Below are 461,373 nucleotides of genomic sequence, written 5' to 3' on the forward strand. Positions count from 1 at the left end.
TACATGTAATTGTTCATATATTTGGTCTCTGTTCCAGAAACTCTTATTATTCGCATGAAAAACTGCTGAGAAATAATCTTTTCTCTCTAACATCTCCGGCATCGCATGGTATTCATTTCCTCCATGTGTGAAGAAAACAGCTCCTCTTGATGATGGATATAATGAGTTTTCTGTAACAAACTCTGAGTCAGAAGTTTTACCTTGCTGTGTCTGATGATAAAAGTTTTCAAAATAGAATGTACTTTTATCTTCAGTAAGTGAATTTAGGAAAGGTGTAATTGTTTCCCCGTTCACTGTATTATTAATTACAAAACTTTGTAAGGACTCAGCTGAGATAAATATAATATTTCGATCTTCTGCAAGTCCGAACAGCTCTGATTGTTTACTACTACGTATATTTTCTTGAATGTATTCTTTAATTTCTGGAAGCTCATTACCATCTGCTAGTACACGCTGTGATTTTACTTTGGAATGTACAACCGCATCATAAATATGATAATAGAAAATCCCGATATTTTTCACTAAATATTCTCTATCAAATGCACGTGAGAATAATTGTGGTCTTTCCAGTTCTGCAAGGAAGAAATTCCCTGTTAATAATACTAAAGATAAACAAAGGGCAAACATCTTTCCTCGACGATTGTATTGAACTCCTGCCCCTGCTCTCTTTGTTAAATACCAAACAATCACAACATCAACAAAGAAGAGAATATCATAGACTTTAATCAATGATAAAATACTAGAACCTAAATCTGCAGCGTTACTCGTCTGGAATAGTTGTGGTACCGTTATAAAATCAGTAAATGAACGATAAAATACTAGATTAAAATAGATAACTAGTGTACCAATTAACATCGCATAACGAATAAATTTTAACTGTCGTGATGTTTTCTTAAACCAAACACTTAGCCCAAAGAAGACAAAGGCTGCAATAAATGGATTCACGAACAAAATAAATTCTTGCATTGTATTATCTAGCCCGATGTTGAACATAAATCGATAAATAATATAGGTTTTTAGTCCAAATAATATACTTGCGGTCACAAATAAAGGCATTTTTGCAAGTCTATTCATGTTTTCTTCCTCCCAAGCTATTTCATTCACATTTTAAATTCCCTTATTTATAAGGGAATAAACATTCATTTTTAAAATTAGACGCATTCATCATATAAAAAGTTTCAATTTTCTGGTTCATTTTTGGCTTTCCATTGTCTAGCTTCTCGCATTAATATGATTTTAGCAAGCTGATATTCTTCCGCATCAATTAGTTGAGATTTATATAATTCAGTAAGCTCTTCTTGCATTAATTCCATATCTCCTAACCGATCCCCTGTATAGATAAATGCACCAAATCGCTTCAGTAACCTTTGAACATCCAACATATTCTTCATTTTTATCACCAACTATTATTATATCAAATAAAAGTTTAAGAAGAAATGCTACTGATTCAATTCGATCTTAATATTTTCGTGTAACTCTAAATACTCTTCTTTATCAGGTTCCAGTTCTAATGCACGAGTAATCGCCGTTTCTGCAGCTTCAAACTCACCTATTTCTGCATATAAGAGAGCCAAATTATAATGAGATACTGGAAATTGATCATTTATCTCAATACTTGCTTCTAAATCTTCAATAGCACGATCAAAATCCAATAAACGAATATATGCAAAAGAACGTTGAAATAGAAGTTCAGCCTGATAATCTGATGATTCTCCATCTATTTTCTTTGTTGTTTCCTCAATAGCTTCATCATATTTTTCTTCATTAATAAGCTGCTCAATTTGATTTAAATGATCTATTTCACTGTTTGCGTCATTTTGATTTCCATAAATCCATAAACTAGACACCAAAATAAGATATGCAGCTAGCGCCAATATTTGAACCATTTTATTATTTTTGTTCGGTACAAATACAATTGTAGTTGCGATAAATCCGGCAATTAGCCCGCCAATATGGGCGGCATTATCAATTTGCGGAATAGTAAATCCAAACACTATATTAATACCAATTACTATGAAAATATTACTCCCCATTGTCCTAAAAAACAAGTCCCGATACATAATACCAAAAAATAACAACGCGCCAAATAATCCAAAAATAGCCCCTGAAGCACCTGCAGCAATATTTACCGTAAATACAAAGCTAGCAAGGCTTCCTCCTAATCCTCCAAGCAAATAAATAAGCAGAAATCTCCATTTACCGTAAATCCGCTCCACAAGTGTTCCTAAGTAGTAAAGTGCAAGCATGTTCATCAGTAAGTGTAAAATACCTACATGTAAAAACATCGAACTAAACAAACGCCACCATTCACCCTCTAAGATGGCTGGATTATATTTAGCACCAAATTCAATTAATGTGTACGGGTTATTACTTCCCCCATTTATTTCCAGAAGGATAAATATAAATACATTGATAGCTATTAAAATATAAGTAAACATCGGTTTACCATACATTAAAATACTTTCCGCTCTTTTCTGCTGAACCTTCACATATTCACTTAATGCATAAACTGTTTTTTCAATCTCAGCTGCTATTTCAGTTTCTGTAAATGCATGTTCAAAAACATGATGTTCTATTTTCCCATCTATTTTTTCATTCAGAATATTGATCGCATTTTGCCAATTCGTTGCTGTGATCGAATAAAATTTAATTATCTTTCCTTTAGAATCCGTTATATTGTTCTCCACATTTTCTATTGGTGCATGTGATGCGATGTAAATATTATGAAATTCAAACTTACGTCTCGCCTTCTTTTCTAAAAGCCTGACTTTTTGGTCAGCCTCTAGTACATCCATGTTAAATTGATTTTCCCAACCAAATTGATGTGTCGAGAGACGAAGTAATGTATTTGTTCGCTTCTCTTGCTTCTCTACCCATACCTCAGCATTTGGCCTATCAAAATGAAGGATATTAAAGCCGTTTTCCATTACAAGCTGCTGAACCAACTTAAAAAGCATTAATTGTTCATTAAACATAAGACGCCTCCTTCAACAAAACTTAGCTATTAAAAAGCCTTGCATCAAAACCATATTAATGCAAGACTGTCACTTAATCCCTTTATTTTATCGTATCCATTTATTAGCCTATATATAATTCTTCTACGATTTTAACATATTTGTTCTATTGACTCACATCATTAGCAATTTCTACCTGGAAGTAAATTCTATTGATTTCTAAAAGTAAAAAAGCTACAGCACAAAAACTAGCACTGTAACTAAATATAGAAATATTAAGAGCCAATATAGCGATCATAGTAATTTCGGGCCATGACAACATCTTCTGTCCCTTGCACAAGTACACGACCATCTGGAAAAATAACAAATTGAATTTGATTATCAATTTGTACTTTAAGCAAAAAAGGTGTTTTTTGTACCGTTCCTATTTTCTCTAGTATTACGGCTAGCTCATTTAACTCAAAAGCATCTCGTTGGTGGATTTGAACTGTATTTCTACCACATAAAGAAATATTTTGCTCGTGAGCTTGTCTTTCTAAAGCAGGAAACTCTTCTTTCTGACAGGTTGAACAATTTACCATCGACTTTGAAAATTTTATTTCATAGAATTGATTATGCCAAAGATCGATGGTTTGTAGGGTATTTCGTAAATAATCTTCATTCCCTGTCAAATATTTCAAAGCTTCCGTTACTTGATTAGAGGAAATAAGATCCACTATTGGTGAAATAACACCGACTGTATCACAGGTTTGACCATTATTTACTCCTTCATTCACCATACATCTTAAGCATGGTGTTTTTTCCGGAATAAAAAATGCATTCATTCCTCGTGAAGCAACTACTCCGCCATAGGCATAGGGAATATTCCTTTTAAAGGCAATATCATTTAATAAAAATCTTGTTGAAAAATTATCTGTTCCATCGATAATAACATCCATTCCTTCAACAAGTTCTTCTATATTATCATTGGTTACATTACCAATGATTGCTTCTATTTCAATCTCAGAATTTATTTTTTCTAATTTATTTTTGGCTGCAATTACTTTTGGTAAGTATTCTTGAGCATCTTCTTCTTCAAATAGCATCTGTCTTTGTAAATTACTAAATTCCACATAATCACGATCAATCATGCGTATCTTCCCAACCCCTGCTCGAGCAAGGTGATTGCAGGATACTGTACCTAGCGCCCCTATTCCCACAACAAGGACTGCACTGTTCTTTAATTTATTTTGTCCGCTCTCTCCGATAAATGGAAATAAAACTTGTCGAGAGTACCGTTCCATCGCGCTTCCAACTCCTCTTACTTCACAAAGCCACGTTCTGTAATGATATGCTGAACAGAAATATCATATTTTTCCTTAGGAACAGCATCAATAAGCTGTTTATGACTTATTAATGAAATCGTTTTATTTGGAAAGTCAACTAAGAATCGATCATAAAATCCTCCACCAAACCCTATTCGATAGCCATCTTCATCAAATATTAATCCAGGAACAAACAGTAAATCTATTTGGTCTTTGGCAAGCCTATTTTCTTTCACTGGTTTTGGTTCTAATAAATTGAAATATACGGATTCTAATTGATCATAAGATTCAAATGTATAAAAGGTAAGCTCTTTGCTCTTGGGATCACATTTTGGTACACATACAGACTTCCCTGCTCTCCATGCCGCTTCAATAATTGGTCTTGTATCCCATTCCATTCCTTGTGAGATGGTAATCCCAATAGACTTCGCATTTTCCCATAATAAGGAATTGAATAGAGTATTCTGTAAAGTTTGTTCAATTAACAGTTTCTCATCTTGAGCTTGTTCTAATAAGGTACTAATCATTTGCTTTCTTAATTGTTTTTTGTCCACCTTAGTACATCTCCTCTACCTTATTTCCTTTGATAATACAATAAAACTCCTATCACAAAATGATAAGAGTTTACCGAACATTTATTTAGTTTCGCGATGTAATGTATGTTTTTTCAAACGAGGACTATATTTCATTAATTCAATACGTTCAGGATTCGTACGTTTGTTTTTTGTAGTAATATAGTTACGATCACCAGTTTCCGTACAAGCTAGTGTAATGTTTACGCGCATGATTTTCCCTCCAAACTATACAAACTAAAGTTTTCGACTAATTTATTATAGCAGATTACTTCGAACAATCAAGTCTATCTTTTAATTGTTTTTTGCTGCAAAAGCTTTACACACTTCTGCAACCAATGCACAACGATCAACAAACTGATCAAATAGAATATGTTCTATTCTAGCATGTGCACCATCACCAGGAATACCTAAACCATCTAATGTAGGAACTCCAATGGCAGAAGTGAAATTACCATCACTACCTCCACCTACAGCAGAAGCAGAGATTTCAATACCTAGCTTTTCAGCTGCTGTTTCTGCTAATTTAAATAATTTTTCATTCTCAGGTGTTTTCTCAAGTGGTGGACGGTTTAGTCCTCCCTCAATTTCTAATTTAATATGCTTATCTTCTGGAACTAGTGCATTCATAAATGCTTGAATACGATCAGCTTCTGTTTGTGTTTTCACTCGAAAATCAATTTCAATTTGAGCTTTTTCTGGAACTACATTTGTTTTTGTACCACCAGTAATTTGTCCAACATTCACTGTTGTACCTACAGCATAATCCGTTAAATCAGCTACCTTCGTTACTATTCTAGCAATTTCATTAATTGCATTCACGCCATCCTCATGATGGTTTCCAGCATGTGCACTCTTTCCATGTGCGATAACTGTATATCTACCTACACCTTTACGTTCTGTTTTTAACGCGTTAGTTGTTGCTTGTGGTGGTTCTAGAATAAACGCTGCATCACAAGTCTGTGCCACTTCTTCGATGAGCGGACGAGACGTTGCACTTCCTAGCTCTTCATCAGATGTAAATAAGAACACTGGCTCAATTGGTAACTCCCCTTCTTCCAACAAGGTAGCAATTGCCCAGACAGAAGAAAGTAAACCAGATTTCATATCGAAAATTCCTGGTCCATAAATTTTATTTCCATCTTCTTTAATCTCTAAATCTCCAACATTCCAAACCGTATCATAATGAGATAAAAATAAAATACGTGCTTTCTGATTAGATTCATTTAATTCATACAATAGATGTGTTCCATACTCTTCATCGGTATACGTTGTTACTTTAAATAAATCATTGAATTTCTCTTTCATCATTTGCTGAATAACTTCACGACATTGATTTAATTTTTCTATGTCTTTACTAGGAGATTCTGCTTGCACTAACTTCAGTAAATCTTTTTTAATCTGATCAATATTTGCATTTAAAAATACTTGACTATCATTTGTAGAAATAACAATCACCTCTTTGATATAATATATTAATTATAGCAGTACTAATTTTTATATTGCAAATGGATTAGATTTTTTCGCTTATCCTCTACATTACAGTATAAAGCTTAAATATAATAAAATTGATACTAGATTTTAATATTTGCGTGTTTATACTTCTAGCTTTTTATGATATAACTAATATTGATGAACAGTTTGGGGGTTAGACGATGACGATAGTAGTTATTTCATTACTGAGTGTTGCAGTTGTGCTCATTATCATATCTTTGTTTCTCAACGACAGATATGCTGAACTCGAGAAACAAATTGAGCAAGTTTCTATTTCCGCAATGCAAGACACTTACCAATTAAATAAAAAAATCAAAGTTTTAGAAGAGGAACTACTTACAGAAAATTTACCGACGTCGAATGAGACATCGAATGTAGAAAAAAAGCCATTGCTCATTCAAAAAGTAGTCCATCTAAATTTACAAGGATACTCTATTGAAGATATTGCACAACGTACAGATTTAAGTCCAAATGATGTACAAGCCATCTTGAAAAACAGTAAGTAAGGAGGATAATATGAAACAGCCTATCAGTTTTTTTGGAATTGGGATAATCACAGCTTGTTTCGTCTTTTTAATTGCCAATTTCTTTATAGATGATACAGCAGAGACAGCAGAAGAATTAAGCTATGATGAGCTTGTTGCTGCTGCTCAAAAAGAAGGTTATCGTGTTATTTCGGAAGATGATTACATCTCTATGACCGTGAATAAAAATGGTAACGATGAAAAAGCAGAAGATGAAGCAAATGACGAAAACCAAGATACAGAAGAAGAAAATAAAGATGAAGATGCTGCTAAAGAAGACGAAGAAAAAGAAGAAAAGAAAAAAGAAGAAAAGAAAAAAGAAGAAGAGAAAAAAGAGGAACCTAAAAAGTTCAAGCTTAATGTTAAATCTGGTATGCTAAGCCCAGAAATCAGTCAAATTCTTGAAGACAATGATATTATTGATGATGCATCAGCATTTAACAGATTTATAGAAGATGAAGGTTATGCAACATACATTCAATTAGGTGAACATGAATTAACAGATCAAATGACCGATGAAGAAATAGCTGTTGTTATCACTAAAAATAGAAGACCTTAATTAAAGAACAGCCATGATAAAAGGAAATTTCCCTTTTATCATGGCTGTATTTTTATTCTTCATCTTCATTTTCGTGTTCTTTTGAGTCAAAGTAGGCATCCATAATTCTTTTACCAATTTTGTGGTTTACACTATCTCCAGAATTTTTTCCGATATTTGGAACAATAATCGCAAAAGCAACTTCTGGATCATTATACGGAGCATAGCCTACTAAGCTTAAATTCTCTGTATCGTATTTTACACCATCTACAAAAACCTCATTTTCAGCTGTTCCTGTTTTTCCTGCTACCTGATGTGGATTATTACCCCAGTGTGTTCTCGCTGTTCCGCCACTAGCATTAAAAACCTGACGAAATCCCTCTTGTACACGGCGAATTTCTGAATTATCCATATCAATCCGATTTAATACCTCTGTTTCCTGTCTACGATAAACGGATCCTAAAGTATCTTCATATGGAACTGGGTTACGAATTTCTTGCACTAAATGTGGTTTAACCCGGTAGCCATCATTTGCGATTGTTGAAACATATTGCGCTAGTTGTAATGTCGTAAATGTATCATACTGCCCAATCGCATAGTCCATTAATAAACCGGCTTTTCTTTCATTGCCAACATATCCTGTAGATTCAAATGGAAAATCAATTCCTGTTTTCACACCTAAACCAAATTGATGGAAGTAATTACGCATCTCTTGAAACGCCGCTGGGTCAAAGTCTACTGCTTTATCATAACTATAATTGTATTCTCCACCCATTCGTAATGCAATATAAAACATATAGACGTTTGAGGATCTTCTTAGTGCATCATAATCATTGACCCAACCTAAATTGTTATATGATCCTTTTGCTGGTGTTCCTCTAATTTTCATTTTCTGATCGTTAAAGCTTTGCCCAGGTACAATAACACCAGATTCATAGCCGGCTAAAATTGTCGCTCCCTTGACTGATGAGCCTGGACGATGTGCATCATAAATCGTTTTAAAAGCGGCATTTTCCACTTCCCCTGTTTCTCGATTATAATGTTGGCCAGACATTGCCAAAATTTCACCAGTTTTCGGATTCATTACAACAGCAAGCGCATCTTCCATATGTCTGTTCGCATATGGATGAGCTCGAATAATTTTGCTTAATTCGTCTCCAACAATCTCATCCACTTCTGCTTGGAAGTCCATATCGACTGTTAAGATTAAATCTTTTCCTCGTTCACCTGGAACGATGACAGTAGAATCAATCACTGTACCGGATTTACTTGTTGTATATTCAATTTGTTCCTTACGTCCTCTTAAAACATCTTCGTATTGCTCTTCTAAGCCACTTCTACCTACTCGATCATTACGGCTGTATCCTCTTGCTAAATAATATTGTTCTCTTTCTGCTAAGATTCCTTGTTCTTGGGATGTAATCGAACCAAGGAAGCTATTGAAAACATCTTCATATGGATATACTCGATCCCAATCCGTTGTCGCATTAATTCCTGGTAGATCACTTAAATGCTCAGCAATCATTGCATATTCTTCGGGAGTTACATCTTCATTTTTAACAATTTGTGGTGTTAATGCAGATGCCTTGTCTAACTCTCTTTTAATCGCAATAACCTCTAATTCTTCATCCGTAAAGCCTTCTATTTCTTCATCCGTTATTCGTTCTAATATTAAATTATATTGTTCCGCATTTTTTAAATCTGCTGCCTCTTCTTCAGATAATCTCTTAACAGCTTCTTCTTCATTTTTCAAATACCAATATTCTCTTTTATTACGTGGTGTAATAGCATCAATACGTTTTTCATCATCCATAGAAATAAACTCTGCTAATTTTTCAGCTACTTCTAATTTATCTTTAGCTTGAACACCTTTTTGTGGTGTATATGTGATGGAATACATTGGCTTATTATCAACAACTACATTATGATTCCGATCAAAAACCTTACCTCTTGGAACAGGAATTTTTGTTACATCCTGAATCGTTCGATCTATTTCTGTTTGATAGGATTCACCATTTAAAATCTGCACAATCCCTAATTGAATAATCAAAATAGAAAACATCAAAAACACTACAAAAAATAATAAGTTTAATCGAAAGGGAAGTTGTGCTCTTTTTTTCTTTTTCTTCATTTATCTATCTCCCCGTTTATGAAATAATCTCTAACTATTATAACATCTAGCCTATGATATGCTACTGTTTCCTATTATTTTCTTTCAAAATAAAAAGAACACATGGATAATTATCCATGTGTCCTATATATATGTTAAACAATTATTTTGCTGCTTCGTAATTTTTCGCTACTGCATCCCAATCTACTACATTCCAGATTGCTTTAGCGTAATCAGGACGTCTGTTTTGATAGTTTAGATAGTAAGCATGCTCCCAAACATCTAAACCGAATAATGGAGTTTTACCTTCCATAACTGGGTTGTCTTGGTTTGGAGTACTTGTAATTTCTAATTCACCATTATTTACTACAAGCCATGCCCAACCTGATCCAAAACGACCTGCTGCTGCCGCTTCAAAATCTTCTTTGAACTTGTCAAAGCTACCAAATTTTTCATTGATTTTATCAGCTAATTCACCTGATGGATTTCCTCCACCATTTGGAGATAATGTATTCCAAAATAAGCTATGGTTAGCATGTCCCCCACCATTATTACGCACTGCTGTTTGAACGCTTTCAGGTAAGCTATTTAGATTTGTAAGTAAGTCTTCTAAAGACTTATCTTGTAAATCTGCATGCCCCTCTAACGCATTGTTCAAATTAGTTACATACGTGTTGTGATGTTTTGTATGATGGATATTCATTGTTTCCTTATCGATTGTAGGTTCTAATGCATCGTATGCATAAGGTAATTCTGGTAATTCAAACTTTGCCATATTTAGAACATCTCCCTTTATTATTTTAATTTAATGAAAGTTCATTACTTTCTATAGTTAACATTACCAAAACTGGAAGGTTCATGCAAATTTTTAGCTTTAGGTAATGATTAACCTACCCTCTTGTTATAGTATGTACATTCCCAAAATCCATTCCCCTTAAACGTATAACATTTAATTAAAATCTTAATTTAAATCTATGAAATGGATCTATTAGATATTTTTAAGCAAAATAAAAACAAGCTACCCATAATATGCTTGTTTATCAAATGGTGGCTCGGGACGGAATCGAACCGCCGACACAAGGATTTTCAGTCCTTTGCTCTACCGACTGAGCTACCGAGCCATTATTATATGTAATTTTATATTTGCATCTAGCTCCAAAATTGGTTTCGAAGTTTATTCAATGGTGCTTCCTTTGCTCGTCGTGTTGCAAGCTATTTCGATGATGTCGCACTCCTCGCATGCCTGCATATAGAAGAGGTTTCGATGAAGTGTACGGCATGCTCTACCGATTGAGCTACCGAGCCATTTATTATATGTAGATTTATATCTCAATTAATCTAAAAATTCTATGTAAAAATAAAAAAATGGAGGAGGAAGAGGGATTCGAACCCCCGCGGGCTTTGACACCCCTTTCGGTTTTCAAGACCGACCCCTTCAACCAGACTTGGGTATTCCTCCGTATGCTAAATGGTGGACCCTGCAGGACTCGAACCTGCGACCAATCGGTTATGAGCCGATCGCTCTGACCAACTGAGCTAAGGGTCCCTTTACAAATAGGAAATCTTCCTTCCTATAAGTTTCGAATCCGCATCCCAGCTATTTACAAGCATGTAGCATCTATGCGAAAATTTAATTCAAAAAAATGGTAGCGGCGGAGGGGATCGAACCCCCGACCTTACGGGTATGAACCGTACGCTCTCGCCAGCTGAGCTACACCGCCAAAGGCTCCACAGGTAGGATTCGAACCTGCGACCAATCGGTTATGAGCCGATCGCTCTGACCAACTGAGCTAAGGGTCCCTTTACAAATAGGAAATCTTCCTTCCTATAAGTTTCGAATCCGCATCCCAGCTATTTACAAGCATGTAGCATCTATGCGAAAATTTAATTCAAAAAAATGGTAGCGGCGGAGGGGATCGAACCCCCGACCTTACGGGTATGAACCGTACGCTCTCGCCAGCTGAGCTACACCGCCAAAGGCTCCACAGGTAGGATTCGAACCTACGACCGATCGGTTAACAGCCGATAGCTCTACCACTGAGCTACTGTGGAATTATACTAATTTTTTTGTCGTTATTTAATAATTGCGACTTTTTTAATATAACATAGGGAATAATCTATGTCAATATTTTACTTCCTAATAACTTTCTTATTATGTAAGTTATGGTTATTGCGCAAGTTCGACAACAAATATAACTATATCATCACAGAATTGAAATGGCAATATGTTTTATTAGAATTAATTTTTAAAAGCACAAATAAATTATTTCTCTTCTCTAGAGTATCCCAAAACCTGATAACTAAACTATTTAGAAGAAGAAAAAAGGCGAGTTTCCCCACCTCTTTTTCATTCTAATACATGTTCAAAAGGACTCTTCTATTATTTTCTTAATACTTCTTCTGCAATATTAACAGCATGATCAGCAATTCTTTCTAAATCATTGACAATATCAACAAAAATCATACCTGCTGTTGCATCACTTATTCCTTCGTTCATACGAATGATGTGTTTTTTACGGAATTTTTGTTCCATTTGATTAATCAGATTTTCTCTTTGTAAAACGGTTAATGCTTCTTCTTTATCTATATGATTTAATGCATAAATCGACTGTCTTACATTCAATAATGCTAAGTCAAACATATTATTAATATCTTCTAAAGCCTCTTCTGGTAATTGAACTTTATTGGTCACTTGGTATTCAATCGTTTCGATGATATTTTCAAAATGATCTCCTATTCTTTCTATATCGCGAATGGTATCCATTAAACTTGTATGCTCTGCACTTTCTACCTCAGACATTGTTTTAGATGATATGTCAATTAAATATTTTGTAATTTCCTTATCTAAATGATTTAAAGCACCTTCTATTTTCATTGCTGTAGTTGCGTGATGAGGTTGTTTCGTTGTTAAAAATAAGTAAGTTTCATCAAGGCCTTTGCACGCAATATCCCCCATCCGAATCACTTCTGATTTAGCTTGTGATAAAGCTACTGTTGGCGAACGTTGAATAAAAATAGGATCTAAATGCTTCGCTTCATAATCTACAATAATTGCTTCACCTGGAATTAACTTAGTTACTATCCATGCGAGTACACCAATTAATGGTAATTGAATAAATGTATTAAACGTATTGAAACTACCATGAGCAAAGGCAATTGTCATTTGTGGATTTAGATTAAAACTAGCCTGTAAATATGCTACATATGTAGTAAAGAAATCTAAAAAGATAAGAAAAATCACTGTTCCTAGCAGATTAAAAATAACATGTGTCAAAGCCGCTCGTTTAGCAGCTACACTTGTCCCAATTGCAGCAAGCACTGCGGTCATTGTTGTTCCAATATTATCTCCGAATAATACTGGCAGCGCTGCATGAAGATCAATTGCTCCTTCTGAAAAAAGACCTTGTAATATCCCAATAGTTGCACTTGAACTTTGGACAATTAATGTGAAAAAAGTACCTATTACAACACCTAAAACAGGTGTAGAACTCATATTGATCGCTAGCTCTTGAAAGGATGCCAGATTGCTTAAAGGAGCCATTCCACTTGTCATTAAATTAATTCCAAAAAATAATGCTCCAAACCCAAAAATAGCTTGTCCAATCGAAGTAATTCGTTGATGTTTAAAGAAAAAGATTAAGAAACTACCGACAGCAATAATTGGTAAAGCAAAATCTCCAATATCTAATCCAATAATAAAGGCAGTAATCGTTGTTCCAATATTTGCTCCCATAATAACACCAATTGCCTGTCTCAATGTCATAAACCCTGCATTTACAAGCCCAACTGTTAATACAGTAGTACCAGAGCTACTCTGTATAAGCATTGTAACAAGCATTCCTGCTAGCACTCCAAGTAGTGGGTTACTTGTAAATCGATCTAGGATTTCTCTTAATCGTTCTCCTGCTGAATTTTGTAATCCTTCACCTAAATATTTTATACCTAGAAGAAAAATTCCTAATCCTCCGATAAATTCGAATAGGAGTTTCATAAAATCTATTTCCACAAATATCTCAACTCCAATCAAATAACAAATAGACTTCCTGTAGACTATTATTCAAAAGAAAAAGTCTTATGTAAAGGATATACGAAGGAATTAACATTTTCTTTACAACTTCTCTTTTTAGGAATTAATTTTTCTAACTAAAATTCTCGTTCCATCAACCTCTTCTACTCTAATTGGTGTATCTTTTTCAATCCATTCAGCATTTGAAATTCCACTGTATTCTTTACCATCTATTCGTATCGTGCCAATAGGACGTAAATCAGTTAAACTAACTCCTTCTTGCCCTACCAATGCCTTGTATTCCTCGTTCATGGAAGAATAGCCTGCTTCTGAGGTTAACCGATCTGATAATGTTAACTTCGACCAAAGCTTTCTTTTTCTTGTTTTAAATATTTTTAATAACAAGAAGGATGCCCCAGCTCCTAGTAATACACCGATAACTGCATATAATCCAGCAGTTAAGTTTGGTGCAGATAGTGCAACTGCTATAAGAACAGAAACAATCCCAATAGTACCTATTGTCCCATCATTTATGAATTTACCATCTATAATAATCAAAGCTAATCCAATCAAATAAATAATAATCATTAATGTCAATGATTCCGTTTCAGCATAAGTAGTGAAATAAAATGTCATTGTACCAATACCTAAAAGAGCAAATATAGCTCGCATATTAACAAGTATTTCACCAAATAAAAATAATGTTCCTAATCCTGTAATCAACATTGCCATTGGATCCTGTAGTAACCAATCCATTCTGATATCCCCCTTTATTTATTATTATATTTTAAGTATTTCTATTATAACATGTTTTAAAATTTACTATTATGCAAAAATCCCCGGAATAACTGATTTAAAACCTATTTTAAAAAAACAAAGGACGAGGCTGTCCAATAAGCCCCCAAAATAAAACAAGAGGAAGAAAAATAAATCATTTTTCTCTTCTTGTTTTTCATTTGTAAAAAATTCCTGAAAAGTAGCCTGCGAAGCTCAGCTATTTTCAGGATATTGTGGGCTATTGCCACGATCCCGAATTCTGTGTGGACTTTATCGATACCCCGTAAAGAAAATCTACGGAACGACCGATTGCCCTTGATGTGACCGAAAACACTTTCTACTTCCACTTTTCGTTGGGCGTAGATTGCTGCTTCCTCTTCACTTTCAAGGGCTGCTTTTGCCTTAGCTTTCATTTCTTCAAAGATTGTATTCCAAAAAATTTGTCTGTTCCCCTTTGCCTTCGTACACTGGGGCTTCAATGGACAATCCAAACAACTTTCACATTCATAAATTTTATAACTCTGCACATAACCAGACCTATTCTTCCGATTGAGATATTTTTTGAACACGACTCTTCGGTTATTTGGGCAGATATAATCATCCTCATGGGCACGATAGGTCCAATTTTTAAAGTTTTTAATGTCTTTTTTGTACGCTCTTTTTTGTTCTTTGAGATAGGTGCCATAGGGTATTAAAAATTCAAAACGAGGGGATTTCTCTTCACCAATCGCATATAAATAATTTGCTTCACTTCCATAACCTGCATCGGCAATGATCCGTTGAGGCATCGGAAGGTTAGAAGCTGCCAACTTCTCCAAGTGTGGAATAAAACACCGAGTATCATTTGGTCGTTGATGCACGGAGTAATCGACAATCAATTGATTTTCTGTGGCCATTTGTACATTATAGCCTGGCTTCAACTGTCCATTTCTCATATGATCTTCTTTCATCCGCATAAACGTGGCATCCGGATCTGTCTTGGAAAAGCTGTTTCGATCTCCTAAGATGGTTTGATAGGTCTGATACTTTTCCATACGTGGAAGAAAGTTCTCACGTATTTGTTTCATTGGTTTTTTTAAGGTGCTACGACGAGAGCGGAGCTGTTTTCGAAGCTGACTTTCTTCCGTATTTTCGATAGCTTCAGAAAGGGCATCTACTTTTTCTGCTAGTTGATTGGCAATCGCTTCTAAGTCTTCCGCAGTCGCTTCTTCTTTAGAATGGCTTATCTCTAGCTCTTCCTGTGCGGCAATCGTATCGATATGTGCCAACGTTTCCTGGATGCGTTGCTTTAACTGCGCCTCCCATCGCACGGTTGATTTTTTCCATACGAAAGAATACTTATTGGCATTGGCTTCTATCTTTGTGCCATCCAAGAAGTAGTTTTCCATCGTAATCCATTGATCTTCTATCAGTTGCAGAATCATCGTTTCAAATAGCTGATCCATCATGGCTTTCATTCGCTTCCCACGAAACGCATTGATGGTGCGAAAATCAGGGGTTTGCATACCTGCAAGCCACATAGTTGGTAGATTTTCTTTGGTCATTTTTTCGATGTCTCTACAGGAATATATTTTTTGGCTGTAAGCATATAAAATAACTTTCAGCATCATTTTGGGATGAAAGGCTGGTCTACCTCCACCGCTATAATAACGATAGAGCTGTTCCTTTGGGATACGCTCCACCATTTCATCTACCACTCGTGCTACATGATGTGTAGGGATATAATCTTGGATATCAAAAATCACCGTGCTTTGTCGGTTATCGTAAGGTTTAAATAAGGGAGTTGCTGGGTTAGAAGCTGTAACTTTTTCCTCGATTACCTCTAGAGGAAGTGTCGTTTGTGTGGTACAATTTGTATGAGATTTCATAAAAAATCGCCCTTTCTGAAATGTTGTGTGGTAACTCCATTTTACAAGAAAAGGCGATTTTTTTATATGTTTTTTAGGAAGAATAAAGAAAAAAAGGGCCGTCATAGAAAAGCAGTTTTCACTGACTTTTTGGACAGCCCCGTCCTCCATTTCACTAAAAAAGAAAAGGTCGTACAAAGAGAGCCAAAATAATTGAAATTGCTCCTACAACAATAGCTGTATTTCCTAGCCATACAGCATTACGATGTCGAGCAAAGAAGCCAACGATAATTCCTAGGGCTCCTAATATAATCGGTAAAAAGAAAAAAGATAAAACGGATAAAATTAACGCAATCCAACCTGAAAGATTTCTCATTTCAACGCGAAAATCTTCCATTTCATCTACATTTGATGCATCCCACTCTCTAGAAAATTCTTCATCATCTGAATTTCTTTCATCAAAAGATTTATGCTGGTCATTGTAGCGATGATTATTTGTGTTTCTCTCCTGATTTCTTCTTGGATGATTGAAGTAATCCGCCACTTAAATCCCTCCTTTATAAAAATCTAAAATGCAACATTAGTTTATGGATATTTGCCCAAACTTAATATGTTAGTTTATGGCAAGGAATTTTTTCACATTTCAAGGAATGTTTGCATAAGATTCTCTAGGAACAATAAAGGAGCAGATTAACTATGGTAAATCAGTTAAAGAAATTGATTCAACACTACATGACAAACTTAACCGCAAAAGAAGTGCTGACGTATAGTAAAAAGTATAATATTTCTATTTCTGAAGCAGAAGCTCATCAGATTGTAAATTATTTACAAACAACTAGCATTGATCCATTTAAGGCAGCTGATCGAGAAAAAATGTATAATGAATTGGAAAATATTACCAATTCACATACAGCGCAAAAACTTGAGCATTTATTTAACTCCATTATTAAGCTATATGGATTAGAACACCTATTTTCCTAAGAAAAGCAGATGGATTTTCACTCCATCTGCTTTTCTTATGTTTATCCATTTAAAATTTTATTTTTTAAATCAGGATCAAATTCACCTTTACAAATCATTTCAATTTCATATTTATAAGGTGCTTTTTTATTTTTTTTATCTTCTCCAACATAAGGACTTTCTAAAATCTTCGGAAGGTCCATCAGTTGTGGATGATAAACTACTCCATGTAATGCATCAAATCCAATATGTCCAAATCCAAAATTCTCATGTCTATCTTTATGAGCACCTTGTTCATTTTTACTATCATTAATATGGATTACTTTCAAACGATCTATACCAATAATTTTATCAAATTCATTTAAAACACCATCAAAATCTTCACTCACATTATAACCAGCATCATGAATATGACAAGTATCAAGACAAACAGATAAGTGCTCATTATGTGTTACACCATCGATAATTTGTGCCAGTTCTTCAAATGTACGTCCTATTTCTGTACCTTTTCCAGCCATGGTTTCAAGTGCGATTTGTACTTGATCATCCTTCGTTAACACTTCATTTAAACCTTCTATAATTTTCTTAATACCAGCTTCTGCTCCTGCACCAACATGTGCTCCTGGGTGAAGTACAATTTGATGAGCACCAATAGCCGCTGTTCGATCAATTTCACTTCTTAAAAAGGAAACACCAAGTTCAAATGTTTCTGGTTTAGTAGTATTTGCGATATTAATAATATATGGTGCATGAACTACTATATCAGTCATTCCATATTCTGCCATATGTAATTTACCTGCTTCAATATTTAACTCCTCTATTGGCTTCCTACGCGTGTTCTGAGGGGCACCTGTATAAATCATAAAGGTATTTGCATTATACGAAGCCGCCTCTTCACTTGAAGCTAGTAGCATTTTTTTTCCGCTCATTGAAACATGTGATCCAATTTTCACCATATCCGCTCACCTCATATATTATTTTTTACGTTTATTTTTCTTAAGTAATTGCTTTTTAATAGCTTCTTGCTCGAATTTCATTTTCTTTTTATAGCCTGGTTTTACTTTCTTTGGTTTTCGAACGTGCTTCCATGCTTCTTGATCAATAGACGTGCTTTTATCTTTCTTTCTTAATTCCCGTTTATTCCACGGAGCTGCCTGGACAAATTCTCCATTTTTCACATCACAGTAGATAAATTCTATCCCTTTATCCTCTAGCTGTTTAATTAATTTAATATCTTCTTCATCATATAAGCTAATAGCAGTACCTTCTAATCCTGCTCTTGCTGTTCTACCAACTCGGTGGACATAAAATCCCTCTTCCTTTGGTAAATCAGCATTAATTACATGACTTACTCCCTTAATGTCAATTCCTCTAGAAGCTAAGTCTGTTGCCACTACATATTGATAACGTAAATTTAAAATATCATTTAATGCTCGTTTTCTTTCACGAGGAGATAATCCACCATGGATTAAGCCGACCTCTAAACCATTTTCTAATAAAGCATTAGCTAGCTTATTTGCTTGCTCTTTTCCATTTGTGAAAATGATTGCTAAAAATGGATTAAAAGCTTTTGATAACTCTTTGATTATTTTTGCTTTATCTCGATGTTTTATTGCAATCAAGCGATGTTCCATTGTTTCTGGTGATAAATGTCCTTTAATGATTACATGAAGCGGATTATCCATATACTTTCTAAAAAAGTGTTCTAATCTTACCGGAATAGTTGCAGAAAACGCTAATAATTGGATATCACGCTTACAACGTACCAATAATTGGTCAACCTCTTCAATAAAGCCTAAATCTAGCATTAAATCAGCTTCATCCACTACAAAAGCATGAGCTGAATATATGGATAAAGAGCCGTCCTTAACATGGTCTAGGATTCTCCCAGGTGTGCCTACAATAATATGTGGAGGTCTTTTTAATTGCTCAGCCATTTTCAATTTATCTGTTCCGCCTACTAACAGCTTAGTTGACCAAACTTCTTCTTTTTCGGCTAATTGAATCATATTTCTTACCTCATCATATACTTGCTGAGCAAGTTCACGAGTTGGTAAAGTAATAACAAATTGTACTTCTTGTTTAGTTTCATCCAACTTATTAAACAAAGGTAATAAAAAAGCATGTGTTTTTCCAGAGCCTGTATGCGATTGTCCAATAACACTTTTTCCTTTTAAAATTGCAGGGATTACTTTTTCTTGAATTTCCGTAGGCTTTTTAAAATGCAACGCCTGTGTTATATCAATCATCTTTTCTCCTAAAGCAAAAGCTTTAAATGTATTAGTTGTCATTCATTCAGCCTCCCTTCCTACATATAATGAAACGGGTTTGTATTTTCCTTAGAAATAATTACTTCAATAGCTGAATCTGCTAATTGCTCAGCCAATTTTTCTTGAACAACTTCTTTCATAATTTGTTCAATATAATGCCCTGCATCGATAACACATAAACCTAATTCCATTGCATCTTGAGCCATATGGAAAGTCATGTCACCAGTCACATATACATCTGCACCCATTCTCAATGCTTGATGAATATATTTTTCACCGCTTCCGCCAAGAATAGCTACCTTTTTCACTTTTTTATCGAGATTACCTGTTACACGTACATTTGCTAATCCTAAATTTTCTTTCACTTGCTGGATAAACTCCTGAAACGTAACAGCTTGATTTAAGCTGCCAACTCTACCTATACCTAAAGGTGTCTCATCTTTATTAGCAAGCAAATAAACATCATATGCAACCTCTTCATATGGATGTGCTTCTAATAACACATGGATCACTTGCTGGATTTTCTCTTCAGAAACAATAACTTCTACCTTCATTTCTTCTACTCGCTCGATCTGGTTTTGCTCACCAATAAACGGCTTTGTACCCTCTAATGGCTTGAATGTTCCTGTTCCTTCTGTTTGAAAAGTACAATTGCTGTAATTTCCAATATGTCCAGCACCAGCCTGCGCTAAGGCTTCACTTACTTCATCCACATAATCCTCGGGAATAAAAACTGCCAATTTATATAATTTCTTCTCATCTGTATCTTGCAAATTAGCTGTTTTTGTAAGCTTTAATTGATCTAGTAGCATATCATTCACACCGTCAGCTGCGATATCTAAATTCGTATGTGCAGCATAGACTGTAATATCATGCTTAATTAGCTTTTCTAAAACTCTGCCCTTTGGTGTGTTCGTATCTATTTTTTTTAATGCTTTAAATAGCATAGGGTGATGTGCGATGATTAAATCAACCTTTTCTGTAATGGCTTCATCCACAACGGATTCCAGTACATCCAAGGTTATCATAACTTTTTTTACCTCTTTATTAGCTGAGCCGACTTGTAAGCCAACATTATCCCAATCATACGCTAAATTTAGTGGAGCCCATTTTTCCATCAAATCAAATACTTTTTTATTCGTCCATTTCCCCATCGCTTAAAACCTCCTCTATCCATGCTAACTCTGTTTCAAAGGCAGCTATTTTTTCCTTACTCACTTCCGTACCAGCCTTCATTTGTTCAATGATTCTATAATATTTATTTTTTTCATGCTTCCATTTTTTTATAAAGGCTGCGGATTTCTCTTTTAAAAGCCATGGTCCAAAAAATAACTCTTTCTCACTTAATGTATAAGGAGTAGGATCTGTTTTTTTATCAGCAACTATAATCTCATAAATATGGTTATTCTCATCAATAATAGCTTCTTCAGAAATTACATAATCATGATCATAAAACCAGCTTCTTACAATAGGCGCTGCTATATTGGGCTGTGCAATAATTCTTCTAACCTTAGATAGTTTGTTATGTCCTTGATCTAATATTTGCTTGATTAGGCTTCCACCCATCCCGGCAATAACAATTTCAGTAACTTCCCCATCATGGATAACTGCTAATCCATCCCCTAAACGTACATCAATCCGCTCCTCTAACTGATTGGATTTAATATTCGTTTGAGCACTTTCATATGGACCAAGATTTACCTCACCAGCAATTGCTCTTGCAGTAGGATCGAGTTCACAAACATAACATGGTAAATATGCATGGTCAGAACCAATATCTGCAAAAAAACTGCCTTTTGGTAAATAGGTCGCTATTTTCATTAATCTATTAGATAAATTATTCGTTTGATTCACTTTTTCTCCCTCATACCGCTTATTTATAGTGCTTGTTCAAAAAGGACAGTAAAAAGGACAGTCATTGGTTAAGTCCACAACATCATGCGAGCAACATCTGCACTAGTACATCCTGTATGTCGTAGCATCTCGTGTCCGTCGAAAGTTCAAGGCGACGTGGCTTAGAGTAGTGGTGTGATGACTTCAACGTTCGACACAAGACGTGTTGGAATCGAAGTTCCTCCGTTCGATGTGTCATTTTTGTTGGACTTTTTGAACAACCTCTTATAGAAAAATACTACTTTCATCATACTAGTAATTACCGAAATTTTAAAATGATAACCACGGTTTCCAGCACTTTAAGGGGTTATTGATACTTCGTTTTTAAAAGATATAGCACTAATTTTTCTAATGAAAGTAGAAAAGCTTCCTGATTTCTCAGAAAGCCCTTCGTAAAATTATTTTTTATTATTTGTAATTTTCTACTAGCCAGTCAGCTAAAATTTCAGCTTGTGGCGGAGTTGCTTGTCCAGGAGGCATTGCACCTCTACCATTGTTAATAATATCCTGAATTTCTTCTGCTGAGTATTTGCTTCCAATTGCCGTTAAATCAGGTGGTCCAGTTAAGTCTCCACCATGACATGCTGCACAAGAGCTCTGGTAAATCTCTTCTGGGTCATGTGTTTCTTCTGCTGCATCAGCATTTTCTTCTGGATTTTGGATTGCTTCACGTTGATTTACGCCTACGTAAGATAAAATAATTACCAATGCTATCCCTAAAATGGCAATAATCGCATATGGGACTACTGGGTTTTTGCTCATTGTATTTCCTCCTTATGTATTTCCCCAAAATCTTAATATAATAAAGCAAGCTATATATATATTACTCGAAAATCGAAATTCTTTAAAGAGTTATCATAAGAATATTTATAAAAGCCGATTAAATACAGTAAAAAGTATGCCTAAAAGACTTATAAATGACAAAATTTTGTACTTTTTTGCCATACTAAAAGATAACCAGCCCATAAAAGTAATTATAAAAAGCATGGTTATTAGCAATTCATCTACTTGTAATTCTTGTGAAATAAAAGTCAAAATAAATAAACTTAACATGAACGAAATAATTAAAGAAAAATATTGCAAAATACCCTCTTTATTTCGAAAAAAACTAATATATAATATAACTGATAAAATGAATATGCTTGTTAATACAGACAACTTAATTAGTAATGAAATTGGGAAAACAGCTGTGAATAAAAAAGATAATGGTAAGAGTAACAATAGTATCGTGATGTAAATAAAAAGGAGTATATTTCCTTGTTTCTGTTCACTATTACTACCCTCACCTTGTGTATACAGCGCTAATAAATAATCGCAATACTCTACTGGTAAAAGCTTATTTTTTTTCCAATGCTCAATTTCTTGAATAATTATCTTATGTCTATTTTCAGCCATCTTGATAACTCCTATATTAAGAAGTGTGTATACATCAATCCAAGAAATCTTTTAATTGTTTACTACGACTAGGGTGTCTAAGCTTTCTTAACGCTTTTGCTTCAATTTGTCGAATTCTTTCACGTGTTACGCCAAATACTTTTCCTACTTCTTCAAGTGTTCTCGTTCTTCCATCATCTAAACCAAAACGAAGTCGCAACACATTTTCTTCACGATCCGTCAATGTATCCAAAACATCTTCTAATTGTTCTTTTAGAAGTTCATATGCCGCATGATCAGATGGAGAAACAGCTTCTTGATCTTCTATAAAGTCGCCAAGATGTGAATCATCCTCTTCTCCAATCGGTGTTTCTAAAGAAACAGGTTCTTGTGCAATTTTTAAAATGTCACGAACTTTTTCAGGAGATAATTCCATTTCTTCACCAATTTCCTCCGGTGTTGGTTCGCGTCCTAGATCTTGAAGGAGCTGTCTTTGAATACGAATTAACTTATTAATGGTTTCCACCATATGCACTGGAATCCTTATCGTTCTTGCTTGATCGGCAATCGCACGAGTAATAGCTTGGCGAATCCACCATGTTGCGTACGTACTAAATTTAAAGCCCTTTGTATGGTCAAATTTCTCAACAGCTTTGATTAGTCCCATGTTTCCTTCTTGAATTAAATCAAGGAATAACATACCACGACCAACATAACGTTTAGCAATACTTACAACAAGACGTAAATTAGCTTCTGCAAGCTGACGACTTGCCTCTTCATCGCCCTCTTTAATTCGTTTTGCTAAATTAACTTCTTCTCCAGCAGTAAGAAGATTCACTCGACCTATTTCTTTTAGATACATACGAACTGGGTCGTTAATCTTTACGCCTAATGGGATACTTAGATCGTCATCTAAAGGCGTATCCTCTTCCTTCTCAATCTCTTTAACATCTGGGTCAACATCTACGTCAGCATCTCCAATAACTTCGACACCTTGATCTGCTAGGTACTCATAAAATTCATCCATTTGATCTGGCTCGATAGCAAAATTTGATAGTTGATCAGCAACTTCTTCAAACGCTAATACTCCACGCTTTTTCCCAGCTTCTACCAACTGCTCTTTAGCTTGTTCTAATAATTGATTATTATCAATTGTTTGTGAAGTTTTATTGTCTGACATGAGTCCCCCTCCTTCCAATATCCATCAATATATTATCGATTATTAAACTGCTTCTTTATAGCAATAATTTGCATTGCTATTTGTGCGGCTCTTATCGGATCATTCTCTTGCTCTGCTTGCTTTTGCTGCAGATATAACTCGTGTAATGAAGTGTTTTCTTCTGCATGATTTTGAATCATTTTTATTAAATCACGAATTTCTTGTTCATCAATGTCCTCACGTATTGAAATCATTGATAATTCAATAACAAGCTGTTTTAATTGCTCATCATCTAATTTATCTAAATAACCACTTACATCAGGAGCTGTTGCTTCTTCGTAAAAGGCATATAAGTGAGTTGCAATAATTTTATGCACTTCAATATTAAAATTACCAGCTAAATCTTTTTGTACACGTTCAGCAATTCCCTTATTTTGCAACATATATGCAAGTAATTGTCTTTCTGCATTTTGAAATGCAGGATACAATTGATTTGTCAACTGTTTTGAACTTGCCTTATTAGTATATCTGTTCTTTGCTCTCTTATCCTCAGTAAATTGCGCATTCTGTCGGATTTTATGAATTTCATCTAACATAGAGTCCATTGATAATTGAAATTCATTACTTAAATCACGAATATAATGTTCTCTTTCTACTGTGCTTTCAATTTTGGCAATTTCTTTTAATATCTCTTGAATATATGTGATACGATCACTTTCTATTTGCAAATTATAATTCCTTTTTATATAACGCATGTAAAAATTTATAAACGTATCACTATTTTTAATAATTTTATTTAAAAAGTCTTCGGATCCATATGTTTTAATATACTGATCTGGATCCAAATTTTCAGGTAAGTTTGCTATTTTTACATGACACCCAGCTGTACGTAATAACAATGCTGCACGATAGCTTGCTTCTAAACCTGCAAAATCAGAATCATAACAAATTACTGCTGTATCTACATATCTTCGTATTAACTGAGCTTGACTTTCAGAGAGTGCAGTCCCTAATGTTGCCACAACATGTCCAATTTCTGCTTGATATGCTGAGATAACGTCCATTTGTCCTTCTAATAAAATAACTTCATTTGCTTTGCGAATATGTTTTTTTGCTAAGTCGAAATTATATAATATTCTACTTTTATGAAACAAATCGCTTTCCGAACTATTTAAGTATTTAGGTTTCTCATCTGTAATAGTTCTCCCACCAAAAGCAACAATTTTTCCAAGATGATTACGGATTGGAAAAATAATCCTACCACTAAATCGGTCATAGGCTGTTTGGTCATCTTGAATACCAAGTAACCCTGCTTTTACAAGTAGTTGTTGATGAAATCCTTTCTTTGTTAAAAAGTCAGCAGTAAAGTTTTTAATATTTGGAGCATATCCCAATTGGAATGTTTGAATACTTTCATCTGTGATTCCTCTTTGCTGAAAATAGTTATAACCTTGTTTACCCTCTTCTGTGTATTTTAAAATATGTTGATACAATTTAGTTAACCACTCATACACAGATAAAAGTTGTTGACTTTCTTCTGAAACATTAGAAGTCGGCTCCCTTATTCCAGCATCCGATAAGTCAATACCACCTTTCTCAGCAAGGAAATTTAATGCCTCATAAAATGAGTATCCTTCAAGTTCCATTAAGAAACTTATAACATTTCCGCCTTTTTTACACCCAAAACAATAATATATCTGTTTGTCTTGTGTGACAGAAAATGAAGGTGTTTTTTCTCCATGAAATGGACATAGGCCAAAGTAATTTCTACCTTGCTTCTTAAGCTGAACATAATTTCCAACCACATCAACGATGTCATTTGCCTTACGAACTTTCTCAACCACTTCATCAGGAATTCGGTTATTCATTTTAAATACCACCATATTTAGTTCTATTAAACTAATAATTCGTAATTAAATAGGAAAACTCCTTTAAAATTCGACATTTTTTTCTAAAAAAATATAAATTACTACATATAAAACTGAAAATGTTATCCTTATTATTCTTTATTGAGGTTCTTTTTTCCTTTATTTCAGAAAAGTTTTATATGCTCTTATATTCTATGTCGAAATTGATGAATTTAACATTTTGTCGACAAGATTCTATTATAGTCGAAACTATTTAATCAGGCTAGTAAAAAAACTGAAAATCTACCTTAAAAAACGTATAAAAAACTGGTTTTGTGTAAATACTGTGCTTTGTACAAAACATACTTATAGATTAACAAACGCAATTTCCTATTATATCGCCTTTTTCGGCATGTCCTACGACATCATAAAAAATTTTGGAAACTTGAAATTAATTATGAACATTTTTCATCATTTGAATAATTATATTAGCAGTTTCTTCTACTGCCTTATAGGAAACATCGATTACTTCACAACCGATTTTTTCAACAAGTTCATTAAAATAAATAATCTCTTCATTTATTCTGTGTTTATTCGCATATATTGCCTGATTACCAAGACCAAGTGCTTTTAATCTTTCTTTTCTGATCTCATTTAATTTCTCAGGATTAATTCGTAATCCTATACATTTTTTTGGATCAATACGAAATAGCTCTTCAGGAGGATCAACCTCTGGCACAATAGGAACATTGGCTACTTTATATCGTTTCAAAGCTAAATATTGAGAAAGTGGCGTCTTTGAGGTTCGAGATAATCCGATTAGCACAATATCTGCCCTTGTTATGCCACGTGAATCTCTTCCATCATCGTACTTTACAGCAAATTCCATAGCTTCAATCCGCTTAAAATAATCATCATCTAATGCATGAACAAGTCCTGGTTTTTTTAACGGTGGACGTTTAAAAACTTGTTCCATCGTTGTCAATATCGGCCCCATAATGTCCATTGTAGCAATATTATATTGCTCTGCTTTATCATTTAAATACTTACGTAAATCAGGATCAACAAAGGTAAAACCTAGGATAGTATTATCCTTACCTTCCATCATTCTCAGCGTATCATCAATAGTATGATAATCACAGATATAGGGAATACGATGAATAATATAATCTTCGCCTTGAAACTGGCTTAGACCTGCTTTGGTAACAAGTTCAGCTGTTTCTCCAACAGAATCAGATAAGACATATACTTCGATTTGTCTATTCATAATTGATTTAACCAGCCTCCTATAGTTCGTCGTTTGTTACCAATTCTACAAATACTTTTGTAATCGTAGTTTTAGTAATTCGCCCTACCACTTCTAGTCCAAATTCCGTTTTCTTCACAACAGGAAGTCCATCTATCTGCCTTGTTATTAATTTTTTGGCAGCATCAATAAGCAAATCTTCTCCTGTGCAAATGGTAATATTTGGCATGCGTGTCATAATAATATGCACTGGCATCGTATTTAAATCTTGATTACCTAAACAAGCTCTTAATAAATCCTTCCTAGAAAGCACACCTATTAAACAGCTATGTTCATCCACAACAAATATAGTCCCTACATCCTCTAGAAAGAAAGTAGAAACAGCATCGTATGCTGTCATGTTCTCTCTAATAACTACTGGCACAGATTTATATTCATTTACCTTATACTTTTTTATCTTCTCTGTTAGTAACTCTGAACCCGATTTTCCTGAATAAAAATAACCAACTCGTGGTCTTGCTTCTAAATAGCCAGCCATTGTTAAGATTGCTAAATCTGGTCTTAATGTTGCTCTTGCTAAATTAAGCTTTCCTGCAATTTTTTCTCCTGTTATTGGTCCATCACTTTTTACAATAGCAATTATTTTTTCCTGCCGTACTGATAAATCCACTTTTATCACCGTCCAAAACAATTACGTTATACTACTCATGCACAACATTATACAACTATTTATATTCAACTGCTATGACACAAATCAAAAATAGAGGGAAAACTTTACCCGCTACCTAAAACATTTCTTGATCAAGCATGTTGCTTCCATTGAACATATGATAAATCAGCAAAATCATGAATCAATAAAGAGATATGAGCTAATAGTGAGAGACGATTTGTTTTAAGCTTTTCATCATCTACCATTACCATATTATTATCAAAAAAGGCATGGATTGGATTAGCTAATGCTGATAGTGCTTGTAACGCATCTTCAACATTTAATTGATTTGTAGCCTGTGCGTACTTTGTTTGTGTTTGCTCATATGCTACAAATAAATCTTTTTCCGATTCTGTTTCAAAAATACCCTCATCAATATCTAATGCTTTCCCTTTTTTAGCAATATTCAACACACGAACAAGAGCTTCTTGAACAGGTTTAAATGCTTCATCATTACGCTTTTGTGAAAGGAGTTTAGCTTTTTCAAACTGATATGAAAACACACCAATTTGCTTAGCAAAAACTGCTTGAATAACATCCTGTTCGATTGCTTGTTCTTTTAAAAGGAAGGAAGCTCTTAATGCAAAAAATTGATGTAGCGCGTCTGTTATCTTTTCGTTTTCCTCATCACTTAACTCTAAATATTGATATAGGCTTCTTCCAATGGATAATAAACTTTCTAATTTAATATTCCATTGATTTTCCTTCAAAATCCTTAATACACCTGTTGCTTGACGACGTAAACCATATGGATCCTGAGAGCCTGAAGGTGTTAATCCTACAGACACATAACCAATAATCGTATCTAATTTATCTGCAATACTAAGAATAGATCCGATTGTTGATTCTGGTAAATCTCCACTTGCCTGAATTGGTAGATAATGTTCACGAATAGCCTGTGCGGTAGTAACATCTTCTCCGAAGTATCGCGCATATTTTTCCCCGATAATCCCTTGGAGTTCTGGGAATTCATCGACCATATTTGTCATCAAGTCGAATTTACATATTTCTGCTGCTCGTTTCCCCTGCTTGACTTGATCTGCATCTAATTTTAATAAATTGCCAATCTCTTCAACAAATGCTGTTACTCGATTAACCTTTTCAGATACCGTTCCTAATTTCTCCTGAAACACTAACTTTTCTAGTTTCTCTTGATAAAAGGAGATAGACTGCTTTTGATCCTCATCATAGAAGAATTTAGCATCTGCTAAACGCGCACGAAGTACTTTTTCATTCCCTCTTCTTACTGTTTCTAACCCATCTGCATCTCCATTACGTACACTTATAAAGTATGGTAATAGCTGGTTCTGTGCATTCATCACAGGGAAATAACGTTGATGTTCCTTCATCGATGTGATTAAAACCTCTGCTGGAATATCTAAGAATGCTTTATCATACTCACCATAGAAGACGGTTGGATACTCTACTAAGTTTCTTACTTCGTGTAATAATTCTAGATCGAGCCCAATATGGAAGTCTTTTTCTGCTTCTAATTTTTGAATACCTTCAAGAATTATTTGTTCACGTACTTCTTTGTTAACAATGACATAGCTTTCCCGCAATGCTGCTTCATAGTCTAAAGGATCAGATAAGGATACTTTTCCACCTAGAAAACGGTGCCCATTTGTTACTCGACCAGTGCAAACCCCAGCAATTTCAAAAGGAATCACCTCATTATTATAAAGAGCAACTAACCAGCGTATTGGACGGGCATATCGCATTGTATAGCTATCCCAGCGCATATTTTGCTTAAAAGGAATGGATTCTATAACTGTTTTATAGCCTGGAAGTAAACTTTTTGTTTCTTGTCCTTCAATATGCTTTTGAATAAAAATATAATTTGTTCCTTTTTCTTCTTTTAAATAAATGTCCTCTGTTGATTTTCCCTGCCCTTTAGTAAAACCAATTGCTGCTTTTGTCCAATTTCCATCGGCATCCTTTGCAATTTTCTCTGCAGGTCCTTTTACTTCTTCTGTAATAGATGTCTGCACGTCAGCTATATTTTCAATAACAACAGCTAACCGACGAGGTGTTGAGAAGGAATGAATAGCATCAAAATCAATTCGTAATTCTTCTAGCCATTGTTTGGTTCGATCTGCTAAAAATATTTCTGCATCATCAATAAAACGTGCTGGTAATTCTTCAATACCAATTTCAAATAACACGTTATTTGTCACTTTCATTTCCTCCCTTCAGCATTGGGAATCCAAGTTCTTCTCTTTTAGAAATATATGCTTTTGCAATACTTCTTGCTAAATTACGAACTCGCCCAATATAAGCTGTTCGCTCATTTACAGATAAAACACCTTTAGCATCTAACAAATTAAAGGTATGTGAGCATTTTAGAACATAATCATACGCTGGAAAGACAAGATTCTTTTCCATCGTGTCCTTAGCTTCCTGTTCGTATAACGTAAATAATTGGAATAATGTATCTGTATTTGATTCATCAAACGTATAAGTAGAATGTTCAAATTCCGGCTGCATGAAAATATCTCTCACTGTTACTCCTGGTCCCCACTCTAAATCAAAGACATTTTCCTCATCTTGAATATAGGATGCCAATCGTTCAATTCCGTAAGTGATTTCAACAGCAACTGGATTTGTTTCAATTCCACCAATCTGTTGGAAATACGTAAACTGCGTAATTTCCATTCCATCTAACCATACTTCCCAGCCTAAGCCTGCCGCTCCAAGAGTAGGGTTTTCCCAGTTATCCTCTACAAAACGGATATCATGCAGTAAAGGATCAATTCCTAAAGTCTCTAATGATTTTAAATATAATTCCTGAATATTTGCAGGAGATGGTTTCATAATTACCTGGAATTGATGATGCTGATACAATCTATTCGGGTTTTCTCCATATCTCCCGTCAGCAGGGCGGCGAGATGGCTCTACATATGCTACATTCCATGGTTCTGGACCGAGACTACGTAATAATGTCATTGGCGACATCGTACCGGCTCCTTTTTCCGTATCATATGCTTGCACTAATAAACAGTTTTGCTCTGACCAATATTTTTGTAACGTTAGAATCATTTTTTGAATGTTCATTGTCATCCCTCCATCATTCGCTAAAGAAAACCTTACTTTTTTATTCTAGTGCAACAAAAAAACCGCCTCTATGTCGATAATTGACATAGGGACGGGATTAACCGCGGTTCCACCCTATTTGCTTTTCGTATAGAAAAGCCACCTTCATCATAAGTTGCTCCAGAACGCCGACTTTTATCTTCCTTTTATCTGGCTTACACTATCCCAGACTCGCTTGGAAAAGTATTTATAAAAGCTTTTCTTTCAACGCAATAAATAAATTTTTTAGTATGTATAAATATACTGTTATCCGCTCATTTTGTCAAATATTGCATGCTATTTCAATAAATCAATTTGAGACAAGAATTTTTTTGTTTTCAAATAATGACCACCATATTGGTCATAATAAGCATCCAATATCTTTCTTAGGATTTTTTCATTCTCTTCTTTTACTGAAATAGTACCAACCTGTTCTAAGCCAACCTTTGCAAAAGTATAGATGAGCTTAACTAATGTGTTAGACATTGGAATACCGTTTATATCAAGACTATGGCAATTTCGGCAGAGCAAGCCACCTTCCTTAATCGAAAACAGAAATGGTGCTTCTTTTTTTCCGCAATTAACACAATGATGTACAACTGGGCTGAAGCCACCCTCCTCAAATATTTTCATTTCATACATCATGATAGGGATTGTCACCTCATCATGTGTTTTCATCCAATCTAATGTTTGCAAAAATTGATCAAATAAGTGAGGCACTGGCTTTTTACTTTCTAATAATTTATCCGAGAGCTCACCAATATATGCTGCATAAGCTGTTTTAATAATATCCTCACGAACCTGGCGATAAGAATCAAGGATTTCTCCTTGTTGAATCGTACTAAGTCCTGTATTTACATAGACAAAAAATTCTCCATAGACAAATGGCTGCGTTACGGCAGCCATTCTACTTTTAGGTTTTTTTGCACCTCGAGCCAATGCGGTGAATTTTCCAAGTTTCTTACTGAAAATGGTCACTAGTTTATGTGTTTCACCGTAATCTTGCGTCTTTATAATAATACCATTCATTTTTTCAAGCAATGTACATCCCCTCTTTTATCCATCAGTATTTTTAGAAAGAGAATGGTTGCTTTGGCCAGTCCATATTAATTTCTTATTTTCTAGTTCTTTAAAATATAAATAGGCTTCGATGTGACCTGTCTGACAAAAGAATTTCCATGCGTCCAACAACAGTAACTCCACCCTTCTATATGATTTTAAATTTCTATACGAGGTTGTTCAAAAAGCTGCGACAGGACATTGTTTACTTGACGATCCTTTATCGGACTTTTTGAACACGCATTATACATATTATGTTGACCAAAATTCGTTGAAAAATCGTATTCAATTATTTCCAATCTTAGTAATCCGTGTCATTAAAACCATATTCACGTAAATGTCTTTCTTTATCTCTCCAGTCACGTTGAACTTTTACCCATAAATCCAAATAAATTTTACTTCCTAGCAAGCTTTGAATTTCTAAACGTGCTTTTTTTCCGATATTTTTCAGCATACTTCCTTGCTTTCCAATTAAAATACCTTTTTGCGATTTTCTTTCTGTAATGATTGAAGCCTGAACAAGTACAGTGTCATCATCCTGCTTTTCAATATTATCTATCACAACAGCAACAGAATGTGGGATTTCCTCACGTGTATATTCCAATACTTTTTCACGCACTAATTCACTAATGATAAATCTTTCTGGATGATCCGTAATTTGATCTTCATCATAAAACTTAGGTCCTTCTGGTAAATATTTCTTTAATGTATCTATTAAACGTGGAACATTATTACCAGTCAATGCAGAAATAGGCACAATCTCTGCAAAATCAAGCTTTTCTCTGTATAAATCAATAAGTGATAGTAGTTCATCTGGATGAATCAGATCTATTTTGTTAATAATTAAGAAAATAGGACTTTCTACTTTTTGTAAACGATCTAATATGAACTGATCCCCTTTTCCATACCCTTGATCAGCATTCACCATAAACATAACAACATCTACTTCATTTAATGCACTTTCGGCAACTTTTACCATGAAATCACCAAGACGATGCTTCGGTTTATGAATTCCTGGAGTATCAATAAGCACCATTTGTGCTTCTTTATCTGTTACAATTCCTTGTATTTTATTTCTTGTTGTTTGCGGTTTATCGCTAATAATCGTTATCTTTTGTCCTACTGCGCGATTCATAAATGTTGATTTCCCTACATTTGGTCGTCCAACGATTGCAATAAATCCTGATTTAAAGTCTTCCATAAAAGTCCCCCGAACCCTTGTTTTTAACTATTTAATTTACTAATTCCACTATTTTCGGTATAAAGATAATCAATCCGATAATTACAGCTGTAAGCGCACTTACTAATACAGCACCTGCTGCAACATCTTTAATGATTTTTGCTTGGATATGATATTCAGGCTTTACATAATCTATAATCCTTTCAACGGCACTGTTTATCATTTCTGTAATAAACACAGAGCTCATTGTTAAAATAATTATCGCCCATTCGATATAACTTAGCTTTACAATAAAACTGAACAGTACCGCGATTATCCCAGCAAATAAATGGATTTGAAAGTTACGCTCTTTCTTTACTATTTCTACTATACCCTGTTTTGCATAAAGAAAGCCTATATTTTTCTTTTTCGGTTTATCTTTCAAGGCCAAATTCACCTAAAAGTTCATTTTGTCTTGCAAACATAATCTTCTCTTCTTCTTCTGTAAGATGATCATAACCAAGCAAATGAAGAAAACCGTGTACGATTAAGAAACCCATTTCTCTTTGTAAGGAATGATTATATTCTGCTGCTTGTTCTTTTGCACGATCAACAGAAATAATAATGTCTCCAAGCATTAAAGGCATGTCCTCCATATGAAAGGCTACCTCACCCTCTGCTTCATCCTGTAGTGCAAAAGAAATTACATCTGTTACCTCATCTTTCTGTCGATAATCTCGATTAAGCTGCTTGATTTCTGCATTATCGACGAAGTTAATGGATAACTCAGTATTATCAGCAACTTCTTCTTTTTGGGCAACAAATTGCGCTAGTTTTTCATACAAGGCAAGATCTTCTTCAGAAAGTTGGTTAGTTTGATCAGAAAAGTCAATTTGCATTACTTGGCTTCCTCCTTTGATGGGTACTGAATACGTGAATGGAATATTCCTTTTAAGCTTTCGCAAATCGCAATACGAATATTTTTAAGATCCATTAAAGTAATAGGTGCTTCATCTAGCTGTCCATCAATCATACGATCTTGAATAATTGATGCAACGATTTCTTCTATTTTCTCTTCTGTTGGTTCTTTTAATGAACGCACTGCCGCTTCTACAGAATCACAGATACAAACAATTGCCGCTTCTTTTGTCTGTGGCTTAGGGCCTGGATAACGGAATTCCGCTTCCTTCACGTTCTCGTTATTTTTTTTCTCTTGAAAGTAAAAGTATTTCAGTAAAGAAGTACCGTGATGTTGTTTCGCAATATCGATAATTTCTTTAGGTAAACGCTGCTCCTTCAACATGGTCACTCCATCATAGGGGTGACTAATGATGATTTCAGCACTTTGTTTCGGACTAATGCTATCATGAGGATTTTTTATTGATAATTGGTTTTCAATGAAATAATGTGGCCTCACCGTCTTACCAATATCATGATAATACGCTCCAACTCGAGCTAGCAATCCATTTGCACCAATTGCTTCACAAGCAGTTTCACTTAAATTAGCTACCATAATGGAATGATGATAAGTTCCAGGCGCCTCAACTAATAATTTTCTTAACAAAGGCTGGTTTGGATTAGATAAGCTTAATAATTTAATATCTGATAAAATCCCTAAGCTTGTCTCAAAGAATGGTAATAAACCCAGTGTAAGGACAGCTGATAAAAATGCTGATGCTACACCAAATCCAGATTGAATCATAATATCTTTTAAGCCATATTTTTCAAAAGATAATAGGATAAATATTAAGATAGTTAGTACATTGATAATGGCCATACCAATTCCTGAACGAACGATGGATAGACGATCTTTTACATTACGTAAAAAGATAATTGCTGCCATTTGCGAAAAGAAAAAGTATACTGCTGCTTCAAAATTTAATGATCCGGGAATTTCGCCATTAAAGATAATGCTTCCTATAATTGCATAAAGCACAGATAAAACAATTGCCATCCGTTCCCTGATCAACTGTTTCATCAACAATGTTCCTGTTGCAATTGGCACGAGAAAATACAACCTATTTGTTTGTGTGGTGTATATACTAACTACTTTCATTAAGGATAAAATAAGAATGGTAACAATAATAATTGAAATGACCTTACGAAAATCTAGACGTTTTTGCTTTGCTAACCGGTCCATTTCATATGCTAATACACCAGTAATTAATAAGATAAAAATAATCAAGCCTACAATTGGAAAAATATTTCTTTCTTTATCTAATACACCAACTAATGCAAGTTCCTCGTAGACTTCATTCGTAATAATTTGTCCTTCACGTACAATAATTTCTCCAGCACGAATGATTACTGGATCCACACTACTTGCAGCCTCATTTCTGGCTTCTGTTGTTCTCTCAGGATCGAAAAAGGAATTTTCAACTATAGCAAAATCAGTTAAATCAATTAACACTTGTTTCAAATTCACATTCATTTTGGCATACATAACATTTTGCTTTACATTATTACGTGCAGTTTGAATATTTTGTGTTCGAACACCTTCGTTTAATGTATTCCTTAATGTCTCTATAAATATCTCTTTACCTTCTTGGCGTTCCGCTTCCCCCAAGTCAATCAATTGAATGAAAATATTCTCACCTACAGCTTCAATAATTTCTGGAGATAAGATTTGGTTTAAACGTTTCACTTTTTCTGCTTCTGTTAAAGTAACCTCTGGCTCTGCTGTATCTGCAGAATGATTTTCATTTTCTAATCGATTGTCTAACTTTGAAATAGCTTCAAAAATTTCCTCTATATAGTTTAATCTTTCCTCTGTTATTTCCTCTGATACACTATATCTGTCTTCTACTGCTAGCGAAGTTTCTCTAACTTTTCTTTGCGTTTCTGATTCATTCTCAATTGTTATTGGTGAACGAATAGTTTCCTTTGCACGGTTAAAACGTTCAATATCATATGTTTCTGTGTACACATTATTTAAGGTTAAAAGCACCGTAAAAATCCCCAACACAAGCACAGGTAAAGTAATTAAAATACTTCTCGTTTGAATTCGGAAAATTTTTTGGAATGAATGGTACAATTTATTCTTCATCAACATCACCTCATACCTGTATAAAACAAAAATTACATCGTAAAACTTTCACTAATGATAAAGATGAGACTGGGATGAAAATATTTTATTTAATTAAGAAGTTAAGACAAAAGAAGTGATTAGCATAAAAACGAACGGTATATAGATACACGAAGTATATTTCTAAAGCGAATAATAACACAATTTTTGTTCGAGATTTGCTAGTTAAAATACTTTCATCTCAACTATATCCGCTTCTATGGATTCATATTTTCTCCCAGTCTTCTCTTGATAAAAATTAAATGTAATTCTCCTTAGGCATTAAAAGAAAATTACATCTAAATAGTTAGTTAAAGTACGTGTTCAAAAAGTGTGATAAAGCAGAAATTCGAAGTATCATTTTTATTGGACTTTTTGAACATCCTCTTAAACCTCTTTTTCATATGCTTGAATAATTTTTTGTACAAGTGGATGACGTACTACATCTGTGTGTTCTAAATGAATAAATGAAATACCTGATACTTCACTTAACATTTCTTGAGCTACGACTAATCCTGACTTAACTCCTTTTGGTAAATCTACTTGAGTAATGTCTCCGGTGATGACCATTTTTGATCCAAATCCTAAACGAGTTAAAAACATTTTCATCTGTTCTGGTGTTGTATTTTGAGCTTCATCCAAGATAACAAAAGCATCATCTAATGTACGTCCACGCATATAGGCTAATGGTGCAATTTCAATCGTTTCGCGATCAATTAATCGAACTGTATGCTCTACCCCTAAAACATCGTGTAAGGCATCATACAATGGACGTAAATAAGGATCAACCTTTTCCTTTAAATCACCTGGTAAGAATCCAAGGCTTTCTCCAGCTTCAACAGCGGGGCGAGTTAAAATAATTCTTTTCACAAAGCCATTTCTTAATGCATGAACAGCTAAAACAACTGCTAAATATGTTTTACCTGTACCTGCGGGACCAATTCCAAATACTAAATCATTAGATCTAATAGCAGAAACATATTTCTTCTGACCTAATGTTTTTACACGAATTGATTTCCCTTTTGTGTTTTTCGTTATTTCATCTTCATACAGCGTTTCAAATTGTTCTATTTTTCCTGCTTTCGCAAGATTTACTGCATAGACTACATCACGCTCGGCAATTGTTTGTCCTTTACGAATAACTGCTAACAAAGCTAGTAATGTATCTTCCACATAACGAATAGCATCATCTGCTCCAGAAACGCTTACTTGTTCCCCACGTGTGACTAATTTCACATTTGCTTTTTCTTCAATTTGCTTTAAATATTTATCATTTGTACCAAATAAAGCAAGTGCTTCACTTGGATCTGTTAGCTGAAGATCTATAACATGAAGTTTATCTGCTGCCATAATCTATCTCCTTAGGTTACCGGTTCTGACATTGCAATGTCTTCTTCCACAGTAATGAATAAGTGTAAGTTTACTTTACCATTGTCTAAGGATTCATGCAAAACTTTTTCCGATATTACTTCTGCATCTATCCCTAGTTGTGATTTTATTTTGACTTTTGCATATTCAATCCCTAATTCAATTGCCTCTGATTTTGTTCGGGTTTCTTTTATCATTTCCTTTTCTCTTATGGTTGTTTGAATAAAATATAGTGGAAGTTTGTAGTGAAATAAATGTAGCTGATCTACTTGGTCTTCCTCCTGTACTTGTTCAAAAGGAACAGGTTTAAAATTCCAAATAGGTAATTGTAGCTGGCTCATCTGAAGATAGTACTTCTTTTGCTCTGCACCAGTTAAACGTTCATAATTAATTTCAAGTGGAATGGCCATTTTCATTTCATACCATGTTCTTGCTATTATTTTTCCCTCTGCTCCGACAATTTCCTTAGCAGAGTTTTTATCCTCATCTTCTTCATCTTGTTCATCTTCTTCCTCAGGTTCATATACCCCAGACACCAATCTTTTTCCTGGAGTAACGTAATCATTCACCCGCACTTCTGGGAAGCCTTTACGTACCTCCATTCGCTTAATAACCCCTTTTTTCGTAGCAACAAGATGACTAGGAACCGTTTCTTCAGTTTTTGGAACAATTGACTTTTCTACAGCATCAATTTGATATCTTGTCCCCTTTTTTTCAACTCCTATCCAGAGCAACTCAGGAATTTCTTGGAGTAAAGAAGTTTGTAGTTCGTGGTTAGATTTTTTTGTGAAAGAAAATTGAAGTGGCATAATATCATGTTGCTTTAATTGCTCTTCGATTTTTTGTTGGATATCGAAGGAAACTCCATTAATTTTAACAGACCATATGAGATTAGCCAGCATGAATAAAAAAAGTATAGAAATTGTTCCAGCAATAAATAATGCTTTATGCTGCAGTACATACTTAATCAATGATTTAAACCGGTAAAAAGCGAAAACTTTTAATGTAATATTCATTTGCTGGGCTATTTCTTTTGCTTTGGGTAAATGCTCAATAGAGATATGTGCTTCATAAAACTCATTATCTATATTGATGACATTCCATATAATAATTCCCTCTTCCATCGCTTCTTGCAAAAATTTATTAAAATACTTACGTTCTACTTGAATAATTGCATAATTTAAGCTATTCCTTTTCATTTCTTCCACCTATTCTAATCATTTTCAGACATTGTTTTTATTTCATGAATGATACCTGTTATGATAATAACCTCAGGATGAATAAGCTTTAATTCTAAATCATTTCCATTAATTAAAAAGATATGTTGATTTGCTTTTATTTGCACTTGTTGCTCTGTAAAATGATGTAAACCATGATGATTTTCAATAATAACTTGCTGTGTTCCAATCATTGTTACCTTTGGAGTATTCTGAATAAAATCCGCTGGTAAATCAAAAGTCTTGAGCATTGTCGATTGAAATTGTGTCCAGATTTTCTTCAAAACAATGCCCCCTTCCCTAATGATATAATTATGAAAGAAATAGCTTTTTAAGAACCAAAAAACCAATCATTACACATAATTTGATGTGCAATGATTGGTTTTCATTTGCTATATTAACGTCTACGTTTTGTTGGCGTTTGATAAGGCTGTTTTGCTCTAGGCGAACCTAATACCTCTGCCATAATAACACTATTTACTAAGCCTTGTTTACCAAGCGATTTTGTAAAGCTTTGTTTGAATTTGGTTTGCTGGTATTGAGAAACCAAGCTCTTTTCCTCTTTTTCACGGCGGCGTTTTGCATCCATTCCGCGTTGATAAGCTCTTTCTCTCTCCTCTTTTGCAGCATTTACTCGTTCATACATATCATCCACTTGCTGCATGCGAGGGATTTCAGTAGCAACAGGCTCTACCTGTTTCTCTTCCCTCATGTTGGCAAACTCTTTCTCAATCGCTTCTTTTAACTCTCGTAATGGAGAAGTTCTTTTCTCAGAAGCTTGTTGCTCCGGATTCGGCTTTCTTGTGCTATGTTGGTCAGACCTAGTTCTTTGCTGTGGCTGCCTTTGACCTTGTTGCTGTTGCCTTTGTTGCTGTTGTTTCTCTTGTTGTTCTTTCGCTGTTTTACTTCCTTTCAGCAAGCTAAACAATGCACCAACAATGATAATAATTAAGAAGGGATTACTTAATATCAAGTCAATTAATTGTTCCATGAATGCCCTCCTTTCATTTCCACAAAAAGATTATTTTTCATCATTTTTATTATGGTCATGATTTTCTTCTGATAAGTTACCAATTGTATTACGCATATCTGTATCAGCAGAAATGTTTTGGTAATTCATATAATCCATAACACCTAATTTCCCAGAACGTAATGCTTCGGCAAGCGCTCTTGGTACTTCTGCTTCTGCTTCCACAACATGTGCGCGCATTTCTTCTACTCGTGCAGACATTTCTTGTTCTAATGCAACAGCCATTGCTCTTCTTTCTTCTGCTTTAGCTTGTGCAATGTTCTTATCAGCTTGTGCTTGATCTGTTTGTAGAATCGCACCGATGTTTTTACCGATGTCCACATCAGCAATATCAATAGATAAAATTTCAAAAGCTGTACCAGAATCTAGTCCTTTAGATAGAACAGTATGTGAAATAGAATCTGGATTTTCTAATACTTGTTTATGTGTTTTAGAGCTACCAATTGTACTTACTACCCCTTCACCAACACGTGCGATAACTGTTTCTTCTCCAGCACCCCCAACGAGTCTGTCGATGTTTGCACGTACTGTGATTCTCGCTAATGCTTTAACCTCGATACCATCCATCGCAATACCTGCAATAAATGGTGTTTCAATTACTTTCGGGTTAACGCTCATTTGAACGGCTTCTAATACATTTCTTCCAGCAAGGTCAATTGCTGCTCCACGTTCAAATGACAGATTAATATTTGCACGATGTGCTGCAATTAATGCATTTACTACTCTGTCTACATTACCACCAGCTAAGTAGTGACTCTCCAGCTGGTTTGTTGTTACATCGAGTCCTGCTTTGTATGCTTTGATCAACGGATTAATAACACGTGATGGAACAACACGACGTAAACGCATTCCGACTAAAGTGAATAATCCCACTTTAACACCCGCTGCCAAAGCGCTAATCCAAAGCATTACCGGAACAAACGAGAATAGAATTGCAATTGCAATTAATATTACCGCAATGATAATGATTGGCATAATATCTAATTCCATATATTTCCCTCCTAATGATGTGTTCTAAATATAGTATATAGATAAATTCTTTGTGAATAAAGAATTAACTATCATTATTTACCTCTCGTACAACAATTCGCATTCCTTCCACTTGAACGATTTCTACTTTTTTATTATTTTCAATCCAAACACCCTCTGATACGACATCCATTCGGTCATTACCAAGTAGCATTGTTCCTGCTGGACGTAAAGGTGTTAAAGTAACTCCTTGTTGACCTACTAAATCATAGCGATTTACTGCAGACACATAGCCTTGGTCTGTCATTGTTCGATCTCTTAAAATAATTTGACGGAAAATTCCTCTTTCTAGTCCAATTGTTTTATAGAGAATTACAAATACAACAATCGCAACAACAAAGGCTATTAAAATACTTAATGACATATGTCCAACATCATAGCCAGCCATAAACAGCGAACCAATCATGGCCCCGGCCCCTAATATGCCAAGTATTCCACCAGGCACAAAAAATTCAGCTATGATTAATATGAGTCCAAGTACTAAAAGAATTATCGCTTCCATACCAGCCAACCCCGCTATAAAATGTCCATAGAAAAATAATAATAAAGCAAGTAAGCCCATTGATCCAGCTACCCCAAAGCCTGGAGAATACAGCTCTACAATTAAACCTATACTCGCAACCGATAATAAAATAGGAATCACAATCGGACTTGTAACAAATCTTGCAACTTCCTCAGCGAAAGTTGTTTCCATTTCCACTATTGTTGCATCAGATAGTCCAAGCTCATGTAATAATTCCACTCTATTGCTTACCGTACCTTCTGAATAATTGACCTCTAAAGCCGTATTAGCATCCAATGTTAAAAACTTTCCTGCTGGAGCTCCATATTCTGAAAGATCAACTTCTGGATCTGCCATTGCAACAGCATACTGAGGGTCTCTTCCTTTTGATTCAGCTGCTCCTCGCATCGCTGCGATCCACGCTGATTGAGCTTTTTCATCCGCCGCAGTACCATCTTGATTAATAACACCACTTGCTCCCATTGTTGCTTGTGGTCTCATATAAATCGTATCTGTATTCAAAGCAATATAAGAACCAGCAGATAGCGCTTGGTTTAAAATAAATGAAGTTGATGGCATATCCATACTTTGTAATAAAAGAGCAATATCACTGGCTGCATCTACTCGACCACCCGGTGTATTAATTTCAAAAACAATGTGGTTTGCCCCTTCCTCTGTTGCTTCTCTCACTGCACGATCTAAAAAGGCCTCTAATCCCCGTTCTACTTCTTTTTCAACAGGTACAATATATACTAATTTCCCTTCACCTTCTCCTTTTACTTGATCTATCAGTCCTAAAAAACCAGCTAAAAAAGTAAAGGTCAATGTAATAATTAACGGTATTCTTCTAATTAACTTCATACTTCTCACCCCTTTTCCTTTATCTCTTAATCTCATTATACTAAATATTGCTCTTGATACCCCATCATAACCATTATAATTGTCAAAAATTATTTTCATCAAATGGAAGATTTTTCAGAGAAATATTAGTTTTTTTAGAGCATCTGCTTAATATAGGAGCTTTCTTCAAAAGGTTTCCATAAAACGCCTTCGATGTTAAAGCAAAATAAAAAGGCCTTACACATGGTAAGGACCCTTTATCTTCATATATACTAAACTAATAGTATATGTTCATACATATTTAATAAATCCCTCTATTATGATTTCTTAAAATTTATTATGATTACTTCATCATAATAAACCATCTGACAGGTTACTTTACGTGGGAGGGAATCCTACTTAAGACCTGATTTAAGCTGGTAGTAAATGATTATAATAGATTAAAATTTACGTTTACGAGCAGCCTCAGATTTTTTCTTACGACGCACACTAGGCTTTTCATAATATTCGCGCTTACGGTATTCTTGTAATGTTCCGCTTTTGGATACAGTACGCTTAAAACGACGAATAGCATTTTCAATAGATTCGTTTTTACGAATGCGAGTAGTATTTGACATGATAAATCCCTCCCTCCGGAGCATAACAACAAATTAATAAATACATGTAATACGTATCATACATGCTTTTTAAATTATACTATAATCATTTTAATCGGTCAACGCCTTCTATATGATTATCTTTACCAATCAAGAATATAGATAACCATCATAACTAGAAACACAGTCCAAGTGGAAATATTACTGGACTGTGTTTCTAATAACTTTATAAACTTCCATGTTTCTTTATATCTGTAATTTGTCCTGCATGAATTCCAGCATGATACATGAGTCTACCAACAGCTTCTAATGGTGTAGATTTACCCATCTGTGTCTCTTTTTCTTCTTGCCATGCCGCATCAGGTAATTCTGACATTGCTTCTTTGAAAAATTGACTAGATTCTTCTAAATAAGTTACTAACTCATCAATACTTGTTAGTGAAGGCTTCTTTATTTCATCGCTTTTCTTCTCGAAGAACCAATCTGCAAAATAAAATTCTACCTCTCCAGTATGATAAAGTAAGCTGCCAATCGTTGTTTCCCCAAGCTTAAGCTTTAAATCCTCATCTGTTAATCCCTTAGCTTTCTCTAAAAAGCGTGTACGTAGTGCATCCCAAATTGGTAGTACTACTTCATATGTCATTTTTATTTTCCTCCATTATTAGCTTATTTCTTCTTATCTATTACTACATGATTAAACATCGATCCATCTATTGTCACATCAAAAGCTAGTCCAAACCCTACCACATAACGACCTTCATGTGGTGTTAATTCAAATAATGAAAAATCTAAGCCCCTTAATAAATTCATTAAGCTTGGCTGAAATACTTCATTAAACACTTCAAATATTTCTTCATTGTCATCATTACCAAGATTCTTGGGTTTACAAGTAAATCGTAGACGTTCTGTTGCAAACGCATTCTTCGTTTCAGATTCATCCCCTACAAGCAAAACATCTACCCATTCACTCTTATCTGCTAAATCATGATGCTCGGCAATCTGACTAATATACACATAGAGTTTATTATCTTTTTTCACAAAAGGTGCTATGCTACTAAACGGTTTTCCATCTTCATCAACAAAACTCAATATTACTGTACGTTTTTTCTCAACGAATGATTGAAACATCCCTCTGTGTTTATCTAGATCAATTTCTTTCTTCAATGTAATCCCTCGCTTTTATTTTGCTTTTCTTAATAAATGAATTCGTGGTTTCTTCTCTGTAGAGATGTACTGAATTTCCGAGTTCATATGATAAACCTTACGAATCATTTCCTCTGTCATTACTTCGATTGGCGTTCCAACCATTTCCCTTTCACCTGATTGAACAACAATCACACGATCACTGTATTGTGAAGCTTGATTTAGGTCATGAAGCACCATTAATACTGTCATATTTTCTGTTTGATTTAGTTCACTGACTAGTTCTAATACTTCATGCTGATGTGCGATATCTAAATAAGTTGTTGGTTCATCAAGCAAAAGAATTTTAGGTCGTTGAGCCAACGCCATTGCAATCCACGCTCTCTGTGATTCTCCACCTGATAAGGACGCAACAGCTCTATCTTTAAAAGATCTGAGATTCGTTTTTTCCAATGCCCATGTAATGATCTCTCTATCTTCATCATTAAATCGCTCAAACCAACGTTTATGTGGCATCCTTCCGTATGAAACAAGATCTTCAACAGTCATATCATATGGTGCTTGGTTTTTTTGACTAAGCATGCATAAGGATTGAGATATCTGCTTTGATTTCATTGATTTTAAGTTTTTCCCAGCAATTTCTACTGTTCCAGCATGATAAGGAATGAAACCCGAAATTGCTTTTAATAAAGTTGATTTTCCTGATCCATTTGGGCCGATAATGGACACTACTTCTCCTTTATTCACCGAAAAAGAAAAATCCTGTATTGCTTGCTTTTGATCATAACGAACCGATATCGAATCAACTGTAAACATTTAGAACTTCCTCCTTTTCATTAAATATAGAAAATAAGGACCACCAACAACTGCCATTAAAATTCCTGCTGGGATTTCCATTGGTGCAAAGAGTGTTCTACCACCTGTGTCTGCTACAAGTAAAACAAGGGCACCTAGTACCATACTCATTGGCAGTAAATATTTATAATTGGAACCGACGATTAATCTTGCCATATGTGGCACAATTAAACCGATAAATCCAACTATACCTATTGTTGCTACAGAAATAGCCGCTAAGAAAACTGCAAGTAATGAGAGCAGAATTCTGTTTCGATTTACATTTTCTCCTAGGTTTGCTGCAACCTGTTCTCCCATACGTATGATATTAAGCTTTCGTATCGCAAATATCGAAATAACCCAACCAATAATGGCATAAGGGACAATTAAGCTTAAAGCATTATTACCTTTTGCTGCTAAGCTTCCGTTCATCCATTGTACTGTTGCGGGTAAACGATCACTGAACATAACAGATAAATAACCCATTACTCCACCAGCTAATGCATTTACCGCTACTCCTGCTAGTATAATAGTTATCGGTGAAATACCATTTCTATTCCAAGCAAGTATAAAAACAACAGTTGCAGCTAGTATTCCTCCCACAAATGCTGAGATTGGAATGAAATTGGAATACTGTGGTGCAACCAACATAATAATTAATACAAATGCAGCTGCTCCACTTGTCACACCAGTCAATCCAGGATCAGCTAAAGGGTTTCCTACTACTGCCTGCAATATTGCACCAGAAACCGCCATATTTGCTCCAATAATCATAGCTAGCAAAACACGAGGTAGGCGTATTTCGAAAATGATCGTATTATATTCTACTTTTCCTGAGGTTCCAAATATAGTTTGTAATATATCTGGAATAGGTATTTTTACACTACCTAATCCAATTGCTACTACTGCCATAGATATAGTTAACAACAAAGTGAAAATAATAATTGTTCCGCTGTTTACTTTTTTCGACATATATACGGCCTCTTTTACTCAATAAAGAAATTTACAACTTCAGATAATGCTGTTTCCACATTCAAAATTGACGTTACACCAAAAACTTCATAATCAAGAATATGAATATTATCATTTTCATAAGCTGAAAGTGTTTTCCATAAATCATTATTCTCTACTTCTTTTTCAAACATTTCTTCTGTAGCACCATGATCACCTGAGGCAAGTACAAGAATTAGATCTGGATCAGCTACAACAATATCTTCCATATTCATTGTGGAATAAGTTGATTCTACATTTAGAAGCGTTGTCGCAATATTTTCTGCTCCTAGTCTATCTACTAAGCTACCTAAATAAGATTGATCACTCATCACCATAAATGAATCAGATGTACCGATCATCAGCATAACACTTGGCAATGTTTCGTCTTCCATTAATTGCACGAGTTCATTTTCTTTATCTAAAATAGATTGTAGCTTCTCATTCATTTCTTCTGTTTTCCCGTAGTATGTACCTAATGCTTTAAAAGCTAGCTTTAAATCATCAAATGAATCGGTACGTAAATAAGCAGTTGGTAAATCCATTCCACCTAAACTTTCTTCTAACGAACTACGAAGTGATTCAGCTCCAAGTACTAAATCAGGTGATAATTCAGTAATGACTTCTAAATCTGGTGCCATCGGTGATCCAATTTGATCAATATCTTTAAAATCCTCTGGCAGTGGGTTTGTAGAAGTGGGAACACCTACTGGAGTTATATCAAGCAGAGAAAGCATTTCTGCTAGTGGTACAGAAGTAGTGATTAATCGTTCTGGGATCTCTTCAGGAAATTCTTCCAATGCTTCATTCAAGTCTGCTTCATCTATTCCATCATTTTCTAATGTCAAACCAACTTCTTCTGCTTCATTATTTTCTTCTAGGCCTTCTTCTTCATTCTCTACCTCTTGTTCTGCTACTTTCTCATCTGTAGCATCTCCATCGTCATTGCTACAAGCAACTAATAAAGCCATCATTGCTAACAATAAAATAAGATAGGCTTTTCCTATCCCTTTTCTCTTTCTTACTATGTAATCCATCTCGTCTTCCCTCCAATTGATAATGATTTTCATTCTCTTTTATAAATGATAATGGTTATCATTATCAAAGTCAATGTAAAATAAAGAATATTATATACAACATTCAGAGTGAGACTGTAAAAGCTGTATCTCTTTATTTAGCATTGCCTAGATCCACTGAATCCCACTAACTGCTCGTAAAATTAATCTGCTACACAAAAAAAGCCAAGCATCCATTTATACATGGATACTTGACTTTTGCTTCATTTCTATTCTCATTGTTTATTCTTGAACAATCGTTACACTAGCACTTGCACCAATACGAGTAGCTCCAGCTTTTATCATGGCTTTTGCTTGCTCATTATTTTTTACTCCTCCAGACGCTTTAACACCTAGGCTCGGGCCAACTGTATTACGCATCAATTCAACATCTGAAATCGTTGCTCCACCCGAACTAAAACCAGTCGATGTTTTGACAAAATCTGCACCTGACGCTTTAGCAATCTCACAAGCTCTTACTTTCTCTTCATCTGTTAATAAGCAAGTCTCAATAATTACTTTTGTAAGGACTTTATTTTCTTTAGCTACATTTACTACTGCTGCGATATCGTCTGCTACAAGCTGATCTTTTTTATTTTTCAGTGCACTAATATTAATCACCATATCTACTTCTGTTGCACCATCTTCAATGGCTTGTTTTGTTTCATATGCTTTCACCGTTGACACAGATGCACCTAATGGAAAGCCAATAACTGTGCATACTTCAACAGGAGAATCCTTTAATTTTTCATGACAGTAAGAGACCCATAATGGATTCACACAAACAGAAGCGAATTCATAATTTAATGCTTCTGTTAATAGCTTATCTATTGCCCGTTGATCCGCATCGGGTTTTAATAATGTATGATCAATATATTTTGCTAAAGACTTATTCATTTCCTTACTCCCACCTTTTTAAAAGACTTACTTTTTCGCAATAATAGAGACCCAATCCTTTAATTCATTTACTTCAACAATGGAAAAACCAGCAGCAGTCATTTTATCAATAACCTCTTGTTTTTTCTTCTGAATAATTCCTGCTGTAATAAACATCCCGTCTGTCTTTAAAAGACGATATGCATCATCAACACAAAGTAAAATAATTTCTGCTAAAATATTTGCAACAATAACATCTGCCTGGGTATCAATATCTTTTAAAAGATTGTTTTCTCTTGCTTCTACCAAATTCGCAAGTCCATTTATTTCAGCATTCATCTTTGTACTATTAATTGCGACAGGATCGATATCAAATGCATAGGATTTCTGTGCACCTATTAAACATCCAGCAATGCTTAGCACTCCAGACCCACAGCCAACATCTATCATCGTATCATTTGGTTTCACATATTGTTCTAAACCACGTACACTTTGCATCGTTGTTGGATGTGTACCAGTTCCAAATGCCATACCAGGATCTAACTCAATTAATAAGCCATCCTCAGGCATATTCTCTACTTTCTCCCAAGTAGGTGCAATCGTGATTTTTTCTGATATTTTTACAGGTTTATAATATTTCTTCCATTCATTCGCCCAATCATCTTCATGAATTTCCTTTGAAGTCAGTTGATTTTGTCCTAAATCTATACCCAAACTTGCTAAATCATCTATCTTCCCTTTAATTTGCTCAATTTGTTTCTCTGCATTTGCTTCCCTAGGTAGATAAAACTTTATATATATCCCTTCTTTTGGAAAGTTCCCTAGATCAAGCTCATAGATTTCACCAAAAAAACTATCTCTTTCTTTCGTAAGATCTAATGGATCTTCAATTACAACTCCATTAACACCAGCTTCTTCAATAATATTTGTAATAGCCTCTTGTGCTTCATTTGTTGTATGAATACAAATTTCTAACCATTTTTTCAATCTATTTCACTCATTTCTTTGGTGATTTCTATTCTTATTCGCCTTTAAAAGCTTTTTTAAATCTTTTAAAAATCGAATCTTCTTGTTCTTCTGTCGGATCATTTCCACCTAGCTCATTAAATTCACGTAGTATTTCTTTTTGCTTCGTTGTTAAGTTCGTTGGTGTTACCACTTTTACCTGAATATGTTGGTCACCTACGCCTCTACCATGAACATTTGGAACACCTTTATCTTTCAAACGAAAGACTTTGCCTGATTGTGTTCCAGCTGGGATTTTTAATTTTACTTTACCATGTACAGTTGGGACTTCAATTTCATCCCCTAAAGCTACTTGAGCAAATGTTAAAGGCAGCTCACAGTATATATTATCTCCTTCGCGCTGGAAGTACTCATGTGGACGAACTTCTACAACAACATATAAATCACCAGGAGGGCCACCGTTTATACCAGATTCTCCCTTACCTGCGATACGAATTTGTTGACCGTCATCAATTCCTGCTGGGATTGATATTTTCACCTTCACTTGTTTTGTTACACGACCTGTACCATGACATGTCGTACATTTCTCAGGAATGATTTTTCCAGTACCACCACAATGATTACATGTACGGCGATTTACAATTCGACCAAAAGGTGTATTTTGCTCCACGTTAATTTGTCCAGATCCATGACATGTTGTACATGTCTTAGCACTTGTTCCAGGTTTTGCACCTGAGCCATGACAAGTCTCACAATCTGTCTCTTTTGGAAGTGTTATTTCTGTTTCTTTTCCAAAAACAGCTTCCTCAAAATTCAATATCATGCGATATTGCAAATCATTTCCTTGCTGAGGTGCATTGGGGTCAGGGCGTCTGCCTCCACCACCAAAGAACATATCAAAGATATCGCCGAAGCCAGAGAAGTCTCCACTACCGCCAAAACCTTGGCTTTGAGGTCCTGCATGCCCAAATTGATCATATTGAGCCCGTTTTTCCTCATTGCTTAAAACTTCATATGCTTCTTTCGCTTCTTTGAACTTTGCCTCTGCATTTTCTTCTTTTGATACATCTGGATGATATTTTCGAGCTAATACTCTATATGCTTTACGAATATCTTGCTTCGAAGCATTTTTATCAACACCAAGCACTTCATAATAATCACGCTTACTCACTAAAATTCACGCTCCCAATCTTCTACTACCTATGCTTTAGTCTAACATTGGCCGTCTATCCTGCCAATCAATTATGTTTAGTCTTATTCATCATGTAAAAACTTGGCAAGTGGATTGCCTTCGTTGCACGTTCATCAACTAAGAACGTATTCTTAAAGTGGAAAAAAGTCAAAGTCAAGGAATTCCTGACTTTGACTTTTTTAAATTAATTATTTTTTGTTTTCTTCATCATCATTAACTTCTTCGTAATCTGCATCTACTACATTATCATCTGCATTATTTTCTGCTCCAGCTCCTGCTTGTTGCTCTGCTTGCATTTGCTCATATAATTTTACAGATAACTGTTGAACTTGTTCTTCTAAAGCATCTTTTTTCTCTTTAATTTGCTCAATATCATTCGCTTCAATTGCTTGCTTTAATGCTTCTTTTGCATCTTCAGCTTTTTTCTTATCTTCTTCTGATACTTTATCGCCTAAATCTTTAATTGTTTTATCTGTTGTAAAGATTAATTGATCTGCTGCATTGCGTAATTCAATTTCTTCACGAAGTTTCTTATCTGCCTCTGCATTCTCTTCAGCTTCTTTAACCATCTTATCGATTTCATCATCAGAAAGACCAGAAGATGATTTAATTGTAATGGATTGCTCTTTGTTTGTACCTAAATCTTTTGCACGTACATTTACAATACCATTTGCATCAATATCAAAGGATACTTCAATTTGTGGAACTCCTCTTGGTGCTGGTGGAATATCCGTTAATTGGAAACGTCCTAAAGTTTTATTATCTGCCGCCATTTCACGTTCCCCTTGTAGAACATGGATATCTACCGCAGTTTGATTATCTGCTGCTGTAGAGAAAACTTGTGAATGACTTGTTGGAATTGTTGTATTACGCTCAATTAATTTTGTAGTTACGCTACCCATTGTTTCAATACCTAAAGATAATGGTGTTACGTCTAATAATACAACGTCTTTTACATCACCTTGTAAAACTCCACCTTGGATTGCAGCACCTAAAGCCACAACCTCGTCAGGGTTAACACCTTTAGATGGGTCTTTACCAATTTCACGTTTAATTGCATCTTGAACAGATGGAATACGTGTAGATCCACCTACTAGTAATACTTTATCAATATCATTTGCTGTAAAATCAGCATCTGCTAATGCTTTACGTACAGGAACCATTGTGCGTTCTACTAGATCTTGAGTTAATTCATCAAATTTTGCACGTGATAATGTCATTTCTAAATGTAATGGACCAGCTTCACCAGCAGTAATAAATGGTAAAGAGATTTGAGTTTGTGATACTCCAGATAAATCTTTCTTTGCTTTTTCTGCTGCATCTTTCAAGCGCTGAGTTGCCATTTTATCTTGTGATAAGTCGATTCCATTTTCTTTCTTAAATTCTTGCACCATATAATCTATGATTTTTTGGTCAAAGTCGTCTCCACCTAGACGGTTATCTCCTGCAGTAGAAATAACTTCAAATGTACCTTCTCCAATGTCTAGAATAGATACATCAAATGTACCTCCACCAAGGTCATATACTAAAATTGTTTGGTCTTGACCATCATTATCAATACCATAAGCTAATGCTGCTGCTGTTGGCTCATTAATAATACGCTCTACTTCTAAGCCTGCGATCAATCCTGCATCACGTGTAGCTTGACGCTCAGCATCATTGAAGTAAGCTGGAACAGTAATAACAGCTTTCTCAATCTTTTCACCTGTGTAGTCTTCTGCATAAGATTTTAAATACTGTAAAATTGCTGCAGATATTTCTTGAGGCGTATAGTCTTTATCTTCAATATTTACTTTATAATCTGTACCCATGTGGCGTTTAATTGATTGAATGGTATTTGGGTTTGTAATCGCCTGTCTTTTTGCTACTTCTCCAATTTGTCTTTCGCCATTTTTAAAAGCAACAACTGATGGAGTTGTTCTGTTCCCTTCTGGGTTAGGAATTACAACAGCTTCTCCACCCTCCATTACAGATACACAAGAATTTGTTGTTCCTAAGTCAATTCCAATAATTTTACTCATATTTCATTTCCTCCTAAAATCCATAGCCTATTTATTTACTTTAACCATTGCAGGTCGAATAACACGATCGTGGATAAGATATCCTTTTTGTAGTTCTTCTAGTATTTCATTTGATTCTTTTTCTTCGTCTTCTACTTGCATGATTGCATGATGTAAGTTCGGATCAAATGGCTGACCAATCGTTTCAATTTGCTGAATCCCGTGTGATGCTAAGGCTTCTGTTAATTGATTATAAACCATTTGAATTCCTTCAATGATACCTTGATTGCTTTCATTTGTTTCTACTTGTAAAGCACGTTCAAAATTATCTAATACAGGAAGTAAATCGCTCGCTAAGTCTTGTGATTTATACTTGCGTTCTGCGACTCTCTCCTTTTGTGTACGCTTTTTAAAATTATCATACTCCGCTTGTAAGCGTAGATAGCGATTTAATGTTTCTTCCTGCTCTGTACGCAGTTTTTCAAGTTCTGCTTGTTCAGGTTGGGATTCCTCGATTATTGTAACTTCTGCATCTTCATCTACTTCTTCGGTTTCTTGTTCAAGAATTACCTCGTCAACTTCCTCCGAAGCAATATTTTCTTTATTTTTCTCTTCCAACTTTGGTACCTCCTGGAGCATATTTTATCGCAAATCAACTCTTCAATTATAGGAAATTTCTATCCTATTTAGAAGATTTTTGATTACCTCATATTTTTATTCAAGGGTAATTTAATGGTTTATTTGTCTAACATAGCTACCCTTTATGTTTATACCATATGTCTAGGGCATCTGTCATTTCATTTGATAAATTACGTAGCAGGTGAATTCCTTTGTCATACCTCATTCTAGTTGGTCCAATCAATGCGATTGTTCCTGCCTGATTATCAGATAATCTATAAGTCGTTGTAATCAAACTGAAATCCTTGATGGCATCTACTTTATTTTCATTGCCAATTGTAACCTTAATTCCTGTTTCTAGCTGTTCATATGCTTTTAACATTTGAACAAGCTCCTCTTCTCTTTCCATCATGGAATAAAAAGAATAGAGCTTCTCTACATTATGAAATTCTGGTTGCATTAAAATATTAGATTTTCCACCTATATACACTTTAATTGGTTGATCATAGAACAAGATTTCTTTTAGATAATCAAAAACTAAATCCATATTCTGAATGTATTTATTAATAATGATACGCAATTCCGCGTTTAGCTTTTCCGTTAACTGTGAAATCGGTACATCTTTTAGACGTTCATTCAAAATATTAGCTAGTTTTTCGATATCTGAAGCTTTCATATTCTCTGGAATAGAAAAAGTTCGATGCTCCACATATCCAGTATTTGTAATTAATATAGCTACTGCCATTTGCGGGGATAACGTGACAATTTCTAGCTGCCTAACCTTTGCCTCAGATAGTTCAGGACCTAAAATAATAGAAGTGTAATTCGTTAAATCTGATAACACCTGTGCTGATGTTTGCACAATTTGTTCAAATTCAACAACACCATCTTGTAAAAAGTCTCTAATAATGTTAGATTTCACATTCTCTACTGGTGCAGTGATTAAATGATCCACATAATATCTGTAACCTTTTTCCGAAGGGACACGTCCTGATGAAGTATGTGTCTTTTCTAAAAAGCCCAGATCTTCTAATTCTGCCATTACGTTTCTAATGGTTGCAGATGAGACATTAATATTTTCCTTTTTTGAAATAGCATTTGACCCAACAGGATTAGCCGTCTCAATAAAGTCATCAACAATGGCTTGAAATATCAGTAATTGTCTAAGTGTTAACATGATAATCACCCCTGTTAGCACTCTATGCTTACGAGTGCTAATGCTATTAATAAATTATCAAATCTTAAATTTTTTGTCAACGATAGAAGCATAAGATAATGGAATTCTAAACAAAGAAATTATTTTATAAGCTATTTCACAAATCCTTCACTGATTTCTAGTTCAAACTTATCTATTAACTTTGGTACGCTTCCGAATTTTTACAACAATAGATGAGATAAGAATAATTAAAATAATACCTGCTAGTCCAAAGTAAATTAAATTTTCATCAAAAAACACTTTGCGTTCATATGTACTCGCAAAAAATGGTTTAGAAACTTCTATTTCGCCATCCTTTGATTCAATTCTAATATCGTTTATTTCAACCTTATTGTCCTCTGCTTTTAAATCTAACCAACTTGCATTTGGTATTGATTCTAGACTTTCTACTACTTCTTTTAAACCTTCTAAACCCAAATAAGGATGATAAAATCCAGCAATATAAACTTGATTAAAAAGCTGTAACACTTCTATATTAGCTTGCATTTGTTGCAGTGAATCCTCCACATCTGCTTCAATAAAACCTATTGTTTCTGGATATACTGTCATTCCATGTAAAAAAGCCGGTGTTGATTTATATAATGGCGAATAGCTACTTTCCCAAAATAAATCTGTTAATTGTAGTCTACCTACATATGTTGTGAAGTACTGCGAAAGTATTTGATAACCATTCTGTGACATCGTGTAATGTGGTGCTTCAAAAGCAAGTGGATAAATCCGATGAGCTACCAGTTCCTGAACACCTTTCAAAACAGCATCTTCTATATATGCTTCTTCAAATGCTTCCCCTTCTTTAACAAATTGCTCGTACGCTTCTTTAGAAGGAAAATCTTCTAAAAGCTTTGCTGGTTCATCAGCCGCCTGATAAATCGGACGATTATTTTCTACATCCCAAAACTCAAAACCTTCTCCCGTTTCGGAGCTACGATATTGATGTCGATATCCATGGAGAAGAATGCTTGCACCATTTTTCTGCATATATCTCAATGTTTCTGTCAGCTCTTTTGAATCAGAGAAATGAATCGTTCGATCACCATCTGTATAAACTGGAATCACTGCAACCATGTATGGAATATTTTTTTCTTTTAAATATTCTGCTTGTTCTCTTAAAACCTTAGCATCCATTAAAGGATGAACATCTTCTAAACGTAAATACCGAATATGTGATGCTTCCTTATTTGAGTAGAAATGATAAAGTCCTTCTGCTAGCACTTCACCAAATGGAGAAAATAAGCTTTGACCAGTAAAATAGTATTCATTCTCATGATAAGCAATTAAAGGAAACTTCTCACTTGAATTCGTATCGTTATATGTATTTGCAATTGTAGAATATGTACCTTCAGCTAGCTGATAGATAATTCGCTCTTCAGATAATGTTATTGTATAATCATTATTTGGAATTTCCACATAACCACTTAATACTTCATCATCTACATTTATCCAGGTAAAATGCCCTTTTAACTGCTCTATGTTATGACCAACAGCAAAAAATTTACCGTTAAATCCAGTTATTGCTTCTAATACATTTTCGGGAATCTGTACCTTATCAGCACCTACGTATATAAGATGAGATACATCTAATAAATCTTCTTTCTTTACTTCTGTATCCGCAATTACTAAGAAGTCTTGAGTAAATTGACCAATTACCGAATCTAAAATACGGATTTCCCTTAAGCTTTCCTCTTCTTCATATGAGTAGATAATAATCGTCTTATCCGTTTCACTAGCACTAATATGAAATGGTAGAACTAGTAATACTATACAAAATAATCCCCATATTAATAATTGTTTCTTCCGCATCATCATAGCCCTCTTCCTAAGAACATCATATTATGATTATCGACTCTTTCATAAGGCATCAAATTTTCCAGCTCATATTTTTCCTTCATCAACTAGAAATTTAATACGGTAAAACCTTCTATTATCAAGCAGGGCGATACCAGTTTTCTTAGAATAAATAACAACAGACTAAAACTCGTCACTGAAAGAAAATCCATTCTTCAGCTGACGAGTTTTATTTACTTTAAATGGTGGAAAAATCACGAAATATTTGTTTTTATATTCTCTAAAACATTGATTTATTAATACTTAATCATCATTCAATTGCAATACTGCCATAAACGCTTCCTGTGGAACCTCCACAGATCCAACCATCTTCATTCGTTTTTTACCTTCTTTTTGTTTCTCTAGTAATTTACGTTTACGCGTTACATCTCCACCGTAAAGCTTCGCTGTTACATCTTTACGAACTGCTTTAATATTCGAACGAGCAATGATACTATTACCAATTGCCGCCTGCACAGGCACTTCAAATTGCTGTCTTGGAATTAATTCCTTTAGCTTCTCCACAATCTTCTTGCCTCGTTCATAAGCAAAATCGCGATGGACAATTAAAGATAATGCATCAATTGGTTCACCATGTAATAAAATATCCATTTTCACTAAATTGGATGCTTCGTCCCCGATTAATTCATAATCCAAGGATGCATATCCCTTTGTATGTGATTTTAACTGATCAAAAAAGTCATAAACAATTTCAGATAATGGAATTCGGTAAATTACATTTACTCGAATATCATCTAGATATTGCATATCCATAAATTGACCACGTTTACGTTGACAAATCTCCATTACGCTTCCAACATATTCATTTGGCACCATAATAGACGCTTTAACAAATGGCTCGCGAATTTCTTCAATGTTTTGTGGTGGTGGCATTGCAGAAGGATTATCTATATGGACAACACTTCCATCTGTCTTTTCTACCTCATAAATTACACTTGGTGCAGTTGTAATAAGATTGATTTTGAATTCCCGCTCAATTCTTTCTTGAATAATTTCCATATGCAATAACCCTAAAAATCCGATTCGAAATCCAAAGCCTAATGCTTTAGATGTTTCTGGCTCGTATTGTAGAGCAGAATCATTTAATTCCAATCGTTCTAATGCTTCACGTAGATCATTATATTGATCTGTATTCACTGGATACAGTCCACAGAATACCATTGGATTTAATTTACGATATCCTGGTAATGCTACGTCAGCAGCATGATTTGCCAATGTAATGGTATCCCCTACTCGAGTATCACTTACATCTTTCATCGCAGCAGTTAAGTACCCTACATCTCCGACCGTTAACATATCCCGCTTAACCGCAGTAGGTGTGAATACTCCAAGTTCAGTTACATCATAGGTAAGCCCTGTTGACATCATTTTAATTGTGTCACCAACTTTTACGCTTCCTTCTTTCAAACAAACATAAGCAATAACACCCTTATACGGATCATATAACGAGTCAAATATCAATGCCTTTAAAGGATCTTCGCTATTCCCCTCTGGAGGTGGTACTTTTTCTACTACACGCTCTAAAATTTCCTCAATACCTATATTCGCCTTTGCTGAAGCAAGAATCACATCATCTGGATCAATACCAATTACGTCAACCAATTCTTTAGTAACTCGCTCCGGATCAGCATTAGGTAAGTCGATTTTATTAATTACAGGGATAATTTCTAAATCATTATCTAAAGCCAGATACACATTTGCTAATGTCTGGGCTTCAATTCCTTGTGCGGCATCTACTACTAAGATAGCTCCCTCACAAGCTGCTAAACTACGAGAAACCTCATACGTGAAATCGACATGTCCAGGTGTATCAATTAAATGAAACGTATACTTTTCTCCGTCTTTACTATTATATTCAAGCTGTACCGCATTTAATTTAATAGTAATACCACGTTCTCTTTCTAAATCCATTCCATCAAGAATCTGCTGCTTCATCTCTCGTTTGGAAACTGTATTTGTATTCTCTAAAATTCGATCTGCTAATGTAGATTTTCCATGATCTATATGAGCAATAATCGAGAAATTACGAACATTCCTTTGTCTATTATCCATCTATGTTGCACACTCCTAACCCATACATCAAACTGGGAAAATTAACGATTCTTATCCAGTTCAAAAGACTTTTCCATCCAAGCCAGGAAGGCGTTAGATTCCCTTAGTTGCATTTTTATCAGTTGATATCAATCACGATAAAAATTTATATTTTCCTCATGTGCAAAATGTGCTTAATAAGTTTTTCATATGCAACTAATTATCTCATGAACTGCTATTATTGCTAGGAATGATTATAACAATTGAACCTCATTGTTTCAATAAAAATCCGAAAACTTCCGCCAGATTCGCTCATAATAGAAAATTCCTTGCAAATATGCTGACAATATATTGAAATGTTTATTCTATTTGCCCTTAGAAAATCTAACATATTAAGTGCTAAAAAAATATTTTCGCTATTTGATACAACAATTCAACAATTATTTCATAAAAAGTGGTAACTACCGTTTCTAATATACCGGCTACTTTTTCAACAAATAATGGAGATTCATCTACATCTTCTAATTCTTCCATTTGCCATACTTGGTTTTTTGAAGCACTCTCGTCCGCTTCTGTAATTCCCTGTTTTTCTTCTACTTGTACTTGTTCTGAATTTGGACTGGCAGATAAATCATCTTTTGTTTCCCTTTCAATTCCTACAACAATCCCACATAAAAATACAATTAATAAGATGAGCATAAACACAAATGAACGTACCATCAGCATTTCTCCTTAAGGGTTAGCATCAACTTTTTCAGCCTCCCAATAAAAATCACTAAATACTTCTCCAACAATTTCGACAGTTCTATAAAGCTCATCTAATGTATTTTCATAGCCACCAAATTCAATTAAAACTGCATTATCTGATAAATCCTGATTATAAATCCCATTGCTTCCTGCACCTTTTTTCGTAATGACTCCTCGTGTAAGTTGCTTATGTTCTGCTTCAATAAGACTATTTAACTTGGTTGCTAGAGCAAGATTTTTCTCATAATTTGGATGTTCTGCACCAACAACGAATAATAGCTTAGCGTATGATTTTCCATCAATCTCTGCTGTTACTAAATTTCTTGGCAAACTATCACGATGAATATCGAATAAGTACTGTACATCTTTTTCATTAGCAACTGCTTCAGCTACCGTTTCTCTTGATGCCTTGTAAGATTGACTATAATTCCAACCTTTATCCTGTAGCATTTGCATGTAATCTGTTTTATCTACAATCGTCCCAATTCCCTTAGATTCTAATATTTTGGCAAAGTGATCACTTACTTTTTCGATATTTACTTCTTGATGATAGGCTGAATTAGGGTCATCGGTATCTGGTAAATGCGGTAAGAATGACTCTCGATTATGCGTGTTGTATATAAATACAGTTTTTCTTGCTGTTTCATCTATCTCGGTCTTCGGTTCTTCTTCCTTAATTTCCTTTTCTTCTTCATCATCAACCGCAATTCGGTCTTTTAGAACATCCTCTAAAGGAGGAGATGATTCAAAAGATAGATTAGCATAGTTCGTCCCCTCTCCTGCTACAACAATCTGATTATTAAATAAAGCTAATCCTGGTGTTTCTCTTTGCAGCAGGCTTGCAAAATCATATGGTTTTATATGCATGATTGTTTCAAGTGCCAGCTTAGATAAACTAGGAGAACCTTGATCCATCTCTAGAGAATCTAATAACATTCTATTTTCTAAACCCATCAACCATAGGAATACGGATGAATCCACTTCACTTGTTAAATTAGTTATTGTTTTTGAAGAAAGACGATACGCTGGTTTAACTGTAGTTAGTACACTAATTAAAATAAAAATAATTATGATGCTCAAGCTATAAATGAACCACCCATTTTTTAAAAACGGGTGGTAGGATTTTGACTTGCCATATCTTGAGTCATTCATCGCTCCACCTTCTTTCCATATATCTATTTATATCTATATGGAAAAAAGTAAAAAGATAGAACAACTCTATTTTATCTTGTATAAGTTGATGCATTATTGATAGTTACATTTTCATGCAAAGCTGCGTTAATACCGCGTGCTAACAAGTCTGCCATATCTACCATAAATCCATCTACTTCTTTTGGAGTTACCATTAAATTCTGTCCCATCGGTGTTAATACTTCAGAAATAAGAGTTCGTTTTTCCGCATCTGTTAAATTTCCAATCAAGCCTAATACCGTATTACTTTGTTGCTTATTTGGTAAATCCTCTTCTGAGAATGGTTTACTTTGAAATGGTAAATTAAATGGAGTTAATTTTTTAGAAAGCTTATCCTTCTCTTTCCACTCCCTACCAAAGTGCTTTAAAATATAATCAATAGTGTCACTAGCAATGGTTACAGCATCTACTACAGTTGGTACACCAATTGCAAATACAGGAATACCGAGCACTTCCTCACTTAGCTCTTTTCTACGATTACCTACACCTGATCCTGGTTGAATCCCTGTATCTGTCAGCTGGATGGTTTCATTTACTCTTTCAATCGACCTTGCAGCTAAAGCATCAATAGCAATAATAAAATCAGGCTTAAATTTATCAACAACCCCATAAATAATATCGCTTGTCTCAATCCCAGTAACTCCCATTACACCTGGCTGTATCGAGGCAACTGGTCGATATCCTTCATGTACATTTTCATACTCTAATTGAAATAGATGACTTGTTACCATAATTTTATCTGTTGTCATTGGTCCAAGCGCATCTGGGGTCACTTGCCAATTACCTAAGCCAACAATTAGAGCGGTTTGCTTTTTTAAAACTTTTTTCTTTTCTAATAGTTTTTTTATTTCTAATGCTAGTACTTTTGCTGCTTTGTCTTGTTTTTTTGTATCTTGCCTTTTAACACCATCTGCATAAATCGTAATGTATGTTCCTTCTTTTTTCCCTATTTCCTTTTCTCCCTGTTTATTAACAAGAACATCAGTAATTTTAATATCATCTTCAAGACGATCTTTTACGATAACACCTTGTTTTTCCTTTTTAGCTTTATCCTCTACATACATTTCCTTTGCTTCAATTGCTAAGTCTGTGCGCACTTGAAACGATTTATTTTCTTCCAAAATAAATTCCTCCATTTCATACAACTAATAGCTCGATTTGCTATATATCATGTGCGATTTCATGCTAATTCATGTATGCTAATTAGATTTGTCTCGTGTGGAATGGAGTTGTAATTCAACATTTTAAAAAATTAGAAGAACATAGGAAAGGAATTTTCTGCCATTATTGCTAGAGAACGCATAAATTTCACGAATAATACTTGTACTTCATTCGTAGCTTTGGTAAAATATCAATTGTTCAATGAAGAATATAGAACGGTTGTATTTAGGAGGTGGAACGATGGCAAATATTAAATCAGCAATTAAACGCGTTCAAACAAATGAGAAAAAACGTTTAGAAAATCAATCCGTTAAATCTGAAATGCGCTCATATATTAAACAAGTTGAATCTTTAATCGAGGCAAATGATGCAGAAAACGCTAAAGCAGCTTACTTAAAAGCAGCTAGAAAAATTGATAAAACAGTTCAACGCGGAATTATTCATAAAAACAGTGGGAATCGTCAAAAGTCTCGCTTAGCTAAGAAACTAAAAAGCTTATCTGTATAATGACATAAAAAACGACCCTTATGGATCGTTTTTTTATTGTCATTTTTTCTTTTAAGGATGTATAAAGTAATTCTTGTTCAAAGATACTCTAGCTTGGAGCGCAAAAAATGGACTCTACTTGCTTAGTATCTCTCTATCTTTTGTGTCAATTCATATAATAACAATTCAAAGGCTAATGCCTTCTCCATCGTACCTTGTTTCATAGTTGCATCTGCATCAGCTAATTTCAAAATGATGGCTTCTAATTGTACTTTTGTAAATGATTTTTCCCGCTGATAAGCTATCTTAATCACATATGGATGCATTGCTAATTGCTTTTGTACTTGTGCTTGACTATAGCCTTTTGCTTTTAAAAGCTTTACTTGTAAGAGTGTCCGGAACTGAAATGCTAATAAAGCGATTAAAGCAATGGGTTCCTCATTTAGCTTCTCTAAGTCCTTTAAAATAACAATCGCTTTATGAAAATCCTTCTCTACAACTGCATCAACAAGTCTTAAAGCAGAGCTGTTTGCTGTTTTTGCAATTAGATCTTCGGCAACTTCCTTTGTGATTATTCCATCCTCTCCAACATACATTGCCATCTTCATTAATTCATTTCGAATCAGCTGTAAATTTAACTGGAGCTCTGTAATAAAAATCTCATATGCCTCTGGCGCAATACGAATTCCTAGACTATCGGCTAAATTTTTAATCCATTTATCTAGCTCATACTCTTTTACCTCTTGACACTGCGCTATGAGTCCATTCTTTTTCATCAATTTAAAAGTTTTTTTCCGACTATCCACTTTTTCATATGGTGCGATAAATACAATAATTGAATAATCTACAGGATTTTCAATATACGCTTCTAAAGATTCCATATGATGTTCAAAAGGTAATTTAGGCTGCTTCGTCTTTAGAAAAACAGGATTAGATGCTATAATCAATTTCTTTTCTGCAAAAAATGGATATGTTTCTGCATCTGCAACTACCTCTTCAATCGGATTTTCTTCTAAATCGTAATTTGAGATATTTTCTTCATCTATTTTTAACTTTTTCATAATCTCTTCTTTTAATTGCTGTATAAAAAAAGCTTCCGTCCCATATAGTAAGATAACTGACGGGATTTGATTCGCTTTAATTTTCTTTAACGCTTCAAAATATGACATTTTTTCACTCCCCATTTTCACCCTATATGTAATGTTAATTTGTCTAAGTGGGAATAGCAACTAATAATATTTATGAGAGAGTGTATAAAATAATTTTCTTAAAAAATTCACTAAATCTATTTTTATTTTGGAACACTTCACCGAAGTACGTTTCTTTTTTAGGAATTCATGTTATTATAGAACAAGAAGAAATTCGATATGTCCATTTAAATTAAAGTAGATTTTTTTTCATTATTATCATATAATTATGTTGATATGGGAGGGATAACGATGAACAAATTTGAACAAGATACTCAATCAAAAAACAATGATGTTGTAGACTCGATTAAAGGATTTACTTTTTCTTTTCTTTTCTTTTTTATCATTTTCGTAATTGGTGCAGCAATTAGTGTGTTCCATTCCTAAGCGTTTTCTAATGAATCAAGTACATATATAATAATGAGCTAAGTAAACTTTTATTTTTTTCTTAGCTCATTATTATTTAAGCAAAGACTGCAAATATGTGGTCTTTATTTGTTTTGATCCAAAAAGGTTTGAAATACACCCTCTTCTCCTTTATAAAGAAACTGCACTGCCCCATTTTCATCTGTCCTTAATATTTTAATTGCTCTCTCCTCCAACGTTCGAATTACGTCATCTGTGGGATGACCATAACGATTATTCCGCCCTGCAGAAATAAGTGCATACATTGGTTTCAGTTGATCAATAAATCTCTCTGAACTCGAAGTATTACTGCCATGATGAGCTACTTTTAAAACATCCCCTTTTATATTGGTATGATTTTTTAAAATTTCTTCCTCTGTTTCTTTGCCAATATCGCCGAGAAAAAGCCAAGATTCCCCTCCTATTGTTGTTTGTAAAACAAGAGAATTTTCATTGTCATCATGTTTATCCTTTGCTGGAGACAGCACATGAAATTGTAATCCATTTCTTTCTATCTTTTCATTCCACGCCACTCTTCTGATATTAATATTATGACTTGTCCAATCCCGCATCTCCTCTATAGAAATTGGATAATATTCACTAATGATAATTTCCTTCACTTTTATTTCGCTTATTAGATAAGGGACACTTCCAATATGATCAAGGTCTGAATGAGAGAGAAAAATAGTATCTATCTCTTGTATCCCTCGGGAAAGTAAATAAGGTTTAATAACGCTTTTAAACACCTTACTTGATGGTTGCATATCAGAAAATGAAAAACTAGCACCTGCATCAATTAGAAATACACCTTTCCGGTAAGGAAGTTCTATAATAAATGCATCCCCTTGACCAATATCTAACATTGTCACATAGCCAATTGGTGAAAAATATGGTTTAGCTGCTCCATAAATAATGAACATTGCTAACATAAAACCTATGATAAAAGTCCGGATTTTTTTCGTTTGATAGAGATGAATCATAAAAATAACAAATATAATATAGTAAATTATCGTATAACCAATACTAATCTCACCGATAACAAAAGGATAATGAAAGAAATGATCGATTATTTCTAAAATAAGCATTATCTTTCCATGAATGAAAATAAACAGTTGATCTAATAAACGGATAAGAGGCATTGGGAATGGAGAAAAGATAAGAAGGAATAACATAAATGGGATTACAAATAAAGAAAAATACGGAACAACAATAACATTTAGGAAAATAGATAAGGGTTGAAAGTGATGAAAATAGTGAAGCTGCAGTGGAAGGATCATCATTTGAGAGACGAAGCTAATTTGTAAAAGGTTATACATAGAGGAATGTGAAGAAGTAAACCACGTTTTAGATAAAATTAAACCAAACGTAACGAGGAAAGAGAATTGAAATCCAACATGGTAAATAAAATACTTATTGAAGAGGATTAATACGAGAAATATAATACTTAACGTATCTAATGGATTTATTTTCAGTTTGAGCTTTTGTAAAATCAACAAGAGAAAGACCATTAAGCTTGCACGCCAGACGGATGGTTCACCTCCGGCTAATAATGCATAAATAGGAAGGATAAAAATCAATACCCATTGTAATTTTTCTTTCGTTATTATATTCAATCGGAGGAAAAGGAAATAAAGCATACCAATCATTAAACCAACATGCAAACCAGAAATAGCAAGGATATGTGATAGTCCCCACCTTTGAAATAATTGAATAGTGTCTTCTTCTAATAACGAATCATCACCTAACACCAGTGCATTTACCCAAGGCGCAGTATACTCACTTAATCTCTCGTTCATTCGTTCAATCAGATTCATTCTTAGTAAATAAATGAACTGTAGAGAATTAAGTCCTTCACATTGTAGCATTTCCAAATTAGATACAATTACTTGTGAAGTAATTCCTTGATTACGATAATAGGTTTGAAAATCAAATTCTCCAGGATTTGTGGGAGGGGTCGGATGATTTATTTCTCCCTCAATCTTACAGGTTGCACCTGTTTTTAAAGTAAGGAGAACCTCTTCTTCATAGACAGCATCCTCATTTGGAAAATGAACAATCGAATACTTCTCTTTCGTATTCTCCTCCTGTAAGGTAAAAGTTAAGCTTGTGGCAGTGATATGGACAGAGCTAGTAATTTTACCATGTAATGTAACATCTTGGTATTGCCGATGATCATCACTAGCTTTTGCATTATCCTCCTGAAAGTAAAAGTTAAAAAAAGCGAGGGAAATTAGAATCATTAACAATAGAATTCTCTCTAATTTCCCTTGAAAATATAAAATAAAAATCCAAATCAGAAAAACAAAATAAAATAATATCGACTCATAGACGAGCGCTAATAAGCTGATGACTGCACTTATCGCAATAAAATGCCAGTTTCCAACCACTGCTCATCACCGTAAAGGGAATAATTCTTTTCCTTTTTCTTTTAGTAAATCGATTTCTTCCTTACTAGCACCTTTTTCTTCAAGTGATTGTATTAATGATTGGACATAGGCTAACTTTTCTTCTGCATTTGTATCAACCACCATCGTAGTTAGCTCTACTTTAGTCATCTTAACATTTGCTTCCTTAAATAGTTGAATCGCATATTCATTATTTCGATAATCATTTGCATAATACACTGCTTTAATACCACTTTGAATAATCTGTTTTGCGCATTGTAGACACGGAAAATGTGTGACATATATTTCTGCATTATCTGTTGGTACACCAAATTTTGCACATTGTAATAATGCATTTGCTTCTGCGTGAACAGTACGAACACAATGTCCATCGACAATATAGCAACCATCCTCAATACAATGGACACTTCCTGAAACACTGCCATTATATCCCCCTGCTATAATTCGCTTATCTCTTACAATAGTTGCACCTACCATTAATCTTGTACATGTACTTCTTAGAGCTAGTAATGTACTCTGTGCCATAAAATATTGATCCCAAGCTATTCTATCCATTTCTTAATCTCCTTTTATCTATGTACTAAGGGACTTGAATTTGATCACGAATGTTTTCTAATGTTTTCTCTCCAATCCCAGATATTTCTAGTAAATCTTCTATTTTTGTAAAGAAGCCATGTTCCTCTCGATATTTCAAAATTGCTTTTGCTTTAGAAGGGCCTATCCCATTTAATGTTTCAATTTCTGATTCTGTCGCATAATTAAGCCGAACCTTCCCACTATCAGATGCGTTATGGCTGGCAGCAGCTTCATGCCCATTTACACTAGGTACAATAATTGTCATCTCATCTTGAACCTTTTGAGCCAAATTAATAAACAGCTGATCTGCTTCCTTTGTAAAACCACCTGCAAGTTCAATTACATCATGTACTCTAGCATGTTCCTCTACTTCATATACACCAGGCTTGTGAACAGCACCTTTCACATCTACTATAACATATAAATTTGTAAAATTTTCATCAGGGTTTTCTTCTATTGTGGGAATATCTATTTCAGAAGCTGAGGGTAGTAATAAGGAGGAGATTTGATTCGTAAAGAAGATAAAAATCAATAGGATTAGCCCTAAGGTAATAATAAGCCAGTGACGTTTAAGCCACTCTATCATTTGTAATCACTTCCTTTTTATTAAGGGAAAAATTATTGTATTGCCTAGTATAACAATTTTTTCAATAACAAAAAAGGACATGCACAATCACTTATGCACGCCCTTTTTCTGCAATAATAAAAATTCTCTCTGTTTGCTGATCGATATTTTGATTTTTCAAATCAAAATCACTACATAAAATGATATTTTCAAAGCCTATTTCCTCTAATAATTTTTTGTAAAAAGAAGTAGGATACGTACGTTGATGATGCGTTTCATCAAATCGAGCATATTGATTTTCACCAGTTTTAGTGAAAAAGGTTAATTCGTGGAACATCTCTCCATCTTCGTCGCCTGCAAAACAATCCCAGATATAGGCAACCTCATCACTAACATCTGTAAAAGAATGCCCTACTAATAAATTTTCGACATAATCCATCGCATGGATATCAAAAATAAATACTCCGTCAGCTTTTAAAGTTTGATAAACACGTGAGAATACTTCCTTTATATCCTCTTCTAAGACGATATAATTTATCACATCGCAATAACTAATCACAGCATCTAACTTCCCTATTCCCGTTAATTCACGAACATCCTGATGCATCCACTGAATAGGAAGTTTGTTTTGGCTACTTTTTTGTTCTGCCCAAGTTAACATATCGCTAGAATAATCAACACCGAGCATTTGATAGCCTTCATTCGCTAAACGAATTGTCACTTCTCCTGTGCCACAGCCTAAATCTGCAATCGTATTTACTTCTTTATTTAGCTTTTTAAAGACTTGCTTCGTAAAAAGTACCCATTGTTCATATGGCGCATCCTTCATTAAGCGATCGTACAAGGAAGCCATATTCTCATATGCTCTCATTGTTTATCTATTCCTTGCTCTACACTTACTCGTGTTGCGTCTCCCCATAATCTTTCTAAATTATAATACATACGCTCTTCTTTATGGAATACATGAACAAGCACACCATCTGCATCAATTACAACCCAGCGTGAATCCTCGAAGCCTTCCATTTTATTAATATCTATCGTATCTTTTATCTCTCTTGCAATTGCTTGTACTTGTCTTTCATTATTCGCATGGCAAATCACAAAATAATCTGCAACCAACGAAATCTCACTCATATCTAATACAACAATATCTTGGGCATGCTTTTCATCACATGCTTGAATAATTGTTTCTAATAATGTTTTGCTATTATTCAATGCTAAAAATACCTCCATTTTTTCTTTCCTGTTATTTTTCTTCCATCATTTGTTTCGTAAAATCATTATATGCATAAAAAGAGTCCGGGTGGATAGTCACTTTTTGATTCATTAAAAATTGAATCGTATTTTTGGACACAAGCCAGCATGCTTTTACTAAGTCAACTTCTGCTGTTTCCCGCACCTCAGCTAAACCCGGAAAGCTTCTTCCTGGCTCCATATAATCTGCTAAATAAATGATTCGTTCTAAATCGCTCATATTCGCTCTCCCTGTTGTATGATAGCGAATTGCAGCTTGAATATCCTCATCAATTATATCAAACTCTTGAGCTAATAATATCGAAGCAACAGGCCCATGCCAAAGCTCTTCATTATATTGTAATAAATCTTGTGGCAATGCACTATTTTCAATATATTTTTTTAATTTTGCTGATGGAAAGTTTTTTGCATAGTCATGTAAAATGGCAGCAACCTCAGCTTTATCCTCTGGTACATTATATCGCTTTGCTAAAATAACTGCTTCCTTAGCAACTCTCAATGTATGTTCAAATCGTTTGGGTTGTAAAACCATTTTTACCTGTTCAATCATCTCAGTTGTTCCCATACAAATTTTTCTCCTTCATATATGCATAGACTTTTTCCGGAATTAAATATTTAACAGATTGTTGCCGCTTAATTTGGTTGCGAATATGGCTTGATGAAATATCAATACTCGGAATCTCTACATGTACAACAGGATAATTCGTTTCAACCTTATAACCTGGTCTTTTTACACTAACAAAAGTTACTAGCTCCATTAAGGTTTCAATTTGATGCCATTTTGGTAAGTATTCAACCATATCCGCTCCAATAATGAAGTAGAAATCAACAGTTGGATTTTGCTTGCGTAAAGCTTTCACCGTATCAATCGAGTAAGATTTTCCTGAACGATTAATTTCGATTGCATCTACTTTAAAAAAGGGATTATCTTCAGTTGCCAATTCTACCATACGTAGCCTATCTCTAGCTGTAACCATCGCTCCTTGCTTATGCGGTGGGGTATGGGTTGGAATAAACCATATTTCATCTAATGCTAAAGCAAGCCGAACTTGCTCACCAATAATTAGATGTCCAAGATGTGGTGGATCAAATGTTCCACCTAATATTCCTATTTTTTTCATGGTAATTCTATCTGCTTATCTTCTTTTGATTCCTTATAAAGGACAATATTGTTACCAATGATTTGAACAAGCTCTGCATTTGTTCCAGTAACTAGTTGTTCTGCAACTACGTCTTTATCCTCTGTACAATTTTGTAAGATACTTACTTTAATTAATTCCCTTTTTTCAAGTGCATCAATAATTTGTTCAATCATATTTTCATTCACACCAATTTTCCCTACTTGAAAAATTGGTTTAATTTTATTTGCCTTTGCACGCAAAAATCGTTTTTGTTTTCCTGTTAACATGCTATCTTCCTTCCAAAATCTTTTTTAATTCTTCATCCATTTGATCTGTTGATACATTTTCTTTTGTCCAAATTTCAAAAGCAAATTGTGCTTGATACAATAACATCGTGTGACCAAAATGAATGCTAGCACCTCTTTGCTCTGCTTCCTGCAAAAAACTCGTTTTAATTGGTTGGTAAACAATATCGCTAACAACGGCTGCAGGGTTCACATTTTCCAATGAAATAATGGTCTGATCTGTATTCGGCTTCATACCAACTGATGTCGTTTGGATGATTAAATCATAATTGGCTAACCTTTGCTCAGCTTCTACTAAAGTAAGTATAGAAGTTTTAGCTTTATTTTTATTTAATAAAGCTATCTTCTCTGCACTTTCTTTTGTTCTATTAGCAATATCTATTTGCATATATCCAGATGTCAGCACCGCATGATAAATACCTCTTGCTGCTCCACCAGCTCCTAAAATCAATACTTTCTTCTTTGATTTATTTTGAAAAAGCTCTGGATACGCATGTTCTAATGCTCGTACATAACCAATTCCATCTGTGTTGTACCCTATCCATTTTCCCTCTTGATGTACGACTGTATTCACAGCGCCAATTTGTTTTGCTGTATCATCTAGCTCATCTAGAAACGGAATGATTGTTTGTTTATATGGAACAGTGACATTAAAGCCCATAATCCCCTCATTTTTAATTTGTTCAATCTTTTCTGCAAAGGAATCATTTATATCGATTTCCATGATTTTATAGTTTCCCTGTAAGTTCGCCTTATCTAGAAACTCTCCATGGATCCATGGAGATAATGAATGTTGAATTGGATAACCGATTAAACCTAATTGATATGTCATGATCAATTCTCCCCTATTAAAGATTTTCGAATCGATACAGAAACTCCCTTAGGACTATGTGCAGTTATCGTTGTATCAATACCATCAACAGATATCCAACCTAATCCTGGAAAAACAATATCTGTTCTTCCATCTGTTATTTTAAAAGTACTTTCTGTAAACGATGGTAAAATTTCTAATGTTTCTGCGTCAGGAGGCGATAATAACGAGCCTAAATGATTCTCATATAATGCATCTGCATTAGACAGCTTTGTTCGATGGATGGATATTTGATTAGAAAAATAACACACAAAAGACTGCTTTTCCCCTTTAATAAAATCCAATCTTGCTAAACCACCGATAAATAATGTCTGTCCACTATTTAACTGATACACTCTGGATTTAATTTCCTTGCTTGGTGTAATCTGCTTTAAATCATTTCTAGAAACATAATGTGCCATCTGTTGTTTATTTACAATTCCCGGTGTGTCGATTAAATACGCATCATCATCTAACGGAACTTCAATGAAACCTAATGTAGTTCCTGGAAAATAAGAAGTAGTAATTACATCCTGTTCACCAATTGATTGTTTGATAATCCGATTAATAAAAGTAGATTTTCCAACATTAGTCGTTCCAACAATATAAACATCTCCGTTTTCACGATATGCTTCTATTTGTTGTGTGAGTTCTTCTACTCCATGACCCTTTACTGAGGAAATTAGAAAAACATCCTTTACTTTCAATCCACTTTCCTTCGCAGAGGATCTTAACCAGCGAATCAGTTTATTTTGATTGGTTGACTTTGGTAATAAATCCATTTTATTTCCTACCAATATGATTGGATTGTCTCCAACAATACGAGACAAACCAGAAATCAAACTGCCATTTACATCGAAAATATCAATTAAATGAACAATTAAACCCTTTGCATTACTGATTTCACTAACCATTTTTAAAAAGTCTTCATCTGTGATAGAAATATCTTGTGTTTCATTATAATGCTTTAAGCGAAAACATCTTTGACATAATACAACTTCTCTTTGTAAAGAGGATTTAGGTGTATATCCTAATTTATTAGGATCTTCTGTCTGAATGGAGACACCGCAGCCTTGACAATAGATTGCTTCCATTATTGCTCATCCTTCCTAATAAATATCCCTTTCTTTCTAAAACGTTCCATAATTCTTCTTTCTATTGTTCGATTTATTTGCGTTATTTTAGCATCTGTTTGTACAATCGGCGCAACTAATATGGTATAAAAACCAGCTGAATTTCCGCCTAATATATCTGTTAACAACTGGTCTCCTATTACTGCTACTTGTCCCGGACAAAGCCCCATTAATTTTGCTGCTTGCTTAAATGATCTCTTTAATGGTTTACGAGCATTTGCTATGTATGGAACCTTCAATGGATCTGAAAATACTTTCACTCGATTTTCATTATTATTTGAAATAACCGTGACTTTAATATTATTTGCTTCTAACTGCTTAAACCATTTGATAATTTCCGCAGATGCATCTTGTACATTCCAAGGAATCAATGTATTATCAAGGTCTGTTATTATTCCTCTAATCCCATTTTCTTTTAAGAATACTGGGTCAATATCAAAAATACTTTTTACGTATGTATTTGGTAAAAATCTGCTATACAATTAATTTGCCACCCCATTAAATATGTTTCTATCTTATTCATTTATTAGTCCATTCATATTATACATATCATATCATAGGAAAGCTTCTTTTTTATATAGCAATCCTATAGAATTGTTTATCTTTATCAAGCAATATACTTCCACTTCTATCGATAATAAGATAACTTATGTTTAGTATAGATTAAATTCTATCTAATCAAAGATAACACCTCAGGTAGATGCACGGATTTTGAAAAGACGGATTACATGAAGTAAATCTTCCTCTCCAATGAACAAAATCCGAACAACTTCCACTGAGGCGCTATTGATTTATGTCAAACTTTTATTTATATGCTTTTTTTATGGAAAATCGGCAAGAAATCGTTCGACAAATTCTCGCATAATTCATCATGTGCATAACTTTATGCACAATCACTTTCCCTTTCTTATCGTGTTTTTATGTTTTTTTATTTTTTTGTACACAGCTTATCTACATGCGCATGTAGATAAGTATATTCTTGTACAAGAACATGTTACGTGATAAATTAAGGATAACATTTTAATAGGAGTGTCTTATTCTATGGATTACTTATCTGATGAATTACTTTTAGAATCCTATCAAAAAGCATTAGAATTAAATTTAAATTCAGATTTCCTATCACTTATAGAGGAAGAAATTGATCGCAGAAATCTTACATCCCAGATTAAGTGTAGTCATCATGTCTAAATATTTCATCTCCTACCTTTATGGTTAAGGGGATTTTTGTTTTATTTCCAAGAATCCCCTTTGGACATACACAGTTACAAGAAATCATACATATGAATGGATTATAGGCTTTTGCCTAAAAGAAACAAGGAGGTGTTATTTTTTTGTCTGGAATTCTTAGTGCACTTGCATTACTCATAAAAGAAACACTATTTTTCGTTTCCTACATTAAAAATCAAGCCTTTCCTCAGCCACTTTCTCCAGAACAAGAAATCACTTATATTACGCAGATGAAAGAGGGCGATGAGGTCGCGCGAAATAAATTGATCGAACATAATTTACGACTAGTCGCACATATCGTAAAAAAATTTGATAACACTGGTGAAGAAACAGAGGATTTAATTTCCATTGGTACAATTGGGCTGATTAAAGGTGTAGAAAGTTTCAAATTAGGCAAAGGAACAAAATTAGCTACTTATGCAGCACGATGTATTGAAAATGAAAGTGTAATTACAAATAGGCAGTGCGGTTTATTAGAATATCCTCATAATAGACCATTAGTTAAAAAGTTAAAATACGAAGCCTATCTGCGTCAACCACTTGCACTTCCTTAATTAAGACTCGTAATATTTCTTGTTTTTCTTTTGTTGTAAGGATTTTATTTTTTGTACGGAAATAACTATCTATTGCTTTTTTCAAGACACTTCTATTCGGGTTTCGTTCTTTTACTAACTGTTGTTCCTTCTCCTTTAATTGGATGCTTAAATCTCTTTCCTCTACGTGTATTGCATGAATCTTTTCCTTTATCTCTTGTAAATCGATATCATCATCTTCTAATATCGTTAATAATTCCAGTAATCGTTTCCTACCACTTTCACAGTTTTTAATTTGTTTTTGGATTTCTTCGATTTCTAATAATACATATGATTTCGGCATCCATTCCCCCGTCTCTTGCACTTCCTTTACTTTGCTAATCCATTCTTCTATCTCTAACCAAACATTTTCATTTAACTTCTTTTCACTGATCATCCTGCCACATCCAGTTGAGCTAAGAGCTGTGTTATTTTTACGACAATGGTATACATAATACTTTTTCCCATGCGAATTCGTTTTCCTGCCGGTCATCTTTCCGCCACAGCGAGCGCAACGAACTAAACCAGATAATAAATAATCATGATAACTATATCCAGCATATCTTCTTCTAATCACTTTTAACCGTTCTTGCGCATCATTAAATTGATCCTTGGAAATAATTGCTGGAATCGTTATTTGAATCCATTCCTTTCGTGGCCGCAATCTACCTGATGCATATTTTTCCCCTGCTTGCTTCTTCACATAATTCCCTTCCGTATCATATCTATTTTGATAATAGACTCCTGTATAAGCTTCATTCATTAAAATTTGCCGAACAACCTGGCGATGCCATACTTTCGCTCCACGGGCTGTCTGTATTCCTGTTTTCGTCAAATGCAGCGCAATCCCTTTCACCCCTTGAAACGAATATGCGGGATTCGTAAAATAATCAAAAATCATTTGTACAATGTTTGCCTCACGTTTATTAATCACATATGTTTTCTGTTCTGTACAATAATCATAACCATAAAGTCCGCTATCTTTTACTACATAACCTTGTTTTGCCTTTCGATATTTTCCTGTCATTGTATTATGTTTAATTTTTGCTTTGTCAAATTCAGAAAATGCACCACGGACCTGAAAATAAAGTTGCCCTTCTGCATCATTTTTATATTCACTTTTTACAAAATTTAATTGCACCTGAAATTTTGTTAGCTTTTCCGTAATTAGTAATTGATTTAATAATTTTCTAGATAATCGATCTGGATCATAACAGATAATTTGACGGATAAATCCAGCTTCCACATCTGCTAATAATTTAGATAAACTAGGTCGATTAAGTATTTCCCCTGTATACCCATCGTCCACATACAGTTTTGCATTTCTTGTACCAGCAAAAGCCAAGCAATCTTCAATCTGCCCCTCGATGCTGTATCCCTTCAATTGCTCTTCCGTCGACACTCTCGCATAAATCGCAATCATGCTCCAACTCCTCTTCACACATGTCTTTCTGATATAGAGTGAGTAAATACTGATAACAATATTGTAAGCTTCGGTTAAAATAAGGACCTTTATCAAATTCAATCTTCAAGCCTCATCCCTCCTATCACTCATACTTATGCAAACGCCACTTGTCCCTATGTTGGGGTTTTATTATGATGAAAAAATTCCACGCCTTAGACTTATTTCTATTGCTAAAATTTCTTTATTTGCATAAAATAAGAACAAATGTTCCCTAAGGAGTGAGAATTTGTGGATAATCAAGCTATAGCAGTACGGTTTTTATTTTTAGGTTTAGCGATTAAAAATTTAGAGCTAGATATAGAGCATGTAAAAAAAGCTCCCTTTAAAATTAAAGAACCTTATTTGACAGGACTTGAAAGAGCACATGCTAAAGCAACAGAAGAGATAAAGCACTTGAAAAAAATCATGTATAATAAACAAATAAAGATTATGGCAACTACACGAAATAAAAATTTTTCACACTATATCTTCCACAACGGTAATCAGAAAGAAGAATTAAGTTACTATAACTACATGATTCGTAAAAATGTGAAGGAAATTATGGAGGAACTAATTTATCATACTCCCACGAAGGAATATTCCGAGCGGTTATAAGGAGTTTTTTTATGGAACGAAAAAGAGTATATATAGTAGCTGGACCAGCTGGAGTTGGTAAGTCAACCACCGCGAAACAAGTGAAAAAACATCAATCATCTCCCAAGAATCCTTAAAGAAATTATTTATCAGCCCAAATATAAATTTTAACCTATAAGAAGAAATTCTGATCTCTTTTTCTTCTTATAGGTTTTTTCTCGTTTTGATAAGTTACTTATAGGAACCTATGTAAAAAGAAGTTCTTTTTAGTGACCTCAGACCACTCCAATCTTCTCGTTTCCCTGGTGTAGTTCCTCTAAGAAACATGTATAATAGATAAATAAGAAGAGTTAGGAGTGAGATAAATGGAGCATTTCTCTAGAATTTTAAGGTCCTATCGGGAAGAATTGAAAAAAGAAGATAGTAAATGGACACAAAGATATGTAGCAGAAAAAATTGGAGTTGCTCGAGTAACTTACACCGCTTATGAGAATGGCACAAAAACTCCTCCGCTTGATGTTGTTCTACAAATCGCTTCTGTCTTTAATGTTTCTGTTGACTATTTGATCGGAAGAACTCGTTATACAGAGCTACTGGAAAATATCATTGCTGCCTTTAACAATGACCCTACCTTAGAAAAGTGGTATCTAGATTTGCCTTATAACGATATAAATAGCCTAAGAAAATTAAAACGCATTTATGATATTCTTCAGGAAGAGGAGTAAACAAGAGTTCTTAAATAATCCCTTTTTTATACAAATCATCTAAATATCCTAGTTTACATAATAAAAAGAATGTCAACTAAATATTTGTTGACATTCTTTTTATAGAAAATCATTTTGATTTGAAGGTTTAAAACTCCTCCTTCATCGGATGAAGCTACCGACACATTGACTTTATTCTTCACGGAGAAAGGTGTTTATGTATTAGTGTTTACATTGTTCTGTATATTTTCTAAGTTTTGAGGAGTTTCTTGAAATCCAAAAGCAGATAATACTGATCTAAATACTCGTCCTTCTTCCTATCTAAAAAAAGTCCCTCTCCTTTGCAATATCCTTTTGTAATAAATATTGAAATATTAATGCACTTGCGGTCATTGAAAAAAGTAAGCAAAGACATCTCCTTACATGATCCTATTGGTCAAGATAAAGAAGGAAATGAAATAAGCCTTATCGATATTCTTGAAGCTGATACTGATAATATGATTGAATATATTCAAATGAATATGGAAATTGAAAAAATGCAGCAATACATTAATGTATTAGATGATCGTGAAAGAGAAGTGATTGTCTTTCGTTATGGCTTGAATGGTCTAAATGAAATGACACAACGGGAGATTGCTGATCGTTTGAGTATTTCCAGAAGCTATGTATCTCGAATTGAAAAACGAGCTTTGATGAAAATGTTTAGAGAATATTATCGTAATGAAACTTAAGTTATGCCTTTTTAACGATACAAAAATGGGTCAAATTCAACCCATTTTTGTATCAAAATTATTTTACTTATTATTTGATGTGTTCCATAATAATGGACCACCTAAATAGCCAAAGCCTTCTACATTCTTAGAAGTTACAGAAACGTCCATTGTGTCACCAAGTTTAATAGCTGTTAAATACTCCCATAAATAGCCTTGGAGCTCATCCCATATTGCTTTAGCTTCTTCTAATGTTTTAGCATTAGACATATCATCAATCAATTCATTTGTTTTTTCATCTTCTGGTCCATTCACATACTCCTGATTTAAATAGATGTGTTCAATTGGAGTTGCTTTGGTTGTTGCACCTGTTAATGACATATCCCAAATTGATGGGTCATTTAATTTTTCATTTCGAGTAGGCCAATCATACACTTCAATTTCCATATTAATTCCGACCTTCTCTAATTGCTCTTGAATAACAATTGCCTGATTATAATGCTCCTCATAGTCTCGTGTAGTTACAAATACAATTGGCTCTCCATTATATCCAGCCTCTTCTAGTAATCGTTTTGCTTTGTCTAAATCTTTTTCATTATAAAACTCACTGCCCTCTTCACTTTCCCAAATCCCATGTTCATAGCTTGAATTTATTTCATAAAGCTCTTCATTTCCGAAGCCGCCTAATAAAATAGCTTCAACATCTATAGCTGCATTAACTGCTTGTCGCATACGCTCATCTTCAAACCAGCCTTCATTTTTGTTGAAGAAAACAACAGAATGTCCACTTACTTTAACATGCGTGTCAACATCTGGGTTATTAACCAACTGATCATAATAACTTCCTGGAATCCCTAAAACAATATCATATTCACCAGATAATATTCCAGCAACTTGTGTAGATGAATCAGGTACAAAGTTAAAGTAAATATCATCCACTAACGCTTCTTTTTTACCAGACATTCCATCAGCTGGTGCATCTACAGGCTGATAATCTTCAAATTTTGTTTGGTGAATATACTGATCTTGTTTCCATTCTACAAATTGGAATGGGCCTGTCCCAATATGTTCCGTAATCCCAGTTTCATCTGCCCCTTCAACTACTTCTTTTGGAATAATCGCACCGTAGTATCTGTCTTTAGACAACACCGGTAAAGTTAAAGCAGAAGGATTAGGTAATTGTAATTCAACAACGTATTCATCAACTTCAACAAATTCTCCCGCTTTTAAGAAATTTGGTACTGAAATAGATTCTTTTGTCCAACGATTCATTGAAGCAACAACATCTTCTGCTTTCATTTCTTTTCCATTATGGAATAAAACACCTTGTCTTAATTGAAAAGTATATGTTTTTCCATCCTCACTTACATCAAATGATTCGGCAAGCTGTGGAACAATCTCTCCTTCGCTATTTAATGTCAGTAATGTTTCGTACATTGATTTAGTTACATCTGACATTGCTGTAGCAGATGAAATATGTGGATCTAATGTCGGTGGCTGAGCAGAAATACCAATGTTTAATTGACCTCCTGTTGCTTGATCCTCATTATCATTTGACGTATTTTCTTCATTTGTATTATCTGATTCACTCTCTTTATTCTCATTATCCTCACTACAACCAATCACTAATACCATCAACATTACCAAAAATATCGATACGAATATTCTTTTGTTCATCCTCTTTCTCACCCTTCTTCGTAGATTGAATTTCATGTCATGGGTATATCTTAAAGCTAGGAAAAACATTTACTTCTACCGTTTATCGTAAAGCACCTCACCGTTAACCATCGTTAATTCTACCTCTAAATCTTTTAAGTGATCTGGATCTACTGTTAATGGATTTTCGGATACAACGATTAAATCGGCTAATTTATTTTCTGAAATAGAACCTAATTTATCTTCCTCACATGCTGCATAAGCTGCATCTATCGTGTATGCTTTTATTGCATCTAACGTAGAAATTGCTTCATGTTCAGCAAATAATGTACCAGTTTCTGTTTTACGAGTTACCAATCCATAGATTCCAGTAAAAGGGTTAGCATCAGTTACTGGTAAATCAGAGTTTCCTGGAGCTACAATGCCATATTTTTGATAAGTACGATGTGGAAACATTAAATTTGCTCGTTCGGTTCCAAAATATTTACAATAATTATCTCCAATTTGTGAGATAAAACCTGTAGATGAACTAGCTATTAAATTTAATTGTTTCATTCGTTCTAAATGATCACCAACTGGAAGCACACAATGTTCAATCCGATTACGCATTTCTCGAATCTCTTCTGTGCTTTTCACATTTAAAGCGTTTTCAAAACTCTTAATTGCAATCTCCATTGCATGGTCGCCAATTGCGTGTACAGCAACTCTTAAGCCATGCTCAATGGAACGTGTAATTTCACTAATCATTTTATCTTCTTCATAAAGTAATAATCCATAATTATTAGGGTCATCAACATATGGTTCATATACTGCCGCAGTTTTTCCACTACCAGCTCCATCAATCATAAATTTGGAGCCTTGAATATTTAACATATCATTTCCAAATCCACTTTCTAAGCCCATACCAATCATACTATCTAAAAATCCATAGCGTTCTTCATTTTTAATTGCCCAAAACCATAATCGAAAACGAACATCTAATTCATTGTTTCTCTGCGCATGCTGATATACTTGATAGTCAAAAGGTTTACCAATTAAAGCTTCATGAATCGTTGTAATACCATGCCTTAAACAGTAATCTTGTACATGTCGAAGGCCTTCTGCTGCATCTGCTAAAGAATATTTTGGCTTTGGTAATAATAGATTCGCGCTTTCTTCTAAGACACCTGTTGGCTCATTTGTAGTAGAATCTCTTACAATTCTTCCTCCTGGTGGGTCAGGAGTATCTTGATTAATCCCAGCAAGCTCTAGCGCTTTACTATTGGCAACATAAATATGTCCACAAGTTCTTCTTAGAACAACTGGACGATCAGGTACAGCATCATCTAGATCCCATTTTGTTGGTACCTGCTTCTCCGTTAATTTATTTTCATTCCATCCGTATCCATAAATCCATTCGTGATCTTGATGTTGATTTGCATGTTCTTGTAATTTACTTTTCATTTCCTCAATGGAACCAACGGCACTAGCTCGACAATCAAGCTCAAATACACTACCAATACCAAATGACAGTGGATGTGTATGACTTTCAATAAATCCAGGAAGCACTGTTTTGCCTTGTAAATCAATTACTTCCGTATCATTTGTGATATAGGAATCAATATCTTGTTGATCTCCTACCTTCACAATTTTACCATCTTGAATATACACAGCTTCTGCTTCTGGCACTTGTTCATCGAGCGTGATGATGTTTCCATTAATTAATGCAATTTCTTTCATGCATCTTCCCTCCTTGATATGGTGGACATTATTTTCTATCAAATACGCATCATTACTAATTATATTAATTTTCTGATTAAAAAGAAAGCAAGAATTACAATTTTTGCAAAAACTAATTGTAGTATAGAAACACAAAAAAACGACCTAAGTCCAAAATTTCACTAGACTTAAGCCGCTTCTATTATTTTACCATTTCAATAATAAATTGAGTTGTATTTTTTGCTGCTTGCTGTAAGAATTGATCAAAAGATATGGAAGACTCTTTTCCTGCGATATCAGATAATGCTCGAATAATCACAAAAGGTATTTGATATTGATAACACACTTGTGCAACCGCGGCTGCTTCCATTTCCACAGCAATAATATCTGTAATGTTCTCATGAATGAGAGCTACTCGATTTGGATCAGAAATAAATGCATCTCCTGAAGCAATTTTCCCGACTTTAGATTGTATATCCATTCTAGCAACTACTTGCTCTGCACGATCAATTAGTTGTTGATCTGCTTCGAAAGCTACTGGCATTCCAGGTACTTGTCCATATTCATAATTAAATGCTGTTACATCTACATCATGATGAACAACCTCATCAGAAATAACGATATCTCCAATATTTAGCTCCTCAGCAAAACCACCTGCTGATCCAGTATTGATTACAAAAGCTGGCTTAAATCTCTCACACATAATAGTTGTTGCCATGGCAGCATTAACTTTGCCAATACCCGACTTCAATAAAACAACATTTTGCTGTGCTAATGTTCCTTGGACAAATAAACAATTTGCTATTGTTATCTCTTGCTTATCTTCTATATTATCTAATAGGAAAGTAATTTCTTCATCCATTGCTCCAATTATTCCAATTAACAAACTTGTACCCTCACTTCTCTTATGCTAGTTTTATCGAAAACGCCATTTTTGATCATTTTCTTTTAATACTTCAACTTTAATTGGTTGCCAGCCTTCTGCATCTACCCAGCGAAGGTGAACACGATTTATTACTGTCTCTTGCGAATCCGAAACAGTTGCTCTAATCTGCTGGTCACCAGCATTTTCAAGCCACCATACAACCATATCATCGCCATTAAGATCTGTTACGAAAGTAATTGCTTCTTCAATTTCATTTCTGTCTTGTGATTCTTTATCAAAATTAATAGAATGTGGTTCTTCCTGTTCTGTCGGTAGTGGATCCCATTCTTCTGCATAGGTTTCTACTACATTTTCATCATCTGGATCATTTTCAATCAAGTTTCTACCATCATCATTTGTCTCATCTTGTGGTTCTTCTTGATTATCTTCATCTTCAGCTCCAGGCTCGTTTTCATCATCTGCATCTGCTTCATTATCTTGATTCGCTTCTTCCTCATTATCTTCCGCATCCGCATTTGCCTCTGATTCATCATCTTCCAGCGCGGCTATTTCATTTTCATCATTTTCTTGCGCATCATCTTTATCACTAGTAGCTAACATCCATACCCAAACTGCTAATAATGCGATGAAAATAAATAGTAAAATATAAATAGCCCTTGCATTTTTTCTACGTTTATACATCTTATCTGTTCTACTACCCCTAATTTCTTGGGAATCCATATTATCTCTCCTTTCAATAACATGATTCATTATTAAAACGAAACTGGAGGAAACTGAAGCTTCATACTAGACTAAGATTAATATTTTTTTATTTCATTAGTCAATGATGAAATAAAAAAGCGGAAATAATCCGCTTTTTTTGCTTTGCTTAATGTACGTCAACAATTCGAACTTGGATATCTCCACCTGGTGTAGATACAGAAACTTCTGCACCTTTTGTTTTTCCTAATAAGCTTTTAGCCATTGGAGAGTCATTGGAAATTTTTCCTTCAAATGGGTCTGCTTCTGCACTTCCAACGATTGTATATGTTTCTTCTTCCCCTTGTGGCAATTCCATAAAAGTAACTGTTTTCCCTAATGCAACCTCACCAGATGCCGAATCATCATTTTCAATAATAACTGCATTGCGAATCATCTTTTCTACTTGAGCAATTCTTGTTTCTACAAATGCTTGCTCTTCTTTTGCTGAATCATATTCAGAGTTCTCGGATAAGTCACCAAAATCTCGAGCCACTTTTATACGTTCAACTACCTCTTGTCTTTTAGTTGTTTTTAAAAAATGTAATTCATTTTCTAACTTATCTTTACCCTCTTGTGTCATATAATAACTTTTATCCATTAAAAAAACACTCCTTTTCTCTTCCCCAAACATTACATCTATTTGGCAATCATTTACTGTTTATTACTTATCGTAATTTATTTATTCACTAACTATAGTATATCTATACATTTGACAGATATTAACCATTACTATGACAGATTTTATTTATTAATTCAATATATTTTCTGAATAATAATTATCAATTCCCTGACAGTTATTCACATGCTTCAAATTATCTTTTTATGCTAATGGCTACCCCATCACCGATTGGTGTGATGGAAGTAGTAAAATCAGGATGCTGACAAATCCATTGATTATAAGCTTTAATTTTTTCAGCCATCTTTATATACCGTTTATTTGGAGTACCTATCCCAGCAGCAAAACCTTTTAAAAGCACATTATCTGAAATAATCATACCTTTTTCTGAAAGAAGTGGAATAGCTAGTTCAAAAAACTTAGTATATTGACCTTTTGCGGCATCAATAAAAATAACATCGAATTTTCTTGTTTCTTGCTGCAGATCTTTCATTACTTCTAATGCATCCCCATGAACAACCGATATTTGCGATTCTTTTTCTAATTTTGATATATTTTTTATCGCTTGCTCAAAACGAATATCATCTCTTTCAATAGTAATAATATTAGTGTTAGGTACTGCTTGTAGCATCCGTAATGCGGAATAGCCAATTGCTGTACCTACTTCTAAAATTTGTGCTGGTTGTTGAATTCGAATAAGCTGCATCACAAATTGTATTCCTAAAGGATCCATGATAGGAACACGATCTTCTTTCCCTTGTCTTTCCAGTTCATTCACCCAATCTGGATTTTCTGGTAATGTTTCTAATAAATAATTAGTTAATTGTTCATTAATCATGCTCTAAGCCCTCATTCTTAGCTATTATCATCTGAACGATATTCATTTCTTAAGCGAATATGTTCATCATGTGTTTCTGCATAATGAATATTACCATCAAAGTCATGTAGAAAATAGAAATAGTTTGTTTCTGCAGGTTCTAAGGTTGCCTCTAATGAATTCTCTCCAAAATTAGAAATAGGACCTACTGGTAATCCTTCAATATAATAAGTATTATAAGGAGATTCTATTTCTAAATCACTGTATAATACTCGATCTTTATGCTCACCTAAAGCATAAAGTACGGTTGGATCTGTTTGTAATTTCATACCGTCATCTAAACGATTATAAAAAACACTAGCAATATTTTTTCTTTCATCCTCAGAGCGTGCTTCTTTCTCTAATAATGAAGCAAAAGTAAGTGCCTCATGAACTGTCCATTCTCTTTCTTCAATTACACTCAGATATTTACTGACGACTTCCTCCGTCTTATCTAACATCATTTCTACAATAGCTTCTACCTCTGGTTCTTCCTCATAGATTTGATAGGTAGCAGCAAATAAATATCCTTCCAGAGGTGTACGAATATCATCTTCTAATATAGCATCTGTTAATATGGTTGGATATTGAGCCATTAATTCTTTCACATACTCTTCATTCTCCACTACTTCAAGAAATTCTTCTTGTGTAAAAGGAAGCTTATTTGCATAGATTTCAGCAATTTCTTCCATATTTTTCCCCTCTGGAATTGCAACTGTATAGTAAACAGTATCTTCCACCTTACCACTCTTCAATGCTTCAATGATTTCATCAAAAGAATCTGCCTTAGTTAATTCATAATCACCTGCTTGGAAATCACCTTCATTTCTAAACTTAACATAGAAACGAAATACTCTTGCATCTTTAATAAGATCATGTTCTTTTAATATATTCGCAATAGTTGATGATGAGGAGCCCATCGGAATGTTTACGTTGATTACCTCTGTATCGGATGGATCGACTGGCTCTAAAGCTGATTTGATGTAATTATAGCCAGCATATCCTCCAGCTCCTATTATAATAATGAGTAATAGAATAATAATAGCTACAACACGACGAACAATACTTGCTTCTTCCCCTCGTTTTCTCGCATTATCCTTATAACTCATTTTCTTTTTCTCTTTTGACATCATGCACCCGTCCTTTCGTCCGATATATTATACTAAAAATATCGAGGATAATCTATGTTTAGCAAAGAAAACTTGATAAACCAAGCGCAGGATTGCCTTATTAACGCCTCTTATGTAAGAAATCATAAACTTGTCGAATAGCTATTTTCTAATTTTCTAAAATAAAAAATAAGCCTATCGAATAATCAAATTTTCCGATAGGCTCAGATATTGTATTGATATTTAGTTTAATTCCTCTTCATCAACGAGTGTATTTAACATTTCTTCCACTAAATCCCATTCTTCATCTGATTCAATCGGAAATAATGCAAGGTCGTTATCATCTTCGTTTTTCAATTCATAACGAAAAGCAAACACTTCTACTTCTTCATCTTCGCCTTGCTCCACTGGTGTAACTGCAATGTATGTTTTTTGTGTTGCATCTACGTCGAATGAAAATAGAACTTCAAATAGATGTTCTTCTCCATTTTCATCTGGAATTATAATTCTTTCTTTTGCTTCTAATGACATGAAGCCTACACTCCTCTGCTATTTTGATCGAGAAAGCCTTGTAAAATCATGACTGCTGCTAGCTTATCGATCACTTTTTTTCGTTTTTTTCTGCTCATATCAGCCTCTAATAATACGCGTTCAGCTGCTGTAGTTGTTAATCTTTCGTCCCATAATACGACAGGTAGCTGGTATGTTTCTTCAATATGCTCTGCGTAAGTCATTGAAGCAAGTCCTCTTTCACCAATAGAACCATTCATATGTTTCGGAAGTCCAACAACAACTTTCTCAACTTCATGCATTTGGATTATTTCTGCTAATTCTTTATCAGCAGAAGTAAAATTAGATTCATCCCAATGAATAGTAGTTAACCCTTGGGCTGTCCAACCAAATGCATCACTGATTGCTACACCAATCGTTTTTGACCCTACATCTAACCCCAATATTTTCATTTATCTATCCTTTTGATTTTTCAAATAAAATCTTACAAGCTCCTCTATTACTTCGTCTCGTTCAATTTTACGAATTAAATTTCTCGCATCTTTATATCTTGGTATATATGCGGGGTCACCTGACAGTAAATACCCAACAATTTGGTTATGTGGATTATAGCCTTTTTCTTTTAATGCATCATGAACAGTAAATAATATATCCTTAATATCCTGGTCAAAAGGTTCATCCGGAAAATTAAACTTCATTGTTTTATCGATCGAGCTCATAGTGACACCTCACTCCATAGTCTACCTAGTATTTCTATTCTATCATGAATAGATAAATAATCATATGATATACATTTATTCTAACAATTATTTCTTATTTTCCTTAATATAATGCTCGGCGAATTGGATTGCCTGCTCTATTCCGCTAGGATTTTTCCCTCCTGCTTGAGCCATGTCTGGGCGACCACCGCCGCCTCCTCCACAAAGTTTTGCAGCTTCTTTGATTAAATTCCCTGCATGCAATCCTTTTTCGATATTATCTTTAGAAACTCCTGCTAATAATTGAACCTTACCGTCATTTTCTGCTGCAAGTAAAATTACATATGTGTCCATCTTTTCTTTCAGATCATCGAACATGTTTCGAAGTTGATTCATATCCTTCGCATTTACTTTTGTAGCTAGCAAATTAACTCCCTCTACTTCTATCTGCTTATCTAGTACAGATGCTGACTCTAGATGAGCTAATTTAGCACTTAAAGATTCATTTGTTTTCGATAAAGCTTTCATTTCATCATTTAATTGCTCGATACGATTTGGCACATAATCAATTGTCACTTTTAATTTTTGACTTACTTGATTTAAAATATCTACTTGTTTATTGATAAACTCATATGCACCTTGACTTGTTACAGCTTCAATACGTCTTGTACCTGCACCAATTCCGCCTTCAGAAATAATCTTAAATAAACCAATCTCTGCTGTGTTGACTACATGGCAACCTCCACATAATTCAATACTATAATCTCCTACACGAACTACACGTACGATATCTCCATATTTTTCACCAAATAATGCCATTGCTCCTATTTCTTTTGCCTCTGCAATTTTCATATTGCGAATATCAAGAGGAATCGACTGCCAAATTTTTTCATTAACAATTTGCTCTACTTGCTTTAATTCCTCTTCAGATACTTGGCTAAAATGCGAGAAGTCAAAACGTAGTCGTTCAGAAGTCACTAATGAACCTGCCTGATTAACATGTTCCCCTAATACATCCTTCAATGCTTGGTGTAATAAATGAGTTGCTGTATGGTTTTTCACTGTTGCTAAACGAGAATCTTTTTTAATAGATGCTGTTACTTTTTCTCCAACAACAAGCTCTCCAGCTTCAATTGTCACATGATGAATGTGCTGCCCCTTAGGCGCTTTCTTAACATCCTCTACAACAGCCTTAAGTCCATCTGCTGAAATTATCCCTTTATCAGCAATTTGTCCCCCGCTCTCAGCATAGAATGGTGTTTCAGCAAGTACTACTAAAACTTTTTCCCCTGCTTTTGCGGTTTTGACAAATGCTTTATCCTTTAAGATGGAAACAACAGTCGTTTCTTTTTCTAATATATCGTAACCAATAAATTCACTTGTAGCATCCAACTTACCGAATACTTCATCCTGTACTTGCATTGATTCTACTTGCTTACGTGCATTACGAGCGCGCTCACGTTGCTTATCCATTTCTACCTGGAAGCCAGTTTCATCTAATGTAAATCCATGCTCAGCAATATATTCTTCTGTTAATTCTTTCGGAAAACCATACGTATCATATAACTTAAACGCAATATCACCTGGAAATACTGTGCTATTATTTTCCTTCTCTTTATCAATAATATCCGCTAAAATATTTAAACCATCATTTAATGTCTCATAGAAACGCTCTTCTTCTATTTTAATGATTTTAGCGATATATTCTTCTTGCTTGGCAACTTCAGGATAGTAATCCTTCATAATACCACCAACAGTAGGTACCAATTCATACATAAATGGTTTTTCAATACCAATTTGCTTCGCATATCTAACTGCTCGACGTAGCAATCTTCTTAATACATATCCACGTCCTTCGTTGGAAGGAAGTGCTCCATCACCAATTGCAAAAGCTAAGGTACGAATATGGTCAGCAATTACTTTATATGCTGTATCTATATCCTTTGATGTTCCATAAGACTGATTTGCTAATTTTCCAATCATCGAAAGGATTGGCTGAAATAAATCTGTTTCAAAATTTGTTGGTGTGTCTTGAATAATGGACATCATACGTTCAAGCCCCATACCTGTATCAATGTTCTTATTTGGGAGTGGCGTATATGAATCATCTGGATTATGGTTAAATTGTGAGAATACTAAATTCCATACTTCTAAATATCGTTCATTTTCTCCACCAGGATATAGCTCTGGATCATTTGAATCATTTCCATATTTCTCTCCACGATCATAGAAAATTTCAGTATTTGGTCCACTTGGTCCTTCACCAATATCCCAGAAATTCTCTTCAATGCGGATAATATGCTCAACTGGCAACTTGATTTCTGTTAACCAAATATCATATGCTTCATCGTCCTCTGGATGCACGGTAACATATAATAACTTTTCATCAAAACCTAACCATTTTTCGCTTGTTAAAAATTCCCAAGCCCAAAGAATAGCTTCTTTTTTAAAATAATCCCCAATCGAAAAATTCCCAAGCATTTCAAAGAAAGTATGATGTCTCGCAGTGTAGCCAACATTTTCAATGTCATTCGTACGGATTGATTTCTGTGCATTAACAATCCTTGGATTTTCTGGAGTTACTGTTCCATCAAAATATTTCTTTAATGTTGCTACTCCACTATTAATCCAAAGCAGGGTTGGATCATCATTCGGTACAAGTGATGCACTTGGTTCAACACGATGTCCCTTCTCCGCAAAAAAATCTAAAAACATTTGCCGAACTTCAGCTGAATTTAATTTTTTCATTATAAAATCCACCTTTCTACTTATTAATTGTTTTCAAAAAAAAGAAAACCCATCACTGCATATTGCAGGGACGAGTTTTGTCGCGGTACCACCCTAAATTATAACTAATCATTAGTTATCACTTCATCATGTTAACGGTTTGAAACCGGCGAGTATTAATCGCACTCCAGTTTAGCTTTCCATGTACTTTGATTTAGGATTTTTTTCAGCCTAGGAAAATCCCTCTCTATAAACAATAGGAACATGTACTTTTCACCATCATAGCTTTCTGTATAGTCATATCTACAAAATTTGTATCTTCTTAGATTTTAAGAAATTCTTCCACTAAAGTCAAACACTCTGTCTTAGTCGGGGTAGATTTTTAATAATTGCATAGCCAATAGTTACAATAGGTACGATAAGAACCATTCCAATAATACCACCAATTTGTCCTCCAATTAATAAAGCCAAAATAATAGTAATGGGATGGATTTTCGTCATCTTCCCAATAACATATGGTGAAATAAAGCTATTTTCTATTAATTGTGTTCCTAAAATAGTGACAATCACAACAATAATCATCGTTTTTGACATTGTCATCGCCACAATAATAGCTGGAATAGCACCAATTAACGGACCAAAATAAGGAATAAGATTGGTAACTCCTAAGATAATCGCCAATAATAAAGCATATTTTAATTGAAATAAATCAAAGATAATATAGGTAGAAAAGATGATAAAGGCACTCACTAATAACTGTCCACGCAGATAATTGCCAAAATGCACATCAATAATATGACAAATTTCTTTCACTTGCACATGGTACTTAGATGAAATAAATTTCTTCATAAATCGTGTTACGTCCTCAAAATCCTTCAATAAATAAAAGACAAGTACTGGAACAATTAAAACAATAAGCAGCCAATCAAATAACTTTGTAGTTTTTTCCATAAACATCGTCAGCTTATCACTTATCGTATGTTCTAATCCATGAATAAATTGAGTTATTCTCTCCTGCATTGCTTCTGGCAAAAAAGAAGCGGATGCATAAATATTTTCAACAACATGATCATATTCTTGAATAAATTTGGGGAGACGCTCACTTAATTCTTCCATTTCCACCAAGAATATTGGATAAAAATAATAGATCGCCAAAGCTCCTCCTCCAAAGAATAATAAGTATATCAATAAAATTGAAAAGCTTTTTGGAAGTTTCCATGTATTTAATTTGTTTATCAATGGATGAAGTATGTAAGCAATCAATCCAGCTATCAAAAAAGGTAACAGAATGTTCCATATAATACGAAGAATTGTTGTGTATACAGGAAATAATTTTTGAAGAACAAAAAGAACCAATAAAGCCAATAAACACACAAATAAAAACAGCATAATGGATAATAATTTTCTTAAATGCAACAAATGACATGTCCCCTAATATGATGTTGAGTTTAGTTTGCCTAATTTCATGAAAATCTATACCAACACTACTTGCAGAACGAAAAGCGAAAGTCGTGCCCTTACAGGTTAAAAGCGTGATGTCACGAGCACAACTCGTGGAGGATACGGATTAAGTACGCCACTACACGCGAGCAACATCCGCACTAGTACATCCTGTACGTCAAAAAACGTAGAGATTGCGCCCGTTTGGGGTGGTTCGACATTAGTCGAACTTCCTTTACCCTTGAGATAAAGGGAACATGCCCCTTTAGGGGTATCCGACGTTAGGCTTTAGCCTAGTTGTAGTCGGGCTTCCTTATAAAACTTGACTTATTGTAGGATGGCTCACGTTAGCTCCTAGTTTTTGGAGCTCGGAGCTAGACAAGCCTATCTCTGAATAAAAATAAATTCGTGCAAAACTTTTATACTTGCTTATCTCATGAAAAACTCCTTATAATCAGACCTTTTCTAAATCCATAACATAAACATTTATGAACATTATTTGTATGAATGATTTTGAATACATTTTTTTGCAAAGCTAACTTGACATTATTTGCAAAGTAAACTATACTAAAAATGCAAAGCAAGCATTGCAAAGGAGGGATTGTTTGAAAAATAAAATACGTGAGCTTCGTAAGCGGCACAAACTATCTCAAGAAGAATTAGGATTGGCAGTTGGCGTCACTCGTCAAACCATTACCTCGCTCGAAGTAGGAAAATATACGGCATCTCTAGTTTTAGCTTATAAAATCTCTAAATACTTTGGATTAACAATCGAAGAGGTTTTTGATTTCAGTGAAGTGGAGGAATTTTAAATGGAAACGTATAAAAAGAAAATGATCTTTCGCATAAACATGCTTATTATAATTGCGATTATTACAGCAGCACTCTATCTTGGTCTCTTATTTTTCCATGGACAGTTACCAACCTTACCTAGTATGTTTAAAGGAATGCATTTTGGAGCTTTTATAGGAATTGAATTATTTCTAATTATCTCCATCGTGAATGGTTTGAGAATCACTCGAAATAAAACTGTTCTAAAACAAAGTTATGTGAAGGAGAATGATGAACGAACTGCTCTTATCATCCAGAAAACGGCGACACTGAGTGTAACTATTATCATGATTGGAATTCTGATTGCCGCAATCACTGCAGGTTTTTTTAGTTCTTCAATCTTCTATACTTTAATGGGAACATTATTTTTTGTTTTAATTGTTTTCTATTCTCTCTGGATATATTATGCCAAAAAACATTAATAGGGAAAAACCAAGTCAGCTAATCAGCTGACTTGGTTTTTCCCTATTATATACTTTTACATAAAATCATATGGAGATAGTGAGTTGTCCTCTTCTATTTCTAATAAATCAAGGTCAGACTCTATCTCGCCATTTAATAAAGGAATTAATGAGGTATAACGTTGATTTGTATCTAATGTTTCAACACCACGGATAAAGACATGTGGATCTCCACAGAGGATTAAGGTTTGCTTGCTTCTTGTAATTCCCGTATATAATAAATTCTTTTTTAACATCCGATGATAAGCAGAGAACACTGGCATTAATACAATCGGAAATTCACTACCCTGTGACTTATGAATGGAGATACAGTATGCATGCATAAAGTTAATATAATCTTTTCGTTCATAAACAACTTCACGATCATCAAATGCAATTACAATTTGTTCTACATTCTCCTTGTTCTCATTCTCCTCAAAAATAGCTACAATTTCTCCAATATCCCCGTTAGACACACCATCTTCTGGTTGGTTAACTAATTGAATCACTTTATCACCAACCCGAAAAACAACATCCTTTACTTTCTTTTGCCTTTTTGTTTGCGAATAAGGATTTACAATTTCTTGTAGGTGTTTGTTGATTTCGTTAATACCAACTCGTGACCGATAAATCGGTGCTAATACTTGAATATCTCTTACATCAATTCCTTTATCTTGTGCACGTTCAAATATCGTAGTAATTGCTGGAATAAGTTGGCTTTCATGACAAGGGATGAAACTAAAATCACGATCATTTTGTAACTCAGCTACTGTACATGTATTATTTTTAATATGATGTGCTAGCTGAATAATTTTCGATCCTTCTTTTTGACGATATACTTCCTCTAAAGTAATAGAGGGAATGACTCCGCTAGCTAGTAAATCTGATAGTACTTGCCCCGGCCCTACAGATGGGAGCTGCTCTTCATCCCCCACAATTAGTACTTGCATATCTGAAGGAATTGCTTTAAATAAACTATTAGCAAGCCAGATATCTACCATAGAAAACTCATCGATAATTAATACTTTCCCGGACAATCTTTCATCTTCATTTTTATCAAAGGAATCTTTACCATTCCAGCCTAATAAACGATGAATAGTTCGGGCAGGAATATTTGTAGATTCCTGCAGTCTCTTTGCAGCTCTTCCCGTTGGAGCAGCTAAAATAAATGGGAATTCACTTTTCTCCTCATAATCATCCCATTGATAAGAAAGATCGTGGATTGCAGCATAGCTCTGAATAATACCTTTAATTACTGTAGTTTTCCCAGTACCTGGTCCACCAGTTAATATCATAACTTTAGATTCTAAAGCCATTTGAATTGCATTAAACTGTTCTTCTCCATAACTGAGCGCTTCTGCTTCTTCAATATCTCCTATATACTTCATCAACTCAGCTAAAGTTGTTTCTTCTGTCACTTCTTCTGCAATAATTCGTTTTAAATGTCCAGCAAATCCCGCTTCCGCAAAATATAATTGAGGTAAATAGACTTTATTATCATTTAAGACAATTGCCTGATCTTCATTAAGGCCAATCAATCTTCCCATAATATCATCAACACTTAACTCAGAAGTAGCCAATAATTTCAAAGCCTGCGCGATACATTCATCCACTGGTAAATAAACATGGCCTTCTTGAATAGATGTTTGTAATACATAAACACATCCAGCTCCTACGCGATTTGGATGTGTTAACGGTAATCCCTGCTGCTTTGCAATTTCATCAGCTGATTGAAAACCAAAACCTTCTATATCAAAGACATATTGGTATGGATCCTCTTCTAGAATTTCTATCGATTGTTCTTTGTAATTTGCGAAGATTTTTTGGCTCATCTTTAAACCAATTCCATATTTCGCTAAAGCAACGACTACTTGTTCAAAGCCCTGATTTTCCTTTAATGTTTTATATAAAGATTCTGCTGTAGTTTTTTGAAGACCAGGAACATCCAATAATATATCTGGATCGTCCATAATCTTAGAAATAGCATTTTCTCCTAAATGATCAACAATTTTTTTTGCTATTCGTTTACCTACACCATAAAACAAGTCACTAGATAGATAAGCAATTAATCCTTCCTTAGTTTCTGGAATATACGTTTGAAAGGATTCTACATCATATTGAAGACCAAATTTTGCATGATGAACAAGCTGCCCATAAAATACATAAGCAGCTCCTTTTTGCAAATGAGAAAAGTGTCCTTTAATCACAACTTCTTTCTCTATTTTCTCTTCATTTGAATCAAGCACTTTAATTTTAGCAATACGAAAATGCTCCACTTCATTTTCATAAATGATATGAAGTAATTCACCTCGTATGAAGCTAGTCATTTGAGCTTCTAATTGTTCAGACTCCATCATGCGAAAAACCTCTCTATCTTACACTTATGATTGATTTAGCTTTTTCTTCATATTCTCTACACCATTTGCTGCCAAAACATGATCTGGTTGAATACGAACAGCAGTTTCAAAATGCTCTAATGCTTGATGAAGTTGGTCATAATAAGCTGCAATAATTCCTTGATTATAATGCGCATCACTATGATTAGGATTTAATTGCAATAACTGATCAAATACTTTTTGGCTTTCATCAATAAAATTACATTTAGCTAGCGTTAAACCATACTGAAACAAAATATCCTCATCCGTTGGTGCAAGCTCAGAAGCACGCATTAAATATGGAATTGCAAGTCTACCAAGCTCTTGATTTAACAAGGATAATGCAAGCATATAATATACATCACTTTCCTCCATACCTAGCGAAATCGCTTGTTGGAAGGATTCCTGTGCTTTGGCAAATTCCTCTTGCTTAAAATAAAAATTCCCTAAACCATAAATTGCAGCTACAGCTTGTTCATCAAGTTCTAACGCTTTCCTCAAAAAACGTTCCGCACTCGCATCATTCATTTGAATTAATAAATTCCCAAAATTAATGTAACCGACAGGGTCTTCGGGATGTGTTTCGATAATTTCATTATATATTTTTGCTGCTTCTTCATATTTTTGTTCTTTCATATATAATAATGCTTGATTATTCTTCTCTTTCAACAATCCAGTAACCCCCTACTAACCAACATACGATAGTACTTCATCATTCTTAAAAATTTGGTCAATGGTTCCTCCACCAAGACAAATTTCCCCATCATAGAACACAACTGCTTGTCCAGGTGTTATCGCTCTTTCAGGTTGATCGAAAATCACTTCTGTACGTCCATCTGTTAGAATTTTCACATGGACAAGACTATCCTGTTGACGATAGCGGAATTTAGCTGTGCAAGTAAATTCTGCTTTAACATCTTCTGGATTTACCCAATTTATTTTCGTTGCAATGATTCCATCTGAATATAGAAATTCATTATCAAACCCTTGCTCCACATAAAGTATATTTTCTTGAAGATTTTTCCCAACAACAAACCATGGTTCACCAGAACCGCCAATTCCTAAGCCTTGACGCTGACCAATTGTATAGTACATTAATCCATCATGCATGCCGATTTTCTTATTCGTCATCGTGCGCATTTCTCCTGGTTGAGCTGGTAAATATTCACTTAAAAATTGTTTAAAGTTACGTTCGCCAATGAAACAAATACCTGTACTGTCCTTTTTATTCGCTGTTGCTAATCCATGCTTACTGGCAATTTCGCGAACTTCTTTTTTATCTAAATGTCCAAGTGGAAACATTACTTGATTTAATGTTTCACCAGAAAGTTGATTTAAAAAATAAGTCTGATCCTTATTATTATCTTTTCCTCGAAGCATTTCTGTTTTTCCATTTACTCTACGTACTTGCGCATAATGTCCTGTTGCAAGATAATCTGCTCCAAGAGAAAGAGCATGATCTAAAAATGCTTTAAATTTAATTTCTTTATTACACATTACATCTGGATTAGGTGTTCTACCGGCCTTATACTCTTCGAGAAAATAAGTGAACACTTTATCCCAATATTGCTTTTCAAAATTCACCGCATAATAGGGAATATCCAATTGATTACAGACACGAACAACATCATTAAAATCTTCTGTTGCTGTACATACACCATTTTCATCTGTGTCATCCCAGTTTTTCATAAAAATACCAACAACATCATATCCTTGCTCTTTTAATAATAATGCTGCTACAGAGGAGTCTACCCCTCCACTCATTCCAACGACAACACGAATATCTTTATTATTTTTCATTTTTCCCACCTTCTATTTAGTCAATCGTTTGACAACCTTACTTATCTTATTTGCTGCCTGCACTATATTTTCTTCTGTATTATTTAAACCAAAACTAAATCGAATGGAATTTACTGTTCTATCATCTTCCGCTCCAAACATTGCTGTTAAAACATGCGAAGGCTCCACCGATCCTGCCGTACATGCACTACCACTTGAGGCAGCGATGCCTTCCAAATCTAAATTAGTTAACATCGATTCTACATTCGTCTTTGGAAAACTAATATTTATAATACTATCTATTTGATTAGAAGAATCTGCATTTATTTCAAAATCAATCGCACTCTCCTCTAAAGTATAAACAAAAGTTTTTTTCAACTGCCTATATTTACTTCGATTATTCTCTTGTTCCTTCTGTAAAACTTCCACTGCTTTTTGAAAACCAATAATATTAATAACATTTTCTGTACCTGGTCTTCTTTTCCGTTCTTGTTCTCCACCAAATTGTAGTGGCTGGATAACCAAATGTTCCCTAGCAAATAGAAAACCGACACCTTTTGGGCCGTTTATTTTATGTGCTGATACACTTAATAAATCAACATTTAACTTTTTTACATCTATCTCAAGTAATCCATATGCTTGTACAGCATCTGTATGAAAATATGCATAATGATCTTTAAGCACTTCCCCAATCTCCTCAATTGGTTGAATGACACCTGTTTCATTATTAACAAACATAATAGATACAAGGATGGTTTCTTCTGTCAAAGCATTTTTTACATCTTCTACAGTAACTTGACCACTTTCATTTATTGGTAAGTATGTGATATGAAAACCTAATGTTTCCAAATAATTAGCAGCATGAAGAACAGCATGATGTTCCTGATTTGTTGTAATGATATGCTTCCCTTTATGCTGGTTAGCTAATGCAGTTCCAATCAAGGCTAAATTATCTGCCTCTGTACCACCACTTGTAAACGTAATTTCTTTTTCCTTTGCATGGATACTGTTAGCTAGGGCAGATCTTGCTTCATCTATTAAATGTCTAGCTTTCCTACCAAAAGCATGAACACTTGATGGATTACCATATACATTTGTCATTGCTTTAAACATGACTTCAGCCACCTCAGGATGAACTGGTGTTGTAGCTGCATGGTCTAAATAAATTTCATTCATGATGGTGTATCCTTTCATTCCGATTAAATATAAAACATATATTGTTCATTATTATCCTTCTTCTGATCCTCTGTTAAATCAGCCAATGTAGTAGTATTCAAAACTTCCTTCACTGCTTCAGTCATCTTTAACCATAAAGCTTGTTTAGCAGGCTCTTCCTTCTCAATTCCTTCTACAAGAATAAGTGGACCTTCTAGTACACGAATAATATCCCCTGCTTTAATCTTAGCTGGTTCCTCTACTAAAACGTATCCACCATACGCTCCTCTAATGCTTTTAATTAACCCTGCATTTCGAAGAGGTGCTGCTAACTGCTCCAGATAATGAACAGATAAATCATTTTGTTCTGCAATTACTTTTAAGGAAACAGGGCCAGATCCATAATGTCTTGCTAATTCAATCATAATAGTTAATCCATAGCGCCCTTTTGTAGAAATTTTCAATTTTGACACCTCTTATATACATTATATCCATTACGCCCAAGCGCAATTTTTGTTAAGATTTTCAATCGCGTTCAAATTTTCTTTACCCAAATAGTGATTGTAGCATAATCTCATTATTTATTAAAAAATAAGATACTCAACAATCTAGTTAACATTTATTATAACATGAATAATCCAGCACTTGCATTTTCTGAATAACAAACGTACGCTATGTTAAAAGTATCTATTTTATTTTTGCAAAAAGGAAGATATATATGAGACACGAACCATTAGCTTCACGGATGAGACCAAATCACATAGAAGACATTATTGGACAAGAGCATCTTGTTGGCGAAGGAAAAATTATTAATCGTATGATTCAAGCAGAACGTCTAGCTTCGATGATTTTATTTGGTCCACCTGGTACAGGTAAAACTTCCATGGCTGTTGCGATGGCTAAAAGCTTAAATATGTCTATGCGCATATTAAATGCCGTATCAGATAAGAAAAAAGACATGGAAATTGTTGTAGAAGAAGCAAAATTATCTGGACAGATGATTTTAATATTAGATGAGGTTCATCGACTTGATAAGGCAAAGCAAGACTTTCTTCTTCCTCATTTAGAAAGTAATTTAATTACATTGATAGGCTGCACTACTAGTAATCCGTACCACTCTATCAATCCAGCGATCCGCAGTCGCTGTCATTTATTTGAGCTTCATGCACTAAAACCTGAACATGTACAATTAGCATTAAAGCGAGCTATTGAAGATGAAGTGCATGGATACGGTAAAGAAAAAATTACATTAAGTAAAGAAGCATTAGAGCACTTTTCTTATAGTGCAAACGGTGATTTACGAGCTGCTTTAAACGGTCTCGAATTAGCGATCGCATCTACTCCGTCAAATGCAGAAGGTGAAATCATCATTAGCTTAGACATTGCTGAAGAATGTATGCAGAAAAAAAGCTTTTCACATGACAAAGGTGGAGATGCACATTATGATGTACTGTCTGCGTTTCAAAAATCAATACGAGGTAGTGATGTAAATGCCTCCTTACATTATCTTGGAAGATTGATAGAAGCTGGAGACCTTGACAGTATTGCCAGACGTATGGTGGTTATTGCTTATGAAGATATCGGCCTAGCTAATCCTCAAGCAGGTCCTCGTGCATTAGCTGCAGTACAAGCTGCGGAAAGAATAGGCTTTCCTGAGGCGCGTATTCCTTTAGCTGCTGCAGTCGTGGAATTAGCTTTATCACCAAAATCAAATTCGGCATATAAGGCTCTTGATGCTGCACTTGCTGATATTCGTTCCGGAAAATCTGGAGATATTCCAGCTCATTTAAAAGACGCTCATTATTCTGGCGCTAAAAAGCTTGGCCGTGGGATTGACTATAAATATCCTCATAATTATGAAGGCTCATGGGTGGAGCAACAATATTTACCTGATACATTGAAGCATAGAAAATATTATCAACCAAATCAAACTGGTAAATTTGAACAAGCTTTAAAACAAGTTTATGAAAAAATTAATCAACATACTAAATCCTAAAAATTTTTCTAAAAGTACAACCTCTAAAACCATTAGATGAAATGATTATTTTATTAACTCTTAAATATATGAAAGTTTCTTTATTCTGTGGTATAAAACAGCTTCTTTACGTTCATACTAACGATATAGCAATATCAAACACTATGAATAGAACGTTTTGAGGAGTTGATAATGAATGGCGAAAGTAAGACAGGATGCTTGGTCTCATGAAGATGATTTATTACTTGCAGAAACAGTACTACGACATGTTCGTGATGGCAGCACACAATTAAATGCGTTTGATGAAGTAGGTGATGTGTTAAATCGTACATCTGCTGCATGTGGATTTCGTTGGAATGCTGAGGTACGTAAAAAATATGAACACGCAATGGACCTAGCCAAACGCCAACGAAAAGAAAAGAAACGCTCGCTTGCTAAAGTAAAACGACAACGGATAGTAGAATCACCAACTATAGTTGACAGTCAAACAGAGCATCCAAAAATTAAAGTAAATGAAGCACCTATTTCATTAGAAGCAATTATTCATTTCTTGCAAAATATGAAAAAAGAGACCCTTCATAAAATAAAATCGCAAGATCATATGGATAAACTGCAAAGTGAAAATGAAAGATTACATGAAGAAATCACCCAACTAAAACGAAAATTAACAGAAACAGAAAAACAATTAAACACAATCCAAAATGACTATCAAACATTTGTTGAAATCATGGAACGAGCAAGAAAAATGACTGTACTAGATGGTTTAAACCCAATGAAATCTCCAATGTTTAAAATGGATAAAAACGGAAACTTAGAACAAGTTGTACCTAATGCCCAATCTTAATTAAAGTAGAAAAAGAGATTTTCATTTTTTCTAAGTATTAGCTGTTTACTAAACTATTTTCTTAGAAATAAGAATCACATATTCCGTTTAAAAATAAAAAATGCTTCCTTCAGCTGTTTAAGCCAAAGGAAGCATTTTATAATTTTACTTTTCAAAAGGAAAATCCCGATTGTGCCGTCAAAATACAAGCTTTGATCCCGCTACGTGCAGGTGGGTGCCAAGTTCTATAGCTCATAAGTCCTCTCCTTGATACGAGGCATGTATTTACCATAGAAACAGTTTGAGCTCCCGTTTAAAAAGTGTTCGGTCAAAACGATTTTCATTTAACGCACACATCAGGATTTTCCTTCTGTGACTATTTAAATCATAGCATAGTTTTTTTTGTTAATCAATCTAAATATTTAAATAATTCGATTACCTTTACGAATCATTTATAACTTATTTGTATTTATTTTACTTATAGTTAGTGTTCGAAAAAAATGTAAAACGACCGCCATCGGATAAGTTCATCATGTCACGAACTTGGGTATCAATACTAGCACATCATACTTCCTTATTCAATATGTTTGCCATTTTCACTGAACTTTTTTGAACATCCTCTTACAGGTCAAGTTGGATGGATAATTCCCCCAATTGCTCCTCGCTTACTTCATTTGGTGCATCTGTTAATAAATCAGATGCTGAAGCTGTTTTCGGGAATAGAATCGTATCACGAATATTTGTTTTACCAGCTAATAGCATAACAATTCGATCTAGTCCTAAAGCAATTCCACCATGCGGAGGTGTACCATATTCTAAAGCATCAAGAAGGAAACCGAATTGTTCTTCTGCTTGTTCTTGCGAGAAGCCTAATGCTTTAAACATTTTATCTTGTACTTCACGATTATAAATTCGGAGTGAACCTCCACCTAATTCAAAACCATTTAATACGAGATCGTATGCATTTGCACGTACTTCTGCTGGATTTGATTCTAGTTTATCCAAATCCTCAGCGACTGGCATTGTAAATGGATGATGTGCCGCAAAGTATCGATTTGCATCCTCGTCATATTCTAATAAAGGCCAATCTACTACCCATAAGAAATTAAATTTTGATTCATCAATAAGCTCTAAATCTTTTCCTAGTTTTAAACGTAAAGCACCTAAGCTATCGTATACAACACTTGCTTTATCAGCACCGAAGAATAATAAATCTCCATCTTCGGCTCCTGCACGACTTAGCATTGCTTGCTTTTCTTCATCAGATAAGAACTTAGCAATTGGTCCATTCATTTCTCCATTTTCAATCTTCACCCATGCTAAACCTTTAGCACCATAGATTTTAACATATTCGGTTAAAGCATCGATTTCTTTACGTGAAATATGATTTGCCTGTTGTTTTACATTAATTAGGCATACTTTCCCACCTGCATCTACTGCACCTTTGAAGACTTTGAATGATGAAGTTTCCACGATATCAGATATATTTACTAGCTCTAAACCGAAACGCGTATCTGGTTTATCTGAGCCGAAGCGATCCATTGCCTCTTGATAAGAAATACGTGGAAGTGGCAATTCAATATCCATTCCTTTTACTTCTTTCATCACATGCTGCATCATTTTTTCAGTCATTTCCATGATTTCATCTGCAGATAAGAAGGATGTTTCAATATCAATTTGAGTAAACTCAGGCTGACGATCTGCTCTTAAATCTTCATCTCTAAAACAGCGAGCAATTTGATAATATTTCTCAAAGCCACTCATCATAATTAATTGCTTAAATAATTGTGGTGATTGTGGTAATGCATAAAATTCACCTGGATGTACTCGACTAGGTACTAAATAATCTCTCGCACCCTCTGGAGTACTTTTTGTTAAAATAGGTGTTTCCATTTCAAGAAATTCATTATCATTTAAGAAGTTACGCACTGCTTGGGTTGTTTTATGACGTAAAATAAATGTCTCTTGTAATGGTTTTCTACGCAGATCAAGATAACGATATTTTAAGCGTAAATCCTCAGATACATCTGTATTATCTTCAATTAAAAATGGTGGGTTTTTAGCTTTATTAATTACATTAATCCCACTAACAATTACTTCAATAGTACCAGTTGAAATTGCTGGATTTACTGTGCTTGGATCTCTTTTTACAACTGTTCCTTTTACTTCAATAACATACTCACTTCTTACTCTTTCTGCGATTTCAAGAGCTTCTTCTGAATGATCTGGGTTAAAAACAATTTGTACGATACCAGAGCGATCTCTTAAATCAATAAATATTAATCCACCTAAATCACGGCGGCGATCTACCCAACCTTTTAATACTACTGATTGATCAATATGTTGTTCTCCTAATGTACCTGCTGAAATTCGTTCGCTCATTTCTTTTCCTCCTATAATCTTTCCTGTAAAAATGTTACCACTTCTGTAATAGCTACTTCAACCTGTTCTCCAGTATCCATTGTTTTTACTAAGATACTGCCTTTTTCTAATTCTGCTTCTCCTAAAATCAATACATATTTACTATGTAGTCTATCTGCTGCTTTAAATTGAGCTTTTATTTTTCTATTTAAATAATCTTTCTCTGCAGAAATACCCTGTGTGCGCAATTCATGGACAATTCGTACTGCCTCAGCTTCTGCTTCCTCCCCAATAGCCACAATAAAGCTATCAATGGATTGATCAATTGGAAGCGTGATGTTTTCTGCTTTTAATGCCATCAATAAACGTTCCATTCCCATTCCAAAGCCAACACCTGGTGTATCTGGGCCACCTAATTCAGCTGCTAATCCATTATATCTTCCACCACCAAGTAATGTGGTAATCGCACCGAAACCGTCAGCCTCACTCATGATTTCAAAAGCAGTATGATTGTAATAATCTAATCCACGTACTAAATTTTCATCTACGATATATGGAATGTTCATCAGGTCTAAATAATGTTTTACCTTCTCAAAGTAAGCTTGCGATTCTTCATTTAGATATTCTAAAATAGAAGGAGCGGTTTTCATCGCTGGATGGTTCATATCTTTTTTACAATCTAAAATCCTTAATGGATTTTGCGCTAAACGATTATTACAGTCCTCACACAACTCATGCATATGAGGTGTAAAATGTTTAATTAATGCTTCTCGGTGATTTTTACGACTTTCTAAATCCCCTAAGCTATTAATAACTAATTTAATCGATTTTAATCCTAACTCTTGATAAACCATCATCGCTAGGCTGATTACTTCAGCATCAATTGCCGGATCAGCACTTCCTAATGCTTCAATACCAAATTGGTGTAGCTGACGCATTCTTCCTTGCTGAGGGCGTTCATAGCGAAATAGCTCGGATAAATAATACAATTTAACCGGTTGTTCAGGAATACCAAATAATTTATTTTCAACAAATGCACGAACTACACCAGCTGTTCCTTCTGGACGTAATGTGATGCTTCTTCCACCGCGGTCTTCAAAGGTATACATTTCCTTTTGAACAATATCTGTTGTATCTCCTACGCCACGCTGAAACACTTCTGTATGCTCAAACATTGGTGTTCTAATTTCATTGAAATTAAATCGAGTGCAAATCTTTTTAATTACTTCTTCTACATACTGCCATTTTTTCGTATCTTCTGGTAGTAAATCCACTGTACCTCTTGGCGCTTTTAAGCTCATGTTTATACCCCCTCAATATTATAAATAAGTACAAAAAAAACTCTAATCCCTTAAATAAATAAGGGACGAGAGTTTATACCCGTGTTGCCACCCTAGTTGGTACGATTTATCATTGTACCCACTTTCACAGTTAACGCCTGTCATTCGTCCATACTTACTTTTGTTTCAGTATGAATCCTCCAGAATGTCTTTCATTAGTCCTTTTTTGTAAAAATGCTCTCAGCCTAGGCATTTTCTTTCTGTTCAAATGGTGCTAACTACTTTTTCCTTCATCAGAAAATGGTGTCATTTTATTATTTATATGAATATTATCTTAATCAGTTGAGCCTTGATTGTCAAGCGCTTCTCTACCCTTAACATTATTTTTACCATGATCAAAGGTAGTTATACTAGTTCATAGAAAAACAGATTATTTATTCCTTACTATCTAAGATAAATGTCACTGGTCCATGATTTGTTAATTGTACATCCATCATCGCTCCAAAAACACCTGTTTCTACAGAGATTCCATTGTCTGAGAGTATCTGATTAAATTGCTCGTATAATGCTTTTGCCTGATCAGGCTTAGCCGCTTGTAAGAAGTTAGGTCTTCTTCCTTTACTTGTATCACCATATAAAGTGAATTGAGAAATAGAAAGAATCTCCCCGCCAACATCTTTTAAGGATAAATTCATCTTTCCTTCTTCATCTTCAAATATACGTAAATTTATTATTTTTTTTACTAAAAAATTTATATCATCTATTGTATCATCATGTGTTACTCCTAATAAAATGACTAATCCGTTGTCAATTTGCCCAACAACGGAATTGTCCACAGTAACACTTGCATGCTTTGCTCGTTGAAGTACTGCTTTCATGAATATGCTCCTTCTTAACTGAAAATATTAATGTAGGATACGTGTTACAGTATATACATCCTTGACTTGTTTAATCCGATCAATGATTCTTTGAAGATGACTGATGTTTGAAATGAGAATCGTAATTTGCAAAATCCCCATTTTATTTTGATCAGAGCGACCGTTTACTTGAGTGATGTTTGTCTTCGTTTCTGAAATAGCTTGGATAACCTCGTTTAATAAACCTGGACGATCATCACCTGTAATTTCTAAATCTAAACGGAATTGCTTACTAATTAACTGCTCCGCCTTCCAATCCACCTCAAGAAAACGTTCTTCCCCATCTTTTCCTTGTACATTCGGACAATCAGCACGGTGAACAGAAACACCTCTACCCTTTGTGATATATCCTACAATTTTATCACCTGGAACAGGATTACAGCATTTAGATAAACGAATTAATACATTATCAATTCCTTTTACCTCAACTCCTGCGTCCATCTTATTCGTTTTTCGTCCAATTTCTTTAGATTCTGCATTGATTTTTTCTAATGTTGCTTGAAGCTGCTCTTCTTTTAACTTCGTACGACGTATTTTCTCGGTTAACCTTGTTGCAATAGATGCTGCAGTAATTCCTTGATAACCTACTGCTGCATACATATCCTCTTCATTTGTAAAATTAAATTTTTCCAATACTGGCTTCAGATTCTCTTCTATCAACACATCTTTAGGTTCTAATTCTAACGCACGAATTTCTTTCTCAACTAATTCTTTTCCTTTTGTAACATTTTCTTCTCTACGCTGCTTCTTGAAAAACTGTTTGATTTTATTTTTCGCTTGAGATGTTTGCGTTATTTTCAACCAATCTTGAGAGGGTCCATAGGAATGCTTAGAGGTCATTACTTCAATGATATCGCCATTCTCTAATTTATAATCAAGCGGCTCCATTTTTCCATTTATTTTTGCACCAATGGTTTGATTCCCTATTTCTGTATGAATGCGATATGCAAAATCAATAGGTACTGATCCGTACGGAAGCTCAATCACATCACCTTTTGGAGTAAATACATAAACCATGTCTGAGAATAGATCTACTTTTAATGATTCCATAAACTCTTCAGCATCATTTGTTTCATTCTGCCATTCTAAAATTTCTCTAAACCAAGAAAGCTTCTCAGCAAATGATTTATCTGTTTTATTAACTTGTTTTCCTTCTTTGTATGCCCAATGTGCAGCAATCCCGAATTCTGCAATATCATGCATCTCTTTTGTACGAATTTGCACTTCTAGAGGATCACCATTTGGCCCAATTACTGTCGTATGCAAAGATTGATAGAGGTTTGGCTTCGGCATAGCAATATAGTCTTTAAATCTACCTGGCATCGGCTTCCAGCAGGTATGAATAATACCAAGTACCGCATAACAATCCTTAATACTGTTAACGATAATACGTACAGCTAATAAATCATATATCTCATTAAATTGTTTATCTTGTAAAATCATTTTTCGATAAATACTATATAAATGTTTCGGCCGTCCAGAAATCTCCGCCTCAATACTTACAGCTTCTACCTGCTTTTTGACCTCATCTATTACATTAGCAATATCTGCTTCACGTTGTTCACGCTTCTGCTTCATCAATTCAACAATACGATAATATTGCTGTGGATTTAAATAACGTAAAGCAGTATCTTCTAGTTCCCACTTAATTGCGGATATCCCCAGTCGATGGGCCAATGGAGCAAAAATTTCTAATGTTTCATTAGAGATTCTGCGGCGCTTCTCAGGAGATAAAAATTTTAGTGTGCGCATATTATGCAATCTATCTGCAAGTTTAATTAAAATAACACGAATATCTTTAGCCATGGCAACAAACATTTTTCGATGATTTTCAGCTTGCTGTGCTTCGCGTGATTTATATTTAATTTTCCCTAGCTTGGTTACTCCATCCACAAGCATTGCAACCTCGTGATTAAAGGTTTCCTCAATTTCGTCCAATGAAATATCAGTGTCCTCAACCACATCATGAAGAAGACCACTAGCAATTGTTTCTGGATCCATTTCAAGCTCTGTCAGAATACCTGCAACTTGAACAGGATGGACAATATATGCTTCACCAGATTTTCTAAATTGGTCTTTATGTGCTTCCGCCGCAAATTCATAAGATTTACGAATAAAAGCTACATCTTCTTCATTTAAATATTTACTAGCCATTTCTAGTATGTCTTCAATTGTTAAAATAGCATCTTTTGCCATAAAATCACCTTTTAAAATGTATAAATTCGCCTTATTCCTATTGCGAGACATTCATCCTGAAATAAAAAAGATTCAAAATCGTCTAACAATAAAAAGTTAGTTATCTACACTTGATATAAAGAATAGGCCTGACACTTTTCCTGCCTGTCAGACCCTTTTCTACATTATATCTTATTTTCTTTAATAACGCATTAATGACATCACATCATATTTCTGTAATTTTTCTATTCCATTTAAATATGTTAATTCAATTAAGAAAGCACAGCCAACTACGATACCACCTAATTTTTCTACTAGTTTAATTGTAGCTTCAATTGTTCCACCTGTTGCTAATAAATCATCTGTAATTAAAACACGTTGACCAGGTTGGATAGCGTCCTTATGAATTGTTAAAACATTCTTTCCATACTCTAAGCCATAATCTACTTGAATGACCTCACGGGGAAGCTTGCCTGCTTTTCTTACAGGAACAAATCCTGTTCCTAACTTATAAGCGACAGGGCAGCCAATAATAAAGCCCCTTGCTTCTGGCCCAACAATTACATCTACTTCTTTCTCTGCTGCATAAGAAGCAACCTCATCAACAGCTGCTTTAAAAGCTTCACCATGATTCATTAATGGAGTAATATCTTTAAAAATAACTCCTTCTACAGGCCAATCATAGACAAGTTTAATATGTTGTTTGTAATCCATTGTTCGTTTCCTCTCCATCTTTAGTTGTATCTACTAATAATCGACCAAACCATTGTTTTAACATTTCATATGTAGAATAATATAAGATCTTTTCAATTTCTATTTTTGTTTTTCGTTCTTGTAATACTGTCGAATCCTGTAAATCTTTTTTATCTGGATTGGGGACAGCGTAGAGTACACCATCATTTGCCGTTAAGAATTTTAAATCAATAAATACTTCTGACATGAAAATAATTAAGTCTTTTGACCATCCATAAGTACTCATCAATGGCTTTAATTGTTGTTTCACATTTAAGGATTGTTGCTTTTTTACTAGACTATAATACTTAATAAAAGTATCTCGTGTTGGAAATGGCTTTAAATAGACACTATCTTCCACATAATAGCATACATGAATATTTTGCGGCTGTATCTGCTGGATAATTTGTTCAACATGCTTCAACTCTAGTGGTAAATCTAAAAAGTAAACATGCTCATGCTGAGTTAGCTCACTCATATCTGTATCATAATTAATTACTGTGACATTTCTTTGTTGAAATGCATCTGTAGATCGGGATTCATCACAAACCACTAAATGAGAAGCCTCTTCTATTAAATATGACGTGATGTCGATTTCTTTTTTACCACGATGATCAAATAATTGCCAATCCTTTATTTGTAAATCAGTCATTATCATTTGTACTTTTCGATTTCCATTCCATTCGTTAACACTTAATTCCCCTGCTATCTCTATGGACGTTTCCTTCGTAATATACGAAAATAATGCCCCTTTTTGAAATCCTATTGCTTCCATCGTTGTACCATCTTCTGTGAATTTTAATTTCAAGTGATTTTGATTTGCTCCTAATTGACGCACATCATTTGGAATAGCATCTACAACAAATAATGGTTTAGGATTACCTATCCCAAATGGGGCAAGTTGATTTATTTCTTCAATTAAAGAAAGGTCTAATTTATTTATTTCCAGTTTCTGATTAATTTCTAAAACTGGCTTGAAATCCTCTGGTGTTAATTGTTGCTCAGCTGCTTCACTTAATAAAGCTTGTACTTCTTCAATATTTTCATAAGGAATTGTCATTCCTGCAGCCTGAGAATGTCCACCAAATTGTTCAAATAAATCTTTTATTTCCATACAGTTCTTAAACATATTAAAGGCAGGAATACTACGTGCAGATCCCTTTGCAACCATTTTTTCTGGATTGATTGCTAGTACAATTGCTGGTCGTTGGTATTTTTGAACAAGACGGGATGCAACGATTCCAAGAACTCCTTCATTCCATCCTTCTTTTGCTACAACAATAACATTTGGAAGCTGCTTTTCGGCAACGATTTCTTCCGCTTCTTTTACAATTTGAACTACTATTTTTTTACGTTCTTCATTTAAAGCATGTACTTCAGATGCTAAATGCTCTGCATCTTCATTGTCCTCTGAAAGAAATAATTCAACCGCCAATTCTGCATCCTGCAAGCGACCTACTGCATTAATTCTTGGTCCTAATTGAAATCCTACATCTTCTTCTGTAACAACTCCATTAATTTGGCATAATTTTAATAATGCCTTGATTCCTGCATTCTTAGTTTCTGATAATTTACGTAATCCATAGTAAGCAAGAATTCGATTCTCATCTACCAATGGTACAAGGTCTGCAATAGTACCAATTGCCACAAATTCTAATAAATGCTCTGGAAAATATCCTAATAATGCTTGAGCAAATTTAAACGTAACTCCAACACCTGCTAACTCATGAAAAGGATAATCAGGTGAACATTTTGGATTAATAATTGCATATGCTTCAGGTAACTCCTCTTGTAGCTCATGGTGATCTGTAATAATTAAATCAAGCCCTAATTCCTTCGCAAATAAAGCTTCTTCGATAGCAGCAATCCCTGTATCTACCGTAAGAATTAATGAAATACCACGATTATATGCTAATTGAAAAGCTTCTTTATTTGGACCATATCCCTCTGTGAAACGGTTTGGAATATAAAAATCACAATCAGCTCCAAGCTCCTGCAATGCTTTCATTAATAATGCTGTTGAAGTAACTCCATCTGCATCATAATCTCCAAAAACCAAAATTTGTTCCTTGTTTTCTATCGCCTGATGTACTCGTTGTACAGCTTTCTCTATCATAGAAAGCCCTTCTGGTTGATGTAAGTTATTTAAATCGATCTCAAGAAAGCTTTTAGCTTCCTGATCTGTATATATACCACGCTGCATAAATAGCTTTTGTATGATAGGTGAAAATTCTGAATCACCGACCCAGGTATTTCCTTCTACTTGATGGAAATTCCACTTTGCTTTACTCGTTAACATAAATTCACCCCTGACTTACTCATTATACAAAAGTAAAGTCAGGGGCGCAATGAAACGAATAGAATGCTTTCCTCTAAACTGTTCCAATTAAATTCCATACTTATTTCCTTCTATCACTTTTATTAACAGCTTCATTCAACCTGGCACCCGTCCCATTTCCTCTACTTAGGTAGAAAGACTGCCTTAGACTAGCCAACAATTGAAAAAAAGCCTCTATTCTTTGAATAATTCCTAAATGGATGTTCTTCAAAGAATAGAGACTTTTACTTTATCATTTAAACTTGTGGTCCTTCTACTCGCTTCTTCTTCGTGAAATCTACTGGATTGTCTTTTAAATTTCTTCCACGCCATGATAGCCATAACTGTGGTGCAAGGAATAAAGAAGAGTAAATACCAGCAATTAATCCTACAACTAAGGCAATTGCAAAGCCAGAGATTGATTCTGCACCTAAGAATAAGAAACATAATACAGCTACTAATGTAGTGAATGTCGTATTAATACTACGAGTTAATGATTGTACAACACTCTTATTTACAATATTTGAAAGCTTTTCAAAGGATGTAATTCTCTTTCCTTCTTTCGTAATGTTTTCACGAATACGGTCAAATACAACAATCGTATTATTAATTGCATAACCGACAATGGTCAGTATGGCAGCGATAATCGTAACATCAAATTCAAGCTGCAGTATACTGAAGGCAACTAACATGAAAAACACATCATGAAATAGCGTCAAAATAGCTGTTAAACCGAAGAAAAATTCGAAACGGAATGAAACATAGATAATCATTCCAATTCCAGCAATGGCCAATGCATAAATTGCATTTTTCACTAATTCTTCTCCTACTATTGGTGATACGACACTAACTCCTGGTTCTGATCCATACTTTTCTATATAGTATTGATTAACCTCTGTAATCTTATCATTATCTAGTACAGTATCATACCGTGTTACAGCAAGATCACTATTATCACCTGAAATAACGATCGACTTCGCTGTCAAGCCTAATTCTTCCAAATCCTGTTCAACTTCTTCTGTTGTAATTGGACCATCAGCTAGAATTTCAATTCTCGATCCACTAGTAAAGTCTACACCTGGATTTATTTTAAATATTCCTAGTATAATTGCCCCTGCAATAGTAACAATTAAGGTTGCAAAGATAATTTTTTTACGATGTGTTACAACATCAATATTTTTATTAAAAAATGTTGGTACGAGCTCATGTGCTTCTTCAATATCTTGGATTTGATCTTTTTTAATACCAAACCAGCCTAGACGCTTATTAAGGAACTTACTATTTATCCAAAGACCAAGTAAGATACGTGTTCCATAAACAGCTGTCAAAAAGCTAACAAGGATACTTATAATCAACATTGTTGCAAATCCCTTAATAGAGCTTGTTCCAAATATAAACAATACGACAGCTGCTAAAATAGTTGTTATATTCGCATCAATAATTGTTCGAAGTGAGTTTTTCGAACCTGCCTTGAAAGCAGCTTTGACAGATTTTCCAATCCTTAATTCTTCTTTTATTCGCTCAAAGGTAATGATATTCGCATCAACGGCCATTGCAATCCCTAGAATGAGCGCGGCAATACCTGGTAATGTCAATACTCCATTCATTAATTGGAAGACCAATAGGATCAAGAAAATATAGATCCCTAAGTTAACAGATGCTACAAATCCTGGTAAACGATATACAATAATCATAAATAAGAAAATTAACCCAACTGCTAGATATCCAGCATACATCGTTTTATTTAATGCTTGTTCCCCAAATTGTGCTCCAACAGAAGTTGAAAATAGTTCATTCATATGAACTGGTAAAGAGCCAGCATTGATAATATCTGCTAAATACTTCGCCTCTTCCACCGTGAAACTTCCAGTAATCATAACATCTGTTGTTTGTAATTTCTCTGATACTGCTGGTGAAGAGATAAATTTAGGATCTTCCTTTGCAGCTTCGGCCTCAAAAGAATCTCCTTCCTGAAAGTCCATCCAAATAACGAGTAAATTTTCCCCTTGTGCTTGCATCGCAGCAATTTCTTCTGTTGCCTCTCCAAATTTATTCGCATCTTTTAATTTTAGTGTAACTATTGGTGCATTTGTATCTGGATGAAAGTCCTGACTTGCGCTACCTTCTCTGACATCATTTCCATCAAGTAGCTCTCGGTCATTCACATCACGAAAAGAAAGTCTTGCTGAAGTAGCTAGCATATCACGTGCTTGTTCATGATCTTCAACACCTGCTAGCTGGACACGAACACGGTCTTCTCCTTCTATATCAATTACTGCTTCACTAATTCCTAATCGATTTACTCTGTCATTTAATGTTTGTACCGTAGCTTCTAATAATTTCCGATCCGTCTCTTGTGATTCATCGACTGGTTCGACTTCATATAAGATTTCAAAGCCACCTTGTAAATCCAACCCTAAATTAATTTTTTTACCGATATCTGTAACCGTTGTTCCGATCGTTCCTGCAAATATTAAAACGATTAGAAAAAAGGCAACAAGTTTACCTCTTTTAACCATTGACTATAAATCCTCCTTTGTCTCTGGAGTAATATCAGAATCAGACTTGCCTTCTTCTAATGAGCTATTACTCTGCTCTTTCTCCTGTTAATGCTGCGATGGATGCCATTAAATCTGTGTCTTCTTGAAATGCACTGATTGTTAAAAAGCTAATATATGTACTTGTACTTAAATGAAACACATCTTGAATAACCTCATGTAATCGTTTCGTTGGATTTCCCTTCCATACCCTTGCTTGTAAGCATTCCCAAATTTCTTGGTTGGTTGCTTTAGGATATCCTAACATAATGAATTCTTGCTTTTTACTATCTAATACTGGAGCGATTTTTTTCTTCCACTCATTTACAGTTAATTGCTCACCCAAAATAATGCCTCCTCCATTACAAAATCGTAATGTATATATCACTTGTCATGCTTGACCACTTAAGTTGCATATATATCATTGTATACGAATTTTTATTTTTTGAGAAGGTGGTTTTCATTATGTCCAAACAATCCTTTCTATATGGAACAATTATACTCATTATTGCTGGATTATTCACACGTTTTCTCGGTTTTGTTAATCGGATTGTTGTGGCACGATTAATTGGTGAAGAAGGCGTTGGGATATATATGATGACTATCCCTACTTTAATGTTACTCATCACACTAACACAGATTGGACTACCAGTTGCTATTGCAAAATTTGTAGCCGAAGCTGAGGCAAATAATGATTCTTTAAAAATCCGTAATATCTTAACTATTTCTTTATTTCTCACTGGTATTTTAAGTATTATCTTTTCCATTGGACTCTTTTTTATTTCACCATGGCTAGCAAATCTACTAAATGAAGAACGTACCATGCTCACTCTAATGTTTATCAGTCCTATTATTCCAATTATTGCTGTCTCATCTATTCTAAAGGGGTACTTTCAAGGAAAGCAAAACATGAAGCCACAAAGTATTTCAGTTGTTGTCGAACAAATTATTCGTATTTCATGCGTTGCCTTATTTATTAAATTACTTTTACCTTACGGAATTGAATATGCAGCAGCAGGAGCAATGGTTAGTGTTCTATTAGGTGAGTTAGGTTCATTACTTTACCTTGTTTATTGTTATAAAAAAGAAAAGTTCCCTTTATTCACTGCTTCACATAGACAAGAGAAAAATTCAAAACGGACTGTAATGAATGAATTATTCTCCATTGCTATCCCTACAACAGGAAGCCGCTTAATTGGGTCCTTCTCTGCCTTTCTAGAACCAATCTTAATTGCGCAATGTATGGCCATCGCTGGTTACTCAGCAATGGTAACTACCAAATTATATGGAGAATTAACAGGATTTGTTATGCCATTATTATTATTGCCAACTTTTATTACTTTTTCACTATCTATTGCATTAGTTCCTTCCATAGCTGAGGCTGAAGCAAAACAAAATCATTCATTAATCCACTACCGCATTCATCAATCTATTCGTATTTCTTTCGCTTCTGGTGCATTGGCAACTATCGTATTCACTTTATTTCCAGCTAATTTACTACATTTTATGTACGGGAAAACCGAGGCTAGCTATTTACTTTTGTTTTTAAGTCCATTCTTTCTCTTTCTGTATATTCAAGCACCATTACAAGCAGCATTACAAGCTTTAAATATAGCCAAGCAGGCAATGTGGAATTCCATTATTGGAGTTATCATCAAGCTGGCTCTCTTAATTCTTCTTACTTCACAAGAAAGGTTTGGCATGATGGGAGTAGCTATTTCCATTGCTACAAGCGTTATTCTAGTAACCTTACTCCATTTATTCACATTGTATAAGGAAATCAACTTTAAAATTGCCAAAGTAGATATCGTTAAAATGTTAACTTTACTTATCATCACTTACTACGTAGGTGTATTTTTAAAATCTTTGTATAGTATGGATCAGCTTCCTTTAATTGCTTTTATTATTCTGCTATCCATTCTTTCATTACTCTATTTTCTATTACTATTTCTTCTACGATTTATCACAATGGAGGAGCTTCGCCAAATCCCTTGGATAAACAAATGGTTACCCTCTTAATATTCACTGTTAAAAGTTGTTCAAAAAGTCTACTAAAAATGACGTTCCTTTTTATCGACCTTTTTGAACACGTATTTTTATCTATAAATAATAAGAAGGAGTGTAAAATGTATGAAAAAAGATCAATTATTAGCAGTCTGTTATGGATGGGTTGTAATGATGGGATTGATGATTAGTTTTAGTATTATCTTAGCTTTATTTTTAATGTATACCTCATTAAATGAATCCATGCTCTCCTGGTTAACTCTTAGTTTAGGAATTATCACTTTATTTATTGGAGGCCTTATTGCTGGAGTAAAAAGTAAGGAAAAAGGATGGTTGATTGGCTTAATGGTTGGATGTGGGTTTACACTTATTATTTTTATCATTCAATTTATTGGTTGGAAGGAAGCCTTCTCTATCCAACAAGCCTCACATCATCTTGGATATATCCTTTCCGCAATCATCGGCAGTATTATTGGAGTAAATACAATTAAACAATAAATATAAGAAAAATGGAGAGTGCCCTTACAAGCTAAAAGCGTGACTTCGCCTAACCGCTTGCCAATCAAAGTTTTCTTTGTGGGGCATGCTATCTCCTGCATAGGAATGCACCCATATAAATTTTAAAACATAAGAAAAGCTTGAAAAGGATTGAGATATTCCTTTTCAAGCTTTTTATCTACTAAAATTTATTGGACTACTTCTCTAATCGCAGCGCGATCATATGTAAGCTTGTTACCATCGTTTACGAGAATAACTATTGTTCCCTCATCGATTGCGTGGATTTCACCGTGTAATCCTCCGATAGTTACAACCTTATCTCCCTTTTGTAGTTCATTTTGCATTTGTTGGACTTGTTTTTGACGCTTCTGTTGAGGACGAATTAATAAAAAGTAAAAAACAACGAACATCAACAGTATTGGTAATAGTGTTCCTAACATTTCCATCTATTTTTTCCCCCTTTCTTAAAAATTCTTAGCATTTGGCTTATTAAACCCATATTGCTCAAAAAACGCTTCTTTAAAATCACCAAGTCGATCTTCCATAATGGCTTCTCTAACCTGCTTCATTAATTCTAACAGAAAATGCAAATTATGGTAAGTAGTAAGTCTAAATCCAAATGTTTCATTACAATTAATTAAGTGTCGTACATAAGCTCTTGTATAATTTTTACATACATGACAATTACAATTTTCATCAATTGGTCGTAAATCACGAGCATATTTTGCATTTCTTACTACAAGACGCCCAGTAGACGTCATACATGTACCATTTCTTGCTATTCTTGTTGGTAATACACAATCAAACATATCCACTCCTCTGATCGCTCCATCAATCAGAGCGTCAGGAGAACCAACTCCCATTAAATAACGGGGTTTATTGGTTGGCATCAATGGTGTCGTAGACTCTAATACCTGGTTCATTACTTCCTTAGACTCTCCTACTGAAAGTCCACCAATCGCATATCCAGGAAAATCTAAGGATAAGAGATCTTGGGCACTTTGTTTACGCAGGTCTTCGTATTCACCACCTTGAATAATACCGAATAATGCTTGATCATTTTTACGCTGATGTGCCTCTAAGCTTCTCTCTGCCCATCTAGATGTTCTTTCAACCGAATTCTTCATATACTCATAGGATGCAGGATATGGTGGGCATTCATCTAAGACCATCATAATATCTGGCCCTAAATTATTCTGTATCCCCATGGCAATTTCTGGTGAAAAGAAGAGCTTTTCCCCACTTAAATGATGACGGAAATATACCCCTTCCTCTTCAATCTTCCGAATCCCACTCAAACTAAACACTTGAAAGCCACCAGAATCAGTAAGAATTGGCCTATTCCAGTTCATAAATTTATGTAAGCCACCCGCTTCTTTTATCAAATCATCTCCAGGGCGTAGCCATAAATGATATGTATTCGATAAAATAATTTGTGCATTCATTTGTATTAATTCTTCAGGGCTCATCGTTTTAACAGTTGCCAATGTACCAACTGGCATAAACATTGGTGTATCAAACGAACCATGTGGCGTATGGACTTTTCCTAATCTTGCACCTGTTTGTTTACATGTTTTAATTAATTCATAAGTTACTGGCATAATCTCTTAATTCTCCTATGTTATTATTAACATCGCATCACCAAAGCTAAAGAATCGATACTGTTCTTTAACCGCCTCTTGATACGCTTGTAGTACGGTTTCTTTATCTACCAATGCACTGACCAACATAATCAGTGTTGATTTAGGTAAATGGAAATTTGTTATCATTCCATCAATTGCTTTGAATTGATATGGTGGATAAATGAAAATATCTGTCCAACCACTTGCTTCAACAAACTTTCCATGATGATCCCTAGCAATTGTTTCTAATGTACGCACAGATGTTGTACCTACAGCTATGATTTTTCCGTTATTTACTCTTGTTTCATTCAAAATCGAAGCAGTTTCTGCTGATATTTGATAAAACTCAGCATGCATCTTATGTTCTTCAATATTTTCAACACTAACTGGGCGGAATGTACCTAAACCCACATGTAAAGTAATTGTCGTAATTTGAACACCTTTAGCCTTTAACTTCTCTAATAATTCTTCAGTGAAATGTAACCCAGCAGTTGGCGCAGCAGCAGAGCCTTCATGTTTTGCATATACTGTTTGATAACGATCTTTCTCTTCTAGCTGTGCTTTTATATATGGAGGTAGAGGCATTTCCCCTAATTTATCTAGAATTTGATAAAAAATTCCTTCATAATGGAATTGAAAAACTCTCCCACCATGCTCCTTTTCTTTTACACAAGTTGCTGTAAGTTTTCCATCACCGAAAACAAGTGTGGTCCCAACCGGAACCTTACGAGCAGGCTTTACTAGCACTTCCCAATGATCTTGTTCCTGTTCTGTTAATAATAATACTTCAATTTTTGCCCCTGTATCTTTTTTTATACCAAATAAACGAGCAGGAATTACTCTTGTATCATTAATAACCAGACAATCACCAGGCTGAATATAATCAATGATATCTCTAAATTGTTGATGAGAAACTTCCTTTGTCTCTCGATTTAATACAAGCATACGAGATGATGTTCGATCTAATAATGGGGTTTGAGCAATTAAATGCTCTGGCAAATCAAAGTCAAAATCATTTATATTCATGTGATTACTCCTATTTTAAACTTAAATATCTATTTACAAACCACTTCATAACTAACCCTTATTTTCGCTCTGGAATTTCTATTCCAAAATGCTCATAAGCTTTGTATGTAGCTACTCTTCCTCTTGGTGTACGTTGAATAAAGCCGATTTGTAATAAATAAGGCTCATATACATCCTCAATTGTTTGTGATTCCTCACCAACCGTTGCTGCAATTGTATCTAAGCCAACTGGTCCACCTTGGAAGCCATCGATAATACCTTTTAATAATTTATGGTCGACATCATCTAAGCCAATATCATCTACTTGTAGCATGGATAGTGCAACCTGTGTTGTAGAAAAACTAATTTCTGTTTCTCCTTGGACTTGAGAAATATCACGGATTCTTTTTAGTAATCGGTTAGCAATCCTTGGTGTTCCTCTTGAACGTCGAGCAATTTCTAATGAAGCTTCTTTCGTAATGGACGTATCAAAGATCTCAGCTGTCCGTTCAACAATTGCACACAGATCCTCTACTTCATAATATTCTAGTCGACTCAATACACCAAAGCGATCACGCAAAGGTGCCGTTAATAGACCAGCTCGAGTTGTTGCTCCTACTAATGTAAATGGTGGTAGATCAATTCGTACAGACCTAGCGCTCGGTCCTGTACCAATCACAATATCTAAAAAGAAATCTTCCATTGCTGGGTAAAGAACTTCTTCAACAGAATGAGGTAGACGATGAATTTCATCAATAAATAGGACATCACCTGCTTCTAAAGAAGACAGTATTGCTGCTAAATCTCCTGAACGCTCAATCGCGGGTCCAGAAGTAGAACGAAATTGCACGCCCATTTCATTCGCAATAATAGATGCCATCGTTGTTTTCCCTAACCCTGGTGGACCATATAATAGTACATGATCAAGCGGTTCATTACGCATTTTCGCTGCTTGAATAAAAATACTAAGATTATCCTTTACTTTATGTTGTCCGATATATTGTTTCAATGTAGTGGGGCGCAGACTAAGCTCAACGGTAGCATCTTCTGGTTGTAATTCACCTGTTACTATGCGGTCTTCCATTGTTTCTCACCTCACTAATTTTTAATAAACATAGCTAAAGCCTTACGAATCATTTCATCAATACTAGCATCTATATCCTTTAATAATTCTGGCTTAACATGGTTAATCTCTCGATCTGTATATCCTAAAGCTTTCAATGCTTCTTCAACTTCTTGGACCTTTTGCATTGATTGCTCTTGTTCTGGTGTATCTGTTGTAGGGATTATAGTTTCATCCTCAATATTTGCAATCTCAAGTAATTTTCCTTTTAAATCCAAAATAATTTGACGAGCAGTTTTTTTACCGATACCAGGAAACTTTGTAAGATACTTTTCATCCTCACGCTCCACAGCATGAACAAAATCTCTTACATTAACACTTCCTTGGATAGCCAGTCCACTCTTAGGGCCAATTCCGGCCACAGAAATTAATTTGGTAAATAAATATTTTTCTTTTTCATTTTTAAATCCAAATAAAATATGGGCATCTTCTCTGACATGATGAAAGGTATGAATAAATACTTCTTCATTTACTAAATGTTGAAAGGCAAATGGGTTTGCACAAACAATTTCATATCCTACCCCATGCACATCAACAACAACCGAATCATCATTTATAAGCTTTAGCTGCCCTTTTATATATGCAATCATGCTATTTCTCCTTTTATCACAGTGTAACTGAACGCATGACTCCGACTTCAAGGGTCATTTCTTAAGTGGGAGAGTAAAAACGTCATACAAAGCACCAAAATAAAATTACGGATAAAATCGACCGATGCTCTAACATGACTTGTACGTTGGAATCTCCCACCGCATGAAGTTTCACTTTATTATCTTCCTACATCTTACCATAATTCATAAGAAAAAATCGCATCATTTGAAATAGAAGTATAGAAGAAAAAAACTTCCAGCTTCACATATGGAAGAGGAAGTCTTGATGTTCTATTCAATTGACATTTCTAAATTATGATAAACATCTTGAACATCTTCATCTGATTCGAGCATATCCAACATATTTATCATTTTCTTCTCTTCTTCTTCGCCTAAAGTAGAATAATTTTGAGGAATTAATGTTATTTCAGACTCCTCTATATCATATCCTTGTCCGATTAAATGATTACTTACATCAGCAAAAGTTTCTGGACTTGTGTAGATTTCAATAATATTATCTTCAAATTCGATATCATCTGCTCCTGCTTCAATTGCTTCTAATGTTATTTCATCTTCATCTATTTTTCCATCTTCGTTTACAATACTAATGTAACCTTTACGATCGAACATGAAAGAAACACAGCCTGTTGCTCCTAGGTTTCCACCATTTTTATTGAAAGCATGTCTCACTTCAGCAGCAGTACGATTACGATTATCCGTGATAACTTGAACAATAACCGCTACTCCTCCAGGGCCATAACCTTCATATGTTACTTCTTCAAATTTTGATCCATCTAACATTCCAGTTGCTTTTTTAATTGCTCTATCAATATTATCATTTGGCATATTATCAGCTCTTGCTTTATCAATTGCTGATCGCAAAGTAGCATTCATTTCTGGATCTCCGCCACCTTGTTTAGCTGCCATGTAAATGAGTTTTGCATGACGCATAAAAATCTTCCCTTTTTTTGCGTCCTGTGCACCTTTTCTTCGTTTTATATTATTCCATTTAGAATGACCAGCCACCTGTCCATTCTCCTCTCTCCTTGATTAACTCAAATATTATATCAAATTTATGGAAGAAAGGAAACTTGTCTATTCATATTGCAATAAATTATCTGCGCTGTGGTTCCTTTGCTTTTTCCTCTTCTTTACGACTCCAGGTTTGTTCATCTGTATAGAGAACAACTTCTTTATCAGGAGCAAAAGCCACAATCTCATTTCCTATTTTATCAATCTCTTCCTGTGATAAATCATGTCTCAGTTGTAAATAGACAACGAGCATGTTTTCGTATGAATCTACTTGAACATCTTTTACTTCTTTTTTCTGCGCCAAGAATTGTGTTATCAGTAGTGAATCCTTCTCAGCAAAAAAGTTGCGTTCATTTCCATCCTTGCCAATCCCTTCCTCATCACTTTGATAATAATCTTTTGTTGGATTTTCATCCACTTCTCTTTTTTCTCTCTCTGTTCTTTGATAATGTGGAGATGAATCATCGGATTCCAACTGACCTATATTCATTTCTTCAGATTTTCGAGCATTCAAACTTGTACATCCTGTAATAAGAAAAAGAACGCAAAGAAACATTATTATATAACGCATGTAAAAACCTCCTTTATTCTTTAGTTTTCAATAAAAGAGGTTTTTTACACTGTTAATTTCAGGAATTTTTTTTAAACTGTTTCGCCATTTGCCGTTTATGTTCTGTACGTTGATGCATTTTCTCAATTAAAATGCGATCAGATTCTGAAACTTCTTCACCTTTAATAAATGCATCAATTTTATCATACGTAGTTCCCATTTCCTCTTCATCCGTTTGCCCTTCCCATAAATCAGCACTTGGCTGCTTCTCAAGAATAGGACGCGGAATGTTCAAAGCCTCAGCCATTTGATATATTTCTTTTTTTGTGAAATCGACAATTGGTAATAAATCGACGCCACCATCGCCATACTTTGTAAAATATCCTGTGTACCATTCAGATAAATTATCTGTACCTACAACTAAATAATTATAATTTGTCGCAACAGTATATAATGTACTCATGCGCAGTCTAGCTCGTAAATTCGCATCAGCTAAGCGTTCAGCCATTTCATTATATTCATTCTTTTTTTGTATTGCTTCACGAATAGTCCCATACATTGTTTGATGTGAAGATGTTAAATCAATAGTCATTCCACTTATACCACAATCTTCAATCACCATTTTAGCATGCTCCATATCTGTTGGATTGCTTTTAATTGGCATAATTACTCCTAATGATTGCTCTGGGAAAGCTCGCTTAATTAAATAAGCAACTACTGCCGAATCAATTCCCCCACTAATTCCGACAACTAAGCCTTTTACATGTGCTTCTTCTACCGTTTTTCTGAGCCATTTGACAATATCTTGGATGGTTTGTTCCACTATTATTCGCTCCTTCATGCACTATACTATTTATTTTATTGTACCACGATTCAAGCTGAAATGATTTCATTATGGAATGAGTACGACCCGAAAAATAATGAAACATTTTTTCAATCATTTTCTATTATTTATTATTATCTACTGGATATTCTTGCGGAATAAAATGATTTACTTCTGGCAGTACTAGATGATGTGGAGGCATTGGGATTGCAGAAATGTTTTGTAAAGAATTGTCAACTCTTTCTGTTTGCTCAACTTCTGTTTGTTTTTGTTTTGGAGTAGTTTCATTTTGTTCAACAGCTCTTTGTGGAATAGGTTCCTGTGGCATCATCTGCCAGTAGTCAAAGCAAGGATTATACCAATCATGTACTGGAGCAGTATTACAAGCAGCACAATGGCAGCCATGCATTTGTTGATGTTGATAAGGAACTGGCCAGCAATATGGATAGTAATTTGGCATAAACACAGGAATCATTGCTATTGGAACAGCAGCACCCATTTCCTGCATCGGTTGTATCTGTTCGGGTTGCTTGATGTTACTTTCTAATTTTTTCTTTTCAACCGGATGCTTCTTCTTCTCTTTTTTCTCTTCCACTATATCCTCAATAACTGGCATTGGCTTAGGAATTGTTAATTTTGGTTTCTCTACTTTGAACTCAGTCGCCTTATGCTTATCATCTTCCTTTAATTCATTTAACGGTTTTAAGGGCATGCTTTTTACCGATTTTTCTTTCGTTTTCTTCTCATGTGCAACAATCTTAGAAGTTGCTGGGATTTTTATCTTCATTCCTGGCATAATCATATCTGGGGATGCTAATTGGGAATTTAATCGTTTTACTTCTTCAAAATCAACCCCATATTTTTTAGATATGCTCCATAAAGTATCCCCTTTTTGGACAATATGAATATTCAAATGCAACAAACTCCTTTCTCAAAGCTTAAATTAAGCTAGGCGTTTACCTCTATATCAACATATGCAAATGCCTATTAATTGTTGAATAACAATTTTATATAAGATATTTATAGTAATTACAAGACATTCAGTTAAATCACATCATCATTTATAAAATTTGAAATAAAAAAGCATTCACATGGTCAGTCTAGCCGCTTCCATCACCTAGTAAAAGTATTTCTTTACTAGGTGATGAAAGCAGTCCGATCTTCCTGTGAATGCTTCTTTATAATTTAATTTGATGAACTGGATAACTACCTAGGATAGTTACCTCACAGCCTAATGCTTCAAGTTCTCCTTGTACTCCTGGAAAAAGCACATCATCTAATGCTTGATTTACATCAATAATGAAGAAATAATTTCCTAAACCAGTTTTCATAGGGCGTGACTCGATTTTGGATAAGTTCATTCTTCTCCAAGCAAATGCTGATAACACTTGATGTAACGCTCCTGGACGATCACTTGGTAATGTGATTAATAATGTTGTTTTCTCAGATGTTGCTGGTAGTTTTATATCCACTAACTCTTTTTGTTTAGCTAACACTGCAAAACGCGTATGGTTGTTTGGATAATCATGAATATTGTCTTTGAATATTTCCAATCCGTATTCCTCTGCAGCTAGACTATTTCCAATTGCTACGGTGTTTTCACTTTTTGTCTCGCTAATTAATTCTGCTGCACCTGCCGTTGAAGATGTAAAATGTATTTCTGCTTTTGGCATGTTCTGATAAATAAATTGATGGCATTGTGCAATTGCCTGTCGATGCGAATACACTGCTTCTACCTCTGCTAAATCACCATTAAAATTAGGATGAACTAGTAGATGTTGTTGAATTGGCACTACTAGTTCTGCTAACAGTGGCAATCTCACCTGATGAATTAAATAATCCACTGTTAAATGAACAGTACCTTCAATCGCATTTTCCAATGGTACTACTCCAATATCAATCTTTCCTTGATCTACTGCATCAATACATTCTGGAATTGTTTTAAATGCTACTGCTTCTTCCTCTTTGAATGCAGAATCAACTGCTAATTTGGTAAATGTTCCTTTAGGTCCTAAATAACCTACTGTTTTCGTCAAAACTATATCCCCCTTAAGTCCCCGAACTCAGCAAATCAACTCTATCCACAAAATCTAAATTCTTCAATGTATGCATTAAATCCCATACGCCTTGTTCATCTGACGAAATATCTAAGGATAATGTAACATTAGCTTTTCCTTGAATAGGAATGGTCTGATGTATCGTTAATACATTATATCCCTTTTCAGCTACTGCTTTTAGCAGCTTAGACAATGTCCCTTTTCTATCTTCAATATGAAAAAATAACGTAATGATTTTTTCACGAACAATTGCTCGAAAAGGAAATACTGTGTCCTTATACTTATAATAAGCGCTTCGTGAGAGATCTACTTGCTTTACAGCATCAAAAATTGTTCTGACCTTTCCATATTGCAGAAGCTCTTTTGCTTCAATTGTTTTTCTCATTGCTTCAGGAAGTACATCACTTCGTACTAAAAAGAATTTCTCGTTCTTCTCTTTCATAGTTATCCCTCATCCAAATGCGACATAATCAATCGATAAATTCGAATTCATAATCTACCAAACGAACAGTATCGCCATCTTGCACTCCGCGTTTTCTTAGCTCTTCATCAATTCCCATGGATCTTAATTGACGTGAAAATCGCTGAGCAGCTTCGTACTGCGTAAAATCTGTCATCTTAAATAATTTTTCAATTTCTTTACCCGAAATGACATATACACCGTCTGAATCTCTTGTAATCGTAAAAGGTTTTTCTTTTGGTTCAAATCGGTAGACTACTGTTTCTTTCGTTTCTTCTACTGGTGTTGCCATTTTTGGAATCTTATCTAGCAGATCCGCAATGGCAAAAAGGACTTGCTTTAAACCTTCCCTTGTAAAAGCAGAAATCTCATATACCATTGCGTCTTCAGGTAATTTCTTTTTAAAGCTTTCCGCATTTTCTTTCGCTGTTGGTAAATCAATTTTATTTAAGACAATAATTTGCGGACGTTCTAACATCTTCTCATCATATAATTTTAGTTCTTCATTAATACTGAGATAATCCTCATAGGGATCCCGACCTTCTAGGCCCGAAATATCAATGACATGAACGATAACTCTCGTTCTTTCTACATGACGTAAAAACTGATGGCCTAATCCAACCCCTTCATGTGCGCCCTCAATAAGACCAGGTAAATCTGCCATTACAAAGCTACGTTGGTCTTCTGTTTCTACCACACCAAGATTAGGTGCCAATGTTGTAAAATGATAATCTGCGATTTTGGGTCTTGCAGCACTAACTACAGATAATAAAGTCGATTTCCCAACACTAGGAAAACCAACTAGTCCAACATCAGCCAAGATTTTTAGCTCTAATTTTAAATTTTTTTCTTGCCCAGGCTCGCCATTTTCTGAAAGATTAGGTGCTGGATTACGAGCTGAAGCAAATCTTGTATTTCCACGGCCCCCTCGGCCGCCTTTTGCGATGACAGCTTGTTGCCCATGATTTGTTAAATCAGCAATTACTGTATCTGTATCCTCATCAATAATCGTTGTTCCAGGTGGGACAGGTACAATTAAAGGATCAGCATTTTTACCATGCATTCCTTTGCTTTGTCCATTTTCTCCACGCTTTGCTTTATAATGACGATTATAACGGAACTTCATTAATGTATTAAGGCCTTCATCGACCTCAAAAATAACGTCACCACCGTTACCACCATCGCCGCCAGCAGGACCACCCATTGCGACAAACTTCTCACGACGAAATGCTACCATTCCGTCTCCGCCATCTCCTGCTTTAGCGTATATTTTAACCTCATCTAAAAACATATTTATTTCACCCTATCTTCATTTAGGCAGATTTTGCATTCCGTCGATACATATGTTGAAAATTATAGCAGATAAATTTGATAATTTCATGTGTTCTACGAATAATTCTAACTTTACAGTAGCTATATGGAGTTCTGTTTACTATATTTACCTTCCACCAACAGAAAGCTTCTTCCTTTATACAGTAACTTATATCATTACTGCACGCAAAAAAAACTCCAACCGAGTTATCCTCAGTCGGAGTTTTCTATTCGAATTAAGCTTCTTGAGCTACTGGGTATACACTAACTTTTTTACGGCTACGGCCATAACGTTCGAATTTTACAATACCGTCTGCCTTAGCATATAATGTATGGTCTTTACCTAATCCAACGTTCTCACCTGGATAGATTGCTGTACCGCGTTGACGATAAAGAATAGATCCACCAGTTACGAATTGTCCGTCAGTTCTCTTTTGACCAAGACGTTTGGATTCAGAATCACGACCGTTTTTCGTGCTACCTGCACCCTTCTTTTGAGCGAAAAATTGTAAGTCTAAACGAAGCATGTTTACACCTCCTAATTTTCTTTAATTTGTATAAATTGCTTGTATTCACGTTCTATTGTCTCTAAAGAAATTATCATTGTGCGGAGTATAAGCTGAGTATTTACATGCTCTTCTTTTTCCAACTGTATCGGGAGAGTAACATGTAGATATCCACCTTCTCTTCCTTGCTCAATAATAGGTTCAATTTGACACAACTCGATTATCGCATTTACTGCCCCAAAAGAAACAGCTGAAACACCTGCACAAACTAAATCATATCCATATGGACCACTATTAGCGTGTCCAGAAATTTCAAATGCAGTAATATCGTTATTATTCTTAAATAATTTTACAGTAATCATCGAGTTATACCTTATGCGTTGATTTTTTCAACAACTAATTTAGTATAAGGCTGACGATGACCTTGTTTACGACTGTAATTTTTCTTAGGCTTGAACTTTATAATTGTTACTTTTTTCTGACGGCCTTGTTTTTCAACTTTAGCTGTTACAGTTGCGCCTTCAACGTAAGGAACACCAACTTTAACATCATCTCCGCCAACTAGAAGAACTTTATCAAAAGTTACAGTTTCATCAGTATTTGCATCGATTTTCTCAACATAAATTTCTTGTCCTTCAACAACTTTAACTTGTTTTCCACCAGTTTCAATAATTGCGTACATGTCTTGCACCTCCATTTACTATAGACTCGCCATGCAGGTACTCTACTATGTATGTAAAGATTTTTTCACCTGATCTGTGCGGTTGTAGCGACATGGTGCTACGATTAAACAACATGAAAATTCTATCACACGCCCTTTATACTGTCAAGCTAATTCGCCGATATTATATTGATCGCTAAGGTTTTAGTTGTTTTAAATAATCTCCAATTCTTACATTAAAATTTTTATTTTCAAAGTAGGCTTTAAGATAATCCTTTTCCTCCATTGTCACTGTAGTATCTCTACTATATACTACAGTAATCTTATGAAGTTTTTCCCGATAAAAACAGCTTGCAACTTTATGAAAAGCTGTATCTGCTGGTACTAATAAGTTATAAGTGCTTGCCGGCTTCCAACTTCGACGATATAACTGTAATAAAAATTGAATATTTTTTATAAATCTTCTTTTCCATTCTAAAACATTATCTAAAAATAAGAATAAACATAATAAGAGAATACTAAGCGCAAACGTATATAGCCATGTATATATGAGAAAAAATAAAATAATACTACACATGGATATCAAAAGAATCATTTGCACTGCCTTTTGAAAAGGAAATATAGATGTTAGAAAGAAAAACAAAATCCTTCCACCATCTAATGGCCAAATTGGTAATAAATTAAATACGAAAATAAGTAAATTATAGTAAAGAATTAGTTCACTAATCGTACCTTCTATCCATCCTAATTTTGTAAAAGCTGTGATCGCAAAATAAATAAAAAGATGCTGACATGGACCTGCAATGGTTACCATAAATTCTTCTAGCATTCGCTTGTCTTCATTCGTATTCGTAATTAATACGCCACCAAAAACCCATAAAACCACTTTCTCAACCTGCCAATCGTATAATCTAGCGGCTGCATAATGTCCCATCTCGTGAATGAATACAAGGCTAAATATAATCACTAATTCCATCAGTGATCCTGTTAGAAAAGCAATGATCCCAAATATAATTAATGTAGGATGAACATAAATCGTTGGTAAATAGCTAGCGAACATCGTCAACCGGAATCACCTGAACAGGATCAATATATTGTTTATCCTTGCTAATTGAAAAATATACTGCTGTATGTTCATCATTTGGTACAAAGCTTCCAACAGATTGATTCGCTTTAACTGCTTGATATAAATGTACATCAATAGAGCTTAATGCAGAATAAGTTGATTTACTTAAATCGTGATGCTGAACGATTACAGTATTACCCGTCCCACGTTTCTTCCCTGCAAAAACAACAATCCCATCATTCCATGCATGAACTTCCGTTTGCTCATTTGCCTCAATCATAATACCTGTACCATTCATTTGAAAGGTTTCCTTAATTTGTCCATCCATTGGTAATCCCATAGCAGTACGTTGTAATTCATCTTCTTTATCTAAAAAATTGACTACTGGATTTCCAAATGACTCTGTGTACCATTTATGCACCTTCGCAAATGGAAAATCTTCTCGTAAAGCATTATCAGTCCAATGTCTTACAGATTCTAGTTGATAAAAATCAGTTCGTACAACAATCATGATAAAACCAAACAATACCAAAGAAATGAGTCCTTTAAGCAGTATATGGTGAATTCCTCGAAAGTTTGTTTTTTCACTGACTGTCATCTCTAAACCAGTTGGATAAGTAGAAAATCTTTCCTCATCCTGTGGCAAAACCGCTTGCATTGTAGGGAGGGCTTCCCTCTTAGCCTGTTGGATTCTTTTCTTTTTTCTCCGCATCATATCCAGTTTTATTTTCTCAACGGATTTGTTCATTTTGCGCTCATTCCTTCTGCTATTTTAATTAAGATTATGATGAGGGTTCTCTAATTATGAATAGCTGAGGAAAAGAACAAAAAAACTGTTATTTACTCTTTATCCTAATTCTAAAAATGGTAAAAATCACAAAATTAATCAGTTTCTATTCTCCATATGATAAAATATAAATATTATTTCTATACAGCAAGGAGAAGCTTAAATGGCAATAAATACTACAAAAAAAAAGAAGCGTTCTTTTTTTCTTTTGTTATTCTTTATGCCGGCGTTGATTTCTGCAATTATTTTAGGAGTTATATTCGTTATAGGGTATGCCGATTTTGAACCGGAGGAAGAATCAATTGAACAATTAATAGAAGAGGCAGAAGCATTAGAAACTGCTGCAACGGATATTTCCAATTATTTTATTCTACCAAATGGAAATGGATTAATAGCCAGATCCAAAGTATTTAATGGGCTTATTTTAGAAGAAGTAGATTTTGTTACAAACACTATTGTCCAAACAGAACAAATAGAATCAGATATATTTTTACGATTATTTTCATCCTACCAACAAGATGGCATAATACTTATTACAAAATCGGATGATAGTTTCATCCGTGCTTACTATTATGAATCTGGTAGCCCGCTTCAAAGAATAGATTTCCCTGACCTTATGGCAACTAATTATTTAGAAAATCATGTGTTTATTGATGAGGATACGATCTTTTTAGTTGGAGAAACAGAGGATAAATCCTTCGCACTTTATAGTATTAAGGATTTACATCTTGAGGAAATTGATCTTACAGAAGATGAACGTATCGTTGACTTAGTAGATGTAAGTTCATATCGTTCTAGTGAATATGCTGAATTATTACCTGCTCTATTTCTTAATTTATATGATAAATCGAATTTTATAATGACATTATCAGCAGATCCAGAAAAGAGAGTTATTATTAAACAAGATGGTCGTCCTACTTGGGAAATGGAAGAGGAAGCTGTTGCCACTCTTTATCCAGGAAATGATTTAAAAATAATACGAGTTTCAAACGAAAAAATCGTTCAATATGATATGAATACAAATACAGAGCTACAAGAGATTTCTACTCCAACACCTATTTATTATCCAAAAGCATTCCGGCTAAATCCAGATTTAGCTCTTATAATTGGTAGAGAAGCTGTTAGTGAGTCCTCTGACTTAATAGGATACATATATGAACAATCCAGCGGGAATTTAATTGCAGATTTAACAGAAGCTTTTAAACAGAGTAATTTAACCTATGATGATAGTTTGATACCAACCCTTCAAGATGATGTACTCTACCTTTCGTCTGAAAACATGGCTACATCTTTCAACATTGATAACTTAACAAGGAATGATTTTTTGGCTTTAGATGTAGCGGAATTAGCTTATCAGCATTCAGCAGAAGAAATAACAGCTGAGGCGGAGAGCTTATCACAAAAAGGTTACTCTTTTTCACAGGAAAAATTACTTAACTATATTAAAGAGGATAATTTTGCCATTACAGCTATAATCATTATTGCTATATTTGTTATAGTCCCTATTTTAATTTTGCTTTCGATTACAAGTGTTCTGAGAATACGTAAACGTAAACGAGAGAAAATTCTTGAGAATGGTGGCGTAGTCGTACAAGCAGTGATCACAGAAGTCACACAAACTGGTGTCTATATTAACAATCAGCCACAGGTTCGACTACAAGTTGAATTTGAACATGATTTGCAGACGCATAAGCATGAGGTGAAGCTAGTGACTAGCTTAGTTGCACCATTACAACCAGGGGATTATATTAATTTACTTTTCGATCCTTATACTGGAAAAGTATATAAATGGAACGAGTAGCTATATAAATAAAAGGGATTATTGGAAAATTATATTCTCCAACAATCCCTTTTCTATGTTCATTCCATTACTTTTTTTTACGGAAGAAACTTTTTACTTTTTGGAATAGTCCTGCTTCATCTTCTAATGATTGTAACGGTACTGCTTCACCTAAAATTCTTCTAGCAATATTACGATACGCAATAGATGATTTCGTTTTCGGATGAAAAGCAACTGGTTCTCCACTATTAGAAGCTTTAATTACTTCATCATCATCTGCTACAATGCCGATTAAATCAATAGATAGAATTTGTAAGATATCATCAATATCAATCATATCTCCAGATTTCAACATATGATTTCGAATACGATTAATGACTAAACGTGGACGACCAATTTCTTCATTTTCCAATAACCCGATAATTCGATCAGCATCTCGAACACTGGATTTTTCCGGAGTTGTTACAACAATTGCTTCATCTGCTCCTGCAACTGCGCTTTGAAATCCTTGCTCAATTCCGGCAGGACAATCAATTAATATGTAATCATAATCCTGTTTTAATTCAGCAACAATTTCTTTCATTCCTTCAGCAGTTACAGCAGTCTTATCACTTGTTTGGGCTGCTGGCAGTAAAGAAAGATCATTAAATCTTTTATCTTGAATTAATGCCTGCTTTAATTTACAACGCTTTTCAATGACATCAACGAGATCAAAAATAATACGGTTTTCTAAACCCATCACAACATCTAAATTTCGTAAACCAATATCTGTATCGATCAAACATACTTTTTTACCCATCAACGCTAATGATGTACCTAGGTTTGCAGTAGTTGTTGTTTTACCAACCCCGCCTTTTCCAGACGTAATGACAATTGCCTCACCCATTTAACATTCTCCTTTCGAACCCACATAAATCTTTCCGCTTATAAGTGAGTACTTGTAAACGATCAATCATTATTTTATCTTCTTCCTCATCGATATAACCGCATTCCATATAAACACCTGCAGATTCATAATCTGGTGCTCGACTAATATATTCAGCAATCCGTAGCTGTGTTGGCTTCATATGTGCTGCCATAATCACTGCCCGCTGATCACCTTGAGCACCAGCATGGGCTACGCCATGAAGATTCCCAAGTACAAATATATTACCAGAAGCTACTACTCTACCACCTGGATTCACATCGCCAATCAATAATAAATCTCCAGTAACTTCAAGCACTTGCCCAGAACGAATTAATCGATTTACAGCTTTAATTTCGTTTGCTTCCCACCATTTAATTGCATCTTCGCGTAGAATCACATTAGATTCAAATGAATGAATAAAAAATCTATTTTTCTCCTCAAGTGAATACTTCAGTAATTCTTTCTTTTTATCATCTAAATAGCGGTTTCCTAATTGAACCGTCACTGATACAGCTGGCTCGCCTATTTTGGGGTTTAGTGCAACTAGCTTTTCATTTAACTCTTCTAAGGCTTCATCAAATCCACAAGAGTCATCAATGAATAAATTTAGCCCGTCACGAGTTCCTTTGATAATTATCAATTGTTTTTGATCAGCCATGAATGTTCACCTCAAGTATGATGTAACAGCATTTTAGTCTTTTGCTAAAATGCATTATGATCCTGCAGTTGCTCTTTACTCCATTTCAGTAGTACTTTTCGTGCGAATGGATACAGGATAAGTAGAAAAGCAATATTTGCAGTAACAGTTGGTAATAAACGATAAAGCAGATAATCTGTCCACATTAAATGTGCAATTCCAATAACAGAATAGATTAAATAAATTCCTATATCTACTAAAATCATTCCAAAGATACCTAAGATTACTGTTACATAAAAATTATTTAAAACGAGTTTTCTTATCTCGTGAACTAAGTAAATGACAAAGGCATAAGTAAACATATATATACCTAAAACACCAGTATAGACGAGATCAATAAGTAAACCAAAGATAATCGCATATAGGATAGCATATCCAGTATTTTCACGGTCATAAAAAATAGCGATAAAAAACAGTAAAATAAATACCCAATGAGGAATGATGAACAAACTACCTGTCACAATACTAGTAGGAAGCAAATCTAGTGCAACCCCCTCTAGTACTGTAAGAAGAAATAGAATGAGAGGTAACAATAATCGCTTCATTGTTATTCTTCATCCTCCTCTTCTTCTTCATCTTGTAAATTTTCATATGATAGTAAAGGATCCACTACAATAACGTTATTAACATCATACATGTCAGCGGCAGGAGTTACTAAAGCTGTACTTGTTAAACCATATGCATCAGGCATCACGTCTTCAACCTGACCAATTAGTAATCCTTCTGGAAATACTCCACCTTTACCAGAAGACATCACAAGATCCCCTTTTTCAATATTTTGTTCAGATTCCTCAATGATTTTAAATAATAATACTTTTCTTTCCTCATCGTATTCTTCAATTAAACCAAATACATCATTACCTTCTTCACGTGAAATGGTTGCAGAAATTCGATTAAATTGATCGAAGCCTGAAAGTAATTGCACAGTAGAAGTTGACTTTGATGCTACTTGAATTTTACCAACCATACCATCCATTGTCATCACAGCCATATTAGGCTTGATTCCATGTTTCGTCCCCTTATCAATTGTAACCTGCTCAATCCATCTTTCTGGTGAACGAGAGATTACTGTTGCTTGAATAGGGTTATAATCTCTGAGTGATTCTGTTTTATCTAATGTTCTTCTAAGCTCTTCATTTTCTTTTTCTAGCTCTTGAATCTGATATATAAATGTATCAGACTGCGCTAATTGTTCTTTCAATTCTCTATTTTCATCTCTTGCATCTTTTAACTCTTTAAAACCAGTTACTTGATTACGAATAAAATTTACTGGGGTATGGATAATATCTTGAACCCAGCCAACCGCATCTAACACAAATCTTTCTGGTGCTGTTACTTGATCTCGACTTTTCAAAGAAAAACCGATAAGAGCAACAAGTACAAAAATCCCAATTAATAAAATAAATAATTTTTTATTACGAAAAAACAATGTTTACACCTGCTTCTATTCTACAAATTGACGAGAAGAGACATCTGGACTTGTTTTGAAATGCTTCATGTAGTCCAGAGCCTTTCCTGTTCCAATTGCAACACATTCTAATGGATCTTCTGCTAAAAATACTGGGATTTTCGTTTCGTCACTAATTACATGATCTAAATTCTCTAGCATTGCTCCACCACCAGCAAGCACAATACCACGATCAATAATATCTGCAGATAACTCTGGAGGTGTTTTTTCTAATGTTGTTTTCACAGCTTCTATAATATCTTCGATTGCTGGTTTTAATGATTCAGCAATTTCTTCTGCTGTAATGGTAATTGTTTTTGGTAAACCTGTAAGCAAATCACGTCCACGGATTTCCATTTCTTTATTCTCTTCAACCTTACCAGCACAACCAATATCCATTTTGATAGATTCAGCAGATCTTTCACCAATCATTAGCTTATAATGTTTTCTAATGAATTGAGCAATTGCTTCATCCATATTATCGCCAGCTGTACGGATAGACTGACTCGTAACAATACCACCTAGGGAAACAACCGCTACCTCTGTTGTTCCACCACCAATATCTACAATCATACTACCAGTAGGCTCCCATACGGGTAATCCTGCTCCGATTGCCGCCGCAAAAGGCTCTGCAATAGTAAAAGCTTCTTTTGCACCCGCTTGTTTTGTTGCATCAATCACTGCTCGTTCCTCTACTTTAGTTATTCCAGAAGGCACACAAATAATCACGCTCGGCTTACTTGCAAATAACGAACGTTTGCGCATCGCTTTTTTCATATAATAACGCATCATGATAGCAGTTGTATCGTAATCAGCTATCACACCGTCTTTCATTGGGCGTACTACAGAAATATTTCCAGGTGTTCTACCGATCATATTTCGAGCTGCATTACCAACAGCCTCTACTTCCCCAGTTTGAATATTCTTAGCGATAACAGATGGCTCTCTTACAATAATTCCTTTTCCTTTTACATAAACAAGTGTATTTGCTGTACCTAAATCTATACCTAAATCTTGCGACCAATTTAATAAACCCAAAAAAATCTTCCTTTCTCAACAGCTGCATTCTTTTTAAAATTCCATATGTACAGTCGAGTAAATCTAAATACTCGTTACAATTTTTAGCATTATCTATTAGTACGTGTTCAAAAATCCAGTAAAAAGGACCGTCATCGGTTAAGTACGCAACGTCACGAGAGCAACACCGATACTAGCACATCGTGTGCGTCGAAAGTTCAAGGCAGCGCAGCCTAGAGTAGCAGAATGTATTGTTTTGATACATGAGCAGACGCTCTTGCACGCAGAAAAAGTGCTTTTCTTTTTCAAGGAACGGAAAAGCAAGCTAACGACTTGCGCGTGTTGTGATGACTTCGACGTTCGACACAGGACGTGTCGGAACTTAGTCGAAGTTCCCCTGCTTGATGTGTCATTTTTGGTGGACTTTTTGAACATCCTCTATTAGTATATTAATTCACTTTTTGACATAACATCAATTAATATTTTCCTAGTTTTTCTTATGTAACTCAATTGAATAGTTAAGAAATGCCTTTGTCAAAAGGAAACATATATAATCTGAATAAGCGCCACTTTCTCATTCATTTTTGAAAATGGCGCTTTTACATCTTCATTTATATAATTATACGCAAAAAAGTTAAAAATAGATAGTTTTATATATATCCTTTTTCCTTTAATGAAACAAATTTTCTATCACCAATAATGATGTGATCTAAAAGCTCGATTCCTATGACTTTTCCTGCTTCAGCAATTCGTCGAGTGACACTAATATCTTCTTGTGAAGGAGTTGGCACTCCAGAAGGATGATTATGCACAGCAACAATAGATGCAGCAGAACGCCGAACAGCTTGACTAAAGATTTCCCTGGGATGAACTACGCTAGCATTAAGTGTTCCGATAAAGATCGTTTCTTGGTGGGTAATTTGATTTTTTGTATCGAGGAATAAAATAACAAAATGCTCTTGAGTAAGCTGGCGCATTTCTTCCATGACATACTCAGCACCATCTTCAGGAGATCGAATGACATAACGGTCGCGGGGTTTATATTGATTCATCCTTTTTCCTAATTCAATTGCAGCAAGTAAGGTTACTCCCTTTACCTCACCAATTCCCTTAATAGCTGTTAATTCTTCAATTGCTGCATTTGTTAAAAGCTTCAATCCATCAAAATGCATAAGTACTCGATTAGCTAATTGCATTACAGATTCAGATTTTGTTCCACTGCCAAGTAAAATAGCTAATAAATCTTGGTTCGATAAATGCCGTGGTCCTAAGGTTAATAATCTTTCCCTAGGACGCTCTTCCTTTGGTACATCTTTGATTGAAATTGGTTGTTGATTCAAACAGACTCCTCCCTTGTCATGTAATTAAACATTAGTTTAATGAATCTGTACCATTTAAACCAATTCGTTTTCTTGTCATTCATTAAGTTTATTTAATTAAAAATTAAAATTTTCCTAATGCATAACAGCTTTTCTAGAGTCAATTAATTTGATTTAATTAATTATTCTATTTGGCCAAGCTGATGCCAAATGGATAATAAGAATAAATTCGCCTGTTCACTTGTATTGATTGCTGCTACTTCTGATTGAATACTATTAATTAGAAGTGTTAAATGCTCTGAATTTACTTCTGTTTCCCCCATTTTTTTCCATTCTTCCTGCGAGATATTTCCCTGCTCTATGGACGTTTGCAAAAGCTGTATAAAATTTTGTACCCATTCTGTGTCTGCTTCATTAAAAGCTACTTGTTTTTCTGCTGCTTCCCATTTTTTCACATAGCTTTCAACTCCCTGTGCTTCTAGCTTACTAGCAACTTCCTTAGCTTTCTCCTCTGAGGAAGAAAAACCACCAAATACAAAATATTCTCCATCCTGTTGCCAAACGATCGGGGTAATATCAGTAATTTCCAATTCTTGTATCATCATTTCAGCATTAACTTCATCTGAAAATATTCCTAACTGTACAACAAATCCTTGTAACTGAGGGATTGTAATCTGTTCTGTTTGATCAGTAGGATTATCCTTTTCTTCAATTTGTAAATCATCTTTATCAACTGTAGGGACTTGTGTTACTTCAGTAGGAGCAATCTCAGAAGAAGCAAATAATCGAATCATTGTAAGACCGATAACTGTACCAATTACTAATGCAGAAACAGCAGAAAATAAAATCTTTTTCCAAGCCATATTTGGTGACCAATTAAAACGTCGTTGAAAAAAATTCTTGTCCATTTTATCTTTTGGTAGCATCGTTAAACCTCTTTTCTACTAGAGTTGTAATCAAAACTCTAGCATACTTATCTTGCAAAATTAGCTGATTGTTGTCAGAGCGAGATAATTATCATCCTTCATAATCAATGGTATATTTACATTTTCCACTAAAAAATAAATAATAAGAGGAAACAAACAAATCTCCTTAGAAACAAAAGTATGTCTCTAAGGAGATTTATCGTATTTATTACATCTATCTAGTAAGTAAATAATTTCTTACTAATGAGATAAAATGAAGTGAACCTGTGATAAAATAGAGATGATTATTATCCATAGGTTTTTGACCAATAGCATCCACTAAACCCTGCCAATTATCTTGTAAGGAAACATGATCATATTTCATTAATTCCATGTTTTCTTCTAATGGTGCGGCTCGTGGATGATCAAAAGTAGTAATGGTTACTGTCGAAAAATAGGGAATCAATTCCTCTAACATCGACGGAATATCCTTATCCTTAAATGCTGCAAAGATTAAATGTTTTTCTTCTGATGGATAAGTATTTTTGACAGTTTGCATAAAATAATCAATACTTGCAGGATTATGTGCACCATCAATAATAATATTAGGGTACTTATGTATTTTTTCAAATCTACCAGGAACAACTGTCTTTGCTAAGCCTACTATTGCTTTAGCAAAATCAATTTTCAGCTTGTCTTTTGCTAAGATTTTTAATGCCATCATCACAGTAGCACTATTCTTCAATTGATGATCACCAAGCATTTGAATTGCTATTTCTTCCGCTTGGTAGTTAGGTGCCTCCCATTGATACTGTTGCTGATGTTCGATTTGCTTTACACCTTGGAAGGAAAAATCTTTATGTATTTGATATAATGTTGCGTCTTTTGCTAAAGCTTCCTTTTGTATCACTTTTAAAGCAGCTTCTTTTTCTTCACCAGTTACAATAGGAGTATTATCTTTGATGATACCAGCCTTTTGATAAGCAATTTCGGGGAGTGTATCACCTAAAAAAGCTGTATGATCTAAATCAACATTTGTAATAATCGATAAAATAGGTTCAATGCAGTTCGTCGTATCACCACGACCACCCATTCCCGCTTCAATAATGGCGATATCAACATGATCAGCAAAATAAATAAAGGTAAGTACTGTTAATATTTCAAATTCGGTTGGATGATTATCTTGCTCATCCAATTCACATATAGCTGGATACATATCTGTTAATATTTGCATAAATTTTTCTTTAGTAATACGTTCATCATTAATAAAAATATGACCTGTTACATCGTCCATGCTTGGCGATTGGAATACTCCAACACGATAATTATTTTCTTTTAAAGCATTTTTCAAATAATTTACTGTTGAGCCTTTCCCATTTGTACCTGCCACATGGATAGCTTGAAGCGCTTGATGTGGATTATTTAATAAGTTCAATAATGCTAGCATCCGCTCGAGACCAGGCTTGATGCCATAATTTTGCCGACTAGCAAAAAAGGCTTCTACATCATCAAAATGTTTAAACATGAGGACACCACTTTCTACAAAGTAATAAACATCTATTTTCTATAATATATAGGATCTTTTATAAACTTAGGCTACTTCATTTCTAATGTATCACAAGGGAGGAAAAATAACCAAATGGGTCTACAAGGCTGGATTATTTATAATGGTCATTTACCTGGAAATAAATTTCTAGATTTCGCGGAATTCTTTCACCATGCAGCAAAGGAAAGAAATGTACAAACTATGATTTTAAAAAACACAGATTTACTCACATTTCTATCTACCAATACTCTTGATATTGCACGAAATACACAGATAGAGCAATTACCTGACTTTGTTATTTTTACAGATAAAGATATTTATCTGGCAAAACAATTAGAGTTAATGGGAGTTCGTGTTTATAATCGTGCAAACACCATCGAAATATGTGATGATAAAATTGCTACTTATCAAGCATTGGCAACACAGCAACTTCCTATCCCTAAAACAATTGTTGCACCAAAGGTCTTTCCAATTCTAGGAGTAGAAATTGATATGGATTTTCTTAATAAAGTTATGGAACAGCTAACATTTCCAATTGTTATTAAAGAAGCATTTGGTTCCTTTGGTGAACAAGTTTATTTAGTGAAAAATCAGGCGGATTTAGTTCAGAAGGTAAAAGAATTAGCCGGTAAACCTTTTGTTTTCCAAGAATTTATTTCTACTAGCTATGGAGAGGATATTCGCTTACAAGTGGTTGGTAACAAAGTAGCTGCTTCCATGCTTCGACGTTCAGAAAATGACTTTCGCGCCAATGTTTCATCAGGCGGGGTAGCTGAAAAGTATTATCCAACCAAGCAGGAAGAAGAAATCGCTATTGCTGCTGCTAAAGCAATTAATGCAGATTTTGCTGGGGTTGATTTATTATTTGGGCCTAATCAGCAACCAATTATTTGTGAAATAAATTCAAATGCACATATTCGAAATCTTTATGAGTGTACAAATATTAATGTTGCTTATGATGTGATTGACTATATTATTAACCAACATGCGTAAATGGAGGTATTTCCTATGCAAAAGACAGGATGGTTGATTTATGCACAGACAGATGCAAATGATAATCAATCCTATATCGACTGGTTTATGGAGGAAGCAGCTTTACAACAAATTGATTTAAAGCTTATTATTCGTGAAAACTTATCCATAGGAATCCTAAATAATAAACGTGCTGTCTTATTAGATGGGCAACCTGTTCCCCTTCCTGATTTTGTAATTGTACGAGTTCTTGAACCTTTGCTTAATTTACATTTTGAAGCATTAGGTGTTCGTTCCTTTAATTCAGCAGCTGTGTCACAAATTTGTAATCATAAAGCAATGACACATCATACAGTTCACTCCTTAGGCATTCCTATGGTCGATACTTTCTTTTTTAAGAAGGATCAGCTCGGGAGTACACCACCTATGTCTTTCCCATTTGTAATGAAGGAATGTACAGGGAGAAGTGGGAAACAAGTATATTTTATCGAAACAGAGGATGATTGGAACACTGCTCTTGATGCTCTAGGAACACCAGATGTAGTTATTCAATCCTGTGATGTACAATTAGGAAGAGATGTACGAGTTTTTATAGTTGGAAAAGAAATCATTGGAGCAGTATTGCGTAAGAGCACAAGTGATTTTCGAGCAAACTTTAAACTGGGTGGTTCTGCAGAAGTGTTTCCATTAGACGGAAAGAAAACAGAACTCATCCATAAAATCATTGGCCATTTTGACTTTGGGATGGTTGGTATTGATTTTCTTATCGATCATCAAGGTGATTTTCTATTTAATGAAATTGAGGATGTTGTCGGTTCACGGATTTTGAGTGCTACAACAGATACAAATATTTTACAAAAATATATTGCTTATATTAAAAAATGCTTAGCTTAAGAAAAACCAAGAAAAGCACTTGTTCTTTTAAATGATATTTCCTTGCCATAAAGATGTCCGTTACAGAAAGTCACTTTTCACCGGTTTGTGCTCAACCTCCTCGGAAAGCGAAATGGATTTCTGGAGCGACCACTTCTAGCCGTTTTAATTTATTACTTTCTAAAGTAAAACCCCGAATATCAGTGTATACACTGACATTCGGGGTTCTTCTTTAACCTTGTAATTCTTCTAAGCGTTGTTTTACTTTATTATATTTATCCAAGTAATCTTCTTCTTTCTGCTTCTCTTCCTCAACTAACTTTGCTGGTGCTTTTGCAACAAAACCTTGGTTAGAAAGCTTCTTCTGAACAAAGTCTACTTCCTTCTTCCATTTTGCTAATTCATTTTGCAGTCTTGCGATTTCCTTCTCAAAATCAATTAATCCTTCAAGTGGTAAATATAATTGTGCTCCAGTTACTACTGCAGACATTGCCTGATCTGGTACCTCAACCTTTGTTGCAATGACTAATTCACTTGGATTACAGAAACGTTCTAAGTACATTCTTTCATTTTCTAACTCACGAACAACTTCTTCATTTTCTGCTTGTATGAATAATGTGATTTGCTTAGACATTGGTGTATCTACTTCAGCGCGAATATTACGTACAGAACGAATGATAGAAACAAGACGCTTCATTTCATTTGCTGCTTCTAGGTCATGGAATTCTTTACGAACCTCTGGCCATTTTGCAACCGTAATAGAATCTCCTTCATGTGGTAGCTTCTGCCAGATTTCTTCGGTAATAAATGGCATATATGGATGTAACATACGCATCGTTTGATCAAGTACATGTGCTAGAACAGAACGAGTCGTTTTCTTCTGTGCTTCGTCTTCTCCATAGAGTACAAGCTTTGCCATTTCAATATACCAATCACATAAGTCATCCCAAATAAAATTATATAGATAACGGCCAGCTTCACCGAATTCATATTTATTTGTATTGGATGTAACATGTTCAATCGTTTCATTTAATCTTGTTAAAATCCACTTATCTGCAATCGATTTCTCACCTGTTAAATCAATATCCTCGTAAGTAAAGCCTTCTAAATTCATTAATGAAAATCGAGAAGCATTCCATACTTTATTCGCAAAGTTCCAAGTCGCCTCTACATTTTCCCATTGGAAACGTAAATCCTGTCCAGGCGAAGATCCTGTTAATAAGAAATAACGTAAAGAGTCTGCTCCATATTTCTCAATAACATCCATTGGATCAACACCATTGCCTAGTGATTTACTCATTTTTCGACCTTGTGCATCACGAATTAATCCATGAATAAGCACATCTTTAAAAGGTCTTTCCTCTGTAAATTCAAGAGATTGGAAAATCATTCGAGAAACCCAGAAGAAAATAATATCATACCCTGTTACTAACACATCTGTTGGGAAATAACGTTTGAAATCAGCGCTTTCTTCATCTGGCCAACCCATTGTTGAAAATGGCCATAGTGCCGAAGAAAACCATGTATCTAATACGTCTTCATCCTGTGTCCAGTTCTCAATATCTGCTGGTGCTTCTTTTCCAACATATATTTCCTTTGTTTCCTTGTGGTACCATGCTGGGATTCGATGCCCCCACCATAGTTGACGTGAAATACACCAATCACGAATATTTTCCATCCAATGTAAATAGGTTTTCTCAAAGCGGTTTGGTACAAAATTAACCTTGCCTTCCTCTTCTTGTAGATTAATTGCTGCATTTGCAAGAGGCTGCATTTTTACAAACCATTGTGTAGATAAATATGGCTCTACCACTGCTCCACTACGCTCCGAATGTCCTACTTGATGAACATGCTCTTCTATTTTGAAAAGTACCCCTGCATCTTGCAGGTCCTTAATGATTTGTTTACGACACTCAAAACGATCCAGTCCTTGATAAATGCCAGCATTTTCATTCATGGTGCCATCTTCATTCATCACAAGCACACGCTCTAATTGATGGCGATTACCGATTTCAAAGTCATTTGGATCATGAGCTGGTGTGATTTTAACAGCTCCAGAACCAAATTCCATATCAACATAATCATCTGCAACAATTTTTATTTCTCGCCCAACGATTGGTAACACAACTGTTTTTCCTACGAGGTGCTTATAACGCTCATCTTCAGGATGCACAGCAATTGCTGTATCTCCAAGCATTGTTTCTGGACGTGTTGTAGCTATTTCAATGAATTCATCACTATCTTTAATCGGATAGCGTAAATGATAGAAATTACCTTGTATTTCTTTATAAATTACTTCAATATCTGATAAGGCAGTTTTTGTTTGTGGATCCCAGTTAATAATATACTCTCCACGATAAATTAAGCCTTTTTCATATAAACGAATAAATACTTCTTTTACTGCTTCAGAAAGACCTTTATCCATCGTAAAACGTTCACGTGAATAATCTACACCAAGCCCTAGTTTCCCCCATTGCTCACGGATAAAGCTGGCATATTCCTCTTTCCATTCCCAAACCTTTTCTACAAACTTTTCTCTTCCAAGATCATAACGTGATATTCCTTGCTCACGTAATGTTGCTTCTACTCTTGCTTGTGTAGCAATACCAGCATGGTCCATTCCAGGTAACCAAAGCACATCATAACCCTGCATACGCTTCATACGAGATATCGTATCTTGCATGGTTGTATCCCAAGCATGACCTAAATGTAGTTTTCCAGTTACATTTGGTGGTGGAATAACAATGGTATAAGGCTCCTTATTCGGATCATCCTTTGCTTCAAAATACTTTCCTTCTAACCAAAATTGATAACGATTTTTCTCCACCTCTTGCGGATTATATTTTGTCGATAATGTGTTTGCTTGTTGATTATCCATGTAAATCCTCCTTTTTATACATAAAAAAACCTTTCCATCCAATAAAGGACGAAAAGGTATATTTCCGTGTTACCACCTTAATTTACAAGTTAAAAAAAACATGTACACTCAATTTTATAACGGAGATTCTCCGGCATTCTTCTACTGATTTCAAAGAAGCTGCATCCAGGGCGACCTTCTAAATTAATAAACCTAGAGAACTTTCAGCAAATGTTCCCCTCTCTACAAGGCATTAATCTATACTCTTCCCCTTCATCGCATTCACAAATGATTCACTTTTTAACAGATATTGATTTCATTTTAAAACCAATTCATAAAAAAAGCAACATTTTACATAAGAAATGCACAAATGCAACAGCTGAAAACATAGAATATAGCAAGCGGGCGGAAGGAGGATTGATTCATGTGGCTAGATTTTATCGTTATCGTCTGCCACCTTGGGCAAGAAACTGTATTTTCATTTGTGAAAAAGCGACATTACCTATTCTTATCTTTCAATTGATCCGAACATTATTTTTCCCAACTACATTAGATGTGCTTCTCCTAGGAATCTTTGTTGGTTTATTTATTGCCTTTCATTTAGAATGGATTTAAGATTTTTCTTGTTGTTCCACATGATCAGCAAAATGAAGACCAAAAATAATTTTCCGATAAAGCTTTTGTAGCTTCTGTACTGCTACTACCATATCTATTCGATGTAAAATGGACTGTTCAATCGTTTGCATATATTTGCTCATATCTAATAAATAAATGATCAGAAGCAGTAATTCTAACTTATTCAAAGGATTCACTTGGATATATGAACCAAAGAATAATTCATTCCAATCTTTAAAGTCCTTATCATAATACGTAGCTTCTTGGGAGAAGAGATGAACTAAATCATGTATAGCATTTTCAAAATAGGCATTTTCCCAACTTATTAAATGAAGTCTATTTGTACCAACAAAATGTTCTCGCCTTACATTTCCATGACATAAACTAATACTCCATTCATGCTGGTTATTTATTTCTTCAATGAATACAGAAAGCATGGTCAATATTCGTTCTATTGCTATGTTCATCTCTCGGTAATGCGTACAAACTTGTAATTCAACTGGCGACATATAATGCTGACGCTCAAATAACTCTACCCATTCAAGTAATCGAGTCTGCATTTGCCTACAATATGATTCATATTGATTAAAAGTTTTTACAGTTTGTTGCAATGGAAATACTGTACTTTTTTTGGTGTGCACATGCACATTTGCTAAAACCTGAAAATATTTAGACCAATCGATTTCTGCTTTTTCTAGCCAAGGTGTTATATAATAAATTTGGTTTTGATAATTGATATAGAGATCCTCTGATTGATGTAAATATACAGGAATTACTTCTGGAAGAGGAATGGTTGCTGCTAACTCATACACATGCAACCATTTTTTTAATTTATCGTCTGTCAATCTACTGCATTTCAATGCATATTTTTGCCGTTTCTGATCGGTTATTTCATAAACAGATTCTGAAATCTTTCGTTGGTTTATTGGATGAATTTGATAGGCTGCTAATATTTGCTCCAATGTTTCATGCATTGCATTTTATCTCCTTTATTTCCGAGATGGAATGATAAGTAATTGGCCAGTATTTAATATTTCATCCTCTAATTGGTTTTGTTTTTGTATTTGTGCCTTAGATACAGAAAATCTTTCACTAATACTTTCTAATGTATCTTCTCCTTGAACGATACATATTCGAAGCTGTGCAGTTTCATTTTCCTGTTCATCATTTGAGAAAATATCAGCCAAATAGCTAACACTTCCCCTATCTAAATCTTCCTCTTCTTCGTCCTCGTCTACTGTGTAATCTGCTGTTGCTCTTATTTCTAAATTAGTTTTCTCTTCCACAACAGGCTCTGGTTCATCTTCTTCTACTGCATAGTCTTCTGCTGCTCTTGTTTCCAAATTAGTTACCTCTTCTACAACAGGTTCTGGTTCATCCTCTTTTACTATATAATCTTCTGCTGCTCTTATTTCCAAATTAGTTACCTCTTCTACAACAGGTTCTGGTTCATCCTCTTCCACTGTATAATCTTCTGCTGCTCTTATTTCTAATTTAGTTAGCTCTTCTAAAACTGACTCTTGCTCTTCTTCCATCGCATTAGAAAATTCCTCTATCAAATGTGAGATTTCTTCTAAGCGTTTGTCACTTGGTTCTTCTATCTCACCTGATCTTAATACATCAGCTGAAAGTACTTCTTCTGGCTCAAGATCCTCTTGTTCTATCATTTCTATATCCTCATCACGTGTATCTATTGTAAATTGAAAATTATCTTCTTCTGGAGTTTCTTGTTTAGACTCTACTAATGTATCCTTCTCTAACTCTGTAATTCCATCAATATTTACTGTTGCAATCAATCGCAACTGATGAGCATTAGATAATTCATAATCAAATGAAGTTACATTGACCATCATGTCTGTATCCGTTTTGACTCGATACGTAGGAATTGAAATATTTACTGGAATAGGATGATGAAAAGCAATTCGCTGATCATCTATTTCTTGTACATTTTTCATAAATTGTTTTGCATGGTTCTCCCGGAAATCATCTTCTACATGTTCTTCTAAATCCGCTTTCACAAATTCCCCGTTCAATTCTAATACGCCATGAATATTCATATAGCTATTATCTGTTTGAAAAGAAACAACAGGATCTAGAGAAACTCTAATCATCTCCTCGACTCCATAGGCTTTATCAAGAAAAATAGTCTCTGTTATTTCAAAAGTAAATGGTGCACGATTAGGCATCATACCTCTTCCTTTCCCAAAAAATGTTGCATCTTCTAAACTACTATATGAAATGGACAAGCTAAATATTCTAAGGAATTATGAAAGAAATAAAAATAACTGTGCGGTTACTTCTCATAAAGTACGCACAGTTATTTCTTTCCTATTAACTAGAATCTATTATTCGATTGTAATTCCACCATTTGTAGTACGTGCTTTAATTTTATTTTCACCATTCCCATAAGAAACATCCCAATCTTTAGAGCCGAAAACATTAATTGATCCATTCACTGTACGTAAGTCAAGTGTTGCATTTGTAGGTTCTTGATTAGATTGAATCACAATTTTACCGTTTACTGTTTCAAGTTCCATTGGAAAATCAAATCCTTCTGTCACCACATTAATTCTACCATTTGTTGCTTTAGCTTCTGTTTCTCCAGCTATATTTTCTAAATTAATACGACCATTTGTCGCTTGTGCATCAACATTTCCAGTAATCGATTCTAATGTAATTCTTCCGTTAGTAGTGCTTGCAACTAAAGATGGAATCTCAATATCATTTGCTTCAATCACACCATTCGCTGTCTCTGCCGTTATTTTCTCTAATTCATTGTCTGGCAAATAAATATGAAAGGTTGATTTTGATTGAAATAGAAAATCAAGATCAAAGAAATTAAAGAAATTTTGCTTTGTTTTTATAACTTGCGTTTCGCCTTCTACGGAGCTAGTCATTTTTTCATGATTAACTGTTCTTCCTTTTGTATAATATTCAACCCTTGGCCCTTCCTCATCAACAGGTCGAAAATAAATAGATGTATTTCCAGTATCTATTTGCAGCTCATTAATAGCTTCCATATCTAAAGGTATGGTTTCTGATTTTTCTGCATTAGCAGATTTAGAATAAGATGAGAACGTGGCTGCCATACCAATAAAACCAACAATTACAAGCAGTATAGCTAAAGGAAGAATCATCTTCTTTTTATTCATAGGTAGCACCTCCTTTTACAATACGAATGTTAAATGAAAGATATTTAACAAATAATTTCAATGCATATTGTGTAATTGGATAAACAACGAGAAGTAATAAAAGTCCGATTCCGCTAATTGTTACTGACATAAATAATTCAAAGAAATGAAATAGCTCTGGTTGAAAAAGCGATTTAAATAATGCAGCTACTATTTGTACAATAAATGAAGCAGCAACAATCCATAAACTCAGAATCACACCTGCAATTGCTAAAAATGGTCCAAGAACAAGAATGAGATTAAGAAAACTAAGTCCAATAACAGCCCATATTGCACGGGCGATATTACCTGCAGAATGATCTTCTTTTGCTTTTTCTACGTAATAATTTGCATGTAAATCTTTTGCAAGCTTTTGTGGTGCGCCTAAGGATTGAGCTATTTCTTCTTCACTCTTTCCTTCCAATTGTCCTGCTTCGAAATATTCTTCAAAATCCTGAATGATATCCTCTTTTTCTTCCGCAGGTAAGCTTTTTAAATGCCGCAAAAACTCATCGATGAAATTGCGCTTATTCATATACATCCTCCTCCATTAAAGCATTAACTCCTTCTGTAAAATTTTCATATTCCTTCTTTTGCTCTTGAAGATATGCTTTTCCTTCATCTGTTAAATGATAATATTTTCTACTTGGTCCTTCTGATGACTCTTCTAGATAAGTTGTACAATATCCTTGTTTTAATATTCGCCTCAAAACCGGATAAACGGCTCCTTCTGATATCTCAATTTTACTTGTAATCTGTTTAATTAATTCATAGCCATAAAAATCTCGTTTATCAAGTAATACTAATACACAAAGCTCAAGCACTCCCTTTTTAAATTGTGCGTTCACTGAAAGTCACCCTCTTTCTGAACATCCTTATTGAATTCACTATAACACATCATATGGTATTGTTCAATAAACAATAGTATTTTTTATATAATAGCTGATGCCAAAAAACACCCTCCAAAAGATTTGGAGGGTGCTAATTTATTATAATGTTGCAAATACCTTGCGTGCTGCTTGAATTGTTTTTTCAATGTCTTCTTCTGTATGTGCTGTGGATAAAAATAATCCTTCAAATTGAGATGGTGGTAAGAAAATTCCTTCCTCAATCATCCCTTTATAATATTTTGCAAAGCGAGCTAAGTCAGAAGTTTGTGCTGTTTCATAGTTGGTAACAGGAACATCTGTAAAGAATACTCCTATCATTGCACCAACATGATTTACTTGAATTGGAATATTATATTCTGCAGCTGCAGCCTTATATCCATTAATAAGTTGAACTGCTCGCTCGTTCATCTGCTCATAAGATTGCTCTGTTAAAGCAGATAATGTTGCAATTCCTGCTGTCATTGCTAATGGATTTCCGGATAATGTTCCAGCCTGATAAATTGCACCAACTGGAGCAATATTTTGCATGATTTCTTTTTTACCACCATATGCACCGACTGGTAAACCACCACCAATAACTTTACCTAAGCAAGTTAAGTCTGGATCAATATCATAATGACCTTGTGCACTATGGTAGCCTACACGGAATCCAGTCATTACCTCATCCAAGATTAATAAAGAACCAAATTCGGTTGTAATTTCTCTTAAATGCTTTAGAAAATCATTTACAGGAGTTACAACTCCCATATTCCCAGACACAGGTTCTACAATTACTGCTGCTATGTCCTTACCAAATTCATCAAAAGCATAACGTACACTTTCCATATCATTATATGGAACAGTAATTGTATTTTGTGCTACAGATGAAGGAACACCTGGACTATCAGGCAAACCTAGAGTCGCTACACCGGATCCAGCTTTAATTAATAAGGAATCTGCATGACCATGATAATTTCCTTCAAATTTCAAAATCTTATCACGTCCTGTAAAACCACGGGCAACTCTTAGAGCACTCATTGTTGCTTCCGTGCCAGAGTTGACCATACGAATCATTTCAATAGAAGGTACTCTTTCCATCACTAATTTTGCTAAATCAATTTCTGTTTTGGAAGATGTACCGAAGCTTGTACCATAATCGACCATTTTTTTCAATTCATCAACTACATGCTCTGCACGGTGTCCTAAAATAAGTGGTCCCCAGCTGAGCACATAATCAATATATTCATTTCCATCTATATCAAAAATTTTTGAGCCTTGGCCTTTTTCCATATAGATAGGATCCATTTGTACGGATTTAAAAGCACGTACAGGAGAATTCACTCCTCCTGGCATTAGTTCAACAGCTTCTTTATACGCATCAATCGAGTTAGTAAATTTTTTCACAATGAACACCTCACCCTATTCATTTTATTAGAAGAGGTTCAAAAATCGCAATAAAAATGACGCGGCGAACAGAGGAACTTCGATTAAGTTCTAACACGTCCTGTGTCGAACGTCGAAGTCACCACAACACGCGCAAGTGCGTTAGCTTGCTTTTCCGTTACTCAAAGCTATGCCTCCTTGAACTTTCGACGCACACGATGTGCTACGACGTACAGGATGTGCTAGTGCGAATGTTGCTCTCGTGACGTTGCGAACCCAACCGATGATGGTCATTTTATCGTCCTTTTTGAACATGTACTATTAATTATTTAACCAACGAGCTACGTCTTTTGCAAAGTAAGTAATAATTAAATCTGCTCCTGCACGTTTCATAGATATTAATTTCTCTAATACAACAGCCTTTTCATCGATCCAGCCATTTAATGCAGCAGCTTTAATCATCGAATATTCCCCACTAACATTATAAGCAACAACTGGTGTGTTTGAAAGATTTCTAACATCACGAATAATATCTAAGTAAGATAAAGCAGGTTTAACAATTAAGAAATCCGCCCCTTCATCTAAGTCTGTGTTTGCTTCTCTTAATGCCTCTAAACGATTTGCTGGATCCATTTGATATGTCTTACGATCTCCAAATTGTGGCGTGCTATTTGCCGCATCACGGAATGGACCATAAAATGCAGAAGAATACTTAACTGCATAGGACATAATTGGAATATGTGTAAACCCTGCTTCATCTAAAGCAACACGAATCACGGTAACAAACCCATCCATCATATTAGATGGTGCAATGATATCTGCCCCTGCTTTCGCTTGAGAAACTGCTGTATCTGCTAATAATTTTAGAGAAGCATCATTATCGACATCATTATTTTCAATGACACCGCAATGACCATGTGAAGTATATTCACATAAGCATGTATCAGCTACAACTAACATTTCAGGGAATGTTTGCTTGATTAGGCGCGTTGCCTGCTGAACAATTCCTTCATCAATAAATGCTCCTGTACCATGCTCATCCTTCGCATGCGGAACGCCGAATAAAATAACTGCTTTAATTCCTAATTTCTGAACTTCTTTTACTTCTTCTGTAAGATTATCTAATGATAGCTGAAAGATTCCAGGCATCGAAGAAATTTCATTTTTAACATTTTCTCCTTCTGCCACAAAAATTGGATAAATAAAATCATTTGCAGTTAAAACTGTTTCTCTAACCAATGCTCGCATTGCTGGATTCACACGTAATCTACGATGTCTTTTAAATGCGTTATTTGTTTCCATCATCATTTTCCTTTCTTTTTAAGTACTCTCCCATTTCATTAACCATTCCTTCAATCGTAAACGATTCTGGCATAATTATCGAGTCAAAGCCTGCTTTTTCTGCACGCTTTGCCGTTGTTGTTCCAATACAAACTGCTGGAACTTTTTGAAAATGAAATGCTGGATCGACTATCTGACAAAATGAATCTATGGTAGAAGGACTAGTAAATGTTAATAAATCAATCTGTTCATGAAGCAATACATGATTCAACTCAGCTTTTGCTTCTGTATGATGTATTGTTTCATAAACTTCTACTAATTCAATCGAATAACCCTTTTGAGTAAACTTCTTTGGTAGTACATCTCGGGAACGATTTCCTCGTACTAGGAGCAGCTTTCCTTGTACCCCATATTGTTTAGCAAATTCATCTGCCATTGTTTCTGCATTAAATGTAGTTGGAATAAATTGAGCTGTATATCCTTTAGATTCCAGGGCTTGCGCTGTCTTTGTTCCAACTGTAGCAAACTGACAAGCTTCTAACTGTTCCGTTTGTTGGACTAACTCAAAGAAACTATTCACACCATTCACACTTGTAAAGAAAATCCACTCTATATCTTTTAAAGACTTTGCTATAAATGGATTTTCTTGTTTTATACGTATTTCAAGCAATGGTACCTCTATAGAAATACCATTGCTTTCTTTAATTAATGTTGAAAAAGCTTTTGCCTGCTTCTTTTCTCTTGTCACTAGAATTCGTTTTTGATATAAATCTGTGACCATTATTTCTTCAATTCCTCTTGGATAAGCTCTAAAATATTTTGCTCCTTTAGCTTTGCCGCCATTTCTGTTGCAATTGCTACCGGGTCTGTTCCGCGTACAACTTCGCTAATTGTTCTTTCACCTTCGCTTGTTGTAAGTGCAGCATGTAGGACAATCTCTTCCTGATCTACGTATGCATAGATACCTACTGGACCTTCATCTGCACCTTCAATTAATTTTACCAATTCTCTTTCCGTTGTTACTGCTTTAGCGGATTCTTCATCATTAATCATAGCTAAAATATTGCGAAGCTCTTTATCATCCTGACGACATTCAATTGCTAAAGCACCCTGCCCTGGAGCTGGTACAAACTTCTCAATATCTAGATATTCTGTAATGACTTCTTCACTTACACCTAAACGTTTTAAACCTGCAACTGCTAGAATAATGGCATCATAAGCTCCATCATTTAGCTGATCAATTCGCCCATCTACCGCCCCACGAATCCAAGGCGTATTTAAATCTGGGCGTAGGGAAAGAATTTGAGCTCGGCGACGTCCGCTACTTGTACCTACCTTAGCTCCTGCTGGTAAATCATCTAATTTGACATGATTACGACCAATATAAGCATCCCGTGCATCTTCACGTTCTGGAATAGCTGTTACTACTAATTCTTCTGGCAATATTGCTGGTAAATCCTTTAAACTATGTACTGCGAAGTCAATTTCCTTATTGAGTAGCGCCTGTTCAAGCTCTTCAATGAAAATCCCGCCTCCGCCAAGTGCAGCTAGGGAAACTGTTAAATTTTTATCACCAGAGGTCATGAATTCTTTTATTTCAATTTCATTCTGTACTCCAGCTTTTTTTAATTGATCAATCACCCAGTTTGTTTGAATTAATGCCAATTTACTCGTTCTAGTTCCTACAATAATTTTGCGCATATTTACATCTCCTTCACTATTTAATTAAAGTGAAAATTTGAAAGCAAACTAAATAAAAAATAATTCAGCAATAATAATAGAAACGCACCTATATTATATACCGAAACAATCTTTCCTTTGTACTTTTTTACTACTCGTAAAAATAAATACAACATATATACGACAACAACAATGATAGAGCCTAGTGTTTTAAAATCAATCCAATAAAACTCTGTTGTTGATACATACGCCCAAACAATTCCACAGGAAATACCAATGATTAATAACGGTACCCCAATAATCACTGTCATAAACGAGTAGTGATCTAACCATTTTAAGTTGCCAAAGCGCCAAATAAAAGAAATGGCCTTTTTATTTTTCAACAAATAGTACTGAATAAGATACATCAATGAAAACACGAAAGATAAAGTCAAACAGGCATAAGAAATAATTGTTATGACAATATGACTTAATAATATTTCATGAATAAATTGACTACTTTGTTGATTGATGAGTCGCTGTGCATTTAATAGGATGGATAACAACAAAATAATGAAGTTAAACACATTAATAAAAAAGATCGTAAAGTGCACAGCAAATTTCTGATTTAAAATAAGTGAAAAGGTAATTAAAATCCAAGCATAAAAAAACAATCCATCATTAAGTGTTAAAAATGGAATGGTTTTTAATACGAAAAATTGATGTAATAAGAGTGCGGTTTGAATTAACCAAACCGCACATAATAGTCTGAAAGCAAGCTGATTCACTTTCTTATTCTGTTTCATAAAATCAATAAAGTAACCAACTAAGCTTAATGCATAAATAATTAACAACAATTCAAAAATCCATTTTGATTCTAGCATGATGAAAGACCTTACTCTCTATTTAGAAGTAACTTTTTCTTTAAATTTCATTGGTTCTTGCTTCTTATTTGCTAGATACAGCTTCTCTTGTTGTTGCTGATGGAATGCTTCTACTTCATCCTCTATCCCAAAGATTGATACAAATAAATCAAGCTGTTCATCTGATTTCTCACTTCCAGCAAATTCTTTTATTTGTTTAATTGGGTCTTTTAATAATTGGTTAATAATACTTTTGGTATGTTTATTAAGTACTCTTTTTTCCCGATCTGTTAAATCTGGAATCTTTCTAAAAATACTTGTCAATGTTTCTTCTTGAATTTGATAGGCTTTTCCACGCAATGCCGTAATAATTGGTACAACACCTAATGTTACTAGCCAATCATTAAATTCAATAAGCTCTTTTTCTAGCTCTATTTCAATGATTTCTGCTGCTTCTCTTCTAGCTTGCATGTTATCATCTACAACATGCTGTAAATCATCAATATCATATAAAAAGACATTATCTAATTGATCAATAGCTGGATCAATATCGCGTGGAACAGCAATATCCACAATGAATAATGGTGCGCCTTTACGTTCTTTCTGAATTGGCTGTAATTGCTCTTTCGTTAAAACAGCAGAAGTAGCAGCTGTAGAACTAATCAAAATATCTGCTCGACTTAAAACTTCTAATAAATTAGCAGCTTCTTCAGCCTTAGCATCGAATTTAACAGCTAGCTCTTGGGCACGTGCTAACGTACGATTCACTACTGTGATTTCGCCTACACCTGTACCTTGTAAATTCTTTACAGCTAACTCTCCCATCTCTCCAGCTCCATAAATAACAACATGCTTATCTTGGATATCACCGAAGATTTTCTTTGCTAATTCAACGGCTGCATAACTAGTGGACACTGCCTGTTCGCCAATCGCAGTTTCTCTATGTCCTCTTTTAGCAAATGTAATTGCACGTTTAAACACTTCATTACATATCGTTCCAGTCACCTGAATCTGTTGTGCTAATAAGAATGCATCACGAACTTGACCAAGTATCTGTGTTTCTCCTAATACCATTGAATTTAAACCAACTGTAACGCGGAATAAATGCTCCACAGCAGCTTCATTTTCCGCAAATTGCAAAAAGGGTGTAAATTCCTCTTTATCTAGATCAAACCACTCAGCTAAGAACTGCTTCACATAATAACGACCAGTATGAAGCTGATCCACAACAACATAAAGCTCTGTACGATTACATGTAGAAATAATCACATTTTCCAGAATGCTCTTCTGTTTGTTTAATGTGATCATCGCTTCAGCTATAGTGTCCTCAGGGAATGTTAATTTTTCTCTAATTTCTATCGGTGCAGTTTTGTATGTAAAACCAACTTTTAAAATATGCACTTTATCTACTCCTCACAGGATTTAACAAAGTTTAAAATTATTATAATTCACTTCGATTAACAGTATAACATAAATCCTTTATTATTCAGCCTTTAATGTGTGAACAGTCTTTGACGTTTTGTTACTATTCATGAAAACAGGCATGATAGAAATTATCATACCTGCCTCCTATTTAAGATAAATACTCTCTTAACACTGCCCACGCAGCGTCTTTTCCTTCTCCTGTCTCGGAAGAAAAAGGAATGATTGTATCTCCCTCTACTAATTGAAACGCATTTTTAGTCTGTTTTATATGCTTTGGACGTTGATTCTTAGCTACTTTATCTAATTTTGTAGCAATAATAATGACTGGAATATCAAAATGCTTTAAGTAATGATACATTTGTAGATCATCCTTAGTTGGAGGATGACGAACATCAGTTAATAAAACAACTGCTCGGAGGTCTTCACGTGTCTCAAAATACTCCTCCATCATCTTGCCCCATTTTTCTCGCTCGCTTTTCGATATTTTCGCATATCCATAACCGGGAACATCTACAAAATAAAATCCTTCATTAATCAAATAAAAATTTAATGTTTGTGTCTTACCAGGCTTTGAAGACGTACGCACTAATTTTTTTCGTTGAATCATTCGATTGATAAATGATGATTTACCAACATTAGAACGCCCAGCTAAAGCAATTTCTGGGAGTCTGTCATCTGGATACTGTTTCTTACTGACGGCACTTATAATTATTTCTGCACTGTTTATCTTCATCTTATTCCTCCACAAGTGCATGCTTCAACACTTCATCTAAATGCGTAACCGTAATAAAGTTTAATTCATTACGAATACTCTCTGGAATATCCTCGATATCCTTCTCATTTTCTTCTGGAATAATAATGGTTGTGATTCCTGCTCGATGGGCACTTAAGGATTTTTCCTTTAAACCACCAATTGGTAAAACTCGACCACGCAAGGTAATTTCACCAGTCATTCCAACTTCTTTCTTTACTGCTCTTCCCGTCAATGCAGAAACCAATGCTGTAGCCATCGTTATTCCTGCTGACGGACCATCTTTAGGTGTTGCACCTTCTGGAACATGAATATGAATATCATATTTTTTATAAAATTCAGGATCAATTTTCAAGTCGTCTACACGTGAGCGAATATAACTAAATGCCGCTTGTGCAGATTCCTTCATTACATCTCCTAGCTTCCCAGTAAGAGTGAGCTCACCTTTACCAGGATAGTGAGTAACTTCAATAGATAAAGTATCTCCACCTACAGATGTATAAGCTAAACCTGTTGCTGCACCAACTTGATCCTCTTCTTCAATCTTCCCAAAACGGTAAATCGTTTTTCCTAATAAATCTTCCAATGATTTTTCAGTAACAATTACACGCTTCTTCTCACCAGAAACAATTAATTTGGCTGCTTTACGGCAGAGATTTGCAATTTGTCTTTCTAAACCACGCACCCCAGCCTCCCGTGTGTAATTACGAATTAACTTTAATAATGCTGCTTCACGGATTTGTAGGCTTCCTTTTTTAAGCCCATTTGCTTCGATTTGCTTATCAATTAAATGACGTAATGCAATATGTTTCTTTTCCACTTCTGTATAACCAGCAATAGAAATTAACTCCATTCGATCTAATAATGGACCTGGTATACTACTTACATCATTTGCCGTTGCAATAAATAAAACCTGTGATAAATTATATGTTTCTTCTATAAAATGATCACTAAATGTACTATTTTGTTCTGGATCCAATACTTCTAACATCGCAGAAGATGGATCTCCCCTAAAGTCATTCGACATCTTATCAATTTCATCTAATAAAAAGACAGGATTAATCGTACCTGCGCGTTTCATCCCTTGGATAATCCGCCCTGGCATGGCACCAATATATGTACGTCGATGTCCCCTAATTTCTGCTTCATCACGCACACCACCTAAAGAAATACGTACAAAGTTACGCTGAACAGCACTTGCGATCGAACGAGCTAAAGACGTTTTTCCGACCCCAGGTGGCCCAACTAAACATAAAATAGGACCTTTAATTGTATTCGTAAGCTTCTGTACTGCTAGATACTCTAAAATTCGTTCTTTTACTTTTTCTAGCCCATAATGGTCCTTATCTAATACTTGCTTTGCTTTCTCAATATCAATTCTATCTTTGGATTTCTTCGTCCAAGGTAATGAAAGTAACCAATCAATATAATTGCGAATAACAGAGCTCTCTGCTGAATTAGAAGGCATCTTTTCAAATCTGCTTAATTCCTTTGTAGCAATCTCTCGAATACGATCTGGCATATCTGATTCTTCAATTTTCTTTTTTAATTGCCCTGCTTCCCCAATACTTCCATCACTTTCACCAAGCTCTTGCTGAATTGCCTTGAGCTGTTCACGCAAATAATATTCCTTTTGGGTTTTATCCATAGAAGTTTTTACGCGTTTTCCAATACTCTTCTCTAGCTTCAATACTTTCTTCTCATCGGAAATGAGCTCTAATAAATATTGTAGTCGATCAGACACATTAGAACGTTCTATTATTTCCTGCTTATCCTTTAATTTAAGTGGTAAGTGTGATGCAATCATATCTGCAAAACGACTTGGGTCGTCGATATCAGAAACTGTTGCTAGCGTTTCTTCTGAAATTTTCTTTGAATATTGTATGTATTGGCTAAAATGCGTTAATAACAAACGCATATAAGCTTCTTCCTCGACTGCATCCCCATGAGTGTCCTCAATACGTCTTGCCTCAACTACAAAGGCATCTTCTTCCTCTGTATAGCGAACAATTTCTGCACGATGCAATCCTTCTACTAACACACGAATAATTCCATTAGGTAACTTAATCATTTGTTTAACTAAAGCAACTGTACCTATTCGAAAAATTTCTTCTTGACCGGGATCATCTGTACTCACTTGTTTCTGAGCAGCTAGGAAAATCATTTGATCCTCTAGCATTGCTTGTTCGAGGGACGAAACAGATTTTTCACGCCCAACATCTAAATGTAATACCATTGTTGGATAAATAATTATCCCACGTAATGGTAGGAGGGGTAATTGTTTTAATTCATTCGACATGTTCGTACCTCCATCTTCTCTCTTTACTTTACTCCATTAATTAATATATTCCAGACTTTTATCTCACCCTTTACAGCTTGTTTTTAGAGCAAAGGATTTACAAGCTATTCCTTATTTCGTGACTTATAGCTCATCTGATCAAAAATGCTTATATAAAGTCTATCTATTATCCCTTTATTTGTAAAATAATAATCATCTAATTATAGGCAATCTAACAAAAAGGCTGACATTATGGATTCTTTATTATACTCCATCAAATGGTTTGGAGAAAATAAAGCATAAGTCAGCCTTTATTATGTGATATCTTTTTTAATTCATTCTACTTTACTTCCAACAAATGCTTAGGCACTTTCTTTTGGAAATGGCTTATTCCCCTCTTTAATCGTACCATCACGTAAAATGAGCTTCGGTGCGTTACCTTCTTCTAACACAGTTTCTTTTGTGATTACACATTTTTCAATGTCCTCACGAGAAGGAAGGTCAAACATCACATCGAGCATAATCGTCTCAATGATGGATCGCAGACCACGTGCTCCTGTTTTACGCTCTACTGCTTTCTTCGCAATTTCAACAAGCGCATCCTTTTCAAACTCTAGCTCTACATCATCCATATCAAACAATTTCACATATTGTTTAACAAGCGCATTTTTCGGCTCCATTAAAATCCGAATTAAAGCAGCTTCATCTAATGGCTCTAGGCTTCCAATTACTGGAAGTCTCCCGATGAATTCTGGAATTAAGCCATAGCTTAATAAATCCTCCGGTAAAACCTTAGCTAATAATTGTCCAGGTAGTAGCTCTTCTTCTTTTGTTTGCTCCCCAAAACCAATTACTTTTTTACCGATACGACGTTTAATAATATCTTCAATACCGTCAAAGGCTCCACCAACGATAAATAAAATATTTGTTGTATCAATTTGAATGAATTCTTGATGTGGGTGCTTACGTCCACCTTGAGGAGGTACACTTGCAACTGTTCCCTCAAGAATTTTTAATAATGCTTGCTGTACACCTTCACCAGATACATCTCTTGTAATAGATGGGTTATCTGATTTACGAGCAACCTTATCAATTTCATCGATGTAAATAATACCTTTTTCTGCTTTTTCAATATCATAATCAGCAGCTTGAATAAGTTTTAATAAAATATTCTCTACGTCTTCTCCTACATAACCTGCTTCTGTTAATGATGTTGCATCTGCCATAGCAAATGGAACATTAAGAATACGCGCTAATGTTTGTGCGAGTAACGTCTTCCCACTCCCTGTTGGTCCAATGATTGCAATATTACTTTTTGCGAGTTCTACATCATCAGAATTCTTAGGGGAGTTAATTCGCTTATAATGATTATATACAGCAACAGATAGATTCTTCTTCGCCTTCTCTTGTCCAATTACATAATCATCAAGTGTTTCACAAATTTCTTTTGGCTTTGGAACATCTTTAAATTCTGGCTCTTCTTCGGCACCAAGTTCTTCTTCCACAATTTCATTACATAATTCGATACATTCATCACATATATAAACACCAGGTCCAGCTACAAGCTTACGAACTTGGTCTTGGCTTTTACCGCAAAACGAGCACTTCAATTGCCCTTTTTCCTCATTAAATTTAAACATTAATACATTCACCCCTAAAAGTTTAACTCAATGCATGATCCAATAAAGATAGGACTTCTAACATCATAGCAATCATATCAGATTGAAATTAGAAAACAAAACAATATACTCTAACAATATCTAAGTGATAACTACACAGTATTATCTATATGTTGAAATCAAATATTTAATCGTAGTAACTTAAATAATTTTTCTTAGTCTCTTGAATCCACGCCGAATAGAGATAAAAAACAATCCAAGAAACAGGTAAGTGACTGTATCTTGGATTGTAAATAATTATTTAGCTTTACTTTGTTCAACTAAGAAATCAATTGCTTTTCTGAACTGTAGATCAGACTTCACTTGGTCTGCATTTCCACCAAGCATTTGCTTTAACTGCTCTACTTCTACACCGTACATTTCAGACATGCTCGCTAATTCTTCGTTCACATCTTCTTCTGTAGCTTCGATTCCCTCTGCTTTAACAATTGCTTCTAAAGTAAGACTTGTTTTCACACGTTTCTCTGCATCATCTTTCATTTGCTCTTTTAATGCAGCCTCATCTTGTCCTGAGAATTGCGTGTACATTTCCATGGTCATACCTTGCATTTGAAGTCTTTGAGAAAATTCATTAAACATTTGATCTAATTCATTCTCAACCATTGCTTCTGGAATGTCTACTTTTGCATTTTCAGTAACTTGTTCAATTAAAGATTCACGTTTTGCATTATCCACTTCTTGTTTCTTCTGCGCTTCTAATTGCTCTCTCTGCTTTTTCTTTAATTCATCTAAAGTTTCTACTTCACTATCTACATCTTGAGCAAAATCATCATCTAATTCTGGTAATTCTTTTGCTTTTACTTCATGAATTTTAACTTTGAATACTGCATCTTTACCAGCTAGGTCTTCTGCATGATATTCTTCAGGAAAAGTAACATTTACGTCTGTTTCTGCTCCAGGCTCTTCTCCTATTAACTCTTCTTCAAAACCTGGGATGAATTGACCAGAACCAATTTCTAATGAATGATTTTCGCCTTTTCCACCTTCGAATGCAACATCATCAACGAATCCTTCAAAATCGATTACAACTGTGTCGCCTTCTTCTACTTTACCTTCTTCTTTAATTACTAATTCAGCTTGTTGCTCACGCTTTTCTTCAATTGCTGCGTCTACATCTTCATCTGTAACTTCTGTAGATAACTCTTCTACTTCTAAGCCTTTGTATTCTCCAAGCTCAACCTCTGGCTTTACTGTTACTTTTGCTGTGAATACTAACGGCTTACCACGCTCGATATTTTCAATATCAATTTCTGGTTGAGCAACTGGATCAATTCCAGCCTCGTCGATTGCATTTACATATGCATCTGGTAATACGAAATCAACTGCATCTTGGTATAAAGACTCTACACCAAAACGATTTTCGAAAATATTACGTGGAATTCTTCCTTTACGGAATCCAGGAACTTGAACATCTTTAGATACTTTCTTAAATGCTTTATCTAAAGCTACTTCAAAATCTTCTGGTGAAACTTCAATTGTTAATACACCTTCATTACCTTCTTGTTTTTCCCATTTTGCTGACATTTATTTCCCTCCAAAATCTATTCATTTCATTTTTAAATCAAGCTTGTCTCTTTGACTATATCTCCTAGTGAAAGTTGGTAATATCTATGTAGAGACTTAAGTTGATTAGTAGAAGCTGAGTAAAAGTATTTAACATTAATAACTTCCGAACATTTATACTGTGAATACCCGCTTCGGAAATATACTTCGCTTTCCGTGGGCGGCTGGTGAGCCTCCTCGTGCGAAAAACGCACTGTGGGGTCTCACCTAGGCCTTCCTCCCACGACGGACAGGACGTCCTAGTGTCGACGTTGGTCACAGGACGTGGCCGACTTTAGTCGACCAGGAGTCTACGCATATTTCCTACGCTTTATTTGTAACACCGTTCGAGTTTTCAGATAAACTTTTTCTTTTATTCCAACTTCCTTCTAATCGAATAACAATCACAGTGCACGTCTCATTCCCTCATTATGAAGGTGAATGATTTACTACTGGTCAAGTTAACATATTTCGTATTTCATGGTTGATTGAGTCATCCGATTTACAACCCTTTTATTATAACACACTTCTTTTGCCTTTCAAGCATTTGCTATGTATTTCATTTACTCTTCGATGATACTTAAATAAATTGCTTCCGCATGATGAATTTCTGTAATATATTTTTGTTTTTTTTCGTTTGTTTCTTCTTGTAATTCCACATCTGCTAGACTCTCCTTTATTGAAAGAGACAAAGCATCTGCATAAGCTTTCGCTTCATCTAAAGCAGGGAAAAATGGATAACGAACATATAAAAAACGATACAACTGCCTAATAATTAATGCATATAACGTCGGATTCTCTTGTTCTGTAATTGTTAGATAGATAAGTACTTCCTTGAAAAAAGAATGTTCCTCTACATCTACTAATTCCTCTGGATGAAAGATTCGTTCTACATGAAATTTCACAACAGGAAACTCTTCAGTTACTTGCTGCTCCTTTAGCCAAAATAGAATCGCAGTTTTCACAACTGGATGGATAGTTGGATTCATCAAAGCCTCATATAAGAATGGCTTTACTGTTTGTTCCGCTTGTCTCAACTTTTCCACAAGTAACCATTGCTTCAAATAATTTTCCGTTGTTATTAGCTCCTGTAATTCTTTCTCATAGGCTAAAGCATTCTCTTGTTTCTTATCCTCTAGCATGGACTTGCTAAGTGTGTACATCGAATCAAACTGTGCCCTAAATTCAAAAGGAAGATCTTCCTTATTTCTTTCATAATCAATCTGTTCTATTAACAACTCTAATTCATTTGCTTGGAATAATAGATTTACATATAAAAATAGATACTCATAGTAATGACTATCCTGCTCATCTAGAATCTCTTCACATAATGCGATTGCCTCTGTGTAACGTCCTAATTCCATCAGACAAATTAATTTTCCTGTTAAAATTGCATGTGTTCTTATCTTATAATGTAATAGCTCATCTATTTTATTGAGTGCAGCATTATAATTTTTAGCCTTTATATCTGCTAAGCTTTCCTCTTCCAAATTCTCCTGCCATTTCGGAAATAGAACCACCTTATTTTTATCTTGTTTTGAGTCCATCGCTTCACCCTCAATGATTATTCATTCATCTGTTAATAGCGTGTACCTATTGTACCATGCTATATACATCAATTAAACTTTCAATTGTATATATAAAAGAATGCCCCATTTCATTGATTGGGAAACATTTTCTCAAAAATAAAATTGGCTAATTCGTGTTGTATCGATAAACTCAAACCAGCCAAATTTTACCTTCTTAAATTCTTTAAGCATTGTTTTCAATAATATCTGCCGCAAGTTCTTTAGCCTCTTCCTCGATATCATCTGATTGAACAGCATATTGAATGATATAACCCATACCTTCAAAATTTATATACATGAATAATAGACACCATTAAATATTTAGGGAAAGCGCGAGTAAACACTTCTCTTTGCAATCTTACTGTAAAGAGTAAATCACATAACCCTACGATACTACAAGGTTCATATAGAATAAGTTTACTTTAATATTAGAGGGAGGGAAATAAATAGATTTACCAGAATTTTATAGTTAATTTAGTCTTTCTTAGTTGATTTTTGAATGAAAAAGGCATCAAGCTTGATAAGAAAAAAGCTACAAGCCTATAAAATAGCTTGTAACTCTTTTGATAGATACGATGTTTATTGAAATGTCCCATGATATAAAATGACGGAGTGTTTTCGAGAGTGATTAACAGCGCCTAATGATACTACCAGTACATTGGTAATGGCATCTTGCCTGACTAATAACTTCGCTGGAATATTTACTAATACCTAGTCATCTTTCTAATTAACATGCTGGATTGCTAAGTAATTACCCAATTGCACTAAATAGTACTGAAGGAAATTAGCTAATGAAATGGCAGTAAAAGGGATTAATCCATATGAAGGTTGGATAGTTATCTATGTAGTTTACGGTGATGGGGAACTCAAGTTCATAGAGGTAGAGATTTATAGCACAAACGAGACATATTCAATATTTTTTTAGCTGTTTTTCTATCATTTATCTCTCTACAAATGATTAGGATTAAATCTAAACAATGATTATTCAGATGCGGCATAACCTATTTACTCAAATCTAACTCATAGATGACAATTATAAAAGAGGATCCTAGCTGTATTTATGGTCGTACTGAAAGCCTTTCTATAGTTATATTTCATCGAAAATAAGGAGTTTTTACCTATAACAAATATTCATTATGTTAATTTTTGTTCTATTTTATTAGTCTTTCTTTTTAGTCCCTCTACTTCTTTAAATAAAAGGTCAACATCAGACTGGGTATCTTGAATTTTTATTCGTATGTCTTTTCGAATATTGGTAAAGTTCTCCGTCATCAATGTCATATTATGTTTTAATGCATTTTCGAGCCTTTCCTGGCCTTCTTCTAAACCGTCAAAACGATCATTAACTTCTTTCTTAAAACCTTTTAATTCTGACATTATTTGTTTTAAAAGTTCCTCCATTTATCTTTCACCTCCTTGGGGTAATTTTATCATATCTCCTTTTTCAATCCTATTAATATATACCAGCAAAAATCTTTCAATAAAAGTCAGTTTTTTGTTCATGAGTGTCTTCAGCTTTGAGATGAACATTTGTTTTGAAAGTAATCGGAGGGATAGAAGTTGTTAATCACTAGGAAATAGAGAAAGTATTTTCTAATTCACTTGTAGTTAATCTAACTTTATTATTAATATTAATGCCATTAAAAGGTGGTTTGAGTTTACTATAGAACTCAAACCAGCCAATTTTATTTCTTCAAATTCTTTATGAATTGTTTTCAATAATATCTGCTGCAAGTTCCTTAGCAGCTTCCTCAATATCATCTGATTGAACACTATATCGAACGAAATAACCCATATCGTCAAAGTGCATATTCATAAATATAGTATCTGAATCTCGCCCATCACTTCCTTGCTCTAGGAATTGATATTGGATTTCATGTCCAGCAACTTCAATTGTTTCTGCGTCCATCAGTTCTCCTAATCCCCCATCTGGAAATATCTCTAAGGAAATTACACTCGGCTCCATATATAAATCTCCATAAATAAGTTCTCCCTCCGGATTGCTTTCTTGCCAGGACTCTTTTAAATCTTCATCTATTGGCTCTATTTCTTCTAAAGCTTCAAAGTAATTTACAGTTACACTTCGAGGGTCTCCATCCTCAAATCCAGGATGATATTCCAATATTACTATTCCAATTTCATAGTCTGTCTCTGGAATATATGGCGAGATACCTAAATGATCATTGATTACTCCAGATATTTCTGTGTCCCCATCGCTACTTCCACAACCTGCGACGATGAAGCTTAATGTTACTAATAGTAAGATTACTTTTTTCAAAACTTTACAACACGCCCTGTCATTCCGTTTAAAACTTCACTTATAATCTTTTATTTCTAGCGGGTTAAACTTCTTAATAGTTCGTTCTATTATAAATTTAGTAACAGATGCATTTTTTAGGTTAGGAACTTTCCAAATTCATTAGAAATGATTAACCGTAAACTTTTTCTTTCCTAGGATGAATCATCTCATTCACCTTCACTCACTGCAAGTACTTTTATTAATAATAATTAGGAGGTCAAGATATCCTTCTTTAAGCTTTTTAATTATTCCAACTACCATATAATATCATTTATATTATAACATAATTTTCTGTGAATTCTAAATTAAACATACTATTATCTATACTCTTGAGATTTAACGAAACATTAAAAGCCCTCACAAACACGATCATATAGGTGTTCCATTCCTAAAATTAAGATAAAACATACTTTAACTTTATATAATCTTCACCATATTCGTGCTTATAAGGGCTTTGTTATTTATTTTTTCAAATCGGATATTCTGTATTTAAAATGCAGATTCAAATATAATATCTTTTCCGATCGTATAAAATTTTAGAACTGTTACTCATTTTCTTTAACGAACTCATTAGTGAGTTTACCTAAGCTTTCAATTTCAACAGAAACTATGTCACCTTCTTTAATATAAAGCTGTTCGTTTGAAGCTCCCATTGCCACACCCTCAGGCGTTCCTGTTAAAATTATATCTCCAGGTGTTAAAGTCATATGATGAGAAATATAACTTATGATTTCTTCACAACTAAAAATCATATCTGATGTATTTGAATTTTGTTTCACTTGACCATTTACAATTGTTTTTACGTTTAAGTTATTCGGATTTATTACCTTATCGCTTGTAACCACATATGGACCTATTGGACAAAAATGATCACAGGATTTACCCAGTAACCATTGAGAACTCTTAAACTGCAGATCTCTAGCGGAAAGATCATTTGTAATAACATATCCGAAAACATAATCTAAAGCATCCTTTTCTGATACATATTTGCATGTTTTACCCATAACAATTCCCAATTCGGCCTCATAGTCTAGCTTTTTTGTGACTTTTGGAATAGTTATTTTCTTTTGATGCCCTATCAAAGTATTATTATATTTAGGAAATAAGATAGGAGTTTCAGGATATATAGAATTAGTCTCATCGGCATGTTTCCTATAATTAAGTCCTACACAAATAATCTTGTTTGGTGAAGTGATAGCCGGCCCCCAATCCATTTCTTTTTCCCCAACTAAAAAAGTTGGTTCTATTGATATCTCATTTAGATACTTTTTTATGTTGTTTAAAGAATCTTGTCCTCCTACTATCAATTCCATAATTGTTCTTGGTATTTCTGATTTTGGATAAACAGATAAAGCTTTGTCGATATCAATTATCCCAGTCTTTGTTTTAATCCCGAGTATTTTTTCTTCATTTCTATTAATAGTCAAAAACTTCAATGTTTTACCTCCTCAAGGATTATTATTATTTTTAGAATCCATATCATCTTTATGTTCCTGTTATATGAGTTTGATTAGATAGTTTTTTATATTTAAAGTGTTCAAGATTCGAACTACAACATCCAGGGCTATCAATTTCAATTACATATTTTTCTACATCTTTAAATGCTGTTTTCCATGCAATAGCAGCTTTAACAACAATAATTTTAAAATCATCTAGATGTAACCCTATCGATTCAATTTGATCAATGTCCCGCAATGACACTCGTCTTTCTGTAAGAACGACTATAGAATTCAAACAATTTTCTAGTTCAATGACCGCTACTCTTCCCATTTTTCCTTTTATATTGGTTGAATGTTCTCCCCTATGAATAAACAACCCATCTGATAATAATTTAACTCGTCCTTTTATTTCAACCGATTCACCGTGTATTGGTGAATGATCATATTTTTTATCCGTTTTTCCACCAACCATAAAAGAGAATGAACCATTAATTCCTATGGAAAGTGCACTTTCTACAGCTTCTTTATCACAGATATATATCAAAAAATACTCCTGTCTAGACGATACTAAAGCATTCAGTGCATGTGTAGCATCTGCAGGAGAACCACCTCCAACATTGTCGGAAGACTCCACAAGAATTGTTAAATTGGGTTTAACCTCATTAACCTGTATAAGTGCTTTGTCAATAGGGATGGGATTAATTTCAAACCTCTCTTTGTGACTCCATACCCAAGTAATCAGTTCCTTAACAATCCGATCTCCTTTTTCTCTATTATTGTTTGTTGTTACAATCACTGACATACTGGCAAAAGGTACATCTGAATATGGAAAACCACCTAAAATACTAACATTTAAAACTTCCTCATCTTGTTCATAATTAAACGCCATTTCCATAAGTTTTTTCATTGGATCCATATTTGTATCCATACTAGGAGGAGCAACTAGTAAATTAGCTCTCTTAAAAGAATGTACAGGTTGAATTTCTTTTCTTATTAGTGAAACAAGTTGATTACAGGCCTCTGTCGCTCGTTCATACATATCAATATGTGGATAAGTATCATATCCAATAATAATGTCGGAATGACTAACCATTTTTTCTGTTACATTGGCATGAAGGTCTAGTGTCATTGCAATTGGTTTTGTTCCTACTATGCTTCGTACACATTGCAATAATTCTCCTTCCACATCATCGATTTTTTCGCTCACCATAGCACCATGAAAAATTAAAATTAAGCCATCCAATGAATTTACTACCTCACGTAATTCATCGCAGATAGTTGATTGTATTTTTTCCATTGCAACATTTGATACAATGCCTGAAGGAGTAGCTCTAGTATAAAGAAGTGGCACCAACTGAAATCCTTCTCTTTCAGCGGAATCTATTACTCCAGCTACACTGGAATTCGAGCCCTGATATTTTTCATTAATACTTCCTTCTCCCAATATCCATTCTTGGTTTAGAAAATCATCTAACTCTGTTTTATTAGGAGAAAAAGTATTCGTTTCGTGTAAACATCCTATCATTCCTATCTTCATATTCTCACACTCCATATAAGATATTTCTCTGTTTACCTATTTACTTTTGTATTCCATTAAGTTCTAACTAATTTTTTTAAGGCACGATCAACAGCTTCCAACGTATTTTCTACTTCTTTTTGACCATGAAGCGCAGATATATACCATAAACCGCTTGGTCGTACTAACACACCTTCTTCCAAAAGTAGGGATGCAAATTGCGTGTATTTTTCAGCGTCTCTCTTTTGAAAAGTAGAAAAGTCGGTAACGGACTCTTCATCTATAAACATCATATGGAACACAGGACCAATATGATTGATTAATCCAGTCACATGATGTTGATCTAATAAATTCCTTATACCTTTAACAATTAAATTAGTCGTTTCCTCCATTTTGATGAGCTTATTGCTATTATCACGAGTTAATTCATCTATAACTGTTAAAGCAGCAGCAGTTGCAACATTATTTCCATTAAGTGTTCCTAGATGATTAACCGTTCCATTTTCTATCAGGCGCATGATGCTCTCTTTTCCAGCTACACCACTAACCGCAATTCCGCCACCTAATGATTTTCCTATGGTCGTCAAATCAGGGATTATCCCAAATCTTTGTTGAGCACCACCTGGGCTGATTCGAAACCCAGTGATGACTTCGTCAAAAATAAGAACGATTCCAAGTTTAGATGTCAGCTCTCTCATCTTTTCCATATATCCTTGTTTCGGTACAATACAGCCTGAATTACACATAACGGGTTCAGTTATAATCGCTGCAATTTCGTTTCCATACTGTTCTAGTGTCGACTCTAGGCAATCAACATTATTCCAATCTATTACGATAATGTCTTCCAAACCTTTTTGACTTTGTCCTCCAGTTCCTGGTGAGACACCAAGACCATTACTATTTTTGGATTCGGTCATATCAGGAGTTGGAAACGAAGTAAATATACTATCCGACCATCCGTGAAAATGCCCTTGAAAACGAATGATTTTTTGTCTTCCTGTATATTCACGTGCTAGTCTAAGGGCTAACATAACAGCTTCGGTACCAGACCCGGAAAAAGATACACGATCTGCACTTGGTAACAGTTCTGTTATTCGCATGGCTAAGTCAATTTCTCCTTGATGTTGTAAGCCATAAGTTGATCCAAATTTCAATGCATTATTAATATTGTCCGTTAATTTGGAATTCGCATGTCCTAAAATTAACGGTCCATAAGCTAATAAATAATCGATATATTTATTCCCGTCTATATCCCAGATTTCAGTCCCTTTCGCTCTTTCAACAAATAATGGCGTAGGGAGCATGGAGGAACGAAGTGAACTCGACACACCTCCAGCTAGGTATTTCTTTGATTCAGCTAATTTCTCTAAAGATTGTTCTACTTTCAACATCATGTTATTCCTCCTTCATTACATAACAATTTCAAAACTTTTTATAATGATGTGTTAATCAATTCAATGATTATTATTTTAAACTCTTATTAATAAAGACTTGATACTGTTGAGCAAAAAATTGAATAACTTACATTGGATCCAATGGATAAATAGGCCTTTTAATATTGTTATAATTAAAATATTGTAAATTGGCACTACAACAACCTGGAGTATCCAGATATACCTCCCCTTTTGAAATATCACCAAAAGAAGTTTTCCAAGCGATTGCAGCCTTAACAACAATAATTTGATATGCTTCTGGATCAATGCCTATAGATTTAACATGATTGATATCAAATGGCGGGATACGATTTTCAGTAATTACAATGGTCATATTATTTGCATCAACAACTGCTGTTCTACCCATATCCCCTTCTTTTCCAGCCATATAAGGTCCTTTGTGTTTAAATTTTCCATCAGATAACAATCGAATCAAACCTTTAATTTCTACTGGTTCTCCATGTAACCCATCGCTCTTTCCACCAAGCTTACAATGCAAGTTTTCTCCTACTCCAAGAATATGTGCTTTTAATGCAACCTCAGAATCACGAACGATCATTAAACTTTTCTGATCAGATTCTACTAAAAAACTTAAAACATGGGTTGCATCAGCAGGGGAACCTCCACCAACATTATCTGAGCCTTCTACCCAGATGATAGGCCTTTCATTTTGTTGTATTGTCCAGTCATAAGCCTGCTGTAGCGAAACTTCTTCAAACGTAAATTTTTCTCTTAGCTCCCAAGCTAATTGACTTAACTCTTTAACACTTTTTTTAGCTAGATTCTCATCTCCATCGGTAGTCACTATAAATGACATACCAGCATCTAAAATATCACTAAATGGAAATCCTCCAGCGACAGTAACATTAAGGATTTTTGGATTTTTTTCTAACTCACTTGCATACTGCATTAATGTCTTCATAGGAGTTTTATTCGTCATCATTGTTTGTGGAGGAACAAGCATTCTAGATGACTCCCATGCCATGATTGGTTTTATCTTTCCTTTAATCATTTGAATTAAAATATCCGTTGCCTCAATTGCTCGTTCATATGCATCAACATGAGGATAAGTATCATACCCCACAATACAATTTGTGTGTTTAATTAATGCTTCGCTTGTATTCGCATGCAGATCAAGTGTTACGACAATGGGTAAAGAAATTCCTACTTTCTTTCTCACTCGATTCACAATTTCAGCTTCCACGTCTGGATAGCTTTCGGATACCATCGCCCCGTGTAAAATTAGTATTAATCCATCTATACGATCAGATATTGATTCAACTAGACTATCTATTAAACTACCTATAGTGTCTTCAGTAACCATTCCACTCGGAGTTGTTTCGGTATATAAACCAGGAAGCAAATCTATATCGTTCACTTTTGCAGAATCAATGGTTCCTCCCATTGATGTACGGGTACCTTGATATTTATTAAAATACACTTCAGATTTATCGATCCATGTCTGTTTAAAATCATTCAATGTTGTTACTCCAGGTGCAAAAGAATTTGTTTCATGATAAATTCCTGCTACCCCTATTCTTATCTGCTGCGACATGTATTCACTTCCTTCTCATAAATACGTAAATTTTTGCCTAAGATTATTTTCCCCTGTTTTCCTACAATACAGAAATTCTCCACCTATATTTAAATAATGAATCCTATCCTTGTTATCAAATGAAACTTCATTAGTACAGATCTAACCAACTGTTGTGTTAGGATAAAATTAATTCTTCTTTCAGAATTAGATTAAATCTAAAAGAAGAATTTCTGACATTTACATTTCTGTCAAAGTATCTTTATTCTTCTTTATCCACATTCCATAATTGAAGACCCATAAAACCGCGAACATTCTGAACATTGTTTCGATGTGCTCGAATAGCTTTACTATCTCCAAATCTAATTAATGGAAGATAATCCCAAAACTCTTCTTGTAGTTCTCCAAATATTTCTGCTGCTTCCTCTTGCGTTCTACTCTGGGTTATTTTATTTAATAGATCATCTATTTCTGGACTATCGGTCCAGCCTGCGTATTCATTAGCTGAATCTAAAAAATAAAAAGCATTAGGAAAGGGTTCTGTAGCTACAACTGTAAAGAAGGCATCATAAGCTGACGGATCTTCTCGTAATTCTATGACTGTAGGCCAATCATAAATTTCTAATTTAATGTTCATACCAAGTTCATTAAGTTGCTGTTGCGCAACAACAGATGCATCATACATTTCTGGATAATCTCGAGAAGTCATCACAGTAATTTCCTCTCCATCATATCCCGCTTCTTGTAAAAGTTGTTTAGCTTTTTCTGTATCATTGATATTGTAATTTTCCTTCCCTTTTTCACTATGCCATTCTATTTGATCTTCAATCATTAAACCGTGTTGTAACTCATAATAATCTTCGCTCCCAAAAGCCGCCATTAGAATCTCTTCCATATCTAATGCCGCATTTACTGCTTGTCGTATTTTTTGGTCACTAAAAACTCCTGCTTTTTTATTAAATATCATAGCAGTGAAGCTAACTTCTCCTGACTGGATTTCTACATTAGAATCTTTTTCTAATTGATCTACATTATCAAAGGGAATTGTAGTGGCTATGTCGTACTCTCCTGAAAGCATACCTGCTACTCTAGTAGAAGAGTCTGACACAAATTCAAAATATAAATCATCAATCAGTACTTCTTTACCACCTGCAAAACCATCAGGTTGTTCACTTCTTGAGCTATATTCATCGAATTTACTTAAATGAATATATTGATCCTGTTTCCATTCTTCAAACTTAAACGGCCCTGTTCCAATCATTTCATCTATACCAAGAGCTTCGTCAGCAGATTCAGCATTTTCTTTTGTTGTAATTCCTGCTAACTGAGTAGGATTGGCAAGGAAGTATAATGTTAAAAACGAATATTCGCTTAGGTTAATTACAACCGTATATTCGTCTTCAGCATCAATAGTCGCATCACTAAAGTTTGCTTTTCCTACTGATGACCGACTAAACCATCTTTCCATAGAGGCTACTACATCATCAGCTTTCATTTCTTCTCCATTATGAAATTTAATCCCCTGTCTTAAGTGGAAAGTGATTGTTTTTCCATCTTCACTTTCTTCATAAGACTCAGCCAACATAGGTTGGATGACATAATTGGAATCTAAAGTCACTAGACTTTCAAATATTTGTGAAGCAACTTGTCTAGTCGCACCGGCTACTGATATATAGGTATCAAGAGTTGGTGGTTGGGCATTATATGCTATCCTTAATTCTTTTCTCGCCGTATCATTATTTTTTTCTTGATCTTTATCTTGATCTTCAGCTTTGTTTTCTTCATTATTTATCTCTTTATTGACTTCTTCCGAATCATTTGATTGACAAGCAACTAAGGTCAATCCCAAAATTAAAAAATAAAATATTAAAGATTTTTTTATAAACTTCACTTTATTTCATCCCCTCTATTAAATAAAATGCGTTAACTCTATTCTTTGTAGGTTCTAAGTCTCTTCAGGCAACCAGATATAAAAGGACAATTTACAGATTCCCCCTCTCTTCCAAACAAAGAAGTATGAACAATGCATTAAGAGGAATTATTATATGAATAAGGGGAATATTCCGACTTATTATCGTGTAAAATAATAATTAAATAATGTGCTTTAATTATTTTTATGAAATCAATCTATTTTATTTTTACTATCATTTCTACCTCAACAGGAATGTTCATTGGAAGCACACTAGTTCCAATCGCTGTTCTAGCATGTTTACCATTTTCACCAAAAATATCTACCATTAAATCCGAAAAACCATGGATAACTTTAGGCTGATTAAAAAATTCTTGATCGCTAGCCACTAAACCAAACACTTTTATTACTTTATCAATTCTTTCCAGATTCCCCAGATAGTTTTGTAAATGCGCTAGTATATTTAAACCACAGAGTCGGGCAGCTTGATAACCTTCTTGTAGTGTCAGCTCTCTACCCAATTTCCCTGTTACTACTGGTATTCCACTTGAATCAAGCGGTCCAGACCCGGAACAATAAAGTAGCTTCTCATCCTGCCTAATCATAATTAAACCTTTACTATGTTCTTTAATGATTGGTAACTCTATACCTAAATCTTCAAGTTTATTATTAATACTCTCCATTTTAAAAACTCCCATATATTATCGTTAGTATTAAACTTTATAATTTATAAAATCTTTAATGAAAATTTCTAGATTGTTTAAAACTTCTTCAATCATCTGATACCCAAACTCTCTTGAAGCTTTTGTAGCATCACCGAAAGCACCATTTGATGATAACTCTTCCCAAAAATATGGCATTTCAACTCTTCTATTTCCCCGTTCGTGCTCTGTAAATTGGATTGGATATTCTTTCAATTCACCAGCTTCTAATTCCGATTCTCTAACCGTAGTAGGATCCAAAAATAAACCTATCGAAGTTTCCATTTCACAAGCATGCCCATATCTCTCAGATGTCACTTGATTTCTTGTTTCATTTGATATTAGATTTAAATATAATAAACTACTGATTTTCACTTTGAATTCATATCTAATCACATTTACTACACTAGATAGAGTTGGTTGATTACCACCATGACCATTCAATAAAATAAAAGAATTTAAGCCATGGCGTTGCATGCTTTTTATATAGTCAACAATAACCAATTGTAATGTTGCTGGGCTTATCGTCATGCTCCCAGGGAAATTCATATGATGATAAGAGATTCCTACTGGAATAGATGGTAGAACAATCAAATCTGGACGCATTTTTTCAGAGATTAATTTGGCTACCTCTTCTGCTAATCTAAGATCAGTTTCTAATGTCATATTTCTACCATGTTGTTCTGTTGAACCAATTGGAATAATCCCTACTTTTACTTCTTCAAGTGCGTTTTTAGCTTCAAACGTTGTCATCTTACTTAATCGTACATCCATTGATTACAATCCCCTTTCATTTTACTTAGACTTTGTATGCATTAATGAAGTTAATTTAGTAATTATCATAGCTACTTCACTTTCTTCTAAATGCAAGGGATTTATTATAAGAGCTTTACTATCCGAAGATAAATTTATAATGATTGGATTTTTTCCTTTTTCTAATTCATTTTTATAAAATTTGGCCCTCATGGAGTCATCAAATTCAATCTTAAGACGTGAATAATCTTGTCCATGGTGAGCTGGGTATATCTTATTCAGTGAAACATCTGGTATGCTCTTCTCAATTTTCTCAATCATATAATCTAACATGTTTTCCTGTGACTTTTTTTCCTTGGCATGATCTAATTTCAAGTATCTATCCAATGCATAAAAAATTCCTATCATCTCTTCTTTACCAACCTTCATTGGTCTACCGATAGACTTATTAGGGCTTGAGTTTAATCTACAGTAATTAATCCATGTTTCTTTTCCCAAGATCAATCCTGATGCTTGTGGACCTCTTAGCGTTTTCCCACCTGAAAAAACAACTAGATCAGCTCCTTGTTTAGTATAAAACCATAGATTGGATACTGGTGGTAAATTAGCCGCAGCATCAACAATTAGAGGTATCTCAAATTTTTTAGCTATTTCTACTACTTCTAAAAACGGTATTGCTTTACTTTCATAAAAATCACCCGCAAAATATACTATACAAGCGGTTTCTCTTGAAATGGATGATACAAGATCTTCTTTATTAGATTCAATTTCTATTAATTTTGCTCCACTCAATCTAATTGCATTATCATAATTATTCCTCTGTGCCTTAAACATAATAGCTTCATTTTTTGGTATCTGATCAGTAGAAGGTAATTGTTGAATAAATTTTTCATTTCCTCGTGTGATACAACCCGCTACACTAATAGCTAAACCAGCTGAAGCCCCATTTGTGATAAGACAAGAGTCATTATTTGTCATCTGAGCAATTCTTTCACTCAATTTAATTTCTAACTCTGCTATTTTTACAAAATACGGACTAGCTTCATTCATCTTTTGCCGTATTTCTTCTGGTAGCCTTGAGCCTCCAAGACGCGTTTCCGAATCTTGTGCATTAATTAAGGTTGGTATTCCCAACTCTTCATAAATATTCATTACATCACCTAATTAATCTTTCAATTTTCACATCTAACCATCTTTATGATTAATTTTCTCTACTTAACGATTTGCCAGCTAGAATACCTGTTGTTTTTTCATTTCTTACAGCAACTTTTCCATTTACTAAAACATAGCTTATTCCTATCGGAGCACTTCTTGGCATTTTATATGTGGCAGTATCCGTAACTCTGTTTTTATCAAAAATTACAATATCTGCCGCATTTCCCACTTCTATTGAGCCCCTTTTCTTTAAGCCAAATCTATCCGCTGGTACCTTTGTCATCCGATTTATTAATTTTTCTAAACTAAATCCATTCTCTCTAGCTAAACGAAGTAATTTGGGAAAAGTACCAAATGCTCTTGGGTGTGGACTTTCACCTAATGGGATACTATCGGAACCTACCATATAATACGGTCTTGACAGTAATTCCAAGCAATCCTTGTCTATCCTATCCCATGTCTTTGCATCTTCAAATGGCGGATGGGCTTTAAAACCAATTTCCAGCTCTTCCTCTATTAATAAATCACAAATCATGTCAGGTATAGATTTTTTTCTATCCATTGCAACTTGCCCAAATGTCATGCCGATATATTGGACATTATATTTCAAATGTGTAAAATACCCATCACATTTCACTACATTTTCTTCTATCCCTTTAATAATATACTCTCGCAAATTTTTGTCTCGTAGTCTTTCTAATGTTTTATTGTATCCATCCACTACAGCCCATGGCGGCAAAAATACAACGGCATATCCACTACCATTACTATAAGGATACAGTTCTAAACTTACATCCACTCCTGATTGATAAGCTTTATCTATACTGTCCATTAATTCATTTACTTTACCTGCATTTTTAGGTCTAGTACTAAAATGTGAAAAATGAACTTTTGCACCCGATCTTTTCGCAATTTCAATTGTCTCTTCTACCGGGTCAATATAACCTTTACCAAACACAGTTCTAATGTGAGTAACAAACACACTATTATTAGCTTCTACTACTTTGCAAAGTTCAACAAGCTCATCCGTATCTGAATAAGAACATGGATAATAACTTAATCCCGTAGATAATGCTACTGCACCTTCTTTTAATCCTTTATCAAGTATCATTTTTGCTTTTTCCAAATTTTTACCGTCTAATAATACATCTTTCATACCCACTGTCTCTAACCGAAGTGGTCCATGTGGTATTTGATAAGCTGTATTTACTGCTACATTACCATTAAATTTCATTCTATATTCTAAAACCGATGACCAATTGTAGTTTATATCAGGTGGATTTCCATTCAATCCAGCCAGATACTTCACATACATTGATAAATTTTCTTTTCCTAAAGGTGCATATGATAAACCATCTTGCCCAATAATTTCTGTTGTAATTCCTTGATACAGCGCACTAGAATGTTGACGATTAAAAAGCAACATTAAATCTGAATGAGTATGCGTATCTATAAATCCTGGAGCAATTATTTGTCCTTGTGCATCAATTATTTCTTTTGCATTCACATCTAATTCTGAACTGCCAATTTTTATTATCTTCCCTTTATCTATTACTATATTAGCTTTATATCTTGTGTTTTCTAAACCATCAATTAAAATACCGTTTTTTATTAAAACATCAACACTCAAGTTTTTCACTCCTTGATTCATGGTTTGCTCTAATTTTTTTATTCACTAACATCAAAGGTTCTTTCTAAAGTTCTAAGTTCCAGTCAGAAAAGACATCACCTACTTGTGAAAGAATGAAAATTTCATTTAAATTTATTCCTCCCTCATTAAAAAATCACCAAAACAAAACTCAGGTTTCATCTGATGAACTCATGGTATCATTTTCGAAAAAATAGCGCAAGTATTTTCTGAAATATTTAAAGATTTAATTTCCTGACTATAAATTTTTATAGAATTATATTTAGACAACACAAAAAATTATTAACCACTTGATAAAGGAAAGAATTTAAATGTTACCTTCAGTGATTAATTAATATTATTTGATATAAGAGAGTCTAATTTATAGGTTGATGGCATCTTAGATTAAAGAGGATTAATAGTAAACAAGTATTTATAGGATTAGGGTTGGTTTTGAAAATAATGTATTAGTTACATTAAGAAGAGGTTACCGAAGAATAGAAAGTAATTTGAACTATGAATTTAAGCTTTAAATTTTAAAGAGGCGGTAGAGGATTACAGGTCTTAATTCAAAAATTAATGTACTTTTAAATTTTTCTACAAAACGATATGCTACACCCTTATCGGTGTAGTATCAAAATCCACAATTCTGTTAAGGAAATTTTGATACTCACCTTAAGAATAGATAAATGCACAGAGCAGCATTCTAGAAAATGTGTTATTTATCAAACCCTAACTTTCGTGAAATACTTTGAGCACTACTTACCACTTCGTTTGTCATTTCATTGAATTGTTCATTTGATAAACGATGAACTGCACCCGAAATGCTGATTGCCGCTTCAATATTTCCGAACATATCAAAAATAGGTGCAGCTATACATCTTGCTCCTATTGCTATTTCTTCATTATCCAGGGCATACCCTTTTTCTCTTACAAACTCAAGCTCTTTATTAAACTCTGTTTTGTTAGTAATCGTATTAGGAGTTATTTTTTTGAATTCTATCTCTTGTAGTAGCTCATTCAGTTGTTCATTTGGCAAATACGCAGCTAACGTTTTACCAATAGCAGTAGCATGAATTGGAGATTTCGATCCTAATGCTTCAGTAAATTTCAGTTGATGTTCACCTTCAAATACAGCAACATATAATATCTCATTACCATCAAGGACACCGAGATTTACAGATTCACCTGTTTTAGAAACTAATTTTTGCATTTCAGCGTTGGCAACACTAATCAAAGTGTTTTTTTCTAATAAATTCTTAGTAAGTTCAAGCATTTTCAAACCTAAACAGTATTTACCATCTTCTTTTTCTCTCGTAATATAACCGCGTTTTTCGAATGTAGTTATCATTCGATATATTGAAGATTTTGGCTGATCTAACTGTTCCACTAGCTCTAAAAGATTAAAAGATTTTTCTGATAATATTTCTAATAAATCCAAAGCTTTATCAATGGAGTTAATAGTATAGCGATTAGAATTTTTCTGTGTTTCACTCATTTTTTATCACCTAATTCTTTCTAAAAATATTTGGTTTCACTCAGTGAATATATAGTATCAATTTGAAAAATATATGTAAACTGATTTTCTGAGTTTTAAAAGGAGATTATAAATTTATCAAGAACTGAAATAGACTTGAATGATCATAAAATATTTATAAATCTCCGGACTATCATGAACACTATTATCACAATAAATACGATTCTCATTTTCCTATTTTTTTATTGATATATTCAATTTTAAAATCCATAAAATAATAAACTCCAAAATATATTGACAAATGCACAAAATAATCATATAATAATTTTTGTTGCTACAAGTTGCGGGTGTAGTTTAGTGGTAAAACTACAGCCTTCCAAGCTGTTGTCGTGGGTTCGATTCCCATCACCCGCTCCATATTATTTTTTTGTCTCAGTAGCTCAGTAGGATAGAGCAACAGCCTTCTAAGCTGTGGGTCGGGGGTTCGAATCCTCCCTGGGACGCTTCTAAGTGATAAAGTCCGTCATACCAACGTTTAACTGTCGAAGTTACATCCGTTGATATAGACGGTATTTTTGTGTTATTAATCTTTTTATGAACGGGGCTTTCGGACTCGATCATTCATGGCCGTTGGACTTAAATGGTTGTATAATATTGGCTGTACAATAAAATAACCTCCCAAACGTTATAGTTTTATTCTACTAATAAAAAATTAACTGCGAAGTAAGGGCCGTACGCTCTCACTTACACAGTTAATATTACACTCAAAAAAACATCTCACTTATGAGATGTTTTCCTTTTATATTTTTCGTTATTTAATTACTTCATCAATCGAAAATGTCACCAATTCTGTCTAGGAAATTCTTTTTTCTCTTTTTCTTATGATAGTACTTTGAATCGTCTTTTCTATAGTAATCGTCTTTATAGCGTTCTCTATGCCAATCGTTAAAGTCGTCACGGATTTCTCTCATACCACCCATTAACTTATCTAATTCTCCGCGATCTAACCATACCCCTTTACACTGAGGGCAAACATCTATTGTTACTCCTTCTTTATCTACTTCTCTCATTCTAATATCATCACATACTGGACAATTCAATTCAACTACCTCCTTTTCTGTATTTTATATTTATAAAACAGGTGGAGTCAAATATATTGTCAATATTATTTTTAAGGTTCTTTTTAGGTATGAAAATATGTTTCAGATGAGCATAAAAACCTAAAAATATCCTAATACAAATATATAATCTATATCAGGATATTTTTATAAAAGTTAAATACAAATCTTTACTGCTTTTCTTTTTCCTTTTCTTTCCCAGTTTCATCATCATCATCTGCCATTAAATTTTTTGTACCACTTTTGAACTCACGTAATGTTTGTCCAACTGCTTTACCTAGTTCGGGTAATTTCTTCGGTCCAAAAATAATTAATGCAACAACTAAAATTAGTATTAAGCCTGGTATACCTATTTGTGCCATTTCTAAATTCCTCCATCGTCAATTAGACTAGTAATCCACCTTGTTTGGCATATTTCTGGATCCCTTCAGCAGCTCGATATGCTAATGCACCAAGTGTTCCTGTAGGGTTTACCCCACTTTGATTAGCAAAAGTGGATGCGCCTAAAATGAATACATTTTCCATATCCCAAACTTGAGAGTAATTGTTTACAACTGAAGTATTAGGATCCTCTCCCATTATTGTACCACCAATACTGTGTTCTGGCACGAATGCGCCAATATTATAATCTCCTAATTGGTCAAATGCCATAACATGATCCGCACCTGCTTCTTGGACGATTTCTTGACAGCGGTTAGTCATAAAGGTATGTAATGCTCGTTCATTATCTGTATGATTTACTGTCATTCTAAGTAAAGGCTGCTCATAAGCATCTTTATAGGTAGGATCAAGGCTTAAATAATTATATCTATTTGGCATTGCTGCTGATTGAGAAAATACCATTAATTGTCTATTAAAATAATGGATGGAGTTTTTCTTATACTCTTTCCCCCAACCTGGAGTTCCAAGCGGTGCTAAGTTACCTCCAATTGGTCTTGTTCCAACCTGACTCATACTAATAAGCCCTCCATGGAGAAAATCTAAATCAGAATGATCAAAGAAATCACCATTGTAATCGTCAATAGATACACCTAGGGCACCAGCACCTGCATAATCATTAAATTGTTTATTATCATAGAATCCAAATGCCATACTTAAGAAATGGTCACTATAATTTTTACCAACTACACCTTCACCTGTTTCAGGATCATATGGTTTACCTATATTAGATACTAGCATTAATTTTGTATTAGAAAAAGTATATGCAGCAAGAATTACGATTTCAGCTTCTTGAATAAATTCTTCACCCGTTAATGTATTGATGTACCTAACACCTGAAGCTTTTTCTCCATCATGAATGATATCTACAACATGAGAATGAGCTCTTAACTCAAAATTACCTGTCTCATTTGCAACAGGTAATACAGTAACTAATGGATCTGCTTTTGCTCCATACTCACAGCCGAAGTGATCACAAAATCCACAATATTGACAAGCGACTCTTGAGATTCCATCAGGGTTTGTATAATTCTCTGATAAGTTTGCTGATGGTGAAATAAAAGGATGTAAACCCATCTTCTCTGTTGTTTTTATAAAAATATCCATTTTCTCTGTTTTCTTCATTGGAGGAGTTGGGTATTCCCAATTTTTGGGTCGAAAGTGATTTGCTTCTCCAGAAATCCCTGCCATGTTAACGAATTTTTCATAATAAGGATCAATCAATTCTTCTGTGATACCCCAATCTTGAATTGTCATATCTTCGGGGATCTTACCCTCTTCGTAACGTTCAATGGTTTTACTTCTAATTTGGAAATCATAGTCTAAAAATAAATGAGTAAATCCATTCCAATGAACTCCTGCTCCACCTACGCCTGTACCTATACTAAAAGCAGACATTTTTCTCATTGGCAGAGCACGCTGACTAGTATTATTTCTAAAAGTTAATGTTTCCTTAGATAAATCTTGCATTAGTTCTTTTCGTTGAACATATCGGAGTTCATCATGAGCCGTTAGGAAATCTTCTGTTTTCCGCTCCTTTCCTTGCTCAAGTCCAACTACCTTCATTCCCTGTTTTGTCAGTTCAGAGGCAATGATTCCACCAGCCCAACCAACACCAACTACTACTGCATCAACCTTTGGTAATTTTGTTGCCATTTTGATACCACCTCACTACGATTAATGTTTATGCATGGAGCTTAAGCTATGTGGGTCCTTCTCTACAAAATTCTTCTCTTCTATAACATCCATGTAGGACATTTGATGGCCAGGGAAATTTTTCATTTTCCAGCCTTCCATGTCGCTATTACCACCATACATTGGATCTGAGTAGACACCTTCTATTGTTAGCGATTGTAACATCGCAAAGAATTGTGCAGATGAAATACCAGATAGCTTCACCTTGTTCTTACCTTCTAAATCCTCAAAATCTATCAAGATATTATCTTGCTGCTCCTCCGTTAGATTTTCAAAATTATCATTATGTGATGATGTAGAATAAGTTTGAAGCCCCTTTAATCCAAGCATGAAAATTTGAGCATTTGTTTGTCTTCCTTGATATCCTTGCGTAGCTTCTCCTGGATAAAAAGGACCTTGCATATATTCTCTTGTACTGTTTCCCCATGGAGATGCTAGTTGATGATCAATAAAATAGGCAACATCCAATTCCTTTGCCCCTGGTCCTAATTCATCTTTTGGAAAAATCCTTTCTGCCGCTGCTTCAACTGTTCGAAATTCTTCTAAATTAAAATACATAAGCGCCCGATTTGAATGACTTTCAACTATTTTTTCTTCGACTTTTACCTTTTGATTATCAAATAATAATCCTCCGAAAACACTACCAGCTAATAATCCACCAGCAGCAAAACCAGAATCACGTAATTACAGAATCTCTTATTCAATTAATAGATGAAAAAGGATTTGAAAAAGTTACCGTTAAAGACATAGCTGAAAAGTCCACTGTGAATAGAGCAACATTTTATCTTCATTTTCGGGATAAATATGATCTTATTCATCAATGCATCGAACATATTTTCAGCGAAATTCAAAAGGGAATCATTATTGCACCAAATATTTATGATTTCTTTAGTAATAAACCTCACCCAAATTTTGTTCATATTTTTGAAACGGTTCGAAAACATAAATATCTTTTTAATGTATTACTTGTAAAAGAAAGAAATAAACTATTTACCTCTGGGCTAATGAATATATTCCATGAACTTGTGGCGGTTGGTTTGGATCAATTTGAACCTGATGATTCAAATTTAAATGCTCCAAGAGAAATTATTATCAAGATTTATGAAGCTACATTTTTGGAAGTAATTATATGGTGGATTGAAAATGATTTTAAATATTCTAGTGAATACATGGCAAAAATCCTTTTAACTACCATACTTAAGGGTCCTTATCAACAGCTTCCTTTGGAGAGAAATTCCTTAAAAACGGAGTAATCATCAAATTTATTTGGATTTTAGCCATAAAAAAATGAGCTCGATATCCTTACCGAGCTCATCACATAAAATCCTTATCTATATTTATTTAAAACTCCAAACGCTCCAATTCTTTTCCGTCCACTGTATAAAAGCTTACTTTTATACTATCCTTATCTTCCCATTCCATCACTGCATAAGATTCAGGGGAGGCTGATTTGGACACGTAGACACTTCCTGGGTTAATAAATAGTTGTTGACCAATTTTCTCTGCACCAACAATATGATTATGTCCATAGCAAACAACATCCACATTCACTTCTTGAGCACGATAGGAGAGTGTAAATAAATCTTTTTTCACATCATAAGTATGCCCATGCACTACATAAAAAGAAAGCTGATCGATTTCAAACTGTTCTTCTAAGGGAAATTGTGTATTATGATCGCAATTCCCCGCAACTTTAATCATCTTTTCTAACACAGGATGGTCAAATGCTAGCTCAGAATCCCCACAATGAATCATGTAGTCAATTTCATGTCTTGCTTTAATTGCTGCAACCTCGTCAATTAATCCATGATTATCACTAACAATTAATACACGTGTCATTATACAATCTCCCCTCCTAGTTTTATTTTAGTACACTTAAATAAGCTTGTAATTTTTCTAAAGCATCATTTCGGTGGCTAATCTTATTTTTCTCATCTGCAGAAAGTTCAGCCATTGTTAGCTCGTAACCATTAGGAATAAAAATTGGATCATAACCAAAGCCGTTCATTCCTTTTTGTTCGAAAGCAATTTTTCCTTCACAATAACCAATTTGATGGAAGGTCTCTTTACCTGGCTCAGCAATTGCTAATACACAGACAAAGCGAGCGGTTCTATCTTCCAATGGAACTTCTGCTAATTCACTCATCACTTTATCTATATTTGCTTGATCTGTAGCTTGCTCACCAGCATAACGTGCTGAATAAACACCTGGTCTTCCGTCTAATGCATCAATTACTAATCCAGAATCATCAGCCAATACCGCTTGTTGATAGAAATTAGCTGTTTCTTCTGCTTTAATAACTGCATTTTCAATAAATGTAGCTCCTGTCTCAGCAATATCATGAATTTCTGGAACCATATCAAGTAAGGAAACTGCTTGAATATCATAGGCTTCGAAAAAAGCTGCAAACTCTTTTGCTTTTCCTTTATTCTTCGTTGCAATAATGATTTTCTTCATGATTTATTCCCCTTCAGGTTCCTTTGCTCCAATTTTATCTGCTAATTCCCCTAAAATTTCCTTTTGCTGAGCAAATAACTGCTCCATTCCTTCTTCCGCTAATCCAAGCATAGCTTGTAAATCTTTCGCATTAAATGTAGCTTCTTCTCCACTACCTTGGATTTCTACAAATTCTTTTGAACCTGTCATTACAATATTCATATCTACATCCGCACGAAAATCCTCTTCATAATTTAAATCTAGTACAGCGTTACCTTCTGGAAGAACTCCAACAGAAATGGCTGCTAAAAAGTCTGTTACTGGCATTTTTTCTAGTGTCTTATTTTCTAATAAATTTCCACAAGCAAGCACTAATGCAACAAATGCTCCTGTAATCGAAGCTGTTCTTGTTCCACCATCTGCTTGAATAACGTCACAGTCAATCCAAATTGTACGTTCCCCTATTTTATTTAAATCTACAACAGAACGTAAAGCTCTACCAATTAACCGTTGAATTTCCATTGTTCGTCCGCTAACTTTTCCTTTAGAGGATTCTCTAATATTACGCTGGTCCGTCGCTCTTGGTAGCATCGCATATTCAGCCGTAATCCATCCTTTACCCTGTCCACGCAAAAATGGAGGTACACGATTTTCAATACTTGCATTACAAATAACCTTCGTATCTCCAACCTCTATTAAAACAGATCCCTCTGGGTGTTTAACAAAATTTGGAATCATTGTAATCGGTCGTAATTCGTTTTCTTTTCGTTGATCTTTTCTTAACATACATCTACCTCCTAAGTTCACTCACAATCTTATCATATTTTTCTAGCATCAACATGTAAAACCCTTTCTATTCAAAAAGAAAAACTTCATAATCATAGCCAAATTACAATTAGCCATGGTTATGAAGTAGCCTTTTATTTGTCATGCGTATTTAAACAAATACACACTTATATCACATAACATGTTGTCTTTATTATTTAGATTGAGCTTATAGTTTATCCTTTGTAGAAAAACTTTCTTTTGTTACAGGCTCATCGTAGCTTTCTCCATTTTCACGTTTCAAGCTATCCATGTTACTTACTTTGATCTGTACTGCTTCAATGGTAGGTTGTTCTGTTAATGTTCTTACAAGTGTTTCAACAACTTCATCTGAGATAATTTGTTGATCAACATCCTCTAAAATCATTTCATTGAAATGCAGTGTAACCACACCATCTTCAATTGTTGGTGGCTCAGCTAATCCAGCATCTGGATGAAATACATGGACAATATTAGTTGTAAATAACAAGCTTGTACCACCTAATAGTGAGTTAACAATTGTTTCAATCTTATCCTCATCATTTTTCTCCATATATTGAGTAACTGGAATATAATAATCTTGATCTTGGTACTGTGCTGGATAATAAATAGTTTCTGTCTCACTCTGAAGGAAATCTGTTATATCATTATTCAGTAGATTAATTCCATTTGCTCTAGAATATCCCTGTGAAATTGGAGTTCCAGCTACAGGCATTTCTGAAATTGGCTCACCAGCGATATGAAGTTTTATCCGCTCTACATTTTCAAACTGTGTCAGTGTATATGTCATTGCTTGTAAAATCTTCAATTCTTCCTGTTCAGCATACTCCTTAAATTCTTCGGAAAAATCAACAACTAATGTACCATCTTTTTGTAAATCCATCCCAAGAACTTCTGTTCCTTCAGGAAGCACTGCTTGAAAACCATTTGGAAGTGATGGCGTAATTGGTCCGCCTCGAACGAGATACTCTAATGCTTGTGTGGCAACCTCATATGATGGAAGTAGTGGCATCTCAATAGATTGTGGTGCAACCATTCCATTTGCATCTAGTAAAAATAACTCTCGAAATACACTAGAAGCTTCAGGCTCTTCCTCTGGTTCATCCTCTTCTCCCTGCACGCGCTTAGCGGCACTCTCTTGCTCCGAATAATCTATCTGTGGCATGTCCATTTCCTCTAACGTCTGTTCTCCCTGAAAACACCCTGCTAATAAAATAATCATGATTATCCATGATGCTCGTTTAATAATTGTAGCTAAATGCACATTGTTCCCTCCTATTATGACAGTTTGTACTATCATTTATACGAGAGTAAGTTGCTATTTAGACCTAGCATTCTAACGAGAAATATATTTTTCATCGACAATCTGCATACGATCTAATAATAAAGCTAGTAATTCATTTAACTGATCAATTTGTGCATTCGGCATTCCATCAAGTACTTCTCCTAAATATTCTTGACGCTTATGAATAACTTCTCTAAGAATTTCACGCCCCTTATCAAGTGCGTGAATACGCACAACCCGACGATCCTTTTCATCACGCACTCTTTTTACCAGGCCATTCCCTTCCATACGGTCGACAATATCTGTTGTAGTACTAAACGCCAAACCAATACGATTAGACAATTCACCAATCGTTAAGTCTCCCTCTTCTATCACACAATATAATGCAGCAAACTGTGGTGACGTAATTGGATAGCTTGTTAATATATTTCTTCCTTTTCGTTTTATCATTCCTGCGATTTTACGTAGTTGAATTTCTGATTCAACAATAGACTTTTCTATGTTCTCCAAATAAATCACTCCTTCTCTCCATCAACCGTCCTGACCCGAAAATGATGCTTAGATTTTAAATCAGATTATTAAACATCAATTCAGATCCTTCTCATGCTGTATCCATTTTTCATACATTAATTCTAAATTTTAAAATAGTACATATAGCTTCTACTCATGTCTTCAGATGTGAAGCTTGTTTAGATTGAGCCATTGTCTTTTAAAACACACAACATGCAGCCCATTCTATTCATTAAAGTTTAACAAAAAACAGCAAAATGGTCATTTGTTTTTCATCTTTATTGACTTCAAATCATTGAGATTGTGATAATTCAACGAATCTTATACTATTTTATGTGCATCTAACTATGCACCATACTTGACTTTGTGACATATCTTAATATTGACTAAATAACTTCCCTTCATATGCAGTTCTATAACAGCAAGGAGGGGTTGCCAATTGAATGACTCTCATTATAGGCCAAACAATGTTTTAACAAAGCGGGAACGAGAAGTCTTTGAATTACTAGTTCAGGACAAAACAACGAAAGAAATTGCTGCTGAATTATTCATATCTGAAAAAACTGTTAGGAATCACGTTTCTAATACGATTCAAAAACTCGGTGTTAAGGGGCGATCGCAAGCAGTAGTAGAGCTTCTTCGTATGGGGGAATTGAAGCTCTAAACAAAACCGACTTTCCATTTTTGTGGAAGTCGGTTTTTGTGTTGGAGATTTTAATTAAAAATTATTGATTATCCTTAATTATTTGCATGCAAAATACTCGTATTCAAATGAAAAAGATACTAGACAACGCTATTCGTTATTTAGTATCCTCAGTTATTCAGACAAGAGCCCTATAAGACAATTATTTTACTAATTCATCTAACCGTCTTTGCAATAATTCAATTTGTTTTTCCATCGACTTTAACCGTTCTTCTTGGTTATTATTTTCGTTGCTTTGTGAAAGTTGTTCTTGAATGGTTTCATCAATGGCAATTTTTGCTGAATATGCTGCTATTGCATCACCAATAGTGGATAATATTCCACCCAGTAAAGCCAATTTCAAACTATACGCTATATTAATATCTTCAACATTTAATTTAGACTGTTCGTCTTGCTTGTTATATTCCACGAGCATCAACCTTCTTTAATTATTAATATTGATGCAATATCATATTCTGCAAGGCTCAGAAGAGTTAAATGTTTAACCTGTGTTTATTATGAAAATTAGACAAGAGCTTAAAGTGATTTTTGTACGTGAAACTTAATTTACACATACTTACCACTTCACAAATTGTAGTTATTGTGCATCATCATAGAATACAAAAGTAATTTTATATTTGTCTTGTAATTTGATAATGTAATAGTTAAATTTCACCATGAAATAGAATAAATGAACTCAAAGTAAAGTTTTCATCATTCTTTTGCTTGGTAGATCCATACCTTTTTAACTTTGGCTTATCCATTCTACTATTTTATCTAGATTCATGGTGTTTCCTCTCTTTGAAAAAGAAATACGAGTGACTTAGTTTTAATTGGCAGCTGATTCACCTTTCTCAATAACTTCAATCATATACTCATAATATTCTTTCAGTCTTTCTTTATCTGATTCTAATGATGCTCCTTTGGCGAACCTAGCAAGCGAACCACTTACTGCAGTATTAATTGATTTGTTTACTCCCCCTATTACAACTGGAATAACATCCGTTTGAGTAATATATTTATTCGTATATCTTTCAAAAAGTTTGTAGTCATCTTCACTCACATCTTCAATTGCAATATTTTTATCTATGTTGTCTAAGATTCTGTCCATAACTTGCATTGCATCTTTAGCTAATTGTTCATCTACATTTTGGTTTTATGGAAGAAGGTATTGTTTGGATTAATATTCGTTTTACTTTTAGTTGGGTGTGGAGGGGTAAAAATTCATATTAACTCAACGAAATTGCATCTCTTCCCCTTTTCTTATCCGCCATCTAAACCCATAATGATATTCTCCATAAAAAAGACATCTCATGATGAGATGTCTTTACAAAAGTACTTTTGCTCTATTCAGCTATTGTACCTCTTGAAATTTTTAAATATTGACCATCTTTTACATTAACAGCGAATTTCCCATTAAAGTTTTCATTATTATCTATGTTAGTATTACCCACTGGTCCATTCATAACTGCAACATATCCATCGCCAATACTTTCAATAACGTATTCTCCTGGTTCAATATCCAAACCAACTTTATACCAGCCTGAACCTTTATAATCTTCTAGTTCATTTAATATTTCATAAAGTTCTTTTGCACCAGAAACCCCTAAATCACCTAGAGCTTCAACTTTTACCAATGCGCCTTTTGTTTCCACATTTCCTTCTTCATGTACATACACATAACCAAAACTATCAAAGTTTTCATTGTCAATAATACTTCCACTTATTTCTTTTTCAGCATAGTATTGACCACTTCCGTCAAATGTAACAAATGCATATTCACCCTTCGGTATATCTCCTTTGATATATGAACCTGTATCGAAAGCTAAACCTTCATCAATTAAATTCACAATATCTTGAATCATCTGATCACGAGAAATTGTTTCTACAATATCTTCCGCTTCTATTTCTGTTTCTGTGGTTTCCTCTGTTGTTTCCTCTGATTCATCCTCTGATGTTTCTTCTTCCGCATCTTCTGATTTATCATCATCAGATACTTTAGGTTCAAAATCAACTACAAAAGTTTCTTGGTGGCTTACATCATAATCTTTAACATTAATTTCTATATTGTACTCTCCGCTTTCTAAAGGATCTCCACTTTGACTAAATTGATCAGTTATAAAAACACCGAACTTATTTATTCCTTGTTCATCAGTCGCTGTATAATCATTTTCTATTCCGGTTACCTTAACTGTCACTTCTAAATCTTCAGGAGCATTCTCAATTGTACCAGTAACCAAAATTCTACCGAACATGTCCCTTATTTCTAAAGATGAGATTTCTAGTTCTTCTTTCAACTGTTCTACTTCATCCCCTGAATTTTCTGGAATTTCAGCTTTAGACTGTTTATCACTACCACAACCAGCTAAAAATAAAATTAACATAAATAAAAATAATACCTTCTTCATAAACCCACCCCTATAAATAGTAATAGTTAAATATTACCATAAAATGGAAGTGGTGATAGCTATTTTCTCTATAACCATTTAATTTTTCCTATATTATAATACTTTTACCCAAAAACATTTTATTGGGTAGATAGTGTGAAACATTTAATAATTAAAGGATAAATACTCTAAACTCCTCGCGATTGTATTACAAATATGATTCAAAAACTAGGTGTTAAGAAGTAATTGTAGAGATCAATTAAAGACAAAACCGACTTTCCATTTTTGGGGAGGTCGGTTTTGGTGTGAAATTCATCTAAAAATTTTTAAAATGACATCATATTGAAATAATGCCCAAATTCACCACAAAATCACCTAATAGCCACCTTTAATCCAATTAAATAGATGTTTTTTCCTTTTTATTACAATTAAATATATAAAAATTCCATTTTCATGTTAGAATGGAATTTGGTCAATAGTCGAATTAGTAAAGCTTTTTCAAAACAATTAGCCCCTTTGCATTAGCAATTGGCAATATCAGCATAAATCTAAAAGTTGGTAATTGCTCACAAGCATGGGCACACTAGATCACACCTCAGAACTAACATCATTTTTTTGCGTAGTAACACCCTTCTCGATCACCACAGCTAAGAACATATCCATTACAACATGAAGATCAAAGAAATAGATAATATTGACACTGCTCTAAATGAGGTTGATACCTCAAAAAAATTTGTAGCTTGTATAGGTATTTTGAATCTGAACATTTCCCCTATATATGAGGAGGATGATTTACATAACGAGAAAATAAAAAGAGCTTTTAGATTTAAAGATAATTATAAAATATTGGATGTGAAGATATGGAATTTATAAGTAATTTAGGTGCTCTTACTATTACGTGTTGTTTATTTTATTTGCTTTACTATTACATAAAAAAATCAAAGAAGAAAGAGAACATCTTTCCTAGAAAAAAGTTTCTCACTTATCTTATAGCTGGGACCTTATTATTTCTTATTGGACAAGGATTTACCGATAATAGTTCCAAGCAAATAACAGAATTAAAAGAAATAAATGAAGAGCTTCTTTCAGAAAAGGAAGGTTTATTATCTGATATTAAAGGTTTAGAAGAGGAAATTGAAGAATGGAACGATACCTCTTCAGAAATGGAAATCGAACTTGGAGAATTACAGAAGGAAAATTTAACACTTACTGAAAACTTAGAAGAGATAACAATTGAAAATGAAGAGCTATCCAAAAATAATACAGAACTTGAGGATAAAAATAAATTATTAGAAGAGCAAATAGCTTCATTAGAAAAAGAAACAGCAAAATCAGAAGAAGTTAATACGAATTCTAACGATCAAGCCCCAGTAGCCTCTAAAAGTGAACAAACCCAGCAGCAACCTAAACAAGAAGTGAAGAAAGATTCACCAAAGCAAGAAACAAAACAAGAAGTAAAGAAGGAAGAACCAAAAGAAGAAGAACAATCATCTGGAGATTGTGATATCAAAGGTAGTAAAAACGGTATTTACCATATCCCAGGTAGTACTTTATTATAGCCGTACTACAAATGTTGTTGAGTGGTTTTGCTCTCCAGCAGATGCCGAGGCAGCTGGATACAGAGCTCCAAAAAGATAGAAATAAGAAATCAAAAAAACCGACTCCCATTTTTGTGGAAGCCGGTTTTTTTAGTAGTCTAAAAATATTTTCTATGTTATATCCTTAAAACTTATCTTATTTCGATAAAGCAATTTTAATATGTTCTAAATGATGTTCTTCATGCCAAGATAATTTTGCAATCTTTGTTGCGACGGGAATCTCACCGTTTATCTCATGTACAAAAGTTCGATTTAATTGTTGTTCTGTCAAACTATTTCCTAAAGCAACTATGCGTTCATTAATTCCCTCTAACATTTTAATGGAGCTTTCTATAGGAAGCTCTGTATCAGGTTGAATAGCCCATTTATCTTGAATGAAATTAGGTACTACTGGATTTTCGTCTGTTAGAGCTAATTTCAAACGTTGATACATATTCAACTGTGAATCTGCAATATGATGAACCAATTGACGCACATTCCAGCTTCCCTCAGCATATGTTTTGCTCAATTCTTCTTCACTTAAAGAATCAACACTTTCTCTTAAACGAGTTGTATAACTTTTAATTTGTGTTAGCCATCCTTGGACATCCTCAAGTGTTACTTTTTCAGGTACATCTAATTGACCGATCGGAAATTTCACATCCATATTCAATCTCCCTTTCTTGTACAAGTATTAACCTACAATATATCTAATTTACTACGATCTTGTAAACATACCCGCTTAGTTTACAAAAATATGAAAACGTTAAATCTAGAAAATCTATTTTGCAAAAATTTCTTTCGTAGAAAATCATTTTTGAGACATATTAAATATTTATATTTATAAAATTCCTTGAATTTGATACCAGAATATAATTTTTCCACACTTCAAAGAAATTAGATCTAATATGTAGTATAATTATAGCTACTTGAATGGTAAAGAATTGTGAATTATCTTGCGAAAATTTAAAAGGTCATGAAGAATCTAGTTGCTCGTATGTTCTTAGAGCTACAAAAAGGCTTAACAAGGGTATATGCGAAAAAATATATAAAAAGGATGATAGTAATGACTAATGAAACTTTAAATAAAATTCTAAAAAAACTAGATGGCTTAACCAATGAACAGCAGCAAACAAAACATGCTGTTGGTGCTTTAACAAATGAACTGCAACAAACAATACATGCTGTTGGTGTGCTAACTAATGAACAACAACAAACAATGCATGCTGTTGGTGTACTAACTAATGAACAACAACAAACAATGCATGCTGTTGGTGTACTAACTAATGAACTGCAACAAACAAAGCAAGTTGTTGATGGCTTAACCAATGTACAGCAACAAACAATTCAAGCTGTTGGTGCTTTAACAAATGAACAGCAACAAATGAAACAAGCTATTGATGGCTTAGCGGAGGAACAACAACAAATTAAACGAGCTGTTATGGAAACAAACGAAAGTGTGAAAAGACTTGAGTCTATACAAAACAGTCAACATCGTATAATAGAGCTTCTCTCCACGCGTTCTATTGAACAAGAAGCTGAGATTAAACGGATTAAATAAAATAAGCATGAAACACGATAATATGGGTATTAAATTAACAGTGTCTACACTAGTTTAAATTGTATTATGCTTGAAATAAATCTCCACAAAAATCGAGAGACTCGATTTTTGTTTTCATCTCTATATGTATATTCTATTAAAGCCCTACTTCATCTACAGCATGTGTAGCATGTTCATTACTAAACCCTTCAATTTTTAGCTGTTCAATTAAACCACTTCTTGAAAAACTTAAATAATCTAAGTAATTCTCAGCCATTTTTACTGCTTGATCTTACCAATCAATAGTTATTTGATTTACTCCATAAGTAGCATTTTCATCATCAAAACCTTAACGTTTCATGTAACTTTAGAAAAATCATAAGACCTACTTTATTTAGATGAAGAATTTAAAACTCTAAAAAACCGACTTCTACAAAAAAGAAGTCGGCATTTTATTTAGGATAAGTCTAAATCCATTTCTGTTATTAATTTTTTGTCTACTGTATCTGATATACCCTCTAATCGTGACATTCTCAAATCAAGATTTCGTTTGGCATTTTCGATTACTGTTTTAGCAAAACCAGCATTTCCAAAGGTACGATCACGTTTCATATAGGCTAATTTTAATTGATGTAGTAATCTCTTTTCCGCTTCTTCAGATATTTTATAATCATCGGCATATAAGGAAGCAATTTCTAGTAATTCTGGTGCAGTGTAGTCCTCGAAAACTAATTGCTTTGCAAAGCGTCGAGCTAAGCCTGGATTACTTGCAATAAATTCTTCCATTTCATGTTTATAGCCAGCAGCGATAACCATAAATTGACCTTCTTTATCTGACATCTGTTTTAATAATACTTCTACTGCAGTATGTCCTGGATCATAGCTATCTTTATTGGTTAAGGTATATGCTTCATCAATAAACAAAGTACATTGATGTGCATATTCAATTAATCTACGTGTTTTAGCTTCTGTCCCCCCACGGAATTGGTCCACTAAAGCAGTTCGATCCACTTCTATTAAATCGCCTCGCTCTAAAATTCCAAGTGCTTCATAGATACCCGCTAGAATTCGCCCTACTTCTGTTTTACCAGTTCCAGGGTTTCCTACTAAAACGGTATGACTAATTAGATTTGTGAAATCGCGTCCTTCTTTTTTATAGTAGCGGATTAAATCAACGGTATCTTGAATATCCTTTTTCACATTATCTAAACCAACTAGACGATCTAGTTTTGTTAACCATTCTTCTAATAATTCTTCATTGATTGGCATATCATATTTCGTTCGTTTTCTAGTCCCTATTACTTTTTCAACATCTTCTATGGTGATCATTTTTTTCTCAAGCTCTTCGCCTTTTTCAAATGCATCAATTACACGATTCATACAGTTCGTTGATATTCTTTGAAAGGTTGTTCGAACAAAACGCGCATTTCCAAAGGCTCTATCCCGTTTGCGGTAAATATCGATAAAATACTGTTCAACTATAGATAAAACATCTGTTTCAAAATGATAATCGCCTTGTTCTGCTAGCTGTTTAAAAATAGCTAATAATTCATCAGGCGTGTAATCTTCAAACATAATGCTATTTGAAAATCTGCTGTGTAATCCTGGATTTGATCGTAGAAAGTCTATCATTTCATTTGTATATCCTGCTGCAATTACAATAAACTCTCCACGCTTATTTTCCATTGTAGCTAGAAGCATTTCAATTGCTTCTTTCCCAAAATCTTGTGTGCTATCTCGTTTGGAAAGGGCATATGCTTCGTCAATAAACAATACACCGCCTTGTGCTTTTTCTAACACTTTAGCTGTTTTTTCTTCAGTCTGTCCAATATATGGCCCAATGAAATCATCACGTCCAACTTCTAATAAATGCCCTTTTTTCAACAGTCCTAATGCATTATAGATCCGTGCTAATATTCTAGCTACTATCGTCTTTCCTGTTCCTGGGCTTCCTAGAAGAAGTGTATGTGATACCAAATTCCTTATATCTTCTCCTTGTGCCTCATTATATCTAACATGTCTAATCAATTTATGAATACTATTCTTTACAGATTCTAATCCAATTAATTGATCAAGTTCATCTATAGCTTTCGCAAGTTCTTCTTCATTAATCACACCATAAGCTGATCTTCTTTTTGCTCCTGGGAATACAGTAATAATATCTTCTTCTGTTATAGTTGTTACAAGCTCTGTCGTCCAGTGCTCTTGAGGTATTTTCATAATACGCTGTGATAATGCATCTGTAATAGCTTGGCTTTTATTACGAACTAATCTGGCATTAGCATAATATTTATCTTGACTCTGATATAAATCTACAAAGATATCATATAATAAGCTTTCTGCATCCTCTGTTAATACTTGTGCTTCTGATTTTGTAAATCGTTTGAAAATCTCTAACATTTCATCTGGTGTGTAATTCTCAAAGTGTAATCGCTCATTAAATCGACTTGGTAAACCTGGATTCGATTTAACAAACTCATCAATTTCTTCTGAATAACCAGCAATAATCACTGATAATCGCCCACGATATTTCTCAAGAGCTGGTATTAATGTCGTAATAACTTCATGTCCAAAGTCATTTGTATTATTATTTTTTATCAGGGAATATGCTTCATCAATAAATAGCACCCCATCAAGTGCTTCTTCAATTTTTTTCTTCGTTCTCTCTTCTGTTTGACCAATATAAGGACCAACAAGATCCTCACGATTTGCTTCCACCACATGACCTTTTTTCAGTAGTCCTAAGGATTTATATAATTTCCCAATCAACAGAGCAATAGAGGTTTTTCCTGTTCCTGGGTTACCTGTAAATACTAAATGTGGTGCAATTGGTTGTTCACTCGCTATTCCTTGTTCAAGTTTATATTTTATCAAGGTAATCTTATTTGTGATTTTCCTAATATGATTTTTAACAGCTGCTAAACCAACATAGTTATTTAACTCTTGCATCACGGTGTCAAAATCTACTTCTTCACCAGTATTCGGTGTATACGTGTTTACATCTCTCTCCTGCAGTTGCTGGTCTTGGGGTTGTCGAAGCTCTAGATCTTCATGCTCATCATCAAATTGGCAATCTTCTAGATTCACATTGTTTTGGTTTCCACGAACATTGGTAATACCATCAATAAATTCAACACGACGTAGCACTACTGAAGCATTCTCATCCACATCCACTTGCGTATTATTTCTACTAAACATCGTATCTTCAATGGTTGCTTTAGCATTACCTTTCATATAAATACCACATGAATTCCCTTTTTCAACACGAGAATTTTGTAAAAGTAAATTCGTATTTTCCTGCATAAAAAGCTGCGGATAATTTAGATGACCAGAAATCATTGTATTTGTAATGGTTGCATCTGTCGTCCCATAAAGAGAGATTGCATTTCCTTCTCCATCCTCAAAATCTGATTCATCAATATGTAATTTTGTTACCTCTGACGCAAAAATTTGTGGATAAAAATTTTTGTGAAAACGACTTCGTTTTACTGTTAGGCTACTTTTCGTATATGCGCTAATTCCATTCTTTTTACTTTCACTAATATTGGAATCTAAAATCGTTACATCCGCTTTCTGTTCAATTACCATGTTTACTTCTGTAGCACGTAAAATATCTGTGTGCTTAATCACTGCAGTTCCACGGGTAATTGAAACATTCCCGTGTAAGCCGTCAACAATCTCTGAATTTGTTATGGTTAAATGACTAGCATTAGAGCGAATTTGATATTCTTCAAAACCTTTTATTTTGACTTGGTTTATATTTACAGTAGCGTCTTCAGCATAAACGGCATTTTGTTTACTATCCATTAAATGACATGCTTCTATAGTTGCTTGTGCATTTTTTACAAAAATTGCAACTGCTCCATGCTGATCTATATGAGTATTAGTTAAAGTTAAAGTTCCTTTTTCTTGGACTAGAATTGCATTAGTAGCGCCAGCAGTAATGCGACAATGATTAGCTTCTGCCTGTGCACCATCTACTACTGCTAATTGTGGAAATTCGTTTCCCGAAAAATCTACATAATCAAGTTGTACTTTGGCATTTCTTATATTTACTCCATTTGATTTAGAATTATCAATTTTTGTATTAGACACCTCAACAAGCTCAGATGTACTAATAGATAGATTAACTCCATGATTATTATCCAAATGGCAATTATTCAATTTACCAGTACTTTGATCTGCAAAAGCTACACCAATCGAAGCACCGTTTAAGACTTTTGTATTTGATAATTGCAGATGCCCCGTTTTTACAGCAAAAACTTGATCTGACTTATTAGATGTTTTCTCAATGATAGAATCTCTAATATCTGCTTTTCCATAAACAGCAATACCATAATCATTTTCTGTCACCTGGCAATTGTTCAGCTCAAGGCTTCCAGCTGCTTCTACATAAATGCTATTCCCTTTTGCTTGTGAAATACTACAATTATTAATAATCAATTTGCCTCGACGAATGTAGATTAATTGTTCAATATTATCAGCATGAATTTTAAGGTTATTTAAATGAACTTCTTCTGTAGAATCTATGATAATTTGATTCGTTAAAATAACCTCTCTATTTTCATCTTCAGCCACTATTGTAATCCCTTTTGTTATTTCAATTTTTTCAGCATAGATGCCTTGTTCCATTGTAATGACATCATGATCATTTGCTGTCTCTAATGCTGCAGACAATGTTTTAATTGGTGAAAATAAGCCTTGTTTGACTTTGATAATTGACATAGGTTACTCTCCTCATCTTACAAACATTTCCTTGTTAATAAGTATATTGTAGTTAGCAATTTTTCACAATAAGTTTGCTAAAATGAAGGAAGAGACTGGAAATTCCAGCCTCTTCCTTTTCATCATGATTATTCAGCATCCAATATATATGCCATTCCTACATCATCATTGAAAGTATCATAATAATAAACAAATACTTTTCCAGTTTCTTCATCTAAAAATGGTCCTACAGCATCACCATTTCCCAGTGAATAATGTTCCTTCACTTCTCCAGTTGTAGCATCTAATATACTAAAGAAGTTCTCTCCTTCTCCTCTAGTATTACTTAGAGCTTCTGTGAAAGTGTAGATATTATTATCTCCGTAAACAGCACGCACATCATAGGTAAAATCATCATCTGTTGCATCACGTTTTTCTATTTCGCCAGTAGCTGTTGCCCAGATTAGTTTATAACTATCCTTATCATAAGCAAGCACACCATTTTCAACATGGACATAGAAAAAATTATTCTTCCTATCAATTGTTATATTTTGATCTTCATATGGCATATCAATTTCAATAGGCTCTGTTAGCTCTTCTTGTTTTCCATCTGTCTCATGATAAGAAATAATTTGTAATTCATAATCTACACCACTTGATACATTTGCAAGTGTATAAAACATATCCCCATCGGCAGCCAGATCATAATAAAGTCCAGTTTCTTCAAATAGCTTTTCTCCATTTTCTAGTGAGTAAACTGTCATTTCTTCTAGATTCATAGCGATAAGGCTATTATCAGTTACATATAGATTAGGATTCCACATATCACTGATGCCTACTTCTGTTTCCCAAAGTGTGTCTCCTGAATTTACATCAAGTGCGTAAATTCTTTCGGCTTCAGCAATATAAAGAATACCTGAATTATTCACACTTTTAAAATCAACTCATGAATAAAGACAATATCAAATATTTTCTCTTCCCACTAAAAAATCATGGTAATTTCGCATCCTTAGTTTTGATTTTAAAATGAACCATTGCAAATAGCCTGCTTTTGGGCAGACTGCCCCCTTGATCTGACATTACATTTTTAAAAAGATCATTACTTGATGGATTTACTCCAGTTTCAGGTTCTGAATTCGCTGAAGTACTGTCCAAAAGAATTTTTGGTAAACAAAACTCGATGATAATTTAAAGTAAAGGGATCGCCCTGATTTTACTAATTTACTGGCAACTTTAATGATCCGTGTTCGTATGGTTTCTATTTGCATCTTTTTTTGTTCTTTTGGAAAACAAAGCGTACGCAACCAGTTGGTTAAGTTATAGGCGAGTAAACTCAACATCATTCTTACTTCGTTTACTTGGAAAGAATGGCTATTCATTTTATCTAGGCCAAAACCATTCTTCGCTTCCTTGATGTAGTTCTCCATTGTGCCTCTTTTTTGGTAAGCAAGGACGATATCCTTTGGAGAAAAGGCATCTACTAAATTAGTCACCATGAACGAATGGTTAAAAAATAATTCACCTGCAGGGCGTACGGACTTTATAATCACTTTTCTAGGTTTTGACCATGATTTTGCTTGATAAACAGTTTCTTCATAATAACATTCCGTCTTCGTAACATCAGAAGGTACAGATGAAGGATAGAGTTCATCCGCCAATCGTTGCAGGTTCGCATTTGATTTGAGCCGGATCACATAATAAACGGACTCTTTTTCACACAGATCATATAGTGCTGGAACTGCAAAACCACTGTCACCACGAACAAATGGTGTCGTCTCTGGGAATTTTTCATTGTAATGTTCAAGAAGTGGCTGAATAAAATCCACCACACCATTTGACGTATAGACATTTCCAGGACGCAGCTTCGCTTTGATAAAGTCACCAGTTACCCCATCGAAAGCAACCAGTGGGTGGAAACCGATTGTTCCATAATGGGCATTATAAGCCGCAGATTCTTGATTACCATAGGTATCTGAATGAGTAGAATCCAAATCAAAGATAAGTGCCTTTGAATCTCTGAATTGATGCATTTTGTCCATAAGTTCTTGGTTGGCCTGATTTAATTGTTCGACCGATTGATGATCAAACCGTTTGAAAAAACGGGATAAACTTGGTTGAGAAGCTAGCGCATCCGTTCCAATCACTTGAGTAAACACAGGATCTTTTGTCAATTGGTCAGCAGCATCATCTTCAGAATATCCAGCAATGATTTGATAGATCTTTTGACGGAGCAAATTTTCGTTTGAATGAACATAGTAAAGTCTCTCGTCTTTCAAATGGAGATGTTGCGCTAATGTTTTTGAAAAACCGATCCTTTCATCGAATTCTCTAAAGAGGAATTCACCTGTATCGGAAGAAAGGGAACCTCCATTATTTGACAATTTAATCTGGTGATTGAAATCAAGCGTTAATTGCGATAAAGTAGCCATTATAAGAATCCTTTCTGTTGGTTATTTGTTCGCGCTTTAACCTTAGCAGAAATGGATTCTTTTTTCACTTTTTAGATGAGTAGATCTTTAGCAAAAAAGCTGATTAAACAGGCGATAACAGTTTATTATCGATTTTCTATGAATAATTCAGGAGAATATCATCTTTTTTCGTAGTTGTAATAACAGAATCCTCGGCATCAGCAATTTCTATCATTTCATTCGTAACTACATCAATTTCATATAATGCGATATCGTCATGATCATATACTACAGTATCTGTTGGTCGGAAATAATCGAAGTAATAAGTATTATCATAGAGTGCACTGTATTCCCAAGTATTTAGGTTTCCTTCATCGGCTTGATTCTGTGTTTCTTCATCAACTGGATTAATATTCACTCGACTACCTGTCTGATAATCTGTAAAGATAGCCCGATCATCGTTTTCAAAAATCAGTGTTCCATTCGATGCAAAGAAATAATAATAATCATTTGGATGTACTGCATCTTCAAAGGTTACCACTTCAAAATTACCTTCTTCTATAGAAATGGCTTCTTCTTGATGTAATGGGAGAACTGATACTTTAGAAGCTGGTTCTTCCTCATCTTTTTCATCGCTATCTTCTTCATTTGTTTCATTATTCTCTTCTACTTCCGCACCTTGTTCTTCATTACCAGCTTCCTGGTCATCACTACTACATGCACCAAGAACTAATAATACTGTAAGCAGAAAGAGAAAAAATAACTTTTTCATTGATTCACTCAACATCCCTTCTATTTTAAAAATATAATCACCTTTATAAGCGGCGAGAATGCATTTTTTTACCCAGCAAAAATAGCTCAGTTTTTTATGTATTAGTGGAAGAAATTTATCTTCTACTAGTATTCTTATGAACTCAAAATCTGAACATCAATATAACAAAATATCCTTATAGAGGTTGTTCAAAAAGGTCAACAAAAATAACACGGTAAGCAGTGGAACTTCGACGTTCGACACGTCCTGTGTCGAACGTCCAAGTCATCACATCCTATGAAAGTCGTTAGCTTGCTTTTCCGTTCCTTGAAAAAGAAAAGCATTTTTTCTGCGTGCAAGAGCGTCTGCTCATGTATTAAAACCACAGCGGAACTTCTGTTAAAACCGTCCACGTCCTGTGGACAACACAGAAGTCACTACAACACGCGCAAGTCCGCTACTCTAAGCTGCGCTACCTTGAACTTTCGACGGACACGATGTGCTAGTATCGGTGTTGCTCGCGTGACGTTGCGAATTTAACCGATGACGGTCTTTTTTATTGACCTTTTTGAACACGCACTTATTAAAAAAATCCGACTTCTCTTTTAAAAAACAAAAGGAAGTCGGATTTTTTTGTCTAGTTATTTTATAACCTTAATGTGCATTATCGCTTCCGAAGAAGTTTTTAAATGCTTGAATGTTTGTTGCACGGTTCATTGCAGCAATAGATGTTGTTAAAGGAATACCTTTCGGGCAGGCTTGTACACAGTTTTGTGCATTACCACAACCAGAAATTCCACCTTCATCCATCAATCCTGCTAATCTTTCAGCAGCTCTCATTTCTCCAGTTGGATGTGAGTTAAATAGACGTACTTGAGAGATTGCAGCTGGTCCAATGAAATTAGATTTATCATTTACATTCGGACAAGCTTCTAAGCATACACCACAAGTCATACATTTAGATAATTCATAAGCCCACTGACGTTTGTTCTCAGGCATACGAGGTCCAGGCCCTAAATCGTAAGTACCGTCGATTGGAATCCATGCTTTTACTTGTTTTAATGCATCGAACATTCTCTCGCGATCTACAACTAGGTCACGAACTACTGGGAATGTACTCATAGGAGCAATGCGAACTGGATGTTCAATTTTATCTACTAATGTTGAACAAGATTGTCTTGCTTTTCCATTAATAACCATGGAACAAGCCCCACATACTTCTTCTAAACAGTTCATTTCCCACTGAACTGGAGCTGTTTTTTGTCCATTTGCATTTACGGGATTTTTCTGTATTTCCATAAGACCAGAAATGATATTCATGTTCTTACGATAAGGTACATGAAACGTTTCTTCGTAAGGTGCGGAGTCTGGGCCGTCTTGTCTAGTTATAATAAAAGTAACTGTTTTTTGTTCAGCCATTATTACTTACTCCCTTCACTTTTTTTCGTGTAGTCACGTTTTCTTGGAGGAATTAGTGACACATCAATGTCTTCATATGAAAATACAGGTGTTTGTGTTTTTGCATCAAATTCTGCAATTGTTGTCTTTAACCATTCCTCGTCATTACGATCAGGGAATTCTGGCTTATAATGCGCTCCACGGCTTTCGTTACGATTATAAGCGCCGATTGTAATTACACGTGCTAAATGCAACATGTTTTTTAATTGACGTGTAAACATAACACCTTGGTTACTCCAACGAGATGTATCATTAACACTAATATTATTCCAGCGTTCTAATAATTCAAGAAGTTTTTCATCTGTCTTAAGTAACTTGCCATTTTCACGAACAACAGTTACATTATCTGTCATCCAAGAACCAAGCTCATGGTGAATTTGGTAAGCATTTTCTCCACCATCCATTTGAAGTAATTCTTCAAACTTATCTTGTTCTTCTTTCACGCGATTTTCAAATAATGAAGCAGGTTTATCTGCAGCATAAGAGGTTAATCCGTCTAAATAACGAATAGCACTTGTACCTGCTACATCTCCTCCATAAATCGCAGATAATAATGAGTTAGCTCCTAGACGGTTTGCTCCGTGCTGTGAATAATCACACTCACCAGAAGCAAAGATGCCTGGAATATTAGTCATTTGATCATAATCTACCCATAAACCACCCATTGAGTAGTGAACAGCTGGGAAGATCTTCATTGGTACTTTACGCGGGTCTTCACCAACGAATTTTTCATAAATCTCAATAATTCCACCAAGTTTAATATCTAATTCTTTTGGATCCTTATGAGATAAATCAAGGTAAACCATGTTTTCTCCGTTTACACCAAGCTTTTGGTTAACGCAAACATCGAAAATTTCACGTGTAGCAATATCACGTGGTACAAGGTTTCCATAAGCCGGATATTTTTCTTCTAAGAAATACCATGGCTCTCCATCTTTATATGTCCAAACACGTGCACCTTCTCCACGTGCGGATTCACTCATTAAGCGTAGCTTATCATCACCTGGAATTGCTGTTGGGTGGATTTGAATAAATTCACCATTAGCGTATTTTACACCTTGTTGATATAAAATACTTGCAGCAGAACCAGTGTTGATAACTGAGTTTGTGGATTTACCGAAAATAATACCAGGTCCACCAGTAGCCATAATTACAGCATCTGATGCAAAGGATCTAATTTCATGGGACTTAATGTCTTGAGCAACAAGACCACGGCCAATGCCCTCTTCGTCAATTACAGCTCCTAGAAATTCCCATCCTTCATATTTTGTAACTAGTCCTTCAACTTCATAGCGACGAACTTGCTCGTCTAATGCATATAAAAGCTGTTGTCCAGTTGTAGCTCCAGCAAAAGCTGTACGGTGATGCTGTGTGCCTCCAAAACGGCGGAAATCTAATAATCCTTCTGGCGTACGGTTAAACATAACGCCCATACGATCAAGCATATTAATAATATGTGGTGCTGCCTCACACATTTTTTGAACTGGTGGTTGGTTTGCTAAGAAATCTCCACCGTATACTGTATCATCAAAGTGAATTGCAGGAGAATCTCCTTCTCCTTTTGTATTTACTGCACCATTTATTCCACCTTGAGCACATACAGAGTGAGAGCGTTTAACAGGGACGATGGAAAACAAATCAACGCTAACTCCTGCTTCAGCTGCTTTGATTGTTGCCATTAGCCCAGCAAGTCCACCACCAACAACAGCGACTTTACGATTACTCATAATCAATTATTCTCTCCTTTTAATCCTTTGTAATTAAGCTCCGTATGCGAACGCAAATAACGCTCTAATTCCAATATAACTTACAACAAAGAATACTATGATGGTTGCGTATGTAACGATTTGTTGTGAACGTGGAGATTGGATAATTCCCCAAGACACGCAAAAGCCCCATAAACCATTAGCAAAATGGAATACAGCTGAAAGAACACCAATTACGTAGAACCAGAACATAAATGGATTCGTTAAGATACCTTCCATTAGACTATAGTCTAAGTCAACATTTCCTAGTCCAACTTGAACACGAGTCTCCCAAACATGCCATACGATAAATACCAATGTTATGATTCCAGTCACACGTTGTAAAACAAACATCCAGTTACGGAATGTTCCATAACGTCTTATATTGTTTTTCGCAGTAAAAACAATATAAACACCAAGTATTGCGTGGAATAATATTGGTAAATAAATTACAAATACCTCCAGCAAGTAGACAAAAGGAAGATTTGCTATAAAGTTAGCAGCTTTCTCAAAGCTCTCTTTTCCATACACAGCAAAATGGTTCACTACTAGGTGTTGTACTAAAAAGATTCCGATTGGAAGTACACCTAATAATGAATGCAATCTTCGGTAAAAAAATTCACGTTGTTCAGCCAATGTGTTACCCCCCTTAGTTCCATTAGTAGTTAATTTCGGTTTTTCACAAATGTAGCTGTACGCATTATTAAAAAGAAATTAATGCAAGTTTTAAAGAAACTACTTCACAATCCTTTAAGGAATGCTTTAATTGCGCTCTTACTATCACCTAAAAATTCAGTTACAATCGTAACTGAATCCTTACCTTATTTGATAGTGTAAAAAAGTACATTTTGTGACATATTTATTGTACTTGTATCTACATGTATCGTCAAGGGTAGGACCTTTATTACTTTTCAGGATTTCATTATAGCCTTTAAATATGCGCCATATCCTTTTATTCCTTTTTCATATGACTCTAATCTCATTATAGCATTTATTAATTTTTATGCATTTTGGTTCTACTTGCACAATATCTTGATTATATAGATAATGATACTAGCAATTATTTAAAGGTTATCTGTTTTATTTTTGTAGGAAAGGATGAACATCCATGCCAAAAGGACCCGAAGTATTCCCTCCTTCCTTATTAGATGAATTGCATACATCAGGTGCGGGATACGATATACTTCGTTACATAAGCCTTCCAGAATTATTTGGTGATGAAGCAGACACTCTGCTATATTTTACTGGGAAAAATATAGCACGTAAGTTTGAAATACAGTCCATGCAAGATATCGGATTAATATTCGAAAAATTAGGTTGGGGAAAATTAGAACTTATTAAAGAGACAAAGCGTTCTATTACCTTTCATTTGCTTGCTGACGCTGTAGCTTATCGATTACTAGCACCATTTCAAACAGAATTCCGTCTAGAAGCCGGATTTCTTGCGGAGGCAGTTCAACATGTAATCGGTGTTGAATGTGAGTGTACAGAAGAAATTCACACTAAAATTCATCAAGTTGAATTTCAAGTGGTATTCACTAAATAGAAAGCAAAAAAATATCCACTGCTGAAAAAGCAAATATTTTCAGTAGTGGATATTTTACATTCTACTCGCTTACTCTTTATTATTTAAATGATCCTGTATTCCCTCAGCTACCTTTCGCGGTATGCCAAGCTTCGTTATTTCCTCAATCGATGCATTCTTTATATTTTCCATTGTTTGAAAATGGGTTAATAATAATTTTCTTCGCTTCTGCCCTACATTTGGAATAGAATCTAGCTCCGACTGAAACAAACCTTTTCCTCTTAGCTCTCTGTGGAATGTAATAGCAAATCGATGGACTTCTTCTTGAATACGCTGAACCAAATAAAATTCCTGTGAACGTCTCTCTAATGGAACAACCTCTGGAGGATTGCCATATAAAATTTCGCTTGTCTTATGTTTATCATTCTTCACTAATCCACATAAAGGAATATCAAGACCTAACTCATTTTCTAAAACATCTAATGCAGCGCTCATTTGCCCTTTACCACCATCCACAATGATTAAATCTGGTAATGGAAGATTTTCTTTTAATACCCTCGTATAACGACGTCGGATAACTTCTCGCATTGTTTCATAATCATCTGGTCCTTCTACAGATTTAATTTTATATTTTCGATAACCTTTTTTATCTGGTCTTCCGTCTGTAAACACAACCATTGCAGAAACTGGATCTGTACCTTGCATATTAGAGTTGTCAAAAGCTTCGATATGATGCGGTGTTTCAATCTGTAAGATCTTACCTAACTGCTCTACTGCAACTATCGTTCTTTCTTCATCTCTTTCAATTAACGAAAACTTCTCTTTCAAGGCAATTTGGGCATTTTCTACTGCTAAGTCAACAAGCTTTTTCTTTTGCCCACGATATGGTGTATAGACATGTGTATCTAGTAATTCAGCAATTAAATCAGTATCTGTACCAACTGGAACAAGGATATGATTAGGTTTAATATGATTTTGGTGTAAATAAAAACGACCAATATAGCTAGTAAATGCTTCCTGTGCTTCTCCAAAAAACGGAAATACAGAAGCATCACTTTCAATAAGCTTTCCTTGGCGAACAAAGAAAACTTGAATACACATCCAACCTTTATCATAGCTAAAACCAAATATATCTCGGTCTATTTTATCATTTAAAATTACTTTTTGTTTTTCCATTACAATTTCGATATGCTCAATTTGATCACGCAACTCCATTGCACGTTCAAAATCAAGCTGTTCACTAGCTACTAGCATTTTTTCCTTTAATTCTTTCTTTATTTCTTTATATCCACCTTGAAGGAATGATGATAGCTGCTGGACAATTTGCTTATAGGTTTCCTCAGATGGTGGAATTTTACTACATGCTAAGCATTGTCCCATCTGATGATATAAACAATATCTTCCTGGAGGATTATTGCATTTTCGTAATGGATAAAGGCGATCTAATAATTTCTTTGTTTCCCTTGCAGCAAAAACATTAGGATACGGTCCAAAATACTTCCCCTTATCCTTCTTCACCTGTCGAGTGATCAATAAACGCGGATGTCGCTCCGCAGTAATTTTTAAATAGGGATAAGATTTATCATCTTTTAAAAGTACGTTATATCTTGGATCATATTTTTTTATAAAATTCATTTCTAGTATAAGTGCTTCTATTTCCGAATTTGTGACAACATAATCAAAACTAGTAATTTCCTGTACTAGTCTTTGTGTTTTTCTATCATTTGCGCCAGTAAAATAAGAGCGCACACGATTTTTTAAGTTTTTTGATTTACCAACATAAATCACTTGTTCATGTCTGTTTTTCATCAGATAGCATCCAGGTAGGGCTGGTAAAACGGCTAATTTTTCTTTAATTATTTGATTCATACATATTCCCTCATCGTAATATATTAAGAAAATTCGGCTATTTATCATAAACATAAGAATGAAGGGATTGCTGGAAATAATTCCGGCAATCCCTCTTTGTTCATTCCTATTTGCAATTAAGCATGTTTGTTAATTAATTCAACTAATGCTTCTTTAGGTTGGAAGCCTACTACTTGATCCACTACATTACCATCTTTAAAAAGTAATAAAGTAGGGATACTCATAACTCCAAATTTACCTGCTGTTTCTTGGTTCTCATCTACATCAAGCTTAACGATTTGTACCTTGTCATTCATTTCACCATCTATTTCTTCAAGTACCGGTGCAATCATTTTACAAGGTCCACACCAAGGTGCCCAAAAATCAGCTAGTACTAAACCTTCAGCAGTTTTTTCAGAAAAATTTGTATCTGTAACATCTAAAATAGCCATTTCATTTCTTCCTCCATTCATACTAAACTGAATTAAGTATAACACCGATAGATTCTCTACGCTAATACTTTGCTTACATATTTTTGCAGATAAAAATGATTAATTTAAGCTTTTAATTTCTTCAATTAGCAGTGGAATAATTTCGAATAAATCTCCTACAATTCCATAATCTGCAATCTTGAAAATATTAGCTTCTGGATCACTGTTAATAGCCACAATTACTTTGGAGTTAGACATTCCAGCTAAGTGCTGAATCGCACCAGAAATACCTACTGCTATATATAAATCAGGTGTTACTACTTTACCAGTTTGCCCAATTTGTAGGGAATAATCACAGTAATCTGCGTCACACGCTCCACGTGATGCACCTACTGCTCCTCCTAGTACATCTGCTAATTCATATAGCGGTTGAAAGCCTTCTGCGCTCTTCACACCTCGACCACCTGCAATAACTACTTTTGCTTCAGACATATCTACTCCATCACCAGATTTACGAATGATTTCTTTAATAACTGTTCGTAGTGTTGAAATATCTACTGCTTTTTCTTCAATAGATCCAGAAAGTGATTCATCTTTTGCTAAAGCCGAAATATTATTTGGGCGGATAGTCGCAAATATAATTCCATCTTTAATAATTTTCTTTTCAAATGCTTTACCAGAGTAAATTGGTCGAGTGAATACAATTTGATCGCCATCTTCTTCAATATCAACAGCATCAGATACTAATCCACAATCTAATCTACTTGCTATCTTGGGTGTTAAATCTTTCCCAATCGCTGTATGCCCCATTAAAATTGCGTCTGGTGACTCATCCTCAATAACAGCAAGCACTGCTTGTCCATAACCTTCAGATGTATATTCTTTTAAATTATCATGGGCTACAGTAACAACTTTATTAGCACCATGATAAATCATTTCTTGGGCTTGGCTTTCTAAACTACCAGTACCGCAAAGTACACCTACTACTTCACTTCCTGAATCTATTTTCTTCGCTGCCGCGATTGCTTCAAAAGTTACATTTCTTAATTCTCCGTCTTTTGCTTCACCAATAACTAGCACTTTTTGACTCATGTTCTTTCTCCCTTCTTCAAGTAACGATTACAATACTTTCGCTTCGTTTTTTAGTAAAGATACAAGCTCTTTCACTTTTTCTTCGGTTGTTCCTTCTAATACACGTCCTGCTTCTTTTTGAGCAGGTAAGAAAATATCAACTGTCTCTGTTTTTGCTTCAACATCATCTTCATCAAGGTCTAAATCATCAATTTCAAGCTCTTCAAGAGGCTTCTTCTTCGCTTTCATAATTCCTGGAAGAGAAGGATATCTAGGCTCATTTAAACCTTGTTGGCATGTAACTAGAAGTGGAAGGGATGTTTCAATTTTTTCGATGTCACCTTCAACATCTTTTTCAATTTGCACGTCAGTTCCATCAATTTTTAAATCAACAATTGTTGTTACATAAGCGATATCTAATAATTCAGCTAGACGTGGTCCAACTTGCCCACTTGCCTCATCAATCGCAACATTACCTGCTAAAATTAAATCTGCTTCATTCTCTTCAAAGAATGCATGTAGGATTTTAGCTGTAGTATATTGGTCGCCATCTTCTAAATCATCTTCTGTATTAATAAGCACAGCTTTATCTGCGCCCATTGCTAATGCTGTGCGCAGTTGCTTTTCGCTATCCTCATCACCTATTGTCACAACAGTAACTTCTCCACCATGCTCATCTCGTTGAGCAATTGCTTCTTCTACTGCATATTCATCATATGGGTTAATGATGAATTCCGCACCATCATCATCAATTTCACCATTTTGTACAACAATCTTGTCTTCGGTGTCAAAAGTTCTTTTTAATAGCACGTAAATATCCATTTCATTTTCCTCCTTCGGTTTACTTGTCTTGGAAGTTAGGCTTTCTTTTTTCTAAAAATGCTTGGACGCCTTCTTTAGCATCCTCTGTACCAAAAACTTCTCCAAATGCTTTCGCTTCCGCTAAAGAGCCTTGTTCGAACTGGCTTGTTTTTGCGAAAGGGATTAATTCCATTACTTTATGAATGCTTGACATACTTTTTTCAGCAACTTTTGTCGCAAGCTTCATCGTTTCTTCTTCTAATTTATCTTCAGACACAGCTTTATTAGCAAGTCCTAATTGTACGGCTTCTTTTCCAGAGATAAATGTTCCAGTTAAAATCATTTCATAAGCTTTTGCTACACCTACATATTGAGGTAATCTCTGTGTACCAGCAAAGCCAGGAATGATTCCTAAATTTAACTCTGGTAGCCCTAGCTTCGCGTCTTCTGTCACAATACGAATATGACAGGCCATTGCTAGTTCTAATCCACCGCCCAAAGCTGCACCATGAATGACTGCAATAATTGGGATGGAAAAATACTCCATTCGCTTCAATAACTTTTGCCCTTTTTCTGCTAACGCTTGATATGCTTCAGCATGGTCGAGTTCCGTGAATTCCTTAATATCTGCACCTGCAGAAAAGAATTTTCCTTCACCTTTAATGATAATTACTTTCGCAGTATTATCTTTTTCTAACTCGTCCAGCTTCTCCGCAACGGCTTCTATTAGTTTGCTTGATAGAGCGTTTGCCGGAGGGCTATTTAATGTTAAAGTAGCAATTTGATCCTTTATTTCAGATTTTATCATTCCCATTTCATCCTCCTCTAGAATACCATAACAGCTTCTTTTGTACGAATGATTCATTTCGTTGATTGTTATGTATTTTCAGAAAATATAATCGATATGTAAATATCAATATATTTATTTTATCTTATCATAGAAAGCTAGAAAAGCAGGTGTTTTTCTGCAATCCAATTTCCAGAACGAAAAGCGCAGAGCGCCCGCTTAAAAACGTAGAGATTGGAGCGGCACAACCGAGATAAAGGAAACACGGTGAGGTAACGAACCGATGTTGACTTATTGTAGGGTGTGACGTGAAATCTCTTAGTTTTTGGCGCTCGGAGCTAGACAACGCTATCTCTGAATAAGCATTAGTTTGCGTAAATTATATATACTTTCTTACTCCATAACAAAAACAATATGAGCGAATGTTCATCCACTCATATTGTATGTAACTAGCCTATACATGTCAATGCTTAGTCATCTGTTTCTAAGCCTTTTTACATGCTGAACCAATAAATTCCGCCTACGATGATAAAGCCTATTGCAACAATGATTAAAATTTTTGCTAATCTATCTAGTAGCAATAATAGCATCTCCTTTTTCTTCCTTTGTCTATTTAAAACTCAATAACAGTGACTCCTGAGCCGCCCTCTTCTGCAGAACCATCGCGATAAGACGTAATGCGTGAATGTTTTTTCGCAAACTGCTGAACTCCTTTACGTAAGGCGCCGGTTCCTTTTCCATGGATAATAGAAACTTTAGCGTAATTTGCTAATATAGCATCATCAATATACTTTTCTAGCTGTAATAATGCATCTTCATAGCGCTCTCCACGAAGATCTAGTTCTGGACGAACATGTGCACTTAATCCTCTCACTACACTAACTGGCTTTTGTTCAACCGTTTTTTTCTTTTTCAATCTTTTTAAATTTTTACGAGGAACTTTTAAACGTAATGCTCCAACAGATACAAAATATTCTTCCTTATTAACCTGCTCTATCACTGTTCCTGATTGATTCAATGTTAATAGTTGAACATCATCGCCAGGTTCTAATTCATTATTTGCTGCTTCACTAGACTCTTCGGGATCTTCTTGATTAGCTCCAGATAATTTTAATTTTGCATCCTCTAGCGATTTTCTAGCGTCAATCCATTCATGCTCTTTAAAAGTAACATCTGCTTCCATTGCTTTTATTTTTTCAACAATTGCAGTTGCTTCTTCTAATGCATGTTGAACTGCTTTTTCAGCCTTTTCTTCTGCACGCTTATAGAGCTTTTCACGAGTAGCATTAAGTTTCTCCCATTCTGCTTCTAATTCAGCACGGAGTTTTTCGCTTTCTAATAATACTTGATGTGCTTCTTCATATTCATTTGCAGCTTGAATTTGAGATTTTTCTAAGGAAGCAATCATATTTTCTACATTTTTAGAATCAATACCAACTAAGTCTCTTGCTTGGTTAATAATTCTCTCTTCTAAACCGAGTCGTTTAGATATTTCAAACGCATTACTTCTTCCAGGCACACCAATTAATAATCGATAGGTTGGTTTTAATGTTTCGACATCAAATTCTACAGAAGCATTCACCACATTTTCGCGATTATAACCATACGCTTTTAACTCAGGATAATGCGTTGTTGCGATAACACGAGCACCACGTGAAATAACTTCATCCAAAATAGCCATCGCAAGTGCCGCCCCTTCTCCTGGATCTGTACCTGCACCTAATTCATCAAATAAAACTAAAGTTTGATAGTCTACCTGCTCTAAGATACGAACAATATTCGTCATATGAGATGAAAAAGTACTCAAGCTTTGTTCAATAGATTGTTCATCACCAATATCCGCAAACACATTTGTAAATACTGCAACTTCACATCCATCTAATGCAGGAACTTGTAAACCTGATTGTGCCATTAACGTAATCAGCCCAACCATTTTTAAAACAACGGTCTTTCCACCAGTGTTAGGTCCTGTAATTAAAATCGAGGTAAAGCTTTCGCCAATTTCTACATCATTTGCTACAACCTCATCAGTAGGAAGTAAAGGATGACGTGCTTGTTTTAACTTAATGATTCCATCTTCATTCAGCTTCGGCATTGAGCCTCGCATGGTATAACCTAATTTTGCACGAGCAAAAATAAAATCTATTTCGGCTAATCGTTCTACATTTTGATAGAGTTCTTCATTATGTTCAGCAATTACTTCAGTCAGCTTGCTTAAAATCTTCTGAACCTCTTGTTTTTCCTTTGCTTTTTCTGTTTGCAGCTGATTATTTAAATCAACAATGGCTTTTGGTTCCATAAACAATGTTTGACCAGATGCAGATTGATCATGAACTACTCCACCAAAAGCACCACGACTCTCCTGTTTTACTGGTAAAACATAACGTCCATTTCGAATGGTGATAATTGCATCAGATAATAAACTACTCTTTGTTCGAATAAATTGATCCATTCGCTCTCGAATTCGATTCTCAAATGTACGAATTGATGAACGAATATGACGCAATGCATCGCTTGCACCATCTAGCACTTCACTATTGTCATCAATGCACATTTTTATTTGTTGTTCTAATGAACGTAAAGGAGTAATCTGTTCTGCTAATTGTTGTAATATCGGAAGCTTTTCTTCTAGTTCCTCTTCTTTCTCTTCTTCTAAAAATCGCTTTACATTTCTTCCACCATAAATTGTATTCGCCACATCTAGACATTCAGAAGGATTTAATATTCCACCAATCACACTTCGTTTTACGTGTGCTCGAATATCACGAATTCCTCCAAGTGGAATAACTTTATTTAGGCGGAGAAGCTGCATTGCTTCATCTGTTTCCATTTGTAATTGTTGAACTTCAGTTAATGTTATAGCCGGCTTTAGTTCTTCAACCAATGATTTTCCAAATGATGTTTCCGTATGTGTCTTCAATTGCTCAATAATTTTATTATATTCAAGCACACGAAGCATTCGATCATTCATTATGCATAATACTCCTTTTATTCCTCTTTATTTTCATTCAAAGTAATGATATAGCTTAATTTTTAGTTATAAATGCTTTTAGTTTTTCTAATGACCATGTATTAATAACCGTATCCTTTTGAATAAATCCTCTTTTCGCTACAGAAACACCATACCCCATATGATTTAATCCCTGAATATTATGTGCATCTGTATTGATGGATAAAATAGCTCCCTGCTCTTCTGCAATTCTTGCCCATTTCGCAGATAAATCAAAACGATGTGGATTTGCGTTGATTTCTAAGGCTGTTCCTGTTTCAACAGCTTTTTCAATTAATTTCTCCACATTCACATCATATCCAGCTCTACCTCCAAGAATGCGCCCTGTAGGGTGAGCAATTAAGTTTACGAAAGGATTCTCCATTGCTTGGTAAAGACGATGCATAATTTGCTCTTCTGTTTGGTTAAAGCTTGAATGAATAGACGCAATTACAAAATCTAATTTACTTAGCATCTCATCATCAAAATCCAATGAGCCATCTGGTAAAATGTCCATTTCAGTTCCTGTAAAAATATAAAAATCTGGATATTTATCACGAATAGAAATTATTTCTTCGATTTGTCTTTTCAATCTATTTTCATATAATCCGTTAGCGACACGTAAAAACTTCGAATGATCTGTAATCGCCATATATTTATAACCACGTTCTATTGCTGCTTGCACCATTTCCTCAATAGATCCAGCTCCATCACTCCATGTAGTATGTAGATGGAGATCTCCTAAAATATCTTCTGGAGAAATAAAGCTTTGTTTTTCTTTCATTTGAATAAATTCATCTGTTCCTTCACGAATCTCTGGTGGAATAAATGGAAGATCAAAATGAGCGAAGAATTTCTCTTCTGAAGTAAAAGTCTGTGTCTTACCTGTTTCCTCATTTACAACACCATATTCATTGATTTTTTCACCACGGGATTTTGCAATTTGGCGCATGACAATATTATGATCCTTTGAACCAGTAAAATGATGAAGGGTTGTTGCAAACTCAGACTTTGTAACAAGACGAAAATCAACTGAAATATCATAAACATCTGCAAATACTACAGATACTTTTGTATCTCCATGTGCAATAATTTCCTTTACACCGTCTAAGTTAACAAGCGCTTCTCCTGTCGCTCTTGAATTTTCTGTAGCAATAATAAAATCAATATCTTTTAACATTTCTCGCATACGACGCAAACTGCCTGCTCTTGAAAAACGAATAATAGATGGGATTTCTAATAAAGCAGCTTCTATTTTTTCTGCTAATGATAGCATAATCGCAGCAGGAATACGTTCAGGACGTTGATTAAGTTCATTGATTGCTTTTAATATATTTTTTACTGTTGTTTTACCAAACCCAGGCAATTGTTCTAATGATTCATTTGTGCAAGCTTCTTTCAAGGAAGCAATATCAATAATATTTAATTCCTGATATAGCTTAGCAATTCTCTTTCCACCTAATCCGGGAATGTGCAATAAATCCAATAAGCTGACTGGAATCTCACTTTCTAATTCTGTTAGAGTAACTGAATTACCTGTTTCGATAAATTCTGATATGACCGCATTTGTTCCCTTACCAATTCCTTTAATTTGTCCAAAATCATCTATCTCACCTAAGGAGCGTTCATCTCGCTCAATCGCTTGAGCCGCCTTACGATACGCAGAAACTCGGAAATTGCTTTCTCCCTTTATTTCTAAATATAACGCGATTTTTTCTAATAATTGAATGATATCTTTTTTATTCATGAATTTCCCTACTTTCTTACCGTTCGATGTTAAACCAAAAGCTTAAATTTTTACTACCATTAAGAAAAAGGTCTGTGTTCATCAAAGACATATGATATTTCATATACCTCAAAAAACCAGACCATTATCTTTTTCTTATTATTTTTTCATTATTTCATCGCCAGTTAGAGAAAACCATAATTCTGATATTTTTTCAGATAAGTATGGTGTCTCTTCAATGATGCGTAAAGCAATAGACGAATCATTAATCCATGTTTGTGCAAATTCAAATGGTGCTAATGCTAAAATAAATAAAATGAAGAAAAGGATAGCATATACTTCAACAAATCCAAGTATAGCTCCTCCTATTCTATTCACTAAACCAATAACTGGTAGTGATGCTACAAAATCTAACATGGAGGCAATAATTTGCAAGACAATCTTTGTTGCAAAAAAGATAGCTACAAAGGAAATCCCATTATAAAATCCTTCCTCCACTGGAATATTTTGCACAAATGCTGCCCATGTACTGTCCCCTGATAAATCTGGATATGGAACCCAGAGTGTTAAATAAGGAGCAAGACGATCGTAATACATTGTTGCAACAATGAACGCAACAATAAAACCAACTAAATGAAATACCTGTAGGACAAAACCACGCTTTAATCCCATTAGTATTCCAAAAATTAGTAATACATATATGATAAGACTTAACATATTTATTGTTCCTCTTTCTCATTTTCATTCATGGAGCGTTCTAATTCCATGTATTTTTCTTGTAATTTCAAATAATCATTCATCGTATTAACTGCAGTAAGTACCGCTAATCTAGCTGTATCTAATTTATTATTCATTTTTTGTAATTCACGCATTTTCTGATCAACAGATTCAGCGACTAATTCAACATGACTTTTAGCTTCATGACCAACTATTGTATACGATTTATGAAAAATCTCAACAGTTATTTTATTCTTGTCATTTGCAGTCATTGGGATTCCTCCTGCCTGATTCATAAAGTGTGACGACAATTAACGACACTCATTTTATTATTTTAACAGAATATGATTAATTAGGAAACAATCCAAGATATAAAAAGCATTTAACTTTTGAAAAAGCTCTGCTATAGTTGAGGAAGGGAAAGGATGGAAGATATTATGGCGTCTTATACAATAAGCTGTTCTATGGACGAGATTGAGAAAATGAAGAAAACTTATCAGCCGCATTTGGTTACACCACCGAATGGAGCTGTTTTTAGTGCAAAGCTTCCTGGCGCAGTTATCACCGCATATCATTCAGGAAAAGTACTTTTTCAAGGAAAAAATCCTAGTGCAGAATGGAAGAAATGGGAAGGCCAACCATTAAATAGCCAAAATTCTTCTAAGAAACCAGAGAGAGCACCTCATCATTATCTACCTTCAGTTTCATTATTTACAGCTGATCATATTGGTTCAGATGAATCAGGAACTGGAGATTATTTTGGGCCAATTACGGTTGCTAGTGCTTATGTTACTAAAGAACAAATTCCACTTTTAAAAGAAATCGGTATTGCTGACTCAAAAAAATTAACAGATGAAAAAATCAAACTGCTTTCTCAACAGCTAATGCAAATACAAATTCCTTACGCATTACTCGTTTTGCATAATGAAAAATATAATAAGCTACAAGCACAGGGCTGGTCACAAGGAAAAATGAAAACAATGCTTCATCATCATGCTATTCAAATCTTATTAAAAAAGATCGCAGGATCTAGCTATGATGGAATATTAATTGATCAATTCTGTGAACCACATGTCTATCAAAAGCACTTACGAAGTGAACATGCTACACTTCCTGCTAAAACATTTTTCAGAACAAAAGCAGAGGATTTCTCTTTAGCTGTAGCAGCAGCCTCTATTCTTGCTCGAGTTAGCTTTATTAATGAAATGGATAAGCTTTCTGAAAAGGTAGGCTTTCCATTGCTTAAAGGAGCTTCTAAGCAGGTTGATCAATTAGCAGCAAAAATCATTAAAAATAAAGGGATAACTACCTTACAGCAATGCGCAAAATTTCATTTCGCTAATACAGAAAAAGCAAAGAATTATTTAACATAAAAAAATCAGAAGCAAGGGTAATTAGCTCCCTTGCTTCTGATTTTTAATAACTACTTCTTCTTTATGAACGAACATAAGCAGAAAATGCTTCATTAACCTTCGCTATAATATCCTGATAAACTGCTTCAACTTCCTCATCTGTTAATGTGTGTTCAGGGTGCTGGAAGTGTAAGCTGTATGCAATGGACTTCTTATCTTCTGGTAAGTTTTCACCTGTGTATACATCAAAGATTTCCACTTGCTTCACAATAGAAGCTCCATTCTCTTCGATTACAGCTTTGATCGCCCCTGCTTCTACATCCTGATCCATTACAAATGCAATATCACGAGTTACAGATGGATATCTTGGAATCGCATCATAGCTTGGTTCAATCTCTACTTTTTCCAAAATGCTTTCTAAATTAATATCGAAAACATACGTATCCTTTAAGTCTAGGTTTTTTGCAAGCTGTGGATGTACTTGCCCAACAAATCCAACTACTTCTTCCCCAATATGCAATGTTGCACATCTACCTGGATGCATATCTTTCACCTGTGATTGCTTATACGTAACAGAAAGATCTAAATACTGGAATAGTCCATCAACAATTCCCTTTGCTACATAGAAATCAACTTTTTTATTATTCTGTTGCCATTTATGATCTATCCATGTACCAGTCAATACTCCAGCAGCGCGTAAATTTTCATCAGGTTGAGTTGTTAACGTTTCTTCTTGTGAAAGGAACACAGAACCTACTTCATATAACGCAACATTTGAATGCTTACGTGCATGATTATAAGACGTAGAGCCTAATAATTCAGGTAATAGACTTACACGTAAATATTTATGATCCTCACTCATTGGCATTAACAAGGAAACAGGATTTGTATCAAGCTCAGCTATTTCCGGGCTAATTAATTTATCCACAAAATCTGCTTTTGTTAATGAATAAGTAATGGTTTCCATCAAGCCTACACCTTGTAAATAGTTCTTTACCTTACGCTTTAACAGTTGACGATTTGTCAAACCACCTGGGCGTGAGGAACTTGTAGGTAAAGTATATGGTAAATTATCATAACCATGGATACGAGCAATTTCTTCTAACATATCTTCAAAAATAGAAATATCTCCACGACGTGTTGGGATACTTACCTGAAATTGCTCTGCGTCACGTTTATACGCAAATTGTAATTTCGTTAAGATTTTTTCAATTTCTTCTGAAGAAATATCTGTACCTAAACGTTTATTTACTTCTCCTTTTTCGATCTCAATCGACTTTTCAGAACGATCTAACTGATCAAAAACAGCAGGTTCAGCTAAAACTACGCCATTTGCATATTTCTGCAGAAGTTGACATGCACGAATTCCTGCACGATAAACGCGATCTGGGTCTACCCCTTTTTCAAGGCGTGTACTTGCCTCACTACGAATACCAGTCAGTTGTGCATTTTTACGTACTGTAGCAGGATCAAAATACGCCGCTTCCAGTAATATTGTTTTGGTTTGATCATTTACTTCTGTATTCGCTCCACCCATTACTCCAGCTAATGCAACAGGTACTTCTCCATCTGTAATAACTAAGTTATCTGTTGTTAATGTTCTTTCTTTATCATCTAAAGTAATAATTTTTTCATTCTCTGTAGCTAAACGAACCACAATCTTATCTGTTTGTAATAAATCAAAATCGAATGCATGAAGCGGCTGACCATATTCCATTAATACATAGTTTGTAATATCCACCACATTATTAATTGGACGAATACCAGCAGCCATTAAATAATTACGAAGCCATAATGGTGATTCCTTAATCTCTAAATCCTTGATTAGAAAACCAGCATAGTATGGTGCTAAATCTGGAACATCTACGCCAATGGATACACGATCCACCGCTTTTTCCTCAGCAGTTTCTAATGTTTCATCAGGAAACGTAATTGGTTTATTAATGATGGCAGAAACTTCATGTGCTACACCAAACATACTTAAACAATCCGAACGATTTGGTGTTAAATCAAATTCTAGAATTGCATCATCTAAGTTTAGTAAAGAAGTTACCTCTTGCCCTATTTCTGTATCCTCTGGGAAAACAAAAATTCCTTTCGCATACTCTGTTTGAATAAATTCTTCACTAATTCCAAGCTCTTGTAAAGAACAAATCATTCCATTTGATTCCACACCACGTAATTTCACTTTTTTAATTTTGAAATTACCTGGTAGTACTGCTCCTGGAGTTGCTACAGCTACCTTCTGTCCTGCCGCAATATTAGGTGCTCCACAAATAATTTGTAATTGCTCTTCACCAATATCTACCTGACAAAGATTTAATTTATCTGCATTTGGGTGTTTCTCACAAGACACTACATGCCCTACTACAACACCTTTACTTTTTTCTGCAACATATTTAATTCCGTCTACTTCGATACCAGATTTTGTAATTAATTCACTTAATTCTTCTGGTGTATGTGAACCAACATCAATATAATTTTTCAACCAATTTAATGATACTAACACGATCTTCCTACCTCCTTATGCCTTATGGTACTGTTTTAAAAATCTAATATCATTTGTATAGAATTGACGGATATCATCGATCCCGTATTTTAGCATTGCAATTCGGTCTGGTCCCATTCCAAAAGCAAACCCACTATATACCTTAGTATCATAGCCTGCCATCTCTAAAACCTTTGGATGTACCATGCCTGCTCCTAAAATTTCAATCCAACCTGTTCCTTTACATACAGAGCATCCTTTTCCATTACACACTTTACATGATATATCCATTTCAACAGATGGCTCTGTGAATGGGAAAAAGCTTGGTCGTAAACGAATATCACGATCTTGCCCAAACATATGCTTCGCAAATTCTGTCAAAATTCCTTTTAAATCACTCATACGTACATTCTTATCTACATACAATCCTTCAATCTGGTTAAATTGATGAGAATGTGTTGCATCATCATTATCACGACGATACACTTTTCCTGGACAAATCATACGAACAGGTTGCTGTCCTTTATATGCTTGCATTGTACGAGCCTGAACAGGTGATGTATGTGTTCTTAATAATAATTCATTCGTAATATAGAAAGTGTCTTGCATATCACGAGCTGGATGACCTTTTGGTAAATTTAACGCTTCAAAATTATAATAATCTGTTTCTACCTCTGGACCTTCTCTTACTTCAAACCCTAGACCAATGAATAAATCTTCAATGTCTTCAATAATGGAAGTTAAAATATGAGGTCCTCCAAACTTCACAGGATAGCTTGGTAAAGTAACATCGATCGCCTCTTTTTGTAATTGTTCTTCTAGAGCAGCTTCCTCAAGCACTGTTTGCTTACCTTGAATAGCTCCTGAGATTTCTTCTCGGACATTGTTTGCTAATTCACCAATAACTGGGCGTTCCTCAGCCGATAATTTCCCCATCCCTCTTAACACGGTAGTAATAGAACCTTTTCTTCCTAGAAAGGCAACCTGAATCTCTTGTAATTCTTTTAATGTTTCTACTTCAGCCACTTTAGCTAAAGCTTCTTTTTGAATCTCTACCAACTGTTCCTTCAACTAGAAAACCTCCTTTTAAAAATAAAAAAACCCCTATCCCCAAAAAAGGGACGAGGTTAACATTCGCGGTACCACCCTTGTTAGTACAATTTATGTACTCAACTTCGCATTGATAATGGATTAATAATCCAGAACACCTTTATTGAAAAACATATAAATAGTCTTTCAAATCCTGGTGTCAGCTCCAGAGTGAATCATAACGATAACACAATAGAAATGCTTTCAGTCATGGCATCTCCTCCCTAAACTTGTTAACATACCGTTACTTTGTTCCTTCATTGCTTTTATATATTTGATTTCGTCGTGTCCATTATAAGAAATATCAATAGGGATTGCAAGTTAATTCTTAATATAATACATCAAAATCGCTGCAGCAATGCTAACATTTAACGATTCTGCTTTCCCATAAATCGGAATTTTAACTCCTTGATCAGCTAAATTCATCACATTTGAATTGATTCCTGCACCTTCATTACCGACAATTAAAGCCGTTTTTTCAGGAACGGCTAATTCTGTATAATGAACTGCATTCTCTAAAGTTGCAGCCCAAATCGCAAAATCATTTTGCTTCAGCTTCGTAATTTCCTCCTGCAAGTCTGCTTCGATTACGGGGATATGAAATAATGATCCCTGTGTTGCACGAATGACTTTTTCATTATACATATCAACAGTACCTTTGCCTAAAATAATAGTAGCAAATCCAGCAGCATCTGCTGTACGAATGATTGTCCCTAAATTTCCCGGGTCTTGAATTTCATCCACTAGTAGAACCTGATTCCCAGTGTAAGTATGATATTTTTTCATGCTTATAACTGCCGCAATTCCTTGTGGAGTGGTAGTTTGAGCAATTGTTTTAAATACAGACTCTGTTACAATTTCCACTGGAAAATTCTCACACCAGCTTGGAAGCGGTATGTTTTCTTGAAGAATAATTTCATGAATTTGCCAATTGCTTTTCCATGCTTCTTCAACTAAGTGAAAACCTTCAATAAGAAAACTACTTGTCTTTATTCGTTCTTTTTTTGTTTTTAATTTATTCCATTGTTTTACTTTTTGATTTTGAATCGATGTAATCATCTTTTCCATCCTATTCCATATATTATTCATTCATCATACATATTTTTATATACTTCGGTCAAACTATTAGAAGATATAGCTTTATCAGCTTTTTAAAAATCTATTAATGATATTGGAGGAATAAAATTGGATTTAAATATTCGTAAAGCAATTCTTGCTAACTTGTCTACAAACGATCATGAGCAACTGGAAGCTACAATTAAGGAAGCAATTCAATCAGGTGAAGAAAAGACATTACCTGGTTTAGGCTACCTATTTGAATTAATTTGGGCTGAATCAGACACAGAGCAGAGAAAAACGATGGTTGATTCTTTAGAACAAGGAATTAAAGAACAATTAACAAGTTAATTGAAGCTTGATTAATTTACTGATGCACAGTATGATATAAGTGCGAGGAAAACCAATGTTATAGCCTTTTCTAGAGGATTCTTCAGCATTTTGAAGAAGGAGTAAACCAATGCTTGTTAAAGATTATCAATCCATTATGCAATATCAAGCAATGTCTATTTTAAATTCGAATGCAGATTCATTTTCCATGCATTCTCCTATTGTTGATCTCTCATTTCAACAAATGCTTCAAGATAAAATCAATATGGCGATATGGAAAAATCAAATAGGCGAGCATAATGAGACTCCGAACTCGCATGTTTCTTATACTCCTACACCCTTAGATTTACCAACTACTGCACCTATTCCAAGTAATCCAATTGTTATGGAGCAGTTAACTAAACAATCTCAAATAAGTTCTGGGGATGTACCAAATACCCCTTTTAATAGTATTATTCAGGAAGCCGCTACTAAATATAATATAGATGAAAAATTAATTCATTCTGTTATTAAAACAGAATCAAATTATAATCCAAATGTGAAAAGCCATGCTGGTGCTGCCGGATTAATGCAATTGATGCCAGCTACTGCAAAATATTTAGGTGTTACTAATCGATATGATAATGCACAAAATATCGATGGTGGTACAAAATATTTGCGTGAAATGCTGGATCGTTATGACAACAATATTGAGCTTGCATTAGCAGCTTATAATGCTGGTCCAGGCAATGTAAATAAATATAATGGCATTCCACCATTTAAAGAAACTCAAAACTATGTAAAAAAAGTATTGAACCAATATTATGCCTAAAAAGAACAGAGCGTATGAAATTTCATCGCTCTGTTCTTTGATATTTTAAGCTAATATAAGTCTTTTTACTGTATCATAATCTAAACGTTTAATGACTTCCACAAATAGTTTCACTGCGTTTTCAAAATCATCTCGATGCAAAATAGCAGCATGTGAGTGAATATAACGTGTTGCAATCGTAATGGAGACAGATGGTACACCATTTGCAGTAAGATGAATCGTTCCCGAATCTGTTCCACCACCTGGTATAGAGCTGTATTGATAAGGAATTTCCTTCTCATCCGCCACTTCGATAACTAAATCACGAAGTCCTTTATGAGAAATTGCAGATGCATCATACAAAATGATTTGCGGTCCTTCTCCAAGCTTGCTATCAGCCTCTTTATCTGATACACCTGGCGTATCCCCTGCTACACCAACATCAACAGCAAAGGCAATATCTGGCTTGATTGCATGTGCTGATGTACGAGCACCACGAAGTCCTACTTCTTCTTGAACAGTACCTACCCCATATACTGTATTTGGATGCTGTTCGTCTTGTAGTCGTTTCAATACCTCAATTGCAATCGCACAACCAATTCGGTTATCCCAAGCCTTAGCTAATAACATTTTTTCATTTTTTAGTGGTACAAATTCAAAATATGGCACAACTGAATCTCCTGGTCTTATCCCAAATTCTTCAGCTTCTTCCTTATTCATTGCACCCACATCAATAAACATATCTTTAATTTCCACTGTTTTATTACGTTCTTTAGCTGATAAAATATGTGGAGGCTTTGAACCAATTACACCTGTTACATTGCCTTTTCTCGTCATGATTGTTACACGTTGAGCAAGCATCACCTGACTCCACCAGCCACCAATTGTCTGGAAATAAATAAATCCATCCTTATCGATTCGAGTAACCATAAAACCAATTTCATCTAAATGCCCAGCAATCATTACTTTGGGACCATTCGCGTTACCAGTCTTTTCCGCAATTAAACTACCTAAATTATCTGTATAGACTTTATCTGCATATGGTGTAATATATTTTTCCATTACATCTCTTGCTTCTTTTTCATGTCCAGAAATTGCATTTGCATCAGTTAATGCTTTAAACATTTTTAATGTTTCATCCATACGAAATAATCCTCCTATAGTATATGTTTTCCTAATTATAACGCTATTTTATTGAATAAGAAAATTAATACCCTTGGTCCTGTCTTGCGAAATTAACTTCATTTTTTTCAACATATGCTTGCTGCACATCTTCTTCGGAAAAACCAAGCAATGCTCCAAGCTGTAAATAAGAAATCATAAGCTCATTATAGCTTGATTGATTTGGATTCTTTTGAAACTGAAGCACCTTTTCAAACACATCAAGAAACTGTTCTGTTTGCCCATTTTTAGCTTTTTCTACATATAGCCCATCAATTGTGAAACCTTTTTCAATGCCTAAGGATAATATAAAATGCACACCATCAACATATTCTTCTAAAATTACTGAGCGTTCACTACTTGCTTTGGAACTCCAAAATTTAAAGCAACGAGTTTCATTTGCTAATTCACCAAGTTCTACTAATAATGCTAAGATTTTTTTTGTAAATAAATCATCTCTTTCTGTTAGTTGCTTATTTTCCTCAATATAGGAGTCTAATTCTTTCTGCATCGCAAATAGTTTATTCCATTCCACAAGTAAAACCTCTTTCTACATTTATGTTCCTTTTAGTTTATCATATATCGGATGAATGTTTCTTTTAAATAAAAAACTCATTCCATCTGAGACGCTGTAATTTCTTTCTGTTACTAAGCATCATGAGGATTACAATCATTAGCAAAATCATGCTATAAAGGCTAAAGTGTTCATTTATGCTTTTACCTACAATTGTATAAATACATACAAAGGGTACGGTACTTAAAATCGTATTTTTTATATATTCCTTGAAGTTTCCAGACTGCTCCAAAATACAAAATGCTAATAATTGAAAATGCATAAATGGAATAAGGCGAAGCATTGTAATATACCCTACTGAGAGATGTGTATACTTACCAAATAACTTCTGCTTCATTTGAATCAATTTTTTCATTGCATTTGGATATGTGCTCATCGCTAAATAAAAGATAAAACTTGATAAGACAAAACCAATTAATGATAGTATGATTCCTGTAATTGGTCCAAAAATAACGCCTCCAGCAATACAAAGCACAATAGCTGGAATAAATAAAAATGGACGAATAATATGGATAAATATAAATAAAATGACCGCATCATAAACTTGATGATGAATGAGGTAATATAAATGCTCATGAATAGATTCCATCGCTGTCTCTCCCATCATGTAAAATCAAACCACTTTCTCTTTGATATATATGTTGGAAGATAGGCGCTTATGAGAAGTAATAATATAGAAGCAATGCTGCTTGTATCAAGAAAAGTATAGGTACACCAAGTACAAATTGCCGATGCTTCGTCTTATGACGCCATAGATACATACCTATCCACACCCCAAGAGCTCCACCAATCACGGAAAGAAACCAAAGTGAATTCTCAGAAATTCTTTGCTTGCGGCGTCTTGCTTTTTGTTTATCTATTGCCATAGTGAGCAATGCAATAAGATTGATGATAAGTAAATAAGACATTAGGATTGTATCCATTATTTCCCTCCCTGGCTTGTGCTTAGTTTTTACAAAAAAGTACAAGATATAACTGATTTATAAGGATTGGAAACAGTCACGAGCTTCATTTCACAATAATAGAATGCTTAACGAATGAATGTAAGTTTGCACTTATATTAGCACTGAATGGATCCATTGTGAATGTTAATTGATGTTAAACCACTATCTCATAACTACATTAGTTTACTATTTTACTTCCAGTTCCTGTATTTTCTGAGCTATATATTTTGCATCATCACTAACGCCATATATAAGGGCTGAACTTCTTCTACTCTGCCAACTTAACCCTATGAAATACAACCCAACTACATTCGTAACACCCAAAGCGTGTAATGGTTTGCCATGACCATTTAAAATTCCATCAATTTGTATCCATGAATAATCATTTCGATAACCAGTTGCCCATATCACATTTTGTATTTGTTTAGAAATACCATTATTAAAGAATGCCTTACCATCTTTAATTTCGCTTAACTTGCCTACAATTTTTGCATTATTTTGAACTGTTTTGTAGTCATTCCCTATTAAAGGCTCTCTTTTCCTTAACATTTTTCCTACAAAAGAATCTGGCTTTGCCTGACCAATTCGGAATGTTTCTAACCACCAAAAGAGACTTCGTCCAGCAATATTTTGAGGAAAACTTTTCATTGGTTTGCTTTGTGATAGTATAACTTGATGTGTTTTACTCAATTCCGCAGCAATTTGAACACCCGTATTACCAGCACCTACGATTAACACATTCCCATTTGGTATTTGAGAAGGGTTCCGATATTTAGAAGCATGGATTGCAAAGCTTGCTGTGCCATCATGAATATTTGGAACAAAAGGAGTATAAAAAGCACCAGTAGCAATAACTATTTGTTTAGCTTTATACGTTTTATTTTGAGTGATGACTAAAAACTGTTGTTTCTCATTCTGGGTTAATTTGACGACCTTTTGCTGATAAATTATGGGCAATTCATTATGTATTATGAAAGTAGATAAATAATCTGCAATTTCATTTTTATCTGGAAATCCTTTTGGATCACCTTTTAAATGAAAACCATGTAATTGACTGTAGCTTCTGGGAGTAAATAAACGTAATGAATCATAACGATTTCGCCAAGACATACCAGATTGTTCATTCTCATCAAGAATGACGAAAGGAATGCTTTTTCGTTTTAGTGAAAATCCCATAGCTAAACCAGCTTGCCCGCCACCAATTATTATTACATCATATGCCATAGAATTTCTCATTTCTTTATCCTCAATAATCGTAAACTGTTTAATGTCACAAGTAATGTCGCTCCCATATCTGCAAATATCGCTATCCACAATGTTAACCACCCAGGAACGACTAACAGTAAAGCAATAGCTTTAATACCCAGAGAGAAGATAATATTCTGCTTGATAATCATTAATGCTTTTCGGCTTAACTGAACAGTATATGGTAGCTTATTCAAATCATCCGACATAAGAGCAATATCTGCTGTTTCTAGGGCTGTATCAGTTCCTGCGCCGCCCATGGCTACTCCAACCGTAGAAGCTGCAAGTGCTGGAGCATCATTTACACCATCACCAATCATTGCTACATTTTGATGTTTTTCTCGAAATTCTTTAATGTAAGTCAACTTATCTTCTGGCAATAAATCCGCTTTAACATCCGTAACCCCAACTTGTTGACCAATTGCTTTTGCAGTTCGTTGGTTATCACCTGTCAGCATGACTGTTTCGATACCAAGTTGTTTTAATTTACTTATGACTGCTTTGGATGATCCTCTTACTTCATCTGCAACTGCAATAAATGCAAGGATCTCTGTTTCTGTTCCTAAAATCATCACCGTTTTTCCTGCCGTTTGTAAATCGATAATCGTTTCTTTTTGTTTATTACTTATTTGATTATGCAATCCTTCAAAAAGACTTGGGCTTCCAACATAATATATTTCATGATTTATCCTTGCTTTAACGCCCTTTCCTGTAATCGATTGAAATTCTTTCATAGATATATTGTTGAAATGTAATCCTTTTTCTTCCACCTTTCTTATAATAGCGGAGGCAAGAGGGTGTTGTGAGCCTTTTTCAATTGCTGCTGTAATAATCAATAGTTCGTCTTCGCTTCTGCTATACGTTACAATATCTGTGACAGAAGGGACGCCTTTTGTTAATGTTCCTGTTTTATCAAAAGCAATGGCTTTAAGATTTCCCGTTTCTTCTAAGTAGACACCACCTTTAATTAACACACCATTTTTAGCAGCATTTCCAATGGCAGTCACTACAGCAACGGGAGTAGAAATAACCAAGGCACAAGGACAACCAACTACAAGTGCAGCTAGACCTTGATAAACCCATGTACTCCAATCCCCACCAATAATTAATGGGGGGATAACAGCAATCAACATAGCTAAAATGACAATAGCCGGAGTATAGTATTTAGCAAATTTATCAACAAATGTTTGAGAAGGTGCTCGTTCTGCTTGCGCTTCCTCTACAAGGTAGATAATTTTTGAAAGCGTGGTATCTTCCACTCTCTTTGTTACTCTAACCTCCAGCAAGCCTTCTTCATTTAATGTTCCAGCAAAAACTTCATCATCTATTGTTTTTGTAATAGGAACACTTTCACCTGTAATGGCAGCTTGGTTTAAGGTAGAGGTTCCTTTAAAAACTGTTCCATCCATCGCTAATTTCTGACCAGGTTTTACAATCATAATATCGCCAATTTGAATATCTTCCACATGGATACTCATTTCTTGATTTTCTCGACGAATTAAGGCTTCTTTTGGTGCAATATCCATTAAGGACTCGATGGATTGACGAGCTTTATCCATGGAATAACGCTCCAATGCTTCACTAATGGCAAAAAGGATAACAACCGTCGCCCCTTCTAACCATTCGCCTATGATAGCTGCCCCAATAATCGCAATGGTCATTAGTGTATTCATATCGAATTGTAATCTAATGAGATTTCTAAGACCTTTAATAAAGAGTGTGTAACCACCAATTAGAATAGACGTTGCATACCCAATAGTCACAAAGATATGAGCTTCTTCTATTTGTTTTCCTAAAAACCAACTAACCAGGAGTAATAGAGCTGAAATATAGACCTTTATATTCTCTTTTTGTTTCCAAAAAGGTGGATAATCTACTTTTTGTTCTTTTTCACCTCGCACCTTTAAATTTTCAAATGCTCCTGCTCTTTCTAGTTCCTCAATGGTTGTTCTCCCTTTTACATAAATTTTTGAAGCTCCAAAATTTACTTCAGCGTTTTCCACACCTTGTATTTTCTTTACATTATTTTCAAAAGTCTTTGCACAACTTGCACAACTAAAACCTTGTACACGATAAGTTTTTATTTCTTCTTTCGAAAGTGATTCAGACATTTACTTTCGCTTCTTTCTGATGGATTAACGTAATAGAAATTAGTTGCTTAATATGATCATCATCCAAGGAATAAAAAGCAAGTTTTCCTTCCTTTCGGTACTTCACAATTTTTTGTTTATGAAGTGTTCGTAAATGGTGAGAGGCAGTTGCGACAGATGATCCTATAATATTTGCAATGTCACATACACATAACTCATCATCTATACATAAGGCGTAAGATATTTTTGTTCTATTTTCATCTGCAAGTACTTTGAATAATTGAGAAACACGAGATAAATCTTCATTTTGTAATTCTTCTTGTATCCGATTAACTTTTTCCTCATCATAACAGTAAACTTCACACATATCTTTTTTTACCAAATTGATCACTCCACCTTTGTTCAAATACTCATTTGAATATATATTATATTATTCCCTTCATACATTCAAGTTTACATTTGAATATAATATGATTAGCTCTTTATGATTTTCCAATTTTCAAACGTATTTAGACCTGGTAATACTAACAACAAGCATAAACTACTTTCCTTATCATCATGCATATAATGAAATAGTGACTTTAAAAATAAGAAATAAAAAAAGATTGCTTTTACGCAATCTTTTTTACTCTGCATCAGTTTTATTTGATTTGATTTATGTCAACTGTTGTTCAGCAAACGAACGATACAGCTCATGTGATTTTATTAATTCCTGATGTGTTCCTTTTCCAGTGATTTCTCCATTTTCAATAAAGATTATTTGGTCTGCATCAATAATCGTTGCTAAACGATGGGCAATCACAAATGTCGTTCTTCCTTCCATCAATCGCTGTAAGGCTTTTTGTACAACCTGCTCTGATTGGCTGTCAAGACTAGCTGTTGCTTCATCCAGCAATAAAATCTTCGGATCGCGCAAGAAAGCTCTAGCAATATTAATACGCTGTCGCTGTCCACCTGATAATTTCGTGCCTCGCTCGCCGACTTGGGTATTCATTCCATTTGGTAGCTCTTTAATAAACTGCGCAGCATAAGCCATTTCCGCTACTGCCCAAAGCTTTTCATCCGCAATTTCATCCGCATTTTCTAATCCATATGTCAAATTATCACGAATAGTTCCAGACATCATCGAGCTCTCTTGTGATACATATCCGAGTTGAGAACGCCAAGATGCCAAGGAAATATCTTGGATTGATTCACCGCCAAGTAAAATAACACCTTCATTCGGCTCATAATAACGTTCAATCAAGCCAAATACTGTGGTTTTCCCACCGCCGCTTGGCCCAGCAAATGCGACCATTTCTCCGGGCGCAGCAGAAAATGATATCTTATTTAAAACCCGTTCTCCCTCTTCATAAGAAAAGCTAACTTCTTTAAATTCTAATGGTAGGTCACCAATTTGTTTTTCAGATCCAGGCAATACCTCTTCCTCTTCTTCTTGCAAAATTTCTGAAATCCTTTCCGTAGCCCCTTTTGCTTTTTGTAATTCCGTAAAGAACATTGCAAATGTTGTAATAGGAAAGACGATTTGAAATAAATATAAAAGAAACGCAACAAGTGATCCAGTCGTCATGGTCCCTTGTTCTACACGGATACCACCATAACCAATAATCATGACAATAACAAGCATTACAATCATATACATAAATGGTGCAATAACAGAGAAAATTTTCGCCTCTTTCAAGCCTGTCTGCAATAGCTTGAAAATCCCCTGCAAGCCACGCTTCTCTTCCTTCTGCTCTGCTGTAGAAGATTTCATTAATCTAATTTCACTAACTGTCTGTTGAATTTCCCCTTGGAAATTAGCCGTCTGATCCTGAAGACTGCGGGATACTTTGGCCATTCGATTTCCTAGTGGTAGCATTACAGCCAATGTAATTGGAACAGCAATAAACATAATTAATGTCATTTTCCAATCCATGAAAAGGAGAATAATAACTGCTCCAATAATAGAAATCAGACCGGAAATAAACTGTGGGAAATGCTGAGAAACCAAATCCTTTACAATCCCCGTATCATTAATAACACGACTAACAGACTCCCCACTTGGCTGCTTTTGGAAATAAGGAACCGGAAGGCGGATCAGCTTTTTCCATAAAATTTCTCTCAGCCTTGCAACAACCTTCTGCCCAACATAAGCAAGTGCATAAGCTGATAACCCATCTACTAAAGCATGTGCAATAAATACACCAATAATTAGAGCAATAAAACGCCAGTCTAAATCAGCGATGGAAAATCCGTCTACTAGCTCTCTTGTTAAAAGTGGAATCGTAAGTCCCACTAGTGTGGTCAGTATACTTCCTATTAAACCTAATATTAAAACAAGCTTCGGAATTCTTGTGGATAGTAAAAGCTTCATAAAATTACTTGATGATTGTTTTGATGATTCCATTTAATCCTCTCCTTCTTCCTCATCCCATAATGGACCCATATAATTTGTTGTTACTTGCTCAAGCCATGCTTCTTCCTCTTCTGTGATCGGAGTTGGAACAAGACGCTCAATTTCTTCAACATATGCTTCTAGCCTTTGTTCATTCGCTTTGTCCTCAATATCCAAGGAAAAAATCTCTGTTAATTCTTTCAAAGAATCCATATCTACAACTTCCAGGATAAGTTGGAAAAAATCATCTAACATTTGTTTAACATCTGGGTCATCTGCAGGCTTCCCACAATGCTCCTTGACCTGCTTATAAAATGCTAATATTTTCTGTTCAAAGAGCATCTTTTCCTCAGGTGCCTGCGGGAACATTTTCTTTATAATTTCATCCTTAATAATTCCTTTTGATAGCTCCTCCTGCTTCTTCTCATTTTGCATACTAGCCAGTAAGCTGATGAGCACAGCTTGATCCACTTCTTTTTCATTTTCTAAAAGATACACTGTTCGTTGAATAGCCTCTAAAGCAATATCAATCTGTTCCTTATCTTTGATTAACTTTGATTCCTGTAACCTTAACGTATCAATAAAGCTTAGATCAAAGGTATCTGGTTGCATATATTTCTTGATATCATCCAAGCTCATCCCTAAAAATTTCATAGTCATAATCTTATGTAACTGAATCATATCTTCTTTTTCATAAACACGATGCCCTGTATGTTCATCGCGTTTTGGATTTAATATATTTTTCTCATCATAATAATGCAATGTCCTTACAGATACACCTGTAGATTTGGCAAATTCACTAATGGAAAATGTCTCCTTTTTCATTTCCGTCTCAAATCTCCTCTCAATTAATAACTTTATCATATCACCTCACGTTACGTTAGGTGCAAGAGGATTTTTTTATTTTTACTTGCTTTAACATAAATGGTTATCCAAAATGGGTTGTCTCTTGTACATAAAAAAATATACTAAATGAAAGAGTAGGGAATGATGAACAAAATTACTTTAGCAAGGAATTACTTGCAAGAAGAGCAGGATGAAAAAATTTAGTGGTACTAGACAAGCATTTGCTAAGCGAGAAAACGGAGAATCTCTTCCAGATATGATTAACTGCAATGCTATCGCTACATTATTTGCTATTTCTTTGGATCAATTACTTTATCATGATGGAGAAATAAGTGAATTTCCTATCCTGTCAAAGAGAAAGTACTTGATTATGTAAAAGTGCCAAAGGAGGCTATCGACATAATCATCATGCAGAAAGGAGATACTCAGTATTTTCTATATGTTTAATCAAAGATAGACACCCCATTTTTTGAAGTGTCTGCTCATTGCATATTCAAATTCATATATCAATCTTCTAAAAATCAATTACTAACATATCATTTTCATCAAACTTCCAATCACCGCCAGAAGCAACTTCCCAATAGTAGCCATCAGGATCTCGAAAGTAACCACTATATCCGCCCCAATCAACTATTTGTGGCTCTTTGACAATGACTCCACCAACCTCTTTTACACGTAACATTAAGTCGTCTACTTCTTGCTTTGATTTCATATTGCAGGCTAATGTGATACCAGAAAACTTATTAGAATTAATTTCTGGTGGGTTATCTGCATTGATGTCTTTTGCTAATTCTTCGATTGGATATAGTTCTAATTTACTTCCTTGATTATTAAAAAATACGATAGGTGCATCATTTTTTGCCAAAGTTTGAAAACCAATACTTTTGTAAAATGATAGTGACTTTTCTAAATTAGAAACGCCTAAACAAATTAAATTTATCCTGTTCATAACAAAGCTCCTTTTGTAGCCCATTTATTTAAGCATACCATAAAATGAAGATGTATAAGATTTAGGATAAATAGGTACCTCAACTTTTAAAGTGTCTACATTTGTATATTCATTTTTTTGTTGTAAGAATCTATGTTTCTTCACTTTAGAGAAATTCGCCGTATCTCAGATCATTCATAATTAGTTATTTCGTGATTAATAGTTTGTTCAATTCTTGAAACAAAAGTGATAATTGCAGCATTTATACAGATAATTTGATTCCCACTTCATTTTTACAAACAAAAAAGAACCAAACCAATAATTGATTTGATCCTTTTATAGAATAAATTAGTTGTTTAATGCAGTTTTTGCTTGGTCAACGATTTGAGCAAATGCTTTTTCATCAGAAATAGCAAGCTCAGCAAGCATTTTACGGTTAACTTCAATACCTGCTAATTTTAATCCGTGCATCAATTTGCTGTAAGAAATATCATTGATACGCGCTGCAGCATTAATTCTTGAAATCCATAATTTACGGAAATCACGCTTTTTACGTCTGCGGTCACGATAAGCATATTGACCAGATTTAATTACTTGTTGTTTAGCTGTTTTGAATAGTGTATGTTTTGAACCATAGTAACCTTTAGCTAATTTTAAAATACGTTTACGACGTTGACGCGTAACCGTTCCACCTTTAACACGTGCCATATTTTTTTCCTCCTAGTTGTAACTCTTTTCGATTTTCAATATTTATGTTTCCAAATACGATCCTATTATCTAGGAAGCATTGTATCAATACGTCTTTGATCTCCTGCTGAAACAAGTGAAGATTTACGTAATTTACGCTTTTGCTTTTGAGACTTGTTAGCAAATAAGTGACTTGTATATGCATGAGAACGTTTTAATTTACCTGAGCCAGTTCTTTTAAAACGCTTTTGAGTACCTTTATGTGTTTTCATCTTTGACATAATTAAAAAACCTCCAATTTATTTGTTGCTACTGTCTGTTGAAGGCCCAAGCATCATAAACATGTTACGACCTTCCATTTTAGCTTTAGACTCAACAACTGCGATGTCTTTAACTTCTTCAGCTAAACGATCTAAAACTTCTCTACCTAAATCTTTATGCGTAATTGCACGTCCGCGGAAACGAACTGATGCTTTTACTTTGTCACCATTTGTTAGAAACTTTCTTGCATTTCTAAGCTTCGTATTGAAGTCATGGTCACCGATTCCAGGTGTGAAGCGAACTTCTTTTACTTGGATCGTCTTTTGCTTCTTCCGTGCTTCTTGCTCTTTCTTCTGTTGTTCATATCTGAACTTACCATAGTCCATAATACGACATACAGGGGGCTTTGCACCTGGAGCAACTAATACTAAGTCTAGATTACGAGTATTCGCAATCTCAAGTGCCTCTTGACGAGATTTCACTCCTAGTTGATCACCATTTGAGTCAATCAAACGAACTTCTTTTGCACGGATTTTTTCATTAACATTCATATCTTTGCTAATATCCATCCACCTCCAAATATTTCTTCTTACATTGTAAAAAGCTAATATTGATCTGTCACGGACAAGCATATGGTTAGAAAATGCAAGAAACATTTTCATACATTGCCATAAAAAAAGTGCGGGCATCAACACCCACACGTCTCCAATAGTCTAAATTAGAATCCTTGGAACCAGCCAACTGCCTAAGAAGCGTTGGACAGGTGAGAAGCGGGCGCTCCTACTTGTCTAAGATCATTTTAAGTTAACTACTATATATTAGCAAAGGCTAGAAAACTTGTCAATAGCTTATTTACTGTTTTCTAGCCATGCTGCATTAAGAATCATATTACTTTACTTGAATTATTGTAATAATGTTTTATTATTTACTTCTTCTTGAACAAGCTCAATAAATGCTTCTACAGAAAGTGTTTCTGTTTCATTTTTTCCATAACGACGAATATTTACTTCATTTGCTTCCACTTCTTTATCCCCTAGTACAAGAGTAAATGGAATTTTTTGTGTTTGTGTTTCACGAATCTTATAGCCTAGTTTTTCTTCACGCTTGTCTATTTCTACACGGATACCTGCTCTTATTAATTGCTCTGCTAAGTCTTCGGCATAAGCCATATGTGCTTCTAATGAAACAGGAATAGCTTTCACCTGAACAGGAGCCAACCATACTGGGAATGCACCTTTGTATTCTTCAAGTAAAAATGCAACAAAACGTTCCATTGTAGAAACTACACCGCGGTGAATAACAACTGGACGATGTTCTTTACCATCTTCACCAATATATGTTAGATCAAAACGCTCTGGCAAGAGTACATCAATTTGTACAGTAGATAATGTTTCGTCTTTACCTAATGCTGTTTTCACTTGAACATCTAGTTTAGGGCCATAAAATGCTGCTTCTCCTTCAGCTTCTACATAATCTAAGTTCATATCCTCCATTGTTTCTTTTAGAAGGCTTTGAGTTTTCTCCCACATCTCATCATTATCAATATACTTCTCTTTATCCTCTGGATCACGATAAGATAGACGGAAATAATAATCATCGATGCCGAAATCTTTATATACATTCTGAACTAACTCTACCACTCGAATAAACTCATCCTTTAATTGATCAGGACGGGCAAAAATATGTGCATCATTTAATGTCATCGCACGTACACGTTGTAGTCCAGCTAATGCACCTGACATTTCATAACGATGCATTGTACCAAGCTCAGCAATACGAACTGGTAAATTACGATAGCTCCATAGCTGATTTTTAAAGACCATCATATGGTGTGGACAGTTCATTGGACGAAGCACTAATTCTTCATTATCCATTTGCATTGTTGGGAACATATCATCTTCATAATGATCTAAATGCCCGCTTGTTTTGTATAAATCAACATTAGCTAAAACAGGTGTATACACATGGCTATAGCCTAATCTTTCCTCTAGGTCAACGATATAACGTTCAATCTGACGACGAATTGTAGCACCTTTTGGTAACCATATTGGTAAACCTTGCCCTACCTTTTGATTAATTGTAAAGATTTCAAGCTCCTTGCCAAGCTTACGATGATCGCGTTCTTTACGATCTTCTAAAATCTGTAAATACTCCTCTAATTGGCTTTGCTTTTCAAAAGCAGTACCATATATACGTTGCAATTGTTTGTTATTGCTATCTCCACGCCAATATGCGCCAGAAATACTTAATAATTTAAATGCTTTAATTTTACTTGTAGATGGAACATGAACTCCACGACATAAATCAAAGAACTCTCCCTGTTGATAAATAGTCACTTGCTCATCCTCTGGAATCGCCTCAATTAATTCAAGCTTTAAGTCGTCTCCAATTTCCTTAAACATACGAATTGCTTCTTCACGAGAAACTTCTATGCGCTTAATCTCTAGATTTTCATCGACAATACGTTTCATTTCTTTTTCAATTTTCGGAAGGTCTTCAGGTGTAATAGATTGATCTAAATCAATATCATAATAGAACCCTTCTTCAATAGTTGGACCAACACCGAAGCTAACATCCTTATATAAACGCTTAATTGCCTGAGCTAGAAGATGTGCAGTAGAATGGCGCATAATATCAATACCTTCAGGTGATTTGGATGTAATAATTTCGATTTTTCCACCTTCTGTTAATTCACGCTTTAAATCTACAAGATTACCGTCTAATTTAATTGCTAATGCTTGCTTCTTCAAGCCTGAAGAAATAGATCCTGCGATTTCTTCACCTGTAGTACCTTGAGGAAACTCCTTTGCTGCTCCATCTGGAAAAACAATTGTAATTTGGCTCATTTGTTTACACTACCCCTTTTTTGTATGTAGTTTAACTTAGCTACATTTATTTTTTAAAAAAGCAAAAAACTCGTCCGACTATGCAAGTTAATATTGCATAGGGACGAGTTATATTTCATTCGTGGTTCCACCCTAATTTCCCTAAAACATCATAATAGATGCCTCATGGCTTCATTCATTCTTAACGCAGAGTTGGCGCTTCTACCTACTATCATTTCAATAGAAGAGTTCAAAGGTGGTAATTCTTGTACGTAAATGGGAAGCTCACAGCCAAAGACTTCCTTCTCTGATAAATACAGATACAAAAATCATGTCCTTTTCATCACTTTTAATATATATGATTCTTTTGATACAGAATATTATATCCCTTTTATTATAAAATGCAACTATAATTTTACATGTTTTATAAAAATACTTCAAGAATCGTCTTATCACCTGACAAATAATTCGTTATTACAGGAATAGCAACCTGATACTATTCTTATACACTCCCCTAGGAAGACTATCCCTGTCAGCTTCTAGTCAATCTGTTTGAAAAATAAGCCTAATAGCTATTGACGAATTCTACATAAAATCAAACCATAAAATGACAAAATAACTAAAGGTAAATGTAGTACACCCATCCACCAATTTGGAGTTTGAAAACCACACCACGTCAATATGTTCATTATCCCAATCACTAATCCGGTAAAGGAAACAATAGAAAGTGTAGGTATGTGCATGTCTTTTGAGAAGAGTAACATTACTCCAATTATTACAGGCGTAATCATATAATAAGTTACTCCAGCCTCATTCATAAGCATTGATAGTTCAAATGAAGGTACAGCTATATTTTGTTCATTCACCGCATAAGGCATTAAAATTGCCAAGAGCATTGGTGCTAGTACCCATAATCTTTTAATCTCAAAACTATCTCGATTAAATACCGTTTTTTGTTTAATTACATCATACATACAAGCAGTTGCAGCTATTAAAATGATTATAGTGTTACCGATTAACCAAACAAATCCATATTCCTCCGTAAAAGACATATTTTGAAATACTCCAACGATAATTAAAATAAACGAATAATATCCTAAAAACAAACGTGTGAATCGTCGCGGGTTTACAAAAATAATAGCTGCTGCAAATAATAATAATAGCTTTGCGATCGGTAGAAAAAAGTTTATATTTGTGATAAGTGGCTGACTCATAATATGTCCAATTACTTCTGTTGTTTCAATCGTTTCATATGGAAGCTGTGAATAAGGCGGGATGAAAAATAAAATTAGTACGATAGCCTTAAACCTTACACTCTGCGCAAAAGGTTCTATTGTATTATTTTGCATATCACCGCTCCCTTTCCCTTTACAGTCATATTGTAGTTTATAAACACCTTAGCAATACGTTAGTTGAGCGATTAGCTCCCACTATATTATAGATTTTAAAAAGAAATACGTTACTAACTTTTTCATTTGATTTCGAGAAAAGAACAAGTTTGAATTTAAGTAAATTAAACTGATTAGTTATGATTGCAACATCTCTATTCATATATCTGCAACCATTCTAAAAAGCGAATCTTCCCCATCTACTTCATTGAGATTGGAGATGATTCGCTTAATTAGTTAAATACTGACATATTGATTTAGTCTTCTTCGATTTCGTTTTTTCACCAAGGGAAATTTTAATATCTTAAACAATGAAGATAGGACCAAGACATTCTTTGAGCTAAAGAATCCTTAAAATTAATTCAACCGAAAAATCTAAATTTCTTAATTTAGGACAAAAGGAAAATGAGATAATGGCTTAAAAGTTACTTTTTCCAAAAAAATATTAATAACTGTCAATGTTTTGGCTTCACTAGGATTTTCACCATAAATGAATATCTTCTCAGGAGACATTGCCAGTAAAGGAGCAAGGTTCATTTCATTCTCATCTAATCCTACAATATAAAGTGGTTCAGCCTGCATCATCGTATGTAATTCCTTATATGTAAGCTTATTACCACTTTCTGTAAAAAAAGTAAATGGATCTCCTTGTACCACATGAATTTGTGGCATCTTTGCACCTTGAGAGGCAGCGAACTTTCGGACTGCTTCAATGAATGTTTGATGATCTTCTTCCATCTTAAACTCATCAATTGCTTTTCCAATTAATTCGATAAATACCTCTTGGCAAGATTGTACACGGAAGGCAAGAAAAGAATGGAAATAAATAGTATCCATTTCCAATAGTTGTGGATAAAAAAGCTTTTTTAGAAAAGGGTTATCATTAGATGTGCTTACCATTTCCTGTTCAAATAATGAATTGGCAATAGTGACAATTCGTTGTACTTCTTCCTCATCCGTATAATAAAAATGACGACGAATTATTTTTTCTAAGATTACTGGTAAATAATGCGTAATAAATACGTGAATAAATGCCTGCATTACATCATTGACAATAGCTTGGTTCTCTTTTGGGTAAAATAATTGGAGTCTTTCGGTATGGTTATCGTCTGTCTGCCACTGTAATTCTTGAGTTTCTACTATGTGAAGCAAATTTACTTCAAAACACTTTCTTTCTTTTTCAGAGTTAAAATAAATATCTAACAATACGCACCATCCTTCTTCCATATAAACTGCTATATTATATGGAGAAATTGATGCAAAAAGAACAAAAGTGTCTGTGTTAACTTTCGCTCAAAAAAAGCAGAGTGGCAATTACATGCTACTCTGCTCCATCTTCATTTCGATAATTATCTCCTAAGAGATGAATTTCTTTACTAACTTTTTTAATTCGTTCAATAATTCTTCCTGCTTTCACTGTTTCCGTACCGCCACGCGAGGTTTCAGCCAGTTTCTTTTCTAATTCCTTCACACTGTAATTCGATGTAAAAAATACTGGAAGTCCTTCCATCATACGATATTGTAAAATCGATCCTAGAATTTCATCTCGAAACCAGGCGGATTGTGTTTCTGCCCCGATATCATCTAACATTAAGGCATCAGCAGTTTTATAATAATTTATTTTTGCATTTAATGTATCATTATTTATCGCTTCACGCATCTCACGTACAAACTCGGGCATATAGATTAGCCTAGAGGAATAATGCAAATCCTTTAAGCGATTCGCAATCACACCTAAAATATATGTTTTTCCAACACCGAATGGTCCATACAAATACATGCCCTTCTCTGGCAATGTACCAGTTTTAGCTTTTTCAATAAATGCAACAAGCTCGGGGATTACTTTAAGACGCTCAGGTGTTTGATAAATATTCTCCATCTTTGCATGTAAAACTTCTTTAGGGATCGCTAGACTATCTACCAATTGTTGTTGTGATTTCAATTGTTCATCTGCAATTTTATTTTGGCATTTTTGGTACGTCAGATGAATATCATTATTTTGTACATACAAAACAGGATAATAACCTGATAATATATTTTTGCACGTACCAAGAGAACTACATGCCTCACAATTATGAGTTTGTGACATATACTCATATAGCTTATTCATATTTCTTTGAATTACTTTATCTGAAAGCTCCGGATGCTCCGCTAAAAAGGTTTGAATATGCGGATTATTGAACACCAACTGTTTTAATTTTTCATATTGCTCGGCAAAATTTTTGTTCTCACGCATCCATTTTTTTAATGATGTATTAATTGGTTCCATTCATATCCACCTTCATACGTGCATAATTTATTAATCCTTTGAAGCTCTTTCTAAAATAGCCGCCATCTCTTTTAATTCTTTTTCTATTTCTGGATTATTAGTTTTCGTTTCTTTCTTTTCTTTCTTTTCACGATTTTTAAACCATTCTGGAACAACTTCCGTGCTATTTGAAACAGATTTTCGAGTAGTAGTTCGCTTCTTGGGATTACGAGATTTAGCAATTTCTTGTTTAGCAAAATTCATTGCTTCCCTAGCTGTTGTCAAATGCGCTCGTGACCAGTGACTTGCTATTGTTTCGATATATGATTTGGATAAGCGCATATTTGATTGTAATAAAACATAATGAATTAATACATTCATGACAGGTGCTGGTAAGCCTTGATTTACCATAACCTCTCGAATAAGCTTTAAATCCTGTTCGGAAGCATAATTCCCACTAGACATATCCTCTAATAATTGTTTAGGTGATATCAATTCTAAATTTTGAATGAGCTGCTCTTCCTTAGTTGGAGCTTGAGTGAATTTTTTATTTTCCACCGGTTGTTTCTCCATCATTTTTGTTTCTAAACGAATTGGATTAGCTGGCTGTTTCATCAGATATAAATCATGACAAGCGTTTTTAAATTCTTCTTTATTCAATGTGTTTTCATCTGTTAATGCCCATAAAATTGCTTTTTCCATATCCTGATTTGTAAGCCCGTATAAATGCAATAGCTGTGTCATCAATCGTTTATTCTCAGCAGTTAAAACTTGATTAACTGGAATCATACGCTGAGTTAGCATTTGTGCTAACCATGTATAATCAACTTGCTCTAGATCGAGATTCACCGTCTTTTCTGGCCTAGTCATGGCTTCTTGTTCAGGTTTCGGTGTAGATGACGGTTGGAAGGTTTGAAAGACCCGATCAAATGATGCAGTTATATCCGTACCCCTTGATTCAGAAGAAGGTAGCTGAAAATACTTTTGTAAACTCAAATATTTTTCCTTACCAATATGATGATAAAGCAGTTCAGAAAGCATTCCATCCTCGAAAAACTGCCTTGGTGAGAATGGACTGTTTAACTTATAAGTATATACCGTATGTTTATCTGTCTCTGATTTTTGTGTGCGTAATAAGCCAATTCCTTCTAATTTTAATCTCGCTTGATAAATATCAATTAATGGGAGATTTAAATAATTCATCAATGTATGATGTGTTTGTGTGGAATGATGATTCAATTCACTCTCATGTAAAAGCGTTTGATATAAAGATACTGCATATATTCCAATTAATGGTTGGTACAGATGGGTTAAAGAAATGGAATAATTCATGGATAAATCATCATGTAATATTACTTCATATCCGTCCACTGGCAGTAATTTACCAATAAAATTCATTATCCATTCCCCTTTCTTGTCGATCTATCACAATAGCGTTTATTCTGTTGTACCTTTTCTATCTGTTTCAATTAAATCTTTTAATTCATCTAGAAATACAGATATATCTTTAAATTGGCGATAGACCGATGCAAATCTAACATAAGCTACATCATCAACTTTTGCTAGTAAATCCATAACCATTTCGCCAATTTCATTACTCTCAATTTCTGAACGACCAATATTACGTATTTTTTTCTCAACATCCAAAGCAATAGCTTCGATTTTTTCTAATGGTACAGGGCGTTTTTCACATGCTTTAATTAGACCACGAATTAGTTTTTCTCTACTGTACTCTTGTCTTGCACCATCTTTTTTCACAACAATCAACGGAGCTTCTTCCATTCTTTCAAATGTTGTAAAACGAAATCCGCATTTTTCACATTCTCTTCTTCTTCGAATGGATCTACCATCTTCAATTGGACGAGAATCTAATACTTTTGAACTTTTATTTTGACAATTGGAACACTTCATATGCGCAACTCCATTTCCTTATTTCACGTTCTGTTTTTCATCTATGTGTTATATTTAATTATTGATTTTAATTCACACTGGTTTCGGCGATATATATTATTTACCTATTAATTCTAACATGTTCTGTCAAAATGAGCGAAGGAAAAATATATAAGCATGGTTTAGCTTGATATGTTTATAGAGAAGAATCGTTAGTGTATTTAGATACTAAAACTTCTACTACATATTTTACCAATGACAACAAAAAAGGCTACCATCTTAAGAAATGGCAACCTTTTTCAGATAAGTATAATATTAGAAATGTTTTCCAACATATTTAGCTAAATCAATTACACGATTTGAGTAACCCCACTCATTATCATACCAAGCAATTACTTTTACTTTGTTTTCGCCCATTACTGTTGTCGTTAAACCATCAATAATAGCTGAATAATTAGATGTTGTGTAATCAATTGACACTAATGGTTCTAAGCTGAAGTCAATAATTCCTTTTAATTCATTTTCTGCAGCTTGTTTGAATGCTTCATTTACTTCTTCTTTTGTTACAGATTTCTCTAGATCAACAACTAAATCTACTAAAGAAACGTTTGGTGTAGGAACGCGAAGTGCCATACCATCTAATTTACCTTCTAATTCAGGTAACACTAATGATAACGCCCTTGCTGCTCCTGTAGAAGTCGGTACAATAGATAAAGAACACGCTCTTGCACGACGTAAATCTTTATGCGGGTTATCTAAGTTGTTTTGATCTGATGTGAATGCATGTACTGTTGTCATCAAACCATTTTTAATTGTAAACTTGTCATTAAGAACTTTAGCTACTGGAGCTAGGCAGTTTGTTGTACAAGATGCATTAGAAATTACATGGTCATTCTCATGATCATATACTTCTTCATTAACACCTACAACAATTGTTTTATCAACATTGCTTCCTGGCGCAGTTAAAAGAACTTTTTTAGCTCCTGCTTCTAAATGAGCACTAGCCTTTTCTTTTGAATTGAATTTACCAGTTGCCTCAAGAACTACATCAATCTCTAGTTCTTTCCATGGCAGTTGTTTAGGATCACGATTACTAGTAATAATTACTTTTTTACCGTTCACTTCTAAAGCATTTTCTAACGGCTTCACTTCTCCAGCAAATTTACCATGCACACTATCATACTTGATTAAATGTGCTAAAGTTTCAGACGGATATGTTGCATTTACAGCAACAACCTCTAATGTATCATCTTCAACTGCTTGACGAAATACCATACGGCCAATACGACCTAATCCATTAATTGCAACACGGATTTTACTCATAAAATAATCCTCCTACTATATATGTTACACTCATAAGTAACTTCCAATAAGTAGTATAACATATTCATATTCTATTTTGCTTCAATAATTATACTGTTTTGTATAAATTATTGCTATTTTGATAGAAATTGTCTTTATTTTTTCATAAATACGCCAAGTTTCATGCTTTACTAAAAGCATTCCATTGATGAAGAAGATCCTTTAATTGTTTGAAGCTATGTTCTACAGATTCATTATTATCAATAATTGCATCTGCTAGGGCTGCCTTTTCTTTTAAAGGCATTTGCGATTTCATTCGAGCAACAGCTTCTTCTTCTGTATAGTTATCTCTTTCCATTAATCTTTGCTTCTGAATCATTTCATCTACGTACACAACAATTGTTTTTTCGACAAAATGGGTTAAGTCATTTTCAAAAAGAAGCGGGATATCCATCACCACACAGGACGCTCCATCTGCAAGATAATCATCTCTTCTAGCAACCATTTCTTTACGAATTGCTGGATGCACAATTTGGTTTAAATTCTTTCTTTTCTCTGCATCATTAAAAATAATTGCACCTAATTTTTTTCGGTCTAGTGTAAGATCAGCCTGTAAAATATCTTCACCAAAGGCTTTAATAATTTCTTCATATGGATCCTGGCCTGGTTCTACTACTTCTCTTGCAATAACATCTGCATCCACCACAGGAATATTAAATTCTTTAAACATCTGGGCTACTGTGCTTTTTCCACTAGCTATCCCACCTGTTAAACCAATGACTAATGCCAAGTTTGTTCACCTACTATCACATTTGCCTTGATGTATTTACTAAAAATCACCAAAGCTGATTTACATTGCTTTTAAAGGCTGACAAGCACTACAAATATGAGTACCTCGACCACCAACTTTGAATTTTTCAATTGGGGTTCCGCATTTTTTACAAGGTTGATTTTCTTGTCCATACACATGCAAAGCCTCTTGAAATGCTCCTATCTCACCTTCTAAATTGATATAAGAACGAATAGTTGTTCCACCTTGTTTAACAGCTTGTTGCAATGTTTCAATAGCTTGTATCATAATATCTTTTACTTCTTTTTCTGTTAATTGCTTAGCAGGTCGTAATGGGTGTACGCCTGCTTTAAATAATGTCTCATCTACATAAATATTTCCTAATCCAGCCACAATGGTTTGATCTAGTAGTACAGCTTTTATCGCTCTTTCTGTGCGTTGTAATTTGCTGTAAAAATCTACAAAATTGAATTCTGACTCCAATGGATCAGGACCTAGTTGGACTAATGGACGCTCTAATAACTCCTGTCCTTTTGCAAATACATGCATGGTTCCAAATTTCCGTACATCATTATATCTTAGCTCTGTTCCATCTGTGAAAGAAAAAACAACATGTGTATGTTTATCCATTGGCACATCTTTATCAGTCAAGCTATATTTCCCTTCCATTCGCAGATGGGAAATAAGCATATCCTGATCAAGTTCAAAAAGTAGGAATTTTCCTTTGCGATAAACATCGTGAATCGTTTGTCCAACTAGTCTGAGCTTAAAGGCTTCTACATCATCTGGCTCTTTAATAATTTTAGGCCAATAAACATCCACTTGAGCAATCTTTTTTGACGATACTAGTTGTCTTAACATATTTTTAATGGTTTCTACTTCTGGTAATTCTGGCATTTTCTTCTCCCTTATACATCGTACCAGCTATCGCCATGTGCATAATCTACTTTAAGTGGCACGGATAGTTTCACTGTTTTTTCCATCATGGCAGGTACAATTTCCTCCAGTTTTTCTATTTCTTCCTCTGGAGCTTCTATAATTAATTCATCATGAACCTGTAATAAGATTCGTGCTTGCAGGTTCTCTTCTTTTAATTTTGCATGTAAATCAATCATTGCTTGCTTAATGATATCTGCAGCACTACCCTGAATTGGTGTATTCATCGCTGTTCGCTCTGCAAAACTACGTACATTGAAGTTTCGACTATTGATTTCAGGTAAATATCTTCTTCGCTTCATGATCGTTGCCACATAACCTGTTTGCTTCGCTTCTAATACAATATCCTCCATATACTCTTTTACATTTGGATAGCTCTCGAAATAACGATCAATAAATTTCTGTGCTTCTTTTCTCGTAATTCCTAAATTCTGCGAAAGTCCATAATCACTCATACCATAAACAATCCCAAAATTAACTGCTTTCGCTGAACTACGCATATTCGATGTTACTTCAGAGGCATCAACATGAAAAACATCACTCGCTGTTTGTGTATGAATATCTAAATCATTATTAAAAGCATCAATTAATCGCTCATCATTAGCAATATGCGCTAATACCCGTAATTCAATTTGCGAATAATCCGCACCAAATATTTTCCAACCTTCTTCTGAAGCAACAAAGGCTTGGCGAATTTTTCGTCCTTCTTCTAAACGAATAGGGATATTTTGTAAGTTTGGATCAATGGAACTCAATCTACCTGTCTGTGTTAATGCTTGATTGAACCTTGTATGAATTTTCGATGTATCTTTATCAATTACTTTCAGCAATCCTTCAATATAAGTCGATTGCAGCTTTCCTAATTGACGATACATCATAATCTTAGAAATAATTTCATGTTTATCCTCTAGTTTTTCAAGTACATCTACTGCGGTTGAATATCCAGTTTTTGTTTTCTTAATAACAGGTAATCCTAGTTTTTCAAACAAAATTGGTCCGAGTTGCTTGGGTGAATTTAAATTAAATTCCTCTCCTGCCAGCTCATAAATCTCTTCTTCTAAAGCTGCCAGTTTTTCTTTTAATTCATTTCCCATATCTTCTAAGGTCTGCTTATTAACTTTAATACCAGTAAATTCCATTTCGGCAAGAATCAGTGCTAATGGTAATTCTAACTCTTCATACAAATGATATTGATCATTTTTTTCTAATTCAGCAAGGAACTGATCCTTAAGTTGGAAAATAACATTGGTTTTACGGACTACATGATCTGCTAATGCCGTTAATTCCGGTACCTTTTGTTTAGCGCCCTTTCCATAGACCGCTTCATCTAAAGAAACCTGAGTTAAATTCACTCGATGAGCGATACTTGGGATATCATCATGACTTTCGGCTGGATTCAATAAATAAGACGATAATAATAAATCAAAAACAATCCCTCTCATCTGAATACCATGATGTAATAAAGCTACAATAGTTCCTTTTGCATCAAATACATATTTCTCAATGGTTTCATCCTCTGCCCATGCTTTAAAATCTGCTGATTCCAAAGCTAGTTCTAGCGGGATAAAATATTTTCCATTTTGATTGACAAGACCAATGCCCAGAATATCTGCCTGATGGTAATTCTCCCCAAGCATTTCTAATAAAATAGCATCCTGTTTAGAAAATAATTCTGCTTCTATCTTTTCTACAATTGTATATTCTATTTCGTCCTGTTGTTCTGCTTGTCCACTGCTATCTACATCTAGCTTATCAATTAATGATTTAAAGCCTAATTCCGTAAAAAATGCATGTGCTTTATCTTGATCAAGCTCCTGAAACGGAATATCCTCTAAAGCAACCTGAATTGGTGAATTACAATTAATTGTAGCTAATTCTTTACTTAAAAAAGCATCATCTTGATGATTGATTAGATTTTCTTTTAGCTTCTTCCCACTAATTTCATCAATATGTTCATATACCTTTTCAACCGTTTGATACTGTTTTAGCAACTTTGTAGCCGTTTTAATCCCTACTCCTGGGACTCCTGGAATATTATCTGAACTATCTCCCATTAATGCCTTTAAATCAATAATTTGTTCTGGTGTTAGCTCCATTTGATCGAGTAGAGATTCTGGTGTATAAGAATTAACCTCACTGATCCCTTTTTTAGTCAAATCCACAGTTACATTTTCCGATACCAATTGTAGTAAATCCTGATCACCTGAAATAACCTTAACATTCCAATTTTCTTTCTTTCCTTCTGTAGCGAGTGTTCCGATGATATCATCTGCTTCATATTGATCAAGCTCATAATACTTGATTTGAAAAGCATCTAAAAGCTCTCTTACTAAAGGCATTTGTTCAGATAGCTCAGGTGGTGTTTTTTGACGACCACCTTTATAGTCCTGATAAGTTTTATGACGGAATGTAGTTTTTCCAGCATCAAATGCAACTAACATATGTGTTGGTTGTTCTTCCTCAATAATATTCATTAACATCGTAGTAAAACCGTATACCGCGTTTGTGTATACCCCTTTATCATTATTTAATAAAGGTAAAGCATAGAACGCACGAAATATGATACTATTTCCATCGATTAATACTAATTTTTGTGACATTAGAACGCCTCCTCACAAGATACATCCTGCCTTAATCCTATTAACTCCTGACATGTCTCGTTCTTATTCAATAATGTTCTTATTAAATTTTAACATTATTACGTTAGAATGAAAAAGTATAGCTATTAGTTTGTCTTAAAGCATTTTTTGTATCCAAATTTATCCACTAAAAAAATAAAATTTAAAATGGGATCAATATTTCTCCAATTTAAAACACCCTCTTGGCTAAGAGGATGTAATGATCGGTTATTTATTTTTAGGAAATTGCACCGTAAAGGTTGTTCCTTTATTGATTTCACTATCTACCTTAATGGTTCCACGATGTGCTTCGATAATATGTTTTGTAATAGCTAAGCCTAGACCTGTTCCTCCCGTATCTCGACTTCTTGCTTTGTCTACGCGATAGAAACGTTCGAAGATTCTTGGAATATCCTGTTGTTCAATCCCAATCCCTGTATCTGAGACTTCAAAGCATATATTATTTTCAGATTCAAACACTCGTAATTTAACTAGACCATTTTGTGGCGTATAGCTTATCGCATTAGTTAATAAATTAATTAATACTTGCTTTAATCTTTGACTATCTGCTTGAAATATCAAGTTTTCTTCAGCAGTAACTGAGAATTGAATGTTCTTTTGTTCTGCCTGTTGTTCAATCATTGGAACAACCTCTGCTAAAATCTCTGAAGTATTCACTTCTATTTCATTAATATGTGATTTATCATGCTCCAACCTTGATAATATCAACAAATCTTCAATTAGCACCTGCATTCTCTTACTTTCTTCAAAAATAATTTTCAAAAAAGTTTCTCGAATTTCTTCATCCTCCATACCAGTTTCCATTAATGTTTCCGCAAAACCAGCAATAGAAGTAATTGGTGTTCTTAATTCATGCGAAACATTCGCAACAAAATCTTTTCGCATATTTTCAAGCTTCTTGAATTCAGTAATATCATAAAAAACTAACACGGCCCCACGTAATAGTCCTTTTTCATCAAAAATTGGTGCTCCAACTATTTCAATATAGCTTATATTAGTATTGTTAGTATATCTAATTAATCGTTTTACATTCTTCTCATATAAAAACGTTTCTTTAACTGTTGTATGTATATCCTCTGTGTTCATTGCCTCATAGTATAGATGACCAATGTATTCCTTTTCCTCTATACCAAACATAGAAATGAATTTACGGTTTACCAGATGGATATAACCTTTATCATCAATTAATACCAAACCACTTTCCATATTATCAACAACTGTAGATAGCTGCTCTGCCTGCATTTGCTCATGAATGGATAACTCACTTAAGTTACGAGCAAGCTTGTTAATTTGCAAGCTGAGTTTTCCGATACTTCCATTAAGAGGATGATGTATTCTTGCTCGATAATTCCCAGCAATAAGCTTTTCAACTGTATTCGAGGCTACTTGTACAGGTCGAATAAATTTCTCAAAAAGATGGAGTAGTACTGTAATTAACAGGATAAACAGAATAAAGAGCATTCCGATTAAGACATAATAATTACTGATAAATTGACCTAATATCAATCCTGTAATAGTGATAAATATAAATATAATAATAACATATGAAATCAAAGACCTGTTAAACAGTCTTTTCATCATGTAGGATCCTCCAGTTTGTATCCTAATCCATGAATCGTCTTAATGTAATTTGGATTTTTCGTGTCTGTTTCAATTTTATCCCGAATTCTTCCAATGTGTACATCTACAATTCTTGTGTCTCCTACATAATCATAATTCCATATTTCATTTAGTAGCTGATCTCTCGTTAATACTTTGCCTTTATGTACAGCTAGATATTTTAATAATTCAAATTCTTTTCTAGTAAAATGTAATGCTTCATCTCTTAATTTCACTTCATACTTTTCTGGAAAAATGGTAAGCTCACCAATTTTGATTTCAGAAAAATCACTTGGTTGTTCTGTTTTACCAGATCTACGTAAAATAGCTTTAATACGAGCAACAACTTCTTTTGGACTAAATGGCTTCGTTAAGTAGTCATCTGCTCCAAACTCCAAGCCCAAAATTTTATCCAATTCTGTATCAAGCGCTGTCGCCATCAATACAGGAACATTATTTTTATTCTGTCTTAATGTTTTAATGATTTCCATTCCATCCAGTTTAGGCAACATCACATCAAGGATCACTAGATCATAATTGTTTTGCTCAATTTTTTGAATTGCTTCTTCTCCATCAAAAGCAGCGTCTGTTTCAAATCCTGCCTTTTCAATATTGTATTTTAATAGTGTGACTATTGATTGCTCATCATCAACAATTAAGATTCTTTGCATGATAAACCCACTTTCTAAAATTGATTTTAAGAAGCATTGTTAGTGCAAATTAAAGCTCTTTTTTATTATAACAATATACGATTGAAAAGCAAAAGAACATGACATTGTTATTACCTATAGGTATGCTGTAGATCGCATAATATTTTTAGGTTATTTATTAATTTAATATATCAAAATCTCCTAATAAATTTAAAAGGAGCAACGAAATTAATCGTCACTCTTAGATTTACTATTCAATTTTTCTACTGCTTTTCTTAAAACATCAGGTATTGGTAAATTTGTTTTTCCTACTGTTTCTAAAATACTTAACAATTCATTCGCTAAATAAAAAAAGATGACTGCATCTCTAATTAATGTGCCATCTCCCATAATTCTGTCTATTGAATAAGCAATTGCTACTAATGCAAAGATAATAACTTTTTTAGCAATACCTTTAAAACCTATTTCACTATTTAATTTGCCATATGTTGCTGCAACTAAGAAGCCTAATATATAATCTACAATGATAAAAATAACTAGTACCTGTAACAATGGCGACCAACCCCCTAATAAAAATGTGACGATCGCCCCAATAACAGCGATGATTGATTTAAATATTGTTTCCATGATTGCATCACTCCTCCAAATATTATACGGAGAGCCTGTTCACTCAGTAACGGTGTTTAGACATAAAAAATACGCCCTGGTGGACGTAAAGGAAAAAGCAATCATGATTGAGACGTTAAAGTTATTTAATTTATAGTTTTCGATTGCTAATTTTGTTCCATCAAAGTATTTACCATGACTAATAACAAGTTTTTAATACTCTTCTTTAAGTAATTTTACCAGAGTATGTAAAAGATATTTAAAATACAAGAGCCCTCTCTCGGGCTCTTCATTACTAATATGATATAAATTCCTTAAACTTTTGAGTCACTTAACAAAGCTTCTTGGCTTTCTTTTAAAGCTGAAGTTGGTTTAGAAGATTGTTGTAGATTCTCTTCATCAGACCACAATATTTTTCTGTCTACTTCCATTTTCAATACTTCTGGACGAGAATAATGACCAGCAGAATCTACCCAAACTTTTACTGGACCCAGTTGAGTTAAGTCAATCTCTCCAACAACTAATTTTTCTTCAAGGCCTGTATGCGGATCTGCTATATAAGAATTGAATGGATGGACAATTGCTGACCAACCACCACCAAGCTTGACCAAATCTTGTGCTCCAAGATGTTGTTCCATCCAGTCTAGACAAGTTTGATCTACAGGATTACTTGCAGCAATAACGAAACATTGTCCAGTCAATGCATGTGTTTTCATCATCGCATCAATTTGAATATCAGCAACTTCTTCAAAACCGGCCATTGTTGACAATCCAGGCCATGCAGCGGCATGAATCTGCTCTCCTTCATTAATAAGAGCCTGACGCGCTAAATTCATCGTGTGCTCCCAGCAAGCAAGTCCTCCTAAATTACCAAGTTCACTGTTAAATGTTCGTAAAGTATGTCCTCCTCCTTGCGCCCATACTGTTCGCTCAACATAAGTTGGTTGGAGCTTACGATGTACACCGAGAAGTTGTCCGTTCTTATCAATAAATACTTGTGAATTAAAACAAGTAAACCCACCACTAACGCATTCACTGATTCCTAATACAACAGCTACTCCTGACTCTTTCGCTGCAGTTTGAATTGCAGCAATCTCTGGACCATCAATTTCGACCGAAGCTTCACGATAATCATTCAATGCGCCTACCTGCATTAAAGGTGGATAGCATTCGATAAAATAAGGATATCCAGGAATAAATGTTTCTGGGAACACCAAAAGTTCAATTGATTCTTGTTCTGCTTTTTTGATAAAATCAATTGCTTTTTGTGTTGATGCTTTCTTATCCATAAATACTGGTGCCGCATGTACAGCTGCAGCTTTAAATACCATTAGTCATTCCTCCTAAATCAGCAAATTAATTTGATTATACACCGAATTAAGAAAATAAGAAAATTAAGATATAATTGCAGAATGTCCTATAATGAGGAAGTTCAGCTAGGATCATCGGCTCGAGCATCGAACTGACATACATTGGTATCCCTCAAAGCGAAAACTAACACAATATTTGTTCGAAATTTTCTAGGTAAAGAATGCTTTTGTTCTGGCTTCATTATGAATTTTGATGATTTTTTGCTAAATACAATGCATATGGTATAGCAAGTTTTTCAACCCCAGCTTCAAATGGTCTTGTCGCTGGAAAAGCATTTATTTCAATGATATGTATATCCCCATTTTGATTAATCCCCAAGTCTAAACCTAAAGCATCAATCATCGGTGTTACTAATTTTTGTGTTTGTTTTGCAATCTCAATTGTAACGGTATTTAAGTTCGACTTAACTTTCTTAGCTTCCTCCTCCTCATACATACTTTCTAAAAAAGGTGTTATGTAGCTCATTGATGATCCAACACTTACATTTACAATTTTGTTTTTATTATTGCTTATTGCAGCGTAGTGAAAGAAGTTAATCCAATTACCTTTTCCATTTCTACCTACATAACTTCTAATAATAAAGGGATTACCCTGAGGTGTAACTGAATGTATACCTGGTTGAAAATGATAATAATTTATATCCTTTATTGATTCTAAGTAAGAATCTAATATCTCCTTATCCAATCCGACAGCATCCCTTATATGTATTCCATCCTTTGTTTTTTCAAATATTTGAATTCCTAAACCCTTATGCCCTTTATTAGGTTTCAGAAAAACCGTTTTATGTTTATCTAGTAATTTTCGCAACGTTTCCACACTATTATAAGGAATTGTTTCAATTATGTATTTAGATAAATACGGATTCTTAGCCATTGCTTCTTGAAATTCCATTTTGTTTTTACCTAATCGATGGGTTGTAAAAGGTATACCTTCTTGTTTTAATCGCTCATATATAGGTTCGTCTTTTCTTAAAGGAATATCATTGTAAACCACATCTGGGAAATAAGATACTTCTTCAACCCAAGTGCCATACTTATATTTACATCCATAAATTAACTTTCGTTTAAAATCTATTTTATCAGCCGTAAAAAATATAACTTCTGCTTGATGTTCTTTTGCAAACATTGCAGCAACCGCATCCTTTATCATCGGTTTTTTATATCTTCTCAGCATGCCTATTAAAACCATTTATTTCACCATCCCCTAATATGTAATAGTTAAATATTATCATATTTATCAGAGAATTATTTCGAAAGTTTATAAAAATGTAAATTTTTGTCAGAAATCATACTACTAATGAGTGTAGTATGTTTATTTAATTAGCCATTATTTTTAGACTTAAAAAAGCACCCTAATGGGGATTGCTAGTAGTGATGAAAATAGAATATGTGGAATGACAGGCTTTGGGCGGTTGAAAAATATTAAATAGCCAACAACACAACAGATAAGAATACACGTTCCCCTTTTTATTGGTTATTCTACTCAGATATGATAAAATAAATATGTAGCTAAAAGTTATACGGGTGGTAGTTGTCACGTTGAATCCTTTTCTTGTTTTTCAAGGAAAGGAGGTGAACAACTATGGAGACTTTCTTTGAGTTTAGTAAAGAAGTGTTGAAAGGAATTGTGCGTGCTATTAGTGCGCATCTATTTCGGAAAACCTTTTTAGACAAAGAGAAAACCACCCGACGCCGTGACAAGCAGGGTGGTTCTCATAAAAATTAATCATTTGTGACAACCACCGCCTGTACGGCTTAGGCTGCAAGAGGGAGGATGACAGTCCTTCCTCATTTCTTATCTATATCCATTTTAACGTAAAAACATGCAAAAATCAATGGGCTATGCTTTATTGGTTTTATTAACCCATAAATTCATCACTAAGAGAATACCCCAATGGGGATTGCTAGTAGTGATGGAAATAAAATAGCGGAATGACGGGCTTTAGGCGGGAAAAAGACGATCTTAAAATAAAATAGATCGTCTTTTTATTATTTGTCAAAATTAGCTAGTTGAAACAAAGAAACTTTATCTCTTTTATCATATCCCACAACAATACTTACTTTCGAAGGATAGCGAAAACGAATACGACTAACCTTAAATGTCCATAATAACAGTTCTAATAATTCTTGTTCAGATACATTCTCATATCCTCTAAAACGAGTTATCCCTGAACCCAGCAATGGAATTACTATTGTTCTTCCAGCATATATAATATCAATTTCATTCCAAAACTCTAGTAAACAGCTTATATAATCTTGCATTGATAGATAAGCCCTATTGTTTTCATCGAATCGAGAAAATGCTGTTAACAGATATTCACTCTGGTATTTAAATATACTCCCTAACTTATATTTTGTTTTTTTCCCTAATAAACGATTTTCATTTGTTCCTATCACTTTTTCTTGCAAATGTAAATCATTATATATTTGTTCATCAAATAACGGAATGTTCTTAATAAATTTTTTTATAAAAAAGCCATTGAGTGTATTTTCAGCAATTATTTTATTATCAACAAGGGTGTCAAAATATTCGTTAAATGCGATTACTTTTAATCCCTCTTCATTAAATATATCTCCAAATTTAATCTCAACTGGTGATCCTTCAATGTTTAAATTAATATGTGTTTTTTTATTAGAGAACCACCACAATATACAATATAAGATTATTAAAAAAACTAAAACAACTAAACCGATGATAAGTTTATGTTGTATTGGGATATCTATAAAAATAAACACTATCGAGGTAATAACGCTTATAACAGATAGTATTTTATAGAACAATTCTAAAAGTTGCCTATCAAAAAGATTTACCTTCATTAAAATCACCTAACTACATTCCAAGACTTTTATACACACTATCATTGTATGAGTAAGGTACATTTTTACCTTCACTTTTATAGGTATAATGTGATTTTGACCAATTTTCTAAAGCGTACTGAACAATCTTTGAAGAAAATGGCACATGAATGGCTAGAGTGTCTCTTGCAATGGCAGGACACAATGACCTATCAATTGTCCTTTTATTATTCAGGTTTACAACTATTATTGGTAAATCCTTTTTTATAGCTAGCTCTATTTCCCATCTGACAAAACGATAAAGAAATCTTGTTTTTTCACCAACTAATAAAACGAATACCTTACTATTCATCATACGTTCTCGCAATCTTCTTTTTATTGTTTCTTCAGTACTTGTATCGAGTGCATTATTGATATCATGCGCATCATGAAAATTAAAGAGGGAACTATCTCTCTGCCGCCAAGCTTTCATTAAATGATAATAACGAATATCAGAATCTCCATCAAATGCAACATATGTTTTATTTCTATAAGCCATTCAATTTCCTCCTATCATTTTATTAAACATTACGTATTTCTATGTTTAAAATGTTCAAACATTCTTTTTAAAATCTGAACATTAATATAATCCTTTTCGAATGATTCCATTATGAGTCCTTCAATTTTTGGAAAGTACGGTGTCCAAATATTCTTCGAAAAATGATGTTTTTCATGCCATCTGTATATTACATACTGTTTGAATAACTCTTTTTCTTCCTCATTAGAGAATAATAAGATACATTCATTAAATCTCCTATGTGCGGCATCAGCTTCATCTCCATCAGGTTCGTAATAAAATTTATGAATGATATACTCGATCGAGTCATTTATAAAATACTTAAACATGATATCCCATTTGTGAGGGTTTTCGATAGAAATTCCATCTGTAAATGGAGTAGGTGTGAAGTACCTACCTCCATCTAAACTTACACCCTCTGTTGAGAACAATTGTGTTTGATGGTAATATATACGAATTTCTCTCCAATGTGGCGTTGTATCTGTTTGATTAAATAGATAATACTGATATCCATTTCCATTATCGTCCAAAGTGTATTCGATCGAAAACTCTGGAAACTGTTTATGATATTTTTTGACCGTTTCCCAATCACTAGGAGATTTAATCCAGTCATCTGGCTTCATTAAGTAATATTTAACACGCTCTAAAGGTGGAGAAATCAATCTAAATCTTTTTTTCCACAGATATTCAACAAAGTGAATATCTGCAGAATTATTTGGTGGAGTGTTTGTATCCATAACTCTAGTATAAATATGATTCGGATTTACTTTTTTATATCGCTGCGTTAAATAAAAGGGTGTATCATGACTGTTTTTGATTATTATTACATCTAACTCATAAGATTCTATCATTATAGTTTCAATGTATACTTGTGGTCTAATACCCCCAGCGAATGCTTTATCTTTCAGGAAATCGATTATATTTTGTGTGCTCTTTCTATGATTGTCATGAGTTATATCTGTTGGAGTAAAGTCTTTCTCTTCATCTATACCAATTATTATATATGCATCTCTATTCTCAAGGTTATTTGCCATACAAATAATATCGTGCAGTAAATCACCATTTTCTGTATGCCACTCCCTTTTAAAATCCCAATACGGTCCTTCTTGTTTCATTGAAATTAATTCTTCTACTTCGTTTTTAAGCATAAAAATTATCACCTTGCTTAAGCATTTTCCCGCAATACTTCTTTTATTATCTGCGCCATTTGTTTATTGTTTAATTGATCATGGAAGTAAACTTTATAACCATCTTCAGATAAAACATCGAAAAATAATTTTGCACATTCAATTTTTGCATTTTCTGTGCCACGTATATTTGTTTTATCTTCAACATCTTTCGTTTCAACAACGATATTTAATTCTTTTTCACCTGTTGCTCGTCTAACAACATACATAAAGTCAGGACTGTACATTCCACCTGTTATTGTTGGAATAGCGATACTGTTTCGCGGTATCTTTCCATACACAATGACTTCTTCTATATCAGTAGTGATGTTCTTTTGCTCTAGCGGTGAATCATAAGCAAAGGCATCATACAAGTACTTATTACTTGGTGTTCCAGGTGAAATTTTCGTTCCTATTCTACCTTGCGAAATGGTATCTCGTGGAGTCCCATCGGCATGAGAAAGAGCTGTTGATGTAACAGGTGTTTCACTTTTTGCATAATGGAAACGTCCTTGTAAATTTGTGTTCTTCCATTCATTAAATTTCTGAATAATAACACTGACAGAACTTTCATTAATATATTTCGAATCAAGTTCACCGTTCTTTTCTACATATTCACATAAGGCCTGATGAATTGTTTTAATGGGAATATTAGTACTTCGCATAATTCTAAGTAAAAATTCATTATAAGGAATCGTTCTTGAAACGACATATTGCAAACCTGTTTTATCCGCAATTGTCATGGATGTACCATCACTTTGAATTACTTCACGTTGACTCGTCATCACAACGTCTGTAAACACACCTTGTTCTTCCAATATGGACAAAACAACATCCTTCATATCTTCATCTAAATCTCTATCATAAAAGAGTAAGTAGCGTTGATTTATTTTTTCCCATAATTCACGAATCTCGTTATAGGCACCTTTTCGAATTCTTACAGGTTGTGGCTTGTTTTTATTTCTATCTTTTACTTTTCCAGATGATAAGCCCATTTCAAAGTCTGGGAATTCAGCGAAAAACTCGTCACGTTTTTCTATGTTAATATTCATTTTTCGATCGATATATTTTTTATCATATAAAATATCAAATAAATCATCAGAAGTAATCGCTAACTTTGAAGCTACTTTAGCTAGTTGTTCTTCTGTAATCATTGCAGCTTGTGGAATTTCTCCATTAATTTGTTCTACAAGCCTTTCTGCAAAGTCCGCTTCAGTAAAATCAACGATATAATTCAGTTGAAATTCTTCATTAGAAATACGGTTTCCATGTTCATCTACTGGAAGTCTGAGTCCACGTCCTACCTCTTGAAGCTTACTGTTTTCGCTACCACTTGAGCGTAATTTAGCGATTGTAAAGACGTTAGGATTGTCCCATCCTTCCTTTAAAGTCCACTTTGAAAATAAGAAGCGTAACGTATTCGGTGTGTCATCTTTTTTCTTAAAAGATAATAATTGTTTTTTACCATGCAAGATGGTTTCCACTTCATTTGCAATATCTTCATCTGAATCACTGTTATCTTGTGAAAAATATCCCGCATGACAGGCACTTATATTAGCTAAACTAGCCTCTAAATAGGCTTTATACTCCGCTTCATATTCTGTTAATGTGGATAGTTCTTTTTCAATTCGTTCTTTTAGTAGTTGTTCGAATGTGTTTTTTAAATAAGGAACTTTCCCATCTTCACTATCTCGGTATGAAGCAATATCATCAATGAAAAACAATGCTAATGTTTTTATTTTAAAATTTCGTTCAGTAAAGTTTGTACGTTCCGTTTCAAAATGTCTTTCTAATGCCAAGCGCATCATTTGTTCTTGGTATGAAGTCATATATATATCTACATCAAGTTCCTCACCTGTTTGTTTCTCTATTCCATTCGAGAATACGACAAACGAGCCACCGATTGCTTCAATCGTAATCCCTTCAAAGGCCTGATGTATAATAGAAAGTGAATCTCCCTTTTTAAGAGTGAATGTCTTATTGGCTTCATCTTTCTTTTTATATTGAAAATTAACATAGTCATTTCTTTTTATCGTTGTAATTTTAACTTTTTCAGCTTGCTTAGATATAGGTTCAAAATGTTCTTTTGCAACCCCTTTAATTAAATCTAAATTAAAGGCCTGACAAGCATTTAGATCATAGAGTAAATTTTGATAATCTTTTCTTGTTGTTCTGTTCTTTCCACGACCACTTGTCATATCGGGATAGGTAGCACCAAAACGAATAATGCTTTGTGGTTGTATTTCTTCTTCAATCACTTGATATGCCTTCTGATCACGTGAAAAACGATGTGGTTCATCAATAATGACAAATGGTTTTGTTGCTTTTAAGGCATCGAAGGGACGATAAAACCCTTCTGCACCATAATCATAATCATCACGACTAAGCAGACCATTTTTGCGAACTGCTAGTAATTGCATATTCACAAGCAATACATGAATTTTCTTTGTGTTTTGTGAAGAACCACGTACAAAATCACTAACAACACTCGGAAAATAAGTTCTCCCTTTTTTACGACTTTTTGGAGATTCTAACACACCAACTTCTATCTCCGTTCCATAACCACATACATCAGAAAAGTGTCTTTTCACATATTCATCTTGAAGAAAATGAGCAGTACCCGCCTTAATTGCTAATGAAGGTACAGCAATAATAAATTTATTAATGCCATATCTTTTATGCAGTTCATACATCATCTGTGTATGGACATAGGTTTTACCTGTTCCTGTTTCCATCTTGATGTCTAAACTTAAATGGTTAGTCGGTGGTGTAAACCCACGATATTCTGCTGGTAAATCTGATTGAATATTAGTGATATTATGCTTGATTATCTCATCAGTTAAGTCGATGGATGGATTTTCAAAATACTGTTTAGGAGGCTCGATTTGAACACCATTAAAAACAGCACTTACAGCATCAACTGCTTTTTGTTGATGAGGTAAACTACGTTGTAATATTAGTTCCAATGATATCCCTCCATTTAATAACGTACGTCAAAATTAATACGTAAATTTTTCTCCGTATCTTGTAGTCGCTTTAAATTCGTTTTTAGTGATTCAAGTTCTGTCCATGTAAAGCTATAACCGAATAATACAATGTTTTCCGGGTTAAAGTTTCCATCCGTTTCATACTTCACAACAAGTTCTTCTATTGCCTCATTTGGCAGTTCTGGATGTACTAAATATAAATGCTTGTCTTTGAAATATGATTCATAGCCTGCAAAAAGAATTTTTTCCGCTTCAGTCGTGAGTCCATAACCATCATTGTTTAACCATGTGGTGACAACTGTTGGGATCCCGAATTCATCAAGTATTGTATTGTTGATAATCATTTCATCTTTCTTTGGTGTGAATTCTATTAATTTATTTATAGTATCATTTGTAGGATTCTTTAGAATGAAATGTTTAAACCCTAAATCTTTCTTAATATCCTCATTATTATCTTTTATAATATTAGAGCATTTAATAATTCTATCACGACCAATTTGATCAATTGTTTTATATCCTGACTCAAAAGCAAATGAATTTTTTTGAACCTCTTCATCCAATTGAATCATTATATATTTGAGATTGTGATTGTTAAGTGTATTCACATTCATAACTGCATGAGCGGTCGTACTAGATCCAGCAAAAAAATCTACTATAATATCATTTTCATTAGTAGTAAATTCAAGAATCTGTTGTATCATTTCTACTGGTTTTGGATTATCAAAAACATCTCCACCAAATAGCTCCCTGAGAAATCTTGTATCTGTTGAATTATCAAAATACCAAAAACTATCTACTACAGTTGGGCTATCGCTATTTATATAATCTTTAAATCCTGGTGGAGTGTTAGGGTCACCATAATAAATAAGATCCTCTTCTTGTAATCTCAGTAATTCTTCATAAGATTTTCCCCATCCTCTATTTGGTATAACACACTCTTCTCCAGTGTGCGGGTTAATTATAGTGTAATCTTTTGGTCCACCATTTCTAGATAAGTCTGCATCCTTAAACACTCCTTTATCATCAACTTTATTCCATCTACTTAAGTGACTATATTTTGGTCGTTTATACATATCTTTTACTTCTTCAAGTATTTTGTCGTTAGAATAACCTTGTTTTTTCAATCTAGAAAACAGAGCATGAATATCTCTTGTTCCTTTTTTTTGTACTCGCCATTTAACATTGTCTAATGAATCTTTACTTTTAACATAACAACATACATATTCAGTTGACACTCCGATTAAATTTGTTTGATTTTTATTGGAGTTGTTTTTATGAATATTCAAAGATACAAAGTTCTCTTCACCTAAAACCTCATCACACAACAACTTTAAATTTGCTTGTTCATTATCATCAATCGAAATAAAAATCACACCGTCATCAGATAATAAATCTCTAGCAAGTTGTAATCTTGGATACATAAACATCAACCAAGCAGAATGCGAAGCTGAGCCTCGCTTTGTTAAATCTAAAATTCTTTGCGCTTGCTCTTCTCCTATACTTAGTTTCTCGGTTAGTTCTTCAACTGTAAAATTAAAGTTGTCATTATACACAAAACCATCTGATCCTGTATTGTATGGTGGGTCTATGTATATGCATTTCACTTTACCAGCATAAGATTTTAATAAATGTTTTAACCCGTCTAAATTATCTCCAGTAATATAGATGTTTTCACTATCTTTATTTTCTTCTTTCTGATTATGTTCTTCATTAGGCACAATTACTGTTTCAGTTTCTAAAGTTACAAGTAGTCTCGCATAATTCTTTCCGAGAAACTTTAGTTCATAACCTTCATTTACAACATTAATATCTTCACTTAAATACTCTTTGAATCTTTCAATATCAAACGATCCATCTTCTTTAAAACAAGCTGGAAAATGTTCTTTTAAAACCGTTATTTCTTTTTTATTTGCTGATGCATTTTCATTCTTTTCCCATGTGTTTTTAATCATTCGTAAAACCGTCCTCTCTGTTTATCAGATGTAAATTCCAAAATATCATCCACTTTACAATCTAAAACATTACATATCTTTTCAACGCTTTCTAATGAAATATATTGCTCTCGCTTCATTCGAGTCATTATATTTCCTGAGAAACCAGCCATCTTTTGTAGTTCACTATTTGAAATATCTCTATCAACTAGTAAATGAAATAGTTTTTTATAGGAAACAGCCATTTAATATTCCTCCCTCAAAGTTAAATGACAATTTCATTTTATCATTTAATCGTGATTTATTCACTTGTTTTATAAAAAACAATTAATATTTTTGTTCGCTTATGAGAAAAGAAGTAATTTTTCATTTTTAATGTTTTAAGAAACAAATTAAATCTTTTAAAAAAAGGGGTTCGAATCGGTCGAATTATTCGCTTATAGGTGAGGGACATATTTACAACTGTGAAATTTGTTGAAAGGTTCATAAGTGAAAAGACAGATTAGACAAATGCACTGATCGGTTATTTCTCTCATCGTTCTTTGACAACTGAATAGCTTTAAAAATTTACAGGCAAAGGAGGTGTATATTTTCTGTGAGTAACATTGAAAATATTCCAGCGGAAATGAAAGAGCATGATATATTTTGTTGCTGGAAAGAAGAAATGAGAAATGGGAAGAAAACGAAAGTACCGTATAACGCAAGGACAGGTAGTCGTGCAAGTTCAAATGATTTAAGCACTTTTTCTTCGTATGAAGATGCGGTGAAAGTCATGAATGACTATACTGGCATAGGCTTTATCGTCAGCCATGACATTTGTGCCATTGATTTAGATGATTGTGTGGGTGAAGCTGGAGAATTAAACGAAATCGCACAAAATGTTATTGTTTATTTTCCAAATTCTTATATCGAGAAAAGTCCATCTGGAAGCGGACTTCATATTTACTTTAAAGTTTCTAATGTTGATTATGATACAGACGTTTATTATATCAACAATCGAAAACTTGACATTGAAGTCTATATCGCAGGTGTGACAAATCATTTTCTTACGCTAACAGGTGATGTATTCCAAGATGGAAGCTTAGTGGATATGACAGATACATTACCACAGTTCTTAGAAGTCTTTATGAAGCGCCCGTCTACTGTAAGACAGAATGATTTAGATGAAGCGGTGTCGTATTTATCCGATGAATCAGTTATTGAAAAAGCAAGTAAGTCAGTAAATCGTAAGAAATTTAAAAAACTCTGGAGTGGTAATATTCTAAGTTATGAATCACGAAGTGAAGCGGATTTAGCACTTGCTAGCATTTTAGGTTTTTGGTGTGGACGGGATATTGAACAGATGGACAGGCTGTTTCGCAAGAGCGGGTTAATGCGGGATAAATGGGATCGTAAACAGAGCGGTACAACATATGGTCAAATCACCTTAGAAACAGCAAGAAGAAATGTGTTCACGACCTATAAACCATATGGCATTAGTTCAGCAAGGGATGATTTTTCAGATGATGATCTTGAACGACTAAAGAACATGCAACCATTCAAAAACAATCATTACGCTTGTACGGATATTGGCAATAGTAATTTATTTGCTGATTATTATAAATCGGTTGCCCGCTATATTCCTGAGCGCAAGAAATGGTTCGTATACAACGGACAAGCTTGGGAGAGTGACACAGGAAATCTGAAAGTTATGCAATTTTGCAAACAACTTGCTAATCAACTCATGTATTATTCACTTTCGATTGAAGATGAAAACATTCGTAAAACATATATCGATTTTGCGAAGAAATGGCAAGTTAGAAGAAATAGAGAAATCATTCTTCGTGACGCACAAGATGTTCATCCCATATCGATGACTGCTTTTGATACGAATCAATATTTACTCAACTGTAAAAATGGCACGTTAAATTTACGGACGAACACTTTTCACCCGCATTGTTCGGAAGATTTTATTACTAAGGTTGCAGGTGTGCATTATGATCCATTCGCAAGATGTGAACGGTGGGAACAATTCGTTCATGAAGTGATGAGCGGTGATGTAGAAAAAGCAACATTTTTTCAAAAGTGTCTCGGCTATGCCTTAACAGGTGATACCCGTTATGAAACGATGTTTATCTTATTCGGTGCAACGACTCGTAACGGGAAAGGAACATCAATGGAGACTTTCCTTAAGATATGTGGTGATTACGGAAAAACAAGTCGCCCTGAAACGATTGGCATGAAAATCAACAGTAGCAGTTCTGCACCATCTGAAGATGTCGCAAGACTAGCTGGTTCACGCTTTGTAAATATAAGTGAGCCAGATAAGAAGTTAACCTTAAGTGCTGCCCTGCTTAAAACGCTAACTGGTAATGACACGATTAATGCAAGATTTTTGCATGAGAATAGTTTTGAATTTAAACCACAGTTCAAGCTATTCATTAACACGAATCACTTACCACATGTGACAGATTTAACTTTGCTAACAAGTGGACGTGTGAAAATTATTCCTTTTGAGCGCCACTTTGAAGCATGGGAACAAGATAAGCATTTAAAATCAACCTTCTCTAAAGCGGAAAACTTAAGTGGTATTTTGAACTGGGCGATTGAAGGTTATCAAAAATTACAAGAAACAGGCTTTGATGTACCAACTTCGGTACAAGATGCAACTTTAGCCTATCATCGTGAAAACGATAAAATAGGTTTGTTTATTGAAGAACAGCTAACAGAAGATATGAATGGTGAAGAACGAACTGCTGCACTTTATGAAGCCTATCAAAGTTGGTGTTATGCCAATGGGTATTACGTTGAGAACGCTCGTAACTTTAATAGTGCCTTATCAAATGCTGGACAAGTAGTAAGAAAAAGGCCACGTGCAGGTGGTGAGAAAACCACACTGTTTTTAGGCTATACCTTAAAAGAAGGACAAGAATTTTTAAGGTGAGGTTAATGGGCAGGTTGTGGCAAGTGTTATCGTTAGTTTCCTATATAGAAGTTCCTATAGAGAATTAGCTTAAAAGCCTGCCACATATCGCCCCAATATTATAAAACCTGTGTTTATATGAGAAAGGAGCTTTGTCATGCTTGGAACATACGCACTTTACAAGAACGAACATGACTTCTATACAGCCCGTCCTTTCAGCGGGAACAGTTTACGAGTCTTAGAAGAAACAAATTGTGATTACTATATGACGATTGATACGAATGGCATCGCAGTGCATACACGAAAAGACAATCAGACATTAAAGGAATTGCTCATACACTGTCCGAAGTGCCGAGCATTTCTTATTAGAAAGCACTCTGCCTTTAACAACGCTAGAACACAAGTGTTTCAATGTATCATTTGTCACTTAAAACCGTAAAGGGTAACCACCTTTTGTGGACACCCTTTCAAGAAATATTTTGTGTTACCCCTAGGGGGATAAGAATCTCTAGCATCTTTCACTTGGACAACGGGCGAGGAGCGTCACGCAAAAAGTCGCGATTTCAAACAAGGTATATAGGCTGTCGGTCAATACGACAGCCTTCCATAAAGGGATATTCATTTGCGTATATCCCTATTAATTAAAATCATTAGGAGGAAAACAATTATGTTTACATTAGAAAATGAAATATACACAAACTTTTGGAATGCTATGAAAGGAAAAGAATACGACCGAAGTGTATTGGAATCTATCTCTGACGTTGGTAGTTCAAGTTTACCAGCACAATCGCTTCTACAAATGAATGAAACAATTAAAGAGGAAAACATCTTTCGTAAATTAGGAACGGTTATTCAAATAGAAAGTGCAGACGGTGTGATTCATGCAGTCACTTCAACAGGTGAAGCAGAAATAGTCGCAGAGGGTGAAAGCATTTCAGAAAGCAATGACACGATTCAACCCTTTAAAATCAATACTTTTAAAATCGCTAGTATGTCGAGATTGAAAAAGTCCTTTATTTTAGATACACAATTTGATTTAGAAAAGTATTTATGTACGGATTTTGCCAAACGATTCGGACGTGCAGAAGAAAATAAATTCTTAAATGGGAATGGGCAGACAGAACCGCAAGGTCTCTTGCAGAAGAATGCTACTGTAACAACTAGTGAAACTGGAGCAATTAGTTATGATGATCTAGTCGATTTATATTTTAGTGTAGATGTACACTATCGTAAAAACTCTGTGTTTATGATGAGTGATGAAACAGCTATGCACTTGCGCAAGTTAAAAGATGAAAATGGATTTCCTATTTTCAATGGTACAAATAACACAATCTTCGGTAAACCTGTTCACATTTCAGCATATATGCCAGCGATAAAGTCAGGAAAGAAAGCTATTTTGTTTGGTAATTTAGACTACTTTTGGGTCATTGAGCGTCAGCCAATTGCTATAAAAATGCTAACAGAATTATATAGTCGAACAAATGAAATTGGCTATCTGGCACATGAACGAGTAGACGGACAGCTAATTCATCCAGATGCTATTCAAATCTTACAAATAAAATAAGTTATCTTGCTGACTCCACTTTTGGGGTCAGTGAGTTATTAATATTCGCTAAGTCCATTAATGGGCTCAGAAAGGAGCAATTTTATGTCAGAGCATACTTCGATGAGATTCATAGAAAGGCAGATTGATAAAATCACCTATTTAATAGAAGTAAAAGAAAGCAAAACAGCACAAGAAACGGTTTATCAAAAGCTAAAAAGACGAATAGAAAATGAAGCAAAACAAGCGTCACATCAAGCTATATATTGTGTTAATCATAGCGAGAATAAGTCGACTTCTTCAAGTTAGTACGGTAATATACACAGTACGAAACCGCTTGAAGACTGTCGGAAAGGAAGGTAAATATGTTTAGACAGTCCATGATGGAACAACCAATTAATCATTATTCAGCGATTCGTACTGATTCAGAAAAGGTAACAGCACTTTATTGTAGATTATCAAGAGATGATGAACTTGCAGGTGATTCAAATAGTATTGTGAATCAAAAAGCTATCTTGCAGAAATATGCGGAAGATCATGGATTTTATCCGACACAGTTTTATGTCGATGATGGTTTTAGTGGAACAACTTTTGACCGCCCAGACTTTAATCGAATGATTGCGGATGTGCAAGCAGGTATAGTTGATACCGTCATTATTAAAGATATGTCACGCTTCGGAAGAGATTATTTGAAAGTTGGCTATTATACAGAAGTTGTTTTCCCTGAAGCAGATGTGAGATTTATCGCCATTAATAACGGAATCGACAGTGCCAATCAGCAAGACAGTGATTTCACACCGTTCTTAAACATCATTAATGAATGGTATGCAAAAGACACGAGTAAGAAAATTAAAGCAAGCTTCAAATCAAAAGGACAATCAGGAAAACCACTATCGACAACAGTGCCTTATGGGTATATGAAAAGTCCAGAAGATAATTCAAAATGGATTGTAGATGAAGATGCGGCAGAGGTTGTTCGTTTAATTTTCAAACTATGTATTTCTGGACTTGGTCCAACACAAATTGCAAGGGAACTAAAGAAAAGAGAAATTATCGTACCAAGTGTTCACATGAGGAGGAAAGGCATTAATATTGCAGCACGTACACCAAACGACCCTTTTGCATGGCAAGGACGATCAGTTGCAAACATTTTAGAAAGACAAGAGTATCTAGGACATACGATAAACTTTAAAACCCGTAAACAATCCTATAAGACGAATAAAAAAATATGGAATGACCCTGAAGATTGGGCAGTATTTAAAAATACTCATGAAGCAATCATTGATGAAGAATCGTGGAAAGTCGTGCAAAAGATTCGAGAAGGAAAGCGGAGACCAGCAAAACTCGGACCGATGAGTGTACTATCTGGCATGATGTTTTGTGCAGATTGCGGAGCAAAATTATATCAAGTACGAGGGAAACGAATACCAAAACATCTTGAATACTTTGTTTGTGCAACCTACCGAAAAGAAAAGGGAATGTGTACTTCACATCGTATTCGGAATCAAGTCGTAGAAGAACTGCTACTTGAAGAGTTAAAACAGATTACCGCATTTGCGAAAAATTATGAAGAAGAATTCATACAAGTCGTACTCAATCAATTTGAACAAGATTTATCACAAAAACAACGGAAAGATGAACGAACACTTGAAGAAACTAAGGCGAGAATGAAATCACTTGATACAATTATTGAGAAATTGTATGAAGATAATGTGTTCGGTAAAATTTCCGATGACCGCTTCCGTAGAATGTCTGCAGGTTATGAGGCAGAACAAGCTGAATTAAAAGCTAAAATGCATCAATTACAGACGGAGTTAAATAAAGTGCGAGAAAACATCATCAACACAAAACATTTTCTACAATTAGTGAAAAAGCATACAGAAATCAGTACAATCAGTCCTGAATTAATCAGAGACTTTGTCGATAAAATTATCGTTTATCAAGTTGAGAAAGTAAATGGTAAACAAGAACAACGTATTAAAATCTACTACAACTGTATCGGAGCAATTGAAATAGAACCAAGTGTAAAGATGCAGACCAGTTGATTGGAACGTAAGGTGGCGACTCCAGCGGGAACAGCACGAGTCCGAAAATCCTTATTGCGACACGGAAGTGGAGCAATAAAAGTTGAGGCCGTGCCCGCGGAAAGCGTCCACCTGAAGTGGAAATCAACGATGTTAGAAGGCAAGACAAAAGGCATAGCCGTGAATCTAACGACTATGCCAATTTTTAAAAACCTATTCATCACTATCAGCACCACACTAATGGGTGCTTCATTAAGCATAGATGTTTTATTCATTATAGTTGATTATTTTTACAATCGCTCAAAAATAATAATTTTGCTTACAAAGCAAAACAAATTTTACCGGAAGATTTCATTAATCTTATGAAGTTCGTTCCTTTGTTCATTCATTATTCATTTTTGGTTAGGTATTCTGCGTAACTAATGTTTTTATTTGATAGTGTTCTAATGATTTCAATATTTTCTTCTGCCTTTTTTATCACATCATCAAAGCTTTCCTCATAATCATTGGATTCAGCTTTATGATAAAATAAGTAAGAATCATACATTAGAGTAATCATGTCGCTTGCTACTTCATTTTCTTCTTCTGATGGTTTATATTTATCGGTAAATAATATCAGTTCCTTAAAATCTTTAAAATCTAAGTTACTTCGATCTACTTCATCATTTGCATATTTTATAATCAATTCTGTAGTTTTCTCTGCATCTTCTAAAATTTCTGTGTGAACACCTTCATTCCCACACCCAACTAAAAATAATACTAATATTAATCCAAACAAAACCTTCTTCATAACCCCACCCCTAGTATGTAATAGTTAAATTCTACCATAAAAAGGTTAGATAAACTGATTATTTCTTTTCACCTATACGGAAAAAGCATCAATATATTGTGAAAAATCTACAAAATAAACACATCTATGGTCACGTATTACAAAAATAAAACAATGTAGTTTTCGAAGAAAGTCTAATTGGAACTAAATAGGATTAAACAAGCATTCACCGATATAAAAAACACCCCAGAAGTTAGTTTCCAATCTAACTTCTGGGGTGTAGCAGCTATTTCAATACATCTAAAACACTTTTTACAGCAGCTACTGATTGATCGAGTTCTGCTTTTTCATCGTCTGTTAGTTCTAATTCTAGGATTTTTTCTATTCCGTTAGCCCCAATAACTGTCGGGACACCTAAATAAATATCTGTATAGCCATACTCACCTTCTAGGTAAGCAATGGTTGGTAAAATGCGGCGTTGATCTTTAAGAATTGCTTCTACCATAACGACAATGGATGCTGCAGGTGCATAATATGCACTACCATTTCCTAGTAAGTTAACAATTTCTCCTCCGCCTTTACGAGTACGTTCCACAATTGTAGCTAAACGTTCAGGAGAAATTAATTTCTCAAGCGGGATTCCACCAGCATAAGAATAACGAATCAATGGTACCATTTCGTCTCCATGACCACCTAATACGAAACCGGAAATATCTTTTACAGAAATATTCAATTCCTCAGCAACAAATGTTCTAAAACGAGCTGTATCTAAAACCCCTGATTGACCGATAACACGTTCTTTTGGAAATCCAGTTTCTTTAAAAATTGTGTAGGTCATTGCATCCACAGGATTTGTTAATACAACAATAAAACTGTTTGGTGCATAAGATTTTATATTCTGTGCTATTTCTTTCATGATCTTCGCATTAATATTTACGAGATCATCTCGGCTCATACCTGGTTTACGCGCAACACCTGCCGTAATGACAACCATATCTGCATCTTGGATATCTGCAAAATTAGAAGTTCCTGTAATTTTTGCGTCGAATCCAAACACCGGGCTTGCTTCTAACATATCTAATGCTTTTCCCTTTGTAGGATTCTCCATATCAGGAATATCTACAATGACAACGTCCCCAAGTTCCTTTTCTGCGATCATATATGCGGTTGTTGCACCAGTAAAACCTGAACCAATAACAGCTATTTTCTTTCTCTTCATGTTCAAAATATCCACTCCTTTTAGCTTCATTTGCTTTATAGAACTTTTAAAAAATAAAACATGATAAAAAAGAAACTCAGTCTATGAACGATACTTAAACGTCCAACGACTGAGTAACTAATATCTACTTGTCTTAACATCGCCTTTGAAACCGCAGATTTCTCAAGATAAATGCAGCTCATACAAAGGAGAATTAGACATTTATTAATTAAGCCATATTTTTGATTAGTTCAGCACCAAACTCTGAACACTTAACTTTTGTAGCACCTTCCATTAATCGAGCAAAATCATAAGTTACTACTTTAGAAGTAATTGTTTTCTCCATTGATTTAACAATTAAATCAGCAGCTTCTGTCCAACCAATATGCTCAAGCATTAATACACCTGATAAGATAACAGAAGATGGGTTCACTACATCTAAACCAGCATATTTTGGAGCTGTACCATGAGTAGCTTCAAAAATAGCATGCCCTGTATCGTAGTTAATATTCGCTCCTGGAGCAATACCAATTCCACCAACTTGTGCAGCAAGTGCATCTGAGATGTAGTCTCCATTTAAGTTCATTGTAGCAACAACTTCATGCTCTCTTGGACGAGTTAGGATTTGTTGTAAGAAGATATCAGCAATAGAATCTTTTACAAGAATTTTTCCAGCAGCTACTGCATCATCTTGAGCTTTATTTGCTGCGTCTTTTCCTTCACTCTCTACAATACGATCATACTCTGCCCATGTGAACACTTTATCGCCAAACTCTTGTTCTGCAACTTCATAACCCCAGTTCTTAAATGCACCTTCTGTAAATTTCATGATGTTACCTTTATGAACTAAAGTTACGTTTTTACGATCATGCTTAATTGCATATTCAATTGCTGAACGCACTAAACGTTTTGTACCTTCTTCAGATACAGGTTTAACTCCAATACCAGAAGTTTCTGGGAAACGGATATTCTTAACATTCATTTCATTTTGTAGGAAATCGATGATTTTCTTAACATCATCAGAGCCTTTTTCCCATTCGATACCAGCATAGATATCTTCTGTATTCTCACGGAAAATAACCATGTCTACATCTTCTGGACGCTTGACTGGAGAAGGTACTCCTTCAAAGTAACGAACAGGACGTAAGCATGTATATAAATCTAATTCTTGACGAAGTGCTACGTTTAATGAACGGAATCCTCCGCCGATTGGTGTTGTTAAAGGCCCTTTAATAGCAATTTTATATTCATCAATTTTATCTAATGTATCTTGTGGTAACCAATCATTAAATTCGTTAAATGCTTTCTCACCAGCATAAACTTCTAACCACTCGATAGATTTTTCACCATTATAAGCTTTTTCAACTGCTGCCTCTAATACTTTACTAGCAGATGCCCAAATATCTGGACCAGTTCCATCCCCTTCAATGAATGGAATAATTGGACGATTAGGTACCGTCATTTTCCCGTTTTCTACAACAATTTTTTCACCTTTTGACATCTTAAATCCTCTCCAATCCTGTATGTAAATATAAATTCTTTATGATGAAAATAATATGTGGATCTGATTTGTTCTTGAGCAAACAAGTCAAGAACAAATCATGTAATTATCTTTCTTCAACTACAACATACTCTTGAATTCCTGGTCCAGTATACTCAGCACGTGGACGAATAAGACGATTATTCTTATATTGCTCTAAAATATGAGCTACCCATCCAGACATACGGCTAATAGCAAAAACTGGAGTAAATAAATCATGGTCAATTCCTAAACTATGATAAACAGAAGCTGAATAGAAATCTACATTTGCTGGTAGATTCTTCTCTTGTTTAATATAGTCTTCAATACGTGTTGAAATCTCATAGAACTTTGGCTGACCTGTAAGTTCCGTAAGCTCTCGAGCCATTTCTTTTAAGAATTTAGCACGTGGATCTCCACCTCGGTATACGCGGTGTCCCATTCCCATAATTACTTCTTTCTTAGCAAGCTTGTCTTGTACATATGGAATAGCATTTTCCACTTCTTTAATTTCCATAAGCATCTTCATTACCTGCTCATTTGCTCCACCATGAAGAGGTCCTTTTAATGCACTAATTGCTGCTGTAATCCCAGAATAAATATCAGATAAAGTAGCAACACATACTCGTGCAGTAAATGTAGAAGCATTTAATTCATGATCCGCATGTAAAACTAATGCTTTATCAACAGCTTCGACTTCAATTGCTTCAGGCTCCTTGTCATTTAACATGTACAGGAAGTTTTCAGCAAAGCCTAAATCCTTTCTTGGAGAAACAGGTTCATTGCCTTGACGAATACGAGCAAATGCGGCAACAAAGCTAGCTACTTTTGCTTGCAGACGAATTGCTTTACGCTTATTCGCTTCCTCACTCATATCATCTTCTTCCTCATCATGAATTCCAAGTAGAGAAATACCTGTGCGGAGTGCCGCCATTGGGTGTACCTTGGTTAAATCATAAGAGTGTAGATGGTCAATAACTGGTTGAGGTAACTCCATGTTTTCAATTAGATCTGTTTTTAGTTGATCCAATTCAGCTTTTGTTGGAAGTCTTAAGTTCCATAGTAAAAATACAATTTCTTCAAACGTAGAATGTTCTGCTAAATCATCAATTTTATATCCAACATAAGTAAGTTGGTCATCAATAATTGAGCTAATTGACGATTGAGTTGCTACAACTCCTTCAAGACCTTTGGGTGATGTCATAACAAACCCTCTCCTTTTTATTTATTTTCTTTTAACAATTGTTAGAATAGTTAGACTGTATATTAATCTCCTACTATAACCATATGTTTTTTAACTCACTCTTAATTATAGAGGATTCAGGTCCTAATGTGAATTGAAAGCGATTAATTTTTAGACATTTCCTTATAATTTTTTAACTTTAAAGTATATGTCTAATAGATTATTCATTTATTTCTGATGAATGGCACTTGATATAACCAGGGTTTATATCATCGTAAATACCATTTATACATGAAGCTTAATAGCTTATCGTCTCAGAACAGTTACTCTTTTTACTAAGAGAAATTTCAACAATTTTTCTAAGATGCTTTTCAGCGGCTTTCGAGTAAATGGAATGATAAAGATAATTCCTAATAAATCTGCAATGAAACCAGGAGAAAGTAATAAAACTCCTCCAAGCAATATACATAGCCCATCCAATAAATGCTCTAAAGGAAACCGACCGCTACGTATCGCTTGTTGAATAGCAAGCCAAGCTCCTTTACCTTCTTTCTTCACCACATAGATTCCTAATACCCCAGTCAGAAAAATAACGAGAAGTACCCACCAAGGCCCTATTGCTTGTCCAACCCAGATTAATAAACCAACTTCAATAAATCCAAAAATAATTAATGTTGCAATAAGCCAGCGCATACTTCCCCTCCTTTTCATCGACATTGATTTAAAAACTATTTAAAGAACATTCGCATGTCCTTGATAAATATCACCTTTTGCACTATCTAATGTAATATCCATGCCATCTTCAATTAGTTCTAAAATATTCTCAATACCTACAATAACTGGAATCTCTAAGCTCAATCCAACTATTGCTGCATGAGATGTTAAACCACCTTCAGCTGTAATAATTCCTCCAGCTTTTTCAAGTGCTGGAATCATATCACGATTTGTCGCTTGTGTAACGATGATATCACCTTGTTGTACTTTTTCTAGTGCCTCTTGTGCATTGCGAACAATCACTGCACGTCCATAATGATCACGTCTACCTACCCCTTGACCTTTAGCAATAATATCTCCAACAACATGAACCTTCATTAGATTGGTTGTCCCACTTTCTCCAACAGGAACTCCAGCTGTAATAACAACTTGGCTTCCTCTTTCAAAAAGTCCAGTACTTAAACCACGGTCAATAGCAATAGCTAGCATTTCATCTGTAGAATGTCCTTGACGTCCTTCTACTGCATGAACTCCCCATACTAGAGACAATTGACGCATAATTGTACTTGATGATGTTACTGCAATAATTGGTGCTTTTGGACGATATTTGGAAATCATTCGAGCTGTATGTCCACTTTCAGTTGCTGTAATAATCGCACTTGCTTTTAAGTTTCTTGCTGTGTGAGTTACAGATTGGCTAATAGCATCTGTAATTGTCATTGTGACAGATTGCTTTAATTGGTTGAACATTAGCTCATTGTTTAAAGCAGTCTCTGTTTTTAATGCAATATCATTCATCGTTTGTACAGATTCCACTGGATAATCTCCTGCAGCTGTTTCACCTGATAACATGATTGCATCTGTTCCGTCAAAAATAGCATTAGCCACATCAGAAGCTTCAGCTCTTGTTGGACGTGGATTACGCTGCATAGAATCCAACATTTGTGTAGCAGTAATAACAGGCTTCCCATGAATATTACACTTTCTAATTAGCTCTTTTTGTACTAATGGCACATCTGCTGCTGGAATTTCTACACCTAGGTCTCCACGTGCAACCATAATTCCGTCACTGACGTCTAAAATGCTTTCAATATTATCTACCCCTTCTTGATTTTCAATCTTAGGGATAATTTTAATATGGCTTGCCTCATTTCTCTCAAGTAGCATTTTAATTTCCATTACATCTGATTGACGACGAATAAAGGATGGAGCTACAAAATCCACACCTTGCTCAATACCAAATTTAATATCTCTTGCATCTTGCTCAGTCATACCTGGTAAATTCACACTAACGTTTGGAACGTTAACACCTTTTTTATCTTTAATCATCCCAGAATTTAGTGCCTCTGTTATAATCTCATTTGTTTCTAAATTAATTTCTGTAACTTGTAATTCAATTAATCCATCATCTAATAAAATTTTAGAACCAACATGAACATCATGGATAAGCTGGTTATATGTAATAGAAAATCGGTTTGCAGTACCTTCAACATCATCCATAGAGATGGTAACTTTAGAACCTTGTTCAATATGTGCTTGGCCCTCTTTAAATTTACCTGTGCGAATTTCTGGCCCTTTTGTGTCGAGTAAAATAGCAATCGATTTACCAGTTTCTTTTGCAGCTTTTCTAATATTATCAATTCGATTTCCGTGCTCTTCATAATCCCCGTGGGAAAAGTTTAGACGTGCTACATTCATTCCACTTTCTATCAACTGTATTAACGTATCAATTGATTCAGAAGCAGGACCAATCGTACATACGATTTTTGTTTTTCTCATCTTTCGCTTCCTCCTACATGATTTCTGACATTCTTTACTCTTCATTCAGTAGAGTATATAGCTTCCTGAGATAATCTCGAACAAAATCTAGTTACAATGTAATGGATTAAATCGATAATTGCTTTAATACTTTGTACATTTCCTCATTAAATGGACGGTTCATCGCAAAAGTTTGCTCAATTGGATAGTGGACAATTTGATTATTCTCCATTCCTACCATTACTCCTGTTACCCCAGATAATAATAATGAAACAGCTTTTGCACCTAATCTACCTGCAAGTATTCGATCTAATGCTGTTGGCGAACCACCTCTTTGGGTATGACCTAGAATCGTAACTCTTGTTTCTAAGCTGGTTGCTTCTTCTATGCGCTTTGCATAATCAGAGCCACTTCCAACACCTTCCGCTAACATTATAATACTGTATTTTTTTCCTCGATCATAGCTTCGCTTCAAGCGTGTAACAATTTCAGAGAAATCTTCTTGTTTTTCAGGTACAATAATGCTCTCTGCACCACCCGCAAGACCAGACCATAAAGCTAGATCTCCAGCATCTTTCCCCATTACTTCGACAACATACGTACGTTCATGTGATGTTGCTGTATCACGAATTCGATCAACTGCATCAATAATTGTATTTAATGCTGTATCGAAACCAATGGTAAAATCAGTGCCATTTATATCATTATCGATGGTCGCAGGTATTCCTATACAAGGAAAATTTAATTTAGCAATCGCTTCTGCTCCACGAAAGCTACCATCTCCACCAATCACAATTAACCCATCTATATGGTGTTTACGTAGCTGATCAAGTCCTTTTTGTTGACCTTCTTTTGTTCGAAATTCGTCTGAACGAGCAGACAATAAAATAGTTCCACCTCGCTGAATAATTCCACCAACAGAGCCGATTTCCATTGGAATCATATTACCTTCCATTAGACCTTGAAAACCATTTTTTATGCCCACTACTTCTACATTATAATTTATTGCTTTTCTAACAACAGCTCGAATTGCTGCATTCATCCCCGGAGAATCTCCACCGCTCGTTAATACACCGATTTTCTTCAATTACTTTTCACCTCTGCACAAAGACAAAACCATATTTCATCTTACCCAAATTAAAATGGCTTTCCCTGAATTCTTCTTTTTTTATTTAAAATTCATAGCTTTTACTGGAGGCTTAGCTGTAAACAATAGAATTTTAAGCTCTCTGTCTTCCCAAACATCCACTAGAGAAGCTCAAAATCCCCAATCTGTTTATATTTTAACCAACGATGTTCTAACAATTCTTCTGTTGATAATACTTTCAATTTATTCAATGAGCTTTGCAGGACAGCATCTAGATTCTCTGCTTGTAAATCAATATCTCGATGTGCTCCGCCTTTAGGCTCTGTAACAATTTCATCAATTACACCAAGCTCTTTTAGATCAGCTGATGTAATTTTCATTGTTTCTGCAGCACGTTGAGCCAGACTTGCATCCTTCCAAAGTAATGCTGCTGCACCTTCTGGAGAAATAACAGAATATGTAGAGTTTTCAAGCATGTGGATATGATCTCCTACACCTAGCGCTAGTGCTCCACCACTTCCGCCTTCACCAATCACTACACAAATAATTGGAACTGTAATTCCTGCCATCTCCATTAAATTTCTTGCAATTGCTTCACTTTGACCACGTTCTTCAGCTGCTTTCCCAGGATATGCTCCCTTTGTATCAATAAAGCAGATAATTGGACGATTAAATTTCTCAGCAAGCTTCATTTGGCGTAATGCTTTACGATAACCTTCTGGATGTGGCATTCCAAAATTTCGTGTGATATTTTCTTTTGTATCCTTTCCACGTTGATGACCAACAATAGTTACAGGCTCGCCTTTATATGTTGCGATTCCAGCAACAATTGCCGCATCATCACCAAATACTCGATCCCCATGAAATTCAATGAAATCCTCAAACACACGGGCAATATAATCTAAAGTTGTCGGCCTTTCCATATGTCGAGCAATTTGAACGCGATCCCAAGGCTTTAAATTATTATAAACATCATCTTCCAGACGGGTTAATTTCTCCTCTAGCGTAGAAATTTCCGTACTTAAATCAATCTCACTTTGAGAAGCAAGTTTTTTTAATTCAATAATTTTGTCTTTTAAATGAACAATAGGTTTTTCAAATTCTAATAATTGCTTCATGAGATTGCCCCATCCTTCCTATGCATTTTCAGTATTTTTGTAAGTAATTCTTTCATTTCAAGACGATGAATTACTTTATCAAGCTGACCATGCTTTAGTAGAAATTCGGCAGTTTGGAAGTCCTTCGGCAATTTCTCTCGTATTGTTTGCTCTATAATTCTTCTTCCAGCAAAACCAATAAGAGCTGCTGGCTCTGCAAAGTTATAATCTCCTAGAGAAGCAAAACTTGCAGATACACCACCAGTTGTTGGATGAGTCATAATGGAAATAAACAAACCACCCTCATCAGAAAAACGTTTAATAGCAATAGATGTCTTAGTCATTTGCATAAGACTTAGTACACCCTCTTGCATTCGCGCCCCACCAGAAGCAGTGAAAATAATGAAAGGTATTTGCTGTTCGCGGGCTCTCTCCATAGCACGAACAATCTTCTCGCCTACTACTGAACCCATACTTCCCATACGAAAACGTGCATCCATAATAGCTACTGCTACTGGATTCTCACCAATTAAACCTTTTCCAGTCACAACCGCTTCATTTAAGTCTGTTTTCTCTCGATCTTTTTGTAGTTTTTCTTCATAGTCAGGAAAGTCTAGTGGATTGCTTGAAATGATATTGTTGTCCCACTCTTCAAAAGTTTGATCATCAAATAGCATATCTACTCTTTCCCATGCATTCATCGCATGATGATGACCACAGTTTGGACATACTAATAAGTTTTTCAACATCTCTTTTTGGTAATATATTTTGCGACATTTCTCGCATTTCTTCATTAGTCCCTCAGGAACATCTTGTTTATTCTGTTCATTTGGAACTGAATTGTTCTTTTTCTTTCGATCCAAAAAGCCTTTTATCAAGCTAACTCCTCCTTCAAAAACCCATAACTATTCTCTATATTACTCTTAAGATTCTACTGGTTCAGAGCTTTTTATTGCTAGTCCAACATTTTCTAAAATTGCTCCAGCATCAGCTACACCTGATTCTACTGCTGCTCTTGCAACACTTGCCGCTACTGCTTTTGCAACACGTGCATCAAAAGGTCCAGGAATAACATAATCCTCTGTTAAATCTTCTGTACTAATAAGTGAAGCAATTGCTTCAGCTGCAGCAACCTTCATATCTTCGTTAATCTGCGAAGCACGAACATCCAGTGCTCCTCGGAAAATTCCTGGGAAAGCTAGTACATTATTTACTTGGTTTGGATAATCAGAACGTCCTGTACCAATTACTTTTATCCCTGCTTCTTTAGCATCTTCTGGTGTAATTTCTGGATTTGGATTTGCCATTGCAAAAACAATCGCATCAGGATTCATTATTTGAGCCATTTCTTTTGTTAAAGCACCTGCAACAGATACACCAATAAATACATCTGCACCTTCGATAACCTCAGATAAAGTTCCTGCTGTTTTTGCTTCATTTGTAATATCCGCAACTTGGTCTTTTTCTTTGTTCATTCCTTCAGGTCTTCCTTTATATATAGCACCTTTAGAATCGCACATAATAATATTCTTTGTCCCAAAATGAGATAATAATTTTACAATTGCAATTCCTGCTGCACCTGCTCCATTAATAACTACTTTAATATCAGTAAATGATTTATTAACAAGCTTTAGAGCATTAATTAGACCAGCAATTGTTACGATAGCTGTCCCGTGTTGGTCATCGTGAAAAACAGGTATTTTTAATTCTTTCTTTAAACGTTCTTCAATTTCAAAACATGCTGGAGCTGCAATATCCTCTAAATTAATTCCACCAAATGTAGGCTCCATTAATTTTACTGCATTTACAAACTCATCTACATTTGTAGTTGATAAACAAATTGGAAAAGAATTTACACCAGCAAAACTTTTAAATAATACGGATTTCCCCTCCATAACAGGTAGAGAAGCTTCAGGCCCAATATTACCTAACCCTAAAACAGCTGTTCCATTAGTAACAACAGCAACCATATTACCTTTCATTGTATAATCATAGACCTCATCTATATTATTCTTAATTGCTAAGCATGGCTCAGCTACGCCTGGCGAATATGCTAAGCTCAAATCCTCAGCATTCTCAACAGGCACTTTAGATTGTATAGATAATTTCCCTTGATTTTCTTTATGCATTAATAATGCCTTACTGTTTGTCATTTTTAACTCAATTCTCCTTTTCGGCTTTAACCGATATAAATATTCTTTTTTAACTTCTTCATTATAACAAATGATGACTATCCGTAAAGTGTCTGACAATACATCTTATAGAGGTTGTTCAAAAAACCCACAAAAAATGACATGGCGAATTTCTGCGTTGGCTTGTTTTTCCGCTATTCACGAATTAAAAGCATAGAGGAACTTCTGTTAAAACCGTCCACGTCCTGTGGACAACACAGAAGTCACTACATCCTGTAGAAGTCCGTTACTCAAAGCTACGCCGCATTGAACTTTCGACGCACATGACGTGCTACGACGTACAGGATGTACTAGTGCAGATGTTGCTCGCGTGTAGTGGCGTACTTAATCTGTATTCCTCTAGTGTTGCTCTCGTGACGTTGCGAACTTAACAGATGAGAGTCCTTTTTCGCAGACTTTTTGAACACACATTTATAATTGCTCTAATACAACATTGGATCTTCCAAATTGCTGCCTTAATTCTTCTAAGCATGCTTGTGAGGCATGTATATGATATTGACTTGCCATTTGAAAGGTTCTTTTCTGAATGGCATCAAAAACAAAGATCGGTGTTTTTCCCGGGTATTTATTAGCAATTTCCTTTAATTTAATTAACCCCTTTTGATTATCTTGCTCCTGAAACTTTATAAATAATCGTTCTTGAATAGGGAGATTTTCTGGATGGAATGGTGTGATATCTTGAAACACCCATTGTAGCGCATGATTTCTTTCCTCCACACTTCCTACAATTAGGACTATATTTTCCTCTTTGAAAAAAGGTTTTTTCAGTCGATATAGCTCTGGAAATACCACTGCTTCCATTTCCATTGTTTCATCACTAATTTTAATAAATGCCATTGGATCTCCGCGCTTTGTTCTTATTTCTTTTACCGCTTGGATAAGCACAGCTGTATGATTTTTTTTCTTCCCAATCATTCCACTAGCTTGCTGCAATGTGACAAAGCCATTTAACTGCAACTTTTTACGAAATTCTGTCATTGGGTGGTCTGAGACATAAAATCCAAGTAATTCTTTTTCAAATTGAAGCTTTTTCATTGATGTAAAATCTTCTACTTCATTATAAGTATCTGTATAGCCAACTTTATCTGTGAATAAATTTGATGTTAAAGATAATCCACCAAATAATTCGCCTTGCTCCATCGCTTGATCTAAGCTTTCTAATAGACTTGCTCGATTAGGATGTAGCTCATCAAAGGCACCTGTTAAAATCAATGCTTCAATTAGTTGACGCTGAACAATCTTTAAAGAAACACGTAAACAAAAATCAAAGAGATTTTTATAGCTTCCTTGTTTTCTTTGTTCAATAATTTCTTTTACTGTTTGAAAGCCAATACCTTTAATTGCCTGAAGGCCCATACGGATTTTATTCCCTTCTGACTTATAAAAACCAAAACTTTTATTGATCGAAGGTGGTGCAACATCAATTTGTAATTCCTTTGCTTCTTTTAGATATTCAGCTATTTTATCATGCTGATTGGTTACACTATTTAGTAGCTCTGTATAGAAAAAGGCTGGGTAATGAGCCTTTAAATATGCTAATTGATAGGAAATTTTACTATATGCAACAGCATGACTTTTATTAAAACCATAATTAGAAAACTTAACTATCCAATGAAATAACTCTATTGCTATTTGTTCATCATATCCATTGTCTAGACAGCCCTTAATAAATTTACTTTGTTGCTCTTCTATAACTTGGGCTTGTTTCTTACTTACCGCTCTACGAAATACATCCGCTTCTCCTAAGGTATACCCTGCAATTTTATGCACGATTTGCATAATTTGCTCCTGATAGACTAAAACTCCGTACGTATCTTCCAAAATTGGTGATAATGCTGGATGTAAGTAAGCAACTTTTTCTTTATCATGCTTACGATTAATATAAGTAGGGATATTTTCTATTGGTCCCGGACGATACAGCGCACTCACTGCCACGATATCTGAAAAAGTCGTTGGTTTTAATTCTTTTAGAACATTTTTCATTCCTTTTGATTCTAACTGGAAAATTCCATTTGTTAGTCCTGCTTGTAATAATGCAAATGTTTTTGCATCATCTGAGGGAATTTCATTTAAATGAAATTCTTTTCCTGTATGTCTCTTAATAGAATCAACAATTCTTTCCATCGTCGTTAAATTACGCAATCCAAGAAAATCGATCTTCAATAAGCCTATATCCGCTAAATCATTCATGGGATACTGCGTAATGTATGTTTCTTGGGAACCAATTGTTAGTGGAACATGATGAACTAATGGCTCGTCACTAATAATAACCCCAGCTGCATGAGTGGAGGAGTGACGTGGCAATCCCTCTAGTTTAAGTGCAATATTGAATAATAATTTTAATTTCGGAGATTGCTTAATATATTCTCTCAATTCCACATTATCATTCACAACCTTACGAATAGAGTCTGAATGATGACTTGAAAATCGTTTTAAAATATATTTTGCATCACGCTCATCAACTTCCATTGTTTTAAATAACTCTCGTAACACTGAACGAGCTGCAAAAGTACCAAAAGTAATAATTTGTGCTACATGTTGCTCCCCATACTTCTCTCTTACATAATCGATTACTTCGTCTCGACGATGATCTAGAAAATCGATATCAATATCTGGCATTGTCTTTCGTTCAGGGTTTAAAAATCGCTCAAATAATAAACCATATTCAAGCGGATCAATATCTGTTATCCCTAACACGTATGCAACAAGTGATCCGGCTGCTGAACCCCGGCCAGGACCAACCATAATTTGTTGTTGCTTTGCATAGGAAACAAAATCCCAAACAATTAAAAAATAATCACTAAAACTCATTTCCTGAATGACCTGTAACTCATAAACTAAACGTTCTTTAATTTCGTCTGTAACTGTCGTATACCTTTGTCCCACATTATCCCAGCAAATCGTCTCTAAATATTGCTGGGCAGTGCTTTGCTCTGGTACCGGATATGATGGTAATAAAGAATGATGTAAATCCAAGCTTACCTGACACTTAGCTACAATTTCCTCTGTCCGTTCAATAAAGTGTTTTTGGTTCTCACCAAAACGTTTTATCATTTCTTCTTCTGAGCTTAGATGACGATTTCTTACAGTTACAGATATATGATCACCAAACCACTTGATATCTTCATCTATAGCCCGTAAACAATCATAAGCCGCATAATCATTTTCTGATACATAACAAACATCTTGCGTAGCTATTATTGGACAATCTACTTGAGTAAGAAGGACTTGAACCTGTTCAAGTAAACGCTGCTCTATTGCTAACCCATGATGCTGAACACCTAAATAAAAATCATCTTTAAAGATGTACTTCCATGATGCTATATAATTTTCCGCCTGTTCAAAAGCATTGTTCAAAAAATGGTTTGCTAAGGAACTCGACTGATTCAATGACAACATACAAATAATATCATCAGATAAACTCTCTAGCTCTTCGAATGAAATTCCTATTCTTTTCTCTATATTTATTTTTGTACTTAAAGCAAGGAGCTGTTTATACCCTTTATTATTCTTGGCTAGTAAAACACATTGCTCCTTCTTTTCATGATTTTTGTCTACTATATGTACAGTTAAACCAATGACTGGTTTTATCCCATACTCCAAGCATTTTTTATAAAATGGAATAACACCATACATCACATGCTCATCTGTAAGTGCTAAAGCAGTAAAATTTAATTCACTTGCTCGTTTTATTAATTTATCTATCAAAACCGTGCTCTTATAAAAGCTATAGCCAGTGCGCACTTGTAAATGTGTAAACCCCATTTTATTCTACCTCCAACCTCTCTAGATTCATTATACCGAAACTAAAAAATTCATCCATCTTTCTTCATTCTCATTCCGTAATCATTCATCAGTACGATTATTTTTAACTTAAATGGACTAATTAATCTAAAAGTATGTGTTTAAAGGACGATAAAAAGGACGTCAACGACTTGCGCGTGTTCTGTGATAACTTCGACGTTCGACACAGGACGTGTCGGAACTTAGTCGAAGTTCCTCTATTCGCCGTGTTATTTTTGTTAGACTTTTTGAACATCCTCTAAAAATAAATAACGAAAACTGCCTACAGTAAGATATCATCATTAAAACTGTAGGCAGTTCCCTATTTATCTATTGTAAATCCGTTTCATTAGTATCTATCATGTTGCTCTATACTATTTCATACTTGATAATCCATACATACTTCTTTTAAATCCTTTATTAATGCGTCTGCTTCTTCCCAAGAATAAACTGTAGCACCAGAAGCAAGCGGATGACCCCCACCATTATACTTGGCAGCAATTTCATTAATAATTGGCCCTTTAGAGCGAAGTCGCACACGAATCAAATCCGCTGATTCCTCGATAAAGAATACCCATGCCTTCAATCCTTCAATTTCTCCTAAAACCCCAACTACTTTTCCAGTTTCTAGTGGACTAACTTGGAAGCTATCTAAAAGATCCTTAGACAAACGAATCGTACTCATTCCTGATTCATCAAGTGTAAAATGCTGTAAAATATAACCTTTTAATCTCGCAATTCGTTCAGTAGTACGATACATTCCGTCATAAACCTCTGTACGATCTATATCATATTGTACAAGCTCAGAAACATATTGGAATGTTTTTGCTGTTGTACTAGGAAAAAGAAAACGACCTGTATCACCGACAATTCCTGCATAAATTAGGCGTGCTGCAGTAGTTGTCATCTGAAAGCCTTCACTTTTAGCTTCTAGATAAAATTCATAAATCATTTCACTCGTAGAACTTGCAGATGTATCAATCCATTCTATGTCACCGTATGAATCCACATCAGGGTGATGATCAATTTTGATAATCTGCTTTGCCAGCGCATATCGTTGATCACTGATTCTCTCCCTATTCGCTGTATCACAAATAATAACTAGTGCATTTTCATAAACAGAATCTGCAATCTCGTCCATTCTTACTAAAAAATGCAACGAAGGATCCTCTTCTCCTACGATATATACCTGTTTTTTCGGAAAAGTTGCTTTTATTATTTCGGCTAACGCGGCTTGCGATCCGTATGCATCAGGGTCTGGACGAACATGTCGATGCAAAATGATTTTGTCAAATTCTTTTACAGCTTCGATAATTTCTTTTGTTATATTCATTGATTAACTCCTATCTTCTCTATCTATACTTCGCTTTTTTACTAGTATTATCTTTTTAAACAGGCTACAATAGAAAAGTAATCTTTTAATGAAAGTGAGCGATCCCTTATGTTCCTGCTACCAATTATTATCATACTATCTGTTGTCTTCTATATTTACTATAAAGTTGCAATCCTAAAGACTCGCGATCGATTGACACAACTATATTTTAACGCAAAATCACGTATTTGTCTTGGAAGCTTTATCCTATTTTTCGGCATCAACCAATATCGAGTCTTCCAAACACAAATCTCTCTTTTCATCATGATTGTGTTTGTCGTATTAGGTGTTATGCAAATAGTTAGAGGATTTAACGAGTCTAAACATTATCGCAATGAATGGAGAAGATTAAATCCAGAGCAATAAAACGCTAATGAATAATTCCCCCTAAAGTAAATTATTTGCTTCAGGGGGAATTTAATTTTGTACACCAAATCATTTCTTTGTTAACGATCAATTAGCTGAGCCATCAACAGCCCTTTGCCAACAATTTTATCTTCATGGTATACCGAAACATCTATTTTTGCATAGATTCGACCTGTTTCTAATATTTTTGGCTTAATGATTAAAGTACTTTCGATTTGTACTGGCTTGATAAATGATACTGTAATTGTTTCAACCACTAAATTACCTTTCTTCATCTGCAATAAAGCACGACTACTTGCTTCTGTAATAATAGCAGTGAATACTCCATCAGACAGCGTTCCAAGCTGGTTGGTCATCTGCGGAAGAACTTTTGTTTCAAATGCTGTTTGTTCCTCATTAATTGCTTTTAAATTGCTAGCAACAATATCATCAATTGTATCTCCAACCTGTGGCTGACGTTGAATTTCTTGCAATGCTTTTAGTACATCCTGTCTAGAAACAAGTCCAATTAAATTGTAAGATGTATCAACCACAGGAATAACTTCTATTCCTTCCCAAACCATCATATGCGCCACATAAGCTATCGATGTTTTTTCTTGTACTACTTGTGGGCTCTTTGTCATTACCTTTTCAATCGTTAGACTCTTATCTTTTCCAATAATATCTTTTGATGTTACTACTCCGCACAAACGTTTATTTTCATTCACAACTGGAAATCGAGTATGCATGGATATTTGATTAAGTTCATACCAGCGTTCAATTTTATCATGTGTGTATAAATAATATAGTTGATCATATGGAGTTAGAATATCTTGTACAAAAACGATTTCTTTCTTAATTAGCTGATCGTAAATTGCTCTGTTAATCATTGCTGCAACTGTAAACGTATCATAGCTTGTAGATATAATTGGCAATTGCTTTTCATCTGCCAGTTTCTTTATAGAATCTTCTGTATCAAATCCACCAGTAATTAAAACAGCTGCACCTTTTTCGATAGCTAGCTCGTGCGCACGAACTCGGTTTCCTACAATAAGTAGTGAATCGGGTTCTGTATATTGCATCATTGCTTCTAGCTGCATTGCTCCAATTAAAAATTTATTTAATGTTTTATGAAGTCCATCTCTTCCACCTAGCACTTGTCCATCAACAATATTAATCACTTCAGCATAAGTTAATTTTTCAAAATTATCCTTTTGTTTTCTTTCAATTCGTATTGTGCCTACACGCTCAATGGTACTTACAAAGCCCTGATTCTCAGCTTCCTTGATTGCTCGATATGCTGTACCATCACTCACTTGAAGATCACTGGCCAATTGCCTTACAGAAATTTTACTACCTACTTTTAGTGAATATATATATTTCAAAATTTGTTCATGCTTTGTAGCCATCATTTACACCCGCTTATATCTGTACTAATATATTATCAATAATATAATTATACAGATGATCGCAGCAAACCTCAATTATTATTAGAATAAGGATTTCTAACTTGCTTCTGTTCTATTATTGGTTGTGAAACGATTTGTAATAATGAAGCCAAATTCGCACCTACTACAAGCAAAAATAAACCGATCCAGGTGAGCCAAAATAACTTCTCTGTCATACTCAATGCTTGAGGAAAAATTGGCCAAACAAAATACAATAAGCACCCTGCAAATAATAATCGAAAAAGACTACTCTGTTGAATTAGACTCTCCCCCTTCTATTGCTATTTAATTTTAATCTATGCAATACAAGTCCTCTTTAGTCTCAAAACATCATTGTCAGATAAAACGCTACTAATTCTTGTTCGTAAAAATAACTAATGATTGCACCCAAACCAATAAATGGTGCAAATGGAATAGCTTCCTTACGTTTCAGTCGATTTAGGGCAATAAGAAGAATTCCAATCAAAGCCCCAAATAGTGAAGCCAAAATAAAAGTTAAGATAATCTTTTTCGTGCCAAGCAAGATACCAAGAACAGCAAACAGCTTCATATCGCCTCCTCCAATTGCCCCTTTACTAAGCAAAATAAGAAAAGCAAGCATTAGAAAACCAACAAGAGAGCCTAAGAAAATATCATACCAGGGTTCGATAGGTAACATCATTCGTAAAAAAAGAAAAAGGGGAAGAAAAAATAATAGAATATTATTGGGAATAATCATATAGCTGAGGTCTGTAACAAGGATAATAATAAGCAGACAAGCAAAAGTGACTGTTATGATAAGTTCAAATTGAAGACCTGTTTTTAAATAGAGAAAGAGAAAAAGTAGTCCAGTAGTGAATTCAATAAGGGGATATAGTGGAGAAATATTTGTTTTACAAGAACGACATTTACCAAATTGAAAAAGAAACGAGAGAATTGGAATCAATTCATAAGACTTTAGCTGATGTTGACATTTTGGGCAACATGAAGGAGTTAAGATGGATTGTTCCTTAGGGATACGTAAACCAACTACATTAAAAAACGACCCGAAAACACAGCCTAAAATAAAACTAAGGACAATAAAAAATATTTCCATATAAACCTCCTTTTTTAAAAAGGATAACAGTCACTCGCCCTTTTCTAGAGCGAGTGTACCTTTTAGCTGTTTTTATAGTTCAAAGCCTTCGCCAATTTTGAGTGCACGTCCCTCACCAGTACGAACGCGACGAGCAAAATCATCTCCATCTTGCTTAATCACAGGGAATGTATTGTAATGGACAGGGACAACAAGCTTAGCATTAATCCAATCTGCTGCAATTAGAGCATCCTCTGGCCCCATTGTAAAATTATCTCCAATTGGAACAAAGGCAACATCAATATCATTAAGCTCACCAATCATTTTCAAGTCAGAGAAGAGCCCTGTATCTCCCACATGATAAATTGTTTTTCCATTGATAGTAATCAAAATTCCTCCAGGCATTCCTGTGTATACAATGGTTCCATCCTCTTCTTCCACGGAAGATCCATGAAATGCATGTGTATATTTCACATGACCAAAATCAAAGGTATAACCACCACCAATATTTAATGGATGTGTACTAATATCTTTTTTCCCTAAATATACTGCCAGTTCATTTAATGCTATGACTAATGCACCTGTACGTTTGGCAATACTTACTGTATCACCTACGTGATCTCCATGCCCATGTGTCAATAGAATAAAATCCGCTTCCACTGTATTAGCATCTAGATCACATTCTGGAGTCCCACTAATAAATGGATCAATTAAAATTGTATGCTGGTCTGTTTCAATTTTTACTATGGAATGTCCATGGTACGATATTCTCATGGATACTTCTCTCCTTTACAATTTTCTTTATTTTAGCATATGTCCAAAAGTTTCTCATTCATCATCAATGGACATAAACTTCCTAATAATAAAGTTTTACTTAACTTTTCTATTCCCATTTTCTAATCTTATTAATCTGGAAAAACAAAATTCCTCCTTTTACTAACCTTGAAAAAATTATTTCACAGCTACATAAGCTTCAATGCTAAAAATTTTATCCGGCCACTAACATTTTTACGAAAGCATGAAATTCATTGTCCTATACTTCTTAAACACTTGATATTTTAAGAAAATATAAAAAAATTCACTAAATATACAATTGATAGTTATAAAAAAGGGTATATAATTGAAATAGGAGGGATGGACTATGGGACAAAAATATTCAAAAATTTTAGTTGCAATTGACGGTTCAAAAGCAGCAGAAAAGGCATTTCACAAAGCAATTGATATGGCAAAGAGTAACGATGCTACATTAGTTCTTTCTCATGTTATTGATTCACGTACTTTCGCTACTGCAGAGGCGTATGATCGTACTTTAGCAGAACGTGCAAATAAATATGCACTTGAATTGTTAGAAGATTATATTAAAGTTGCGAAAGAAAACGGTGTAGAAAAAATTGACAAAACAATTGATTATGGATCTCCAAAAGTAAAAATTGCAAAGGATATTGCAAAAGTACATGAAATTGATTTAATTGTTTGTGGTGCTACTGGATTAAATGCTGTAGAACGCTTTTTAATCGGTAGTGTTTCTGAAAGCATCACTAGACATGCTTCATGTGATGTATTAGTTGTAAGATAAGAATAAATAGAGAAGGGGCAAATCGCGTTTAGGCGAACCCCTTCTCTTTTATTTGCTCATTTATCAGATATCTTTTTGTATTTCATGTATTACATGATCTAGCTCAGGGAGAATTAATTTATTCATTGCTAATTTAACTGCCCCACTTGACCCAGGAATAACAAATATAGCCTTATGATTGCATACTCCTGCAATAGCACGTGACATCATCGCAGCTGAGCCAATATCTTCTAAATAGCTAAGCATTCGAAATAATTCACCAAAGCCGTCAATTTCCTTTTGAAGCAATGGTTGTATTGCTTCAATCGTAACATCGCGATATGCTATCCCTGTTCCACCACTGGTAATAATTACATCTACATCCGGATTAAAAGTGCCAGATCGGATTACACGCTCAATTGTTGGCGCACTATCAGGAATAATTTCTTTACTAATCACGTAGTGGCCTGCTTCTTCTAATAATTGGCGTATTAAATCTCCACTTTTATCTGTTTCTTCTGTTCGTGTATCACTAATAGTAACTATTTGGCAATTAATTCGTTTTTCTTTTTTTCGATGATCAAATAAACTCAATCTCTTTCGATCCTCCTCCATTAATTTATTGCATATATTGTTCCTGATAGTTTCTGAACCACTCATTCATCTGCTCTAATATATCATTCATGCCTGCAGTATTTTTTAAGGAAGGTAGATTGACTAACAAAGGCTGTTTAGGTGCTTCTTTTTCACCTTTTTTCTGGATAATAAAGATATTTTTTACATTTTTACCTGCTTTAAATGCGCTATCAGGTAAACGAATAACTCCAATAATGTTTGCATATTTTTGGATAAAACTATGCAACTGATCCGATTGTTCACTGCTAAATAAAAACTCTGGAATCAAAAATATTAGATACCCATCGTCTTTTGTATAATGTATACTCTGTTCAATTAATAAATGATGTGCATATGAATGACCTTCTGTAGCTTTTAATTCAAATTCATTGGCTCTTAAATCATCTGGATAATAACCTACTGGTAAATCTGCAATAACTAAATCAACTGGATCGATAAATAATGGACGCAAGCTATCCTGTTGGAATAACTCAATATTTATTCGTTGTGCATTAGCGCTTGTTAAAGCAATTTGAATTAGCGTAGGATCAACTTCACTTCCATATGCTTCTGTTTGTTTATTTAACTGAGAAATAACTGTTGTTAATAAATTCCCCGTTCCACAGACAGGATCAAGTATACGTAATTCCTCTTTATCCTGTGTTAGTTTCTCTGCAAAATAACCTACTAATAATGCCACAGCTTCTGGTGTCATTAGATGATTTGGTTGTGTTGAATCCTTCATTCCTTTTAAAATTGTGAGCTGTATAGCTTTTCTTATATCCACTGGTGAATATGCTTCGATTTTAATCGCTTCTACTTCTGATAATTTGCTTGCCAAATCCTTGTCTAGATTATCAAATAATGTATCATCCATTAATAATTCTATCGCTGCTGGCAAACTATCTAAATAAGTTTCGTTTAAATGTTCTTGCATCATTTCTGTTGCTTTATCTAACCAATTAAATATAAGTTCTACATTTATTTGTTCCATATAATCCTCCATCATTCTTACTATACTTCCTCTTATTGTATCAAACCTCTTACTAGATGTATCCTAACGAGATTTAAGTAATAATAAATATGTTTATATTCTACAAAGCAAATAAAAAAGCAATGGGATACACTTAATCATCCTCCATTGCTTTTTCTATATTTTTTCTACTTATAAGTAATTATTTTTTTACGTGATTTAATACAGCATCATAATCGGGATGATCTGTTACTTCACTTACATATTCCACATAAGTGACTTTATTATCTGCATCTACAACAAAAACTGCTCTAGCTAGTAAGCGTAATTCTTCCATTAATACTCCATATTTTTGTCCAAAGTCTGCATCACGATGATCAGATAATGTATCTACATTATCAATCCCTTCAGCAGCACAATAACGTGCTTGGGCAAATGGTAAGTCCATACTAATTGTTAAAATTTGAATATCATCTAATTTTGCTGCTTCTTCATTAAATCTGCGTGTTTGTGCAGCACATACACCTGTGTCTATAGAAGGTACAACACTAATAATTTTTACTTTTCCATCATATTTATCTAAGGTAACTTCTTGTAAATCATTAGATAACACCTTAAAATTTGGTGCATCATTACCTACCTGAATCTCCGGACCAATCAATGTTACCGGCTTTTGTGCAAAAGTTACTTGAACCATTTACATTTCCTCCTCTGATTAAAAGTGTATTTATTACCATTATGAAGAGAATAGAAAAGGTTGTCCACTAATATCAATTATACAGACCGAAAAGCGTAGAGCACCCTTATAGACTAAAAACGCGACGTCACGAACCGATGTTGGCTTTCTACCCACAGGGCACGACGGAAACGACGAGCTAGTATCGAAGTTGGTGTTCGTGACGTGACCGAACTTAGTCGATGAAAGTACGACTATGACTCTGTCTGTGCCTGACGGCTTGCCAATCGTCAAATCTTCTTTATTGTAGGGTGACGTGAAATCTCTTAGTTTTTGGCGCTCGGAGCTAGACAGCGCTAGCTCCGAATAAGAACCAACCTTGGGGAAATTTTATACTTTACTATACAACAAAATGAAAGGAGCCATTTCCATATTTGGAAATAGCTCCTATTTGTTTTTATTTCGAATTATTGTTGATTTTGCCCACCTAGTTGTTGTTGAGCCATAGACACTAAACGCTTAGTGATCTCACCACCAACAGATCCGTTGGCACGAGATGTTGAATCAGGACCTAAATTAACACCAAATTCCTGAGCGATTTCATATTTCATTTGGTCAATCGCTTGTTGAGCTCCAGGTACAACTAACTGATTTGAATTGTTATTTGCCATGTGACTTTCACCTCCTCGGTAAACATATATTGTGTAGCCAAGGAAGAAATCATTCACAAAAATAGTTGGTAGTTTTATAAAAGATTGTCAAATTTTGGGCTTACTTCTTCTTCATCTGTAATCGTTACTGTTTCAATGCCTTTAATTGTTTCTTGTAATAATTCATGATAATCAAAAGCTTGTTCATAACCGATAACTCGTTCGCGCTTTGGTCTTGTTTTTGGCGATCTTGGAACAAAAATCGTACAGCAGTCCTCATAAGGACGAATTGAAATATCATACGTATTTATTTCACGAGATATTTTTATAATTTCATGTTTATCCATTGAAATTAGCGGTCTTAATACTGGAAAATTCGTTACTTCATTGATTGCATTCATACTTTCCATTGTTTGACTAGCCACTTGTCCAAGACTTTCACCTGTAGTCATTGAAAGTAATTCATTATCTTTACATACTTGCTCACTAATTCGAAGCATCATTCGACGCATCACGGTCATCGCATATCCATCTGGTATTTTTTTAAAAATTTCTTGTTGTAGCTTTGTAAATGGCACCATATGAATTTTAATTCGTTTTGTATACTTTGTTAATTCTTTTGCTAAATCAATTACTTTTTGTTTTGCACGTTCACTTGTATACGGTGGAGAATGGAAATGAATGGCATCAATAGCGACACCACGCTTAATTGCTAAAAATCCTGAGACAGGACTATCAATTCCTCCTGAAAGTAATAATAATGACTTTCCACTTGTTCCTACAGGTAATCCGCCAAGACCTTGAATTACACTTGAAGTGATAAATGTACCCGTATTTCTAATTTCTACTTTTACTTCAACATCTGGATGATGTACGTCCACTGTAATATCTTCAGTATTCTGTAGTAAATGTTTACCTAAGATTTGATTCATTTCCTGTGATCCATACGAAAATTTTTTATCTACTCTTCGAACAGATACTTTAAATGTCTTAATATTTTCTGCATGATTCAATGCGAATAAAGCTGCTTTTTTTATTTCTTCTACATTATTTTCTGCTTTTATAGCCAAACTTAAACTGGAAATACCAAAAATATTTCTGCAAATTTGGATAATTGGCTGTGGATCTTCTCCATGTAATAAAATAAAAAGACGACCTTGGGTTCTTTTTATTTGGATGTTAGGAAATTTTTTTAATTTATGTCGAATATTTCTCTGTAATTGATTGATGAATTGTTTAATATTATTCCCTTTTAACGCCAATTCACCATACCTAATTAAAATATGATCATATTGCATGTTATCTTCTCCATCTATTCATTATTAAATCGTCTTTCATTGTAAAGAATAATCCATGTTTTGTCGACTAGAAAAAAATAAAAATATTTTTAGTTAGTAGTTCCCAAACAGGATTATAGAAAATCCTCGCTTCGGAAATATACTTGGCTTTTTTGTACTTTGTTCGGTTCTATAACTTAAAGTTTCATTTGTTCCAGTCTTAAAACTGTGTCTCACTATATCTAAAAAGGAAATAGTGGGTAAGGTCAATGACCTTACCCACTATTCTTAGTATGTTTAATAAAATAATATTAATCAATAGATTGCTTTTTTAAAGTCTGACGAATGTCTTGAAGTGACTCATGCATTTTAAACATAATAATTAAAAGTTCGCAATAAATTCTTACAAGGATAGGACCAACAACAATTGTAGCAAGTCCAGATATAACCTGGAAACCATTTCCGAAAGTAGAATTTAATCCCATAATAATCATACTAAGTCCAGCAAGAACTGAAACCCCAACTCCAATCCAGAAAACAACTTTAATAATAAGTGGAGTAATCATGGAATCAAAATTTAAAAATTTATCCATTCAACCTGCTCCCTTTCTAAAATATATTTATATGAATGTGATCATATAGCATTGTTATCATACTAGAGGGTTCTTTCTTGCATTAAACTGATTGTTTTTCCATTACTTTCTTCAAATACATAATTGTTTCTTTAAACACTTCGATAAATGTCATCGCTTCTTCTTTTGTATTATCATAGGACAGACTAATACGCAGTGCAGAAGCAGCGCGATCTTCTCCAAATCCACACGCCAATACTACGCGGCTAGGTTCATCTTGCTTGGAAGAACATGCAGATTTTGTGGAAATATAAATATTTTTTTCTGCTAATTTATGAATAATGACTTCCGGCTTCCATCCAGGTGCAGAAATGCTTAAAATTTGTGGTGCCCCGTGAGTTGGAGAATTTAGATAAATTCCATCCATCTCTTCTAACTCTTCTCTTAAATATGTTTGGATAGACTTTAAATGCTTTCTTCCCTCAATTTCTTTATCCTTTATCAATCGCAGCGCCTTAGCAAATGCAACAGCACCTGCTAAATTTTCTGTTCCTGAGCGAATTTTTCTTTCTTGCTCTCCTCCATGAAATAAAGGATGGATTCTCATCTTATTATTAACATAAAAAACTCCAGTACCATTTAAACCATGAATTTTATGTCCAGAGAAGGTACATAAATCTATCCCGCTATTTTTTATGTGTAAAGGAACTTTTCCAAGTCCTTGAACACCATCAACATGAAAATAGAGCTTAGGGTGCTTTTTCGCTATTTTACCAATTTGTTCTATTGGTTGTATGGAGCCTATTTCATGATTCACATGCATTATACTAATCAGTATGGTGTCTTCACGAATCTCTTTTTCTAGAGTATCAACAGAGATAATTCCATCTTCATTAACAGGAAGATAAGTAATATCAAACCCTTTATTTTCAAGAGCTTTACATGTCTCATATACAGAAGGGTGTTCTATCATTGTGGTGATAATGTGCTTTCCACGTGACTGATATTGCTCAGCAATTCCTTTAATCGCTAGGCTATTTCCCTCTGTCCCACCTGATGTAAAAATAATTTCATTTGCTTCTACTTGTAAAATTTGAGCAATTTGCGTGCGAGCTGCAGTTAATAACTTTTCTGATTCTCCTCCTAATGGATGAATGGAGGAAGGATTGGCAAAAAATTTCTCTGATACTTCTAAAAAGCTACTGAGTACAGATGGATTTGGTTTTGTTGTAGCACTGTTATCAAAATAAATCATGTAATGAAAACTCCTTATTTCCGCAAGCTTTTATTTCGCTTCTATACTTCTCAATGCTCCTGGTTCTATTTCCTCTAATGCAGTTGCCGCATTTTCTAATGCTAATTCATATTCATATGCTCTAAATAATCGCTCAGATTCTTTCAATCTTTCCGCAAGCTCTGGAACTTGGCTTCTATAACGATTTGCATACTGAATCACTCGTTCTGTTAAATATGCTTGTTCAATCATTTTGTCTGTTTGTTCCATCGTATTTTCAATTGCATCATTTGCTTCCTCTAATGCATGACGAACTACAGTAATATCTAAAGGTTTATTATCCAATGCTTTTAATACTTTTGTGTTTTTATCCACAGCAGTCTCTAATAATGTCCAAATAAATGTTGGGATCCCTGGAACATTACTTTTAACTAATTTTCGATGAATATCATTTACTTGTCTTTTCATTTTTTCTAAATCTTCTTTTGCTTTTAATTCATCTTGACGTAATTTAAGGATAAACTCTTTAAATGCAGTCTGTTTCTCCTCTAATGTTGTTAACTTTTCAAAGCCGGCCTCTAAATTGCCACGAATTTCCGAATACGAAATTGATTCTCCCTCAAGTTCTTGCTCTATTTCTTCATGAGACTTCTTCAATTGATTAATTTCTTTTTCCATAGTCATAAGTTTTTCCATATCACTGTCTTCAAAGTAATATGTTGATTTTAACATTTCAACTTCTCTTTTTGTTTCTTCAAAGCTAGCCAAATTCTCTTCTACTTGCTTCTCATGACTAGGTAATTTTGTTTCAATATAGTTACGAGCTAATGCTTCTTTTTCTAAATCTTCATAAATCTCTTTGATTCTTTCTTCCATTTCTTCTATAATCACTTTAACTTCTGCATTATCGCCACTTTTCAGGGTGTTCATACAATCCTCTAAACGCTGCTCATATCCTTTTACTTCCTTTTCAAGTCCCAGTTGCTCTACTCGGTATCCCTCTTCTTTCATTTTTTGAATACCTTGTGCTAATTCCTTAATTTGAGCTGGTAAAGTATCCTTAACTGTCTTATAAATTTTTGGAAACTCATCAAGCTTAGTTAAAAACTCATCTAATTCTGGCTTAATCTTCTCTACTGATTGTTGTGCTTCCATATAGTTACCAGACTCTACTTGTTCATTGTATGCTGTGATTTCAGATTCTATTTCTTTGATAGTTGCTTCAAATGCTGGTAATGCATGTCCGTATTGGTAACCATTTTGAATGAGCCTTTTTTGGATATCTTTTACTTCTGGCAACAATTGCTCCATTTCTTCTCTGTTTTTTTCTTCTGTTTCAAGCAATTGATGTAATTCTGCTAATATTTCTTCAATCTCTATTTCTACATTATGTAAAGTTTGATCAATCTCTGATAATATTTTTTTAGCACTTGAGAAGCGATAACGATCTGCTGCATCTTCTGCATCAAATAAATACTCTTCAACCTCTGGCAGCACTTTTGTAACGATTCGATCCCAGCGATCTTTCCAAGTATTAAACTTTTGTTGCGTTTCTCCCATTAAATTTAAATTCTTTACTCGGGAAAGCTGTGCAGCTGTATCGCGATTCATGATGTCCATTTTCCACATTTCTTTCTTATCCACATCATCGTATATTTTTTTACGCAAAATGAGTCCGACAATTATAATAGTTATGATTAATAATGCAGTTCCAATGATATATGGCATTGTGTTGCCCCCTAATCTATATTCCCGAGATGAATTTTCATTTTCAACATATCTTTTTTAATACCCTTTATAATACCATGTAAATGCCATTTTTGGCTAATAAAATCCAATAATATTAAAAATTCGATATTTTCTTACAAATAATTCGCCTTTTTAGAACGAAAAGCGCAGAGCGCCCTTACAGGCTAAGAACGCGACTTCCTGTCGCAACGCCTGCACTAGCACGTCCTATGCGTCGAAAAACGTAGAGATTGGAGGGGCACAACCGAGATAAAGGAAACATGCCCCTTTAGGGGTATCCAACGTTAGGCTTTAGCTTGGTTTTAGTTGGGCTTCCTTATAAAACAAAACCGATGTTGACTTATTGTAGGGCGGCTCGCGTTAGCTCTTAGTTTTTGGCGCTCGGAGCTAGACAACGCTAGCTTTGAATAAGCATTACTTTACGCAATTTTTATACTTTCTTAATTTTATAAAATGGTCCTAAGAAAACTGCTTTCAATCATCTAATACTTTCATTGGAAATATCCATGCTATAATATAGTAGAAATCAACTATTTATAATTAGGAAAGGCAGAGATCATATGTTTCAAGTTGAAAATTATTCTGGTGACAAATCAAAAGATTATCAGTTATTAATAAAACAGTTAGATGCATTAATAACAGGAGAAACCGATGAAATAGTTATTTTAGCTAATTCATCTGCATTATTAAATCAATTTTTAGACAATGTTAATTGGGTTGGCTTCTATCTGTGGAAAAATGATCAATTAATACTTGGACCTTTTCAAGGATTACCAGCTTGTACAACCATTGCGATTGGTAAAGGAGTCTGTGGAACTGCAGCAGCAGAGAGAAAAACACAGCTTGTAGCCAATGTTGAAGCGTTTCCTGGCCATATTGCTTGTGATGCTGCAAGTAAATCAGAAATTGTTATTCCAATCATCATGGATGACAAAATATACGGTGTGTTAGATATTGATAGTCCTATTTATGATCGTTTTGATGAAATTGACCAGAAATACTTAGAAGAATTTATTGAGCACTTAAAAACATTTTTAAAATAAGAATTAAATTCCCTATCCTTATTAGGAATTCTTTCGAAAACATTTGACTTTCCTTATTTTAGAACATATAATGTACTTTGTGTAAAATAAAAGTAGCCTTAGTGAACCAACGCTTGCCCCCATTTTGTTCCTCTACATAATAAAGAGGTGTATCGTGTAACTCTTTGCTGCTGGAGCGATGGTACATGAAAACATAATGGACAACGTATAGGAGCACACTTAATTTATTTTATGCTAAAACATATATTAAGGAGGAGATGTCTGATGTCACGTTTCACAGGATCTCTTTGGAAAAAATCACGCCGTTACGGTATTTCATTAACTGGAACTGGTAAAGAATTAGAAAAACGCCCTTTCGCTCCAGGTCAGCACGGAGCAAGCAGAAAGAAAATTTCTGAGTATGGGTTACAACAACAGGAAAAGCAAAAATTACGTTTCATGTATGGCTTAAACGAGCGTCAATACAGCAACTTATTTAAGCAAGCTGGTAAAATGAAAGGTATTCATGGTGAAAACTTCATGGTTTTACTTGAGTGCCGCCTTGATAACCTTGTATACCGCTTAGGTTTAGCTCGTACAAGAAGACAAGCTCGTCAATTAGTAAATCATGGTCATATTCTTGTTGATGGTAAGCGTGTAGATATTCCATCTTACCGCGTAAAACCAAATCAAGTAATTGGCTTGAGAGAAAAATCTAAAAACTTAAGCATCGTTAAAGAAGCTGTAGAAGCAAACAGCTTTGTACCTGATTACTTATCTTTTGATGCTGAGAAATTAGAAGGTGTATTCACTCGCCTTCCTGAGCGTTCTGAACTTCCAGCAGAAATTAACGAATCATTAATCGTTGAATTCTATTCACGTCATTAATACGAAAACCGCTGTTCTCCTATGGAAAACAGCGGTTTTTTTATGTAGTTTTTCTGTATAAAAGTAAAAATAATACTTTTTTATTCTATTGTAAAATTAAAATTAAAGTTATACTGACAACACCAATAATAACAGATGAAATTAATCCAACAATAAATGGCCGTGCTCCAATCCGAGCAATATCTTTAAAATTCGCTTTCAATCCTACACTAGTCATTACCATAATAATTAAGAATTTAGCAACAAAGTTTGTAGAATCACTTACCATTGTTGGAAATGGGATAAATGTATTTAACAAGACCACACCAACAAAAACTAAGATAAAATAAGGAAAGATTTTACTAATCTTCACACGTTCTCCTGTGTCGACTTGATTCGTTTTTTTGAAGCGATAACTCACAAAAATAGCGAGCAATAATGCAAGTGGAATTAACATTAATGTTCTTAGCAACTTTACAATAACAGCTGTTCCACCAGCTTCATCACTATACATATATCCTGCGGCAACTACAGATGATGTATCATGAATTGCTGCTCCCGCCCATATTCCGAATACATGATCAGATAAATCAAATAGTTGTCCAATCATTGGATATAAAATCACCGCAATGATATTAAACGCAAAAATCGTATTTACTGCATAAACAAACTCTTCTTCCTTTGCCTTTAGAATTGGTGAAGTTGTTGCGATTGCTGTAGCCCCACAAATCGAAGTCCCAATTCCAATTAATAATGGAAGGTTTCCAGATAAGCCAAACATTCTTCCAACAAAGTAAGTTAATACTAATCCTAAAATCACACTAACCAGGACTACTACTACAGCACTACCACTTACATTGATTACAGTAGAAAAGCTTAATGAGAATCCCATTAAGACAATAGCTACTTTAAGCAGTTTTTTTATTGTGTAATCAAGACCTTTTTCATAAATCTTAGGAACCCCAATAAAATTCCGGATAAGAAAACCGATAATAATCCCAGTAACTGCTCCACCAATTACTGGATATACTTTTCCTATAATATGAGCAATGATTCCAATCATTAAAACAAATATAATTCCGGCTAACAGGCTTTCCGTTTCTTTCTTTGGCTTGATATTTTGTGAAGAAGTACTCATGAAGTCACCGCCTTTTTTTAGTTTTTATAATATCTCGAATGGCTTTCTTTACTATAAAATTCCCTATCTTGACCAATAAAAGCTAATATTTCGAAAATATAATGCAAAGCTAAGACTGAGACAAATTAAAATTTCTAAAAACATTACGGATGTTTTTTATATTTGCCTCAGTCTATAGCCACTTTTAATTGTATTGTATTAAGAAGTAGTTTTTACGTCCGCGACGAATAATAGTAAATTGATTTTCGATGCGATCTGCTTGCTCCAATACATAATTGAGATCTTGATTACGTTCACCATTAATATAAATTGCTCCGTTAGTAATGTCTTCACGAGCTTGACGACGTGAAGGTGAGATTTTAGCATCTACTAATAAATCAATTAAGCTCATATCCCCTTGCTCAGCTACGTATGTAGGAACATCTTTAAATCCTTGTTTAATTTCACTAGCTGTCAAAGTTTTTACATCTCCACTAAATAAAGATGCCGAAATTTTAATTGCTTGTGCTAATGCTTCTTCTCCGTGAACCCATTTCGTAATTTCTTCCGCTAAACGTTTTTGTGCTTTGCGCTCATTTGGGCGCTCTACAACTTCTATTTCTAATGAAGAAGTCTCCTCTTCTGATAAGAACGTAAAATATTTAATAAACTTGATTACATCACGATCATCTGTGTTAATCCAGAATTGGTAAAATTCATATGGTGTAGTTTTTTCTTTATCTAACCATACTGCCCCACCAGCCGTTTTACCAAACTTCGTGCCATCTGCTTTTGTAATTAATGGAACTGTTAAGCCAAAAACTTGAATCTCTTCTTCTTGATTCTCTCGGGAACGACGGATGTACTCCATTCCAGCCGTAATATTCCCCCACTGATCACTACCACCAATTTGCAATGTACAATTATCTTGAACATATAAATTATAGAAATCAAAAGATTGTAGCAACATATAGCTAAACTCTGTGTATGTGATTCCCTGCTCAATCCGCGAAGAAACAGAATCCTTTGCTAGCATATAATTAATTGTAAAATGCTTGCCAACATCTCTTAAGAATTCAATATATGTTTTCGACGATAACCAATCATGGTTATTTCTAGCTAATGGCGAATTTTCATGCTCATCAAATTGAAGCAGTGAACCTAATTGATTTTTAATACTCTCACTATACCCTTGTACAACCTCAGCTGTATTAAGTGATCTTTCAGAAGTACGCCCGCTTGGGTCACCAATCATTCCTGTACCTCCACCAATTAATGCAATAGGTCGATGTCCTGCTAATTGGAATCGTTTTAACATGGTAATTGGTAGTAAATGACCAATATGCAAACTATCTGCTGTAGGATCAAATCCACAATATAGAGTAACCACATTCTTACTTAAATGTGCTTGAAGCCCTTCTCTATCTGTCACTGAATGTACTAAACCACGACTTTCTAAATCCTGTAAAATATCCACTTTTTCTTCTCCTCTATAAAAAAATATAAAAAAACCCGTCCCTCAAAAAAGGGACGAGCTTATCCTCGCGTTACCACCCTTGTTGCATAATGATATGCCACTCTAGGTTTGATATCGGTGCAAACCACCGTCTAAAATAGAAATGCTCCAGATTGTAATTCGTATGTAAATATTTGCTAGTTTCCACCAACCACTAGCTCTCTATGTTAGGGATTTACAATACTACTTATTCTTTCATCGCTAAGTATTTTTAAATTTGTTATTTATAGTTCTATCATAAATATTAAAAGAATGCAATAAGAAATGTTTTAGGTAAGACATGTCAAATCTATTTTCGCAATAGCTTATGGTTAGGAAATGTATATTTTAGATATAATTTCAAACAAACAAATTTAAAGTCCTAATTATTCTATACTTTTTTTCCTTATCCATTTGTTCTTCCAGCATCTTTTTCAACATTCTGCTCGTTTCTGAGCTATCAATACCTCTTCTTACCGCTGTCTCTATTACTACATAGAGTATAAAAAGTCCAACGATGTATAAAAATATGGATAAACCAGCACCTACTCCCATTCTATCACCTCCAATTACACCAGGATTTTGTTATAAGATTATCATCTGATTCTAATAATGCAATAGGCTTATAATAATCGCATCACTAGTGGAAAGTACAAAGTAAATTATCATGTCCACAAACTGTATGAGCATAACGAATTTCTTGCAGAAAATATACACTTTTTCCAAACTGGAAAAATATATCAAATGATACATCTTTAAATTCACCTATGATATAATAAAAGATGGTTATTTAGGAGGTATTATAGTGAATTCTAAACATAATAAAAAGAAAAGTATACAAGACGTTAAACGTTACTTTAATAAGGATAAAATTTCCAAATCATTTAGAGTAACCTACGATGTTTTTTGGAATGTAATTTTATTCTTTATCGTTATTGGTGTCATTGGTGTATTTTTTGCTGGTGGGGTTGGTGCAGGCTATTTCGCATCACTTGTAAAGGATGAACCCATCAGAAGTTATGAAGATATGGAACAGCACATCTATGACTTTGAAGAAACCTCAAAGCTCTATTTCGCAGATAATGTTTACTTAGGTGATATCCGCACGGACTTACATCGTGAGATTATTGAACTTGAGGATGTTTCTGAAACATTAATCCATGCTGTTATCGCAACAGAAGATGAATATTTTCATGAACATAAAGGAATTGTACCAAAAGCAATTGTTCGTGCTGTCTTACAAGAAGTACTGAACTCTAATGTTCAAACAGGTGGTAGTACACTCACCCAACAATTAATAAAAAACCAAATTTTAACAAATGAAGTTTCATTTGAAAGAAAGGCAAAAGAAATTTTATTAGCGCTACGCTTAGAGCAGTTCTTTTCTAAAGATGAAATCTTAGAGTCTTATTTAAATATCATACCATATGGACGTGATTCTTCAGGACGTAATATTGCTGGGATACAAACAGCTGCTCAAGGTGTTTTTGGGCTAGATGTGCAAGATCTAAATTTAGCTCAATCGGCATATCTAGCTGGTTTACCACAAAGCCCTTCTGCTTACACACCGTTTACAAATGGCGGTGATTTAAAAGAAGAAGATGGATTGAAGCCAGGTATTAACCGAATGAAGACTGTGCTTAAGCGAATGCATGAGAATGAATATATTACAAAAGAAGAATATGAAGAAGCATTAGAATATCCAATTCAAGAAGACTTCATTGAGAAGAAGAAATCACCAGTTGAGGAATATCCATTCTTAACCTATGAATTACAAGATCGTGCAAAAGATATTCTAATGGAAATACTTGCTGAAAAAGATGGTTATACATTAGATGATCTAGAAAAAAATGCAGAGCTACATGAGGAATACAGAATTTTAGCAGATCGTGATTTAAGAAGAAACGGTTACAATATCCATTCAACAATTGATAAAAAAATCTATGATGCACAGCAGAAAGTTGCTAGAGAGTACCCACATTATGGTCCAGATAGAAAGCTTAAAGATGGAACTATGGACCAGATTCAACTAGGCTCTATGTTAATCGAAAACAAAACAGGTAAAATTCTTAGCTTTGTCGGTGGTCGAGAATTCACTCAAGACAATGAATGGAATTATGCAACAAATGCTAAGCGCTCCAATGGGAGTACAATGAAACCTCTACTAGATTATGCACCAGCAATGGAATTAGGCGTTATCCAACCAGGTTCTGTGCTTGCAGATATTCCTTTACCAGTTGATTTCCCAGGTACACAATATAAGGTGGGTAACTATGGTGGAGGTAATTATGGCTTAGTATCTGCACGTCAAGCCTTAGCAAGTTCATATAATATTCCAGCTGCAAAAGTATATTCTATGATTATCAATGAAGACCCTGTTAAAAATTATTTACAGAAAATGGGCTTTTCATCTATTCATAAGAGTGATAGATCTAATGACCATCTCAACCCTTCTATGTCACTTGGTGGGATGACAGATGGTGTTACAGTGGAAGAAAACACAAATGCTTACACTACCTTTTCTAACGGTGGTAAATTTATCGATGGATATATGATTGATAAAATAACAACACATGATGGTACTGTTATTTATGAACATGAACCTGAACCAGTAGACGTATTCTCTCCACAAACATCTTACTTAATGCTTGATATGATGCGTGATGTAATTAAGAGCGGAACTGCTAATTACTTACAATCACAGCTCAAGTATGGTGGTGTGGATTGGGCAGGTAAAACTGGTACAACAAACGATTATCATGATGCTTGGTTTATTGCAACAAATCCAAATGTAACGATGGGTACATGGATTGGTTACAACACACCTTATAATATTAAAGATAGTTGTTATGGCTGTTCTTTAAGTTATAGTCAACGAAATTTAAAAGTATGGGCAGAATTAATGAATGTTGCAACAGATATTAATCCTGAATTAATGGCACCAAAAGAACGCTTTAAACAACCAGAAGGAATTGTATCGCGTAGCTATTGTGCAATCTCTGGCTTAGCACCTTCTAAGCTTTGTCAACAGCTTGGACTTGTCCGTTCGGATATCTATAACTCTAAATTTGTTCCAACAAAAGTGGATGATAGTTTAGTAGGCGGAGCTTATGTTGTAGTTGATGGAAAAGCTGTTCCTGCGGGTCCAGATACACCAAAAGAATTTATTAAAAATGATGGATATGCTTTTAATCCTGATTTCTTGAAACGAAATGGCTATGACAGATTAAGCGATCTCAGTTTATTATTCCCTCGCACCAATAGAGATATATGGGAAAAAATTGGATTCAAGGGTGCAACAGCTGCTGGTTCCCTATCAGAGGGTGGCTCCTTATCTCCACCAGGTTCTGTAGCACATTCTGGTGAAACTCTCACTTGGAAAAAAGGATCTGGAAATGTTGTCGGATATCGAGTTTATCGTTCTACTGGTGATAATTTTAAACTTGTTGGTAGTACACAGGATACGAATTTTAAAGTCGGAAAATCCGATGCTTTATATGTAGTAAGATCTGTAGACTTCTCTGGTAAAGAATCCGATCCTTCTAAAGAAGTTCAAGTAGGTAAGTCTGCTGAAGAGCTTGAAAAAGAACAGAAGGAAAAAGAGGAGCAAGAGGCAAAAGAGAAGGAAGAACAAGAGAAGAAGGAAAAAGAGGAACAGGAAAAGAAAGAGAAAGAACAGAAAGAAAAAGAACAAAAGGAAAAAGAGCAAAAAGATAAAGAAGAACAAGCGAAAAAAGAAGCCGCGGCAAAAGCTAAAGAAGAAGAAAAGAAAAAAGAACAAGAGAAAAATAACCAACCAGCACAAGAATCAACTGATGACGAAGAAGAAGATTAATTAAATAGTTAATCTAGAAAGTCAAAATGTATGCACACCCTAGAAATTAGAGCAAATAAAGCTAATTTCTAGGGTGTTTTTTTATGGTTAAATGAGTTTCTATAAATGACTAAGGCTTAACGTTATTATGATAATAACGTAGATCTTAAAGCAGTATGCTAGGATCTCCTGTACTTACAAGCAGCCAAGTTTCGAAATTCATGTTATTTATCTGACCCAACAATGTAAATTCCCGGAAATTTTATAAAGTATCGCTCCGTTTATCAAAAACGAAAAGAGGTCAATCTGAAAGGGCTGATTTTTTTCTTAATTTAATTAATATTTTAAAAAGAAGAAAGTATATTAACATATTGAATAGGACTTTGAAAAGAATATGAAAATTTAGGGGATGAGGATATTACAAAATATCAAAAGGTGTCGTTAAGTATATTTATTACAAGTGGATTATTATTACTGTTTGCAGGTTTTTTAAGTATGGCTAACAATTATATTCAAATAGGAGTAAAAAGTAAAATCTTATCTTATTTTGAGATTAATAATTTATTAGTATGTATATTAGTGATAACAGGTATTATTTGTTTAGGGATAGTTATTAAATCAACACCAGTCAAGGTAGTTCTAAATATACTTATAATACTGGGATTAATTTTATATTTAATTAGTAGTTTTTTCGAGAGAGCCGACACTACTTATACAGCGTTTTACTCAGAAAGTGGAAAAGAAAGGTTTTTAGCTATGGAGAGGCATAGGGGAAGTGAGATATATCAAGTAACGGGAGGAATATTTCTACATTATAAAGGGAAATTAAACGTAGGTGATAACTGGTTTCCATTTAAGAACGGTGAATACTCTATTTATTGGGGAGAATCCAATAAAATGATTATTTTTGATTCTGCAGGAAATAAGTTAGAAATCTATTACGATTAAGAGAAAGAAGAGGCTGGGACATAACTAGTCTCTAATGATGAAAAACGGTCGTGTTTATTATTGTGATTTTGTTGAAGTTTTGGGAACTGGCAGTGTATTTTCGGGAGTGTAAACTAAACTGTGTAGTAAGAGCCGTACGCTTTCCTTAGTTTACACGATTTAAGTACTCATATTTTGCCTCTAGAAGGCTGATTAAATCATTTAATTGTTGCTCTTTTTCTGCAATTTTTTTCATACCCGATTTATTCAATTATAATTCTTATTTTTTATTTGTAAAAAATACTTAAAGATAGAATGTTTGTTAAGAAGCAATAAGCATTTATTCCTGATCTACTAAAAATAATCTTTTATTGTAAAATGCAGTTGCTATTGCCATTAACTCACCTTCACTAAAAATATAAACATCCAACAAAAATGACTTCTAAAAAATTCTATATTTTCAACTGCTTTCTTCCAAAACCTTAGAAAAAATTACATCATCGTTAGTATTCATGTAAAAAATCCCTAGAATTAGATTTGTGATCTAACTCTAAGGATTTTTTTACATTTATACTATTCTTCTAATTCCGCTTGTTCTTCTAAGATTACAATTTCTACTCTTCTATTTTGACCTAAATTAGTAGGTGATGTATTTGGAACAATTGGACGGGTTTCTGCGTAAATACTTCCAGATAAGCGTGTTGGGCTAATATTATACTCATCAATTAAATAACGAATAACACTACTCGAACGTGCTCCAGATAGTTCCCAATTAGAAGGATAACGATAATTAGATATCGGTCTGTTATCAGCATGTCCTTCTACTTTTACCGCATTTGGAATTTCAGATAATAATGTTCCTACTTCCGTTAAAAAAGGCTTTGCTGATTCAATAATCTCTGCCTCGCCTGAATTAAATAAAATGTTTTCAGGTAAAATCAGGACTACTCCTCGCTCTGTACGTGTAGCAGAAATTACATTTGTTAAACCATGTTCTTGCAGAAAGTGCTCCACATCTTCCATCAATTCACCAAGAGAATCTTTCTCCTCTTGTTCATCTTCATCGCTTTCTTCCTCTGGTTTACTTGTAGGTAAATCATAATCATTTTCTTTTTCGCCTTTCTCGTTATGAGCAGGACTATCTGTTGGATTATCCATCGGAACCGCTGAAGGCAAAAAGTCGAAGATAGTTCGATTACGAAAAGAATCTGAAATAGCTTGGAATTTCTGGGCATCTACCTGTGACATCGCAAATAACATAATAAAAAATACTAATATCAACTGGATCATATCTGAAAAGGTAACCATCCATGCAGGTGCACCCGGCTTCTGTTTTTTCCGTTCTTTACGCTTCATTTGGATTACCCTCCAGGGATTCCTCAGCGATTTTATCTTCTGCTTCTTCTTTCACTTTTGCATCACCTGAAAGAAATGCGCTTAATTTTTCTTCTAGTACACGAGGGTTTTGCCCTGATTGTACTCCAATAACTCCCTCGATGATAATCTGTCTTATAAATACTTCTTCACCTGTTTTGTTTTCTAACTTACTAGCCATTGGCAAAAACACAAGGTTTGCAAGCACTGTTCCATACAAAGTAGTAATTAATGCAATCGCCATATTCGGGCCTAAAGTAGATGGATCCTGTAAATTTCCAAGCATTAAAATCAATCCAATTAAGGTACCAATCATTCCCCAAGACGGTGCATACTCCCCTGCTTTTTCAACAACAGATCGGCCTTTCGCATGTCTTTCTTCCATTGCAATAATTTCAGCATTCATTATGTCATTGATTACCTCTGGCTCTAAACCATCAACTGCAAGCAAAATCCCCTTTTTAATAAACGGATCTTCAACTTCTTCCAGCTCATTTTCTAAAGCAAGAATTCCTTCTCGGCGAGCACGCTCCGACAGACGGACAAATAACCGAATTAAATCTGGTAATTTTTGATCTGTCTTAGAAAATGCTTCCTTCATCACGCCAAAAAACATCTTCATTTCATCGCCTTTAAAGTTGATCATTAATGAACCAAAAAGTCCCCCGACTACAATTAATATAGAAGCTACATCAACAAATGCAACTACACCAGTAATACCTGCACTTGTTACAATTGCCATTGCAATCATCATAAAACCAAGTGTAATCCCGATTGGGGTCAATAAGTCTCTCTTTTTCATAACTTCACCAAGCCCTACCTAATTATGTCTTTATATAACATATATCGACAAGGTTTTTAATTAGTTGAGTTTCTTTCAATAATTCGATGTGGTAAAATAACTTTCTTTTCTTCCACTTCTTCTTTATTCATATATTTTGTTAATAATCGCATAGCAACTGCTCCAATATCATACATTGGCTGATTAATCGTCGTTAAAGTAGGGCGTACCATTGTAGCAATTCTTGTGTTATTAAAACCAAATACTTCAATATCATCTGGTACTTTTAAACCTAAATCTTGTATACCGTGAATAACACCTAATGCTAATTCATCTGAAGCAACAAACACCGCAGTTATTTTTTCATCCAGAGAAAGAATTTTCTTAATTCCTTCTACTCCTGCTTCATAAGTGTATTCACCTTTAACAATATAATCTTCATTAATTTCCATAGAAGCCTCTTTTAATGCTCTAACATAGCCTTCATATTTCAGTCTATTTGTTCTAACATCTTCAAATCCATTAATGAATGCTACCTTCTGGTGGCCGCTATCAATAAGAAATTTTGTAGCTTCATACGCAGCTTCCTCATAATTAATATTTACAGATGGAAAAGAACCTGTTTCGTCATATGCTGCTGCAAGTACAATAGGTACAGAAGATGATAAGAATTGTTCTTCATATTCCTTCGTTACATGTCCACCCATAAAAAGAATTCCATCTACTTGCTTTTCTAACATATTATTTAATAAACGAAATTCCTTTTCTTTATTACGATCAGAATTACTTAAAATAATATTATACTTATACATTGTAGCAATATCTTCAATACCTCTAGCTAATTCCGAAAAGAAAATGCTAGAAATATCAGGAATAATTACACCAACTGTTGTTGTCTTTTTACTTGCTAAACCACGCGCAACTGCATTTGGACGATATCCTAATCTTTCAATGGTTGCCAATACTTTCTTTCTTGTTGATGGCTTTACATTTGGATTTCCATTCACTACACGTGATACAGTTGCCATTGATACATTAGCTTCTCTAGCAACGTCATAAATTGTAATACTCATTGGTTAAGCCTCCTATTTTTCTCTATCTTAATTGAAACCGAATCAAGAACATATTTTCCTATATCATATATTACTATAATTTTAACACGAAAGAAAAAGAAAGAGTAATTAAAAATACCTTGTATATAAGGCTTTTATAAAATGTTAAGTTGAAGGGAAAAGAAATATATTGAATTGATTTGGGGCTAAATTGGGGCTGAATTGGGGCTAAAAAATAAGCGGGCAGATGCTAGAGAGTGAACCATATATATATAAATTGAAGCACTTACTGTAAAAAGTAGGTGCTTTTTAATGGATTATAATTTAATTTCTTTATGTTACTTCCGATATAAAAATTAATTACATTGGAAGAAGTGAAGAATTTGAATAAAGTATACAGAATAAGAGAAGGAATACCAGATAAACCAAAAAATAATGTTTATAAAAAATTGGGATATAACTTTAATGCTCTGCAAGGCGGTTATGTGAGTAAGGATTTATCGACAATTATTATTACTCACCGAACTATGGGAAATGGCATAGTAACACTATATAAAGATAATCAAGAAGAAAATTTTAAAAGGAATATCCAGATACTGAAAGAGAATAATTTACTTAAATAAGCCCCTCACATAAAAAAATGTGAAGGGCTTTAGTTATATAAAAGAGTCACTCCCTTAGCCATAGGATATTAGTGACTCTTTTATTATGTATAAGTATAGCATAAGGTTGGTTATTCATTTAGTGTGTCCTAGTGGGTGATCTAGTTTTAGCTATCAATCAATCTACAAGTAATTAGCAATTGGGCAAAAACTTTGTTTTATATAATCAGTATGACTGTATTTAGGATTTGGATATGCTAAGTGATGGTAATCGATAAATAAAGGTCTAATGATATTGGTTTGCTTATTTCGTAATGTGATAATTCTTATACCACCACTTACCCCTATTTGATAGATTTGCTCATTGCTTTGAATAGTCTTTTCAAATGAATGACCGTAAATCTCTCTCATTACTGCTAATACCGTAATATACGATCTATGCCCCTGTTCAATAGGATGACAATGGAAGTCACTCGCCATGGATTGTTGAATATCTTTAGACTTTGCTTGTATTTCAGGAATAATTTTTGCCATAATTAATGTTATGGATTTAGAATAGGACTCAACATCTTTAAGTTTGTTTGTAAATTTACCTTTTTTCACACCAAGTAACCATCTGTTATCCCTAAAGTCAAAAGTGAAATTCTCAGACGATAGATCAGGTGTTGTATCTGTTATTACGTTTTTCCTTGCCTTACCTCTTTTAGGTATCTTTCCCATTTCAGTTACTGCCTTGTATCATTTCATTCAAATAATAATTAAATATTTCTGTATCTGAAATTGGATTTTGTGATGGTTCAATTGGAGATAACCCTTTACGCGCGGTCAACCAAGGTAATTCCTGATGAGTCATAGATTCTAGCTCATTTCCAGTGTAATCGCCATATACTTCCCATACTTGATTCAACACATTTTCAATTTCTTCGTCAAATTGCACAACGTCTTTCTCATTTAGAGGTATATTAGAAAATCCATATTCTTTAAACTCGTGATACACAGATGGGATTACGGGACCGTGAACCCAAGCCTCAAATCCTTCTTTGAACAATCTCTTGTCTAATTCATCTACACTTTCATTTCCTAAAGTCAAGGTCCATGAGTGCGCATAGTAAAGTAATTTTTGAAGTTTTTTTGGCGACATAGAACCTTGTGATAAAAACCACTGTACTACATCCCCCAATTCATAATAACCCTGTTCATTTCTTTCTGCAATTCTCATTTTAGTCTCTCTCCCCTTTATAAAAGACCAAATATTTTTAAGCATATATAAAAAACACCTTTCAAATATATTCGTTACCATTAATTCATGTTTACCATTAGTTAATGATTGTATTCATTGAAAGATGACTGCTTACGTTGCTTTTATTTTTAAAAGTTTGTCTAATTGTCACCAAGTGTCAATATTCGCCATTGACCTTCGTTAACTGTATCTTACACTAATTTAAATCATTCGTGAATAGATTTAGCGAAATAATTCGCAAATACGAAACATTTTTTAGCATAATTTGTGAACTTTATTTCATTCTATTTAGTGAAACATAAAATGATTGTATTTTTGAAGCAATTTTACGAAGAGTTTTTGAAGCAAATATATTGAGGATTAAAGAGCGCACCTAAGCGCTCTTATTTTAATTTTTTATTTACTTCTGCACGTACTTTATTGTACTGCGCTTGACTAATACCTAATGATTTTCTACGGTTTTCATGACCGCTACCGTGCTTGCCTTGGATTACTTCTGTTGCCATTTGACTGACAGACTTGTAAGTTGATTTAGCTCCCATTAATCGCTTATTGACTTCACTTTTAACCTTATCATATTCAGCTTTGCTAATGCCTAATGACTTTTGTCTTGTGCTGTGACCATTTCCATGATTACCAGATAAAACTTCATTTACCATTTGAGTAATTGATTTTTTTGGTGCAGGCTTAGAAGTTGACCCCGCCCTGCGGTTAACCTCTGCCCTAACCTTATCATATTCAGCTTGGTTAATACCTAGTGACTTACGTCTATTGTCATGGCCATTACCGTGTTTTCCGTCAATAACCTCTTGTACCATCTGACTAATTGATTTAGCTTTAGGCTTAGAAGCCTTGTCTGTTGATACACCAGCTGTTTTACTATCAGGTTGTTTAACAGTATGAGATTTTTCACCTTTAAGTTTAGCATTCACTCGATTTTTAAAATCAATAAATTCGTTTGGATTAGAAACCCACGGTGCAGGACAATTTTTGTGAGTTACATCATAGTGCCTTACAATATCCTTCAATGGATCCCATCCATACATTTTTGATAATTCAACAAACACATCTTCTGTCCTTGAAATGGTATTGGGATGAAAAGAGCCGTCTTTCTCTTGGCACATTTCAACACTAATAGATAAATAGTTAGCATTAGGCTTCAACTCAGGCACGCCACTGTACGATCCATCATTGGCAGCATAAGCAACTTCATCTAGAGGAATTATGCAAATAGCCTCTTTTTTATCCACAAAAATATGGGCAGATGCATAACGCCCAGAAAGATTATTAAAATATTTTTGATGGTTTGTAGCTGTTCCACCATGATTTGCTGTGTAGTGGATAATACCTTTTTTATGTGCTGTTAATTTCAGTCCAGGTCGTGAATGTTTATTAATTTTAATGTAATCGTTTTTCCATACAGTCATTTATAAACCCTCCTAATTAAAAGAGCAACGATTAATCGCTACTCTTTGATTTGCTATTCAATGTTTCAACTGCTTTCTTTAAAACATCTGGTACTGGTAAATTTGTTTTTCCTACCGTCTCTAAAATACTTAATAATTCATTCGCTAAATAAAAAAAGATAACTGCATCCCTAATGAATGTGCCATCTCCCATGATTGTATCTATTGAATAGGCTACTGCAACCAAAGCTAATATGATTACCTTTTTGGCGATACCTCTAAAACCAATCTTACTACTTAATTTTCCGTAGCTTGCTGCAACTAAAACTCCTAGTACATAATCTGCAATGATAAATATAACTAGTACTTGTAACAAAGGCGACCAGCCTCCTAATAAAAATGTGACGATCGCCCCAATGACAGCGATACCTGTTTTAATTACTGTTTCCATCTCATTCCTCCTGTTTTATGACATAAAAAATAGCACCTCGTATGAGATGCTTACACCAATTCAATTACTTCTGCTTTGCCTTCAAATAAATACTCTAATTTTCCTGGGCGAAATATTTGTCCATCCCAATAGAATTCCGCATATCTGCTTAAATCTCTAAAAGGTTTAGGTTGCGCTTCTACCCAATGAGCATCACCTGAAAATAATTTACCATTTAATTTCATTTTCACAATTTGAAAATTATTATGAACTTTTGTCTTCCAATATGGTAGATGTTCTTCGTCACTAAGCCATATACATCGCCATCTAGATGGTAAGTTTTCGTTAATTTCTATACGTTTTTGTTCAATAACATATTCCTTGGCAAATCTCCAATAAACTTCAGGTTTTCCATGTCCCGTTTCATAACTTGCTCTGAAAGGATTATACTGTTTTACGTCTGTATTAATTATGTCTCCTATTTTTAATTTATCATAGGTATTTAAATTTCCTATGCTATTAATATGATAAAGGATTCTTTCTTGTACAATTTCCATCCACTCACCCCCTCCTATCTACCTAATTCGACAAAAGGGGATAAAGTCCTTCTTTTTAAGACATAAAAATACGCTTACTCAGCGTCTACTAAATTACCACTCATAATTCTATCTACAAGCTCTTGCTTAACTTCTGTTTCTAATCCTTCTAAATTGATTAATTCTGTGAAATTATTTACTGGAATACTACCATTTAAGTTAATGCTTCCGTCTGCTGTTCGTGCGGTAAAATGGATCACCATTGATGTAATTTCGTTGTTTTCACGTCTTGGCGTAATTTGGTTGATTGTAATATTCATTATTTGTCCTCTCCCTTATCCATATTAAATGCTTCATATAATACTGATAATGCATAAGCATCTTGACCGCTAAATTCTTGTTCACTTTCCTCGGATGTTAATTCTTCTACCTTACTTTTAATTGCAGTTAGACCTGCCATGAAATTTGCTCCCTCAACTGTAATAGTTTGATTAAAGTAAGTACGCAATTCCTGCTCAAGCCTATCTTTATCTTCTTTAAAATCTTCGCGGATTGTTTTTTCTCCATTCGCAACTTCTGTTAATTGATTGGTGAGGTAGTTGGTTACCTTACTTCTATTAACACTTTGCAACCCTTTAAAATTCGTGTTTTCTAAAAATGAGATTACTTTTCCCGCATCAATATTTTTGATTTCTATTTTCATTTATATCGCTTCCTCCAATAGTTTGATTTTTTGTTTGAGATACTGGTTTTCAAGTTCAAGGATGTTGATTCTGTCTTCATGATTATCTGTTACTTTTATCAACGCTTGACTGACTTTAGCATTCCAACTATTCATTTGGTATTGTTGGATTCCATCATTGTTAATTAACCCCAGTGGAGTGTTATAACCATCGCCTATTACTAATCCTTGGCGCCGACGATAACTACCATCCTCTAGATCACTTTTTAATACATAATCATAAATGGTTATTTCATTGCGATAAATATCTAGTATATCAACATTCCACTCACGAATGTCAGCCTTATACTCTGCTAAAGATCCAGAACTAAATTCTGATGCTCTCATTGTTACTAATGTGCCTGATTTATAGCGGGTAGCTGACACATCTGTATTACCTTGAATATAAGTTCTTTTTCCATCGTCATTAGCGATTCTTCCATTATTTCCAACTTCTAAGTCATTGTAAGTAATCAGATTTGACGCATATAGCGGTCTGTAAATGATTGGGTTATTATCATTTGTACCACGGGATGTGATTCTTACTCCCTCATCTGTACCTAAATAAAGAAAAGCATCAGTAGTGAGCGTTCTTATCCTATTTGACCGTATATTGTAAGCATCTAAAATGCCCCCACCCATTAATTCTAAACTACCTACCGCTAAATGCCCTGTCCCTTTCGCTCCAGCTCCATCTGTAATCCAAACTGTCGGTACGCCAGTTGTTGTTTTTTTAAACCTAATGCCAGTAGCAAAGCCTAAATTTTGTGAACCAAATCTAATCAAACCATCTGTATCACTGGAGCTAGGATTATTGTGTACATAAAACTGGAAATCATTATTACCAGCTCGCACATCTTTAGCTGGACGAAAATTAATTACACCACGATTACCAATAATATTCACATCTCTATCCGCATCAAGATAAATATCTCTAAATGCTGTTTTTATACCAATGTTACCCCTATTAGAATATAATGTAAGTCCACGTACATTTGAATCATACATATGACTAAAAAATTCGATTACTCCTGATCCTGCTACCCCATCATCATCTTCATTTGAGCCACCAATGTATGTAGAGATACCTGTATCAGAAAAGTTAAGTCGTTTTCCTTCACTTAAATTGTGAGCTTGTAAATATCCGTTATTAAGCCTAAATACAACGTCGTGTGTTTTTGTTACACCAAACCATGTATTAGTATAACGCCCTCTTGATTCTAAGAAAGACCCGTCTATTAACGTGTAATCAGTTGCATTCCCCCCACGTATTAATACATTATTTGCATTAAGTGTACCAGTTGTTATTTTAGCAGCATCAATAGCACCAATCTGAGCAGTACCAATACTGGCATTTTTTATTTTTGCTCCGTCAATACTCGCATTATCAATTGTCGTTTGACCTGTGATGTGTACTTTTCTACCACTTATTAAAATAGACTCTGTAGATATATTAATCTGATTGATAATATCGTCTTTTTCGACACGTAAGTTGATATTGTCTGACAACTGCGTAATTTGCGAAACTGCGTGATCATATACTTCAACTACTTTAGGGTGGATGATCCTTAATGTATTAGCGCTGTTAGAATTTTCTCGGTTAAGAATTCTAATTCTCATCCATTTAGTACCACTTAAGAAACTCCCATTTCTTTTTCCTGCAGCACTTGTTCTAACTCCGCCTTCACCAAGACCAACCATGTTGACTGCTAAAGTACCAGCAGGCATAATATACCCTACTACCTTAGTAAACGAGGTAGGCGCTCTATCCTCCGGGCTATTAGATGCCCAGAAGTAGAAATTATTTGTATCATTAATAAACTCTCCGTCCAAATCCCATGACTTTATATTGATATTGTTGGTTGGATTGTTATCATTCAGACTAGTATGCACTCCAATATAAAATCTTCCGTCATTACTACCTTTTCTTACCCACATAGAAATTTCGTAAGCTTTGGAAGGATCAACACGGAACCAATCAGAATATAATTGTCCATTACTATTACTATCTGCAAAAGACAACTGTCTTGTTGATGCTCCATCAAATTGCACAATCCCATGTGATAAAGTCATTGTCGATGCAGATGATCTCGTCCACCCTTCCACTCCTCCAGTCAAATCAGGGTTTTTTACTAAGTTACCTACGCTAGACTCTAATCTGCCTATCGTACTCTCCAAACTTGTAGCCGTTTGAGTAAGCGTATTAATGTTACCTTCCGCATCTTGTATTTTAGCTTGGTTAGTATTAGCTAAAGTTGTCACCGTGTTAATATTACCTTCTGCATTTGACACTTTAAGCTGTATCCCATCAATAGTTTGAGTTATAGAACTGAATTTGCTGTCAGTATCTTCTGGTGCTGGTGACCAATCAGAAACTTTTGTTCCAAAACCAATAAACCAATCCTTAACATCAATATGACCATCATAAGGAGTTATAGTAGTGTCGCCATTATCTGCTGTATACAATAAGAATCTAATGAACTCAGTATCAGGGTTTCTAGTAATTAGGTTTTTGGGGACTGGCATCTTTAACATAGTCCAACCATCACTGGCTTTTACATCAAAATAATCTTCTTTAATTCTCGTTCCTGCTACTCCCCAATCAGAAAATCTAAATCTTAGTTTAACATCCTTACTAACTCTAACAGTTATTGAAACTGCCATATCTCTACCTAACCAGCTTTTATCATAGATTGGGTAATTAGAGTCATTTAGCTGTGAATAAGTACTTAAACCACTATTGTTTTGAGGTTCATATCTCCAATAATCCTCATACTCTGTTCTATTTAAGGGACTTGTAGTACTATTGTTTGTCCTAAGTTCAGGTTTCTTACTATTTCCTAATATATTCCTTCCACCAACCTGCAAATTATCAATCCGACTACTAATATTCGTAGCTGTCTGTTGTAGTGTTGACACTTGCCCCTCAACATTGCTCACTGTATTTTGTAATCCTGTAGCAATTTGTAAAGCGTTACTGGCATTACCAGCGGCATCACTTACAGATATTTGTAAACCTTGCACAGACTGTTTAATGGTGCTTATTTCTCCTGAGTTAGTGTCTACCATTGTTGATAGTGCAGCGACATCTTCAAATGCTTGATTAGCTAAGTTAAATGCAGATGTAGATTGATTAATAGCTGATTGTGCTTGATCAAATGCAGATTGGGCATTACTAATTGCCTGGTTGGCATCTTCGGTTGCTTGGTTAGCTCTATCCACTGCCTGTTGTGCATCAGCTTTAGCTTCTTGAGATTGTTCATAAGCATCGTTAACATCCATATCAATAATTAATTGCCACTGTATCCCATCATAGCGCCATGTACGAGTGTACTGTCCATCAATCAACTGAAACCACGTATCACCTTCATTTAGATTATTTGTCGGCATGTCAGGACCATAATAGTTTTTATTTTTCCCATTAGCACTTATGATAGCCTGATTGGCATTAGATTCAGCCTGATCTACCTTTTCCTCAACACGGTCAATGCGATTCATGTTATCGCTTAATCTAGATTTCACATTACCAATACCAACACGGATGTTTACATCTGCTAAAACATCATATTCAATACGATTAACTATCGCTCTAGCTGTGACATTTAATTTACTATGGTGTATGTGTACGGTATCTCCCATTCCAACAAGCTCTAATACATCTAAATCTTTGTACTCTTTTGTTTCCCATAGATGTTCAAACTCTACATCGATTTCTGTTTTCGGCTTGTCATTACCTGTTTCTATAAAATACCTACTAGCTAATTGCGTTAACTTCGACCGTATTTGTGCATCTGTTTGTTCCCAGTCGATTTCTTCTTCTTGAGAATAATCAACTGGCATTACTCGGATAATGTCATAGTCATTAATATGATCACTATCAACATACTTACCTGTTATGGTAATTAGGCGATCATCTTCATCATTATAAGCAAATGGGTAGATACGAGTAACGACATTACTAATATCAACTTTTGCAGTTAATCCAGTAAGATTTTTTGCATACTGTATCTTTACTCCATCATCCCTGCCACGTCGATCATGCATGATTAAATGAAAGTTATCACGCTCTAATTGACCGCCCCAAATTTGTAATACAGAGCCATCCATACCACCAACCATTTGTAGGGGATTGGTGCGGTATAGATTAGTAGTTGAACGTGTTGTGTTATTGCTACTTGTTACATTAAAAGGATGGGAATATGCAGTACTAGCACCGATTAATTCCATTACCTGTTTTTTCGTAATATTTCTTGCTTCTAATTTTTCAACAAAGTTATTAGCAAAATCATAGGTGATATGTTGAGCATCAATAATTAAATTATCGTTATCATGATTTTTCTCGATGGAATATATCCTAAAAAGTTGCGGGTCTTGTTTATCATTAGCCCTAGCCTTGATAATCATTTCTTCATCAATTACATGTGCATATTCGCCCTTGCTGTCATATTCCATTTGTAGTTCAAACATACCGTTTAATTCTTCTGTCGCAACTGCTGTAATAGCATCACGTAGTAGACCTATACCGTTATGAGTAAAGTTTGTTTCGTTTGCTTTATATAAGATTGGTAACATTAGGTTCCTCCTTTCTTATTTTTTTAAAAACCTATAACCAACGTTTATTCTTAATAAGTTCCAACTTGCTAATATCTCCATCAAAATCAATCACATTATCTCCATGCCTTAAAACAGGAAAGTCACCAACCATGTGACTATTAAGGTTAGTGACTAGTGCTCCTACTTTTCGATATGCATTCATCATTTCACTGTTGATTGTAATCGTACCATTGATATTTTGAATAACGATTGGTACGTCATTCACATAAATCTTACCTGTTCCAGAACAAGTTGCTGTTATAATGGGTTGTGTTTCATAACCTTCGTTAGTAATGACTGTTCTTGATGTGATGGTTTGGGGTGCGTTAGATATTTCATACAGAAAAGGATCTAACGTGTAATTAACTGTAAATTCTCCTAGCATATCTCTTTCACTTAATGCTACCTCAATTTGTGCCGATTTTATTTTATAAAACAAACCATTATCTCTATTAACAATCAATGTTTTAGCATTTAACAATCTTTGCTTAAATCGCCTAAAATAGGGTTCAAATTCTTCTTTCTCATAAAAAAAATACTCCACTGGCAAAAGTATATCTTTAAATCCATATTCTTTTGTGAGTGACCCATTACGACCTTTTATTTCGATTGTTTGTATATCCCGTTCCGCAGTTGGTATTTCAACCCTATTTCTTTGATATATTTTATCCTGCCTTGTGTCAGTACCATCTATTTTTGATATTAATCTCCACTGTCTCAAGTTGCACCTCCAAAAGCAGCCTTCCTACGATTTCCTAAATTGCTTAACATAGTATCAATCTTATCAATATCATTTTGCCCTCTTACGACAATATTCATACTGACATTGATGTCTCCCTTATCCTCTGAGTTACTATTCATTACATCAACAAGCTTCTTCATAACATTTTCAAGAGCATTTAGTTGATCCTCTAATCCAGAGTTTTTCACTTCATGTTCTACTTTTAGCACTTCTTTATTTTTTTCTAACGCCATAGGTAAAGCATTCATTGCGTTCTTGTAATTAGTCAATTCGCTGTTTAATGCTTGTACGGATTCTTTACCAAGTACTTTTGCACTGTTAATTGCTTTTTTCTTGTTAGATGAAATGTTAATCGCAAAACCATCTACAAAGTTAATACCTTCTTTTCCAGTTTCTCTTGATGGTGATCTAGATTTGATTGATTGCTTCAAAGCATTTAATGCAGATTTACCTAATGACCATGCAGCACTCCAGATAGATCTGTTCCCACCATTTATGGAACCTCTAAAACCACTGACAAAACCATCACCAGCAGATTTAGTTTTAACAGATTTTAAACCCTTTTCACCTCTTTGAGCTGTGCTTCTGGCCTGTGCATATGCATTACTTTGTTGACCTCGCATACCTGCGATAAAGTCATATACAGCTTTTTTACCTCCACCACCATCAGAAGTTTTAGCTAAGTTATCGGTCGTTGATTTACTTACTCCATCAGCTGCCCTATCATTTTCTGATTTGGTTGATTCTATACCTTTCTTGTGGGCTTCACCTTTATCTTTCCCTGCTTTATGGGCACTATCTTTTTTCTGATGAAAAGAATGATCAGCAACATCTGTAATTTCTCCACCTGCATTTGCAACTTCTGTTTTTGTCGATTCAATTCCATCTATATGAGCTTCACCTTTATTTTTTCCTGCTTCAAAGGCTCTTTCGTCACCTTCTTCAAGGCCTTCCAATACAGTACTTGCAATCTCAATAGACATTGCTTCTGCTTCTTCCGCTGTCATTCCACAAGCGACTAAAAATGCTTGAAGATCCCTTAAATATATATCTTGTGTATGTTGGGCAAACTCTGCGTTACCTTCTAGATGTTCCATATTACTTTCCATCCATCTTGCAAGATAATCTTCTTGTGTCTCTAAGGATTTCTTAACCATACCTTCAGCATCAACATAATTTTTTTCTTGTCTTTCAAATATTTCACCCGTTTTTAAATCAATGATATCTCCACGTTTATCCAAGTTATCAAATAATATTTGGTTTGTTTCCTCATATTCTTTAGCTGCCATTGCCATCATTTCATTTGTACGAGATTGCACACCAATCATCAATTGTTCATATTCTTCTTGAGTGTACACCCCTTGAGCAACTGCTTGTTCAAAGGTAGCTTGTTTTTCCACATACCAATCATTAGCTGCTTTTAATGAAGCTTGGTATGTATCATTCATTTTCTTAGACCATTGCGACGCTTCTTGTGCCACTAAATTACCTTGTTTACCAGATATGTTTTTCTGGATATTGAATAACTCATCTTGAGTTCTGGCAAATTCTCTTGATCCACCTTCGAGTACCTTTAAAGCTTCTTGATATTCGTGGGCAAATTCATAAGGCATTTTTGATAAGTCACTACTATATTCATCATGTGCTTTTTTCACAACATCTAATGCTCTTTTATAATTTGCGATATCTTCATCAAAATGTTCTATAGCTTTATTTGTATACTCATTAGCAGCTTCTTTTCCTGCATCTCCTGCAATCGCATATACCTCATTTACAGCATTGGTTAGTTTTTCTCGTTGTGTTTCCAATTCAGCAATAACTTTATCAGCCATTTCACTAAAGGCTTTAACTACTTCGGCACTTGTCTTTTTCGCTTCATCTTCGCTCATGGTGCGTAATTCAAGCATTTTAAGCTTTGCACCTTCATACAAGTCGGTATATCCTTTAACACCTTTTTTAGTACCTTCAGATAATCCATCACCATAACGGAGTGCTTCAGTTCTTGCTTTTTCTTGTTCTTCAGCTAATCTTTCGGTCTCTACCTTATTTTTATAAATGGCCGCTGCTAATGTACCGAGTATTAAAGTGCCCGCAGTAATGGCAACTCCTATCGGACCAGCAAATGCCATTAGAGCACCAAACGCAGTTACTAAACCTGCAACCGCTGTTGTAACTCCTAATACAGCTGTAACAAGTAATGCTGTTTCCGCAACTGATTGTATCGTCGCATCATCCATTTCGGATAAATTATTAGCAAGGTCCATGACAAATTCTGCAGCATTGGCAAATATCGGTAGTAATTTTTCTCCAAGTTCAATTTTTAGTGCTGATAATGCAGATTGCATACGAACAAGAGCACCTTGAGCGTTGTCTAACATGGTATCTGCCATATCTTTAGCTGCGCCATCAGCATTTCTTAATTCATCCGTTGTTTCTGATAATGTTCCAGAGCTTTCTTTTAACAAAATTTGCCACTGCTTAAATGCGTTTTTACCAACCAAAACATCCATTGTTGCAGCTTTTTGTTCTTCAGACATACCTGACAAGCCTTTTTCCATCTCAGCAATAACTTCTGGCATGGTCTTCATCTTTCCCTCAGCATCAAAAAATTCCATTCCTAGCTTCTTAATTAGTTTAGATGCTTTAGGAGTTGGGGCAGACAATCGTACTAAGGATGATCCAAATGCTTGAGTAGCCATAGAACCTTTAAGACCGTTATCAGCAAGTTTCATTATTACGGCTGCTGATTCCTCTAATGACCAACCTAAACTATTAGCTGTTGGTGCAAGGTATTTCATCGCTTCGCCCATCTGCTCAACGTTTGTATTCGCATTGGCCTGTGCATAGGCAAACACATCGGCTGAATGGGTTGCTTTATCTGCACTCAAATTAAATGCCTGCATAGTATCGGATGTAATATCTGCTGCAGTTGCTAATTCTAATGATCCAGCTGCTGCTAAAGATAACATTCCAGGCATAGCTTTCATAATTGCTTCTGCCTTCCATCCTGATAGTGCTAACTTTTCCATTCCTGCAGCTGCTTGTTCAGCTGTAAAAACGGTAGTTTTATTTAACTCTAAAGCTTGATCTTTCATTGCTGCCATTTCTTCAGCAGTAGCACCACTTACAGCTTTCACTCGTGACATACCAGACTCAAAGTTCATTGCTTCAGTTAGTACATCACCAATAGCTCTTTTCATGGCATAGAATCCAATACCTGCAGCAATACCTACTTGAGCACTAGTATTACGGATTGTCATTCCTACATTCCGAAATTGTTTATTAAAGTCAGCATAAGTACGAGTGACTTTTTTTCCTTCAGCATTAAGCCTTTTTAACTGTCCTTCATACCGCTTCATTTCCGCTTGGGTGTTATTAAGCCTACGCGCTAATTCCTGTTGCTTCTGAGCATGTTCCTGCTCTGTAATATTTCCTTTTTTAAGTTCAGACGTCCAACGTCTTTGTTCTGTGGTTATTGCTTGTATTTTAACTTTATATTGATCAATGATACCGTTTAACTGTCTCTTTTTTGCACCTGTTGCATCAAGTTTATTACCATATTTATCTGTTTCGGCGGCAGCCTTTTTAAATTCCGAATTTAATAATTTAATTTGATTGCTGGATTGGGTCATTGCACTTTTAAATTGACTTGTATTAGCAACCAAATTAACTTTTAAATTTTTTCCACTCAATACTGCACCGCCTTTCTTAGATTCCTAAATCGTCGATATATAATTTTTCATCTTCGTTTGTTTCTTTTGCTGATTTCCGTCTACCTAGTAATTGCAAATGGTAGATAATATCCATCTCATCAATATCGTTTTGTGTATATCCCAAATCGATTAAATGGTTATATGCATCTTGTACGGTCTCACTCACCTTTTTTTTCGTTAATATCAGCAATATCTACATTGCTTGTTAACATTTCGGCAGCAACTGATACTTGCCCCATTACAAAGATAGTGACTGCATAAACAACCTTTACAAGATCACGTGCATCTACGCCCTCTTCAAGTTGATCTAAACTAAATTGGTTGCCAAATACATCACATACAAATTGCAAATGACTATCCAAATCCGATACTAAAACTTCACCTGATTCAATTTCTTCAGCTACCATTGCGGCTTGTCTCCATAAAACACCTGGTATCTTTTTAGGAGATACAAATCGCTGATCTTTTCCTTCTATCTCAACTACTAAAGTCAAAGACTTATGTTCTGCTTGTAATTTGTCCGTCAATTAAAATCCCCTCCAATAAAAAAGAGTGAGCAATATGCCCACTCATAAAAATAGCCCTAACGCGATTATTCCCATGATAGTGTCAAGCTTGTGTCAGTGATTTCACTAGCATGCACGTTTACGGGCTGTTTAGGGAGTTTCTGTTAATGCTAAAGCAGTTGCTTCATCGTAAACAACATTTTCAAACCATTGTGCTGGTGTGATTTCCTCTGTTGTCATTTTCGATCTCCACTCACCGTTATAAAGCAATGGAGCAAATTTGATAGATAAACTTGCATCCTTACCTTCAATTGTTCCTTGGTCTGTTTCATGATCTAGTCCGATGATTGATGGTGTACCTTTCAGTAACCAATAAAAACGATGACCGCCACCTCGTAAATTGGCCTTAAAACCTAGTGCAACCTCTTTGGCTACATCATTTTTATTTGAAAAGACCACGCCATTTACAACCTTTTCACCAAACATTTCAGCTTGAATTTCTTCTGGAATATCAATTGCAGCCATCTCTACATCAAAGCTTTCAAAGCTTCCTAATACTGCAAAAACTCCGTTGTCTGCATACTTTAAACTTTGGTCTGCATTTGGTGTTCCACTAACACTAACTGCTCCTTCGATATGATTAACTTCTCCATATTCAACGCCTGTTGCATCATCTTTATTCAAAATGGCAAGATGGAATTGTGATAAACCATGAATGATTTTTGCTTTTTTCTTTTCTGGCATTATTCATTACCTCCATAAAAATTCTTTTCGTAGCGCAAAGCTACATGATTAAGTTTTGTATCTGTTTCGTATAAACCTTGCTGATCATACTTACCGTATTCTAAAGTTTTCATTATTCTATCAACTGCTTTAACCATCCTTGTTTCATGAATAACAGTCTCCAAATCTGTAAAAATACTAACTTGAAAATTTACGGTAGCTTCGGTTTCTTCATTATCAGCGTAACCACTAGGCACATTATTTAATTGTGTATAAACCACCCTCGGGAATGGTGCATCCTTATTAGCTACACGATTATGAAAGCCACCCTTAGAAAGAGTGGCCAATTCACTATCATTTTTTAATGCTTGAAGCAATTCAGCTTGTGCATCATAATTTCCTAAATCACTCATTTAACCACCCTTTCTAACACTCTTATCATTGCATTTGTAGCGATCAATTCTGCTTGTTGACCAGACTTTGCAACAGGTGCTTGTGGCGCTTGGCGACTTGTACCATATTCAACAAATTTAGCACGCCAACGTAATGACATTTTTGGTCCTACATTGATAGCAGTACCTTCCTCTGTTTCAAACGCCCTTCCAATTGTGATAGCATCTTTAACGTGCTCACCTGATTTATAAGACCTATTCCAATTTCTCTCCTGAATTCTTTGAACATGTTTCGCACCTGCTTGTACTGCTTCTCGTTCTATTCTTTGTAATGTCGGACCTTCCATCTTGGCGAAACTGCTTAGTAAATCCTCCATGCCCACAACGTTTAATTTCATTACCTCACCTCGTTAACCAAGATTTCAAATTCGACATTTCTTTCCTCAAGATTATTGATATATATAATGTCGAAAATACGAGTACCTAAACGGATCCTTAATTTTTCACCAAGTTCATAATATTTTTCTTCAATGTCTTTTCTGTAACGGGTGTTGATTCTAGCTGATACCTTCACTTGATTAGCACCAGCCATAATAAATTCATTACCTCGAATGTTTCGAATTTGAACCCATGACAAACCTAAAATACTATCCGTCCATTCTTCAATCCAATGGCCTTCTTCATTTTGTCTACGTCTTTTTTCTTCCCATTGAACCCGTTTATTAAATTTAGATGGGTTATTCATCTAACCACCTACTCGTAATTGCAAAATAATTGTTTGTAATCCCATTTCTATAACTCTTGATGTTCTGCCATCTATACTTTGATGTCTCTGTTCATACCAATGAGTTACTAACATAGTAATAGCTAATTTATAAAGTTCGTTTTCTTGTTCATTAACTCCAGCATTAGATAAATATTCAATTGCTGATTTAATAAGGAGACCCAACAAATCATTGTCGTGGTCTCCATCAATTCTTAAATATTCCTTTACGTGAGTTAATAGATTAGCTTTGTTCATCTACTAATCACCTTCTTCAGGTTCTGTAACATTGACTATTGATGTATCAGTTTCGTTTTCTGTAGTAACAGTAATTGTTACTTGTCCAACTGAAATAGCCGTCACTAATCCGTTAGTATCGACTGTCGCTATTTCATTATTAGTTGAACTATATGTTACATCCTGTTTTGCTGTAGATGGCTCAACTGTTACATTTAGTTGGCGTGTTGCACCTACTATTAAATTATTAGTTTTAGGAGAAACCGCAACAGATTCAACATCACTATAAATTGTGGTAATCGTAACTGGATCTGATTGCTCGGATTCATTTTCTCCAATAACTTCTGAAACGGAAAAAGAGTACTCTGTATTAGGTGTTAAACCTTCAACAATGTACTCTTTTTCCTCAATACCTTCTGCAATTAATTCTCCATCTTGATATATGTTATAAGGCATATTTGTTCTCCTTTCTGCCCTGATTAACGAGTTTTAATCCCACGTTAATTTTACTGTTGCATCAGTAGGTACACCCGTTAAATTTACGGGCTGATTAGGGTGTGGAAATTACTTTCGCAATACGGAATGCTGATTTAAGTTTGATTTGGTGATCAAACCAAGCTGTCACAACAAATTGCTCGATTCCTGTTTTGACATCTTTATCTCGCTCGAATTGTGTCGTAGCAATGTCGTAGTTGTAATGTGAGTATGAAAAATCTCCAACAATTGGCTTAATTGCTGCATCAATAAATACAACTGGATAACCTAATACTTGTTCTGGCTGCGCACCATAAAGAGTTGCATTTCCATTCGCCAATTCTTTTACAATTTTTGTGTAGTCCGATTTTTTCATTACGATTGTAGCATTATCACGGTAATCTTCATGTAAGTCATCAAGCGCGTTAGTGATTGCATTAAAGATATCTTCGCCTTCAACCTCTTTGATTGCATTTTCAGTAGAATAGAATGACATATGTTCTTCACCTGTTTTTGGTGTTTCTACAAACGCAACTTTACGTTCTTTTGCTGCAATCCCCGATTGTAATGCATTTTCTACATGGTTTACAATAGCTGTATTTGTTCCTAATAAAACTGTTTCAGAAATACCCGAAAATACTTTAAATTTATTTCGACCAAAGGACACAAGATCACCTGAAGATTCTAATTCTTTCGCTGTTTCTTTGTCACTGATGAAATCGTCGTTGTCTAAGGTAAAGTTAATTTTCGGTATTTCTAAATTAGTAATTTGAGTAAAAGTAGAAATTTCACGTAACTTGTTTTTAACCAATGGTTCCGCAATGATGTCATTAGATACTGTTTTGGGCAAGAATTTACCTCCACCAGTTGAATTATCATCACCTAGTGCTTGTAATACATCATTTGGGATTGCTTTATTTTTCATTACCGCTTTAATCATTTCGGCCTTTGCTTCAACTACTTTTTGTTGCGGATCTTCTACACTACCTAAACCTAACTTTTGTTGTTGCGCTTGTTGTTTGAATTTCGCCTTTTGCTCTGCTTCCATTGTGTCATGTTGTTCTTTAATTACGTCAAAACGGGCTTTTAAATCATCTTTTGATTTTTGTAACGCTTGAATGTCTTCCATACTTGCAGATGGATCAATTGCTTTTTGTGCAAGTTCCCCCTCTGTTTTTTGTAATTGTTGACCAATTGTAGAGAGATTTTGTTTTAACTCATAAAGTGTTTTTTGTCCAAAAAACTGAAAATCACCTAATTTTAATAATTTCACTTGTTTTTTCATTGATAAATTCCTCCTAAGATATCATTTATATAATTAGCATTAAATGCAGCTGCTTCCGCTATTTTTTTTCGCTCTGCCATTTCTTCGGCAGATATTACACTTGAATTTTGTTTCAAATCTCTAGGTACATTTTTATAGTTCGCAAATAGTTTATCGCTTATGGAAGCAACCATTTCATTTGCTCCTTCAATTACATCACATAAACCATATTGCAATGCTTCATCAGCTGATAACCATGTTTCAGCATCTAACATTTCCCGCAGCTTATCGTCTTCAAGTTTATCCCCCGATTTAGATAAGTACGATTGGATAGAAGATTCTCCAATACGATCTAAGTCATCTGCCTGTTTACGTAATTCAATTGCGTTGCCAATTGCAAAGGTCCACGGATTATGAATCATTAACAGGGAATTTTCATACATAATGATTTGATCTGCTCCCATGATAATTACACTAGCAATAGATGCAGCTAATGCATCAACGTAGGCAATAACACGTGCTTTATGTCGTTTAAGCATGTTGTGAATGGCAATTCCTTCAAATACGCTACCTCCTGGGGAATTAACATATAGATTAATTGTTTCAACATCTCCTAGATCATCTAACTCTTGTTTGAATATCTGTGCTGATTTCTCTCCATACTCTTCCCAAGCATACTTTGTAATTTCTCCATAAATAAAAATATCCCCTGATTTTCCATCAGCGGATAATTTCATATTAAAAAATTTATTTTTCTTTCCTTTACCCACTACCCTTCACCTCCCTTCGATGAATTCTTTCTTTGGGTAGGATCTAAATCTAATGGATATAAGTCACCTGATACCCATAATTTCGAAGCATTACCGCCTGCAGGAGGCTCATCTTCTAATCTGCGCACCTCGTCGGGCGTTAGTATTCCATTGCGAATAGCCATTTGATAATATGCAGTTCTGGTTTTAGTGTCCCCACGTAATAAACCACCTAAATTAAACTTAAAATACAATCCTTGTTTAATTCGCTCATCTTCCGTTAGAAGCTTTCTATTAAACTCATTTTCGTATTGGATGACAATTGGTGCAACGGTCATCTGAACAAATTGAGTCATATTTTCTTCATTGGAAGAATAGCTTTGTCCTTCATGATCATTTAGAAAAGAAACTGGAACATTAAATACATTGGCTACTCTTGATCTAGTGATTTTTTCAGAGTTTATGGTGTCAGAAGCAAAATATTTCTTTTCTATATTGTCAATTTCTACACCAGGTTCACGGAATAGAATTCCACCGTTTTCACGATAGAATTCCCTAAAGTTATCGACTACCTCTTGCCTTTTTTCTTTGTCAACATTAGCACCGTAAGTTAAAAAGAAACTCTCCTTCTTTTGCATTTCCGATAAGCTAAATTCTTGAACTGCTTTGTCATATTCTAAAGTATTTTTTAATACTTCAAGTGGGCTTATGCCTTTCCATCTTGATGTACCCGAAATGTGCTTAACATGTAGCATATTCATATTATGAAAATAATACGTTCCATTACTACCATTTACTTGATACCATAAAGTATCATCATCTTGATTTATAAAAGGTGTAACATATGCTGAATCGATTGGTACAATTTTTTCTACTTGCATGCGAATATCTCGAAAAATAACAGCATAGGCATTTCCTGTTTCATTTCTTGAAACTTCCATTTTACTAATAAAATCAAATCCATGCATATTGTCATTTGGATTATTAATCAATACATCCGATGCTTGATTATTTACAACATCATAATTTTGGTACAGCTTAATAGGTAAAATGGATATAATATTAGACAATCTAGTAATAACACTGAAAATAGTTTCGTTATTGGCCAACTTGCTATTATCTATTCCCCAAAAAGTTCTCCCTGCCCATGATTTGAAATTAGACGTTGCATTCTTCCAACCAGCAACTGCCCCTTTATAAGATGCCTTAATTCTATCGAACCATTTCAAACTCTCACCACCTTTCATTTAAGTTAGATATGGATCATTTGATTGCATCAGCAGTTATCATCAGTATCACAAATTTCCCTATTGCAGATTCTAACGCTTCTTCATCATCGTTTTCATAAGCATTAACAATTTCACCTGACAGATCTCTTAATTTCTTAAAAAATTCAATACCATCATCTTTCATTACGTTTTCACCCTCCCATCAATTCTTTAACTGACATAAATTCAACCTTTCCTTCTCCCTCAGGTTCAACCATGATTTCCATTACTGCGGTATGAGCATTTAAAAAAGCCGCAAAACCGTCAATTTTACGGTAGCGACCTTGTTTTTGTGGCAAATTATTTTTGTGGTTATCAGGTTTAATTTTTACATTATTTACATACCAACGGAATAATCTATTATTATTAAAAATTACTTTCCCATCAATGAACATTTCTTTTAGATCATCAACCGCTGGACCAAGAACCATTGCTCTTTGTCTCGTTACTTCCGTTGTAAATCCATGACTTTCTAACGCCTTATTTAATCTAAATGCTTTTGCTGGGTCATACGTGATTTTAGTTATGTTATATACATAAGACATTTCAACAAACCAATCTTCGATATATTCTTTCTTGATATAATCACCAGGTACAATTGTTAGCAGTCCTTCTTTCTCCAACTCTCGATACGGTAATTTTTCATTGTTTATTATCACCTTTTCTTCTGGAACCCAAGTATGCGACAAAACAAATACTTCTCCATTTTCAAGTGGGAATTCTAGGCAAGCACTCGAATGATCCTCGCTATCTGATAAGTCATACCCTCCTACACACGAATTACCTCGTAACATTTCAATATCAATTACTTTATTATTTTTCTTGATTGTTTGATAGTCCAAAAATGATTGATTACTAGCATTTACAAAGAAATTAAATTGCTTTGTAATAAAATCTGATCGTTCTTCAGGAGTACGTTTATCCTTCTCCCAATCTTCTTTAAGTATATCTAAATCAAGAGATACACCCATATTTGGATTAGCTTTAATCCATTCTTCAGGTTTATCAAATTCCTTTTGATCGTCAAGCTCAGCAATAAAATAAAAAGTACGTTCATCGAAAACAGCACCATCAAGTACATCTGCAGATTGCTCATAATAATTCACTAATGGTCCATCTAATTGATAACCAGCTGTTGTTATATATAAAATCAATGGTTGCTTACGTGCACCTCGTGATTTTTTAATAACATTGATTAATTTATAGTCTTTAAATTCGTGTATTTCATCAAAAATACCTAAATGAGTGTTTAAGCCATCTAAGTTTTCACTATCTGACGCCCGTGGTTCAATTTTAGATATTGTTTTATCATAAAAAATGGCATCTCTTGTGGATCTAAATTGTCTTCTAAGTTTTGGTGATTTTTTAACCATTGCTTTCGCTTCATCGAAAATGATTCCAGCTTGCTTTCTAGTGTTAGCTAATAAATATACATCTGCACCATTTTCATTGTCTTTACTGAAGGAATATAGTGTTAATCCACTAACTAAAGTAGATTTACCATTTTTACGGCCAACAAAAATAAGACCCTCACGAAAGCGTCTTATACCAGTATCTTTATGAACCCATCCATATAACGAACCTATCACAAAGTGTTGCCATGGCTGGGCAGTTAATTGTGAAAAGTCTCCTTTAGATGGTTTACAAAATTTTTCTATAAACCGAATTGGACGATGACCTTCCTCTTCAACAAATATCCAAGGAAAATCTTCAGTACCTTGCCTTTTTAAATCTTTCAAATGCCTTTTTGCGGCTAATTTATTCTTTTTACTGACCTTAATATTACCTTTAACAGCTTGTTTTGCATACCAAGTAGTTAGTAATTCATTTGATGGCTTTTCTAATATATTGCCTTTTTTAACCTGCTCTTTTTTCCAAGTGATAAAGCTAAAACTGTGCTTTATTTTTTCATTAGAAGTTATCGAAGTCATCGTCATCATTCTCTCCGCTCATCACTTTTTTACGCTGAGCAGGTGTCAAACCGAGTGACTTTAGGAGATTATTCAATGTCTGTACCGTCTTTGTTAATTCAATTGAAAGGGGGTTTTTAACTAAGTTTGTCGCTCCTGCCTTATTCGTATACTCATACATTAACTCTGATTTTTTAATTTCTTTTTGCAACCGCCTGTAAAACTGATGAGTTTCAATGTAAAGCTGAATTAACTGTTCGTCCGATTCTTCATAACCCTCACCAAGATACTCAATCAATTTCTTTTTTGTAGGAACCGCCATTTGAAGTTACCCCCCTTTCATAAAAAATTCTTCTGCGGTGAAAACGAAGGGGGCGTGGGTTCTTGAGAAATTTAAAACCCTAACTTTTTGGGAGGGGGGCCTAGATTATTTCTGGATTTGCCCCCATTTCAATAAGTTTTATGCCCTTTTCCTTTGTTTCTACTGCATTTTCTATTCTGTTATGACATGCATGACACAAACAAATTAGATTATCTTCAGTCAATGCTAACTCTGGATATTCCAGCCTTGATTTAATATGATGCACGACATCATAAACAACAATTAATTTATTCTTTAAACATTCCTGGCACAAATAATAGTCTCTAATTAATACATTCGTTCTGCAGATCTCCCAGGCTTTTGAGTTATAGAACTTCTTAGCTTCTTGATCTCGTTTGTACTTGTTGTATAGTTGATGCCTGTTCATTTACTTACACTTCAACCGTGAGTCAATTACTGGTGTCTTACTTATCAATCCACAACGAGAACACTTATATACACGGATACAAAATAATCCATACTCTCTTTCTTCAAACAACATAAGGTCATGTTTCAATCTGCTCAACTCCCTTTGACATAATAAAAAGACACCTACAATTAAGTAAGTGTCTTTATCTATTTATATCTTTCTTTAATTCTCGAATTATTTGATTTATAAAATTTTCGAAATTTTTTTGATAGTGCTTGAAGTTAAACGAAACAATTACCACCAACACGATATTCATTATTATCAGCATAAATATTTCTGTATTAAATTCGTGAATAAACGCTAAAACGATAAGGTATATCAAACTAATTATGACGGCTGATATTAATGAACCATACCCATGAATATTATTAAGGAAATAGCCATACCTATTGCTTAAAAAAAGTCGTTTAGTTTCATCTGACATCTTAAACAATAGTATATTCCACTGATTTCCTTTATTCTCGTACATTAGTGTTGACACGAAAAAGTAAGGCTGATAAATTACATATCCTAATGGCACTCCTGCCAACGTTATAATGATTGATGGTGTCAAGTAACCACTATCTGTTATCCATTCATAACCTATTAAAGAAGATACAGCTACAACTATATTTATTATTAAATACCAGCCAGGTATACCCCACTTTAAAATGTGCTTTGTGTCAAAGTTCATTATATCAACTCCCTCTGCATCTTTTGTTTCAATACATCAGAATCTTTTGCTAGCATTCGTTTATTTAAATTAATCTCTGCTAAGATTGATCTTTTTCTTTCTTCTGTTGGAGCTTCACGATATTTTTTCCAACGCTTTTCTTGTCTATTTATTTCTTTTCGTAATCTTTGATCCGTATAATATGTTACATATTTATAATCACATTCTGGACAGCAGAAGTAATGTTCATGGATTGCATTTTGCAGCACTCTACGTTTTGATTTTGGTATCACAATCATGTTATCGCATTTTTCACAGAGTACTTTGTTATTCATTTGATCACTCCGATTCACCTTTAATAATTAAAGTTACTGAACTAATCTCAATAGCATTTATATTTATATCCATTTCACTTGTTTTGAGTTCATTGATATAAAAACCATCTTGAACAATGTCGTTCAAAAACTCTTCTGTTAAAATATTTATCGCTTCATCTTCCGTTAACTTGCTTAATACATTCAATAACGCTTGCGCTTCTATCATGTGACCAGATATCAATGCGATTGAATCCTCTTTAATAAAAAGTCTTTCTGAATCTGAAAAATCATCAAACAACTCTATAATCTCATAGTAATGGTTCGAGAATTCTTCTATATCAAACGGCAATGGTTCTCCTTCAAGATCTTCTTTTGAATCATTAATTGTAATTTTACTGGCGTTATTGTCAACATCTCCATTAAAAACAGAAATAGATACATTCTCCATATCAATTGCATTTATTTGAATTTCCAAACCTGCAATTGTTGTTTCATCAATATAAAATGATGCATCAATTAACTCTTGAACAAATTGTCTTCCGTATGTATCTAGTTCATTTCCATCTATCAATTCATCTATTGTATATAGTACAGCTGCCACTTCATTTACATGACCGAATGCTATTGATATTTGTTCTTTATCAGCCAAAATTTCCGTTCTATCTTCTTCACTAACATACTCTTCTAACCTTTTATCATATAATTCATTAAATTCATTTATATCAAATGGTAGTTGGGAACGTTCTGTTGATGCTTTTGATTCATCATCTTCAACATTTACTACCTCTTCATCATCAATATCATCTTTATTCTTATCAATACTTTCATCGGAATCATTTGTACACCCGACTAACATTATTGCAATTAATAAAAATAAAACTTTCTTCATAAACCCACCCCTCAATATGTATTAGTTAAATATTACCATAAAAAGGGATTGTGAGGGCTTTACACCCTCACCTACATAGAAAAAGCATCAACATATTGTGCATAACTACAAAATACATACATCATGTGTAGTCGTTTTATGTGTTTTTGTAGTTTCCGCTACACTATCATACTAGCATCTTAGTACGGACACATTCAAGACAGGTTTTGGACAACATTACTTTTCAAATTTTATCGCATCTACTCCAAAAAAGATAACTGGCAAATCCTCCATAGCTTTATTTAGATATCTTCTCACTGTTCGCTCATCAACATTTTCTATTTCTGCAATTTCTTGCGTAGTGTATTTTTTCTTAGTTATATATTTCTTTTCTAAGACCCAGAAGTATTTTAACTCATCTGTACTACATGACCTTTTATAAGCTTCGATTTTTCCTTGTATAAAATAAACCATCGCTATAGATTTTGTTTTACTTTTCTTAATTGATTCGATTGATTCTATGTTTATTGTCTCAATGTCCAAATCTTGTATAGAAGTTTCCTCTAATTCTTCTAATTCAGTTTTTTTATTCTCACAATGCAAAACAAGGGATCTATAATTTTTAAGCAACAGCTTAATATTATGCAACCGTCTATCATGTTTTATTTTTTCTTGCTTTTCGAAATCAGCTTTGTATGCTTTAATAGCTTCCTGTGAAGCAACTTCTGTAATAAATTTTAATTGCTTTTCTGTAAGATGCATACCTATCCCCCTTTACCGATTATGATAAATATCACTTAACCACTCGTACATCATTGCAAATTGCATTACGACTAGTTTATTGTTGTCATACTTATCGCATATTTCTCCAATAGACCTTGTTATCCATATCCAAAAGTCATTACTGTGCATCCCATGCTGTATAGCCATTTGATTACACTGACTAATCCATGCTTTTACTTCGTCATAAAAAACGTTCACGTTAAAGTCCACGGCTTACACCTCTTCGATTTTGATATAAATCCCTGGAGTATCTGCCCAAAACTTTTCCGTAATCAAGCTGACTATCAAGCTATCATCTTTCCAGAATCCTAAATCGGTCATACAATCTTGCAATAATTTATTGCTATTATCCAAGTCGGGCTTCGTTGTTTTGTAGGAACCGTTTAAATGCTTTCCTGATCGTTTAAAGAGCCATTTGACGAATAACCTTAATGAGCCATCAATCGGCTTATCTGGTACATGCTTTGCTAAATGAGCTGTTAATTTAGCACGTGCTGCCTTTAAATCTTCTGGCTCGTAAAATGCAGGCTTCCCATTACGAACTGTGACCTTTTTTTGCTGGTGTGTGGTAGTAGGTGGCATCATTGGCATAAAGAATTCAGTCATCCTTTTCACCAACTTTTGAGCCTGTACTACCAAATCCATTAGTACCACGTTCCGTATCTGGTAACTTATCTACCTCATAAGCATGTACTTGCGGTAGTTTCTGTATTACCAGTTGGGCTAGTTTGTCGCCTTTCTTGATGAGATAAGAGTTTACATTGTGAAAATCGTCGAACGCATCCAAATAATCCCAAGCGTTTATAAGCCTTTCGGATATATCTTTTAAAGTATCATCATGGAACTCATCCTGAAGTGATTCGTCATGGTTCTCTGTATTATCAACAATAATCCCGATTTCACCCGTATAGGAATTATCAATTGTCCCTAGCTGCACCCTCAACTTTGTTTTACTAGATATACCTGATCGTGGTCTAACTTGTGCTTCATACCCATCTGGTAAATTAATTGCAATGCCTGTTTTTACAACAATTGTTTCACCTGGTTCAATAATTAAATTTTCATTAGCAAACAAATCAAACCCTGAATCAGAATAATGTGCCCTTACTGGTAATATTGCATCGTCTGTTAATCTTTTGAAACCGACTGTAATCATTCTCCTACCTCCACTAATTTTTGCAAATCTGTTCTGACACGCATTGTATACTTCCGATCTCTTTCCGTAATATTTTTAACAGTATTCATGACTGTTTCAATCTGCTTACTTTTATTTGTGTTGTTGTTAAATGCTTGAGAAAACTTACTAATGACTTCCAGCACTTCTAGATTATTTTTTATCTGTCTACGTCTGATTTGGACCTGCTTTAATTCTCGTGTTATTTTTCCCATTTTGATTGCATCTAATTTTCCAAGCTCTAAAACATGGAGTAAATCTTGTCGTTCCTGTTCAGCTTTTACTAGTTCCTGTTTTTTTACTTTATACAAACGTGGGTAATCTATAAAAATTTTCTTTATTGCTAATAGGTCATTTTCTATGCACATATATTTACACCTACTTTTTATTTTTGAATTTTGATTTTGAAAATTAGCTTTCGTCATGAAAGAGAAAAATGGTGTGGCGGGCAGAGCTTAAGCCCACCACTTTTTTTCTCATGACTTGAACGGAGTGAAACGGAAATTTATATATTATATATATACCTTTTCATTTCACTGTGAAATTGAAGGGACGCCCTTTCATTTTCACGACTAATAATGAAAATTGAAATTGAAGCCACGTGCTTTCATTTCACTGATATATTGAAATTGAAGAGTGAAACAACGTCCTTTCATTTTCAACAATGAAATGAAGTGAAAATTTAATGTATTTCATTTCATTGTTTGCTTTCTTTTCTCAAAACTTCTCCGTTTTCTATCTCAAATCCACCATGATTTTTAATTCTATTTCTAACAGTTCTATCTGTTACACCCATAAATTCAGCAATAGATTCTAGTGTAATTACTTCTTCTATCGAACAAGCTTCATAAGCAGTTTCTAGTGCCTCGTTTTGTTCTTCCTTGCGTTCTTTAGAAGTTTTCTTATTCTTTGACCTTTGTTTCCAAGGTGGTGCATCACCTTCTGGCTCAATGTCTTTTAGTACCCCTACATCATCCACTTTATGGATTGGATAACTAAACCACATGTTCACTGCATCAAACTTTGGATACTCCCTTAATGTACCTTCCACACGCCATGCAGACCTAGATTTTAGACGTTTAAGTGCTTGATTTACTTCTTCATCGATTTGTTCCATTAAGTGAGGTATAGCTCGTTTCGCATGATCCGTTATCTGTGCTGGACTTAGTAAATCATCATCGCCAACATTCTCATCAAAATAGTTGAAATTATGCTTTTCAATGTAGCTCGCATAAATGCCACATACGACTTTATTTTCTTCTTGTTTGATTAATGCATCTGTTAATTCCAATTCAACTAAATCTATTAATGCATCAGGATCACGTGCAAACACTCCACTACCTGAAGCTCTATCCATCGACTTTTTACCGCCTTGTGTACCTTTACTGTGGTGATGACAATAAATAACGCTAGAGCCTAACTCTGTAGCTATTTTGTCAAATTGATTCGTAAAGTGTGCCATCTGATCTGCACTGTTTTCGTCACCTGTAAGAACCTTATAAATCGGGTCAATGATAACTGCGATGTAGTTCTTCTTCTGTGCCCGTCTGATAAGTTTTGGAGCAAGTTTGTCCATTGGTACGGACTTCCCTCTTAAGTTCCAGATGTCGATATTATTAATATTTGAAGGTGCTAATCCTAAGCCGTTATATACATCTTTAAAACGATGCAATGCACTTGGCCTGTCCAACTCTAAGTTGACGTATAATACTTTACCTTGAGCACATTGCCAACCTAGCCATTTGCTACCTTCAGCTAGTGCAATGGTTAATTCGATTAATGCAAAAGATTTACCCGCCTTAGATGGTCCTGCCATCAGCATTTTATGTCCTTGCCTTAATAACCCCTCAATCAAAGGTGGAGCTAAGTCAGGCATATTATCCCAATAATCTGTTAAACTTTCTGGATCTGGTAAATCGTCGTTTAAATCCTCAATCCAATCTTGCCATTCTTCATAATTTGCCTTTCCTATATGGGTATCTATAATAAATTGCTTTTTACCATTACGTTCAACCCCTGGTAACCTACTTAAGCGTGATGGATTTCTATTCTGGCTATCAATATCTAAACCATTCTTTTTACACACGTCATAGAGATAATCTACACGTTTACGGTATTCTTCATAATTGGCCGCATCTACTTTTACAATGGCATGAATACTTTTCTTTCCACTATAAACAAGTACAGCAATCGGTAATTCCAACTCTCGTAATATCGCATTCTGTTTTTCTAAATCCATCGAATCGGATTCTACTAATGCGTATCTATAATCAGTAACGTTTTCGTTTTTAACCCCTTGGCCATCTAATGGATTAAATCTTATCCATGCCCCAGCTTCTGGGTTGTAATCACCTAATACAGCTCCGATATCATCATTGGATTGATTTAACTGTTGAATAAGTTCCCCAGCTTGCCGATCATAATTTCCTTTTGTTGGAAGATATTTCCCATCTTCTGTTTGCCATGTTGATGTGACATATCCAACATTTTCAGATGCTTCAAATAATGTTTCTAAGTAACGAGTAATCTCTTGTACTGGATTCCATATTTTCGGTTCTTGGATTTCCATGCCTTCAATCCAGTTTTTATCTATGACAACATATTCATCATTTCCAGTTATTTCATCATCCCAAGACAATTCACGATCATCTTTATAAACACGTGGCTCCCAACCATTATCTTTAGCCATTTGAGTGATTGTTGCCCCTGTGATGCCTGAGCCTTCGAAGCTAGTCCATTTCTTAAAACATTCACCTGGACGGTATCGTTGGCCATCTCTACGACTCCAATCCTCCCAATCAGCTGCGGTATAGCCCTCGTACTTAAGAGCCATACCAACATTAAGCCATTCCTGATAGTCTAAATAAGATGGGTCAACGTGTTCTAGTAATGCAATTAAATCTAGTTTATTTTCCATAAATTGGTACCACCTACTTTCTTTTGATATGATTAAGCTATTATTAAATAAGGAGTGTTTTTAATGTCTACAAATGATTTCGTTAATCGAGTTCTCACCGGACGTAGTGATAATTGGCTAGCAAGTCTAAAGTATAAAATTCCGAAAAAGTGCCCTCATTGTAATTTCCCAAATATGCCTACTTATCAAGACTTTAAATTATTTAAATATACTAAAGATAAAATGTTGCAATTAATAAGCTGGAAATGTACAAATTGTTTTAGAATTTATATTACTGGTCACACTAGATCAACATCCTATAGTGATAAAGAATCGGAATTTGTCCTTATTTATCCTTCTATAAAAAACAAAGAATTCTCTAACTATATAAATGATTTATCCCCAAGATTTATAGATATATATAAAGAAGCATCATATAGCGAGAATAATGGCCATTTAACTTCAGCTGGAATTGCATATCGTTTAGCATTAGAAATACTGATTAAAGATTATGCAATAAAAGAATTAAATAAAGATCCAGAAGAAGTTGCCAACAAAAAATTATATAAAGCCATTGAAGAATATTTACCTAATACTGATTTTCAAAAAGTTGCTGATGTTATTCGATTAAAAGGGAATGATTATACCCACTTCAAAGAAAAATTTGACCAAGTAGATTTTGAAACAATGAAAGACTACTTTAATATTTTTATTGATTTAGTTGATGTACAATTGAAAATTAATAATCCTCCGATAGGGAATCGACAGTAAATACATAATTTCCTTTTAAATCATAATAAACATCAACTAGACGAACCGGATCAGAATCAATTCCTGATCCTTTTTTTACTTGCACTTTTATTAATTTAATTATTTCAACAGATAACGGATTCTGATTTTCATTACTTTCATATATTTGAATTCTTTGTTTATCAACATGTTGAGACATCTACAATTCACCCTTCCGGTCTATATTCTTTCGGATTTACACCAGCTGGTGTTCTCCAACCACTTGCTGCAATACGATCAATTAGATTTTTTCCTGCATCAAAGGACCATGTCCCCACATGTTGAAATCCTCGTTGTTCAAGGAAACGTATTTGTTTAGGAGTAGTTAACCCTTGTTCTCTACGTTTATCTAATCGATCTAATAGTTTTGTAGCTTTACCTGCATTGTCAATTTCATCAGGTAAAATTCCTAATTTCTCAAGTTTTTTCACTTGTTGATCACTTGGTGGACTCATTTCCCAACCAAAAGAAGGTACATAGTTTGCTAAATCCTCAGCTTGAATACTCATTTCAAATTGCAACGGATCCACTAGCTTACGTTTACGACGTTTCATTTCTGCTAGTTGTTTAGCCAATGCTTCCTCTCGCTGGGCAATAACATCTTCCTCTGCTGTTTGCTCAACTACTTCTAAATCTAATGGAATACCAGCTTCCTCAATTTGTTTTGTCATTGCTTGAGCTACTTCATCACTTTCAGCTATTAAATGTGCTGGGTGACATAACTCGTGTCTATCTGTGTGCCATAGAAAATCAAGCAATAATAATTCCGTTTTTCCTTCAAATAATCGGGTACCACGCCCAACCATTTGGCTATATAGACTACGTACTTTTGTAGGACGTAAAACCACGACACAATCAACGGATGGACAATCCCAACCCTCTGTGAGTAACATAGAGTTACAAAGCACGTTATACTTATCATTTTCAAAATCTTCCAATATTTCTTTACGGTCTTGTGACTCTCCATTTACCTCTGCAGCTCTAAATCCTTTTTGATTTAAAATCTCGGTAAACTTTTGACTGGTCTTTACTAGTGGAAGAAAGACTACTATTTTTCTATCATTAGCTACTTTTTTCATTTCTTCTGCGATTGATTCTAAGTATGGATCTAGGGCACTCCCTAATTGACCAGCTGCAAAGTCACCTGCTTGTTGTCCTACACTTGTTAAATCTAACTGAAGTGGAATAGTTAATGCTTTAATTGGTGATAAATAACCTTCTTTGATTGCTTTAGGTAACGTATATTCAAAAGCTAAGCTGTCAAAATACGATCCTAAGTTACGCATATCCCCTCTATCAGGTGTTGCAGTAACTCCTAATACATTTGCATCTTCAAAATAATTTAACACTCGTTGGTAGCTGTCAGATATGCAATGATGTGCTTCGTCTATAATGATGGTGTCAAAGTAATCTTTAGGGAATTGTTTCAATCGTTTTTCTCTCATCATCGTTTGAACACTTCCAACTACTACACGAAACCAACTGTGAATAGATGTTTCTTCTGCCTTTTCAGTAGCTGTTTTAAGCCCTGTTGATTTTTCTAATTTATCTGCAGCTTGTTCTAGTAACTCCCCTCTATGGGCAAGTACCAATAGACGCTCACCAAGCCTTACCCTATCTTCAATTACCTTACTAAAAACAATTGTTTTCCCACATCCAGTAGGAAGGACAAGGAGCGTCTTTTTAACGCCCTCTGCCCATTGTTCCTGGATAGACTCCCTCGCTTCCTGCTGATAGTCTCTAAGTTTCATATCATTTACCCCCTAAAACTGACCTGGTACATAGCCACCTGTTTGTGTATTTGGTTGTTGCTGTTGTTGTGGTTGACCAGTTGGAAATGGAGCTTGATGTTGCTGTGTCGACTGCTGTTGTTGCTGTTGTTGTGGCTGATACTGTTGCGTTGTTCCAGCATGTTTCATGTACTCTTCATATGGTAAAAAACTATCCACCTGATTATTTTCACGTTCTTGCCCATCTTTTGTATATTTGTTAATGATTAGCTTACAACGTCCTTTAGCTCCAAATACGATATTCCAATTCATTTGTATGGGTTGATTTTCTTTCTTCTGTCCAATTGCTTCAAAAAAACGTGATAAGAAACCTTCTGTTTTCGAATGCAAAAACAATCTATGAATAACGTTCGCTGTACCATGTTCACCACCATCTATTTCTAAATGTAAGATGGCCATGTGACAAGGTGGTAAATTAGTACTTCCTTGATGTCTTGCTCTTTCAAATTTTGTAATAGTAAAATTATAATCTCCTGCAGGTAGTGTAATAAATTGTGGACCACTATCCTGTATCGTTCCATTCCAGTCAAATTCATGTCCTTGTGTCATTAAAAAATCACTCCTATATTAAAATGGTAAACTCTTACGAAATTCTTCAATCATGCTATATACTTGTTGCCATGCCCCCACTAGTACACCATCAATAAAACTCGGATCATAATTTGTAATAGGTGTTGCTTGCGGGTAATATCCTTTTTGACTAACAACAGCTTGAATCTCTGCTTCTAGCACATTATGCTGCATCATTAAATCTCTCAATGCCTGTGGGATTGCAGGATCTAATTCTGTTGTATTTACTGGTTCCTTAAACTCTCCTGTAGGCTGACCTACACTAGCATTTAATGTGCCAGAATCTGTATTTGTTTGTTGCTGTATTTCTGGTTGTGGAGCTGACTCAACTACAGGTTGTTGAACTGCTACTTGCTGTGCTGGCTCTTGTGTTGGAGCTTGCCCTTCAAAAATATGTGCAATTTGCCCATAATCCATCGGCATTTCATCTGGTAGGTCGTGACGATTTTTAGCATCCCATGCAGGGTGATGTGTTGCATACATGGTACGTACTCCACCTTGGCCTTTAAATTTCTTACCTTTATCATCTGTTGCAACACTGAATGTTTTATAATTAAGAAATAGAACCATATCAGCCCACTCTTTAACTAATGCTGAAGTCTTAGCTGTTGTTTTATTTCCTAGTTTTAATTCGTATCGATCATAAGCCCCCATTTCGTCTGGTGCTTCAAATCTCACTATTTTTGCATGTGCTGTAAGAACGACGTTAATCCCTACTTCAATTACATCTGATAATTTATTTAAAAACTTTCCAACCTCTTCTTCTAGTTGCACAAAACCATCACCGTAACCAAAGTGTGTAATGCTTGTAACGTTCCCGCGGCTCGTTACAAAACGAATTCCTAAATGTTCTGCCCAATCAATGGTATCTATGATAAGTGTTTTACATGGACGATTGTTTTTCACAAAATCAATTTGCTGATGTAAAAACTCCCAGCTAGTAGGCTTGTCCATTCTTTTTACATCCATATTGGATGTACTTCCTTCGGTATCTATGAATAAAGGATCTGGAAAATTGGCTGCAAAAGATGATTTCCCTATTCCTTCTGGACCATATAGTACAACCCTTTGCGCCTTAGCTACTTTTCCACTTGTGATATTCATTAAAATTCACCTGGCTTCCATTGTGGTATTTCTGTAGCTGGTACCTCTTGTGTTGGCAAATTCTCCTGTCCAACTACATAACCATCTTCGATAATGATAGAACATTCTCCGCCACTACTTACACGTGTCGCAATTGCTTGTAAACCTTCTTGTTCTAACCATTTCCCAAAGTCATCTAATGTCGCTAAATCCATTTGCTCTAACTTGTCCAGTAAGATAAATCCACAATTAGGCTTTAACTTACGAACAATTGCAGTAGATACTTTAAGCTGATCTGCACCTGACATGTTATCCCATTGTTGACCGTTATAAGTCAAATGCCCATCCTCTACAGACAAACCAGGTAATGGCAAGTTAGCGTTATCCAGTAAATCTACTTTTTTCTGTCTAACATCATTAAGTTTTTTCGTTAATTCGTCATATTGAACAACATAATTTCTTGCATCTTCTTCGGCTTTATCCTTATCAAGATTGGCACGTACCTTACGGTTAATCTCGTCAATTTCTTGAATATTGCGTTGTAATTCTTCTGTTGATTCATCCATGAGATCAAGCGTATCTTTTTGGGCAATTTCTAAATCATTTCCTAGTTGGAGATAGGTTGCTTCTGCTTGCTGTAAAAGCTGTCTTAACCGTTCTACTTCTTGCCCCTGTGCAGCATATTGTTGTTGGATTTGTTGTAAGTTTTGGCGCTTACGCTGATTCTCTCCATTACGAGCAAGTATTTCTTGTTGTTGATTAATCAAGTCAGATGCTGATACAAGCTCTTTTGGTACATCAGGGTAATAAGGTTGTTCCTTAGCAAATTTCTTCTTCTGGTCGGCAATTTGACCGATTGCACGACGATTATTATAAATTTCCTGTTCTTCACGTTCATATTGATGCAGCTGTTCACCTACTCCAATAATTTGAAGTAGGATATTCGCTTTTTCTTTACTTGATGCATTCATAAACTTTGGTAGATTAATTGCTAGTTCTTCCACAAAACTATCCAGCAACTGCTGTCCTGCTTTTTCTCCGTTCGGATCTAAAACTTTTAATTCACTATTTTTGCCTTTCCGTTCTACTACTAAGCCATTAGACAAAGTAACGCTTAAATATGGAGGTACCATACTACCATCACGAGTGGCTTTACTTGGTTTAAATCGGTTACCACCTAATCCCCAAGCTATTGAGTCTAGTACGCTTGTCTTACCTTGCCCATTATTCCCACCAATTACTGTTAATCCATTGGCAGAAGGCTCTATTTTAACTGCCTTAACACGTTTAACATTTTCAATTTCCAATTTGTTGATCTTTACAGACATGCTTTTTCTTCCCCCTCTTCGATTAAGAAATGATGGTAATTCGTTTATCTTCAATTTCATCTGCTAATTCTGCAGCTAAATAATCATGAATATTTTGGATCGCATGATTTCTCCATTGACCTCCATCTGCTTCAAAAATGGCAGCACTTGGACCCTCTTTCATACGGAAGATAAATTCACTCTCTGGCTGTTCTACTTCTAAAAATGTGCGATATGGTGCAAGCGTTACAGGATTAGGAACTTTCACATCTACTGCAGATGCAACTCCTGTTTTAACGGTTACAGCTTGTGATACACCATCATCACTAGTACCTCTGACATTATCCTCTTGGATATTACCAATGACTTGTAAAATTAATTCACGATCTTTTGTCTGTACAAATTGCGCTTGTAAGGCAATAATTAATTTTTCTACACTATAAAAAGTGTCGAATCCAAATGTTGGAACAATCGCATGAGATAAAACTAAAGTCTCTCGATTTCCCTCAGAGTTCAAAGTGCTGACTAATGCTACTTTCTTTTCATTGATTACCTGTATGAATAATGGATGTTCATTACGTTCTTGATTCGATTTAATATAATCAACTAAACCCGTTAACGTATTTAATTCCAGCTCGTAATTTGCACGATTGTCTAATGGGCGAATTTCTAATGCTCTCCCTTGCTCATCAATGACAAAAGTACGATCTACATCATTTGCATCTTGGATATCTACAATTCTTTCATCAGGTTTAATAAGTTGTTCCTTGATATAACGAATAGCATCTTTAATCATTTGCTTGCTCCCCTTTGTAAGTCGATAATATTTTTACGTTGCATTTCTTTTTCTACAACATCTACTCGTTCTCCAATATCTGTTTTAATCTGTGAATCTTGATCAAAAAATGTTTGGCCTGGAATAGATGATTTAAGTTCTCTAGCTTCAACTTTCCCAGTGGATAAATCTTTACCAGTTAATACAGTAGTTGCTACACCCTGGACATTTGCTAATTTTGTAGTGAAAGTACTTTCTACGTTAATTGTTTGTCGCTTCTCATCAGGCTGGAACTCAAGCTTGATAGTGACGCTACGCTTGTCCTTTGCCTTTGTATTTGGGTCATGAATGTTATCAAACACCTTTTGAAGCTCATAATTAAGCTTTTCTTGTACTGCTCCATCCGCAAGTTCTGAAATTGGTAAATCAATATGTTTACTCAACTGCTATCACTCCATCCCATTCATTTAAATGTTCGAAAAATCTCGCTTCTGGATCGTTCATGTAATTGCTATCAACAATCCATTTTTCTAAAGTATTAGGGTTTAATTCATTTTTCCTAAAACGTCTTGATACTGAAAACTGACTATTAACATCTGATAGATACGCAGTATAATCATTGATGTATTTTAAAATTGTTAACCTGTAGCTGTTATTTCCAACTAAGATATGTTTGTTTTCAACCATGTTTTTACAGTGTGGGTTCATTGTCTAACTCCTTCCAGTTATGTTATAATTTTTATAAGTAATCTTTACCAAGCTCACTAGTTGGCGCTAGTGGGTTTTTCTTTTTGCCTTTCATCCTCTTCAAATGCAAAATCGTTGCATTCGTCTTCGTAGTAATCCCAAATAATTTTTTTATTTAGAGCTTCTAAAATGTCCACTTAATACTCACCCCCTTTCAGATTAAAATAAGTCCAACTAAAGAAATTACAACTATTAAACTACCTAGTACAAGTAACAGCCATTCTTTAAAGGTGTATCTTGCCTTCATTCCGATTCCTCTACCAAAAAATTAAGTTTGTTAACTATTGAGGTAATTTGTCTAAGCCATTGTAATGCTTTATATTTTTTATCTGTATACTCTAGCCAACCGTCCATTGCACCTGTTTGTTGATATTCTAAAAATTCAAACCAATTATTATATGCACTACTATTTTTAAATACATATTGCTTAAACTCATCAATTAATTTCGTGGCCTCTCTCCTATGTTTTCTTGGTATCAGTTTATGATTCATTCCGATTCCTCCAATATTTCTCCACATAACATATCTGCCAAAGCGCTATGTGCTTGTACGTCACCGTCATAGTTATAAAGTTGCTCAATCACTTCACGATAGCGCTTGTTTTGTTCATGTAAATTCCTATATTCCTCTTCCTGACGATCTTTGATTAATTCAAGATGTTCTTTGTCATGTTTCAATTCCTGCACTCGTTCAGCTTGTTGGATAAGCCAATTAAAATGCTTCCTATTAACAACTGTCATAGTATTTAAGTCTAAATCTTCTATCGCAAAACCGTTCCCTACCTCTTCTTCAATTTCTTCTATTTCTTCTAACCGTTCTTTATCTGTCATAACAATCCTCCTACACCGTCAACAGCGCAAATATAAAAGTAACTAAAAATACTGCTACAAAAAATAATGCTTCTAGTAATTCGTTTAGTTTCATAGGACACCCCACAAAGCATAGTAAGTAAATATTAGTGATGCTATAAATCCTCCGATGTACCACCAATCAAGCAATGTTTTCTTTTTCATTTCATCCACTCCCCAGCATCTACCCGTGTTTATTTTTGTTACCATTCAGACACAATGTCTACAATGGCTTTAAATGTTGGTTGAGCAATCCACCAGCGCTTACGAACTTTTCTAATTTCATGCATCCTAACTCGTGGATCATGTAATATTTCCTCTTCCAGATATCTATCTGACATGCAGGTTACTTCTGATAATTTATTAATATCTACTAAAATTAATTGCTGATGGATCTGCTTATTTAATTCTTTTTCGATATGATCTCTTATTGATTTTTCATCTAATGAAATTTTTATTTCTCCAGTAGGTACCACTGTTAATCACCTCATAGTCCTAAAATCTTACAAGCATGTTTAATGTGTTCTTGAGCTTTTTTACCTGTCCTCTTACCATTAAGAATGTCTGATAAGTAAGCTCCCGATATTCCTAAAAGCTTGGCTAATTCCCTGTGTTCCATTCCTCGTTTGAAAAGTTCAGAGCGAATTTTAATGATATCCTCATCGATCACTTGCACACGCTCCTTTCTTATTTCTAAAACAGTTGGCAAATTGATCACCGCTTTCTATATATTTAATTTATTTGCTAATTAGTTAGCGAAATACATTGACTCAAAATAGCGTACATGCTATTATAAGTCCATAGCTAAATAAGACTTTAATAAGCCTGTAATAATACTTTTTATCGCCTGCCAGCTCAAAAAAATGTATTTACTTGGGTCGTATTTTTTATTGTCTTTTTCGCTAACTAAATAGCTTACTTATACTATAATAGCGTTAATGCTATTTGTCAACGATAAATTAGCGCAAATATTATTTTATTTACCTGTAAGCTCTCGAAAGGTTGATATAAGTGGGTTTAGTAGAAAAAATAAAATTATTATGTAATGAAAAAAACGTCACTTTTGCAGAAGTGGAAAGAAAAGTAGGTATTTCAAACGGACAAATTAGAAGGTGGGATAATTCTTCTCCTAAGATTGAAAACGTCCAAAAAGTAGCAGACTACTTTGACGTATCTACCGATTACTTACTCGGTCGTACAAACAAAAAACGATACAACGATGCGCTTACTGAAAAAGATGAGAAAGACATCGCTAAGCGAATGGCAAAAATTCGTCAGGACTTAATGGAAGGTAACAATGATGATGGTTTAGCTTTTTCTGGCGAGCCAATGAGTGAAGAAGCTATTGAATCATTATTAGAGGCTCTTGAATTTATTGAAAGACAAACTACTAAGATAAATAAAAAATATATCCCTAAAGGGAAAAGGAACTAGAGATTTAGTTATTTTCGGGGGTGCAATATGCGAATAAAAAAAATTGCAGAAAATCTAATAAAAAAATATAACACAAATGACCCTTTCCACCTCGCAGAATATATGAATGTTGCTATTCATGAAATACCCATGCATGAAGAAATAATGGGATTTTATAAGTACAGCAGAAGGAATCAATTCATTGTACTAAATGCTAATTTAAAACTATATCTTAAAAAATTTACTTGTGCACATGAATTATCGCACTCTGTATTACACCCCAGAGCAAACACACCTTTTTTAAGAAGCAATACATTATATCCAGTTGGAAAAATTGAAAAAGAAGCAAACAAGCTTGCAGTTGAATTACTATTACCTGATACATCTATTTACAATTACCAGGATACTAACATGACTATTAATGAGATTGGCAGTATATATGGAATACCTAATGAGGTGTTGCATCTTAAAAAAATTTATCCATAAAAAGAACATACGTTTCCATTCAAGGAGGTGATATGCATCATGGGAAAATCTCTCTAGCATCTACCCGTGTAAAAAAAGAGGTTATTACCATGAAACTAAATAAATCAAAGAAAGAAAATGAATTGTATTGGTATGTCAACAAAAAAAGCGAAAAATTATGGATGTATCGCCACAAATATTATGATGCGTTAGGTAAAAGAAAAGAGAAAAAGAAGAGTGGATTTAAAACAGAAAAAGCAGCATTGAAATCGCTGCTTGAAGTAAAATCTACTTTGCTTAACGACCAAGTAAAGCTAGTAGAGTATGATAATATAACTGTAGCACAATGGATGGATATTTGGTATAACTCCAATAAAGATAATTGGAAAATAACTACTCAGACAAATGTAGAAGTACAGATTAGGCTACACATTAAACCGCTAATCGGTCAATACAAATTATCTAAATTAGATAAATCCACTTATAAAATTAAATTTATAAATGTGCTAATAAAAAAATTTAGATATAAGTCTGTTTTAACATTTCATACTACATTTAAGACAGCTATTAATGATGCTGTAGATAATGAGATACTACCACGTAACCGATTTAATAAATTAAGCATACCAAACTCTGATGTGGTAAAGGAAAATTATTTATCGCCAGCAGAATTAAACAAGCTTTTAACTATCTCCGAAAATCAGTTGAAATTGAATGATTACATTATAATTCTCACATTAGCATATACAGGATTTCGCAAGGGAGAATTATTAGGTCTACAGTGGAAGAATATAAATTTTGATGATAATACAATGACTGTAGATTGTACAAGGGATAATAAAGGTGTACGTCCACCTAAAACTCAAAACAGCTATAGAACGATTGATGTTGATGCAGTAGTATTTTCAAAGTTAAAAATTTATAAGTCTTGGTGTAAACAAACGCTATTAAAGTTTGGTAAACATCTTAAACCTGATGATTATGTATTTATATCAAAGGTAGGTAATCCAATTGATCATTCTACACCAAACTATTGGTTAAATACTATTAATCAAAAATATAATTTAAAAGAGATTACGCCACATGGATTGCGTCATACACATGCTACTATTTTACTTAATGAAGGTATACCAGTAAAAGTTATTGCAGATCGTTTGGGTAATACACCAGAGATGATAAACAATATCTACGGCCATGTACTTAAAAAGATGAAAGATAAAACTGTTCAAGTATTTGGTAATAGTTTAATTGAAGCTGGGGCTAAAAGTGGGGCTAAATAAAGAACACAGCCCCTCATCCCCGCTGTTATGGGATAGATTCATCAAATCCTATATCATATATTACTATACTTGAAATTTCAAAACAAAAAAAGAGACTAATCACTTTAGAATCAGGCTCTTAAAAATCCATTATGCTTTAGCATAACGGTTTCCATATTTTTTCGAACTCGTTGAGAAGTTTTACTTTGTTTAACTAAAGCTGATTCTAAACAGCAAAAATATAGAAATCACTCCATTTTCTCTTAGATAGAGACAATGGAGTGACTTTAAATAAAGGTTATCTAATCGCCTTACTGAATTTTTCAAGTTCATCAATAAATGAATTGAATGTTGGAATGTCCATTTGTTGTTTACTATCAGATAATGCTACAGATGGATCTGGATGTACTTCTGCCATTACTCCGTCAGCGCCAATTGCAAGTGCTGCTTTTGCAGTTGGAAGTAATAAATCTCTTCTTCCTGTTGAATGGGTAACGTCTACCATTACTGGTAAGTGTGTTTCCTTTTTCAAAATAGGTACAGCAGAAATATCTAATGTATTTCTAGTTGCAGTCTCATAAGTTCTGATTCCACGCTCACATAAAATGATATTACCATTTCCACGAGAAATGACATATTCAGCAGCATTTACAAATTCAGAAATTGTTGCTGATAATCCTCGTTTTAATAGAACTGGCTTGTCTACTTCTCCTACTGCTTTTAATAATTCAAAGTTCTGCATGTTACGTGCACCAATTTGAATCACATCTACATAATCAAGTGCTTCTTCAATATGGTATGGGCTTAATATTTCACTAATAACAGCAAGATCATATTCATCTGCCACTTGTTTTAAAATCTTTAATCCTTCGATACCTAATCCTTGGAAATCATATGGAGATGTTCTTGGTTTAAATGCTCCTCCACGTAGTAAGCGGTAGCCTTTATCAGAAATTGCTTTTCCTACTTCCGCTACTTGTTCATAGCTTTCAACCGCACATGGTCCAACGATAAATTGAGGGTTACCGTTACCAATTTTCTCGCCTTTTATATCAATAACCGTATCTTCTGCTTTGTTTTTACGTGTAACAAGTAATGTTTTACTTCCTTCGTCCTCTTGTAATTTCAAACCTGCTTTAAATATTTCTTTAAAAATATGTTCAACTGTTGTAGCCGCAAATGGTCCTGTATTAGCATTCACCAATTTATCAAGCATATCGCGTTCACGAACTGGATCGAAACGTTGTGTTTTACTTTGCTTTTCTTTTAATTGACCAATTTCTTTTACTAGCTTGGCACGTTGGTTAATTTTTTCTAGTATTTCCAAGTTTACCTCATCTAATTGGTCTCTTAGTTTTTCGAATTCATTTAGACTCATTTCGTAACCCCCTGTGTCTGTTATATAATAGTGACAATTATAACGAATATTCTTCACTTTGTCATCAATAAGTTTATAATAGTATATATGTATCATAGAAAACTATACAATAAACTACGTTTTCTACTAAACATTTATATAGTGAAGATAGATGTATACTTTATGAAAGGAATATCTCAATGATGAGCAATCGTATTTTTGCACTAGATATAGGAACAAGATCTGTAACTGGATTGATTATTGAAGAACAGCAGCACACGTTTTCGGTTGTTGATTATTATATGAAAGAGCACGAGGAACGCTCTATGCTAGATGGGCAGATACATAATGTAATTGCTGTAGCACAAACGGTGAAAATGGTAAAAGAAAAATTAGAAGAAACAAATGGACCATTAGAAAAAGTCTATGTTGCTGCAGCAGGACGAACTTTAAAGACGGTGAAAGCAACTTCAGCTATGAAGTTAAACCAACAAACAATCTCCGCAAATGAAACATTAAAGCATTTGGAGCTTGAGACTATTCAAAATGCGCAAAAACAGCTAGTAATGGATACTGATGATTATTATGCAAATTATTACTGTGTGGGTTACTCTGTTGTTCAATATATGTTGGATGGAGAAAAAATTGGTTCCCTTATTGATCAAAGCGGAAATGAAGCCGCGGTTGAGGTTATTGCAACCTTCTTACCGAAAGTAGTTATTGAATCATTAATCTCTGTACTAGAACGAACAGATTTACAAATGGAAGCATTAACGCTAGAGCCAATTGCTGCAATAGAAGTTCTAGTTCCTGAATCCATGCGTCGTTTAAACGTGGTTATTGTGGATATTGGTGCGGGAACAAGTGATATTGCCATTACTAAGAATGGAACAATTCTAGCTTACGGAATGGTACCAATCGCTGGTGACGAAATCACGGAAGCTATTAGTGATCATTATTTGCTTGATTTCTCAGAAGCAGAGCAAGCAAAAAGAAATATTGTCATAAAAGGCGAGCATGTTATCCAAAATATTTTAGGCTTTGAAGAAACAATTGTTGCTGAACAGATGACTGAGCATATTCTACCTGCTGTCGAGAAACTTGCTGCATCAATTGCAGAAGAAATTTTGCAACTAAACACGAAAGCCCCTCAAGCTATTATGCTAGTTGGTGGCGGAAGCTTAACACCACGTCTGCGAGAGGTGCTTGCTAATAAGCTAGAATTACCACATAATCGGGTGGCAATTCGAAGTGTTGATGCCATTCAGAAGTTACAACAACCATATCATGTGCCGAATCAACCGGACTTCATCACCCCTATTGGAATTGCTATTGCAGCTAAGCAAAACCCTGTTCATTATATCAACGTTCGTGTAAATCAAAAAAATGTGCGGATGTTTGAATTAAAACAATTAACCATTGGCGATTGTTTCATTCAAGCAGGAATTTCTATCAATCATTATTATGGTAAACCAGGACTAGCCGCTATGTTCCAATTTAATGGCCAAGAAATGACAATCCCAGGCGGATTTGGCGCTTCTCCTCGAATCTATCTTAATGGAGAGCGTGCCTTAGTAAACAGCATCATTCAACCAAATGATGAAATCGTCATCGAAAAAGGCGCAGATGGTGTTTTGCCAACTGTAACGATTGAAGAGGTAGCTGGAATTACTAAACCAATTACGGTTTACTACCAGCAGCAACCATTTGAACTAACACCGAAATACCTTGTCAATGATATTGAACAATCAGCACAATATGTAATTCAAGATAAGGACGATATTGTCCTAAAGCCAGGCACATTAAAAGAATTCATTTATCTTATTGATCCTGCGCTTCTTAAAGCACAAGTACCTTTTAAAATTCAATTTAATGGTAAATTAGAAGATCTTGGATCATTTTTGGGTCATTTTACGATTAATCAACAGATAGCCCAGGTCGATCAGCTCCTGCAAGATAAGGATATGATTGAGCTAACTACGAATCATACTCCAACAATAAAGAATGTGTTAGATCAGCTTGGGGAAGATATTTTTGAAACAATTACGGTTACTTTTAACGAAGAAATAGTAACCCTACAAAAATTGAACAAGAGAATTATTCGTAACCAAGCTGAGGTTGGGTTAGATGAAATGATTCAACGAAATGACGTGATAGAATGTGAAGAAATTGCTGTAGAACCCTTTGTTTTCCAAGATGTATTTCGTTATGTTGATATAGATTTAACTAAAGTAAAGGGACTATTTCAAATTGCTAACAATGGAGTGTCAACTAACTTCCTTGAAGAAATTCAAGATGGGGATAAGCTAACAATAACCTGGAATTAAAAAAACCTCGTTGGGATAATATTTATCCCAACGAGGTTTTTATATTATTTATTTTTTCTCAGCTTCTTCTACTGCCTCTGCAACATCTTCACTAATATCTTCTACTTTATCGCCAACTTCGCCAGCTTTATTTTGTACAGTTTTAGTGATTTTTTGTGTTTTGCTTGCAATGTTTTTAGCTAACTCTGCTGTAGAATCCATTGCTTTTTGCTTTAATTCAGAGCTTTTTTCAACAGCTAAGTCTTTCCATTCAATGCTTTTTTCTTGAGCTGTATTTTTCCATTCATTTGCTACTTCTAATGCATGCTTGGCACCATCATTAATATCACTTCTTAATTCTTTACCTGATTTTGGTGCAAATACTAGCGCAACTGCTGCACCTACCACTCCACCAACTAATGCTCCAATGATAAAATCTTTACTATTAATATTATTATTATCACTCATGAAAAAATCCTCCTATAAAATATATTTTTTGGCAAATCAGGTCTTAAAAGACAAAAGATTTCCCTTATTTTACTTAAATCGTACCAAAATATTTTCTTTACTTAATTTTCTTTTCTCTTCTTCCAAAGATCCATTAATGCAACGCCCCATTTGATGACTTGAGCCGTTTTTTCCTTATCTTCGTTTGCCACATTTGATATTCCACTAGAAAGATTACTTAAAGAACGATTTACCTCTTTAAATCCTTCACCAATACCTTGGATTCCTTCAAATAAACCATTTAATGTTCTTGATTTGTAGTTAATATCCTCAGCTAATTGATTTGTTTTATTTAACAAATCAGTTGTTTCTCGAGTAATACCTTGCATTTGCTGTTCTACACCTTCTAATGTTTTTGCTACATTATTTAGTGTTTCTGTAGCAGCTTGTAATGTTTTTGCTAAATAAATTACTAAAACTGCAAATGCAATAGCAATAATTAATGCTGCAATAGATAATGCGATTGCCATCTTTTCCCTTCAACTCCTTCGACTTATGTATTTTTTGCTTTGAAAAGAAATAATAACTATTCCAAGAAAAGACTATTTACATAGTTCCCTGTTCCTAATTATGTTAAACTACATTTTCTTAACAAAGTTACTAAATTTATTATTATATCTACTATAAAGCTTTATCCTAAAAATATCGACAAATTTGAATAAAAATGCGTAAAAGAGTATATAGTTCATGAGATTTCAACGCCTAGAATATCTGAATATGCTTTTTATTGTTTATTAAATAAACGACTTGAGAAATCAAAAAGCGCTTCCCGAATACTCAAAGCGCCTTTTTTACTTATTTCTATCCTTCATTCAAATCGTTTCATATTCCTTACTCTGCTCATATGATTGCTGGAACTTTTGAATATCTCCTGCTCCCATAAAAATAAACACGCTATCACTATATGGTTTTAATGTATCAATTGTTGAAAGCTCTAAAATTTCACTATTTGGAACCAGTTCTTGTAAATCTTGAATGGTTAAATTACCACTATTTTCACGAGCCGAACCAAATATATCACATAAAAATACTTTATCCGCAAGATTTAAGCTCTCTGCAAATTCTTTTAGAAAAGCTCTTGTACGTGTAAATGTATGTGGTTGGAAAATAGCTACTACATCTTTTTCTGGATACTTCTTTCGCACCGACTCAATAGTTGCAGTAATTTCCTTAGGATGATGGGCATAATCGTCAATTACAACTTGCTCACCAATTAATTTTTCAGTAAAACGACGCTTTACACCTTTAAAAGTATGAAAATATTTAATGTCCTCAGATGGAATACCTTCATAATGACAGATAGCGATAACTGCTAATGCATTTAGGACATGGTGATTTCCAAACAACGGAATGGTAAATGTATCATAATACGTATTCCGTACAAACACATCAAAGGTTGTTCCTTCTTTAGATTCTTTTACATTTTGTGCTTGAAAATCATTTGATGCTGAAAATCCATAATACACAATAGGAACTTTGGTTTGTAATTGTTGTAGTTGTTCATCATCTCCACAAGCAATAATTCCTTTTTTCACCTTATTTGCCATAGCCTGAAATGCATCAAATACATCTTCAATACTTGTAAAATAATCTGGGTGATCATAATCAATATTTGTCATGATTGCGTAATCTGGTTCATATTGCAAGAAATGTCTGCGATATTCACACGCTTCAAACACAAAATATTTACTATCCTCATGGCCTTTTCCTGTACCATCACCTATAAGGTAAGAGATTGGCATACTTTCCTTTAAAACATGAGCAAGTAATCCAGAGGTAGAAGTTTTACCATGTGCTCCAGTTACTGCTATACTTGTGTATTGTTTAAGCCACTCTCCTAAAAATTCATGATAACGGTAAAATGTTACTCCTCGTTCTTTAGCTTCTTTTATTTCCATATGGTCTTCAGGAAAAGCGTTCCCTGCAATTATAATATAATCATCTTTAATATTACCCTTCGAAAAAGGATAGATTGGAATATTTTTCTCTTCTAAAGCTTCTTGTGTAAAAAATCTTTTATCTATATCAGATCCTTGCACCTTTTCTCCAGAATCCTTTAAAATTTGTGCAAGTGCACTCATCCCTGTTCCTTTAATACCAATGAAATGGTAAGTTGTCATAAAATGAACCTCCAAATATCTGTTTACCAAGCATATCAAGTTGTATTTTCAATTTAAATTAATAGCTTTTTATTTATTACATATTTTGCTATATATACCATTAAAATAGCAGATTTTAGCAAACTGTTTTCATATTATATCAAATAACAAGCAATAGAGGAATAACATAAAACACGGAAAGTTTCTTTATTTATGATTTGTTCTCAAACATTTTTGTTTAATGATTTCTTAAAAAGCAGAAACGTTTCTTTTTTAGCTGAACAGCTTCGTGAACCTTTAAGTTATGGGATTTTTCCCACTTAAAATGATTTCACGCTTACAAATAGTATATACAATTTATACTAACGTGTGCCCAATGTATTATTTGCTTGTAGTAATTCCTCTACTTGCGTTCTTGTCAGTAATACTTCTCTTGGTTTACTTCCATTTTGTCCGGAAATAATTCCTCTTGTCTCCAGTGCATCGATTAAGCGTGCCGCTCGATTATAGCCAATGCGGAATTGTCTTTGTAATAATGATGTACTTGCGTGATTTTGATTGACGACAAAATGAATAACCTCTTCTAGTAATTCATCTTCCTCTATGTCCATCTCCATTTGCAATAATAATTGTTCCTGCTCAAATAAATAATTTGGAGGTGCAATCTTACGAGCAAAATTTGTTACTCGTTCAATTTCATCATCAGATACATATGCTCCTTGAATACGAATACTCTTATTCGATCCATTTTCAATAAATAGCATATCTCCACGTCCTAATAATCGCTCTGCACCATTTGTATCAATAATAGTTCGAGAGTCAACCTGTGAAGATACACTGAAAGCTATACGTGATGGAACATTTGCTTTAATTAATCCTGTTATAACATCTACAGAAGGTCTTTGTGTTGCAAGTAGTAAATGAATTCCACATGCACGAGCCTTCTGAGCAATTCGACAAATAGCATCCTCTACATCTTGTGGTGCAGCCATCATTAAATCTGCTAGCTCGTCAATAACAATAACGATAAATGGCATTTTTTCACCTGTACGATCTTGCTCCATCATTTTACTATTATAACGCTTGATATCGCGTACACTTTCTTTTACAAACTTTTCATATCGCTCTTCCATCTCCATAACAGCCCATTTTAAAGCAGATGTCGCAGCTTTTACATCTGTAATTACTGGTGAAATTAGATGTGGTAGACCATTATAAGCAGCTAACTCCACCATTTTAGGATCAATTAATAAAAATTTCACATCCTGGTGGTTTGCTTTATAAAGTAAGCTGATTAAAATCGTATTGATACAGACACTTTTCCCGGAACCAGTAGCCCCAGCGATTAAGCCATGTGGCATTTTAGCAATATCTGTTATAACTGGTGTACCCTCTACACTCAAACCTAATCCTACTGTAAGTGGAGAGCTACTTTTTTGAAATGCTTCTGTTTCAAAGATTTCTTGTAATCCAACCATTTGCGATTTCATATTAGGCACTTCAATTCCAATAGCGTTTTTTCCTGGAATTGGTGCTTCAATACGAATATCTTTAGCGGACATATTTAATTTAATATCATCACTTAAATTACGAACCTTGCTTACCTTTACCCCTAATTCAGGCTGTACTTCAAATCGAGTTACTGCTGGACCTTGCGTAGCTTTCACAACACGTGCTCTTACGTTAAAATGCTTTAACGTCTGCTCTAATAACTCCTGCTGTTGTTTCACCCATAATCGGTCTTCATTACTCGTCTGAACGGGATCGTCTAATAAATAAAATGGAAATGAAAAATCAGAAGGAGTTTCTGGCTTTTTTGCTGATTCACTCTTTTGTTGACGTTTTCTCATTTCTAATTGTTGTTTATCCTTCGGTGTCATTACTACATTAAACGGTAGTGGTTTAACATTTGGATTTTTTTCTACTTTTTGATGTTGAGGCTGAACATCTTTTATTACATTTACTTCCTCTTCCTGCACTTGCTCTATATTATCTTCTTTATCTTCTATTGCCAAGCTTTCTTCAGGAGATGCTGGGATTTCCTCTAGGCCCGGCTCCTCCTCTAGCACTACTAGCTTTTCTTCAACTAGATCCATTTCTACTACAGGGCTTTCCAATTCATTAGAAATAGGTGCTTCTAATATCTCTGGTTGTTGATTAAGTTCTTCATCGTTATCTATTTTATTTGCTGTATGATCTCTTTCTTTATTACGAATAAATGTTGGTATTTGTTCTATTTCTCTTTTCTGTTTTCTCTCCTGGTAACCGTAAATAGGTGAAGCAAACTGGGTTGGTTTAAAAGGTGCTCGAGTAGCTTCCTCTTGCTTAACAGTTTTCTTATGAGTTGTTGGTGTTTTTTTACGAGCTGTTCGCTTCGTTTCTTTTACACGAGCTTCTTTCTTGCGTATATATGTTGGTTTATCAAATGTATCGAATTCATTCTCTCGTGCTGGTCGATCAGGAATTACTGGAAAACGGAATTGTTTACGTTCTGAATATTGATATGTCATTTTAGTATGGATTTCTGGTGTCTTTTCAAGAAATGCTTGTGAATCCTCCGAATCTTCTACATCATGACTTTCTTCACGGTCTGATGAAAAAACTCCCTTTAACTTATTTCTCCATCGATTAAACATAAAACTTACCTCTTCCTAAAAGTTAGTCATTAGATTTATTTTATCAGTTTTTTGAATAGCTTTCATTATTATTATCGTATTTTATCTTTATCTAGAACGAAAAGCTTAAAATTCCCTTTAAAACTAGGAAAATACTCTTCTTCTATTACTCCATAAAAAAACTCAGTACTTTGTAATGACAAAATACTGAATGAACTCAGGCGATTACATATTAAATTATTATACTACAGAAGTTTTTTTATTGAAAATAACAAACTTATAATTTAACAAACTAGTAATAATTGAGACAAATGCTGAAATGAATAGTAATGTAAACATAATAAAAAAGAGATAACCAAGAACACTGATGTGTTTTTGATTATCTCTTTAGATAGACTTACTCTACAATTTCAAAACCTTGAGCTTGTAGCATTTCAACAGAACGAGTTAAGCTTACACCATTGCTTACGTCACCTTCTGATTGGAACCCAAGTAAATCTTGAACTTCTTCAAACACGATATCGTTAAAGTTAACATGAACTGTTTCTACAACTTTATCGTCAAGATATTCTAATTTATGTTCAATACCAGATTTTCCTGTATATTGTTCTTCCACTTGAGCAAGCATTTGTTTTGCTTCTTCTTCACCAGATACGCCAAGTGAACTATAAGGAATTTCATTATCTGCTGTTTGCTCTGTCACAACATCTCCATCTGCATAATATGTGATAAGCATTGTTACTCCATTTTGAACTGTTTGTAGCTGAACTTCATTTTTTCCATTTGGATCAATATTTAGTTCGCCACCTGTAGCTGTATCATCTGAATCGGCATCTGCGTCAGTGTCTGCATCTTCTTCTGTATCAGCATCGGCATCTTCTTCATTGTTATCATTTTCTACTTCAGATGAATCTGGTTGTTCATCTGCGTTGTCATTCTGATCTTTGTCATCAGAACCACAAGCAACTAGAAATGCACTTAGAAGCGCAATAATTAAAAGCGTTAACCATTTTTTCATATTTATTTTCCTCCCTAAATTAATAGACCTAGTAAAAAAACAATCTTTTACAAGCTTATAGAAAGGTATTTCCGTTTGCAATAGGACTATAGACTTCTGTTTTTTCCCTTGTTTCGACAAAAAATAAAACTAAATAAAAAGGATTAGATAATAAAATTTTGTGAATACGTAATTCATCAATATGATTACGTTTGCATAAAAATCCTTTATTAAATTAAGCCTCTATGATATAGGCAAAAAGATTCAAATGAATACTAGGTTCATTAGAACTATTATTTACAATTTTTTTTCGTGAAATTAGGCTGTAAATCTATAATTCTTCTGCATTTTCAGTTGTTTTTATAAGGTTTTAACTAGAGGATTTAGACAAAAATACAAGCTAGCTTATCCACAATATGGAACAACTAGCTTGTATTTTAAAAGTAATTTTATTTTTGTCTTCGTTTTTTCGCTAAAATAAATATTGGTTCTAATTCTTTATTTTCATAAATAAATGGAAGAGATGTAATTGGTATTCTTCCTTCTGCAAAAAACTGCATTGTAAGCTGCGCTAAAATATCATAACCCATATCATTTTGTATATCTGCAATAATTAGCACATCTTGATGAGGAACAGCAACCGCAAGATTTCCCTTACTATTTGCCTTCATTTCCTCTAAAAATGCGATATTTAAAATTCGACTAGCATCATAGCCGTCTTGTGAAGCAATAAAATAAAAATCATTATCAGCCACACGATCTACCTTATATTCATTTTTAAGAGAACGAATATTAAACAATGCCATTTCATCTAATCTTTTTTCTGTCCATTGCTCGCTTTCTAATAATTTTTCATCGATTAAGCGATAGGATTTCCCTACATCCAAAGCATAATAAATTCTTGTTTCTGCAGTATGCTCTTTTGTAATTAGTCTTGTTCCTGCTTTTGATTCTGTTGGGAATGATGTAGAACGAATCACAGGATAAACATGCCTCTCCTTGCCTGTAAGGACAGGTTGTTCATTCATCATTTTTAATGTTTCTTCTATATGATGCACTAATTCATCAATAGCCACTTGGCCTCGTTGATGATATTTTGCAAGTACATTAGATAATTTTATGGTGATTCCTTGCATCGATTTCTTCCATTCTACACGAAAAGTATCTTTATCCCGTTGATAGGAAGTTTGCAGCTCGCCATCAGAGAATTTTTCTTCTAAAATTTCTCTCAACTGGATGCTTGTCATCGACATATTACTTCCTCCTCTATATAATTGTTAGAAACTTCTCGTTTCCAAAAAGCAAATGCTTTCTTCATATGATTAACTACTAAGCTAATTTTTATTTTTCACCGAATTCCCACTGACCTTTTAATAATGTCACAACATGGGTAAACATATCTTTTCTAGAAATCAAATCATTGGTAAATATACCGATGGCTCCCTCCTGATAACGGATGCCAGATTTATTCATATACATATCCATAACTTCTCCTAATTCTATCCCCTGTTCCAATTGTTCCTTAATGGTATCAGGTAATAGAATTCGTGCACCACTTGCTGTATATATTTCTCCTATTGATGTTACAAGTGCACCCCAATTACATAAAAATAATTGCTCACCAACATACATGACTCCACCCTCAAGACCTATTCCAATTGCATTTGGGGCAGATTTCATACATTGAATCGCTCGGTTAATCGCTCCTTCTCTTGTTTCTTCATCAGAGAAGGGCTGTGAAGACACATTAGAAGGGACGTTTTTCGCAATCACTTTGTCCGATGAAAATACCGCTTGCACTGCATTAACCTTTGCCGGATTTGTAGAACCAACTATAATTGTCATCTGTTTCATCCCCTTATTCTAAGTGTCTTTTGCATATTTATGCTTTTCGAATAGCTTCTAACATATTAGTATCTGTAGCTTTCACTAGTTGAACTAATAATTCTTTTGCTGCTGCATAGTCATCCACATGAATAATAGATGATGAGGTGTGGATATAACGCGAGCAAATACCAATTACTGCAGAAGGTATTCCATCATTGGCAGTATGTACTCTCCCCGCATCTGTTCCGCCAGGTGACATAAAGAATTGGTATGGAATTTGATGTGTTTCTGCTGTATCAAGGACAAAATCACGCATACCACGATGTGTAATCATTGTTCGATCAAAAATCCTTAATAATGTTCCTTTACCAATATGTCCAAATTGATTTTTATCACCTGACATATCATTGGCTGGTGAAGCATCAAGTGCATAAAAAATATCTGGTTTTATCATATTTGCTGAAGTCTGTGCCCCACGTAAACCAACTTCTTCTTGCACTGTTGCTCCAGAATATAATTCATTTGGTAAATCTACACCTTGTAATTCTTTCAATAGCTCAATGGATAATCCACATCCATATCTGTTATCCCATGATTTAGCAAGGATTTTCTTTTCATTTGCCATCGGTGTAAATGGACAAATCGGCACAATATAGTCACCAGGCTTCACACCAATTCGTTCAACATCCTCTTTATCATCCGCACCAATATCAATAAGCATATTTTTAATTTCCATTGGTTTATTACGCTGTTCCGGCTGTAATAAATGTGGTGGGATAGAACCAATAACCCCGATCACAGGACCATTTGCAGTCATTACTTGAACACGTTGCGCAAGTAAAACCTGACTCCACCAGCCACCTAAAGTTTGAAAACGAAGCATACCATTATCAGTAATTTGTGTAACCATGAAACCGACTTCATCCATATGGCCGGCTACCATTACTTTAGGCCCTTTTCCTTTTCTAACACCGTATACACTACCTAAATTATCTTGAATAACTTCATCCGCATATTTTTCTAACTCACTTTTCATAAATTTTCTTACGAGATGTTCGTGTCCAGGTGCACCTTGTAATTCTGTTAATGTTTTAAAAAGTGCTAATGTATCTTTTTCCACCCATCATCCCTCCAAGTTCATTTCTCTATTTTCAGTATAACGAAAAACAGCACAGAATGCTTTAAACAAGACTTTATGTTTTTTTATTTCTTTTTTTATTTTTTTTGCGGTATACTATAAGACAACATATAAATAATATCGTTTTTGTATCATGGTACGAGGAAGTACAAGTTAGTAATATCAACATATTCTTAAAACCTGAGGTGAAATTATGAGCATTCGTAATACCGTTCTTGCATTTGGAGCAGGTATTGTCGTTGGATATATTGCTAAACAGCAAATGGATAAATATCAGGAAACGACACCTGAAGCTGTTCTTGAACGTGTAAAAGACACATTCAGAAAAAGCGGTCCAATTAGTGGTTCATGGATATACATGAAACCAGAACAAATAGAAAAGAACAGCCTTACATATACAGTATATCGTGGAGGTATTACACGAAATATTGATGGTGAAAATAAGCAATTTGAATTTTACGCAGATGTAAAAACTGGTATGGTTATTGATGCCGTACAAACAAATATTTAGTCAATTAAAAAACTAGTTGTTTTTGGATATGTGCTTCTACAAGCATATCCTCATGCAACTAGTTTTTCATATATTATAATGAATAGTCATAACGTCTTCTTGCTATCTCACCTATTTTATGACCTTCATTATTAAATTTTAACGCTCGATAATAAGCATCATGATAAAATGTATACCAAGCCTCTCGCTCATAACCATATTCCATCCACTTTTCCTTTTGATGGACAGATGTTACTGGATAATCATCATATGCCAATGCCCAAAGCTTGTTTTGATGCCCATGAGTAGGCATGATATCTGCCATATGAATAAAACACTCCTCTTGATCTTCAAACACAATAATACTATGCCCTTCACTATGTCCACCTGTGTGAATCATTTTAAGTCCAGGAGTAATTTCTATTTCCTTTTCAAAAGTCTGTACTTGTCCTACAATACTTTCCCAATTCATTTTCCAATAGGTGTTTATCGATCTTATATTCGGATTTCTCATCTCTTCCCATTCGATCGCTGAAGTATAGATAGGTATATTGGGAAATACAGGAACAAACGCATCTCCTTCTTTTTTCGTTAATCCAGAAGCATGATCAGAATGTAAATGTGTCATTAAAATTCCATCGATGTCTTCCTCAGCTAATCCTAATTCGTTCAAGGATTTTATCAAAAATGATTCCTCTCGGACACCCAAATTACGAATTTGCTTCTCGGATAATTTTCCATTCCCTAGTCCTGAATCGATTAAATAATTTTTACCATCAATTTGTAGCAATATTGGATCTGTTCGGAGCTCAATTAAATTATTATCTTGCTCTGGATATTTTTTTGTCCACAATGCTTTAGGCACTACTCCGAACATTGCACCACCGTCTAAGAAATTTACTCCTCCACGAAGCCATGTTAAGCTAGCTCTACCGACTTCTAATCTTTCCATTTCTATCAATTCCTCCCAACAACACTTTGTTACAGTATTTCACTTTTGGAAAAAGGATCTTCATCTTCTTCCCACTCTGGACGACGAATTGCAGTAGTAACACAGCGCTTTAATAATGCCTCTGCTACACGCAACTGGATATTTTTTAACGAAGAACTCAAGCGACGTTTTTCTTGAAACCATTTATCATATTGCAATTTTCCTATTAATCTTGTTTGGTAGGGATTGTTATGAAATACAATATTATTATTTTGGGAAAGTACAGTTTTCTGAATTGGGAAGTTTAAATCATTTGCTTGGAGAATACTTTTAATAATATGCTCTGCCCTTCTTAATTCAATAAGAGGGTTTAACATTGTATCCTGTTCCTCTAAAGATTCAACAAGCCACATTCTTTCCTCTGACGCGTAAATCACCTGATTAGGATCTCTATCCACGAATGTTATTAATTCAATTCCGATTGGACTAATCATAATGATTGGTCCATCAATTATCGCTTTTTTTATTGAAAAGATCGGATAATACATAACCAAATAAATATCTGGAAATCGTTGTAATAAGTACCTTAATTTTTTATCTAAATAATATTCACGATTTAAGAAAGAAACCTCTGCTACTGTAGAAGTAGCCCATTTCATTTGAATCGGAAAAAGTTTATCAAGAAAGTATCGCTTTACTTTATCCTCTGTTTGCAGCAAAGTTGAATAAATCGACTGATCATCATGCTGCTGCTCTTGTCGTAAACGGTTTAATTTATTCCAGTGGTCCTGCTTTAAACGAATAAACTGACTTGGATAGCGATATACATTCCATTCGTACCTAGAAATACAATCTAATATTTTAATTAGCTGAGCCAAATGCTTCACCTTCCTTCTTTTAAGCCAAGGCAATAAGCTAATTCTGCTTCTTTCAATTCACGAAAATCTCCTATTGCTAGTGTTCTATCTAATTCAATTTCTCCCATTTTAATACGTTGTAAATATTGTACTTCCTTACCCACTGCTTCAAACATTCGTTTAACTTGATGAAATTTTCCTTCTGTAATGGTAACTTCTATTTCCGAAATTTCATCTGCGGATTTTATCTTTAACTGAGCAGGTTTTGCGACATAACCATCTTTTAAAGTTAAACCTTTTGCAAAAGCCTCTACATCTTCTTCTGTTACTTTACCTATAATCTTTGCATAGTAAACTTTTATTATTTCTTGGCGTGGTGAAGTTAAAATATGCCCTAGTTCACCGTCATTAGTTAATAAAAGTAAGCCTTCTGTATCTTTATCCAATCTACCTACTGGAAATAGCTTTAAGGCCTGATAATGCTGTGGCAATAAGTCAATTACTGTTTTCTCCACCCGATCTTCTGTTGCCGATATGTATCCAGGAGCTTTATTTAACATTAAATAATAAAACTCCTGATAATTGACAGGTGCTCCGTCCACCAATACTTTCTCTGCATTCAAATTCACATGTTGACTAGGGTCACGGACAATTGCATCATTAATAGTCACTCTTTTTTCTCTAATCAATTGTTTAACATTTTTTCGGCTACCGAAGCCCGTTTTAGCAAGTAACTTATCAAGTCGCATTTAAGCCCTCCTAAATCTTACGTAAAAATTTCTCTAGTACTTTTACACGTCCACCTAAAACTCGTTCTAATAATGTAGTTTGATAGCCAAGCCATAAATAAACAAAACCACCAATACTTACACCTGCAAATAAAAGTACCATCGCAGATAAACGACTCGTTTCATATGGTAGGAATAAACCTAGTAGGTAACGAATACCTAATATAGTTATCGCCATTAATCCACATAAAATCAATACCAAAACAAATCTTTTAACTGTTTGCTTGAATGAAAAATGAATCGTAAGTTTCATGCGCCATAAATTCAGTACCAAAGCTGTAAATACTGCAATTGCAGTACCAAAAATTGCACCTTTTGCTCCAAACATCTGAATCAATTTAATATTTAACACTACTTTTAAAAGCAAGCCTGCAGATAAACTAATAACTGCAAATCGTTGCTGATTAATTCCTTGTAGCATAGAAGATGAAACAATAAATAATGCAAATAGCAAGGAAACTGGTGCATACCAAGCTAATAACGGACCAGTAACAGAAATATGGTTTAAACCAAATAAAGTCCCATAAGCCACATCAGATAATAAAACTAACCCAACAACCGCTGGTACAACTAACACTACAATAATTTGTAAAGCTTGATTAATCTGTTTTGTAATTTCTTGAAATTTATTTTGAGTATATGCTTTTGTTAATGCTGGTAAAATTGCTAAGGATAGTCCTGTTGCAATTGTAACTGGAATAATAACCAATTTATGACCATAGAAATTAATTGCTGCATATGGAACCGCCCAAGAAGTATCATAACCAATAGAGGTCATCGCACGTTCAAAAGTAAATTGATCAACCAATTGATATAAAGGTGTAGCTAAACTAACAATAACAAACGGTCCTGCGTAACTAAATAATTCAATAAATAAATCCTTTGTAGGAATACGTTGAAATTTCTTTTGCTTCTCAATATTCTTCTTGATATTTCCTTTTCTTTTCTTCCAATAAAGCCATAAAATAAAGCAAGAAGCTAATCCTCCAACAAAAGCTGCAAATGTTGCCAAACCAACAGCTGTAGCAATTGTTCCTTGATATATTTTAATTACAATATAAGTAGCTGCAAGTAAGAAAACAATTCGAACAATCTGTTCAACTACTTGAGAAATTGCTGTCGGTCCCATTGATTGATAACCTTGGAAAAATCCCCTAACAATACTCATCGCCGGAATAATAATTAAGGCAAAACTAACCATTCGCAGCACCATTGCAACATCAGATACTAAAATATCTCCACTCGCATCATTTGTCACCATTTTACTAGCTAAATAATCAGCACCTAGAAATAGAGATAAGAATGCAACCAAACCAGTGACAAGCATAATCATAATCCCTGTCCTGAATATCCTCATCCCTGTCTCATAATCTCCTAAGGAGTTATATTTGGAAACAAATTTTGAAACAGCTAATGGAACTCCAATTGTAGATATACTTATTAAAATATTATAAGGAGTGTATGCAAAATTAAAAAGCGTACCTCCTGTTTCACCTACTAATTCATTAAATGGAATGACATAAATCATTCCAAGGAATTTAGATAAAAAAGTTGCTCCTGTAAGCAACATTGTACCTCTGACAATATTTGACATCATTTCACCTGCATATAAAGTAAATTTTATTCTCCTATGTTATTCTACCATAGTTACTCTATGTCGACATCCCGATTTCATTTCAGACAAAGTACAAAATATTTACATTTACAGTTGGCTTTGCTTGCTGGAAAAAGTTAAAATAGGAAAGAATATAGAAAGGAATGAATCATTTGATACATGATGTAGTAATTATCGGTGGTGGACCATCAGGACTTATGGCATCCATTGCAGCGGCTGAGAACGGAGCAAATGTTTTACTTATCGAAAAAGGAAATAAATTAGGGAATAAATTAGCAATTTCTGGCGGTGGGCGTTGTAATGTAACCAATCGTCTTCCTCAAGAAAAAATCATTGAAAATATACCAGGAAATGGAAAATTCTTATTTAGTGCTTTCTCCGTCTTTAATAATTATGATATTATCGATTTCTTTGAAAACCTAGGCGTACAGCTAAAAGAAGAAGATCATGGAAGAATGTTTCCAGTTGCCAATTCAGCAAAATTCGTTGTGAATACACTCATTCAACGTTTAAAAGATTTAAAAGTAAAAATGATGTTAGATACACGAGTAGAAGCGATTGATTATGGAGAAAATACTCATACTATTATTTTAAAAGACCATAAAAAAATTCAAGCTAAATCTGTAATTATTGCCGTTGGTGGTAAATCTGTACCTCACACTGGATCTACTGGTGATGGATATCCTTGGGCTAAGAAAGCAGGACATACGATAACCGAATTATTTCCTACAGAAGTAGCTCTTACCTCCAATGAGAAATTTATTCAAAATAAAACGCTTCAAGGGTTGTCATTAAGAGATATTGCGTTATCAGTAATTAATAAAAAAGGAAAAACTATTATTACACATCAAATGGATATGATTTTCACTCATTTTGGCATTTCTGGCCCTGCTGTATTACGTTGTTCCCAATTTGTAGTAAAAGAATTACTAAAAGGCGACAAAGAAGTACAAATGGCTATTGATTTAATTCCTCAACGACATACGAAGGAATTATATACAGAAATGGTACAACTTACTAAAAACAATCCAAATAAAGCTTTTAAAAATCTTGCAAAAGGCTTCATACCTGAGCGAATGTTACATTTTATTCTTGATTCTCTTCATATCACGGAGGATCAAAAATCAAGTACCGTATCACATGAAAACCTTCATCAATTTATTAGGCAATTAAAGCATTTTACTTTTTATGTACATGGATCACTTTCTATTGAAAAAGCATTTGTAACTGGTGGTGGCGTATCCATTAAAGAAATAATGCCTAAAACAATGAGATCAAAATTTATGGAACGACTTTATTTTTGTGGCGAAATCTTAGATATTCATGGATATACAGGAGGATATAATATTACTTCAGCGCTTATTACTGGGCGTTTAGCTGGTATGAATGCTGCAAAAGAAAGTTTGTTGGAAAATGATTCATAGCATAATGTTTTCATGTTAGAACATAATAAAGCTTGTCTGGGGATAATAAATGAAAGGATCTGGTACAATGGAAAAAAACAATTTATGGTTACCAATCATTGCATCATTAGGTGTTGGTGCAGCAACGTTTTATACGATGAGCAGGAATAACCAAACTATTGGCCAAACGATACAAAAAGTAGTGCCATTTGTTACCCAAATGAGCAATACAAATGGTAATACTGAGCAACTTGGTCCCCACGGAATGAGCTAATTCGCTCAGTGGATAAGAAAACTATCTCAACGCAGGATGAACAGATAATAATTTTTTTATTATCATAAGGTCGCTTGGCTAGAAATGGTCTTTCTTAATCCATAAAAAAAGTACAGCTAATAGCTGTACTTTTTTTATTAGCCTGGCAGCGTCCTACTCTCACAAGGGGGTAACCCCTAACTACCATCGGCGCTAGAGAGCTTAACTACTGTGTTCGGCATGGGAACAGGTGTGACCTCTCTGCTATTACTACCAGACCAACTTCTGTTGGTCATTCTTTTCTGCTTCAAAAAAATTTCCATATTTTTTTAGGTTTTGTACCCTAAAAACTAAATAAGAGTGCATCGTAACGTATGACAACCGAAATGTGTTAGTTAAGTCCTCGATCTATTAGTATCCGTCAGCTCCATGTGTCACCACACTTCCACCTCGGACCTATCAACCTTATCGTCTCTAAGGGATCTTACTCATTTAAAATGATGGGAAGTCTCATCTTGAGGGAGGCTTCATGCTTAGATGCTTTCAGCACTTATCCTTGCCACACGTAGCTACCCAGCTATGCTCCTGGCGGAACAACTGGTACACCAGAGGTGTGTCCATCCCGGTCCTCTCGTACTAAGGACAGCTCCTCTCAAACTTCCTGCGCCCACGACGGATAGGGACCGAACTGTCTCACGACGTTCTGAACCCAGCTCGCGTACCGCTTTAATGGGCGAACAGCCCAACCCTTGGGACCGACTACAGCCCCAGGATGCGATGAGCCGACATCGAGGTGCCAAACCTCCCCGTCGATGTGAACTCTTGGGGGAGATAAGCCTGTTATCCCCGGGGTAGCTTTTATCCGTTGAGCGATGGCCCTTCCATGCGGAACCACCGGATCACTAAGCCCGACTTTCGTCCCTGCTCGACTTGTAGGTCTCGCAGTCAAGCTCCCTTCTGCCTTTACACTCTTCGAATGATTTCCAACCATTCTGAGGGAACCTTTGGGCGCCTCCGTTACTCTTTAGGAGGCGACCGCCCCAGTCAAACTGCCCACCTGACACTGTCTCCGAACCGGATCACGGTCCTGGGTTAGAAGGTGTGTACAGCCAGGGTGGTATCCCACGGTTGCCTCCACCGAAGCTAGCGCTCCGGTTTCAATGGCTCCCACCTATCCTGTACAAGCTGCACAAACATTCAATATCAAGTTGCAGTAAAGCTCCACGGGGTCTTTCCGTCCTGTCGCGGGTAATGCGCATCTTCACGCATAGTATAATTTCACCGGGTCTCTCGTTGAGACAGTGCCCAAGTCGTTGCACCATTCGTGCGGGTCGGAACTTACCCGACAAGGAATTTCGCTACCTTAGGACCGTTATAGTTACGGCCGCCGTTTACTGGGGCTTCAGTTCTACGCTTCGTACGAAGTACTAACGTTTCCCCTTAACCTTCCAGCACCGGGCAGGTGTCAGCCCCTATACTTCGCCTTACGGCTTCGCAGAGACCTGTGTTTTTGATAAACAGTCGCTTGGGCCTATTCACTGCGGCTTCTCATGCAAGAAGCACCCCTTCTCCCGAAGTTACGGGGTCATTTTGCCGAGTTCCTTAACGAGAGTTCTCCCGCTCACCTTAGAATACTCTTCTTGCCTACCTGTGTCGGTTTAGGGTACGGGCACCTATATCCTGGCTAGAGGCTTTTCTTGGCAGTGTGGAATCAAGAACTTCGGTACTTATATTTCCCTCCCCATCACAGCTCAAGATACTTGTCAGACGGATTTGCCTATCTGACTCTCTTACTGCTTGGACGCACTCTTCCATCCGTGCGATTCTTTATCCTCCTGCGTCCCCCCTTTGCTCATAACGGATATGAGGTGGTACAGGAATATCAACCTGTTGGCCATCGCCTACGCCTTTCGGCCTCGGCTTAGGTCCCGACTAACCCTGAGTGGACGAGCCTTCCTCAGGAAACCTTAGGCTTTCGGTGAAAGAGATTCTCACTCTTTTTTCGCTACTCATACCGGCATTCTCACTTCTAAGCGCTCCAGCTGTCCTCTCGGTCAACCTTCTCTGCCCTTAGAACGCTCTCCTACCATTGTTCCTACGGAACAATCCACAGCTTCGGTGATACGTTTAGCCCCGGTACATTTTCGGCGCAGAGTCACTCGACCAGTGAGCTATTACGCACTCTTTAAATGGTGGCTGCTTCTAAGCCAACATCCTGGTTGTCTGTGCAACTCCACATCCTTTTCCACTTAACGTATACTTGGGGACCTTAGCTGGTGGTCTGGGTTGTTTCCCTCTCGACAATGGACTTATTACCCATCGTCTGACTCCCAAAGATAAGTATCTGACATTCGGAGTTTAACTAGGTTTGGTAACCCGGTGGGGGCCCCTAGCCCAATTAGTGCTCTACCTCCAGTACTCTTCCTTTGAGGCTAGCCCTAAAGCTATTTCGGAGAGAACCAGCTATCTCCGTGTTCGATTGGCTTTTCACCCCTACCCACACCTCATCCCCGCACTTTTCAACGTACGTGGGTTCGGGCCTCCAGTCAGTGTTACCTGACCTTCACCCTGGACATGGGTAGATCACACGGTTTCGGGTCTACGACCGCATACTCATTCGCCCTATTAAGACTCGCTTTCGCTACGGCTCCGTGTCTTCCACTTAACCTTGCATACGATCGTAACTCGCCGGTCCATTCTACAAAAGGTACGCCGTCACACAATAACGTGCTCCGACTACTTGTAAGCACACGGTTTCAGGTTCTATTTCACTCCCCTTCCGGGGTGCTTTTCACCTTTCCCTCACGGTACTGGTTCACTATCGGTCACTAGGGAGTATTTAGCCTTGGGAGATGGTCCTCCCGGATTCCGACGGAATTTCACGTGTTCCGCCGTACTCAGGATACATTCCGGAGGAAATGTCTTTTCAACTACAGGGCTGTTACCTTCTTTGGCTGATCTTTCCAGATCGATTCGTTTAAAACACTTCTTGATAACTCCTATTGGAATGTCCTACAACCCCAGAAAGCAAGCTTTCTGGTTTGGGCTGTTTCCGTTTCGCTCGCCGCTACTTGGGAAATCGCTTTTGCTTTCTCTTCCTCTGGGTACTTAGATGTTTCAGTTCCCCAGGTCTGCCTCATCTAACCTATCTATTCAGTTAGATGTACTACTCCATTACGAGTAGTGGGTTCCCCCATTCGGAAATCCCCGGATCAATGTTTACTTACAACTCCCCGAGGCATATCGGTGTTAGTCCCGTCCTTCTTCGGCTCCTAGTACCAAGGCATCCACCGTGCGCTCTTGTTCACTTAACTAGCTACTTATGAATAAGCTTTGTTTCTTTTTCATCTGCATGTACGAACGTACATGACTTTTTCGGTTTGATGTCGTTGTTACTTTACTCCTATTTAGTTTTCAAGGTACAAATGTAAAAATTCTGCCCTGTCAGCTATCATAACACGCTGAAGCAGAAATTTTATCGGTTTTGAGAGATTTGCTCCCTCAAAACTGAACCGAACAACTCAGTAATGTTTTCATCTAAACCTTGTTAGATGTTCCGTTATAGTCTAGCTCCGGCGACCAAAAACTTTCAAACTTCACCCTTTTCCAATCGATAAGTCAACATCAGTTCCTTACAGTCACTGTGTTTCCTTTATCTCTTTGCAAAGTGCTCCAGTTTGTACGTTTCTAAACGGTCGCCTACGCTTTCTTATTATCCTTAGAAAGGAGGTGATCCAGCCGCACCTTCCGATACGGCTACCTTGTTACGACTTCACCCCAATCATTGGCCCCACCTTCGGCGGCTGGCTCCTAAAAGGTTACCTCACCGACTTCGGGTGTTGTCAACTCTCGTGGTGTGACGGGCGGTGTGTACAAGACCCGGGAACGTATTCACCGCGGCATGCTGATCCGCGATTACTAGCGATTCCGGCTTCATGTAGGCGAGTTGCAGCCTACAATCCGAACTGAGAATGGTTTTATGGGATTTGCTTCACCTCGCGGCTTCGCTGCCCTCTGTTCCATCCATTGTAGCACGTGTGTAGCCCAGGTCATAAGGGGCATGATGATTTGACGTCGTCCCCACCTTCCTCCGGTTTGTCACCGGCAGTCACCTTAGAGTGCCCAACTTAATGCTGGCAACTAAGGTTAGGGGTTCCGCTCGTTGCGGGACTTAACCCAACATCTCACGACACGAGCTGACGACAACCATGCACCACCTGTCACCGCTGTCCCCGAAGGGAAAGCTATGTCTCCATAGCGGTCAGCGGGATGTCAAGACCTGGTAAGGTTCTTCGCGTTGCTTCGAATTAAACCACATGCTCCACCGCTTGTGCGGGTCCCCGTCAATTCTTTTGAGTTTCAGCCTTGCGGCCGTACTCCCCAGGCGGAGTGCTTAATGCGTTAACTGCAGCACCAAGGGGCGGAAACCCCCTGACACCTAGCACTCATCGTTTACGGCGTGGACTACCAGGGTATCTAATCCTGTTCGCTCCCCACGCTTTCGCGCCTCAGCGTCAGTTACAGACCAGAGAGTCGCCTTCGCCACTGGTGTTCCTCCATATCTCTACGCATTTCACCGCTCCACATGGAATTCCACTCTCCTCTTCTGCACTCAAGTCCTCCAGTTTCCAATGACCCTCCACGGTTAAGCCGTGGGCTTTCACATCAGACTTAAAGGACCGCCTGCGCGCGCTTTACGCCCAATAATTCCGGACAACGCTCGCCCCCTACGTATTACCGCGGCTGCTGGCACGTAGTTAGCCGGGGCTTTCTGGTTAGGTACCGTCAAGGTACGAGCAGTTACTCTCGTACTTGTTCTTCCCTAACAACAGAGTTTTACGATCCGAAAACCTTCATCACTCACGCGGCGTTGCTCCGTCAGACTTTCGTCCATTGCGGAAGATTCCCTACTGCTGCCTCCCGTAGGAGTCTGGGCCGTGTCTCAGTCCCAGTGTGGCCGATCACCCTCTCAGGTCGGCTACGCATCGTTGCCTTGGTAGGCCTTTACCCCACCAACTAGCTAATGCGCCGCGGGCCCATCTGTAAGTGATAGCCGAAACCATCTTTCACTTTTCCTTCATGTGATGGAAAAGATTATTCGGTATTAGCACCGGTTTCCCGGAGTTATCCCAATCTTACAGGTAGGTTGCCCACGTGTTACTCACCCGTCCGCCGCTCATTCCACAAACGTCACCCCGAAGGGGGCAGTCTGCTTCCTGCGCTCGACTTGCATGTATTAGGCACGCCGCCAGCGTTCGTCCTGAGCCAAGATCAAACTCTCCAAAAAAGTTTGTGTTTCTTAGCTTTGTTACGTTGTAAAAGAAAAACTTTTACGCTTTTCCTGACATTACTGGTTGTTCTGTTCAGTTTTCAAAGAGCAAATTCCGACATTAAATGCCGTGTGAATATATTATCATCGTCACATTATTTTGTCAACATTTAAAATATTGATTTTTGTTGAATAATTTGTAACGAACGATTTTTAATCTTACATTGTTCAATAAAATAAGTCAATGCTTTTTACAAAAAACTTTCTAACTTATTTTATATCACCTTCCCACTCAAGCATGCCACCTACCATATTTGAAACATTTATCCCTCTTTCTTGTAAAAAAGCTGCAGCATTATGACTTCTTTGCCCTGAACGACAGACCATAATATAATGTTTATTTTGATCGAAATTTATATATGCTTCAGGAATCTCATTTAATGGTATATGAATTGCTTCCTTTATTATACCTTGATCCACTTCTTCTTGCTCCCTTACATCAACAAGAAGGATATCTTCTTTATTTGTTTGAAGCATTTCTTCTACTTCTATTGGAGTAACTTCTTTTACTTCTGTAATTTTAATCATTCCTTTCTTCCTTAATTCTCTCAACAACTAACTATTTTATCATATCTCCGTTAAAACAACTATTTTATCATCAACTATTTCTTATTTCATTTAAAATAGTATAAAAAGTCTTCTAAAACTAACAAAATAGTTTTAGAAGACTTTTTCGTTTCACTTTAGTTTGCAACAATATTTACAATTTTACCTGGTACCACAATGATTTTTCGAATGGTTTTACCTTCTAACCATTCTTGTACTTTTTCATGTTCAGTAGCAAGCTTTTCTAAATCTTCTTTTGCAATATCTTTAGCTACATTAATCTTCGCACGCACTTTCCCCATCACTTGTACTACGATTTCTACTTCGTCATCGACAAGAAACTTCTCCTCATACGTAGGCCAATCTGCATATCTTAAGGAATTCTCATTGCCTAATCGACTCCAAAGCTCTTCACTTAAATGTGGAGCAAAAGGAGATAATAGTTTTATAAATCCTTCTGTATATTCCTTAGATACCTTCTCTACTTTATAAGCTTCATTAACAAATACCATCATTTGTGAAATAGCAGTATTGAAATGTAAATTCTCGACATCATTCGTTACCTTCTTCACCGTTTCATGATATACACGATCTAATTCTGGTGTTGATTCATTAGTGATTTTTTCAGAAATAACTCCATCCTCATCCATAATGAAACGAGATACACGATCTAAAAATCTTCTTGCTCCACCAAGTCCTGTTGTGGACCAAGCAGCATCCACATCAAGTGGTCCCATAAACATTTCATATAGACGTAATGTGTCTGCACCGTGTGAAACGATAATATCATCAGGGTTTACAACATTTCCTTTGGATTTACTCATTTTCTCATTATTTTCACCAAGAATCATACCCTGGTTATATAGCTTCATAAATGGTTCTTTTGTTGGTACTACTCCAACGTCATATAAGAATTTATGCCAGAAGCGTGCATATAATAAATGTAAAACAGCATGCTCCGCACCACCAATGTAAATATCAACTGGCAACCATTTTTTTAGTAACTCTGGATCTGCTAATTGTTGATCATTGTGTGGGTCGATGAAACGTAAATAATACCAGCAGCTTCCTGCCCATTGTGGCATTGTATTTGTTTCACGGCGCCCTTTCATACCTGTTTTTGGATCAACTACATTAACCCATTCGCTATTAGCTAATGGTGACTCTCCTGTTCCAGAAGGCTTGATCTCATCCATTTCAGGTAATACTAATGGAAGTTCTTCTTCAGGAACTGCGGTCATTGTGCCATCCTCCCAATGGATAATTGGAATAGGCTCTCCCCAATAACGTTGTCTAGAGAACAACCAATCACGCAGGCGATAAGTAATTTGTTTCTTCCCTATATTTTCTTCTTCAAGCCATGTAATCATTTTTGAAATAGCTTCATCTTTATCTAAACCATCCAAAAATTGAGAATTAACATGCTTTCCGTCACCTGCATAAGCTTCTTCTTCAATATTTCCGCCTTCAACAACTTCTACAATAGGAAGTTCAAACTTTCTTGCAAATGCGTAATCACGTTCATCATGTGCAGGTACAGCCATGATAGCTCCTGTACCATAAGACATTAAAACATAATCAGCAATCCAAATTGGAACCTTTTCCTTATTTACAGGATTAATAGCATATGCACCTGTAAATACACCTGTTTTATCTTTTGTTACATCTGTACGCTCAATATCTGACTTTTTATGAACCTCATCAATATACGCTTCCACAGCATCCGCTTGTTCAGGGGTAACAATTTCTTTTACAAATGGATGCTCAGGTGCCAATACTGTGTATGTTGCACCAAATAATGTATCTGGACGTGTTGTAAAAACATCAAATGATTTATCATGACCATCAATTGTAAATGTTACTTCCGCTCCCTCTGAGCGTCCAATCCAATTACGTTGCATTTCTTTAATACTTTCAGGCCAATCTAATTCTTCTAGATCCTCTAATAAACGATCAGCATACTTTGTAATCGCTAATACCCATTGTCTCATAGGCTTTTTGATTACTGGATGACCGCCACGTTCGCTTTTTCCGTCTATTACTTCTTCATTTGCCAATACAGTGCCAAGTGCTGGACACCAATTTACATCAACTTCATCCATATATGCTAGACCTTTTTCATATAGCTTCGTAAAAATCCACTGAGTCCATTTATAATAAGCAGGATTTGTCGTGTCAACTTCTCGATCCCAATCATATGAAAAGCCTAGTTCTTGAATTTGTCTGCGATATGTATCGATATTTTTTTGTGTAAATTCTGCCGGACTATTTCCTGTATCTAATGCATATTGTTCAGCAGGAAGTCCAAAAGCATCCCAGCCCATTGGATGTAATACTTCCTTACCTTGCATTCGCTTCATACGAGAATATACATCTGTTGCTGTATATCCAACTGGGTGCCCAACATGTAGCCCTGACCCCGATGGATATGGAAACATATCTAATACATATACCTTTTCTTTATCAGAGCGGGTATCTGTCTTAAATGTTTTATTTTCTAACCAATAGTTTTGCCATTTCTTTTCAATTGCTATGTGATCAAAACTCATTTCTCTGTCTCCTCCGTTCATTATGAACAAATGTTTCTATTTTTTAAAATAATCATTATTACATCAAGTAAAACTTAAAGGTAAACTGGATGACTTAACAGCATTTAATCACCATTTGTCACATTCTTCACTTTTTGAATAGCTAAAAAAAGCTACTCATCCCTATAAACAAGGGACGAGAAGCTTGATTCCCGCGGTACCACCCAAATTAACGTATTATTACGTTCACTCTAATCTTTAACGCAGATATACGGCGAAATTTTTCGCAACAAAAAAGGTGAGTTCATAACATCACTAGCAACAGTTTGCACCACCCACTGTCTCGCTTAAGCTAGTAAAATGAAATTACTATTCCTTTTTTATATGTTTTTTCACATTACATTATGGTTATTGACTTTTATATAAGATATTATACATTAAATAAAATTACTATAACGAATTGTATTGAACATATAATGAAAAGTCAAGATAATTCATCCTGCAGCACCACTGTTGTGAGGGGATTAGCTTTCAATTTATTTCCCTTCCTAAAATGTCCATGTTAAACTATGGACATTCATAGTTTGCAAGAAAGAAGGAGTAACCAAAATGCTCACAGGAATAATTAAGTATTCACATCATCTATTAGAAAAATCCATTACCGAAGGAGAGTGTGTAATTGATGCAACCTGCGGAAATGGTAATGATACACTCTTTTTAAGTAAGCTTGTTGGAGATTCTGGACGTGTATATGCTTTTGATATTCAAGAACAAGCGATTAATAATAGTAAAAATTTATTAAATGAAAATGGAAAAACAAATGTTACATTTATTCAAGATAGCCATGCGAACCTAAACAAGTATATTGCTGAACATGGCGAAAAAGAAATTGGTGCAGCCATTTTTAATTTAGGTTATTTACCAAGAAGCGATAAAGAAATTATTACAAAAGGAGATTCCTCCATCAAAGCAATTAATTCTATCCTTTCATTGCTAAAAAAAGATGGACTTATTGTTCTTGTTGTTTACCATGGTCATGAAGGTGGGGCAGAAGAAAAAGAAATGATTTTAAAACATGTCATTCAACTGGATCAAAAGGATTATTCTGTTCTACAGTATGGCTTTATTAATCAAAAAAATAAACCACCATTTATTTTAGCTATCCAAAAACGATAGAAACTATATTTCAAAAAGCTATCTCGTTAATTTGCTGCCTATTCCTATAGACCATTAGAGATCCTAGTAAAAACCTTTTAGAAGTAGCTGGAGTCTTATAACTAGCTGTACAAGGAGGCATAATAATGATACATCATTATCAACATAAAGAACCAATAATAGATAAAACTGCTTTTATTGCTCACGATGTGACAATTATTGGCGACGTTAAAATTGGAGAATACTCAAGTGTTTGGTTTAATACAGTTATTCGCGGAGATGTTGAACCTACTATTATTGGTAATCGTGTTAACATCCAAGATTTATCTATGATCCATCAAAGTCCAGGTCATCCTGTCATCATCAAGGATGATGTATCAATTGGTCATCAAGTGACTGTTCATGGAGCGACAATTCATAAGAACGCATTAATTGGTATGGGAACAATTTTACTTGATGGAGCAGAAATCGGTGAAAATGCTTTTATTGGGGCCGGAAGTCTAGTACCTCCTGGAAAGAAAATCCCACCCAACACATTAGCATTAGGACGCCCTGCAAAAGTAGTTAGAGAATTAACAGAAGCTGATTTAGCAGAAATGGCAAGAATTCGTTCTTCTTATGTTGAAAAAGCACAATATTATAAAGACCATACTAATCTTGGTAAGAAAGCATAAAAAAGAAGCGAGGAATTATAAATATAATTCCTCGCTACTCTTTTATTTTACAAACGCTTGTAATTGTTCTACTTTATCTGTTTTCTCCCAAGGAAATAACACATCATTTCTTCCAAAATGTCCATAAGCTGCTGTCTTTCTAAAGATTGGCTCACGTAAGTTCAACATATTGATAATTCCGGATGGACGTAAATCAAAATTTGCGCGCACTGCTTCTACTAATTTCGTTTCACTCACAACACCTGTTCCAAATGTTTGAATAGATATGGATACTGGTTCAGCAACTCCAATCGCATAAGCAAGTTGTACCTCACATACATCTGCTAGTTTGGCAGCAACAATATTTTTAGCAACATAACGTGCAGCATATGCAGCAGATCGATCTACTTTTGTAGAGTCTTTACCACTAAACGCTCCACCACCATGTCTTGCATATCCTCCGTATGTATCTACAATAATCTTTCTACCTGTTAAACCGACATCCCCTTGAGGGCCACCGATAACAAATCTTCCTGTAGGATTAATTAAATACTTTGTTTTCTGATCTAATAAATGACCTGGCACGATTGGGTTAATTACATACTCTATCATATCTTTTCTAATTTGTTCTGTTGTAATATCTTCATGATGTTGTGTAGAAATCACAATCGTATCTACACGAATAGGTTGATTATTATCATCATATTCAATTGTTACTTGCGTTTTCCCATCTGGACGCAAATAATCCAATGTTTCATCTTTACGGACATCTGCTAAACGTTTGGCTAATTGGTGAGAAAGAGAAATAGGAAGTGGCATTAATTCTTCTGTCTCATTACATGCAAAACCGAACATAAGCCCCTGATCACCTGCTCCAAGTTCTTCTTGTTCGCTCTCTGCTTCGTCTCCTCGAACTTCTAATGCTGTGTTTACTCCAGTTGCAATATCTGGTGATTGTTCATCAATTGCAGTTAATACTGCGCAAGTGTCTGAATCAAATCCATATTTTGCGCGTGTGTATCCAATCTCTTTTATTGTTCTTCTAACAATTGCTGGGATATCCACATAAATTTTTGTTGATATTTCTCCTGCAACTAATACGAGGCCTGTCGTTACTGTTGTTTCACATGCAACTCTAGCATATGGATCATGCTTTAAAATTTCATCTAAAATCGCATCTGAAATTTGGTCACTCATCTTATCAGGATGTCCTTCTGTAACAGACTCTGAAGTGAATAACCGACGATTTTCTAACATAATGAAGAAATCCTCCTTCTCTTTCTAAGCATCTTCTAGTCATTTGTTAGCATTCTTCTCTATTATTAACTAATTCCAAAAAGCTTTCATCATTTAACGAAATATATTATTTTAAAATACATCAAATAAAAAAAGCCCTTCCTACAAAACAGAGGAAAGGATTAGCCTTTCGCTCTTATTGTTCAAGGAGTATTCCTTGCAACAGGTTAGCACCTTTTCACTATCGTGTGATGGTTGCTGGGTTTCATCGGGTCTGTCCCTCCACCGTCTCAAAATAAGAGAGTATATGCTAAAAAATATCGTAACGAATTCACTTATAGATGTCAATATCTTTGTTCAGAAATTGAATAGACTAGTGAACCACCTATCCTCTATATAATTAAATAGGAAAGAACTTCAGTCGTGCTATATATATGTGTATAGATTATCTTTTTTATAAAAGTTAGGTTTTTTAAATAATTATTATCAAACTAAATTTCTAATTAGACCGAAGCTCCAAACTGTCGAATTTTCGCAGGTACTTTATAGTAAGGAAAATAGATTCTGTATTTCACTTTTCGAAAAGTTAAAAACATGTTATCGTATTAATGGTAATACATATATGTTACAGTTTTTTGATTTTACTTAAAAAACACGTGAATTAGTATAGACTATCTAGGTAGATTTGCTATACTAATAAACATCTAATTAGCGTTTTTAAAAGAACAAGTATTGAAACATTTTATACAAAATGAATAAAAAGGAAGGTATTGTTCATGAATTCATCTTTATTACAAGAGCTTATCTCACATAAGCAACTACAGAAAAATTTATCTGTAGCACAATTAACCGAAAAGTTGGTAGCACGCAAAGAAGGTGAATTATCTTCTACTGGCGCAATTTGTGCAACAACAGGTAAATACACTGGACGTTCTCCTAACGACAAGTTCGTTGTACGTGATGAAACTACTGAAAATCTTGTTGATTGGGGTAATGTAAATCAACCGACTGATGAAGCAACATTTGATAAATTACTTAATAAAGTAGTCGCATACTTAAAAGAAAAAGACGAGATTTTCCTATTCCAAGGTTTTGCTGGTGCAGATGAAGCGTACCGTTTGCCAATCCAAGTGTTTAATGAATATGCGTGGCATAATCTATTTGCTAAACAAATGTTTATTCGTCCAACAGAAGAAGAACTAGCTACATTAGAAGCGGAATTTACTATTGTTTCTGCTCCTACATTCAAAGCTGATCCAGCTGTAGATGGTACAAACTCTGAAGCTTTTATTTTAGTAAGCTTTAGCAAGCGTATTATTTTAATTGGTGGAACAGAATATGCTGGAGAAATGAAAAAGTCTATTTTCTCTGTAATGAACTATCTTCTACCACAACAAGATATTCTATCTATGCACTGCTCTGCTAACGTTGGTGAAGAAGGCGATGTTGCATTATTCTTTGGTCTATCTGGAACAGGGAAAACTACACTTTCAGCAGATCCAAACCGTAAATTAATTGGTGATGATGAGCATGCTTGGAGTCCTACAGGTGTATTTAACATTGAAGGCGGATGCTATGCGAAAACAATTAATTTAACAAGAGAAAATGAACCACAAATTTATGATGCCATTCGTTTTGGCTCTGTACTAGAAAACGTCGTTTTAGATAAAGATACTCGTGTAGCTGATTATGATGATGTCTCTTTAACAGAGAATACAAGAGCTGCATATCCATTAGAATATATTGATAATGCACTTTCACCAAGTGTTGCTGGACATCCAAAAGCGATTATCTTCTTAACAGCTGATGCTTCTGGTACCTTACCTCCAATTAGTAAGCTATCAAAGGATCAAGCAATGTATCATTTCTTAAGTGGATTTACAAGTAAGTTAGCTGGTACAGAACGTGGAGTTACTGAACCACAAGCAACTTTCTCTACTTGCTTTGGAGCTCCTTTCTTACCATTAGCACCTTCTGTTTATGCAGAAATGTTAGGTAAGAAAATTGATGAGCATAATGTTAGTGTATTCTTAGTAAATACTGGTTGGACTGGCGGTCCATATGGTGTTGGTAGCCGTATGAAACTTGCATATACACGTGGAATGATTCAAGCCGCTTTAACTGGTGAATTAGACAATGTTGCGACAGTTAAAGATGAGATTTTCGGATTAGAAATTCCTCAAGAAATTGCTGGAGTTCCTAGCGATGTATTAGTACCGAAAAACACATGGTCAGATCAAGATGCTTATGATAAAGAAGCAAAAGCATTAGCAGCGAAATTCCATGAAAACTTCGAGAAATTTACTGGAGTAAGTGAAAATATCAAACAAGCAGGACCTACTTTTACAGCGTAAAACAAAGTCGATCTCATTATGAGGTCGACTTTTTTATTCCCCTTTCCCCCAGCATAGATAATCTGATTAGCTTCGATTTATTGCGTTCGTCACTCGAATCATATTTTAACCTTATATTTTTACTACATAAGCGTGAAACACAGATCCTATTGTAAATCCCATTCTGCTTCTAAACACCTCTTTAGTTTTTCATCCTTTCTACCTGTTACAAAAGCCCAGAAAAGTAATCACATAATTTTTCAATGATGCATAGGCTATTTTGACATTACACTAATTTTGAAAGGGTAGAGTTGAATGAATAAAATTAAATATTTTGCCTTGTTTTCATGTATATTACTCGTGTTTCTGTCAGCGTGTAGTGATACAAATGAAAAAACATCCATCCAGTTAGGAGAAGTTACACGTTCTCTTTTCTATGCACCACAATACATTGCACTTGAAAAAGGTTTCTTTGAAGAAGAAGGTCTTGAAGTTGACTTACAGACTGTCTGGGGTGGAGACAAAACCATGACCGCATTATTATCAGATAGTATTGATATTGCGCTCGTTGGCTCCGAAACATCTATTTATGTTTATGCACAAGATTCCAAAGATCATGCTGTGAATTTTGCTCAACTCACCCAGACCGATGGAACGTTTTTAGTTGCCAAGGAACCTAAACCTAACTTTAGCTGGGAAGACCTAAAAGACAGCAAATTTCTTGGGCAACGTAAAGGTGGAATGCCACAAATGGTTGGAGAATTTGTTCTTAGAAAAAACGGTATTGATCCACATGCGGATTTAGAGTTATCTCAGAACATAGACTTTGCAAATATTCCAAGCGCCTTTGTCTCAGGTGATTATGAATATGTGCAGCTATTTGAACCTACAGCAAGCGTTATGGAAAAAGAAGGAGCTGGTTACACCATTGCTTCTTTTGGAGAAGAATCTGGGCGCTTACCTTATACCGTATTTATGGCCAAACAAAGCTTCTTAGAAAAGGATAGGGATGTTGCTTTGAGTTTTACACGTGCCATTTATAAAGCTCAACAATGGGTACAAGAAAACGATGCTGAAGAAATCGCTACATTACTTCAACCTTATTTTGAAGATACAGATTTAGAAATGCTCACATCATCAATGGAACGTTACAAAAATCAAGATTCATTTGCTACTGATCCTATTTTAGATGAAGAAGAATGGAACAATCTAAAGGACGTTATGGATCAGGCTGGTGAACTTCCAGACGAAGATGTTCCATATGATGATTTGGTCAATACAGAAATTGCAGAAGAAGTAATTAGTGAGTAACAGAGGGGTGAAAACGTTTGTCGTTTCTAACATTAGAAAAAATTTCCCATCATTACTTTTCAGATAAAAACTACACAAAAGCGCTAGATCATATATCATGCTCTATAAAAGAAGGAGAGTTCGTTTCCATACTTGGACCAAGTGGATGTGGGAAATCTACAGTCTTATCTATTATTGCAGGAATTATTCAACCGACAAAAGGTAAAGTCTTACTCAAAAACGAACCAATCAGCGAAACAAAATTAGCTATTGGTTATATGTTGCAGCAAGATTATTTATTTCCTTGGAAAACCATTATTGAGAACGTTATACTAGGGCCAAAAATAGCCAAAACACTCTCAAAGCAAACAGAAGAACAAGGGTTAAAATTATTAGAAGAAGTAGGACTTACAGATGTTGCAGAGGCCTATCCTGATTCTCTCTCAGGAGGCATGCGACAACGTGCTTCATTAGTTCGAACCTTAATCACGAACCCAGAAATATTGCTTTTAGATGAACCGTTCTCTGCTCTTGACTATTTAACAAAATTAAAGCTTGAAAATTTAGTTTCTAAACTATTAAAAACATATAATAAAACAGCGGTTCTCGTCACACATGACATTGGTGAGGCGATTTCAATGAGCGATCGAATCATTTTAATGGATTCAGGTCCAGGGACAATTGCTAATGTTTTTGAAGTACCAATCGAATTACGTGAGGAAACTCCCTTTTTGGTCAGAAGACATCCAAAATACCAAGGACTATTTGATAAAATCTGGACAGAGCTTAACAAAAACGAAGAAATGTCTTCTACGAAGGTGAGGCAAGAGCAGCATGTCACAGAAAACGGATCATGAGTTTTTTAGAGCTTATCAAAAAGAAATAAAACGGGAGAAAAAACTTGTGTTCACCTGGCAAGTTGTTATCCTCATCAGTTTTTTCTTATTATGGGAGATCGCTAGCCGATTGACGTGGGTTGATCCTTTAATCTTTAGTTCACCCTACAAAGTCTTTCAATTACTACAAGAAAAATTTCTAGATGGCTCCATCTTACCTCATATTCAAATTACACTTTTAGAAACCGTTGCAGGTTTTATTATCGGAACACTAGTAGGAATCATTTTTGCATCTTTATTATGGTCTTCTAATCGCTTATCCAAAATATCAGACCCTTATCTCGTTGTATTAAATGCCATGCCTAAAGTTGCCATTGGTCCAATCTTAATCGTAGCTTTAGGTCCTGGATATGTATCCATTATCGCAATGGGTGCAATTATTTCTGTAATCATTACAACGCTTGTTGTCTATTCTGGTTTTAGAGAAGTTGATCCAAACTATATCAAAGTACTCAGAAGCTTTGGGGCATCCAGATGGCAATGTTTCAAGGAAGCTATATTTCCTGCTACATTACCTGTTATGATTTCCACATTAAAAGTGAATGTAGGTCTTTCTTGGGTTGGGGTAATTGTAGGAGAATTTCTTGTTTCTAAAAATGGCCTAGGATATCTCATTATCTACGGATTTCAAGTATTTGACTTTACACTTGTGATGTCAAGTCTTATTCTAATTGCCATTGTAGCTGCTATCATGTATAAGCTTGTTGAAAAAATAGAAGGTTGGCTTATTAAACACACTTCGTCCTAAGCCAAAGATGTTCTTATCAAAAATCCTTATATTTAAGCATTCCAATCATGGAAAAATATAATCGCCTATTCCGAAAATAGGCGATTATTCGTACCGTTTAAGAATATAATCTAAGCTTTTTGTTAAAACATCATCTTTCATAATAAAACTATATTTTTTATTTTTGCGGACATTTTCAGGAATAGAATTTAATAAAACCGGACCATTTGTTTCAAAATATCCATCTTGCACTTTTAATTCATTCACTTTTGCAAAATACACATTTTTAATGACATGATCGTTTTTTCCAGCAACATAATACTGAGCAATGTAAGTTATTTTTTCTACTACTCCACCAGTCTCTTCCATTACTTCACGAATAGCCGCTTCTTCGGCAGATTCGCCAGCTTCTACCTTACCTCCTGGAAACTCTACTCCTCTTTCCTTATGCTCTGTTAATAACCATTGATTTTGATATCGACAAATTACCCATACATGCTTTGGTTCTTTAGAAAATGGTTGATCATCAAAAGACAGCGTTACTTCATTTTGATAATAATCAGTAAATATATGCATATTATTTCAACTACCTTTTTCAATGACTTGTCTTTATGCTTTAGAACACTTTTGTTTGGTCCTTCTACCGTAAACTATCGTCCTTTAATACACCATATCATATTATTTAGCACTTGACTAAACATCTGAAGTCATTGATTATCTTACTACAAAAAAATAAAATATCATTGATATAAATTACTCCGAAAATATACTTCACTTAGCTGATAAGTATATTTTCGGAGCTTATGTTTTTCATTATTCGAGGCGTGCATCTCCTAATACGCCTAAGGAACGTATTTCTTCCTTCGTTGTTTCATCACCTAATTGATATATCATTTGATAAGCTTCCGTAAAACTTTCATCATGAAGGTCATTAGCACTATCTTCATGATAAGGTTTAAATGGAATATGTGCTCGAATGTAAGTTTGCATATCTGCTCCATTCATTTTATCCAGCTTTGCACGAAGTAATGAAATATCACCTTCTGTAGCATAAATCACAAAAGCATGGTCTTCTCCATATTTGGAAGCACTGATTTCATACTTTGTCATATTCACGTAGTATTTTTGTCTATCCATACACATACCTCCTTAGCGATAGTTTTACACGCTTTTCGAAAATACATGTATGATTTCAATTTTTATTTTATTTGCTCATTATCTAATTTAAGTACCGTGTGCAAAAGTACATTTGCCGCATTTTCAATATCACTATCTAAGGATAATTCATGCTCCACATGACTGATTCCACCGATACTTGGCAAAAAGATCATTCCTGTTGGACATATATCACTCATATACTTAGCATCATGACCCGCACCACTATATAGTTCCCTAGTGGATAAATCCAATTCCTCTGCTACTTCTTTTATTTTTTTAATAATTTTCGAATGAAAATGAGTAGTGCTGACCTGCCATAAATCAGTGATACTCAATTGAAATTGCTCCTGCTCACACATATCTTGTAGATCTTGCTTCGTTTCCTTGATGAATTGTTCACGAATTTCATCCTTTACATGACGAATATCTAAAGAGAACACTACTTCCTCCGGGATACAATTTACAACACCTGGAGATAAATGCATTCTTCCTATCGTTACACTTAAATTCTCATCCCATTGTTTAGCTTTTTCCTCTAAATAGACAATCATATTTGCTACCTTCATCAATGCATCTTTACGTAAATTCATTGGTGTCGGCCCAGCATGTCCACCTGATCCAGTGACCTTTAGCTCCATCCATGTCATTCCTTTTACTCCTTGAACAACTCCAATTTCTTTCTTTTCATTTTCTAAAATAGGTCCCTGTTCAATATGCAATTCAATAAAAGCATGAATATTTGATAATGGAGATTGTTTTTCGCCCTTATAGCCAATATGCTCTAATTCACTGTCAAAAGTTTTGCCATCTATATCTGTTCTACTATAAACATAATCTAAAGAGAATATCCCTGTAGCTCCTCCTGAACCTAATAATGCAGGTTCAAAACGTGCTCCTTCTTCATTCGTAAAATTAACTACTTCAATAGGGCGGTTTGTCTCGATTTGCTGATCATTTAATGTACGAATAACCTCTAATGCAGAAAGCACTCCTAAAACTCCATCAAATCTTCCTCCATTTGGTTGTGTATCTAAATGGGAACCGATCATAATTGGAGTTAGATTAGCTTTCCCTGCTCTTCTTCCAAACATATTACCAAATTCATCAATTCGAATTTCTAAACCAGCTTCTTTCATCCAATTTAAAAATATATCTCGCATCTTTTTATCCTCTTCAGATAAGGCTAATCGACGTAAGCCATCTCCTGGGATAGTACCGATACTAGAGCTTTTTTCTAGTGTTGCTTTCAAGCGATTAAAATCAATATTAATTTTTGTATTCTTCAATGCTACCACCACTTCATTATTATTTTATCGATTAATGCGTGTTCAAAAAAGTCAATACAAATGACCGAGAAATTCAAGGCAGCGCAGCTTAGAGTAGCGGAATGTATGGTTTTAATACATGAGCAGACGCTCTTGCACGCAGAAAAAGTGCTTTTCTTTTTCAAGGAACGGAAAAGCAAGCTAACGACTTTCACAGGATGTGATGACTTCGACGTTCGACACAGGACGTGTCGGAACTTAGTCGAAGTTCCACTACTTACCGTGTCATTTTTGTTGGACTTTTTGAACATCCTCTATTATAACGGATTTTCTAGTTCATCTGGTTTTGATAATAAGGAGATGACAATAAGTGTAATAATTGAGATTGGTAGTCCCAAAAATACTGGATGTATGCCAAATGGATGCCCTAAAATTTGCCAACTTGTAGCTACAACAAGACCAATCCACATTGATGTTACTCCTGCCACCTTTGTTGTTCGTTTCCAGAACATACCAAATGCCACTGGCGCCAAAAGTCCGGAAACCAACATGGCTGTGCCAGTAACCCAAAGATTAACAAGTTGTGGGATATATAGTGCAAGTAACAATGCAAAAATTGAAACAAGAGCGACAGAATAGCGACTGTATTGAAGCAATTTTGCATCTGTTGGATTTTTCATTCTTGGTTTAATAATATCATTAATAATAGATGAAGCCCCTGCCATAAAGAAGGAGTCAGCTGTAGATATAACTGTTGCCAGTAAAACAATGACCATCACGACAACAAAAGGAAAGCTGAAAATAGCTTCAATCACTTCATAATAAATTAATGCTGGATTGGCACTTTCCAGCTGTAATCCATATCGACCAAAGATTCCAATCGTCATAACAAATACACCAGTTAGACCGGCAACAATAATTGAAATCCAATACCCTCGCATGGCTGTCTTATGATCCTTTGCTGCCCAGAAGCGTTGCCATAAATCTTGTCTTACAAATTGGTATGCTCCTATCGTAAGCAAGTAAATAAACACTTCTGTAGGAGTAATACCAAATATACTTAAATGATCTCCTTGGTTTAAAGCAATGGCATTTTCAGACATAGCTGACCAGCCACCTGATACGAAGATAACTATGACAAATAGAAGAACAATTCCTAATGTTTGAATCGTACCGTGAATAGCATCTTGCCAAATAACAGATTTTAATCCTCCAAAATAGGTTTTTAAAGTTAACAAAACCCAGCTTATAATAATCCCAAGTGTCATACTCGTCCCAATCGTTAAATTTAAAATCGTAGCAATCGCCACAAATTGCATCCCAGTAATTGCACAATAGGCAACTAAAATACTAATAACAGTTGGCACACGCGCTGGCTCTCCAAATCGCATTGCTGTGAAATCACCAATCGTGACCATATTATATTTTTCTCCAAGCTCACGGATTTTCTTTAAAAACACAAATGCCATGATCGCACCTGCGATAAATCCACCAATATTAAGCCACTGTTGCCCCATACCTAAGGTGAATGCATTTTCCATATATCCAAGTAAACTAGCTCCTCCAATTGCTGTACCAACAAATGTTAAAATAATGGGATAAATGGATACTGATCTCCCAGCCACATTATAATCATCATATGATTTAATTTGTCTTTTATTAATATAAAGAGAGAAAGCAAATAACAATGCAAAATAGACAATAACAATAACTCCTAAAATCATTCGTTCCTGTCCGCTAAACATATATTCATCTCCTTATTATTTTGTTTTAGACCTATTTCTTATATATTGATTTCCCATTCATAAATGTCTCCTCTACTTCAAGATCTTTTAGCTTTTCAGTATCAACCTCTAATGGATTTTCTGATACGATAATAAGGTCTGCTTTTGCTGATGCTTTAATAACACCAATGATATTTTCCTCACAGGAACTATAAGCTGCATCTACGGTATATGCTTTGACCGCCTCATAGGCTGAAATATTTTGTACACTATCTGACACTTGACCTGAAATCGTTTTACGATTTACAGCGCCATATATACCTGTCCATGGATTCCCTCCCGTTACAGGTAAATCAGAATTACCTGGTGCAACGATTCCATAATCAATAAACGTTCGATGTGGATACACACGTTTCATTCTTTCTGTCCCTAAATTTTTAATATAGCTGTCGCCGATGTGATAAATAAATCCAATCGAAGAAGCAGCAATAAGTCCAAGTTCTTTCATTCGTTTTAAATGATCTTCAGTAGGAAGTGCACAGTGTTCAATCCGATTACGCATATTTGATATATTGGCTTCCTTATGTGCCTCTTCAAATGCTTGTATGGAAACTTCAATAGCACGTTCTCCAATAGCATGTATGGCAACTCTTAAATCTCCTAAAATAGCTTGTTTCATATATGGTGCAATTTCATCTGTTGAAAAATATAATATTCCTTTATGATTATCATCCTCATACGGCTGATCCACTGCTGCTGTCCTTCCTCCTACACTACCATCCAGCATGTATTTCATACCTTGAATACGGATCATATCATTACCAAAACCACTTTTAATTCCAAGTGATAATGTTTGATTTAAATGCCCTTTCCACCCGTTCTGGTTTAGTGCCCAAATCCAAGGACGAACTCTTACAGTCAAATTATCATCTGATAATAAATCTTGATATAATTGCATATTTTCTTGAACAGCACTCATATCATGAACTGTGGTAATTCCCCATTTTGCAAAATCCTTTTGTGCTAATTCAAATCCTTTTTTCAGATCGTTATAATCATATTCAGGTAAAGACAGTAAATCTTGAGCAAGCTCCTCTAAAATACCCGTCATTTCACCCGATTGATCATATTCAATATTACCTCCCTTAGGTTGCGAGGTATCTTTTGTAATTCCACTCATTTCAAACGCTTTTGAGTTAGCTACTGCCACATGACCACAGGTTCTTTTAAGAATAACAGGATGGTTTGGTGAAACTTTATCTAAGTCCCAGCGTGTGATTTTTCGTTTTTCTTTTAATTTACTATCATCCCATCCCCAGCCTCTAATCCACTCATTTTCTGGAGTTGACTGTGTTTGTTCTTTAATTTTCTTCAGAACATCTTCAATGGAAGGTGCACTTGTTGCACGACAATCGATTTCTAGTAGTTTAATAGCATAATCAACCGGATGAACATGACTTTCAATAAATCCTGGCATTAATGTTTTTCCTTCTAAATCAACTACTTCTGTGTTCTTACCTTTCCAGTTAAGTGCTGGTTCAGTATCACCTACATATTGGATTACTCCTTCTCTAACAACAACCGCACTTGCATCCAGTAAATCCATATCCATCGTCATAATATGCCCGTTTACAAAAATCGTATCTGCTTTCACTATTTATCCCTCCGTTAAATCATCTTTTTTTAAAACGATATGCCTTTTATATCTTATATTGATATACCCTCATCTCCTTCATAACAATTAAAGAATACAGTGAATTATCCAAAAAAATAGTTAAAATAAAAACCAGAAATATAAACATTCTAAAATGTTATGTCTATATTTCTGGTTGTAGTACTTTTTAAAATAACTATTAAATTTTATAATTAATAACTTAGCAAAAATTAATACTTTGGTCAATAAAATTCCGAATAAATGAAATTATATGAATTTATCTGGAATTTCATTATATATATCTAATAATTTTTTTCTCATTAATTTATTTGATGCATTTCGCGGAAGCTCATCGATGAAAAAGATATGCTTTGGTAATTTATAAGATGCCAATCTTTGTTTCGCATAGGATATAATCAGCTCGCTCGAAATCTCGTCTGTCTTTACAACAAAAGCGACTGGAACTTGTCCCCATTTTTCATCAGGTACACCTATTACACCCACCTCAAGAATTTCACCTAGTCTAGCGATAACATTTTCTACTTCCGTTGGATAAATATTTTCTCCACCTGAAATAATTAAATCCGTTCGGCGTTCAACTACATAAAGAAAGCCCTTCTCATCCACATAGCCTAAATCTCCTGTTGCAAGCCATCCGTCATTAAATACACGATTATTTGCCTGTTCATTTTTATAATAGCCTTCTGTAACCATTGGACCTTTAACAAAAATTTCGCCGATACCTTCTCTGTTTGGTTCATTAATCTTTAATTGTGCTGGGAATAATGGTTTTCCAGATGAACCTAACTGATTCATCGCATCTGCTGGAGAAAGTGTCACAATTTGAGAGGATGTTTCTGTCATCCCATAAGACTGAAAAACAGCTATTTCATGATTATTTGCTTGCTCAAGCAATGTTTTAGGCGCTGGACCACCACCTAGCAACATACAGCGAAATGTTTCAGGATATTTCTCATCCTTTAATGTATTTACTAGTCGCTTCAACATAACAGTAACTACAGAAGCAATTGTTACTCCTTTTTCAAAAATCGCCTGATGAAAAGCTGTCTCATCAAATTTTTCCATTAAATAAACAGGAATCCCATAAATAACACTGCGAATAAAGATGGATAAACCACCTACATGAAACATCGGTAAAACTGCTAACCATTTGTCTGTTGCTTGCAAGCCAAAGTTTAATGCTGACCCGATAGCACTCCACCAATGATTTCCATATGTATGAACCACTCCTTTTGGATATCCAGTTGTTCCTGATGTATAAATAATCGTAAACACATCATCCAATCGGAGCTCGGTTTTCAATTCAATTGCTGCTTCTTGAAAGCTTTCTACCTGAGCAAAAGAAAAGGTTGGTATGTTAAAATTCATTTTTGCTTCTACATCTTTTGAAGTTAGAAGATAACGGATTTCAGCATTTTCGATTTGATATGCTAATTCTTCTTTTGTTAAACGAATATTTAATAATACTGCTACAGCACCAATATAGCTTAATGCATGGATTGCAATCATCATTTCTGGTTGGTTTGTTGAGAAGATTCCAATATGATCTCCTTGTTTTATTCCTAAAGAAGTAAGCCTTCTAGCACACTGCTGACTTTTTTCTTGCAAAAGCTTATATGTGATGACATTTCCATTTTCCATTTCAATTGCTGGTTGATTCGGAGATAACAAGGCTTGCTTCGTCAACCAATGTGGAATTGTATTAGACATCCGTCTCTCTCCTTAAGCATTTATACTTTTTCATTCAAAACCAAACTCACAAGTAGCACCATTATAGATTAATACGATTTCATGAGATTAACACATGTACTAACATGTCCTATGCTTCAAAAAACATAGAGGTTGAGATAAAAACATTTTAAGTTAGTCACTCCCAAATATCAATACTAAAAAATACTCGCTATGAGGGATACAGGATGTATGTTAGTTCGGTGTTGCACTATGTTCATTCATTTTTAACAAATTGTTTCATAAGGATAATGTTCAATTATATTTGACAGTAAAACCAATATCTGCCTGGTACTTTAGTAAAAACAATTTCTTGATAATTTTGACGGTCTCTGTGAAAAGATAAGTTTTAATCCTTCGAGGGAATTATTTTTTACATGAACATAAACACCAACCGTTCTACCGTAGCGATTGATAATCTTAGTAATCTCTTTCATCTTATAGCCGTAATAGCGTTTATAGTGACGAGATTCTCTTACATTCTTCATCGCTTCTTTCAGTTCTTCCATCTACACTTTCTAGTTCTCTACAAAATAAGTACGAGTCTAATAATTATACTAGACTCGTACTCTCAAACAAGAACAAACTAATTTATTTAATACCTTCTGTCCACTCATCCACTTTATCTTGATTCGCTTCTACCCATTCAGCTGCTGCATCAGCTGGATCAGTACCTTCATTAATATTTAACATAACTTCTTCCATGTCATCTGTAGTCCAGTAGAAGTTATCTAATATTTGATATGCCTCTGGAGCATCCTCTTCTAGTCCTTCACGAACCATTGTTTCAATTGTTTCCGCTTCACCAAATACACCTTCTGGATCTTCAAGATATTTCAAATCATATACCTGAAACTTCCAATGTGGTGTCCAACCAGTTACAATAATTTCATCTTTATTATCATAAGCACTTCCCAGTTCTTTTGTCATTGCACCGCTAGAAGAAGTCTGAACAGTCCAGCCATCCAGATTTTCATACGTTTCAACGGTTTCTTCGGATGCACTTACAACACCTGCACCCGGCTCAATACCTGTAATTGTTTGACCAGCTTCATCGGAAAGGTCCGCAATAGAATCAACATCCATATATTCTGGTACGACCAGCCCAATTTTTGCACCTTCTAAGTTAACACCAAGCCGATCTACTTGATCACCATATGCATCGAATTGTTCAGCATGTGTTCCCGGCAACCATGCTGCTACCATACCATCTACTTCGCCATTTGCAACTGCTTCCCACATCACTGCATTATCCAGTGCAGTTAATTTCACATCATACCCTACATCTTCCAGTACTTTTCCGATAACATGTGTAGATGCCACTTCAGAATCCCATTCTACATAAGCTAGCTCAATTTCGCCATTTATTCCACCCTCTGCAGCATTATCATCTCCACTGTTACCATTGCTGTCGTCATTTCCACAACCTGCAACAACTAAACCTATTGCTAACGTTCCAATAAGCCCAGCACGTTTAAGACTCCTTTTAAACATAAATAAAACTCCCCTTTACTTTAATTTGATATATTGACACTCTTCATGGAAGAAGAAATCCCTCCTCCATAAAAAAATGGTCACACAGTTTTATTCTTTCCCTTTATTCATATTTTGTGTAATACGGTCGATAATAATAGCTAGAATTACAATACCAACTCCAGCAACGAATCCAGTACCAACAGAGGCACGCTGTAGTGCAGACAGTACCTGGCTTCCGAGTCCTGGTGCACCAATCATTGACGCGATTACAACCATGGATAGAGCAAGCATCACTGTCTGGTTAATCCCAGCCATAATGGTTGATTTCGCCATTGGCAATTCTACTTTAAACAATTTCTGTGGCCCAGTCGCACCAAATGAATCCGACGCTTCAATTAAATCCTTGGAAACTTGACGAATGCCTAAGTTTGTAAAACGGACAGTTGGAGGTGTCGCAAATATAAGCGATGCAAATACCCCGGGAACCATCCCGATTCCGAAGAATGCTACTGCCGGAATTAAGTATACGAATGCCGGCATAGTCTGCATAAAGTCCAAAATTGGTTGAAAAATGGAATTGGCAATCTTACTTTTTGCCATTAAAATGCCTATTGGAACACCTATAATAACAGATAATAAACTTGCCAGAATAACCAATGTTATGGTAGCCATTAACGCCTCCCATAATCCCTGGTTATAAACAAACCATAGACCAACAATTGAAAATACCGCTAATCCAAACTTCTTTCCCGAAACCAAGAACGCAATCACAGCAACAATTAAAATGAACAGGACTGGAGGGATGCTTGTTAAAGCCTTTTCAGATATAAAATCCATAAACTCGCCAAAATGTTCTTTGATTGGTTCAAAAAGAAATGCAAATTTACCTTGAATCCAGTCTGTGGCCTTTTCTGTCCATTCTGCTAACGGGATTTTATCCACAAAATCAAGCATCTAAGTTCACCTCTCCATCATTTGCAAGCGCAGCTAATACTGCTCCGCGGACAATAATCCCATTTAAACGTCCGCTTTCTTCCACAACTGCAATCGGAACAGGTGTGTTGTAAATCAAAGAGAAGATTTCTTGCATTAGTGCTTCTGGTGCCACCCTTAGAATGTCTGTTTTTAAAATTTCTTTAATACTGGATATTCCTTTTTTACGTGCTTCGGAAGCATCATCTGCTGTGACATAGCCTTGCAGGCGACGCTTTTCATCAACAACAAGGATGCTTGAAATACCTTCCTTGCGCATTCTTTCCAATGCTGTACGAGGACCATGCTTTTCTATATTAATTGTTTCTGGACGTTTCATAATGTGGCTTGCTGTAAGGATTTTTGAGCGATCAACATCTTCCACAAACTTTTCGACATAGTCATTTGCTGGCTTCATCAGAATTTCTTCCGGTGTACCAATTTGCACAATAACCCCATCTTTCATTAATGCAATGCGATCTCCTATACGAAGTGCTTCATCAAGGTCATGCGTAATAAAGATAATAGTCTTTTTCATGGAGGCTTGCAGGTCAATCAACTCATCCTGCATCTCTTTGCGGATTAATGGATCAAGTGCTGAAAAGGCTTCATCCATTAATAACACTTTTGGATCATTTGCTAATGCACGAGCTAATCCTACACGCTGCTGCATCCCACCAGATAATTGACCTGGTTTTTGATGTATATAATCTCCTAATCCTACAAGTTTTAATGACTCTTCAGCTCGTTTCCGCCGTTCCTTTTTATCAATACCTTGTACCTCTAAACCAAATACTGCATTTTCTAAAATAGTGCGATGCGGGAAAAGTGCAAATTGCTGAAATACCATTCCTAATTTTTCACGACGCACTTGCCGCAAAGCTTTTTTATCTAACGTGGCCAATTCCTTACCATCTATAAGAATAGAGCCTTCACTCGGATCAATTAAACGATTGATTAATCGAACCAAAGTAGATTTCCCGCTACCTGAAAGCCCCATGATTACAAAGATTTCTCCTTCTTCTACCATGAAACTAGCACGGTTTACTCCGACAGTATTACCGGTCTTTTTGAGTATTTCTTCTTTGGAAATGCCCTGATCGAGCATTTTAATCGATTGATTAATATTTTTACCAAAGATTTTCGACAAGTTCTTTGCTTCTACTACTGCCATGTTCTCACCTCTTATTCTATTATGATACAATTAGTGTTAGGACATTTGATTCAAGGTACTTTTGAACCATCTGCGTTAAAAACAAAAATAAATGAATCGAACAGATTCATTTATTTTTGTTTATCTTGTCATATAAGTGTAATAAACCCTTCTTTTTAAATGCCACTTTTTTATTATAAATAAATAAAATTTTAAACACAAACGGATAAAACAGGCATTTCACACGATTTATGCGCATTCCGAATCCTATATAGAAATTATATAGCGATATCTAGCAATATCTTCCTTTTCCTGATTTCTCCTTTTATATCCTTTCCCCTATCTATGATTCGAAACAAAATTCGCATAATTTTTTCTCTTTTATTACAATTATATCATTTATTTTGCAGTTATTTTTTTCACTACATAGAGAATTTATGGATGATATTAACCAGGATCAGGATACAATTATCGACCGACTTTGTGTGAGATTGTAAGTTAAAATGATAAATTCAACTTATATAACTTCGTAGAATAATAAGAGATGATTGTACTGAACCTATAAAGTTAGACTAAGTATTTAAGCAGATAATTATAATTGGCTGGTTTGTTTTCGATATTCTACCTGACCTCATCCCAGTCAATTTTACTTTTATTCGCTTATAATTGTAGTAATAAATATACGATTCTACGGCTTGTTCTAGACATAGTTGGGCGCCCCTTTGGTCTGAAGAGCCCTGTCATGCCTTCTTTTCTCCATTTCTCCATCTAACCAACAATGATAGATGCGTCGCTTAGGCCAAAAGCATACATCCACCCTTTGGTTGAATTGAATGCTTCATCATATTTAACCATAAAAACACCCCAGAAGTTAGATTTTTTCGGTCTAACTTCTGGGGTATACATCAGATCTCCATTATCCTATATCTTTTTTAAGGGAAGCGCGGGAATTGATCAAAGTCTGGTTTTCTTTTCTCTTTGAAAGCATCTCTTCCTTCTTTCGCTTCATCCGTTGTGTAATATAATAATGTTGCATCTCCAGCCATTTGCTGTAAACCAGCTAGGCCATCTGTTGCTGCATTAAATGATGCCTTTAAGAAACGCAGTGCTGTTGGAGATTTTTCTAAAATCTCTTCACACCACTTAACTGTTTCTTCTTCAAGCTTTTCAAGAGGTACTACTGTATTAACTAAGCCCATTTCATAAGCTTCTTCTGCATTGTATTGACGGCATAGGTACCAAATTTCTCTTGCACGCTTTTGTCCTACCATTTCAGCTAATAAACCAGCACCATAACCAGCATCAAAGCTACCTACTTTTGGTCCTGTTTGCCCAAAGATAGCATTATCTGCTGCAATCGTTAAATCACATACGACATGCAATACATGACCTCCACCAATTGCATACCCAGCTACCATTGCAATAACCGGTTTAGGAATCGTACGAATTAAACGTTGTAAATCAAGAACATTTAAACGAGGTACATGATCGTCACCTACATATCCACCATGTCCACGTACAGACTGGTCTCCGCCAGAACAGAAAGCTCTACCGCCAGCACCAGTTAAAATAATTACTCCAACTGAGGAGTCGTCACGTGCATCAGCAAATGCATCAATCATCTCACTTACTGTAAGTGGTGTAAATGCATTATGCTTCTCTGGACGATTCATTGTTACTTTAGCAATGCCATTTGCTTTTTCATAAACAATTTCTTTATACTCTCTTACTTTTTCCCATTGAACTGTCAATCTCTTTCTCTCCTTTAAATGCATTGATATAAGCAGATTACTTATTACTGCTTTTTAGTGATAAACATCCTTATTAACCTATCAAATATTTCTGCTTGTTCAATATGTACTGCATGTCCTGCATCTGAGACTACTTCTAAAGTAGCAAAAGCAATACGCTTTTGCATCATCTTATTTATTGTAACAAATTTTGTATCTAATTCACCAACAATTAACAAAACAGGGATGATAAGCTTTGATAAGTTCTCCCACCAAGAAGGCTGGCTTCCTGTTCCCATATGACGTAGTGAACTTGCTAATCCAGCTTCTGTTTGCGCAATACGCTCTTGATAAATTTTCTTTTTCATTTGTTCTGGTAATGTTTTTTGTGTAGCAAATAACGGAATATTTTCCCAAAATTGGACAAAAGCAGAAAGCCCTTCTGTCTCTATTTGTTTTGCTAGCTTTTCATCATTTGCTCTACGCATTTCTCTGTCCACTTCCTGCTTTAACCCAGGTGAAGCACTTTCTAAAATTAATGTTTTCACTTTTTCCGGATAGAGTAGTGCAAAAGATAATGCCGTTCTTCCCCCCATAGAATAGCCAATTAAATGAACTGTTTCTATTTGTAAATAGGTTAATAGCTGATCAATATCGTGGCAGCAAGCTTCCATGGAGCGAACAGTTTGAGTAACTGTCTCCCCATGTCCTGGAAGGTCAATGGTAATAACTTGAAAAGACTTTTGCCATATTTCAACAAAGCTTTGCCAAGTCTGTTTACTACCTGTAAACCCATGCAGAAGCAGAAGGACTTCTCCCTCTCCATAAATTTCATAGGCATATGTAGCATTATTTACTGTAAATCTCATCTTTAGCCCTCACCTAACAATATGTCATTCTCTACGGCTTGCCAAATTTGTCGACGCCAATTTAAATTATCCTGACGATCTGTTTGTACTTCAATGACATGAAGTCCTTTTTGTTGATAACTGTTTATCAACTTTTCTTTTAATGCATCCGCATTTTTCACAAGCTCATATGTCCCTCCATACATCTGAATCGCTGGTTCAAAATCAATCCCTAATGGAGTACCAAACAATTTTTCAAAATGTTTTCCATGCTCCGCTTGTGGTAGAAAAGAAAAGATTCCTCCACCATCATTATTAATTAATAAAATGGTTAAGCTTAACTGATAATGCTTAGCAATCAACAGTGCATTTAAATCATGGTAAAAGGACAGGTCTCCAATTACTAGGGTTACTGATTTATTGGTTACTGCTGCTGCACCAAGAGCACTTGATATTAAGCCATCAATTCCACTTGCACCACGATTTGCTAATACAGCAATGGATTTATCTGTATTCATAAAAAATGTATCTAAATCACGGACTGCCATGCTATTCCCAGCATAAATACAAGCTTCATCAGAAATTACCTCTAGTAAAGAACGAACAGCCTCACCCTCCATTAATACCTCTGCAGTCGTATGTAATGCTTGTTTTTTAGCTAGTTCATTTATAGATAACCATTTTTTCAGCCACTTTTCGGAATGACTAGCTTTCTCATCAGCTACTAAATCCTGACAAAGTTTAACAGCATTTGTATAAATAAATTCGGTAGGATTAGCAACAGGCTCACGAATACCTTCACTTTCATCAACCACAAATTGCGGAATATCTCTGTTCTCCTGTAAGTAAAATAAATAGCTTTTGGATACAGGCATTGCTCCAAAACGAATAATAAAATCAGGCTTTAATTGTGTGCGAATTTCCGATGATTTTAAGAAAGCATCATAGTTTTCAATAATATTCGTTTTTTGATGTGTTCCTCCACGGATTTGAGCTAAAGGATCAGCTAATACAGGATAATGATAAGCCGCAGCCAATGCTGCAATGGCGCTCCCTAAACCTGGATTAATTTGTGGCCCACATACAATTACTCCATTAGGATGGGCTTCAAAAAAAGCTATTAGCTGTTCTTTTTGCTCCTGACTTATTTGGCGTTCACCAACATTCATTTTTTGGTAAGGTGTTTTTCTAGACCCCCAAGCATCTTCTATGGAAAAGTCTGGAATAAGTGGTTCCCTAAATGGAAAATTTAATTGTACAGGTCCAGGATTTCCCTCTGTTGCTTTATAAATAGCTTGAGAGGCCTTACTTCTTACATAGCGTAGCATTGGCTCTGAAGCTTCAGGGAGTGCCATCTCATGAAACCATTTCACCGTATCACCATACATCTTAATTTGTTCAATGGCCTGAGAAGCACCGATATCTCTCAGCTCATGTGAACGATCTGCTGTTAAAACAAGTAACGGTACACGACTATAATTTGCCTCTACAATAGCAGGATAATAATTTGCTGCTGCTGTTCCAGATGTGCAAAGCAATGCAACTGGTTCCTTTAATTGTTTCGCAATTCCTAATGCAAAGAAAGCTGCAGAACGTTCATCAATAATAATCCATTCTTTTATTTCTTTATGTTCACACATTGTTAAAGCAAGTGGTGTAGAACGAGAGCCTGGAGAAATAACTACATGTTTAAGCCCACTTTGTACGAGTTCATCCACAAAGTTCGCCACATATCTCGTCAACTTTTCTGTATGATCCATATTTTATCCTCCTAATACAGATAGCATTGGCAAAAATTTAATACTTGTCTCTTCAAATTCCTTCCACGGATCAGAATCTTTCATTACTCCACAACCAGCAAATAAAGAAGCTTCCTCTCCTTGAATTAAACCAGAACGAATAGCAACCGCAAATTCCCCATTTTGTTTTCCATCTAGCCATCCTACAGGTGCACCATACCAGCCACGATCGAGTAGCTCATAATCTCGTATAAACTGTAGTGATTTATCTGTAGGTACTCCACCAAGTGCTGGTGTTGGATGTAGTGCATAGATAATATCAAAAATCGTAAATTCTTTTTTCAACTGGGCAGATACAGGAGTATATAGATGCTGTAAATTTTTTAATGTTAATACGATAGGCGCATCAGCTATTTTAATATCAGTACAATATGGCGTGATTGCGTCCTGAATCATCTTCACTACATAACCATGCTCTTCTAAATTCTTTTCATCATTTAACAGTTCTGTCATGGCAATTTCTGCATCTTCTTTTTCCCCTTGTCCACGAGCAGCTGTGCCGGCTAAACAAGTTGAAAATAATTGATTCCCTTCCACTTTCACAAGCCGTTCTGGTGTTGCTCCTAGGAAACAGTCCTGTTTCTTTTCAAAAGCAAAAACATAACTATTAGGTTGTGTTGTTAATAATCTGTTTAAGATACTGCCAATTTCTGCCTCTTTATCTAACTTCAATCTAAGCTCCCTGGCTAGTACAACTTTACGGAACTTATCTTTTTTTATTTCATCAACAGCTAATTGTACGGTATCTCTCCATTGCTCAGGTTCAATAACCTGGTGCTGGGCAACAGTAGCAGCTATTCTATTTTCATCTGATCCACCTAATAGTTCTGCTTCAACCTGTGCTAATTCTTCTACTAGCTCTGTAATATTCGCTGATTTATTTACTTGTAAGGAAACAGTGTAGAAAAATGAATCCATATGTCTCGTGATGAAATATTTTGGAACAATAAACTGACTTGGCTTAAAATTCTTCCACAAGGCCGTTCTTTCACTAAGTGGATCAAAATCCATTCCGCCAATAGCAAAAAGACCTGTACCAATAACATTGTATGGATTATAAACAACTGCTTGTTTCGTTAATTCATTCCATACATGATTCATTTGCTGATCATTTGTATGTGTTGTTGTGATTTCTATTTGCTCTCCAACTCCAGCAACACAAAAGCTACCATCAGCACTTGCCCAAAAAACTCGATTCTCTTCTAATTTCTTCGCTCGCTCAAAAAAACGAATCGGATCGATGGCTTGAATTTTCTTCGTCACTACAACAAGCTGTGTTTCTTTTCCACCCATGTTACGAACGACTTCTTCCAAAATACTATCGATTCGTTTTATATCTATATCTATCATGAAATTAACCTCCGTTAAATCTAAAACAAGAACTACCTTTCTATTTTATTCTCTTTCGCTAGGTTTCTCAAGGAAAGGATAACATCTTCTGCTAAAATTATTATTATTTGAACTGAAATTGACACCTTATGCTGAAATCCCTAAACTAATAATAGGTATTACTGCGATGAAGGAGATTATAAAAAATGACACAAAACAACGATATTCGTCAGGCCTTGAATGAACAAGGTGGGTTTCAAGTGTGGTGGCGACTTTTACGTCCTCATACACTAACTGCTTCATTTATTCCTGTTTTCTTCGGGACAATGGCTGCACTCTATTTTCATGGTGAATTTAATGCACTATTATTTCTAGCAATGTTACTTGCTTCTATGTTAATTCAAATTGCTACAAATATGTTTAATGAATACTATGATTATGTTCGTGGTCTAGATACAGAAGAATCTGTAGGAATTGGTGGAACGATTGTTCGAGATGGGATAGCACCAAAAACGGTATTAAATTTAGCATTTACATTTTTTGGTATTGCCATCTTACTTGGTGTTTATATTTGTTTAGAAACAACATGGTGGATTGCTGTAATTGGATTAATTGGTATGCTGTTTGGTTATCTCTACACAGGCGGCCCCGTACCAATTGCCTATACTCCGTTTGGTGAATTATTTGCCGGTTTTTTAATGGGGACTGTTATTATTTGCATAAGCTATTATATTCAAGTATTAGATCTTACTTCTGACATTATTTGGTTAACTATTCCTATTGCTATTTTTATTGCCACTATCTTACTTTCTAATAATATTCGTGATTTAGATGGTGATAAGAAAAATGGTAGAAAAACCATTGCAATATTGCTTGGTAGAAAAAAGGCGATTTACTTTTTAGCTCTATTATTTATTATTGCATACGGATTTACTGCAGCATTTATCATTTTAAAAATGCTTCCATTAGAATCCCTTATTGCTTTCTTTAGTATCAAGCTTGCTTACGATGTTATTCAAAAGTTCAAAGGAAAAACAGAACCTATTGAAATGCTCCCAGCAATGATTGCGACAGGAAAAACAAACACAGCCTATGGCTTATTATTAGGTGTTTCACTATTAGTCAGTTATTTTCTTGCTTAAAATTGGTAAAAGTTCCAATCAAAATCTACAAAGAGGGAGATAATATTAGATGAATTTTAGAACAAAATTATGGGATTCGCTTGGTATTGAAAGTAAAGTGTTAGATAAAAATTCCGTTGTTTTAACGATGCCAGTAGATGAACGTACACATCAACCTGCTGGATATCTACATGGAGGAACAAGTGTATTATTAGCTGAAACTGCTGCTAGCATTGGCTCTGCTTTAAATGTTGATTTAAACACCACCTCTATATTTGGTATGGAAATTAATGCTAACCATATTAAGAGCAAAAAAGAGGGAATTGTAACTGCAACAGCAACACCCGTACATATTGGCAAACGCACAATGGTTTGGGAAATTAAAATCACGGATGAAAAGGAAGCATTAATTTCACTGTCTCGATGTACTGTTGGTGTAGTGGAAAAAAGAAAATAACGAGTAGGTGTAAAAATAATGTGCTTGATCAATTTACATTTAAAAGGACACCCTATCTATAAATTCATACTTGCTGCAAATCGCGATGAAGCATATGACCGCCCAACCAAGGAAGCCCATTTTTGGCAAGACAATCCTAATCTATTAGCAGGTCGAGATTTACGGTTAATGGGAACATGGATGGGTATTACAAAAAATGGTAGATTTGCCGCCCTAACCAACTATCGTGATCCACTCCGTATTCAAGATGATAAAAGGTCACGCGGAGAAATCATTCAAAATTACCTAATTTCGTCTATTGATTCAGAAATGTATATAAAGCTGATTCATCAAGATAGAGAAGAATATAATGGATTTAATCTACTAGTCGGTAACATTGATGAGCTTTTCTATTATAGTAACATCAGCACAGATTCCCACAAGTTAGACCCAGGTACGCATAGTGTAAGCAATCATTTATTAAACACACCTTGGCCCAAAGTAAAAACAGCAAAACAACAATTAGCCGATTATGTGAGAACAAAGGAGAATATTCAAGCGGAAGAATTATTTAAAATTCTAGCTAATAATGAAGAAGCTCCTGTTGATCAACTACCAAATACAGGAGTTGGAAAAGAATTGGAAGCAAAGCTATCTTCAATATTTATTCGTACTCCCCATTACGGTACACGCTCATCAACCGTATTGTTAGTGGATCATCATAATCATGTTACCTTTATGGAACGAACCTTTGTTCAAGGAGAATTTTTAAAAGATGTTTCCTTTCAATTTCATATTACAGAATCCTTGAAGGTATAAAAAAATACCGCATCTCGATTTTTTTATCGAAATGCGGTATTTTACTATTTAAACAAATTCAACTTTCTTTCGCTCTACCCAGTTTTTCATTTTCAGGAAGACTGGTACAAATAATAATCCAATTGCTGCTCCCTTAATTAAGTTAAATGGTAGGATTCCAAATAACACAGTAATTCTTTTCACACTTTCTAGCTTCATTTCTTCCATTCCCATAAACCAAGCATAAATTGGTAAGAGTACCAAGTAATTAAGTATGCTCATACCAATTGCCATCACAAGTGTACCAATGACAAGGCCTGATACAACACTCTTTACTGTTTTATATTTATGATAAAGAATGGAAACAGGTAAGACGAACATTGATGCTGCTAAAAAGTTAGATAAAACCCCTACTGGTTCTCCTCCACCTACAGCTAAATATAAAGCATTCTTAATTCCGATTACGATTACACTTGCCAATGGTGAAAAGATTAGTCCTGCTATTAATGCTGGAATATCTCCAAAATCAATTTTTAAATAACCCGGTAAGAATGGTAGTGGAAAATTTAAGAAAAACAATAATAAAGAGATAGTTCCTAATAAAGAGAGAATAATTAATTTAAATAACTTATTGGATCGCATTTTTATGACACTCCTTCATCTTTTTTATATCGATTCGAATCTCTTGATGAAGGATGAACTGATTTTGCCTTCGTAAATTTTATCTGTGTGTAAGCTTTTATTTGCCTATACATGCGTGTTTAAAAAGGAAAATAAAAAGGACCGTCATCGGTTAAGTTCGCAACGTCACGAGAGCAACACCGATACTAGCACATCGTGTCCGTCGAAAGTTCAAGGCAGCGCAGCTTAGAGTAGCGGACTTCTACAGGATGTAGTGACTTCTGTGTTGTCCACAGGACGTGGACGGTTTTAGCAGAAGTTCCGCTATGGTTTTAATACATGAGCAGACGCTCTTGCACGCAGAAAAAGTGCTTTTCTTTTTCAAGGAACGGAAAAGCAAGCTAACGCAGAAATTCGATGTGTCATTTTGTTGGGCTTTTTGAACATCCTCTATACACAAAAAAATCCTAAGTACCTATGGGGCACTTAGGATAATATCTACGACAACAAAACAGGAATGTACAATAAATAGAACTGTACAGACCATTCAGCTCGTTATCTTCTCCCATCCAGACTATACTGTCGGTCCTGGATTCTCACCAGGTCAACCACTGAACATGAATTCATATTCAGAAGTTCACGGACTTAGAACAAAAGTTCCACACCGTCGGTCGGGAATTACACCCTGCCCCGAAGATTACAAATCGATATGTAGTTATATTTTTACTATAACGGAAGTATATACTAAATGCAAGTTAAAAATCTTAATTGTTTCCAAAGAAACCACTAACTATCTGATATATCGACACCTAAAAAATTAAGCAGTGGTACCGCCTGTAATGGATTAATTTTGACTCCCATCACATGATCTGGAGAGAATCTTAATGAATCAAAAGTACTTTTTGAAAAGTCTACTCCTGCTAGCTTTGTATGTAAGAAATCTGCTCCTGATAAATCAGCTTTATCAAAAATCAACTTTTTATTTACCTTCACCTCTTGAAAGAAAGCCTCCTTCAAAGAAATTTCTTTAAAAATAATCGATTCTAGCGTGGAGCCAGTAAAATTAACATAATCAGCACGTGAATCCACTACTTGACTTGCTTTCCATTTATTTTCGATAAAAGCAACACCAATTAACTGACACTTTTCAAACATGCAACGGTAAAATATACTTTTTGAAAAAATATAATTGGAAAAAGACATATGAATAAAATCACAATCCAACCATTCGCTTCCTTGAAATTCAGTTTGCTCAAATTCGCATTTTTCAAAAGTAGCATCATTTATACGCTTTGAAATTGGCGAAGCTAGGAAAATACAATTCTTATAATGTTCCCCAGGCTCGATTTCATCAAATGATAATTTCCTATTTTCTATCACGGTATAAACACCTCCCCTCCAATATTATTTGAACCATTAATTTGACTGAATATTCTTTTTAATATAAAATAAATACAATTTTATAAGGAGTTGATGACATGGGCTTTCTATATATTAATTGCTTTGTTGTACCTCCCAATTATTTATAATATTCATAGACGTCTCCGGAAGATTGAAGAAACATTAAAAATTAATGAAAATCAATTTTCAAAGAGTAAATGGGTTATTCTTCCTTGAAAAAGTGTACAATCTACCTTCTATTTTCAAGGAAGAGCGATACTCCTTGTTCTTAAAAAGCGGATTGTAATATTTTTAAATAGTCATCCTTCTTAATTGATCGAACATTACTTGGTGTAGAGCCATTTTGCTCTGCAAGCTCAGCCATCTTCTCGAAATCATCTTCTTTCACATACGATAATTCCTTTAATGTTGGAATATCTAAGCTTTGCGTAAATGCATATACCCCATCAATTAATTTCTGAATTGCCACTTCATCAACATCATGCTTATTTGCAAAATGCATAGTTCTTGCTAATTCTGCATGTAAAGGTTGATTTTCGGTTGCATTATACTGAATGACATATGGTAGGAAAACTGCGTTTGCAATGCCATGTGGTGTGTCATAAAGACTTCCTAATGCTTCTGCTAAACAGTGAACAGCTGCTACATCTGCTGAACCAAAGCAAAGTCCTGCTAGTAAGCTTCCTTCCTGCATCTTATATCTAGCCTCTAGATTCGCTCCATTTTCATATACTTTTGGCAAATACTCTACAATAGTTGCCATCGCACTTGCTCCCATAGCCTTTGAAATAGGGTTTGTTACTTTACATGTATAGCCCTCAATAGCATGTACTAATGCATCTACACCTGTTGCAGCTGTAATCGCTTTTGGTACAGTTAATGTGAGTTCAGGATCTAAAATTGCAATAATTGGTCTTAATAATTCATGCTTTAAAGTAATTTTTTTATGTGATGTAGATAAAGTAATAACAGATGAGCGAGTAACCTCTGACCCAGTTCCAGCTGTTGTAGGAATACAGATTAACGGAGCGACAGCCTTGTAAGCTTTCTTTCCTTTTACATAATCTTCAGGTGTTCCTCCATTTGGACCTAGTAAAGAAATCGCTTTAGCTGTATCCATTGGACTTCCTCCACCAATGGCTACTAAGCAGTCTACATTTTCTTTTCTAAATAATTCTGCACCAAGCACACATTCATTATCTCTTGGATTTTGAGATACTTGGTCGAATAAAATTACTGAATAGCCTGCTTCTAGTAATTGCTCTTCTATAGGTGTGATTAAGCCTGCTTGCTTTACACCAGGATCTGTCACTATCATAATCATTTTATTTGGTGCTACTATGTCTGCTAAAATCAGATTAATTTCTTTTGACTTTCCAGCACCCATTAGCATTTTCGTATTACAATAATATTCAAAGTTCATGGCTCCTCTACCCCTTCATTGTTATTTACTAAACTTGAAGATAGCTTACTTGAAAAACATAAGAAAATCCATTTTGAATATTGCTTCAAAATGGATTTTTATCTGGATTATTCAGGAATTAAGCCAATATCTTCAAAGTCTTCTGGATAATTCATTGTTTCAAAAACTTCATCAGAGGCTTCATCTTTAAGGTTAATCGTTAATTCATGCTTATCAGCTTCAATACCTGAAAATATTTGATAATATACACTAGAACTTGCAAGTGCAAGCATTGCAAAGCTTTCCATACCTTCTTCATACATTGCTTGATCTACCGTCACATTAATTTCTGTGTAATCTTTATTCTCTTCAATATTTTTAATAGATGTAAAGAATTCATTATCATTTACAATTCCAGCAAAGCTTTCTTGTAAATCCTCTTTCATTTCTTCCATTACTTTATCATGCTCTGATTTTGACATTACTATGGATAATGATCCATCGTCATTTTTATTAACTTCTTTTACTTCATTATCTTCTTCCATCTGTTCAACCATCTCATCGATAGTGAAAAGCTCATTATCGAACATAGTAGCAGGGAAAGTAATTGTTACATCACCACTTTTTCCACAACCAGCCAAGACGAATAAAGCAATGATAAGAAGCATTAATAATTTTTTCAAAAAATACCAACTCCATTTTTAATTATCCAACTCATTATCCTAGAGTTAAATGTTTTTTTCAATTAAATCTTATTAATTTTATTAAAATTCATATTATAGCAGTAGTTAAACAGCATTTTGATTTACCTTCTCCTACTATTCGGATAAAATTAAAATAAATTTGAAAGAAGGGGCTTGATAATATGGGACTTAATAAATGGTTTGAAAAAGGCTTAACAGCTGAGACATATAAAGCAGATTTAGATGCACATAAAGATAATTTCAATCATGTGTATAACAATTTTGAAATACCAAATGATGAAGCATTTTTCCAAGCAGCAAAAGAAAAGAATCTACGTGTCATTGCATTAGCAGAGGTTTGGTGTGGACATTGCATGTTAAACATACCTATTTTATTACATATATTAGAGAAGACAGAAATTCCAGTGCGCTTCTTACGACGTGATGAAAACTTAGAATTAATGGATCAATATTTAACCAATGGAAAATCTCGTACCATTCCAATTTTTATATTTATTGATGAGGATGGAAATGAAGTTGGCAAATGGGGACCATGGGCTCCAGCTACAAAAGAATTAGTAGATGAACTAAAAGTAGGTTTACCTCCAAAAGAAGCAGAAGATTATCAAGAGCAATTCCAGAAACTTATTAAAGCTTCAACGAAGGAATTTACAGAAAATGAAAAACTCTGGAATGGAGTATACGAAAGCATTAAAACAACTATTTCTAATATTTAACACTAAGTGACTGCCTTCAATTCATTTGTCGGCAGTCTATTCTTACATTTTTGCTTCCTTTTCAAACAAATGATATAATTTTTTTACCAAAAACAGGAGTTGGTTAGCATGGCTAACAAATTTGAGGTTGGACAAGTCGTGACTGGAAAAGTTACTGGGATTCAGCCATATGGATTATTTATTGCCTTGAATAAAGAACTACAAGGTCTCGTTCATATTTCGGAAATAACAAATGGATATGTTAGTAATATTTATGATCATATTTCTATTGGTAAAGAGGTAAAAGTAAAGATTATTTCCATGGATGGCCCACAGAAGATTTCCCTCTCTATAAAAGCAACCGAAAATAATCAAGAAAAAGCATCCAATCCCTTCTCTACTCAATCAGAAGATCAGCAAATAGGATTTGATTCCCTAAAAGAAAAATTACCACAATGGTTAAAGCAAGCTTCGAAAGAATTAAAATAAATTTTTATCTATGAGAAATTAATTAATAATCAAACGAAACTATTACAAAACTCAACGAACTAATCAAAAAATATAATTTACTCGTCAAAATAAGATAAATTATTTTCAAAAACATGTTTATGAAATTTTTTTCTGGGAATACTCTTAGTGTAAGACTTTCTCGTATTCCCCCTGTGAGCAGAGCGTTTATCGCTTTGCTTCTTTTTTTGCGATAATTTTGAAAGCATTTACATTTTAACTTTCTATTTATTCCGTTATAATAAGTTATATGTTAAGGAGGGAATACTATGTCAATCTTTGATGCAGTACATGAACGTAAAAATACAAAATCCGTAAAATGGGATCAACTTGAAGCAATTTTTGGTACAAATGATGTTCTTCCAATGTGGGTAGCTGATATGGACTTTAAAGCTCCTGAAGCTGTCAATGAAGCACTTATCGAGCGTGCAAAACATGGAATTTATGGTTACACAGTGATGGATGCAGGAGTAAAAGATTCTATCTTGAATTGGTTAAAAGATCGTCATCAATGGGAGATTAATGAGGAATGGTTATCCTTTAGTCCAGGGGTAGTTACTAGCTTACATATTGCTGTTCAAGCGTTTACAAACCCTGGTGATAATATTATTATCCAAACTCCAGTATATACACCTTTTTATAATGTAATTGAAACTCATGAGAGAAATGTAGTTAAAAATCCTCTCGTATTTAAAGACAATAGCTATCATATTGATTTTGAAGATTTTGAACAAAAGATTGTTGATAATAAGGTAAAAGCATTTATTTCTTGTTCACCACATAATCCAGCTTGTCGAGTATGGACAAAAGAAGAGTTAGAAAAAATGGCTGAAATTTGTTTGAAGCATGATGTACTGATTATTTCAGATGAAATTCATGCTGATTTGGTATATCCAAATGTACGTCATATTCCAATTGCTTCTCTTTCTGAAGAGATTGCCAACCAAACGATTACTTGTATGTCACCAACAAAAACATTTAATCTAGCAGGTCTACAAGCATCTTATATTGTTACTCCAGATGCTGAGAAGAAGAAAGCAATTGATCAGCATTTACAAAAACAAAGTATAGACCGCTTAAATACAATGGGTAATATTGCTTTAGAAGCAGCATACACACATGGTAAAGAGTGGTTAGATGAATTGATTTCAATATTAGAAGGTCATAAAAACTATATTAAAGAAATGCTAGAAACAAATACAAAAGAATTAAAAGTAGTAGATACAGAGGGAACTTACTTACTCTGGGTAGACTGTAGTGGATTAGAAATGGACGCAGATGAGCTGAAGAAGTTTATGATTGAAAAAGCTAAAGTCGGGCTTAACGCTGGTGCGGGATATGGTGAGGAAGGAAACCAATTTATGCGTATAAATATGGCATGCCCTCGCGCTACTATTGAAGAAGGCGTTAAGCGAATTATTGATGCTGTAAACAGCCGTTAATACCTTGAACTAGATACTAGATTTGTAGAATATAATCATAAAGACTGGTTGGATGTCATTCTTTAAATGACCTCTCAACCAGTCTTTATTAGTCTTCTTTATTTTTATTTTGTTTTTCATCAATTTCATACTGGTGCACGTCGATATCTTTATACTGTTCCTTAAATTTATGCTCATCTTTTTTTGATTTTTTATAAATAAAATACATTGCAGCTACTGCGCCAATCATAAAAATAACTAGCATAATAAATGCAGGAATATATTCCATCTTATCTTTTGGGAAATACAAAAACTCCATCATTGTACATCACTTCCTTCTTGCGTTATATTATAGCAAAGAGCATTGCTTTTAAGTACCAGATTAAATAAATGTTCGTTAATCTGTTACATTTAGAAAAAAATATAGATAAGGGGTATAACATATATGGCAGAGTTAGAAGTAGGTAAATATGTTTTAGCAAGCTATAATTCAGGTGCTTACATTGGAAAATTACTGGAAGATCGTAGAAATTTTCAATTAGTGGAAGTGCTTGCAGTAGTCAAGCATCCTAATCAAGGAGATCTTCATAATCCTGGTCAAGTTGAAAATGTTGCTTTTTTTGAACGTAAAGCTTTAGGATTTAAAGAAAAAATGAATGTTCAAAGAAGAAAGGTCCAAGCCTTTGATGGAGAAATTCCTGATTATCATGACTCATTAAAACAGGCCTTACAGCAACTAAAGGACGAACTATCTCAGGAAGATACAGCATTTAATAAAAAATCTTTAGAAAAACTTGCCGACCTAGAAGCACATTACTACCATAAATAAAAATCAGAACGAAAAGCGCAAGTCGCGCCCTTACAGGCTAAGAACGTGACGTCACGAGCACAACGTCCTGTACTAGCACATCCTGTACGTCAAAAAACGTAGAGATTGGAGCGGCACAACCGAGATAAAGGAAACATGCCCCTTTAAGGGTATCCAACGTTAGGCTTTAGCCTGGTTTTAGTTAGGCTTCCTTATAAAACAAAACCGATGTTAACTTATTATAGGGTGGCTCGCGTTAGCTCTTCGTTTTTGGCGCTCGGAGCTAGACAGCGCTACCTCTGAATAAGAAACAACCTGGAAAAAATTAATACTTTCCTATGCAATTATAAAAGCTAGAGTTTCAAGCACTCTAGCTTTCTACTTTCTCTCCTAAATGTTCAAGTATTACTTTTTCAATACTATTAGATGCATTTTCTTCATCCGGACCATTAGCAATAATATTAATCTCTGCTCCTTTAGGTATTCCTAAAGACATAACTCCCATGATTGATTTTAAATTCACTTTAATTCCATTATATTGAATGTCAATATCAGAGTCGAATTGCCCAGCTTCGTTTACAAGTAACGTAGCTGGTCTTGCATGGACTCCAACATCAGCCGTAATTAAATATGTATGCGTTCTCATCTTAGAACCTCCTGAATAAACTGTAATCAATTTCAGCTATAATTAAATTATAAAAGCTCCCTTATATTATATACAAACTTTCAAAAGGAAACCACTAAAAGAAAAAGATTTCCCCTAAGATATTCTTAATCTTATTTTTGGAAGACACCATTCTGAGATATTTTTAAATAGATTAGCGCTTTAAAAATAATGTATGCTTTCTATTTGCTAAACACAAAATATAGATATACTTTATGTTTATTATTTTACATGATGGGAAAATATTATAAAACTATAGAATGGATGGGATATGCTTGAGTATACTATGGACATTAATTGTTGGTGGTATTATCGGTTGGCTGGCAGGATTAATTACAGGAAAAGATATACCTGGAGGAATTATTGGTAATATCTTAGCCGGGATAATTGGAGGTTATTTAGGATCCCGCCTATTAGGTTCTTGGGGTCCTGAAATTGGTGACTTTTACATTTTCCCTGCATTGATAGGTTCAATTATTCTTATTATATTAGTAAGTATCCTGCTAAATATATTTAAAAGAAACTAATTAATTTAATAAGCTATTTACACAAAGAGAACATTTATCACAGATCCCTGTAATACTATACGGAAGAATTACAAGAAGAATGACGGTACTTATTTTCGAAATTGGAATAAGCATCGTCATTTACTATCTCCATAATTTACAAATGATTATGTGATACTCTTGCATGTTTAATATGATGTTGTTAAGAAGGCTTTGTAACTGACAAAAAACTTATAAATCTCAGATTAATAAATTCCACTAATAATAGTACGGGTAATAATACGGGAAAAATAAACGATGAAGCTGGAAAAACGGGAATCGAACGCGTCTAAAACGCCGAAATCTTCTAGGAAAACCGTACCCACCGTAGCCATAGCCAAATTGTCGTTCCATTCCTTCTCCGTGTTCCATATCACCAGACGGCACGAGCATTGTCACACCTTCATTATCAACATCTTCAATAATTCCATCATGTAATTGTCCCTCTGTTGTTTGAATTTGCACAAAATATAAATGAAATTTTTTACATGTCTCGTACATTTGTTTTGAGTGAGAGGTATGTTCCCTAGATTGCATATTCATTTCCTTATTATTAGACTTCTCATGATGCGGGTTCATTCTCTGATCATAAGGATTTTCGTGGTGTGAGCCTATTTCAGGTTGATGATTCATTGTACCATTCCTTTCTATAACTACTCCTTTCCAAACTATTCAGCATCTAGACAAATGTTACAAATAATTTTTAGACTAGATTGTTTATTACGCTAATATTAAAATAAGCGCTTATTCATTTATAACTAAAGCGAACGATAAATGTAGGGGCAAATATGCTAAAAGTTAGAAATGCATGAACAAGAGAGATAACATACCTATTGAAAAGGCATTATTAAAAACTGAAATAATGAATCAAATCCATCTATTCAAATAAAAAGAAAAGTTGTCATACAATAGCATCCTGTGAACACCTTTCCTGTATATGTTATTATACTATTTTTGAAACAAGCCAAGTGGATAGATACACACAATAATAATTGTCAGCGAACAATCCTTATACCACGTTCTCCTTTACTGACTATCCACAAAAATTTCACATAAAATACCAAATGAGTTAATATTTTTGTTTATTGCTTTTATTTTCCACATTTAATGTATTATATTCTTTATTCAATTGGACATAATATACCTACAATTCAATTGAAAAGGAATGATTGTATGCATGTATTACGTATAATTGTATTAACATTAATAATTATTGGTGCGCTTAACTGGGGATTAATTGGATTTTTTAATTATGATTTAGTTGCAGCCCTTTTCGGTGGTGACCAATCCGCAATTTCAAGAGTTATTTATTCACTAGTTGGATTAAGTGGATTATATGCATTATCTTTTTATTTTACAGATATTGACGATCGTCGCACAGAGACAGATAATTTAAATTACCAAACAGAATCAAGTGAAGAATTTAATATCCGTAATGATCATCGTGACAGAGATCCTCAAGACCGCTATTAGGCGGTCTTGTTTTTTTATTCTTATTTAAAATGATACCTGCTAACCTAGAGAAATTTGTTTTAAGTTATACTTTTCGTTATGATAACGCTACAGAGTATATTTTGGGGAGGAATAATGATGAGTATACATATTGGAGCAAACAAAGGACAAATTGCAGAAACCATTTTACTTCCAGGCGATCCACTACGTGCCAAATATATTGCAGAAAATTTTTTAACTGATGTTATTCAATATAACCATGTACGTGGAATGAATGGATACACAGGCGTTTATAAAGGTGAAAAAATTTCCGTGCAAGGTACAGGCATGGGAGTCCCTTCCATCTCGATTTATGTGAATGAATTAATTCAAAGCTATGATGTTCAAAAGCTTATTCGAGTAGGTTCCTGTGGTGCAATTTCTGAGGATATTCATGTAAGAGATATTATATTAGCTCAAGGTGCTACAACTGATTCGCAAATGAACCGCTTAGTATTTGGCCAAATCGATTATGCTCCTCTTGCCGATTTTGATTTACTCCATAAAGCTTATCAAATTAGCTGCAAGAAACATATTACTCCATTTGTTGGAAATGTTTTTACTACGGATTTATTTTATAAGGATAATGCAAAGGAAATTCATACACTTTTAGCAAAATATAATGTACTAGCAATTGAAATGGAGTCCACTGCTTTGTATACATTAGCTGCTAAATTTAGACGTCAAGCATTATCTATTCTTACCGTTTCTGACCATGTCATTACTGGTGAAGAAACAACCGCAAAAGAGCGTGAAACAACTTTTAAGGATATGATAGAAATCGCATTGGATACAGCATTAGAAAATTAATTATCAACCTTCTACTAAAGAAGGTTCTTTTTTTCGCTAAATGTTAACCGATTAAAATTATAGTTGACAATAAAAAGTTTATTATTTATTATCATGTATATAAGGAGGTGAAATATTATTAAATTACGTCCAATTGATTTAACATTTGGTGCATTATTTGTAGGATTAATGGCAATAGGAGCAAATATTACAGTTTGGTTTCCATTCTTAGCAGTTCCAATTGGAAGTGCTACAGTGCCAGTTACTTTACAAACATTTTTCGCGATTTTAGCAGGTTTAATGCTAGGGAGAAAATTAGGAAGCCTTTCGATGATTACATATATTTTAGTAGGTGTTGCAGGAGTTCCTATCTTTGCAGGACTGAAATCCGGGCCAATGATTTTTTTCTCAGCCACTGGTGGATTTATTTTATCTTTTGTATTTATTGCATTTTTCGTCGGCTGGATTGCAGAAAAGAGTAAACATAAAAAATTACTTCCTTACTCTATTGCTGCAATTATTGGCTTAATACTAAATTATAGTATTGGCGTAACATACATGTTTGCTGCGATGAATTTCTGGCTAGAGATTCCTATCAGCTACTCTCAAGCGTGGATTGTAATGGTTCCTTTTATGATAAAAGATTTCCCACTTTCGCTGCTTGCGGCTCTATTCATGGTTAATCTAGCTCATCGACTTCCGAGGCGCTGGATAAACCGATATGCGACAACGTAAAGGAAAACTTAATCTAATATAAAAAGAAAGGATTTCCAGAAGTATAAATTGCTGAAAATCCTTTCTTTTATTTAAATGTCTACCTATAAAACTTAAAAAATACCTCTTAAAACATTTGATAACCGCTCTTACGCAGCATTCGAATCACAATTCCCGAAACAATTGTTCCCACAAGACCTGACAAAAGTACCGTAATATCCACAACTGTTAAATTAATGATTTTATCATAAGCAGTAGAGAAAGATTCACTCGGTTTGAAAAGATAATCAAATGTTGAAATTCCATCAATAATAATCACAACAATAATTGGATAAATAAATGACATTAACCAAGTTTTTCTTAAGAGCATATTTAAAATAAAGGAAAGTCCGAAAAAGATGACGAAATATAATACGATAGATACAACTAATTGAATCAAGTTTTTTTCTCCTTCCATTACCAATGTACAAAATCCATTTTATACGATAAAGAAAATAAAGCAAAGACAATAGTCTGCCTTTGCTTCATTTATTATGCGAAAAAATTAAATTTGCCTTTTTTTAGTAACAATCCTAATCCACCGAGCTTTAATAAATACCGATTATCAATCATTTTCTTCATTAGAATTGCCTTCCATCCGAAGATTTTCCGGTTATTAAAAATAACTCCTATTGCATCATTATTTCCAAGTGAAGCTACTGTTCCTAAGTTTTGTGGTACGAATAATGCAAGATGTTCATTCCCTTGCACTAAACGATTTACATTTGCTGCAACAGTTACCGCTTCTTGAATTGCCATTTGCGCAGTAGGTGGAAACGGTCTACCAGTAGGTTCATCAATAATCAATGCACAATCACCAACAACAAATACATTATCATATTCAGGTGTGCGCATGTCTTTTCGAACTTCTACCTTCCCACGATTTGTTGTAAATCCAGATTTTTCTACTATGGTGTTTGCACGTACTCCTGCAGCCCAAACTTTAGTCATTGTAGGAATTTCATGTAGTTTCCCATCTTTTTCATAGACTACACTCTCAGTTTTACATTCTTTTAATAATGCATCTGTTATAAAATGCACACCTCTAGCTTCCAAGGAGTTCATCGCATATTCCACAAGCTCTGGGTCAAACCCAGGCATAATAGTTGATGCACCTTCTAACGCAACAATTTCTACTTGAGAACGATCAATATCATATTCTTGACAGAGTTCTGGTACACGGTTTGCTAATTCACCGACAAACTCAATCCCTGTAAATCCTGCTCCACCAACAACAATGGTTAAACGAGATGGGTTTTTTTCTACTTCATTATGATACATTGCAAACTGGTATTCGATGTGATCTCGAATTAATCGTGAACTGTTTACATCACCAATGGCATATGCATTTTCTTCTAATCCCGGGATACCAAATGTTGCTTTTTCAAATCCTAGACCAATGACTAAGTAATCGTATTTCACTTCATCATTCATCAATTTTACATAATTGTCTTCCGGGTGTATCGAAACAACTGTATCTTGAATAAACTTTACTTTATGAGGGTTGATCACATCTTTAATCGGAATTCGTATTCGATCATGATGTAATGTACCTGCTGCACTTTCATGTAACCAAGTTGATTGGTAATGATAGTCATTATTATTTATTAATGTAATTTTTGCTTGATTTCTTCCTAAGAGCTTCTGTAATTTCACAGTTGTCAATAATCCCCCATACCCAGCGCCTAAAACGACTATATTGGGTCTGTCCACACTAAATCACTTCTTTTCTCTTTTGTTTTACAATTATATTTCAATTGCAAACGTAATCAATCTAATTCGTCATAAAAACGTAACACTTTTATAATATTATTCTCTTTGGGAATGATTTTCAATACGAAGTTAAAAATTTGTAAAATTCTAACAACTATCACATGCCAATCTAGCTATTATACAACTTCTCTCAAATTGTGTTAGAATAGGGAATGTTAATATCTTAAAGTGAGCACTGGAGGTATATCCATGACAGATAATTTATATGACATTACGATCATAGGAGGTGGCCCTACTGGGTTATTTACTGCTTTCTATGGTGGAATGCGTTCAGCAAAAGTAAAACTAATTGAAAGTCTCCCACATCTAGGAGGGCAATTAACCGCCCTTTATCCGGAGAAATATATATATGATGTTGCTGGTTTTCCTAACATTCGTGCACAGGAATTAGTCGATAATTTAGAAAAACAATTAGAATTATTCGATCCAACTATCATTCTTGGGCAATCAATAGAAAAGGTAGAGCGCCTTGAAGATGGTACTTTTAAATTAACCTCAGCAGAAAATGAAGTTCATTATTCAAAAACAATCATTATTACTGCTGGGAATGGTGCTTTCCAACCACGTCGCCTGCTAATTGGTGATAGCGAATCCTTTGAAGATATTAATCTTCATTATTATGTGACAGATATGAATATTTATAAAGACCGGCATGTTCTACTACTAGGTGGTGGAGATTCCGCAGTTGACTGGGCATTAATGCTTGAACCAATTGCGAAAAAAGTTACACTTGTACACCGTCGCGATGATTTTAGAGCACATGAGCATAGCATAGACCAATTGAAAAATTCTTCTGTAGAAATTTTAACACCATATGTTCCAATTAAAATTGAAGGAAAAGAAAAAATTGAAAAAGTTATCCTTCAAGAAAATCGTGGTACAGATGAAATTTCTATTGATGTGGATTATGTTCTGTGTAACTATGGATTTATTTCAAATTTAGGGCCAATTAAAGATTGGGGCTTAGAAATTGAACGTAATAGTATTATTGTAAATCAGAAGATGGAAACAAATATCCCAGGCATTTACGCTGCAGGTGATATTAATACCTATGATGGAAAAGTGAAATTAATTGCAACTGGCTTTGGAGATGCACCAACAGCAGTGAATAATGCAATGCGATATATGGATCCAAAAGCGAGAGTACAACCAAAGCATTCAACGAGTATGTTTTAATAACAGATTAAAAAATTAGAGGGCTGATATCAGTCCTCTAATTTTTATTTAAATCGTTCACCAAGCATTTCTGAAAATCGCAAAAGATAACCATTAGGATCCTGCACTAAAAATTGGCAAACTCCAATTTCTCCATTGCCTCTACGATACCATTTCTCCTCTGGCTCCATAAAAAGAGGCCAATTTCTTTCGTTTAAGCGAGCTACAATAGACTCAAAAGAATCAACTGTAATCTCCAGATTCATCCCTCTCCCATATGGAATCTTAAGCTCAGCTGTTATCCAATTTCTTATAATCCCTTTCTCCTCAAGCATGATATGGGCATTTCCTAATGTTAAATAAGCAAAGCCATCTTCCTTACGGTCATATAGTATGGAAAAGCCACATAAATCACACCAAAAATCTAAACTAGCTTCTAAATTCTCAACAAGTAATTCTGGCACAAGTGAAGGTTCATTCATATTTTCAAGTCCCCCTTTTAATTTTAATATACAAAAAAACTGTGTAAGGAACTCCGTTCATACAGGTTCCTCACACAGCTCTTATTAACAATCTCCTGGTACACCAACATTTTCTTTTGTACGGAAGGATGAACCACATCCGCATGAAAATACTGCGTTTGGATTATTTATAATGAAGCCTCCGCCCATCATATTTTGTTTATAATCAATTTCTGTATTTTCTATGATAGGAATATCTGGTTTAGCAATTACCACTGGAATTTCATTGATTTCTTCAACTAGATCTAGATCTTCATTAATCTGTTGTTCAAATCCGATGGAATAGGATAATCCACTACATCCTCCACCTTTTACCCCAAATCGTAATTTCGCACCTGCTGGCTCTTCTTCCATCATTTTCTTTATTTGTCTACTTGCATTGTCGGTAATCGTAATTGTCATTTTACAAACCTCCTTATGGTAGATCAAAAGCAAACATACTTACTCTTTAATCTGTACATCATATTTTTCTAGCTCTTCATAAATTGTTTTTAAGCGCGGGATACCCTCAGCCACCAGCTCATCATTTACAAAAACAATTGGATAGAATAAATCCTCTTCAAAAATACGCTCCACAAAATCCTTATGCTTTTCCTCTTCTTGTGGTGTATCTATATCTATATATTCATATTGAATGTCATCGGCAATATATTTTCTTCCAACTGCTGCTTGTAGCCATTCATACGTGTCCTTAGATCCAGGTGCACCAACACAACTTGCACAAATTTGCTCCGCACCATATACTGTAATGGTAATATGTGTATTACTCAATAGATTAACCTCCTTTTATGATTTTTCTATTTAAATCATGCTCAATTAATTGAAATAATTATTATGAGTTATTTACATTTTACAAAATCCTGAATTAAAGGTAAAATATAATGGATTATTGAGAATGATTCTTAACAAATAATTTACCTTTTCTATAATTATGTTATAATATAAATTGATTAAAGGAGAGATGCAATATGCGTGAACAAGTACAAGATGTTTTAAATAAATTACGCCCTTATTTGCTACGTGACGGTGGAGACGTTGAATTAATTGATGTAGATGATAATGGTGTTGTTCAAATTCGTCTTATGGGTGCATGTGGTAACTGCCCAAGTTCAGCGATCACCTTAAAAGCTGGTATTGAGCGTGCATTAGTTACAGAAGTACCTGGTGTTACTGAAATCGAACAAATCTTTTAAAGAAAAAAAGCAGATATTTTAATATGGTACCTATAGATAGGGCACTTGAAAAAGAGTGTTTAATCTATAGGTATTTTTTTATATACTTAAATTTCAAGATATGTGGATTGGGGACAATTATGAGTAAAATAACATTCTCAACTAAAGAGATAATAACACTACAAAAGAATCCAAATGTACAACGTGTTAGCGAACGGTCCATTACATATACCGACGCTTTTAAAAATAAATTTATGGAGGAGTACCTAGCTGGCAAACTCCCTCGACAAATTTTTGATGAAAATGGCTTCGATGTGGACGTTATTGGGATAAAGCGAATTGAACAATCAGCTCACAGGTGGAAGAAAGCCTATGAAAGGAATGGGTTAATCGGTCTTACAGATTCAAGGAAAACGGGTTCGGGCAGACCATTAAAACGGGAACTTACACCATCCGAAGTGATGGAAAGACAAGAGGCAAGAATTAAGCTTCTGGAGGGACAAGTAGAACTATTAAAAAAGCTAGAAGTGACAGAAAGGAGGCTGCTAAACGCAAGCGAAAGTCTAGAACCGAGTAGAATATATCAGTTGATTTATGAGACCATTGAACAAAATCAATTTAAGCGAATGACAAAGTATTTTTGTGACCTTTTAGAGGTTTCGCGTTCAGGCTATTATAGCTATCTAGAGGCAGCTGAAAGACGAGAAGCAAGAGAAAAATTGGACTTAGAAGCGAAAAAAATCATACTAAAGGCATTTAATCGACGGGGGTATAAGAAAGGGTCACGTTCCATTAAAATGATACTGGAGAATGACTATAACATTATCTTTAGTCGTAAAAAGATTCAAAGAATCATGAATAAATATGGAATTGTCTGTCCTCATAGAAGGGCGAATCCTTATAAAAAAATTGCGAAAGCAACCAAGGAGCATCAGGTCGTTTCAAACAAGTTAAACAGAGAATTTAAGCAAGGAGTACCTGGAAAAGTGTTATTAACGGACATTACTTATTTGCCATATAACGGTAATTGTATGGCTTATTTGTCGACCGTAAAAGATGCGTCCACTAACGAAATCCTAGCTTACCATGTTTCAGATCGCATCACTTTAGACATCGCAACTCAGACGATCCATAAATTAGTTAATAACAAAAAAGTTACTTTACACAAAGATGCCTTTATCCACTCGGACCAAGGAAGCCATTACACGAGTCCAAGATATCAAAAATTATTAAAAAAATATGGTCTAGGCCAATCTATGTCTAGAAGAGGAAACTGTTGGGACAATGCACCTCAAGAGTCTTTCTTTGGTCATCTAAAAGATGAAGTTGACTATCAATCTTGTAAAACATTAAAAGAACTAAAGGCGAAAATAAATCATTACATGGTTTACTATAACAACTATAGGTATCAATGGAACTTAAAAAAGATGACCCCTATTCAATATAGGAATCATCTTCTAACTGCTTAGTCTCTTTTTTTATTGTGTCCTTGACATGGGTGCCAGTTTATTTTTATCTGCTTTTTATTATTTTCATTTATAAACATCAGAAAAGTGGTTCTTCTTCCTTCGATAGCTCTACAAAAAAAGGATAGATTCCTAAAAATAATGGGAGCAGACATAATAGAATAAAGAAAGCAATGTAAGAAGGACCAAAGACTAGATTACTAATCATGACTAAAGTAACCATTGAAAAAGGAATGAAGGTACTTTTTAATCTCGCCCGCTTTGTAAGATATTGTTTTTTCCCACAACAAGAGCAAGTCATACGGTTATCTAATCTAAAAGTTTGTTTAAATGTTTGTTTCCAGCTCCATTTTTGTCCACAATACTGGCAGGTCGGCATCTTGATTCCTCTCCTATACGTTACATTATTCAACAGGCGTCTTGGCTCCATGCCCCTTAAAATAACTAGATAAATTCTCTAAACATAATTTTATCATATTTTCACGAGTAGCTACACTTGCTGAACCAATATGTGGTAAACATACGACATTATCTAACTCCAGTAAGGGATGACTTGCACGAATCGGTTCAGTTGCAAATACATCGAGTCCAGCGGCTTTAATTTCACCAGCTTTAAGTGCTTCATAAAGTGCTTGTTCATCCATCGTCATTCCACGAGAAGCGTTTATAAAAATAGCAGATTGCTTCATCTTTTCAAATGCTTGTTTATTGAAAATTTGATGTGTGTCAGAAGTTAATGGTGTCAAACAGACAACAAAATCCGCTTCTGTTAATAGTTTTTCAAATGATACATAAGTTGCATCTAACTCTTGCTCTGCTTCCATCTTTCGTGAACGATTATAGTACAAAATATTCATACCAAAGCCTTTTGCTCTTCTTGCAACAGCTTCTCCAATTCTTCCCATTCCCACAATACCAATGGTTTGATGATGAATATCAGAACCAGCTAATAGGAATGGAGACCAATCTTTCCATTCATCCTTTTTAATAAATTCATTTGCTTCCACTATTCTTCTAGCTGTCGCCATTAATAAAGCAAAAGTTAAATCTGCTGTTGTTTCAGTTAGTACATCTGGTGTATTCGTCACTACAACCTGACGCGCTTTAGCCGCTTCCACATCAATATTATCATAGCCAACCGCCATATTTGCGACAAGCTGGAGATGTTTAGCCTTATTAAATACTTCTTCATCGATCTGGTCTGTTAAAAGACAAAGTATACCAGCTACATGCTCAACCTTTTCTAATAAAACTTCTCTTGGTACTGGTTCTGATTCTTTTTCCCACATTGAAAAGTGAAACTGCTCCTGATATGGCTGTAATAATTCATTTGGGATTTTTCTTGTTATATAAATATGTTGTTTTTCCAATGTGTAAATTCCCCTCTTTCTTTTATCAGCAAAAACTACTTTAACTAATAAAAATTCATATTATATCCACTTTACCACAGGTAATAATAAGGTTTCATTATTTTGCCCGATTATTTGAAAAAGTCTTTTTAATTTTTGCTCATAATCAGATTGATTTTCTATTCTTTGTTTTAACAGATCAAATAACTCTTCTTGACCATATGATAAACAGTCAGTTACTTGATCCATAATATGAATAGGAAATAATAATCTACCTATTAATAGTCTCCAGCTCAGTTTTGAGAATGGTAAAACGGATTCATAGCCTCTAAGAAAATTCCAAGCCTCTTCAACAGCAGAATCCTCTAAAGACAAAAATAAATTTCGAATATATTCAGTAACATCACGAATAGGATAATCATAAACAAATTCATCCAGCCAAATAATTTCTTGAGTCAGCTGATGTTGATAACGAATAAATGTGATTGCTGCTTTATCTGTAGCAGCATAATATTCTTCTTGTTCTGCTTCACGAATATACTGGATCGCATTTTCACATATTCCTATAATATAGGGCATAATATTCAGCATGTAACGATATTTTTCTTCCGATTGCTTCTGTGTTACTTCGATTATTTGTTTTTCTAAATTTGTTAATCTTTCTATCCAAAGATCCTTCCACTGCTTAAAATTAGAAATAACCATTGGTTGATATGGATAGTGCTGACTCTTTTTATGAAAGTTTGCCAGTTTTACACCATGATGCTCATCTGGCAACAGAGGTTTATCCCATGTAAATAAAACCATATAATATTGATCATTCCATCTGGTTAGCCATTCCCCAAAATTATTTTGAATTGGTAAAGCAATCTGTGGATAACCATTATAATGGAGAAAAACTGCTGCAGATGCCTGCTCCATAAAGATTTCTTCCTTGTTCATACCGGAAATGGTAAAATAAGTATATTCTTTGTTTCTCCAGCCAATTTTATCTGCTATTACTATTGACTCATTTACTTCTATTCCATAGTAAATCGATAGTAATTCTTGCAACTATATCTCCCCTTCCATTGTTAAATTAATATCAATAGAAATCGGGAGTTAGAACTTTAATTTGTAAATATATGCGTAGAAAGTAAAGGTGATTTAAATATGGATGAAGTTACAAAACAACAAGAACTTGAAATAAAGTCTAGGAAATTACTTCATGATCGTGGTGTGCAAGAAGTGGATATTGCAGAGCTCGTTTATTATTTACAAGCTAGTTATCATCCTTCATTAACATTAGACACCTGCCTGCATAACGTAAATCGTGTACTATCTAAACGTGAGGTACAGCATGCTGTTATTACTGGGATTCAGCTTGATATCTTAGCTGAACAAAATAAATTAGAAGAACCATTACAAAAAATTATTAAAACAGACGAAAGCCTATATGGCATTGATGAAATTATCGCCTTCTCTATTGTAAATGTTTATGGTTCTATCGGTTTTACAAACTATGGCTATATTGATAAGCAAAAGCCTGGTATTTTGAAAAGACTTAATGATAAAAACACTGGTGAGGTACACACCTTTTTAGATGATATTGTTGGGGCAATTGCAGCAGCTGCATCTAGCCGACTTGCACATGCATTGGTAGATGATGAATATCAAAATCCGCCTGAATAAATATAGTTGAAAGAGGATGAAACAAATTATCGTTTTAAACTGGCACCCATGTCAAGGACACAATAAAAAAAGAGACTAAGCAGTTAGAAGATGATTCCTATATTGAATAGGGGTCATCTTTTTTAAGTTCCATTGATACCTATAGTTGTTATAGTAAACCATGTAATGATTTATTTTCGCCTTTAGTTCTTTTAATGTTTTACAAGATTGATAGTCAACTTCATCTTTTAGATGACCAAAGAAAGACTCTTGAGGTGCATTGTCCCAACAGTTTCCTCTTCTAGACATAGATTGGCCTAGACCATATTTTTTTAATAATTTTTGATATCTTGGACTCGTGTAATGGCTTCCTTGGTCCGAGTGGATAAAGGCATCTTTGTGTAAAGTAACTTTTTTGTTATTAACTAATTTATGGATCGTCTGAGTTGCGATGTCTAAAGTGATGCGATCTGAAACATGGTAAGCTAGGATTTCGTTAGTGGACGCATCTTTTACGGTCGACAAATAAGCCATACAATTACCGTTATATGGCAAATAAGTAATGTCCGTTAATAACACTTTTCCAGGTACTCCTTGCTTAAATTCTCTGTTTAACTTGTTTGAAACGACCTGATGCTCCTTGGTTGCTTTCGCAATTTTTTTATAAGGATTCGCCCTTCTATGAGGACAGACAATTCCATATTTATTCATGATTCTTTGAATCTTTTTACGACTAAAGATAATGTTATAGTCATTCTCCAGTATCATTTTAATGGAACGTGACCCTTTCTTATACCCCCGTCGATTAAATGCCTTTAGTATGATTTTTTTCGCTTCTAAGTCCAATTTTTCTCTTGCTTCTCGTCTTTCAGCTGCCTCTAGATAGCTATAATAGCCTGAACGCGAAACCTCTAAAAGGTCACAAAAATACTTTGTCATTCGCTTAAATTGATTTTGTTCAATGGTCTCATAAATCAACTGATATATTCTACTCGGTTCTAGACTTTCGCTTGCGTTTAGCAGCCTCCTTTCTGTCACTTCTAGCTTTTTTAATAGTTCTACTTGTCCCTCCAGAAGCTTAATTCTTGCCTCTTGTCTTTCCATCACTTCGGATGGTGTAAGTTCCCGTTTTAATGGTCTGCCCGAACCCGTTTTCCTTGAATCTGTAAGACCGATTAACCCATTCCTTTCATAGGCTTTCTTCCACCTGTGAGCTGATTGTTCAATTCGCTTTATCCCAATAACGTCCACATCGAAGCCATTTTCATCAAAAATTTGTCGAGGGAGTTTGCCAGCTAGGTACTCCTCCATAAATTTATTTTTAAAAGCGTCGGTATATGTAATGGACCGTTCGCTAACACGTTGTACATTTGGATTCTTTTGTAGTGTTATTATCTCTTTAGTTGAGAATGTTATTTTACTCATAATTGTCCCCAATCCACATATCTTGAAATTTAAGTATATAAAAAAATACCTATAGATTAAACACTCTTTTTCAAGTGCCCTATCTATAGGTACCATATTATTTCAGCCTCTTTCTATTTTTTTATAAATGTGGAATCCATTCAGTTAGGCTGTCCACATAATGTGTTGCCTGCCTATCTCTTTGTTCATGATCTTGCTTTGAAGTAATTCCCGTAAATACCAACAGCGTATCTACATTAGCACTTAGTCCTGCTAAAATATCCGTATCGTAATTATCACCAATCATCATTGTGTCTTCTTTAGCTAATCCAAGTACTGCTAAAGCTTCCTCCATAATGATTTTTTCTGGTTTCCCAATAAAAGTTGGCTGAATTCCTGTACTAACTGCGACTACTGAAGTTAGCGCACCATTTCCTGGTAAAAAACCTTTTTCTGTAGGAATTGCAATATCACTATTCGTTGAAATAAATCTTGCCCCATTACGAATCGCAATACATGCTTTGGCTAGTTTTTCATAATTGATTTGTCTATCAATCCCCATAACAACAAAATCACAATTTTCATCTGCAATAGTTAAACCTTCATTTGCCAAACAGCTAATAATTCCTGTTTCTCCAATTACAAAGCATGAGGCTTCCTGTTTAACCTGTTTAATATATTTAGCAGTTGCCAAGCTCGAAGTAAAAATATTTTCTGGAGTAGCTTTAATTCCCATTCGCGTTAATTTGTTAGCTATCTCTTCTTGAGTTGAAGATGCATTATTCGTTAAAAATAAATAAGGAATATTTTTTTCATATAAAGCATCGATAAATTCCTGTGCGCCTTCAATTACTTCATTTCCTCGAAAAATTGTCCCATCTAAATCAATCATGTAACCTTTATATGTTTTCAATGCTCTCCGTCCTTTTATCTTCCTTCTTCATTTGAAAAAGTATTTGCCACACCAAGTTCATTTTCCAAGTAATCAGATACATATGTACTAAATTTTTCAATCGTTTCTTGTGTTTTCGTCAATGTGGACTGTAGTTTTTCATGATTAATTGCTAAATACTCTCTTACGATCATTTGACGCAATTCAATAATTTGTTTATATGCTTGCTCATCTGTTGATGGAATAACTCGTTCATCCACTAAAATGTCAATAATATCTTCATAGCTTCCGGGATCACGCATAATAAATCCATCAATCATCATATTTCCAACATCAATAATGGATTCAATAATCATATGAGTCATGCGTTCTAAGCTTAATTTTTCTTGACGTGTTGTAAATGAAAACTTTTTAATATCTGCTAAAATTTCATCAAAATATTTTAGTGTTTCTTCGATTTTACTGCGATCAACAAAATACATAAATAAAACCTCCTAAAAAATTGTTTTTCCAATACTTGGCTTGTATGTAATTCACCTGATATATAAAGAATATCTCCTAAAAGGTTGTGATTATCTAATGAAAAAAGAAATGAAAAAAATTGCTGCGCCATATTCAAAAAAGAAAATTCTTCATGTACCTCAAGAGTTTCCTGAAGGTCCATTTGGAGCAGCTTCTTTCGAAAAAGAGCCTCACAAAGAAAAGAACGAAAAGAAAGATTAAAGAATCTAATCCACTTTTTCTAATACAAAATATGCACAGCCAAAATTACAGTACTCAAATAAATAATCATCTAATGTACTTATTTTCGTATCATAGCTCGATTTAGAATTTTTATCATGATAAAACCCTTTTAAGCGAAGTTGGTCATAACCCCAGTCACCAACGATATAATCATATTTGCTTAAAATATCAGAATAACGTTCCTTTATTGCATCTTCTTGGAAACCGTCTTTCACATTTTCTATAATTTGATAATTTTTTCCTTGTAGTACAATCATTGATTTCACCCCGCTTATTCTGAGTATAGTTTACCATATTTTCATACAGTTGAGTATGAATGAATACAATGCTATTTCATTAGATGTTCTATGCTATTGTTGGAGTTGATTACCCATGTATTATAAGCAAATTTTCTATTTATGTTCCTTTTTTTATTTGTTTTTTATACCTTTTTTAGTACACGCGGAAGATTCTACAGAAGAAAAATTAGCTCAGGAAAGATTAGCACTATATAAAAAAACAGAAGCTCTTTCTCTTATCCCTTGGTATTATATTGCTGCTATTGATCAGTATGAACGAAATATTCAAACGGATATAGATCCGTCCTCTCTCATATCCATTCATGTTCCAGATGAAAAATGGTATGGGCTTAGCAATATAAGTAAACACTCCTCGGCAAATGTTATTTCGTTATTTGACGGGATTGGGCTAGATGGTAATGCTGATGGACTAGCAGATTCAACAAATCCAGAAGATATTCTATATAGCTTCTCACAATATCTTGCTAGTTATGGGACAACGAAAGAGGATATAAAAATTGCTTTATTTGATTATTATCAGCGGGATTTAACCGTACAAGCAATTACGCAAACAGCAGAAGTTTTTAAGAAATTCCAAGATATTGAATTGACCGACAGAACCTTCCCATTACCGACCACGCACAACTATACTTACCAAAGCACTTGGGGAGCAGGTAGAGGTTTTGGTGGGGTAAGGATTCATGAAGGTACAGATATTTTTGCCAGCTATGGGACACCTGTTCAGTCAACAACATATGGAGTTATTGAGTTAAAAGGTTGGAATTTATTCGGTGGCTGGAGACTAGGTATCAGGGATACACATAATATTTATCATTATTATGCACATTTAAACAGCTATCATGAGGGTATTGAGGTTGGAAGCATTGTAAAACCTGGTGATATTCTTGGGTCAGTTGGCTCGAGCGGCTATGGACCTCCTGGAACTGCAGGGAAATTTCCTGCTCATTTACATTATGGAATGTATAAAGATAACGGCCATAGTGAATGGTCCTTTGATCCGTATCCATATTTAAGAAAATGGGAAAGTACAGGTAAATCAAAATAGCTTATGTTCAGCTTCTTGGCTGAACATAAGCTATTCTTATCTAGAAATATTATCTTTCGGTATAGAAATGGAAGGCCCTCCTCCTTGACTACCACCACTTTGATAAAATTCTGGTACTTTCCCCATTACTACTCGTGAATCAATAAATACATTTGTACTTATTTCTGTAGTAGTCGTTGAAAATGGGATGATGATTTGAACATTAACAGAAACTGGGATATATATTTCAAATAATGCTGCATTCACTCCAAACTCCTTCACCTCATGCACAATATCTGTACGTAAACTACCAACAATTTCGAAATGAACAGGAATTTTTGGACCTAAATTTGCTAAAATAGTGCTTCCTGTTGCCATCCCGATTGGTATTTCTACGATAATCGGGGAATCTTCCTGCTTTTCTTCCTCCTCGGATAATAGTTCTTCTGGCAAGGTTCCTGCTGAATCCCCTTGATATAAAAAATACTCTGCTCGCTCAGTTGCTAACCGAAGGGCTTGATTAACTGCTGCAGAATTCCAACCAAGCACAGAAACATTATCATCATTGTCATAAGCGATATCCACCAAATTATCAAAGGCAATATTTTCGGTAGACTTTACTGCTGCATTAATCGTTCTTGTAGCAAACTCAATTGTTTTTTCTTCTGCAATATGCATTAATGTTGGTTTTATTCCACGATCAATAATTAATATGCTACAGATGATTAGTATGATAAAAATAATGACAGTTAAGATAAAAATAACTCTCGCTGTTGGAGGCACACTAGTCCTTCGCTTGAAATGTATTTTTCGCAAATTGAAAACCCCCTTAAAACAAAATATGCTTGTTTTAAGGAGGTTAGAATATTAGACTTTATCTATACAATATAACAAGAGGTAATCATAATATTTAATGCCTTTGATAAGTCCAAATCATAGTATTCACTATTTCCTGTATCATCTACATCCATAATTCTAATGATAGGTCGATCATAAAGATGTTGGTTCTGCCTTACTACAACTCCTTTTCGCCCATCACTTAATTCAACAGTAATTCCATTTGGATAAATAACAATGCTTTTCTTAAAGGCTTCTACTATCTTAATATCAAATTTATCTGTCGCCTGTGCATAAAGTATTTCTAGCCCTTCATGTGGCAGCATTGCTTTTCTATATACTCTGTTGGTTGTCACCGCATCAAATACATCCGCTACACCAATGACTTTCGCATACGTATGAATCTCATTTCCTACCAGCTTTCGAGGATAACCTGAGCCATCTAATCTTTCATGATGCTGATAAGCACAATGCGCTACTACAGTAGGTAAATCTGTATGCTGACGAATAAAATCAAAGCCTAGCTCTGGATGCTGCTTCATCTCTTCATATTCTTCGGTAGTTAAATGGGCTTCTTTTTTTAAAATCGTATCATCGATAAATATTTTCCCAAAATCATTCAAAATAGATCCTAAGCCTAGCTCAATTAATTCTTTTTCACTAAATCGTAATTGAGAGCCAATTGCTAATGCATACAAAGCTACATTCAAAGAGTGTTGGAATAAATAATCATCTGTAACTAATATATCAGCTAACAGTGATAAACCATCTTTTTGCACTGACATATTTTCTATGAGGTTTCGAATCATTTTAGTAAGCTTTTCTTCTCTCTTATTGAAAATAAAGTTTTGTTCCATTTTCATTTCAGAAAATACTTCTCTAATTGTTTTCGTAGCCTCTATTCGTAAATCACTCGGAATAGATAAGTTTACATAAATATCTTTTGTCGAGTCCTCTTCGATATAAATGCATGTAATTCCACGTTTTAATAGGCTCTCTTTCAGTTGTTCTGTCACCACTACACCCTGGCGAACTAAAACACTTCCTGTCTCATTATATATGGTCTTTGCTATCGTTTTATTTGGTTTCACAGTTCGTGTGGACGCAAGCCTCATAATCCTTCTCCTCCAAAATCAATCTCACCCTAAAACGATTATAGTCAATTTACAATCCATTTCTTTCGCTAAGGTAAGGGCTTTACCTAATCAGTAGAAAATTTGCTTCACATTCTAACCAAATTGCTATGCACAGATGAATGTAAAAAGTTCTACTACTGTAGTTAAAATCATGAATAATCAATATTTTAACTAGTTTTGGAGTGATTCTATTCATTCTCCAAATATACATATCTCGTTAGTTTCATGCTTTGATGTATTTATGAATATTTAAAGTTCGCACGCCTTTTTTCTAAAAATGCATTGACTCCTTCTTTAAAATCATCTGATAAAAAAGAGTTCACAATCATATCGTCTATCTCTTCTGTATTCTCTGTTTCTCCTTGGAGCACGTCAAAAATAATCCTCTTCGAACTTCGCACAGATAATTGAGCATTGTTAGCAATCATTTTTGCATATTCTAGTGTTTCTTTTTCTAACATTTCACTAGAAAAAATATGGTCAATTAATCCAATAGAAAGTGCTTCTTCTGCAGGCAATAACCTTCCTGTAAAGAGAATATCTTTTGCCTTTGATGGTCCTACAAGATCAACTAGATTCTTTGTGCCTGGAGTATTATAAATCAATCCTAATTTAGCAGGGGTAATTCCAAATCTCCCACTACTATCAGCAAATCGAAAATCGCAAGCAATAGCTATTTCACAGCCACCACCTACACAAAATCCTTGAATTTGAGCAATTGTTGGTTTAGAAATATTCATGATAGCCGCCTCTGCAGCAATAATTGCATCATTGTATTTTTTTGCACCTTCAGCAGTTTTACATAAATTTTTAAAATCACTAATATCTGCTCCAGCAGAAAAAGCAGAAGCATCTACACTTCGAAAAATAATTACTTTAACCTCTGAATTCTCCTCACACGCTTTCATGATAGCCGGAACTTTTGTCCACATTTCATAAGAAAGCGCATTTCTCTTGTTAATCCGATTAATAAAAATAGTTGCAATTGCGTTATTAATTTCCAAAAACAAGGAGTCATTATGTGTTTCATTCTTAGTCATTTTTTCACCTCGTCATCTTCATACATCTTTTTTAGCGTTAAAACTAATAAATCTCGAATAAATTCTGGCAAATAATATATTTTTGACTCTGATCTTGAAATTTCTGGTAATAATCTTCCAAATGTGAACATATCTGCTGTTGCAACAGAATAAGTACGTTCTTTTTGCAAGGGTTCTCCATTCCACAATACTCGTTTAATCGATTCATGGTTTCCATAATCAATTGTTTCTATCTCTAATCCTGAAAAGACCATTTTTCCTAGTTTCTTTCCACGAAAACCAAATCCCTTAAGTGCAAATTCTGTAAAAGCACTGGTATAGGACGAACGGATTACTTCCATTAGTTCATCCCCATCAAGCTCTACCACACAGGGATTAATTGGATGTGGACAAATCCGGTGCACATCTTCGTACGATACCGTTCCAGACGGAAATGATTCTAATAATAACCCTGTATTCAGCATCGCACAATCTGCCTTAGTCCATTCCTTTAACGTTTCTGTCAATGACTTAATAATTGGTGTACCCTTTGACCAATCTACTGCCAATGATTCTTCTGTATGAACAACAGGGACAGATAAGATTGTATTTGCTTCTTGCTGTAGAGAAGATAATTTTTCTACCGTTTTTTCATCCTTCGGCAAATGAGCAATATTAATCGCATATGCTTCTTTATTAATTAATTTTTGATTCGTGTGATCCCATGTTAATAAGACATTTCCAACAAATTCACCATTTTTACCCGCTGCGGTTAATAATGTCTCCTCCACCATTTCTCCAGTACGTAATAAATGATGTGTATGTCCCCCAATTATGATATCAATCTCTGAATGATTCATGGCAATTTGTCTATCTTCATTTAATCCTAAATGAGACAGCAAAATGATAATATCAGCATCTTTTTTCACTACAGCTAAATGTCGCTCTAATGTTTCTTGAGGAAAATCCACTTGCCAGCCCAATAACTGATAATAAGCACTATATGGAGCTGTTAAACCTAGAACTGCAATTCGAACTCCATTTTCTGATATTAGCTGTGTAGAAATTTTGAGCCAAGGGGGTTGCTCATCAATCAAATTATGCATATTACTACACACCACTGAAAAATTCGCATCATCATACAAATGGTATAGATCATCATGTGATAAAGTAATTCCCTCATTATTCCCAAGTGTAACTACATCATATTCTGCCGCATTTAATAACTCAACATTTGCCTTTCCCATAAATGCTTCAGCAATCGGGGAAACTCTGTCCATATGATCTCCAATATCAAATAAAAAGCAGGATTCTTTTCGATTAACAATTTTTGTTTTATTTTCCTTGAAAAAATGAACAATACGTGCCCAATGTTCAAAATGGCTATGTAAATCATTTGTATAAAATAAATGGATATTTTCGCGCATACGAATGCTCCTTTAAATCCAGTGTTCTCTACTTCTATCATACGTTAACACAGGAAAAAAATCAGTAATGACAAACATAAAAGAAGAGAAAACATAGGAGCACTCAAAATTTAATCTATTTGATAATGATATATTTCTTTGCAAACTAAAAAGGGCTGGGACAAAAGAGTTTATTACTTAGCTAATTCCGAACATAAATTGCGCAAATATCCATTTCGGAAATATGCTTTGCTTCAGTTAAATATTGTTCGGATTTCAAGCTTAGTTTTTTCTTTTGTCCCAGCCTCAATCTAAATTAGATTTTAAATATTATCGAATGAGAAATTGCCTTTATAAATAGTTGCTTTTCTTTCTGCTCTTCTTGCTACAGTTTCCGCTGTACATGTTGCATCAACTAAAACGATATTTGCAGCATCGCCAACTTTAGGCCATACTTGCTCTCCTAGTTGATTAAGTGGAGTAATTCCTCCAGTAATAAAATAAATAGACTGGCTTAAGGAATACTCATCCTTCCATTGCTTGAGCTGTGCTAACCTTTCCAAACGTTCTAAAATATCACCATTATTAAATGGAGACCATGAATCAAATATATTATCGCAGCAAACTGCCGTGTTGATACCTTGTTCACGTAAATATTCAAGTGGTGGGAATTTACGGTCAATTGGAACACTAGAAATAAAGGTCATTCCCGCCTCTTTTAACAAAGGAATCATCTCATCAAGTGCCGTGCGAGAGATATCACCAATTCCAAACGCATGACTTACCGCAACCTTTCCTTGTAAACCTGCTTCAATCGTTAATTCAGCTAAACGTTTAATCGTGAAAGCTCCTAATTCATTAGGATCATGTATATGTAAATCAATTCCGACATTTCCTTCTACCGCTATGTCAACTAACACTTGTAAAGAAGTTTCAATATCATTATCCACAGTAGCTGGATCGACACTGCCGATATAATCCACACCATGTTTAGTAGATTCTTGAATCAATTCTCTTGTATTTGCTTTTAAAAAACCATGCTGTGCAAAGCCGACAATTTCTGGTTCAATTTTCCCTGAGAATGTTTGGAATGCCTTTTTAATTTCTTCTAAATTCTCTAAACCTACTTCTGGATAGATATCTGCATGTGTACGCACATGTGTAACCCCGTATTTGACAAATCTTCCTAGTAAATTTTCTGCACGTTCCTGTGTAGTCGTTTTTAAAGTAGGCAATGTCGTTTTCTCAATTACTACTCTTTCTAAAATATTTTTAACAGGCTTTACTGCTCTCCATTGGTCCCCAAGCAATGTCTTATCAAGATGACAATGTTTTTCAACAAATGATGGTAGAGCTAAGAGCTGTTTTGCATCCTTCTTCGGTAGCTCATCTGTTAACTGCTCAGAAGCTGGAACAATATCAGTGATTTTTCCGTCCTCAATCAGTAGATGAAAAAATTCCGTATTAGTAGCTGTAATCATATCATTTTCTTTATAATAGCTTGTTTCAAGCCTTGTATTTGTTAACCAATAAGTAGTGTTCATTCATATTCCTCCAATATTTAGTTTTTCTCTAACAACTGCTCCATATGTATATCGCGCTCTTGTCTCGGCAGTGAAAGTTGATGATACACATAATCTTGACTTTCTGTACTGATTTCCGCAAAGTATACTGCATCTATTTTAGTAAAATAAATCGCACTCAAGCACATTGGACATGGCTCTGTGCTTGCATAAATTTCACAGCCTGTAAGATCCGTGGTTTGTAAAGATTGACATGCGTGTATCACAGCTTGTAACTCTGCATGCTGTGATGGATCGTGCGTGCGCTTTACTTGATTAACCCCTCTTCCTACAATAACTCCATCCTTTACTACCACTGCTCCAAAAGGAGATCCATTTTTTGATGTTTCATTATCCTGTGCCAACTTAATTGCTTCCTGCAACCATTTTTCTTTTAACAATAGATTCACTCCTTTAAGCATCGGCAGCTTTCAGTAGCAAAGCAATTTCCGTGTAGCCAAGCTGCTCCGCATGCTGCAATGGAGTTATACCATCTCGATCAGCAATATTAGGATCTGCCCCATGCTTTAATAACACTTCTACTGCTTTTTGATGGCGTACTCCACCATCACCAAGAATTACTGCCTCCATTAATGCAGTCCAATGTAAATTATTAATATGATTGACATCAGAATCTGAATAAGTTAATAATTCTTCAATGACCTCTACATGTGCTCTTTCTGCTGCAGGAATGATAGCAATTCCTCCATATCGATTAGTCAGTTTCGTATTAGCACCAGCCGCTATTGCTAGCTTTACAATTTCTAAATAACCAGCTGCACCTGCATGGAGAAGTACATTATTTCGATATAAGTCTTGAATATTTACATCTGCCCCATGTTGAATTAATATATCTACAATCTTTGGATAATTATAACGTGTAGCTTCTAATACAGCGGTTCTACCTTCTGCATCACGGATGTTCACATCAACATCTTCTTTTAATAAATTTTTCAGATTTTCTATATCACCTGTTCTTGCATACTCAACTAATTGTTGACTCATTGTTCTCTCCTCCCACGCTAGTTCATTTATATTTTAAATACCCTTTTTTCTATGTTAACATGCTAAGCACTTTTAGAAAATAAAATTGTAAGCGTTTTAATTTTGGATAATTACAAAGAGAAAAAATATTTTTTAATCCATATCACCTACAGGCACTAGAGATTAGGAGCTTTCTTTGATTATTTTTTTAAAAAGATAGTTGACAAGTTTCAAAGTCCCATGTAAAGTGAAAACAAATTTAATAATAAAAATTAAATTCTTATCCAGAGAGGTGGAGGGACTGGCCCTTTGAAGCCTCGGCAACAGACTTTTAAAGTACTGTGCCAATTCCAGCAAGCATAATGCCTGAAAGATAAGAAGAGTGATGAAAATAGATAGCAAACCCTCTTCTTATAGTCTAATTAAAGAAGAGGGTTTTTTTATTTGTTTAAGACTCGCAAAAATCTTTTTAAAAGAAAATCATTCACACTCTAGGCATTGCTATATTTCATCTTAATAAAGATGGCAAACTAGATTTTCAAAAATAAAATTTCATATGAAAATCTACGGCGACGACTATTAATAACTGGATCATTAATAGTCAAATAAAACGAAATATTCCAATAAAGATTGAGGTGAATATGAGATGAGTTTGTTAGATAGTTTGAAAGAAAGAATTTTAATTGCTGATGGTGCCATGGGAACAGTCTTATACTCACATGGAGTAAAAACCTGTTTTGAAGAATTAAACTTAACCAGTGCTGAACAAGTTCAACTTGTCCATGAAGCATATATTAACGCTGGAGCAGAAGTAATTCAAACCAATACATATGGTGCAAACTACATTAAGTTAGCTCAGTATGGCTTAGAAGAAAAAGTAAAGAAAATAAATGAAGCAGCTGTAAACCTTGCAAAAAATGCTAGTAAAGGTAAGGCACATATTCTTGGGACGATTGGTGGTATCCACGGTTCACAATTTGAAGAATCCGAAGAAGAGATTAAGCGAAGCTTTAAAGAGCAATTATACAGTTTGTTACTATCTGGAGTAGATGGAATTTTACTAGAAACTTATTATAATTTCGATGAACTGAGCATCGTCTTAGAAATCGCTCGCGAAGAAACAAACCTTCCAATTATCGCAAACGTATCGATGCATGAACCGGGAATTCTTGAAAATGGCTTACATCTAAAAGATGGATTAAAACGTCTAGAAGATATTGGGGCTGACGTGGTTGGTGTCAATTGCCGGCTAGGGCCTGCACAAATGGTAAGCTCTCTTGAATCAGTTCCTTTACTAAAGCATGCGCTATTAGCTGCTTATCCAAATGCAAGCTTGCCTGCTTACCGAGATGGCGTGCTCTATTATGAAAATGAGCCAGACTACTTTGCTACTACTGCAAATGAATTTCGTGAACAAGGAGTAAGACTGATTGGCGGTTGCTGTGGAACTACTCCACAACATATTCAAAAAATGGCGGAAGGGATTAAATCTCGAAAACCAATTACCGAGAAAAAAGTAATTCCAATTGAAGAAATTATCATTAAGCGCCAGAAAAAATCAGATAAAAAAACAATTTCAGAATTGGCAAAAGAAAGAACAACAATCATCGTGGAATTAGATTCACCAAAGCATTTAGATGTTACTGAATATATAGAAGGTGCAAAAGCATTAAAAGAAGCCGGTGCTGATGCAATTACAGTTGCTGATAATTCATTAGCCTCACCTAGAATTAGCAATGTAGCTATCGCTTCTCTCCTGCAAAAAGAAGGAATTAAACCATTAGTACATCTCACTTGTCGTGATCGTAATTTAATCGGATTACAATCCCACGTATTAGGTCTACACACATTAGGAATAGATGAGATGCTTGTTATTACAGGTGACCCGACAAAAATTGGTGACTTCCCTGGAGCAACCTCTGTTTTCGATGTAAATTCCTTCAAATTAATAGAGTTAATCAAAAAAGGAAATGAAGGTATTTCATTCTTAGGAAACTCTTTAAGAGAAGCTACTAACTTCTCCATTGCAGGAGCATTTAACCCAAATGTAGCTAATATTGAAAAAGCAGTACAGCGTATGGAGAGAAAAATAAATAGTGGTGCAGATTACATTCTCACACAGCCTATTTATCATATGGAGAAATTCAAACAATTAAGTGATGCCACGTCCCATATTGATACCCCAATATTTGTTGGTATCATGCCAATCACATCATCTAAGAATGCTGAATTCTTACATCATGAGGTTCCAGGAATTAAGCTTTCTGATGAAATTCGTGAACGGATGAGTAATGTTGCTGGTGATAGAGAAGCTTCTACCAAAAAAAGTATCGCTATTTCCAAAGAATTAATTGATGAAGCATTAAAGTATTTTAATGGAGTTTATTTAATCACCCCTTTCATGCGATATGACATTATCGTTGAATTGATAAATTATATTAATGAAAAAAAATCAAAAACTCAGCAAATTTCTTAAATATTAGGAGGAATTATCATGACAAAAGTAAAAAGTTCTAATCTAGGTTATCCAAGAATCGGTGAATTAAGAGAATGGAAAAGAGCACTTGAAAGCTATTGGAATGGCGATATCGATCAAGCTGAATTATTAAAGCGTACTAAAGATATCCGTATTAACAATTTAAAGAAGCAAAAGGATGCTGGTATTGATCTGATCCCAGTTGGTGAATTCTCACTATATGACCATGTGCTAGATACTTCAGCTACTTTTGGTATTGTACCGAGCCGTTATGATTATGATGGTGGAAAAGTAGACATTGATACATACTATGCGATTGCTCGTGGAGTAGATAATGCGGTTGCTTCAGAAATGACAAAATGGTTTAACACAAATTACCACTATATTCGTCCTGAGCTAAATGATGCCAAACCAGCATTAGTTGAAAACAGAGCTTTAACTGCTTATAAAGAAGCAAAAGAAGAATTAGGAATCGATGGTAAGCCAGTTATCCTTGGGCCAGTTACATATGTAGCTCTATCTAAAGGCTATGACGCAAAAGATTTCCAAGAAATTGTAGATGCATTCACACCTCATTATGTACAAATTCTTAAAGAGTTAGCGGAGGCTGGTGCAAAATGGGTACAAATTGATGAGCCTATTTTCTCTACAAATGCTCCTGTAGAATATGTTGAAGCTGCTGAAAAAGTGTTTGCAGCATTCGCTAAAGAAGTAGCAGGAATTAATATTATCTTCCAAACTTATTTCGAAAAAGTATCTCACTATGAGCGTATTACAAAACTCCCAGTTGCTGGATTCGGACTTGACTTTGTACATGGAGAATCGTTAGATTTATTAAAACAATATGGCTTTCCTCAAGGCAAAGTGCTTGCTGCTGGTGTTATTGATGGACGTAATGTTTGGAGAAATGACTTAAATCAAACTTTAACAGTACTTGATTCTATTAAACAATTTGTGAAAGAAGAAAATTTAATTGTTCAACCATCTAGTTCTTTACTACATGTTCCAGTAACAAAGAACTTAGAGAAAAAATTAGATGCAATTACTTTAGGTGGACTATCCTTTGCTGATCAAAAGCTAAAAGAAATTGCATTATTAACAAAAGGATTAAATGAAGGAAAAGAAACAATCCAAACAGAATTAGATGAAGTTGCTAAAGCACTACAGCTAGTAAAAGAAACACATCGTTCAAATGATAAAGTACATGAAGAAATTAAGAATTTAACAGAAGCTTCTGCTGTTCGTTCTAAACCAGCTAAAGAACGTCTAGCATTACAACAAGAAAAATTCCAATTACCTTTATTACCAACAACAACAATTGGAAGCCTTCCACAAACTCCTGAAGTACGTGGAACAAGAACAAAATGGCGTAAAGGTGAAATTACTGATGCACAATACGAAGCATTTGTTAATTCACAAATTGAACGTTGGATTAAAATCCAAGAAGATATTGATATTGATGTACTTGTTCATGGAGAATTTGAACGTAATGATATGGTTGAGTATTTCGGAGAAAAATTCATTGGATTTACTGTTACAGAATATGGTTGGGTACAATCATACGGTTCTCGTTGCGTGAAGCCACCTCTAATCATTGGAGATGTTGCATGGGAAAAACCAATCACAGTAAAAGAAAGTGTCTATGCACAATCTCTAACTGATCGTTTAGTTAAAGGTATGCTGACAGGACCTGTTACTATCTTAAACTGGTCATTTGTTCATGATGCAACACCTCGATATGAAATTATGAAACAAATCGCTTTAGCACTACAAAAGGAAATTGAAGCACTTGAAGAAAGCGGTATTCAAATTATTCAAGTAGATGAACCAGCTTTACGTGAGGGATTACCATTAGATCAAGCAAAATGGGATGATTATCTAGAGGTTTCCGCTTATTCTTTCCGTTTAGCAACAGCTACTGCGAAGCCTGAAACACAAATTCATACACATATGTGCTACTCTAATTTCGAGGATATTTTCGAATGTATCGATGACTTAGATGCTGACGTTATCTCTATTGAAACATCACGTAGCCATGGAGAGCTTGTTTCTACTTTTGAAGTAAATACGTACAGTAAAGAAATTGGTCTAGGAGTTTATGATATCCATAGCCCACGTGTTCCAGCAGTAGAAGAAATTAAAGGAAATATTGAACGCGCACTTCAAACAATTCCAAGCAACCAATTCTGGGTAAATCCGGATTGTGGTTTAAAAACAAGAAAAGAGCCTGAAACAATTGGCGCACTTAAAGTAATGGTGCAAGCTGCTAAAGATTTAAGAAAAGTAGCTGTTAAATAATACTTATCTAAAAAGCGATGAGCCTTTAGCGATTATGCTAATAAGGCTCATCATTATTTTCATTTCTCTTATTAGAAAAGTAACCCTGAATTTGGTATGCTTCTAATGTATGTTAAATAAGAAAGAAGGGCTTTCATGTTATTAAAAATCATACTTTTCATTTTAATAATATTATGTTTCTTCCTATTTTTTAAAACTATTCGTAAAATTGTTGTATTTTTAGCTTCCATGTATATTGCATTTCTTATAATTCGATTAATTTTCACTCTATTATAGAGCTTTTTTCACTGCAGAAATTAATAAAAACATTGGACGGCGTAGCTCATCCTTCATTTCAGAACTTGCTTGCTGCATTTCTATAGAAGGAATAGATTCAGCTACATTTGTAATCATAAAGCCAGCTTGCATTAACTCATTTAAATAAGTTGAAACTGTTCGATGATACTTGGTCACTTCTTCATTCAAAAACATTGTCTCACGTAAACCTTCTATATGGTAATGGTCTACTGGCCAATGCAAACGTCTTCCCTTATCATCATATATCCAATCCTGTTCTTGTCTTGCTGTAAAAATAGGATGTTCTACTGAAAAGACAAATGTCCCTCCATCTGCTAAATAATGAAATACCTTTTCACAAATCATCTGGAAGGATTTTATATAATGAATAGCTAGCGAACTGATAACTACATCAAAAGCTCCTTCTTCCGCTTGAAAATCCTCCATTGCAGCAACATGATACTTAATTGAATCATCCGTTGTTAGACTTCTTGCTTTTTCTATCATTTTTTCAGAAATATCTACTCCAACAATCTGACTTGCATTTTGCTCTAAGGCATAGAGACAGTGCCAACCGTACCCACAGCCTAAATCAAGCACACGCTTTCCTGATAAATTTGGGATCATTTCTTTTAGTTGATGCCATTCTCCTGCAGCATCAAGACCTTTTATAGAACGTGACATTTTTGCGTATTGATTAAAAAAGTCAATTTGATCATATTTATTCTGTTTCATCTTTTATCCTCACCATTAGTCATTTTTTAGATTTTTAACATAACTTCGTACTTGAATTGCTTCTTCTTCTTGATATGGAATCTGTAAATACTCACTTACCTCTTTAGCCAGTAATTCGAATAAATCCATAGCAGTAAATAACGCACTCCATATCTCCATTATCTCTGCTTTTGGAAATGTATGTAAGAGCTTTTTCCATGTTCTCTGCTCCAAATATTTTTCTATATACTTATAACTCTTTCCTATATTCACAGTAAAATTTGTTTCTATGCCTATCTTCCATGTTAGCATCGTTAATAACATTTCACGAACAAGAGACAAATGATCTAATGCATAAAGTAATTCCTTACGCCATAATCCTTTTGCCACATAGGTAGAGACCCACCAAAATTCATTACAACAATCTGTATAATAATGAATAGATGGCTTCTGTACCCAATAATTTGTATCATGGGCTTCAGGAATTTCAGGCATGATACCATCCTTATCTAACAAAATAATTGTCAATCCATCCTCTATTGCATAGCGTTCCTTTTCCTCCAGTGGAATTAGCATCAAATCAATACGATTACCATCTGCAAACAGCATTAAATAAGAAAAGCGATTCCCTAAAGTTGGCGGAAACATAGACATCGCTTCCGGTGTTTGCATGATAATACGTTCACCAAATACATCCACCCAGCTAAGATCTTTGATAAAGGAAGGTAAATCATTTACTAAGTACACAATATCATAATCCTGTAAATGATCCTTCTCAATATTTTTATTTGTTCGGGAGCCATTCATTGCGACCACTCGCACTCGTTCATCACGAGCAGCTACATCCAATACTAAATTAAGCATTTCTTGTTCTGTTCGCATTTTATCACTCCTAGTCTTATAAATATAACCAATTTAAAATCTGTAACATCTTTTTCTCTGCAAAGGTAATTTGTCTAAAGCGTTTTCTTATGATAAAAGTAGTCTAAGTTTATATTACAAACATACTACTTTGTTAAAGAACACAATTACTTCAAGATGGTCTAAATAAATAGGGTGAGGTGTAGTGTATGGAAAGGAATATTCGTCTATCTGAAAAATTTTTAGCTTTGGGATATATTTTTATATTAATATTTATGATTGTACAGGATTTGGTTCCCTTAGGGCCATTAAATGATCTGGAGGGTATTGCTGCAGTAGAGCCATTTAATGAAATAATCATTGTAACTCTTATTGGTGTAGTCCAAATTTTGCTTATACTGGGAGGCATTTTATTTTTTATAGGAAAGAGATACCCCTTTCTCATAAAGATTTGGTTAATTATTCATCCATCTTGTATTTTATTAGGAGCAATTATATCATGGTGGATTCCTTATTTATTTGGGATTGGAGCCGAAGAAAAGATAGAACGATATAATATTATGTTTGGAGATACTCACGCTTTCTTGCCTGTCATGAACGGAATAGTGCCAAATACGCTTCATACCATTTTTCATTTGATGCTACTAATCTGTATTTGTTTAACCAGATATATATTTTTCACCAATAATAAAGATAAGATCCATAGATAAAACTCATATTCTTCAATATTGATTGTGGAATAACACAGACAAAAAAACAATTCTATTTTATAAAAAATGATTAGATAAGCTGTTTATTACTTATCTAATCATTTCACTTTGAATTTAAATTAAAAAGTAATATTGTCCCTCATTATCTTTTTGTAATTGAATCTGTAGACTCGATATCTGTTTCAAATAACTTTTACAATGTTCTATTTGTTGGTCATTCAATAATTGGGGTTGCCAAAATGTTTTGAGATTATCTGTAAATATCGGATATATTTGATGAACAACTTTTTCAGTTTCCAAATTTAAGCGCAATATGAATCCATAAGCAGGTACAAAACGCTTTTGATATTCCCCATTACTATTAAATACACCATTCCCTATACTATAGAAGATTGTTCCATGTTTATACTTTTCTATTTCTTGAATTGTATGAGCACCATGCCCCACAATTAAATCTACTCCCGCATCGACATAGCGTTGTGCATATTGACGTTGCAAAGGCCGTACTTGTTGAAAATCTACTCCCCAATGCGCAATTAATATAATATGACTTTCGGGATACATTCTTCTTTCTTCCTCAATCGCATCAAGCAATCCCCCACTTAAACAAGAAACTCCCTCGGAATCCCCTACTGCATAAAAATCATAATGGCGGTACATTCTATGACGATACCAATAACCATTAAAAATGGCAATCCGACGTTTCTTTGTTTCAATGATATATTTTTGCTCAGCTTCAGTTTGAGATTTTCCAGCCCCCATCGTATCTATCCCATACTTTTCAAACATAGTTAATGTCATCTGCAAGCCTTGTTTTCCACAGTCCATTGCATGATTATTTGCTAATGTAGCAAGATGAAAGTTTTCTTCTTTTAATGCTTCAACCGTTTCTTTTGGATCTGCATGTAACACAAAAGGTTTAGCCTGCTTTAACTTATCATTTGAATCCATGGATAAGGCACCTTCAAAATTACAAATATTAAGATTTGATTCAGGAAATAAGTTCCTAATTCCATCAAAAGAATAATTTCTACCCTTTGTAGACAATGCATCTTTTTTTCCTTGCCTTTGTCTAATCTTTGTATAGAACTCTCCAAAATAAGTGTCACCTAAAAAATTAATTGTTAATTGTTCTGATTTCACTTCTCTTTTCTTTATGCTTACAGATTTCTTTGGTTTACTTACATGCAATATTGATTTTGCTAATAGGCTGTCTCTTTCAAAAGCATCCATACAACCATAACAAACTGTAATATACTGTTTCCCGTTTATTTTTGAAAAGGCAATTGCCATAGAATCTAAATATCCAAAAAATATTCCATGTGTTATTAATCCTTCTTGAAATAAATTAGTTTTTGTCTCATAAAATTTATCTTTGAATATAAAAGATGTCCTTGCTAACTGATCAAATTGAGATGGATATAAACCGAGTAGCCATTTTCCTGCGTGGAACATATCTCTTAGTGTTGTCTTTTGAGCTAAATTACTAATCCTTCTACCAGTAATGTTTTTTATTGCTTCACTCGATACTTCTGCTTTAAAAGAGTGCTTTTTAATTATGTTCATCGTTTTCTTATTACTTCCAATTACTTGGTTTGCTAGCATAATAAGTGCATTTGGAGAAGAGTTAACAATTCCAGCTTCTAATAAATTTAGCAAAGTAACCTTGTCTTCTTTATAAATAGGAATACTGTTTAAAGACTTTATTTCTTTTAATGCTTGTCGACCTGGAGTATACATATTTGCTAAAGAAAGCTTTTTAGCAAATACTAAATTTAAAACATGCTCTAATAGAAAAATATGGCCTAAACCTTGATTATGATATCCATGTATATCCCCAAATTGATAAGCTACTTCTCCAGTACTAGCTTCAAAAGTAGCTACAGCTTTCCCCGTAGCATATGGGTGCTTCGTCAAATATTTTGGTGGAATTTGTGAATTTTCTAAGCTTGTCATTAAATATTCCGCAGCTTCACTAAAATCACTCATTCGAGGGGAACCTTTTAAAAGTATTACATCATCTTCCTCTATTCGATTTACTACTTGGCTCATCATTTCTTTCGCGTTTTCGAAATATCCTCCGATCTTATCCTCAGGTAGTTCTTTTAAAAAAAATTTAGTTTCTGGTCCATGTGCAAAGACAAGATCAAATTTTGCATCGATAATTTCCTTTGCTAGTACATGATGTTGACGATAAGCCTCTTCCTCAGAAAGGTTCTCTACCCTCCCTAACACAGCAATCTTTTTCCCCTTATAAAATTTGGCTTGATGTTTAAAAGCACGAATTACTTCAATCATAGCAATCCCCGTTGCATTCCAACTATCGTTTAAGAAAGTAAATGATGTACCATCTTTCTTTTGCAATGTTTCAAATTGAAGCACGTTATTTACCGGTTTATATAAAGCAACCGACGGTAGAATAGACTGTAAATCTACATCACATAATTTTAAAATTGTTAATACACCAATAATATTTGAAATCATTCCATTTGTAAGAAGCGATGTTTCGAAGCTTACTTCTTCCCCTAAAATTTTTGCATTTACAGTTACTAGACCATGATGATGTTGAACAGACAATAGGCTGCTATCTGCATTTTCTTCAAGTGAATAAGTAATAATATGATTCGTATATTGCAGAACATTCTTATGAACAGTATCATAATGAAGCATATCTTTATTAAGAACGACTATTCCTTCTTTAGACATCCCCTCACAAATCTTTGTTTTTAGTATGGCTGTATCCATTGCTGACTTTTGTTGTCCTCCATCAATAGAAGTAATAATTGCAATATCTGGTGGAAAATGTTTCATAATCCCATGTGGTTTTGTCCAGAGACCAGAAATAGCACTTTCAATAATTAAATAATCTGGCTTTGTGATGGAACACGCTACCGTCAAAGGTACCCCTGTTCGAGTGTTATGATTTCCACGTGTTGCTACTACTTGATCTTTATGCTTTTCTAATAAATATTTCAGCATGTTTTTCACTGTAGATTTTCCGGCAGTTCCTGTAACTCCTATCGTTTTTCCAAGGAATTGCTGGAAAGCATAACTCCCTAAGATTCCAATTGCTTCATAAGTATTTTCAACTATAAATTGGGGAATACTTAGATCTTCTACTGGGCGCTGTGTAATTACACCACTAAGCTTCTTTTCTATACTAGGCAGAAGTTGATGGGTATCTTTCCATCCAGCATAGTAGTTCTTATTTTTAGAGCCTTTATGCCATGTATCGGAATCCATTGCAATGAAAAGAACCCTCTTATCCTTTTCCATTTTCACTTGTCCATGCGCAATGCATACATTATCAGCTTGCCAATTATTTTGAGGAGCCCTATACCAATAACCTTGGAGAAGTGTTTCAATTGTCTGTTTGTCGTAGTAATTTTTCATATTACACCTCTAAGTTTTAATTATTCTGACCACTAAATCGGTTAAAACTTCATCAGCTATCTTATTGATTAATTTTTTTAAATATTATTATCTAAATGAGGTTGAGACAAGTGTATCGTATAGAAGCCAAACAAAATGCTGATAGAACGTGGTAAATATACATAGCTCCTGCAGAAAAACGAAGTATAAAGACCCGCAGACAAAAGGGCCTTCTTTTTTCGAGGCTGAGGTTAAACCCACGGAAAGCGGAGTATATTTATGAAGTGGCTATCCCACATAAATGATATTTTTAATTTGCGAGATAAAAACCACTTTTGTCTCAGCCTCTGTCATTCCCACTATTTACGCATTATTTAGTCCATCTAATCTCTAATTACAGAGAAGTTATTCGTATGTTTAAAAAACTTTTCTCTTTCTTTAAAGAATCCTTCTCTTGCTATACTTCTAATAAATAAGGAATTTTTTGTTCCTGCTCATCTAAATCAGGAATTCGATATAGTAAATATTGAATATAACCAGATAAATTATGTTCTACATCATCAATTCTTACACGGAAGGAATGGTGCCTAATAAAGAATCCATCTAATACTAGCTCTGGAACTTTGAAATACATTGCCAATTCCGGATACATAAATCCAACTCTTTGATATTCCGCACGTTTATCAATTGTTTTATTTAAAAATGATTCATTAAAGCCATCTAATAAATATCCCTTGTCCATTTGTTTAATTTTCTTAACCATTTTATATGCTGCCATCGTTAACTCTAAAAATGTAGGGAATGTTGTATTTCGATGATAGATAAACTCTAGTCTCTCACTGCAATTTTTTAAACCAAATTGAAAATATTTATCTTCTGGAACATGGTCTGTTAACTCATTCACTGCATAGCTTAGCCAATGATCATGATATTTCCAATAATCCTCTGCAATAAATATCTCAAAATAATCCTTCACTGCTTCTAACCATTTCTCATCACGATCAATCTGGTACAGTCGAAGCAAAGCAAATATAGCTTCGCCTTCATAATAAATGATTCTAAATTTTTCCTTCGTTTCAAACTCTGGATATTTTAGAACATGGTAGAAATGATTATCATTAGGATCTTTCATTGATAGTATTCCGTTAGCAAGATGTTTTGCATATACCATGTAGCTATCATCATTTGATACTGTCGTATATTTTGTAATCGCTAAAATGGCTGTAGCATTTGAACCTAACTTAATTTCATGATCATTTGCCTGATCTACAATATAAGCTGTTTGCCTATCCTTATAAATAAGCGAAAAATCAATTAAATATTTTAGACTTTTACTCGCCGCATCAAGAATCTTCTTATCTTTTATTACTTCATAGCCTTCAAGCATGGAATACAATGAACTAGCATGACGAAGTATATTATAGGTACCAATATTTTTTGCAAATGCAGAGAAGTACCCATAATTAAATTTCCCAGAAAATTGTACTTGTCTTTTTAAATAATAAGTAGATTTCTTAATGATTCTTTCAATTTCGCGTTTCAAATTTGGAATTTTACGGATTCCATTTGTTAATTCTCCGCTGTACAGCTCTATCCATTTACGATCTTCAAGCATATTAAAGAAAAATCCATACGTATTAAATAAATAAAAAGGTCTTCTAGATAACAAACGCAAATTAAAATTAAAAATTTTATAACGATTAATTTTTAAATAATGACGAATATTCGTTTCATCAATAGCAAGTTTACCCTGTTTAGATTCGCGAATAAATGCATTTCCATTTATCTCTTGTTCCAAAAAGGATAAGGAAAAATCTTCATTGAAGGAAATACCATAACGAAAGTAGTTTTTCTTATATTGAAGTATCATTTTTTCCAGATCTTTATATGAGATTTGCTTGATATCATGCACAAAATCTATTTTAATCGAGGATAAATTAGGTTGGTTTTTCCTCACCCATTTTTGAACTTGCTCTAATACTTTTTGAACTGCTTGTTGAAAGGAATGATTAGAAGACTGACGGAATACCTTAGCGCGTTGATTTAGTTGTCCAATAGAAATAAATACAATTGCTTTCTTTCTACCTTTAATTTCTGGCACAGGGATTGTACTCATCCATTCTAATTGCTTTTTCGTCAAAAATCTTTCTATTGCTGTGTTGAATTGTTGTAAGTTGGTTAATTCTGACATGGTCCCAAACTCCTTTCATCATATGTAAAGTAAATTTCTAAGTAGCTTATTTAAATAATTATAATTTGTATGAAACTAGAAAAATATTATACTTTTCTATTGTTTAAAATAAGCCTATATTGAGATCTCAATATAGGCTTATTTTTCAACTCATTATTACTTCTCTTCTGAACGGCGGCGTTTAAAGAGCAATCCACCTAATCCAGCAAACAATGCTACTAATCCTGCTAATGCATTGTTAAACATATTTGTAGATGTTTCTGGTAATTTCTCACCATCACCCTTAGTACCATCTTTATCCTTATCACTACCTGCACCGTTATCACTATCGGAATCCGAGTCATTGTCTGAGTCGGCATCCGCATCGGCGTCAGCATCTGCATCTGCATCGGCGTCAGCATCCGCATCTGCATCGGCGTCAGCATCCGCATCGGCGTCAGCATCCGCATCAGCATCGGCGTCCGCATCAGCATCCGCATCGGCGTCAGCATCAGCATCCGCATCAGCGTCAGCATCTGCATCCGCATCGGCGTCAGCATCTGCATCAGCATCAGCGTCAGCATCAGCGTCGGCATCAGCGTCGGCATCCGCATCTGCGTCGGCATCCGCATCTGCGTCGGCATCCGCATCGGCGTCGGCATCCGCATCAGCGTCGGCATCTGCGTCGGCATCCGCATCGGCGTCGGCATCCGCATCAGCGTCGGCATCCGCATCCGCATCAGCGTCAGCATCGGCGTCAGCATCGGCGTCAGCATCTGCATCAGCGTCAGCATCTGCATCAGCGTCGGCATCCGCATCGGCGTCGGCATCCGCATCGGCATCAGCGTCAGCATCCGCATCCGCATCGGCGTCGGCATCCGCATCGGCGTCAGCGTCGGCATCCGCATCAGCGTCAGCATCGGCATCAGCGTCGGCATCCGCATCAGCGTCGGCATCCGCATCAGCGTCGGCATCCGCATCGGCATCAGCGTCAGCATCCGCATCAGCGTCGGCATCCGCATCGGCGTCGGCATCCGCATCGGCGTCAGCGTCGGCATCCGCATCGGCGTCAGCATCTGCATCAGCATCCGCATCGGCGTCAGCATCTGCATCAGCGTCGGCATCCGCATCGGCATCAGCGTCAGCATCCGCATCAGCGTCGGCATCCGCATCGGCATCAGCGTCGGCATCCGCATCGGCGTCAGCATCCGCATCAGCGTCGGCATCCGCATCGGCGTCAGCGTCGGCATCCGCATCGGCGTCAGCATCTGCATCAGCGTCGGCATCTGCATCCGCATCGGCGTCAGCATCTGCATCAGCGTCGGCATCTGCATCAGCGTCGGCATCCGCATCGGCGTCAGCGTCGGCATCTGCATCAGCGTCGGCATCCGCATCGGCGTCAGCATCCGCATCGGCGTCAGCATCTGCATCCGCATCCGCATCGGCGTCAGCATCTGCATCAGCGTCGGCATCCGCATCGGCATCCGCATCAGCGTCCGCATCAGCGTCGGCATCCGCATCGGCGTCAGCGTCGGCATCCGCATCGGCATCCGCATCAGCGTCGGCATCCGCATCAGCGTCGGCATCCGCATCAGCGTCGGCATCCGCATCGGCATCAGCGTCAGCATCCGCATCAGCGTCGGCATCCGCATCGGCATCCGCATCGGCGTCAGCGTCGGCATCCGCATCGGCGTCAGCATCCGCATCAGCGTCGGCATCCGCATCGGCGTCAGCATCTGCATCAGCGTCGGCATCTGCATCCGCATCGGCGTCAGCATCTGCATCAGCGTCGGCATCTGCATCAGCGTCGGCATCTGCGTCGGCATCCGCATCGGCGTCAGCGTCGGCATCTGCATCAGCGTCGGCATCCGCATCGGCGTCAGCATCAGTATCGTCACAATCTACAACTACTGCGACCGTATCCGAATCCTGAATGCTAGATAGCAATTCTATATCAATCACATTTGTAGCTACAATCGCACCTTTAACATCAACATTAACTGTCTCTTCTCCACCAACTAAACAAATTGGGGCATTTACTCGTACTTGTGGTACTGTCACATTAAATTGACCTAATGCTTGTATTTTTCCAACATAATTTGCTAAATCAAGTGAACCTTGGCCAATTTCCTCAATTAAATCTGTAGCAGCTTGTCCTAAATCAGTAACCGCACCTAATGTGTTATTAATTGCAGTATTTAAGCCACCAATAATTAAACCAACACCTGGAATATTTTCTGCACCAGGTAAAATTTGAATCTCAACTGCGCTTGCCGCGTCAACAACATTTTGTAATGTTTCTATAATGATATTCTCGATTGAAACACGTAGGTTCTCACCTAACCCACTAGAGAAATCTACTGAAAATGCGCCATTACCCTCATCTACAATTGCTACATCTGCATCATATTGTAAAACCCCAGCAATTGCCTCATCTAAATTATTCAAAGCATCTACTGCTTGGCTTAATTCACTTATCCCATTTATTGTTAAGAGACTTTCTGGAATAATAGATGATTGTAAACGATCAACTGTCTCTAATACTTGACTTACAACACCTGTTGCTGTTCCAGTGATTCCTTGTAACAATGCTTGTACAGTCGGTAAATCATCCATTGTGAATGCCGTTAAATCTACCTTTACATTCGCAGTACCACTCGCGTCAATTGTGATTTGATCGCGGAGTTCAGCTGGAATTGAATCTAAATCTACTTGGAAAACTGCTTTTCTCTCAGGCCCTAATACTTCTAAATTCGCAAGTGCTTGACCATTAATATTCAGCGAGAATGTATTGTCTTCAGGTGCTCCAAATGAAGTTGCTGTAACATCTGTGCTTTGTAATAAATTAACCTCGGCTAGTGTCGCTGCATCTACCGTATGTTGACTAAAGCTTATTGTCTCTCCTATATGTACTGAAACTGGAGAAAGCACTAAGGTTGCCGCTACAAACGCTGGTGCTATTGCTTTAAGCTTAATCTTCCTTTTAACATCTAATCTTTTCTTAAAATCAATCTGTGAAGATTTTTTCAAAAGTATTTCCTCCTATCCTATTATTATAAATTTCGAAATATTATTTTACTTTTACAATATTACGTCTATTAACTAAACCCTTTCTAAACTATTACTGAACTATTACTGAACTATTTCTGAAATAATTATAGAAAATCCTATTATTACGCTGTTTCAATAACTACTAACCTTTCATAATTATGTTGATATTTGTTTTTTTTTAACAAATTATGCGATAATAAACATGTAACAATAAATTAAGGATTTTGTAAGGTTGAAACACTCGCAGCTAATCATACTCATAATTCCTATTACATTCCCAATAAAATTCACACAAAGGAGAAGAGTTTAATGAAAATTGTCTTTGTAAGTTATGAAGATTATCGTTCAGAGGATTCTTTTCTCGAAGAATTGACTGAATTGTTAAACCAAAACAAGCAATTGAGGACACCAACAATATTGCACTTTAATGAAGCTTCAAAGGCATATCATTATATTGTTCAAAATGAGGTGTCTCTTATATTCATTGATATTGACTCGCAAACTTCTTCTCATTTTGAGTTTGCAAAACAAATCAAACAGACATGTGCATTGGCTTATGTTGTATTTATTTCTAAAACTCCTGATCATGCAGTGGAAGCTTTTAATATAAATATTATTGATTATTTACTTAAACCTGTGAAAAAAGAGCGTTTATACCAAACCTTAAGTAAATGTGAAATAATTCAACAGAATATAAAACGTATTTCACTTTTTAAAGATATTGTTTTTTATAAAAATGAGCTTCCATTAGAAATTAGTTGGAGAACAGCAAAGGCCAAGGAAATATTCACTTTTCTTTTATTGCGACAAAATGAGGAAATAAAAAAAGATTATCTTATTGATAACTTTTTTAGCGATTTAGATATGAAGAATGCATTTGATTTACTTTATACTACAATTCATCAGATTCGAAAGCTTTTGAAACAAATAGAGTTTGATATCTCTATCATCTCTAAAAATAATGCCTATAAACTGGTTATGAATGAAATAGTTCTTGATATTAATGAATGGGATAGAATAATTAATGAACCCTACACGTATTCAAATTGGTCCAAGTTGCTAGATCTATATAAGGGTCCTTTATTAGAAAATGAAGGTTATCTATGGGCAAAACCGGAACAGATTAATTACCACCTACAGTGGAAAAACGTCTTAGAAACACTGACTGAACACTTGATTAACACCAAGCAGTACCATCGTGCCTTAGCATTGAATTATAAAGCAAAATCAATCTCAAGCTTTGATGAAGAAATCTATTTCTCTATTATAAAATTATTAGATTTACTAAATTATGATAACTTAGTTAAAGAAGAATTTATAAATTTACAAACTATGATGAAAAAAGAATACGATAGCGAACCGAATGCTGAAATTATACAATGGATTCAATCTAGAAATTAGCACTCATACATATTGTTTATGGCAAACTAAATATGTAGGGAATGGCAGTTAATTTGTGTAGGGCCCGGAGGGCCCTACACAAATTAAAAAAGCCACTTGTCAACTTCTCAAAATAACTTTAAACTCCTCGTTGGACCAACAACGTTTAACAGGAGGCTATTAGGAGATGTTAGCAGTGGCACAAATTGATTATATCAGACATGAAGTGAATCAAAAAGGTGGAACTTATTCCAGTGTGGCAAGAAAGATGGAGCTGGATCCTCGTACAGTTTCTAAGTATGCGAATCAAGAAGAGTTTCCAGTAAAAAAACCACAGAAAAGAAGCTCTAGAGTGATGGATCCAGTGAAGCCTATTTTAGATAAGTGGATTCGAGAAGACTTAAAAAAGAAAAAGAAGAATCATAGAACTGCCAAAAGAATGTACGAGCAGTTAGTTAAGTTTCATAGCTTCGAAGGTTCTGCACGTACAGTTCGTGACTATGTTTCAAGAAGGAAGAAAGAGCTAAAAGAATATATAGAAGGAGCTTCATTACCTCTTGAATCCATACCAGGAACAGCACAAGTTGATTTTGGTACAGCACCCTTCTTATATGAATCAGAGATAATAGACCTACCGTATTTAGTGATGTCATTTCCGTACAGTAATTCATTCCTGTTTCAGGTATTTCCTTCGGAAAACACTGAGTGTTTACTAGAGGGTCTACAACGTATGTTTCACTATATGGGTGGTGTGCCGACAACGATACGATTCGATAACTTATCCCCCGCTGTGAAAAAGATAAAAGGTAAGGGTGAACGTGAACTCACTGATACATTTGAACGTTTTGTCTTACACTATGGGTTCAGTTACGAATTTTGTAATCCTGGGAAGGGGAATGAAAAAGGACACGTTGAAGCAATGGTGAAATATGTTCGAAATAACTTCTTATTACCCGAGTGCACCATAGTGGATCTCGACCAATTTAATGAAACACTTTGGCAATGCGCAGAGGAAGACCGAAATCGTCCACACTACTTAAAAGAAACGCTTCAATCAGAGTTATATAAGGAAGACAAAAAGGAATGGCTTATCCTTCCTGAGAAGAAGTTTGAATGTGTGCGTTATCAGGAAGTGAAGGCAGATAAATACGGGATTATAAACATCGATAACAAGGAATATTCAACGTCGCCTAGATTTGCCAAGCAGCGCATAAATATTTGTGTAACCTATAACTCTATTATTGTATTGAACGAAGAACGTCAGGTTATTGTAAAGCATTCTCGTTTATATGGAGTAAAAAGAAGGTCGATGAACTGGCAACCATATTTACACTTACTATCAAAACGTCCAAAGGCAATTAAATATTCTAGTTTATATGACCAATTTCCCCTTGAATGGTCCAACTTTTTAAGAGATTGTACAGAAGAAGAGCAGAAAGAAGTTTTACGTCTTTTAGCTACGCTCTTAAAAAATGATGATTTTACTTTATTGAATGAGGCATTAGAGTTAGCTTCTTCACATGGTCATCCTAGTGCGGATCAAATCAAGCATTGTTTCTATTCTCTACTAAATCAAGGTACATCTTATGAGGCGATTACTCCTCGTCTTAATGTTCCAACAGTACCTAGCGCAACTCGTGGGCTTTCTCATTACGATGCTTTCTTTCAAGGGGGTACGAGTGAATGAACGAGCAAATACAAGCCTACGCAAAGCGACTAAAGTTAAGTTGGATTAGAGAGAATTTTAATCAAATAGAAGCAGAAACAAATGAAGAGTACCTATTAAAGCTTTTTGAAAAGGAAGTCCAAAATCGAGAAGAAAGAAAAGTTAATTTATTACTAAGTCAAGCTCAGCTACCGAAGACAGGTTCTACTCCTTTCCAATGGGAACATATACAAATTCCACAAGGAATTGAACGTACAGCTGTCATTAATGGTGACTTTATTAAGGAGAGGGAAAACCTTATTTTATACGGTGGTGTCGGTACAGGAAAGACTTATTTGGCAACATTACTATCCTTAAATGCCATACATAGATTTGGCAGCCAGGTAAAGTTCTATACAGTGGCAGGCTTGGTTAATAAACTAATTGAAGCAAACCAGAAAAACACTCTACCAAAGCTGATGAAACAAATCGAAAAGCTAGACCTTTTAATACTTGATGAGCTCGGCTATATTCCGTTAAACAAAGAAGGAGCAGAGCTTTTATTTCAAGTGATTTCTATGTGTTATGAAAACCGAAGTATAGTGATTACAACCAATCTTCAATTCGGTCAATGGAATCATGTTTTTGGCGACCCGATTCTAACAGAAGCTGTCATTGACCGCCTGATTCACCATTCTCATTTACTTGTTTTTAAAGGAGATAGTTTTCGTTATAAAGAGTCTTTATTGCATCAATAATTTGAAGTGACAAGTGGCATGCATATTTAAATGCCATTTGGTACATTTTTTAATTGCCAAATACATACATATACCATTGTTTTAAATTCAAAACTCCCTCTAATCCAGAAGCTGATTGCTTCTCTATATTAGAGGGAGTTTATTTTCTTCACAAAAAGCTTAGATAACTATTAACTAATTATTTTGTATGTCTCGTTTTTTCTGCAATAATTGTTGGAATTCATTTTCTAATGCAGCTGAAGGTTCAATACTTAAACGACTTAAAACTTCTGTTATTTGTGTTTCAATAAGCAATAATTGATCCCTATTATCTTCTTTAGGCTTTGTTTTTTTACTTTCTATAAATTGTTGGTAAGTTCCTTCAAAAACCTTGACTTTTTGTTCAACAATTTCAATAATCCGCGTAGCTGTTTTTTCAATAAATCTTCGGTCATGAGATACATAAATGACAGTACCTTCATATTCAACAAGTAATGACTCTAAAGCCTCCATAGCATTCACATCTAAATAATTGGTTGGTTCATCGAGAATTAATATATTTGCTTCACTTAAAAGTACTTTTGCAAGTGCTACCTTCACCCGCTCTCCTCCACTTAAAACGTGAACAGTCTTATATACATCATCTTTTACAAAATTCATTCGTGCTAAAACCGTACGAATGAGTGCTTCAGACTGCACGGAGCTTATTTGTACATTTTCCAGTATCGTTTGTTTTTCATTTAAAGTATTTAAATTTTGACTAAAATAACCAATTTTCACAGCTGGTGATAGAGAAATTCCTTCATCCTGTTGGATAATTTTTCTTAAAAAAGTTGTTTTTCCTACTCCATTATCTCCTATAATAGCTAGCTTATCACCACCATATACTTGAAAATTAGCATGTTTCCACAAGATACGATCTTCAATAGCGGCAGAAACATCCTCTATACGAAGAATAATTCGACGATGAAAATGCTCATGATTGAATACATCCATCTTTAATGAAGGATTTTCTTTTGTTTTCTCAACAACCTCTAATTTTTCTAAACGTGTTTCTAATGCTTTTGCTGTTTTCCTTAATTTCTTTTGCTTATTCGCATAATAAGGTTTTGCACCTATGATACTTGCCTCAGAATTACTTACACGTTTTGGCTTTTTTGTTGCACGATTCGCTTTTATTTCTTTTAACTGTATCGCATTTTCTAATTGTTTCTTCTCACGGACATATTTTTCATAAGCAAGCTCCTGATTTCTTCGTTCATGCTTCTTCTGCTCTACATAATCACTATAATTTCCTTTATAAATCGTTAATTTTCCATCATCAAGCTCCCATATTGTTGTACATAAAGCATCCAAGAACACACGATCATGAGAAACGATGATGAATGCACCATCCCATTCCTGCAGGCTACTTTCTAATTCTTCAATATTTATCGTATCTAAATTCGTTGTTGGTTCATCAGCTAGTAATAAATCAGGATGCTTATTTAGTGCTTCTTGTATATATCTTTGTGTAACCTCTCCACCACTTTCTGAAGTATTATTATCCTTCCACTGTGGTATCCAAGCATAAGACGCGTGATGAATAATAGTTCCTGTTTCAATTTGTTGTTCGTTAGCTAATGCTTTTAATAAAGTCGTTTTCCCACTTCCGTTTATCCCAATTAAACCGATACGATCCTGTCGATAAATCTTTAATTCCTGAATATCCAAAAGCTGTCTTTCAGCAATAGAATATTTTAATTGAAAAGCCTTTAATAATAGCATATTTTTCACTCCTGTCTCAAATTTCAGAGAGAACGAAAAGCGCAGAGCGCCCGCTTAAAAACGTAAGAGATTGGAGTGGCACAACCGAGATAAAGGAAACACGGTGAGGTCACGAACCGATGTTGACTTATTGTAGGGCGTGACGCGAAATCTCTTAGTTTTTGGCGCTCGGAGCTAGACAGCGCTAGATCTGAATAAGCATTAAATTACGCAATTTTCTATACTTTATTACTCTACAAAAAAATGTCTCCTATTTTTTTCAGAATAGGAGACATACGCAGATAGAGATCCCTAAAATTAAACAATTTAGAGACAACTACAGAAATATAATCCTATCCTGAATAAAACATTAAAAGGCAGGTTAAAAAGCTCAAGCAACCATTTCGTAAAAAGTAGCTTGATTATATTTAGCATATATTCATTCGCAAGTTCACGTATGAATCATATACAAAATACAATATGCTTTTGCTGTTTACCTTTTATTGTTTGATTTCATTAATAGGATTAATACTTCATGTAATTGGCTCACCCTTTCGTCAATTTACGTTAATTCAAAGATAGCGAATAGCTATTCAATTGTCAAATCACTAAATGTGAGCAGGAATATTGACTTCTTATCATTTGACTTGTAAAGTGATAGACGAGACATGGATAGAAAGGATGTAGCACAAAATGAAAAAAAACACTTTAGGCTCCTTAATTTGGTTAAGAATTAGCCGTTTTACACATCAAAGTAATTTACTATCCAATGAATTTCTAAAGCAATTTAATCTAACAACTGCACAATTTGATGTACTTATGCAAATTTCCACCTATGGACCATTAACACAGAATGAATTGGCTAAACGGGTAACTGTCAGTCAAGGGGGTATTTCCCGTATGCTTTCCCGTCTAGAGAAAGATCAATTTATAGAGAGAAAGCAAGAATGGAAAACAAAAACAATTTCTTTAACAAATAAAGGTGTAGAAAAATTAAAGCAATCCTTTACGCAGCAATTGGCTTTTCAATCCTCTTTCTTTGATGATTGCTTAACAAAAGAAGAACAAAAAACTTTATACACATTAATATCTAAAGTACAGAAGAACAGTGAAAAGAAAATGGCAGAACGTTATTAAAATAATATTTGGAGGCAATCTTTATGTATACAATCCCTGGACATCATCATATTTCAATGATAACGAAACATGCAAAACAGAATAATTATTTCTATCGTGATATTCTTGGACTTCGTCGTGTGAAAATTACTGTAAACCAAGATGATCCCTCTATGTACCATTTATTTTATGGGGATAGAACTGGAAGTCCTGGCACAGAATTAACCTTTTTTGAAATGCCTTATGCTGGTTCAACGCATCGTGGCACCAATGCGATTACGAGAATTGGTTTAATTGTCCCATCTATCGAGAGCTTACATTATTGGAAAAAACGTTTTATGGAATTTAATATAGATCATTCTGACATCATCACTTATGCAAATCGTCCTGCTATTCATTTTGAAGATAAAGAAGGATTGCGCCTTAGCTTACAAGTAGCAGGTGAAGCAAAGCTCGCTCATTGGGAAACATGGGAGCACTCTCCTGTCCCTGAAGTCCATCAGATCCAAGGCATGGGAACAGTTGAAATCACAGTAAAAAGATTAAAGAAGCTTAATCAAACACTTCAAGAAATCTTTGGTTATATCGAAATATTAAATAATGAAAAAGAAGCCATTCTGCAATCCATAGAGGGCGAGATTTTCGGTGAAATTTTAATTAAGCAAATGGATGGCCCTTCAGAAAAACCTGGCCGTGGTAGCATTCATCATCTCGCCATTCGAGTAAACAATGTCCAAGAACTTCATTATTGGGAAGAACAGATAAAACAACGTGGTTTTCATTCGACTGGAATTATTGATCGTTTTTATTTTCACAGTCTCTACTTTCGTGAATCAAATGGAATTCTATTTGAAATTGCTACAGATGGACCTGGTTTCACGCGAGATAGCGATGTGGAGACACTTGGAAATCAGCTAGATTTACCTGTCTTTTTAGAAAACCGACGTGCGGAAATAGAAGCTAAACTTACACCAATTGAGGAGGACTAATATGGAAAAATATCGTATTCAACAAAATAATGGATTAGAATTTGGTTTATATTCACTTGGAGACCACATGATTAATCCAATTACCGAATCTCGTATCTCTGCTCAACAACGGATCACAGAATTAATTGAAGCAAGTAAATTAGCTGAAGAAGCTGGTATTGATGTATTCGGGGTCGGTGAAAGCCACCAAAACTTTTTTACAACCCAAGCACATACAGTAGTCTTAGGAGCCATTGCACAAGCTACAGAAAAGATAAAAATCACTAGCTCTGCTACAGTATTAAGTGTTGCGGATCCTGTTCGTGTTTATGAGGATTTTGCAACAATCGACCTTATTTCTGACGGACGTGCAGAAATCGTAGCTGGTCGAGGCTCTCGTGTTGGCGCTTATCAACTACTTGGTGTTGACTTGCAAGATTATGAAGAAATTTTCGAGGAAAAATTAGAGCTTTTAATAAAATTAAATGAAGAAAATACTATTAACTGGGAGGGAAAATTTCGTGCTCCCTTAACAAATGCTCAAATTCTACCACAGCCTAAAGATAATTTCTTACCGATTTGGCGTGCTGTTGGTGGTCCACCAGCAAGTGCAATCAAAGCAGGTTATATGGGAATTCCAATGGCATTAACAACCTTAGGTGGCCCAGCAATAAACTTTAAACCCTCTGTTGAAGCTTATCGACAGGCTGCTACAGAAAACGGATTCGATCCAGCTACATTGCCTATTTCTACAACAAGTCTTTTCTTTGTAGCAGATACTACAAAAGAAGCTCTACAAGGAATGTATCCACATTTAAATCGTGGATTTATGGCTATCCGTGGTTCTGGTTATCCTAAACAACAGTTTGCACAAGCACCGGATCCTCGTGATGCTTTAATGGTTGGGGATAAAAACCAAATTATTGAAAAACTGCTATATCAGCATGAATTATATGATATGCAACGATTTATGGCGCAGATTGATTTTGGTGGCGTTCCTTTTGATAAAATTATGAAAAACATTGAAATTATTGGGAATCATATTATTCCTGCAATAAAAAAACATACTGCAAAATAATGGAGGCTTATAAATGAAGATCGTCGTATTATCAGGTTCCAATATTGGCTCAAAAACAAAAACAGCAATGGAAGTCGTAGAACAAATGTTAAAGCAACATTATCCTGAACATCAAGTTGATTTTCTTGATTTAGCAAAATACGTATTACCTTTCAGCGATGGCCGTAATTACTTTGAATATGACGGAGATACAAAATATGTTTTAGAAACCATAATGAATGCTGATGCACTCATTATTGGTACACCTATTTTCCAAGCATCTATACCAGCTGCGCTTAAAAATATTTTTGATCTACTTCCTGTTCATGCCTTCCGTGATAAAGCTGTAAGTATTGTTGTTACTGCAGGATCATCAAAACATTATCTAGTGGCAGAACAACAGTTAAAGCCGATTTTATCTTATATGAAAGCACAAATCGTTCAAACCTTTGTATTTATTGAAGAAAAAGATTTTCTGCGACAAGAAATCATTAATGATGATATATTATTCCGCTTAGAAAGATTAATCGAAGATACAATAACTCAAAGTGAAATTACAGAGAAAGTCAGACTAGAAAAAGAAGCACAATATGACTTTTAAAGAATCACGAAGAAAGGACTATGAAAATGAAGTGTGGTGCTAAATGTTTTATAGTTACATTGGAAAAAGATGGGGTAACAAAACATGATCGAGTTACTGCTCGTACTACAGCTACGGCTAGAAAAATAATTCGACGTACCTATGGAAATGTTATAGAAATTATTTCCGTAAGAGCAGAAACATAATAAGGAGCAAGCTTATGATTAATTGGACATTGCCCGAAACAGATATACTTGAAGAGAATCAGCAATGGAACGATGCTAAAAATCATTTATACCAACAATGGTTAGAACAGAAAAATGACACAAAAATCGCATGTAAATTAGGATTTCTTTGTTGGTATATATTAGTAGAAGATGTCTCTTCAGAACAACAAATAGATGAAGCTGAATTTCAGAAATTATTAATAGAAGTGTACCATTATGGAGAAAGGCACTTCCAAAATGATGCTATTTTCAACTGGTTATTTGGCTATATGATTTCTCAATTCCCCTATCTTTTCGGTGATTTCAAGAAGAAAGAAGAAATTGGAACAGAAATGCTTGCTAAAGCTTATCAAACAGATCCTGACCAATTAATCTTTGAATATACTTTTCTAGGAAATTCAATAGTTGTAAATCAGAGGTACAAAGAAATTGAAAAAGAAATTCAAGCTCATTTATCTCAGTTTTTCCCAGGGAATGGGCTTTTATCTACTTACTTTAAAGATATTTGGCAATATTAATAGAAATTGGGACACAAGGAAAAAACTAAGTTTGAAATCCGAACAATATTCTAATAAAGCGTAGGAAATATACGTAGACTCCTATGGGAGGAAGGCTTAGGCGAGACCCCGGAGTGCGTTTAGCACGAGGCTGACGAGTACGCCACGTCCTGTGGCAACGTCTGCATTAGGACGTCCTGTCCGTCGAGGCTCACCAGCCGCCCATGGAAAGCGAAGTATATTTCCGAAGCGATTATTTGCACAATTTATGTTCGGAATTAATTAAGTAATAAATTCTTTTGTCCCAGTCTCAGTTATCTCCTATTCTACTTCAATAATAACAAATTCACTTTTTGTTCCTAAACGAATTGGTGGTCCCCAAAACCCAGCACCTGAAGTAACAATGGCATAGGTACCATTTTCTTTTTGCATGATACCGTAATCAAT

434 protein-coding genes, 9 tRNA genes, 3 rRNA genes, 1 other RNA gene, 4 pseudogenes, 3 riboswitches and 9 other annotated features (2 of these 463 cut by a window edge) are annotated in these 461,373 nt (G+C 34.8%); of the genes and pseudogenes, 86 read left to right on the plus strand and 365 right to left on the minus strand.

Annotated elements, in window-relative coordinates; genetic code table 11:
• From AB4Y30_RS09915 to AB4Y30_RS09945, 7 genes are all read right to left on the minus strand, one after another.
• Positions 1-1,074, minus strand: partial view of an LTA synthase family protein gene (locus AB4Y30_RS09915; RefSeq protein WP_368652080.1) — the 5' portion only. The gene continues 813 nt to the left of window position 1, outside the view; only the first 1,074 of its 1,887 coding nucleotides appear in the window; its start codon is at positions 1,072-1,074; the stop codon falls past the left edge of the window.
• Positions 1,075-1,178: 104 nt separating this feature from the next.
• Positions 1,179-1,391, minus strand: a complete 213-nt coding sequence (locus AB4Y30_RS09920; protein ID WP_368652081.1) for a YqgQ family protein — start codon at positions 1,389-1,391, stop codon at positions 1,179-1,181.
• A 48-nt stretch (positions 1,392-1,439) separates the two neighbouring features.
• On the minus strand, positions 1,440-2,975 hold the full coding sequence (locus tag AB4Y30_RS09925) for a rhomboid family intramembrane serine protease (protein ID WP_368652082.1): 1,536 nt from the start codon (positions 2,973-2,975) through the stop codon (positions 1,440-1,442).
• A 254-nt stretch (positions 2,976-3,229) separates the two neighbouring features.
• Positions 3,230-4,237, minus strand: a complete 1,008-nt coding sequence (locus tag AB4Y30_RS09930; protein ID WP_368652083.1) for a ThiF family adenylyltransferase — start codon at positions 4,235-4,237, stop codon at positions 3,230-3,232.
• Between the two features lie 17 nt (positions 4,238-4,254).
• On the minus strand, positions 4,255-4,812 hold the full coding sequence (locus AB4Y30_RS09935; protein WP_368652084.1) for a 5-formyltetrahydrofolate cyclo-ligase: 558 nt from the start codon (positions 4,810-4,812) through the stop codon (positions 4,255-4,257).
• Positions 4,813-4,893: 81 nt separating this feature from the next.
• Positions 4,894-5,043 carry a 50S ribosomal protein L33 gene (gene rpmG / locus AB4Y30_RS09940; RefSeq protein WP_021291115.1) on the minus strand — a complete coding sequence of 50 codons (150 nt, stop codon included), beginning with the start codon at positions 5,041-5,043 and terminating at the stop codon, positions 4,894-4,896.
• A gap of 81 nt (positions 5,044-5,124) precedes the next feature.
• On the minus strand, positions 5,125-6,288 hold the full coding sequence (locus AB4Y30_RS09945) for a M20 family metallopeptidase (protein ID WP_368652085.1): 1,164 nt from the start codon (positions 6,286-6,288) through the stop codon (positions 5,125-5,127).
• A 197-nt stretch (positions 6,289-6,485) separates the two neighbouring features.
• Here AB4Y30_RS09945 and AB4Y30_RS09950 point away from each other — a divergent pair, with 197 nt between their 5' ends.
• Together AB4Y30_RS09950 and AB4Y30_RS09955 are read left to right on the plus strand one after the other, a co-directional pair.
• A complete protein-coding gene (locus tag AB4Y30_RS09950) occupies positions 6,486-6,830 on the plus strand; it encodes a hypothetical protein (protein WP_368652086.1) in 345 nt (114 codons plus the stop codon).
• A 10-nt stretch (positions 6,831-6,840) separates the two neighbouring features.
• Entirely contained in the window at positions 6,841-7,407 is a 567-nt protein-coding gene (locus AB4Y30_RS09955; protein WP_368652087.1) for a hypothetical protein, read from the plus strand.
• 52 nt (positions 7,408-7,459) lie between these two features.
• Here AB4Y30_RS09955 and AB4Y30_RS09960 read toward each other — a convergent pair whose 3' ends face one another.
• The 13 genes from AB4Y30_RS09960 to AB4Y30_RS10020 all read right to left on the minus strand — a co-directional run bounded on the left by AB4Y30_RS09960 (position 7,460) and on the right by AB4Y30_RS10020 (position 16,670).
• Entirely contained in the window at positions 7,460-9,517 is a 2,058-nt protein-coding gene (locus AB4Y30_RS09960) for a peptidoglycan D,D-transpeptidase FtsI family protein (RefSeq protein WP_368652088.1), read from the minus strand.
• Between the two features lie 142 nt (positions 9,518-9,659).
• Positions 9,660-10,271 carry a superoxide dismutase gene (locus AB4Y30_RS09965; RefSeq protein WP_368652089.1) on the minus strand — a complete coding sequence of 204 codons (612 nt, stop codon included), beginning with the start codon at positions 10,269-10,271 and terminating at the stop codon, positions 9,660-9,662.
• 270 nt (positions 10,272-10,541) lie between these two features.
• A tRNA-Phe gene (locus AB4Y30_RS09970) sits at positions 10,542-10,617 on the minus strand.
• 245 nt (positions 10,618-10,862) lie between these two features.
• Positions 10,863-10,955, minus strand: a tRNA-Ser gene (locus tag AB4Y30_RS09975).
• 10 nt (positions 10,956-10,965) lie between these two features.
• Positions 10,966-11,042, minus strand: a tRNA-Ile gene (locus AB4Y30_RS09980).
• Positions 11,043-11,140: 98 nt separating this feature from the next.
• A tRNA-Met gene (locus AB4Y30_RS09985) sits at positions 11,141-11,217 on the minus strand.
• A gap of 12 nt (positions 11,218-11,229) precedes the next feature.
• Positions 11,230-11,288: transfer RNA gene (locus AB4Y30_RS09990), tRNA-Met, on the minus strand.
• 106 nt (positions 11,289-11,394) lie between these two features.
• Positions 11,395-11,471, minus strand: a tRNA-Met gene (locus AB4Y30_RS09995).
• 5 nt (positions 11,472-11,476) lie between these two features.
• Positions 11,477-11,548, minus strand: a tRNA-Asn gene (locus AB4Y30_RS10000).
• 328 nt (positions 11,549-11,876) lie between these two features.
• Positions 11,877-13,502 (minus strand): Na/Pi cotransporter family protein, encoded by a 1,626-nt coding sequence (locus tag AB4Y30_RS10005; protein WP_368652090.1) that lies wholly within the window; start codon positions 13,500-13,502, stop codon positions 11,877-11,879.
• 117 nt (positions 13,503-13,619) lie between these two features.
• On the minus strand, positions 13,620-14,258 hold the full coding sequence (locus tag AB4Y30_RS10010) for an NfeD family protein (protein ID WP_368652091.1): 639 nt from the start codon (positions 14,256-14,258) through the stop codon (positions 13,620-13,622).
• A gap of 104 nt (positions 14,259-14,362) precedes the next feature.
• Entirely contained in the window at positions 14,363-16,147 is a 1,785-nt protein-coding gene (locus tag AB4Y30_RS10015; RefSeq protein WP_368652092.1) for an IS1182 family transposase, read from the minus strand.
• Between the two features lie 154 nt (positions 16,148-16,301).
• Positions 16,302-16,670, minus strand: coding sequence for a hypothetical protein (locus AB4Y30_RS10020; protein ID WP_368652093.1), 369 nt, complete (start codon positions 16,668-16,670; stop codon positions 16,302-16,304).
• Positions 16,671-16,822: 152 nt separating this feature from the next.
• Between AB4Y30_RS10020 and AB4Y30_RS10025 the strand changes: the two genes are divergently transcribed.
• Positions 16,823-17,107 carry a DUF2624 family protein gene (locus AB4Y30_RS10025; protein ID WP_368652094.1) on the plus strand — a complete coding sequence of 95 codons (285 nt, stop codon included), beginning with the start codon at positions 16,823-16,825 and terminating at the stop codon, positions 17,105-17,107.
• Between the two features lie 41 nt (positions 17,108-17,148).
• On the opposite strand, the gene AB4Y30_RS10030 is transcribed toward AB4Y30_RS10025, so the two are convergent.
• From AB4Y30_RS10030 to gpr, 41 genes are all read right to left on the minus strand, one after another.
• Entirely contained in the window at positions 17,149-18,042 is an 894-nt protein-coding gene (locus AB4Y30_RS10030) for a deoxyribonuclease IV (RefSeq protein ID WP_368652095.1), read from the minus strand.
• Between the two features lie 18 nt (positions 18,043-18,060).
• The gene (locus tag AB4Y30_RS10035) at positions 18,061-19,377 is read right to left on the minus strand and encodes a DEAD/DEAH box helicase (protein WP_368652096.1); all 1,317 of its coding nucleotides are present in this window, start codon (positions 19,375-19,377) and stop codon (positions 18,061-18,063) included.
• 17 nt (positions 19,378-19,394) lie between these two features.
• Positions 19,395-20,510: a Nif3-like dinuclear metal center hexameric protein gene (locus tag AB4Y30_RS10040; protein WP_368652097.1), complete on the minus strand. Its 1,116-nt coding sequence runs from the start codon at positions 20,508-20,510 to the stop codon at positions 19,395-19,397.
• Positions 20,491-21,210 (minus strand): tRNA (adenine(22)-N(1))-methyltransferase TrmK, encoded by a 720-nt coding sequence (locus AB4Y30_RS10045; RefSeq protein WP_368652098.1) that lies wholly within the window; start codon positions 21,208-21,210, stop codon positions 20,491-20,493. The genes AB4Y30_RS10040 and AB4Y30_RS10045 overlap by 20 nt, the downstream gene beginning before the upstream one ends.
• A 447-nt stretch (positions 21,211-21,657) precedes the next feature.
• A complete protein-coding gene (gene cccA, locus AB4Y30_RS10050) occupies positions 21,658-22,011 on the minus strand; it encodes a cytochrome c550 (protein WP_368652099.1) in 354 nt (117 codons plus the stop codon).
• A gap of 105 nt (positions 22,012-22,116) precedes the next feature.
• Entirely contained in the window at positions 22,117-22,644 is a 528-nt protein-coding gene (locus tag AB4Y30_RS10055; RefSeq protein ID WP_368652100.1) for a hypothetical protein, read from the minus strand.
• A gap of 34 nt (positions 22,645-22,678) precedes the next feature.
• Entirely contained in the window at positions 22,679-23,803 is a 1,125-nt protein-coding gene (gene rpoD / locus AB4Y30_RS10060; protein WP_368652101.1) for an RNA polymerase sigma factor RpoD, read from the minus strand.
• A 32-nt stretch (positions 23,804-23,835) separates the two neighbouring features.
• On the minus strand, positions 23,836-25,650 hold the full coding sequence (gene dnaG, locus AB4Y30_RS10065; RefSeq protein ID WP_368652102.1) for a DNA primase: 1,815 nt from the start codon (positions 25,648-25,650) through the stop codon (positions 23,836-23,838).
• A 430-nt stretch (positions 25,651-26,080) separates the two neighbouring features.
• Complete coding sequence (locus AB4Y30_RS10070) at positions 26,081-26,896, minus strand: pyruvate, water dikinase regulatory protein (RefSeq protein ID WP_368652103.1); 816 nt, start codon at positions 26,894-26,896, stop codon at positions 26,081-26,083.
• Between the two features lie 19 nt (positions 26,897-26,915).
• Positions 26,916-27,545: a helix-turn-helix transcriptional regulator gene (locus tag AB4Y30_RS10075; RefSeq protein WP_368652104.1), complete on the minus strand. Its 630-nt coding sequence runs from the start codon at positions 27,543-27,545 to the stop codon at positions 26,916-26,918.
• A 131-nt stretch (positions 27,546-27,676) separates the two neighbouring features.
• Entirely contained in the window at positions 27,677-29,761 is a 2,085-nt protein-coding gene (gene glyS, locus AB4Y30_RS10080; RefSeq protein WP_368652105.1) for a glycine--tRNA ligase subunit beta, read from the minus strand.
• Complete coding sequence (glyQ, locus tag AB4Y30_RS10085; protein WP_368652106.1) at positions 29,751-30,638, minus strand: glycine--tRNA ligase subunit alpha; 888 nt, start codon at positions 30,636-30,638, stop codon at positions 29,751-29,753. Before glyQ ends, glyS begins: the two co-directional genes overlap by 11 nt.
• A 315-nt stretch (positions 30,639-30,953) precedes the next feature.
• Positions 30,954-31,697: a DNA repair protein RecO gene (recO, locus tag AB4Y30_RS10090; RefSeq protein WP_368652107.1), complete on the minus strand. Its 744-nt coding sequence runs from the start codon at positions 31,695-31,697 to the stop codon at positions 30,954-30,956.
• A gap of 15 nt (positions 31,698-31,712) precedes the next feature.
• Positions 31,713-31,847: a YqzL family protein gene (locus AB4Y30_RS10095; RefSeq protein ID WP_368652108.1), complete on the minus strand. Its 135-nt coding sequence runs from the start codon at positions 31,845-31,847 to the stop codon at positions 31,713-31,715.
• 169 nt (positions 31,848-32,016) lie between these two features.
• Entirely contained in the window at positions 32,017-32,916 is a 900-nt protein-coding gene (era, locus tag AB4Y30_RS10100) for a GTPase Era (RefSeq protein WP_368652109.1), read from the minus strand.
• Positions 32,917-32,947: 31 nt separating this feature from the next.
• Positions 32,948-33,319: a diacylglycerol kinase family protein gene (locus AB4Y30_RS10105; protein WP_368652110.1), complete on the minus strand. Its 372-nt coding sequence runs from the start codon at positions 33,317-33,319 to the stop codon at positions 32,948-32,950.
• Complete coding sequence (gene ybeY / locus AB4Y30_RS10110; RefSeq protein WP_368652111.1) at positions 33,309-33,773, minus strand: rRNA maturation RNase YbeY; 465 nt, start codon at positions 33,771-33,773, stop codon at positions 33,309-33,311. The genes AB4Y30_RS10105 and ybeY overlap by 11 nt, the downstream gene beginning before the upstream one ends.
• Entirely contained in the window at positions 33,773-35,920 is a 2,148-nt protein-coding gene (locus tag AB4Y30_RS10115; protein ID WP_368652112.1) for an HD family phosphohydrolase, read from the minus strand. Before AB4Y30_RS10115 ends, ybeY begins: the two co-directional genes overlap by 1 nt.
• 405 nt (positions 35,921-36,325) lie before the next feature.
• Positions 36,326-37,288 (minus strand): PhoH family protein, encoded by a 963-nt coding sequence (locus AB4Y30_RS10120; RefSeq protein WP_368652113.1) that lies wholly within the window; start codon positions 37,286-37,288, stop codon positions 36,326-36,328.
• Between the two features lie 11 nt (positions 37,289-37,299).
• Positions 37,300-38,505 (minus strand): sporulation protein YqfD, encoded by a 1,206-nt coding sequence (yqfD, locus tag AB4Y30_RS10125; RefSeq protein WP_368652114.1) that lies wholly within the window; start codon positions 38,503-38,505, stop codon positions 37,300-37,302.
• Positions 38,506-38,519: 14 nt separating this feature from the next.
• Complete coding sequence (gene yqfC, locus AB4Y30_RS10130; protein WP_368652115.1) at positions 38,520-38,807, minus strand: sporulation protein YqfC; 288 nt, start codon at positions 38,805-38,807, stop codon at positions 38,520-38,522.
• A 113-nt stretch (positions 38,808-38,920) separates the two neighbouring features.
• Entirely contained in the window at positions 38,921-39,514 is a 594-nt protein-coding gene (locus AB4Y30_RS10135) for a hypothetical protein (protein WP_368652116.1), read from the minus strand.
• Between the two features lie 30 nt (positions 39,515-39,544).
• Complete coding sequence (gene floA / locus AB4Y30_RS10140; protein WP_368652117.1) at positions 39,545-40,543, minus strand: flotillin-like protein FloA; 999 nt, start codon at positions 40,541-40,543, stop codon at positions 39,545-39,547.
• A gap of 64 nt (positions 40,544-40,607) precedes the next feature.
• Positions 40,608-41,945: a nodulation protein NfeD gene (locus AB4Y30_RS10145; RefSeq protein ID WP_368652118.1), complete on the minus strand. Its 1,338-nt coding sequence runs from the start codon at positions 41,943-41,945 to the stop codon at positions 40,608-40,610.
• Positions 41,946-42,364: 419 nt separating this feature from the next.
• Positions 42,365-42,541: a 30S ribosomal protein S21 gene (rpsU, locus tag AB4Y30_RS10150; RefSeq protein ID WP_368652119.1), complete on the minus strand. Its 177-nt coding sequence runs from the start codon at positions 42,539-42,541 to the stop codon at positions 42,365-42,367.
• A 205-nt stretch (positions 42,542-42,746) separates the two neighbouring features.
• Positions 42,747-43,163 carry a DinB family protein gene (locus AB4Y30_RS10155; protein WP_368652120.1) on the minus strand — a complete coding sequence of 139 codons (417 nt, stop codon included), beginning with the start codon at positions 43,161-43,163 and terminating at the stop codon, positions 42,747-42,749.
• A gap of 23 nt (positions 43,164-43,186) precedes the next feature.
• A complete protein-coding gene (locus AB4Y30_RS10160; protein ID WP_368652121.1) occupies positions 43,187-43,684 on the minus strand; it encodes a pyridoxamine 5'-phosphate oxidase family protein in 498 nt (165 codons plus the stop codon).
• A gap of 15 nt (positions 43,685-43,699) precedes the next feature.
• On the minus strand, positions 43,700-44,479 hold the full coding sequence (locus tag AB4Y30_RS10165; RefSeq protein WP_368652122.1) for an ABC transporter ATP-binding protein: 780 nt from the start codon (positions 44,477-44,479) through the stop codon (positions 43,700-43,702).
• On the minus strand, positions 44,480-45,469 hold the full coding sequence (locus AB4Y30_RS10170; protein WP_368652123.1) for a FecCD family ABC transporter permease: 990 nt from the start codon (positions 45,467-45,469) through the stop codon (positions 44,480-44,482).
• A gap of 14 nt (positions 45,470-45,483) precedes the next feature.
• On the minus strand, positions 45,484-46,524 hold the full coding sequence (locus AB4Y30_RS10175) for an ABC transporter substrate-binding protein (protein ID WP_368652124.1): 1,041 nt from the start codon (positions 46,522-46,524) through the stop codon (positions 45,484-45,486).
• Between the two features lie 261 nt (positions 46,525-46,785).
• Positions 46,786-47,439, minus strand: coding sequence for a deoxyribose-phosphate aldolase (gene deoC / locus AB4Y30_RS10180; RefSeq protein ID WP_368652125.1), 654 nt, complete (start codon positions 47,437-47,439; stop codon positions 46,786-46,788).
• Between the two features lie 27 nt (positions 47,440-47,466).
• Positions 47,467-48,405, minus strand: coding sequence for a 50S ribosomal protein L11 methyltransferase (gene prmA, locus AB4Y30_RS10185; RefSeq protein WP_368652126.1), 939 nt, complete (start codon positions 48,403-48,405; stop codon positions 47,467-47,469).
• Between the two features lie 34 nt (positions 48,406-48,439).
• Positions 48,440-49,555 carry a molecular chaperone DnaJ gene (gene dnaJ / locus AB4Y30_RS10190; protein ID WP_368652127.1) on the minus strand — a complete coding sequence of 372 codons (1,116 nt, stop codon included), beginning with the start codon at positions 49,553-49,555 and terminating at the stop codon, positions 48,440-48,442.
• 209 nt (positions 49,556-49,764) lie between these two features.
• Positions 49,765-51,597, minus strand: a complete 1,833-nt coding sequence (dnaK, locus tag AB4Y30_RS10195) for a molecular chaperone DnaK (RefSeq protein ID WP_368652128.1) — start codon at positions 51,595-51,597, stop codon at positions 49,765-49,767.
• A 27-nt stretch (positions 51,598-51,624) separates the two neighbouring features.
• Entirely contained in the window at positions 51,625-52,194 is a 570-nt protein-coding gene (grpE, locus tag AB4Y30_RS10200; protein ID WP_368652129.1) for a nucleotide exchange factor GrpE, read from the minus strand.
• A 136-nt stretch (positions 52,195-52,330) separates the two neighbouring features.
• Entirely contained in the window at positions 52,331-53,371 is a 1,041-nt protein-coding gene (gene hrcA / locus AB4Y30_RS10205) for a heat-inducible transcriptional repressor HrcA (protein ID WP_368652130.1), read from the minus strand.
• Positions 53,372-53,539: 168 nt separating this feature from the next.
• On the minus strand, positions 53,540-55,210 hold the full coding sequence (locus AB4Y30_RS10210) for a DUF2334 domain-containing protein (RefSeq protein WP_368652131.1): 1,671 nt from the start codon (positions 55,208-55,210) through the stop codon (positions 53,540-53,542).
• A 288-nt stretch (positions 55,211-55,498) separates the two neighbouring features.
• Positions 55,499-57,307 carry a translation elongation factor 4 gene (gene lepA, locus AB4Y30_RS10215; RefSeq protein ID WP_368652132.1) on the minus strand — a complete coding sequence of 603 codons (1,809 nt, stop codon included), beginning with the start codon at positions 57,305-57,307 and terminating at the stop codon, positions 55,499-55,501.
• Positions 57,308-57,685: 378 nt separating this feature from the next.
• Positions 57,686-58,006 carry a hypothetical protein gene (locus AB4Y30_RS10220; protein ID WP_368652133.1) on the minus strand — a complete coding sequence of 107 codons (321 nt, stop codon included), beginning with the start codon at positions 58,004-58,006 and terminating at the stop codon, positions 57,686-57,688.
• A gap of 12 nt (positions 58,007-58,018) precedes the next feature.
• Positions 58,019-59,113, minus strand: a complete 1,095-nt coding sequence (gene spoIIP / locus AB4Y30_RS10225; protein ID WP_368652134.1) for a stage II sporulation protein P — start codon at positions 59,111-59,113, stop codon at positions 58,019-58,021.
• Between the two features lie 143 nt (positions 59,114-59,256).
• The gene (gene gpr / locus AB4Y30_RS10230) at positions 59,257-60,360 is read right to left on the minus strand and encodes a GPR endopeptidase (protein WP_368652135.1); all 1,104 of its coding nucleotides are present in this window, start codon (positions 60,358-60,360) and stop codon (positions 59,257-59,259) included.
• 265 nt (positions 60,361-60,625) lie between these two features.
• Between gpr and rpsT the strand changes: the two genes are divergently transcribed.
• Positions 60,626-60,892, plus strand: coding sequence for a 30S ribosomal protein S20 (gene rpsT / locus AB4Y30_RS10235; RefSeq protein WP_368652136.1), 267 nt, complete (start codon positions 60,626-60,628; stop codon positions 60,890-60,892).
• Between the two features lie 122 nt (positions 60,893-61,014).
• Here the strand turns inward: rpsT and holA are convergent, their stop codons facing one another.
• Entirely contained in the window at positions 61,015-62,040 is a 1,026-nt protein-coding gene (gene holA / locus AB4Y30_RS10240) for a DNA polymerase III subunit delta (protein WP_368652137.1), read from the minus strand.
• 270 nt (positions 62,041-62,310) lie between these two features.
• On the opposite strand from holA, the gene AB4Y30_RS10245 reads away from it, so the two are divergent.
• Positions 62,311-62,445: a YqzM family protein gene (locus AB4Y30_RS10245; protein WP_368652138.1), complete on the plus strand. Its 135-nt coding sequence runs from the start codon at positions 62,311-62,313 to the stop codon at positions 62,443-62,445.
• Between the two features lie 104 nt (positions 62,446-62,549).
• On the opposite strand, the gene AB4Y30_RS10250 is transcribed toward AB4Y30_RS10245, so the two are convergent.
• The 11 genes from AB4Y30_RS10250 to AB4Y30_RS10300 all read right to left on the minus strand — a co-directional run bounded on the left by AB4Y30_RS10250 (position 62,550) and on the right by AB4Y30_RS10300 (position 71,154).
• Positions 62,550-64,850, minus strand: coding sequence for a DNA internalization-related competence protein ComEC/Rec2 (locus tag AB4Y30_RS10250; protein WP_368652139.1), 2,301 nt, complete (start codon positions 64,848-64,850; stop codon positions 62,550-62,552).
• A gap of 6 nt (positions 64,851-64,856) precedes the next feature.
• Complete coding sequence (locus AB4Y30_RS10255) at positions 64,857-65,423, minus strand: ComE operon protein 2 (RefSeq protein ID WP_368652140.1); 567 nt, start codon at positions 65,421-65,423, stop codon at positions 64,857-64,859.
• 25 nt (positions 65,424-65,448) lie between these two features.
• Positions 65,449-66,030, minus strand: coding sequence for a helix-hairpin-helix domain-containing protein (locus tag AB4Y30_RS10260; protein ID WP_368652141.1), 582 nt, complete (start codon positions 66,028-66,030; stop codon positions 65,449-65,451).
• A 91-nt stretch (positions 66,031-66,121) separates the two neighbouring features.
• Positions 66,122-66,880, minus strand: a complete 759-nt coding sequence (locus AB4Y30_RS10265) for a class I SAM-dependent methyltransferase (protein ID WP_368652142.1) — start codon at positions 66,878-66,880, stop codon at positions 66,122-66,124.
• Positions 66,877-67,224 carry a ribosome silencing factor gene (rsfS, locus tag AB4Y30_RS10270; RefSeq protein WP_368652143.1) on the minus strand — a complete coding sequence of 116 codons (348 nt, stop codon included), beginning with the start codon at positions 67,222-67,224 and terminating at the stop codon, positions 66,877-66,879. The genes AB4Y30_RS10265 and rsfS overlap by 4 nt, the downstream gene beginning before the upstream one ends.
• A 31-nt stretch (positions 67,225-67,255) precedes the next feature.
• The gene (yqeK, locus tag AB4Y30_RS10275; protein ID WP_368652144.1) at positions 67,256-67,828 is read right to left on the minus strand and encodes a bis(5'-nucleosyl)-tetraphosphatase (symmetrical) YqeK; all 573 of its coding nucleotides are present in this window, start codon (positions 67,826-67,828) and stop codon (positions 67,256-67,258) included.
• On the minus strand, positions 67,815-68,384 hold the full coding sequence (locus tag AB4Y30_RS10280) for a nicotinate-nucleotide adenylyltransferase (protein ID WP_368652145.1): 570 nt from the start codon (positions 68,382-68,384) through the stop codon (positions 67,815-67,817). The genes yqeK and AB4Y30_RS10280 overlap by 14 nt, the downstream gene beginning before the upstream one ends.
• A complete protein-coding gene (gene yhbY, locus AB4Y30_RS10285) occupies positions 68,381-68,671 on the minus strand; it encodes a ribosome assembly RNA-binding protein YhbY (RefSeq protein ID WP_368652146.1) in 291 nt (96 codons plus the stop codon). The genes AB4Y30_RS10280 and yhbY overlap by 4 nt, the downstream gene beginning before the upstream one ends.
• A gap of 1 nt (position 68,672) precedes the next feature.
• On the minus strand, positions 68,673-69,521 hold the full coding sequence (gene aroE, locus AB4Y30_RS10290) for a shikimate dehydrogenase (protein ID WP_368652147.1): 849 nt from the start codon (positions 69,519-69,521) through the stop codon (positions 68,673-68,675).
• A 2-nt stretch (positions 69,522-69,523) separates the two neighbouring features.
• Positions 69,524-70,633, minus strand: a complete 1,110-nt coding sequence (gene yqeH, locus AB4Y30_RS10295) for a ribosome biogenesis GTPase YqeH (protein WP_368652148.1) — start codon at positions 70,631-70,633, stop codon at positions 69,524-69,526.
• Entirely contained in the window at positions 70,633-71,154 is a 522-nt protein-coding gene (locus tag AB4Y30_RS10300) for a YqeG family HAD IIIA-type phosphatase (RefSeq protein WP_368652149.1), read from the minus strand. The genes yqeH and AB4Y30_RS10300 overlap by 1 nt, the downstream gene beginning before the upstream one ends.
• A gap of 559 nt (positions 71,155-71,713) precedes the next feature.
• Between AB4Y30_RS10300 and AB4Y30_RS10305 the strand changes: the two genes are divergently transcribed.
• Positions 71,714-71,860 (plus strand): sporulation histidine kinase inhibitor Sda, encoded by a 147-nt coding sequence (locus AB4Y30_RS10305; protein ID WP_368652150.1) that lies wholly within the window; start codon positions 71,714-71,716, stop codon positions 71,858-71,860.
• Between the two features lie 143 nt (positions 71,861-72,003).
• Positions 72,004-72,351, plus strand: a pseudogene (locus AB4Y30_RS10310) (sigma factor); the annotation flags it as partial.
• A gap of 49 nt (positions 72,352-72,400) precedes the next feature.
• Here AB4Y30_RS10310 and AB4Y30_RS10315 read toward each other — a convergent pair.
• Together AB4Y30_RS10315 and AB4Y30_RS10320 are read right to left on the minus strand one after the other, a co-directional pair.
• On the minus strand, positions 72,401-73,894 hold the full coding sequence (locus tag AB4Y30_RS10315; RefSeq protein ID WP_368652151.1) for a recombinase family protein: 1,494 nt from the start codon (positions 73,892-73,894) through the stop codon (positions 72,401-72,403).
• Positions 73,824-74,003, minus strand: a complete 180-nt coding sequence (locus tag AB4Y30_RS10320) for a hypothetical protein (RefSeq protein ID WP_368652152.1) — start codon at positions 74,001-74,003, stop codon at positions 73,824-73,826. Before AB4Y30_RS10320 ends, AB4Y30_RS10315 begins: the two co-directional genes overlap by 71 nt.
• Before the next feature lie 161 nt (positions 74,004-74,164).
• Between AB4Y30_RS10320 and AB4Y30_RS10325 the strand changes: the two genes are divergently transcribed.
• From AB4Y30_RS10325 to AB4Y30_RS10335, 3 genes and pseudogenes are all read left to right on the plus strand, one after another.
• On the plus strand, positions 74,165-74,530 hold the full coding sequence (locus tag AB4Y30_RS10325; RefSeq protein WP_368652153.1) for a hypothetical protein: 366 nt from the start codon (positions 74,165-74,167) through the stop codon (positions 74,528-74,530).
• Between the two features lie 344 nt (positions 74,531-74,874).
• The gene (locus AB4Y30_RS10330; RefSeq protein WP_368652154.1) at positions 74,875-75,234 is read left to right on the plus strand and encodes a helix-turn-helix domain-containing protein; all 360 of its coding nucleotides are present in this window, start codon (positions 74,875-74,877) and stop codon (positions 75,232-75,234) included.
• 347 nt (positions 75,235-75,581) lie between these two features.
• A pseudogene (locus AB4Y30_RS10335) lies at positions 75,582-75,944 on the plus strand (sigma-70 family RNA polymerase sigma factor); the annotation flags it as partial.
• A 63-nt stretch (positions 75,945-76,007) separates the two neighbouring features.
• Here the strand turns inward: AB4Y30_RS10335 and AB4Y30_RS10340 are convergent.
• From AB4Y30_RS10340 to AB4Y30_RS10395, 12 genes are all read right to left on the minus strand, one after another.
• Entirely contained in the window at positions 76,008-77,600 is a 1,593-nt protein-coding gene (locus tag AB4Y30_RS10340; protein ID WP_368652155.1) for an ABC transporter substrate-binding protein, read from the minus strand.
• Positions 77,601-77,675: 75 nt separating this feature from the next.
• Positions 77,676-79,298: an amidohydrolase gene (locus tag AB4Y30_RS10345; RefSeq protein ID WP_368652156.1), complete on the minus strand. Its 1,623-nt coding sequence runs from the start codon at positions 79,296-79,298 to the stop codon at positions 77,676-77,678.
• A gap of 181 nt (positions 79,299-79,479) precedes the next feature.
• Entirely contained in the window at positions 79,480-80,163 is a 684-nt protein-coding gene (mtnN, locus tag AB4Y30_RS10350) for a 5'-methylthioadenosine/S-adenosylhomocysteine nucleosidase (RefSeq protein ID WP_368652157.1), read from the minus strand.
• 30 nt (positions 80,164-80,193) lie between these two features.
• Entirely contained in the window at positions 80,194-80,883 is a 690-nt protein-coding gene (locus AB4Y30_RS10355; RefSeq protein ID WP_368652158.1) for a DUF1510 family protein, read from the minus strand.
• Positions 80,884-81,031: 148 nt separating this feature from the next.
• A complete protein-coding gene (gene greA / locus AB4Y30_RS10360) occupies positions 81,032-81,502 on the minus strand; it encodes a transcription elongation factor GreA (protein ID WP_368652159.1) in 471 nt (156 codons plus the stop codon).
• Between the two features lie 214 nt (positions 81,503-81,716).
• A complete protein-coding gene (locus tag AB4Y30_RS10365; RefSeq protein ID WP_368652160.1) occupies positions 81,717-82,358 on the minus strand; it encodes an O-methyltransferase in 642 nt (213 codons plus the stop codon).
• Between the two features lie 17 nt (positions 82,359-82,375).
• Entirely contained in the window at positions 82,376-83,506 is a 1,131-nt protein-coding gene (gene mltG / locus AB4Y30_RS10370; RefSeq protein ID WP_368652161.1) for an endolytic transglycosylase MltG, read from the minus strand.
• Positions 83,507-83,728: 222 nt separating this feature from the next.
• The gene (locus AB4Y30_RS10375; RefSeq protein ID WP_368652162.1) at positions 83,729-84,016 is read right to left on the minus strand and encodes a DUF1292 domain-containing protein; all 288 of its coding nucleotides are present in this window, start codon (positions 84,014-84,016) and stop codon (positions 83,729-83,731) included.
• A 5-nt stretch (positions 84,017-84,021) separates the two neighbouring features.
• Positions 84,022-84,447 (minus strand): Holliday junction resolvase RuvX, encoded by a 426-nt coding sequence (gene ruvX / locus AB4Y30_RS10380; protein WP_368652163.1) that lies wholly within the window; start codon positions 84,445-84,447, stop codon positions 84,022-84,024.
• Positions 84,448-84,714, minus strand: coding sequence for an IreB family regulatory phosphoprotein (locus AB4Y30_RS10385; RefSeq protein ID WP_368652164.1), 267 nt, complete (start codon positions 84,712-84,714; stop codon positions 84,448-84,450).
• Positions 84,715-84,801: 87 nt separating this feature from the next.
• On the minus strand, positions 84,802-87,441 hold the full coding sequence (gene alaS, locus AB4Y30_RS10390) for an alanine--tRNA ligase (RefSeq protein ID WP_368652165.1): 2,640 nt from the start codon (positions 87,439-87,441) through the stop codon (positions 84,802-84,804).
• Between the two features lie 63 nt (positions 87,442-87,504).
• Positions 87,505-87,712, minus strand: a binding site (T-box leader).
• Positions 87,713-87,771: 59 nt separating this feature from the next.
• The gene (locus AB4Y30_RS10395) at positions 87,772-88,809 is read right to left on the minus strand and encodes an AI-2E family transporter (RefSeq protein WP_368655214.1); all 1,038 of its coding nucleotides are present in this window, start codon (positions 88,807-88,809) and stop codon (positions 87,772-87,774) included.
• A 656-nt stretch (positions 88,810-89,465) separates the two neighbouring features.
• On the opposite strand from AB4Y30_RS10395, the gene AB4Y30_RS10400 reads away from it, so the two are divergent.
• A complete protein-coding gene (locus AB4Y30_RS10400) occupies positions 89,466-89,672 on the plus strand; it encodes a helix-turn-helix transcriptional regulator (RefSeq protein ID WP_368652166.1) in 207 nt (68 codons plus the stop codon).
• The gene (locus AB4Y30_RS10405) at positions 89,673-90,113 is read left to right on the plus strand and encodes a hypothetical protein (protein ID WP_368652167.1); all 441 of its coding nucleotides are present in this window, start codon (positions 89,673-89,675) and stop codon (positions 90,111-90,113) included.
• Between the two features lie 56 nt (positions 90,114-90,169).
• On the opposite strand, the gene AB4Y30_RS10410 is transcribed toward AB4Y30_RS10405, so the two are convergent.
• Genes AB4Y30_RS10410 through AB4Y30_RS10430 form a run of 5 tightly spaced genes read right to left on the minus strand, consistent with a single transcriptional unit; the run spans position 90,170 to position 95,904 of the window.
• A complete protein-coding gene (locus AB4Y30_RS10410) occupies positions 90,170-92,488 on the minus strand; it encodes an ATP-dependent RecD-like DNA helicase (protein WP_368652168.1) in 2,319 nt (772 codons plus the stop codon).
• 24 nt (positions 92,489-92,512) lie between these two features.
• Positions 92,513-93,178 (minus strand): tetratricopeptide repeat protein, encoded by a 666-nt coding sequence (locus AB4Y30_RS10415; RefSeq protein ID WP_368652169.1) that lies wholly within the window; start codon positions 93,176-93,178, stop codon positions 92,513-92,515.
• A gap of 15 nt (positions 93,179-93,193) precedes the next feature.
• Entirely contained in the window at positions 93,194-94,306 is a 1,113-nt protein-coding gene (gene mnmA, locus AB4Y30_RS10420; RefSeq protein ID WP_368652170.1) for a tRNA 2-thiouridine(34) synthase MnmA, read from the minus strand.
• 12 nt (positions 94,307-94,318) lie between these two features.
• The gene (locus tag AB4Y30_RS10425; protein WP_368652171.1) at positions 94,319-95,461 is read right to left on the minus strand and encodes a cysteine desulfurase family protein; all 1,143 of its coding nucleotides are present in this window, start codon (positions 95,459-95,461) and stop codon (positions 94,319-94,321) included.
• A gap of 23 nt (positions 95,462-95,484) precedes the next feature.
• The gene (locus AB4Y30_RS10430; RefSeq protein WP_368652172.1) at positions 95,485-95,904 is read right to left on the minus strand and encodes an Rrf2 family transcriptional regulator; all 420 of its coding nucleotides are present in this window, start codon (positions 95,902-95,904) and stop codon (positions 95,485-95,487) included.
• A gap of 254 nt (positions 95,905-96,158) precedes the next feature.
• Between AB4Y30_RS10430 and AB4Y30_RS10435 the strand changes: the two genes are divergently transcribed.
• Positions 96,159-97,436 (plus strand): replication-associated recombination protein A, encoded by a 1,278-nt coding sequence (locus AB4Y30_RS10435; protein ID WP_368652173.1) that lies wholly within the window; start codon positions 96,159-96,161, stop codon positions 97,434-97,436.
• Positions 97,437-97,611: 175 nt separating this feature from the next.
• Entirely contained in the window at positions 97,612-98,259 is a 648-nt protein-coding gene (locus AB4Y30_RS10440) for an RsfA family transcriptional regulator (RefSeq protein WP_368652174.1), read from the plus strand.
• Between the two features lie 158 nt (positions 98,260-98,417).
• Here the strand turns inward: AB4Y30_RS10440 and ssrS are convergent.
• From ssrS to AB4Y30_RS10485, 9 genes are all read right to left on the minus strand, one after another.
• Positions 98,418-98,604: non-coding RNA, 6S RNA (ssrS, locus tag AB4Y30_RS10445), on the minus strand.
• 255 nt (positions 98,605-98,859) lie between these two features.
• Positions 98,860-100,620 (minus strand): aspartate--tRNA ligase, encoded by a 1,761-nt coding sequence (aspS, locus tag AB4Y30_RS10450; protein WP_368652175.1) that lies wholly within the window; start codon positions 100,618-100,620, stop codon positions 98,860-98,862.
• An 11-nt stretch (positions 100,621-100,631) separates the two neighbouring features.
• Positions 100,632-101,900 (minus strand): histidine--tRNA ligase, encoded by a 1,269-nt coding sequence (gene hisS / locus AB4Y30_RS10455; RefSeq protein WP_368652176.1) that lies wholly within the window; start codon positions 101,898-101,900, stop codon positions 100,632-100,634.
• Between the two features lie 58 nt (positions 101,901-101,958).
• Positions 101,959-102,182, minus strand: a binding site (T-box leader).
• 131 nt (positions 102,183-102,313) lie between these two features.
• A complete protein-coding gene (gene dtd, locus AB4Y30_RS10460; protein ID WP_368652177.1) occupies positions 102,314-102,757 on the minus strand; it encodes a D-aminoacyl-tRNA deacylase in 444 nt (147 codons plus the stop codon).
• A gap of 27 nt (positions 102,758-102,784) precedes the next feature.
• The gene (locus AB4Y30_RS10465; protein WP_368652178.1) at positions 102,785-104,992 is read right to left on the minus strand and encodes a bifunctional (p)ppGpp synthetase/guanosine-3',5'-bis(diphosphate) 3'-pyrophosphohydrolase; all 2,208 of its coding nucleotides are present in this window, start codon (positions 104,990-104,992) and stop codon (positions 102,785-102,787) included.
• Between the two features lie 180 nt (positions 104,993-105,172).
• On the minus strand, positions 105,173-105,685 hold the full coding sequence (locus tag AB4Y30_RS10470) for an adenine phosphoribosyltransferase (RefSeq protein ID WP_368652179.1): 513 nt from the start codon (positions 105,683-105,685) through the stop codon (positions 105,173-105,175).
• On the minus strand, positions 105,663-108,002 hold the full coding sequence (recJ, locus tag AB4Y30_RS10475) for a single-stranded-DNA-specific exonuclease RecJ (protein WP_368652180.1): 2,340 nt from the start codon (positions 108,000-108,002) through the stop codon (positions 105,663-105,665). Before recJ ends, AB4Y30_RS10470 begins: the two co-directional genes overlap by 23 nt.
• A 275-nt stretch (positions 108,003-108,277) precedes the next feature.
• Positions 108,278-110,539: a protein translocase subunit SecDF gene (gene secDF / locus AB4Y30_RS10480; protein WP_368652181.1), complete on the minus strand. Its 2,262-nt coding sequence runs from the start codon at positions 110,537-110,539 to the stop codon at positions 108,278-108,280.
• 67 nt (positions 110,540-110,606) lie between these two features.
• Complete coding sequence (locus tag AB4Y30_RS10485) at positions 110,607-110,903, minus strand: post-transcriptional regulator (protein WP_368652182.1); 297 nt, start codon at positions 110,901-110,903, stop codon at positions 110,607-110,609.
• A 119-nt stretch (positions 110,904-111,022) separates the two neighbouring features.
• Between AB4Y30_RS10485 and spoVB the strand changes: the two genes are divergently transcribed.
• Together spoVB and AB4Y30_RS10495 are read left to right on the plus strand one after the other, a co-directional pair.
• A complete protein-coding gene (gene spoVB, locus AB4Y30_RS10490) occupies positions 111,023-112,576 on the plus strand; it encodes a stage V sporulation protein B (RefSeq protein WP_368652183.1) in 1,554 nt (517 codons plus the stop codon).
• Positions 112,577-112,687: 111 nt separating this feature from the next.
• Entirely contained in the window at positions 112,688-113,059 is a 372-nt protein-coding gene (locus AB4Y30_RS10495) for a TIGR04086 family membrane protein (protein ID WP_368652184.1), read from the plus strand.
• Between the two features lie 188 nt (positions 113,060-113,247).
• Here AB4Y30_RS10495 and yajC read toward each other — a convergent pair whose 3' ends face one another.
• From yajC to AB4Y30_RS10580, 17 genes and pseudogenes are all read right to left on the minus strand, one after another.
• Positions 113,248-113,505 carry a preprotein translocase subunit YajC gene (gene yajC, locus AB4Y30_RS10500; protein ID WP_368652185.1) on the minus strand — a complete coding sequence of 86 codons (258 nt, stop codon included), beginning with the start codon at positions 113,503-113,505 and terminating at the stop codon, positions 113,248-113,250.
• Positions 113,506-113,523: 18 nt separating this feature from the next.
• Complete coding sequence (gene tgt, locus AB4Y30_RS10505; RefSeq protein WP_368652186.1) at positions 113,524-114,660, minus strand: tRNA guanosine(34) transglycosylase Tgt; 1,137 nt, start codon at positions 114,658-114,660, stop codon at positions 113,524-113,526.
• Between the two features lie 15 nt (positions 114,661-114,675).
• Entirely contained in the window at positions 114,676-115,707 is a 1,032-nt protein-coding gene (gene queA, locus AB4Y30_RS10510; protein WP_368652187.1) for a tRNA preQ1(34) S-adenosylmethionine ribosyltransferase-isomerase QueA, read from the minus strand.
• 58 nt (positions 115,708-115,765) lie between these two features.
• A complete protein-coding gene (ruvB, locus tag AB4Y30_RS10515) occupies positions 115,766-116,770 on the minus strand; it encodes a Holliday junction branch migration DNA helicase RuvB (RefSeq protein ID WP_368652188.1) in 1,005 nt (334 codons plus the stop codon).
• A 14-nt stretch (positions 116,771-116,784) separates the two neighbouring features.
• Positions 116,785-117,399 carry a Holliday junction branch migration protein RuvA gene (gene ruvA / locus AB4Y30_RS10520; RefSeq protein WP_368652189.1) on the minus strand — a complete coding sequence of 205 codons (615 nt, stop codon included), beginning with the start codon at positions 117,397-117,399 and terminating at the stop codon, positions 116,785-116,787.
• Positions 117,400-117,690: 291 nt separating this feature from the next.
• The gene (locus tag AB4Y30_RS10525; RefSeq protein WP_368652190.1) at positions 117,691-118,425 is read right to left on the minus strand and encodes a YebC/PmpR family DNA-binding transcriptional regulator; all 735 of its coding nucleotides are present in this window, start codon (positions 118,423-118,425) and stop codon (positions 117,691-117,693) included.
• Between the two features lie 88 nt (positions 118,426-118,513).
• Entirely contained in the window at positions 118,514-119,002 is a 489-nt protein-coding gene (locus AB4Y30_RS10530) for a hypothetical protein (RefSeq protein ID WP_368652191.1), read from the minus strand.
• A 58-nt stretch (positions 119,003-119,060) separates the two neighbouring features.
• Positions 119,061-119,804 (minus strand): NAD(+) synthase, encoded by a 744-nt coding sequence (gene nadE / locus AB4Y30_RS10535; RefSeq protein ID WP_368652192.1) that lies wholly within the window; start codon positions 119,802-119,804, stop codon positions 119,061-119,063.
• Positions 119,805-120,570: 766 nt separating this feature from the next.
• Positions 120,571-120,717: pseudogene (gene safA / locus AB4Y30_RS10540) on the minus strand (SafA/ExsA family spore coat assembly protein); the annotation flags it as partial.
• A 265-nt stretch (positions 120,718-120,982) separates the two neighbouring features.
• Positions 120,983-121,840, minus strand: a complete 858-nt coding sequence (gene pheA, locus AB4Y30_RS10545; protein ID WP_368652193.1) for a prephenate dehydratase — start codon at positions 121,838-121,840, stop codon at positions 120,983-120,985.
• Between the two features lie 13 nt (positions 121,841-121,853).
• Positions 121,854-122,303, minus strand: a complete 450-nt coding sequence (locus AB4Y30_RS10550; RefSeq protein WP_368652194.1) for an ACT domain-containing protein — start codon at positions 122,301-122,303, stop codon at positions 121,854-121,856.
• 28 nt (positions 122,304-122,331) lie between these two features.
• A complete protein-coding gene (gene obgE / locus AB4Y30_RS10555) occupies positions 122,332-123,612 on the minus strand; it encodes a GTPase ObgE (RefSeq protein WP_368652195.1) in 1,281 nt (426 codons plus the stop codon).
• Positions 123,613-123,868: 256 nt separating this feature from the next.
• Positions 123,869-124,159: a 50S ribosomal protein L27 gene (gene rpmA, locus AB4Y30_RS10560; RefSeq protein ID WP_368652196.1), complete on the minus strand. Its 291-nt coding sequence runs from the start codon at positions 124,157-124,159 to the stop codon at positions 123,869-123,871.
• A gap of 11 nt (positions 124,160-124,170) precedes the next feature.
• A complete protein-coding gene (locus AB4Y30_RS10565) occupies positions 124,171-124,500 on the minus strand; it encodes a ribosomal-processing cysteine protease Prp (protein ID WP_368652197.1) in 330 nt (109 codons plus the stop codon).
• 11 nt (positions 124,501-124,511) lie between these two features.
• Positions 124,512-124,820 carry a 50S ribosomal protein L21 gene (rplU, locus tag AB4Y30_RS10570; RefSeq protein ID WP_368652198.1) on the minus strand — a complete coding sequence of 103 codons (309 nt, stop codon included), beginning with the start codon at positions 124,818-124,820 and terminating at the stop codon, positions 124,512-124,514.
• A gap of 12 nt (positions 124,821-124,832) precedes the next feature.
• Positions 124,833-124,914: a sequence feature (ribosomal protein L21 leader region), on the minus strand.
• A gap of 81 nt (positions 124,915-124,995) precedes the next feature.
• On the minus strand, positions 124,996-125,859 hold the full coding sequence (locus AB4Y30_RS10575) for a site-2 protease family protein (protein WP_368655215.1): 864 nt from the start codon (positions 125,857-125,859) through the stop codon (positions 124,996-124,998).
• On the minus strand, positions 125,849-126,613 hold the full coding sequence (locus AB4Y30_RS10580; RefSeq protein ID WP_368652199.1) for a peptidoglycan DD-metalloendopeptidase family protein: 765 nt from the start codon (positions 126,611-126,613) through the stop codon (positions 125,849-125,851). Before AB4Y30_RS10580 ends, AB4Y30_RS10575 begins: the two co-directional genes overlap by 11 nt.
• Before the next feature lie 202 nt (positions 126,614-126,815).
• Between AB4Y30_RS10580 and AB4Y30_RS10585 the strand changes: the two genes are divergently transcribed.
• On the plus strand, positions 126,816-128,453 hold the full coding sequence (locus tag AB4Y30_RS10585; protein WP_368652200.1) for a hypothetical protein: 1,638 nt from the start codon (positions 126,816-126,818) through the stop codon (positions 128,451-128,453).
• 67 nt (positions 128,454-128,520) lie between these two features.
• On the opposite strand, the gene minD is transcribed toward AB4Y30_RS10585, so the two are convergent.
• The 8 genes from minD to AB4Y30_RS10625 all read right to left on the minus strand — a co-directional run bounded on the left by minD (position 128,521) and on the right by AB4Y30_RS10625 (position 136,249).
• A complete protein-coding gene (minD, locus tag AB4Y30_RS10590) occupies positions 128,521-129,318 on the minus strand; it encodes a septum site-determining protein MinD (RefSeq protein WP_368652201.1) in 798 nt (265 codons plus the stop codon).
• The gene (gene minC / locus AB4Y30_RS10595; RefSeq protein ID WP_368652202.1) at positions 129,311-129,997 is read right to left on the minus strand and encodes a septum site-determining protein MinC; all 687 of its coding nucleotides are present in this window, start codon (positions 129,995-129,997) and stop codon (positions 129,311-129,313) included. The genes minD and minC overlap by 8 nt, the downstream gene beginning before the upstream one ends.
• 44 nt (positions 129,998-130,041) lie before the next feature.
• Positions 130,042-130,581 (minus strand): rod shape-determining protein MreD, encoded by a 540-nt coding sequence (gene mreD, locus AB4Y30_RS10600; protein WP_368652203.1) that lies wholly within the window; start codon positions 130,579-130,581, stop codon positions 130,042-130,044.
• 2 nt (positions 130,582-130,583) lie between these two features.
• Positions 130,584-131,465 (minus strand): rod shape-determining protein MreC, encoded by an 882-nt coding sequence (gene mreC, locus AB4Y30_RS10605; protein ID WP_368652204.1) that lies wholly within the window; start codon positions 131,463-131,465, stop codon positions 130,584-130,586.
• Positions 131,466-131,480: 15 nt separating this feature from the next.
• On the minus strand, positions 131,481-132,521 hold the full coding sequence (locus AB4Y30_RS10610; protein WP_368652205.1) for a rod shape-determining protein: 1,041 nt from the start codon (positions 132,519-132,521) through the stop codon (positions 131,481-131,483).
• Between the two features lie 629 nt (positions 132,522-133,150).
• Positions 133,151-133,840, minus strand: coding sequence for a DNA repair protein RadC (gene radC / locus AB4Y30_RS10615; protein ID WP_368652206.1), 690 nt, complete (start codon positions 133,838-133,840; stop codon positions 133,151-133,153).
• A 161-nt stretch (positions 133,841-134,001) separates the two neighbouring features.
• A complete protein-coding gene (locus AB4Y30_RS10620; protein WP_368652207.1) occupies positions 134,002-134,745 on the minus strand; it encodes an SPOR domain-containing protein in 744 nt (247 codons plus the stop codon).
• 214 nt (positions 134,746-134,959) lie between these two features.
• Positions 134,960-136,249, minus strand: a complete 1,290-nt coding sequence (locus AB4Y30_RS10625) for a folylpolyglutamate synthase/dihydrofolate synthase family protein (RefSeq protein ID WP_368652208.1) — start codon at positions 136,247-136,249, stop codon at positions 134,960-134,962.
• 114 nt (positions 136,250-136,363) lie between these two features.
• Between AB4Y30_RS10625 and AB4Y30_RS10630 the strand changes: the two genes are divergently transcribed.
• Both AB4Y30_RS10630 and AB4Y30_RS10635 read left to right on the plus strand, forming a co-directional pair.
• Complete coding sequence (locus AB4Y30_RS10630) at positions 136,364-137,263, plus strand: RimK family alpha-L-glutamate ligase (protein ID WP_368652209.1); 900 nt, start codon at positions 136,364-136,366, stop codon at positions 137,261-137,263.
• A gap of 15 nt (positions 137,264-137,278) precedes the next feature.
• Positions 137,279-138,136: a RimK family alpha-L-glutamate ligase gene (locus tag AB4Y30_RS10635; protein ID WP_368652210.1), complete on the plus strand. Its 858-nt coding sequence runs from the start codon at positions 137,279-137,281 to the stop codon at positions 138,134-138,136.
• Between the two features lie 211 nt (positions 138,137-138,347).
• Here AB4Y30_RS10635 and AB4Y30_RS10640 read toward each other — a convergent pair whose 3' ends face one another.
• On the minus strand, positions 138,348-140,993 hold the full coding sequence (locus AB4Y30_RS10640) for a valine--tRNA ligase (protein WP_368652211.1): 2,646 nt from the start codon (positions 140,991-140,993) through the stop codon (positions 138,348-138,350).
• A gap of 41 nt (positions 140,994-141,034) precedes the next feature.
• Positions 141,035-141,258: a binding site (T-box leader), on the minus strand.
• Between the two features lie 140 nt (positions 141,259-141,398).
• Here AB4Y30_RS10640 and AB4Y30_RS10645 point away from each other — a divergent pair.
• Complete coding sequence (locus AB4Y30_RS10645; protein WP_368652212.1) at positions 141,399-141,587, plus strand: hypothetical protein; 189 nt, start codon at positions 141,399-141,401, stop codon at positions 141,585-141,587.
• Here the strand turns inward: AB4Y30_RS10645 and AB4Y30_RS10650 are convergent.
• The 28 genes from AB4Y30_RS10650 to AB4Y30_RS10785 form a co-directional block, all read right to left on the minus strand.
• Complete coding sequence (locus tag AB4Y30_RS10650) at positions 141,584-142,561, minus strand: hypothetical protein (protein WP_368652213.1); 978 nt, start codon at positions 142,559-142,561, stop codon at positions 141,584-141,586. The two genes, AB4Y30_RS10645 and AB4Y30_RS10650, sit on opposite strands and share 4 nt — an antisense overlap.
• 15 nt (positions 142,562-142,576) lie before the next feature.
• Positions 142,577-143,773 (minus strand): stage VI sporulation protein D, encoded by a 1,197-nt coding sequence (spoVID, locus tag AB4Y30_RS10655; RefSeq protein WP_368652214.1) that lies wholly within the window; start codon positions 143,771-143,773, stop codon positions 142,577-142,579.
• Between the two features lie 159 nt (positions 143,774-143,932).
• Positions 143,933-144,739 (minus strand): DUF4097 family beta strand repeat-containing protein, encoded by an 807-nt coding sequence (locus tag AB4Y30_RS10660; protein ID WP_368652215.1) that lies wholly within the window; start codon positions 144,737-144,739, stop codon positions 143,933-143,935.
• Positions 144,732-145,292: a DUF1700 domain-containing protein gene (locus AB4Y30_RS10665; RefSeq protein ID WP_368652216.1), complete on the minus strand. Its 561-nt coding sequence runs from the start codon at positions 145,290-145,292 to the stop codon at positions 144,732-144,734. The genes AB4Y30_RS10660 and AB4Y30_RS10665 overlap by 8 nt, the downstream gene beginning before the upstream one ends.
• Complete coding sequence (locus AB4Y30_RS10670; RefSeq protein ID WP_368652217.1) at positions 145,285-145,605, minus strand: PadR family transcriptional regulator; 321 nt, start codon at positions 145,603-145,605, stop codon at positions 145,285-145,287. Before AB4Y30_RS10670 ends, AB4Y30_RS10665 begins: the two co-directional genes overlap by 8 nt.
• A 141-nt stretch (positions 145,606-145,746) precedes the next feature.
• Entirely contained in the window at positions 145,747-147,030 is a 1,284-nt protein-coding gene (gene hemL, locus AB4Y30_RS10675) for a glutamate-1-semialdehyde 2,1-aminomutase (protein WP_368652218.1), read from the minus strand.
• A gap of 300 nt (positions 147,031-147,330) precedes the next feature.
• The gene (gene hemB, locus AB4Y30_RS10680) at positions 147,331-148,311 is read right to left on the minus strand and encodes a porphobilinogen synthase (RefSeq protein ID WP_368652219.1); all 981 of its coding nucleotides are present in this window, start codon (positions 148,309-148,311) and stop codon (positions 147,331-147,333) included.
• Positions 148,298-149,071, minus strand: a complete 774-nt coding sequence (locus tag AB4Y30_RS10685) for a uroporphyrinogen-III synthase (RefSeq protein WP_368652220.1) — start codon at positions 149,069-149,071, stop codon at positions 148,298-148,300. Before AB4Y30_RS10685 ends, hemB begins: the two co-directional genes overlap by 14 nt.
• Positions 149,071-149,991 (minus strand): hydroxymethylbilane synthase, encoded by a 921-nt coding sequence (gene hemC / locus AB4Y30_RS10690; RefSeq protein WP_368652221.1) that lies wholly within the window; start codon positions 149,989-149,991, stop codon positions 149,071-149,073. Before hemC ends, AB4Y30_RS10685 begins: the two co-directional genes overlap by 1 nt.
• 20 nt (positions 149,992-150,011) lie before the next feature.
• Complete coding sequence (locus AB4Y30_RS10695) at positions 150,012-150,833, minus strand: inner membrane protein YpjD (protein ID WP_368652222.1); 822 nt, start codon at positions 150,831-150,833, stop codon at positions 150,012-150,014.
• 18 nt (positions 150,834-150,851) lie between these two features.
• Positions 150,852-152,213 (minus strand): glutamyl-tRNA reductase, encoded by a 1,362-nt coding sequence (gene hemA, locus AB4Y30_RS10700; protein ID WP_368652223.1) that lies wholly within the window; start codon positions 152,211-152,213, stop codon positions 150,852-150,854.
• Positions 152,214-152,385: 172 nt separating this feature from the next.
• Positions 152,386-152,970: a ribosome biogenesis GTP-binding protein YihA/YsxC gene (gene yihA / locus AB4Y30_RS10705; protein WP_368652224.1), complete on the minus strand. Its 585-nt coding sequence runs from the start codon at positions 152,968-152,970 to the stop codon at positions 152,386-152,388.
• A gap of 1 nt (position 152,971) precedes the next feature.
• Positions 152,972-155,287 carry an endopeptidase La gene (gene lon / locus AB4Y30_RS10710; RefSeq protein ID WP_368652225.1) on the minus strand — a complete coding sequence of 772 codons (2,316 nt, stop codon included), beginning with the start codon at positions 155,285-155,287 and terminating at the stop codon, positions 152,972-152,974.
• A 341-nt stretch (positions 155,288-155,628) separates the two neighbouring features.
• Positions 155,629-156,906: an ATP-dependent protease ATP-binding subunit ClpX gene (gene clpX, locus AB4Y30_RS10715; protein WP_368652226.1), complete on the minus strand. Its 1,278-nt coding sequence runs from the start codon at positions 156,904-156,906 to the stop codon at positions 155,629-155,631.
• Between the two features lie 276 nt (positions 156,907-157,182).
• Complete coding sequence (gene tig / locus AB4Y30_RS10720) at positions 157,183-158,469, minus strand: trigger factor (protein WP_368652227.1); 1,287 nt, start codon at positions 158,467-158,469, stop codon at positions 157,183-157,185.
• A gap of 581 nt (positions 158,470-159,050) precedes the next feature.
• A complete protein-coding gene (locus AB4Y30_RS10725; RefSeq protein ID WP_368652228.1) occupies positions 159,051-160,034 on the minus strand; it encodes a hypothetical protein in 984 nt (327 codons plus the stop codon).
• 1,155 nt (positions 160,035-161,189) lie between these two features.
• Complete coding sequence (locus AB4Y30_RS10730) at positions 161,190-161,456, minus strand: hypothetical protein (protein WP_368652229.1); 267 nt, start codon at positions 161,454-161,456, stop codon at positions 161,190-161,192.
• Between the two features lie 301 nt (positions 161,457-161,757).
• On the minus strand, positions 161,758-162,333 hold the full coding sequence (locus AB4Y30_RS10735) for a hypothetical protein (RefSeq protein WP_368652230.1): 576 nt from the start codon (positions 162,331-162,333) through the stop codon (positions 161,758-161,760).
• A gap of 566 nt (positions 162,334-162,899) precedes the next feature.
• A complete protein-coding gene (locus AB4Y30_RS10740) occupies positions 162,900-163,790 on the minus strand; it encodes a fumarylacetoacetate hydrolase family protein (RefSeq protein WP_368652231.1) in 891 nt (296 codons plus the stop codon).
• 49 nt (positions 163,791-163,839) lie between these two features.
• Complete coding sequence (locus tag AB4Y30_RS10745; protein WP_368652232.1) at positions 163,840-165,330, minus strand: M81 family metallopeptidase; 1,491 nt, start codon at positions 165,328-165,330, stop codon at positions 163,840-163,842.
• A gap of 56 nt (positions 165,331-165,386) precedes the next feature.
• Entirely contained in the window at positions 165,387-166,700 is a 1,314-nt protein-coding gene (locus AB4Y30_RS10750) for an aspartate aminotransferase family protein (RefSeq protein ID WP_368652233.1), read from the minus strand.
• Between the two features lie 130 nt (positions 166,701-166,830).
• A complete protein-coding gene (locus AB4Y30_RS10755) occupies positions 166,831-168,297 on the minus strand; it encodes a M81 family metallopeptidase (RefSeq protein ID WP_368652234.1) in 1,467 nt (488 codons plus the stop codon).
• A gap of 241 nt (positions 168,298-168,538) precedes the next feature.
• On the minus strand, positions 168,539-170,167 hold the full coding sequence (locus AB4Y30_RS10760) for an ABC transporter substrate-binding protein (RefSeq protein ID WP_368652235.1): 1,629 nt from the start codon (positions 170,165-170,167) through the stop codon (positions 168,539-168,541).
• A gap of 236 nt (positions 170,168-170,403) precedes the next feature.
• On the minus strand, positions 170,404-170,868 hold the full coding sequence (locus tag AB4Y30_RS10765; RefSeq protein WP_368652236.1) for a RidA family protein: 465 nt from the start codon (positions 170,866-170,868) through the stop codon (positions 170,404-170,406).
• Between the two features lie 30 nt (positions 170,869-170,898).
• Positions 170,899-171,660, minus strand: a complete 762-nt coding sequence (locus tag AB4Y30_RS10770; protein ID WP_368652237.1) for a creatininase family protein — start codon at positions 171,658-171,660, stop codon at positions 170,899-170,901.
• A 21-nt stretch (positions 171,661-171,681) separates the two neighbouring features.
• Complete coding sequence (locus AB4Y30_RS10775; protein WP_368652238.1) at positions 171,682-172,791, minus strand: hypothetical protein; 1,110 nt, start codon at positions 172,789-172,791, stop codon at positions 171,682-171,684.
• Between the two features lie 49 nt (positions 172,792-172,840).
• Positions 172,841-174,424 carry an amidohydrolase family protein gene (locus tag AB4Y30_RS10780; protein WP_368652239.1) on the minus strand — a complete coding sequence of 528 codons (1,584 nt, stop codon included), beginning with the start codon at positions 174,422-174,424 and terminating at the stop codon, positions 172,841-172,843.
• Positions 174,425-175,139: 715 nt separating this feature from the next.
• Positions 175,140-175,919, minus strand: coding sequence for an IclR family transcriptional regulator (locus tag AB4Y30_RS10785; RefSeq protein WP_368652240.1), 780 nt, complete (start codon positions 175,917-175,919; stop codon positions 175,140-175,142).
• Positions 175,920-176,241: 322 nt separating this feature from the next.
• Between AB4Y30_RS10785 and AB4Y30_RS10790 the strand changes: the two genes are divergently transcribed.
• Together AB4Y30_RS10790 and AB4Y30_RS10795 are read left to right on the plus strand one after the other, a co-directional pair.
• A tRNA-Gly gene (locus tag AB4Y30_RS10790) sits at positions 176,242-176,315 on the plus strand.
• A gap of 12 nt (positions 176,316-176,327) precedes the next feature.
• Positions 176,328-176,401 (plus strand) — tRNA-Arg (locus AB4Y30_RS10795).
• Between the two features lie 324 nt (positions 176,402-176,725).
• Here AB4Y30_RS10795 and AB4Y30_RS10800 read toward each other — a convergent pair.
• The 4 genes from AB4Y30_RS10800 to AB4Y30_RS10815 all read right to left on the minus strand — a co-directional run bounded on the left by AB4Y30_RS10800 (position 176,726) and on the right by AB4Y30_RS10815 (position 179,707).
• The gene (locus AB4Y30_RS10800) at positions 176,726-176,998 is read right to left on the minus strand and encodes a zf-TFIIB domain-containing protein (RefSeq protein ID WP_368652241.1); all 273 of its coding nucleotides are present in this window, start codon (positions 176,996-176,998) and stop codon (positions 176,726-176,728) included.
• Between the two features lie 188 nt (positions 176,999-177,186).
• The gene (locus AB4Y30_RS10805; protein ID WP_368652242.1) at positions 177,187-177,378 is read right to left on the minus strand and encodes a twin-arginine translocase TatA/TatE family subunit; all 192 of its coding nucleotides are present in this window, start codon (positions 177,376-177,378) and stop codon (positions 177,187-177,189) included.
• Positions 177,379-177,400: 22 nt separating this feature from the next.
• Positions 177,401-179,110, minus strand: a complete 1,710-nt coding sequence (locus AB4Y30_RS10810; protein WP_368652243.1) for a GMC family oxidoreductase — start codon at positions 179,108-179,110, stop codon at positions 177,401-177,403.
• Positions 179,111-179,131: 21 nt separating this feature from the next.
• The gene (locus tag AB4Y30_RS10815; protein WP_368652244.1) at positions 179,132-179,707 is read right to left on the minus strand and encodes a gluconate 2-dehydrogenase subunit 3 family protein; all 576 of its coding nucleotides are present in this window, start codon (positions 179,705-179,707) and stop codon (positions 179,132-179,134) included.
• A gap of 11 nt (positions 179,708-179,718) precedes the next feature.
• Between AB4Y30_RS10815 and AB4Y30_RS10820 the strand changes: the two genes are divergently transcribed.
• Positions 179,719-180,402, plus strand: a complete 684-nt coding sequence (locus AB4Y30_RS10820; RefSeq protein ID WP_368652245.1) for a TetR/AcrR family transcriptional regulator — start codon at positions 179,719-179,721, stop codon at positions 180,400-180,402.
• Positions 180,403-180,490: 88 nt separating this feature from the next.
• Here AB4Y30_RS10820 and AB4Y30_RS10825 read toward each other — a convergent pair whose 3' ends face one another.
• The 5 genes from AB4Y30_RS10825 to AB4Y30_RS10845 all read right to left on the minus strand — a co-directional run bounded on the left by AB4Y30_RS10825 (position 180,491) and on the right by AB4Y30_RS10845 (position 184,185).
• On the minus strand, positions 180,491-180,988 hold the full coding sequence (locus AB4Y30_RS10825; RefSeq protein ID WP_368652246.1) for a metallophosphoesterase family protein: 498 nt from the start codon (positions 180,986-180,988) through the stop codon (positions 180,491-180,493).
• A 22-nt stretch (positions 180,989-181,010) separates the two neighbouring features.
• A complete protein-coding gene (locus tag AB4Y30_RS10830) occupies positions 181,011-181,607 on the minus strand; it encodes an XTP/dITP diphosphatase (RefSeq protein WP_368652247.1) in 597 nt (198 codons plus the stop codon).
• A 3-nt stretch (positions 181,608-181,610) separates the two neighbouring features.
• Positions 181,611-182,372: a ribonuclease PH gene (gene rph / locus AB4Y30_RS10835; RefSeq protein WP_368652248.1), complete on the minus strand. Its 762-nt coding sequence runs from the start codon at positions 182,370-182,372 to the stop codon at positions 181,611-181,613.
• 208 nt (positions 182,373-182,580) lie between these two features.
• Positions 182,581-183,654: a GerMN domain-containing protein gene (locus tag AB4Y30_RS10840; protein WP_368652249.1), complete on the minus strand. Its 1,074-nt coding sequence runs from the start codon at positions 183,652-183,654 to the stop codon at positions 182,581-182,583.
• Positions 183,655-183,726: 72 nt separating this feature from the next.
• On the minus strand, positions 183,727-184,185 hold the full coding sequence (locus tag AB4Y30_RS10845) for a MarR family winged helix-turn-helix transcriptional regulator (RefSeq protein ID WP_368652250.1): 459 nt from the start codon (positions 184,183-184,185) through the stop codon (positions 183,727-183,729).
• A 439-nt stretch (positions 184,186-184,624) separates the two neighbouring features.
• Here AB4Y30_RS10845 and AB4Y30_RS10850 point away from each other — a divergent pair, with 439 nt between their 5' ends.
• Positions 184,625-184,849, plus strand: a complete 225-nt coding sequence (locus tag AB4Y30_RS10850) for a LuxR C-terminal-related transcriptional regulator (RefSeq protein WP_368652251.1) — start codon at positions 184,625-184,627, stop codon at positions 184,847-184,849.
• A gap of 181 nt (positions 184,850-185,030) precedes the next feature.
• Here AB4Y30_RS10850 and AB4Y30_RS10855 read toward each other — a convergent pair whose 3' ends face one another.
• The 3 genes from AB4Y30_RS10855 to AB4Y30_RS10865 all read right to left on the minus strand — a co-directional run bounded on the left by AB4Y30_RS10855 (position 185,031) and on the right by AB4Y30_RS10865 (position 187,275).
• Positions 185,031-185,303 (minus strand): hypothetical protein, encoded by a 273-nt coding sequence (locus tag AB4Y30_RS10855; protein WP_368652252.1) that lies wholly within the window; start codon positions 185,301-185,303, stop codon positions 185,031-185,033.
• Positions 185,304-185,696: 393 nt separating this feature from the next.
• On the minus strand, positions 185,697-185,978 hold the full coding sequence (locus AB4Y30_RS10860; RefSeq protein ID WP_368652253.1) for a hypothetical protein: 282 nt from the start codon (positions 185,976-185,978) through the stop codon (positions 185,697-185,699).
• A gap of 235 nt (positions 185,979-186,213) precedes the next feature.
• Positions 186,214-187,275 (minus strand): hypothetical protein, encoded by a 1,062-nt coding sequence (locus tag AB4Y30_RS10865; RefSeq protein WP_368652254.1) that lies wholly within the window; start codon positions 187,273-187,275, stop codon positions 186,214-186,216.
• An 839-nt stretch (positions 187,276-188,114) separates the two neighbouring features.
• On the opposite strand from AB4Y30_RS10865, the gene AB4Y30_RS10870 reads away from it, so the two are divergent.
• Complete coding sequence (locus AB4Y30_RS10870; protein WP_368652255.1) at positions 188,115-188,813, plus strand: hypothetical protein; 699 nt, start codon at positions 188,115-188,117, stop codon at positions 188,811-188,813.
• 175 nt (positions 188,814-188,988) lie between these two features.
• Here AB4Y30_RS10870 and AB4Y30_RS10875 read toward each other — a convergent pair whose 3' ends face one another.
• Entirely contained in the window at positions 188,989-189,498 is a 510-nt protein-coding gene (locus tag AB4Y30_RS10875) for a YfiT family bacillithiol transferase (protein ID WP_368652256.1), read from the minus strand.
• Between the two features lie 399 nt (positions 189,499-189,897).
• Here AB4Y30_RS10875 and AB4Y30_RS10880 point away from each other — a divergent pair, with 399 nt between their 5' ends.
• A complete protein-coding gene (locus AB4Y30_RS10880) occupies positions 189,898-190,392 on the plus strand; it encodes a hypothetical protein (protein ID WP_368652257.1) in 495 nt (164 codons plus the stop codon).
• Positions 190,393-190,528: 136 nt separating this feature from the next.
• On the opposite strand, the gene AB4Y30_RS10885 is transcribed toward AB4Y30_RS10880, so the two are convergent.
• The 8 genes from AB4Y30_RS10885 to AB4Y30_RS10920 all read right to left on the minus strand — a co-directional run bounded on the left by AB4Y30_RS10885 (position 190,529) and on the right by AB4Y30_RS10920 (position 202,073).
• Positions 190,529-190,648, minus strand: a complete 120-nt coding sequence (locus AB4Y30_RS10885) for an Ltp family lipoprotein (RefSeq protein ID WP_368652258.1) — start codon at positions 190,646-190,648, stop codon at positions 190,529-190,531.
• Between the two features lie 179 nt (positions 190,649-190,827).
• Positions 190,828-195,096 carry an AAA family ATPase gene (locus AB4Y30_RS10890; RefSeq protein WP_368652259.1) on the minus strand — a complete coding sequence of 1,423 codons (4,269 nt, stop codon included), beginning with the start codon at positions 195,094-195,096 and terminating at the stop codon, positions 190,828-190,830.
• A 128-nt stretch (positions 195,097-195,224) separates the two neighbouring features.
• A complete protein-coding gene (locus tag AB4Y30_RS10895) occupies positions 195,225-196,004 on the minus strand; it encodes a hypothetical protein (protein WP_368652260.1) in 780 nt (259 codons plus the stop codon).
• A gap of 183 nt (positions 196,005-196,187) precedes the next feature.
• Complete coding sequence (locus AB4Y30_RS10900; RefSeq protein ID WP_368652261.1) at positions 196,188-197,504, minus strand: IS1380 family transposase; 1,317 nt, start codon at positions 197,502-197,504, stop codon at positions 196,188-196,190.
• A gap of 136 nt (positions 197,505-197,640) precedes the next feature.
• The gene (locus AB4Y30_RS10905; RefSeq protein ID WP_368652262.1) at positions 197,641-198,255 is read right to left on the minus strand and encodes a hypothetical protein; all 615 of its coding nucleotides are present in this window, start codon (positions 198,253-198,255) and stop codon (positions 197,641-197,643) included.
• 633 nt (positions 198,256-198,888) lie between these two features.
• Entirely contained in the window at positions 198,889-199,653 is a 765-nt protein-coding gene (gene sdhB / locus AB4Y30_RS10910; RefSeq protein WP_368652263.1) for a succinate dehydrogenase iron-sulfur subunit, read from the minus strand.
• A 2-nt stretch (positions 199,654-199,655) separates the two neighbouring features.
• Positions 199,656-201,419 carry a succinate dehydrogenase flavoprotein subunit gene (gene sdhA, locus AB4Y30_RS10915; protein WP_368652264.1) on the minus strand — a complete coding sequence of 588 codons (1,764 nt, stop codon included), beginning with the start codon at positions 201,417-201,419 and terminating at the stop codon, positions 199,656-199,658.
• Positions 201,420-201,452: 33 nt separating this feature from the next.
• Positions 201,453-202,073: a succinate dehydrogenase cytochrome b558 subunit gene (locus AB4Y30_RS10920; RefSeq protein WP_368652265.1), complete on the minus strand. Its 621-nt coding sequence runs from the start codon at positions 202,071-202,073 to the stop codon at positions 201,453-201,455.
• A 472-nt stretch (positions 202,074-202,545) separates the two neighbouring features.
• Here AB4Y30_RS10920 and AB4Y30_RS10925 point away from each other — a divergent pair, with 472 nt between their 5' ends.
• Positions 202,546-202,983 (plus strand): YslB family protein, encoded by a 438-nt coding sequence (locus AB4Y30_RS10925; RefSeq protein ID WP_368652266.1) that lies wholly within the window; start codon positions 202,546-202,548, stop codon positions 202,981-202,983.
• Between the two features lie 69 nt (positions 202,984-203,052).
• On the opposite strand, the gene uvrC is transcribed toward AB4Y30_RS10925, so the two are convergent.
• From uvrC to zapA, 9 genes are all read right to left on the minus strand, one after another.
• Positions 203,053-204,831, minus strand: coding sequence for an excinuclease ABC subunit UvrC (gene uvrC, locus AB4Y30_RS10930; RefSeq protein WP_368652267.1), 1,779 nt, complete (start codon positions 204,829-204,831; stop codon positions 203,053-203,055).
• Between the two features lie 116 nt (positions 204,832-204,947).
• Positions 204,948-205,262: a thioredoxin gene (trxA, locus tag AB4Y30_RS10935; RefSeq protein ID WP_368652268.1), complete on the minus strand. Its 315-nt coding sequence runs from the start codon at positions 205,260-205,262 to the stop codon at positions 204,948-204,950.
• 99 nt (positions 205,263-205,361) lie between these two features.
• Positions 205,362-206,333: an electron transfer flavoprotein subunit alpha/FixB family protein gene (locus AB4Y30_RS10940; RefSeq protein WP_368652269.1), complete on the minus strand. Its 972-nt coding sequence runs from the start codon at positions 206,331-206,333 to the stop codon at positions 205,362-205,364.
• A 27-nt stretch (positions 206,334-206,360) separates the two neighbouring features.
• Positions 206,361-207,134, minus strand: a complete 774-nt coding sequence (locus AB4Y30_RS10945) for an electron transfer flavoprotein subunit beta (RefSeq protein WP_368652270.1) — start codon at positions 207,132-207,134, stop codon at positions 206,361-206,363.
• Between the two features lie 19 nt (positions 207,135-207,153).
• Entirely contained in the window at positions 207,154-207,927 is a 774-nt protein-coding gene (locus tag AB4Y30_RS10950) for an enoyl-CoA hydratase (protein WP_368652271.1), read from the minus strand.
• 586 nt (positions 207,928-208,513) lie between these two features.
• The gene (locus AB4Y30_RS10955) at positions 208,514-210,871 is read right to left on the minus strand and encodes an endonuclease MutS2 (RefSeq protein WP_368652272.1); all 2,358 of its coding nucleotides are present in this window, start codon (positions 210,869-210,871) and stop codon (positions 208,514-208,516) included.
• A 55-nt stretch (positions 210,872-210,926) separates the two neighbouring features.
• The gene (gene polX, locus AB4Y30_RS10960) at positions 210,927-212,636 is read right to left on the minus strand and encodes a DNA polymerase/3'-5' exonuclease PolX (protein WP_368652273.1); all 1,710 of its coding nucleotides are present in this window, start codon (positions 212,634-212,636) and stop codon (positions 210,927-210,929) included.
• A 138-nt stretch (positions 212,637-212,774) separates the two neighbouring features.
• Positions 212,775-213,332 (minus strand): CvpA family protein, encoded by a 558-nt coding sequence (locus AB4Y30_RS10965; RefSeq protein ID WP_368652274.1) that lies wholly within the window; start codon positions 213,330-213,332, stop codon positions 212,775-212,777.
• Between the two features lie 2 nt (positions 213,333-213,334).
• Positions 213,335-213,604 carry a cell division protein ZapA gene (zapA, locus tag AB4Y30_RS10970; RefSeq protein ID WP_368652275.1) on the minus strand — a complete coding sequence of 90 codons (270 nt, stop codon included), beginning with the start codon at positions 213,602-213,604 and terminating at the stop codon, positions 213,335-213,337.
• Between the two features lie 153 nt (positions 213,605-213,757).
• On the opposite strand from zapA, the gene rnhC reads away from it, so the two are divergent.
• Entirely contained in the window at positions 213,758-214,705 is a 948-nt protein-coding gene (rnhC, locus tag AB4Y30_RS10975; RefSeq protein ID WP_368652276.1) for a ribonuclease HIII, read from the plus strand.
• A gap of 61 nt (positions 214,706-214,766) precedes the next feature.
• Here the strand turns inward: rnhC and pheT are convergent, their stop codons facing one another.
• The 3 genes from pheT to AB4Y30_RS10990 all read right to left on the minus strand — a co-directional run bounded on the left by pheT (position 214,767) and on the right by AB4Y30_RS10990 (position 219,320).
• A complete protein-coding gene (gene pheT / locus AB4Y30_RS10980) occupies positions 214,767-217,193 on the minus strand; it encodes a phenylalanine--tRNA ligase subunit beta (RefSeq protein ID WP_368652277.1) in 2,427 nt (808 codons plus the stop codon).
• A gap of 15 nt (positions 217,194-217,208) precedes the next feature.
• The gene (gene pheS, locus AB4Y30_RS10985; protein WP_368652278.1) at positions 217,209-218,243 is read right to left on the minus strand and encodes a phenylalanine--tRNA ligase subunit alpha; all 1,035 of its coding nucleotides are present in this window, start codon (positions 218,241-218,243) and stop codon (positions 217,209-217,211) included.
• Between the two features lie 43 nt (positions 218,244-218,286).
• Positions 218,287-218,531: a binding site (T-box leader), on the minus strand.
• A gap of 51 nt (positions 218,532-218,582) precedes the next feature.
• The gene (locus AB4Y30_RS10990; RefSeq protein ID WP_368652279.1) at positions 218,583-219,320 is read right to left on the minus strand and encodes a TrmH family RNA methyltransferase; all 738 of its coding nucleotides are present in this window, start codon (positions 219,318-219,320) and stop codon (positions 218,583-218,585) included.
• Positions 219,321-219,446: 126 nt separating this feature from the next.
• Between AB4Y30_RS10990 and sspI the strand changes: the two genes are divergently transcribed.
• Together sspI and AB4Y30_RS11000 are read left to right on the plus strand one after the other, a co-directional pair.
• On the plus strand, positions 219,447-219,668 hold the full coding sequence (gene sspI, locus AB4Y30_RS10995; RefSeq protein WP_368652280.1) for a small acid-soluble spore protein SspI: 222 nt from the start codon (positions 219,447-219,449) through the stop codon (positions 219,666-219,668).
• A 109-nt stretch (positions 219,669-219,777) separates the two neighbouring features.
• Entirely contained in the window at positions 219,778-220,458 is a 681-nt protein-coding gene (locus tag AB4Y30_RS11000; protein WP_368652281.1) for a lytic transglycosylase domain-containing protein, read from the plus strand.
• Between the two features lie 45 nt (positions 220,459-220,503).
• On the opposite strand, the gene AB4Y30_RS11005 is transcribed toward AB4Y30_RS11000, so the two are convergent.
• From AB4Y30_RS11005 to AB4Y30_RS11045, 9 genes are all read right to left on the minus strand, one after another.
• On the minus strand, positions 220,504-221,580 hold the full coding sequence (locus AB4Y30_RS11005; RefSeq protein WP_368652282.1) for a M42 family metallopeptidase: 1,077 nt from the start codon (positions 221,578-221,580) through the stop codon (positions 220,504-220,506).
• 64 nt (positions 221,581-221,644) lie between these two features.
• Positions 221,645-222,133 (minus strand): dUTP diphosphatase, encoded by a 489-nt coding sequence (locus tag AB4Y30_RS11010; protein ID WP_368652283.1) that lies wholly within the window; start codon positions 222,131-222,133, stop codon positions 221,645-221,647.
• A 64-nt stretch (positions 222,134-222,197) separates the two neighbouring features.
• Positions 222,198-222,761 carry a TVP38/TMEM64 family protein gene (locus AB4Y30_RS11015; protein WP_368652284.1) on the minus strand — a complete coding sequence of 188 codons (564 nt, stop codon included), beginning with the start codon at positions 222,759-222,761 and terminating at the stop codon, positions 222,198-222,200.
• 67 nt (positions 222,762-222,828) lie between these two features.
• On the minus strand, positions 222,829-223,095 hold the full coding sequence (locus tag AB4Y30_RS11020) for a DUF1294 domain-containing protein (protein ID WP_368652285.1): 267 nt from the start codon (positions 223,093-223,095) through the stop codon (positions 222,829-222,831).
• A 207-nt stretch (positions 223,096-223,302) separates the two neighbouring features.
• Entirely contained in the window at positions 223,303-224,430 is a 1,128-nt protein-coding gene (locus AB4Y30_RS11025) for a flavin-containing monooxygenase (protein ID WP_368652286.1), read from the minus strand.
• The gene (locus tag AB4Y30_RS11030; RefSeq protein ID WP_368652287.1) at positions 224,349-226,472 is read right to left on the minus strand and encodes a heavy metal translocating P-type ATPase; all 2,124 of its coding nucleotides are present in this window, start codon (positions 226,470-226,472) and stop codon (positions 224,349-224,351) included. The genes AB4Y30_RS11025 and AB4Y30_RS11030 overlap by 82 nt, the downstream gene beginning before the upstream one ends.
• On the minus strand, positions 226,465-226,833 hold the full coding sequence (locus tag AB4Y30_RS11035) for an ArsR/SmtB family transcription factor (protein WP_368652288.1): 369 nt from the start codon (positions 226,831-226,833) through the stop codon (positions 226,465-226,467). The genes AB4Y30_RS11030 and AB4Y30_RS11035 overlap by 8 nt, the downstream gene beginning before the upstream one ends.
• Before the next feature lie 273 nt (positions 226,834-227,106).
• On the minus strand, positions 227,107-228,840 hold the full coding sequence (locus AB4Y30_RS11040; protein WP_368652289.1) for an ABC transporter ATP-binding protein: 1,734 nt from the start codon (positions 228,838-228,840) through the stop codon (positions 227,107-227,109).
• On the minus strand, positions 228,841-229,653 hold the full coding sequence (locus AB4Y30_RS11045) for a MerR family transcriptional regulator (RefSeq protein WP_368652290.1): 813 nt from the start codon (positions 229,651-229,653) through the stop codon (positions 228,841-228,843).
• Positions 229,654-229,864: 211 nt separating this feature from the next.
• On the opposite strand from AB4Y30_RS11045, the gene AB4Y30_RS11050 reads away from it, so the two are divergent.
• Positions 229,865-230,050 carry a hypothetical protein gene (locus AB4Y30_RS11050; RefSeq protein WP_368652291.1) on the plus strand — a complete coding sequence of 62 codons (186 nt, stop codon included), beginning with the start codon at positions 229,865-229,867 and terminating at the stop codon, positions 230,048-230,050.
• Between the two features lie 138 nt (positions 230,051-230,188).
• Here AB4Y30_RS11050 and AB4Y30_RS11055 read toward each other — a convergent pair whose 3' ends face one another.
• From AB4Y30_RS11055 to AB4Y30_RS11145, 19 genes are all read right to left on the minus strand, one after another.
• Complete coding sequence (locus AB4Y30_RS11055) at positions 230,189-230,623, minus strand: VOC family protein (RefSeq protein WP_368652292.1); 435 nt, start codon at positions 230,621-230,623, stop codon at positions 230,189-230,191.
• A 327-nt stretch (positions 230,624-230,950) separates the two neighbouring features.
• The gene (gene rplT, locus AB4Y30_RS11060; RefSeq protein ID WP_368652293.1) at positions 230,951-231,310 is read right to left on the minus strand and encodes a 50S ribosomal protein L20; all 360 of its coding nucleotides are present in this window, start codon (positions 231,308-231,310) and stop codon (positions 230,951-230,953) included.
• 65 nt (positions 231,311-231,375) lie between these two features.
• Positions 231,376-231,570, minus strand: a complete 195-nt coding sequence (rpmI, locus tag AB4Y30_RS11065) for a 50S ribosomal protein L35 (RefSeq protein WP_368652294.1) — start codon at positions 231,568-231,570, stop codon at positions 231,376-231,378.
• Positions 231,571-231,588: 18 nt separating this feature from the next.
• The gene (gene infC, locus AB4Y30_RS11070; protein ID WP_368655216.1) at positions 231,589-232,101 is read right to left on the minus strand and encodes a translation initiation factor IF-3; all 513 of its coding nucleotides are present in this window, start codon (positions 232,099-232,101) and stop codon (positions 231,589-231,591) included.
• Between the two features lie 116 nt (positions 232,102-232,217).
• Positions 232,218-232,342 (minus strand) — a sequence feature (ribosomal protein L20 leader region).
• 110 nt (positions 232,343-232,452) lie between these two features.
• Entirely contained in the window at positions 232,453-234,396 is a 1,944-nt protein-coding gene (gene thrS, locus AB4Y30_RS11075; RefSeq protein ID WP_368652295.1) for a threonine--tRNA ligase, read from the minus strand.
• 96 nt (positions 234,397-234,492) lie between these two features.
• Positions 234,493-234,728: a binding site (T-box leader), on the minus strand.
• A gap of 219 nt (positions 234,729-234,947) precedes the next feature.
• Positions 234,948-235,724, minus strand: coding sequence for a hypothetical protein (locus tag AB4Y30_RS11080; protein WP_368652296.1), 777 nt, complete (start codon positions 235,722-235,724; stop codon positions 234,948-234,950).
• Positions 235,725-236,147: 423 nt separating this feature from the next.
• A complete protein-coding gene (gene ytxC, locus AB4Y30_RS11085) occupies positions 236,148-236,969 on the minus strand; it encodes a sporulation protein YtxC (RefSeq protein WP_368652297.1) in 822 nt (273 codons plus the stop codon).
• A gap of 115 nt (positions 236,970-237,084) precedes the next feature.
• Positions 237,085-238,032 carry a primosomal protein DnaI gene (gene dnaI, locus AB4Y30_RS11090; protein WP_368652298.1) on the minus strand — a complete coding sequence of 316 codons (948 nt, stop codon included), beginning with the start codon at positions 238,030-238,032 and terminating at the stop codon, positions 237,085-237,087.
• A 30-nt stretch (positions 238,033-238,062) separates the two neighbouring features.
• Positions 238,063-239,409, minus strand: coding sequence for a replication initiation and membrane attachment family protein (locus tag AB4Y30_RS11095; protein ID WP_368652299.1), 1,347 nt, complete (start codon positions 239,407-239,409; stop codon positions 238,063-238,065).
• Positions 239,410-239,448: 39 nt separating this feature from the next.
• Positions 239,449-239,922 (minus strand): transcriptional regulator NrdR, encoded by a 474-nt coding sequence (gene nrdR, locus AB4Y30_RS11100; RefSeq protein ID WP_368652300.1) that lies wholly within the window; start codon positions 239,920-239,922, stop codon positions 239,449-239,451.
• Between the two features lie 294 nt (positions 239,923-240,216).
• Positions 240,217-241,224 (minus strand): glyceraldehyde-3-phosphate dehydrogenase, encoded by a 1,008-nt coding sequence (locus tag AB4Y30_RS11105; RefSeq protein WP_368652301.1) that lies wholly within the window; start codon positions 241,222-241,224, stop codon positions 240,217-240,219.
• Between the two features lie 160 nt (positions 241,225-241,384).
• Complete coding sequence (coaE, locus tag AB4Y30_RS11110; protein ID WP_368652302.1) at positions 241,385-241,993, minus strand: dephospho-CoA kinase; 609 nt, start codon at positions 241,991-241,993, stop codon at positions 241,385-241,387.
• A 60-nt stretch (positions 241,994-242,053) separates the two neighbouring features.
• Positions 242,054-242,890 carry a DNA-formamidopyrimidine glycosylase gene (gene mutM / locus AB4Y30_RS11115; RefSeq protein WP_368652303.1) on the minus strand — a complete coding sequence of 279 codons (837 nt, stop codon included), beginning with the start codon at positions 242,888-242,890 and terminating at the stop codon, positions 242,054-242,056.
• An 11-nt stretch (positions 242,891-242,901) separates the two neighbouring features.
• On the minus strand, positions 242,902-245,529 hold the full coding sequence (polA, locus tag AB4Y30_RS11120; RefSeq protein WP_368652304.1) for a DNA polymerase I: 2,628 nt from the start codon (positions 245,527-245,529) through the stop codon (positions 242,902-242,904).
• A gap of 246 nt (positions 245,530-245,775) precedes the next feature.
• Positions 245,776-247,149 carry a two-component system histidine kinase PnpS gene (gene pnpS / locus AB4Y30_RS11125; RefSeq protein ID WP_368652305.1) on the minus strand — a complete coding sequence of 458 codons (1,374 nt, stop codon included), beginning with the start codon at positions 247,147-247,149 and terminating at the stop codon, positions 245,776-245,778.
• The gene (locus AB4Y30_RS11130; protein WP_368655217.1) at positions 247,146-247,841 is read right to left on the minus strand and encodes a response regulator transcription factor; all 696 of its coding nucleotides are present in this window, start codon (positions 247,839-247,841) and stop codon (positions 247,146-247,148) included. The genes pnpS and AB4Y30_RS11130 overlap by 4 nt, the downstream gene beginning before the upstream one ends.
• Positions 247,842-248,045: 204 nt before the next feature.
• Positions 248,046-248,444 (minus strand): holin family protein, encoded by a 399-nt coding sequence (locus tag AB4Y30_RS11135; RefSeq protein WP_368652306.1) that lies wholly within the window; start codon positions 248,442-248,444, stop codon positions 248,046-248,048.
• Positions 248,445-248,737: 293 nt separating this feature from the next.
• Positions 248,738-249,754 (minus strand): carbon-nitrogen hydrolase family protein, encoded by a 1,017-nt coding sequence (locus AB4Y30_RS11140; protein ID WP_368652307.1) that lies wholly within the window; start codon positions 249,752-249,754, stop codon positions 248,738-248,740.
• A gap of 220 nt (positions 249,755-249,974) precedes the next feature.
• Positions 249,975-250,982 carry a YheC/YheD family protein gene (locus AB4Y30_RS11145; protein WP_368652308.1) on the minus strand — a complete coding sequence of 336 codons (1,008 nt, stop codon included), beginning with the start codon at positions 250,980-250,982 and terminating at the stop codon, positions 249,975-249,977.
• 393 nt (positions 250,983-251,375) lie between these two features.
• Here AB4Y30_RS11145 and AB4Y30_RS11150 point away from each other — a divergent pair, with 393 nt between their 5' ends.
• Positions 251,376-251,519, plus strand: coding sequence for a hypothetical protein (locus AB4Y30_RS11150; RefSeq protein WP_368652309.1), 144 nt, complete (start codon positions 251,376-251,378; stop codon positions 251,517-251,519).
• Between the two features lie 263 nt (positions 251,520-251,782).
• Here the strand turns inward: AB4Y30_RS11150 and AB4Y30_RS11155 are convergent, their stop codons facing one another.
• The 6 genes from AB4Y30_RS11155 to AB4Y30_RS11180 are packed head-to-tail and all read right to left on the minus strand — an operon-like array spanning position 251,783 to position 259,474.
• On the minus strand, positions 251,783-252,610 hold the full coding sequence (locus tag AB4Y30_RS11155; RefSeq protein WP_368652310.1) for a macro domain-containing protein: 828 nt from the start codon (positions 252,608-252,610) through the stop codon (positions 251,783-251,785).
• A 13-nt stretch (positions 252,611-252,623) separates the two neighbouring features.
• Positions 252,624-253,127 carry a TIR domain-containing protein gene (locus AB4Y30_RS11160; protein WP_368652311.1) on the minus strand — a complete coding sequence of 168 codons (504 nt, stop codon included), beginning with the start codon at positions 253,125-253,127 and terminating at the stop codon, positions 252,624-252,626.
• Positions 253,128-253,156: 29 nt separating this feature from the next.
• On the minus strand, positions 253,157-254,293 hold the full coding sequence (locus tag AB4Y30_RS11165) for a helix-turn-helix domain-containing protein (RefSeq protein ID WP_368652312.1): 1,137 nt from the start codon (positions 254,291-254,293) through the stop codon (positions 253,157-253,159).
• A 17-nt stretch (positions 254,294-254,310) separates the two neighbouring features.
• On the minus strand, positions 254,311-257,277 hold the full coding sequence (locus AB4Y30_RS11170) for a type III restriction-modification system endonuclease (RefSeq protein WP_368652313.1): 2,967 nt from the start codon (positions 257,275-257,277) through the stop codon (positions 254,311-254,313).
• 14 nt (positions 257,278-257,291) lie between these two features.
• The gene (locus AB4Y30_RS11175) at positions 257,292-259,250 is read right to left on the minus strand and encodes a site-specific DNA-methyltransferase (RefSeq protein WP_368652314.1); all 1,959 of its coding nucleotides are present in this window, start codon (positions 259,248-259,250) and stop codon (positions 257,292-257,294) included.
• Complete coding sequence (locus AB4Y30_RS11180; protein ID WP_276649721.1) at positions 259,247-259,474, minus strand: helix-turn-helix transcriptional regulator; 228 nt, start codon at positions 259,472-259,474, stop codon at positions 259,247-259,249. The genes AB4Y30_RS11175 and AB4Y30_RS11180 overlap by 4 nt, the downstream gene beginning before the upstream one ends.
• Positions 259,475-259,824: 350 nt before the next feature.
• Here AB4Y30_RS11180 and AB4Y30_RS11185 point away from each other — a divergent pair, with 350 nt between their 5' ends.
• The 4 genes from AB4Y30_RS11185 to AB4Y30_RS11200 all read left to right on the plus strand — a co-directional run bounded on the left by AB4Y30_RS11185 (position 259,825) and on the right by AB4Y30_RS11200 (position 265,719).
• Positions 259,825-262,152, plus strand: coding sequence for a phage/plasmid primase, P4 family (locus AB4Y30_RS11185; protein WP_368652315.1), 2,328 nt, complete (start codon positions 259,825-259,827; stop codon positions 262,150-262,152).
• Positions 262,153-262,798: 646 nt separating this feature from the next.
• Positions 262,799-263,695, plus strand: coding sequence for a phage major capsid protein (locus AB4Y30_RS11190; protein ID WP_368652316.1), 897 nt, complete (start codon positions 262,799-262,801; stop codon positions 263,693-263,695).
• Positions 263,696-263,779: 84 nt separating this feature from the next.
• Complete coding sequence (locus AB4Y30_RS11195; protein WP_368652317.1) at positions 263,780-263,983, plus strand: hypothetical protein; 204 nt, start codon at positions 263,780-263,782, stop codon at positions 263,981-263,983.
• A 56-nt stretch (positions 263,984-264,039) separates the two neighbouring features.
• A complete protein-coding gene (locus AB4Y30_RS11200; protein WP_368652318.1) occupies positions 264,040-265,719 on the plus strand; it encodes a recombinase family protein in 1,680 nt (559 codons plus the stop codon).
• Between the two features lie 367 nt (positions 265,720-266,086).
• On the opposite strand, the gene AB4Y30_RS11205 is transcribed toward AB4Y30_RS11200, so the two are convergent.
• The 12 genes from AB4Y30_RS11205 to AB4Y30_RS11260 all read right to left on the minus strand — a co-directional run bounded on the left by AB4Y30_RS11205 (position 266,087) and on the right by AB4Y30_RS11260 (position 282,325).
• Entirely contained in the window at positions 266,087-266,488 is a 402-nt protein-coding gene (locus tag AB4Y30_RS11205; RefSeq protein WP_368652319.1) for a hypothetical protein, read from the minus strand.
• A gap of 265 nt (positions 266,489-266,753) precedes the next feature.
• Complete coding sequence (gene mdh, locus AB4Y30_RS11210; RefSeq protein ID WP_368652320.1) at positions 266,754-267,692, minus strand: malate dehydrogenase; 939 nt, start codon at positions 267,690-267,692, stop codon at positions 266,754-266,756.
• 202 nt (positions 267,693-267,894) lie between these two features.
• Positions 267,895-269,166: an NADP-dependent isocitrate dehydrogenase gene (icd, locus tag AB4Y30_RS11215; RefSeq protein WP_368652321.1), complete on the minus strand. Its 1,272-nt coding sequence runs from the start codon at positions 269,164-269,166 to the stop codon at positions 267,895-267,897.
• A 106-nt stretch (positions 269,167-269,272) separates the two neighbouring features.
• The gene (gene citZ / locus AB4Y30_RS11220; RefSeq protein WP_368652322.1) at positions 269,273-270,388 is read right to left on the minus strand and encodes a citrate synthase; all 1,116 of its coding nucleotides are present in this window, start codon (positions 270,386-270,388) and stop codon (positions 269,273-269,275) included.
• A gap of 285 nt (positions 270,389-270,673) precedes the next feature.
• The gene (locus tag AB4Y30_RS11225) at positions 270,674-271,060 is read right to left on the minus strand and encodes an FxsA family protein (RefSeq protein WP_368652323.1); all 387 of its coding nucleotides are present in this window, start codon (positions 271,058-271,060) and stop codon (positions 270,674-270,676) included.
• A 39-nt stretch (positions 271,061-271,099) separates the two neighbouring features.
• Positions 271,100-272,860, minus strand: a complete 1,761-nt coding sequence (gene pyk, locus AB4Y30_RS11230) for a pyruvate kinase (RefSeq protein ID WP_368652324.1) — start codon at positions 272,858-272,860, stop codon at positions 271,100-271,102.
• A 106-nt stretch (positions 272,861-272,966) separates the two neighbouring features.
• Positions 272,967-273,926 carry a 6-phosphofructokinase gene (gene pfkA / locus AB4Y30_RS11235; RefSeq protein ID WP_368652325.1) on the minus strand — a complete coding sequence of 320 codons (960 nt, stop codon included), beginning with the start codon at positions 273,924-273,926 and terminating at the stop codon, positions 272,967-272,969.
• Positions 273,927-274,087: 161 nt separating this feature from the next.
• Positions 274,088-275,044 (minus strand): acetyl-CoA carboxylase carboxyl transferase subunit alpha, encoded by a 957-nt coding sequence (gene accA / locus AB4Y30_RS11240; RefSeq protein ID WP_368652326.1) that lies wholly within the window; start codon positions 275,042-275,044, stop codon positions 274,088-274,090.
• The gene (accD, locus tag AB4Y30_RS11245; RefSeq protein ID WP_368652327.1) at positions 275,041-275,901 is read right to left on the minus strand and encodes an acetyl-CoA carboxylase, carboxyltransferase subunit beta; all 861 of its coding nucleotides are present in this window, start codon (positions 275,899-275,901) and stop codon (positions 275,041-275,043) included. The genes accA and accD overlap by 4 nt, the downstream gene beginning before the upstream one ends.
• 45 nt (positions 275,902-275,946) lie before the next feature.
• Entirely contained in the window at positions 275,947-277,176 is a 1,230-nt protein-coding gene (locus AB4Y30_RS11250; protein ID WP_368652328.1) for an NADP-dependent malic enzyme, read from the minus strand.
• Positions 277,177-277,626: 450 nt separating this feature from the next.
• Positions 277,627-280,980, minus strand: coding sequence for a DNA polymerase III subunit alpha (dnaE, locus tag AB4Y30_RS11255; protein WP_368652329.1), 3,354 nt, complete (start codon positions 280,978-280,980; stop codon positions 277,627-277,629).
• A gap of 397 nt (positions 280,981-281,377) precedes the next feature.
• Positions 281,378-282,325 (minus strand): bifunctional oligoribonuclease/PAP phosphatase NrnA, encoded by a 948-nt coding sequence (locus AB4Y30_RS11260; RefSeq protein ID WP_368655218.1) that lies wholly within the window; start codon positions 282,323-282,325, stop codon positions 281,378-281,380.
• Between the two features lie 114 nt (positions 282,326-282,439).
• Here AB4Y30_RS11260 and AB4Y30_RS11265 point away from each other — a divergent pair, with 114 nt between their 5' ends.
• A complete protein-coding gene (locus tag AB4Y30_RS11265) occupies positions 282,440-282,736 on the plus strand; it encodes a YtpI family protein (RefSeq protein WP_368652330.1) in 297 nt (98 codons plus the stop codon).
• Positions 282,737-282,816: 80 nt separating this feature from the next.
• Here AB4Y30_RS11265 and AB4Y30_RS11270 read toward each other — a convergent pair whose 3' ends face one another.
• The 4 genes from AB4Y30_RS11270 to AB4Y30_RS11285 all read right to left on the minus strand — a co-directional run bounded on the left by AB4Y30_RS11270 (position 282,817) and on the right by AB4Y30_RS11285 (position 285,991).
• Positions 282,817-284,124, minus strand: a complete 1,308-nt coding sequence (locus tag AB4Y30_RS11270) for a DRTGG domain-containing protein (RefSeq protein ID WP_368652331.1) — start codon at positions 284,122-284,124, stop codon at positions 282,817-282,819.
• A 71-nt stretch (positions 284,125-284,195) separates the two neighbouring features.
• Entirely contained in the window at positions 284,196-284,378 is a 183-nt protein-coding gene (locus AB4Y30_RS11275) for a hypothetical protein (protein ID WP_368652332.1), read from the minus strand.
• A gap of 107 nt (positions 284,379-284,485) precedes the next feature.
• Positions 284,486-285,238, minus strand: coding sequence for an A24 family peptidase (locus AB4Y30_RS11280; protein WP_368652333.1), 753 nt, complete (start codon positions 285,236-285,238; stop codon positions 284,486-284,488).
• Positions 285,239-285,310: 72 nt separating this feature from the next.
• The gene (locus tag AB4Y30_RS11285; RefSeq protein WP_368652334.1) at positions 285,311-285,991 is read right to left on the minus strand and encodes a metal-dependent hydrolase; all 681 of its coding nucleotides are present in this window, start codon (positions 285,989-285,991) and stop codon (positions 285,311-285,313) included.
• A gap of 367 nt (positions 285,992-286,358) precedes the next feature.
• Here AB4Y30_RS11285 and AB4Y30_RS11290 point away from each other — a divergent pair, with 367 nt between their 5' ends.
• Entirely contained in the window at positions 286,359-286,793 is a 435-nt protein-coding gene (locus AB4Y30_RS11290; RefSeq protein ID WP_368652335.1) for a universal stress protein, read from the plus strand.
• Positions 286,794-286,856: 63 nt separating this feature from the next.
• Here AB4Y30_RS11290 and AB4Y30_RS11295 read toward each other — a convergent pair whose 3' ends face one another.
• From AB4Y30_RS11295 to ezrA, 8 genes are all read right to left on the minus strand, one after another.
• The gene (locus AB4Y30_RS11295) at positions 286,857-287,366 is read right to left on the minus strand and encodes a molybdenum cofactor biosynthesis protein B (protein ID WP_368652336.1); all 510 of its coding nucleotides are present in this window, start codon (positions 287,364-287,366) and stop codon (positions 286,857-286,859) included.
• 25 nt (positions 287,367-287,391) lie between these two features.
• Entirely contained in the window at positions 287,392-288,381 is a 990-nt protein-coding gene (locus tag AB4Y30_RS11300) for a class I SAM-dependent methyltransferase (protein WP_368652337.1), read from the minus strand.
• Positions 288,382-288,562: 181 nt separating this feature from the next.
• Positions 288,563-289,057: a thiol peroxidase gene (tpx, locus tag AB4Y30_RS11305; protein WP_368652338.1), complete on the minus strand. Its 495-nt coding sequence runs from the start codon at positions 289,055-289,057 to the stop codon at positions 288,563-288,565.
• A 446-nt stretch (positions 289,058-289,503) separates the two neighbouring features.
• Entirely contained in the window at positions 289,504-289,707 is a 204-nt protein-coding gene (locus AB4Y30_RS11310; protein ID WP_368652339.1) for a small, acid-soluble spore protein, alpha/beta type, read from the minus strand.
• Between the two features lie 74 nt (positions 289,708-289,781).
• Positions 289,782-290,984 carry a tRNA uracil 4-sulfurtransferase ThiI gene (gene thiI / locus AB4Y30_RS11315; RefSeq protein WP_368652340.1) on the minus strand — a complete coding sequence of 401 codons (1,203 nt, stop codon included), beginning with the start codon at positions 290,982-290,984 and terminating at the stop codon, positions 289,782-289,784.
• Between the two features lie 290 nt (positions 290,985-291,274).
• Positions 291,275-291,556, minus strand: coding sequence for a DUF4282 domain-containing protein (locus AB4Y30_RS11320; protein WP_368652341.1), 282 nt, complete (start codon positions 291,554-291,556; stop codon positions 291,275-291,277).
• Positions 291,557-291,638: 82 nt separating this feature from the next.
• On the minus strand, positions 291,639-292,790 hold the full coding sequence (locus AB4Y30_RS11325; protein WP_368652342.1) for a cysteine desulfurase family protein: 1,152 nt from the start codon (positions 292,788-292,790) through the stop codon (positions 291,639-291,641).
• Positions 292,791-292,820: 30 nt separating this feature from the next.
• Entirely contained in the window at positions 292,821-294,497 is a 1,677-nt protein-coding gene (ezrA, locus tag AB4Y30_RS11330; protein ID WP_368652343.1) for a septation ring formation regulator EzrA, read from the minus strand.
• A 581-nt stretch (positions 294,498-295,078) separates the two neighbouring features.
• On the opposite strand from ezrA, the gene AB4Y30_RS11335 reads away from it, so the two are divergent.
• On the plus strand, positions 295,079-295,561 hold the full coding sequence (locus AB4Y30_RS11335; RefSeq protein WP_368652344.1) for a GAF domain-containing protein: 483 nt from the start codon (positions 295,079-295,081) through the stop codon (positions 295,559-295,561).
• A gap of 264 nt (positions 295,562-295,825) precedes the next feature.
• Positions 295,826-296,428, plus strand: a complete 603-nt coding sequence (gene rpsD, locus AB4Y30_RS11340) for a 30S ribosomal protein S4 (RefSeq protein ID WP_368652345.1) — start codon at positions 295,826-295,828, stop codon at positions 296,426-296,428.
• Between the two features lie 85 nt (positions 296,429-296,513).
• Here the strand turns inward: rpsD and AB4Y30_RS11345 are convergent, their stop codons facing one another.
• From AB4Y30_RS11345 to AB4Y30_RS11355, 3 genes are all read right to left on the minus strand, one after another.
• A complete protein-coding gene (locus AB4Y30_RS11345) occupies positions 296,514-297,545 on the minus strand; it encodes a YeiH family protein (RefSeq protein ID WP_368652346.1) in 1,032 nt (343 codons plus the stop codon).
• Between the two features lie 184 nt (positions 297,546-297,729).
• The gene (gene tyrS, locus AB4Y30_RS11350; RefSeq protein ID WP_368652347.1) at positions 297,730-299,001 is read right to left on the minus strand and encodes a tyrosine--tRNA ligase; all 1,272 of its coding nucleotides are present in this window, start codon (positions 298,999-299,001) and stop codon (positions 297,730-297,732) included.
• A gap of 46 nt (positions 299,002-299,047) precedes the next feature.
• Positions 299,048-299,248 (minus strand) — a binding site (T-box leader).
• A gap of 131 nt (positions 299,249-299,379) precedes the next feature.
• Positions 299,380-299,574, minus strand: a complete 195-nt coding sequence (locus AB4Y30_RS11355; protein WP_368652348.1) for a hypothetical protein — start codon at positions 299,572-299,574, stop codon at positions 299,380-299,382.
• A gap of 250 nt (positions 299,575-299,824) precedes the next feature.
• On the opposite strand from AB4Y30_RS11355, the gene AB4Y30_RS11360 reads away from it, so the two are divergent.
• Both AB4Y30_RS11360 and AB4Y30_RS11365 read left to right on the plus strand, forming a co-directional pair.
• Entirely contained in the window at positions 299,825-302,854 is a 3,030-nt protein-coding gene (locus AB4Y30_RS11360) for a transglycosylase domain-containing protein (protein ID WP_368652349.1), read from the plus strand.
• A 474-nt stretch (positions 302,855-303,328) separates the two neighbouring features.
• The gene (locus AB4Y30_RS11365) at positions 303,329-303,781 is read left to right on the plus strand and encodes a hypothetical protein (protein WP_368652350.1); all 453 of its coding nucleotides are present in this window, start codon (positions 303,329-303,331) and stop codon (positions 303,779-303,781) included.
• 552 nt (positions 303,782-304,333) lie between these two features.
• Here the strand turns inward: AB4Y30_RS11365 and motS are convergent.
• Genes motS through ccpA form a run of 3 tightly spaced genes read right to left on the minus strand, consistent with a single transcriptional unit; the run spans position 304,334 to position 306,988 of the window.
• Positions 304,334-305,116 carry a flagellar motor protein MotS gene (gene motS / locus AB4Y30_RS11370; RefSeq protein WP_368652351.1) on the minus strand — a complete coding sequence of 261 codons (783 nt, stop codon included), beginning with the start codon at positions 305,114-305,116 and terminating at the stop codon, positions 304,334-304,336.
• On the minus strand, positions 305,106-305,936 hold the full coding sequence (gene motP / locus AB4Y30_RS11375; protein WP_368652352.1) for a flagellar motor protein MotP: 831 nt from the start codon (positions 305,934-305,936) through the stop codon (positions 305,106-305,108). Before motP ends, motS begins: the two co-directional genes overlap by 11 nt.
• Positions 305,937-305,992: 56 nt before the next feature.
• On the minus strand, positions 305,993-306,988 hold the full coding sequence (gene ccpA, locus AB4Y30_RS11380) for a catabolite control protein A (RefSeq protein ID WP_368652353.1): 996 nt from the start codon (positions 306,986-306,988) through the stop codon (positions 305,993-305,995).
• Between the two features lie 362 nt (positions 306,989-307,350).
• On the opposite strand from ccpA, the gene AB4Y30_RS11385 reads away from it, so the two are divergent.
• Entirely contained in the window at positions 307,351-307,590 is a 240-nt protein-coding gene (locus AB4Y30_RS11385) for a hypothetical protein (protein WP_368652354.1), read from the plus strand.
• 162 nt (positions 307,591-307,752) lie between these two features.
• On the opposite strand, the gene AB4Y30_RS11390 is transcribed toward AB4Y30_RS11385, so the two are convergent.
• The 34 genes from AB4Y30_RS11390 to AB4Y30_RS11555 form a co-directional block, all read right to left on the minus strand.
• Positions 307,753-308,289: a hypothetical protein gene (locus tag AB4Y30_RS11390; RefSeq protein ID WP_368652355.1), complete on the minus strand. Its 537-nt coding sequence runs from the start codon at positions 308,287-308,289 to the stop codon at positions 307,753-307,755.
• A gap of 1 nt (position 308,290) precedes the next feature.
• Positions 308,291-308,788: a Panacea domain-containing protein gene (locus AB4Y30_RS11395; protein WP_368652356.1), complete on the minus strand. Its 498-nt coding sequence runs from the start codon at positions 308,786-308,788 to the stop codon at positions 308,291-308,293.
• Between the two features lie 404 nt (positions 308,789-309,192).
• Complete coding sequence (locus AB4Y30_RS11400) at positions 309,193-310,236, minus strand: N-acetylmuramoyl-L-alanine amidase (protein ID WP_368652357.1); 1,044 nt, start codon at positions 310,234-310,236, stop codon at positions 309,193-309,195.
• A gap of 31 nt (positions 310,237-310,267) precedes the next feature.
• Entirely contained in the window at positions 310,268-310,666 is a 399-nt protein-coding gene (locus tag AB4Y30_RS11405; RefSeq protein ID WP_368652358.1) for a holin family protein, read from the minus strand.
• 50 nt (positions 310,667-310,716) lie between these two features.
• Positions 310,717-311,202, minus strand: coding sequence for a DUF2441 domain-containing protein (locus tag AB4Y30_RS11410; RefSeq protein ID WP_368652359.1), 486 nt, complete (start codon positions 311,200-311,202; stop codon positions 310,717-310,719).
• 74 nt (positions 311,203-311,276) lie between these two features.
• Positions 311,277-311,501, minus strand: coding sequence for a hypothetical protein (locus tag AB4Y30_RS11415; RefSeq protein ID WP_368652360.1), 225 nt, complete (start codon positions 311,499-311,501; stop codon positions 311,277-311,279).
• Positions 311,501-311,884 (minus strand): hypothetical protein, encoded by a 384-nt coding sequence (locus AB4Y30_RS11420; protein WP_368652361.1) that lies wholly within the window; start codon positions 311,882-311,884, stop codon positions 311,501-311,503. Before AB4Y30_RS11420 ends, AB4Y30_RS11415 begins: the two co-directional genes overlap by 1 nt.
• Complete coding sequence (locus AB4Y30_RS11425) at positions 311,885-316,474, minus strand: phage tail spike protein (RefSeq protein WP_368652362.1); 4,590 nt, start codon at positions 316,472-316,474, stop codon at positions 311,885-311,887.
• 31 nt (positions 316,475-316,505) lie between these two features.
• The gene (locus tag AB4Y30_RS11430; RefSeq protein ID WP_368652363.1) at positions 316,506-317,216 is read right to left on the minus strand and encodes a hypothetical protein; all 711 of its coding nucleotides are present in this window, start codon (positions 317,214-317,216) and stop codon (positions 316,506-316,508) included.
• On the minus strand, positions 317,213-320,929 hold the full coding sequence (locus tag AB4Y30_RS11435) for a phage tail tape measure protein (protein ID WP_368652364.1): 3,717 nt from the start codon (positions 320,927-320,929) through the stop codon (positions 317,213-317,215). Before AB4Y30_RS11435 ends, AB4Y30_RS11430 begins: the two co-directional genes overlap by 4 nt.
• Before the next feature lie 16 nt (positions 320,930-320,945).
• Positions 320,946-321,116, minus strand: a complete 171-nt coding sequence (locus AB4Y30_RS11440; RefSeq protein WP_368652365.1) for a hypothetical protein — start codon at positions 321,114-321,116, stop codon at positions 320,946-320,948.
• Entirely contained in the window at positions 321,109-321,477 is a 369-nt protein-coding gene (gpG, locus tag AB4Y30_RS11445) for a phage tail assembly chaperone G (RefSeq protein ID WP_368652366.1), read from the minus strand. Before gpG ends, AB4Y30_RS11440 begins: the two co-directional genes overlap by 8 nt.
• A gap of 129 nt (positions 321,478-321,606) precedes the next feature.
• Positions 321,607-322,200, minus strand: coding sequence for a major tail protein (locus AB4Y30_RS11450; RefSeq protein WP_368652367.1), 594 nt, complete (start codon positions 322,198-322,200; stop codon positions 321,607-321,609).
• Positions 322,200-322,592: a DUF3168 domain-containing protein gene (locus tag AB4Y30_RS11455; protein ID WP_368652368.1), complete on the minus strand. Its 393-nt coding sequence runs from the start codon at positions 322,590-322,592 to the stop codon at positions 322,200-322,202. Before AB4Y30_RS11455 ends, AB4Y30_RS11450 begins: the two co-directional genes overlap by 1 nt.
• A complete protein-coding gene (locus AB4Y30_RS11460) occupies positions 322,589-322,969 on the minus strand; it encodes an HK97-gp10 family putative phage morphogenesis protein (protein WP_368652369.1) in 381 nt (126 codons plus the stop codon). Before AB4Y30_RS11460 ends, AB4Y30_RS11455 begins: the two co-directional genes overlap by 4 nt.
• Complete coding sequence (locus AB4Y30_RS11465; RefSeq protein ID WP_368652370.1) at positions 322,969-323,316, minus strand: phage head closure protein; 348 nt, start codon at positions 323,314-323,316, stop codon at positions 322,969-322,971. Before AB4Y30_RS11465 ends, AB4Y30_RS11460 begins: the two co-directional genes overlap by 1 nt.
• Positions 323,317-323,592 (minus strand): head-tail connector protein, encoded by a 276-nt coding sequence (locus AB4Y30_RS11470; protein ID WP_368652371.1) that lies wholly within the window; start codon positions 323,590-323,592, stop codon positions 323,317-323,319.
• 3 nt (positions 323,593-323,595) lie between these two features.
• Positions 323,596-324,027 (minus strand): Ig-like domain-containing protein, encoded by a 432-nt coding sequence (locus AB4Y30_RS11475; protein WP_368652372.1) that lies wholly within the window; start codon positions 324,025-324,027, stop codon positions 323,596-323,598.
• Between the two features lie 94 nt (positions 324,028-324,121).
• Positions 324,122-325,330 (minus strand): phage major capsid protein, encoded by a 1,209-nt coding sequence (locus AB4Y30_RS11480; RefSeq protein ID WP_368652373.1) that lies wholly within the window; start codon positions 325,328-325,330, stop codon positions 324,122-324,124.
• Positions 325,327-326,079, minus strand: a complete 753-nt coding sequence (locus AB4Y30_RS11485) for a head maturation protease, ClpP-related (RefSeq protein ID WP_368652374.1) — start codon at positions 326,077-326,079, stop codon at positions 325,327-325,329. Before AB4Y30_RS11485 ends, AB4Y30_RS11480 begins: the two co-directional genes overlap by 4 nt.
• Positions 326,079-327,287, minus strand: coding sequence for a phage portal protein (locus AB4Y30_RS11490; protein WP_368652375.1), 1,209 nt, complete (start codon positions 327,285-327,287; stop codon positions 326,079-326,081). Before AB4Y30_RS11490 ends, AB4Y30_RS11485 begins: the two co-directional genes overlap by 1 nt.
• A 34-nt stretch (positions 327,288-327,321) precedes the next feature.
• Positions 327,322-327,471, minus strand: coding sequence for a hypothetical protein (locus AB4Y30_RS11495; RefSeq protein WP_368652376.1), 150 nt, complete (start codon positions 327,469-327,471; stop codon positions 327,322-327,324).
• Positions 327,472-327,478: 7 nt separating this feature from the next.
• Positions 327,479-329,266, minus strand: a complete 1,788-nt coding sequence (locus AB4Y30_RS11500) for a terminase large subunit (protein WP_368652377.1) — start codon at positions 329,264-329,266, stop codon at positions 327,479-327,481.
• Positions 329,238-329,558 carry a phage terminase small subunit P27 family gene (locus tag AB4Y30_RS11505; RefSeq protein ID WP_368652378.1) on the minus strand — a complete coding sequence of 107 codons (321 nt, stop codon included), beginning with the start codon at positions 329,556-329,558 and terminating at the stop codon, positions 329,238-329,240. Before AB4Y30_RS11505 ends, AB4Y30_RS11500 begins: the two co-directional genes overlap by 29 nt.
• A gap of 100 nt (positions 329,559-329,658) precedes the next feature.
• On the minus strand, positions 329,659-329,985 hold the full coding sequence (locus AB4Y30_RS11510; RefSeq protein WP_368652379.1) for an HNH endonuclease: 327 nt from the start codon (positions 329,983-329,985) through the stop codon (positions 329,659-329,661).
• A 184-nt stretch (positions 329,986-330,169) separates the two neighbouring features.
• Positions 330,170-330,700 carry a hypothetical protein gene (locus AB4Y30_RS11515; protein WP_368652380.1) on the minus strand — a complete coding sequence of 177 codons (531 nt, stop codon included), beginning with the start codon at positions 330,698-330,700 and terminating at the stop codon, positions 330,170-330,172.
• Complete coding sequence (locus AB4Y30_RS11520) at positions 330,700-331,014, minus strand: hypothetical protein (protein WP_368652381.1); 315 nt, start codon at positions 331,012-331,014, stop codon at positions 330,700-330,702. The genes AB4Y30_RS11515 and AB4Y30_RS11520 overlap by 1 nt, the downstream gene beginning before the upstream one ends.
• Positions 331,015-331,018: 4 nt before the next feature.
• The gene (locus tag AB4Y30_RS11525) at positions 331,019-331,885 is read right to left on the minus strand and encodes a hypothetical protein (protein ID WP_368652382.1); all 867 of its coding nucleotides are present in this window, start codon (positions 331,883-331,885) and stop codon (positions 331,019-331,021) included.
• Between the two features lie 216 nt (positions 331,886-332,101).
• Entirely contained in the window at positions 332,102-332,626 is a 525-nt protein-coding gene (locus AB4Y30_RS11530; RefSeq protein ID WP_368652383.1) for a hypothetical protein, read from the minus strand.
• Between the two features lie 12 nt (positions 332,627-332,638).
• Entirely contained in the window at positions 332,639-332,857 is a 219-nt protein-coding gene (locus AB4Y30_RS11535; protein ID WP_368652384.1) for a hypothetical protein, read from the minus strand.
• 3 nt (positions 332,858-332,860) lie between these two features.
• Positions 332,861-333,253, minus strand: coding sequence for a RusA family crossover junction endodeoxyribonuclease (locus AB4Y30_RS11540; protein ID WP_368652385.1), 393 nt, complete (start codon positions 333,251-333,253; stop codon positions 332,861-332,863).
• Positions 333,246-333,803 carry a dUTP diphosphatase gene (locus AB4Y30_RS11545; RefSeq protein ID WP_368652386.1) on the minus strand — a complete coding sequence of 186 codons (558 nt, stop codon included), beginning with the start codon at positions 333,801-333,803 and terminating at the stop codon, positions 333,246-333,248. Before AB4Y30_RS11545 ends, AB4Y30_RS11540 begins: the two co-directional genes overlap by 8 nt.
• Positions 333,800-334,189 (minus strand): hypothetical protein, encoded by a 390-nt coding sequence (locus AB4Y30_RS11550; RefSeq protein WP_368652387.1) that lies wholly within the window; start codon positions 334,187-334,189, stop codon positions 333,800-333,802. Before AB4Y30_RS11550 ends, AB4Y30_RS11545 begins: the two co-directional genes overlap by 4 nt.
• A gap of 329 nt (positions 334,190-334,518) precedes the next feature.
• Positions 334,519-336,738, minus strand: coding sequence for an AAA family ATPase (locus AB4Y30_RS11555; RefSeq protein ID WP_368652388.1), 2,220 nt, complete (start codon positions 336,736-336,738; stop codon positions 334,519-334,521).
• A 63-nt stretch (positions 336,739-336,801) separates the two neighbouring features.
• On the opposite strand from AB4Y30_RS11555, the gene AB4Y30_RS11560 reads away from it, so the two are divergent.
• Positions 336,802-337,488 (plus strand): hypothetical protein, encoded by a 687-nt coding sequence (locus AB4Y30_RS11560; RefSeq protein ID WP_368652389.1) that lies wholly within the window; start codon positions 336,802-336,804, stop codon positions 337,486-337,488.
• On the opposite strand, the gene AB4Y30_RS11565 is transcribed toward AB4Y30_RS11560, so the two are convergent.
• The 12 genes from AB4Y30_RS11565 to AB4Y30_RS11620 all read right to left on the minus strand — a co-directional run bounded on the left by AB4Y30_RS11565 (position 337,457) and on the right by AB4Y30_RS11620 (position 345,293).
• Complete coding sequence (locus AB4Y30_RS11565; protein ID WP_368652390.1) at positions 337,457-337,666, minus strand: hypothetical protein; 210 nt, start codon at positions 337,664-337,666, stop codon at positions 337,457-337,459. The two genes, AB4Y30_RS11560 and AB4Y30_RS11565, sit on opposite strands and share 32 nt — an antisense overlap.
• Positions 337,667-337,673: 7 nt before the next feature.
• Positions 337,674-339,257 (minus strand): DEAD/DEAH box helicase, encoded by a 1,584-nt coding sequence (locus AB4Y30_RS11570; RefSeq protein WP_368652391.1) that lies wholly within the window; start codon positions 339,255-339,257, stop codon positions 337,674-337,676.
• A 12-nt stretch (positions 339,258-339,269) separates the two neighbouring features.
• On the minus strand, positions 339,270-339,845 hold the full coding sequence (locus AB4Y30_RS11575) for a hypothetical protein (RefSeq protein ID WP_368652392.1): 576 nt from the start codon (positions 339,843-339,845) through the stop codon (positions 339,270-339,272).
• Between the two features lie 18 nt (positions 339,846-339,863).
• Positions 339,864-340,970, minus strand: coding sequence for an ATP-binding protein (locus AB4Y30_RS11580; RefSeq protein WP_368652393.1), 1,107 nt, complete (start codon positions 340,968-340,970; stop codon positions 339,864-339,866).
• Positions 340,970-342,277, minus strand: coding sequence for an AAA family ATPase (locus AB4Y30_RS11585; RefSeq protein WP_368652394.1), 1,308 nt, complete (start codon positions 342,275-342,277; stop codon positions 340,970-340,972). The genes AB4Y30_RS11580 and AB4Y30_RS11585 overlap by 1 nt, the downstream gene beginning before the upstream one ends.
• A gap of 22 nt (positions 342,278-342,299) precedes the next feature.
• A complete protein-coding gene (locus tag AB4Y30_RS11590; RefSeq protein ID WP_368652395.1) occupies positions 342,300-343,052 on the minus strand; it encodes a hypothetical protein in 753 nt (250 codons plus the stop codon).
• Positions 343,049-343,474, minus strand: a complete 426-nt coding sequence (locus AB4Y30_RS11595) for a replication terminator protein (RefSeq protein ID WP_368652396.1) — start codon at positions 343,472-343,474, stop codon at positions 343,049-343,051. Before AB4Y30_RS11595 ends, AB4Y30_RS11590 begins: the two co-directional genes overlap by 4 nt.
• A complete protein-coding gene (locus AB4Y30_RS11600) occupies positions 343,467-343,739 on the minus strand; it encodes a hypothetical protein (protein ID WP_368652397.1) in 273 nt (90 codons plus the stop codon). The genes AB4Y30_RS11595 and AB4Y30_RS11600 overlap by 8 nt, the downstream gene beginning before the upstream one ends.
• Positions 343,740-344,021: 282 nt before the next feature.
• Entirely contained in the window at positions 344,022-344,270 is a 249-nt protein-coding gene (locus AB4Y30_RS11605) for a hypothetical protein (RefSeq protein ID WP_368652398.1), read from the minus strand.
• A complete protein-coding gene (locus tag AB4Y30_RS11610; RefSeq protein WP_368652399.1) occupies positions 344,267-344,608 on the minus strand; it encodes a hypothetical protein in 342 nt (113 codons plus the stop codon). Before AB4Y30_RS11610 ends, AB4Y30_RS11605 begins: the two co-directional genes overlap by 4 nt.
• A gap of 221 nt (positions 344,609-344,829) precedes the next feature.
• Positions 344,830-345,102: a hypothetical protein gene (locus AB4Y30_RS11615; RefSeq protein ID WP_368652400.1), complete on the minus strand. Its 273-nt coding sequence runs from the start codon at positions 345,100-345,102 to the stop codon at positions 344,830-344,832.
• A gap of 11 nt (positions 345,103-345,113) precedes the next feature.
• A complete protein-coding gene (locus AB4Y30_RS11620) occupies positions 345,114-345,293 on the minus strand; it encodes a helix-turn-helix domain-containing protein (protein ID WP_368655219.1) in 180 nt (59 codons plus the stop codon).
• 344 nt (positions 345,294-345,637) lie between these two features.
• On the opposite strand from AB4Y30_RS11620, the gene AB4Y30_RS11625 reads away from it, so the two are divergent.
• Genes AB4Y30_RS11625 through AB4Y30_RS11635 form a run of 3 tightly spaced genes read left to right on the plus strand, consistent with a single transcriptional unit; the run spans position 345,638 to position 347,784 of the window.
• Complete coding sequence (locus AB4Y30_RS11625; RefSeq protein WP_368652401.1) at positions 345,638-346,060, plus strand: helix-turn-helix domain-containing protein; 423 nt, start codon at positions 345,638-345,640, stop codon at positions 346,058-346,060.
• A 27-nt stretch (positions 346,061-346,087) separates the two neighbouring features.
• Positions 346,088-346,525: an ImmA/IrrE family metallo-endopeptidase gene (locus tag AB4Y30_RS11630; RefSeq protein ID WP_368652402.1), complete on the plus strand. Its 438-nt coding sequence runs from the start codon at positions 346,088-346,090 to the stop codon at positions 346,523-346,525.
• Positions 346,526-346,557: 32 nt separating this feature from the next.
• A complete protein-coding gene (locus AB4Y30_RS11635) occupies positions 346,558-347,784 on the plus strand; it encodes a tyrosine-type recombinase/integrase (RefSeq protein ID WP_368652403.1) in 1,227 nt (408 codons plus the stop codon).
• A 277-nt stretch (positions 347,785-348,061) separates the two neighbouring features.
• Here the strand turns inward: AB4Y30_RS11635 and AB4Y30_RS11640 are convergent, their stop codons facing one another.
• Positions 348,062-349,141 carry a bifunctional 3-deoxy-7-phosphoheptulonate synthase/chorismate mutase gene (locus AB4Y30_RS11640; protein ID WP_368652404.1) on the minus strand — a complete coding sequence of 360 codons (1,080 nt, stop codon included), beginning with the start codon at positions 349,139-349,141 and terminating at the stop codon, positions 348,062-348,064.
• A gap of 182 nt (positions 349,142-349,323) precedes the next feature.
• Here AB4Y30_RS11640 and AB4Y30_RS11645 point away from each other — a divergent pair, with 182 nt between their 5' ends.
• Positions 349,324-351,447 (plus strand): cell division protein FtsA, encoded by a 2,124-nt coding sequence (locus AB4Y30_RS11645; RefSeq protein ID WP_368652405.1) that lies wholly within the window; start codon positions 349,324-349,326, stop codon positions 351,445-351,447.
• A gap of 48 nt (positions 351,448-351,495) precedes the next feature.
• Here the strand turns inward: AB4Y30_RS11645 and AB4Y30_RS11650 are convergent, their stop codons facing one another.
• The 8 genes from AB4Y30_RS11650 to AB4Y30_RS11685 all read right to left on the minus strand — a co-directional run bounded on the left by AB4Y30_RS11650 (position 351,496) and on the right by AB4Y30_RS11685 (position 360,591).
• Positions 351,496-351,894, minus strand: coding sequence for a YtxH domain-containing protein (locus tag AB4Y30_RS11650; protein ID WP_368652406.1), 399 nt, complete (start codon positions 351,892-351,894; stop codon positions 351,496-351,498).
• Between the two features lie 101 nt (positions 351,895-351,995).
• Positions 351,996-352,403 (minus strand): DUF948 domain-containing protein, encoded by a 408-nt coding sequence (locus tag AB4Y30_RS11655; RefSeq protein WP_368652407.1) that lies wholly within the window; start codon positions 352,401-352,403, stop codon positions 351,996-351,998.
• A gap of 342 nt (positions 352,404-352,745) precedes the next feature.
• Positions 352,746-354,053 (minus strand): UDP-N-acetylmuramate--L-alanine ligase, encoded by a 1,308-nt coding sequence (murC, locus tag AB4Y30_RS11660; RefSeq protein WP_368652408.1) that lies wholly within the window; start codon positions 354,051-354,053, stop codon positions 352,746-352,748.
• Between the two features lie 341 nt (positions 354,054-354,394).
• Complete coding sequence (locus AB4Y30_RS11665) at positions 354,395-356,668, minus strand: DNA translocase FtsK (protein WP_368652409.1); 2,274 nt, start codon at positions 356,666-356,668, stop codon at positions 354,395-354,397.
• A gap of 376 nt (positions 356,669-357,044) precedes the next feature.
• Entirely contained in the window at positions 357,045-357,665 is a 621-nt protein-coding gene (locus AB4Y30_RS11670; protein ID WP_368652410.1) for a DUF1307 domain-containing protein, read from the minus strand.
• A gap of 428 nt (positions 357,666-358,093) precedes the next feature.
• A complete protein-coding gene (locus AB4Y30_RS11675) occupies positions 358,094-358,897 on the minus strand; it encodes a DUF1444 domain-containing protein (protein ID WP_368652411.1) in 804 nt (267 codons plus the stop codon).
• Between the two features lie 88 nt (positions 358,898-358,985).
• The gene (locus tag AB4Y30_RS11680) at positions 358,986-359,489 is read right to left on the minus strand and encodes a DUF84 family protein (protein ID WP_368652412.1); all 504 of its coding nucleotides are present in this window, start codon (positions 359,487-359,489) and stop codon (positions 358,986-358,988) included.
• 37 nt (positions 359,490-359,526) lie between these two features.
• A complete protein-coding gene (locus AB4Y30_RS11685) occupies positions 359,527-360,591 on the minus strand; it encodes a M42 family metallopeptidase (RefSeq protein ID WP_368652413.1) in 1,065 nt (354 codons plus the stop codon).
• Positions 360,592-360,802: 211 nt separating this feature from the next.
• Here AB4Y30_RS11685 and AB4Y30_RS11690 point away from each other — a divergent pair, with 211 nt between their 5' ends.
• A complete protein-coding gene (locus tag AB4Y30_RS11690) occupies positions 360,803-361,120 on the plus strand; it encodes a peptidase M4 (protein WP_368652414.1) in 318 nt (105 codons plus the stop codon).
• Between the two features lie 73 nt (positions 361,121-361,193).
• Here AB4Y30_RS11690 and AB4Y30_RS11695 read toward each other — a convergent pair whose 3' ends face one another.
• The 4 genes from AB4Y30_RS11695 to AB4Y30_RS11710 are packed head-to-tail and all read right to left on the minus strand — an operon-like array spanning position 361,194 to position 365,269.
• Positions 361,194-362,051, minus strand: coding sequence for an MBL fold metallo-hydrolase (locus tag AB4Y30_RS11695; RefSeq protein ID WP_368652415.1), 858 nt, complete (start codon positions 362,049-362,051; stop codon positions 361,194-361,196).
• Positions 362,052-362,080: 29 nt separating this feature from the next.
• Positions 362,081-362,917 (minus strand): NERD domain-containing protein, encoded by an 837-nt coding sequence (locus AB4Y30_RS11700; protein WP_368655220.1) that lies wholly within the window; start codon positions 362,915-362,917, stop codon positions 362,081-362,083.
• Complete coding sequence (locus AB4Y30_RS11705) at positions 362,914-363,636, minus strand: pseudouridine synthase (RefSeq protein WP_368652416.1); 723 nt, start codon at positions 363,634-363,636, stop codon at positions 362,914-362,916. Before AB4Y30_RS11705 ends, AB4Y30_RS11700 begins: the two co-directional genes overlap by 4 nt.
• Before the next feature lie 10 nt (positions 363,637-363,646).
• Positions 363,647-365,269 carry an oligosaccharide flippase family protein gene (locus AB4Y30_RS11710; protein WP_368652417.1) on the minus strand — a complete coding sequence of 541 codons (1,623 nt, stop codon included), beginning with the start codon at positions 365,267-365,269 and terminating at the stop codon, positions 363,647-363,649.
• Between the two features lie 173 nt (positions 365,270-365,442).
• On the opposite strand from AB4Y30_RS11710, the gene AB4Y30_RS11715 reads away from it, so the two are divergent.
• Positions 365,443-366,714 carry an NAD(P)/FAD-dependent oxidoreductase gene (locus AB4Y30_RS11715; protein ID WP_368652418.1) on the plus strand — a complete coding sequence of 424 codons (1,272 nt, stop codon included), beginning with the start codon at positions 365,443-365,445 and terminating at the stop codon, positions 366,712-366,714.
• 49 nt (positions 366,715-366,763) lie between these two features.
• On the plus strand, positions 366,764-366,967 hold the full coding sequence (locus tag AB4Y30_RS11720; RefSeq protein WP_368652419.1) for a hypothetical protein: 204 nt from the start codon (positions 366,764-366,766) through the stop codon (positions 366,965-366,967).
• Between the two features lie 140 nt (positions 366,968-367,107).
• Here AB4Y30_RS11720 and rrf read toward each other — a convergent pair.
• The 5 genes from rrf to leuS form a co-directional block, all read right to left on the minus strand.
• Positions 367,108-367,224: ribosomal RNA gene (gene rrf / locus AB4Y30_RS11725) — 5S ribosomal RNA — on the minus strand.
• 113 nt (positions 367,225-367,337) lie between these two features.
• A 23S ribosomal RNA gene (locus tag AB4Y30_RS11730) occupies positions 367,338-370,260 on the minus strand.
• Positions 370,261-370,668: 408 nt separating this feature from the next.
• Positions 370,669-372,233 (minus strand): 16S ribosomal RNA (locus AB4Y30_RS11735).
• Together the 16S, 23S and 5S rRNA genes form the textbook arrangement of a ribosomal RNA operon.
• 252 nt (positions 372,234-372,485) lie before the next feature.
• A complete protein-coding gene (locus AB4Y30_RS11740) occupies positions 372,486-372,794 on the minus strand; it encodes a rhodanese-like domain-containing protein (protein WP_368655221.1) in 309 nt (102 codons plus the stop codon).
• Positions 372,795-372,958: 164 nt separating this feature from the next.
• Entirely contained in the window at positions 372,959-375,370 is a 2,412-nt protein-coding gene (leuS, locus tag AB4Y30_RS11745) for a leucine--tRNA ligase (protein ID WP_368652420.1), read from the minus strand.
• Positions 375,371-375,538: 168 nt separating this feature from the next.
• Positions 375,539-375,741: a binding site (T-box leader), on the minus strand.
• A 217-nt stretch (positions 375,742-375,958) separates the two neighbouring features.
• Between leuS and AB4Y30_RS11750 the strand changes: the two genes are divergently transcribed.
• Both AB4Y30_RS11750 and AB4Y30_RS11755 read left to right on the plus strand, forming a co-directional pair.
• Positions 375,959-376,525 (plus strand): class I SAM-dependent methyltransferase, encoded by a 567-nt coding sequence (locus AB4Y30_RS11750; protein WP_368652421.1) that lies wholly within the window; start codon positions 375,959-375,961, stop codon positions 376,523-376,525.
• 125 nt (positions 376,526-376,650) lie between these two features.
• Positions 376,651-377,178: a gamma carbonic anhydrase family protein gene (locus AB4Y30_RS11755; RefSeq protein WP_368652422.1), complete on the plus strand. Its 528-nt coding sequence runs from the start codon at positions 376,651-376,653 to the stop codon at positions 377,176-377,178.
• A 42-nt stretch (positions 377,179-377,220) separates the two neighbouring features.
• On the opposite strand, the gene metK is transcribed toward AB4Y30_RS11755, so the two are convergent.
• Entirely contained in the window at positions 377,221-378,414 is a 1,194-nt protein-coding gene (gene metK, locus AB4Y30_RS11760) for a methionine adenosyltransferase (protein ID WP_368652423.1), read from the minus strand.
• Positions 378,415-378,586: 172 nt separating this feature from the next.
• Positions 378,587-378,695, minus strand: a riboswitch (SAM riboswitch).
• 474 nt (positions 378,696-379,169) lie between these two features.
• Here metK and pckA point away from each other — a divergent pair.
• From pckA to AB4Y30_RS11780, 4 genes are all read left to right on the plus strand, one after another.
• Complete coding sequence (pckA, locus tag AB4Y30_RS11765; RefSeq protein ID WP_368652424.1) at positions 379,170-380,747, plus strand: phosphoenolpyruvate carboxykinase (ATP); 1,578 nt, start codon at positions 379,170-379,172, stop codon at positions 380,745-380,747.
• 294 nt (positions 380,748-381,041) lie between these two features.
• On the plus strand, positions 381,042-382,037 hold the full coding sequence (locus AB4Y30_RS11770; RefSeq protein ID WP_368652425.1) for an ABC transporter substrate-binding protein: 996 nt from the start codon (positions 381,042-381,044) through the stop codon (positions 382,035-382,037).
• Positions 382,038-382,054: 17 nt separating this feature from the next.
• The gene (locus tag AB4Y30_RS11775; RefSeq protein WP_368652426.1) at positions 382,055-382,873 is read left to right on the plus strand and encodes an ABC transporter ATP-binding protein; all 819 of its coding nucleotides are present in this window, start codon (positions 382,055-382,057) and stop codon (positions 382,871-382,873) included.
• A complete protein-coding gene (locus AB4Y30_RS11780) occupies positions 382,851-383,660 on the plus strand; it encodes an ABC transporter permease (protein WP_368652427.1) in 810 nt (269 codons plus the stop codon). Before AB4Y30_RS11775 ends, AB4Y30_RS11780 begins: the two co-directional genes overlap by 23 nt.
• Before the next feature lie 84 nt (positions 383,661-383,744).
• On the opposite strand, the gene ytkD is transcribed toward AB4Y30_RS11780, so the two are convergent.
• From ytkD to AB4Y30_RS11855, 15 genes and pseudogenes are all read right to left on the minus strand, one after another.
• Positions 383,745-384,215, minus strand: coding sequence for an RNA deprotection pyrophosphohydrolase (gene ytkD, locus AB4Y30_RS11785; RefSeq protein WP_368652428.1), 471 nt, complete (start codon positions 384,213-384,215; stop codon positions 383,745-383,747).
• Between the two features lie 237 nt (positions 384,216-384,452).
• A complete protein-coding gene (locus AB4Y30_RS11790) occupies positions 384,453-384,776 on the minus strand; it encodes a hydrolase (RefSeq protein ID WP_368652429.1) in 324 nt (107 codons plus the stop codon).
• A 62-nt stretch (positions 384,777-384,838) separates the two neighbouring features.
• Positions 384,839-386,083: a M20 family metallo-hydrolase gene (locus tag AB4Y30_RS11795; RefSeq protein WP_368652430.1), complete on the minus strand. Its 1,245-nt coding sequence runs from the start codon at positions 386,081-386,083 to the stop codon at positions 384,839-384,841.
• Between the two features lie 296 nt (positions 386,084-386,379).
• The gene (locus AB4Y30_RS11800; protein WP_368652431.1) at positions 386,380-387,807 is read right to left on the minus strand and encodes a sodium:solute symporter; all 1,428 of its coding nucleotides are present in this window, start codon (positions 387,805-387,807) and stop codon (positions 386,380-386,382) included.
• A 31-nt stretch (positions 387,808-387,838) separates the two neighbouring features.
• The gene (locus AB4Y30_RS11805) at positions 387,839-389,440 is read right to left on the minus strand and encodes an amidohydrolase (RefSeq protein WP_368652432.1); all 1,602 of its coding nucleotides are present in this window, start codon (positions 389,438-389,440) and stop codon (positions 387,839-387,841) included.
• Positions 389,441-389,707: 267 nt separating this feature from the next.
• Entirely contained in the window at positions 389,708-391,171 is a 1,464-nt protein-coding gene (locus AB4Y30_RS11810) for an o-succinylbenzoate--CoA ligase (protein ID WP_368652433.1), read from the minus strand.
• A 609-nt stretch (positions 391,172-391,780) separates the two neighbouring features.
• Positions 391,781-392,683, minus strand: coding sequence for a glycine betaine ABC transporter substrate-binding protein (locus AB4Y30_RS11815; RefSeq protein ID WP_368652434.1), 903 nt, complete (start codon positions 392,681-392,683; stop codon positions 391,781-391,783).
• 90 nt (positions 392,684-392,773) lie between these two features.
• On the minus strand, positions 392,774-393,619 hold the full coding sequence (locus AB4Y30_RS11820) for an ABC transporter permease (RefSeq protein WP_368652435.1): 846 nt from the start codon (positions 393,617-393,619) through the stop codon (positions 392,774-392,776).
• Positions 393,612-394,811 carry a glycine betaine/L-proline ABC transporter ATP-binding protein gene (locus AB4Y30_RS11825; RefSeq protein ID WP_368652436.1) on the minus strand — a complete coding sequence of 400 codons (1,200 nt, stop codon included), beginning with the start codon at positions 394,809-394,811 and terminating at the stop codon, positions 393,612-393,614. The genes AB4Y30_RS11820 and AB4Y30_RS11825 overlap by 8 nt, the downstream gene beginning before the upstream one ends.
• A gap of 551 nt (positions 394,812-395,362) precedes the next feature.
• Positions 395,363-395,485 (minus strand): annotated as a pseudogene (locus AB4Y30_RS11830) (IS3 family transposase); the annotation flags it as partial.
• Positions 395,486-395,558: 73 nt separating this feature from the next.
• Positions 395,559-395,696: a hypothetical protein gene (locus AB4Y30_RS11835; RefSeq protein WP_368652437.1), complete on the minus strand. Its 138-nt coding sequence runs from the start codon at positions 395,694-395,696 to the stop codon at positions 395,559-395,561.
• Positions 395,697-395,722: 26 nt separating this feature from the next.
• Positions 395,723-396,565: a 1,4-dihydroxy-2-naphthoyl-CoA synthase gene (gene menB, locus AB4Y30_RS11840; RefSeq protein ID WP_368652438.1), complete on the minus strand. Its 843-nt coding sequence runs from the start codon at positions 396,563-396,565 to the stop codon at positions 395,723-395,725.
• Positions 396,566-396,585: 20 nt separating this feature from the next.
• Positions 396,586-397,389, minus strand: coding sequence for a 2-succinyl-6-hydroxy-2,4-cyclohexadiene-1-carboxylate synthase (menH, locus tag AB4Y30_RS11845; RefSeq protein WP_368652439.1), 804 nt, complete (start codon positions 397,387-397,389; stop codon positions 396,586-396,588).
• 2 nt (positions 397,390-397,391) lie between these two features.
• The gene (gene menD, locus AB4Y30_RS11850) at positions 397,392-399,128 is read right to left on the minus strand and encodes a 2-succinyl-5-enolpyruvyl-6-hydroxy-3-cyclohexene-1-carboxylic-acid synthase (RefSeq protein WP_368652440.1); all 1,737 of its coding nucleotides are present in this window, start codon (positions 399,126-399,128) and stop codon (positions 397,392-397,394) included.
• 3 nt (positions 399,129-399,131) lie between these two features.
• Positions 399,132-400,517: an isochorismate synthase MenF gene (locus AB4Y30_RS11855; protein WP_368652441.1), complete on the minus strand. Its 1,386-nt coding sequence runs from the start codon at positions 400,515-400,517 to the stop codon at positions 399,132-399,134.
• A 185-nt stretch (positions 400,518-400,702) separates the two neighbouring features.
• On the opposite strand from AB4Y30_RS11855, the gene AB4Y30_RS11860 reads away from it, so the two are divergent.
• The 3 genes from AB4Y30_RS11860 to AB4Y30_RS11870 are packed head-to-tail and all read left to right on the plus strand — an operon-like array spanning position 400,703 to position 402,872.
• The gene (locus tag AB4Y30_RS11860) at positions 400,703-401,638 is read left to right on the plus strand and encodes a 1,4-dihydroxy-2-naphthoate polyprenyltransferase (RefSeq protein WP_368652442.1); all 936 of its coding nucleotides are present in this window, start codon (positions 400,703-400,705) and stop codon (positions 401,636-401,638) included.
• Between the two features lie 49 nt (positions 401,639-401,687).
• A complete protein-coding gene (locus AB4Y30_RS11865) occupies positions 401,688-402,074 on the plus strand; it encodes a hotdog fold thioesterase (RefSeq protein ID WP_368652443.1) in 387 nt (128 codons plus the stop codon).
• 18 nt (positions 402,075-402,092) lie between these two features.
• Entirely contained in the window at positions 402,093-402,872 is a 780-nt protein-coding gene (locus AB4Y30_RS11870) for an NRDE family protein (RefSeq protein ID WP_368652444.1), read from the plus strand.
• A gap of 48 nt (positions 402,873-402,920) precedes the next feature.
• On the opposite strand, the gene AB4Y30_RS11875 is transcribed toward AB4Y30_RS11870, so the two are convergent.
• The 4 genes from AB4Y30_RS11875 to AB4Y30_RS11890 form a co-directional block, all read right to left on the minus strand.
• The gene (locus AB4Y30_RS11875; protein WP_368652445.1) at positions 402,921-403,493 is read right to left on the minus strand and encodes an ECF transporter S component; all 573 of its coding nucleotides are present in this window, start codon (positions 403,491-403,493) and stop codon (positions 402,921-402,923) included.
• A gap of 532 nt (positions 403,494-404,025) precedes the next feature.
• A riboswitch (FMN riboswitch) is annotated at positions 404,026-404,174 on the minus strand.
• Positions 404,175-404,258: 84 nt separating this feature from the next.
• Complete coding sequence (locus AB4Y30_RS11880; RefSeq protein ID WP_368652446.1) at positions 404,259-404,852, minus strand: pentapeptide repeat-containing protein; 594 nt, start codon at positions 404,850-404,852, stop codon at positions 404,259-404,261.
• A 289-nt stretch (positions 404,853-405,141) separates the two neighbouring features.
• Positions 405,142-406,296, minus strand: coding sequence for an iron-containing alcohol dehydrogenase (locus AB4Y30_RS11885; RefSeq protein WP_368652447.1), 1,155 nt, complete (start codon positions 406,294-406,296; stop codon positions 405,142-405,144).
• 107 nt (positions 406,297-406,403) lie between these two features.
• The gene (locus AB4Y30_RS11890; protein ID WP_368652448.1) at positions 406,404-406,958 is read right to left on the minus strand and encodes a hypothetical protein; all 555 of its coding nucleotides are present in this window, start codon (positions 406,956-406,958) and stop codon (positions 406,404-406,406) included.
• Between the two features lie 182 nt (positions 406,959-407,140).
• Here AB4Y30_RS11890 and AB4Y30_RS11895 point away from each other — a divergent pair, with 182 nt between their 5' ends.
• The 3 genes from AB4Y30_RS11895 (at position 407,141) to AB4Y30_RS11905 (ending at position 409,623) form a co-directional block, all read left to right on the plus strand.
• Positions 407,141-407,695 (plus strand): thioredoxin family protein, encoded by a 555-nt coding sequence (locus tag AB4Y30_RS11895; protein WP_368652449.1) that lies wholly within the window; start codon positions 407,141-407,143, stop codon positions 407,693-407,695.
• Positions 407,696-407,803: 108 nt separating this feature from the next.
• Positions 407,804-408,163, plus strand: coding sequence for a CvfD/Ygs/GSP13 family RNA-binding post-transcriptional regulator (locus tag AB4Y30_RS11900; RefSeq protein ID WP_368652450.1), 360 nt, complete (start codon positions 407,804-407,806; stop codon positions 408,161-408,163).
• A gap of 287 nt (positions 408,164-408,450) precedes the next feature.
• Entirely contained in the window at positions 408,451-409,623 is a 1,173-nt protein-coding gene (locus AB4Y30_RS11905) for a MalY/PatB family protein (protein ID WP_368652451.1), read from the plus strand.
• A gap of 88 nt (positions 409,624-409,711) precedes the next feature.
• On the opposite strand, the gene AB4Y30_RS11910 is transcribed toward AB4Y30_RS11905, so the two are convergent.
• Positions 409,712-409,924, minus strand: coding sequence for a hypothetical protein (locus AB4Y30_RS11910; RefSeq protein WP_368652452.1), 213 nt, complete (start codon positions 409,922-409,924; stop codon positions 409,712-409,714).
• 123 nt (positions 409,925-410,047) lie between these two features.
• On the opposite strand from AB4Y30_RS11910, the gene kapB reads away from it, so the two are divergent.
• Positions 410,048-410,431, plus strand: a complete 384-nt coding sequence (kapB, locus tag AB4Y30_RS11915; protein WP_368652453.1) for a sporulation phosphorelay system protein KapB — start codon at positions 410,048-410,050, stop codon at positions 410,429-410,431.
• A gap of 349 nt (positions 410,432-410,780) precedes the next feature.
• Here kapB and AB4Y30_RS11920 read toward each other — a convergent pair whose 3' ends face one another.
• A complete protein-coding gene (locus tag AB4Y30_RS11920) occupies positions 410,781-411,056 on the minus strand; it encodes a phosphocarrier protein HPr (protein WP_368652454.1) in 276 nt (91 codons plus the stop codon).
• A gap of 293 nt (positions 411,057-411,349) precedes the next feature.
• Between AB4Y30_RS11920 and AB4Y30_RS11925 the strand changes: the two genes are divergently transcribed.
• Positions 411,350-411,601: a GlsB/YeaQ/YmgE family stress response membrane protein gene (locus AB4Y30_RS11925; RefSeq protein ID WP_368652455.1), complete on the plus strand. Its 252-nt coding sequence runs from the start codon at positions 411,350-411,352 to the stop codon at positions 411,599-411,601.
• A gap of 237 nt (positions 411,602-411,838) precedes the next feature.
• On the opposite strand, the gene AB4Y30_RS11930 is transcribed toward AB4Y30_RS11925, so the two are convergent.
• Positions 411,839-412,252 (minus strand): hypothetical protein, encoded by a 414-nt coding sequence (locus AB4Y30_RS11930; protein WP_368652456.1) that lies wholly within the window; start codon positions 412,250-412,252, stop codon positions 411,839-411,841.
• Between the two features lie 540 nt (positions 412,253-412,792).
• Between AB4Y30_RS11930 and AB4Y30_RS11935 the strand changes: the two genes are divergently transcribed.
• The 3 genes from AB4Y30_RS11935 (at position 412,793) to AB4Y30_RS11945 (ending at position 414,634) form a co-directional block, all read left to right on the plus strand.
• Positions 412,793-413,092, plus strand: coding sequence for a DUF378 domain-containing protein (locus AB4Y30_RS11935; RefSeq protein WP_368652457.1), 300 nt, complete (start codon positions 412,793-412,795; stop codon positions 413,090-413,092).
• Between the two features lie 117 nt (positions 413,093-413,209).
• The gene (gene deoD / locus AB4Y30_RS11940; RefSeq protein WP_368652458.1) at positions 413,210-413,920 is read left to right on the plus strand and encodes a purine-nucleoside phosphorylase; all 711 of its coding nucleotides are present in this window, start codon (positions 413,210-413,212) and stop codon (positions 413,918-413,920) included.
• A gap of 168 nt (positions 413,921-414,088) precedes the next feature.
• Positions 414,089-414,634, plus strand: a complete 546-nt coding sequence (locus AB4Y30_RS11945) for a biotin transporter BioY (RefSeq protein ID WP_368652459.1) — start codon at positions 414,089-414,091, stop codon at positions 414,632-414,634.
• A gap of 106 nt (positions 414,635-414,740) precedes the next feature.
• Here AB4Y30_RS11945 and AB4Y30_RS11950 read toward each other — a convergent pair whose 3' ends face one another.
• Both AB4Y30_RS11950 and AB4Y30_RS11955 read right to left on the minus strand, forming a co-directional pair.
• Complete coding sequence (locus AB4Y30_RS11950) at positions 414,741-415,052, minus strand: YuiB family protein (protein WP_368652460.1); 312 nt, start codon at positions 415,050-415,052, stop codon at positions 414,741-414,743.
• 92 nt (positions 415,053-415,144) lie between these two features.
• Positions 415,145-416,365, minus strand: a complete 1,221-nt coding sequence (locus tag AB4Y30_RS11955) for an NAD(P)/FAD-dependent oxidoreductase (RefSeq protein ID WP_368652461.1) — start codon at positions 416,363-416,365, stop codon at positions 415,145-415,147.
• A gap of 249 nt (positions 416,366-416,614) precedes the next feature.
• Here AB4Y30_RS11955 and AB4Y30_RS11960 point away from each other — a divergent pair, with 249 nt between their 5' ends.
• Positions 416,615-417,601 carry an NAD(P)/FAD-dependent oxidoreductase gene (locus tag AB4Y30_RS11960; protein WP_368652462.1) on the plus strand — a complete coding sequence of 329 codons (987 nt, stop codon included), beginning with the start codon at positions 416,615-416,617 and terminating at the stop codon, positions 417,599-417,601.
• 44 nt (positions 417,602-417,645) lie between these two features.
• Here AB4Y30_RS11960 and AB4Y30_RS11965 read toward each other — a convergent pair whose 3' ends face one another.
• The 3 genes from AB4Y30_RS11965 to AB4Y30_RS11975 form a co-directional block, all read right to left on the minus strand.
• Positions 417,646-418,062: a bleomycin resistance protein gene (locus tag AB4Y30_RS11965; protein WP_368652463.1), complete on the minus strand. Its 417-nt coding sequence runs from the start codon at positions 418,060-418,062 to the stop codon at positions 417,646-417,648.
• Between the two features lie 84 nt (positions 418,063-418,146).
• Positions 418,147-418,503 (minus strand): HesB/IscA family protein, encoded by a 357-nt coding sequence (locus AB4Y30_RS11970; protein ID WP_368652464.1) that lies wholly within the window; start codon positions 418,501-418,503, stop codon positions 418,147-418,149.
• 39 nt (positions 418,504-418,542) lie between these two features.
• Positions 418,543-418,872: a YuzD family protein gene (locus tag AB4Y30_RS11975; protein WP_368652465.1), complete on the minus strand. Its 330-nt coding sequence runs from the start codon at positions 418,870-418,872 to the stop codon at positions 418,543-418,545.
• Positions 418,873-419,069: 197 nt separating this feature from the next.
• Here AB4Y30_RS11975 and AB4Y30_RS11980 point away from each other — a divergent pair, with 197 nt between their 5' ends.
• Together AB4Y30_RS11980 and AB4Y30_RS11985 are read left to right on the plus strand one after the other, a co-directional pair.
• Positions 419,070-419,294 carry a NifU family protein gene (locus tag AB4Y30_RS11980; protein ID WP_368652466.1) on the plus strand — a complete coding sequence of 75 codons (225 nt, stop codon included), beginning with the start codon at positions 419,070-419,072 and terminating at the stop codon, positions 419,292-419,294.
• 119 nt (positions 419,295-419,413) lie between these two features.
• The gene (locus AB4Y30_RS11985; protein WP_368652467.1) at positions 419,414-420,742 is read left to right on the plus strand and encodes an IS3 family transposase; all 1,329 of its coding nucleotides are present in this window, start codon (positions 419,414-419,416) and stop codon (positions 420,740-420,742) included.
• A gap of 76 nt (positions 420,743-420,818) precedes the next feature.
• Here the strand turns inward: AB4Y30_RS11985 and AB4Y30_RS11990 are convergent, their stop codons facing one another.
• From AB4Y30_RS11990 to AB4Y30_RS12000, 3 genes are read right to left on the minus strand one after another with little or no spacing between them, the layout of a single operon-like run.
• Complete coding sequence (locus tag AB4Y30_RS11990) at positions 420,819-421,169, minus strand: TIGR04104 family putative zinc finger protein (protein WP_368652468.1); 351 nt, start codon at positions 421,167-421,169, stop codon at positions 420,819-420,821.
• Positions 421,144-422,109 carry a 2-hydroxyacid dehydrogenase gene (locus AB4Y30_RS11995; RefSeq protein ID WP_368652469.1) on the minus strand — a complete coding sequence of 322 codons (966 nt, stop codon included), beginning with the start codon at positions 422,107-422,109 and terminating at the stop codon, positions 421,144-421,146. The genes AB4Y30_RS11990 and AB4Y30_RS11995 overlap by 26 nt, the downstream gene beginning before the upstream one ends.
• A gap of 60 nt (positions 422,110-422,169) precedes the next feature.
• A complete protein-coding gene (locus AB4Y30_RS12000; protein ID WP_368652470.1) occupies positions 422,170-423,141 on the minus strand; it encodes a hypothetical protein in 972 nt (323 codons plus the stop codon).
• Between the two features lie 99 nt (positions 423,142-423,240).
• Here AB4Y30_RS12000 and AB4Y30_RS12005 point away from each other — a divergent pair, with 99 nt between their 5' ends.
• Positions 423,241-423,759: a phosphatidylglycerophosphatase A gene (locus AB4Y30_RS12005; protein ID WP_368652471.1), complete on the plus strand. Its 519-nt coding sequence runs from the start codon at positions 423,241-423,243 to the stop codon at positions 423,757-423,759.
• Positions 423,760-423,834: 75 nt separating this feature from the next.
• Here the strand turns inward: AB4Y30_RS12005 and AB4Y30_RS12010 are convergent, their stop codons facing one another.
• The 3 genes from AB4Y30_RS12010 to AB4Y30_RS12020 all read right to left on the minus strand — a co-directional run bounded on the left by AB4Y30_RS12010 (position 423,835) and on the right by AB4Y30_RS12020 (position 426,516).
• Positions 423,835-425,163 carry an IS3 family transposase gene (locus AB4Y30_RS12010; RefSeq protein WP_368652467.1) on the minus strand — a complete coding sequence of 443 codons (1,329 nt, stop codon included), beginning with the start codon at positions 425,161-425,163 and terminating at the stop codon, positions 423,835-423,837.
• A gap of 121 nt (positions 425,164-425,284) precedes the next feature.
• Complete coding sequence (locus AB4Y30_RS12015) at positions 425,285-426,055, minus strand: TIGR01457 family HAD-type hydrolase (protein ID WP_368652472.1); 771 nt, start codon at positions 426,053-426,055, stop codon at positions 425,285-425,287.
• A gap of 14 nt (positions 426,056-426,069) precedes the next feature.
• Complete coding sequence (locus AB4Y30_RS12020; protein ID WP_368652473.1) at positions 426,070-426,516, minus strand: DUF86 domain-containing protein; 447 nt, start codon at positions 426,514-426,516, stop codon at positions 426,070-426,072.
• A 97-nt stretch (positions 426,517-426,613) separates the two neighbouring features.
• On the opposite strand from AB4Y30_RS12020, the gene AB4Y30_RS12025 reads away from it, so the two are divergent.
• Complete coding sequence (locus tag AB4Y30_RS12025) at positions 426,614-426,757, plus strand: hypothetical protein (RefSeq protein ID WP_368652474.1); 144 nt, start codon at positions 426,614-426,616, stop codon at positions 426,755-426,757.
• 5 nt (positions 426,758-426,762) lie between these two features.
• Here the strand turns inward: AB4Y30_RS12025 and AB4Y30_RS12030 are convergent, their stop codons facing one another.
• Positions 426,763-427,035, minus strand: a complete 273-nt coding sequence (locus AB4Y30_RS12030) for a YutD family protein (RefSeq protein WP_368652475.1) — start codon at positions 427,033-427,035, stop codon at positions 426,763-426,765.
• Between the two features lie 115 nt (positions 427,036-427,150).
• Here AB4Y30_RS12030 and AB4Y30_RS12035 point away from each other — a divergent pair, with 115 nt between their 5' ends.
• Complete coding sequence (locus AB4Y30_RS12035) at positions 427,151-428,122, plus strand: M23 family metallopeptidase (protein WP_368652476.1); 972 nt, start codon at positions 427,151-427,153, stop codon at positions 428,120-428,122.
• Between the two features lie 36 nt (positions 428,123-428,158).
• Here AB4Y30_RS12035 and yunB read toward each other — a convergent pair whose 3' ends face one another.
• The 7 genes from yunB to AB4Y30_RS12070 all read right to left on the minus strand — a co-directional run bounded on the left by yunB (position 428,159) and on the right by AB4Y30_RS12070 (position 435,066).
• Positions 428,159-428,917, minus strand: coding sequence for a sporulation protein YunB (gene yunB / locus AB4Y30_RS12040; protein ID WP_368652477.1), 759 nt, complete (start codon positions 428,915-428,917; stop codon positions 428,159-428,161).
• 62 nt (positions 428,918-428,979) lie between these two features.
• Entirely contained in the window at positions 428,980-430,053 is a 1,074-nt protein-coding gene (locus AB4Y30_RS12045; RefSeq protein ID WP_368652478.1) for an HD-GYP domain-containing protein, read from the minus strand.
• 260 nt (positions 430,054-430,313) lie between these two features.
• Positions 430,314-431,114: an enoyl-CoA hydratase-related protein gene (locus AB4Y30_RS12050; RefSeq protein WP_368652479.1), complete on the minus strand. Its 801-nt coding sequence runs from the start codon at positions 431,112-431,114 to the stop codon at positions 430,314-430,316.
• Positions 431,111-432,520: a bifunctional UDP-sugar hydrolase/5'-nucleotidase gene (locus AB4Y30_RS12055; protein WP_368652480.1), complete on the minus strand. Its 1,410-nt coding sequence runs from the start codon at positions 432,518-432,520 to the stop codon at positions 431,111-431,113. Before AB4Y30_RS12055 ends, AB4Y30_RS12050 begins: the two co-directional genes overlap by 4 nt.
• A gap of 302 nt (positions 432,521-432,822) precedes the next feature.
• Positions 432,823-434,043, minus strand: a complete 1,221-nt coding sequence (locus AB4Y30_RS12060) for an amidohydrolase (protein ID WP_368652481.1) — start codon at positions 434,041-434,043, stop codon at positions 432,823-432,825.
• A gap of 17 nt (positions 434,044-434,060) precedes the next feature.
• The gene (locus tag AB4Y30_RS12065) at positions 434,061-434,462 is read right to left on the minus strand and encodes a nucleoside deaminase (protein ID WP_368652482.1); all 402 of its coding nucleotides are present in this window, start codon (positions 434,460-434,462) and stop codon (positions 434,061-434,063) included.
• Between the two features lie 13 nt (positions 434,463-434,475).
• On the minus strand, positions 434,476-435,066 hold the full coding sequence (locus tag AB4Y30_RS12070) for an ankyrin repeat domain-containing protein (RefSeq protein WP_368652483.1): 591 nt from the start codon (positions 435,064-435,066) through the stop codon (positions 434,476-434,478).
• A 256-nt stretch (positions 435,067-435,322) separates the two neighbouring features.
• Positions 435,323-435,425, plus strand: a riboswitch (SAM riboswitch).
• Positions 435,426-435,691: 266 nt separating this feature from the next.
• Here AB4Y30_RS12070 and AB4Y30_RS12075 point away from each other — a divergent pair.
• Positions 435,692-437,521 (plus strand): bifunctional homocysteine S-methyltransferase/methylenetetrahydrofolate reductase, encoded by a 1,830-nt coding sequence (locus AB4Y30_RS12075; RefSeq protein ID WP_368652484.1) that lies wholly within the window; start codon positions 435,692-435,694, stop codon positions 437,519-437,521.
• Positions 437,522-437,539: 18 nt separating this feature from the next.
• Entirely contained in the window at positions 437,540-439,819 is a 2,280-nt protein-coding gene (gene metE, locus AB4Y30_RS12080; RefSeq protein WP_368652485.1) for a 5-methyltetrahydropteroyltriglutamate--homocysteine S-methyltransferase, read from the plus strand.
• A 270-nt stretch (positions 439,820-440,089) separates the two neighbouring features.
• Here metE and AB4Y30_RS12085 read toward each other — a convergent pair whose 3' ends face one another.
• Together AB4Y30_RS12085 and AB4Y30_RS12090 are read right to left on the minus strand one after the other, a co-directional pair.
• Entirely contained in the window at positions 440,090-440,830 is a 741-nt protein-coding gene (locus AB4Y30_RS12085) for a class I SAM-dependent methyltransferase (RefSeq protein WP_368652486.1), read from the minus strand.
• Between the two features lie 15 nt (positions 440,831-440,845).
• On the minus strand, positions 440,846-441,691 hold the full coding sequence (locus AB4Y30_RS12090) for an aminoglycoside 6-adenylyltransferase (RefSeq protein WP_368652487.1): 846 nt from the start codon (positions 441,689-441,691) through the stop codon (positions 440,846-440,848).
• Between the two features lie 188 nt (positions 441,692-441,879).
• Here AB4Y30_RS12090 and AB4Y30_RS12095 point away from each other — a divergent pair, with 188 nt between their 5' ends.
• Complete coding sequence (locus tag AB4Y30_RS12095) at positions 441,880-442,380, plus strand: hypothetical protein (protein ID WP_368652488.1); 501 nt, start codon at positions 441,880-441,882, stop codon at positions 442,378-442,380.
• A 114-nt stretch (positions 442,381-442,494) separates the two neighbouring features.
• Here the strand turns inward: AB4Y30_RS12095 and AB4Y30_RS12100 are convergent, their stop codons facing one another.
• From AB4Y30_RS12100 to AB4Y30_RS12110, 3 genes are all read right to left on the minus strand, one after another.
• Positions 442,495-445,773 (minus strand): CapA family protein, encoded by a 3,279-nt coding sequence (locus AB4Y30_RS12100; protein WP_368652489.1) that lies wholly within the window; start codon positions 445,771-445,773, stop codon positions 442,495-442,497.
• Between the two features lie 436 nt (positions 445,774-446,209).
• Positions 446,210-447,943, minus strand: a complete 1,734-nt coding sequence (locus AB4Y30_RS12105) for a hypothetical protein (RefSeq protein ID WP_368652490.1) — start codon at positions 447,941-447,943, stop codon at positions 446,210-446,212.
• A 156-nt stretch (positions 447,944-448,099) separates the two neighbouring features.
• A complete protein-coding gene (locus tag AB4Y30_RS12110) occupies positions 448,100-450,952 on the minus strand; it encodes an adhesive domain-containing protein (RefSeq protein ID WP_368652491.1) in 2,853 nt (950 codons plus the stop codon).
• 330 nt (positions 450,953-451,282) lie between these two features.
• On the opposite strand from AB4Y30_RS12110, the gene AB4Y30_RS12115 reads away from it, so the two are divergent.
• From AB4Y30_RS12115 to istB, 3 genes are all read left to right on the plus strand, one after another.
• Positions 451,283-452,374: a response regulator gene (locus tag AB4Y30_RS12115; RefSeq protein WP_368652492.1), complete on the plus strand. Its 1,092-nt coding sequence runs from the start codon at positions 451,283-451,285 to the stop codon at positions 452,372-452,374.
• Positions 452,375-452,540: 166 nt separating this feature from the next.
• On the plus strand, positions 452,541-454,040 hold the full coding sequence (gene istA / locus AB4Y30_RS12120) for an IS21 family transposase (protein WP_368652493.1): 1,500 nt from the start codon (positions 452,541-452,543) through the stop codon (positions 454,038-454,040).
• A complete protein-coding gene (gene istB, locus AB4Y30_RS12125; protein ID WP_003320558.1) occupies positions 454,037-454,756 on the plus strand; it encodes an IS21-like element helper ATPase IstB in 720 nt (239 codons plus the stop codon). The genes istA and istB overlap by 4 nt, the downstream gene beginning before the upstream one ends.
• A gap of 174 nt (positions 454,757-454,930) precedes the next feature.
• Here the strand turns inward: istB and AB4Y30_RS12130 are convergent, their stop codons facing one another.
• Positions 454,931-456,502, minus strand: coding sequence for a Vga family ABC-F type ribosomal protection protein (locus tag AB4Y30_RS12130; protein WP_368652494.1), 1,572 nt, complete (start codon positions 456,500-456,502; stop codon positions 454,931-454,933).
• A 672-nt stretch (positions 456,503-457,174) separates the two neighbouring features.
• Between AB4Y30_RS12130 and AB4Y30_RS12135 the strand changes: the two genes are divergently transcribed.
• Genes AB4Y30_RS12135 through AB4Y30_RS12160 form a run of 6 tightly spaced genes read left to right on the plus strand, consistent with a single transcriptional unit; the run spans position 457,175 to position 460,947 of the window.
• Complete coding sequence (locus AB4Y30_RS12135) at positions 457,175-457,618, plus strand: MarR family winged helix-turn-helix transcriptional regulator (protein WP_368652495.1); 444 nt, start codon at positions 457,175-457,177, stop codon at positions 457,616-457,618.
• 23 nt (positions 457,619-457,641) lie between these two features.
• Entirely contained in the window at positions 457,642-458,586 is a 945-nt protein-coding gene (locus tag AB4Y30_RS12140; protein WP_368652496.1) for a ring-cleaving dioxygenase, read from the plus strand.
• A 1-nt stretch (position 458,587) separates the two neighbouring features.
• Positions 458,588-459,643 (plus strand): LLM class flavin-dependent oxidoreductase, encoded by a 1,056-nt coding sequence (locus AB4Y30_RS12145; protein WP_368652497.1) that lies wholly within the window; start codon positions 458,588-458,590, stop codon positions 459,641-459,643.
• Between the two features lie 13 nt (positions 459,644-459,656).
• Complete coding sequence (locus tag AB4Y30_RS12150) at positions 459,657-460,223, plus strand: NADPH-dependent FMN reductase (protein ID WP_368652498.1); 567 nt, start codon at positions 459,657-459,659, stop codon at positions 460,221-460,223.
• Between the two features lie 20 nt (positions 460,224-460,243).
• Positions 460,244-460,408, plus strand: coding sequence for a hypothetical protein (locus AB4Y30_RS12155; protein ID WP_368652499.1), 165 nt, complete (start codon positions 460,244-460,246; stop codon positions 460,406-460,408).
• 14 nt (positions 460,409-460,422) lie between these two features.
• Positions 460,423-460,947 carry a hypothetical protein gene (locus AB4Y30_RS12160; protein WP_368652500.1) on the plus strand — a complete coding sequence of 175 codons (525 nt, stop codon included), beginning with the start codon at positions 460,423-460,425 and terminating at the stop codon, positions 460,945-460,947.
• A gap of 300 nt (positions 460,948-461,247) precedes the next feature.
• Here AB4Y30_RS12160 and AB4Y30_RS12165 read toward each other — a convergent pair whose 3' ends face one another.
• Positions 461,248-461,373, minus strand: partial view of a metallophosphoesterase gene (locus AB4Y30_RS12165; protein WP_368652501.1) — the final stretch only. 924 nt of this gene lie beyond the right edge of the window; 126 of the gene's 1,050 nt are visible here — the last part of the coding sequence; its start codon lies beyond the right edge, outside the window; the stop codon is at positions 461,248-461,250.

It is taken from the genome of Ornithinibacillus sp. 4-3, from assembly GCF_040958695.1.
Lineage (GTDB): Bacteria > Bacillota > Bacilli > Bacillales > Amphibacillaceae > CALAMD01.

What these genes read in the sequence shown, in the direction of transcription:
- AB4Y30_RS09920 (WP_368652081.1), bottom strand. Translation starts at nt 1,391, where the DNA reads ATGAAGAATATGTTGGATGTTCAAAGGTTACTGAAGCGATTTGGTGCA.
- AB4Y30_RS09925 (WP_368652082.1), bottom strand. Translation starts at nt 2,975, where the DNA reads ATGTTTAATGAACAATTAATGCTTTTTAAGTTGGTTCAGCAGCTTGTA.
- AB4Y30_RS09930 (WP_368652083.1), bottom strand. Translation starts at nt 4,237, where the DNA reads ATGGAACGGTACTCTCGACAAGTTTTATTTCCATTTATCGGAGAGAGC.
- rpmG (WP_021291115.1), bottom strand. Translation starts at nt 5,043, where the DNA reads ATGCGCGTAAACATTACACTAGCTTGTACGGAAACTGGTGATCGTAAC.
- AB4Y30_RS09950 (WP_368652086.1), top strand. Translation starts at nt 6,486, where the DNA reads ATGACGATAGTAGTTATTTCATTACTGAGTGTTGCAGTTGTGCTCATT.
- AB4Y30_RS09955 (WP_368652087.1), top strand. Translation starts at nt 6,841, where the DNA reads ATGAAACAGCCTATCAGTTTTTTTGGAATTGGGATAATCACAGCTTGT.
- AB4Y30_RS09960 (WP_368652088.1), bottom strand. Translation starts at nt 9,517, where the DNA reads ATGAAGAAAAAGAAAAAAAGAGCACAACTTCCCTTTCGATTAAACTTA.
- AB4Y30_RS09965 (WP_368652089.1), bottom strand. Translation starts at nt 10,271, where the DNA reads ATGGCAAAGTTTGAATTACCAGAATTACCTTATGCATACGATGCATTA.
- AB4Y30_RS10010 (WP_368652091.1), bottom strand. Translation starts at nt 14,258, where the DNA reads ATGGATTGGTTACTACAGGATCCAATGGCAATGTTGATTACAGGATTA.
- AB4Y30_RS10015 (WP_368652092.1), bottom strand. Translation starts at nt 16,147, where the DNA reads ATGAAATCTCATACAAATTGTACCACACAAACGACACTTCCTCTAGAG.
- AB4Y30_RS10025 (WP_368652094.1), top strand. Translation starts at nt 16,823, where the DNA reads ATGGTAAATCAGTTAAAGAAATTGATTCAACACTACATGACAAACTTA.
- AB4Y30_RS10030 (WP_368652095.1), bottom strand. Translation starts at nt 18,042, where the DNA reads ATGGTGAAAATTGGATCACATGTTTCAATGAGCGGAAAAAAAATGCTA.
- AB4Y30_RS10035 (WP_368652096.1), bottom strand. Translation starts at nt 19,377, where the DNA reads ATGACAACTAATACATTTAAAGCTTTTGCTTTAGGAGAAAAGATGATT.
- AB4Y30_RS10040 (WP_368652097.1), bottom strand. Translation starts at nt 20,510, where the DNA reads ATGGGGAAATGGACGAATAAAAAAGTATTTGATTTGATGGAAAAATGG.
- cccA (WP_368652099.1), bottom strand. Translation starts at nt 22,011, where the DNA reads ATGAGCAAAAACCCAGTAGTCCCATATGCGATTATTGCCATTTTAGGG.
- AB4Y30_RS10055 (WP_368652100.1), bottom strand. Translation starts at nt 22,644, where the DNA reads ATGGCTGAAAATAGACATAAGATAATTATTCAAGAAATTGAGCATTGG.
- rpoD (WP_368652101.1), bottom strand. Translation starts at nt 23,803, where the DNA reads ATGTCAGACAATAAAACTTCACAAACAATTGATAATAATCAATTATTA.
- dnaG (WP_368652102.1), bottom strand. Translation starts at nt 25,650, where the DNA reads ATGAATAACCGAATTCCTGATGAAGTGGTTGAGAAAGTTCGTAAGGCA.
- AB4Y30_RS10070 (WP_368652103.1), bottom strand. Translation starts at nt 26,896, where the DNA reads ATGAATAGACAAATCGAAGTATATGTCTTATCTGATTCTGTTGGAGAA.
- glyQ (WP_368652106.1), bottom strand. Translation starts at nt 30,638, where the DNA reads ATGAACATTCAAAAAATGATTCTAACGTTACAAAAATATTGGTCAGAG.
- era (WP_368652109.1), bottom strand. Translation starts at nt 32,916, where the DNA reads ATGGAAGACTTTAAATCAGGATTTATTGCAATCGTTGGACGACCAAAT.
- ybeY (WP_368652111.1), bottom strand. Translation starts at nt 33,773, where the DNA reads ATGCAAATTGACTTTTCTGATCAAACTAACCAACTTTCTGAAGAAGAT.
- AB4Y30_RS10115 (WP_368652112.1), bottom strand. Translation starts at nt 35,920, where the DNA reads ATGAAGAATAAATTGTACCATTCATTCCAAAAAATTTTCCGAATTCAA.
- AB4Y30_RS10120 (WP_368652113.1), bottom strand. Translation starts at nt 37,288, where the DNA reads ATGGCAGCAGATAAACTTCATGTTATAGATCTTCAGCTAACAGATCCA.
- yqfD (WP_368652114.1), bottom strand. Translation starts at nt 38,505, where the DNA reads ATGAAAAGGAATAGCTTAAATTATGCAATTATTCAAGTAGAACGTAAG.
- AB4Y30_RS10135 (WP_368652116.1), bottom strand. Translation starts at nt 39,514, where the DNA reads ATGGAACAATTAATTGACTTGATATTAAGTAATCCCTTCTTAATTATT.
- floA (WP_368652117.1), bottom strand. Translation starts at nt 40,543, where the DNA reads ATGGAATTAGATATTATGCCAATCATTATCATTGCGGTAATATTAATT.
- AB4Y30_RS10145 (WP_368652118.1), bottom strand. Translation starts at nt 41,945, where the DNA reads ATGAAGTTAATTAGAAGAATACCGTTAATTATTACATTGACCTTTACT.
- rpsU (WP_368652119.1), bottom strand. Translation starts at nt 42,541, where the DNA reads ATGTCAAATACTACTCGCATTCGTAAAAACGAATCTATTGAAAATGCT.
- AB4Y30_RS10155 (WP_368652120.1), bottom strand. Translation starts at nt 43,163, where the DNA reads ATGACATATGAAGTAGTACTACCAATTTGGGATGCACTACGTACACGC.
- AB4Y30_RS10165 (WP_368652122.1), bottom strand. Translation starts at nt 44,479, where the DNA reads ATGTTTACAGTTGATTCGATATCGGTTCGTTATGATCAAAAGCAAGCA.
- AB4Y30_RS10170 (WP_368652123.1), bottom strand. Translation starts at nt 45,469, where the DNA reads ATGTCGAAAAAAGTAAACAGCGGAACAATTATTATTTTCACTTTGTTG.
- AB4Y30_RS10175 (WP_368652124.1), bottom strand. Translation starts at nt 46,524, where the DNA reads ATGGATTACATAGTAAGAAAGAGAAAAGGGATAGGAAAAGCCTATCTT.
- deoC (WP_368652125.1), bottom strand. Translation starts at nt 47,439, where the DNA reads ATGAATAAGTCTTTAGCAAAATATATTGATCATACATTATTAAAACCC.
- dnaK (WP_368652128.1), bottom strand. Translation starts at nt 51,597, where the DNA reads ATGAGTAAAATTATTGGAATTGACTTAGGAACAACAAATTCTTGTGTA.
- hrcA (WP_368652130.1), bottom strand. Translation starts at nt 53,371, where the DNA reads ATGTTAACACTTAGACAATTACTGATATTTCAAGCCATTGTTGATGAC.
- AB4Y30_RS10210 (WP_368652131.1), bottom strand. Translation starts at nt 55,210, where the DNA reads ATGCGGAAGAAACAATTATTAATATGGGGATTATTTTGTATAGTATTA.
- lepA (WP_368652132.1), bottom strand. Translation starts at nt 57,307, where the DNA reads ATGGATAATAGACAAAGGAATGTTCGTAATTTCTCGATTATTGCTCAT.
- AB4Y30_RS10220 (WP_368652133.1), bottom strand. Translation starts at nt 58,006, where the DNA reads ATGGTACGTTCATTTGTGTTTATGCTCATCTTATTAATTGTATTTTTA.
- gpr (WP_368652135.1), bottom strand. Translation starts at nt 60,360, where the DNA reads ATGGAGGAATTTATTTTGGAAGAAAATAAATCGTTTCAAGTGCGCACA.
- rpsT (WP_368652136.1), top strand. Translation starts at nt 60,626, where the DNA reads ATGGCAAATATTAAATCAGCAATTAAACGCGTTCAAACAAATGAGAAA.
- holA (WP_368652137.1), bottom strand. Translation starts at nt 62,040, where the DNA reads ATGTCATATTTTGAAGCGTTAAAGAAAATTAAAGCGAATCAAATCCCG.
- AB4Y30_RS10245 (WP_368652138.1), top strand. Translation starts at nt 62,311, where the DNA reads ATGAACAAATTTGAACAAGATACTCAATCAAAAAACAATGATGTTGTA.
- AB4Y30_RS10255 (WP_368652140.1), bottom strand. Translation starts at nt 65,423, where the DNA reads ATGGATAGAATAGCTTGGGATCAATATTTTATGGCACAGAGTACATTA.
- AB4Y30_RS10260 (WP_368652141.1), bottom strand. Translation starts at nt 66,030, where the DNA reads ATGATAGAGTGGCTTAAACGTCACTGGCTTATTATTACCTTAGGGCTA.
- AB4Y30_RS10265 (WP_368652142.1), bottom strand. Translation starts at nt 66,880, where the DNA reads ATGAGAGCATATGAGAATATGGCTTCCTTGTACGATCGCTTAATGAAG.
- yqeK (WP_368652144.1), bottom strand. Translation starts at nt 67,828, where the DNA reads ATGGGAACAACTGAGATGATTGAACAGGTAAAAATGGTTTTACAACCC.
- AB4Y30_RS10280 (WP_368652145.1), bottom strand. Translation starts at nt 68,384, where the DNA reads ATGAAAAAAATAGGAATATTAGGTGGAACATTTGATCCACCACATCTT.
- yhbY (WP_368652146.1), bottom strand. Translation starts at nt 68,671, where the DNA reads ATGTTAACAGGAAAACAAAAACGATTTTTGCGTGCAAAGGCAAATAAA.
- aroE (WP_368652147.1), bottom strand. Translation starts at nt 69,521, where the DNA reads ATGACATATCAATTAGGTTTAATCGGTTATCCAATTCAACATTCATTA.
- yqeH (WP_368652148.1), bottom strand. Translation starts at nt 70,633, where the DNA reads ATGGAAGCAATCTATTGTCAAGGCTGCGGTGTCTCCATTCAGACAGAA.
- AB4Y30_RS10305 (WP_368652150.1), top strand. Translation starts at nt 71,714, where the DNA reads ATGGATTACTTATCTGATGAATTACTTTTAGAATCCTATCAAAAAGCA.
- AB4Y30_RS10315 (WP_368652151.1), bottom strand. Translation starts at nt 73,894, where the DNA reads ATGATTGCGATTTATGCGAGAGTGTCGACGGAAGAGCAATTGAAGGGA.
- AB4Y30_RS10330 (WP_368652154.1), top strand. Translation starts at nt 74,875, where the DNA reads ATGGAGCATTTCTCTAGAATTTTAAGGTCCTATCGGGAAGAATTGAAA.
- AB4Y30_RS10340 (WP_368652155.1), bottom strand. Translation starts at nt 77,600, where the DNA reads ATGAACAAAAGAATATTCGTATCGATATTTTTGGTAATGTTGATGGTA.
- AB4Y30_RS10345 (WP_368652156.1), bottom strand. Translation starts at nt 79,298, where the DNA reads ATGAAAGAAATTGCATTAATTAATGGAAACATCATCACGCTCGATGAA.
- AB4Y30_RS10355 (WP_368652158.1), bottom strand. Translation starts at nt 80,883, where the DNA reads ATGGATTCCCAAGAAATTAGGGGTAGTAGAACAGATAAGATGTATAAA.
- greA (WP_368652159.1), bottom strand. Translation starts at nt 81,502, where the DNA reads ATGGATAAAAGTTATTATATGACACAAGAGGGTAAAGATAAGTTAGAA.
- AB4Y30_RS10365 (WP_368652160.1), bottom strand. Translation starts at nt 82,358, where the DNA reads ATGATTAATGAACAATTAACTAATTATTTATTAGAAACATTACCAGAA.
- mltG (WP_368652161.1), bottom strand. Translation starts at nt 83,506, where the DNA reads ATGTCAAAAGAGAAAAAGAAAATGAGTTATAAGGATAATGCGAGAAAA.
- AB4Y30_RS10375 (WP_368652162.1), bottom strand. Translation starts at nt 84,016, where the DNA reads ATGTCATTAGAAGCAAAAGAAAGAATTATAATTCCAGATGAAAATGGA.
- ruvX (WP_368652163.1), bottom strand. Translation starts at nt 84,447, where the DNA reads ATGAAAATATTGGGGTTAGATGTAGGGTCAAAAACGATTGGTGTAGCA.
- AB4Y30_RS10385 (WP_368652164.1), bottom strand. Translation starts at nt 84,714, where the DNA reads ATGAGCTCGATCGATAAAACAATGAAGTTTAATTTTCCGGATGAACCT.
- alaS (WP_368652165.1), bottom strand. Translation starts at nt 87,441, where the DNA reads ATGAAAAAATTAAATTCAGCTGAAGTTCGGCAAATGTTTTTAGATTTT.
- AB4Y30_RS10395 (WP_368655214.1), bottom strand. Translation starts at nt 88,809, where the DNA reads ATGCTGTTTTTATTTGTGTGTTTATTGGCTTTATTGGTTCTTTTTGTT.
- AB4Y30_RS10405 (WP_368652167.1), top strand. Translation starts at nt 89,673, where the DNA reads ATGGAAACGTATAAAAAGAAAATGATCTTTCGCATAAACATGCTTATT.
- AB4Y30_RS10410 (WP_368652168.1), bottom strand. Translation starts at nt 92,488, where the DNA reads ATGATGGAGTCTGAACAATTAGAAGCTCAAATGACTAGCTTCATACGA.
- mnmA (WP_368652170.1), bottom strand. Translation starts at nt 94,306, where the DNA reads ATGAAAAATAATAAAGATATTCGTGTTGTCGTTGGAATGAGTGGAGGG.
- AB4Y30_RS10425 (WP_368652171.1), bottom strand. Translation starts at nt 95,461, where the DNA reads ATGAATGAAATTTATTTAGACCATGCAGCTACAACACCAGTTCATCCT.
- AB4Y30_RS10435 (WP_368652173.1), top strand. Translation starts at nt 96,159, where the DNA reads ATGAGACACGAACCATTAGCTTCACGGATGAGACCAAATCACATAGAA.
- AB4Y30_RS10440 (WP_368652174.1), top strand. Translation starts at nt 97,612, where the DNA reads ATGGCGAAAGTAAGACAGGATGCTTGGTCTCATGAAGATGATTTATTA.
- aspS (WP_368652175.1), bottom strand. Translation starts at nt 100,620, where the DNA reads ATGAGCGAACGAATTTCAGCAGGTACATTAGGAGAACAACATATTGAT.
- hisS (WP_368652176.1), bottom strand. Translation starts at nt 101,900, where the DNA reads ATGAGCTTAAAAGCGCCAAGAGGTACAGTGGATTTACTACCAGAAGAT.
- dtd (WP_368652177.1), bottom strand. Translation starts at nt 102,757, where the DNA reads ATGAAAGCAGTACTTCAACGAGCAAAGCATGCAAGTGTTACTGTGGAC.
- AB4Y30_RS10465 (WP_368652178.1), bottom strand. Translation starts at nt 104,992, where the DNA reads ATGGCAAAAGATGCTATTTTAACAATTGAAGACATACTAGAAATGGCT.
- AB4Y30_RS10470 (WP_368652179.1), bottom strand. Translation starts at nt 105,685, where the DNA reads ATGGATTACAAACAACATATTAAACTTGTCTATGATTGGCCTGTAGAA.
- recJ (WP_368652180.1), bottom strand. Translation starts at nt 108,002, where the DNA reads ATGTTAACGAGTAAAGCAAAGTGGAATTTCCATCAAGTAGAAGGAAAT.
- secDF (WP_368652181.1), bottom strand. Translation starts at nt 110,539, where the DNA reads ATGGTTAAAAGAGGTAAACTTGTTGCCTTTTTTCTAATCGTTTTAATA.
- spoVB (WP_368652183.1), top strand. Translation starts at nt 111,023, where the DNA reads ATGTCCAAACAATCCTTTCTATATGGAACAATTATACTCATTATTGCT.
- AB4Y30_RS10495 (WP_368652184.1), top strand. Translation starts at nt 112,688, where the DNA reads ATGAAAAAAGATCAATTATTAGCAGTCTGTTATGGATGGGTTGTAATG.
- yajC (WP_368652185.1), bottom strand. Translation starts at nt 113,505, where the DNA reads ATGGAAATGTTAGGAACACTATTACCAATACTGTTGATGTTCGTTGTT.
- tgt (WP_368652186.1), bottom strand. Translation starts at nt 114,660, where the DNA reads ATGCCAGTAACTTATGAATTAATTAAAACATGTAAACAAACAGGTGCA.
- queA (WP_368652187.1), bottom strand. Translation starts at nt 115,707, where the DNA reads ATGAATATAAATGATTTTGACTTTGATTTGCCAGAGCATTTAATTGCT.
- ruvB (WP_368652188.1), bottom strand. Translation starts at nt 116,770, where the DNA reads ATGGAAGACCGCATAGTAACAGGTGAATTACAACCAGAAGATGCTACC.
- ruvA (WP_368652189.1), bottom strand. Translation starts at nt 117,399, where the DNA reads ATGATTGCATATATAAAAGGGCAGCTAAAGCTTATAAATGATGATTCG.
- AB4Y30_RS10530 (WP_368652191.1), bottom strand. Translation starts at nt 119,002, where the DNA reads ATGCGTTATATAATAATGTTTCTTTGCGTTCTTTTTCTTATTACAGGA.
- AB4Y30_RS10550 (WP_368652194.1), bottom strand. Translation starts at nt 122,303, where the DNA reads ATGAAAGAGAAGAACGAGAAATTCTTTTTAGTACGAAGTGATGTACTT.
- obgE (WP_368652195.1), bottom strand. Translation starts at nt 123,612, where the DNA reads ATGTTTTTAGATGAGGTTAAAATATACGCTAAAGCAGGAGATGGCGGA.
- rpmA (WP_368652196.1), bottom strand. Translation starts at nt 124,159, where the DNA reads ATGCTTCGTTTAGACTTACAATTTTTCGCTCAAAAGAAGGGTGCAGGT.
- AB4Y30_RS10565 (WP_368652197.1), bottom strand. Translation starts at nt 124,500, where the DNA reads ATGATTACTGTAAAATTATTTAAGAATAATAACGATATTACTGCATTT.
- rplU (WP_368652198.1), bottom strand. Translation starts at nt 124,820, where the DNA reads ATGTACGCAATTATTGAAACTGGTGGAAAACAAGTTAAAGTTGTTGAA.
- AB4Y30_RS10575 (WP_368655215.1), bottom strand. Translation starts at nt 125,859, where the DNA reads ATGTTCGCTAGCTATTTACCAACGATTTATGTTCATCCTACATTAATT.
- AB4Y30_RS10580 (WP_368652199.1), bottom strand. Translation starts at nt 126,613, where the DNA reads ATGAACAAATCCGTTGAGAAAATAAAACTGGATATGATGCGGAGAAAA.
- AB4Y30_RS10585 (WP_368652200.1), top strand. Translation starts at nt 126,816, where the DNA reads ATGGCAATAAATACTACAAAAAAAAAGAAGCGTTCTTTTTTTCTTTTG.
- minD (WP_368652201.1), bottom strand. Translation starts at nt 129,318, where the DNA reads ATGGGTGAGGCAATTGTCATTACGTCTGGAAAAGGCGGGGTTGGTAAA.
- minC (WP_368652202.1), bottom strand. Translation starts at nt 129,997, where the DNA reads ATGGCTGATCAAAAACAATTGATAATTATCAAAGGAACTCGTGACGGG.
- mreD (WP_368652203.1), bottom strand. Translation starts at nt 130,581, where the DNA reads ATGAAGCGATTATTGTTACCTCTCATTCTATTTCTTCTTACAGTACTA.
- AB4Y30_RS10620 (WP_368652207.1), bottom strand. Translation starts at nt 134,745, where the DNA reads ATGCTACCAAAAGATAAAATGGACAAGAATTTTTTTCAACGACGTTTT.
- AB4Y30_RS10625 (WP_368652208.1), bottom strand. Translation starts at nt 136,249, where the DNA reads ATGTTTAAACATTTTGATGATGTAGAAGCCTTTTTTGCTAGTCGGCAA.
- AB4Y30_RS10630 (WP_368652209.1), top strand. Translation starts at nt 136,364, where the DNA reads ATGGGTCTACAAGGCTGGATTATTTATAATGGTCATTTACCTGGAAAT.
- AB4Y30_RS10635 (WP_368652210.1), top strand. Translation starts at nt 137,279, where the DNA reads ATGCAAAAGACAGGATGGTTGATTTATGCACAGACAGATGCAAATGAT.
- AB4Y30_RS10640 (WP_368652211.1), bottom strand. Translation starts at nt 140,993, where the DNA reads ATGGATAATCAACAAGCAAACACATTATCGACAAAATATAATCCGCAA.
- AB4Y30_RS10650 (WP_368652213.1), bottom strand. Translation starts at nt 142,561, where the DNA reads ATGCATGAAACATTGGAGCAAATATTAGCAGCCTATCAAATTCATCCA.
- spoVID (WP_368652214.1), bottom strand. Translation starts at nt 143,773, where the DNA reads ATGCCTAATCGTGCACCATTTACTTTTGAAATAACAGAGACTATTTTT.
- AB4Y30_RS10660 (WP_368652215.1), bottom strand. Translation starts at nt 144,739, where the DNA reads ATGAATAAAAAGAAGATGATTCTTCCTTTAGCTATACTGCTTGTAATT.
- AB4Y30_RS10665 (WP_368652216.1), bottom strand. Translation starts at nt 145,292, where the DNA reads ATGAATAAGCGCAATTTCATCGATGAGTTTTTGCGGCATTTAAAAAGC.
- hemB (WP_368652219.1), bottom strand. Translation starts at nt 148,311, where the DNA reads ATGGAAACAAATAACGCATTTAAAAGACATCGTAGATTACGTGTGAAT.
- AB4Y30_RS10685 (WP_368652220.1), bottom strand. Translation starts at nt 149,071, where the DNA reads ATGGTCACAGATTTATATCAAAAACGAATTCTAGTGACAAGAGAAAAG.
- hemC (WP_368652221.1), bottom strand. Translation starts at nt 149,991, where the DNA reads ATGCGCAAAATTATTGTAGGAACTAGAACGAGTAAATTGGCATTAATT.
- AB4Y30_RS10695 (WP_368652222.1), bottom strand. Translation starts at nt 150,833, where the DNA reads ATGCTAGAATCAAAATGGATTTTTGAATTGTTGTTAATTATTTATGCA.
- yihA (WP_368652224.1), bottom strand. Translation starts at nt 152,970, where the DNA reads ATGAAGATAAACAGTGCAGAAATAATTATAAGTGCCGTCAGTAAGAAA.
- lon (WP_368652225.1), bottom strand. Translation starts at nt 155,287, where the DNA reads ATGTCGAATGAATTAAAACAATTACCCCTCCTACCATTACGTGGGATA.
- clpX (WP_368652226.1), bottom strand. Translation starts at nt 156,906, where the DNA reads ATGTTTAAATTTAATGAGGAAAAAGGGCAATTGAAGTGCTCGTTTTGC.
- tig (WP_368652227.1), bottom strand. Translation starts at nt 158,469, where the DNA reads ATGTCAGCAAAATGGGAAAAACAAGAAGGTAATGAAGGTGTATTAACA.
- AB4Y30_RS10725 (WP_368652228.1), bottom strand. Translation starts at nt 160,034, where the DNA reads ATGGACTCAAAACAAGATAAAAATAAGGTGGTTCTATTTCCGAAATGG.
- AB4Y30_RS10730 (WP_368652229.1), bottom strand. Translation starts at nt 161,456, where the DNA reads ATGGAGGAACTTTTAAAACAAATAATGTCAGAATTAAAAGGTTTTAAG.
- AB4Y30_RS10745 (WP_368652232.1), bottom strand. Translation starts at nt 165,330, where the DNA reads ATGAAGATAGGAATGATAGGATGTTTACACGAAACGAATACTTTTTCT.
- AB4Y30_RS10750 (WP_368652233.1), bottom strand. Translation starts at nt 166,700, where the DNA reads ATGTTGAAAGTAGAACAATCTTTAGAGAAATTAGCTGAATCAAAGAAA.
- AB4Y30_RS10755 (WP_368652234.1), bottom strand. Translation starts at nt 168,297, where the DNA reads ATGTCGCAGCAGATAAGAATAGGGGTAGCAGGAATTTATCATGAAACA.
- AB4Y30_RS10765 (WP_368652236.1), bottom strand. Translation starts at nt 170,868, where the DNA reads ATGGAGAGTATTAATAATAAACTTGAAGATTTAGGTATAGAGTTACCA.
- AB4Y30_RS10770 (WP_368652237.1), bottom strand. Translation starts at nt 171,660, where the DNA reads ATGGATGTACGATTAAGTAAGATGACAACGTTTGAAGCTAAAAACGCA.
- AB4Y30_RS10775 (WP_368652238.1), bottom strand. Translation starts at nt 172,791, where the DNA reads ATGAATATTTATGAAGAGTTGGGAATACCAACCTTAATTAATGCACAA.
- AB4Y30_RS10785 (WP_368652240.1), bottom strand. Translation starts at nt 175,919, where the DNA reads ATGAGTGAAACACAGAAAAATTCTAATCGCTATACTATTAACTCCATT.
- AB4Y30_RS10805 (WP_368652242.1), bottom strand. Translation starts at nt 177,378, where the DNA reads ATGGCACAAATAGGTATACCAGGCTTAATACTAATTTTAGTTGTTGCA.
- AB4Y30_RS10810 (WP_368652243.1), bottom strand. Translation starts at nt 179,110, where the DNA reads ATGGCAACAAAATTACCAAAGGTTGATGCAGTAGTAGTTGGTGTTGGT.
- AB4Y30_RS10815 (WP_368652244.1), bottom strand. Translation starts at nt 179,707, where the DNA reads ATGTATTTTAATTTAGAAGAATTTCGAACAGTTGAAGCAGCGGCAGAA.
- AB4Y30_RS10825 (WP_368652246.1), bottom strand. Translation starts at nt 180,988, where the DNA reads ATGACACGTGTATTAATTGTTAGTGATAATCATGGATTAATTGACGAG.
- AB4Y30_RS10830 (WP_368652247.1), bottom strand. Translation starts at nt 181,607, where the DNA reads ATGAAGAAAATCATTATTGCAACGAAGAATAAAGGAAAAGCAAAAGAG.
- rph (WP_368652248.1), bottom strand. Translation starts at nt 182,372, where the DNA reads ATGTTAAGAAAAGATCAACGAAAAGAAAACGAATTACGACCGATTACA.
- AB4Y30_RS10855 (WP_368652252.1), bottom strand. Translation starts at nt 185,303, where the DNA reads ATGCTCGTGGAATATAACAAGCAAGACGAACAGTCTAAATTAAATGTT.
- AB4Y30_RS10860 (WP_368652253.1), bottom strand. Translation starts at nt 185,978, where the DNA reads ATGGACAGAATCTTAGACAACATAGATAAAAATATTGCAATTGAAGAT.
- AB4Y30_RS10865 (WP_368652254.1), bottom strand. Translation starts at nt 187,275, where the DNA reads ATGAAGAAGGTATTATTTTTATTTATGTTAATTTTATTTTTAGCTGGT.
- AB4Y30_RS10870 (WP_368652255.1), top strand. Translation starts at nt 188,115, where the DNA reads ATGGAATTTATAAGTAATTTAGGTGCTCTTACTATTACGTGTTGTTTA.
- AB4Y30_RS10875 (WP_368652256.1), bottom strand. Translation starts at nt 189,498, where the DNA reads ATGGATGTGAAATTTCCGATCGGTCAATTAGATGTACCTGAAAAAGTA.
- AB4Y30_RS10880 (WP_368652257.1), top strand. Translation starts at nt 189,898, where the DNA reads ATGACTAATGAAACTTTAAATAAAATTCTAAAAAAACTAGATGGCTTA.
- AB4Y30_RS10885 (WP_368652258.1), bottom strand. Translation starts at nt 190,648, where the DNA reads ATGGCTGAGAATTACTTAGATTATTTAAGTTTTTCAAGAAGTGGTTTA.
- AB4Y30_RS10890 (WP_368652259.1), bottom strand. Translation starts at nt 195,096, where the DNA reads ATGTCAATTATCAAAGTCAAACAAGGCTTATTTTCACCAATTAAAACA.
- AB4Y30_RS10900 (WP_368652261.1), bottom strand. Translation starts at nt 197,504, where the DNA reads ATGGCTACTTTATCGCAATTAACGCTTGATTTCAATCACCAGATTAAA.
- AB4Y30_RS10905 (WP_368652262.1), bottom strand. Translation starts at nt 198,255, where the DNA reads ATGAAAAAGTTATTTTTTCTCTTTCTGCTTACAGTATTATTAGTTCTT.
- sdhB (WP_368652263.1), bottom strand. Translation starts at nt 199,653, where the DNA reads ATGGCTGAACAAAAAACAGTTACTTTTATTATAACTAGACAAGACGGC.
- sdhA (WP_368652264.1), bottom strand. Translation starts at nt 201,419, where the DNA reads ATGAGTAATCGTAAAGTCGCTGTTGTTGGTGGTGGACTTGCTGGGCTA.
- AB4Y30_RS10925 (WP_368652266.1), top strand. Translation starts at nt 202,546, where the DNA reads ATGCCAAAAGGACCCGAAGTATTCCCTCCTTCCTTATTAGATGAATTG.
- uvrC (WP_368652267.1), bottom strand. Translation starts at nt 204,831, where the DNA reads ATGAATCAAATAATTAAAGAAAAATTAGCCGTTTTACCAGCCCTACCT.
- trxA (WP_368652268.1), bottom strand. Translation starts at nt 205,262, where the DNA reads ATGGCTATTTTAGATGTTACAGATACAAATTTTTCTGAAAAAACTGCT.
- AB4Y30_RS10940 (WP_368652269.1), bottom strand. Translation starts at nt 206,333, where the DNA reads ATGAGTCAAAAAGTGCTAGTTATTGGTGAAGCAAAAGACGGAGAATTA.
- AB4Y30_RS10945 (WP_368652270.1), bottom strand. Translation starts at nt 207,134, where the DNA reads ATGGATATTTACGTGCTATTAAAAAGAACTTTTGACACCGAAGACAAG.
- AB4Y30_RS10950 (WP_368652271.1), bottom strand. Translation starts at nt 207,927, where the DNA reads ATGGGAATGATAAAATCTGAAATAAAGGATCAAATTGCTACTTTAACA.
- AB4Y30_RS10955 (WP_368652272.1), bottom strand. Translation starts at nt 210,871, where the DNA reads ATGAATGATCGAATGCTTCGTGTGCTTGAATATAATAAAATTATTGAG.
- polX (WP_368652273.1), bottom strand. Translation starts at nt 212,636, where the DNA reads ATGAATAAAAAAGATATCATTCAATTATTAGAAAAAATCGCGTTATAT.
- AB4Y30_RS10965 (WP_368652274.1), bottom strand. Translation starts at nt 213,332, where the DNA reads ATGTTAAGTCTTATCATATATGTATTACTAATTTTTGGAATACTAATG.
- zapA (WP_368652275.1), bottom strand. Translation starts at nt 213,604, where the DNA reads ATGACTGCAAATGACAAGAATAAAATAACTGTTGAGATTTTTCATAAA.
- rnhC (WP_368652276.1), top strand. Translation starts at nt 213,758, where the DNA reads ATGGAAGATATTATGGCGTCTTATACAATAAGCTGTTCTATGGACGAG.
- AB4Y30_RS10990 (WP_368652279.1), bottom strand. Translation starts at nt 219,320, where the DNA reads ATGATTACATCGATTCAAAATCAAAAAGTAAAACAATGGAATAAATTA.
- AB4Y30_RS11000 (WP_368652281.1), top strand. Translation starts at nt 219,778, where the DNA reads ATGCTTGTTAAAGATTATCAATCCATTATGCAATATCAAGCAATGTCT.
- AB4Y30_RS11005 (WP_368652282.1), bottom strand. Translation starts at nt 221,580, where the DNA reads ATGGATGAAACATTAAAAATGTTTAAAGCATTAACTGATGCAAATGCA.
- AB4Y30_RS11015 (WP_368652284.1), bottom strand. Translation starts at nt 222,761, where the DNA reads ATGGAATCTATTCATGAGCATTTATATTACCTCATTCATCATCAAGTT.
- AB4Y30_RS11020 (WP_368652285.1), bottom strand. Translation starts at nt 223,095, where the DNA reads ATGGATACAATCCTAATGTCTTATTTACTTATCATCAATCTTATTGCA.
- AB4Y30_RS11030 (WP_368652287.1), bottom strand. Translation starts at nt 226,472, where the DNA reads ATGTCTGAATCACTTTCGAAAGAAGAAATAAAAACTTATCGTGTACAA.
- AB4Y30_RS11040 (WP_368652289.1), bottom strand. Translation starts at nt 228,840, where the DNA reads ATGGAATCATCAAAACAATCATCAAGTAATTTTATGAAGCTTTTACTA.
- AB4Y30_RS11045 (WP_368652290.1), bottom strand. Translation starts at nt 229,653, where the DNA reads ATGAAAAAGGAGACATTTTCCATTAGTGAATTTGCCAAATCTACAGGT.
- AB4Y30_RS11050 (WP_368652291.1), top strand. Translation starts at nt 229,865, where the DNA reads ATGAAAAAATTTAGTGGTACTAGACAAGCATTTGCTAAGCGAGAAAAC.
- AB4Y30_RS11055 (WP_368652292.1), bottom strand. Translation starts at nt 230,623, where the DNA reads ATGAACAGGATAAATTTAATTTGTTTAGGCGTTTCTAATTTAGAAAAG.
- rplT (WP_368652293.1), bottom strand. Translation starts at nt 231,310, where the DNA reads ATGGCACGTGTTAAAGGTGGAACGGTTACGCGTCAACGTCGTAAACGT.
- rpmI (WP_368652294.1), bottom strand. Translation starts at nt 231,570, where the DNA reads ATGTCAAAGATGAAAACACATAAAGGTACTCAAAAGCGTTTTAAAAGA.
- infC (WP_368655216.1), bottom strand. Translation starts at nt 232,101, where the DNA reads ATGAATGTTAATGAAAAAATCCGTGCAAAAGAAGTTCGTTTGATTGAC.
- thrS (WP_368652295.1), bottom strand. Translation starts at nt 234,396, where the DNA reads ATGAGCCAAATTACAATTGTTTTTCCAGATGGAGCAGCAAAGGAGTTT.
- AB4Y30_RS11080 (WP_368652296.1), bottom strand. Translation starts at nt 235,724, where the DNA reads ATGCAAAATAATACAATAGAACCTTTTGCGCAGAGTGTAAGGTTTAAG.
- dnaI (WP_368652298.1), bottom strand. Translation starts at nt 238,032, where the DNA reads ATGGAACCAATTAATACATCATTAAAAAAATGGATGCGTGAGAACAAA.
- AB4Y30_RS11095 (WP_368652299.1), bottom strand. Translation starts at nt 239,409, where the DNA reads ATGAATTTTATTGGTAAATTACTGCCAGTGGACGGATATGAAGTAATA.
- nrdR (WP_368652300.1), bottom strand. Translation starts at nt 239,922, where the DNA reads ATGAAGTGTTCCAATTGTCAAAATAAAAGTTCAAAAGTATTAGATTCT.
- AB4Y30_RS11105 (WP_368652301.1), bottom strand. Translation starts at nt 241,224, where the DNA reads ATGAGTAAAATCCGTGTTGCAATTAATGGATTAGGTCGTATTGGCCGT.
- mutM (WP_368652303.1), bottom strand. Translation starts at nt 242,890, where the DNA reads ATGCCAGAATTACCAGAAGTAGAAACCATTAAAAATATGTTAAGACAA.
- polA (WP_368652304.1), bottom strand. Translation starts at nt 245,529, where the DNA reads ATGTCACAAAAATTAGTATTAATCGATGGAAATAGTATCATATTTCGT.
- pnpS (WP_368652305.1), bottom strand. Translation starts at nt 247,149, where the DNA reads ATGATGAAAAGACTGTTTAACAGGTCTTTGATTTCATATGTTATTATT.
- AB4Y30_RS11135 (WP_368652306.1), bottom strand. Translation starts at nt 248,444, where the DNA reads ATGGAAACAATATTTAAATCAATCATCGCTGTTATTGGGGCGATCGTC.
- AB4Y30_RS11140 (WP_368652307.1), bottom strand. Translation starts at nt 249,754, where the DNA reads ATGGTATTTAAAGCTGCAGCTGTACATGCGGCACCAGTATTTATGGAT.
- AB4Y30_RS11145 (WP_368652308.1), bottom strand. Translation starts at nt 250,982, where the DNA reads ATGGTTTTAATAGGCATGCTGAGAAGATATAAAAAACCGATGATAAAG.
- AB4Y30_RS11150 (WP_368652309.1), top strand. Translation starts at nt 251,376, where the DNA reads ATGGAGACTTTCTTTGAGTTTAGTAAAGAAGTGTTGAAAGGAATTGTG.
- AB4Y30_RS11155 (WP_368652310.1), bottom strand. Translation starts at nt 252,610, where the DNA reads ATGAAGGTAAATCTTTTTGATAGGCAACTTTTAGAATTGTTCTATAAA.
- AB4Y30_RS11160 (WP_368652311.1), bottom strand. Translation starts at nt 253,127, where the DNA reads ATGGCTTATAGAAATAAAACATATGTTGCATTTGATGGAGATTCTGAT.
- AB4Y30_RS11165 (WP_368652312.1), bottom strand. Translation starts at nt 254,293, where the DNA reads ATGCTTAAAAACGAAGTAGAAGAATTAATTTCAATGAAACAAGAAGGA.
- AB4Y30_RS11175 (WP_368652314.1), bottom strand. Translation starts at nt 259,250, where the DNA reads ATGATTAAAAACACATGGGAAAAGAATGAAAATGCATCAGCAAATAAA.
- AB4Y30_RS11180 (WP_276649721.1), bottom strand. Translation starts at nt 259,474, where the DNA reads ATGGCTGTTTCCTATAAAAAACTATTTCATTTACTAGTTGATAGAGAT.
- AB4Y30_RS11190 (WP_368652316.1), top strand. Translation starts at nt 262,799, where the DNA reads ATGTTTACATTAGAAAATGAAATATACACAAACTTTTGGAATGCTATG.
- AB4Y30_RS11195 (WP_368652317.1), top strand. Translation starts at nt 263,780, where the DNA reads ATGTCAGAGCATACTTCGATGAGATTCATAGAAAGGCAGATTGATAAA.
- AB4Y30_RS11200 (WP_368652318.1), top strand. Translation starts at nt 264,040, where the DNA reads ATGTTTAGACAGTCCATGATGGAACAACCAATTAATCATTATTCAGCG.
- AB4Y30_RS11205 (WP_368652319.1), bottom strand. Translation starts at nt 266,488, where the DNA reads ATGAAGAAGGTTTTGTTTGGATTAATATTAGTATTATTTTTAGTTGGG.
- icd (WP_368652321.1), bottom strand. Translation starts at nt 269,166, where the DNA reads ATGTCAAAAGGTGAAAAAATTGTTGTAGAAAACGGGAAAATGACGGTA.
- citZ (WP_368652322.1), bottom strand. Translation starts at nt 270,388, where the DNA reads ATGACATCACCCAAAGGTCTTGAAGGAGTTGTAGCAACTCAATCGTCA.
- AB4Y30_RS11225 (WP_368652323.1), bottom strand. Translation starts at nt 271,060, where the DNA reads ATGCGCTGGCTTATTGCAACATTAATTATTTTTGGATTTATTGAAGTT.
- pyk (WP_368652324.1), bottom strand. Translation starts at nt 272,860, where the DNA reads ATGAGAAAAACAAAAATCGTATGTACGATTGGTCCTGCTTCTGAATCA.
- accA (WP_368652326.1), bottom strand. Translation starts at nt 275,044, where the DNA reads ATGAAGCAATTATTAGAATTTGAAAAACCTATTGTTCATTTAAAAGAC.
- AB4Y30_RS11250 (WP_368652328.1), bottom strand. Translation starts at nt 277,176, where the DNA reads ATGACAAACAGTAAGGCATTATTAATGCATAAAGAAAATCAAGGGAAA.
- dnaE (WP_368652329.1), bottom strand. Translation starts at nt 280,980, where the DNA reads ATGGGGTTTACACATTTACAAGTGCGCACTGGCTATAGCTTTTATAAG.
- AB4Y30_RS11265 (WP_368652330.1), top strand. Translation starts at nt 282,440, where the DNA reads ATGTTCCTGCTACCAATTATTATCATACTATCTGTTGTCTTCTATATT.
- AB4Y30_RS11270 (WP_368652331.1), bottom strand. Translation starts at nt 284,124, where the DNA reads ATGGCTACAAAGCATGAACAAATTTTGAAATATATATATTCACTAAAA.
- AB4Y30_RS11280 (WP_368652333.1), bottom strand. Translation starts at nt 285,238, where the DNA reads ATGGAAATATTTTTTATTGTCCTTAGTTTTATTTTAGGCTGTGTTTTC.
- AB4Y30_RS11285 (WP_368652334.1), bottom strand. Translation starts at nt 285,991, where the DNA reads ATGAGAATATCGTACCATGGACATTCCATAGTAAAAATTGAAACAGAC.
- AB4Y30_RS11290 (WP_368652335.1), top strand. Translation starts at nt 286,359, where the DNA reads ATGGGACAAAAATATTCAAAAATTTTAGTTGCAATTGACGGTTCAAAA.
- AB4Y30_RS11300 (WP_368652337.1), bottom strand. Translation starts at nt 288,381, where the DNA reads ATGGAACAAATAAATGTAGAACTTATATTTAATTGGTTAGATAAAGCA.
- tpx (WP_368652338.1), bottom strand. Translation starts at nt 289,057, where the DNA reads ATGGTTCAAGTAACTTTTGCACAAAAGCCGGTAACATTGATTGGTCCG.
- AB4Y30_RS11310 (WP_368652339.1), bottom strand. Translation starts at nt 289,707, where the DNA reads ATGGCAAATAACAATTCAAATCAGTTAGTTGTACCTGGAGCTCAACAA.
- thiI (WP_368652340.1), bottom strand. Translation starts at nt 290,984, where the DNA reads ATGCAATATGATCATATTTTAATTAGGTATGGTGAATTGGCGTTAAAA.
- AB4Y30_RS11320 (WP_368652341.1), bottom strand. Translation starts at nt 291,556, where the DNA reads ATGGATAAATTTTTAAATTTTGATTCCATGATTACTCCACTTATTATT.
- AB4Y30_RS11325 (WP_368652342.1), bottom strand. Translation starts at nt 292,790, where the DNA reads ATGATTTATTTTGATAACAGTGCTACAACAAAACCAAATCCATCTGTA.
- ezrA (WP_368652343.1), bottom strand. Translation starts at nt 294,497, where the DNA reads ATGCCATATATCATTGGAACTGCATTATTAATCATAACTATTATAATT.
- AB4Y30_RS11335 (WP_368652344.1), top strand. Translation starts at nt 295,079, where the DNA reads ATGTTTCAAGTTGAAAATTATTCTGGTGACAAATCAAAAGATTATCAG.
- rpsD (WP_368652345.1), top strand. Translation starts at nt 295,826, where the DNA reads ATGTCACGTTTCACAGGATCTCTTTGGAAAAAATCACGCCGTTACGGT.
- AB4Y30_RS11345 (WP_368652346.1), bottom strand. Translation starts at nt 297,545, where the DNA reads ATGAGTACTTCTTCACAAAATATCAAGCCAAAGAAAGAAACGGAAAGC.
- AB4Y30_RS11355 (WP_368652348.1), bottom strand. Translation starts at nt 299,574, where the DNA reads ATGGGAGTAGGTGCTGGTTTATCCATATTTTTATACATCGTTGGACTT.
- AB4Y30_RS11365 (WP_368652350.1), top strand. Translation starts at nt 303,329, where the DNA reads ATGGCTAACAATTATATTCAAATAGGAGTAAAAAGTAAAATCTTATCT.
- motS (WP_368652351.1), bottom strand. Translation starts at nt 305,116, where the DNA reads ATGAAGCGTAAAGAACGGAAAAAACAGAAGCCGGGTGCACCTGCATGG.
- motP (WP_368652352.1), bottom strand. Translation starts at nt 305,936, where the DNA reads ATGAAAAAGAGAGACTTATTGACCCCAATCGGGATTACACTTGGTTTT.
- ccpA (WP_368652353.1), bottom strand. Translation starts at nt 306,988, where the DNA reads ATGAGTATTACAATTTATGACGTTGCTAGAGAAGCTAATGTATCAATG.
- AB4Y30_RS11390 (WP_368652355.1), bottom strand. Translation starts at nt 308,289, where the DNA reads ATGGGAAAGATACCTAAAAGAGGTAAGGCAAGGAAAAACGTAATAACA.
- AB4Y30_RS11395 (WP_368652356.1), bottom strand. Translation starts at nt 308,788, where the DNA reads ATGAGAATTGCAGAAAGAAATGAACAGGGTTATTATGAATTGGGGGAT.
- AB4Y30_RS11400 (WP_368652357.1), bottom strand. Translation starts at nt 310,236, where the DNA reads ATGACTGTATGGAAAAACGATTACATTAAAATTAATAAACATTCACGA.
- AB4Y30_RS11405 (WP_368652358.1), bottom strand. Translation starts at nt 310,666, where the DNA reads ATGGAAACAGTAATTAAAACAGGTATCGCTGTCATTGGGGCGATCGTC.
- AB4Y30_RS11410 (WP_368652359.1), bottom strand. Translation starts at nt 311,202, where the DNA reads ATGGAAATTGTACAAGAAAGAATCCTTTATCATATTAATAGCATAGGA.
- AB4Y30_RS11415 (WP_368652360.1), bottom strand. Translation starts at nt 311,501, where the DNA reads ATGAATATTACAATCAACCAAATTACGCCAAGACGTGAAAACAACGAA.
- AB4Y30_RS11420 (WP_368652361.1), bottom strand. Translation starts at nt 311,884, where the DNA reads ATGAAAATAGAAATCAAAAATATTGATGCGGGAAAAGTAATCTCATTT.
- AB4Y30_RS11425 (WP_368652362.1), bottom strand. Translation starts at nt 316,474, where the DNA reads ATGTTACCAATCTTATATAAAGCAAACGAAACAAACTTTACTCATAAC.
- AB4Y30_RS11450 (WP_368652367.1), bottom strand. Translation starts at nt 322,200, where the DNA reads ATGCCAGAAAAGAAAAAAGCAAAAATCATTCATGGTTTATCACAATTC.
- AB4Y30_RS11455 (WP_368652368.1), bottom strand. Translation starts at nt 322,592, where the DNA reads ATGAGTGATTTAGGAAATTATGATGCACAAGCTGAATTGCTTCAAGCA.
- AB4Y30_RS11460 (WP_368652369.1), bottom strand. Translation starts at nt 322,969, where the DNA reads ATGAAATTAAACGTTGTGGGCATGGAGGATTTACTAAGCAGTTTCGCC.
- AB4Y30_RS11465 (WP_368652370.1), bottom strand. Translation starts at nt 323,316, where the DNA reads ATGAATAACCCATCTAAATTTAATAAACGGGTTCAATGGGAAGAAAAA.
- AB4Y30_RS11470 (WP_368652371.1), bottom strand. Translation starts at nt 323,592, where the DNA reads ATGAACAAAGCTAATCTATTAACTCACGTAAAGGAATATTTAAGAATT.
- AB4Y30_RS11475 (WP_368652372.1), bottom strand. Translation starts at nt 324,027, where the DNA reads ATGCCTTATAACATATATCAAGATGGAGAATTAATTGCAGAAGGTATT.
- AB4Y30_RS11480 (WP_368652373.1), bottom strand. Translation starts at nt 325,330, where the DNA reads ATGAAAAAACAAGTGAAATTATTAAAATTAGGTGATTTTCAGTTTTTT.
- AB4Y30_RS11495 (WP_368652376.1), bottom strand. Translation starts at nt 327,471, where the DNA reads ATGAAAGATGATGGTATTGAATTTTTTAAGAAATTAAGAGATCTGTCA.
- AB4Y30_RS11500 (WP_368652377.1), bottom strand. Translation starts at nt 329,266, where the DNA reads ATGATGACGATGACTTCGATAACTTCTAATGAAAAAATAAAGCACAGT.
- AB4Y30_RS11505 (WP_368652378.1), bottom strand. Translation starts at nt 329,558, where the DNA reads ATGGCGGTTCCTACAAAAAAGAAATTGATTGAGTATCTTGGTGAGGGT.
- AB4Y30_RS11510 (WP_368652379.1), bottom strand. Translation starts at nt 329,985, where the DNA reads ATGAACAGGCATCAACTATACAACAAGTACAAACGAGATCAAGAAGCT.
- AB4Y30_RS11515 (WP_368652380.1), bottom strand. Translation starts at nt 330,700, where the DNA reads ATGAACTTTGACACAAAGCACATTTTAAAGTGGGGTATACCTGGCTGG.
- AB4Y30_RS11520 (WP_368652381.1), bottom strand. Translation starts at nt 331,014, where the DNA reads ATGAATAACAAAGTACTCTGTGAAAAATGCGATAACATGATTGTGATA.
- AB4Y30_RS11525 (WP_368652382.1), bottom strand. Translation starts at nt 331,885, where the DNA reads ATGAAGAAAGTTTTATTTTTATTAATTGCAATAATGTTAGTCGGGTGT.
- AB4Y30_RS11530 (WP_368652383.1), bottom strand. Translation starts at nt 332,626, where the DNA reads ATGCATCTTACAGAAAAGCAATTAAAATTTATTACAGAAGTTGCTTCA.
- AB4Y30_RS11540 (WP_368652385.1), bottom strand. Translation starts at nt 333,253, where the DNA reads ATGACTGAATTCTTTATGCCAATGATGCCACCTACTACCACACACCAG.
- AB4Y30_RS11545 (WP_368652386.1), bottom strand. Translation starts at nt 333,803, where the DNA reads ATGATTACAGTCGGTTTCAAAAGATTAACAGACGATGCAATATTACCA.
- AB4Y30_RS11550 (WP_368652387.1), bottom strand. Translation starts at nt 334,189, where the DNA reads ATGTGCATAGAAAATGACCTATTAGCAATAAAGAAAATTTTTATAGAT.
- AB4Y30_RS11555 (WP_368652388.1), bottom strand. Translation starts at nt 336,738, where the DNA reads ATGGAAAATAAACTAGATTTAATTGCATTACTAGAACACGTTGACCCA.
- AB4Y30_RS11560 (WP_368652389.1), top strand. Translation starts at nt 336,802, where the DNA reads ATGTCTACAAATGATTTCGTTAATCGAGTTCTCACCGGACGTAGTGAT.
- AB4Y30_RS11565 (WP_368652390.1), bottom strand. Translation starts at nt 337,666, where the DNA reads ATGTCTCAACATGTTGATAAACAAAGAATTCAAATATATGAAAGTAAT.
- AB4Y30_RS11570 (WP_368652391.1), bottom strand. Translation starts at nt 339,257, where the DNA reads ATGAAACTTAGAGACTATCAGCAGGAAGCGAGGGAGTCTATCCAGGAA.
- AB4Y30_RS11575 (WP_368652392.1), bottom strand. Translation starts at nt 339,845, where the DNA reads ATGACACAAGGACATGAATTTGACTGGAATGGAACGATACAGGATAGT.
- AB4Y30_RS11580 (WP_368652393.1), bottom strand. Translation starts at nt 340,970, where the DNA reads ATGAATATCACAAGTGGAAAAGTAGCTAAGGCGCAAAGGGTTGTACTA.
- AB4Y30_RS11585 (WP_368652394.1), bottom strand. Translation starts at nt 342,277, where the DNA reads ATGTCTGTAAAGATCAACAAATTGGAAATTGAAAATGTTAAACGTGTT.
- AB4Y30_RS11590 (WP_368652395.1), bottom strand. Translation starts at nt 343,052, where the DNA reads ATGATTAAAGATGCTATTCGTTATATCAAGGAACAACTTATTAAACCT.
- AB4Y30_RS11600 (WP_368652397.1), bottom strand. Translation starts at nt 343,739, where the DNA reads ATGAACCCACACTGTAAAAACATGGTTGAAAACAAACATATCTTAGTT.
- AB4Y30_RS11605 (WP_368652398.1), bottom strand. Translation starts at nt 344,270, where the DNA reads ATGAATCATAAACTGATACCAAGAAAACATAGGAGAGAGGCCACGAAA.
- AB4Y30_RS11610 (WP_368652399.1), bottom strand. Translation starts at nt 344,608, where the DNA reads ATGACAGATAAAGAACGGTTAGAAGAAATAGAAGAAATTGAAGAAGAG.
- AB4Y30_RS11630 (WP_368652402.1), top strand. Translation starts at nt 346,088, where the DNA reads ATGCGAATAAAAAAAATTGCAGAAAATCTAATAAAAAAATATAACACA.
- AB4Y30_RS11635 (WP_368652403.1), top strand. Translation starts at nt 346,558, where the DNA reads ATGCATCATGGGAAAATCTCTCTAGCATCTACCCGTGTAAAAAAAGAG.
- AB4Y30_RS11640 (WP_368652404.1), bottom strand. Translation starts at nt 349,141, where the DNA reads ATGAGTCTAAATGAATTCGAAAAACTAAGAGACCAATTAGATGAGGTA.
- AB4Y30_RS11645 (WP_368652405.1), top strand. Translation starts at nt 349,324, where the DNA reads ATGAGCAATCGTATTTTTGCACTAGATATAGGAACAAGATCTGTAACT.
- AB4Y30_RS11650 (WP_368652406.1), bottom strand. Translation starts at nt 351,894, where the DNA reads ATGAGTGATAATAATAATATTAATAGTAAAGATTTTATCATTGGAGCA.
- AB4Y30_RS11655 (WP_368652407.1), bottom strand. Translation starts at nt 352,403, where the DNA reads ATGGCAATCGCATTATCTATTGCAGCATTAATTATTGCTATTGCATTT.
- murC (WP_368652408.1), bottom strand. Translation starts at nt 354,053, where the DNA reads ATGACAACTTACCATTTCATTGGTATTAAAGGAACAGGGATGAGTGCA.
- AB4Y30_RS11665 (WP_368652409.1), bottom strand. Translation starts at nt 356,668, where the DNA reads ATGTTTAATCGATGGAGAAATAAGTTAAAGGGAGTTTTTTCATCAGAC.
- AB4Y30_RS11670 (WP_368652410.1), bottom strand. Translation starts at nt 357,665, where the DNA reads ATGAAAAAATGGTTAACGCTTTTAATTATTGCGCTTCTAAGTGCATTT.
- AB4Y30_RS11675 (WP_368652411.1), bottom strand. Translation starts at nt 358,897, where the DNA reads ATGTCGATGACAAGCATCCAGTTGAGAGAAATTTTAGAAGAAAAATTC.
- AB4Y30_RS11680 (WP_368652412.1), bottom strand. Translation starts at nt 359,489, where the DNA reads ATGACAATTATAGTTGGTTCTACAAATCCGGCAAAGGTTAATGCAGTG.
- AB4Y30_RS11690 (WP_368652414.1), top strand. Translation starts at nt 360,803, where the DNA reads ATGAGCATTCGTAATACCGTTCTTGCATTTGGAGCAGGTATTGTCGTT.
- AB4Y30_RS11695 (WP_368652415.1), bottom strand. Translation starts at nt 362,051, where the DNA reads ATGGAAAGATTAGAAGTCGGTAGAGCTAGCTTAACATGGCTTCGTGGA.
- AB4Y30_RS11705 (WP_368652416.1), bottom strand. Translation starts at nt 363,636, where the DNA reads ATGCGACTTGATAAGTTACTTGCTAAAACGGGCTTCGGTAGCCGAAAA.
- AB4Y30_RS11710 (WP_368652417.1), bottom strand. Translation starts at nt 365,269, where the DNA reads ATGTCAAATATTGTCAGAGGTACAATGTTGCTTACAGGAGCAACTTTT.
- AB4Y30_RS11720 (WP_368652419.1), top strand. Translation starts at nt 366,764, where the DNA reads ATGAAAGGATCTGGTACAATGGAAAAAAACAATTTATGGTTACCAATC.
- leuS (WP_368652420.1), bottom strand. Translation starts at nt 375,370, where the DNA reads ATGAGTTTTGATCACATAGCAATTGAAAAGAAATGGCAAAACTATTGG.
- AB4Y30_RS11750 (WP_368652421.1), top strand. Translation starts at nt 375,959, where the DNA reads ATGCTCACAGGAATAATTAAGTATTCACATCATCTATTAGAAAAATCC.
- AB4Y30_RS11755 (WP_368652422.1), top strand. Translation starts at nt 376,651, where the DNA reads ATGATACATCATTATCAACATAAAGAACCAATAATAGATAAAACTGCT.
- metK (WP_368652423.1), bottom strand. Translation starts at nt 378,414, where the DNA reads ATGTTAGAAAATCGTCGGTTATTCACTTCAGAGTCTGTTACAGAAGGA.
- pckA (WP_368652424.1), top strand. Translation starts at nt 379,170, where the DNA reads ATGAATTCATCTTTATTACAAGAGCTTATCTCACATAAGCAACTACAG.
- AB4Y30_RS11770 (WP_368652425.1), top strand. Translation starts at nt 381,042, where the DNA reads ATGAATAAAATTAAATATTTTGCCTTGTTTTCATGTATATTACTCGTG.
- AB4Y30_RS11780 (WP_368652427.1), top strand. Translation starts at nt 382,851, where the DNA reads ATGTCACAGAAAACGGATCATGAGTTTTTTAGAGCTTATCAAAAAGAA.
- ytkD (WP_368652428.1), bottom strand. Translation starts at nt 384,215, where the DNA reads ATGCATATATTTACTGATTATTATCAAAATGAAGTAACGCTGTCTTTT.
- AB4Y30_RS11790 (WP_368652429.1), bottom strand. Translation starts at nt 384,776, where the DNA reads ATGGATAGACAAAAATACTACGTGAATATGACAAAGTATGAAATCAGT.
- AB4Y30_RS11800 (WP_368652431.1), bottom strand. Translation starts at nt 387,807, where the DNA reads ATGTTTAGCGGACAGGAACGAATGATTTTAGGAGTTATTGTTATTGTC.
- AB4Y30_RS11810 (WP_368652433.1), bottom strand. Translation starts at nt 391,171, where the DNA reads ATGTCTAATACAATTCCACATTGGTTGACGAAGCAAGCCTTGTTATCT.
- AB4Y30_RS11815 (WP_368652434.1), bottom strand. Translation starts at nt 392,683, where the DNA reads ATGTTTAAAAGGAGTCTTAAACGTGCTGGGCTTATTGGAACGTTAGCA.
- AB4Y30_RS11820 (WP_368652435.1), bottom strand. Translation starts at nt 393,619, where the DNA reads ATGCTTGATTTTGTGGATAAAATCCCGTTAGCAGAATGGACAGAAAAG.
- AB4Y30_RS11825 (WP_368652436.1), bottom strand. Translation starts at nt 394,811, where the DNA reads ATGGCAGTAGTAGAAGCAAAGAACTTGTCGAAAATCTTTGGTAAAAAT.
- AB4Y30_RS11835 (WP_368652437.1), bottom strand. Translation starts at nt 395,696, where the DNA reads ATGTATACCCCAGAAGTTAGACCGAAAAAATCTAACTTCTGGGGTGTT.
- menB (WP_368652438.1), bottom strand. Translation starts at nt 396,565, where the DNA reads ATGCATTTAAAGGAGAGAAAGAGATTGACAGTTCAATGGGAAAAAGTA.
- menH (WP_368652439.1), bottom strand. Translation starts at nt 397,389, where the DNA reads ATGAGATTTACAGTAAATAATGCTACATATGCCTATGAAATTTATGGA.
- menD (WP_368652440.1), bottom strand. Translation starts at nt 399,128, where the DNA reads ATGGATCATACAGAAAAGTTGACGAGATATGTGGCGAACTTTGTGGAT.
- AB4Y30_RS11855 (WP_368652441.1), bottom strand. Translation starts at nt 400,517, where the DNA reads ATGATAGATATAGATATAAAACGAATCGATAGTATTTTGGAAGAAGTC.
- AB4Y30_RS11860 (WP_368652442.1), top strand. Translation starts at nt 400,703, where the DNA reads ATGACACAAAACAACGATATTCGTCAGGCCTTGAATGAACAAGGTGGG.
- AB4Y30_RS11865 (WP_368652443.1), top strand. Translation starts at nt 401,688, where the DNA reads ATGAATTTTAGAACAAAATTATGGGATTCGCTTGGTATTGAAAGTAAA.
- AB4Y30_RS11870 (WP_368652444.1), top strand. Translation starts at nt 402,093, where the DNA reads ATGTGCTTGATCAATTTACATTTAAAAGGACACCCTATCTATAAATTC.
- AB4Y30_RS11875 (WP_368652445.1), bottom strand. Translation starts at nt 403,493, where the DNA reads ATGCGATCCAATAAGTTATTTAAATTAATTATTCTCTCTTTATTAGGA.
- AB4Y30_RS11885 (WP_368652447.1), bottom strand. Translation starts at nt 406,296, where the DNA reads ATGAACTTTGAATATTATTGTAATACGAAAATGCTAATGGGTGCTGGA.
- AB4Y30_RS11895 (WP_368652449.1), top strand. Translation starts at nt 407,141, where the DNA reads ATGGGACTTAATAAATGGTTTGAAAAAGGCTTAACAGCTGAGACATAT.
- AB4Y30_RS11900 (WP_368652450.1), top strand. Translation starts at nt 407,804, where the DNA reads ATGGCTAACAAATTTGAGGTTGGACAAGTCGTGACTGGAAAAGTTACT.
- AB4Y30_RS11905 (WP_368652451.1), top strand. Translation starts at nt 408,451, where the DNA reads ATGTCAATCTTTGATGCAGTACATGAACGTAAAAATACAAAATCCGTA.
- AB4Y30_RS11910 (WP_368652452.1), bottom strand. Translation starts at nt 409,924, where the DNA reads ATGATGGAGTTTTTGTATTTCCCAAAAGATAAGATGGAATATATTCCT.
- kapB (WP_368652453.1), top strand. Translation starts at nt 410,048, where the DNA reads ATGGCAGAGTTAGAAGTAGGTAAATATGTTTTAGCAAGCTATAATTCA.
- AB4Y30_RS11920 (WP_368652454.1), bottom strand. Translation starts at nt 411,056, where the DNA reads ATGAGAACGCATACATATTTAATTACGGCTGATGTTGGAGTCCATGCA.
- AB4Y30_RS11930 (WP_368652456.1), bottom strand. Translation starts at nt 412,252, where the DNA reads ATGAATCATCAACCTGAAATAGGCTCACACCACGAAAATCCTTATGAT.
- AB4Y30_RS11935 (WP_368652457.1), top strand. Translation starts at nt 412,793, where the DNA reads ATGCATGTATTACGTATAATTGTATTAACATTAATAATTATTGGTGCG.
- deoD (WP_368652458.1), top strand. Translation starts at nt 413,210, where the DNA reads ATGAGTATACATATTGGAGCAAACAAAGGACAAATTGCAGAAACCATT.
- AB4Y30_RS11945 (WP_368652459.1), top strand. Translation starts at nt 414,089, where the DNA reads ATGGCAATAGGAGCAAATATTACAGTTTGGTTTCCATTCTTAGCAGTT.
- AB4Y30_RS11960 (WP_368652462.1), top strand. Translation starts at nt 416,615, where the DNA reads ATGACAGATAATTTATATGACATTACGATCATAGGAGGTGGCCCTACT.
- AB4Y30_RS11965 (WP_368652463.1), bottom strand. Translation starts at nt 418,062, where the DNA reads ATGAATGAACCTTCACTTGTGCCAGAATTACTTGTTGAGAATTTAGAA.
- AB4Y30_RS11970 (WP_368652464.1), bottom strand. Translation starts at nt 418,503, where the DNA reads ATGACAATTACGATTACCGACAATGCAAGTAGACAAATAAAGAAAATG.
- AB4Y30_RS11980 (WP_368652466.1), top strand. Translation starts at nt 419,070, where the DNA reads ATGCGTGAACAAGTACAAGATGTTTTAAATAAATTACGCCCTTATTTG.
- AB4Y30_RS11985 (WP_368652467.1), top strand. Translation starts at nt 419,414, where the DNA reads ATGAGTAAAATAACATTCTCAACTAAAGAGATAATAACACTACAAAAG.
- AB4Y30_RS11990 (WP_368652468.1), bottom strand. Translation starts at nt 421,169, where the DNA reads ATGGAGCCAAGACGCCTGTTGAATAATGTAACGTATAGGAGAGGAATC.
- AB4Y30_RS12005 (WP_368652471.1), top strand. Translation starts at nt 423,241, where the DNA reads ATGGATGAAGTTACAAAACAACAAGAACTTGAAATAAAGTCTAGGAAA.
- AB4Y30_RS12010 (WP_368652467.1), bottom strand. Translation starts at nt 425,163, where the DNA reads ATGAGTAAAATAACATTCTCAACTAAAGAGATAATAACACTACAAAAG.
- AB4Y30_RS12020 (WP_368652473.1), bottom strand. Translation starts at nt 426,516, where the DNA reads ATGTATTTTGTTGATCGCAGTAAAATCGAAGAAACACTAAAATATTTT.
- AB4Y30_RS12025 (WP_368652474.1), top strand. Translation starts at nt 426,614, where the DNA reads ATGAAAAAAGAAATGAAAAAAATTGCTGCGCCATATTCAAAAAAGAAA.
- AB4Y30_RS12030 (WP_368652475.1), bottom strand. Translation starts at nt 427,035, where the DNA reads ATGATTGTACTACAAGGAAAAAATTATCAAATTATAGAAAATGTGAAA.
- AB4Y30_RS12035 (WP_368652476.1), top strand. Translation starts at nt 427,151, where the DNA reads ATGTATTATAAGCAAATTTTCTATTTATGTTCCTTTTTTTATTTGTTT.
- AB4Y30_RS12045 (WP_368652478.1), bottom strand. Translation starts at nt 430,053, where the DNA reads ATGAGGCTTGCGTCCACACGAACTGTGAAACCAAATAAAACGATAGCA.
- AB4Y30_RS12050 (WP_368652479.1), bottom strand. Translation starts at nt 431,114, where the DNA reads ATGACTAAGAATGAAACACATAATGACTCCTTGTTTTTGGAAATTAAT.
- AB4Y30_RS12055 (WP_368652480.1), bottom strand. Translation starts at nt 432,520, where the DNA reads ATGCGCGAAAATATCCATTTATTTTATACAAATGATTTACATAGCCAT.
- AB4Y30_RS12060 (WP_368652481.1), bottom strand. Translation starts at nt 434,043, where the DNA reads ATGAACACTACTTATTGGTTAACAAATACAAGGCTTGAAACAAGCTAT.
- AB4Y30_RS12070 (WP_368652483.1), bottom strand. Translation starts at nt 435,066, where the DNA reads ATGAGTCAACAATTAGTTGAGTATGCAAGAACAGGTGATATAGAAAAT.
- AB4Y30_RS12075 (WP_368652484.1), top strand. Translation starts at nt 435,692, where the DNA reads ATGAGTTTGTTAGATAGTTTGAAAGAAAGAATTTTAATTGCTGATGGT.
- metE (WP_368652485.1), top strand. Translation starts at nt 437,540, where the DNA reads ATGACAAAAGTAAAAAGTTCTAATCTAGGTTATCCAAGAATCGGTGAA.
- AB4Y30_RS12085 (WP_368652486.1), bottom strand. Translation starts at nt 440,830, where the DNA reads ATGAAACAGAATAAATATGATCAAATTGACTTTTTTAATCAATACGCA.
- AB4Y30_RS12090 (WP_368652487.1), bottom strand. Translation starts at nt 441,691, where the DNA reads ATGCGAACAGAACAAGAAATGCTTAATTTAGTATTGGATGTAGCTGCT.
- AB4Y30_RS12095 (WP_368652488.1), top strand. Translation starts at nt 441,880, where the DNA reads ATGGAAAGGAATATTCGTCTATCTGAAAAATTTTTAGCTTTGGGATAT.
- AB4Y30_RS12100 (WP_368652489.1), bottom strand. Translation starts at nt 445,773, where the DNA reads ATGAAAAATTACTACGACAAACAGACAATTGAAACACTTCTCCAAGGT.
- AB4Y30_RS12105 (WP_368652490.1), bottom strand. Translation starts at nt 447,943, where the DNA reads ATGTCAGAATTAACCAACTTACAACAATTCAACACAGCAATAGAAAGA.
- AB4Y30_RS12115 (WP_368652492.1), top strand. Translation starts at nt 451,283, where the DNA reads ATGAAAATTGTCTTTGTAAGTTATGAAGATTATCGTTCAGAGGATTCT.
- istA (WP_368652493.1), top strand. Translation starts at nt 452,541, where the DNA reads ATGTTAGCAGTGGCACAAATTGATTATATCAGACATGAAGTGAATCAA.
- istB (WP_003320558.1), top strand. Translation starts at nt 454,037, where the DNA reads ATGAACGAGCAAATACAAGCCTACGCAAAGCGACTAAAGTTAAGTTGG.
- AB4Y30_RS12130 (WP_368652494.1), bottom strand. Translation starts at nt 456,502, where the DNA reads ATGCTATTATTAAAGGCTTTTCAATTAAAATATTCTATTGCTGAAAGA.
- AB4Y30_RS12135 (WP_368652495.1), top strand. Translation starts at nt 457,175, where the DNA reads ATGAAAAAAAACACTTTAGGCTCCTTAATTTGGTTAAGAATTAGCCGT.
- AB4Y30_RS12140 (WP_368652496.1), top strand. Translation starts at nt 457,642, where the DNA reads ATGTATACAATCCCTGGACATCATCATATTTCAATGATAACGAAACAT.
- AB4Y30_RS12145 (WP_368652497.1), top strand. Translation starts at nt 458,588, where the DNA reads ATGGAAAAATATCGTATTCAACAAAATAATGGATTAGAATTTGGTTTA.
- AB4Y30_RS12150 (WP_368652498.1), top strand. Translation starts at nt 459,657, where the DNA reads ATGAAGATCGTCGTATTATCAGGTTCCAATATTGGCTCAAAAACAAAA.
- AB4Y30_RS12155 (WP_368652499.1), top strand. Translation starts at nt 460,244, where the DNA reads ATGAAAATGAAGTGTGGTGCTAAATGTTTTATAGTTACATTGGAAAAA.
- AB4Y30_RS12160 (WP_368652500.1), top strand. Translation starts at nt 460,423, where the DNA reads ATGATTAATTGGACATTGCCCGAAACAGATATACTTGAAGAGAATCAG.